The 454036-nt window shown below is 69.7% G+C and carries 428 protein-coding genes, 8 tRNA genes, 1 other RNA gene and 1 pseudogene (2 of these 438 cut by a window edge); 181 read left to right on the forward strand and 257 right to left on the reverse strand.

Annotation, left to right across the window (positions count from 1 at the left end; genetic code table 11):
* From ASF96_RS08060 to ASF96_RS08080, 5 genes are all read right to left on the reverse strand, one after another.
* A protein-coding gene (locus ASF96_RS08060; protein WP_162239413.1) for a DEAD/DEAH box helicase crosses the window boundary here: on the reverse strand, positions 1-876 show its 5' portion. The gene continues 1752 nt to the left of window position 1, outside the view; only the first 876 of its 2628 coding nucleotides appear in the window; its start codon is at positions 874-876; its stop codon lies beyond the left edge, outside the window.
* 78 nt (positions 877-954) lie between these two features.
* The gene (locus ASF96_RS08065; protein ID WP_055937947.1) at positions 955-2382 is read right to left on the reverse strand and encodes a hypothetical protein; all 1428 of its coding nucleotides are present in this window, start codon (positions 2380-2382) and stop codon (positions 955-957) included.
* On the reverse strand, positions 2379-3779 hold the full coding sequence (locus ASF96_RS08070) for a hypothetical protein (protein ID WP_055937950.1): 1401 nt from the start codon (positions 3777-3779) through the stop codon (positions 2379-2381). Before ASF96_RS08070 ends, ASF96_RS08065 begins: the two co-directional genes overlap by 4 nt.
* 1 nt (position 3780) lies before the next feature.
* Positions 3781-4356, reverse strand: a complete 576-nt coding sequence (locus ASF96_RS08075) for a hypothetical protein (protein ID WP_055937953.1) — start codon at positions 4354-4356, stop codon at positions 3781-3783.
* A 276-nt stretch (positions 4357-4632) separates the two neighbouring features.
* A complete protein-coding gene (locus tag ASF96_RS08080; RefSeq protein ID WP_156458780.1) occupies positions 4633-6144 on the reverse strand; it encodes a HEPN-associated N-terminal domain-containing protein in 1512 nt (503 codons plus the stop codon).
* Between the two features lie 169 nt (positions 6145-6313).
* On the opposite strand from ASF96_RS08080, the gene ASF96_RS08085 reads away from it, so the two are divergent.
* The 7 genes from ASF96_RS08085 (at position 6314) to ASF96_RS08115 (ending at position 12442) form a co-directional block, all read left to right on the forward strand.
* Positions 6314-6940: a hypothetical protein gene (locus tag ASF96_RS08085; protein WP_055937960.1), complete on the forward strand. Its 627-nt coding sequence runs from the start codon at positions 6314-6316 to the stop codon at positions 6938-6940.
* Positions 6940-7209, forward strand: a complete 270-nt coding sequence (locus tag ASF96_RS08090; protein WP_055937963.1) for a helix-turn-helix domain-containing protein — start codon at positions 6940-6942, stop codon at positions 7207-7209. The genes ASF96_RS08085 and ASF96_RS08090 overlap by 1 nt, the downstream gene beginning before the upstream one ends.
* Positions 7206-8672, forward strand: a complete 1467-nt coding sequence (locus tag ASF96_RS08095; RefSeq protein ID WP_055937966.1) for a glycosyltransferase 87 family protein — start codon at positions 7206-7208, stop codon at positions 8670-8672. Before ASF96_RS08090 ends, ASF96_RS08095 begins: the two co-directional genes overlap by 4 nt.
* A 99-nt stretch (positions 8673-8771) precedes the next feature.
* Positions 8772-9338, forward strand: coding sequence for a recombinase family protein (locus ASF96_RS08100; RefSeq protein WP_055937968.1), 567 nt, complete (start codon positions 8772-8774; stop codon positions 9336-9338).
* A gap of 9 nt (positions 9339-9347) precedes the next feature.
* Positions 9348-10784: a Mu transposase C-terminal domain-containing protein gene (locus ASF96_RS08105; protein ID WP_055937971.1), complete on the forward strand. Its 1437-nt coding sequence runs from the start codon at positions 9348-9350 to the stop codon at positions 10782-10784.
* Between the two features lie 19 nt (positions 10785-10803).
* A complete protein-coding gene (locus ASF96_RS16480) occupies positions 10804-11697 on the forward strand; it encodes an AAA family ATPase (RefSeq protein ID WP_235560556.1) in 894 nt (297 codons plus the stop codon).
* Positions 11698-11836: 139 nt separating this feature from the next.
* On the forward strand, positions 11837-12442 hold the full coding sequence (locus ASF96_RS08115) for a recombinase family protein (protein WP_055937974.1): 606 nt from the start codon (positions 11837-11839) through the stop codon (positions 12440-12442).
* 61 nt (positions 12443-12503) lie between these two features.
* Here ASF96_RS08115 and ASF96_RS08120 read toward each other — a convergent pair whose 3' ends face one another.
* The 6 genes from ASF96_RS08120 to nrdH form a co-directional block, all read right to left on the reverse strand.
* A complete protein-coding gene (locus ASF96_RS08120) occupies positions 12504-13019 on the reverse strand; it encodes a hypothetical protein (RefSeq protein WP_055937977.1) in 516 nt (171 codons plus the stop codon).
* Positions 13020-13294: 275 nt separating this feature from the next.
* Entirely contained in the window at positions 13295-13426 is a 132-nt protein-coding gene (locus ASF96_RS17530) for a hypothetical protein (RefSeq protein WP_268768485.1), read from the reverse strand.
* A 774-nt stretch (positions 13427-14200) separates the two neighbouring features.
* Positions 14201-15175: a class 1b ribonucleoside-diphosphate reductase subunit beta gene (nrdF, locus tag ASF96_RS08125; protein ID WP_055838028.1), complete on the reverse strand. Its 975-nt coding sequence runs from the start codon at positions 15173-15175 to the stop codon at positions 14201-14203.
* A gap of 38 nt (positions 15176-15213) precedes the next feature.
* Positions 15214-17382 carry a class 1b ribonucleoside-diphosphate reductase subunit alpha gene (gene nrdE, locus ASF96_RS08130; RefSeq protein ID WP_055838031.1) on the reverse strand — a complete coding sequence of 723 codons (2169 nt, stop codon included), beginning with the start codon at positions 17380-17382 and terminating at the stop codon, positions 15214-15216.
* Positions 17364-17804 carry a class Ib ribonucleoside-diphosphate reductase assembly flavoprotein NrdI gene (gene nrdI, locus ASF96_RS08135; protein ID WP_055838034.1) on the reverse strand — a complete coding sequence of 147 codons (441 nt, stop codon included), beginning with the start codon at positions 17802-17804 and terminating at the stop codon, positions 17364-17366. Before nrdI ends, nrdE begins: the two co-directional genes overlap by 19 nt.
* Positions 17805-17832: 28 nt before the next feature.
* Positions 17833-18066, reverse strand: coding sequence for a glutaredoxin-like protein NrdH (gene nrdH, locus ASF96_RS08140; protein WP_055838040.1), 234 nt, complete (start codon positions 18064-18066; stop codon positions 17833-17835).
* Positions 18067-18476: 410 nt separating this feature from the next.
* Here nrdH and ASF96_RS08145 point away from each other — a divergent pair, with 410 nt between their 5' ends.
* Positions 18477-19682 (forward strand): MFS transporter, encoded by a 1206-nt coding sequence (locus ASF96_RS08145; protein WP_055937980.1) that lies wholly within the window; start codon positions 18477-18479, stop codon positions 19680-19682.
* A gap of 418 nt (positions 19683-20100) precedes the next feature.
* Here the strand turns inward: ASF96_RS08145 and ASF96_RS08150 are convergent, their stop codons facing one another.
* Complete coding sequence (locus ASF96_RS08150) at positions 20101-20505, reverse strand: hypothetical protein (protein WP_055838046.1); 405 nt, start codon at positions 20503-20505, stop codon at positions 20101-20103.
* Positions 20506-20632: 127 nt separating this feature from the next.
* Between ASF96_RS08150 and ASF96_RS08155 the strand changes: the two genes are divergently transcribed.
* The 6 genes from ASF96_RS08155 to ASF96_RS08175 all read left to right on the forward strand — a co-directional run bounded on the left by ASF96_RS08155 (position 20633) and on the right by ASF96_RS08175 (position 25143).
* Positions 20633-21385: an alpha/beta fold hydrolase gene (locus tag ASF96_RS08155; RefSeq protein WP_055937983.1), complete on the forward strand. Its 753-nt coding sequence runs from the start codon at positions 20633-20635 to the stop codon at positions 21383-21385.
* Positions 21386-21491: 106 nt separating this feature from the next.
* Positions 21492-22652: an acyl-CoA dehydrogenase family protein gene (locus ASF96_RS08160; protein WP_055937985.1), complete on the forward strand. Its 1161-nt coding sequence runs from the start codon at positions 21492-21494 to the stop codon at positions 22650-22652.
* Positions 22652-23926 (forward strand): DUF445 domain-containing protein, encoded by a 1275-nt coding sequence (locus ASF96_RS08165; RefSeq protein ID WP_055937988.1) that lies wholly within the window; start codon positions 22652-22654, stop codon positions 23924-23926. The genes ASF96_RS08160 and ASF96_RS08165 overlap by 1 nt, the downstream gene beginning before the upstream one ends.
* Positions 23927-24137: 211 nt before the next feature.
* Entirely contained in the window at positions 24138-24488 is a 351-nt protein-coding gene (locus ASF96_RS08170) for a gamma-glutamylcyclotransferase family protein (RefSeq protein WP_156458782.1), read from the forward strand.
* The gene (locus ASF96_RS16885) at positions 24485-24682 is read left to right on the forward strand and encodes a hypothetical protein (protein WP_156458783.1); all 198 of its coding nucleotides are present in this window, start codon (positions 24485-24487) and stop codon (positions 24680-24682) included. The genes ASF96_RS08170 and ASF96_RS16885 overlap by 4 nt, the downstream gene beginning before the upstream one ends.
* Positions 24679-25143, forward strand: a complete 465-nt coding sequence (locus tag ASF96_RS08175; RefSeq protein ID WP_055838056.1) for a SixA phosphatase family protein — start codon at positions 24679-24681, stop codon at positions 25141-25143. Before ASF96_RS16885 ends, ASF96_RS08175 begins: the two co-directional genes overlap by 4 nt.
* A 66-nt stretch (positions 25144-25209) precedes the next feature.
* Here ASF96_RS08175 and hutH read toward each other — a convergent pair whose 3' ends face one another.
* Entirely contained in the window at positions 25210-26754 is a 1545-nt protein-coding gene (gene hutH / locus ASF96_RS08180) for a histidine ammonia-lyase (protein ID WP_055937991.1), read from the reverse strand.
* Between the two features lie 60 nt (positions 26755-26814).
* Here hutH and ASF96_RS08185 point away from each other — a divergent pair, with 60 nt between their 5' ends.
* Positions 26815-27588 carry an IclR family transcriptional regulator gene (locus ASF96_RS08185; RefSeq protein WP_055937994.1) on the forward strand — a complete coding sequence of 258 codons (774 nt, stop codon included), beginning with the start codon at positions 26815-26817 and terminating at the stop codon, positions 27586-27588.
* Between the two features lie 427 nt (positions 27589-28015).
* Here ASF96_RS08185 and ASF96_RS08190 read toward each other — a convergent pair whose 3' ends face one another.
* Positions 28016-29026, reverse strand: a complete 1011-nt coding sequence (locus tag ASF96_RS08190; protein ID WP_055937998.1) for a LacI family DNA-binding transcriptional regulator — start codon at positions 29024-29026, stop codon at positions 28016-28018.
* Positions 29027-29213: 187 nt separating this feature from the next.
* Here ASF96_RS08190 and ASF96_RS08195 point away from each other — a divergent pair, with 187 nt between their 5' ends.
* The 4 genes from ASF96_RS08195 to ASF96_RS08210 are packed head-to-tail and all read left to right on the forward strand — an operon-like array spanning position 29214 to position 34475.
* The gene (locus tag ASF96_RS08195; protein WP_055938000.1) at positions 29214-30464 is read left to right on the forward strand and encodes a sugar ABC transporter substrate-binding protein; all 1251 of its coding nucleotides are present in this window, start codon (positions 29214-29216) and stop codon (positions 30462-30464) included.
* A 26-nt stretch (positions 30465-30490) separates the two neighbouring features.
* The gene (locus ASF96_RS08200) at positions 30491-31603 is read left to right on the forward strand and encodes a carbohydrate ABC transporter permease (RefSeq protein WP_055938003.1); all 1113 of its coding nucleotides are present in this window, start codon (positions 30491-30493) and stop codon (positions 31601-31603) included.
* The gene (locus ASF96_RS08205; protein ID WP_055838073.1) at positions 31600-32514 is read left to right on the forward strand and encodes a carbohydrate ABC transporter permease; all 915 of its coding nucleotides are present in this window, start codon (positions 31600-31602) and stop codon (positions 32512-32514) included. The genes ASF96_RS08200 and ASF96_RS08205 overlap by 4 nt, the downstream gene beginning before the upstream one ends.
* Positions 32511-34475, forward strand: coding sequence for a glycogen debranching N-terminal domain-containing protein (locus ASF96_RS08210; protein ID WP_082509477.1), 1965 nt, complete (start codon positions 32511-32513; stop codon positions 34473-34475). The genes ASF96_RS08205 and ASF96_RS08210 overlap by 4 nt, the downstream gene beginning before the upstream one ends.
* Before the next feature lie 71 nt (positions 34476-34546).
* Here ASF96_RS08210 and ASF96_RS08215 read toward each other — a convergent pair whose 3' ends face one another.
* Positions 34547-35023, reverse strand: a complete 477-nt coding sequence (locus tag ASF96_RS08215) for a YbaK/EbsC family protein (RefSeq protein ID WP_055938006.1) — start codon at positions 35021-35023, stop codon at positions 34547-34549.
* A gap of 238 nt (positions 35024-35261) precedes the next feature.
* On the opposite strand from ASF96_RS08215, the gene ASF96_RS08220 reads away from it, so the two are divergent.
* Positions 35262-36335: a Glu/Leu/Phe/Val dehydrogenase family protein gene (locus ASF96_RS08220; RefSeq protein WP_055938008.1), complete on the forward strand. Its 1074-nt coding sequence runs from the start codon at positions 35262-35264 to the stop codon at positions 36333-36335.
* A gap of 57 nt (positions 36336-36392) precedes the next feature.
* Here ASF96_RS08220 and ASF96_RS08225 read toward each other — a convergent pair whose 3' ends face one another.
* From ASF96_RS08225 to ASF96_RS08235, 3 genes are all read right to left on the reverse strand, one after another.
* On the reverse strand, positions 36393-36731 hold the full coding sequence (locus tag ASF96_RS08225; RefSeq protein WP_055838082.1) for a histone-like nucleoid-structuring protein Lsr2: 339 nt from the start codon (positions 36729-36731) through the stop codon (positions 36393-36395).
* A gap of 75 nt (positions 36732-36806) precedes the next feature.
* Positions 36807-37571, reverse strand: a complete 765-nt coding sequence (locus ASF96_RS08230) for an acetolactate decarboxylase (protein ID WP_055938011.1) — start codon at positions 37569-37571, stop codon at positions 36807-36809.
* A 1-nt stretch (position 37572) separates the two neighbouring features.
* Positions 37573-37920, reverse strand: a complete 348-nt coding sequence (locus ASF96_RS08235) for a histone-like nucleoid-structuring protein Lsr2 (protein WP_055938014.1) — start codon at positions 37918-37920, stop codon at positions 37573-37575.
* Positions 37921-38088: 168 nt separating this feature from the next.
* On the opposite strand from ASF96_RS08235, the gene ASF96_RS08240 reads away from it, so the two are divergent.
* From ASF96_RS08240 to ASF96_RS08290, 11 genes are all read left to right on the forward strand, one after another.
* The gene (locus tag ASF96_RS08240) at positions 38089-39588 is read left to right on the forward strand and encodes an amino acid permease (protein ID WP_055838090.1); all 1500 of its coding nucleotides are present in this window, start codon (positions 38089-38091) and stop codon (positions 39586-39588) included.
* Between the two features lie 162 nt (positions 39589-39750).
* Entirely contained in the window at positions 39751-40800 is a 1050-nt protein-coding gene (locus tag ASF96_RS08245) for an efflux RND transporter periplasmic adaptor subunit (protein ID WP_055938017.1), read from the forward strand.
* Positions 40797-41717, forward strand: a complete 921-nt coding sequence (locus ASF96_RS08250) for an ABC transporter ATP-binding protein (RefSeq protein ID WP_082509478.1) — start codon at positions 40797-40799, stop codon at positions 41715-41717. Before ASF96_RS08245 ends, ASF96_RS08250 begins: the two co-directional genes overlap by 4 nt.
* Positions 41717-43009, forward strand: a complete 1293-nt coding sequence (locus ASF96_RS08255; protein ID WP_055838096.1) for an ABC transporter permease — start codon at positions 41717-41719, stop codon at positions 43007-43009. Before ASF96_RS08250 ends, ASF96_RS08255 begins: the two co-directional genes overlap by 1 nt.
* Before the next feature lie 143 nt (positions 43010-43152).
* Entirely contained in the window at positions 43153-43896 is a 744-nt protein-coding gene (locus ASF96_RS08260) for an ABC transporter ATP-binding protein (RefSeq protein WP_055939325.1), read from the forward strand.
* Positions 43897-43910: 14 nt separating this feature from the next.
* Positions 43911-45464 (forward strand): hypothetical protein, encoded by a 1554-nt coding sequence (locus ASF96_RS08265; RefSeq protein WP_235560557.1) that lies wholly within the window; start codon positions 43911-43913, stop codon positions 45462-45464.
* Positions 45465-45733: 269 nt separating this feature from the next.
* On the forward strand, positions 45734-47104 hold the full coding sequence (locus ASF96_RS08270; protein ID WP_055938021.1) for an ABC transporter substrate-binding protein: 1371 nt from the start codon (positions 45734-45736) through the stop codon (positions 47102-47104).
* 77 nt (positions 47105-47181) lie between these two features.
* Positions 47182-48057 (forward strand): carbohydrate ABC transporter permease, encoded by an 876-nt coding sequence (locus ASF96_RS08275; RefSeq protein WP_055939328.1) that lies wholly within the window; start codon positions 47182-47184, stop codon positions 48055-48057.
* Positions 48044-48934: a carbohydrate ABC transporter permease gene (locus ASF96_RS08280; protein WP_055938024.1), complete on the forward strand. Its 891-nt coding sequence runs from the start codon at positions 48044-48046 to the stop codon at positions 48932-48934. The genes ASF96_RS08275 and ASF96_RS08280 overlap by 14 nt, the downstream gene beginning before the upstream one ends.
* Before the next feature lie 31 nt (positions 48935-48965).
* Positions 48966-50129, forward strand: coding sequence for a mandelate racemase/muconate lactonizing enzyme family protein (locus ASF96_RS08285; protein WP_055938028.1), 1164 nt, complete (start codon positions 48966-48968; stop codon positions 50127-50129).
* Positions 50130-50139: 10 nt separating this feature from the next.
* Positions 50140-50898 (forward strand): FadR/GntR family transcriptional regulator, encoded by a 759-nt coding sequence (locus ASF96_RS08290; protein ID WP_055939331.1) that lies wholly within the window; start codon positions 50140-50142, stop codon positions 50896-50898.
* On the opposite strand, the gene ASF96_RS08295 is transcribed toward ASF96_RS08290, so the two are convergent.
* From ASF96_RS08295 to ASF96_RS08360, 14 genes are all read right to left on the reverse strand, one after another.
* Positions 50888-51229 carry an L-rhamnose mutarotase gene (locus ASF96_RS08295; RefSeq protein WP_235560590.1) on the reverse strand — a complete coding sequence of 114 codons (342 nt, stop codon included), beginning with the start codon at positions 51227-51229 and terminating at the stop codon, positions 50888-50890. The two genes, ASF96_RS08290 and ASF96_RS08295, sit on opposite strands and share 11 nt — an antisense overlap.
* Before the next feature lie 39 nt (positions 51230-51268).
* A complete protein-coding gene (locus tag ASF96_RS08300; RefSeq protein WP_082509479.1) occupies positions 51269-54523 on the reverse strand; it encodes a ricin-type beta-trefoil lectin domain protein in 3255 nt (1084 codons plus the stop codon).
* Positions 54524-54646: 123 nt separating this feature from the next.
* On the reverse strand, positions 54647-54958 hold the full coding sequence (locus ASF96_RS17150; protein WP_055938035.1) for an LPXTG cell wall anchor domain-containing protein: 312 nt from the start codon (positions 54956-54958) through the stop codon (positions 54647-54649).
* A 29-nt stretch (positions 54959-54987) separates the two neighbouring features.
* Positions 54988-56073 (reverse strand): hypothetical protein, encoded by a 1086-nt coding sequence (locus tag ASF96_RS17155; protein WP_055938038.1) that lies wholly within the window; start codon positions 56071-56073, stop codon positions 54988-54990.
* A 59-nt stretch (positions 56074-56132) separates the two neighbouring features.
* Complete coding sequence (locus ASF96_RS08315) at positions 56133-56753, reverse strand: hypothetical protein (RefSeq protein WP_055938041.1); 621 nt, start codon at positions 56751-56753, stop codon at positions 56133-56135.
* An 83-nt stretch (positions 56754-56836) separates the two neighbouring features.
* Entirely contained in the window at positions 56837-60973 is a 4137-nt protein-coding gene (locus tag ASF96_RS08320; RefSeq protein ID WP_055938043.1) for a glycosyl hydrolase family 95 catalytic domain-containing protein, read from the reverse strand.
* A gap of 50 nt (positions 60974-61023) precedes the next feature.
* Positions 61024-62346, reverse strand: coding sequence for a leucine-rich repeat protein (locus ASF96_RS08325; protein ID WP_055938046.1), 1323 nt, complete (start codon positions 62344-62346; stop codon positions 61024-61026).
* Between the two features lie 35 nt (positions 62347-62381).
* On the reverse strand, positions 62382-66902 hold the full coding sequence (locus tag ASF96_RS08330; protein WP_055938049.1) for a glycoside hydrolase family 2: 4521 nt from the start codon (positions 66900-66902) through the stop codon (positions 62382-62384).
* A gap of 47 nt (positions 66903-66949) precedes the next feature.
* The gene (locus ASF96_RS08335; RefSeq protein WP_055938052.1) at positions 66950-71221 is read right to left on the reverse strand and encodes a family 43 glycosylhydrolase; all 4272 of its coding nucleotides are present in this window, start codon (positions 71219-71221) and stop codon (positions 66950-66952) included.
* 343 nt (positions 71222-71564) lie between these two features.
* Complete coding sequence (locus tag ASF96_RS08340; protein ID WP_055938055.1) at positions 71565-72551, reverse strand: ABC transporter substrate-binding protein; 987 nt, start codon at positions 72549-72551, stop codon at positions 71565-71567.
* Positions 72552-72691: 140 nt separating this feature from the next.
* Entirely contained in the window at positions 72692-73582 is an 891-nt protein-coding gene (locus tag ASF96_RS08345) for an ABC transporter permease (protein WP_235560558.1), read from the reverse strand.
* A 137-nt stretch (positions 73583-73719) separates the two neighbouring features.
* Entirely contained in the window at positions 73720-75240 is a 1521-nt protein-coding gene (locus tag ASF96_RS08350; protein ID WP_055938056.1) for a sugar ABC transporter ATP-binding protein, read from the reverse strand.
* The gene (locus tag ASF96_RS08355; RefSeq protein ID WP_055938059.1) at positions 75237-76190 is read right to left on the reverse strand and encodes an aldo/keto reductase; all 954 of its coding nucleotides are present in this window, start codon (positions 76188-76190) and stop codon (positions 75237-75239) included. Before ASF96_RS08355 ends, ASF96_RS08350 begins: the two co-directional genes overlap by 4 nt.
* Entirely contained in the window at positions 76187-77482 is a 1296-nt protein-coding gene (locus ASF96_RS08360) for an enolase C-terminal domain-like protein (protein WP_055938061.1), read from the reverse strand. The genes ASF96_RS08355 and ASF96_RS08360 overlap by 4 nt, the downstream gene beginning before the upstream one ends.
* Positions 77483-77609: 127 nt before the next feature.
* Here ASF96_RS08360 and ASF96_RS08365 point away from each other — a divergent pair, with 127 nt between their 5' ends.
* The gene (locus ASF96_RS08365; protein ID WP_055938064.1) at positions 77610-78476 is read left to right on the forward strand and encodes a fumarylacetoacetate hydrolase family protein; all 867 of its coding nucleotides are present in this window, start codon (positions 77610-77612) and stop codon (positions 78474-78476) included.
* A complete protein-coding gene (locus ASF96_RS08370; protein WP_055938067.1) occupies positions 78469-79230 on the forward strand; it encodes an SDR family NAD(P)-dependent oxidoreductase in 762 nt (253 codons plus the stop codon). Before ASF96_RS08365 ends, ASF96_RS08370 begins: the two co-directional genes overlap by 8 nt.
* Positions 79231-79362: 132 nt before the next feature.
* Here ASF96_RS08370 and ASF96_RS08375 read toward each other — a convergent pair whose 3' ends face one another.
* The gene (locus ASF96_RS08375) at positions 79363-80223 is read right to left on the reverse strand and encodes an amidohydrolase family protein (protein ID WP_055938069.1); all 861 of its coding nucleotides are present in this window, start codon (positions 80221-80223) and stop codon (positions 79363-79365) included.
* 81 nt (positions 80224-80304) lie between these two features.
* Complete coding sequence (locus ASF96_RS08380; protein WP_055938072.1) at positions 80305-80988, reverse strand: FadR/GntR family transcriptional regulator; 684 nt, start codon at positions 80986-80988, stop codon at positions 80305-80307.
* 93 nt (positions 80989-81081) lie between these two features.
* On the opposite strand from ASF96_RS08380, the gene ASF96_RS08385 reads away from it, so the two are divergent.
* From ASF96_RS08385 to ASF96_RS08395, 3 genes are all read left to right on the forward strand, one after another.
* Entirely contained in the window at positions 81082-81576 is a 495-nt protein-coding gene (locus ASF96_RS08385) for a MarR family winged helix-turn-helix transcriptional regulator (RefSeq protein WP_055938075.1), read from the forward strand.
* Between the two features lie 67 nt (positions 81577-81643).
* Positions 81644-82525, forward strand: coding sequence for an MBL fold metallo-hydrolase (locus tag ASF96_RS08390; RefSeq protein ID WP_235560559.1), 882 nt, complete (start codon positions 81644-81646; stop codon positions 82523-82525).
* Complete coding sequence (locus tag ASF96_RS08395; RefSeq protein WP_055938081.1) at positions 82516-82953, forward strand: nuclear transport factor 2 family protein; 438 nt, start codon at positions 82516-82518, stop codon at positions 82951-82953. The genes ASF96_RS08390 and ASF96_RS08395 overlap by 10 nt, the downstream gene beginning before the upstream one ends.
* A gap of 220 nt (positions 82954-83173) precedes the next feature.
* On the opposite strand, the gene ASF96_RS08400 is transcribed toward ASF96_RS08395, so the two are convergent.
* The 4 genes from ASF96_RS08400 to ASF96_RS08415 form a co-directional block, all read right to left on the reverse strand.
* Complete coding sequence (locus tag ASF96_RS08400; protein WP_055938084.1) at positions 83174-83584, reverse strand: winged helix-turn-helix transcriptional regulator; 411 nt, start codon at positions 83582-83584, stop codon at positions 83174-83176.
* Positions 83585-83752: 168 nt separating this feature from the next.
* A complete protein-coding gene (locus ASF96_RS08405; protein ID WP_055938087.1) occupies positions 83753-84430 on the reverse strand; it encodes an NADPH-dependent F420 reductase in 678 nt (225 codons plus the stop codon).
* 12 nt (positions 84431-84442) lie between these two features.
* A complete protein-coding gene (locus tag ASF96_RS08410; RefSeq protein ID WP_055938090.1) occupies positions 84443-85471 on the reverse strand; it encodes an LLM class flavin-dependent oxidoreductase in 1029 nt (342 codons plus the stop codon).
* A complete protein-coding gene (locus tag ASF96_RS08415; RefSeq protein WP_055938093.1) occupies positions 85464-86513 on the reverse strand; it encodes an LLM class flavin-dependent oxidoreductase in 1050 nt (349 codons plus the stop codon). Before ASF96_RS08415 ends, ASF96_RS08410 begins: the two co-directional genes overlap by 8 nt.
* Positions 86514-86588: 75 nt before the next feature.
* Here ASF96_RS08415 and ASF96_RS08420 point away from each other — a divergent pair, with 75 nt between their 5' ends.
* Positions 86589-87074, forward strand: a complete 486-nt coding sequence (locus ASF96_RS08420; RefSeq protein ID WP_055938095.1) for a MarR family winged helix-turn-helix transcriptional regulator — start codon at positions 86589-86591, stop codon at positions 87072-87074.
* 171 nt (positions 87075-87245) lie between these two features.
* Here ASF96_RS08420 and ASF96_RS08425 read toward each other — a convergent pair whose 3' ends face one another.
* From ASF96_RS08425 to ASF96_RS08440, 4 genes are all read right to left on the reverse strand, one after another.
* On the reverse strand, positions 87246-87818 hold the full coding sequence (locus tag ASF96_RS08425) for an NADPH-dependent FMN reductase (RefSeq protein WP_055938096.1): 573 nt from the start codon (positions 87816-87818) through the stop codon (positions 87246-87248).
* 180 nt (positions 87819-87998) lie between these two features.
* Complete coding sequence (locus ASF96_RS08430) at positions 87999-89633, reverse strand: multicopper oxidase family protein (protein ID WP_082509587.1); 1635 nt, start codon at positions 89631-89633, stop codon at positions 87999-88001.
* Positions 89634-89976: 343 nt separating this feature from the next.
* On the reverse strand, positions 89977-90651 hold the full coding sequence (locus ASF96_RS08435; RefSeq protein ID WP_327037386.1) for a DUF305 domain-containing protein: 675 nt from the start codon (positions 90649-90651) through the stop codon (positions 89977-89979).
* A 28-nt stretch (positions 90652-90679) separates the two neighbouring features.
* On the reverse strand, positions 90680-91084 hold the full coding sequence (locus tag ASF96_RS08440; protein WP_235560560.1) for a DUF6153 family protein: 405 nt from the start codon (positions 91082-91084) through the stop codon (positions 90680-90682).
* A gap of 513 nt (positions 91085-91597) precedes the next feature.
* Between ASF96_RS08440 and ASF96_RS17625 the strand changes: the two genes are divergently transcribed.
* The 5 genes from ASF96_RS17625 (at position 91598) to ASF96_RS16485 (ending at position 95511) form a co-directional block, all read left to right on the forward strand.
* Positions 91598-91960, forward strand: a complete 363-nt coding sequence (locus ASF96_RS17625) for a DUF6153 family protein (RefSeq protein WP_442922501.1) — start codon at positions 91598-91600, stop codon at positions 91958-91960.
* Positions 91961-92402: 442 nt separating this feature from the next.
* Positions 92403-93074, forward strand: coding sequence for a M23 family metallopeptidase (locus tag ASF96_RS08445; RefSeq protein ID WP_055938104.1), 672 nt, complete (start codon positions 92403-92405; stop codon positions 93072-93074).
* Complete coding sequence (gene lgt, locus ASF96_RS08450) at positions 93074-93955, forward strand: prolipoprotein diacylglyceryl transferase (protein ID WP_055938108.1); 882 nt, start codon at positions 93074-93076, stop codon at positions 93953-93955. The genes ASF96_RS08445 and lgt overlap by 1 nt, the downstream gene beginning before the upstream one ends.
* 39 nt (positions 93956-93994) lie before the next feature.
* On the forward strand, positions 93995-94261 hold the full coding sequence (locus tag ASF96_RS08455; protein ID WP_055938111.1) for a hypothetical protein: 267 nt from the start codon (positions 93995-93997) through the stop codon (positions 94259-94261).
* Positions 94262-94503: 242 nt separating this feature from the next.
* On the forward strand, positions 94504-95511 hold the full coding sequence (locus ASF96_RS16485; protein ID WP_082509495.1) for a flavin-containing monooxygenase: 1008 nt from the start codon (positions 94504-94506) through the stop codon (positions 95509-95511).
* A gap of 476 nt (positions 95512-95987) precedes the next feature.
* On the opposite strand, the gene ASF96_RS08465 is transcribed toward ASF96_RS16485, so the two are convergent.
* Positions 95988-96710 (reverse strand): alpha/beta hydrolase, encoded by a 723-nt coding sequence (locus ASF96_RS08465; RefSeq protein ID WP_200934088.1) that lies wholly within the window; start codon positions 96708-96710, stop codon positions 95988-95990.
* Between the two features lie 290 nt (positions 96711-97000).
* On the opposite strand from ASF96_RS08465, the gene ASF96_RS08470 reads away from it, so the two are divergent.
* Together ASF96_RS08470 and ASF96_RS08475 are read left to right on the forward strand one after the other, a co-directional pair.
* The gene (locus ASF96_RS08470) at positions 97001-97339 is read left to right on the forward strand and encodes an ArsR/SmtB family transcription factor (RefSeq protein ID WP_235560561.1); all 339 of its coding nucleotides are present in this window, start codon (positions 97001-97003) and stop codon (positions 97337-97339) included.
* Positions 97340-97408: 69 nt separating this feature from the next.
* Positions 97409-98488, forward strand: coding sequence for an NADH:flavin oxidoreductase (locus ASF96_RS08475; RefSeq protein ID WP_055938117.1), 1080 nt, complete (start codon positions 97409-97411; stop codon positions 98486-98488).
* A 121-nt stretch (positions 98489-98609) separates the two neighbouring features.
* Here ASF96_RS08475 and ASF96_RS08480 read toward each other — a convergent pair.
* The 4 genes from ASF96_RS08480 to galU all read right to left on the reverse strand — a co-directional run bounded on the left by ASF96_RS08480 (position 98610) and on the right by galU (position 101498).
* Positions 98610-98685, reverse strand: a tRNA-Ala gene (locus ASF96_RS08480).
* Positions 98686-98813: 128 nt separating this feature from the next.
* Entirely contained in the window at positions 98814-99869 is a 1056-nt protein-coding gene (locus tag ASF96_RS08485; protein ID WP_055938120.1) for a hypothetical protein, read from the reverse strand.
* A gap of 100 nt (positions 99870-99969) precedes the next feature.
* The gene (locus tag ASF96_RS08490) at positions 99970-100593 is read right to left on the reverse strand and encodes a GNAT family N-acetyltransferase (protein WP_055938123.1); all 624 of its coding nucleotides are present in this window, start codon (positions 100591-100593) and stop codon (positions 99970-99972) included.
* A gap of 14 nt (positions 100594-100607) precedes the next feature.
* Positions 100608-101498, reverse strand: a complete 891-nt coding sequence (gene galU, locus ASF96_RS08495; RefSeq protein WP_055939342.1) for a UTP--glucose-1-phosphate uridylyltransferase GalU — start codon at positions 101496-101498, stop codon at positions 100608-100610.
* 62 nt (positions 101499-101560) lie between these two features.
* Between galU and ASF96_RS08500 the strand changes: the two genes are divergently transcribed.
* The 3 genes from ASF96_RS08500 to mscL are packed head-to-tail and all read left to right on the forward strand — an operon-like array spanning position 101561 to position 102949.
* Positions 101561-102157, forward strand: coding sequence for a 5-formyltetrahydrofolate cyclo-ligase (locus tag ASF96_RS08500; RefSeq protein WP_055938126.1), 597 nt, complete (start codon positions 101561-101563; stop codon positions 102155-102157).
* Positions 102158-102177: 20 nt separating this feature from the next.
* Positions 102178-102492: an FmdB family zinc ribbon protein gene (locus ASF96_RS08505; RefSeq protein ID WP_055938129.1), complete on the forward strand. Its 315-nt coding sequence runs from the start codon at positions 102178-102180 to the stop codon at positions 102490-102492.
* Between the two features lie 34 nt (positions 102493-102526).
* Entirely contained in the window at positions 102527-102949 is a 423-nt protein-coding gene (mscL, locus tag ASF96_RS08510; RefSeq protein ID WP_055838120.1) for a large conductance mechanosensitive channel protein MscL, read from the forward strand.
* A 90-nt stretch (positions 102950-103039) separates the two neighbouring features.
* Here the strand turns inward: mscL and ASF96_RS08515 are convergent, their stop codons facing one another.
* Positions 103040-103360: a hypothetical protein gene (locus ASF96_RS08515; protein ID WP_055938131.1), complete on the reverse strand. Its 321-nt coding sequence runs from the start codon at positions 103358-103360 to the stop codon at positions 103040-103042.
* Positions 103361-103367: 7 nt separating this feature from the next.
* Positions 103368-107075 (reverse strand): AAA family ATPase, encoded by a 3708-nt coding sequence (locus ASF96_RS08520; protein ID WP_082509499.1) that lies wholly within the window; start codon positions 107073-107075, stop codon positions 103368-103370.
* Positions 107076-107274: 199 nt separating this feature from the next.
* Between ASF96_RS08520 and ASF96_RS08525 the strand changes: the two genes are divergently transcribed.
* On the forward strand, positions 107275-107808 hold the full coding sequence (locus ASF96_RS08525) for a methylated-DNA--[protein]-cysteine S-methyltransferase (RefSeq protein ID WP_055938134.1): 534 nt from the start codon (positions 107275-107277) through the stop codon (positions 107806-107808).
* Positions 107809-107861: 53 nt separating this feature from the next.
* Here the strand turns inward: ASF96_RS08525 and ASF96_RS08530 are convergent, their stop codons facing one another.
* Positions 107862-109478 carry a solute symporter family protein gene (locus ASF96_RS08530; RefSeq protein WP_055938137.1) on the reverse strand — a complete coding sequence of 539 codons (1617 nt, stop codon included), beginning with the start codon at positions 109476-109478 and terminating at the stop codon, positions 107862-107864.
* Entirely contained in the window at positions 109475-109828 is a 354-nt protein-coding gene (locus ASF96_RS08535) for a DUF485 domain-containing protein (protein WP_055838132.1), read from the reverse strand. The genes ASF96_RS08530 and ASF96_RS08535 overlap by 4 nt, the downstream gene beginning before the upstream one ends.
* A gap of 190 nt (positions 109829-110018) precedes the next feature.
* On the opposite strand from ASF96_RS08535, the gene ASF96_RS08540 reads away from it, so the two are divergent.
* Positions 110019-110819 (forward strand): helix-turn-helix transcriptional regulator, encoded by an 801-nt coding sequence (locus ASF96_RS08540; RefSeq protein WP_327037387.1) that lies wholly within the window; start codon positions 110019-110021, stop codon positions 110817-110819.
* Positions 110820-110930: 111 nt separating this feature from the next.
* A complete protein-coding gene (locus ASF96_RS08545; RefSeq protein ID WP_055838140.1) occupies positions 110931-111215 on the forward strand; it encodes a hypothetical protein in 285 nt (94 codons plus the stop codon).
* Between the two features lie 71 nt (positions 111216-111286).
* Here ASF96_RS08545 and ASF96_RS08550 read toward each other — a convergent pair whose 3' ends face one another.
* The 15 genes from ASF96_RS08550 to ASF96_RS08620 form a co-directional block, all read right to left on the reverse strand.
* The gene (locus ASF96_RS08550) at positions 111287-112030 is read right to left on the reverse strand and encodes a hypothetical protein (RefSeq protein WP_055938141.1); all 744 of its coding nucleotides are present in this window, start codon (positions 112028-112030) and stop codon (positions 111287-111289) included.
* Positions 112031-112173: 143 nt separating this feature from the next.
* Positions 112174-112944, reverse strand: coding sequence for an enoyl-CoA hydratase/isomerase family protein (locus tag ASF96_RS08555; RefSeq protein ID WP_055938143.1), 771 nt, complete (start codon positions 112942-112944; stop codon positions 112174-112176).
* 10 nt (positions 112945-112954) lie between these two features.
* Complete coding sequence (gene paaE / locus ASF96_RS08560; RefSeq protein ID WP_055938146.1) at positions 112955-114100, reverse strand: 1,2-phenylacetyl-CoA epoxidase subunit PaaE; 1146 nt, start codon at positions 114098-114100, stop codon at positions 112955-112957.
* Entirely contained in the window at positions 114100-114579 is a 480-nt protein-coding gene (gene paaD / locus ASF96_RS08565) for a 1,2-phenylacetyl-CoA epoxidase subunit PaaD (RefSeq protein WP_055938150.1), read from the reverse strand. Before paaD ends, paaE begins: the two co-directional genes overlap by 1 nt.
* Positions 114573-115505, reverse strand: coding sequence for a 1,2-phenylacetyl-CoA epoxidase subunit PaaC (paaC, locus tag ASF96_RS08570; RefSeq protein WP_442922488.1), 933 nt, complete (start codon positions 115503-115505; stop codon positions 114573-114575). Before paaC ends, paaD begins: the two co-directional genes overlap by 7 nt.
* Complete coding sequence (paaB, locus tag ASF96_RS08575; protein WP_055838158.1) at positions 115502-115807, reverse strand: 1,2-phenylacetyl-CoA epoxidase subunit PaaB; 306 nt, start codon at positions 115805-115807, stop codon at positions 115502-115504. Before paaB ends, paaC begins: the two co-directional genes overlap by 4 nt.
* Positions 115807-116766, reverse strand: a complete 960-nt coding sequence (gene paaA / locus ASF96_RS08580; protein WP_055838161.1) for a 1,2-phenylacetyl-CoA epoxidase subunit PaaA — start codon at positions 116764-116766, stop codon at positions 115807-115809. The genes paaB and paaA overlap by 1 nt, the downstream gene beginning before the upstream one ends.
* Before the next feature lie 166 nt (positions 116767-116932).
* Positions 116933-118243: a phenylacetate--CoA ligase PaaK gene (paaK, locus tag ASF96_RS08585; RefSeq protein ID WP_055938153.1), complete on the reverse strand. Its 1311-nt coding sequence runs from the start codon at positions 118241-118243 to the stop codon at positions 116933-116935.
* Positions 118240-118710: a hydroxyphenylacetyl-CoA thioesterase PaaI gene (paaI, locus tag ASF96_RS08590; protein ID WP_235560562.1), complete on the reverse strand. Its 471-nt coding sequence runs from the start codon at positions 118708-118710 to the stop codon at positions 118240-118242. The genes paaK and paaI overlap by 4 nt, the downstream gene beginning before the upstream one ends.
* Positions 118707-120773 carry a phenylacetic acid degradation bifunctional protein PaaZ gene (gene paaZ, locus ASF96_RS08595; RefSeq protein WP_055938158.1) on the reverse strand — a complete coding sequence of 689 codons (2067 nt, stop codon included), beginning with the start codon at positions 120771-120773 and terminating at the stop codon, positions 118707-118709. The genes paaI and paaZ overlap by 4 nt, the downstream gene beginning before the upstream one ends.
* Positions 120770-121636 carry a 3-hydroxyacyl-CoA dehydrogenase family protein gene (locus ASF96_RS08600; RefSeq protein ID WP_055938161.1) on the reverse strand — a complete coding sequence of 289 codons (867 nt, stop codon included), beginning with the start codon at positions 121634-121636 and terminating at the stop codon, positions 120770-120772. Before ASF96_RS08600 ends, paaZ begins: the two co-directional genes overlap by 4 nt.
* On the reverse strand, positions 121633-122442 hold the full coding sequence (locus ASF96_RS08605; protein WP_082509503.1) for an enoyl-CoA hydratase/isomerase family protein: 810 nt from the start codon (positions 122440-122442) through the stop codon (positions 121633-121635). Before ASF96_RS08605 ends, ASF96_RS08600 begins: the two co-directional genes overlap by 4 nt.
* Positions 122435-123625 (reverse strand): thiolase family protein, encoded by a 1191-nt coding sequence (locus ASF96_RS08610; RefSeq protein ID WP_055939355.1) that lies wholly within the window; start codon positions 123623-123625, stop codon positions 122435-122437. The genes ASF96_RS08605 and ASF96_RS08610 overlap by 8 nt, the downstream gene beginning before the upstream one ends.
* Before the next feature lie 391 nt (positions 123626-124016).
* Positions 124017-124092, reverse strand: a tRNA-Arg gene (locus ASF96_RS08615).
* A gap of 14 nt (positions 124093-124106) precedes the next feature.
* Complete coding sequence (locus ASF96_RS08620; RefSeq protein ID WP_082509504.1) at positions 124107-124871, reverse strand: NRDE family protein; 765 nt, start codon at positions 124869-124871, stop codon at positions 124107-124109.
* 101 nt (positions 124872-124972) lie between these two features.
* Here ASF96_RS08620 and coaBC point away from each other — a divergent pair, with 101 nt between their 5' ends.
* The gene (gene coaBC, locus ASF96_RS08625) at positions 124973-126187 is read left to right on the forward strand and encodes a bifunctional phosphopantothenoylcysteine decarboxylase/phosphopantothenate--cysteine ligase CoaBC (protein WP_055938167.1); all 1215 of its coding nucleotides are present in this window, start codon (positions 124973-124975) and stop codon (positions 126185-126187) included.
* A gap of 63 nt (positions 126188-126250) precedes the next feature.
* On the opposite strand, the gene ASF96_RS08630 is transcribed toward coaBC, so the two are convergent.
* The 9 genes from ASF96_RS08630 to ASF96_RS08670 all read right to left on the reverse strand — a co-directional run bounded on the left by ASF96_RS08630 (position 126251) and on the right by ASF96_RS08670 (position 137809).
* Positions 126251-126916 carry a peroxiredoxin-like family protein gene (locus ASF96_RS08630; RefSeq protein ID WP_055938171.1) on the reverse strand — a complete coding sequence of 222 codons (666 nt, stop codon included), beginning with the start codon at positions 126914-126916 and terminating at the stop codon, positions 126251-126253.
* Positions 126917-127254: 338 nt separating this feature from the next.
* Complete coding sequence (locus tag ASF96_RS17250; protein WP_055938173.1) at positions 127255-128424, reverse strand: DUF2510 domain-containing protein; 1170 nt, start codon at positions 128422-128424, stop codon at positions 127255-127257.
* A gap of 66 nt (positions 128425-128490) precedes the next feature.
* On the reverse strand, positions 128491-131904 hold the full coding sequence (locus ASF96_RS08640) for an error-prone DNA polymerase (protein WP_055938177.1): 3414 nt from the start codon (positions 131902-131904) through the stop codon (positions 128491-128493).
* 138 nt (positions 131905-132042) lie between these two features.
* Entirely contained in the window at positions 132043-133587 is a 1545-nt protein-coding gene (locus tag ASF96_RS08645; RefSeq protein WP_055938180.1) for a DNA polymerase Y family protein, read from the reverse strand.
* Entirely contained in the window at positions 133587-134315 is a 729-nt protein-coding gene (locus ASF96_RS08650; RefSeq protein ID WP_441004774.1) for a hypothetical protein, read from the reverse strand. Before ASF96_RS08650 ends, ASF96_RS08645 begins: the two co-directional genes overlap by 1 nt.
* A 192-nt stretch (positions 134316-134507) precedes the next feature.
* Positions 134508-135065, reverse strand: a complete 558-nt coding sequence (locus tag ASF96_RS08655) for a cysteine hydrolase family protein (RefSeq protein ID WP_055938184.1) — start codon at positions 135063-135065, stop codon at positions 134508-134510.
* Positions 135066-135124: 59 nt separating this feature from the next.
* A complete protein-coding gene (locus ASF96_RS08660; protein WP_055838194.1) occupies positions 135125-135622 on the reverse strand; it encodes an HNH endonuclease in 498 nt (165 codons plus the stop codon).
* A gap of 342 nt (positions 135623-135964) precedes the next feature.
* A complete protein-coding gene (locus ASF96_RS08665; RefSeq protein ID WP_235560563.1) occupies positions 135965-136684 on the reverse strand; it encodes a M23 family metallopeptidase in 720 nt (239 codons plus the stop codon).
* Between the two features lie 426 nt (positions 136685-137110).
* Positions 137111-137809 carry a metal-dependent transcriptional regulator gene (locus ASF96_RS08670; protein WP_055838197.1) on the reverse strand — a complete coding sequence of 233 codons (699 nt, stop codon included), beginning with the start codon at positions 137807-137809 and terminating at the stop codon, positions 137111-137113.
* A gap of 98 nt (positions 137810-137907) precedes the next feature.
* Here ASF96_RS08670 and serC point away from each other — a divergent pair, with 98 nt between their 5' ends.
* Positions 137908-139029 (forward strand): phosphoserine transaminase, encoded by a 1122-nt coding sequence (serC, locus tag ASF96_RS08675; RefSeq protein ID WP_055938187.1) that lies wholly within the window; start codon positions 137908-137910, stop codon positions 139027-139029.
* Between the two features lie 77 nt (positions 139030-139106).
* Here the strand turns inward: serC and ASF96_RS08680 are convergent, their stop codons facing one another.
* On the reverse strand, positions 139107-139787 hold the full coding sequence (locus ASF96_RS08680) for a DUF3027 domain-containing protein (RefSeq protein ID WP_055838203.1): 681 nt from the start codon (positions 139785-139787) through the stop codon (positions 139107-139109).
* A complete protein-coding gene (locus ASF96_RS08685) occupies positions 139771-140154 on the reverse strand; it encodes a cold-shock protein (protein ID WP_055838206.1) in 384 nt (127 codons plus the stop codon). The genes ASF96_RS08680 and ASF96_RS08685 overlap by 17 nt, the downstream gene beginning before the upstream one ends.
* 107 nt (positions 140155-140261) lie before the next feature.
* Here ASF96_RS08685 and ASF96_RS08690 point away from each other — a divergent pair, with 107 nt between their 5' ends.
* The 5 genes from ASF96_RS08690 (at position 140262) to ASF96_RS08710 (ending at position 146563) form a co-directional block, all read left to right on the forward strand.
* Positions 140262-140543: a hypothetical protein gene (locus tag ASF96_RS08690; RefSeq protein ID WP_055938190.1), complete on the forward strand. Its 282-nt coding sequence runs from the start codon at positions 140262-140264 to the stop codon at positions 140541-140543.
* Position 140544: 1 nt separating this feature from the next.
* Positions 140545-142275 (forward strand): helicase-associated domain-containing protein, encoded by a 1731-nt coding sequence (locus tag ASF96_RS08695; protein WP_055938193.1) that lies wholly within the window; start codon positions 140545-140547, stop codon positions 142273-142275.
* Positions 142276-142350: 75 nt separating this feature from the next.
* A complete protein-coding gene (locus ASF96_RS08700; protein WP_055838215.1) occupies positions 142351-144000 on the forward strand; it encodes a DNA repair helicase XPB in 1650 nt (549 codons plus the stop codon).
* 69 nt (positions 144001-144069) lie between these two features.
* On the forward strand, positions 144070-144762 hold the full coding sequence (locus ASF96_RS08705) for a response regulator transcription factor (RefSeq protein WP_055838218.1): 693 nt from the start codon (positions 144070-144072) through the stop codon (positions 144760-144762).
* A gap of 133 nt (positions 144763-144895) precedes the next feature.
* Entirely contained in the window at positions 144896-146563 is a 1668-nt protein-coding gene (locus ASF96_RS08710) for a sensor histidine kinase (protein ID WP_055939358.1), read from the forward strand.
* Positions 146564-146943: 380 nt separating this feature from the next.
* Here ASF96_RS08710 and groL read toward each other — a convergent pair whose 3' ends face one another.
* From groL to ASF96_RS08735, 5 genes are all read right to left on the reverse strand, one after another.
* A complete protein-coding gene (gene groL, locus ASF96_RS08715) occupies positions 146944-148563 on the reverse strand; it encodes a chaperonin GroEL (protein WP_055838221.1) in 1620 nt (539 codons plus the stop codon).
* A 168-nt stretch (positions 148564-148731) separates the two neighbouring features.
* Positions 148732-148932 carry a cold-shock protein gene (locus tag ASF96_RS08720; protein WP_055838224.1) on the reverse strand — a complete coding sequence of 67 codons (201 nt, stop codon included), beginning with the start codon at positions 148930-148932 and terminating at the stop codon, positions 148732-148734.
* Positions 148933-149063: 131 nt separating this feature from the next.
* On the reverse strand, positions 149064-149666 hold the full coding sequence (locus ASF96_RS08725) for a LytR C-terminal domain-containing protein (protein ID WP_055838227.1): 603 nt from the start codon (positions 149664-149666) through the stop codon (positions 149064-149066).
* 35 nt (positions 149667-149701) lie between these two features.
* Entirely contained in the window at positions 149702-149956 is a 255-nt protein-coding gene (locus ASF96_RS08730) for a DUF3263 domain-containing protein (RefSeq protein WP_055838229.1), read from the reverse strand.
* Between the two features lie 9 nt (positions 149957-149965).
* Positions 149966-150955, reverse strand: a complete 990-nt coding sequence (locus tag ASF96_RS08735) for a DUF2332 domain-containing protein (RefSeq protein ID WP_055938196.1) — start codon at positions 150953-150955, stop codon at positions 149966-149968.
* 73 nt (positions 150956-151028) lie between these two features.
* Between ASF96_RS08735 and msrB the strand changes: the two genes are divergently transcribed.
* Positions 151029-151436, forward strand: a complete 408-nt coding sequence (gene msrB / locus ASF96_RS08740) for a peptide-methionine (R)-S-oxide reductase MsrB (RefSeq protein WP_055838235.1) — start codon at positions 151029-151031, stop codon at positions 151434-151436.
* 14 nt (positions 151437-151450) lie between these two features.
* Entirely contained in the window at positions 151451-152002 is a 552-nt protein-coding gene (locus ASF96_RS08745) for a nitroreductase family protein (RefSeq protein ID WP_055939362.1), read from the forward strand.
* Positions 152003-152103: 101 nt separating this feature from the next.
* Here the strand turns inward: ASF96_RS08745 and ASF96_RS08750 are convergent, their stop codons facing one another.
* Together ASF96_RS08750 and ASF96_RS08755 are read right to left on the reverse strand one after the other, a co-directional pair.
* Entirely contained in the window at positions 152104-153045 is a 942-nt protein-coding gene (locus ASF96_RS08750; RefSeq protein ID WP_055938199.1) for a DMT family transporter, read from the reverse strand.
* An 88-nt stretch (positions 153046-153133) separates the two neighbouring features.
* Complete coding sequence (locus ASF96_RS08755; protein ID WP_055938202.1) at positions 153134-153646, reverse strand: hypothetical protein; 513 nt, start codon at positions 153644-153646, stop codon at positions 153134-153136.
* Between the two features lie 89 nt (positions 153647-153735).
* Here ASF96_RS08755 and ASF96_RS08760 point away from each other — a divergent pair, with 89 nt between their 5' ends.
* The 3 genes from ASF96_RS08760 to ASF96_RS16895 all read left to right on the forward strand — a co-directional run bounded on the left by ASF96_RS08760 (position 153736) and on the right by ASF96_RS16895 (position 156707).
* Positions 153736-155625, forward strand: coding sequence for an alpha-amylase family protein (locus ASF96_RS08760; protein ID WP_055939365.1), 1890 nt, complete (start codon positions 153736-153738; stop codon positions 155623-155625).
* 16 nt (positions 155626-155641) lie between these two features.
* On the forward strand, positions 155642-155914 hold the full coding sequence (locus ASF96_RS08765; protein ID WP_055938205.1) for a hypothetical protein: 273 nt from the start codon (positions 155642-155644) through the stop codon (positions 155912-155914).
* Positions 155915-156386: 472 nt separating this feature from the next.
* Complete coding sequence (locus ASF96_RS16895) at positions 156387-156707, forward strand: hypothetical protein (protein ID WP_156458786.1); 321 nt, start codon at positions 156387-156389, stop codon at positions 156705-156707.
* Positions 156708-156763: 56 nt separating this feature from the next.
* On the opposite strand, the gene ASF96_RS08770 is transcribed toward ASF96_RS16895, so the two are convergent.
* The 4 genes from ASF96_RS08770 to ASF96_RS08790 form a co-directional block, all read right to left on the reverse strand.
* On the reverse strand, positions 156764-156988 hold the full coding sequence (locus ASF96_RS08770) for a hypothetical protein (RefSeq protein WP_055938207.1): 225 nt from the start codon (positions 156986-156988) through the stop codon (positions 156764-156766).
* A gap of 446 nt (positions 156989-157434) precedes the next feature.
* Positions 157435-157507, reverse strand: a tRNA-Thr gene (locus ASF96_RS08780).
* 43 nt (positions 157508-157550) lie between these two features.
* Positions 157551-157937, reverse strand: coding sequence for a hypothetical protein (locus ASF96_RS08785; protein ID WP_055838253.1), 387 nt, complete (start codon positions 157935-157937; stop codon positions 157551-157553).
* Between the two features lie 45 nt (positions 157938-157982).
* Positions 157983-158936, reverse strand: coding sequence for a DsbA family protein (locus ASF96_RS08790; protein ID WP_055838256.1), 954 nt, complete (start codon positions 158934-158936; stop codon positions 157983-157985).
* 210 nt (positions 158937-159146) lie between these two features.
* Here ASF96_RS08790 and ASF96_RS08795 point away from each other — a divergent pair, with 210 nt between their 5' ends.
* Together ASF96_RS08795 and ASF96_RS08800 are read left to right on the forward strand one after the other, a co-directional pair.
* Positions 159147-160250 (forward strand): ABC transporter ATP-binding protein, encoded by a 1104-nt coding sequence (locus tag ASF96_RS08795; protein ID WP_055838259.1) that lies wholly within the window; start codon positions 159147-159149, stop codon positions 160248-160250.
* Between the two features lie 81 nt (positions 160251-160331).
* Positions 160332-161654, forward strand: a complete 1323-nt coding sequence (locus ASF96_RS08800; protein WP_055838263.1) for a DUF4032 domain-containing protein — start codon at positions 160332-160334, stop codon at positions 161652-161654.
* Positions 161655-161717: 63 nt separating this feature from the next.
* Here the strand turns inward: ASF96_RS08800 and ASF96_RS08805 are convergent, their stop codons facing one another.
* Genes ASF96_RS08805 through cysS form a run of 3 tightly spaced genes read right to left on the reverse strand, consistent with a single transcriptional unit; the run spans position 161718 to position 164765 of the window.
* Positions 161718-162359: an NAD(P)-dependent oxidoreductase gene (locus tag ASF96_RS08805; protein ID WP_055839465.1), complete on the reverse strand. Its 642-nt coding sequence runs from the start codon at positions 162357-162359 to the stop codon at positions 161718-161720.
* Positions 162360-162376: 17 nt separating this feature from the next.
* Entirely contained in the window at positions 162377-163378 is a 1002-nt protein-coding gene (rlmB, locus tag ASF96_RS08810) for a 23S rRNA (guanosine(2251)-2'-O)-methyltransferase RlmB (protein WP_055838266.1), read from the reverse strand.
* A complete protein-coding gene (gene cysS, locus ASF96_RS08815) occupies positions 163371-164765 on the reverse strand; it encodes a cysteine--tRNA ligase (protein ID WP_055938210.1) in 1395 nt (464 codons plus the stop codon). Before cysS ends, rlmB begins: the two co-directional genes overlap by 8 nt.
* A gap of 68 nt (positions 164766-164833) precedes the next feature.
* Here cysS and ASF96_RS08820 point away from each other — a divergent pair, with 68 nt between their 5' ends.
* Positions 164834-165295 carry a GNAT family N-acetyltransferase gene (locus ASF96_RS08820; protein ID WP_055938212.1) on the forward strand — a complete coding sequence of 154 codons (462 nt, stop codon included), beginning with the start codon at positions 164834-164836 and terminating at the stop codon, positions 165293-165295.
* Here ASF96_RS08820 and ASF96_RS08825 read toward each other — a convergent pair.
* Positions 165292-166479: a bifunctional 2-C-methyl-D-erythritol 4-phosphate cytidylyltransferase/2-C-methyl-D-erythritol 2,4-cyclodiphosphate synthase gene (locus ASF96_RS08825; RefSeq protein ID WP_055938213.1), complete on the reverse strand. Its 1188-nt coding sequence runs from the start codon at positions 166477-166479 to the stop codon at positions 165292-165294. The two genes, ASF96_RS08820 and ASF96_RS08825, sit on opposite strands and share 4 nt — an antisense overlap.
* A gap of 43 nt (positions 166480-166522) precedes the next feature.
* Entirely contained in the window at positions 166523-167005 is a 483-nt protein-coding gene (locus ASF96_RS08830; protein WP_055838280.1) for a CarD family transcriptional regulator, read from the reverse strand.
* Positions 167006-167166: 161 nt separating this feature from the next.
* On the opposite strand from ASF96_RS08830, the gene ASF96_RS08835 reads away from it, so the two are divergent.
* On the forward strand, positions 167167-167730 hold the full coding sequence (locus ASF96_RS08835; protein WP_055838283.1) for a hypothetical protein: 564 nt from the start codon (positions 167167-167169) through the stop codon (positions 167728-167730).
* A 57-nt stretch (positions 167731-167787) separates the two neighbouring features.
* On the opposite strand, the gene ASF96_RS08840 is transcribed toward ASF96_RS08835, so the two are convergent.
* Both ASF96_RS08840 and ASF96_RS08845 read right to left on the reverse strand, forming a co-directional pair.
* Complete coding sequence (locus ASF96_RS08840) at positions 167788-168471, reverse strand: response regulator transcription factor (RefSeq protein WP_055838286.1); 684 nt, start codon at positions 168469-168471, stop codon at positions 167788-167790.
* Entirely contained in the window at positions 168468-169682 is a 1215-nt protein-coding gene (locus tag ASF96_RS08845) for a sensor histidine kinase (RefSeq protein ID WP_055938216.1), read from the reverse strand. The genes ASF96_RS08840 and ASF96_RS08845 overlap by 4 nt, the downstream gene beginning before the upstream one ends.
* Positions 169683-169851: 169 nt before the next feature.
* Here ASF96_RS08845 and phoU point away from each other — a divergent pair, with 169 nt between their 5' ends.
* Positions 169852-170529 carry a phosphate signaling complex protein PhoU gene (gene phoU / locus ASF96_RS08850; protein WP_055838293.1) on the forward strand — a complete coding sequence of 226 codons (678 nt, stop codon included), beginning with the start codon at positions 169852-169854 and terminating at the stop codon, positions 170527-170529.
* Between the two features lie 54 nt (positions 170530-170583).
* Here phoU and ASF96_RS08855 read toward each other — a convergent pair whose 3' ends face one another.
* A complete protein-coding gene (locus ASF96_RS08855; protein ID WP_055838296.1) occupies positions 170584-171336 on the reverse strand; it encodes a phosphoglyceromutase in 753 nt (250 codons plus the stop codon).
* 41 nt (positions 171337-171377) lie between these two features.
* On the opposite strand from ASF96_RS08855, the gene ASF96_RS08860 reads away from it, so the two are divergent.
* A complete protein-coding gene (locus ASF96_RS08860; protein ID WP_055838299.1) occupies positions 171378-172166 on the forward strand; it encodes a class I SAM-dependent methyltransferase in 789 nt (262 codons plus the stop codon).
* Between the two features lie 20 nt (positions 172167-172186).
* Here ASF96_RS08860 and ASF96_RS08865 read toward each other — a convergent pair whose 3' ends face one another.
* The 4 genes from ASF96_RS08865 to ASF96_RS08880 form a co-directional block, all read right to left on the reverse strand.
* Positions 172187-173296 carry an FUSC family protein gene (locus ASF96_RS08865; protein WP_162239414.1) on the reverse strand — a complete coding sequence of 370 codons (1110 nt, stop codon included), beginning with the start codon at positions 173294-173296 and terminating at the stop codon, positions 172187-172189.
* Positions 173293-174381 carry a CAF17-like 4Fe-4S cluster assembly/insertion protein YgfZ gene (gene ygfZ / locus ASF96_RS08870; protein ID WP_082509508.1) on the reverse strand — a complete coding sequence of 363 codons (1089 nt, stop codon included), beginning with the start codon at positions 174379-174381 and terminating at the stop codon, positions 173293-173295. The genes ASF96_RS08865 and ygfZ overlap by 4 nt, the downstream gene beginning before the upstream one ends.
* A 2-nt stretch (positions 174382-174383) precedes the next feature.
* A complete protein-coding gene (locus tag ASF96_RS08875; RefSeq protein WP_055838305.1) occupies positions 174384-174983 on the reverse strand; it encodes an FABP family protein in 600 nt (199 codons plus the stop codon).
* 168 nt (positions 174984-175151) lie between these two features.
* Positions 175152-175442: a hypothetical protein gene (locus ASF96_RS08880; RefSeq protein ID WP_055838308.1), complete on the reverse strand. Its 291-nt coding sequence runs from the start codon at positions 175440-175442 to the stop codon at positions 175152-175154.
* Between the two features lie 114 nt (positions 175443-175556).
* Here ASF96_RS08880 and ASF96_RS08885 point away from each other — a divergent pair, with 114 nt between their 5' ends.
* From ASF96_RS08885 to ASF96_RS08900, 4 genes are read left to right on the forward strand one after another with little or no spacing between them, the layout of a single operon-like run.
* The gene (locus ASF96_RS08885; protein WP_055838310.1) at positions 175557-176249 is read left to right on the forward strand and encodes a winged helix-turn-helix domain-containing protein; all 693 of its coding nucleotides are present in this window, start codon (positions 175557-175559) and stop codon (positions 176247-176249) included.
* Between the two features lie 56 nt (positions 176250-176305).
* Positions 176306-178471, forward strand: coding sequence for an RNA degradosome polyphosphate kinase (locus ASF96_RS08890; RefSeq protein WP_055938222.1), 2166 nt, complete (start codon positions 176306-176308; stop codon positions 178469-178471).
* The gene (locus ASF96_RS08895; protein WP_055938227.1) at positions 178468-179406 is read left to right on the forward strand and encodes an NUDIX hydrolase; all 939 of its coding nucleotides are present in this window, start codon (positions 178468-178470) and stop codon (positions 179404-179406) included. Before ASF96_RS08890 ends, ASF96_RS08895 begins: the two co-directional genes overlap by 4 nt.
* Positions 179403-179915 carry a hypothetical protein gene (locus tag ASF96_RS08900; protein WP_055938229.1) on the forward strand — a complete coding sequence of 171 codons (513 nt, stop codon included), beginning with the start codon at positions 179403-179405 and terminating at the stop codon, positions 179913-179915. The genes ASF96_RS08895 and ASF96_RS08900 overlap by 4 nt, the downstream gene beginning before the upstream one ends.
* 181 nt (positions 179916-180096) lie before the next feature.
* On the opposite strand, the gene ASF96_RS08905 is transcribed toward ASF96_RS08900, so the two are convergent.
* Together ASF96_RS08905 and ASF96_RS08910 are read right to left on the reverse strand one after the other, a co-directional pair.
* On the reverse strand, positions 180097-181395 hold the full coding sequence (locus ASF96_RS08905; RefSeq protein WP_055938231.1) for a M1 family metallopeptidase: 1299 nt from the start codon (positions 181393-181395) through the stop codon (positions 180097-180099).
* Complete coding sequence (locus ASF96_RS08910) at positions 181392-185336, reverse strand: Pls/PosA family non-ribosomal peptide synthetase (protein WP_055938234.1); 3945 nt, start codon at positions 185334-185336, stop codon at positions 181392-181394. The genes ASF96_RS08905 and ASF96_RS08910 overlap by 4 nt, the downstream gene beginning before the upstream one ends.
* Positions 185337-185495: 159 nt before the next feature.
* On the opposite strand from ASF96_RS08910, the gene ASF96_RS08915 reads away from it, so the two are divergent.
* The 4 genes from ASF96_RS08915 (at position 185496) to pstB (ending at position 189685) form a co-directional block, all read left to right on the forward strand.
* Positions 185496-186623: a phosphate ABC transporter substrate-binding protein PstS gene (locus tag ASF96_RS08915; protein WP_055838330.1), complete on the forward strand. Its 1128-nt coding sequence runs from the start codon at positions 185496-185498 to the stop codon at positions 186621-186623.
* Between the two features lie 156 nt (positions 186624-186779).
* Complete coding sequence (gene pstC, locus ASF96_RS08920) at positions 186780-187799, forward strand: phosphate ABC transporter permease subunit PstC (protein WP_055938237.1); 1020 nt, start codon at positions 186780-186782, stop codon at positions 187797-187799.
* Positions 187796-188887 (forward strand): phosphate ABC transporter permease PstA, encoded by a 1092-nt coding sequence (gene pstA, locus ASF96_RS08925; protein ID WP_055838335.1) that lies wholly within the window; start codon positions 187796-187798, stop codon positions 188885-188887. Before pstC ends, pstA begins: the two co-directional genes overlap by 4 nt.
* 18 nt (positions 188888-188905) lie before the next feature.
* Entirely contained in the window at positions 188906-189685 is a 780-nt protein-coding gene (gene pstB / locus ASF96_RS08930; RefSeq protein ID WP_055838337.1) for a phosphate ABC transporter ATP-binding protein PstB, read from the forward strand.
* Between the two features lie 88 nt (positions 189686-189773).
* Here the strand turns inward: pstB and ASF96_RS08935 are convergent, their stop codons facing one another.
* The 4 genes from ASF96_RS08935 to sigK form a co-directional block, all read right to left on the reverse strand.
* The gene (locus ASF96_RS08935) at positions 189774-190658 is read right to left on the reverse strand and encodes an aminodeoxychorismate lyase (RefSeq protein WP_055938241.1); all 885 of its coding nucleotides are present in this window, start codon (positions 190656-190658) and stop codon (positions 189774-189776) included.
* Between the two features lie 327 nt (positions 190659-190985).
* The gene (locus ASF96_RS08940) at positions 190986-191624 is read right to left on the reverse strand and encodes a hypothetical protein (protein WP_055838342.1); all 639 of its coding nucleotides are present in this window, start codon (positions 191622-191624) and stop codon (positions 190986-190988) included.
* A 53-nt stretch (positions 191625-191677) separates the two neighbouring features.
* Complete coding sequence (locus ASF96_RS08945; protein ID WP_055938245.1) at positions 191678-192487, reverse strand: anti-sigma factor; 810 nt, start codon at positions 192485-192487, stop codon at positions 191678-191680.
* The gene (sigK, locus tag ASF96_RS08950; RefSeq protein WP_055939370.1) at positions 192484-193074 is read right to left on the reverse strand and encodes an ECF RNA polymerase sigma factor SigK; all 591 of its coding nucleotides are present in this window, start codon (positions 193072-193074) and stop codon (positions 192484-192486) included. The genes ASF96_RS08945 and sigK overlap by 4 nt, the downstream gene beginning before the upstream one ends.
* 317 nt (positions 193075-193391) lie before the next feature.
* On the opposite strand from sigK, the gene ASF96_RS08955 reads away from it, so the two are divergent.
* Entirely contained in the window at positions 193392-194066 is a 675-nt protein-coding gene (locus ASF96_RS08955) for a fasciclin domain-containing protein (RefSeq protein ID WP_055938253.1), read from the forward strand.
* A gap of 109 nt (positions 194067-194175) precedes the next feature.
* On the opposite strand, the gene ASF96_RS08960 is transcribed toward ASF96_RS08955, so the two are convergent.
* Positions 194176-195225, reverse strand: coding sequence for an ABC transporter substrate-binding protein (locus ASF96_RS08960; protein ID WP_235560564.1), 1050 nt, complete (start codon positions 195223-195225; stop codon positions 194176-194178).
* A 23-nt stretch (positions 195226-195248) separates the two neighbouring features.
* Between ASF96_RS08960 and ASF96_RS08965 the strand changes: the two genes are divergently transcribed.
* From ASF96_RS08965 to ASF96_RS08975, 3 genes are all read left to right on the forward strand, one after another.
* Positions 195249-196298, forward strand: a complete 1050-nt coding sequence (locus ASF96_RS08965; protein ID WP_200934090.1) for a FecCD family ABC transporter permease — start codon at positions 195249-195251, stop codon at positions 196296-196298.
* The gene (locus ASF96_RS08970) at positions 196295-197311 is read left to right on the forward strand and encodes a FecCD family ABC transporter permease (RefSeq protein ID WP_162239415.1); all 1017 of its coding nucleotides are present in this window, start codon (positions 196295-196297) and stop codon (positions 197309-197311) included. Before ASF96_RS08965 ends, ASF96_RS08970 begins: the two co-directional genes overlap by 4 nt.
* 39 nt (positions 197312-197350) lie before the next feature.
* A tRNA-Lys gene (locus ASF96_RS08975) sits at positions 197351-197426 on the forward strand.
* A gap of 297 nt (positions 197427-197723) precedes the next feature.
* Here the strand turns inward: ASF96_RS08975 and ASF96_RS08980 are convergent.
* Complete coding sequence (locus tag ASF96_RS08980) at positions 197724-198665, reverse strand: LysR family transcriptional regulator (RefSeq protein WP_055838351.1); 942 nt, start codon at positions 198663-198665, stop codon at positions 197724-197726.
* Between the two features lie 118 nt (positions 198666-198783).
* On the opposite strand from ASF96_RS08980, the gene ASF96_RS08985 reads away from it, so the two are divergent.
* The 4 genes from ASF96_RS08985 (at position 198784) to ASF96_RS09000 (ending at position 202236) form a co-directional block, all read left to right on the forward strand.
* Complete coding sequence (locus ASF96_RS08985) at positions 198784-199776, forward strand: putative oxygenase MesX (protein WP_055938259.1); 993 nt, start codon at positions 198784-198786, stop codon at positions 199774-199776.
* Between the two features lie 20 nt (positions 199777-199796).
* Entirely contained in the window at positions 199797-200834 is a 1038-nt protein-coding gene (locus tag ASF96_RS08990) for a methionine synthase (protein ID WP_055938262.1), read from the forward strand.
* Between the two features lie 79 nt (positions 200835-200913).
* Positions 200914-201954, forward strand: coding sequence for an aldo/keto reductase (locus tag ASF96_RS08995; RefSeq protein ID WP_055938265.1), 1041 nt, complete (start codon positions 200914-200916; stop codon positions 201952-201954).
* 96 nt (positions 201955-202050) lie between these two features.
* Complete coding sequence (locus ASF96_RS09000; protein ID WP_070409513.1) at positions 202051-202236, forward strand: hypothetical protein; 186 nt, start codon at positions 202051-202053, stop codon at positions 202234-202236.
* A gap of 4 nt (positions 202237-202240) precedes the next feature.
* Here the strand turns inward: ASF96_RS09000 and ASF96_RS09005 are convergent, their stop codons facing one another.
* Both ASF96_RS09005 and ASF96_RS09010 read right to left on the reverse strand, forming a co-directional pair.
* Complete coding sequence (locus tag ASF96_RS09005; protein ID WP_055938268.1) at positions 202241-202939, reverse strand: hypothetical protein; 699 nt, start codon at positions 202937-202939, stop codon at positions 202241-202243.
* A 144-nt stretch (positions 202940-203083) separates the two neighbouring features.
* Entirely contained in the window at positions 203084-203554 is a 471-nt protein-coding gene (locus tag ASF96_RS09010) for an Lrp/AsnC family transcriptional regulator (RefSeq protein WP_055938271.1), read from the reverse strand.
* A gap of 80 nt (positions 203555-203634) precedes the next feature.
* Between ASF96_RS09010 and ASF96_RS09015 the strand changes: the two genes are divergently transcribed.
* From ASF96_RS09015 to ASF96_RS09025, 3 genes are all read left to right on the forward strand, one after another.
* Complete coding sequence (locus ASF96_RS09015) at positions 203635-204597, forward strand: DMT family transporter (RefSeq protein WP_055938274.1); 963 nt, start codon at positions 203635-203637, stop codon at positions 204595-204597.
* A gap of 42 nt (positions 204598-204639) precedes the next feature.
* The gene (locus tag ASF96_RS09020; RefSeq protein ID WP_055938277.1) at positions 204640-206223 is read left to right on the forward strand and encodes a molybdopterin-dependent oxidoreductase; all 1584 of its coding nucleotides are present in this window, start codon (positions 204640-204642) and stop codon (positions 206221-206223) included.
* Positions 206224-206359: 136 nt separating this feature from the next.
* Positions 206360-207445 (forward strand): PAS domain-containing sensor histidine kinase, encoded by a 1086-nt coding sequence (locus tag ASF96_RS09025; protein ID WP_200934091.1) that lies wholly within the window; start codon positions 206360-206362, stop codon positions 207443-207445.
* On the opposite strand, the gene ASF96_RS09030 is transcribed toward ASF96_RS09025, so the two are convergent.
* The 12 genes and pseudogenes from ASF96_RS09030 to ASF96_RS16900 all read right to left on the reverse strand — a co-directional run.
* Entirely contained in the window at positions 207426-208004 is a 579-nt protein-coding gene (locus tag ASF96_RS09030; RefSeq protein ID WP_055838382.1) for an isochorismatase family protein, read from the reverse strand. The two genes, ASF96_RS09025 and ASF96_RS09030, sit on opposite strands and share 20 nt — an antisense overlap.
* Positions 208001-210280, reverse strand: a complete 2280-nt coding sequence (locus tag ASF96_RS09035) for an MMPL family transporter (protein WP_082509510.1) — start codon at positions 210278-210280, stop codon at positions 208001-208003. The genes ASF96_RS09030 and ASF96_RS09035 overlap by 4 nt, the downstream gene beginning before the upstream one ends.
* Positions 210281-210320: 40 nt before the next feature.
* On the reverse strand, positions 210321-210716 hold the full coding sequence (locus ASF96_RS09040) for a hypothetical protein (protein ID WP_055938287.1): 396 nt from the start codon (positions 210714-210716) through the stop codon (positions 210321-210323).
* A 227-nt stretch (positions 210717-210943) separates the two neighbouring features.
* Positions 210944-211019, reverse strand: a tRNA-Thr gene (locus tag ASF96_RS09045).
* A gap of 77 nt (positions 211020-211096) precedes the next feature.
* Entirely contained in the window at positions 211097-211768 is a 672-nt protein-coding gene (gene deoC, locus ASF96_RS09050; RefSeq protein WP_055838391.1) for a deoxyribose-phosphate aldolase, read from the reverse strand.
* 62 nt (positions 211769-211830) lie between these two features.
* Complete coding sequence (locus tag ASF96_RS09055) at positions 211831-213372, reverse strand: alpha/beta hydrolase (RefSeq protein WP_055938290.1); 1542 nt, start codon at positions 213370-213372, stop codon at positions 211831-211833.
* Entirely contained in the window at positions 213369-214547 is a 1179-nt protein-coding gene (locus ASF96_RS09060) for a DNA polymerase III subunit delta' (protein ID WP_055938293.1), read from the reverse strand. Before ASF96_RS09060 ends, ASF96_RS09055 begins: the two co-directional genes overlap by 4 nt.
* Positions 214548-214668: 121 nt before the next feature.
* Complete coding sequence (tmk, locus tag ASF96_RS09065; RefSeq protein WP_082509512.1) at positions 214669-215343, reverse strand: dTMP kinase; 675 nt, start codon at positions 215341-215343, stop codon at positions 214669-214671.
* Entirely contained in the window at positions 215340-218237 is a 2898-nt protein-coding gene (gene topA / locus ASF96_RS09070) for a type I DNA topoisomerase (protein WP_055938296.1), read from the reverse strand. Before topA ends, tmk begins: the two co-directional genes overlap by 4 nt.
* 60 nt (positions 218238-218297) lie before the next feature.
* Positions 218298-218627 (reverse strand): Rv3654c family TadE-like protein, encoded by a 330-nt coding sequence (locus ASF96_RS09075; protein WP_055838404.1) that lies wholly within the window; start codon positions 218625-218627, stop codon positions 218298-218300.
* Complete coding sequence (locus tag ASF96_RS09080) at positions 218627-218980, reverse strand: TadE family type IV pilus minor pilin (protein WP_055838407.1); 354 nt, start codon at positions 218978-218980, stop codon at positions 218627-218629. The genes ASF96_RS09075 and ASF96_RS09080 overlap by 1 nt, the downstream gene beginning before the upstream one ends.
* Positions 218980-219087: pseudogene (locus ASF96_RS16900) on the reverse strand (DUF4244 domain-containing protein); the annotation flags it as partial. The gene ASF96_RS09080 and the pseudogene ASF96_RS16900, both read right to left, overlap by 1 nt.
* Positions 219088-219113: 26 nt before the next feature.
* Here ASF96_RS16900 and ASF96_RS09085 point away from each other — a divergent pair.
* Together ASF96_RS09085 and ASF96_RS09090 are read left to right on the forward strand one after the other, a co-directional pair.
* Entirely contained in the window at positions 219114-220586 is a 1473-nt protein-coding gene (locus ASF96_RS09085) for a recombinase family protein (protein ID WP_055938299.1), read from the forward strand.
* 24 nt (positions 220587-220610) lie between these two features.
* Positions 220611-220832, forward strand: coding sequence for a hypothetical protein (locus ASF96_RS09090; RefSeq protein WP_055938303.1), 222 nt, complete (start codon positions 220611-220613; stop codon positions 220830-220832).
* A 1-nt stretch (position 220833) separates the two neighbouring features.
* Here ASF96_RS09090 and ASF96_RS09095 read toward each other — a convergent pair whose 3' ends face one another.
* Positions 220834-221037, reverse strand: coding sequence for a DUF1508 domain-containing protein (locus ASF96_RS09095; RefSeq protein WP_055938306.1), 204 nt, complete (start codon positions 221035-221037; stop codon positions 220834-220836).
* A gap of 582 nt (positions 221038-221619) precedes the next feature.
* On the opposite strand from ASF96_RS09095, the gene ASF96_RS16905 reads away from it, so the two are divergent.
* The 8 genes from ASF96_RS16905 to ASF96_RS09125 all read left to right on the forward strand — a co-directional run bounded on the left by ASF96_RS16905 (position 221620) and on the right by ASF96_RS09125 (position 225420).
* On the forward strand, positions 221620-221760 hold the full coding sequence (locus tag ASF96_RS16905; RefSeq protein ID WP_156458787.1) for a hypothetical protein: 141 nt from the start codon (positions 221620-221622) through the stop codon (positions 221758-221760).
* Positions 221757-222224 (forward strand): hypothetical protein, encoded by a 468-nt coding sequence (locus ASF96_RS09100; protein ID WP_055938309.1) that lies wholly within the window; start codon positions 221757-221759, stop codon positions 222222-222224. Before ASF96_RS16905 ends, ASF96_RS09100 begins: the two co-directional genes overlap by 4 nt.
* Entirely contained in the window at positions 222221-223567 is a 1347-nt protein-coding gene (locus ASF96_RS09105) for an AAA family ATPase (protein WP_055938312.1), read from the forward strand. The genes ASF96_RS09100 and ASF96_RS09105 overlap by 4 nt, the downstream gene beginning before the upstream one ends.
* Before the next feature lie 32 nt (positions 223568-223599).
* Positions 223600-224367, forward strand: a complete 768-nt coding sequence (locus ASF96_RS09110; protein ID WP_055938315.1) for a hypothetical protein — start codon at positions 223600-223602, stop codon at positions 224365-224367.
* Positions 224354-224581, forward strand: a complete 228-nt coding sequence (locus ASF96_RS09115; protein ID WP_055938319.1) for a hypothetical protein — start codon at positions 224354-224356, stop codon at positions 224579-224581. The genes ASF96_RS09110 and ASF96_RS09115 overlap by 14 nt, the downstream gene beginning before the upstream one ends.
* A 69-nt stretch (positions 224582-224650) precedes the next feature.
* Positions 224651-224779, forward strand: a complete 129-nt coding sequence (locus ASF96_RS17535) for a hypothetical protein (protein ID WP_268768487.1) — start codon at positions 224651-224653, stop codon at positions 224777-224779.
* The gene (locus ASF96_RS09120; protein WP_055938323.1) at positions 224776-225207 is read left to right on the forward strand and encodes a hypothetical protein; all 432 of its coding nucleotides are present in this window, start codon (positions 224776-224778) and stop codon (positions 225205-225207) included. Before ASF96_RS17535 ends, ASF96_RS09120 begins: the two co-directional genes overlap by 4 nt.
* 6 nt (positions 225208-225213) lie before the next feature.
* Entirely contained in the window at positions 225214-225420 is a 207-nt protein-coding gene (locus tag ASF96_RS09125) for a hypothetical protein (protein WP_055938326.1), read from the forward strand.
* A gap of 305 nt (positions 225421-225725) precedes the next feature.
* Here ASF96_RS09125 and ASF96_RS09130 read toward each other — a convergent pair whose 3' ends face one another.
* The 6 genes from ASF96_RS09130 to ASF96_RS09150 form a co-directional block, all read right to left on the reverse strand.
* Positions 225726-226244, reverse strand: coding sequence for a hypothetical protein (locus tag ASF96_RS09130; RefSeq protein WP_055938329.1), 519 nt, complete (start codon positions 226242-226244; stop codon positions 225726-225728).
* A gap of 95 nt (positions 226245-226339) precedes the next feature.
* Entirely contained in the window at positions 226340-226708 is a 369-nt protein-coding gene (locus ASF96_RS09135; RefSeq protein ID WP_055938333.1) for a hypothetical protein, read from the reverse strand.
* 47 nt (positions 226709-226755) lie between these two features.
* Positions 226756-227247, reverse strand: a complete 492-nt coding sequence (locus ASF96_RS09140) for a hypothetical protein (protein WP_156458788.1) — start codon at positions 227245-227247, stop codon at positions 226756-226758.
* Positions 227248-227272: 25 nt separating this feature from the next.
* The gene (locus tag ASF96_RS17390; protein ID WP_235560565.1) at positions 227273-227425 is read right to left on the reverse strand and encodes a hypothetical protein; all 153 of its coding nucleotides are present in this window, start codon (positions 227423-227425) and stop codon (positions 227273-227275) included.
* Positions 227426-227520: 95 nt separating this feature from the next.
* Complete coding sequence (locus tag ASF96_RS09145; RefSeq protein WP_235560566.1) at positions 227521-228420, reverse strand: type II secretion system F family protein; 900 nt, start codon at positions 228418-228420, stop codon at positions 227521-227523.
* Positions 228417-229397, reverse strand: a complete 981-nt coding sequence (locus ASF96_RS09150; protein WP_441004776.1) for a TadA family conjugal transfer-associated ATPase — start codon at positions 229395-229397, stop codon at positions 228417-228419. Before ASF96_RS09150 ends, ASF96_RS09145 begins: the two co-directional genes overlap by 4 nt.
* 472 nt (positions 229398-229869) lie before the next feature.
* Between ASF96_RS09150 and acs the strand changes: the two genes are divergently transcribed.
* The gene (gene acs / locus ASF96_RS09155) at positions 229870-231837 is read left to right on the forward strand and encodes an acetate--CoA ligase (RefSeq protein ID WP_055938337.1); all 1968 of its coding nucleotides are present in this window, start codon (positions 229870-229872) and stop codon (positions 231835-231837) included.
* Between the two features lie 193 nt (positions 231838-232030).
* Here the strand turns inward: acs and ASF96_RS09165 are convergent, their stop codons facing one another.
* Both ASF96_RS09165 and ASF96_RS09170 read right to left on the reverse strand, forming a co-directional pair.
* Complete coding sequence (locus tag ASF96_RS09165; protein WP_055938344.1) at positions 232031-232498, reverse strand: RidA family protein; 468 nt, start codon at positions 232496-232498, stop codon at positions 232031-232033.
* Positions 232495-232713 (reverse strand): DUF4177 domain-containing protein, encoded by a 219-nt coding sequence (locus ASF96_RS09170; RefSeq protein ID WP_055838421.1) that lies wholly within the window; start codon positions 232711-232713, stop codon positions 232495-232497. The genes ASF96_RS09165 and ASF96_RS09170 overlap by 4 nt, the downstream gene beginning before the upstream one ends.
* A 116-nt stretch (positions 232714-232829) precedes the next feature.
* Here ASF96_RS09170 and ASF96_RS09175 point away from each other — a divergent pair, with 116 nt between their 5' ends.
* The 4 genes from ASF96_RS09175 to ASF96_RS09190 all read left to right on the forward strand — a co-directional run bounded on the left by ASF96_RS09175 (position 232830) and on the right by ASF96_RS09190 (position 238330).
* Positions 232830-235529 carry a transglycosylase domain-containing protein gene (locus ASF96_RS09175; RefSeq protein ID WP_055838423.1) on the forward strand — a complete coding sequence of 900 codons (2700 nt, stop codon included), beginning with the start codon at positions 232830-232832 and terminating at the stop codon, positions 235527-235529.
* Complete coding sequence (locus tag ASF96_RS09180; RefSeq protein ID WP_055838427.1) at positions 235526-236449, forward strand: metallophosphoesterase; 924 nt, start codon at positions 235526-235528, stop codon at positions 236447-236449. Before ASF96_RS09175 ends, ASF96_RS09180 begins: the two co-directional genes overlap by 4 nt.
* Before the next feature lie 114 nt (positions 236450-236563).
* Complete coding sequence (locus ASF96_RS09185; protein WP_055938346.1) at positions 236564-238087, forward strand: hypothetical protein; 1524 nt, start codon at positions 236564-236566, stop codon at positions 238085-238087.
* 166 nt (positions 238088-238253) lie between these two features.
* Positions 238254-238330, forward strand: a tRNA-Pro gene (locus ASF96_RS09190).
* Positions 238331-238661: 331 nt separating this feature from the next.
* On the opposite strand, the gene ASF96_RS17540 is transcribed toward ASF96_RS09190, so the two are convergent.
* A complete protein-coding gene (locus tag ASF96_RS17540; protein ID WP_162239416.1) occupies positions 238662-241868 on the reverse strand; it encodes an Ig-like domain-containing protein in 3207 nt (1068 codons plus the stop codon).
* A 97-nt stretch (positions 241869-241965) separates the two neighbouring features.
* Entirely contained in the window at positions 241966-243303 is a 1338-nt protein-coding gene (locus tag ASF96_RS09200; RefSeq protein WP_055938352.1) for an SGNH/GDSL hydrolase family protein, read from the reverse strand.
* 303 nt (positions 243304-243606) lie between these two features.
* Here ASF96_RS09200 and ASF96_RS16915 point away from each other — a divergent pair, with 303 nt between their 5' ends.
* Positions 243607-243903, forward strand: a complete 297-nt coding sequence (locus ASF96_RS16915; RefSeq protein WP_156458790.1) for a hypothetical protein — start codon at positions 243607-243609, stop codon at positions 243901-243903.
* Positions 243900-244211: a hypothetical protein gene (locus ASF96_RS16920; RefSeq protein ID WP_156458791.1), complete on the forward strand. Its 312-nt coding sequence runs from the start codon at positions 243900-243902 to the stop codon at positions 244209-244211. The genes ASF96_RS16915 and ASF96_RS16920 overlap by 4 nt, the downstream gene beginning before the upstream one ends.
* Before the next feature lie 782 nt (positions 244212-244993).
* Here ASF96_RS16920 and ASF96_RS09215 read toward each other — a convergent pair.
* Positions 244994-247018 (reverse strand): S1 family peptidase, encoded by a 2025-nt coding sequence (locus ASF96_RS09215; RefSeq protein ID WP_156458793.1) that lies wholly within the window; start codon positions 247016-247018, stop codon positions 244994-244996.
* Between the two features lie 160 nt (positions 247019-247178).
* On the opposite strand from ASF96_RS09215, the gene ASF96_RS09220 reads away from it, so the two are divergent.
* Positions 247179-247544 (forward strand): META domain-containing protein, encoded by a 366-nt coding sequence (locus ASF96_RS09220; RefSeq protein ID WP_055938363.1) that lies wholly within the window; start codon positions 247179-247181, stop codon positions 247542-247544.
* A 154-nt stretch (positions 247545-247698) separates the two neighbouring features.
* A complete protein-coding gene (locus ASF96_RS09225; protein WP_055938366.1) occupies positions 247699-248478 on the forward strand; it encodes an HAD-IIB family hydrolase in 780 nt (259 codons plus the stop codon).
* Between the two features lie 49 nt (positions 248479-248527).
* Here ASF96_RS09225 and ASF96_RS09230 read toward each other — a convergent pair whose 3' ends face one another.
* The 7 genes from ASF96_RS09230 to ASF96_RS09260 form a co-directional block, all read right to left on the reverse strand.
* A complete protein-coding gene (locus ASF96_RS09230) occupies positions 248528-249349 on the reverse strand; it encodes a siderophore-interacting protein (protein ID WP_055938369.1) in 822 nt (273 codons plus the stop codon).
* Positions 249346-250143: a FadR/GntR family transcriptional regulator gene (locus ASF96_RS09235; protein WP_082509519.1), complete on the reverse strand. Its 798-nt coding sequence runs from the start codon at positions 250141-250143 to the stop codon at positions 249346-249348. The genes ASF96_RS09230 and ASF96_RS09235 overlap by 4 nt, the downstream gene beginning before the upstream one ends.
* A gap of 64 nt (positions 250144-250207) precedes the next feature.
* Entirely contained in the window at positions 250208-251236 is a 1029-nt protein-coding gene (gene galE, locus ASF96_RS09240) for a UDP-glucose 4-epimerase GalE (protein ID WP_055938372.1), read from the reverse strand.
* A 49-nt stretch (positions 251237-251285) separates the two neighbouring features.
* Complete coding sequence (locus ASF96_RS09245) at positions 251286-251891, reverse strand: thymidine kinase (RefSeq protein WP_055838470.1); 606 nt, start codon at positions 251889-251891, stop codon at positions 251286-251288.
* 7 nt (positions 251892-251898) lie between these two features.
* Positions 251899-253371, reverse strand: coding sequence for a malate:quinone oxidoreductase (locus ASF96_RS09250; protein ID WP_055838473.1), 1473 nt, complete (start codon positions 253369-253371; stop codon positions 251899-251901).
* A gap of 100 nt (positions 253372-253471) precedes the next feature.
* Complete coding sequence (locus ASF96_RS09255; RefSeq protein ID WP_055938375.1) at positions 253472-254542, reverse strand: aspartate-semialdehyde dehydrogenase; 1071 nt, start codon at positions 254540-254542, stop codon at positions 253472-253474.
* 207 nt (positions 254543-254749) lie between these two features.
* Positions 254750-256036: an aspartate kinase gene (locus ASF96_RS09260; protein ID WP_055838480.1), complete on the reverse strand. Its 1287-nt coding sequence runs from the start codon at positions 256034-256036 to the stop codon at positions 254750-254752.
* Positions 256037-256210: 174 nt separating this feature from the next.
* On the opposite strand from ASF96_RS09260, the gene ASF96_RS09265 reads away from it, so the two are divergent.
* Positions 256211-257608 carry a threonine/serine ThrE exporter family protein gene (locus tag ASF96_RS09265; protein ID WP_055938378.1) on the forward strand — a complete coding sequence of 466 codons (1398 nt, stop codon included), beginning with the start codon at positions 256211-256213 and terminating at the stop codon, positions 257606-257608.
* Between the two features lie 59 nt (positions 257609-257667).
* On the opposite strand, the gene recR is transcribed toward ASF96_RS09265, so the two are convergent.
* The 7 genes from recR to ASF96_RS09300 form a co-directional block, all read right to left on the reverse strand.
* Positions 257668-258261, reverse strand: coding sequence for a recombination mediator RecR (gene recR / locus ASF96_RS09270; protein WP_055838486.1), 594 nt, complete (start codon positions 258259-258261; stop codon positions 257668-257670).
* On the reverse strand, positions 258261-261302 hold the full coding sequence (locus ASF96_RS09275) for a DNA polymerase III subunit gamma and tau (RefSeq protein ID WP_055938381.1): 3042 nt from the start codon (positions 261300-261302) through the stop codon (positions 258261-258263). The genes recR and ASF96_RS09275 overlap by 1 nt, the downstream gene beginning before the upstream one ends.
* 348 nt (positions 261303-261650) lie before the next feature.
* On the reverse strand, positions 261651-264188 hold the full coding sequence (locus ASF96_RS09280; protein WP_055938384.1) for a glycoside hydrolase family 65 protein: 2538 nt from the start codon (positions 264186-264188) through the stop codon (positions 261651-261653).
* 119 nt (positions 264189-264307) lie between these two features.
* A complete protein-coding gene (locus ASF96_RS09285) occupies positions 264308-265042 on the reverse strand; it encodes an HAD family hydrolase (RefSeq protein ID WP_055938388.1) in 735 nt (244 codons plus the stop codon).
* 77 nt (positions 265043-265119) lie between these two features.
* Positions 265120-266370 carry an acetate/propionate family kinase gene (locus tag ASF96_RS09290; RefSeq protein ID WP_055938391.1) on the reverse strand — a complete coding sequence of 417 codons (1251 nt, stop codon included), beginning with the start codon at positions 266368-266370 and terminating at the stop codon, positions 265120-265122.
* Positions 266367-268511, reverse strand: a complete 2145-nt coding sequence (pta, locus tag ASF96_RS09295; RefSeq protein ID WP_055838501.1) for a phosphate acetyltransferase — start codon at positions 268509-268511, stop codon at positions 266367-266369. The genes ASF96_RS09290 and pta overlap by 4 nt, the downstream gene beginning before the upstream one ends.
* Before the next feature lie 58 nt (positions 268512-268569).
* Positions 268570-269340, reverse strand: a complete 771-nt coding sequence (locus ASF96_RS09300; RefSeq protein WP_442922493.1) for a DeoR/GlpR family DNA-binding transcription regulator — start codon at positions 269338-269340, stop codon at positions 268570-268572.
* A gap of 32 nt (positions 269341-269372) precedes the next feature.
* Here ASF96_RS09300 and ASF96_RS09305 point away from each other — a divergent pair, with 32 nt between their 5' ends.
* On the forward strand, positions 269373-270041 hold the full coding sequence (locus tag ASF96_RS09305; RefSeq protein WP_055938397.1) for an NUDIX domain-containing protein: 669 nt from the start codon (positions 269373-269375) through the stop codon (positions 270039-270041).
* A 39-nt stretch (positions 270042-270080) separates the two neighbouring features.
* On the opposite strand, the gene ffs is transcribed toward ASF96_RS09305, so the two are convergent.
* The 3 genes from ffs to ASF96_RS09315 form a co-directional block, all read right to left on the reverse strand.
* An RNA gene (gene ffs, locus ASF96_RS16510) (signal recognition particle sRNA small type) lies at positions 270081-270177 on the reverse strand.
* A gap of 72 nt (positions 270178-270249) precedes the next feature.
* Complete coding sequence (locus tag ASF96_RS09310; RefSeq protein WP_055938400.1) at positions 270250-270978, reverse strand: helix-turn-helix domain-containing protein; 729 nt, start codon at positions 270976-270978, stop codon at positions 270250-270252.
* Positions 270971-272467 (reverse strand): APC family permease, encoded by a 1497-nt coding sequence (locus ASF96_RS09315; RefSeq protein ID WP_055938403.1) that lies wholly within the window; start codon positions 272465-272467, stop codon positions 270971-270973. The genes ASF96_RS09310 and ASF96_RS09315 overlap by 8 nt, the downstream gene beginning before the upstream one ends.
* A 201-nt stretch (positions 272468-272668) precedes the next feature.
* On the opposite strand from ASF96_RS09315, the gene ASF96_RS09320 reads away from it, so the two are divergent.
* The 3 genes from ASF96_RS09320 (at position 272669) to ASF96_RS09330 (ending at position 276745) form a co-directional block, all read left to right on the forward strand.
* Positions 272669-274141: an APC family permease gene (locus ASF96_RS09320; protein ID WP_055938406.1), complete on the forward strand. Its 1473-nt coding sequence runs from the start codon at positions 272669-272671 to the stop codon at positions 274139-274141.
* A 74-nt stretch (positions 274142-274215) separates the two neighbouring features.
* A complete protein-coding gene (locus ASF96_RS09325; protein ID WP_082509521.1) occupies positions 274216-276246 on the forward strand; it encodes a primary-amine oxidase in 2031 nt (676 codons plus the stop codon).
* Positions 276247-276250: 4 nt separating this feature from the next.
* Positions 276251-276745, forward strand: coding sequence for a hypothetical protein (locus tag ASF96_RS09330; RefSeq protein WP_055938409.1), 495 nt, complete (start codon positions 276251-276253; stop codon positions 276743-276745).
* A 38-nt stretch (positions 276746-276783) separates the two neighbouring features.
* Here ASF96_RS09330 and ASF96_RS09335 read toward each other — a convergent pair whose 3' ends face one another.
* The 6 genes from ASF96_RS09335 to ASF96_RS09360 all read right to left on the reverse strand — a co-directional run bounded on the left by ASF96_RS09335 (position 276784) and on the right by ASF96_RS09360 (position 283141).
* On the reverse strand, positions 276784-277986 hold the full coding sequence (locus ASF96_RS09335; RefSeq protein WP_082509524.1) for an MFS transporter: 1203 nt from the start codon (positions 277984-277986) through the stop codon (positions 276784-276786).
* On the reverse strand, positions 277986-279257 hold the full coding sequence (locus tag ASF96_RS09340; RefSeq protein WP_055938413.1) for a YcaO-like family protein: 1272 nt from the start codon (positions 279255-279257) through the stop codon (positions 277986-277988). Before ASF96_RS09340 ends, ASF96_RS09335 begins: the two co-directional genes overlap by 1 nt.
* 11 nt (positions 279258-279268) lie before the next feature.
* A complete protein-coding gene (locus ASF96_RS09345) occupies positions 279269-280615 on the reverse strand; it encodes a YcaO-like family protein (protein WP_055938416.1) in 1347 nt (448 codons plus the stop codon).
* On the reverse strand, positions 280612-282102 hold the full coding sequence (locus ASF96_RS09350; RefSeq protein ID WP_055938420.1) for a CocE/NonD family hydrolase: 1491 nt from the start codon (positions 282100-282102) through the stop codon (positions 280612-280614). Before ASF96_RS09350 ends, ASF96_RS09345 begins: the two co-directional genes overlap by 4 nt.
* Positions 282099-282869 carry a hypothetical protein gene (locus ASF96_RS09355; RefSeq protein ID WP_055938423.1) on the reverse strand — a complete coding sequence of 257 codons (771 nt, stop codon included), beginning with the start codon at positions 282867-282869 and terminating at the stop codon, positions 282099-282101. Before ASF96_RS09355 ends, ASF96_RS09350 begins: the two co-directional genes overlap by 4 nt.
* 80 nt (positions 282870-282949) lie before the next feature.
* Entirely contained in the window at positions 282950-283141 is a 192-nt protein-coding gene (locus tag ASF96_RS09360) for a streptamidine-related RiPP repeat protein (RefSeq protein ID WP_055938426.1), read from the reverse strand.
* A gap of 154 nt (positions 283142-283295) precedes the next feature.
* On the opposite strand from ASF96_RS09360, the gene ASF96_RS09365 reads away from it, so the two are divergent.
* From ASF96_RS09365 to ASF96_RS09375, 3 genes are read left to right on the forward strand one after another with little or no spacing between them, the layout of a single operon-like run.
* Positions 283296-284375: a FecCD family ABC transporter permease gene (locus tag ASF96_RS09365; RefSeq protein WP_082509528.1), complete on the forward strand. Its 1080-nt coding sequence runs from the start codon at positions 283296-283298 to the stop codon at positions 284373-284375.
* Positions 284375-285199, forward strand: coding sequence for an ABC transporter ATP-binding protein (locus ASF96_RS09370; protein ID WP_055938427.1), 825 nt, complete (start codon positions 284375-284377; stop codon positions 285197-285199). The genes ASF96_RS09365 and ASF96_RS09370 overlap by 1 nt, the downstream gene beginning before the upstream one ends.
* Positions 285196-286176 (forward strand): ABC transporter substrate-binding protein, encoded by a 981-nt coding sequence (locus ASF96_RS09375; protein WP_055938430.1) that lies wholly within the window; start codon positions 285196-285198, stop codon positions 286174-286176. Before ASF96_RS09370 ends, ASF96_RS09375 begins: the two co-directional genes overlap by 4 nt.
* Positions 286177-286722: 546 nt before the next feature.
* Here the strand turns inward: ASF96_RS09375 and ASF96_RS09380 are convergent.
* The 6 genes from ASF96_RS09380 to ASF96_RS09405 form a co-directional block, all read right to left on the reverse strand.
* Positions 286723-289749 carry an alpha-mannosidase gene (locus ASF96_RS09380; protein ID WP_055938433.1) on the reverse strand — a complete coding sequence of 1009 codons (3027 nt, stop codon included), beginning with the start codon at positions 289747-289749 and terminating at the stop codon, positions 286723-286725.
* 27 nt (positions 289750-289776) lie between these two features.
* Positions 289777-290685: a carbohydrate ABC transporter permease gene (locus ASF96_RS09385; RefSeq protein ID WP_235560568.1), complete on the reverse strand. Its 909-nt coding sequence runs from the start codon at positions 290683-290685 to the stop codon at positions 289777-289779.
* A complete protein-coding gene (locus tag ASF96_RS09390; protein WP_055938436.1) occupies positions 290682-291614 on the reverse strand; it encodes a carbohydrate ABC transporter permease in 933 nt (310 codons plus the stop codon). The genes ASF96_RS09385 and ASF96_RS09390 overlap by 4 nt, the downstream gene beginning before the upstream one ends.
* Positions 291615-291616: 2 nt before the next feature.
* A complete protein-coding gene (locus ASF96_RS09395; RefSeq protein WP_082509530.1) occupies positions 291617-292975 on the reverse strand; it encodes an extracellular solute-binding protein in 1359 nt (452 codons plus the stop codon).
* A gap of 137 nt (positions 292976-293112) precedes the next feature.
* The gene (locus ASF96_RS09400; RefSeq protein WP_055938441.1) at positions 293113-294318 is read right to left on the reverse strand and encodes an ROK family transcriptional regulator; all 1206 of its coding nucleotides are present in this window, start codon (positions 294316-294318) and stop codon (positions 293113-293115) included.
* A gap of 100 nt (positions 294319-294418) precedes the next feature.
* Positions 294419-295351, reverse strand: coding sequence for an ROK family protein (locus tag ASF96_RS09405; protein WP_055838521.1), 933 nt, complete (start codon positions 295349-295351; stop codon positions 294419-294421).
* Positions 295352-295551: 200 nt separating this feature from the next.
* Between ASF96_RS09405 and ASF96_RS09410 the strand changes: the two genes are divergently transcribed.
* The 3 genes from ASF96_RS09410 to ASF96_RS09420 are packed head-to-tail and all read left to right on the forward strand — an operon-like array spanning position 295552 to position 300083.
* Positions 295552-296562 (forward strand): AAA family ATPase, encoded by a 1011-nt coding sequence (locus ASF96_RS09410; protein WP_055839498.1) that lies wholly within the window; start codon positions 295552-295554, stop codon positions 296560-296562.
* Positions 296563-296569: 7 nt separating this feature from the next.
* The gene (locus ASF96_RS09415) at positions 296570-297790 is read left to right on the forward strand and encodes a DUF58 domain-containing protein (protein WP_055938443.1); all 1221 of its coding nucleotides are present in this window, start codon (positions 296570-296572) and stop codon (positions 297788-297790) included.
* Positions 297777-300083 (forward strand): transglutaminase TgpA family protein, encoded by a 2307-nt coding sequence (locus tag ASF96_RS09420; RefSeq protein ID WP_235560570.1) that lies wholly within the window; start codon positions 297777-297779, stop codon positions 300081-300083. Before ASF96_RS09415 ends, ASF96_RS09420 begins: the two co-directional genes overlap by 14 nt.
* A gap of 105 nt (positions 300084-300188) precedes the next feature.
* On the opposite strand, the gene ASF96_RS09425 is transcribed toward ASF96_RS09420, so the two are convergent.
* The 3 genes from ASF96_RS09425 to ASF96_RS09435 all read right to left on the reverse strand — a co-directional run bounded on the left by ASF96_RS09425 (position 300189) and on the right by ASF96_RS09435 (position 301286).
* Positions 300189-300277, reverse strand: a tRNA-Ser gene (locus tag ASF96_RS09425).
* 143 nt (positions 300278-300420) lie between these two features.
* The gene (locus ASF96_RS09430) at positions 300421-300918 is read right to left on the reverse strand and encodes a GNAT family N-acetyltransferase (protein ID WP_235560571.1); all 498 of its coding nucleotides are present in this window, start codon (positions 300916-300918) and stop codon (positions 300421-300423) included.
* Positions 300915-301286, reverse strand: a complete 372-nt coding sequence (locus ASF96_RS09435) for a MerR family transcriptional regulator (protein WP_055938447.1) — start codon at positions 301284-301286, stop codon at positions 300915-300917. Before ASF96_RS09435 ends, ASF96_RS09430 begins: the two co-directional genes overlap by 4 nt.
* Positions 301287-301406: 120 nt before the next feature.
* Between ASF96_RS09435 and ASF96_RS09440 the strand changes: the two genes are divergently transcribed.
* The gene (locus ASF96_RS09440) at positions 301407-302900 is read left to right on the forward strand and encodes a SulP family inorganic anion transporter (protein WP_055938450.1); all 1494 of its coding nucleotides are present in this window, start codon (positions 301407-301409) and stop codon (positions 302898-302900) included.
* 231 nt (positions 302901-303131) lie between these two features.
* Here the strand turns inward: ASF96_RS09440 and ASF96_RS09445 are convergent, their stop codons facing one another.
* Complete coding sequence (locus tag ASF96_RS09445; RefSeq protein WP_055938453.1) at positions 303132-304067, reverse strand: AraC family transcriptional regulator; 936 nt, start codon at positions 304065-304067, stop codon at positions 303132-303134.
* Positions 304068-304506: 439 nt separating this feature from the next.
* Here ASF96_RS09445 and ASF96_RS09450 point away from each other — a divergent pair, with 439 nt between their 5' ends.
* Positions 304507-304848: a hypothetical protein gene (locus ASF96_RS09450; protein WP_070410021.1), complete on the forward strand. Its 342-nt coding sequence runs from the start codon at positions 304507-304509 to the stop codon at positions 304846-304848.
* Between the two features lie 56 nt (positions 304849-304904).
* Here ASF96_RS09450 and ASF96_RS09455 read toward each other — a convergent pair whose 3' ends face one another.
* Entirely contained in the window at positions 304905-305369 is a 465-nt protein-coding gene (locus ASF96_RS09455; RefSeq protein ID WP_055939392.1) for a MarR family transcriptional regulator, read from the reverse strand.
* A 228-nt stretch (positions 305370-305597) separates the two neighbouring features.
* Between ASF96_RS09455 and ASF96_RS09460 the strand changes: the two genes are divergently transcribed.
* The 6 genes from ASF96_RS09460 (at position 305598) to ASF96_RS09485 (ending at position 310591) form a co-directional block, all read left to right on the forward strand.
* Positions 305598-305798, forward strand: coding sequence for a hypothetical protein (locus tag ASF96_RS09460; protein WP_055938459.1), 201 nt, complete (start codon positions 305598-305600; stop codon positions 305796-305798).
* 197 nt (positions 305799-305995) lie between these two features.
* Positions 305996-307192, forward strand: a complete 1197-nt coding sequence (locus ASF96_RS09465; RefSeq protein WP_055939395.1) for a glycosyltransferase — start codon at positions 305996-305998, stop codon at positions 307190-307192.
* 146 nt (positions 307193-307338) lie between these two features.
* Positions 307339-307545: a hypothetical protein gene (locus ASF96_RS09470; RefSeq protein ID WP_200934092.1), complete on the forward strand. Its 207-nt coding sequence runs from the start codon at positions 307339-307341 to the stop codon at positions 307543-307545.
* 97 nt (positions 307546-307642) lie between these two features.
* Positions 307643-308731: a type III polyketide synthase gene (locus ASF96_RS09475; protein WP_055938467.1), complete on the forward strand. Its 1089-nt coding sequence runs from the start codon at positions 307643-307645 to the stop codon at positions 308729-308731.
* Between the two features lie 86 nt (positions 308732-308817).
* Positions 308818-309480, forward strand: coding sequence for a methyltransferase domain-containing protein (locus ASF96_RS09480; protein ID WP_055939398.1), 663 nt, complete (start codon positions 308818-308820; stop codon positions 309478-309480).
* On the forward strand, positions 309473-310591 hold the full coding sequence (locus ASF96_RS09485) for an FAD-dependent oxidoreductase (RefSeq protein ID WP_055938471.1): 1119 nt from the start codon (positions 309473-309475) through the stop codon (positions 310589-310591). The genes ASF96_RS09480 and ASF96_RS09485 overlap by 8 nt, the downstream gene beginning before the upstream one ends.
* Before the next feature lie 22 nt (positions 310592-310613).
* Here the strand turns inward: ASF96_RS09485 and ASF96_RS09490 are convergent, their stop codons facing one another.
* A complete protein-coding gene (locus ASF96_RS09490) occupies positions 310614-311438 on the reverse strand; it encodes a UbiA family prenyltransferase (protein WP_055938473.1) in 825 nt (274 codons plus the stop codon).
* Positions 311439-311684: 246 nt separating this feature from the next.
* Here ASF96_RS09490 and ASF96_RS09495 point away from each other — a divergent pair, with 246 nt between their 5' ends.
* Positions 311685-312140, forward strand: coding sequence for an Hsp20/alpha crystallin family protein (locus ASF96_RS09495; protein ID WP_055938475.1), 456 nt, complete (start codon positions 311685-311687; stop codon positions 312138-312140).
* Between the two features lie 54 nt (positions 312141-312194).
* On the opposite strand, the gene ASF96_RS09500 is transcribed toward ASF96_RS09495, so the two are convergent.
* Positions 312195-312557, reverse strand: coding sequence for a hypothetical protein (locus tag ASF96_RS09500; RefSeq protein ID WP_055838574.1), 363 nt, complete (start codon positions 312555-312557; stop codon positions 312195-312197).
* A 287-nt stretch (positions 312558-312844) separates the two neighbouring features.
* On the opposite strand from ASF96_RS09500, the gene ASF96_RS09505 reads away from it, so the two are divergent.
* Together ASF96_RS09505 and ASF96_RS09510 are read left to right on the forward strand one after the other, a co-directional pair.
* On the forward strand, positions 312845-314065 hold the full coding sequence (locus ASF96_RS09505) for an NAD(P)/FAD-dependent oxidoreductase (RefSeq protein ID WP_055938477.1): 1221 nt from the start codon (positions 312845-312847) through the stop codon (positions 314063-314065).
* 142 nt (positions 314066-314207) lie between these two features.
* A complete protein-coding gene (locus ASF96_RS09510; RefSeq protein ID WP_055838580.1) occupies positions 314208-314660 on the forward strand; it encodes an SRPBCC family protein in 453 nt (150 codons plus the stop codon).
* A gap of 63 nt (positions 314661-314723) precedes the next feature.
* On the opposite strand, the gene ASF96_RS09515 is transcribed toward ASF96_RS09510, so the two are convergent.
* Positions 314724-315716: an aldo/keto reductase gene (locus ASF96_RS09515; protein ID WP_055938480.1), complete on the reverse strand. Its 993-nt coding sequence runs from the start codon at positions 315714-315716 to the stop codon at positions 314724-314726.
* A 161-nt stretch (positions 315717-315877) separates the two neighbouring features.
* Between ASF96_RS09515 and ASF96_RS09520 the strand changes: the two genes are divergently transcribed.
* Positions 315878-316324 carry a hypothetical protein gene (locus ASF96_RS09520; RefSeq protein ID WP_055938483.1) on the forward strand — a complete coding sequence of 149 codons (447 nt, stop codon included), beginning with the start codon at positions 315878-315880 and terminating at the stop codon, positions 316322-316324.
* An 84-nt stretch (positions 316325-316408) separates the two neighbouring features.
* Here the strand turns inward: ASF96_RS09520 and ASF96_RS09525 are convergent, their stop codons facing one another.
* On the reverse strand, positions 316409-317737 hold the full coding sequence (locus ASF96_RS09525; RefSeq protein WP_055938486.1) for a Cpe/LpqF family protein: 1329 nt from the start codon (positions 317735-317737) through the stop codon (positions 316409-316411).
* Positions 317738-317826: 89 nt separating this feature from the next.
* Between ASF96_RS09525 and ASF96_RS09530 the strand changes: the two genes are divergently transcribed.
* Positions 317827-318243, forward strand: coding sequence for a GNAT family N-acetyltransferase (locus ASF96_RS09530; protein WP_055938493.1), 417 nt, complete (start codon positions 317827-317829; stop codon positions 318241-318243).
* A 49-nt stretch (positions 318244-318292) separates the two neighbouring features.
* Here ASF96_RS09530 and ASF96_RS09535 read toward each other — a convergent pair whose 3' ends face one another.
* Both ASF96_RS09535 and ASF96_RS09540 read right to left on the reverse strand, forming a co-directional pair.
* The gene (locus tag ASF96_RS09535; protein ID WP_082509531.1) at positions 318293-319774 is read right to left on the reverse strand and encodes a PepSY-associated TM helix domain-containing protein; all 1482 of its coding nucleotides are present in this window, start codon (positions 319772-319774) and stop codon (positions 318293-318295) included.
* A 435-nt stretch (positions 319775-320209) separates the two neighbouring features.
* Positions 320210-320812 carry a hypothetical protein gene (locus ASF96_RS09540; RefSeq protein WP_156458795.1) on the reverse strand — a complete coding sequence of 201 codons (603 nt, stop codon included), beginning with the start codon at positions 320810-320812 and terminating at the stop codon, positions 320210-320212.
* A gap of 120 nt (positions 320813-320932) precedes the next feature.
* Here ASF96_RS09540 and ASF96_RS09545 point away from each other — a divergent pair, with 120 nt between their 5' ends.
* The gene (locus ASF96_RS09545; protein WP_055938497.1) at positions 320933-321937 is read left to right on the forward strand and encodes an epimerase; all 1005 of its coding nucleotides are present in this window, start codon (positions 320933-320935) and stop codon (positions 321935-321937) included.
* 113 nt (positions 321938-322050) lie between these two features.
* Here the strand turns inward: ASF96_RS09545 and ASF96_RS17255 are convergent, their stop codons facing one another.
* Entirely contained in the window at positions 322051-322209 is a 159-nt protein-coding gene (locus ASF96_RS17255; protein WP_181015936.1) for a hypothetical protein, read from the reverse strand.
* A 184-nt stretch (positions 322210-322393) separates the two neighbouring features.
* Between ASF96_RS17255 and ASF96_RS09550 the strand changes: the two genes are divergently transcribed.
* Positions 322394-322654, forward strand: coding sequence for a hypothetical protein (locus tag ASF96_RS09550; protein WP_055938500.1), 261 nt, complete (start codon positions 322394-322396; stop codon positions 322652-322654).
* 32 nt (positions 322655-322686) lie between these two features.
* Here the strand turns inward: ASF96_RS09550 and ASF96_RS09555 are convergent, their stop codons facing one another.
* On the reverse strand, positions 322687-323616 hold the full coding sequence (locus ASF96_RS09555; protein WP_055938503.1) for a helix-turn-helix domain-containing protein: 930 nt from the start codon (positions 323614-323616) through the stop codon (positions 322687-322689).
* A 43-nt stretch (positions 323617-323659) separates the two neighbouring features.
* Here ASF96_RS09555 and ASF96_RS09560 point away from each other — a divergent pair, with 43 nt between their 5' ends.
* Positions 323660-324169 carry a GNAT family N-acetyltransferase gene (locus ASF96_RS09560; protein WP_055939404.1) on the forward strand — a complete coding sequence of 170 codons (510 nt, stop codon included), beginning with the start codon at positions 323660-323662 and terminating at the stop codon, positions 324167-324169.
* Between the two features lie 151 nt (positions 324170-324320).
* Here the strand turns inward: ASF96_RS09560 and ASF96_RS09565 are convergent, their stop codons facing one another.
* Both ASF96_RS09565 and ASF96_RS09570 read right to left on the reverse strand, forming a co-directional pair.
* Positions 324321-325214, reverse strand: a complete 894-nt coding sequence (locus ASF96_RS09565; RefSeq protein ID WP_055938506.1) for an SDR family oxidoreductase — start codon at positions 325212-325214, stop codon at positions 324321-324323.
* 53 nt (positions 325215-325267) lie between these two features.
* The gene (locus ASF96_RS09570; RefSeq protein ID WP_055938508.1) at positions 325268-327076 is read right to left on the reverse strand and encodes a glycoside hydrolase family 15 protein; all 1809 of its coding nucleotides are present in this window, start codon (positions 327074-327076) and stop codon (positions 325268-325270) included.
* Between the two features lie 179 nt (positions 327077-327255).
* Here ASF96_RS09570 and ASF96_RS09575 point away from each other — a divergent pair, with 179 nt between their 5' ends.
* Complete coding sequence (locus tag ASF96_RS09575) at positions 327256-327807, forward strand: Dps family protein (protein WP_055938511.1); 552 nt, start codon at positions 327256-327258, stop codon at positions 327805-327807.
* 71 nt (positions 327808-327878) lie between these two features.
* On the opposite strand, the gene ASF96_RS09580 is transcribed toward ASF96_RS09575, so the two are convergent.
* Positions 327879-328232, reverse strand: coding sequence for a hypothetical protein (locus ASF96_RS09580; RefSeq protein ID WP_055938514.1), 354 nt, complete (start codon positions 328230-328232; stop codon positions 327879-327881).
* Positions 328233-328447: 215 nt separating this feature from the next.
* Here ASF96_RS09580 and ASF96_RS09585 point away from each other — a divergent pair, with 215 nt between their 5' ends.
* Complete coding sequence (locus ASF96_RS09585; RefSeq protein WP_055938517.1) at positions 328448-329365, forward strand: hypothetical protein; 918 nt, start codon at positions 328448-328450, stop codon at positions 329363-329365.
* Here the strand turns inward: ASF96_RS09585 and ASF96_RS09590 are convergent.
* Both ASF96_RS09590 and ASF96_RS09595 read right to left on the reverse strand, forming a co-directional pair.
* Positions 329355-331943 carry a DEAD/DEAH box helicase gene (locus ASF96_RS09590; protein WP_055938519.1) on the reverse strand — a complete coding sequence of 863 codons (2589 nt, stop codon included), beginning with the start codon at positions 331941-331943 and terminating at the stop codon, positions 329355-329357. The two genes, ASF96_RS09585 and ASF96_RS09590, sit on opposite strands and share 11 nt — an antisense overlap.
* A gap of 26 nt (positions 331944-331969) precedes the next feature.
* Positions 331970-332743, reverse strand: a complete 774-nt coding sequence (locus ASF96_RS09595) for a hypothetical protein (protein WP_055938522.1) — start codon at positions 332741-332743, stop codon at positions 331970-331972.
* 89 nt (positions 332744-332832) lie between these two features.
* Between ASF96_RS09595 and ASF96_RS09600 the strand changes: the two genes are divergently transcribed.
* Positions 332833-333873 (forward strand): LLM class flavin-dependent oxidoreductase, encoded by a 1041-nt coding sequence (locus tag ASF96_RS09600; RefSeq protein ID WP_055938525.1) that lies wholly within the window; start codon positions 332833-332835, stop codon positions 333871-333873.
* Positions 333874-333955: 82 nt separating this feature from the next.
* On the opposite strand, the gene ASF96_RS09605 is transcribed toward ASF96_RS09600, so the two are convergent.
* Complete coding sequence (locus tag ASF96_RS09605; protein WP_055938527.1) at positions 333956-334315, reverse strand: hypothetical protein; 360 nt, start codon at positions 334313-334315, stop codon at positions 333956-333958.
* 369 nt (positions 334316-334684) lie between these two features.
* On the opposite strand from ASF96_RS09605, the gene ASF96_RS09610 reads away from it, so the two are divergent.
* On the forward strand, positions 334685-336094 hold the full coding sequence (locus ASF96_RS09610; RefSeq protein WP_055938530.1) for a hypothetical protein: 1410 nt from the start codon (positions 334685-334687) through the stop codon (positions 336092-336094).
* 120 nt (positions 336095-336214) lie between these two features.
* Here ASF96_RS09610 and ASF96_RS09615 read toward each other — a convergent pair whose 3' ends face one another.
* Entirely contained in the window at positions 336215-336781 is a 567-nt protein-coding gene (locus ASF96_RS09615; protein WP_055838717.1) for a ribonuclease H family protein, read from the reverse strand.
* Positions 336782-336975: 194 nt separating this feature from the next.
* Here ASF96_RS09615 and ASF96_RS09620 point away from each other — a divergent pair, with 194 nt between their 5' ends.
* On the forward strand, positions 336976-337506 hold the full coding sequence (locus tag ASF96_RS09620) for a hypothetical protein (protein ID WP_055938533.1): 531 nt from the start codon (positions 336976-336978) through the stop codon (positions 337504-337506).
* 22 nt (positions 337507-337528) lie between these two features.
* Here ASF96_RS09620 and gnd read toward each other — a convergent pair whose 3' ends face one another.
* The 4 genes from gnd to ASF96_RS09640 all read right to left on the reverse strand — a co-directional run bounded on the left by gnd (position 337529) and on the right by ASF96_RS09640 (position 340993).
* Complete coding sequence (gnd, locus tag ASF96_RS09625; RefSeq protein ID WP_055838724.1) at positions 337529-338590, reverse strand: phosphogluconate dehydrogenase (NAD(+)-dependent, decarboxylating); 1062 nt, start codon at positions 338588-338590, stop codon at positions 337529-337531.
* A gap of 84 nt (positions 338591-338674) precedes the next feature.
* Positions 338675-339175: a bifunctional nuclease family protein gene (locus tag ASF96_RS09630; protein ID WP_055939407.1), complete on the reverse strand. Its 501-nt coding sequence runs from the start codon at positions 339173-339175 to the stop codon at positions 338675-338677.
* A gap of 37 nt (positions 339176-339212) precedes the next feature.
* Positions 339213-339833: a response regulator gene (locus ASF96_RS09635; RefSeq protein ID WP_055938536.1), complete on the reverse strand. Its 621-nt coding sequence runs from the start codon at positions 339831-339833 to the stop codon at positions 339213-339215.
* Positions 339830-340993 carry a sensor histidine kinase gene (locus ASF96_RS09640; protein WP_055939410.1) on the reverse strand — a complete coding sequence of 388 codons (1164 nt, stop codon included), beginning with the start codon at positions 340991-340993 and terminating at the stop codon, positions 339830-339832. Before ASF96_RS09640 ends, ASF96_RS09635 begins: the two co-directional genes overlap by 4 nt.
* Positions 340994-341138: 145 nt before the next feature.
* On the opposite strand from ASF96_RS09640, the gene ASF96_RS09645 reads away from it, so the two are divergent.
* Together ASF96_RS09645 and ASF96_RS09650 are read left to right on the forward strand one after the other, a co-directional pair.
* Positions 341139-342194, forward strand: coding sequence for an ABC transporter permease (locus ASF96_RS09645; protein ID WP_055938539.1), 1056 nt, complete (start codon positions 341139-341141; stop codon positions 342192-342194).
* Complete coding sequence (locus tag ASF96_RS09650) at positions 342191-342883, forward strand: ABC transporter ATP-binding protein (RefSeq protein WP_055938542.1); 693 nt, start codon at positions 342191-342193, stop codon at positions 342881-342883. Before ASF96_RS09645 ends, ASF96_RS09650 begins: the two co-directional genes overlap by 4 nt.
* Positions 342884-342921: 38 nt before the next feature.
* Here ASF96_RS09650 and ASF96_RS09655 read toward each other — a convergent pair whose 3' ends face one another.
* Positions 342922-343281 (reverse strand): hypothetical protein, encoded by a 360-nt coding sequence (locus tag ASF96_RS09655; protein WP_235560572.1) that lies wholly within the window; start codon positions 343279-343281, stop codon positions 342922-342924.
* Positions 343282-343511: 230 nt separating this feature from the next.
* Here ASF96_RS09655 and ASF96_RS09660 point away from each other — a divergent pair, with 230 nt between their 5' ends.
* Positions 343512-343793 carry a metal-sensitive transcriptional regulator gene (locus ASF96_RS09660; protein ID WP_055838744.1) on the forward strand — a complete coding sequence of 94 codons (282 nt, stop codon included), beginning with the start codon at positions 343512-343514 and terminating at the stop codon, positions 343791-343793.
* Positions 343794-343932: 139 nt separating this feature from the next.
* Positions 343933-344268, forward strand: a complete 336-nt coding sequence (locus ASF96_RS16515; RefSeq protein ID WP_082509534.1) for a heavy-metal-associated domain-containing protein — start codon at positions 343933-343935, stop codon at positions 344266-344268.
* 22 nt (positions 344269-344290) lie between these two features.
* Here the strand turns inward: ASF96_RS16515 and ASF96_RS09670 are convergent, their stop codons facing one another.
* Both ASF96_RS09670 and ASF96_RS09675 read right to left on the reverse strand, forming a co-directional pair.
* Positions 344291-344572 carry a hypothetical protein gene (locus ASF96_RS09670; RefSeq protein ID WP_055938545.1) on the reverse strand — a complete coding sequence of 94 codons (282 nt, stop codon included), beginning with the start codon at positions 344570-344572 and terminating at the stop codon, positions 344291-344293.
* Positions 344573-344671: 99 nt separating this feature from the next.
* The gene (locus tag ASF96_RS09675; RefSeq protein WP_055838750.1) at positions 344672-345223 is read right to left on the reverse strand and encodes a PadR family transcriptional regulator; all 552 of its coding nucleotides are present in this window, start codon (positions 345221-345223) and stop codon (positions 344672-344674) included.
* A gap of 133 nt (positions 345224-345356) precedes the next feature.
* Between ASF96_RS09675 and ASF96_RS09680 the strand changes: the two genes are divergently transcribed.
* The 4 genes from ASF96_RS09680 to cydC are packed head-to-tail and all read left to right on the forward strand — an operon-like array spanning position 345357 to position 351243.
* Complete coding sequence (locus ASF96_RS09680) at positions 345357-346796, forward strand: cytochrome ubiquinol oxidase subunit I (protein WP_055938548.1); 1440 nt, start codon at positions 345357-345359, stop codon at positions 346794-346796.
* A gap of 9 nt (positions 346797-346805) precedes the next feature.
* Complete coding sequence (gene cydB, locus ASF96_RS09685) at positions 346806-347837, forward strand: cytochrome d ubiquinol oxidase subunit II (RefSeq protein ID WP_055938552.1); 1032 nt, start codon at positions 346806-346808, stop codon at positions 347835-347837.
* Positions 347834-349522: a thiol reductant ABC exporter subunit CydD gene (gene cydD / locus ASF96_RS09690; RefSeq protein WP_082509535.1), complete on the forward strand. Its 1689-nt coding sequence runs from the start codon at positions 347834-347836 to the stop codon at positions 349520-349522. The genes cydB and cydD overlap by 4 nt, the downstream gene beginning before the upstream one ends.
* Positions 349519-351243 (forward strand): thiol reductant ABC exporter subunit CydC, encoded by a 1725-nt coding sequence (gene cydC / locus ASF96_RS09695; RefSeq protein WP_082509536.1) that lies wholly within the window; start codon positions 349519-349521, stop codon positions 351241-351243. Before cydD ends, cydC begins: the two co-directional genes overlap by 4 nt.
* Here cydC and ASF96_RS09700 read toward each other — a convergent pair.
* From ASF96_RS09700 to ASF96_RS09715, 4 genes are all read right to left on the reverse strand, one after another.
* Positions 351219-352274, reverse strand: a complete 1056-nt coding sequence (locus ASF96_RS09700; RefSeq protein WP_055938555.1) for a sulfate/molybdate ABC transporter ATP-binding protein — start codon at positions 352272-352274, stop codon at positions 351219-351221. The two genes, cydC and ASF96_RS09700, sit on opposite strands and share 25 nt — an antisense overlap.
* Before the next feature lie 71 nt (positions 352275-352345).
* Complete coding sequence (modB, locus tag ASF96_RS09705; protein ID WP_055938558.1) at positions 352346-353125, reverse strand: molybdate ABC transporter permease subunit; 780 nt, start codon at positions 353123-353125, stop codon at positions 352346-352348.
* Positions 353122-353901, reverse strand: coding sequence for a molybdate ABC transporter substrate-binding protein (modA, locus tag ASF96_RS09710; RefSeq protein ID WP_055938561.1), 780 nt, complete (start codon positions 353899-353901; stop codon positions 353122-353124). Before modA ends, modB begins: the two co-directional genes overlap by 4 nt.
* 304 nt (positions 353902-354205) lie before the next feature.
* Positions 354206-354601: a TOBE domain-containing protein gene (locus ASF96_RS09715; protein WP_055838769.1), complete on the reverse strand. Its 396-nt coding sequence runs from the start codon at positions 354599-354601 to the stop codon at positions 354206-354208.
* A 103-nt stretch (positions 354602-354704) separates the two neighbouring features.
* Here ASF96_RS09715 and moaA point away from each other — a divergent pair, with 103 nt between their 5' ends.
* From moaA to ASF96_RS09740, 5 genes are read left to right on the forward strand one after another with little or no spacing between them, the layout of a single operon-like run.
* The gene (moaA, locus tag ASF96_RS09720) at positions 354705-355931 is read left to right on the forward strand and encodes a GTP 3',8-cyclase MoaA (RefSeq protein ID WP_082509537.1); all 1227 of its coding nucleotides are present in this window, start codon (positions 354705-354707) and stop codon (positions 355929-355931) included.
* Positions 355928-356698, forward strand: coding sequence for a HesA/MoeB/ThiF family protein (locus ASF96_RS09725; protein ID WP_055938563.1), 771 nt, complete (start codon positions 355928-355930; stop codon positions 356696-356698). Before moaA ends, ASF96_RS09725 begins: the two co-directional genes overlap by 4 nt.
* 29 nt (positions 356699-356727) lie before the next feature.
* Positions 356728-357951 carry a molybdopterin molybdotransferase MoeA gene (locus ASF96_RS09730; protein ID WP_055939419.1) on the forward strand — a complete coding sequence of 408 codons (1224 nt, stop codon included), beginning with the start codon at positions 356728-356730 and terminating at the stop codon, positions 357949-357951.
* Positions 357948-358448, forward strand: a complete 501-nt coding sequence (gene moaC / locus ASF96_RS09735; RefSeq protein WP_055938566.1) for a cyclic pyranopterin monophosphate synthase MoaC — start codon at positions 357948-357950, stop codon at positions 358446-358448. Before ASF96_RS09730 ends, moaC begins: the two co-directional genes overlap by 4 nt.
* Positions 358445-358681 (forward strand): MoaD/ThiS family protein, encoded by a 237-nt coding sequence (locus ASF96_RS09740; protein WP_055938569.1) that lies wholly within the window; start codon positions 358445-358447, stop codon positions 358679-358681. Before moaC ends, ASF96_RS09740 begins: the two co-directional genes overlap by 4 nt.
* 185 nt (positions 358682-358866) lie before the next feature.
* On the opposite strand, the gene ASF96_RS09745 is transcribed toward ASF96_RS09740, so the two are convergent.
* The 3 genes from ASF96_RS09745 to ASF96_RS09755 form a co-directional block, all read right to left on the reverse strand.
* Positions 358867-359295, reverse strand: coding sequence for a molybdenum cofactor biosynthesis protein MoaE (locus ASF96_RS09745; protein ID WP_055838775.1), 429 nt, complete (start codon positions 359293-359295; stop codon positions 358867-358869).
* Entirely contained in the window at positions 359292-359774 is a 483-nt protein-coding gene (locus tag ASF96_RS09750) for a MogA/MoaB family molybdenum cofactor biosynthesis protein (protein WP_055938572.1), read from the reverse strand. Before ASF96_RS09750 ends, ASF96_RS09745 begins: the two co-directional genes overlap by 4 nt.
* A 78-nt stretch (positions 359775-359852) precedes the next feature.
* Positions 359853-361451: an SDR family oxidoreductase gene (locus ASF96_RS09755; protein WP_055939422.1), complete on the reverse strand. Its 1599-nt coding sequence runs from the start codon at positions 361449-361451 to the stop codon at positions 359853-359855.
* A gap of 201 nt (positions 361452-361652) precedes the next feature.
* Here ASF96_RS09755 and ASF96_RS09760 point away from each other — a divergent pair, with 201 nt between their 5' ends.
* On the forward strand, positions 361653-363122 hold the full coding sequence (locus ASF96_RS09760) for an MFS transporter (RefSeq protein WP_055938575.1): 1470 nt from the start codon (positions 361653-361655) through the stop codon (positions 363120-363122).
* 98 nt (positions 363123-363220) lie between these two features.
* On the opposite strand, the gene ASF96_RS09765 is transcribed toward ASF96_RS09760, so the two are convergent.
* The 3 genes from ASF96_RS09765 to ASF96_RS09775 form a co-directional block, all read right to left on the reverse strand.
* Complete coding sequence (locus ASF96_RS09765) at positions 363221-365173, reverse strand: helicase HerA-like domain-containing protein (RefSeq protein ID WP_055938577.1); 1953 nt, start codon at positions 365171-365173, stop codon at positions 363221-363223.
* A 10-nt stretch (positions 365174-365183) separates the two neighbouring features.
* Positions 365184-365885, reverse strand: coding sequence for a phosphatase PAP2 family protein (locus ASF96_RS09770; protein WP_055938579.1), 702 nt, complete (start codon positions 365883-365885; stop codon positions 365184-365186).
* Positions 365886-365981: 96 nt separating this feature from the next.
* Positions 365982-367319: a multidrug effflux MFS transporter gene (locus tag ASF96_RS09775; RefSeq protein WP_191915955.1), complete on the reverse strand. Its 1338-nt coding sequence runs from the start codon at positions 367317-367319 to the stop codon at positions 365982-365984.
* A 233-nt stretch (positions 367320-367552) separates the two neighbouring features.
* Between ASF96_RS09775 and ASF96_RS09780 the strand changes: the two genes are divergently transcribed.
* Together ASF96_RS09780 and ASF96_RS09785 are read left to right on the forward strand one after the other, a co-directional pair.
* Positions 367553-368260, forward strand: a complete 708-nt coding sequence (locus ASF96_RS09780) for a DUF3105 domain-containing protein (RefSeq protein ID WP_055838789.1) — start codon at positions 367553-367555, stop codon at positions 368258-368260.
* Complete coding sequence (locus ASF96_RS09785; protein ID WP_055938583.1) at positions 368260-368931, forward strand: DUF305 domain-containing protein; 672 nt, start codon at positions 368260-368262, stop codon at positions 368929-368931. Before ASF96_RS09780 ends, ASF96_RS09785 begins: the two co-directional genes overlap by 1 nt.
* A 445-nt stretch (positions 368932-369376) precedes the next feature.
* On the opposite strand, the gene ASF96_RS09790 is transcribed toward ASF96_RS09785, so the two are convergent.
* The 3 genes from ASF96_RS09790 to ASF96_RS09800 form a co-directional block, all read right to left on the reverse strand.
* Positions 369377-370354 carry a carbohydrate ABC transporter permease gene (locus tag ASF96_RS09790; protein ID WP_055838795.1) on the reverse strand — a complete coding sequence of 326 codons (978 nt, stop codon included), beginning with the start codon at positions 370352-370354 and terminating at the stop codon, positions 369377-369379.
* On the reverse strand, positions 370351-371547 hold the full coding sequence (locus ASF96_RS09795) for a carbohydrate ABC transporter permease (protein WP_055839543.1): 1197 nt from the start codon (positions 371545-371547) through the stop codon (positions 370351-370353). The genes ASF96_RS09790 and ASF96_RS09795 overlap by 4 nt, the downstream gene beginning before the upstream one ends.
* A gap of 277 nt (positions 371548-371824) precedes the next feature.
* On the reverse strand, positions 371825-373156 hold the full coding sequence (locus tag ASF96_RS09800; protein WP_055938588.1) for an ABC transporter substrate-binding protein: 1332 nt from the start codon (positions 373154-373156) through the stop codon (positions 371825-371827).
* A 238-nt stretch (positions 373157-373394) separates the two neighbouring features.
* Here ASF96_RS09800 and ASF96_RS09805 point away from each other — a divergent pair, with 238 nt between their 5' ends.
* Positions 373395-374405: a LacI family DNA-binding transcriptional regulator gene (locus tag ASF96_RS09805; RefSeq protein WP_055938591.1), complete on the forward strand. Its 1011-nt coding sequence runs from the start codon at positions 373395-373397 to the stop codon at positions 374403-374405.
* Positions 374406-374456: 51 nt separating this feature from the next.
* Here the strand turns inward: ASF96_RS09805 and ASF96_RS09810 are convergent, their stop codons facing one another.
* From ASF96_RS09810 to ASF96_RS09830, 5 genes are all read right to left on the reverse strand, one after another.
* Positions 374457-378665, reverse strand: coding sequence for an ExeM/NucH family extracellular endonuclease (locus tag ASF96_RS09810; protein WP_235560573.1), 4209 nt, complete (start codon positions 378663-378665; stop codon positions 374457-374459).
* Between the two features lie 254 nt (positions 378666-378919).
* Positions 378920-379306 (reverse strand): 50S ribosomal protein L7/L12, encoded by a 387-nt coding sequence (rplL, locus tag ASF96_RS09815; RefSeq protein WP_055938595.1) that lies wholly within the window; start codon positions 379304-379306, stop codon positions 378920-378922.
* Between the two features lie 38 nt (positions 379307-379344).
* A complete protein-coding gene (gene rplJ / locus ASF96_RS09820; protein ID WP_055838805.1) occupies positions 379345-379860 on the reverse strand; it encodes a 50S ribosomal protein L10 in 516 nt (171 codons plus the stop codon).
* A 382-nt stretch (positions 379861-380242) separates the two neighbouring features.
* Positions 380243-381094 carry a hypothetical protein gene (locus ASF96_RS09825; protein ID WP_156458796.1) on the reverse strand — a complete coding sequence of 284 codons (852 nt, stop codon included), beginning with the start codon at positions 381092-381094 and terminating at the stop codon, positions 380243-380245.
* 352 nt (positions 381095-381446) lie between these two features.
* The gene (locus tag ASF96_RS09830) at positions 381447-381848 is read right to left on the reverse strand and encodes a hypothetical protein (RefSeq protein WP_055938598.1); all 402 of its coding nucleotides are present in this window, start codon (positions 381846-381848) and stop codon (positions 381447-381449) included.
* Between the two features lie 103 nt (positions 381849-381951).
* Here ASF96_RS09830 and ASF96_RS09835 point away from each other — a divergent pair, with 103 nt between their 5' ends.
* The 4 genes from ASF96_RS09835 (at position 381952) to ASF96_RS09850 (ending at position 386026) form a co-directional block, all read left to right on the forward strand.
* The gene (locus ASF96_RS09835; protein WP_055838814.1) at positions 381952-382632 is read left to right on the forward strand and encodes a YqaJ viral recombinase family protein; all 681 of its coding nucleotides are present in this window, start codon (positions 381952-381954) and stop codon (positions 382630-382632) included.
* A gap of 95 nt (positions 382633-382727) precedes the next feature.
* Complete coding sequence (locus ASF96_RS09840) at positions 382728-384425, forward strand: MDR family MFS transporter (RefSeq protein ID WP_055838817.1); 1698 nt, start codon at positions 382728-382730, stop codon at positions 384423-384425.
* Complete coding sequence (locus ASF96_RS09845; protein WP_191915950.1) at positions 384418-384894, forward strand: MarR family winged helix-turn-helix transcriptional regulator; 477 nt, start codon at positions 384418-384420, stop codon at positions 384892-384894. Before ASF96_RS09840 ends, ASF96_RS09845 begins: the two co-directional genes overlap by 8 nt.
* Before the next feature lie 112 nt (positions 384895-385006).
* Positions 385007-386026 (forward strand): NADP-dependent oxidoreductase, encoded by a 1020-nt coding sequence (locus tag ASF96_RS09850; protein WP_055938600.1) that lies wholly within the window; start codon positions 385007-385009, stop codon positions 386024-386026.
* A gap of 2 nt (positions 386027-386028) precedes the next feature.
* On the opposite strand, the gene ASF96_RS09855 is transcribed toward ASF96_RS09850, so the two are convergent.
* Positions 386029-386916, reverse strand: a complete 888-nt coding sequence (locus ASF96_RS09855; protein ID WP_055838823.1) for a LysR family transcriptional regulator ArgP — start codon at positions 386914-386916, stop codon at positions 386029-386031.
* 69 nt (positions 386917-386985) lie between these two features.
* Here ASF96_RS09855 and ASF96_RS09860 point away from each other — a divergent pair, with 69 nt between their 5' ends.
* Positions 386986-387651, forward strand: coding sequence for a LysE/ArgO family amino acid transporter (locus ASF96_RS09860; protein WP_055938602.1), 666 nt, complete (start codon positions 386986-386988; stop codon positions 387649-387651).
* Between the two features lie 47 nt (positions 387652-387698).
* Positions 387699-387974, forward strand: coding sequence for an acylphosphatase (locus tag ASF96_RS09865; protein WP_055838829.1), 276 nt, complete (start codon positions 387699-387701; stop codon positions 387972-387974).
* Here ASF96_RS09865 and ASF96_RS09870 read toward each other — a convergent pair.
* The 6 genes from ASF96_RS09870 to rplK all read right to left on the reverse strand — a co-directional run bounded on the left by ASF96_RS09870 (position 387971) and on the right by rplK (position 392731).
* Positions 387971-389014: an NAD(P)H-dependent flavin oxidoreductase gene (locus tag ASF96_RS09870; RefSeq protein ID WP_055938604.1), complete on the reverse strand. Its 1044-nt coding sequence runs from the start codon at positions 389012-389014 to the stop codon at positions 387971-387973. The two genes, ASF96_RS09865 and ASF96_RS09870, sit on opposite strands and share 4 nt — an antisense overlap.
* A gap of 9 nt (positions 389015-389023) precedes the next feature.
* Positions 389024-389833 carry an amino acid ABC transporter ATP-binding protein gene (locus ASF96_RS09875; RefSeq protein ID WP_055938606.1) on the reverse strand — a complete coding sequence of 270 codons (810 nt, stop codon included), beginning with the start codon at positions 389831-389833 and terminating at the stop codon, positions 389024-389026.
* A complete protein-coding gene (locus ASF96_RS09880) occupies positions 389820-390485 on the reverse strand; it encodes an amino acid ABC transporter permease (protein WP_055838837.1) in 666 nt (221 codons plus the stop codon). The genes ASF96_RS09875 and ASF96_RS09880 overlap by 14 nt, the downstream gene beginning before the upstream one ends.
* Positions 390486-390614: 129 nt before the next feature.
* Positions 390615-391421, reverse strand: a complete 807-nt coding sequence (locus ASF96_RS09885) for an amino acid ABC transporter substrate-binding protein (RefSeq protein ID WP_055938608.1) — start codon at positions 391419-391421, stop codon at positions 390615-390617.
* Positions 391422-391595: 174 nt separating this feature from the next.
* Positions 391596-392288, reverse strand: a complete 693-nt coding sequence (rplA, locus tag ASF96_RS09890; protein ID WP_055838843.1) for a 50S ribosomal protein L1 — start codon at positions 392286-392288, stop codon at positions 391596-391598.
* An 11-nt stretch (positions 392289-392299) separates the two neighbouring features.
* Positions 392300-392731 (reverse strand): 50S ribosomal protein L11, encoded by a 432-nt coding sequence (gene rplK, locus ASF96_RS09895; protein WP_055838847.1) that lies wholly within the window; start codon positions 392729-392731, stop codon positions 392300-392302.
* 455 nt (positions 392732-393186) lie between these two features.
* Between rplK and ASF96_RS09900 the strand changes: the two genes are divergently transcribed.
* Positions 393187-394146 carry a type IV toxin-antitoxin system AbiEi family antitoxin domain-containing protein gene (locus ASF96_RS09900; RefSeq protein ID WP_055938610.1) on the forward strand — a complete coding sequence of 320 codons (960 nt, stop codon included), beginning with the start codon at positions 393187-393189 and terminating at the stop codon, positions 394144-394146.
* Positions 394147-394303: 157 nt separating this feature from the next.
* On the opposite strand, the gene nusG is transcribed toward ASF96_RS09900, so the two are convergent.
* From nusG to gabT, 8 genes are all read right to left on the reverse strand, one after another.
* Positions 394304-395440 (reverse strand): transcription termination/antitermination protein NusG, encoded by a 1137-nt coding sequence (gene nusG / locus ASF96_RS09905; protein WP_055838853.1) that lies wholly within the window; start codon positions 395438-395440, stop codon positions 394304-394306.
* A gap of 60 nt (positions 395441-395500) precedes the next feature.
* Complete coding sequence (secE, locus tag ASF96_RS09910; protein ID WP_055838856.1) at positions 395501-395776, reverse strand: preprotein translocase subunit SecE; 276 nt, start codon at positions 395774-395776, stop codon at positions 395501-395503.
* Between the two features lie 42 nt (positions 395777-395818).
* Positions 395819-395891 (reverse strand) — tRNA-Trp (locus ASF96_RS09915).
* Positions 395892-396061: 170 nt separating this feature from the next.
* Positions 396062-397423 carry an NAD-dependent succinate-semialdehyde dehydrogenase gene (locus ASF96_RS09920; protein ID WP_055938613.1) on the reverse strand — a complete coding sequence of 454 codons (1362 nt, stop codon included), beginning with the start codon at positions 397421-397423 and terminating at the stop codon, positions 396062-396064.
* Positions 397424-397445: 22 nt separating this feature from the next.
* Positions 397446-399005, reverse strand: coding sequence for an APC family permease (locus ASF96_RS09925; RefSeq protein WP_055838862.1), 1560 nt, complete (start codon positions 399003-399005; stop codon positions 397446-397448).
* Positions 399002-399874, reverse strand: coding sequence for a universal stress protein (locus ASF96_RS09930; RefSeq protein ID WP_055938614.1), 873 nt, complete (start codon positions 399872-399874; stop codon positions 399002-399004). The genes ASF96_RS09925 and ASF96_RS09930 overlap by 4 nt, the downstream gene beginning before the upstream one ends.
* Positions 399871-401331: a flavin monoamine oxidase family protein gene (locus ASF96_RS09935; RefSeq protein ID WP_055938616.1), complete on the reverse strand. Its 1461-nt coding sequence runs from the start codon at positions 401329-401331 to the stop codon at positions 399871-399873. The genes ASF96_RS09930 and ASF96_RS09935 overlap by 4 nt, the downstream gene beginning before the upstream one ends.
* A 96-nt stretch (positions 401332-401427) precedes the next feature.
* The gene (gene gabT / locus ASF96_RS09940) at positions 401428-402777 is read right to left on the reverse strand and encodes a 4-aminobutyrate--2-oxoglutarate transaminase (protein ID WP_156458797.1); all 1350 of its coding nucleotides are present in this window, start codon (positions 402775-402777) and stop codon (positions 401428-401430) included.
* 92 nt (positions 402778-402869) lie between these two features.
* Between gabT and ASF96_RS09945 the strand changes: the two genes are divergently transcribed.
* A complete protein-coding gene (locus ASF96_RS09945; protein WP_055938622.1) occupies positions 402870-404405 on the forward strand; it encodes a PucR family transcriptional regulator in 1536 nt (511 codons plus the stop codon).
* A 74-nt stretch (positions 404406-404479) separates the two neighbouring features.
* Here the strand turns inward: ASF96_RS09945 and ASF96_RS09950 are convergent, their stop codons facing one another.
* From ASF96_RS09950 to ASF96_RS09975, 6 genes are read right to left on the reverse strand one after another with little or no spacing between them, the layout of a single operon-like run.
* Positions 404480-405334, reverse strand: coding sequence for a MurR/RpiR family transcriptional regulator (locus ASF96_RS09950; protein ID WP_055938625.1), 855 nt, complete (start codon positions 405332-405334; stop codon positions 404480-404482).
* On the reverse strand, positions 405321-406148 hold the full coding sequence (phnE, locus tag ASF96_RS09955) for a phosphonate ABC transporter, permease protein PhnE (RefSeq protein ID WP_055938628.1): 828 nt from the start codon (positions 406146-406148) through the stop codon (positions 405321-405323). Before phnE (ASF96_RS09955) ends, ASF96_RS09950 begins: the two co-directional genes overlap by 14 nt.
* Entirely contained in the window at positions 406145-406939 is a 795-nt protein-coding gene (phnE, locus tag ASF96_RS09960; RefSeq protein WP_055938631.1) for a phosphonate ABC transporter, permease protein PhnE, read from the reverse strand. The genes phnE (ASF96_RS09955) and phnE (ASF96_RS09960) overlap by 4 nt, the downstream gene beginning before the upstream one ends.
* The gene (gene phnC, locus ASF96_RS09965) at positions 406936-407754 is read right to left on the reverse strand and encodes a phosphonate ABC transporter ATP-binding protein (protein WP_055938634.1); all 819 of its coding nucleotides are present in this window, start codon (positions 407752-407754) and stop codon (positions 406936-406938) included. The genes phnE (ASF96_RS09960) and phnC overlap by 4 nt, the downstream gene beginning before the upstream one ends.
* Positions 407751-408725: a phosphate/phosphite/phosphonate ABC transporter substrate-binding protein gene (locus ASF96_RS09970; RefSeq protein ID WP_055938637.1), complete on the reverse strand. Its 975-nt coding sequence runs from the start codon at positions 408723-408725 to the stop codon at positions 407751-407753. The genes phnC and ASF96_RS09970 overlap by 4 nt, the downstream gene beginning before the upstream one ends.
* A 25-nt stretch (positions 408726-408750) precedes the next feature.
* Positions 408751-409437, reverse strand: coding sequence for an HAD family hydrolase (locus ASF96_RS09975; protein ID WP_055938640.1), 687 nt, complete (start codon positions 409435-409437; stop codon positions 408751-408753).
* Positions 409438-409561: 124 nt separating this feature from the next.
* On the opposite strand from ASF96_RS09975, the gene ASF96_RS09980 reads away from it, so the two are divergent.
* Both ASF96_RS09980 and ASF96_RS09985 read left to right on the forward strand, forming a co-directional pair.
* A complete protein-coding gene (locus ASF96_RS09980) occupies positions 409562-410185 on the forward strand; it encodes a hypothetical protein (protein ID WP_055938643.1) in 624 nt (207 codons plus the stop codon).
* Between the two features lie 618 nt (positions 410186-410803).
* On the forward strand, positions 410804-411382 hold the full coding sequence (locus ASF96_RS09985) for an endonuclease domain-containing protein (protein ID WP_235560574.1): 579 nt from the start codon (positions 410804-410806) through the stop codon (positions 411380-411382).
* A 186-nt stretch (positions 411383-411568) separates the two neighbouring features.
* On the opposite strand, the gene ASF96_RS09990 is transcribed toward ASF96_RS09985, so the two are convergent.
* Positions 411569-413047 carry a helix-turn-helix transcriptional regulator gene (locus tag ASF96_RS09990; protein WP_055938650.1) on the reverse strand — a complete coding sequence of 493 codons (1479 nt, stop codon included), beginning with the start codon at positions 413045-413047 and terminating at the stop codon, positions 411569-411571.
* Between the two features lie 129 nt (positions 413048-413176).
* Between ASF96_RS09990 and aceA the strand changes: the two genes are divergently transcribed.
* Entirely contained in the window at positions 413177-414493 is a 1317-nt protein-coding gene (aceA, locus tag ASF96_RS09995) for an isocitrate lyase (RefSeq protein ID WP_055938654.1), read from the forward strand.
* A gap of 185 nt (positions 414494-414678) precedes the next feature.
* The gene (gene aceB, locus ASF96_RS10000; protein WP_055938657.1) at positions 414679-416337 is read left to right on the forward strand and encodes a malate synthase A; all 1659 of its coding nucleotides are present in this window, start codon (positions 414679-414681) and stop codon (positions 416335-416337) included.
* 87 nt (positions 416338-416424) lie between these two features.
* On the opposite strand, the gene ASF96_RS10005 is transcribed toward aceB, so the two are convergent.
* Entirely contained in the window at positions 416425-417720 is a 1296-nt protein-coding gene (locus ASF96_RS10005; RefSeq protein ID WP_055938660.1) for a chloride channel protein, read from the reverse strand.
* A gap of 179 nt (positions 417721-417899) precedes the next feature.
* On the opposite strand from ASF96_RS10005, the gene ASF96_RS10010 reads away from it, so the two are divergent.
* Positions 417900-419099, forward strand: a complete 1200-nt coding sequence (locus tag ASF96_RS10010; RefSeq protein ID WP_055838909.1) for a pyridoxal phosphate-dependent aminotransferase — start codon at positions 417900-417902, stop codon at positions 419097-419099.
* Positions 419100-419246: 147 nt separating this feature from the next.
* Here ASF96_RS10010 and ASF96_RS10015 read toward each other — a convergent pair whose 3' ends face one another.
* From ASF96_RS10015 to ASF96_RS10030, 4 genes are all read right to left on the reverse strand, one after another.
* A complete protein-coding gene (locus ASF96_RS10015; RefSeq protein WP_055938663.1) occupies positions 419247-420383 on the reverse strand; it encodes a UDP-N-acetylmuramate dehydrogenase in 1137 nt (378 codons plus the stop codon).
* Positions 420383-420787 carry a MaoC/PaaZ C-terminal domain-containing protein gene (locus ASF96_RS10020; protein WP_055938665.1) on the reverse strand — a complete coding sequence of 135 codons (405 nt, stop codon included), beginning with the start codon at positions 420785-420787 and terminating at the stop codon, positions 420383-420385. The genes ASF96_RS10015 and ASF96_RS10020 overlap by 1 nt, the downstream gene beginning before the upstream one ends.
* Positions 420784-421233, reverse strand: coding sequence for an FAS1-like dehydratase domain-containing protein (locus tag ASF96_RS10025; protein WP_055838919.1), 450 nt, complete (start codon positions 421231-421233; stop codon positions 420784-420786). The genes ASF96_RS10020 and ASF96_RS10025 overlap by 4 nt, the downstream gene beginning before the upstream one ends.
* A 67-nt stretch (positions 421234-421300) precedes the next feature.
* Positions 421301-422098, reverse strand: a complete 798-nt coding sequence (locus ASF96_RS10030; protein WP_055838922.1) for a sulfite exporter TauE/SafE family protein — start codon at positions 422096-422098, stop codon at positions 421301-421303.
* Between the two features lie 351 nt (positions 422099-422449).
* Between ASF96_RS10030 and ASF96_RS10035 the strand changes: the two genes are divergently transcribed.
* Positions 422450-423085, forward strand: coding sequence for an NADPH-dependent F420 reductase (locus ASF96_RS10035; protein ID WP_055939431.1), 636 nt, complete (start codon positions 422450-422452; stop codon positions 423083-423085).
* Positions 423086-423164: 79 nt separating this feature from the next.
* On the opposite strand, the gene ASF96_RS10040 is transcribed toward ASF96_RS10035, so the two are convergent.
* The 6 genes from ASF96_RS10040 to ASF96_RS10065 form a co-directional block, all read right to left on the reverse strand.
* Positions 423165-424325 carry a cystathionine gamma-synthase gene (locus ASF96_RS10040; RefSeq protein ID WP_055838927.1) on the reverse strand — a complete coding sequence of 387 codons (1161 nt, stop codon included), beginning with the start codon at positions 424323-424325 and terminating at the stop codon, positions 423165-423167.
* Positions 424322-425326: a pyridoxal-phosphate dependent enzyme gene (locus ASF96_RS10045; protein ID WP_055938668.1), complete on the reverse strand. Its 1005-nt coding sequence runs from the start codon at positions 425324-425326 to the stop codon at positions 424322-424324. Before ASF96_RS10045 ends, ASF96_RS10040 begins: the two co-directional genes overlap by 4 nt.
* A 128-nt stretch (positions 425327-425454) precedes the next feature.
* Positions 425455-426303 (reverse strand): SDR family oxidoreductase, encoded by an 849-nt coding sequence (locus ASF96_RS10050; RefSeq protein ID WP_055938671.1) that lies wholly within the window; start codon positions 426301-426303, stop codon positions 425455-425457.
* A gap of 69 nt (positions 426304-426372) precedes the next feature.
* A complete protein-coding gene (locus ASF96_RS10055; protein WP_055938674.1) occupies positions 426373-426693 on the reverse strand; it encodes a hypothetical protein in 321 nt (106 codons plus the stop codon).
* Positions 426690-427262, reverse strand: coding sequence for a hypothetical protein (locus tag ASF96_RS10060; RefSeq protein ID WP_055838940.1), 573 nt, complete (start codon positions 427260-427262; stop codon positions 426690-426692). The genes ASF96_RS10055 and ASF96_RS10060 overlap by 4 nt, the downstream gene beginning before the upstream one ends.
* Positions 427263-427266: 4 nt before the next feature.
* A complete protein-coding gene (locus tag ASF96_RS10065) occupies positions 427267-427809 on the reverse strand; it encodes an RNA polymerase sigma factor (RefSeq protein WP_055838943.1) in 543 nt (180 codons plus the stop codon).
* 122 nt (positions 427810-427931) lie between these two features.
* Between ASF96_RS10065 and ASF96_RS10070 the strand changes: the two genes are divergently transcribed.
* From ASF96_RS10070 to ASF96_RS10090, 5 genes are all read left to right on the forward strand, one after another.
* Positions 427932-428360 carry an Asp23/Gls24 family envelope stress response protein gene (locus ASF96_RS10070; RefSeq protein WP_055838946.1) on the forward strand — a complete coding sequence of 143 codons (429 nt, stop codon included), beginning with the start codon at positions 427932-427934 and terminating at the stop codon, positions 428358-428360.
* 130 nt (positions 428361-428490) lie between these two features.
* Entirely contained in the window at positions 428491-429333 is an 843-nt protein-coding gene (locus tag ASF96_RS10075) for an NAD-dependent epimerase/dehydratase family protein (RefSeq protein WP_055938677.1), read from the forward strand.
* A 162-nt stretch (positions 429334-429495) separates the two neighbouring features.
* A complete protein-coding gene (locus tag ASF96_RS10080; protein WP_055938680.1) occupies positions 429496-429750 on the forward strand; it encodes a hypothetical protein in 255 nt (84 codons plus the stop codon).
* A gap of 75 nt (positions 429751-429825) precedes the next feature.
* The gene (locus ASF96_RS10085; RefSeq protein WP_235560575.1) at positions 429826-431235 is read left to right on the forward strand and encodes a dihydrolipoyl dehydrogenase family protein; all 1410 of its coding nucleotides are present in this window, start codon (positions 429826-429828) and stop codon (positions 431233-431235) included.
* A gap of 12 nt (positions 431236-431247) precedes the next feature.
* On the forward strand, positions 431248-431877 hold the full coding sequence (locus ASF96_RS10090) for a TetR/AcrR family transcriptional regulator (protein WP_055938683.1): 630 nt from the start codon (positions 431248-431250) through the stop codon (positions 431875-431877).
* A 58-nt stretch (positions 431878-431935) separates the two neighbouring features.
* On the opposite strand, the gene ASF96_RS10095 is transcribed toward ASF96_RS10090, so the two are convergent.
* Entirely contained in the window at positions 431936-433255 is a 1320-nt protein-coding gene (locus tag ASF96_RS10095) for an MFS transporter (protein ID WP_055838960.1), read from the reverse strand.
* Positions 433256-433379: 124 nt separating this feature from the next.
* Between ASF96_RS10095 and ASF96_RS10100 the strand changes: the two genes are divergently transcribed.
* Positions 433380-433772, forward strand: a complete 393-nt coding sequence (locus ASF96_RS10100) for a PaaI family thioesterase (protein WP_055938687.1) — start codon at positions 433380-433382, stop codon at positions 433770-433772.
* An 82-nt stretch (positions 433773-433854) separates the two neighbouring features.
* On the opposite strand, the gene ASF96_RS10105 is transcribed toward ASF96_RS10100, so the two are convergent.
* Positions 433855-434790, reverse strand: coding sequence for an aldo/keto reductase (locus tag ASF96_RS10105; RefSeq protein ID WP_055938690.1), 936 nt, complete (start codon positions 434788-434790; stop codon positions 433855-433857).
* Positions 434791-434912: 122 nt separating this feature from the next.
* Here ASF96_RS10105 and ASF96_RS10110 point away from each other — a divergent pair, with 122 nt between their 5' ends.
* A complete protein-coding gene (locus ASF96_RS10110) occupies positions 434913-435113 on the forward strand; it encodes a zf-TFIIB domain-containing protein (RefSeq protein WP_156458798.1) in 201 nt (66 codons plus the stop codon).
* A gap of 40 nt (positions 435114-435153) precedes the next feature.
* Here ASF96_RS10110 and ASF96_RS10115 read toward each other — a convergent pair whose 3' ends face one another.
* From ASF96_RS10115 to ASF96_RS17545, 10 genes are all read right to left on the reverse strand, one after another.
* The gene (locus ASF96_RS10115) at positions 435154-436320 is read right to left on the reverse strand and encodes a thiolase family protein (RefSeq protein WP_055938697.1); all 1167 of its coding nucleotides are present in this window, start codon (positions 436318-436320) and stop codon (positions 435154-435156) included.
* Position 436321: 1 nt separating this feature from the next.
* On the reverse strand, positions 436322-436969 hold the full coding sequence (locus ASF96_RS10120; protein ID WP_055938700.1) for a 3-oxoacid CoA-transferase subunit B: 648 nt from the start codon (positions 436967-436969) through the stop codon (positions 436322-436324).
* The gene (locus ASF96_RS10125; protein WP_055939438.1) at positions 436966-437712 is read right to left on the reverse strand and encodes a 3-oxoacid CoA-transferase subunit A; all 747 of its coding nucleotides are present in this window, start codon (positions 437710-437712) and stop codon (positions 436966-436968) included. Before ASF96_RS10125 ends, ASF96_RS10120 begins: the two co-directional genes overlap by 4 nt.
* Before the next feature lie 165 nt (positions 437713-437877).
* Positions 437878-438660 (reverse strand): IclR family transcriptional regulator domain-containing protein, encoded by a 783-nt coding sequence (locus tag ASF96_RS10130; protein WP_055839566.1) that lies wholly within the window; start codon positions 438658-438660, stop codon positions 437878-437880.
* Between the two features lie 73 nt (positions 438661-438733).
* Positions 438734-439666 (reverse strand): helix-turn-helix domain-containing protein, encoded by a 933-nt coding sequence (locus ASF96_RS10135; protein ID WP_235560576.1) that lies wholly within the window; start codon positions 439664-439666, stop codon positions 438734-438736.
* Positions 439667-439817: 151 nt separating this feature from the next.
* Positions 439818-440120, reverse strand: coding sequence for a hypothetical protein (locus ASF96_RS10140; RefSeq protein WP_055938703.1), 303 nt, complete (start codon positions 440118-440120; stop codon positions 439818-439820).
* 1080 nt (positions 440121-441200) lie between these two features.
* Complete coding sequence (locus tag ASF96_RS10145; protein ID WP_055938706.1) at positions 441201-441650, reverse strand: hypothetical protein; 450 nt, start codon at positions 441648-441650, stop codon at positions 441201-441203.
* A 94-nt stretch (positions 441651-441744) separates the two neighbouring features.
* Positions 441745-442806, reverse strand: coding sequence for a hypothetical protein (locus ASF96_RS16925; RefSeq protein ID WP_156458799.1), 1062 nt, complete (start codon positions 442804-442806; stop codon positions 441745-441747).
* Between the two features lie 2 nt (positions 442807-442808).
* A complete protein-coding gene (locus ASF96_RS17630) occupies positions 442809-443204 on the reverse strand; it encodes a hypothetical protein (RefSeq protein ID WP_162239427.1) in 396 nt (131 codons plus the stop codon).
* 382 nt (positions 443205-443586) lie between these two features.
* Positions 443587-443715, reverse strand: a complete 129-nt coding sequence (locus ASF96_RS17545) for a hypothetical protein (protein WP_268768490.1) — start codon at positions 443713-443715, stop codon at positions 443587-443589.
* Positions 443716-443871: 156 nt separating this feature from the next.
* Here ASF96_RS17545 and ASF96_RS10155 point away from each other — a divergent pair, with 156 nt between their 5' ends.
* Entirely contained in the window at positions 443872-445485 is a 1614-nt protein-coding gene (locus ASF96_RS10155; RefSeq protein ID WP_055938711.1) for a sensor histidine kinase, read from the forward strand.
* A 1694-nt stretch (positions 445486-447179) separates the two neighbouring features.
* Here the strand turns inward: ASF96_RS10155 and ASF96_RS10160 are convergent.
* The gene (locus ASF96_RS10160) at positions 447180-447380 is read right to left on the reverse strand and encodes a hypothetical protein (RefSeq protein ID WP_156458801.1); all 201 of its coding nucleotides are present in this window, start codon (positions 447378-447380) and stop codon (positions 447180-447182) included.
* A gap of 236 nt (positions 447381-447616) precedes the next feature.
* On the opposite strand from ASF96_RS10160, the gene ASF96_RS10165 reads away from it, so the two are divergent.
* The 3 genes from ASF96_RS10165 to ASF96_RS16935 all read left to right on the forward strand — a co-directional run bounded on the left by ASF96_RS10165 (position 447617) and on the right by ASF96_RS16935 (position 450329).
* Positions 447617-448009 (forward strand): helix-turn-helix domain-containing protein, encoded by a 393-nt coding sequence (locus tag ASF96_RS10165; RefSeq protein ID WP_055938716.1) that lies wholly within the window; start codon positions 447617-447619, stop codon positions 448007-448009.
* 992 nt (positions 448010-449001) lie between these two features.
* Complete coding sequence (locus ASF96_RS17170) at positions 449002-449490, forward strand: hypothetical protein (protein ID WP_162239418.1); 489 nt, start codon at positions 449002-449004, stop codon at positions 449488-449490.
* A 254-nt stretch (positions 449491-449744) separates the two neighbouring features.
* Entirely contained in the window at positions 449745-450329 is a 585-nt protein-coding gene (locus ASF96_RS16935; RefSeq protein WP_156458802.1) for a hypothetical protein, read from the forward strand.
* Positions 450330-450396: 67 nt separating this feature from the next.
* Here ASF96_RS16935 and ASF96_RS10170 read toward each other — a convergent pair whose 3' ends face one another.
* Positions 450397-450681, reverse strand: a complete 285-nt coding sequence (locus tag ASF96_RS10170; protein WP_156458803.1) for a hypothetical protein — start codon at positions 450679-450681, stop codon at positions 450397-450399.
* A 277-nt stretch (positions 450682-450958) separates the two neighbouring features.
* Between ASF96_RS10170 and ASF96_RS16940 the strand changes: the two genes are divergently transcribed.
* Positions 450959-452257 carry a HEPN domain-containing protein gene (locus ASF96_RS16940; protein WP_156458804.1) on the forward strand — a complete coding sequence of 433 codons (1299 nt, stop codon included), beginning with the start codon at positions 450959-450961 and terminating at the stop codon, positions 452255-452257.
* A gap of 178 nt (positions 452258-452435) precedes the next feature.
* Here the strand turns inward: ASF96_RS16940 and ASF96_RS16945 are convergent, their stop codons facing one another.
* Entirely contained in the window at positions 452436-453305 is an 870-nt protein-coding gene (locus tag ASF96_RS16945; protein WP_156458805.1) for a DUF4238 domain-containing protein, read from the reverse strand.
* Positions 453306-453416: 111 nt separating this feature from the next.
* On the reverse strand, positions 453417-454036 hold the 3' portion of the coding sequence (locus ASF96_RS16950) for a hypothetical protein (protein ID WP_156458806.1). Its footprint extends 358 nt past the window's final position; only the last 620 of its 978 coding nucleotides appear in the window; its start codon lies beyond the right edge, outside the window; the stop codon is at positions 453417-453419.

Genomic DNA, 454036 nt, shown 5'->3' on the forward strand with positions numbered 1-454036 from the left:
GGTCGCCGAGAGGTAGATGCGCTGAAGCGGGCCGGTAAAGGCGGTGTGCTCGAAAGTGGGCGGGATCATGGGGCGGATGTACCAATTGCTTCGCGCGACGAAGAACAGGCAGGACGACAGGTGCTCGCGGATCATGCGAAACCGCCACCACGCATCCGAGCCGTTGGGTAGGTCAGCGTCGAGAACGGAGAGGATGTCCGGCAGGCGGGTGTGCACGGCCATCTGCGGTAACAGACGCACCTCGCCGGTGGTCGCCGTGTCCAGGCCATCACCCACCATTCGAGCAGCGAGGTGCGGGTCGACGGCGTCTCCGATGGCGTCAAACAGATCATCGTAAGCACTCTCGCCGCGCTCAATTTCCAGCGACCACGCGTCCGCAACGTAGCCTTCCGCGGCGTGTGCATCATCAAAGAGGAGGGTCTTCGCGGTCTTGAACTGCGAATTCGTGTTGAAGATGTGGGAATAAGTGGTGACCGCGACAGCCTGCGCCCTCATGTATGCCGACACTTTTCGGCCGTCCCAGTCGTGGTGCGAGTCGATGAGCGCGTGAGCTTTGATCCCCTGGCGCGCAGCCGCTTCCGCGACCTGCAGCGCAAGCTGTCGTGTCGGGCAGGCGTAGACCACCCGGTGCTGATACTTCCTGCGACGCCACTCAGCGATGAGGAGACCAACCAGCGTCTTGCCCGAACCGGTCGGAAGCTCAAGGGCGACATCGGCGCCGTTGAGATGGTTCTGGTGATAATCCCGCAACTGGTCAGTTTGATGAGACCACAAGGCACCCACCCCGTCGCGCCGCCGCGGAAGTACGCCGAACAGCGTTTCTGGGGACGCTGTGGCGTCCTCGGTTCGCGCCGCCGTTGGGAAGACAGGGCGCAAGGGTCGTCCTCTGTCAGTCATGGCAGAGCCCTCGATTCAGCGACTCGTCAGCGTTTGAGGCGACACGCCGTGGTGTCCTCACTTCGCGTCGTCCCCAAGACGCAGGAAGCTGCGCATTTCGTCCGTCAGCACGGCAGCGGCAGCGACCGGGACCACCACCCGCCCGGTGAAGACATCGTCATGACCTGCCGCTGTGGCCGTCCATGATCCGTGCACGGTCTCCGTGGCGTCGCCCCGGATGACGAGGATTGCCCTCTCGTCTTGCGATTGGTACGTGTGTTCAGGGCGCAGGTCGCCCACCGACACGTCGACGTCCACGGACCCGCCAGAGGTCCATGTGGTGTCGGAAGGAACGATGTCACCGGCAATCGCTGCCACGGCTGCAGCCCGGGTGTTGGTCAGGTCGAGCGCGAACTGACGCTTCGTTGGGCCCCATATCCGTGGCGGCGCGGGCAGTTGAAGGTTCGCCCAAGTCAACTCACCGCCTTCGGGATAACCCACCTCCATAACCTCTACCGCGCCTTCCAAGTGGAGCCGAACCTCGAGATCGCGCATGAAGGTTTTTGCTATGTTCTCCACGCGAACCTCGTTGATGTCGAGCACCATCCTTGCGAGATTTTCAACTGCCAGGGGCCAGGCGGCACGGAATCTTTCCTCCCAAAGGGAGATCTCCTCGCGGTACTCATTCTCTGTCCGCCTTTCCGGTTGATACGCACCCAGGACGGAGGCCAGACCCTCACTGCTGTCCCGAATAGCCGCCAGTCGAGCCGCGGCCTCAGCACCGAGAAGCGGGCGGGCAGAAGCGCTCTCCTCCGCGTTAGCCAATGCTCGAAGCAACCGTGCGCGCATCCCGGGGATAAACTCTTCGATGGTGCTCGCAGCGTCGACTTCGAGCACCGCTATCTCACCTGTCACCTCGACGCGCAGGTCAACTGACGCTGTGCTGGCGGCGGCGCGAGCCAATAGCTGGTCCATCTCGCCGGCGTTGGCTTCGCGAGTTTCCCCATCGGCGCGGTAGTAGATCCGTCCGCTATGCAGCCCGTCGCCGTTCTCTCGGCAGATGAACACTGGATGACCCGACTTCGGCGGGCTGACGAGCACAAGCAGCACCTGATGGGTGAAGCCCTCGACAGGTACTCGCACGACATCCCATTTAGGGCCCGCAGCACCAAGGAAGGGCGCGATGGTTTGTTCAAGCGAGAGCATCTCGACCGGCGGAACGCCGACGATGCCCTCCTTAGTGACGCCGATGACCATGACGCCGTACCCGTCAAATGCCTCCATTGCCCGTTCCGGCGAGCGGTTAGCGGCGCCCAGGATGAACTTCGCGACCTTCTGCTTGTTCTGCTTCGAAGCAAGATCGCCGGGCCCTTTCAGTTCGAGGTAGTGGCGCTCTGCCAGGTCACCGATTTTTGCCGCGGCGAGCACCAGCTGGGCGGCAGCGATCTCGCCGATTGGGGGTCGCGACAGATCGATGACGTCTGCGGGGTCTTTGGAAACCGTCACTCTGTCGCAGAGCCTTCGGAAAGAAGCGACATGGTGAGCCCTTGGTCGAACGGTGCCTTCGGGGTCAGCAATGAAGCCGCCTTGAGGTGGAACGAAACAGGAGCGGCGCCAGCGACCGTCATCGCGCCAAAATCGATCATCACCCCTGTTGCCTCTTCCTCGCCGGCGGCTTCCACCGTCACGGCCGGAACGTGGAAGTCGTCTTGAATGTTCTGCCGAATGCTTTCAACGTCCTGTCGAACTTCCCGAGGGTCCTCCCCCGTCACCTCTAGGTGTCGTGAAAGCCCTCGGAGGCTAACGGCTCGTAGGTCGAACTCTCGTAGCAGTCCCGAAAGTTCATCCCAACGCGCATCAGACCCTTCGTCGCGTCCGCGAATCTTGCGAGAAGACGATCCCACGAAGAAGTTCCAACGCCCAACGTCCGCGCTCAGCATGGTTGAGCGCACCCGCCAAGCAGCAGGGCGAGCCGCCAACTCCTCCACGCTGAAATCGCCCGCCGGGAAGGCGATGGTCGATTTCGCACCGATCAGAGAGTGAACTATAGGCGCGATCACCGGGGTGAGGTCCAGTCCGTCGAGCGACTTCGCGATGCTTTCGAGACGCTGGAGGGTAAGCATCGATGCCAACGCGTCCCAGACCGCCGGCGACGACACGCTCTCTGCACGCTCGAGCACGAAGGGCAGAACGACGGCAAGCTCACCATCCGACAGCGGGTCGTGTTGCACACGGTCCAGCTCATCCTGGGACGGGTTATCCTCGAAAAACGTCGTGAGCATGTTCACTGTACGGTTCAGTCGGTCGGCCGTTGCGCCGATGAACAGTCGCGCAACCGTCGATTGAAAAGCCTGCAGCGACGCGGCGGCGTCGTCGCCCTCGACCGCCGTGATGGTGTCCGCGTCCTCTGCAGTCAAGACACCCCTCGCGCCGCGGATGAGATTGGTCCGCACGAGACCCGACAACTGAGAATCCGAGTCTGCGAAGTCGGCTTCGTCTGTGATTCTGGCGACGGACGCGACCTGTGTCGCGAGGGACCCGTTCGACTTCGGTAGGCGTTCCCGGAGGTTGGACAGCACCGTCTCCGTCTCCTCGCGCAGCCCGATCAGTACGGGGTCCTGGTCGGACAGGCTGACGACATCGGCGCTGTCCAAGACTGAGGCGAGCGATCCTCGTATAAAGATGGGACGTGCTTTCCTGACACCTTGATCGGACCAGGTCGCCACGAGGTCCGGGTTGTACGTGTGGTTGAAGTAGTTGGTGCGTTCGACCTTGATGCCTGGGTCCAGGCGTCGCACCTCTCGCGTCACGGCCTTCTTGACGCCGTCGATGAGATCCTCACGGTTTGGCTGCGACATGGCGTAGCGCACCTCTTCGACGACATCGTCTTTCTTCTTGACCACGTCACTTCCCCCTGGTTGTTGTGAGCGCTCCCTGCACGGCAAACAATTCGGCCGCGGAGAGGGTGAGTTCATGTTGCCGGTCACTTAGGACAAGGAGCCAGACGCGCTGCGCTACCAGAGTCAACAACGCGTCGTCGACCGCCTCTCCGTTCAGGAGGTTGTGCTCGTCCTCAGCGAGAGCCTGTGCCATCCGTTCACGTTTCGTGAGGGTAGGCCAGACTGTCTGCGAGAACGGATGTGTCGTCACCCACATGAATTCGGCCTTCCAATCACCCACGCGGGCGATCTCCTTTGCCGTTGAGCTGTAGGCGATGGCGAGGAACTCGTCGAATGCTTTTGCCTGGTTACCTACGGCGGTGTACGCCTTGTTCTCGACGTAGAGCGGCACGTTGCGGGTGTGGATGAGTCCGTTAAGGTCGAATGCTTCGACACTGTCGTCGAGACATGTAACGGCGCACTGCGACGTGAAGTTGTAGACGTCGAAGGGAAGCTGAATATGAGTGGTGCTCTCAAGCCATGTCTTCGTCTTGAGGACGCCCTTTCTACCGGCTTCCTGTGCGGCTTCTCGCAGCGCCAACGTTCCCCCTTGATGCAGCTCGCCACACGGTTGGGTCGAGTCCAGTACATGATCTAACAAGAACGGTTGGTTCTATCGCGACACTCCCGTCCGCACCTGCCTGAACATTCCGCTTGGGCGCGGTCCTGACGGCGACGCCTTCAGGGGGCGATTCCTGCGGCACCAACGGGGGGGGCGAAGGCGAGCGGCTCGACACCGAGACAAGCCGCCTCGTTTCGCATTGTTCCGCCATCGTCGTCTCGTCCCTACCGCGTGTCGGCGCCGATGGCGCTCGTTTCACTGGCGCGCACTTCCAGCCCGGGCGATACGCGCGATGAGCGCGAGGACGCCAATCGAAGCGACCGTCGACGCGGTCCAGCGGAGCGCCTTGGCGACAGCCGGGTTTCGCATGCCGCGCCGAACAGTCGCAAGCCGATGCCGTTGCACAGTTGACGGGGTGAGCACCAGGCACGCGCCAGAGGCCGGTCGAGGTTCTCCGACCGCAACGCAGTGATCATGCGGGATGTCGAGCACGTTCGACTTCCCACCGTCGTGCACAGCACTCGCGTACACGAGACCTTTGATCGCGGAACCGCCAGCCGGCGCCAGGATACGCAAGAAGAACTCCGTCACGACCTGCGTTGGAACGTAATCGATGGCTTCGTCGCCCGGTTTCACAGGGCGACTCAACGCGCCTACGAACTCGTGAAGGAAGGCGATCTCGCGGTGGTACTCACCAAGCTGTGGATGAAACACCGATGGAATCTCCGGCAGCCTGGTGAAGTCGACCACTCTAATCGACTCAGACAGGGTGAACTCCCCCAGAGTGACATAGCGGTCGCCGCCGTCATTGTGGCGGCGCACTTCCTCTAGAGCGGTTCGAGCCTCCATGGCTCCGTAGAACATCGGGATACCAGCCGGGCTCATTCGGTTTGGCTGCTTTGCGTACTCTCTCGGCGCAGTGCCCAGCCGACCAGCCGACGGCGCGGGCTGCAACGTTCTTGTGCTGTGCGTCTGAGCTCGCCAGAGCGTAGCGCCAGCCGGCAGCTCACGAACCACGCCAAGAATCTGGAGAAACTGCCCGATCTCGTGCAGAATCTCGCCGACGGGCACCTCCCCCGCATGCCTTGCCTCAAGCTGCGCGTCTTCACTCTCGACAATCCAAATGACGTACCTGGTCTCGTACTTCACTGCGTCGCTGAAGGCGTCCCACGCATCCCTCAGCACATCATCCCGACGGCGCCAGGCATAATTTCGCTCGACCCAAGTCTGCTCATGCAACGAAGCGCGTACCTCTTCCGCCACCCTAGGTTCGAAGGCGTCGCCGTAGTGATCGACAAGATCCCAGCTGTCCAGAGTGGATGCTTGGTATCCGCCCTCGCGTCCCTCCCAATAGATTCCCTCGCCGTCAGCGTCGTTATAGTCGCGCCGAACGCCCACCATGAACGCCGCGAGCAAGACGTCCATAGCGGCCGCAGGCTTGGCACCGCAGAAGTCGCAATGCTCGGAGTCCGCGGCTTCCGCAGCGACTGCGTCGGCAAGATGCTCGTCTCGCACGCACGCTGGGCAGACGAACTTATCGGAGTAATCCCAACCCTGCTCGTCCTGCTCGATCATCATCTCTTTTGCCATCCCCATGGGAGCCATCTTGCCCAGAACGGGGCCGAATGTGCGGGATGTGCCGCAAACGACCGTTTGCGCGACTCCCGCGGGTTGATTGCCTTTCGCCTGTGAATCGCGACGATAACTGTCGTGTTCTTCGCGCCGTCTCTTGTCTTCGCGACGCGGCGGATCATGCTGCTCACGCACCCGTTCCGCAGACAAGTTGCGCGTCCCGAAGGCGTCTCTGCGGTAGCTATCTTCCGCGCGCTTTGAACACGCGCGTGACGTTCCGTGCGCGCCGCCTTGACGGCGCGCACACCCGCACCCTTATGCTGATATTTATTGATATTCAATAAATCACGGATGGGGTGAGCTCGTGCAAGTCCAGCAGAGCTATGTCGTAGCAGGCCGTTTTGCTCTGATCGCGGCCATAGCTGTGACGATGATCTGTGCGGCGACCGCCACCGTCTTCGCCGTCGGGAACTTGGCCGACGCGATCAGCGGCCGCGCCGAGATCACAGTCCCCACACTTGCCAACATCGAGCCAGGCAGCATCGGACCTCACGTGGAGTGGGCGCGTTACGCAGGAGTGACAATGTTCGTTACGAATGTCACGGACGGGAGTTCGCTCCTCACCGGTTCGGCGCTGTTGTCACTGGGGTCGATCGTGGTCAGTGCTACGGCCATCGTTCTCCTCTGCGTCAGTTTGCTTCGATCACGCCCGTTCGACGTTTCGGTGATCGTCGCCTGGTTCATGGCGGCGGTTGTCACTCTGGCGTCAGGAATCCTCGGGCCGGTGCTGCGCGGACAGGCGATCGAGCGCATTGTTCAGTCGTTGCCCGCGCCGGCGCCGTCGGACTTGATCGGGCGCGGCGACACTGCCCTCTACGTCGCACACGAACTGGCTGCGCTTCCGCTATTGGTTGGTGGGGCCTTGGTCTTGGTTGCCGTCGCACTTACAGTGGCTCGGAAGCTCCGTCGTGACGCCGACGGGATCGTCTAGTGCCGTCCAATGGTGCTCCCGACCGCCATGTGCACTGCCGGCTGACGGAACTGCTCGACGAGCGCGGAATGAGCCTGACTGAGCTCAGCGAACGGGTCGGGGTCACGATCGCGAACCTCTCGATCCTCAAGAACGACCACGCCAAGGCAATCCGCTTCACAACCCTGACCGCTATCTGCGACGTCCTCGACTGCACGGCAGGCGAACTTTTCGTGATCGTCGCAGGCCCTCTTCCTGCGCGCAAGAGGCGAAAGAGCGGTGGCGGATGACAGCCACCATGACTCGAGGATCCGTCGTCCTGAGCGCGGACTTCTCCCATCTCCTGACGGATCGTGGGATCACGGTTGACGAACTCAGCCGCCAGGCGGGCATCCCCGTCGAGGAGCTGAGCAGGTTCGCGTCCGGTCACGCGACCGGCATCCGCTTCGACAGCCTCCTGACCATCTCGGACGTCCTTGGTTGTGACGTCGACGACCTGCTACCCCTCGCGGCCAGGCCCGGCGGCTCGGTATCGGTGAAGCCCGAGCGCCTCACGACGCGCCCGCCCGCTCACTGGCGCTTCGCCCTTGGCGGCAGCGTGGTCTCGCTAGTCGTCGTGTGGGTTCTCACCGCGATCATCAGCGCCGTCAACCCGGTCGACTTCCTGGTCTACCGCTACGGCTCGGCCGCAGCTCTCGCGGGAAACAACATCTATAAAGCCAACCTGGCAGGGCCCATGATGCCGGCCGAGGGGCTTCCCTTCACCTACACGCCGTTCGCCGCACTGACACTGCTTCCTACGAATGTGTTCGCGCCGATCACCGCGTACGTGGTCTGGTCGCTGCTGACGATGGCCCTGCTCGCGTGGGTCATCTGGCGCTGCACCCCACCGGGGCCATCGCGTGTTCACCACGCGCTGATTGCTCTCACCCTCAGCGGATTCTCGATCGTCATTGCCAGCCACATCATCTTCGGTCAGATCAACGTCCTGCTCATGACCCTGTGCCTTGCAGACATCGTCCGCAGCCCGCACAGCCGGCTGAGCCGGTTCATCCCTCCAGGTGCGCTCGTCGGAGTCGCGGCCGCGATCAAGCTCACGCCGGCGCTCTTCATCGTCTACTTCGCCGGCACGCGCCAATGGCGGCGCATGTGGTGGAGCATCACCGCCGCGGCAACCTGCACACTAGCCGCTGCCACCATCTACCCCGCCGCAAGCCGCACATTCTTCACGGAAACGGTCTGGCACCTCAGCGACAAGGTCGACCTCGGCGGCCTCTTCGCCACGTCGGGCAACAACTCTATCCAAGGCGCCCTCGCCTACTTCAACGTACATCCCCTTCTAGCCGGACTGCTGGCACTGGCTGCAGGTGCACTCGGCATTCTCGCAGCGCACGCGACCTACACCCGCGGACACGCTCTCGATGCGGCCGTCATCGTGGGGGTCACCGCCTGCCTGGTGTCACCCGTCAGCTGGCTACACCACTGGGTCTACCTCGTTCCCGCGCTGATCCTCCTCTCGGCGAACCGTTCGCGCAGCTCCCGCCGCTTTGTCTGCGTGGCATCGCTCGTGATTCTCGCCACAGGCCCGACGCTCGGCGACGTGCTCCTTGGTACCAACTTGGCGTGGGTGTGGCCGGTCGCCATCATCCTTCGTGAATCGCTACTTCTCATCGGCATCACAGCCGCGGTCCTGATCTGGCGAACGGCTATAGCTGCTCCTTCTCTGTCAGTGTCCACGATTGACCGTTCATGAGACGGTCCCGCCACCGCCGAACTACTTCCGCGAGTCGTGTCTCACAAACCGTGTCCGCAAACTATGTAACGAACGCGGCGTTTGCGTTACGCTGAGGCCATGGCCACGATCGGATACGCCCGCGTCTCAACGCGCGAGCAGAACCCCGACGGTCAGACTGACGCGCTCGAAGCGGCTGGCTGTGACAAGATCTTCGTTGAGCACGCATCCGGCACCCTGGCGAAGCGACCCGCACTGACCGATGCTCTCGGTTACCTGAGGGAGGGGGACTCCCTCGTCGTGACGAAGCTCGACCGGCTTGGCAGATCCGTCCGCAACCTCAAGCAGATCGCGGACGAATTGCAGCAACGCGGGGTGGGCCTCCGCGCGCTGTCCCAGGGCATCGATACGACCACACCGGGCGGGCGGTTGTTTTTCCATATGCTCGCCGCGATCGCCGAGTTCGAGCACGACCTGATTGTGGAGCGGACGCACGATGGCCTCGCGGCGGCGCGAGCTCGAGGGCGTAAGGGTGGCCCGAAGTTCAAGATGACGCCGACGAAGATCCGGCAGGCCCGCGCCATGTACGACGAACGCGCGCACACCGTGCAAGAGATCGCCGACACCTTCGGGGTATCCCGCCCCACGATCTACCGGCACCTCGCCGAGCACGTCGAGCGAGCCTGACGAGGGGTCATGGCGCACCTCAGCGACCGGCAGAAAGCCGAGCTTGTGCGCCAACACCTTGACGGTGTGCCGTGGACACGGATAGCGGAGCACTCCGGCGTCACGGTGCGAACCTTGCAACGATGGGCTGCTCGCGTCGAGGCGGGGCAGCTCGCGAGACCGCCTCGCCGAGATAAAGGTGCCTCCCGTACCCCCGCGGAACTGGTCACAGCGGTCGAAGCGCTGGCCGTTCGCCGGCCAGCTCCCACCATCGCGTATATTCATCGGCGCGTCGGCGATGTCGCACGCGATCGCGGTTTACCAGCTCCCGGGTACACGACCGTTCGCCAAATCGTGCACGCTCTTGCCCCCGGCCTGACAGCCCTCGCCGAAGGCGGTGACGCCGCGTACCGAGACAAGTTCGAGCTCGTCTACCGGCGCACGACATCCGCCCCGAATGAGCAGTGGCAGATGGACCACACGCTGCTGGACGTCATGATCCTCGGCGACAAGCAGATGCCCGTGCGCCCCTGGCTGACGATCGTGCTCGACGACTACTCCCGTGCCGTCGCCGGATACGCGCTTGGGGTTTCGGCGCCCACGGCCGAGCGCTCCGCCCTCGCGTTTCACCAAGCCGCGAGCCGGAAACGACGCGCCTCGTGGGTGGTGTCAGGGCTCCCCGACGTTCTCTACAGCGACCACGGGTCGGACTTCACCTCCGCCAGGATCGAACAGGTGTGCCTGGACCTGCACGTGCGCCTCATCCACTCCCGGGTCGGCGTTCCGCAAGGCCGCGGGAAGATCGAGCGGTTCTACCGCACCATCACGACCGAACTGCTCCCGCACCTACCTGGCTTCATCCCGCACGGCACCGGCGGCGCACCCACCAGCGCCCCCGCGTTGACCCTGCACCAGCTCGACGACGTCCTCGAGCGGTACATTGTCGATGAATACAACGAGCGCCCGCACTCCGCGACCGGGACGGCACCGCACGCGCGGTGGCGCAGCGGGAGCTTCATTCCGCGAATGCCCGCGCACCCGGAAGACCTCGACGCGCTGCTGCTGACCGCCACTGCGACCAGACGCGTGCAGCGCGACGGCATCCGGTTCGCCTCCACCCGATACGTCTCGCCCGTCCTCGCCGCCTACGTCGGCGAAGACGTCACCGTCCGCTACGACCCCCGTGACCTCGGCGAGATCCGTCTGTTCCACGACAACGCATTCCTCTGCCGCGCGATAGCTCCCGAACGCTCTTCGCAAACGATCACGTTCGCCGACCTGCAGAGCGCAAGGAACACCCGGCGACGGGCACTGAAACAGCAACTTCGCTCCCTCACCAACATCGCCGGATCTCTGCCGGAAGACACTCGGCACCGACCCGCGGCCGCGCCTCTGCCTCCGCCCGAGCCCACCGCGACAGACCAGCAGTCGAAGCGACACGGATTGAGAACCTATGCCAGCGACTGAACCGAGAGCCGGCAAACCGGTGTCCGTCCTCGTCGGCGCGGGCGACGACGGGCGACGATTCCTCAACGGCACCTTCGACGAATTCACCCATGCACCCCCACCACACACCGACACCCGCCCCGCGTTCGTCAGCACTCGGGAGCACCGGAGATTCGTGGAATTCGCCGACACTGTCCGCTCGCACCGGTATATCGGCCTCTGCTACGGTCCACCCGGCATCGGCAAGACGCTCTCCGCCCGCCAGTATGCCGGCACCGACGAGTGGGAAAGGTGGTACCCGCTCGCCCGAAACGGTGGTCCGCTCCCTCCCGTGCCAGAGGGTGTCCAGCAGAGTCGAACGGCGTTCTTCACCCCCACGGTCGCCGCAACCATCAAGCAGATCGATCAGGGCCTACCCCGCGCGTGCCAACAAGTCTCGTGGGGCGTCGATTATGCCCGGTACGGCCACGTCGACCCCTACGTCCACCCCGAATCCCAACACAGCGGGAACACCGAGCTGCTCATCATCGACGAAGCCGACCGACTCAAAACCGCCGGCCTCGAACAAGTCCGCGACTTCTACGACCGCCACCACATGGGCGTCATCCTCATCGGCATGCCGGGCATCGAAAAACGCCTCGCGCGCTATCCCCAGCTCTACAGCCGCATCGGCTTCGCCCACGAATACCGCCCCCTCCGCAGCGACGAACTCACCGCCGTCGTCACGCAACGCCTCCCCGCACCAGACCCAGCCGACGCCGGACTTGCACACGCTGCCGGTTTAGCCGCAATCGTGCGCGCCACGAACGGGAACTTTCGCCTCGCCGATCGCCTCGTAACCCAAATCAGACGGGTTCTCGACATCAACGGGCACACCCGCCTCACCCCAGAGGCCGTCGACGCCGCCCAAGAAGCCCTACTCATCGGACGCTGAACGACGCGACAAGCACGACATCTATCGCCGCGATTCACACCTTTCGCGACCTCGAACGGCGTGTCGCTGTCTCACAACTCGTTTCTCAATCTACGAAGCGATAGCTGACGGCGAAGCCGGGTTTCGGTACTCTTTCGTCGTGGGCGAGGTGTTCGGCTACGCACGTGTTTCCACCGGCGATCAGAACACGCAGCTGCAACTCGATGCGCTGCGCGATGCCGGGTGCGCACGAATTCTCGTCGACGTCGCCTCATCGGCCGCAGAGCGCCCCGAGCTGGCACATCTCCACGACCTTCTTCGGGATGGAGACACCGTTGTCGTCTGGCGACTCGACCGGCTCGGGCGGTCCTTACGGGATTTGGTAGATCAGGTCGAGGACCTGCACCGGATGGGTGTCGCGTTGAGGTCGCTACGCGAAACCATCGACACGAGTTCCGCTGGCGGCCGATTCGTTCTCCACGTCTTCGCGTCACTCGCCGAGTTCGAGCGCGACCTCATCCGCGAGAGGACACTGGCAGGGTTGGCGGCGGCGCGCGCGCGTGGACGGTTGGGCGGGCGCCCACGAGCGCTTTCCGCGGATCAAGCGCGTGTGGCTCGCTCCGCTTACGACGGCGGGGCGATGTCCGTAAACGACATCGCAGCGGCTCTCGGGGTCGCTCGTTCCACTGTCTATCGAGAGCTCCACCGGACCTCCGGCGGCAACGGCGATCAGCCGCATCCGCCAGCGGACACTCCGCAGGCGTAGTCGGCACGGAGCCAGAGAGGGCACGAAGTGCACCTTTCTCGACGCACTTAGGAGCTGCCCGTCATCGACGGAAGAACGCTTCACCGCTGCTCGCACGCCTAGGCGTTGCGCCCATCCGCCGACGCGCGACCGCCTTTCTAAGCGGGACGCCCAGCTCGACCGACCTGTCGAACTGGTCTACAAGCACCGCCATGATGTAGCGCCCGTCGATGCGCTCGCAATAGTGCGCGAACCTCTTCGGCGCTCCCTCGCGCCGGAGGCGGGTGACATTCATCGGTACCGGACCCGTCTTCCCGGCTGCCCCGTGCTCCGCAAGGACCGCCGAGCTGAGGACCGTGATGAAGAGGATGTCGAGTGCCTGGTGGGCATTCACGCCGGAGATGTCGAACAGCACCGAGCTCGACCACCGCTCTAGGAGATCTTCGCTCTGACTTGCCTTCATGGGGAAGTCCCCCAATCGGAGGACCAGGTCTTCGCCGTCGAGTGTCGTCGCCTCCACCCCCGGGACTTCGGCGGTCGGTTCGTAGTCGAAGGGAACGTCGAAGCCGGCGTTGGACATGAAGTCGTTGTCGCGCATGATGAACTCTCTGTCGGAGGATGCGGGGTCCGTTATCGGATCCGACAGGTCTATGCGCGGTGGACTCAGCGGTCTGTGACGTACGACATCGTTACCATGCCCGCGATTACGAAGTCACTGTGGCCGACGCCGTCTCGACCGCCCACTCGACTGACTTTCGAGCATGAGTCGCCGAGCGCTCACCGACTCGCCCGAGACGCCAGGTTGCGGTAATCGCGTAGACGTGATTACCGCAACCCGGGCAAGCAGCGGCCGAAGTGCGGCGACCGCTGCTACTAGCTCTTCTTGCCCTTCTGGCTCAAAGCGCTGGCGGCGGCCGTCTTCGCGGCCTTCGAGTAGTTACCGCGCATGACCTTGCTCGCGGCGGTCGCGGCCTTGTTGCTGGTCTGACGAGTGTTCTTGGCCATGATGGCCCTCCTGACATTTGACGGGTCGGTGTTCTGTCGTTCGATCCCGTCGAGTCCCGGAACCGAACGACAAGCATGCACAGGATCAGCCGCGGGGCTTGACCCGAATGCGGATGGTGCGGCGAACCGTAATACGCGGCATCTTCCAACCTTTCCCGCGTCAGCTTCAGGCATCTCGGAAGGGGTGGTGCGAAATTGACACCACCGCTTTCGACTCGTAAAGTTGACAGAAGTTAGCCTCTGAAACTGACTTCCACCTCACGTCCGAGGAACCGTACTTGGAGCCTTTCCAAGTTGTCTGACGACGTATTAAGTTTACCATCGGTCTTCGAAATTCTTTTCGAAGGCCGATCCTTATTTGTCCTGGGTTTGGGGCCACAAGGAAACGCGTAAGCCATGCTCCAGACGGGCGATGGTTCGCATATCCGGCCACACGCGACCCTCGAGAATCGCTCTCACGGTCTCGTGGTTCACGTCGCACTCGACGGCAACCGTACGTAGAGTCCGGTTCCCAACCGCTTCGCGAAGGTTCAACGCGAATGCCCGTGCGACCTCACCTGCATGATCCGACGCTTCGCCGTGCGGCCACGGGGACACGAGCTCGTTCGGCCTGTTTCGAGGTGTTCGAACCACTAGCCCGACCGCCGGGCCCGGAGCGAGGGTCGTGCCGACCCTCGCTCCGATTGAAAGATAAACGCCAAAATTGCAGGGTTCGCTGAGGTTTGCAAGATACGAAGTGGCTTTTGAAAGAAATCCGACGAACCTACACGGGACTCAGAAGTCCCAGTCGTCGTCTTCCGTCGCCTCGGCCTTGCCGATGACGTACGACGAACCCGACCCGCTGAAGAAGTCGTGGTTCTCGTCGGCGTTGGGCGAGAGGGCCGACAGGATCGCGGGGTTCACGTTCGTCACCGACGACGGGAACATCGCCTCGTAGCCGAGGTTCATCAGCGCCTTGTTGGCGTTGTAGTGCAGGAACTTCTTCACGTCTTCGCTGAGTCCGACCGAGTCGTACAGGCTCTGCGTGTACTGCACCTCGTTGTCGTAGAGCTCGTACATGAGCGAGAAGGTGTAGTCCTTGAGGTCCTGACGACGTGCCTCATCGACCGTCTCGAGTCCGCGCTGGAACTTGTAGCCGATGTAGTACCCGTGCACGGCCTCGTCGCGGATGATGAGGCGGATCAGGTCGGCCGTGTTCGTGAGCTTCGCCCGGCTCGACCAGTGCATCGGCAGGTAGAAGCCCGAGTAGAACAGGAACGACTCGAGCAGGGTCGAGGCGACCTTGCGCTTGAGCGGATCGTCGCCACGGTAGTAATCCATGACGATGCGCGCCTTTTTCTGAAGGAACTCGTTCTCGGTCGACCAGCGGAACGCCTCGTCGATCTCTTTCGTCGAGCACAGCGTCGAGAAGATCGACGAGTAGCTCTTGGCGTGCACCGACTCCATGAACGCGATGTTCGTGTAGACGGCTTCCTCGTGCGGGGTGAGCGCATCGGGGATGAGCGAGACCGCGCCGACCGTGCCCTGGATCGTGTCGAGGAGCGTGAGCCCCGTGAACACGCGCATGGTGAGCGTCTGCTCCTCGGGGGTGAGCGTGTTCCACGACTGGATGTCGTTCGACAGCGGCACCTTCTCGGGGAGCCAGAAGTTGTTCACCAGACGGTTCCAGACCTCGAGGTCCTTGTCGTCTTGGATGCGGTTCCAGTTGATGGCCTGCACGTGGTTCAGCAGCTGCAGCTTTTCAGCCATGGCGTTCCTGCGTCCTCTATCGGTGGATGGTCAGCGGCTCAGAGCATGCACGAGACGCACTCGGTCATGTCGGTGCCCTCGAGCGCCAGCTGACGCAGACGGATGTAGTAGATGGTCTTGATGCCCTTGCGCCACGCGTAGATCTGGGCCTTGTTGATGTCGCGGGTGGTGACGGTGTCCTTGAAGAACAGCGTCAGCGACAAGCCCTGGTCGACGTGCTGCGTGGCCGCGGCGTACGTGTCGATGACCTTCTCGTAACCGATCTCGTAGGCGTCCTGGTAGTACTCCAGGTTCTCGTTCGTCATGAACGGAGCCGGGTAGTAGACGCGGCCGAGCTTGCCTTCCTTGCGGATCTCGATCTTCGAGGCGATCGGGTGGATCGAGCTCGTGGAGTTGTTGATGTACGAGATCGACCCGGTCGGCGGCACGGCCTGCAGGTTCTGGTTGTAGATGCCGTGGGCCTGCACCGAGGCCTTCAGTTCACGCCAGTCGTCCTGCGTGGGGATCTGCACGCCCGCGAACAGCTCGGTCGCCTTCGCCGTCTGCGGCACCCACACCTGGTCGGTGTACTTGTCGAAGAACTCCCCCGACGCGTACGTCGAGTTCTCGAAGCCGTCGAAGGCCGCGCCACGCTCGATGGCGAGGCGGTTCGATGCCCGCAGCGCGTGGAACAGCACCGTGTAGAAGTAGATGTTCGTGAAGTCGATACCCTCTTCGGAGCCGTAGTACACGTGCTCACGAGCGAGGTAACCGTGCAGGTTCATCTGGCCGAGGCCGATGGCGTGCGAGCGGTCGTTGCCGTCTTCGATCGAGCGCACCGAGGCGATGTGGCTCTGCACGCTCACGGCGGTGAGGGCGCGGATCGCGGTCTCGACCGTGAGGCCCAGGTCGCCGCCGTCCATCGCCAGGGCGATGTTCATCGAGCCCAGGTTGCAGGAGATGTCCTTGCCGATGGTGTCGTATGAGAGGTCTTCGTTGTACGTCGTCGGGGTGTTGACCTGCAGGATCTCGGAGCACAGGTTCGACATGTTGATGCGGCCGGCGATGGGGTTCGCCTTGTTCACCGTGTCTTCGAACATGATGTACGGGTAGCCCGACTCGAACTGGATCTCGGCGAGGGTCTGGAAGAACTCGCGCGCGTTGATCTTCGTCTTCTTGATGCGCGGGTCGTCGACCATCTCGCGGTACTTGTCGGTGACCGAGATATCGCCGAACGGCTTGCCGTAGACCTTCTCGACGTCGTACGGCGAGAAGAGGTACATGTCTTCGCCGTTCTTGGCGAGCTCGAACGTGATGTCGGGGATGACGACACCCAGCGAGAGCGTCTTGATGCGGATCTTCTCGTCGGCGTTCTCACGCTTGGTGTCGAGGAAGCGCAGGATGTCGGGGTGGTGGGCGTTGAGGTACACCGCACCGGCACCCTGGCGGGCGCCGAGCTGATTGGCGTAGCTGAAGCTGTCTTCGAGGAGCTTCATCACGGGGATGATGCCCGAGGACTGGTTCTCGATCTGCTTGATCGGCGCACCCGACTCGCGGATGTTCGACAGCAGGAGGGCCACGCCGCCGCCGCGCTTCGACAGCTGCAGGGCGGAGTTGATGCCGCGGGCGATCGACTCCATGTTGTCTTCGATGCGCAGCAGGAAGCACGAGACGAGTTCGCCGCGCTGCGCCTTGCCGGCGTTGAGGAACGTCGGGGTGGCGGGCTGGAAGCGTCCCGAGATGATCTCGTCGACCAGCTGCACCGCGAGACGCGGGTCGCCGTCGGCGAGGGCGAGGGCGGTCATGACGACGCGGTCCTCGAAGCGCTCGAGGTAGCGCTTTCCGTCGAAGGTCTTGAGCGTGTAGCTCGTGTAGTACTTGAACGCGCCGAGGAAGGTCTCGAAACGGAACTTGGCGCCGTAGGCGCGGTCGTTGAGCTCTTGGATGAAGTCCATCGAGTACTTCGCGAGCACGGTCGGCTCGTAGTACTCCTTCTCGACGAGGTAGTCGAGGCGCTCCTTGAGCGAGTGGAAGAACACGGTGTTCTGGTTGACGTGCTGCAGGAAGTACTCCCGCGCCGCCCGCTTGTCGGCGTCGAACTGGATGTTGCCGTCGGCGTCGTACAGGTTCAGCATCGCGTTCAGGGCGTGGTAGTCCAGCCCCTCGAAACGGGCCTCGGTCTTGAATTCCGCCTTGAAGTGCACGTCGGTCAGTTCAGCTTCCACCATCGTTCCAATCCCTGGGTGACGCGCTCGACGTCGTCTGGCGTGCCGAATACTTCCAGCCGGTACAGGTGCGGCACGGTGCACTTGCGGCTGATGATGTCGCCGGCGAGGCAGAATGCGTCGCCGAAGTTCGTGTTCCCCGCGGAGATGACGCCGCGGATGTTGCGTCGGTTCCGCTCCTCGTTGAGGAAGCGGATGACCTGCTTGGGGACCGCGCCCTTCTCGACGCCCCGGCCGGCACCCCCGCCATAGGTGGGGGTGACCAGCACGAAGGGTTCGTCGACGTGGAGGGGCGGATCGATCGGTCGCATCGGAATGCGCACGGCCCGCTTGCCGAGCTTCTCGATGAAACGTGCGGTGTTGCCCGACACGCTCGAGAAGTAGACCAGCAGCGGAGCCTCGGTCGCCGACAGGACAGCGCTCATGACGGGAGTCGTCGAGGCTGTCGAGGGATCAAGCGAGGCGCGAGGCGAGCTCATCGATCTTGTCGGGACGGAAGCCCGACCAGTGGTCCTCGTCGGTGATGACGACGGGGGCCTGCAGGTAGCCGAGCGACTTGACCTGCTCGAGTGCCGACGGGTCTTCCGACAGGTCGAGCACGTTGTATTCGATGCCCTTCGAGTCGAGCGCACGGTAGGTCGCGGTGCACTGGACGCAGGACGGCTTGGTGTAGACCGTGATCGCCATGTTGTCTCTCTCTCCCCTGGAAATTCTTCGTCCGAGCAAGCAGGGCTAGCCGGGACCTCAATACTACATATGGGGACCGACATCGGAAGTCACCACAAGGGGTAGTAGTTACATCCGTGTGATTTTCCACCGTCTCTCCCCATGTACAACACAGGTTGTCCACGATTTCATCCACAGATCCCACTCCTCTCCGAAGCCGTTCGACCGGCGCGATTCCGCGGTTGTTAACAGCGGCGCGCCGACTTGTCCACAGATCGGACGCTAGCGAGGGGTTCCGACATTGCACAGGTCGGCCGATCCACTCTCCGGCGTGTCGCGGGCGTGTCGCCCCGGTGGGCCCTTCCCCCTCGTCGCCCGGGGTCGGAACACCGCCGTTCCCCGATGTCGGAGGGGGGAGATAGCGTTGTGCGGTGGCCGGCTACCGCGAACTCCTCCAGACCCCCGGCGTGGGTCGCATCATCGCCGCACAGTTGACGGCGCGTTTCCCCAACGGCATGACGAGCCTCGCCGTTCTGCTGCACATCGAGCACGTCACCGGCTCCTATGGGGCCGCGGGCCTGGTCCTCGCCGCGACCAGCATCGGGCAGGCCGTCGCCGGTCCCGTCACGAGCCGCTGGATGGGCATCTGGGGCATGCGCCGGGTGCTCTCGGTGACGCTCCTCGTGTGCGCCGCCGCCATCGCCACGCTCGCCCTGATCGAGATGCCCCTGCCCCTGTACATGGTCCTGGGCCTGGTCGCCGGCCTGTCGAATCCGCCGGTGCAGTCGGCCGTGCGCACCATCTACCCCAAGATGGTCCCGTCGAAGCAGCTCACTCCCCTGTATTCGCTCGACGCCTCCCTGCAAGAGATCATCTGGGTGCTCGCGCCCGTGCTCATCACCCTCGTGGCGACCCAGGTCGGCACCGTCCCCGGTCTGCTGCTCGTCGTCGTCATCCTGCTCGGTGGCGGTGCTTGGTTCATCCTCAGCCCCGAGGTCGGACGCGTGCGCATTCCGCGCAGCCGCCGCGGCCTCGGCCGGGTGCTCGGCAAGCCGCCGGTCGTTCTCGCGACGGCGACGGGGTTTCTGCTCATCGGCGCCTGCGCCGCGGTCGAGGCGGGTGTCGTGGCGACGTTCGACCACGGCGGCCTCGAGGCGGGACTCATCCTCGCCGTCTTCGCCGTCGGCAGCCTCGCGGGCGGGCTGTCGTTCGGCCACATCCCCATCGGTCCCTGGGCCATGGCCCGTCGCTTCGCGATCGTCGCGCTCGGACTCTCGCTCACCGTCTTCTCGCTCAACGCGTGGTGGATCGGCGCGACGCTCCTCGTCGCCGGCGCGGGCATCGCCCCGGCGCTCGCGGTGATGTTCGCGATGACCTCGGCGAGCGTGCGGTTCAGCGAGACCGCCGAGGCGTACGGCTGGATCAGCACGGGGCAACTCATCGGAGCCGCCGCGGGCTCGGCCGTCGCCGGCTTCCTCGTCGACGGCATCGGCCCGCAGGGGGCCTACGTCGCCGCGGCCGCGTTCGCCGTCGCCGGGTTCATCGTCGCGGCGGTGTTCGTGCGCGGCTTCCCCGACCTGCGCCACCGCGACTCGAGCCCCATCCCCGATACCGAGCCCGTCGAGACCATCACCTGAGCCCGGATGCCGCATCCCCGGCATCCATCCCCCTCACCGGCGCACGTTCACCCTGCCCGCGCGGGTCAGGCATCCGGCGCGAGCTCCCCGGCCAGCGCGAGCTCCCCTGCCTGCGCCGACTCTCTGGCCCGCTCAGGTCTCGGCCGTCGCGAACTCCGCCTCCGTCGCGGGACGAAGGGAGGACCAGGGACGAAGGGAGGGCGAGACACCGGCATCCCCTCCTCCGTTCGTCCCTCACCCTCCGCTCGCCCCACACGCGAACGCCTGCACTCAAACGCACGGACGCAGCTCACCCGCACGCGAACACGCGCAACTCGACCGCACGCAATCCGCCCGCACGCGAAAGCCCCGCACCCAAACACCCACACGCGAACGCCCGCGCCCCACACACCCCCGCGTAGACGCCGCTACGCCGACGTCACTGCGTCCGCCGCAGCAGCTCCAACACCGCGAGCGCGTACGCGTCGGCCGGCTCGGGGTGGTCGAAGACGAGCGATGCGCCCGCGACCGAGATCTCGACCTCGTAGGTATCCGACAGTCGGCGAAGCGACCGGAAGGTCGCCCGCAGCAGCTCGCGCAGCTGCGACTCCGACGGCAGCCACAGCGCTTCCTCGGTGGCGACGGAGTCCAGCGCCCACTCCGTCGTGCCGTTGAATGCGAGGATGCGCCCGGTCGGGTAGTCGCGGGGTTCGACGGTCATCTCGCTGACTGTGAAGACGTCGGCCTCGAACTCGGGCTCGTCGAGCTGGAAACGGTCGCCGGAGCGGGGATGCCACACCAATCCCGCCTCGCGCAGGGCCAGGGCCATCTCGGTCGAGATCATGGCATCCATTCTGGGGGCCGTCGCGCGATGCCGGGCCGAAGCGTGCACGCGGACGCGATCGATTCCCCCTGACGCCATGCGTCTCCGCGCGCTCCGGCGAGCGCGACCGACGAGCAGAATGGATGCCATGACCTCCCCCGTCACCCTGCCCCGCCTGTCGTGGGGCGATCCCCGCGGACCGCGGGTGCTGCTCGCGCACGGTCTCGGCTCCGACGGCGCCCTGATGTGGCGGTACGCCTCGGCGCTGGCCGACGCGGGATGGCACGCCGTGGCCGTCGATCTGCGCGGACACGGTGACGCCCCGCGCACCCTCGACTACCGCATCGACGCGTACGCGGCCGACCTGTCGGGCACCGTGCCTGCGGGCGGGGGCGCGTGGGACGCGGTGGTCGGGCATTCCCTCGGCGGGGCGGCCGCCACGGTCGCCGCCGCGAACGACCGTTCGTGGACGCATCGACTCGTGCTCGTCGACCCCGCGATCCGGTTGTCCGACGACGACCGCGCGATCGTCAGAGCGAGTCAGGAGCAGTCGTTCGCCGACCCGAGCGAAGAGGCCGTGCGCGCGGCGCATCCCACCTGGCATCCGATCGACGTGGAGCTGAAGGCGCGGGCGACGCGGCGCGCGAGCCGGTGGGCCGTCGAGCAGACGAGCACGCAGAACGACATCTGGGACGTACGGGCGCAGGCCGCCGCCCTCGCGGTGCCGACGCGCATCATCGGCGCCGACCCCGCCGTGCACTCGATCTTCACCGGCGACCTGGCCGCCGAGGTCCTGCAGAACCCCGTCATCACCCTCGAGGTCGTCGCGGGGGCGGGGCACTCGCCGCACCGCGATCGCCCCGAGGCCGCGATCGCCGCCCTCCTCGCCGCGCTGGCGTGACACCCCCCGGCGACGACGGCCGGAGCGGCGTCGGATCGTGCTGCAGCTTTCGGCACCCGCTGCCACCCCGCCCGCGATGTCGGCGCACCCGAGCAGAATGGATGCCATGACCCCGTTCGATCCGGCGCAGTACCTGCCCGATGACCTCCTCGCGCGCATCCGCGAGCGGGCCGTGGTGCACGACCGCGACAACACCTTTCCGCACGACGACCTCGACGAGCTGCGCGCGGCCGGGTATCTCGGCATCCTGGTGCCGACGGAGCTCGGCGGTGCGGGACTGACCCTGGCCGACGCGTCGGTGCTGCAGCAGCGCCTGGCGGGGGCCGCCCCGGCGACCGCGCTCGCGATCAACATGCACCTGGTGTGGACCGGGGTGGCGAAGGTGCTGCGCGATCGTGGGATCGACGACCTCGAGTTCGTCCAGCGCGGGGCCGCCGCGGGCGAGGTGTTCGCTTTCGGCATCAGCGAGGCCGGCAACGACCTGGTGCTCTTCGGCAGCGACACCGACGCCGTCCCCGACGGCGACGGTGGGTATGCCTTCACCGGCACGAAGATCTTCACCTCGCTCTCGCCGGTGTGGACCCATCTGGGCGTCCACGGGCTCGACACCACGTCGCCCGACGCGCCGAAGATGGTGTTCGCCTTCCTCGACCGTGACGAGGCCGTCGTCACCCGCGACGACTGGGACACCCTCGGTATGCGCGGAACGCAGAGCCGCACCACCGACCTGCGCCACGCCCGCGCCTCGGCCGACCGCGTCGTACGGCGCATCGATCCCGGACCGCAGCCCGACGCCCTCGTGTTCGGCATCTTCGCCGTCTTCGAGATCCTGCTCGCATCGGTCTACACGGGCATCGCCCGGCGCGCGCTCGACCTCGCGGTCGAGGCGGCGACCTCGAAGCGGTCGAAGAAGACAGGCACGACGTACGCGAACGACCCCGACATCCGTCGACGCGTCGCCGGAATGGCGATCGCCTACGAGGCGCTGCCCCCGCAGCTCGCCGCCCTGAGCGCCGACGTCGACGCGGTGGTCGACCACGGCGCCCGGTGGTTCTCACTGCTGGCCGGCGTCAAGCACCGCGCCGTCACCATGGCCAAGTCGGTCGTCGACGATGCGGTCCTCGTCGCCGGCGGATCGGCGTACTTCTCGCGCACCGAGCTGAGCCGCCTCTACCGAGACGTCCTCGCCGGCATGTTCCATCCCTCCGATCCCGAATCGGCGCACTCCACCGCCGCCTCGGCCTGGCTCGGGCCGGTGACCGCGTGATGGCCCGCACCCCGTCGACCCTGCTCAGCCCGGCCGACCAGGAACGCCGCCGCGCGCTACGCGTGATGAAGGGCGTCGCCCTCGGCGCGCTGCTGGGCATGGCGGTCATCTTCGCGATCTCGTTCTCGCTGCAGCGCGAGATCGAGTGGATGCAGTACGTCCGCGCCGCGGCCGAGGGCGGAATGGTCGGTGCGCTGGCCGACTGGTTCGCCGTCACGGCGCTGTTCCGGCATCCGCTGGGCCTTCCCATCCCCCACACCGCGATCATCCCCCGACGCAAAGACGAGATCGGCAAGCAGCTCGGCGAGTTCGTCGAGACCAACTTCCTCGAGGGCGACGTCGTACGCACGAAGCTCGAGTCCACGCCGCTCGCCGCCCGCGCGGGGGCCTGGCTCGCCGAGCCCGCGCACGCCGACCGCCTCGCCGCCGAGGGCGCGACGCTCGCGACCAGCGTGCTCACGGCGCTGAGCGACGACGACGTTCAGACGCTCATCGAAGACCTCGCCCGCGAGCACCTGCTCTCGCCCGACTGGGGCCCCTCGATCGGCGGGTGGCTCGAACGCGTCGTCGGGTCGGGCGCCCACCACGGCGCCGTCGACCTCGCTCTCGACAACATCGCCGTCTGGCTCGGCAACAACCGCGAGGTCTTCGACGGCCTCGTCTCGCGCCGCATGCCGGCGTGGGTGCCGAGCATGGCCACGCGACTCGTCGACGACACCGTCTATCGCGAGGCCGTGCAGTTCGTCGACGCCGTGCGCGCCGACCCGCGGCACCAGGCTCGCGGGGCGATCGACGGCTACCTCCGCCGCCTCGCCGACAACCTGCAGCACGACCCCGCCACCATGGTGCGCCTCGAAGAAGCCAAGGCCTCGGTGTTCGACAGCCCGCGCGTGCGTCAACTCGCCGCCGATGCCTGGAACACCGCGAAGAGCGGACTGCTGCGCGCCCTCGCCGACCCCGAGAGCGCCCTGCGCCGCCGGGCCTCGGCCGCCCTCGCCGAGGTCGGGAGCCGCCTGCAGCACGACGAGACCCTGCAGAAGCGGGTGGACGGGTGGGTGACCGACGCCGCCGTGTTCGTCGTCGGGCGCTACCGCCACGACATCGCCTCGATCATCACCGACACCGTCGAACGGTGGGACGCCGAAGAGACGACCGAGAAGATCGAGCTCATGGTCGGTCGCGACCTGCAGTACATCCGCTTGAACGGCACGATCGTCGGCGCCCTCGCGGGCCTCGCGATCTTCACGATCGCGCATTTCGCATGGGGCTCGTGAGCGTCTCGTGTTGTCTGCCTGCAGCCCGGAGTGAGGCTCCGGCGGCGGGGCGGAGAGGGCCGTCGACTCGAGGCGGCCCGGCGCGAAGGTCCGGGAGCGGGGCCGCGACGGCCGTCTTCCAGCGGCGCCGCGCACAGCTCCGACGACCGTGCCGTGACGGCCATCGCGTCGCACCGCCCATCGGGGTCACCGGGTGGGTAGCCTGGGGCGCGTGAGCGACGGTTCGGGGCTCGAGCTCCTCTTCACCTACGGCACGCTGCAGCTGCCCGACGTGCAGCTCGACACGTTCGGCCGCCTCGTCGGCGGCGACGCCGACGCGCTTCCCGGATACCGCCTCGAGTGGACCGACATCGACGACGAGCGCGTCGCGGAGCTCTCGGGCCTCGACAAGCACCCGATCCTGCGGCACACGGGCGACGCGCACGACCGCGTGTTCGGTCGCGTCCTGACGTTGACCGCCGAGGAGCTCGACGCGGCCGACGAGTACGAGGTGTCGCTGTACCGCCGTGCCTCGGTCAGCCTGGCGAGCGGCCTCCGAGCATGGGTGTACGTGGCCGCATGAGCGCTCCGTCCCTGGGTTCGCTCCGGTCGCGCGTCGGCGACGCGTCCGTGCGCGCCGGCCGCACCGCGGGGCGACGACGCTCCCCCGCCTCACACCCCGGTGCCGCCAGCGCCGACACCGACCACGCCCGCACCGTGCGGCTCGCCGCGCCGTGCACCCTCGAACTCCTGCCCGGATTGGCGGAAAGACGATGATCCAACTCATCCTCGCGCGACACGCGAAATCGGACTGGGCCGACGAGGGCCTCGACGACCACGACCGCCCGCTCAACGACCGGGGGCGCCGGGACGCGCCGGCCATGGCGCGCCGCGTGGTGCGTCAGGGCGTACGCCCCGAGGTGCTGCTGTCGAGCACGGCCCTGCGCGCCCGCCAGACCGCCGAGGCCTTCGGCCGGGCGTTCGAGGTCGACGTCGTCGAGCAGGCCGACCTGTACCTCGCCGACCCCGACCATCTGCTGGCCGCCGCGCGCGCCGCCGGCGTCGACGAGGTCATGGTGGTGGCCCACGACCCGGGCATGAGCGCGCTGGTGTCGCGCCTGGCTGATCGCGACGAGCGCATGGTCACGTGCGCCGTGGCCGTGTTCACCTGGCACGAAGGAACCTGGGACGACGTGGATGCCACCCCGCCCGACGAGTACGAGCTGCTGACGCCCTGAAAGCCGCGGTCGGCCGCACCCGCGTACCCACCCGCCCTTCGCGCGGGGCACCTGCCGTCGTATCGGTCAGGCGCGACCTGATTCGATCCGCGCGAGGGCGGCCCCCGCGACGGCACCCGAGAGGACGAGGTCGGTGACGGCCTCGATCTCGGGAGAGACGAACCGGTCGGGTCCGGGGCCCGCGACTCGCGTGCGCACGAGGTCGCGCACGGCGCCGGTGGCGGCCGCGGGGGCGAGCGGGGCGCGGAGGTCGAGGGCACGGCATCCGGTCATCACCTCGATGGCGAGCACACGGGCGAGCCCGTCGACGGCGCGACGGAGCTTGCGGGCACCGGCCCAGCCCATCGACACGTGGTCCTCCTGCATCGCGCTCGAGGGGATCGAATCGACCGACGACGGCACGGCCAGACGCTTGAGCTCCGAGACGATGCCCGCGGCGGCGTACTGCGCGATCATCAGTCCGCTGTCGACGCCCACCTCGTCGGCGAGGAACGGCGGCAGACCGTTGCTGCGGGCCACGTCGAGCGCGCGGTCGGTGCGTCGCTCCGACATGGATGCCACGTCGGCGACCGCGATGGCGAGGAAGTCCAGCACGTAGGCCACCGGGGCGCCGTGGAAGTTGCCGTTCGACTCGACGCGCCCATCAACGGTGACGACCGGGTTGTCGACGGCCGAGAGCAGCTCGCGGTCGGCGACGGCCGCCGCGTGCGCCAGCGTGTCGCGGGCGGCGCCGTGCACCTGGGGCGCGCAGCGCAGCGAGTAGGCGTCCTGTACGCGCGTGCACTGCGGGCCCCGGTGGCTCGCGACGATCGATGAGCCGGCGAGGAACGCCCGCAGGTTCGCCGCCGACGCGGCCTGACCGAGTTGGGGACGAAGAGCCATCAGGTCGGCGGCGAAGACGGCGTCGGTGCCCAACTGCGACTCGATCGAGATCGCGGCCGACACGTCGGCGGTCGTCAACAGCATGTCGATGTCGTGCAGGGCGAGCAGCAGCATGCCCAGCATGCCGTCGGTGCCGTTGATGAGGGCGAGCCCCTCTTTCTCGCGCAGGGCGAGCGGGGCGATGCCGGCGGCGGCGAGCGCCTCGGCGGCCGTCGTGGCGCGTCCTTCGCCGTCGCGCACCTCGCCCTCGCCCATGACCGCGAGCGCCACGTGCGACAGCGGGGCCAGGTCTCCCGAGCAACCGAGCGAGCCGTACTCGCGCACCACCGGGGTGATGCCGGCGTTCAGCAGCGCCGCGTACGTCTCGACCACGGCGGGGCGCACGCCCGTGCGCCCTGTCGCGAGGGTCTGCAGGCGCAGCAGCATCAGGGCGCGCACGACCTCGCGCTCGACCTCGGCGCCGGTGCCGGCGGCGTGCGAGCGGATGAGGCTGGCCTGCAGCTGGGCGCGCCGATCCTCGGCGATGAAGGTCGTCGCGAGGGCGCCGAAGCCCGTAGAGATGCCGTAGTGCGGCTGCGTGTCGTCGGCGAGCGCCTCGATGAGTGAGCGGGTGTCGGCGACCCGGCGCAGCGCCTCGGCGGCCACCTCGACGCGGGCGTCGTGGCGGGCGACGGCGACGACGTCGCGGGGGGCGAGGGGGGTGGGTCCGACGGTGACGCTCGAGTTCATGCCCTGATTCCATCGCGGCGAAGGCCCCGTGTGGCGGGGATCTGGCATCCTGTGTCTGTCATGCCAGACATTCCCGCCCCGCAGGTTCCCGCCGCCGACCAGACGCTGCGGATCCTCTCACTGCTCGCGCGCCAGCCCGGGCCGGTCGCCGCGCAGACGATCGCGACGACGCTCGGCATCCCCCGATCGAGCACGTACCACCTGCTCGCCACCCTCGAGCAGCACGGGTACGTCGTGCACCTGCCCGGCGACCGGCGCTGGGGGCTCGGCACCGCGGCCTTCGAACTCGGCGGCGGCTACGCCCGGCAGCAGCCGCTCGCCCGCCTCGGGCGCCCGCTGCTCGCCGCGCTGTCGGACCGCGTCGGCGAGAGCGCGCACCTGGCCGTGCTCACCGGGCGCGACGTGCTGTACATCGTCGAGGAGCGCGCCCCGCGCCGCCCCGCGCTGGTGACCGACGTCGGGGTGCGCCTGCCCGCGCACCTCACCGCGACGGGACGCGCGATGCTCGCCGCCCTCCCGCGCGAGCAGGTGAGGGCGTCGTTCCCGGATGCCACGGCCCTCACGCAGCGGCACGGTCTCGGTCCCGCGACTCCGCGCGCGCTGCGCGAGATGCTGCGCGACGTGCGCGCCGCCGGGTTCGCGAGCGAAGACGGCGAGGTCACCCCCGGGTTCCGTTCGGTGGCCGCGGCCGTGCGGGATCACACCGGGTGGCCCGCCGCTGCCGTGGCGCTCACCTGGCCGGCCGAGGGCGCGGAGCGCGACGCCACCGCCCTCGCCGAGGCCGCTTCTGCGACGGCGGCGGAGCTGTCCCGCCGGATCGGCCGCCCCGGCTGAGGCCCGCCGCCCCGCCTCCCGGCCCGGCCCGCGCGAGTCCGGCCGCCGCGAGTCCGGCCGCCGCCCGCCGTCCCGCCCCGCACGACGCAAACGCTGTTGAGTGTCCGAGACACGCCGCACCCCGCCCCGCCCGGACGGCGTGTCTCGGACACTCAACGGGGTCGTGTCCGCAGCGGTCACGCCGCAGCGCGGGCGAAGCGAGGCACGCCGCCGCGCGCCGTCCCGCCCGCCCGGCCGACGCACGCCCCGTTGAGTGTCCAAGACACGCCGCACCCCGCGCCTCCCGAACGGCGTGTCTCGGACACTCAACGGTCCGAGCGTCGGCGCCGCCGCGGGCCGGGCCGGGCGTCCGCACCGCCGCGGACCGGGCGGACGCGCCCGCACCACCGCAGCCCGGGCACCCGCGCCGCGGAACCCGCCCCGCGTCTCAGCGCACGACGAGCCGCGGCTCCACCAGCACGTGCGCGGCGCCGGCCACGGCCGCGCGGGGGGCGACGATGGTGCCGTTCTCGCCCATGAGCAGGTCGAGGGCTCCGGATGCCACCCGCTCGGGGAGCTGCTCGACGCTCGACAGCCCGAGAGCCTCGACCGCCGGGGTGTTGTCGAAGCCGACGATGACGAGGTCGTCGCGCCCGGCGACGCTGGCGGCGAGATGGGCGCCGATCGCCAGGGAGTCGCTCGCGCAGACGATCGCGCCGATGCCGGGGGTGTCCGCCAGCCCCGCGGCGACGGTGTCGCGGGCTGCGGCGACGTTCTCTTCGACCGTCCAGCGCACCGGCTGGCGCCCGGCGTCGGCGACGGCCTCGCGCCAGCCTCGCTCGCGTTCGTCGCCGGTGCCCGACCCGCGGGGCCAGCCGAGGAACGCCACCGGTCCCGCTCCGTGCTCGACGGCGTGTCGCGTGGCGGCGCGGGTGCCCGCCGCGCCGTCGACGTCGACCCACAGGTGCGCGGGGGCTTCGACGTCGTCTTCCCCCCAGGGGCGACCGAACGAGACGAAGGGGAGGTTCCGCGCCGTCAGCCACCCGGTGCGGGGATCGCCGTGGAACGTTCCGGTCACCACGACGGCGTCGACCTCGCCACCTTCGAGCAGGTCGCCGAGGCGCGCGATCTCTTCTTCCGGGGTGCGCGCGGCGTAGAGCAGGACGCGCATGTCGCGCTCTCCCGCCCGTTCGGTGAGGGCGTGCACGAAACGGTCGAGCACGACGCCCGAGATCCCCCCGGCATAGGGATCGAGGTGGATGCCGATGGTCGAGCTGCGGCGCGTGCGCAGACGCCGGGCCGCGGCGTGCGGCCGGTAGCCGAGCTCGGCGATCGCGGCCTCGACGCGTAGCCGCGTCGACTCGCGCACGATGTCGGGGGTGTTCACGACGTTCGAGACGGTCTGGCGCGAGACGCCCGCGACACGGGCGACGTCGTCGACGGTGGGCGCCTTCGCCATGCGACCCCCTCGCTCGTCGATTCGGGCGGACCGACGCCGTCCAGACCGTCAGCCTAAGCCGCGCGACAACCGCTTGACAGACGCCGCTCCCCCTCCTTACCGTAGTCGCATCACAGTTTGAACGTTCAAACTCTGGCCCTCCGAGCACCACGGAGGGGTCGCATGCCTCATCGAAGGAGAGAGACACATGACACGGCACACTCCCATCCGCCGCGCGCGCACCTGGCTCGGCGCCGGCGCCCTGCTGGCCACCGGCGCCCTCGCGCTGACCGCCTGCGGCTCGGGCTTTTCCGACACCCCCGGCGAGAACCAGGCGTCCGGCAGCGGAAAGCTCAGCCTGCTCATCGGCTCCTCAGGCGACGCCGAGACGAAGGCCGTCACCGATGCCGTCGCCGCCTGGAGCGAGCAGTCCGGCGTCGAGGCCGAGGTGCAGACCGCGAACGACCTGCCCCAGCAGCTCTCGCAGGGCTTCGCCGCCGGTTCCCCGCCCGACCTCTTCTATCTCGCGCCCGAGGCCCTCGCGGGCTACGCCGCCAACGGATCGATCGCGGCCTACGGCGACGACCTGGCGAACAAAGACGACTTCTACCCCTCGCTGGTCGACAACTTCACCGTCGACGGCACCTTTTACTGCGCACCCAAAGACTTCTCGACGCTCGCGCTGATCATCAACGCCGATCTGTGGTCGGCCGCCGGACTCACGGATGCCGACATCCCCACGACGTGGGACGAACTGGCATCCGTCGCGCAGCGCCTCACGGTCGACGGCCGCGTCGGACTCGCGTTCGGCGCCGAGTACCAGCGCGTCGGCGCCTTCATGGCGCAAGCGGGCGGCGGCCTCGTCACCGACGGGCAGGCCACGGCCGACAGCCCCGAGAACGTCGAGGCATTGACCTACGTCAAGACGCACCTGAACGACGGCACCTTCGCCTTCGCGTCCGACGTGGGCGCGGGCTGGGGCGGCGAGGCGCTCGGCACTCAGAAGGCCGCCATGGTCATCGAGGGCAACTGGATCACCGGCGCGATGTCGGCCGACTACCCCGACGTGAACTACACCGTCGCCGAGCTTCCCGCCGGCCCCGGCGGCAAGGGCACCCTCCAGTTCACCAACTGCTGGGGCATGGCCGCCGACGGCGGCAACCAGGAGCAGGCCCGCTCGCTCGTGGAGTACCTCACCGGCACCGACCAGCAGCTGGCGTTCTCGCAGGCCTTCGGCCCGATGCCCTCGATCCAGTCCGCCGCCGACGCGTGGACGAGCGCGAACCCGACGCTGACGGCGTTCCTCGCCGGCGCCGAGTACGCCCAGTTCCCGCCGAACATGGCGGGCGCGGCCGACGTCATCACCGACTTCAACGCCCAGCTCGAGTCGCTGAAGACCGGCGACCCGCAGGCGCTGCTGCAGACGGCGCAGTCCAACCTCGAGGCCATCGTCAAGTAATCGCGCCCACGAAACGCGAACCCCTCATGAGTGCTCTCACCACCGCGTCCCGCCGCGCCGGGTCCCCCTCCTCGGGGATCCGGCGCGGCGAGGCCGCCGCCGGCTGGCTGTTCACCGCCCCCGTGCTGATCATCCTCGGCGTCTTCCTGCTCGTCCCCGTGCTGATGGCGCTGTGGGTGAGCTTCTCGGACTGGACCGGGCGCGGCAGCCCCTTCTCGTCGACCGTCGACTTCGTCGGCGTCGACAACTACGCCGCCGTCACCACCGGCGGGGGTCTGGCCGAACGCGACTTCGGAACGGCCCTGCGCAACAACGGCTGGTACGTGCTGCTGGTCGTGCCCCTGCAGACCGCACTCTCGCTCTTCCTCGCCGTGCTGGTCAACCGGGCGGTCCTGCGCGGTCGCGGGCTGTTCCGCACCGCCTTCTACTTCCCCTCGGTCACGAGCTCGGTGGCCATCACCGTGCTGTGGCTGTTCCTCTTCTCGGCCTCGGGCGCCGTCAACGAGGTGCTGTCGTGGCTCGGCATCAACGGTCCCAACTGGTTCAGCGACCCGTCCGGTGTCGTGCACAACCTTCTCGGCGCCGTCGGCATCACGAGTGGCCCCGCCTTCCTCACCGGCAACACCCTGCTCGGGGTGTCGTGGTGGGACTGGCTCGCGGGTCCCTCGGTGGCGATGTCGGCGTTCATCGTCATGGCCGTGTTCACGACCTCGGGAACCTTCATGCTCCTGTTCATCGCGGGTCTGCAGAACATCGGCGGCGACGTGCAGGAGGCCGCCATGATGGACGGCGCGACCGGATGGCAGCGGTTCTGGCGCGTCACCCTCCCCCAGCTCAAGCCCGTGCTGTTCACAGTGCTGACCCTGGGCCTCATCGGCACGTGGCAGGTGTTCGACCAGATCTACACCGGCACGCAGGGAGGCCCGGGCAAGACGACGCTCACACCCGCGTACCTCAGCTACTCGTCGGCCTTCCTGTCGCAGCAGTGGGGCCAGGGAGCCGCGATCGCCTTCGTGCTGTTCGTCATCATCGTCGCGCTGACGATCCTGCAGCGATTCGTGCTGCGCGACCGTCCCGTCTCGCGGCGCCGCATCCGGCAGTACGAGGTACGCACCGGCACCAAGGGAGGCACGCGATGACCGCCACGGCATCCCCCGCGACCACCGTCCTCGCGGAGCAGCGGATCGAGGGGCCCCGGCGTCCCCGCCGGCACCGCCTGTCGGGCAAGGCCCTGCGCTGGCAGATCGGCCTCTACGTCCTGCTCATCGTGCTCGCCGTCATCTACATCTATCCGTTCCTGGTGCAGGTGGCGACCTCGTTCAAGACGGATGCCGCGGCGGCAGCCGATCCGATCTCGCTCGCGCCGCAGCCCTTCACGTGGGCGGCATACGAGCGCCTGTTCCTGAACTCCGACTTCCCCGTGTGGTTCGGCAACTCCGCCATCGTGACCGTCTTCGTCACCCTGGGCCGCGTGTTCTTCAACTCCCTCGCCGGCTACGCGCTCGCCCGCCTGCAGTTCCGCGGACGCGGTCTCGTGTTCGCCGGACTCGTCGGGGTCATGGCGGTGCCCACGGTGGTGCTGCTGATCCCGAAGTTCCTCGTGATCAACCAACTCGGCATCTACGACTCGTACGCCGGCATGATCCTCCCGCTCCTCGTGGATGCCGCGGGCGTGTTCATCATGAAGAACTTCTTCGAGTCGATCCCCCCGTCCGTCGAGGAGCAGGCGCGCGTCGACGGCGCCGGCACCTTCCGCATCTTCTGGTCGGTCGTGCTGCCCATGGCGCGCCCCGCGCTCATCACGATCGTCATCCTGTCGTTCCAGGGATCGTGGAACGAGCTGAGCCATTTCGTCGTCTCGACCCAGTCCCCCGAGCTGACCACCCTCACCAAGGGCGTCGCCGCCCTCGCGAGCGGTCAGCTCAGCCAGGGCAGCCAGTTCCCCCTCAAACTCGCGGCCGCGGCCATCATGACGATCCCCGTCGCCGTGGTGTTCTTCGTCTTCCAGCGCCGCATCATGAACGCCAGTGAAGGAGCCGTCAAAGAATGACCACCGCCCCCACCACCTCGCCCGCCTCGCGCGTGTCCGGGACGACGGCCACCCCGACTCCTGTGCAGCCCCTGTTGAACGACGCCGTCATCGCGCTCCGCGCTCCCACGCAGGTGTGGTCCGATTCGACCGGCGACATGGGCTCCGCCGCCGTGCACGGGGTCTACCACGGCGATGTGCGGCACGTGCGGTCGCTGACCGCGAGCTGCGACGACTCCCCCGTCGAGTGGATCTCGACGGCTCCCGACGGCGCGTCGCGCATCGTGTTCGGCGGTCTGCTGCGCGCGCTCGACGACGCGACCCCGGATCCCAAGGTGCGACTGCTGCGCGATCGCCGGGTGTCCGACGGGCACCTCAGCGAAACCTGGACCCTGCGCTCGCGCGTCGATCACCCCGTCGTGACGACCCTGCACCTCGCACTCCGTCCCGAGTTCGCGCAACTGCACGAGGTGAAGTCGGGGCACGCGCACCCGCGTCCCGCCGGCATCGAGCTCGCCGGCGATCGGGCGATCGTCGATGCCGGCCCGCAGGGACTCGAGCTGATCGCGCCGGGGGCACGTGTGGCATCCGGGGCCGGCGAGCTCACCGCCCGCTGGGACGTCGAGATCCCCGCTCTCGGATCGGTCGAGGTCGCGTGGACCCTCACCCTGCGCGACGACACCCTCGTCGTCGGCTCGGCCGCGGCGCCCGCGCGGTGGAATGCCGCCGCCGTCGCGCAGACGACCACCGACCCGCGGCTCGGACGGTGGCTGCACACCGCGCTCGACGATCTCGACGCCCTGCGCCTCGTGCTGCCCGAGCACCCCGACGACGAGTTCTTCGCCGCCGGAGCGCCGTGGTTCTTCACGCTCTTCGGCCGCGACTCGATCTGGGCCGCGCGTCTGACGCTGCCGCTGGACCGAGCGATCGCGGAGTCCACGCTGCGCGTGCTCGCGCGGCTGCAGGGCGCCGACGACGACGCGTCGACCGCGCAGGAGCCGGGCAAGATCCTGCACGAGCTGCGCGCCTCGGCGCTCGAGATGCCCGGCGAGGGCATCGTGCTGCCGCCGAAGTACTACGGCAGCGTCGACTCCACGCCCCTGTGGATCTGCCTTCTCGCCGACACCTGGCGCGCCGGCATGCCCGACGCCGAGGTGCGGGAGCTGCTCCCCACGCTGCGCGCCGCGCTCGGCTGGATCCGCGACAGCGGCGACAGCGACGGCGACGGCTTCCTCGACTACATCGACCGCCTGGGCACGGGCCTGTCGAACCAGGGGTGGAAGGACTCCGGCGACTCGATCCAGTGGCGCGACGGGCGACTCGCCGAGGGGCCGATCGCGCTCTGCGAGGTGCAGGCCTATGCCTACGAGGCGGCTCTCGCCGGTGCCGACCTGCTCGACACGCTCGGGAGCGAGTCGGATGCCAGCGAGGCGGCGTTCTGGCGCGGATGGGCGGCCGATCTGAAGGCGCGGTTCGCCGAGAGCTACTGGGTCGAGACTCCCGAGGGCCGGTACCCCGCCGTCGCGCTCGACCGCGACAAGAAGCCCGTCGACACCCTCACCAGCAACATCGGGCATCTGCTGGGGACCGGCATCCTCTCACCCGACGATGAGGCGCACGTCGCGGGGCTGCTCCGCGGCGAGAGCATGTCGAGCGGGTACGGCGTCCGCACGATGTCGACCGCGGCCGCGGGCTACTGGCCGCTGTCGTACCACGGGGGCAGCGTGTGGGTGCACGACACCGCGATCGCCGCCCACGGCATGCTGCGCGCCGGGCTCCGCGCCGACGCGCGGGCGGTCGTCGAGGGGCTGCTCGACGCGGCCGAGGGCTTCGCCTACCGCGTGCCCGAGCTGCACTCCGGCGACCCGCGCACCCATTCGTCGGTGCCGACGCCGTACCCCGCGGCGTGCCGCCCCCAGGCCTGGTCGGCCGCCGCCGCGGTGGTGTGCCTGGCCGCGCTCACGACCTCGCCCGGAGCCTAGCCGCCGGGCGGCGGCGGCCTCCCCCGACCGCCGTCGTCCGGCCTTTCGACACGTCGCGCGACCCGACGCTCTCAGGCGACCCGCGTCACCGTGCCGCCGGTGAGTCCAACCAGCTCGTCGAACGTCAGGGGGAACACCGTGTGCGGGGTGCCGCCCGCCGCCCAGATCTCGGCGAACTCCACGAGCGCCTCATCGACGATCGTCGTCAGCGGGGCCGGGTGCCCGGTGGGGGCGACGCCCCCGATGGGCTGCCCCGTGGCCGCGAGCACCTGATCGGGCGTCGCCCGGCGGATGCTCCCGCGCCCGAGCCGCTCCGCCAGCGCCGTCGTGTCCACGCGGTGCGCGCCGCTCGTCATCACCAGCAGCGGCTCGTCGTCGCTCCAGAACACGAGGCTGTTGGCGATCGCCCCCACCTCGATGTCGAGCGCGGCCGCCGCGAGCGCGGCCGTGGAAGCGGCATCCGGAAGCACGATGATCGCCCCCTCGATGCCCGCGGCCTCGAGTGAGGCGGCGACGAGACGGCTGCGAGCGGGAAGGGCGTGATTCATGGCGTCAGCCTAGGTGTTCCCCCTCGCTCCCCCGCGAGAGCACACGGTCCGCGCGAGGTCGCACCTCCTCGCGGGTGCTCTCGCGCCGATCGTGGGCTCTCGGCATCCGCTGCGCGACGCACTCGCGCAGGCCGCACTCGCGCACGCCGCGGGCCCGGGTCACAATGGAGGGTGGATGCCGCAACGCCGCGGCACCCGCTGAGTACCGCCCACAAGGCGGTCGACGACAAGGAACGCGATGACCCACGCCCTCCCCCTGCCCGATTTCACGCACGAACGCGTGGAGGTGATCACGGGGCGGCGCAGCGGTCTGCTCGTCGCCGTCGCCCTCCACTCCTCGGCTCTCGGCTCCGCTCTCGGCGGCGCGCGACTGTGGACCTACCCGTCGTGGACCGACGCGGTCGGCGACGCGCTGCGCCTGTCCGCCGCCATGACGCTGAAGAACGCGGCCGCCGGTCTCGACGCCGGCGGGGGTAAGTCGGTGATCGGCCTTCCCGAGGGGACGGTGCTCGACACCGACCGGCGCCGTGCCGCCTTCCTCGACCTGGGTGACGCCGTCGAGAGCCTCGACGGGCTGTACCGCACCGCCGAAGACGTGGGATCCACGACCGAAGACATGCTCACCGTCAGCGAGCGCACCGCGCACGTGGTGGGTCTCCCCGACTCCGTCGGAGGCTCCGGCGAACCCGCCGGCCCCACGAGCTCGGGCGTCTACGCCTCGCTCATCGCCACCCTGGAGCGTGCGGTGGGCACCGGCGACGTCGCGGGACGCCGCATCACGATCGCCGGCCTCGGCCAGGTCGGCGGCCGACTGGCCCAACGCCTGGCGTCGGAGCACGCCGCCCTGACCGTCACCGACGTCGATCCCGCCAAACGCGCCCGGGCAGCCGAGCTCGGTGCCGCCTGGGTCGAGCCGGGCGAGGCGCACCTGGTTCCGGCCGACGTGTTCGTGCCGGCCGGCATCGGTGGAGTGCTCACCGACGACGTCATCGACGCGCTCGACGCGCGCGCGGTGTGCGGTCCGGCGAACAACCCCCTGGCCGAGCGCGCGGGGGCGGAGCGGTTGTCCCGCCGCGGGATCCTCTACGCCCCCGACTTCGTCGTGAACGCGGGCGGCGTGATCTACCTCGACCTCGTGGCCAAGCGACGCGGCACCCTCGACGAGATCATGGGGCGCGTCGCCGGCATCGGCGACACCCTCCGCCGCGTCTTCGACGAGGCCGAGGCCCGCGGGGTGACCCCTCTGGCCGCCGCCGAGGGTCTGGCCGCCGAACGACTTTCCGTCGGAGCGGGCGCCGCAGCTCCGGTGTGAACGAAAAAGAATCCGGATGCCGCGGTCTCGCGGCATCCGGATTCTTTTCGGAAAAGGTCAGTGCGCGGCGTCGTAGGCCTCGAGAATTGTCGTCGAGATGCGCCCGCGCGCATTGATGTCGTGGCCGTTCTTTGCGGCCCAGGTGCGCACGTCGACGAGATCCCGTGACGATGTCGCCCGTCCGCGGGTAACACGGCGGCCACTCGGCGACGGCGACCCGACGGAACGACCCGCGGCGATGAAAGGCGCAAAAGCGTCACGGAGGGTCTGCGCGTTTTCAGCGGAAAGGTCGAGTTCGTAAGCCCGGCCGTCGAGGGAGAAACGAACCGTGTCCCCGTCGTCGAGAACCGTGCCGTCGAGATCGTCGATCAACTGGGTGATCTGCTTTTTAGCCATGCCGTCATCCTAAGTCGGGATTCCCGGGTGATCCGGTGTCTGCTATTGCAGATTCACCCGCCGGATCATCCGCTTTCATCGGGTCGATGAAGTGAGCGGACCACCCTCGACGGCCACGATGCGATGGTCGTCGTCGTGCGTCAGCTCGGTACCGAGGAATTGCGCATCCTGCGGCAACTGCAACGTGAATCGGGCGAACGCGGCCACGCGCAGACGGGCCGATTCCAGCTGCACCTCGAGAACATGGCCGCCCACGAGCCGGTCGTCGCTGAGGAAATGCAGGTGCAGACCCGCCACCGTGATGCCCTGATAGATGCGGGGCATCCAGAAGCCCACGAGCGAGCCGGCGCGGTCGGTGGTCACGGTCTCGATCTGCTCCGCCGCCACCTCGGCGAGCGGCCGGAAGGGCGCCTCCTGCCGCCGCGTGACGCGCGTCTTCACGCGGGAGACGACTCCGTCGAGGCGAACGACGTGGAACAGATTGCGGCTCGCCAGCCGTGCGTCGACCGTGTCGCCGATCCCGTCGAGATCGAGGCCCTCGACCTCCGCGGTCGCCGCGTCCGCCAGGGTGCAGACGTCGACGAACGGCAGCACCTCGCCGTCGTCCATCAGCCGGGGCGGGCCGTCGGTCGTGCACTCGAAGAGCTGTCCGTCGAGAACGACGACCTCACCGCCGAGGCCTTCGCAGCAGCCGATCCCGGTGTCGCCGAGAAGGCGCACGTCGGGAACGGCGATGCCCGACGAATAGACGCCGCCCAGAAGCGCATCGAGAACGGCGAATTGCGTGACCGACGTCGACGCGATCGGCGCCGTCCTCGAGGCGGATCCGGCCGATGTCAATTCAGGAATGGGCTTCCGTGTAGGCGTCGAGAACCGTCGCGGGAACACGGCCGCGGTCGCTCACGGTGTGTCCGTTCGCGCGCGCCCATTCACGAACGGCACCGAGATCGACGTCGTTCGCGCGGCGGGCCGTACGCGTGCGACGCGTGGTCGACGCGCCTCGCGATGCCGAACGCGCGGCGTCGACGAAAGGAGCGATCGCCGAATAGAACTTGTCGGCATTTCGGTCGGAGAGGTCGATTTCGTACGTACGACCTTCGAGAGAGAAAGTGATCTGCTTTCCCTGTCCTTCTTCGAGGACGGAACCGTCGAGATCGTCGACGAGGTGCGTAATGTGCTTGAGAGCCATAATACGAAAAACTTTACACCCGCATTCCCTGTATTCCTCACCGCGCGCGCGACGTGCTACACCCTCCGGCGTTCCCGCGGGGACGCTAGGCGCAACGGCGAAGACGGTACTACTCTCCGTGGGTGGTGTTCGCTCCCCGAGCACCACCCGAGACAGAGGAAGCACCGCGTGAGCCTTTTCCGTACGAAATCGGTGGAGCAGTCCATCGCCGATACCGACGAGCCCGAGTTCCGGCTGAAGAAATCCCTGACCGCGGTCGACCTCACCGTGTTCGGCGTGGGCGTCGTGATCGGTGCCGGCATCTTCACCCTCACCGGTCGCGTCGCGCACGACGTCGCCGGCCCCGCCGTGGTCATCAGCTTCATCGTCGCCGCGATCGCGTGCGGCCTGGCGGCCATGTGCTACGCCGAGTTCGCCTCGACGGTGCCGGTCTCGGGATCGGCCTACACCTTCTCGTACGCCTCGCTGGGCGAGCTGTTCGCCTGGATCATCGGCTGGGACCTCATCCTCGAGATGTTCCTCGGAGCGAGCGTCGTCGCGCAGGGCTGGAGCGCCTACCTCGGCACCTTCCTGCAGCAGATCGGCATCACGCTGCCGGCGGAGCTCTCGTACGGCGGTGTCGTCGACCTGCCCGCGATCCTGCTCGTCATCGTCTTGGGCGGTCTGATGACCCTCGGCATCAAGGAGTCGCTCCGCGTCAACATGGTGCTGGTCGCGGTCAAGCTGTTCATCGTGCTGTTCGTGATCATCGCGGGCATCATGTTCATCAACCCCGCCAACTACAGCCCCTTCGTCCCGGAATCGGTCCCGACCGAGTCGGCGTCGGGCCTCACGCAGCCGCTGCTGCAGTTCCTGTCGGGTCTGGAGCCCGCCACGTTCGGCGTCGGCGGCATCTTGGCGGGTGCGGCCCTGGTGTTCTTCGCCTACATCGGCTTCGACGTCGTCGCCACCACCGCCGAAGAGACCAAGCGGCCCCAGCGCGACCTGCCGATCGGCATCATCGCGTCGCTGGTGATCTGCACGATCCTCTACTGCGCCGTCGCGATCGTCGTCACCGGCATGGTGCCCTACGACCAGCTCAACCCGGCGGCGGCCCTGGCCAACGCCTTCGCGTTCCACGGACAGACGTGGATGGCCACCGTGATCGCTGCGGGAGCCGTCGCGGGCCTCACCACCGTGGTGCTGACGCTGATGATCGGCGCGACCCGCATCATCTTCGCGATGTCGCGCGACCGCCTGCTGCCCGGCAAACTGGCGAAGGTTCACCCCCGCTTCCGTACGCCGTGGGTGATTTCCGTCATCGTCACGGCCATCGTCGCGGTGGTCGCCGGGTTCACTCCCATCGGCGTCCTCGAAGAAATGGTGAACATCGGCACCCTGTCGGCGTTCGTGCTCGTGTCGGTCGGCGTCATCGTGCTGCGCCGCAACCGTCCCGACCTCAAGCGCGGTTTCCGTGTGCCGTTCAACCCCGTGCTCCCGATCCTCTCGGCGCTCATCTGCACGTACCTCATGCTCAACCTCTCGGTCGAGACCTGGCTGCGCTTCCTCATCTGGCTGGCCATCGGGTTCGCGATCTACTTCGCGTACTCGCGCCGTCATTCGCGCCTGGCGACGGGCGCTCCCCTCGACCCGTCGAAGCCCCGCGTGGTCTCGCCGCCGAAGGAGTAATCCCCTCGCGACACCGGATGCCACGACCCCGCCGTCCGTGCACGGCCGGGGTCGTGGCATCCGTCGTTCACCCGGTCGGAGCCATACATCGACGAAACACGCGCACCCCTAGGGTGAGAGAAATCGCGTCGTCGACGACGGTTCCGACATCCGGGGGGCTTCATGGGGATCGCACGCACGTGGGTCTTTCCGATTCTGCGCATCCTTCTCGTGGCGATCCTCGCGGTCGCCCTGGTGAAGCTGGCGTTCTTCCCCGATCGGCCCGCCGACGCGGCCCCGGCCGAACCGACCGGCGCGATCGTCGAGCCCCGCGTGGTGGCCGCCCTCGGCACGATCACCAACGACGTCGTCATGAAGGCGACCGTCTCGGCCGATGCCGCGGTGCCACTGAAGTCCACCGCCGCCGGAACGGTGAACAAGATCTTCATCGCCCAGGGGTCGCAGGTCAACGCCGGCGACGTGGTCTTCGACGTCAAGGTGCCGATCGAGCGCGACCCCGCCGACAGCGTGGATGCCGAAGGCAAGCCCAAGCCGGCCATCTTCCGGTGGGAGAACGTCACGGCGCCCGCCGGCGGCACCCTCAGCGCCCTCAGCGTCATCTCGGGCCAAGAGGTCACGATCGGCGCGGTCGCGGGCAACGTCGCGCCGCCGAGCTACTCGGTGTCGGGCACCCTGGAGCCGGCCCAGCAGTACCGGCTGCTCAACCGCCCCACCGAGGCCACCGTCACGATCACCGGCGGTCCCGCCGCCTTCACGTGCGGCAACCTGCGCATCACGACCCCGCTCGCCGGCAGCGGCGGCGGAGAGTCCCCGACGTCGGGGACCGAGGGCGCGGCGGCCGGCACGGGCGCCTCGGGCGCCTCGACCACCGCGACCTGCGGGGTTCCGGGCGAGGTGACGGTGTTCTCGGGGCTCGCGGCCGAGATGACCATCGCGGGCGGCCGCGCCGAGAACGTGCTGCTGGTGCCCACGACCGCCGTGCGGGGTGCGGCGCAGAGCGGTACGGTCTGGGTGAGCGCCGCCGATGGCAGCACCGAAGAACGCGCCGTCGCCCTCGGACTCACCGACGGCACCCAGGTGCAGATCACCCAGGGTCTTGCCGAGGGCGAGGAGATCCTCGAGTTCGCGCCCGGTGCCCTCGCCGCCGGGAACGAGGGGTGCACCACCTACCCCGACGGCTCGATGTTCTGCGAACCGGCGCCGGCCGGATGAGCCTGCTCGCGCTGCGCGAGGTCACCCGCACGGTGATCCCGCAGGATCAGCCCGCCCTGACGATCCTGTCGGGCGTCGATCTGACCATCGAGCCCGGCGACCACGTGTCGATCGTCGGTCGCTCCGGGTCGGGCAAGTCGACGCTCCTGAACCTGCTCGGTCTGCTCGACCAGCCCACCAGCGGTGAGATCACCTTCGACGACAAGCCCGTCCGCGCTCTATCGGCGGCGCGACGCGACCGACTGCGCGGGGCAGCGGTCGGCTTCGTCTTCCAGCAGTTCAACCTGCTGCCCGGCCGCACGGCGCTCGAGAACGTGACCATGCCGCTGCTGTACTCGACCGGCCGCACCTTCTGGCGTCGCAAGAGGATCGCCGCCGAGATGCTCGAGCTCGTCGGGCTCGAGCACCGGCTGAACAGCATGCCCGACCGCCTGTCGGGCGGAGAGCAGCAGCGCGTCGCGATCGCACGCTCGCTCGTGCGCGGGCCGCGCCTCATCCTTGCGGACGAACCTACCGGGGCTCTCGACCTCGACACCGGGCAGAGCGTGATGGAGCTCATCGACGACGTCGCCACCCGGACGGGCGCCGCGCAGGTCGTCATCACCCACGACCCGATGATCGCGCGACGCGCCCGTCGGCACTTCCGTCTCGATCGCGGCATCCTCACCCCCGTCGACGACCCGACTCTCGAGCCGCTGACGCGCCGCGACCGCAAAGATATGGCGCCCGGTGCGGGTGCCGCGGCCCTCGTCCTCGCCGACCCTGCGGCCGCGCACGCCGACGACGGGGCCGCCCCGACCGACGCCGACGCCCTCGCCGACCTGGGGTTCGCGCCCGATGCGCCCCTCCGCGTCGAGCCCTCCGCCCCGCCCGTCGCCACGGCATCCGGTGACGCGTCCGAGCAGGAAGACGCCTGATGCGCGCGCTGACCGCCCTCGTGGGCGCCCTGCTCGAAGCCTGGCAAGAGGTGCGGGTCCACCGCACGCGCGTGCTGCTGTCGCTCATCGGCGTCGCCGTCGCCGTCTGCTCGCTCACCACGGTGGTCGCCCTCGGCGCCATCGTGCAGCAGGCCAACCAAGAGCTCAGCGAGCGCTCGAGCGGCCGGCCGGCCACCCTGTACGTCCAGGCGTATCGCACCGACGGGTCCGCCCTCGACGCGGCGGCGATGGACACCGCCTGGTCGGAGGTCGTCGACCGCTACCAGGTGTCGTACGCCAGCCGCGTGCAGAGCATCCAGCAGCTCGTGCCCTTCTCGACCGGTGCCGCGCAGGTCGCGACGCAGGCCGTCGATCAGCCCTACGGCGAGATGCACCGCGTGCGCATGCTCGAGGGCGAGTGGTTCACGTCGGCGGATGCCGCACAGCTGGCCCCGCAGCTCATCGTCAACGAGGTCTTCTGGGACCGCATGGGACGCCCGCCCCTCGAGAGCCACCCCCTCGTGGCTCTGGGCGGTCAAGGCGTGCCGAACGCCGCATCCGGGATTCCCGCGGGCGGGGTGACCGCCGTCGTCGTCGGCGTCACCCCGGCGGCGGACTACGAGGTGGAGCCCTCGATGTTCATGCTCGCCGGGCAACTGCAGGCGATGCAGGACGCCGCGACCGGGGAGCGCGGATCGTCGGCCGTCGCCGTCGATCCGTACGGCGGCGGAGCCCCGCAGACGCAGTACGAGATGTGGATCCCCCCGGAGCTCGCCGACCAGCTGACGACCCTCATCAAGCGCGACCTCGCGGGCTCCCTCGGCGAGGGAGTCGAGGTCAACGCCAACCGTCAGGACTGGGCGCAGTACGGTGACGATCCGTTCCTCGTGACCAAGATGGTGGTCATCGGCATCGCGGTGCTCGTGCTTCTGCTCGGCGCCCTGGGTCTGGTGAACATCGCGCTCGTGACGGTGAAGCAGCGCGTGCGCGAGATCGGCATCCGACGCAGCTTCGGTGCGACGGCCGGTCGCGTGTTCTTCGCGGTCATGATGGAGAGCGTCGTCGCCACCGTGGTCGCCGGCGCGGTGGGGGTCGCGGTGTCGATCATCGCCGTGCAGTCCCCCGCGATGCGCGATCTCATCGGACAGGGCATGGTCAGCGATTTCCCGCCGTTCCCCGTGGATGCCGCGATCACCGGCCTCATCGCCGCCACCGCCGTGGGGGCCCTCGCGGGGCTGCTACCCGCGCTGGTGGCGGTGCGGGTGCGGGTGATCGACGCGATCCGCTACTGAACGCACGGTCGAACCGAATGCTGCGGTCGGACCGGGCCCGCCGATAGGTTCGGAGGGTGACCGACATTCCCCGTGACGTACCGCCGCCGTCCGCCCTCCCCGACGCCGTCGCACCGCCGACGTCGACCGACTCACTGCCCGCCATGGAGCTCACCGGCTTGATGAAGCGGTTCGGCGAGAAGACGGCGGTCGCGGGGCTCGATCTCACCGTGCCCGCGGGGTCGTTCTACGGCCTCGTCGGACCGAACGGCGCGGGAAAGACCACGACCCTGTCGATGGCGACGGGTCTGCTGCGCCCCGATGCGGGCGTCGCGCGCATCCATGGCGTCGACGTCTGGGCGCAGCCGGTCGAGGCCAAGAAGCTCATCGGCAACCTCGCCGACGGCGTCCGCCTATTCGACCGCCTCACCGGCGAGCAGTTGGTCACCTACACGGGCATGATGTTCGGCCTCGCGCGCGACGAGGTCGCCGCGCGCACCGCCGATCTGCTGCGCATCATGGACCTGGGCGAGGCGGCCGGCACCCCCGTCGTCGACTACTCCGCCGGCATGACCAAGAAGGTGGCCCTCGCGTGCGCCCTCGTGCACGCGCCCCGCCTGCTCGTGCTCGACGAGCCCTTCGAGTCGGTCGACCCGGTCTCGGCGGCGAACATCGAGGACATCCTGCGCGGCTACACCGCGTCGGGCGGCACGGTCATCGTGTCGAGCCACTCGATGGACCTCGTGCAGCGCATGTGCGACCACGTCGCCGTCATCGCGCAGGGCCGGCTGCTGGCATCCGGGACCGTCGACGAGGTGCGCGCGGGCGCGACCCTGCAGGACCGCTTCGTCGACCTCGTCGGCGGACGCCACCACGCGGAGGGGCCCCAGTGGTTGCGACAGTCCTGAGAATCCGGTTCCGCGTGCTGGGCAACACCCTCACGCGGAGCCCCATGCAGCTGGTCGGCTTCATCTTCGGTGTCCTCGGCGCCCTCTGGATGCTGCTGCTGGCCGGGGTCGGCCTCTTCTTCATCGGCACCCTCGACTTCGACGTCGCGCGGGCGGCGGTCACGGCCGCCGGCGCCGTGCTGACGCTCGGATGGGTGATCGGCCCGGTGTTCGCCGCGGGGATCGACACCACCCTCGACCCTGCCAAGCTCGCGCCGTTCCCCATGACCACGCGGCAGATGATGGTGGCCATCACCGCCGGCGGGCTCACCGGCGTTCCCGGGATCGCCACGAGCCTCGGCGCCCTGTTGACCTTCCTCGTGTGGCTGCGCGAGCCCATCGCGGCGATCGCCGCGCTCGTCTGCGTGCCGCTGGGCGTACTCATCTGCGTGGTCGCCTCGCGGGCGGTCGCGGCCCTGGCCGGTGGCCTCGGCGGCGGACGACGCACGCGCGAGCTCATCGGCCTCATCGGCTTCGCGGTGCTCATCTTCGCCAGCCCCCTGCTGGTCGGCATCCTCAACGGCGTCCGCGCAGCGACCGACCAGGGCATGCAGGTGCAGTCGATCGTCGACGGTGTCGCGTGGACGCCGATCGGTGCAGCCTGGGCCGTTCCGGGCGACCTCGCCGCCGGCGCGTGGCTTCCCGCGGTGGTGAGGTTCGTGATCGCCGCCGCCACGCTGTGCGTGCTCTGGCTGCTGTGGAACCGCAGTCTGGCGGCCTCGGTCGTCGCTCCCCCGGCCCGCTCCGCGGCTCGTCGGCGCTCGGGCTCGCTCGGCTGGTTCGGCGTCATGCCGTCGAGTCCCGTCGGCGCGACCTGGGCGCGCTCCCTCACGTCGTGGACGCGGGACATGCGCTACATCAAGCAGCTGCTGTTGATCCCGTTCGCGCCGGTGCTCATCCTGCTCTACTCGCAGTGGAACCTGTCGTCGCCGTTCTTCGCCCTGTCGGGGCTGCTCGTGGGCTTCTTCGCCGGGATCCTCGCGTACACCGACGTCTCGTACGACGGCACCGCCTTCGCCACGGTCATGCAGACCGGCATCCGGGGACGCGACGACCGCCTCGGACGCATGCTCGGCGCGGCGACCGTCAGCGTTCCCCTGGTCATCCTCGCCGACCTCGTCACCCTCGGCATCGCCGCGCGCTGGGACCTGCTCCCGGCCGTGCTCGGCGCCTCTCTCGCCCTCACCCTGGTGGGGCTCGGGGTGAGCGCCGTGAGCTCGGCGTTCCTCGTCATCCCGACGCCGGCACCCGGCGATTCGCCGTTCAAACGCGTGCCGGGGTCGACGTTCGCGATGTTCCTGACGTTCTTCGCGTGCTGGGTGCTCGTCGCCGCGCTGTCGCTGCCCGCCGTCATCCCCGCGCTGATCGCCGCGTTCGGCGGTTCTGCCGTGGCCGGATGGATCGCCCTCGCGGTCGGGCCCGTGCTCGGAGTCGTCGTGTTCGCGATCGGCATCGTGGTGGGCGGACGTCGTTTCGACGCGGGCGCTCCGGCGCTGCTCGCACAGCTGCGGACGTATCAGGGGGCGTGAACCGACAGGAGGGGCCCGGCATTCGCCAGGCCCCTTCTTCGCGTCCGCCGAGGGCTCGGGGCCCATCGCGGAGGGGGGAATATCACGCCGCGTAAGCGCTTCCGAGAGCCGATCGACTGGTGTCGGTTGCACCGAACGCAGGATCCTGGCGACCAGCGCGATGTCACCCGGAAGATCGCACTCGCATGGTGGAGTATGCATACATCATACGTATGAGGTACATTAGGCACCGGTCACCCGACCTCGTCGAAGAAGACAGGAGTTCAGCAATGCCGCATCACTTCCCCGGCGCCCGTCGCCGTCTCGCCTTGGCCGGCGGCCTCGCCGTTGTGTCCGCCCTTGCACTCAGCGCATGCAGCCCCGGAACCACCGGCGGGGGCGAGACCGATAGCGCCTATGGCTTCACCACAGCCGATCAAGATGCCTCCAGCGCCATCACCGTCTGGGTGGATTCCTCCCGCGAGCCGCTCGCGCAGGCGTTCGAGACGGCCAACCCTGATGTCGCGCTGAACATCGAGACGTACGACGGGGGCGCCGGCGGGTCAGGCTCGTTCCAGCAGAAGGTCGCGCTGTTCGACCAGTCGGGTGAAGGCTGGCCCGATGTGGTCTTCTCGACGCAGCAGAACGACACGTCGTGGGTATCGAAAGAGAACAACGGCGTTCAGGCATTCGCGGCTCCTTTGAACAAGGGCTTTCTCGATCAGAGCTTCCTCGACGGGTTCACCGATGGCGCGCTCACCCCGATGACGGTGGACGACAGCGTCTACGGCCTCCGTAACGACCTCGCCCCCGTCGTGTTCTGGTACAACCAGGCGCTGTTCGATCAGTTCGGCTACGCCGTGCCCACGACGTGGGAAGAGTACAAAGATCTCAGCGACAAGGTCGCCGCCGAGCACCCCGGCTACATCCTCGGCTCGGTGGGCGACTCGTTCCAAGCCCCCTACGTCTACTACTGGGGTGGTGAGGCCCCCGTCTTCCAGGTCGACGGCGACAGCTTCTCGTCGAACTTCTCAGACCCGAACTCCGAGAAGGTCACCGAACTGATCGACCACATGCTCGCCAACGGCACGCTCGTCACCGACAGCGTCTTCGGCAGCGACTTCGTCACGAAGTACAAGGACAAGATGCTCGGCATCCCTGGTCCCGCCTGGTACGCGGGCGCGCTGTTCCAGAACCCCGAGAGCCTCGACTACGCCGCGGGCACGATCGGCGTGGGGGGACCACTCACCTGGTCCGATGGCGACAAGGTGACCGGCAACGTCGGCGGTGGCGTCTGGTACGCCTCGAGCCACTCCAAGAACCTCGACGCGGTCAAGAAGTTCCTCGAATTCGTCACCAGCTCCGACGATGCGGCGACACTCGCGTCGGGTCTGCCTGCCTACCAGTCGGCGGCAGACGCCTGGCTCAAGGATCAGGCAGCCAGCAACTTCTACACCGGCGACTTCACCGGCAACATCTCCTCCGCCGCAGAGTCGGTCTGGCAGGGCTGGGGCTACCCGAGCTTCAGCATCGAGGCCGCCTACTCCAAGGTCGTGCTGCCCGCCATCACCGCCGGTAAGACGGTCGCGAGTGTGAGCGGGGCCTGGAAGACCGAGTTGGACAACCAGGCGCAGGTGCAGGGCTACACGCTCGCCGAATAGCCGCTCCGCCCTTCTTCGCGGGCTGGTCGCAGCTGCCTCTGCGCTGCGGCCAGCCCTCCACCCGAACGGATATGACCATGCTCTCCCTCCGCCGAGCGCAGTCGACGTTCGCCTACCTCATGGTCGGTGGCTACGTCGTCCTGCTCCTGGCGTTCGGCGTCGTCCCGACGCTGTACGCCGCCTTCCTCGCCTTCACCCGCGACGGTGCATTCGTCTGGTTCCAGAACTTCGAACGCGTCGTCACTGATTTCCGCTTTCTCCCCGCCGTAGGGCACGTCGCGGCGTTCGTCGCCATCTGGTTGACGACCCTCGTGATCATCGTCGTCATCCTCGCCGTCATCGTGCACGCGATCCGCGTGCGGTGGCTCTCGTCCACGGCACGTTTCATCTTCTACATCCCCGGCGCGCTCGCCGGCGCCTCGAGCGTGCTGCTGTGGCTGTTCATGCTCGACCCGACCGTGAGCCCCGTCAGCGGTCTCCTGCGGGCGCTCGGTTTCGCCACCTTCGTCGACGTCGTCGGCAATGAGGGCAACCTTCCCGTCGTCTTCACCGTCATCGCCTTCTGGGCCGGAGCCGGTGGCTGGATCGTCATCATGTACGGCGCGCTGAACAACATCAGCGTCGAGGTCATGGAGGCCGCCCGCATCGACGGCGCGGGCCCCGTAGCCACGGCCTGGTACATCCAGATCCCGCTGCTACGAAAGTGGATCTCGTACATGGCCGTCATGTCACTCGCCGCCGGCACCCAGCTCTTCGTCGAACCGCGGGTCCTCTCGCAGGCGAGCAAGGGCGTCGTCGGTCTGGACTACTCGCTCAACCAGGTGGCCTATCTCTACGCCTTCCGGCAGAACGACTTCAACGGCTCCGCGGCGATCTCACTGCTTCTGCTCATCGTCGCCGCCGGCCTCGCCGCCTTCTTCGTCTTCCGAGGAGGACTCTTTGAACGCGACTAAGCGCGTGCTGACCCCGGCCGTCTTCCTCGGGCGGTCTCTGGTCACCGTGATCATCCTGTTCTTCGTCTTCGTCTTCGGCCTCCCGGTGATGTGGCTGTTGTTGGCGCCGTCGAAGTCATCGGCCGAACTGACCGGCCAACCGCCCTTCAGCTTCGGGTCGTTCGCGACGATCGCCGACAACTGGGCGCGGCTCTCCGAGTTCCAGAACGGCATCATCTGGCAATGGACCGGCAACGCGGTGCTCTACACCGGCGTCGCCCTGGTGATCACGCTGATCGTGACCATCCCCGCGGGCTATGCCCTGGCCATGACGAGGTTCCGCGGCCGCGGACTCCTGCTCGTAGTGACCCTCGTGGTCATGCTCATTCCGAACACGGCACTCGTGCTCCCCGTCTTCCTCGAGATGAGCGCGCTGAAGCTCGTCGGGACGCCGTGGGCCGTCATCCTGCCCTTCTCGTTCTTCCCGTTCGGGGTGTATCTGACCTACATCTACTTCACGACGAGCGTCTCGAAGGATCTGCTCAACGCAGCCCGCATCGACGGGGCGAGCGAACTACGGGTCTTCCGCTCGGTGGCACTGCCACTGGCCACCCCCGTGATCGCACTGGTGGGGTTCTTCAACCTCGTCGGCAACTGGAACAACTACTTCCTGCCGTTCGTGATGGAGCCCGGCCGTAAGGCCCCGATCCAGGTGGGACTGGCGGAGCTGCTGTCCAACGTGCCCCTGTTCAACCCCACGTCGGCCTCATCGGTGACGCTCGATCTGCCCGTGATGGCGCTGGCCACTCTCGTCTCGGTCGCGCCCATCCTGATCGTCTTCCTCTTCTCACAGAGGTTCCTCGTCGAGGGAATGACCGCGGGCGGTACCAAGGAATGACCCCGTCACCCGGGATGAGAGAGGTCCGGCCATGAAGATCACCGGCTACCGACTGATCAGCGCCACTGTCGATTGGGGCCGCCCCGTCGGCGACGTCAACGGCTTCATCGCCTCGGGAATCACCGCCCTCCCCATCGTGATCGTCGAGACCGACGAGGGCATCGAGGGAGTCGGGATGGGGATGCACGACGGTGTTCCGCAGCTGTTCGAGGCGGTCGAGGGAGAGGATCCTCGGGCCACCTCGGCTCTGTACGACCGGATGATCTCCCGAATGTTCAAGAACGGCCACGGGGGCGCGACCTTCGGGGGGATCGGCGCTCTCGACACCGCCTTCTGGGACATCAAGGCCAAGTCGGTGGGGCAGCCCTTGTGGCGTCTCCTCGGCGGGCGCGATCGGTTCGTCCCCGGTTACGCATCGGGCCTCGACATCGCGCTCGATTCGGAAGCGCTCGGCGCCTACTACCGCTCGATGAGTGATCGAGGATTCACCGCCGCCAAACTCAAGGGCGGTCGGGACGTGCAGCACGATTCCGAACGACTTGCGCTGGTGCGCGACATCCTCGGCCGTGCAACAGACGAACCGTTGGTCATGCTGGATGCCAACGAGTCGTGGAACCTGTCTCAAGCCGTTCGCTACATCCGCCATCTCGAGGAGAAGGTCGAGCTGGCCTGGATCGAGGAACCGCTGCGTCGGTGGGATGCGCAAGGACTCCGTAGACTCCGCGACAGCGTCGCGCCTGCCATCGCCACCGGAGAGAACCTGACAGGACTGGAGCAGTATCAACAGCTCTTCGACGCCCAAGCGGTCGACATCGTGCAGTCGTCCGCGGTCTGGGGCGTGACGCACGGTCTTCGCGTCGCCATCGCCGCTCATGCGCGCGACCTCGTCGTCAGCCCGATCGGCATGGGATCCAATCCGGCGGTCTCGAGTGTGGCGACCGCCATCCCCAACCACCTCATGACCGAGGTCACGACGCCGCGCATGCCCGCTGGCATCCGCCTCGACTATGAGGTCTCCGACGGTGGACTCGTCCTCGGCGATCTCCCCGGCGCGGGCGTGGTGGTCGATGCCGGAGTCGGACGCGGTGCCGCCGATTACGTGTGGGGCGGCGCCACCGGACCGCACGTACGCAGCAGCCGAGCGGGCCTCGAGTTGAGCGTGCGCCTACCGTCTCGGCCGGCATCCCCGGAGTAACATGCTCCCCATGCCTTCTGCCCCGTTCGCTGGGAACGTGCCACGCCCGAAGCGGGGCCAGATCGATCGCATCGGAGTCCGGGTCCTCGAGGAGCTCGTCGAGATGATCGTCACCGGATCGGTCGCGATCGGTCAATTCCTTCCCCCGGAGCAAGCTCTGTGCGACGAATTCGGCGTGAGTCGCACGGTCGTCCGGGAATGCATCAAACGCATCCAGGAGAAGGGGCTTGTCGTTGTCGCTCAAGGACGCGGGACGCAGGTGCGTCACTTCAGCGATTGGAACGTGCTGGACCCCGATGTCTTCGATGCTCTCGTGCGCCACGACGCGTCGCTCGGCGTGCTCGACGAGGTGAGCGTGGTCCGCGCGGCGCTCGAAGGCGTGATGGCCAGCGAGGTCGCCACGAATGGAAGCGCCGAGGCGCTCCTGACGATCGAAGAGCACTTAGATGACATGCGGCGTCTGCAAGACGACAGTGCCGCCTTCCTCGAAGCCGACAAGCAGTTCCACTTCGCGACCATGGCGGCCAGCAACAACCGGATCGCAGGAATAATCGCACGCTCGTTCTTCGTCCGACCGCTGCAATCAGCTCGTTGGGAGGGCAACATCCCCGTCGACGGTTTGACGCGAACCCTGGACGAGCACGAGCGCGTGTTCGCCGCGATCCACGCTCGCGATGCCACTGCGGCACGGGTTGCGATGGAGGAGCACATCCTGGGTTCGTGGCGCCGCCGTCGCCTCCTCGACGGCAACCATCACCTCAGTCCCTGACGCCGTCGAGGTGGAAGACCTCGGGCAGCGGGAGCCAGCGGTGCTCCTCCGCGCCCTCGACAGGCACCTGCAGCGTCGCCATTAATGCGTTCCATTCGATACAAGCGGGTATGAGGTCGAGAGCGGCGAGGTCGCCCTCATAGTCGGTGCCCTCGTACTCCCAATACGAGAACAACACCGTTCCATAGCGGTATATCGAGTAGGTGCGGATGCCAGCGGCGGACAGCGCCACGAGGACACCGGGCCACACCTCACGGTGGTGACGCTCGTACTCCTCGATCGCGGATTCGCGCAGACCCATGACCGCACCGGCCCGACGCACCGTAGACATCTCAGACACAGTCTGTCTCCCCCTTCGTGATCACGAGCCTCATCGGCACGATAGCGCGGAGTACGGCGCTGTCCGCGTCCACGAATTGTCGCCCACCTCCACGGTCGCGGTGACCTGACCTGACGGCAGGGACGTGACGCGGCTGTTCACCGTCGCGGCGACGGTCTTGTTCGTTCCGACCTGTGTGAAGGATTTGTCGCCGTAGGTCGAGGCCATCGTCGCCTTGAGCGGGGTCTGCCCATTGTTGCGGAGCGACATCAGCACGTACGCCTTGCCCCCCACACAGCGTGACTCTGCTTTCACGGTGAAAGCGGGGGTGGTAACGGAGGCGCTGGCGGCCGATCGAGGACTCTCGCCCACGGCGTTGACAGCCGAAACCTCGTACGTGGCCGTCGTTCCTGGCGCCACTCCGGTCACACGCACCTGCGTGCTTCCGACTGCCGCCGCACCGAGAGGCGCGGTACCGCCGGCGGCATACACGCGGTACTCGAGTACGGGGCTTCCGCCGTCCGCCGACGGGGCGGTCCACGAAACAAGCACGTCATCCCCTTCGGATGCCGCGGTCACACCTGTCGGTGCCGCCGGAGCACTCGTGACGGGCGGGCTGACGATCCGCCACACCTGGTTGACGGCGTCGGAGCAGGTCCACAGGCCGATCCTCGTTCCCACGCCGTTGCCGCCGCCCAGGCCGTCGACGCACAGGCCCGACCCGACTCCGACCAGATTGCCGTTGCTGATGATCTCCCACTTCTGGTCGGGCGATCCCGTGCAATCCTCGGCCGCCAGCTGCGTCTCAAGCGCGCGATGCCCGCCCTCTGCCGCCAGGCATTTGCCGAGCACGCGCAACTCCCGCTCCGCCGTGTAGGTGAATGCCTGGTCGGCACCCCCGTCGCAATCGGCGAGCACTCCGCGTGAACCCGATCCGCCGACGTCGATGCACCGGCCCGCGCGGGTTTCGGTGAGCTTCGCGTTCGTCGGCGCGGGATCGATCCGCCAGATGACGCCCGCCGAGGGGGACGACGCCGCGCCTGCCGAGTCGAGGGTGAACAGACGGTACTTACCCGGGGTCGCAGGGACCGCGATGGACTCCGCCGACCCGGATGCGGTCGTGATCGTCGCTCCCGGCACGAACGACGTCGTCCCCTCCGGTGCGATCCAGACCGAGCGCGTCGGGTCAGCCGAGCGCCTGATCGGGATCGACGCGCTGCCACTCTCCACGCGCACGCTCGTCGGCAGCACCTGGTCGGCCGACGACAGCACCGGTGATGCCAGGAGGTCCCAGTACTCCGACTGCAGACCGGAACCGAGGGCGACGTCGTACGCCTCTCGCGGCCAGATCTTGTCGGGGAACACCAGCAGGTTGTCGATACGACTCTGGGGAACGACGGCCTCGTAGATCTTGTTGTTGGGCGACCAGGTGTTGGTGATCGTCAGGTTGTTCTGCCGACCCCACACCCCCGAGTTCAAGGCCCACAGCACACCCTCGGAAATATTCAGGACGTTCTTGTCCCACAGGAGTGAGGCGGATCCCTCGTCAGGGTGCAGGCCGTAGGTGTGGCCGGCACCGACACCCTGGATGTAGTTGTTCGACAGCTCGGTGCCCGGCTGCGATCCGAGCGTGTAGATGGGAGCGGAGTCAGCGAGTGCGCCCATGGTGTCGTAGAACGCGTTGTATCTGACGGAGTTGTCGCGCGCGACGGTGGTCGGCACTCCGGGGCGGACCGAGTTCGCGTCGCCGTCGAAGTCCTTCCAGCCCCAGCCCAACGAGATTCCGTTCCAGGTCGTCTTCTCCACGCGGTTGTGTTCGAAGACGAGCCCGTCCAAGAAGTACGCCGCGACGACAGGAGATCCCGCGAACAGAGTGGCGGTGTCGTAGAGGTAGTTGTTGGTGACCCGGATGTCGGTGGGAGCGCCCTCCACGCCGGGCATGTACTTCTCCCCATTCGTCGGCGTGCCATCACCGATGTAGACGTGCTGCGGATGCCCGATGCTGATCGCCGTTCCGCCGATGTCGCTGGTCGAGTTCCCCGTGATGTCGGTGTCGACGACGTCGTTCATCAGGCTGATGCCGTCGGCACCGACATGTTTCACGCTGTTGCGAGTGAACGAGAGCCCGCTGGCACTCGACACCTCGATGGCTGCCGGAGCAAGATCGACATTTCGGTACTCGTACTGGTGCCAGTTGCTCTTGGCGTACGCCACGTTCGACAGGTTGGACTGCGTCGCCTGCTTGACCATCGAACCGTCGACCGTCGCGAGATTCCAGTCGGTGTGCTCGACCGTCAGCCCCTCGAAGGTGAGATTCTGGACGCGATCGGAGGTCGAGTTGCCGGCGATGTCGAGGACGGTCTCGAGCTCGTTGGGGGCCACCACCGGAGTGTTCGACATGTCGACACCGGGCGCGGCCTTGTAGAACACGGTCTGAGCTGCCCGGTCGAAGTAGAACTCACCCGCGGTGTCGAGGAACTCGTACGCATTGCTGATCGTGTGCGTGCCCCCCGTCGCGAAGGGGCCGTACATCGCCCCCATCGCGATCGCCGCACCCGGTTGCTGCAGCCGCAACAGACGCTGACTTCCCCCGGAGATGGTGTCGACCGCGCGTACACCCACCAAAGCCGTCGTCCAGGTCGTCGCGCTGGTGATCTCGATGTCGCCCACGTTGCGACTGATGGCGGGGACGGACCCCGCGTCATACGCGATGCCATCGCATTCGGTCCCCGACTCCCACGCCCAGGGAGCCTGACCGGCAGTGATCGAGTACGTCCCGACGCATCCCCGCGACGACACCGTGGTGCTCGCCATCTGCGCACGCCGACCATCGACATAGAGCGACCGGAGCTTGCTGTCTCGGGCGAGAGGCGCCTTCCACACGTCGCCATCGTCCCGGGTCCACCCCGTGACCGCCGTTCCCGCATCGAGCACGGGGCGCTCTCCCTCTGCGGCGGAGTAGATCACGCGGTGTCCGTTGGTCCCGGAATCCTCCACCGTGAAGTCGATGGTCTGGGTGATGGGGTACGTACCCCCTTCGAGGACGACGCGGATGTCGCCCGTCATGTCGTCGTTGACGGCGCGCACGGCATCTCGCGCCCTCTCGATCGTCTTGAAGGGCGAGGCAGACGAGCCATCGGCCGCGTCATCCCCCTGAGGGTTCACCGTGAACGTGACCTCAGCCGCAGCGTTGGCCGGGGCGGAGTGCGCCCATGCCATCCCCGCGAGCGAGACGGTGACTGCGGCGAGCCCCGCGATCAGCGTCCGCCACCGGAAAGTAGTCCTGAATGTCTCATCGTTGAGCATCGTCGATCTCCTCTGACCAGCATGCCCACCGGTGAGGCGAGCAAAGCTATGACATCATACCAATACGGCCTCACGCTAGAGCAAGACTGCGTCTTCGTGCCGTCAGACGCCCGGCCGCCGTCGTCACGGATGTTCCGACGAGCCGGGGTTCATTCGGCGCCTCACATGCCGTCCGACGACGACCCCTCCGGCGAGCAGCGCGACGCCGCCCGCCAGAAGAAGAAGGCTCGCCTCTCCCCCACCCGTCTGCGGGAGGACTCCGACACCGCAGAGCGGGATGCAGTCGTCCTGCGGCAGGGGAACCGGGCCGGGCCGGGGTGAGATGTGCACGCTCACGCTGACCGCGCCGGAATCCGGGTGATCGTCGTCGCCGATGAGCGCGGCACCGCAGAGGAGAGCGGGGGCCAGCAGCACGGCTCCGATCACCGCCGTCATCCGCGGCGTCCGCGATGACATCCGCGTTCTCACGATGCGGATCGGTCGACGGTCACGCCCGTGGCTGCCTCGCGGATACCGTCTTGCCGAGCCTGGGCGATCAGGGCGCGCACCCGCCGGCGGTTGCGCACGGTGCTCCACGTCAGCCCGCCGACGACGAGAACGGCACCGCCCAACAGCAGCAGTTGGGGCAGCGGCGGGGCCCACACGGTCGTACCGCCGCGGGCGACGACAGAGGGCGCCTGTGCGCCATCGAGAGCGACCCCGGCGAGATCGGCCGACACCTCCACCGGTACCAGGAACAACGGCACGACGTCGGGGACTCGAACCTCGAATGCCCGACTCTCGCCCGGGAGGAGCTCCTGGGCCTCGGCGCCCGACTCCGGGAAGGCGACGGACTCTCCACCGATGTCCACACGCCCGGCGATCACCAGACGCGTGTTCCCGGTGTTGGTGAGAACGAAATCCGCGTCGACCGTCCCGGCCGAGAAAGGATTCCATGCCGTCGCGTACTGCGCGGCGACCGACGTGACTTCCGCGTTCGGTGCAAGCGCCCCCGTCACCCTCGTCATCACCCGGAAACCGACGCGGCCGTTGACGCCCACGGCGGCACCCCCGGCGCTCGCGTCCGCCGCCGTGACCGACGCGGCGACTCCCGCCGCGTGGTCGCCGGGTTCGGCATTGTCGGGAACGACCGTGGTGAAGGGGATGATCGTGGTCTCATCGGGTCCCACGGTGACCGAGGGCGCAATCGAGATCCAGGTGCCCGCCGCCACGGACTGCTCACTCGCCGGAAGCATCGTGAACCGCCCCTCCTCGGTGACGTATCCGTCCGCCGCGGTGAGGGCGAAGGTGACAGCCTCGGCACTGAAGTTGTGCAGCACCAGGTATTCTTCGCTGCGTGCCCCGGGAGCAAGCTCCTGTTCTACCCACGATCGCCCATCGGGGCCGGATTCGGTGCCCGGCCGCACCGACCAGGTGACGGGTGACGACGTGGCGGGCGCGCTCTCTTCTGCGTGTGCCGCAGAGATCGGCACGAACAGCGCGAACGATGACAGGACTACGGCGCTCAGCACGGAACGGGCGAAGCGACGGATGACGGAGCTGTACGGCATGGATGAGGCGGTTCCGATTCGATGGGCGGTGGCGGCGCCCGATGGCGCCGCCACCGGTGTCACTCGAAGAGCGACAGCGTGAGGGTGGAGGTGTACGTTCCAGATTCGGTGCTGACCGGCACCTTCAGAAGCAGGTCGGCATCCGCCTTCCAGGTTCCGACCGCGGCGGCGGAGTCGCTCGAGAGCGCCAGGAGCTCCTGATCGACGAGACCGACGTTGTTCGGGGCTCCGTCGAGCACCGTGCCCACCTCGGGGCCGGCGGATACCAGACCGGTGCCGTCGGGATCGGCGACCACGGGAGTCCAGCCGAGGTGGCCGGCGCTGATCGGGTCCTGACCGGAGCTGCCGACGAATTCCGTCGACGTGCCGACGACATACCAGAACGCACCGGCCGGGATCTCGTCTGCCGTGCGCGTGTCCGTCACCGTGACCGTGGGCAGCGCCCCCGTGAACTGGCGCACCGTACCCGTCGATCCCGATTCGGTCAGCGTGGCAGAGGACCCGCCGACCGTCATGGCCAGCACACCCGGCGTGGTGATGTCGGCGACCTCGACAGAGACATCGACATCACTGTCGGCCCCCACCGGGTCTGCGGCGAAAGCAGCGCTCGCGACGCCGCCCATCATGGTGCATCCGGCGACGATCGCTGCCGCTCGGATAACGAGGCTACGCGTGCTCATTGGTGTTCTCCATATCTCGACCGGCGGGACGTCGGTCTTTCCTGGTGCGCGATCGGCGGGTCCGATTGCAGGTTCAAAGGGGGTCACCCGAGGCCGTCGATCGCCGACGACAAATCGGCGGCGGCCGAGCTCAGCCGGCTGGCGGTCGCGGAGGCATCGTCCATCACCGATGCGGCGGCCCCTCGCGCAACCGCGAACGCCTCCCACTCGGATGACGAGTACGCCTGCCTGTCGAGGGCGTCGGCGCGCTGCAGCTGGGCCTGCAGACTCGACCGTTCCGCCGACGTGGCGAGAGGAGCGCTGACAGACAAGTAGTCCAGTTCGGCTTTCGACCCACCCAACGCGGTCGTCCCGTTGCGGATCTGCAGCGTGTGAGAGCCGCTCGTCAAGTCGGTGATCGAGGCGAGAAGCACCTGATGACTGTCGGATGCGTCATTCGTGGGAACGACTGCCTTCTCGGCCCCGTCGACGGAGACGATAACGGTGCCCCAAGTTCGACGACTGTTCGCATCGTTCTTGGTCCCGTAGACGTCGACTCCGGTACCCGTGAAGGTGTACGTCGCCGTCGCGCCGGGCCCACTATCGACATAGTGCAGGGTCCCGTTGCGGTTGCGGCTGTCCTGGTTCCAGACACCCCACCCCGAGGAGTAGGTGATCGCCGGATCCGCGTCGTCCACGATGGTTCGACTGGTGGGGTCGCCGTAGACCCTGATCTGCGTGGTCGCCGTGACTCCACTTCCATCGGTGGCGGTCGCGGTGACCGTGACGGTGCCGTTCGCGTTTCCGGCGGTCACGGTCCCTGCCCGATCGACGGTGGCCAGTGACGAATCGTTCACGCTCCAGAGCACACCGCGGTTACCCGCGTTCGACGGCGACGCCTCCGCAACCAACCGGAGCGTCCCGCCCGCGGCTCCGATGCTGCGAGCACCCGAGACGGAGTCGACGCGGAGGGACTGCACCGGCACCGCGCTGTCATCGATCACGCGGAACGCGTCGAACTCGATCTTCGAGCCGCCCGCCGGGCTGGGAGCCCCCGTGGCGACGACCTGCAACCGGTGGACGCCCTTCGGAAGATCGTCGACGATGAGGTGCTCCTGCTGAGCCTTCGAGGTGGAGGAGTACAGGCTGTACGGCTGCGTTCCGACCTTCTCTCCGTCGACGTAGAACTCGACCGAGGTGAACGACGTATTCGTGGGTGAGATGAACGCGACGCCGGTGCCGACGAAGTCGAGGGACAGGGACTCTCCCCCCGTCGTCTTCTCGATGAACCTGATGGTCCCGTTCAGGTGCTTTGAGTCATCCCAGTTCGACCACCCTCCGGTGTACGTCACCCGAGGACTGCGATCGTCGACGACACCGATCGCCCGGATGTCCACGACCGTCACCGGCACCGACGGTCGGGACGTGCCGGTTCCGACCCGGGTCGAGACGCGGTAGCGGTACTCCCCCGTCGCGGTCGCAGCGGTTTCGTCGACGAAGGACGTTCCCGTCGCGGCATCCGTGATCACCTGGTAATCGCCGTCGTCGACCTTGCGCTCGACGACGTAGGTGGCCGACTCCGGGCCCGCAGATGCCCAGCGCACGTTCACGGCGCCGTCCGAGATGCGCGATGCCGCGACGTCGGTGGGGGTGGTGGCGATGCTGTCGGTCGACGGCAGATCGGTGATGGCGTAGCTCTGGCCCGGCTCGGTCGGGAACGAGATGCGGTCCTGGGAGACGACCGTGGGGGTGATCACCTTTCCATCGCCGTCCGTGACCGTCCCGAGAGCAAGGCCCGGGTAGTCGCCGACGAACTCGCCGCCGGAACGAGATGTCACGGTCACCGTGGTGGCGCGACTGTCTGCCCAATCGATGCCGAGCTCGAAATCGCCTCGAGCAACGATCCCGTCGATCGACCCGGACGCCCAGTCGGTGGGCAATGCGGGGAGGATCGAGACGTAGCCCATGTTGCTCTGCATGAGCATCTCGTTCACCCCGGCCGTGTAGCCGAAGTTGCCGTCGATCTGGAAGGGCGGGTGGGTGTCGAAGAGGTTGGCGTAGATGCCGGTGCGCATGAGCTGCTCGATGATCTTCAGCGAGCGGTCGCCATCACCGATCCGCCCCCACGCGTTCAGACGTTGCGCGATTCCCCAGCCGGTGGCGGCGTCGCCGCGGGCGTTCAGCGAGACCTCGGCGGCCTGGAGGTACTCCGGAGTGTCGACGGAGATCAGGTCGCCCGGGTAGAGCCCGAGCAGCTGCGAGATGTGACGGTGGTTGGGCTGCGCCCCGGCAACGCTTCCCAGAGTCGTCTCGTCGTACCACTCCTTGATCTGGCCGCTCTCGCCGATTTCTACCGGCACGAGCCGCGCTTTGGTCGCCTCCCACGTCTGAACGAGGTCCTGGTCGACGTCGAGCGTGTCGGCGGCCGTGATGACGTCCGAGTACAACTGCCAGATCAGCTGTTCTTCGTAGAAGTTGCCGTTCGTGATGGGTCCGTGCTCCGGGGAGTACGTCGGCGACGAGATGAGCCGGCCGGTCGCGGCATCCTCCACCAGGGTCTGGTCGTAATACCGCGTCGCTTCTTTCATCATCGGGTAGATGACGTCGCGCAGGTACGTCTCGTCGCCGGTGTATTCGTAGTACTCATACACGTTCTGCAGGATCCACGGCACCGCCGCGGGCGACCAACCCCAGGTGAACTGCCACCCGGGGGTCGTCCAGCCGAAGGGCGTGTTCTGGGTGTGGGCGGTGAAGCCGTTCTCGGGGTTGTCGGGCGTGCTCGCGACCCCGCCGTAGATCTCCGCGGTCACCCGGCCGGGCTCGCGGAGCCCCTGCACGTAGTCGACGAGAGCCGTCGCCGTCTCGGCGAGGTTGCCCGAGTAGGCCGGCCAGTAATTCATCTGCAGGTTGACGTTCATGTGGTAGTCCGAACCCCATGGGATGGGACTGGACGAGTTGCCGCTGTTGCGGTCGGCCCAGATGCCCTGGAGGTTCGAGGGCAGGGTGCCCTCCCGCGACGACTCGATACCGAGGTAGCGCCCGTACTGGTAGAGCAGCACCTCGAGCGTGCGCTTCTCGACGTCGGTGGCCGTCGAATCGCGGTACTTCGCGAGCAGGTCGTCGGTGGCATCCGTCGACAGCTGGCCGCCGAGGGTCAGATCCACGCGCGAGAAGAGCTCGCGATAGTCGGCCAGATGCCGATCGCGCACGGTGGAGTAGCCGTCGGCTGCGGCCAGATCGACACGCGCGCGGACCTCGGATGCCACGTCGGCATCGCTCTGTCCGGTGCGGTAGGTCGGGTACGTGTCGGCGTAGTCGGTCGACGCGGTGACGTAGAGGAGGACCTCGTCGGCATCTCGGATGCGCATCTGCGAACCGTTCGCGCCGACCGTTCCGCCCGAGGGAACCGCCTTGATGATCGCGTTGTGCTTGAGCTGGTTGTCGGCCAGTGCACCCGAGACCGTGAGCGTGTCGCCACTGACGACCGTCGATGCTCCGCCGAGCTTGAAATCGAAGGCGACGTCGATGTCGAGGGCGCCCGCCTGCGAGGCGGTCAGGCGAACGACCATCACGTTGTCGGGGTAGCTGGTGAAGAACTCTCGCGTGTACGTCACCCCACCGCGGTCGAATGCCACCGACGCTGTAGCGGTGTCGAGGTCGAGGGAGCGCTGGTAGTTCGAGACCCCGGCTCCGTCGAAACCGTAGTCGAGCCACAGGTCGCCGTAAGACTCGTACCCGCCGTATCCGCTCTCGCCTCCGACCAGTGCGCTCTCGGCGAGGCTGCGGGCCTCGGCTTCCTTCCCCTCGGCGAAGAGGCGCTGTACCTCGCGCAGGGCCTCACCATCGCGGCCCTTGTCCTCGAGGTTGCCCCCCATGTAATCGGGACGCGAGCTGCTCGGGCCACCGGTCCACAGGGTCTTCTCATTGAACGCGAGGTGCTCCCGGCCGATCTCGCCGTAGACGGTGGCACCGATGTTGCCGTTTCCGATCGGCAACGTGCGCTGCTGCCAGATCTGGTTCTCGGTCGTGCTGGGAAACGATTCGCCGGGGAAGTTCTCCCGGGTGCCCGCCGAGGCCGGCTCGTCGTACCAGAGACGCGGACCGTACTCACCCGCCGGAACGGTATCGGCCCGCGCCTGTTCGACCGGCACGGCGAAGCCGAGCGGAGCCACGATCGCGGCTGCCACGATGGCCGTCAGCAGGACGCGCCGACGTGAGCCGGTTCCAGCGGTGTTCGTCATGGATCCATTCCTGAAAGTGCTCGGGATGCGACGGGAGAACGAATCGCGCATCAGACCGCTCCGCAAGTGAGAGCGGCGTAGGGGGCGCTGACGGTGGAGACCTGACCGTCGGAGGAACGCGCGAGGACGGTGACCGCACCGGCGGGCATCGCCTTCAGCCGTGACGTCCACGACGCCGACGTGCTCTTGGTCGGCGCCAGCGAGGGAACGGCCTTCGCGCCGTACGCCGAGGTGAGCTGGAGCGAAAGGGATGCCGTCCCCGTGTTCTTCACGGTCAGGTAGACGTACGCCTTGCCCGCGACGCACTTCGTGGTGGCCGTCGGCTCCACCCCGATCGCCGCCATCGCCTCGACCGTCATGTCTCGTGCGCCCATCGGGATGGTCACGGTCGCAGACGCGATCTGTTCCGGCGTGAGCTGGGCGCCGGTCACGCGCCACCCACGGAACGTTGCGGGATCGTCAGCGGTGATCGTCACGGTCTCGGCAGCGGATCCCGTCGAACCGTCGGCCTTGACCCCCGCGCCGGCGAACAGCCCGGTACGGCCGTGGTACGGGCTCGCGGACGTACCGGCGCCGAGCGAGACGCTCCCGCCGACGACGCGGACGGAAGAGAGGGGCACGAGCTGCTCGGGCTGAGCGCCATACGCACCGAGACCCGAGAAGGTACCGGCGGAGGTGTCCCAGCCCGCCGCGCCGGAGCGGAAGTACACGGGAAGGGCGCGAGTGAGCCCGACCCGCTTCGCCTGGGCGAGCGGAGCGGCCACGTAGACACTGCGGAGATTCGCGGCCGAGGTGAAGGGGATCGACGGCGCTTTCGCGAGAGCCGCAGGAAGAGCCGCGTCGCGCAGCGATCGAGTACTCGCGAACGCCCCCGTGCCGACCTGAGTGACCACGCCGTTGGCTTCGAGGCCGGTGGCCGTCAACGAGGTGGCGCTGGCGTACGCGAAATCGCCGATCGAGGTGACCGAACTGTTCTCCGCGAGCCCCGTCGAGGTGATGGCGGCGGCTCCCCGGAACGCATGGGGGGCGATCCCCGTGATCCGGTACACGGCACCGTCGTGCTGGACCACGGCGGGAATACGGACGTCCCCGGCGGCCGAGGTGCGAATGGCTGGCGAAGAGCCATCTCCGATACTCACCTCCCCGGGCGCCGAGCCCGGTGCCCGGGTGATCGAGAACGTCGTCGGCACGATCGAGCCACCGACGCTGATGCCGGGGCCCGAGAACACGTCGCCCTCGTCGGCGACCGATGCCGAGGTCTGCCCTGCCACGGCAGGCACCAGGGCGACGAGCAGGGCGACGGATGCCAGGAGTGCCCAGCGACCCCGCGACGAGCGGGGGGAGGGAGCCGGTGTCGGCGGATGAAGAGCCATTGTTTCGCTTCGCCTCGTTCTCACGTCTTCGTGGATCAGTTGGAGCAGGTGGTCGCCGGGAAGGCGACCGTGGTGTCGAGCGGAGTAAGTCCGGCAGCGGTGCCCGTCACCCTCACGGTGCCCGCGGGGATCGAGGCCTTCCGGCTGCTGAAGGTCGCGGAGGACGACTTCGTCGGCTGGATGCTCACCCCGTTCTTCGCGCCATAGAGGGTGGTCATACCGACCGTCGCCCCCACCGTGTCGGCGTTCTTCGCGAGTACGTAGAGCGTGACCTTCCCGGCGACACAGCGCGGGGTGACACTCGTCTGGACGTTCACCGTCGGCGGTGTCGGGTCGAGGCCGTCGAGAGCGGCGCGAAGCGCGGCCGCGCGGGTCGCGTACGCGGTGGGCGTCGCCGCCGCGTCGCGATACACGGCGTAGGCCGCATCGAGCTCGTCGGCCAGCGCCGCCCGCGGCGGGGCCTCCGCCTGGGCGATCGACCCCGTGCGGATGACGTCGACGACGGCCGCGACGACCTGCAGGAGGTCACCGTACGCACGCGCCGGGGCGACCGGTACCGGTGCCGTACCCGTCTCGAAGTAGTCGATGCCCGCCTTCCCGGTAGAGGTCAGCTCCACCGTGTGGGTCCCCGCCGCGAGCCGCCCCGACGTCCAGGCCACACCGTAGGAGTTGCGCCCGTCGGTGGTGCGGGTGGAGACGATGCCCTTGTCGACGCCGTCGATCTTCACGGAGAAGCCGGCCTGACTGCCGTCGAACTTCGCTCCGATCCGGACGAACTCGCCCGAGAACTGCAGCGCCATCGTCGAGCCGCTGACCTCGGTGAAGGTCTCGGTGCCCGAGAAGGCCGAGCCGGAGGCGTAGTTCGCCCATCCGCCGGACTTCTGCAGAGATCCGTTCTCCCCGTCGGTCTTCTGTCCCCAGGTGATCGTGTCGGCCGGGGTGTCGACGAGTCGGTCGGGATCCGCACTCACCCGAGCGAACGACGACAGCGGCTGGAGCGTCTCGGAATCCCAGACAGCGACCGTGGCGTAGGAGCCCGCGATCGCAGCATCCACGGGCACCAGCAGATCGGCATCGGCCGACTTTCCCGCCTCGATCGCGAGGGTCTGCGTGCGGGTCTCCCGAAGCTTTCCCCCGCCGTCGTACACCTGGACCCCCGCGGTGACGCTGCGCGCAGTATCGCCCGGGTTGACCACCGTCACCGCCGCGCGGTAGTCGGTACCGGCCTGCAGCTGATCGGTCATGCCGACGAACGAGCTGCGCACACCGCTGTCCGCGATCGTGATGTCACGGATCGCACCGAGCAGTCGGAGGTCCGCCCAGTCGGTGTGGTCCATCCGTTCGGCACCGTTGGTCTCGGTGACCAGGCGCAGCTCCTTCACATCGCTCACAGAGAGGTCGAAGGGCTGGGTCTGAGTGCCCGACAATCCGGACGAGAAGATGAGCTGCCCGTCGGCGTAGATCTCGAACAGGGCGTCACCCTGGTCTGCTTCGTCGTCGATGCCGGCGATGCCCACCAGGCGCGTGTACCTGCCGCCGAGATCGGCGACCGCGACGCTCTCGGCGTGCAGCCCCACCCCCTTCGCGTAGGTCTTGCCACCCACGCGGATCGGTTCGCCGTCCGCGGAGCGGTCTTTCTGCTTCGACCCGTACGCGGTGGTCACGTCGTTGTCGTAGTCGAGGATGTCCGAGACGTACACGCCGTCGGCTGCGTACCGCGGGCTCTGCGCCGCGTCGTTGCCGAAGACCTGCAGCTCCGCGAGAGTCGCCCGCTGACTCGACGTGAGACCGGGGAACGACACCCTGATCGACTCGGCGTAGACACCGTCCAACGATTCCTCCGCGGGCCGTGAACCGACCGTGGCCGAGGTGTAGGAGGCGACGGTGGTCCAGGCCTTGTCGGCACCCTGCACCTCGAGGGTGTAGGGCAGGGCCGCGCCCGCGAAGTCGAGCCGCACCTTGTAGATGTACTGCGCGACCTCGAGGAACGAGGCGATGCTCTGGCCCGCACCCGTCGCCCCGGCCACCCAGCTCGTGGCCGAGTTGCCGTCGGCGGCGAGCGCGCGCCCGTTGCCCGACTGCTCGGACGTCGCGGTGAGCGGACGCGAGAGCGCCTTGTTCACGTCGCCGTACTGCGTCGGCGCGGCGATCGAGGTCTGCTGGCCACCCCAGAGGCTGGCGTTACCGAAGTCAGCGGGCTCGACGTCATCCGCAGAACCTGCGACAGCCTCGGTGTTCACCTGGAACGTGGCATCGGGCAGTCCGTCCGAGGACGCCGTGATGGTCGAGGTTCCCGCGAACGCGGAGCGGAAGGCGACCGCCGCCTTCCCGTCGAACATGGTGAGCCCCGGAGAGAAGGTGTAGCTCTTGCCCCCGGGAAGGATGCCGGGTCCGTCGGTGACCGTGAGGGTGACGGCCCGCGTGTCGTTGACCCATTCCCCGGCGCCGTTCCGCAGAGTGACGACGAGTTGCGTGTCGGTCCGACCGTCATCGGTGATCGTGTCGCTGGAGTACTTCGAGGGGGCGAGCGTCATCGCGGTCGCCGCGCCCTGCACCGACTGTTCCCGGGCGACGGCGACGGGGTCGGCGACGACGGCCTCGTCGGTCCACCGCGCCTTGTTGGCGCGGAACCAGTACCACTGGTCCTTGGGCAGACGGTTGTAGTCGATCATGCCCATGCGGGCGAGACCCGCGCCGCCGATCGTGCCGTGGTCGAAGCCCGCCCAGATGGTCAGGCCCGCGCTCCCCGTGGTGAGGTCGAATTCCTGACCGTCTCCGGAACGCGCCACGTAGTCGTAGTGCGGATCATACGAACCGGGGCGATCCGAGGTGTGCGAACCGTACTCGGCCACGATGTTCGGCATCCGGGTGTTCTCGATGTCTCCGCCGTCGCCGTTGTATCCGGCGATGTCGCTGACGCTCAGCTCGTCGAACCCGTTGCGCTGCACACCACCCATTCCCGCCTTGCGGGTCGGATCCAGCGAGTGCGAGAGGTCGCGCATCCGGCTGACGAGGGCCTTGGCCTTCGCCTGAGTGGCGTCTGCGGTGAAGAACACCTCGTTGCCCATCGACCAGTTGATGATCGAGGGGTGGTTACGGTTCACCCGGATCATGGCGACCAACGCGTCTTCGACGCTCTTCTCGAACTTCGCCTCGTCGGCGGGATTCTGCGGGTACGCGTCGCGCAGCCAATCGCTGGGGCGGTTGATCCCATCGGCATCCTTACCGGCCTGGCCGCCCATTCCCCAGAACACGCCCTCGGACCAGTACATGACACCGAGTTCGTCGGTCGCCTGCACGTAGTCCGGGTCGTGCGGGTAGTGCGAGCCCCGGATGACGTTCATGCCCGCCTCGCGGATCATCTGCACGTCGCGGCGGAAGGCGCTGTTGGGCACGGCGTTTCCCCAACCGCCCTGATCCTGGTGGGCGTTCGCCCCGAAGAGCAGGGTCTTCGACCCGTTCAGGTAGAAGCCGTCGGTGCGGAACTGGGCGCTACGGAAACCGAACGAGCTGTCGAAGGTGTCGACGACGCGTTCGCCGACGACGACCGAGGTGGTGACGCCGTACAGGGCCGGATCGGTGGGCGACCACAGGCGGAGGTCGTCGATCATGGCGGCGGTGTCGGCGAGCGATCCCGTCGAGGCGTCGATGTTCGCCGTGCTGTCGGCGGCCACCGTGACCCGCTCCGACTCGAAGGTCGCGAGCACGGTGCCGTCTTCGTCGGTGACCTGGTGGACGACGGCCACCTCGGCGGGGGTGCTTCCCTCGTTGGCAACCTCTGTCTGCACGCGCACGTTGGAGCGGCGCGCGTCGAGGTTCGCCTGCAGCTCGGTCGCCGACGGGTACTGGGCGAGGTCGATGTTGCGGTAGAAGGCCGGATCGCTGGTGTTCCAGTCGGGGTTGGTCAGTGCCGGGGTCGTCACGGCGGTGCCGTACCAGGCGACGTGAACGTCCTCGGTGACGTTGAGCGTCACGTCGCGGTAGATGCCGCCCGAGAACTGGTGGTCACCGGCACGCGGAGCGAGGTCGCGTCGCCAGCGGTTGTCCACGCTGACGGCGATCTCGTTCGCGCCGGCGACGACGTAGTCAGAGATGTCGACCTCGAAGCCTGAGAACCCCCCCTCGTGGGTGGTGACTTTCTGTCCGTTCACCCAGATGTCGGTGACCTGGAACGAGCCCTCGAAGTCGAGCTTCAGGCTCTTGCCGGCCCACTCCTCGCCCACCTCGAAGGCCTTGCGATACCACCCGACACCGACGAAGAACTTCTCCCCGCCGCTGTCGCCGCCCACGTTGTACGGGGCGTCGAAGCTGTGCGGGAGTGCCACGTCGACCCATGCCGAGTCGTCGTAGTCCACCGCCTGCGCGTCGGGGACGTCCTGGCGGATGAACTTCCATCCCCGGTTGAAGTTGATCGCCTCGCGCGGCGATTGCGCACCGGCGGCCGCCGCGACGACGGGCGCCGCGGGTGGGGTGGCCGCGGTCGCGGCCGTGGCGGTGAGTCCGGAGAGCAGAAGAGTGCTGCTCACGGCCACAGCGACGATGCTGAGCCTCTTCATGGATGACTCCTGAGGGATCGGTTGAGAACGGGACGAGCGAGAGGAGCTCACGAGCAGGTGGTTGCGTGGGAGGCGGCTTGCACCGTGCTCGTGACGGGCGACCCGGCGACGGTGGCGTCTGCACGAACGCTCACCGTTCCCGCGGCGGCCGTGGCCGAGCGGGTCGTGAACGTCTGGGCGACGGTCTTTCCGGGAGCGACCGACGCGAACGTCTTCTTGCCCAGGGCGGAGTCCATCGTGATCGACATCGGAACCGTCGCGGTGTTCGTCGCCTGCACGGTCACGACGACCTTCTTCGCGACGCACTTCGTGGTGGCGACCGCGGTGACGGTCAGCGCGGGTGCGGCGGGTTGGTCGAGCACGACGAGCAGCCAGCTCAGCTGGACGTCGGGCGTGCGGGTCCGACTCAGGCCGAACGTGAGCTGCCCATCGGTTCCGACGGTGATGTTGCGGTAGCTGCCGGTCTCATTCGTCGCTCCGTAGACGTGCTCGGCCTCGACCACGGCCCCGTTCACCGTGGCACGGGCCGCGCGATCCGACCATTGGTCCCAGGGATCGGCGTACCCGGCGTACACGCTGTACGTGCCCGGGGCGAGTCGATCGAACTTGTACGACAGGTCTCGTCCGCTCACCGCGTAGCGCAGGGTCGAGAAGAGGGTTCCGTCGGCGGTGCCATAGGACTGGCTGCCCTGGCTTTCGTATCCCCAGGATGCGCCGGTCGCCGGGTCGGCACCGAGCGCCTGGTCGGGGCGGCTGTTGAGGAGCGGGGCCTTCTTGGCGGCCTCCGTCGTCAGGGCCGTCCAGTCGGACGTGGTCCGACCACCGGCGTTCACCGCATAGCGCACACCGTTGGGGACGACGGCCACCGTGCGGGTGAAGGTCTTCCCGCCGAAGCCGGGGAGGGTTCCCGTGAGAGTGACCGAGCCGGGAACGTCGAACGATCCCGTGGTCGTCCACTGCACGGCCTCGGTGCGGGTCTGCCCGTTCTGCGTCACCGTCACGGAGGGCACGTCGAAAGGCTTGCCGAGCTCGATGGATGCCGGGACCCCCGACACCTGCCAGACCGCGAACGGGTCGAGATCCGACAGAGTCCACTCTTCGCGGACGTCGACCGAGAGGCTGTCGCCGCCCTCGCCCATCACGATCGGGAGCCACACCATCTGCGCGTTGCGAAGGTCGGTGCCGCCGTTCCAGCGGTCACCCATGTAGATGTACTTGCCGTTCTCCCGATCGACGGGGATCACGGAGGACGGCTGCGAGTTCCACGAGTTGCTCTGGGCCGAGGCCGGGAACGGGTCGCCCATCGTGGCCCATTCGCCCATGATGTTCGTCGCGGTCCCCCACCGCGAGGGGTTGGGGTTCCACCCGGTCGTTCCCGAGGTGATCAGGAAGTACCGGTCGTCGTGCCGGAAGATGGCCGGCGACTCCCGCGATTCGTTGACGAAGATGCGGTTGTAGTCGACGCCCTGGACGGCCCGATCGGCGGGCGTGGCCAGATCGGTGTAGTCGGCGTTGAGCTTGGAGATGAACATGGTGGCGTTCTCTTCGCTCGAGTAGATGATGTAGCCGGTCCCGTCGTCGTCGACGAAGAGGTTCATGTCGCGCGCCATGCCCTTGTTGTCGGGCGCTCGGTTCGGCGGTACCGCGTCTGCCGGCGCGTAGTTGAGCCGGTAGCTGTCGATGTAACGGAACGGACCTTCCGGGGAGTCCGCGATCGCGACGCCGGCGTTCGCCTTGGCGTACTGGGCGGTCGAGGTGGCAGACGGGCCATCCATGTGGGCCCACATGACCCACTTACCCGTTGCTTCGTTGTAGATCACCTTGGGACGCTCGATGATGGGCGGGGTCGTGCCCGAGACCGGGACGGTTCCGAGGTCGCGGTAGACCGCGTCACGCTGCGCCGTCGTGTAGCTGCCGTAGAGCGCCGAGAAGTAGGGCTGCTGGAAATCGGCGGTCGAGCTCAGCGATCGCAGCGCAACCCCGCGGTCCTCCCAGTTGTAGAGGTCGGTCGAGCGGTAGACGTGGACGCCGGGCGACGAGAACGTGCCGTTGGTGCGGTCCTCCCCGTACAGGTAGTAGACCGTTCGGCCCTGCGCGTCCGTCGAGGGAACGACCTGGCCGCCGTGCGCCTGGATGACCTTGCCTTCGGTGTCGAGCCACTCCTGCCCCGGGCGGAACGAGTCGTACTCGGGAGTGGCATCCGCTGAGGCGAGGGTCCACGACTGGTTCGCTCCCCAGTTCGAGCCCCAGAGGCCCACGGACGAGCCCGTCGTGGTCTTGGCGTCCGCGACGTCGAGAACGTCTTCGCGCCCCGCGTTCAGAAGCGTATAAGTGGCGCCGTCGGTCGTGCTTAGCAGCCAGTGGAAGGTGGGATCTGCCGCCGCCTGCTCGTCGGTGACGGTGCCGAAGGCGGTGCTTCCCCCGTTCGACTTCAGGGCACGCCCGTCAGCCAGGCGCAGGGCGAAGCGATCACGCGAGGTGCCGGGGGCGTCGACCACCCGCGTCGCGGTCCAGGTCTGCGTGTCCGCGAATTCGCTTCCGGGCGTGCCGAGGACCGCTCCCGACGACGAGGCGGCGAGCGGCTTCGCACTCTGCACACCGGTGATCGTGTACGACCCACCGTCACGCATTGCGGATGCCGAATCGGCAACGCCCGAGACGTCGGAGACGACGAGAGTCGAGACCGACTTGGCCGGCACCGTCACGACGGCCGTCCGCGAGGCGGCATCCACGGGCACGGATGCCCCGGTCACCAGCGCGTTCGCGGTGCGGTCGTCAGACGGCGACTGCGTGGTCACGATCGGCGTCACGGTCGCTCCCGCACCGATCTGCTCGAACCCCGACAGATCGACCCGCACCGTGCGGGCGCTGTCACCGTTGTTCGTGTAGACGAGGGTCGCGCCGGAGCCGTCGCCGTCGATGGCGGCGGTGGTGTCGGCGTCGTTGACCGCGACGAGCTGGTCACCGGGCTCGATGTAGTGGGTGAAGTTCCTCAACGTGTTGAACTTCGAGTTGACCTCGATACCGCACGAGGGGTCGGCGTCGCCGTCGGCGATGCGACGGGTCGAGTTGCCGTCGGCGTTGCAGTCGAGATCGATGAAGATCGACCCCCAGTTCTTCTTCTCGACCTTCTCCATGTTGTAGAGGTCTTCGACCGGCTGCCACAGCACCCACGCCTCGGACTCGAGCTCACGAAGGTCGCCGGTGATCCGAGACGCGATCCCGAGACCGTTCTCGATCGAGTCGGGGTTCCACGAGTCGCCGCCCCAGTTGCCTTCGACTTCGCTCATCCACAGCGGCTTGCCGCTGGCTTTGGAAATGTCCCGGGCACGGTTGCGGTCCCCGGTCGAGTACGTGTGGACGTTCAGTTGGTCGACGGCGTCCTTTGCCTCCTGATCCCAGCCGTACCAGTCCTGCATGAAGCGGCTCGGGTTCGTCTCATCGGGGCCGGAGATCTTGGCCGAGGTCGTCACACCGGGCTCGGCGAGCTCCGCGGACAACGCGTTCAGAACCTGCGACTGCAGACCCGGACCGGCGTGGGCGCCTTCTTGTCCGCCGCGGTAGGGCCACCCATTGTTCCCGAGCGTGGTGCTCCAGTAGTCGGTGTTGGGCTCGTTCAGAGGATCGATGCTGTCGAACTGGATGCCGTGGGTGTCCTCGACGTGCTCGGTCACGGTGCGCAGATACGTGGCGAACTCGTCGACCGAGTCGGTGCGGATCTGGTCGGCGTTGCCGTCGAAGCCGCCGCTCACGAAGCCACTGTTCGTCATGAAGTAGGGCGGGGAGTTGCTGAAAGCTTCCCAGGTGTCGACGTCGTCCTTGATCGCGTCGACCCATGCCAGCTGCGCTGCGTCGGCGGAGAAGTCGTAGTCGCTGGCGTTCTCTCCGGTCCAGGCGTTCCGGAAGCGGTCACGGTCCGCGAAGTTCGAGGTGATCGGACCCTGCGCGTCGGTCAACGGCGCCGAGGGGTTCCACCACCCCGGTACGGCTCCGCCCGGGCGGAGGTAGCCCGGAACGTCGGATGCGTTCCCGCCGCCGATGTTGTAGCGGGCGATGTTGAGGTTCAGGCCGTCGTCGCCGAACACGGCGTCGATGAGCTCATTGCGCAGGCCTGCGGGATAACCGCCGGTGGCGTTCGCCATCCACACCAGACTGGTCCCCCAGCCCTTGAACGGAGCGCCCGCATAAGCCGGGTTCGGCGTGATCGTCCGGTCCGGAGTGGCAGCGAAGGCGCTGGGGGCGGTGACGACGAGCGTCCCCGCGATCAGTGCGGCCGTCGCCACCGCGCTCGTCGTGCGCAGGGCCTGGGGCCTCGACATTCTGGGCATCTTCATCGATTCCGTTCGTCACTTGCCGCCTTCGTCCTCGAAGCCAGCAGATACATCCTACCTTATTGACCGAATAACGAGCTGATCGTGCGAGAAACGCACACCTCACGTCATTTTGACGAGATTGTCAATCAACCGGTCCCATGTCTCAGCCGCCGCACAACCGACGTACAGGCGGCCACGGTTGTGCGCGCCGAGCGCGTCCGGCCCGAGTCGAACGACCCATGCACGCGGACGCCCCGGCAGCGGCGCGCTCCTCGCGCTGCATCAACCTCGCGCAGAGTGCGGGCAGCACCGAGGGGAGGCGGAGCGTACTCCCCGCCTCCCCCGTCGTCTACTTGTAGAGAACCGCCTGGATCTTCGGGTCGTCGATGTTCGTTGCGTCGTACCAGTAGAAGCCGGTATCGATCGTCTTCGGGAGCGTCTCTCCGCGGATCGCCTCGACGGCCGCCTTAACGGTCTCGTAGCCGATACCCACGGGGTTCTGCGTGATTGCTCCGAGCATCAGCCCATCGGTGATGGCGTCCATCTGCGCCTCACCCGAGTCGAAGCCGACGACGGCGAGGTCACTGGGGCTGAGGCTGAGCTCCTTGACGGCCTGGACGACGCCGATCGCCGAGCCCTCGTTGGTGCCGTAGATTCCCTTGAGGTCGGGATTGGCGGCGATGATCGCCTTGGCGAGGTCGGCGGACTTGGCCTGATCGCCGCCACCGTACTGGATGTCGACGATCTGCACGCCGGGTGCGTTCTTTTCGATGTAGTCGACGAAACCGTCGCGGCGCTGCTGCCCGGTCAGGGACGTCTGATCGTGAGCGACGATCGCGACCTTTCCGGACCCTCCGATGGCCTCGACCATGTGCTTTGCGGCCTCGGCCGCGGCAGCGGTGTTGTCCGTCGCGGCCGTCGTCAAGGGAATGTCGCTGTCGACACCCGAATCGAAGGCGATCACCGGGATGCCCGAGTTCTGCGCCTGGGTGAGGAGGGGGCCGACGGCCTGACTGTCGAGAGCGGCGATTCCGACCGCGGCCGGATTCTTGTCCAAGGCCGTCTGAAGCTGCTGGATCTGCTGATCCACGTCGGCCTCGGTGTCCGGCCCCTCGAAGGTCACCTCGACGTCGAGTTCTTCCGCCGCCTGCTCCGCGCCCGACTTGACGGCCTGCCAGAACTGGTGCTGGAAACCCTTCGACACGAGGGCGATGTACGGCTTCTCGCCGTCGCTCCCGCCTGATGCCGCGGGGGCACCGGATCCGGCGCAGCCCGACAGCGCGATTCCCAGGGCGGCCAGTGCTGCGACAGCGCCGATCGTTCGTTTGGTCCACATAGTGGTGTCACTCCTTTGTGCTTGGTGTCACGTTCGAAGACGGATGCCGTGTTCGATGACGTTTTCTTGTTTGCGGGTTTTCGGGCACGACGAACAGCTCTGACTCGCACCGGGGCGGTCAGCGCAGTTCTGCTCGACCGTCAGGCTCGACGACGTCGAAGCATGTCGAGATAGACCGCCACGAGGATGACGACGCCGACTGCGACCGACTGCCATTCCTGAGGGACGGAGATGATACGGAGACCATTCGTGAGCACTGCCATAATGAGGGCTCCGATGACGGTCCCGACGATCGACCCCTTGCCGCCTTGAAGCGACGTTCCGCCGATCACGACCGCGGCGATGGCCTCGAGCTCCAGGCCCATACCGCCCGTCGGTTGCGCCGACGACAGTCTCGACGCCGAAAGCACTCCGGCGAGACCGACGAAGAGCCCGGCCATCGTGTAGATCAGGATCTTCCATCGCCGCACGTTCACTCCAGAGAGTGCGGTGGCAGCCTCATTGGAACCGATCGAGAAAGTGTACCGACCGACGATCGTCTTCGAGAGCACGAATGCGGCGATCACAATCATCACGATGAAAATCACGACGCCGAGCGGGAACCGCACGCCCGGAATGATCGACAGGTTCATGATCGACTGGAAATCGGGGTGGTTGGGGAAGTAGATGGGCTTGGTGCCCGAGATCACCAACGACAATCCCGCAGCGATAAGCATCATCCCCAGCGTCGCGATGAAAGGGGGAATCCCGAGGAACGCGATGTTCGTGCCGTTGATCAGCCCGATGAGTCCGCCGAAGACGATGGTCGCCGCAACGCCCAACCACAGCGGCCAGCCCCAATAGGTGAGGAAGACGCCGCACATGACGCCGCTGAGGATCATCCCGGTGCCGATGGAGAGATCGATGCCGCCGGTGATGATGACGAAAGTCGTTCCGAGCGCGAGAATGCCCGTCACCGTGGCGGCGGTGAAGATCGAGATGAGGTTGTTGGCGGTGAAGAAGTGCGGGCTGACAACCGAGAAGAAGATCACGATGACAACGAGGCTGGCGGCCGCCAAGAGCTGCTGCAGAGATCCGCGGAGGCGAGCCCATCGGGGTCCTCGGGCGTGAACTGCCCGAACGGTGGTCGTCGACCTCGCTTCTTCGCGGGCCGGTGAGGATGAGACGGTCATGATGCGATGATCCCTTGGTCAGTGAATCGGGTGGCGTAGTCCATGAGGTTCTCCTGAGTGGCGTCGACGTTGTCGAGAATTTTGACCAGGCGCCCCTCGGCCATCACTGCCACGCGGTCGGACAGGCGAAGCACTTCCGGCAGCTCCGACGAGATCATGATGATCGCCTTGCCCTGGTCGGCCAGTTGTCGCAGCAGAAGATAGATCTCTTCCTTCGCGCCCACATCGATTCCTCGTGTGGGCTCATCGAAGATGAGGACATCACAGTCCTTCACGAGCCACTTCGCGATGACGACTTTCTGCTGATTGCCGCCGGAGAGATTGCGAACAAGTTGCGCGGTCGAGGGGGTCTTGATCCGAAGGGTGGAAACGTATTCTCGGCCGGTTTTTTCGATCTTTCGACCCTTGACGACTCCGAGCTTGCCGACGAACGCAGGCAGGGAAGCCAGGACGACGTTCTCCCGGACGCTGCGCTCGAGGAGCACCCCGAGCTTCTTGCGGTCCTCCGACAGGTATCCGATCCCCCATCGCGCGGCGTCGGCGGGATTCGCGATCGATGCGACACGGCCGTTCACCGTCACCGTGCCACCGGTGGTGCGGTCGGCTCCGACGATGGCCCGCGCAATCTCGGTTCGACCGGCGCCCATGAGTCCGGCGAAACCCAGGATTTCACCCTGCCGGACGTCGAAGCTGACGTTGCGCAGAAGGTGTTTGGTCGAGAGATCCTCCACCGCCAGGGCGACGGGCGCTTCGTTCGCGATCTTTCGCGGTCGCGTTTCCACATCGATGGTCCGACCGACCATCATGGAGATGATCTCGCGTGGGTCCGTCGCGGCGGTTTCGCGCGTCCCGATGTATTGGCCATCTCGAAGCACCGTGATGCGATCGGAGATGCGGCTGAGCTCGGGCATCCGATGCGAGATGTAGATGACACCCGTCTCGGGCGATCGGAACCGTCCGATCAGATCGAAGAGCACGTCGACCTCGGCGTCGTTCAGCGCCGCCGTGGGCTCGTCCATGATGAGGACCTTCGCGTCGAATGACAACGCCTTGGCGATCTCCACCATCTGCTGCCGCGCAACGGTCAGCTGTTCGACGGGCTCGTCGGGATCCAGATCGATGCCGAGTCGGTCGAAGAGCGTCGTCGCGCGTCGCACCAAGGCACGGTTGTTGAGAAGCCACCCGGCCCGGCGCGGTTCCCGACCGATGAAGATGTTCTGCGCGACGGTCAGGTCAGGCATCAGGTTGAACTCCTGATGGATGATGCTGATGCCCATCTCCTGCGCATGGCGCGGGTTCTGCGCCTGGAAGTCTCGGCCGTCGAGATGGAAAGACCCCGAATCCGGTACATGTATGCCGGCGAGCAGTTTCATGAGGGTCGACTTTCCCGCACCGTTCTCACCGACGAGTGCGAGGACTTCGCCGTGGCGCAGGTCGAAACCGACGCCGTCGAGAGCTTGCACGCCGGGAAAACTCTTCGAGATCCCTTCGGCCTCGAGAAGAAGTGTGGGGTTCATCGCGTTGCCTCCTCGTAGGCCGCTAGATCGGCCCACAGCTGGTCGGGCACCGGCGCGTCGAGGCGGGCCGCGTTCTCGGCGATCGCTTCGGCGCGTGCCGATCCGACGACCACGGATGCCACGAGCGGGTGACGCAGAGGAAATTGGAGTGCCGCGACGGGCAGTTCCACGCCATGGACGGAGCAGATGTCGGCAAGGTCACGGACTCGCTCGCGGACGCGGTCCGGTACCGCTCCGTAATCGTAGGTGGCATCCGCCTGAGGCGTCGCGGTAGCGAGAAGGCCGGAATTATACGGGGCCGCGGCCATGACGCGGGTCCCCTGTGACGCGCAGGCCGGAAACAACTCCCGCTCCGCCTGCTGATCGAGCAGCGTGTAACGGCCGGCGATCATCACCAGATCGAGGCTCGCCTCTCGGACCGCGCGCGTGGCCACCGCGGCGTCGTTGACACCGACACCGATCTGACCGACGAGGCCTTCGTCGCGCAGCGTGGAGAGGGCGGGGAGCCCGGATGCCAGGCCTGCGTCCAGGTCGTAGACGTCGGGGTCGTGGAGGTAGAGGATGTCGAAGCTGTCGAGCCCCGTGCGTTCCAGCGATGCCTCCAGGCTCTGGCGCACACCGGAGAGCGTCGGATCGAAGCGCCGGACGAGGTCATCCGGCACATCGAAGCCGTTGTCGAGGTCTGTGCCGCCCGCGAACAGCGGGTTCGGATCGAGGAGGCGTCCGACCTTGGTCGAGATCACGAACTCGTCCCGGGGCTTTTCTCTGAGGAATGCACCGAGCCGTCGTTCCGAGAGCCCGAGCCCATAGTGCGGGGCCGTGTCGAAGTAACGGATCCCCGCGGCCCAGGCCTCTTCCAACGCCTCGTCAGCCTGCTGGTCGGTGACTGCCCGAAAGAGATTGCCGATCGGCGCTCCCCCGAAACCGAGGCGGCTCAAGGGCGCGGTCATACGCGCACCTGCTCCGCCGTCCACGTGTACTCGGCGATCGAGGCGCGCAACATCTCCGTGCCCGCTCCCGCGGCGATCGGCGCCACGTATCTTCCCCGGCGGATGACGGTCGGGGTCACGAAGTGCTCGTGCAGATGATCGACGAACTCGATCATTCGCCCGTCCAACGAACCGGAGACGGCCACGAAATCGAACATCGAGAGGTGCTGAACGGCTTCGCAGAGTCCTACGCCGCCCGCGTGAGGGCAGACGGGCACCCCGAACTTCGCCGCGAGCAGGAGGTTGGCGATGTTCTCGGCCACCCCACCCACCCGAGTCGCATCGATCTGCATGACGGATATCGCGCCCACCTGCAACATCTGCTTGAAAACCACGCGGTTGGGCACGTGCTCACCGGTTGCCACACGGATCGGCGCCACCGCACGCGCGATCGCCGCATGGCCGATGATGTCGTCGGGACTGGTTGGCTCCTCGATCCACGCGGGAGTGAACTCGGCGAGCGCCTTCACCCAGTCGATGGCCTCCGCGACATCCCATCGTTGATTCGCATCGATCGCGATGGGGAAGTCCGGACCGACGCACTCCCGAGCAATGCGCATGCGTCGCCTGTCGTCGTCCAAGTCGGCGCCGACTTTGAGCTTGATCTGGGGGAATCCCGCAGCGACTGCTTCCTTGCACAGTCGAGCGAGCTTCTCGTCGGAGTAGCCCAGCCATCCCGGCGACGTCGTGTACGCGGGGTACCCGTGCTCGAGAAGCTGGTCGATACGCTCGGCCCTGCCGCCCTCCGCCGCGCGAAGGATGCCGAGAGCCTCGGCAGGCGTCAGGGCATCTGTCAGGTAGCGGAAGTCGATGAGCGAGACGATCTCCTCACTCGTCAGCCGCGACAGGTGCAACCACAACGGCTCTCCGGCGCGCTTGGCGCGCAGATCCCAGAGCGCGTTCAGAACCGCGCCCACCGCCATGTGCATGACGCCCTTGTCGGGCCCGAGCCACCGCAACTGCGAGTCATCCGTCAGCAGTCGCGCCGTGGACGCCATGTCGCTCAGCACGGCATCGACATCGAGTCCCACGAGGTGGCCGCACAGGGCCTCGATCGCGGCGACCTCGACGTCGTTGCCGCGACCGATCGTGAACACGAATGCATGTCCCTCGAGGTGGTCAGCGGCATCCGTGCGAATGATCACGTACGCCGCCGAATAGTCGGGGTCGAGATTCATCGCATCCGAGCCGTCAAGACTCAGGGACGTGGGGAATCGGATGTCGATCGTGTCGACATCGGTGATGACAGCCATGTCTTCCTCTCCGGCACCGACTATAAACATAGGATGTCTGGAGGTCAAGTCGTTCGATATGTGGAACGATGAGTCCTCGGAGCACGTCCGTGCTCCGCAGAGTTCCGACCTTAAGGAAGACTCGACTATGCGTTTCGCACGTCTGGGGAGCTTCGGCGATGAAGTTCCCGTTGTCATCGAAGACGATCGCGTCCTCGACCTCCGCCCGCTGACGCCCGATGTCGACGGTGCGTTCTTCGCCTCGGGGGGGATCGCCCGCGCAGCCGACGCCGTCGAACGCGGGATCCTCCCGGAGTTCCCAGGCGGAGGTCGACTCGGGGCTCCCATCGGACGCCCCTCGGCCGTGTACTGCGTCGGCATGAACTATGCGGCCCACGCAGCCGAGTCCGGAGCGACGCCGCCCGAGAACCTCGTCCTCTTCCTGAAGGCGCCCAACACGGTGGTCGGTCCCGACGACGACGTGGCGATCCCCCCGGGGAGCGTCAAGCTGGACTGGGAGGTCGAGCTGGGAATCGTCATCGGATCGCGGACGAGCTATCTCGAATCGCCGAAGAGCTCACGCGAACACATCGCCGGGTTCGTCCTGGCCAACGACCTCTCGGAGCGCGACTGGCAACTCTCGGTGTCGGGGGGCCAATGGTCCAAAGGCAAATGTGGACCGGGCTTCTTGCCCCTCGGTCCCTGGTTGGTGACACCCGACGAGATCGACGCCGACGACGTGCGACTGCGGTCGTGGGTCAATGGGGAACCTCGACAGGACTCTCGTACCAGCGACCTCATCTTCGCGATCGACACCGTGGTGTGGGAGCTCAGCCAGTTCCTCGTTCTCGAGCCGGGTGACCTGATCCTCACCGGGACCCCCGAAGGTGTCGGCTTGTCGGGGCGATTCCCTTACATCGCCCACGGCGACGTCGTCGAGGTGGAGATCGACGGGTTGGGCCGTCAGCGACAGGTGTACGTCGGCTCGGATCGCCGTGGGGCGGATCATGGCTGATCCGCTCGAAGGGCTGGTCGCGATCGTCACCGGTGGGGCCTCCGGGATCGGTGCAGCCATCGCGCGCCGGCTCATCGCCGATGGGGCGCGGGTAGCCGTGCTGGATCTGAACCCCGACGGTGCTCCGTGGGCAGATCTCGGGGTGCACACCGACGTGTCGAGCGACGAGAGCGTCGTCGCGGCCGTCGAGCAGGTCGTCCAGGGCCTCGGGGGTATCGACATCGTCGTCAACAACGCCGGGATCGGCGCGCAGGGCGACATCGCCGCGAATGCCGACGACGAATGGCATCGGGTCTTCGACATCAACGTCGTCGGCATCGCGCGCGTGACGCGGGCCGCTCTGCCATACCTGCGTTCCTCGCCCGCCGCCGCGATCTGCAACACCTCGTCGATCGCCGCGACGGCCGGCCTCCCCCAGCGGGCGCTGTACAGCGCCACCAAGGGTGCGGTTCTGTCGTTGACGATGGCAATGGCTGCCGACCACCTCCGAGAGGGAATCCGCGTCAATGCCGTGAATCCCGGCACGGCCGACACCCCCTGGGTGCAGCGGCTGCTGGAGTCCTCCGCCGATCCGGAGGGTGAACGCCTCGCCCTCGCCGCCCGCCAACCGCACGGCAGGCTGGTTTCGGCCGACGAGGTCGCCGACGCGGTCGCGTACCTGGTCAGCCCCCGTGCCGGCTCGACGACCGGGGTGGCGCTGGCTGTCGACGGCGGCATGCAGGCGCTGCGACTACGACCCGCTCCGGCACAGTAGCGCTGACGAGATCGCCGCGATTACGGGTCGAGGAGCGTGCTCCGACCCCATAGGAGTCGATTCACCCGCGTGATTCTTCGGCGCGAGCGCCGGCCCGATGGTGCCCTCAGAGCCGTCGGTCCCGAGGGCTTTTCACGGCGCCGGCGCAAGGCCGTAGAACTGCTCACCGGCACCGGCGGCGAGGAGGTCCCACTCCGCGGGGGTGGGAGAGACCGCACGCCGGATTCTCTCGACCCATCCTGACAACGTCGACTTTCCGCCGAGCATCGCGCTGACGGGCCAATCGCTCCCGATCATGGATCGTTCGACACCGAACTCCTCGACGGCCGCGGCGATGAAGTCGTCAGCGTGGGCGTCGAACGAGGCCTCGTCGACCGACTCGGCCGCAAGACCCGAGATCTTGACGTGAACCTGCGGGAGTTCGGCGAGTCGCCGGATCGCGCCCCTCCAGGCCACGCCCTCGGCGCTCGCGATACCCGCATCGACCGGGGGCTTGCCGAGATGATCGATGACGATCCTGGTCTCCGGGCTCGACCGGGCGATCTCGAAGAACGCGGGGAGCTGCGAGTGCGTGACACACGCATCGAACGCCCACCCTCGGCGTGCGAGTTCAGCCATACCGGCGGTGATCGTCTCGATCCGCCAGGTCGCGACCGGCTCCGACTGGAGTTGATGGCGCACTCCGACGACGAGGTCGATCGGAGACAGGGCGTCGAGCTGACGAGGAAGATCGTCGCGCAGGTCTACGCCCGCCACGATCGCCGCAAGCTCGGGCCACTCGTCTGCGAGGCCGGCGATCCACTGCGCTTCGCTCAGGCGGTCGGCAGGGGCCGCGTCTGCCTCCACGGCCACCATGCGGGTCGTCAGAGCATCCGCTCGGTCGATCTGGTGCGGGGCGCACACACGGTCCAGGGACGGGACTTCTGCAAGCCAGGGGTAGTCGATGGATGACGCCCCCCAGACGTGCACGTGCGTGTCAAGCAGCTCCGTCATGGCGGCCCACGCCTTCCTCATCGTCATTGAACGCCGGGCGCCACGAGCACGCAGGCCGGATCGGGTCGCCCCCGTCGATGCTCATGAGGAACTCGAAGACGCGTCGCGGATCCACTGCTCGATTCCTGCGATGTGGGTCAGGCACAGCGCCGCCGACAGTTGCGCGTCACGGCGTCGCAAGGCCTCCAGGATCGCCCGATGCTCGGCGATCGTCCGATCCACTGCGCCTTGTTGAGTGATCCCCCGCCAGATCCGCGCTCGCAGCGTGCTGCTCTGCATGGATTCGACGAGACGGCTCAGATACTCGTTTCCCGCGGCTTCGACGATCCCTTGGTGAAAAGCCAGGTCGTGCTGCACGAGGTCCTCGATGGTCACCGTCGCATCGATCTCGTTCAGGAGCGCGTCGAGTCGCGCGAGGTGCTCGTCGGTGAGACGGACCGCCGCGATGCTCGCCGCAGCGGGTTCGAGCATGCGTCGAACCTCGAACGCCTCCAGAATCGAGCGATCCGTGTGGAGATCCACGACGAAGCTCAGAGCCTCGAGAAGCAGGCGCGGCTCCAGACTGGTCACATACGTGCCGTCACCGCGCCTGACGTCCAGAACGCGGATGACTTCGAGCGCCTTGACCGCCTCTCGCAGAGAGTTGCGCGACACGCCGAGCTTCTCACCGAGTTCCTTTTCGGGGGGAAGCCGATCACCGGGACCGAGTTCTCCGGAGGTGATCATTGCCTTGATGCGGAGAATCGCGTCGTCCGTGACAGCCATCTACGAAGTCTAGACATGCGACGTGATCGAACCGGTGCGGGGCAGGTGTCAGTGCCAGAGGGGCGACCCCTCGGGCCGCCATATCATCGGGGGGTGACCGCCGACCACACGTTCCGCACACCGCAAGAAGCGGCCAACGATCCGCGCATCCTGATCTTCGGCCGACTGATGGGCGCAGCGAATCGACTCGAGTACATTCTCGGCCGCGAGCTCGAATCCGAAACGGGCCTCAGCCACACGCTCTTCGAACTCCTGCTCATGGTGGGGCGCAGCGGAGACGGCGGGCTTCCCGTGCGCGACATCGCCCAGGGCCGGGTCCTCACCTCCGGCGGCGCGACCCGTCTCGTCCAGCGCGGGGTGGACCAGGGACTCGTCGCGCGCACCCCGTCGAAGACGGACGCACGAGTGCAGTTGATCACGCTGACATCCACGGGACGCGCCCTCTTGCTGCGGGCAAGTGCGCTGCATGCCCGCAACGTCGAGCGGCATATCGTCGACGTTCTCGGCGCCGAGGACGCGGCAGACTTCGCCCGTTCCGTGCGCGCGCTCAGTATCAGCGCCGCAGGGTCCCTTCCCCCCATGCCGTGAGTCCGGGGCCACAGGGAACATCGGGATTCCACATGCGGGAATAGCTGACCAGTCAGCTATCGTTGGGATGATCGTGCCGCTCAACGGAGCGAATGACCCGGTGAAGTATCCGGGTCCCCCTCAGGAAGGATCACACACTGCCATGTCACTCACTTTCGAGGTCTTCGATCTGGACTTCCCGGTCGGGTCGAAGAACAAGTCCGCCGTCCTCATCACGGGCGAGACCGAGGCTGTTCTGATCGACGCCGGTTTCACCCTGGCGGACGGACACCGCCTGGCCGCGGCCGTGCTCGACTCCGGTAAGAAGCTCACGACCGTGTTCGTCAGCCACGCCGACCCGGACTACTACTTCGGCCTCGAGGTCGTTGCGCAGGCCTTCCCCGACGCCGAGCTGATCGCCACCCCGATCGTGATCGAGCACATCGCGGCGTCGTTCGAGGGCAAGCTGCGGGCGTGGGCAACGCTCGGCGCGAATCTCCCGACACGTCTCACGCCCCTCACCCCATTCGAGGACGATTCCATCCACATCGATGGTGAGCGCCTCGAACTGCGCGGCGGGTCGGCTCCGCTCTCTGACCGGCATTACCTGTGGCACGCGGAGAGCCGCACCATCCTGGGTGGCGTTCTGGTTTTCCAGCAGGAGCACGTCTGGACGGCGGACACCGCCACCCCGGAACTCCGCGCCGCCTGGGTCGCCGCCCTCGACGAGATGAAGAGCCTCGATCCGTCGGTCGTCATCGCCGGGCATCGCCTGCCCGGAACGTCGAATGACGTGAGCGCGATCGACTACACGCGCGAATATCTCACGACGTTCGAAAGCCTCGTCGCACAGTCTCCGGATGGTGCAGCCACCACAGCAGCGCTCGTCGAGCACTACCCTGAGTCAGGCATGCTGATCGCGGCCCAGATCGGGCCGAAGGTTGCGAAGGGTGAAATGACATGGGGCTGAACACCGCATCCGATTTCGACACGTCCCCGGCGCCGCGCGACGTGGTGCGTCGTCAGTACATCGCGTCGGCCGCGGGCGACCTCGCGGCGCTGCGCGCCACGATGGCCCCCGACGTCGAGTGGACCGAGATGGCGGGGTTCCCGCTGGCCGGCACGTACCGTACCCCCAAGGGCGTCACCTCGCACGTGATGGAGATCCTCGGCCAGGACTGGGACGGCTGGGCTGCCCACGACGACACCTACGTCGTCGAGGGTGAGAACGTCGTCGTCTTGGCTCGTTACACCGCCACCCACAAACTGACCGGCAAGGATCTCGACGTGCGAGTCGCTCACCACTTCGTGGTGCGCGGCGGTCTCATCGTGCGGTTCGAGCAGTTCGTCGACACCGCGAAGGTCGCCGAGGCGGCCACTGGCATCGCCGTCGACTGAGCTGATCCGACCAAACCGCCGGGGGGCGGAGATCGAGGCCGCGCCGACGATCTCCGCCCCCTTCGGCGCTGTCGCCAGAGCGTCCGGGAACCGATAACGGCGTCGTGGAAGGGCGGGCGCACTCCGCCGCGTGCTCGCGACGCCGCACGCGTCGCGCGTGCCCCCACGCGAGGACGAACGGTATCCCGGCCGAGGTTTCACCGTGCAGAGCCCTCTTGTTTCAGCCGTCGAATCGGTGCCGGCTGTCCTCGATCTCGGATCGGTGTTCCAGCGTCCAGCTGATGAAGGCGTGAACCGGCTCATGGAAGGAAGACCCCAGCGGGGTCAACTCGTACTCCACGCGCGGCGGCGATTCCGGGTAGCTGGTGCGGGAGATCAGTCCGTCTCGCTGCAATCGGCGCAGCGTCTGCGTCAGCATCCGGTGTGAGATGCCGGAGACCTCCGACATCAGCCCCGTGAACCGCACCGGACCCCGCGAGAGCGAGGTGATGACGAGCAAGGACCAACGGTCGGTCGTCATCGCCAGAATGTCGCGCACCAGGCTGTGTGCGCCCGTCTCATCGCACCGCGCCTGGATACCGACATCCACAGCGAGCACGGGGCCCTGCTGAGGGACCGACGTCGTTCTCATCTCTCGTTCCTCTTCCCGTACCCGTCCCCCGTGCTGTGAGACAGACCTGGCGGCGGCTCCGCGGCGACCGATGTCTCGGTCGCCGCGATCCTGCTCTCACCCACGGTAAAGACCTCGTGCCCGCGCAACGGATGGGACGCGACGGGCGTGCGTTCGGCTGTCGACGACTCAGGCAACGACGGTCGAGTCAACCCGTGCGGCGCGAACGACGGCGTCGATCTCGCGCGCACCGATGTCCGCTCCGAACAGTTCGTTGCCGGGCTGGAGGATCGCACCCTCCGCGAGGGTTCCGATGTCGACGGGATCGAAGCCGAGTGCGTCGACGACGGCGGCGACGGCGCGACGGTCGGCGGGATCGTCGCCCGCGACCGCGATGCCTTTGCGGCCGGCCGCCCCCGCCGGACGGGGCTCCTCATCGAGGTCGTGGTAGCCCATGTGGTTGAAAGCCTTGACGACCCGTGATCCGCGGAGGTGATCGCGGATGATCTCGCTCGTGGTGGTGCGCGGATCGTTCAGATCGTCGCGTTCACCATCGACCTCCCACCAGTAGTTCATGGCATCGATGACGAGCTTCCCGCGGAGCGCCTCGACCGGCAGAGTGCGGTACTTGCCGAGCGGCAGAGCGAGGATCACGATGTCGCCTTGCGAAGCCGCGTCCGCGGAAGTGGTGGCCCCGGCACCGGGCGCGAGCACGTCGATGGTGAGAGCGATGGCGGATGGCTCCCGCGATCCGCTGATCAGCACCCGGTAACCGGCGCTGAGGGCGAGTCGGGCGAGGACGGTGCCGACCTTTCCGGCGCCGAGGATGCTGATCGTCTCGGGGTGGACGACGGGGGTGGTGGTCATCGGATTCTTCTCTCAGCTGGCCAGGATGTCGCGGATCTGCGGGATGACGCGGGTGCCGTAGAGCTCGACGGCACGCATGCGGTCGCTCATCGGGATGGGCCCCGCGGAGTAGATGAGATCGAAACGACCGACACCGAGGGTCGTGATCGCCGATGCGATCCGCCGAGCGACGGTGTCGGGTGAGCCGACGTACATCGAGCCGTACTCGACCTCCTGGTCGAACTCCTCCCGGCGTACCGGCGGCCAGCCCCGGAGGGCGCCGATCCGGTCGCGGACGATCTTGTAGCGCGGGAAGAAGATCTCGCGGGCTTCCTCGTCGGTGTCCGCGATGAAGCCGGGCGAGTGCATCCCGATCGGATGCGCGGTGGTGCCGAACTGCTCGGCCGCGCGCCGATACAGGTCGGTGTAGGGCGCGAAGCGTTCGGGGCTGCCGCCGATGATGGCCAGCATCAGGGGGAAGCCGTACTTCGCGGTACGGATGACCGACTGCGGAGATCCACCCACCCCGACCCAGGTAGACAACCCGGATGCCGTCTTGGGGAAGACATCGGCGTTCGTCAACGCGGGACGCGTGGTGCCGCTCCAGGTGACGGGCGTCTCGGACAGCAGCTGCGAGAAGAGTTCGATCTTCTCCTCGAAGAGGGTGTCGTAGTCGCTGAGGTCGTAACCGAAGAGGGGGAATGACTCGGTGAACGATCCGCGTCCGAGGATGACCTCGGCGCGGCCGTTAGAGAGCGCATCGACCGTGGCGAAGCGCTGGAAGACGCGCACGGGGTCATCGGAGCTGAGCACCGTGACGCCCGAGGCCAGACGGATGCGACGGGTCTGGGTGGCGATGCCGGCGAGCACCGTCTCCGGGGTCGAGATGGCGTACTCCGGCCGGTGGTGCTCGCCGACCGCGAAGACATCGACGCCGAGCTGGTCGGCGAGAACGGCTTCGGCGACGACTTGGCGGATAGCTTCGGGATGGGTGGCGAGCGCCCCGGAATCGGTTTCCGGGATATCGCCGAACGTGTCGAGTCCGAATTCGATGTCAGGCATGGAGTGCGTCTTTCGTGAGGAGTTCGTCGAGCAGAGGGGCGACTTCGCGACCGAGGAGGTCGATGGTCTGTGCGCGGGCATCGCGGGGAAGCCCGGTGAGGTCGTACTTGAGGTCGAAACGGCTGAGGTGCAGATCGCGAACCATCGTGGCGATCTTCCTGGCGACGGTTTCGGGTGAGCCCACGAACAGGGCACCGCTGTCGAGCTCGCGAGCGAAGCGCTCGCGTGTCGGAGCGTAGAAGCCGCGTTCGCGCGCGATGGTCTTCACCACGGGCTGCCACCACTCCCACCAGAGGTCCTGCGCTTCCTCGTCGGTTGGCGCGACGAGCCCCAGCGAGTGCTGGCCGATCGGTTGGGGCGCGTGCCCGAACTGCGCGAGGGCTCGTTCGTAGAGCTGCACGTTCCGGCTGAATCGTTGCGGGGTCCCACCGATGATCGCCATCATCAGCGGCAGCCCGTGCCGCGCGGCGCGGACGACGGAGTCCGGGGTCCCGCCCACACCGATCCAGGTGGGGATGCCACCCTTCCGCATCCGAGGATGAAGCGTCTGACCGGTGAGCGCCGGCCGGGTCGACCCGGACCACGTGACCGGTCCCCCCTTCTGGAGCTGCAAGAACAGGTCGAGCTTCTCGTCGAAGAGCGCCTCGTACTCGGCGACGTCGTAGCCGAAGAGAGGGAACGACTCGGTTGCCGAGGCTCGCCCCAGCACCAATTCGGCGCGGCCGTTCGAAGCGGCATCCAGAGTCGAGAATTCGTGGAAGAGGCGCACAGGGTCGTTGGTGCTCAGCACCGTGACCGCTGTACCCAGGCGGATACGGCTGGTGACACCCGACATTGCGGCCAGCAGCACGGCCGTGGCCGAATCGACCTGGTTGCTGCGGTAGTGCTCGCCGACGCTGAAGATGTCGAGACCGACGCTCTCCGCCGCCTGCACCTCGTCGATGAGCAGGCGCACGGTCTCGGCGTCGCTGAGCATCTGGCCTCCGCTGCTCGCCACGTCTCCGAAGGAGTTCAACCCCAGCTCGATCCGATGACCGGTCATGCTCTTCCCCGCTCCGTTTTGTTGATGTGTCAATCATGCGATGATGTAGTTGACATGTCAAACGAAGGGTCGGCCATGAGTATTCCTCCGTCTGCGCCGCGACGTCGGAAGTCGCCCACCGCCGCAGAGCTGCGGGCCTGGCGGCTCTTCATCGAGACGTCTGAGCAGGTAAAGAACGTCGTGGCCGCACGCCTGCAGATCGAGGCGGGGCTGTCCACCGGCGACTACGGAGTTCTGCTCGCACTCTCGGAGCATCCGGAGAGGCGGATGCGTTCGTCGCAGCTCGCCGACGACATCGGGTGGGAGCGCAGTCGGCTCTCGCACCATCTCGGACGCATGGAGCGCCGCGGGCTCATCGTCCGTGAAGCGGTCGCGGGTGACAGCCGGGGAGCAGAGATCGCGCTCACCGCCGTCGGGGCGCGACTCTTCCGCGCCGGTTCGGCGCCGCACCTGCACGCGATTCACGAGGTCTTCTCACGGGCACTCTCCCCGGAGCAACTCGCCTCGCTCGAGGATGTGATGCGGACGCTCCGAGACCACCTCGAGGAGCCATCGCGCTGAGGCAGACCCCCATCGCCGGTCCCGGCCAGCCCGCACCTGCGCGTCATTCCTCCCGGCTGAGATGGACCGCGTGACGCACGGTGCCCAGGGCCGCACGACCACGGGGTTCGATGGAACACCGCCATCCGGCCACGCCGCGTCGGGTGCGCACGACCGGATGGCGGCTCGCCATTACGCCGCGGCGGCGCTGACCCGAACGGTCTCCAGCGCCTTCGACCACGACACGAGCTGGTCGAGCATGGCGTCGACCTGCGGAAGCAGGTAGTCGTGAGGCGTGAAGACAGAGAAGTTCTCGAACTCCGTCATGAGCGAGATGGCCACCTGGCCGCGCACCGTCGCCAGCTGCAGTTCGGAGGCGATGAGGCGGAGGTGCTCCACCGCTCGAGCTCCGCCGACACTCCCGTAGCTGACGAATGCGGCTGCCTTGTTGTTCCACTCGTTGTACAGATAATCGAGCGCGTTCTTGAGCACCCCCGAGGTGGAGTGGTTGTACTCGGGGGTGACGAAGACGTAGCCGTCGAACGCGGCGATCTTCGCCGACCACGCCTTGGTGTGCTCATTCTGGTACGCGCCGTAGGCCGCGGGCCCCGGCTCGTCGAGGTGCGGAAGCGGGAAGTCGAGCAGGTCGATGAGCTCGAACTCGGCATCCGTTCGACGCGAGGCGATGTCTTGCACCCACCGGGCGACAGCCTCCCCGTTGCGGCCCGGGCGGGTGCTTCCGAGGATGATGGCGATCTTCGTCATGGTGTCTCTCTTTCTTGAAGCGGACAGGGCGTAGTCCGACCGTCTCTGTTCGAGAACGCGCTCCTGCGGCGTTTACTCCCGTCTGTCATCCCGCACTTTCAGGTGCGTGACGCACTCCCGAGGAAGTCTTGCCGTGTGGAGCAGTCCGACGACGAAATGCCACCCCGACCGACCGACGAGCTACGACGCGCGATAGCCGATCACCGTCGCCATGCCGGATTCTGCGTGGTAGAGGTTGTGGCAGTGTGCCAGCCAGAGGCCGGGATTGTCGGCGTCGAAGTCGACCGTCAAGGTCTGCCGAGGAAGAACGATCGACGTGTCCTTTCGAGGTCCACCCCGACCGTGCTGATAGGTATGGCCGTGCAGGTGAAATGGATGCCACATGTCGGTGTCGTTGACGACCTCGAGCCGAACTCGCTCACCGGCGCGAACCTCGTGCGCTGCGGTGAGCGGTCGATCCATATCGAAGCGCTTACCGTTGATTCCCCAGTCGTATTTCTCCATTCCTCCCGTCAAGGTCAGAGCGATGGTCCGATCCGGCGCTCGCTCGGCAAGGCTCACGCCCGACGCCGCCGTCAGGGCGTCGGCGACTCCCACGCGACCTCCACGCAGTTCGGGCAGCGTTTCCGGGGCAGCGGGGGCTTCCCCTCCGCCCGTGCGGATCAGGGCGAATGCGCGGTCGCGTTTCCCCTCGGCGAGCGCGACCATGGGAAACACCCCATCGCCGAGAGTGATGATCGCGTCATACCGTTCACCCATCCCCAAGAGAATGCTGTCGACCACCGTCGGAGCCACCGGAAACCCGTCGGTGTGCGTGATCGTCAGCGAGTGACCACCGACGGCGAAGCGAAAGGCGGTGTCGGCGCCCGCATTGATGATCCTCAGTCGGATCCGACTTCCTGGTCGCCCGACGAACTGCGCGGGGTCGGCGGGAGGTTTTCCATTCACGAGGTACACCGGGTAGAAGACGTCGCCTGCGTCACCGGCAAGCAGGTCGGAGGTGGCGCCCATCAGGGTGTTTCCCATCCGCATGAACATGTCACCCATCGCTTGCCCGCCGCCCATTCCGGAGGAGAGGTCCGCGAGGACATCGTCCGGGGTCGCGGTGACACCGTCGAGCCAGTCGTCGAGGACGATGACCCACTCGTCGTCGTACTCCCCCGGTTCGGAAGGATCCTCGATGATCAGAGCCCCGTAAAGTCCGCGGTCGAGTTGCGAGCCGACGTGTGAGTGAAACCAGGAGGTTCCCGGGTCGGGTGCGCGGAACCGATACGCGAAATCTTCGCCAGCACCGATGGGCTGCCGAGTGAGAGGTGCGACTCCATCCATGTCGTTGCGCAGTGCCAGACCGTGCCAGTGCACGGAAAGGTCTGTGTCGAGCCGGTTGCGGACGCTCGCCACCACCGTGTCACCGGCGCGCACCCTGACCACCGGTGCCGGGACGGAATCGAAGGCCCACGTCGATGCAGGAGTTCCCGCCAGGTCCCACACCGTCGGCGCCGCCGTCAGAGCGATGGCGGAGGCTCGACCTGTGTCCTTCCGTCGTCTTTCCGTCTGCTCCACCTCGGGTCCGCTCGGCTGAACCCAGTTCGCACTCGGCGCGCACGAGGCCAAGCCGACCGCCGCGACGGCCCCCATGCTCACTCCGAGAAAGCCGCGCCGGCTCAGTTTCGCGCTGTCCCCCCTCACGATCGAGAGCCATCGGCGGGGGCGCCTGCGTGCGAGATCGGGCGAGGTGTGCGGGTCGATCGAATGATGATGTGGCTGAGAAGAGTCATGACCTTCTTCTTTCGTCGATGAGATGAGACCGGGCATGTGGTGCGCCCCGGTGTAGCGACCGTCGGATGACACGGGGACAGGCGGCGGGGCACTCCGGCCGCAAAGTGACCGGCGCCCCCGCGGATCGTCGCCGCGCATCCGGCCGTGCGTCGAACGCACGCTGCGTGCGGCGAGGTGCACGAGACGTGCGGCGTAGCCGCGGGCACGGGCCGGCCGAGATCACGCGTATGCGCTACCGACGACGACGGTCCCCTCGGCACCGAGTCGAGCACCACGCCCGTGGACGGGCGCCGTACTCCCCGACGGAGGCGCGGATGGATTCCGCGACCCCCGTGCGGGCGGCCACCGCAGAGGGTGAGGGCGTCAGAGGGTAACGGCGTCAGAGGGTGGCGAGAATCTCTCTCATCGTCGCGATCTCAGCCGTCTGTCCGTCGATGATGTTCTGTGCGAGGGCGGCGACGTCGGGATCCTTCCCTTCGGCGAGGATTGACTGAGCCATCGTCACCGCACCCTCGTGGTGCGCGATCATGCCGTCCAGGAAGAGGCGGGCAGCGTCGGTGCCGGTCGCCGCTTCGAGAGCGGCCATGTCGTCATCCGACATCATGCCGTCGGCCATGCCCCCCATGCCCGACGACGACTCGGAGGCGCTGACGCCCCACGCCTCGAGCCAGCCGCGCATGGTGCGGATCTCCGGCTCCTGAGCGGCCTTGATCCCCTCTGCCAGGGTGAGCACTCGTGCGTCGACGCCGGTTTTCGAGAGGATCCGATCGGCCATGGCGATGGCCTGCTCGTGATGCGGGATCATCATCGTCACGAACATCTCATCCGCCGCATTCCACGTTGTTGCGCTCTGCGACGGGCTGGTGCTCGTCATTGCGCCGGAACCGTGGTCCATGCCGGGCATCGTGCCATCTGCGGGGGCGCAGCCGGCGAGGATCAAGAGAGTCGCCGCGGTACCGGCGGCCAGGGTGAGGGTACGAAAACGCATCAGGTGTGTCCTTTTCTGTTCAGTCGGTGGGTTCTGATTCATCGCCGCAGAGGGCGAGGCGAGCATGCCGACGATTTCGTCGGGATGCCGAGAATCAGATCCGGCTGATGCAGAGGACGAGCAACGAGGGTGGGCGGGGCCACCACAGCCTGGCGAGCGGCGCGCGCAGGTGAGAGCGCAGCGTCCCCAGGAAGCGAGCGCCGGATACCCGCAGAATCGACGCGAACAACACGAGTGCCGCCGTGAGCAGCGCCAGAACGCACGTCATCATCAGCGCCGAATGGTCGGGCAGGCCCCCGGGATCGTCGCACTCGCCCGGGCAGTGGGGCGCGACGCCCGCGTCTGCTGACCCCGTTTTCGCCACGGTCACCACGACGGATGGCGAAGCAACCTCCGGGCCGTCCGTCGTCATCGCTGCGATCGCAGCACCGTGCGCGGGCTCGTGCGGGGCGGTCAGCACGTGCATCGACAACAGCCCGGCGATGAGGGCCAGAGCCATGGGAACGACCAGCAAGAGACGACTCGCGCCGCGCCCCAGACGGACGAGCTCGCTCATCACTTTCACAAACGACCCCCTCCCGCGACGCAACGTGAGCCCGGGACGAGCCGACGACACCGGCTTGCGTCGAGGGACGTCACACACCGAGCATATACCCGAGGGGGGTATCCCGCGACGCCCGAGGAGTTCCTGCCAGCCAGCTCCTCCTGTCACCTCACTCGCCTCGCACGAACTCCTTCGTCCAGGGCTATGACGCCCGCCGTCACACGTACACGGTCCGCTAGGTCATCGCGCACACCCGGAGCGCCTCCCCCAGCCCGCTCGTGTAGATGAGAGCACCATCCGTCACGTCCGCACGATGAAGGAGGCTGCACGCGACATCGCCACGGGCAGGAAGCGCATACCCACAGGGGGTATGCTCACCGGGCAGAAGGAGAGTGGACAGTGAATCAGGTCATTTCGAAACGGTGGGAAATCCCGTCTCGACGTGCCCTGTGGGTCTACGTCGTCGGGGTGATCGCCATCATCGCGGGTCTTCTTGCAATGCATCCCCTCGGCGCGGAAGATCATGAGGCCCGAACGGTCGTCTCGGTCGCGACGCTCGTCGACGACTCTGGGGCTCTCGTCGGGGCGCCGGATGGGTATGCGAGCGCGACTGCATGCGAGGGCGCTGTCTGCGAAACCTCTCATTTGGCGAATGCGGCGACGTGCCTCCTGGCCCTCCTCCCCTTGCTCGTGCTGATCTCGCGAGCGCCATCAGAGTGGATGTCGACACGGCATCGGTCGCAGCGAGGTCGCAGCACGTCGGTGTCGTTCACTTCTGAATCTCCGACATTGAGGCCGTCTCTCATCGCGCTGGCCATCAGTCGTACCTGAGCGCCACGCCGGCGCCAGTCGGCTGCTTATCCGCTGTCGGTGCATCGCACCTGCATGATGTCCTCCACGTTTTCTGGACGCGTGCACATCGGGATGGGCGAGCTCTCGCACAGCGCTTCCCCTCCCCGCCGCTGCCCGGTTCTTCCCCGCCGCTGCCCAGTTCTTCCCCGCCTCTGCGGCTCTGCCCTGCCCGCGAACCGAGGCCAGCCCGCGCAGCAACTGCTCACGCGGTCACACGCGCCCCCCGCCACCCCATCTCCGAAGGCCTTCGATGTCACAAGCTCACCTTTTCGCCGACGCCGTGCGAGTTCGCTCGCGGCCGGCGCCCCGCACCGCCTCACCCCTTTCGCCCTTGCCCACACGGAGCGGGCAGCGTCGACAAGCTGCACTCACCGCGCGGGAACGACGACGCCGGTCGCGGGGCACGCGCATGCGTCGTGGAATGTTCACCGGCACGGCGATCCTGACCGTCGCAGGAATTACCGGAGCACCGTTGCTCGTCGCGCTGGCCCCCGCGCCGGTGTTCGCCGTCGCCTCGCCGAAGGCGGCCGCAGATACCCAGTCGCTCACCACCGCCGACGAGATAGTCCTGCCCGAGCTGGTGCGAGGTGACTATGCGGCCGAAGCGACATCCCCTCCAGGGACGGAACCTTATGCGCACCTCGCGAACACCTTCACCAGTGCTCCGACCTCGCCGGTGCAGTGGCCGTTCGCGGTCGGAGTTCCGATAAGCAGCCCGTTTGGGTTTCGGAGCCCGCCGTGCCCGACCTGCTCCAACTATCACGCCGGGTTGGACTTGACTCCCGGAATGGGCACCCCGATCCAAGCAATCGCAGACGGGGTAGTCATCATCGCGACTGAGGAAGGCGGCGCGTATGGGTCCTACGTCGTGATCCAGCACGAGATCGACGGCCAACTCGTGCAGAGCGCGTACGCGCACATGCTGGAGCAATCTCTTGCCCTGCAGCCGGGGGAGAAAGTACGCGTCGGTCAGGTTGTCGGGCGGGTAGGAAACAGCGGACGCAGCTTTGGCGCGCATTTGCACTTCGAGATCCGTGTCGCCGGGACGGCCGTAGACCCGTTGGCCTGGCTCACGGAGAGGGTGAAGTCCTGATGCGTTCCCTCATCGTGCCCGCGTTGATTCCTAGCCCCGGCATGAGCTACGTCGAGGCAGGTCCGTTTCAGATTCGGTTCTACGCCATAGCTATCGTGGCCGGGATAGTGCTGGCGGTGATGATCACCGGCCGTCGGCTGCACCACAGCGGCTACGAGACGGGTGCCGTGGTGGACGTGGCGATGTGGACCGTACCGCTCGGCATCCTCGGCGCCCGGATCTACCACGTCGTAACGCACCCCGGCGACTACTTCTTGCCGAGTGCCGACCTGTGGCGGGTGTTCTACGTCTGGGAGGGTGGAATCGCGATCTTCGGCGCGGTCCTGGGCGGATTGGTCGGCATCGTTATCGGAGCCCGACGCGCCAAGCTCCCCGTGTTGCTGTTCCTGGATGCTCTCGCCCCTGGCATGTTGGTGGCCCAGGCGGTCGGCCGACTCGGCAACCACTTCAATCAAGAGCTGTTTGGGCCACCCACCACCCTGCCGTGGGGGCTGCAAATCGACCCGGTGAATCCCGCTACTCCCGTGGGTACACCCGTCGACGCCTTGTTCCACCCGCTGTTCCTGTACGAACTGCTCTGGAACCTCACCGGAGCCGCCGTCATCGTGCTCGTCGAGCATTCCCGTCGCAGACACGGTCGCCGCACTCTCGGAACCGGTCGCAGTCTCGGTGTCTACCTGCTCTGGTATGGGATCGGACGGGCCGTGCTGGAGTGGATCCGGCTTGACCCCACCGAACTGCTCATCGGCGGCATGAAGGCAAACGTCCTCGCCGCCCTCGCCGCTGCACTCGTAGGCGTAGCCATCCTCGGCCGAACGTTCTGGTTCGCGCGGCAACGCGCCGGCGTGCCCCCACACCCTTCGGCCACGAACCGTCAGTAACACACCGGACGATCCCGAACCATCGCGAAGGACCCGACCATGACCCATCCGACTCGCCACCCCCTCAACCCCCACGACCCGCACGGTCAGTGGCGGAGGCACCGCCTCCTCGTCCGCCTCGGACAGACACTGATGATCCTCGGCGGCATCGTCGTGCTCGTCCACTGGCTCGCACACCTAGAGGTTTTCGGCCCCGGGCAACCGCCCGGGTGGCTGGACCTCGCCGCCGGCTATCCCACCGGAGCGGTCCTCCTGATCGGCGGTGCGATATTCGCCGGCCGCCGACGCCCCACCGCCGGAACCTGAGTTGCTTCGAACGACCGCACCCTCTCGCCCCATCACGACGGAACGGGTCGACCATGTGGGCTGTCGCGGCAGGCGCTCTTTGCAGCGCTGCCGGCCGATCGATCAAAACGACCATTCCGAGAAGCTCCTGGAGAAGCCACTGTGACTGCCACACTGATGAGGACACCCTGCAGCGGAGAAGGCGCCGCTACGCAGGCCTTCGACAGCGCTTGCGTACGAACGCAACCCGGAGGCGGAAGGTGATGCGCGCCGGCCTGTCGCACCGGCGCGCGATCGTCGTCGGTGCAGGCCAGGCGGGACTTGCCGTAGCGGCATCCCTCATTGCCCGCGGCATGCGTCCTCAACAGGACTTCGTCGTCATCGACGCCTCCAGAGACGGGCTGCGTTCCTGGACGTCGCGATGGCATTCGATGAGGCTGCTAACCCAAGCCCGCCACAGCGCGCTTGCGACCCGGCCACTTCGAGGCGATCCGCGCGAACATCCGCCCGCGAGCCAGATCGCCGATTACCTGGACCAGGTCGAGCAAGCCCTCGGGGTAAAACCCCTGTGGGGGGTGCGGGCCGTCGGGGTGGAGAAACGCGGCGACGGATCCGTACTCCAGTTGCACACCACAGAAGGCGAGGTGCAGACGCGCAACATCGTCTGCGCCACAGGCGCATCATCTCGCCCCCGCATCCCTACGTGGGCACAATATCTGCATGTGCCCGATGTGATTCTGCATAGCAGCCAATACCAGTCCCCGCGGCAGATCCCTTCCGGCAAGGTACTGGTCGTGGGCGGCGGAACGAGCGGCGTGCAACTAGCCGGTGAACTGTCTGCCACCCACCCCGTGACACTCGCGGTCAGACCGCGCCTGCCGCACGGTCCTCTCTGCGTCTTCCCCGCGAACGCCCGCTACGCCCCACGCGCAGCCGGTCGAAGGCCGACTCTCGGGAACAGGTACCGAGAACTCACAGCGATGGGAGTGACCTTGGCCCCCGCTGTCGTGTCGGCAGTTGGAGGGGAAGTGATTTTCGCAGACGGCAGCACCTTTGCCCCCGACTCGGTTGTCCTCGCCACCGGGTATCACTCGGGTGACGAATGGCTGCCGCCCGAAGCAAGCCGCGGTCGCACCCGATCCGGGATGACCGGGCTTGCGGGCCTCTTCGTGGCCGGTATCCCGGCATACGCCAACCGCGGTGCCGACACTTTAGCGGGAGTCGGCTCTGCAGCGAACACGATCGCACGCGCTATCGCGGACGGGCCCTGACCAAATCCGGAAAAACACCCTCAGCGTGGATCTATCGCGGTCTCACTTCGTTCGACGGAAGGCCGCACGCGCTGCGCTCGCTTCACAGACGAAGGATCTTCCATCCAAACCATTGCGGACATAACTGACTAGCCCGATAGCCATGTCTGCGTGTGAGAGGCGCGTGCAATCCGAGCGATCGGACCACCCCACCTCCTCGTGGCGCCTCGGGAGACGGCCTCGTGTCGCAGATAATGCACCCGTGCGGGCATTTTTCGCGGAGCGCAGGGGGGCGCAGGGGGGCATCTAGCGACGACGCTGCCTCGGCATCCATGCTGAACGGGGTGCACCCGCTTGCTGACCGCCCTCTGGGCTGCGGGCGTGTGCCAGTGAAAACTACGCCCGCTGGCCGCCAAATCGGTTCCGGAGGCTTCCCCCAGGGCTCGGGCGACTGGGGCAAGAACCGTGCCAGAATCGACCGGTCTCACAGGTCCCGTTCAGCGGGTGGGCAGTGCCCGGAGCAGGAAGCGGGCGGCGTCGTCGAGGGCCTGTCGAGCTTCGGGCAGCTGGTCGTGGTGCATCTGCCAGACGTGGAACATTCCGGGCCACACATCGAGGCTGCCTCGCACACGATTTTCCGCGAGGTGAACGGCCAGGCGCATAGCGTCGCTGAGCATCAATTCGCTTTCACCAATGGTGACAAGGACCGGAGGTAGGCCGCGAACGTCAGCAAAGACCGGCGACGCATCAGGGTTGTTGGGCAGTTCCCCATCGAGGAATGAGCGCGCCAGGAGGTCGAGGACTTCCTTGCTGTTCAGCGGGTCGAGGCCTTCCCTGTTCGTCATAGACGCACCTGTATGTTCGAGGTTTGCCCAGGGCGAGAACGCCACCCCCGCTGCGGGCAGGCTCAAGCCGAGGTCGCGGGCCTTCGTCATGACGGTGACCGTCATTGCGCCGCCGGCAGAGTCTCCGGCAACCATCAGCTGCTGAGGGTCCTGGCCCTGGTCCAACAGCCACCGGTAAGCGCTCACTGTGTCATTGAGAGGTGTCGGGAACGGGAACTCAGGAGCGAGCCGGTAGTGCGGGAGGAACACGCGTGCTTTGAGACGGAGTGCGAGGTTCCCGGCAAGTCCGTGATAACCGGCCGGGCTCCCGACGATGTACGCGCCGCCATGGATGTAGAACAGCGTGCGCCCGGTCTCGACGGTCTCCGGGGTCACTACAATCCCCGGCACTCCTCCCATATCGACCTCTTGGATACTGATTCCTCCGGGGGCGGGATGAGCCCCAAGGATCGCGTCGTAGGCGCTCCGGACCGCCTCGAGCGTCGTCTCAGACGGTTCTCCACGCAGCAAGGGCGGAAGGGCGGCCAGGCTGGAGCTCCATCGCTGAACTGCGGCTGCAGCTTCTGGGGTGACGGGAATGATCGTTCCTTTCCTCGGGGACGATCCCAACCGTAGCATCAAATCGGTAAATTGCGATTTACCGATGCCGGAGTAGTATCTCGAGAGTGAGCACCCATGAGGACACCAAGGCCGAGCTGCCGCAAGATGACATGCTCGTCGCGTTGCGTGCGCTGTCAAACCCCCACCGGCTGGCGATCCTGCAGTGGCTGCGCGAACCCGTCGTGAACTTCGAGGAGCAAAAGGTCGACGCAACCCACTTCGGTGTGTGCGTGTCGAGTATCAGGAAGCGCTGCGAGATATCTCAGTCCACAGCCTCCCAGTTCATGGCTACCCTCGCCGATGCCGGACTCGTACAGACCACACGCGTCGGGCAGTGGACATACTTCGCCCGCAACGAGGACGCAATCGAGCGTCTGAAAGCCTCGCTGGACTCGGCACTATAAAGACGCCCGTACGACCAGGAAACCAGTTCTTTTTGCCGACGAGGCAAATCCCCACCCCACAGGAGCCGCATGACGAATCTGTCCGACCCGCTGGGACTGCGCCATGGGCATACTCTGCCCAATCGCCTGGTCCTCGCGCCCATGACGAACCAGCAGAGCAACCCAGACGGGACGCTGTCAGAAGACGAGCTCGCCTGGCTGGTCGCCCGCGCTGAAGGAGGATTTGGCCTCCTGCAGACCGCAGCCGCTTATGTGCACCCGGCCGGACAGGTCTGGCCAGGCCAGCTCGGTGTCTCTTCCGACGAGCACCTGCCCGGGTTGGAGCGCCTTGCCGCCGCCGTGTCCGCCGCTGGTGCTCGTTGCTCAGTGCAGCTTCATCACGGAGGCGTGCGAGCCGAAAGAGCACTTTCCGGGCAGGAGGTCGTGGGTCCGTGGGATGATGCGCAGACCGGGGCGAGAAGCATGACGACCGGCGAAGTGCAACGAGCGGTCGAGGACTTCGCCACTGCCGCCGCACGGGCTGAGAAAGCCGGCATGGACGGTATCGAGATTCACGGAGGTCACGGCTACCTGGTCGGCCAGTTCCTCGATGCCTCGAGCAACCTCCGCACGGACGGGTACGGAAGCGACTCTGCGGGTCGTGCCCGCTTCGTGAAAGAGGTCGTCCGCGCGGTCCGGGAAAGCACCGGCCCGGACTTCCACGTCGGGCTCAGGCTGTCCGTCGAACGTCACGGTGTGGTCTTGGCGGACATGGTCGATCTCGTCCGCGAGCTCCTCGCCAGCGGGGACATCGACATCCTCGACCTGTCCCTGTGGGACGTCGCGAAGCTCCCCGCTGATGCTCCCGAAGGGAGCCGAACACTCCTCGAGCACTTCCTCGACCTGCCAAGGCACGGAACAGCCCTCGGTGTCGCTGGACAACTATCCAGCGCCGCAGCAGTGCAGCGGACACTTGACCAGGGAGTCGACCTGGCCTACATCGGGAAGGGCGCCATCGCTGACCGCTCCTTCGCTCTTCGGGCGATCGCCGACGCCAGCTATCGCGCCCCGTCCTTCCCTGTGACACGAAAGCACCTCCGCGCGGAAAAACTAGCGGAGCCGTTCGTGACCTACTTCGCGACCACCTGGCCTCAGCTAGTGGAAGACTGACGTCTTCGCACTCCTCCGTTGCACAGCCGGCAGGGCGCGGCAATCCTGGAATACCCCGCCGATGGCCCCTCAAATGACAGATGTCTCGCGACATAGAGAACACATGTCGCGAGACATCACATGGTGGACCTGAGGGGATTCGAACCCCTGACCTCCTCGATGCGAACGAGGCGCGCTACCAACTGCGCCACAGGCCCGGAAACCTCGACAACACTATCACGCAGAGCGGCGTGCCTCGAACCCGGGCGCACTCCCCGCACGGTTCCGCGACGCCGCATTCCGACTCGGGCATACCGCCGGCTCTCCCTTACGGGGAGGGGTGAACTCAGGCGCCGACCGCGCGCCGCTCGAGCAGCTGACGCACGTGGTCCTCGATCTCGCTGTCGTCGACGTATCCCATCGACGCGTAGGGCGAAGACGGAGCCGCCGCGGCTGCGGGGCGTGCCGTCTCGATCGGGGTGGGCGCCTGCTGCGCGGCGATCTCGCGAGCAGCTTCTTCGCGAGCGGCGGCGCGCAGCGCCTCGCGGGCGATCTGCTCGTCGACGACCGCGGCGGCGCGAGAGCCGGCCGAGGCGACCAGCGGGCGCGGAAGCTCGCGCGGGGTCCAGGTGGGACGCGGTTCGGGAACAAGGGCGACGTCTTGCACCACGGCCGCGACGCGCGGGGCGGCGGCTTCGAGGGGACGCGCACCGGTACGGGCGGCCACGACCGACACGCGACGCAGAAGGACGAGAGAGGCGAGCACCACCGCGGCGCCGGCGACGAGCAGCACGGGAAGGCCGCCCGCGACGACCTGGATCGCCCCGACACCCGACGCGATCGCGCCGAGCAGGGCGACCATCGTCACCGAGAGACGGAAGCGACGGCGCGCACGGGCGCGACGGAGTTCGGGGCGCGCGACGGCCGCGGCGCGCTCGGCGTTCGCCCGCTCGACCGCGGCGGCGCGTTCGGCTCGCGTGGTCTCGAGGGCCGCGGCGCGCTCGGCACGGGCGACCTCGACGGCCGCGGCGCGTTCGGCGCGGGCCAGCTCGACGGCGGCGGCGCGCTGCTCTTTCACGACGTCGAGATCGCGGGCGTTCTCGAGGCGCGCCACCTCGAGGCGGGCTTTCGCGGCGGCCAACTCGGTCTGCGCCTTGTGCGCCTGCACCTGACGAGCGAGCTTCTGCTGCTGATGAGCGGTGCGGGTGGTGAGCTCGAGGCGCACCTCACGGGGGGTCTCGGCCGTCTCGGCGAGCACCCGGAGGGCCTGATTCAGACGCACCGCGTTTCGTTCGACGGCGGTGAAACGGTGCCGGCTCTGCCACGAGGGCAAGAGGTACACCAACCAGAGCGCGACGGCGACGAAGACGATCACGCCGCCGCTCAGTACCTGCCCACCCATGGCTCAACGGTAGGTCACCGAGAGATCACACCTCGGCATCCTCCCGCGTGTCGTGCCGAGAGTTTCGCCGATCAGGCCCACAAAGAGCGAATGGCCCCGGTCACAGCCGGTCGGCCGGCGGAATGCGCGCCGCATCGGGGGGCACCTGACCCCGCGTCCAGCGGTCGAGCACACCGTGCGGCACCTCTTCGCGCACGAGGGCGAAGGCGTAGTGGTCGCGCCAGTCGCCGTCGATGTGGATGTACCGGCGGCGGAGTCCCTCGTAGCGGAAGCCCAGCTTCTCGACCACGCGCAGACTCGCGTGGTTCTCGGGGCGGATGCAGATCTCGACGCGATGCAGGTTGAGCTCGGTGAAGCACACGTCGGTGGCCATGGCCACGCTCACGGTGGTGATGTTGCGCCCCGCGTACTCCTCGGCGACCCAGTACCCGATCGTCGCCGAGGCGAGCGAACCGCGCGACACCCCCCACACGTTCAGCTGCCCGGCGACCTCGTCGTCCCACGCCATCACGAAGGGGACGCCGAGGCCGTCACGGTACTGCTGCAGCAGACGACGGATGCCGAGGCGCATGTCGAACGAGACCGGCCCGTCGGGGCTGGTCGCCTCCCACCGGCGCAACCACGAGCGGTTGTCGATCAGCTGCTGCTGGAGCACCCGCGCATCGCGGTTGCGGATGAGACGGATCGAGACCTCGTCGTGCCGCCTCGGAACCGACAGATCCATGGCTTCTCGCCGGGTCAGAGACCCGCTGCGAACTCCTTGAACCACGGGCGCAGGGCCGGACCGAGGTCGTCGCGGTCGGCGGCGAGCTGCACGATGGCCTTGATGTAGTCGACGCGGTCGCCGGTGTCGTAACGGCGGCCGCGGAAGACGACGCCGTACACGCCACCGCCGTCGCCGCCACCGGTGGCGAGCTCTTCGAGCGCGTCGGTCAGCTGGATCTCGCCACCCTTGCCGGGCTCGGTGTGCTCGAGGATGCCGAACACGTCGGGGCCGAGCACGTAGCGACCGATGATCGCGAGGTTCGAGGGGGCGTCTTCGGCCTTGGGCTTCTCGACGAGCTGGGTGACCTTGACCACGCCCTCATCGTCGGTGGCCTCGACGGCCGCAACACCGTACAGGTGGATGTGCTCGGGGTCGACCTCCATCAGGGCGATGATGGTGGCGTTGCGCTTGTCGTACTCCTGCATCATCGTGGTGAGCAGGGGGTCGCGCTCGTCGATGAGGTCGTCGCCCAGCAGGACGGCGAACGGGTGGTCGCCCACGTGGGCGCGCGCACGCAGCACGGCGTGGCCGAGGCCCTTCGGCTCGCCCTGGCGCACCATGTGCACGTCGGCGAGGTCGGACGAGTGCTCGACCTTGGCGAGCTTGTCGCTGTCGCCCTTCTCGCGCAGCTTCGCCTCGAGCTCGGGCATCGAGTCGAAGTGGTTGGCGATGTTGTTCTTGTTACGGCCGATGATGATGAGGACATCGTCGATCCCGGCCGCGGTGGCCTCTTCGACGACGTACTGGATCGCCGGTTTGTCGACCACCGGCAGCATCTCCTTCGGCATCGCCTTGGTGGCGGGAAGGAAGCGCGTACCGAGTCCGGCGGCCGGAATCACGGCCTTGAAGGGCTTATGAGGCATGGCCATACCCTACCGGGGTCCGACGACGCCGGCGGGAGGACGCTCGCACGTAGACTGACGGCATGCCGGATCGCATCGAGCAGGCCAAGCGCGCACTGCGCGCCGACCTGCGCGAACGCCGCCAGGGCATCTCCGCTCACGCACGCGAAGAGGCCGAGGCCGGGATCACCCGTCAGCTCGACGAGCTCGTGGCCCGCCTCGGCGCGCGCAGCATCTCGTGCTTCCTGTCGACGCCCACCGAACCCGGCACCCACGCCTTCGTCGCCGGCGCCGTGGCGCGCGGCATCCGGGTGCTCCTTCCCCTCACACGCGAAGACGGTCTGCTCGATTGGACCGTCGCCACACCCGACGCCGAGATCGCCGAGGGCCTGTTCGGTCTTCCCGAACCCGTCGGCGAGGTGCTCGGTCCGATCGCCGTCAACGACGTCGACCTGCTCGTCATCCCGGCCGCCGCGGTCGACGCCCGCGGAATGCGCCTGGGATGGGGGCGCGGATACTTCGACAAGACCCTCGGCTCGATGGAGAAGTGCCCGCCGGTCTACGCGGTCATCTTCGATTCCGAACTCATCGACGACGTGCCGCGCGACGTGCACGACCAGCCCGTCACGGGCGTGGTCACCCCCACGCGCACGCTGCCGCTGGCCGCACACACCGCCTGATCACCCGAAGGAACAGCACGATGCCCACCTACGCCTACGCCTGCAAGCAGTGCGGTCACCGTTTCGAGACCGTGCAGTCCTTCACGGATGCCGCGCTCACCGAATGCCCCGAGTGCGGCGGCGAGGTGCGCAAGCAGTACGGCTCGATCGGCGTCACCTTCAACGGCTCGGGCTTCTACCGCACCGACTCCCGCAACTCCTCGTCGAGCAGCTCGTCGTCGAGCGGCTCGTCGTCCAGTGGATCGTCGTCCGGCGCAAGCGCTGGCGGCGCCTCGAGTTCTTCGACATCATCGAAGTCGGAATCGAAGCCGTCCGCCCCGTCCTCGGCATCCTGACTCCGAGTCGGCGCGGCCAGAGGGGAACAAGCGCATGATCAAGGGATTCAAAGAGTTCATTCTCCGCGGGAACGTCATCGACCTCGCCGTCGCCGTCGTCATCGGCGCGGCCTTCACGGCGGTCGTCAACGCAATCGTCGCGTCGCTCATCAATCCGCTGGTCCAGGTGTTCTACCAGCCGAACGACAACGGCGAGTTCGGGCCGTCGATCACGGGAATCTACGGCCAGCAGGTGGTGTTCCCCCTCGGCGGCCTGCTGACGGCGATCATCAGCTTCCTCGCCGTCGCACTGGTGGTGTACTTCGTCTTCGTCTACCCCATGAACCACTGGAAGGCCCGCGCCGCGGCGCGCGCCGGTGTGGCCGACGCGGCCTCGGACGAGCCCAAGCTGCCCACCGAGCAGGAGCTGCTCGTTCAGATCCGCGACCTGCTGGAGCGCCAGAACAGCACGCGGTGACCGCAACTCTCTGACAGCCGCGCACCGCGCCGTGACACCCCACCGAGGGACTCCCGGCGCGGTGCGCGTCTCGGCAGGGGCCGGGCCCGTTCAGTAGTGCGGGGGAACGTCGCGCAGCATGCGCTCGTCGTTGGGACCGGATGCCACGGGCCCGGCCGACGCGCCCCGCGCGGGGTCGTCGGCGGGCGCGGGTTCTGCGGTCGTGCCGGGCGCCGGCATCAGCCGGGCGCGGCGAGACCCGCGCACGCGCACCACGGGCTGCCGAACGGCGTGCGGGGTGGGCGTCCCGGACGCGGGAGCGACGTCGACGATGGCCGGATCCACCGACCCATCCGGGGTCTCGGTCAGCGCCGACGGGTCGGTCGACCCGGGCACGGGACCGGGCCCGGCGGCATCCGGGGTCGTACTCATCGGCGGATCAACCGGAGAGATCGAGCGGCTCGGTGGTGGTGTCGGGCGCGGCGGCGTCTGCGGGGGCGGCCCCCAGCAGCTCGGCGATGCGCGATGCCACACCGGCGGGATCGCTGTACAGGTCGAACGCGTGCACGCGCACGTAGTGCCAGCCCAGGCGACGCAGGATCTGCGGGCGCAGACGCAGCGTCTCGCGCAGGGACTCCCCGATCGTCTCGGGATCGCTCTCGGCGACGACGGCCTTGCCCCGGTATCGCGCCACGAGCGGCAGGAGTCCGTGATAGTCGACGTCGACCTCGACACCGAAGCGGCGGAGTTCGCGCGCGAGGGCCCGCGTGAGCGGGTCGGCGAGGTCTTCGAGCCGGCTCTCGCGACCACGCGCCGCGAGGTTGCCGAGAATGCCCATGAGCGTCGCCGCCCCGTGCTCGAGGCGTCCGTCATCGAAGGACGACGGGCGGATCGACGACACGATCACCATCGAACGCCGCGCGCGCGTCATGCCGACCGTGAGCAGACGCTCGCCGTCGGGGGTCGACAGGTCGCCGAAGTCGCTCAGCACGCGACCGTGACGGGTCAGGCCGAAGCCCAGCGAGAAGATCACGCGGTCGCGGCTCTCGGCCACCGACTCTTCGAGGGTCAGCACCGAGAAGGGCTCTGCGGCGTCGCGCGAGACGAACTCGGCGACGTCGGAGCGACCGGCCAGAGCGGCCACCACCGACGCGCGCACGCGCTCGGCGTGCGTGCGGCTGGCCGTGACGACCATGAGCGACTCGGACGCGCGGTTGACGGCGTGCTCGACCACGAGGGTCACCACGCGGGCGACCTCGGCATCGGGGCTCTCGACGGCACCGCTGATGGGGTCGGGGGCGCCGACGCCGCCCTCGACGTAGTCGACGCTGAGGCTTCCGCGGCCGAGGTACGAACCGGCCCAGGGCAGCGACACGATCTCGCCGCCGTAGAACGCGTCGTTCACCAGCTGCGAGAGGTCTTCGCCGCCCGCGCGGTAGCTGCGCGTGAGGGTCTCGACGGGGAAGAGCTCAGCGATGCGCTCGAAGACCGAGATCTCATCGAACGGCACCTCGTCGGCCTCATCGGGGACGGGGGCCACCGATGCGCTGACGCGGAACGGCGTGGGCTTCTGCACCACGGGGTCGCCGAAGAGCACGACCTGGCGCGCCCGGCGCAGGGCCGGCGTGGCCTCGGTGAGGCAGAGGGCGGCGGCGTCCGCCACGATCACGACGTCGAACGCGAGGTCCCACGGCACGTCGGGCACTTCGTACGGCGACGCCAGCCACACCGGCGCGAGCGTGCGCAGCAGGGTGGGAGCGGCATCCGAGATCTCTTGAGCGGTGTGCAGGCCGTCTTTCAGCGAACGCTTCAGCGCGGCGGCCTCGTCGGCGTGATCGACGATGCCGATGCGCCACTGCGTGGCGAGCTGGGCGGCCAGGAGCGGACCGGCGGCAGCGGCGTGCGCCTCATCGACCAGACGGAAGTCGCGCTCGAGGCGGTCGACGACGCTCGTGTTGGCCCCCAGCAGCGCGCGATCGGTGCGCAGGAGGTGCTCGAGCGCGGACTGCCACCAGGCGAATTCGAGCTCGGCGCCCACGCGCTCCTCGGGAACATGGCGCACCGACAGCTCGACGAGCAGCTGCTCCAGGCCCAGACGGGCCAGCTCGGAGCGCAGCTGTGCGCGCTCGACGAGGTTGTCGAAGAAGGTGGACTCGGCCGCGAGGCCCGCCAGCGTCCGCACGAGACGCTGCACCGGCAGGGTCGCGAGGCGGTCGGAACCTTGACGGCCGAGGATCTGGTCGAGCTCGCCGAGCAGGGCGTCGGTGCGCTGCCAGGCGACGTGCACGTCGGCCAGGCCCAGCGGCACCTCGGGGGTGACGCCCGCTTCGACGACGCGCTGCCACTCGGTGCGCTGCTGCTGAATGCGCACGAGCGCCTCGTACATGTCGGTGACGTGCACCCCGGGGCGCACGTACTCCTTCGACAGGCGCTTGAGCCGGCGGCGGTTCGGACCGCTCATGGCCGAGGCGTCGCGGCGCGGGGAGTGCGCGTCGATGAGTTCGCCGAGGGGGCGCTCGAACACGCTGGGGCTGAAGCGATCGAGCGACTCGCGGATGCCGTGCAGCAGCTTGAGGTAGGCGCCGAGCTCGGAGACCGTCTGGAACGGCCGCATGCGCGTCTGGGCGATGAGCTCGTAGCCGCGCTCCAGCAGACGGGGAACGTCCTGCGCGTGGAGCTTGCCGGCCAGCTCGTGCGCGGCGCGCGCGTCTTCGGTGCGCGTGAAACTGACGCCGTACCAGGGCGAGTCGTCGGGACCGAAGCGGAACTCACCCAGGCGGGCGGCCATCGCGAGGGCGCGCGCGGCGGCGTCGCGACGACCGGCGAGACGCTCGAGCGTCGTGAGGTCGAAACGCGCCTCGGTCGAGGGCGCCGGGGACTGGGATGCCAGCGAGGTGAGCGCGCGCAGCACGTCGAGCGCCGAGACGCCCAGCGCCAGGTGCGGCTCGGTCACGGCCGAGCGGTAGTCGCGCAGCACCGTGCGAAGGCGCACGAGGGCGTCGTCGATCTCGGCGACCTTGGGCTGCTCGGCCTTCTCGTTGCGACCGATCGCGCGGATGAGGTCGCGGCGTACGTGGTGCGGTGAGACGGCGAGACCGGCCAGGCCGACACCGGCGAGGCGGTGGCGGATGCCGTCGAGGGTCGAGCGCCGAGCGCTCACCACGAGCACGCGCTTGTTGTCGTGCACGAGCTGGCCGATGGCGTTGATCACGGTCTGCGTGCCGCCGGTGCCCGGCAGCGTGTGCACCGCGAGCGAGTGCCCCGCGGCGATGCGCGCGAGCACGCGCTCCTGCTCGGCGTCGGCGTCGAGCAGCAAGGTGTCGGCCGCGGGGGTGCGCTCGTCGGGGCTGACGATCACCGGCTCGTCGCGGCGGACGGTGACGCGGGCCCGGTCGTCGGGGTGACCGGCGAGCGCGTTCAGCAGGGTGTCGTCGAGGTGCTGCGTGTCGCGCACCATGCCCGAGCTGACATCGGCGAACGACGAGATCACCAGGCGCGGGTGGACGACGAAGGTGGGCACGTGCGTGGTGAGCCGGCGGATGTGGTCGATGACCGGCTGCGGCTTGAACACGCCCTGGTCGTACGCGAGCCCGGCGAGGGCCGCGCTGTCGATCTGGATGCCGAGGTGCGTGCGGAAGGCGCGCGCGAGCTCGGGGTTCATCACGAAGGCGCCGTGGAGCTTGAGTTCGAAGTCGCCGTGGTGACGACGGATGGCGAGCGGACGCAGCAGCACGGGCGCCGACCACTCCACTCCCCCGATCTTCCAGGCGGCGAGACCGACGGCCAGGTGGACGGGCTCGAGACCGCGGGCGGTGCGCAGCTCGACGTTCTTGGCGGTGATGCGCTCCGCGGCCATGCGGGCGGTGCGCAGCGCCACCTCGTCGCGGAAGAGGTTCGAGAGCATGGTGGCGCGCCCGGTGATGAACTGCGGGAGCGAACCGGGGTGCGCCTTGGTGATGTCGATGCCCGCGTCGAGCGCGTCGTCGAAGCGCAGCAGAGTCGAACGCCCACCCAGGGCGGCAGCTTCCGCGCGGATGCGATCGCGTTCCGGGTCGGCGACGTGCCGCACCACGATCCCGGGCTCCGACAGCCGCAGCTCCGCCGGGTCGACGGTCGCTGCCGGACCGTCTTCGTCGGCACCGATCACGGTACCCTCCTCAGCTCGCCACACACCTGCCAGACTAAGCCGGGCATCCGAGGATCTCCTGTAGTGGGGCCGAGTTTCGCCGTAATCGGCGACACGCCGCACCACCGGCGGTTCCTCCCCAGGTGGCGACATGGCGGCGTCGTCCACCATTCGCGGGAAGGCCGCTGCACCGCCACCTCCGCCTCGTGAAGATGGGCGCATGAACAGAGTCACCAGCACCGAGTACGACGGTCCGATCGGTCCCGTCCTCCTGACGTTCGTCGACGACGCCCTCGTGCGACTCGACGTGGCGCACGGCGGCATCGAGCGAGCCCGAGCCGACATCTCCCAGCGACTGGGCGTGGTGCCCGACCCCGATCCCGGCCCCGGCGCCGACCTCGTCGCTCAACTCGACGAGTACTTCGACGGGCGCCGTCGGGAGTTCGACGTCGACCTCGACTGGCGTTTCGTGCGCGGCTTCACGCGGGCCGCGCTCGAGGCGACGCGCGAGATCCCCTACGGCGAGGTCGCCGCCTACGGCGAGGTGGCGATGATGGCCGGCGTCGCCCGCGCCGCGCGTGCGGTGGGTACCGCCTGCGCGGCGAGCCCGTTCTCGATCGTGGTCCCGGTGCATCGCGTGGTGCGCTCCGACGGCTCGATCGGCGAGTACGGCGGTCACCCCGAGGTGAAGCAATACCTGCTCTCGCTCGAGAGCGCGGCGGTGGCCTCGGAGTCGCTGAGCGAACCCGTCTGACGACGGACGCGACGACGCCCGGCCCGCCGGAGCGGAGCCGGGCGTCGAAGCGGTCAGTGGTCGGAGGCCTTCTCGGCCCCGAAACCGGTGAGCGAACGCACCTCCATCTCGGCGGCCTTGCCTCGATCCTCGGCCGTGCGCGAAGTGACCGAGCCGAGCCACCCCAGGAAGAACCCGAGCGGGATCGAGACGACACCGGGGTTGTTCAGCGGCCAGATCGCCACCCCGGTGTTCGCGAACACGCTGGTGGGCCCACCCCAGAACACCGGCGAGAGGAAGATCAACAGCAGAGCCGATGCCAGACCGCCGTACATGCTCCACACGGCGCCGCGCGTGGTGAAGCGACGCCAGAAGAGCGAGAACAGGATCGTGGGCAGGTTGGCCGAGGCGGCGACGGCGAAAGCGAGCGCCACCAGGAACGCCACGTTCTGCCCCTGCACGCCGATACCTCCGACGATCGCCAGCACGCCGATGACGATCACGGTGCGCCGGGCCACCTTGACCTCGCCGTCGGGCGGCACGTCGCCCTTCTTCACGACGTTGGCGTAGATGTCGTGCGCGAACGAGGCCGCCGCGGTGATCGTGAGACCGGCCACGACCGCCAGGATGGTCGCGAACGCCACCGCCGAGATGAAGCCGAGCAGCAGCGGTCCGCCCAGCGCCAGAGCGAGCAGCGGTGCCGCAGCGTTCACGCCGCCGGGAGCGGCGAGGATCGCCTCGGAGCCCACGAGCGCGCCCGCGCCGTACCCCAGGACCAGCGTGAGGAGGTAGAACATCCCGATCAGCCAGATGGCCCACACCACCGAACGACGCGCCTCTTTGGCGGTCGGCACGGTGTAGAAGCGCATGAGCACGTGCGGAAGCCCCGCGGTGCCCAGCACGAGGGCGAGGGCGAGCGAGATGAAGTCCCACGGGTTCGCGCCGTACTGCAGGCCGGGTCCGAGGATCGCCTCCCCCTTGGGCGAGGCGGCCACCGCACTTTCGAGCAGGGTGTTCAGGCTGAAGCCGTTGATCGCGAGTACCCAGATCGTCATGACCAGCGCCCCGCCGATGAGCAGGAACGCCTTCACGATCTGCACCCAGGTGGTGCCCTTCATTCCGCCGATGAGCACGTAGACGATCATGAGCAGGCCGACGACCGCGACGACGATCGACTGCCCGACGCGCTCGGTGATGCCGAGCAGCAGCGAGACCAGACCACCGGCGCCCGCCATCTGGGCCAGCAGGTAGAAGAAGCAGACCGCGAGGGTGGTGAGGGCCGCGGCCATGCGGACAGGGCGCTCCTTGAGGCGGAACGACAGCACGTCGGCCATCGTGAACTTGCCGGTGTTGCGCATGAGCTCGGCCACCAGCAGCAGCGCGACCAACCACGCGACGAGGAAGCCGATCGAGTAGAGGAAGCCGTCGTAGCCGTTGATGGCGATCGCGCCCACGATGCCGAGGAAAGACGCCGCCGACAGGTAGTCGCCGGCGATGGCGAAGCCGTTCTGCGGGCCGGTGAACGAGCGGCCGGCCGCGTAGTAGTCGGCCGCGGTCTTGCTGTTGCGGCTGGCCCGGATGACGATGAACAGCGTCACGGCGACGAACGCGCCGAAGATCGAGATGTTCAGGACCGGGTTGTTCTCCACGGTGTCGACCGCGGCGGCGACGGTGGCGACGACGTCGTTCACGACTCCCCCCGTTCCGTGCGCTCGAGCTCAGCGCGCAGGGCCTCGGCGCGCGGGTCGAGCCGACGGTTGGCGTAGGCGACGTAACCCATCGTGATGGCGAACGTCGTGACGAACTGTCCCAGCCCGAGCACGAGTCCGACCGTGATCGCCCCCGACACCGGCTGCGCCATGAACGCCGGAGCGAACGACGACAGCAGGACGTAGGCGAAGTACCAGACGAGGAACGCCACCGCGAGAGGGAACACGAAGCGGCGTTGACGCCTCTTCAGGTCCTGGAACGGTGCCGATTCTTCGACCGCGATGTAGTCGACTCCGCCCCCGGGGGCAGGGTCGATCCTTCTGTCCGTCATGTGGCCTCCTTGCCTCATGGGACCGGCGCAGCGTTGCGCCGATGGGGGATACGACCGGGGTCGTGGAAACGCTCCCGGTGATACTGTCGACGCTACGAAACGCGGCGACGAAGCCGTCACCCCCGGAAGTAGGTAGTGCGTGAAAGCACCGTCCCCTCTTCGAGACGATGCGACGCTCGTGTCGCATGCCGTGGCTGAACTCGCCCGGCGCACCCACTTCCCCGTCGCCTTCGGCGGGCTCGAGCACGACGGCGCCGTGCACGTCTCGACCATCGTCGGAGCCCGCACGCGCAGCATCGAGGGCCTCGTGGTCCATGCGTCCCGCGGCCTCGGCGGACGCGCCCTCGTCGAGCGTCGGCCACGCATGACCCTCGACTACCGCACGTCGCGGACGATCACGCACGACTACGACCGCGCCATCCTCGGCGAGGGCATCGCCACCCTGTTCGCCGTCCCCGTGCTGGTCGGCGGGACCGCGCGCGGGGTGCTCTACTGCGGATCATGGGCCCAGTCGCAGGTCGGCGAGGTCGAGGCGCGGCCCGCGTTCGACGTCGCCGGCGAGCTCGGAACCGAACTGCGCGTGCGCGCCGAGGTCGAACGTCGCCTCGCCACCTCCCCCGCCTCCGAGAGCGGCCTCAGCACGGGCGCGCGCGAAGAGATCCGCGAGAGCTACGCGCAACTGCGGAGCATCGCGGCGACCGTCGGCGACGATGACGTGCGCCGGCGCCTCGAAGACCTCGAGGCACGCTTGGCCGCCCTGACCGGCGACGCTCCCGCGAGATGCGAAGACCCCGACGTGCATCTCTCGCCCCGCGAGATCGACGTGCTCGCGTGCGCGGCCGTGGGCTCGACGAACAGCGAGATCGCCGCCTCTCTGCAGCTCCGCGAGACCACCGTGAAGTCGTACCTCGCCTCGGCGATGTCGAAGCTCGACGCCTCGACGCGCCACGCCGCCGTCACCCGCGCGCGGCGCGCGGGGCTGCTCCCCTGACCCCGGCGGCCCGGTGGGAATTGCCTGGAAATGACTTCGCCAGGTTGAGGACGCCGTCGATTCTCGGCATCGTGGCTGGCTCCTGTCGTCGACAAAGAAGGAGAGTCACCCATGCTGACACTCACCGATGAGGCCACGACCGCCGTCAAGACCATCACCGCCCAGTTCCCGGACGCGCCGCAGGGTGGCGTCCGCATCGAGGGCGCGGGATCCCCCGAGTCGCAGTTCGCGCTGTCGGTGGTCGACGCCCCCGAAGCGAACGACGCCGTGGTCGAGAACGCCGGAGCGCGCGTCTTCCTCGACGCCGACGCCGCAGCCGTCCTCGACGACCGCGTGCTCGACGCGCAGATCGACCCGCAGGGCTCGGTGCAGTTCGCGGTGACCACCGCCGCCTGACGCCCTGCCCCGCGATCGATGCCCCGGCCGCGTGCCGGGGCATCGTCGTGTGCGCGCGGGCGCGGCCGGGATCAGCCCCGGAAGACCACGACCTCATCGGTCTGCTCGTCGTACACGAACTGCAGCGCCGTGTCCGCCGGGTACTCGGTGCGCTCCCGCTCGGGTGCGTCGTCGAAGAGGCGGATGGTGGTCGCCGCGGGGAACGTGCCGGCGGCGCAGGCCTGGGGAACGTACTGGCCGTCGTACGAGAACGCCCCGCCCCCTTCGATCGTGAGCAGGTCGGGCTGGTACACCGTGATGCAGGCGACGCCACGGCCGTCGGTGCGACCCGGGTCGGCGACGACGACGCGGAAGCCCTGGAACTCGGTGTACGCCACGGTCCCCCCGGGGGCTCCCGCCGTGAAGAAGTCCGGCGTGACGTACGACGGGTCAGGGCTCAGGCGGGCCACCTGGACGGCATCGGCCTGCAGGGGGTGCGTCTGCACCCGCTGCACCAGCACGAGCGCCACCACCGCCACGACGATCACGAGGGCGCTCACGACCGCCAGGACGATCGTCGACCGACGCGGGCGCGACCACGTGATCCGGCGGGCGCCCGACGAGTCGGCGTCGGACGGCGCCGCCTCGGCGACGTCGTCGGTCGAGGCGCCCCCGCCCTCATCGGTCTCGGCAGAGGGAGGGTCGGCGGGTTCGGCGGCGCGCCGCTCCAGCTCCGCGAGCCGCGCGAGCGCCACCGGGTCGGAGGCGATGTCCGCCGTCGGCGAGTACGCGCGGCGGCGCAGGCGGGCGAGTTCGTCGTCTTCATCGGTCGACATGAGCCGATTCAATCAATCCCGGCGTGCAGCGACGCGCTGCGCATCGCGTCCGGCCGAGAAACGCACCGCGGTCACCGGTCCCCCTCACGATGCGTCCCCCAGCGACAGCCCCTCGCACGGTGACCTCGTCGGTCGCCGCCGGATCAGTGGCCGACGAATTCCGGCGCACGCTTCTCTCGGAACGCCGCGAAACCCTCGCGATAATCGTCCGTTCGAGCGAGGGAGGCCTGCGCACGGTTCTCGAGCGCCATCGCCTCCCACAGCCCCCGTCGCTCATCGCGGATCGCGGTCACGATGCGCTTGCTGGCGAGGAACGCCGCCGTCGGCCCCCTCGCCGCGCGACGGGCGGCGAGGGCGACGGCCTCCTGGATCTCGGATGCCGGAACCACCCGCGAGAAGAGTCCCGCGCGTACGGCCTCCTCGCCCGTCAGCAGGCGGCCCGTGTAGATGAGGTCGAGCGTGGCGTGGGTGCCGAGACGCTCGACGAAGAGCGCGTGGCCCCCCGAGTCGAGGGTCGCGCCCAGGGCGGCGAAAGGAGAGCCGATCTTGGCGTCGTCGGCGACGAACACGACGTCGGTCGCGATGAGCAGGCCCAGGCCCACGCCCAGGCACGCCCCGTGGGCGGCGGCGAACGTGGGCGCCGGGAAAGACGCCATGCGCTGCAGCAGCGGTGCGAGCGTGTCGTCGAGGTACCCCGCCACGTCGTCGGTCGCCGGGTCGACGCCGGCGATGTCGCGGCCGGCGCAGAACGCGGGGCCCTCCCCGCGCAGCAGCACGGCGCGCGCACCGTCGGCCTCGGCACGGTCGTAGGCCGCGGCGAGCGCACGCAGGTCGTCGATGCCGAGCGCGTTGCGTCGCGACGGAGCGTTCAGGGTGATGGTGGTCACACCATCGGCGAAGACGTCGTCGATCACGGCATCCCTCTCATCCGTCGTAGTCGACGCGCACGCTGTCGGACGTCGGGTGCGACTGGCACGTCAGCACGTACCCGCGCTCGATCTCGTCGGGTTCGAGCGCGTAGTTCTCGGTCATCGACACGGCTCCCTCGACCACCCGCGCGCGGCACGTGCCGCAGACGCCCCCCGCGCAGGCGAAGGGCACGTCGGGGCGCACGCGCAGGGCCGCCGCGAGGATCGTCTCGTTCGCCGAGACCGGACTGTCGACGTGGGCGGACTGCCCGTCGAGCGTGAAATCGATCGAGCGCACCGGCTCGTCGGCGCGGACGCGCACGGGGCGCGCTCCCCCGGTCTGCGCCGGGGCGTCGCCGTCACCCGCGGTGAACAGCTCGAAGCGCACGCGCTCGCGCGGCACTCCCACCTCGGCGAGGGTCTCGCGGCAGAGTTCCACGAGCGCGAAGGGTCCGCAGAGGAACCACTCGTCGACGGCGGCGGGGTCGATGAGCCGCGACAGGATGAGGCGCAGGCGCTCTTCGTCGATGCGCCCCGAGAAGACCGGAGCGGCACGCTGCTCGCGCGAGAGCACGTGGTGCAGCGTGAGGCGGGCCGGGTAGCGGTCTTTCAGGTCGGCGAGCTCGTCGACGAACATGACGTCGGTCGAGGAGCGGTTGGCGTAGACGATCGTCATGCGGGCGTCGGCGGAGCGCTCGAGCACATCGGCGGCGAGCGCCATGATCGGCGTGATGCCGGAGCCGGCGGCGATCGCGACGACGTGGCCGGTGGCGACGGAGGCCTTCGAGACGAACGTGCCCTGCGGGCTCATCACCTCGACCTCATCTCCCGGGCGCAGCCCCTCGTGCGCCCAGCTCGAGAAGCGGCCGTCGGGGTCGCGCTTGATGCCCACGCTGACGGCGCCCCGGGTCGGCGGACGGCACAGCGAGTACGAGCGGCGCAGTTCCTCTCCCTCGACCGTGGCGCGCAAGGCCACGTACTGCCCGGGCGCGTAGTCGAAGGCGTCGACGAGATCGTCGGGGACGGCGAAGGTCACCTCGATCGCGGTGGGGGTGAGGGGCCGCACATCGGCGACACGCAGCGTGTGGAACCGGGCGCGCGCACGGGGACCCGTTGCCGGCCCGCGCGTCGCGGCCGGGGTCGTGGCATCCGTCATCGTCATCAGAGCGCCTTGAAGTGGTCGAAGGGTTCGAGGCAGGCGCGGCACTCCCAGAGCGCTTTGCACGAGGTGGAGCCGAATCGCGAGAGTTCGCGGGTGTCGAGCGAGCCGCACTGCGGGCACGCCACGCTCAGTCGCAGGCGGATGGGACCCGCGGGCGCCCTCCCCGACGGCGGGGCGATGCCGTAGGCGGTGAGCTTGCGTCGGCCCTCGTCGCTCATCCAGTCGGTCGTCCACGCGGGGCTCAGCGTCGTCTTCACGATCGTGCGATCGAAACCGGCCGAGGTGAGCGCGAGCACGATGTCGTCGCGGATCTCGTCGACCGCGGGGCATCCCGAGTAGGTGGGGGTGATCGTCACGGTGACCGTGTCGCCGTCGACCCGCACGTCTCGGAGCACGCCGAGGTCGTCGATGGTGAGCACGGGCACCTCGGGGTCGACGACGGCGGCGGCCACGGCGCGGGCGTGCTCGACGCTCACCACGTCGCTCCCGGGTGCCTGCGGGCGAGCACCTGCATCTCGGCGATCAGCGGTCCGAAGGCGGGGTGATGGATGCCACGGCGCCCACCCGCCGACGAACCCGGAACCGCGGGGACGGGCACGTCTTCGTCGTCGAGCACGGTGGCGAGCACCGCGTCGACACGGCCCCGCAGACTCGAGGGACGCACGGCGACACCGGCGAGCCGGTCGTGCAGCGGCTCGTCGCGGAACAGCTCGTCGAGGTACGGCCAGGTGTCGTCGAGCGCGACCAGGAACCGCCGCCGCGACTCCTCGGTTCCGCCGGCGAGCCGCAGCGTCCACTGCACGGCGTGATCGCGGTGGTAGTCGACTTCTTTCTCGGCCTTGGCAGCGACGGCGGCGAGCACCGGATCGGTGGATGCCGTGAGGTCGCGGTACAGCTCGAGAAGGTACGTCGACGCGAGCAGCTGCCGGGCGATCGTGTGCGCGAAGTCGCCGTTCGGCAGCTCGAACAGCCACATCGTGCGGAACTCCGCCTCGTCGCGCCCGTAGGCGAGATCGTCTTCGCTGCGGCCGTCGTAGCTGCCGGCGTAGCGCAGCAGGGAGCGCGCGTGACCGAGCAGGTCGAGGGCGATGTTGCCGAGGGCGACATCTTCTTCGATCTCGGGGGCGCGCGCGATCCAGCCGCAGAGGTTCTGCGCGAGGATCAGGGCGTCGTCGGCGAGACCGAGCGCGTAGGCGGCGACGTCGGGGTCGGTGGCGCGGTCGTCTCCGCCGGCCAGTTCGGCGGCGAGCTCGCGGGCGTCGAGCGAGACGTCGCCGTGCGGGTCGTCGCCGTGGGGGTCGGCACCGTGCGGGTTAACGCCGTGCGGGCCGTCGCCGTGTCCCGCGTCGGTGACGTCGATGAACTCATCCGCCGATGCCCGCGACCCATCCGTCGTCGTCCTCACAGGTGCGGCACCCCCTCGGACGCGGTGTAGTACACCGCGTGCCGGTAGTTCTTGCCCGCCGGCGACTCGAAGAACGCGCCCTTGGCTCCCGGATCGCTCGTGGTCACGGCATCCGAGGGCACGACCCAGACCGACACGCCCTCACCGCGACGCGTGTAGAGGTCGCGGGCGTTGCGGACGGCGAGTTCGGCGTCGGGCGCGTGCAGCGAGCCCACGTGCACGTGGCTGAGGCCGCGGTTGGCGCGCACGAAGACCTCCCACAGGGGCCAGGTCTCGGCGGGGCTCCCCCCGGGAGTCGCCATCAGGCGGCCGCCTTCGCGCTCTTCTTCGCCGCGTACGCCGCGGCGGCTTCGCGCACCCACGCACCCTCTTCGTGCGCGTCGCGACGGTGCTGGCGCCGCGTGGTGTTGAGGGGGCCTCGGCCGGCGAGAACCTCGTGGAACTCACTCCAGTCGATCTCACCCATGTCGTACTGGCCCGTCTCGTCGTTGAAGCGCAGGTCGGGGTCGGGCAGGGTCACCCCGAGCACCGCCGCCTGCGGGACGAGCATCGACACGAACCGCTGACGCAGCACGTCGTTGCTGAAGCGCTTGATGTTCCACGCCGTCGACTGCGCCGAGTTGGGCGAGTCGTCGTCGGGGGGACCGAACATCATCAGGCTCGGCCAGTACCAGCGGTTCACGGCATCTTGCGCCATCTCTCGCTGCGCGTCGGTGCCCTGCATGAGCGTGAGGAGGATCTCGAATCCCTGGCGCTGGTGGAACGACTCCTCTTTGCAGATGCGCACCATCGCGCGACCGTAGGGTCCGTACGAGGCGCGGCACAGCGGCACCTGGTTGCAGATCGCGGCGCCGTCGACGAGCCAGCCGATGGCGCCCATGTCGGCCCACGTCGGGGTCGGGTAGTTGAAGATCGACGAGTACCGCGCCTTGCCGTCGACGAGCTGCTGCGTCATCTCGTCGCGGGTGATGCCGAGGGTCTGCGCCGCCGAGTAGAGGTAGAGGCCGTGTCCGGCTTCGTCCTGCACCTTGGCCAGCAGGATCGCCTTGCGCTTCAGGCTCGGCGCCCGCGTGATCCACGCTCCCTCGGGCTGCATGCCGATGATCTCGGAGTGCGCGTGCTGCGAGATCTGACGGATCAGCGTGCGGCGGTAACCCTCCGGCATCCAGTCGCGGGGCTCGATGCGTCCGTCGGCCTCGATGAGGGCGTCGAACATCGCCTCGCCGTCGAGTGCGGCGTCCGTCGTGAGTGCTGTCGTCATCGTCGACTCCCTTTACAGACCGATCGTTCAGTAAAAGTGTAACCGCGGGCGAGCCGCCCCGCAACGGGCGTGATCCCCGTCGTCTTCCCGGGCCCGTGGGGCGCCCGACCGGCGCGATCCCACGATGGTCCGCGGTCTCGACGTCGGCCCGGCGCCCGGGCGCCCGTCACCGCAGGTCGTACACCCGCTTGTACTTGCCCTCGCTGCGCGGCAAGGCACCCGGCTCCTCGACGTTCACGTCGACGCTCGTGCCGATGAGCACCTTGATCCGCTGCTGCAGCACGACACCGGCGGCCTCGCAGACCTCTCGCTGCAGGGCGGGGTGCCGTTCGATGCGGACGGTCATGGCATCCATTCGTCCTTCTCGACGCAGCTCGAGCACGAAGTGCGGGGTGAGCGTCTCGATCCCCATCACGATCTCCTCGATCTGGGTCGGGAAGAGATTCACCCCGCGCAGGATGATCATGTCGTCGTTGCGCCCGGTGATCTTCTCGATGCGTCGCATCGACGGGAACGCCGTGCCCGGCTTCAAGCGGGTGAGGTCGCGGGTGCGGTAGCGGATGACCGGGAACGCCTCTTTGGTGAGCGAGGTGAACACCAGTTCGCCGAGTTCTCCGTCGGCCACCGGGGCGCCGCTCTCGCCGTCGATCGTCTCGGGCAGGAAGTGGTCCTCCCACACGTGGGGGCCGTCTTTGGTGAGCGCGCTCTCGCTGGCCACCCCCGGGCCCATCACCTCGCTCAGGCCGTAGATGTCGACGGCGACGACGTCGAGGCGCCGCTCGATCTCCCGGCGCATCTCGTTGGTCCAGGGCTCGGCGCCGAGCACGGCGACGCGCAGCGACGTGGACCGCGGATCGACGCCGGCCGACTCCAGCGCGTCGGCGATGGTGAGCAGGTAGCTCGGCGTGCAGAGGATGGCGTCGGGCGCGAAATCCTGGATGAGCTGCGCCTGGCGCGCGGTCTGCCCGCCCGACATCGGGATGACGGTCGCCCCGAGCCGCTCGATTCCCGCGTGGGCACCCAGCCCTCCGGTGAACAGGCCGTACCCGTAGGCGTTGTGCACGCGATCGCCCGCGCGGATGCCCGCGGCGCTCAGCGAGCGCGCGACGAGATCGGCCCAGCGATCCAGGTCACCCGCGGTGTAGCCCACCACGGTGGGGCGCCCGGTCGTGCCCGACGAGGCGTGGATGCGACGGACCTCGGCCATCGGCACGGCGAACATGCCGAAGGGGTAGGTCTCGCGCAGGTCGGCCTTGGTCGTGAACGGCAACAGCCGAATGTCGTCGAGGGTACGGATGTCGTCGGGGCGCACGCCCGCGGCGTCGAATTTGCGGCGGTACATCTCGACGTTGTCGTAGGCGTGCCGCACGGTCCACTGCAGGCGCTCGAGCTGCAGCGCGCGCAGGCTCTCGAGCGGGATGCCGGTGGGATCGACGGATGCCAGGAAGTCGGGGCGCGAGGGAACGGTCATGGTCATCGGGACACCTCCGTGGTGGAGAGCGCGGCGTCGCGCTCGGGGTCGGGTGTGGCGGCGGGTCGGGAGTCGGCCGGCGGACGCCGATCCGTCGTGATGCTGCGCCCGCGCACCTCGGCGACGAGGTCGCCGGTCTCGTCGGTCACCCGGATGTCGTACAGGCCCGTCCGCCCGCTCCGGGCGCGGCGGGCGGCGGTCGCCGTCAGCGTCTGCCCCGCGGTGGTGGACTTCAGGAACGTGACGTCGGCGCCGCCGGCGACGGTCACGCGCTCGTCTTCGTTGCACGCGATCGCGAACGCCGTGTCGGCGAGGGTGAAGACGAGCCCGCCGTGGGTGATGGCGAAACCGTTGAGCATGTCGTCGCGCACGGTCATCGACACGCGGGACTCCCCCGGCGCGTCGTGCTCGACGACCATGCCGAGCATCGCCGACGCCTGATCGCGCTGCATCATCGGTCGGAGCGCGCTCACACCAGCACCTCGGCGGGCTGCCACGTCTTCGCCACGAGCGTCAGCACGTCGTACTGCGCGACGATCTCGTCATCCTGGTTGTGGATGACGGCATCCCACCGCACCTCGCCGTACTCGTCGGTCTCGCGCGGGGTGATCTGCTTCGCCGTCAGAGCGACGCGGATACGGTCGCCGGGTGAGACGGGGGTGACGAAGCGCAGGTTCTCGAGGCCCGAGTTCGCCAGCACCGGACCCGGTGCGGGATCGACGAACAACCCGGCCGCCCACGACACGAGCAGGTAGCCGTGCGCGACGCGTCCCGGGAAGAAGGGGTTCGCCGCGGCGGATTCCTCGTCCATGTGCGCGTAGAACGTGTCGCCGGTGAAGTTGGCGAACACCTCGATGTCGTCGAGGGTGACTTCCCGCTCGGCCGACTCCACGGCATCGCCGATCCGCAGGTCGGAGAGGGGCTTGCGGAACGGATGCCGCCCCGCGGTGTCGGTCTCGGCTCCCGGATGCCACACCCCCGTCAACGCGGTCAGCATGCGCGGCGAGCCCTGGATCGCGGTGCGCTGCATCGAATGCAGGACCGAGCGGATGCCGCCGAGCTCCTCGCCGCCGCCGGCGCGGCCGGGTCCGCCGTGCACGAGGTGCGGCACGGGGGCGCCGTGACCGGTGGAGGTGCGGGCGTCGTCGCGGTCGAGGAAGAGCACGCGGCCGTTCATCGCGCCCATGCGCGTGAGCAGCTCGGTGGCGACACCGGGGTCGTGGGTCGCGACGCTCGTCACGAGCGAGCCGCCGCCCCGGCCGACGATGGTCGCCGCCTCCGCGACGTCGGTGTACTCGACGATGCTCGCGACCGGTCCGAAGGCCTCGATGTCGTTGACGGCCGGGGTCGTGGCATCGGCGAAGGCCAGGAGCATGGGCTCGAGGAAGGCGCCGTCGGCCGGGCTCGCGCCGTCGGCCACGCACGCGTCGGGGGCCTCCGCCGACCCGACGACGAAACGCCCGCCCGCGTCCTGCAGCACGGCGACCTGCCGCAGCACCTCGTCGCGCTGCTCGCGCGAGACGAGCGGTCCCATGGTCACGCCCTCGACGCGCGGGTCGCCGACGACGACGCGTTCGGCGATCTTCTCGCGCAGCGCCGCGGCCACGGCATCCGTGGTCCCCGCCGGCACGATCGCGCGGCGGATCGCGGTGCACTTCTGCCCCGCCTTGGTGGTGAGCTCGACCAGCAGCTGCTTCACGTACGCGTCGAACTCGGGGGTGCCGGGCACGGCGTCGGGGCCGAGGATCGAGGCGTTGATCGAATCGGTCTCGCTCGTGAAGCGCACGCCGGTCTTCGCCTGGGCGCGCAGGCGCTCGGCGGTGGAGGCGCTGCCGGTGAAACCGACGGTGTCGCCGAGGTCGAGCAGGTCGAAGAGGCCGGGAACGCTGCCGCTGACCAGCTGCAGCGCGCCCTCGGGGAGCAGGCCGGTCTCGACGAGCATGCGCACCCAGGCCTCGGCGATGTACGCCGTGGGCGTCGCGGGCTTGACGATCGTAGGGAGGCCGGCGAGGAACGCGGGGGCGAACTTCTCGAGCGACCCCCACATCGGGAAGTTGAAGGCATTGATCTGCACCGCGACGCCGGGGAGGCGCGTGTACACGTGGCGCCCGAGGAACGATCCGTCCTTCGACAACGGTTCGACCGGCCCGTCGAGCACGACCGTTCCGGCGGGCAGCTCACGGCGGGCCTTCGACGAGAAGGTGAACAGCACGCCGATGCCGCCGTCGATGTCGCTCAGCGAGTCGCGGCGGGTCGACCCCGAGCGCATCGACAGCGCGTACAGCTCTTCGCGGCGCTCGTTCAGCGCGATCGCGAGGTTCTTCAGCACCATCGCGCGCTGGTGGAAGGTGAGGGCGCCGAGGCTCCGCTGGCCCTCCCGGCGCGCGAAGGCGACGGCGCCCGCGAGGTCGAGACCCTTCGTGCTGACGCGGACGACCTCGTCGCCCGTCGACGCGTCGCGGACGACCGCGGCGTCGGGATCCTCGACGGGCGTCCACCAGGCGCCCTTCACGTAGCTCGGGAGAAACGTCATCATTCGCTCCATTCGTAGAATCCGCGGCCGGTCTTGCGGCCCAGGTGCCCCGCGTCGACGAGCTTCTTCAGCAGCGCCGGCGGGGTGAAGCGCGCGCCGAAGGCGCGCTCCAGTTCTTCGGCGATGCCGAGGCGCACGTCGAGTCCGACGATGTCGGTCGTGCGCAGGGGGCCCATCGGATGCCGGTACCCCAGCTCCATGGCCGTGTCGATGTCGTGGGCCGAGGCGACGCCCTCCTCGAGCATCCGGATCGCCTCGAGGCCGAGGGCGACGCCGAGGCGGCTCGACGCGAACCCGGGCGTATCGCGGACGACCACCGCGGTCTTGCCGATCGCGGCGATCCACACCCTCGCGGCCTCGACCACCTCGGGGTCGGTCGCAGCCCCCGTCACCACCTCGACGAGCGCCGAGGCGGGCACCGGGTTGAAGAAGTGCAGCCCGACGAAACGCGCGGGGCGTGCGAGCGACGCGGCGAGCGCGTCGATCGAGATGGACGAGGTGTTGGATGCCACGACCGCACGATCCGACACGACCGCCTCGAGGCGGGTCAGGGCGTCGATCTTCAGCGCGCGGTCCTCGGGGACGGCCTCGACGACGAGGCCGGCGTCGGCGAACGCGGCGGGGTCGGTCCCGGTGGTGAGGGCCGTGGCATCCGGCGTCTCGATGCCCCGCACGGCCGAGCGCTGCAGGGCCGTCTCGACGCGTTCGCGGGCGGCATCGGCCGCGTCGGCGTCGCGCTCGACGACGTGCACGCGGGAACCGGCGAGCAGGAACGCGTGGGCGATGCCGGCGCCCATCCGGCCCCCGCCGAGCACGCCGATGGTCGAGGGCAGCGAGGCCGCGGGGGCCGAATCGGGAAGGGTCATCTCTTCTTCCTCTCGAGGAACGCGGTCATGCGGGCGCGCTTGTCGTCGCTGTCGAACAGCTCGGCCTGCAGTTCTCCGTCGATCGCGGGGTGCTCGGCGCGGGGGGCGAGCAGCGCGCGCTTGGTCAGCACGGTCGCCCGCACGGAGTTCGCGGCGATGCGGTCGACGATCGCGTGGGCGGCGCCCCGCAGGTCGCCGGGCTCGTGGATGCTCGACAGCAGGCCCCACGCGAGCGCCTCGTCGGCGTCGATCACCCGCGCGGTGAGCAGCAGTTCGCTGGCGCGCGCGTGGCCGACGATCTCGGGCAGGCGCCAGGCGGCGCCGGCGGCGGCGATGATGCCGAGGCCGGGCTCGGGGTTGCCGAAGCGCACGCGGGGTGTGCCGATGCGGATGTCGGCCGCGTAGGCGAGCTCCGCTCCCCCGCCGAGGGCGAAGCCGTCGACGGCCGCGACGACGGGCATCGGCAGGTGGCGGATGCGGTCGAGCACCGTGGCGTTGATGCCGCGGCGGGCGTCGTCGCCGGTGCGCTCGCGCAACTGCGCGATGTCGGCCCCCGCGGCGAAGATCCCGCCGGCGCCGGTGAGGATCAGCGTGCGCGGTCGCTGCTCGAGCTCGGCGCACAGCGCGTGCAGCTCGTCGACCATGGCCTGATCGATCGCGTTGCGGCGATCGGGGCGGTCGAGGGTCGCGACGACGCGGTCGTCGAAGGCGTCGACGCGCAGGCGGGAGGCCTGACTCGCTGTTACGTCGACGACCTCGGGGGTCTGGCTCGCGCCGGCGGCGGGCCCGCGCGTCGGCTCAGCCATCGACCCGCTCCACGATCATCGCGGTCCCCTGTCCGACGCCGACGCACATGGTCGCGAGCCCGTACCGGGCGTTCTCGCGCTCGAGGCGTCCGAGCAGCGTCACGAGCAGGCGGCTGCCGCTCGATCCGAGCGGATGACCGAGGGCGATCGCACCGCCGTCGGCGTTGACGATCTCGGGGTCGAGTCCCAGCCGTCGCATGCACGCGAGCGACTGCGACGCGAACGCCTCGTTGAGTTCGACCGCGCCGAGGTCGGATGCCGAGAGCCCCGCCTTCGCGAGGGCCTTCTCGGTCGCGGGCACGGGACCGAGGCCCATGATCTCGGGCGCGAGAGCGGCCGACGCGTGCGAGACGAGGCGCGCGCGGGGTCGCAGTCCGTAGCGTTCGACCGCTCTGGCACTGGCGACGACGACGGCCGAGGCCCCGTCGTTGAGCGAGCTGGAGTTGCCCGCCGTGACGACCTCACCGCCCTGGACCACCGGGCGGAGTCGGGCCAGCGCCTCGAGCGAGGTGTCACGGCGCGGGCCCTCGTCGGCGTCGACCACCCCTCGGCCCGTGTCCACGGCGACGATCTCGCTCGCGAAGCGTCCGGCATCCTGAGCCGCCACGGCCCGCTCGTGGCTCCGCAGGGCGAAGGCGTCGGCGTCGGCGCGGGTGATCGCGTCGACGCGGGCGACCTCCTCGGCCGTCTCGGGCATCGAGAGAGTGGCTTTGTCGCGCGCGGCGAGGCGCGGGTTGGTGAAGCGCCAGCCGATCGAGGTGTCGAAGGCGGCGCCGGGCTTCGCCCACGCGCGCTCGGGCTTCGCCTGCACCCAAGGCGCGCGGGTCATCGACTCGACGCCGCCGGCGACCACGATGTCGGCATCGCCCGACCGCACCGCCTGCGAAGCGAGGGCGACGGCGCTCATCCCCGACGCGCAGAGTCGGTTCACGGTGAGGCCGGGGATGGCATCCGGCAGTCCCGCGAGCAGCACGGCCAAGCGGGCGACGTTGCGGTTGTCTTCGCCGGCCTGGTTCGCGGCCCCGAGGATGACCTCGTCGATCGCGTCGACGGGCACGCCCGCGCGCGTCACGGCTTCAGCCACGACGAGGGCGGCCAGATCGTCAGGACGAACGGATGCCAGAGCCCCGCCGTACCGCCCGACCGGGGTGCGCGCACCGCCGATGAGAAACGCCTCCGACATCGCCATCCTCTCCCCCGCCGACGTTGGCGAGGTCGTTCATCCTCGACTTCGAGGTTTTCCGACCGATCGTTCAGTAATCATGTCACGGTCGGGGTGCGAGTGGCAACGGGCGTGCGCGGGCGCGGGCTCGCGGCGAACACCCACGGCCCGCGGGCCCGGAGCAAGCGCGTCGATCGGAACGTGCGATTCCGCGGAGCGTGCGCGCACGGCGCACGCCCCCCGCTCGCGAGTCGGAGGAGGTGCCTCGGTCTGAGCGCGCGGCGCCGAACGCCCACGACCCGGGGCCCGAACCGGGCGTCTCGACCGGGGCGCCTGACCCCCGGAGCCCGTACGTCGACGGCGAAGCCGGCCCCGCCCACGAACCGGCGCACCGACGGCCGCGATCAGGAAGTGGTGCCCCCGACAGGATTCGAACCTGCGACGCCCGCGTTAGGAGTGCGGCGCTCTATCCCCTGAGCTACGAAGGCGGGATGGATCCAGCCTACTGCGGCCTCTCGGCGGTCTCGGCGCGCGGGACCATCGCCGAGGGGATGCCGAGGCGCAAGCGCGCGGCGAGTCCGTCGTCCCAGCGGCCGGGCTCTGGCAGTGCGGCTTCGCGCACGTCGACGCCGCCGGGTCCGATGCTGGCGACGCAGACGAGCATCGACTCGAGCACGTGCCCGTCATGGTCGTCGCGGCGCAGCACCGCCGCGCCCGGGTCGTGGGTGGACTGCTCGACGACGCCGAGCCACGGCATCCACCACTCCTCGCCCGCGGCGAGGCCCACGCGGCGGAATCCCGCCAACCACCGTGCGATGCGCGGCGTGCCCTCGTCGTCGACCGCGTGGTGGGCGATCATGTGCGTGCCCGGCGCGAGGCGCGTGCGGCGGGCGACCAGACCGTCCCACTCCACGAGGTGGGCGCCCGCGGCATCCACCTCGACGAGATTGAAGCCCCGCGTGAGCGGTCGATCCGGGATGCCGTCCCCCACCGCGTCGAGGGGAACACCGCCGCGCGTGACGACCTCGTCGTCGCCGCGGTCGGACAGGTCTTCGCGGTTGAGGAGCACCGCGAGGCGGGCCGCGTCGGGGTCGACGGCGAGCCAGGCACCGCCGGCGCGGTCGTCGCGCACGCCGAGGATGCCGCCCCGGTCGGGCCACCACGGCCCGAGGCCGCGCCACGGCCGCTCCCGGTCTTCATCTCGGACGGCGAGAAGACGCACCGGTTCGCCGAGCGCCTCCGGAACGTCGATCACGACCGTGCACATTCCGTCAACGCTACCCGGGCGGGGCGCGGACGGGGCGCGATGCGCTCCTCCGGGCGGGTGAGCGCCGCCCGCCACCCGAGCCGACCTGGAAGACTGGGGCGATGTTCGTCGTGGTGGGAGTGACCGGGGGCATCGCCGCCTACAAGAGCGTCAGCCTTGTGCGACTGCTGGTCAAAGCAGGACACGACGTGCACGTGGTGCCGACCGACGACGCACTGCGCTTCGTGGGCCTGCCGACGTGGGAGGCCCTCAGCCGCAACCCGGTCACCACCTCCGTGCACGACGACGTGGCCAAAGTGCGCCACGTCGCGCTCGGACAAGCGGCCGACCTCGTCATCGTCGCCCCCGCGACCGCCAACACCCTGGCCGCGATGACGGCGGGCTTGGCCTCCGACCTGCTCGGGACGACACTGCTCGCCACGACCGCGCCGGTCGTGGTGGCCCCGGCGATGCACACCGAGATGTGGCGGCACCCGGCGACGACGCACAACATGACCGTGCTCCGCGCGCGCGGGGTGCACGTCGTGGGGCCCGCCGACGGAGTCCTCACCGGCGGCGATTCCGGACCCGGACGCATGTCGGAGCCGGAGGAGATCGCGGCGGCGGCCCTCGCTCTCGTCGAACGCCCGCGCGACCTCGACGGTCTGTCGATCGTCGTGAGCGCCGGAGGCACGCGTGAGCCGATCGATCCCGTGCGCTTCCTGGGCAATCGCTCGAGCGGACGCCAGGGGGTCGCGATCGCCCGCGCCGCCGCCGACCGTGGCGCGCGGGTGACCCTCGTGGCCGCGCACCTCGACGCCGACGTGCGCCCCGATCCACGCGTCGAGGTGATCGCTGCGGGTACCGCCGAGGAACTCGGACGGGCGATGGATGCCGCGGCTCCCGACGCCGACGTGATCGTCATGGCCGCGGCGGTCGCCGACTACTCGGTGGCCGCGGTCGCCGAGCACAAGCTCCGCAAGCAAGACTCCCCCGGCGGTCTGACCCTCGAGCTGGTCGAGAATCGCGACATCGTCGCCGGGCTGGTCGAGCGCCGCCGGCCGGGGCAGACGATCGTCGCCTTCGCCGCCGAGACGGTGGGCAGCGACGAGGAACTGCTCGAACGCGCCCGCGCGAAGGCCGCGCGCAAGGGCGTCGATCTGCTGGCCGCCAACGCGGTCGGGTGGTCGCGAGGGTTCGAGACCGCCGACAATGCCCTCACGATCGTCGGTCGCGACGGTGGGGTCGTGGTCACGGCATCCGGTTCGAAGGACGACACCGCGCACGCCCTGCTCGATGCGATCGTCGCGGCGCGAGCGTCGACGCTCGAGGCCTGACGCCGGCGGACCGTGTCGCACGGGTGCAGGAGGACGAGCGGCCCGCCGCCCGTCCTCCCCGCGTCATTCGCTGCGAACGCCGTCGACCGCGTCGATGATCCTGCCCGGCTCCGTACGCGTCGTGTAATCGACGTGCACATCGGCGAAGCGCACCACACCGGCGGCGTCGATCAGGTACACCGAGGGGAACGGAACGCGAGCGGTCTCGTCGGCGTTGCTGTCTGCGACGTCGAAGCCGAGCTCGGTGTGCGCCGTGCGGGCCTCGACGCTCGGCTCGGTGACGATGCCGAAGCGTTCGGCGAGCGTGTTCGCGGGGTCCGAGAGCACGGTGAACTCCAACGACCCGTTCGTCGTACTCTGGGCCGATCCGTCGGGCGTCTGCGGCGAGATCGCGATGAGCTGGACTGCGCGTTCCTGCAGCGCGGGCAGTAGTTGCTCCTGATAGGCGCGCAGAGTGATGTTGCAGTAGGGGCACCACGCCCCGCGGTAGAACACGACCACCGACGCGGCTCCGGCCCGGGCCTCCGAGAAGGTCGTCGCCGCCCCCTCCGCGGTGACGAGCTCGGCATCCGGGGCGTCGTCACCCACGTCGAGCGCTCGCGCCGGGACGCCGGCGCTGCGAAGGGCGGCCTGCTCGTCGGAGAAGACCGCCGACAGTCGGTCTCCGATCTGCGCCTCGAACCCGGCGGTGAAGTCGTCGATCTGCTGCGCGATGGACGGTGTGGACATGCGTCGCCTCCCGGCGGAATCGGCGTCACGCGCCGGCTCCAGAAACCTAGGTCCGCCCGCAGGGGTCAGGGCTGTTCTCGTCATCCAACGAGACGCGACGTCACGAGGCGTCACGAAGGGTGCGCCTCATCCCCGCGCCCCCTCTCGGCCACGGGACTTCTCGAACACGGGCCTTCTCCGACGGCCCCTCTCCGACGTGGCTTCCCAGACAGGGGCCTCTCAGACACGGGGCCTCCCAGACAGGGGGCCCTCCAGAAACGGGGCCTCCCAGACAGGGGGCCCTCCAGGGCACGAGGCGGTTCTCAGGTGGGGGCCGCTCGGGGCCCCCACCTCGTCACTCAATAACCGAGGTTGTACTGGGCCTCTTCGATGAGGGTGAAAACCTGCGTCAGGATGATCACGAACCAGATTGCGGCGATGACGATCGAGACGATCGTCACGACGATCGACGCCCAGACGGGGGCGAGCCCGCTGCCCGTGCGTCGCCGCAGCACCACGCCACGGCCGATGACGTAGACCAGGCCGCTGCCGATGACGAGCACCAGGAAGCTCCACGCCCAGTGGAACGGCTTCTCGACGCCACGGGCTCGGAGTTGGCGCCAGTCGAGGAACGAGAACAAGACGACGAGGGCGCCCAGGACGACGCTCGCCAGAGTGGCGACCGTCGAGACGATGGCGTCGGTGCCCATCGCACCGGGTTCGCCGTACAGGCCGGCGTAGAAGGACTCCCGGATGTACGACGACCAGTCGAAGAGGAACAGCGACAGCACGCCCACCAGCGGCAGGAAGACGACCAACCACACCCAGACGGTGTTCGTGGGGATGTCGCGACGCAGCACGGGCTGGGCGCCGAGCGACGGCGCGGCGGGATAACCGCCGTACCCGGCGGGGGTGGGCGTTCCGGGGTACGCCGGCGCCGACGAGTACGCGGGAGCGGCCGAGGGCGGGGTGACGGGGTACGCGGCGGGCGGTGCGGACGCGAACGGCGCACTGGGTGCCGGAGGCGCCGGGATCGCACTGGGTGCCGGAGGCGCGGGGCTCGCGCTGGGTGCCGGAGGCGCCGGGATCGCGCTGGGTGCCGGAGGAGCGGGAACCTCGCTGTGCACTGCCGGTGCGGAGGCTCCAGCCGGGGACGCCGACGGGGCGTCGGTCTGCGCGGCCGTGGCGGCATGGTCGCTCGTCGATGCAGGCGCGGCGGGGTCGTTCGACGCCTCACCGGAGAGGGCAGGCTCCTCCGCGGCGGCGGCGGGCGTCGGGGTCGACTCGGGGGCGGACCCCTGCGCGGCGGCAGGCCCCGGAGTCGACTCGTGGGCGGCGGTGTCGGCGTCGTCAGACACCGGAGCCGACTCGGACGCGGAACCCGAGTCCTGCGCGGCCACCTGCGGAACCCCGTCGCCGCGCACGGGGCGCACCTCATCGGTCCAGGCGGTGCCGTCCCACCGGCGCAGGCCGTCGCCGCCTGCGGGGTCGGGATACCAGCCTTCGGGCGGAGTGGGTGTGTCGGTCATGTCGTTTCCCCTGTCGTGGTGCGGAACCGGGCGAGATTGCCCCGAGTCTAGTGACGGCGCCCGACATCACCGGAAGTCCCGGGACGCGTGCGCGACGCCGACCTGTAGATCGGTGAAGCCGTCGGCGACCACATTGGTCACTCCCTCGACCGATCGTTCGAGCATGCCCCGCACGATGAGGGCGGGTGATTCCCGCGCGACCCGCCGGTACCTGTTCCACACTCCCACCGAGCAGATGATGTTCATCAGTCCGTGCTCGTCTTCGAGGTTGAGGAAGGTGATGCCGGATGCCGTGGCCGGGCGCTGCCGATGGGTGACGAGCCCCGCCACCTCGATGCGACGATCGGTCTCGAAGGTGCGGAGCTCCCGCGAGGTGAGCACCCCGCGCGCGTCGAGCGCCGAGCGGAAGTGGGTGAGCGGGTGGTCGTCGGCCGAGAGCCCGGTCGCCCAGAGATCGGCCGCGAGCACCTCGTAACTCGACGGGTCGGTGAACAGCGGCGGCTGCACGGCCACGAGCGAGTCGGGAAGGAACTCGGCACGATCGAGCGCCGCCGACCCGGCCAGCCAGATCGCCTCGCGCCGGGTATGGCCCAGGCTCTCGAAGGCCCCCGCCGTGGCGAGCGCCTCGAGTTGCGCCGTGACAAGTCCCGTGCGCCGCACGAGGTCGCGTTGATCTCGATAGGGGCCGCCCCTCTCTCGTTCGGCGACGATGCGCTCGGCGACCTTCTTGCCGATCCCGGTCACTCCGGCGAGCCCTAGGCGCACGACGAACCCGCCGTCTCGGCGATGGGCGATGGTCTCGTCCGGCTCCGACGCATCGAAGTCCCCCGTCGGAGACTGCTCCGCGTGCGCGCAGGCGTCGAGACCCGTCGGGGCGCGGGCGCCCGTCTCGTCGACCGGCTCGAGGCCCGCTTCGACGCTCGAGCGCAGCAGGTCGGGCCGCCGTACGATCACCCCGTGCCGGCGGGCATCGGCGGTGAGGGTGGCGGGTGAGTAGAACCCCATGGGCTGGGCGCGCAGCAGGCCGGCGAGGAACGCCGCCGGGTAATGCAGCTTGATCCACGAGCTCGCGTACACCAGCAGCGCGAACGACAGCGAATGCGATTCGGCGAAACCGAAGTTCGCGAACGCCTGGATCTTCGCGTACAGATCGTCGGCGACCTGACCGACCAGACCGTTCTGCGCCATGCCCTCGTACAGCTTCTCGCGCAGGGAGTCGATACGCTCGAGCCCCCGCTTGGACCCCATGGCTCGGCGCAGCAGGTCGGCGTCTTCGGCAGAGCAGTTGCCGATGGCGACGGCCATCTGCATGAGCTGCTCCTGGAACACCGGTACCCCCATCGTCCGCTCCAGCACCGGCTCGAGCTTGGGATGCACGTAGGTGACGGGCTCCTGTCCGAGCTTGCGTCGAACGAACGGATGCACGGCACCGCCCTGGATGGGGCCCGGGCGGATGAGGGCGATCTGCACGACCAGGTCGTAGAACTTCCGCGGCTGCAGACGCGGCAGCAATCCCATCTGCGCGCGGGATTCCACCTGGAACACCCCGATCGAGTCGGCGCGGCACAGCATGTCGTAGACGGCCTTCTCTTCTTTGGGCAGCGTGGACAGCTCCCACGCCTCGCCCGTGGCATCGCGGATCAGGTCGAAGCAGTACTGCAGCGCCGCGAGCATGCCGAGCCCCAGCAGATCGAACTTGACCAGCCCCATCCACGCGGCGTCGTCTTTGTCCCACTGGATGACCGTGCGGTTCTCCATGCGCGCATGCTCGATCGGCACGACCTCACCCACCGGTCGATCGGTGAGCACCATGCCTCCGGAGTGGATGCCGAGGTGGCGAGGCGCTTTCAACAGCTCCGACGCGAACTCGATGACCTGGTCGGGGATGTCGTGATCCGCTCCGGTTTCGAGGGTCGCTCCCCACCGTTCGACCTGCTTCGACCAGGCGTCTTGCTGGCCCGGCGAGTGCCCGAGCGCCCGAGCCATGTCACGGACGGCGTTCTTGGGACGGTACTGGATGACATTCGCCACCTGCGCCGCACGCTCGCGCCCGTACTCCTTGTAGACCCACTGGATGATCTCTTCGCGGCGATCGGAGTCGAAGTCGACGTCGATGTCGGGCTCTTCGTCGCGCAGGCTCGACAGGAAACGCTCGAAGGGCAGCTTGTAGAAGATCGAGTCGACCGCGGTGATGTCGAGCAGGAAGCACACCGCGCTGTTCGCCGCCGACCCGCGCCCCTGACACAGGATGCCGCGCCGCCGGGCCTCGGCGACGATGCCGTAGACGATGAGGAAGTACCCCGGGAAGTCCTTCATCTCGATCACACCGAGTTCGCGTTCGATGCGGTTGCGATCCTCGTCGGAGAGCCGGGGGTACTTGCGCGGTACGGCCTCCCACACCAGATGCCGCAGCCAGGACATGGGGGTATGCCCCTCGGGGACGTCTTGGCGCGGAAGCGCGGGCTTGGCGCGGCGCAACGGGAAGGCGACCTCGTCGGCGAGCGTGACGGTGCGCGCCACCGCTCCGGGATACCGGGCGAACCGCGCCGCCATCTCGACCCCCGAGCGCAGGTGCGCGCCGGCGTGCGCGGGAAGCCACCCGTCGAGTTCGTCGAGACCACGATTGGCGCGCACGGCGGCCACGGCGGCGGCGAGAAGCTCTTTCTGCGGGGCGGCGTAGTGCACGTTGTTCGTCGCGAGGATCGGCAGCCCCCGCTCGGCGGCGAGCGCCGCCAGCACGTCGTTGCGTCTCGAGTCGAGAGGACTGCCGTGATCCATCAGCTCGACGTACACGGCCTCGGGGCCGAACAGGTCGACGAGGGTGTCGAGTTCGCGCGCGGCCCCCGTGGGCCCTTCGAACGCCAGAGCTCGGCGCACCGTGCCCTTGCGGCATCCGGTGAGCACCGCCCAGTGCGGATCGCTGGCACCGCCCGCGCGTTCGGCCAGGTCGGCGAGGTCGTAGACGGGACGCCCCTTCTCGGCACCGCTGAGCTGCGCGTGGGTGATCGCGGCGGCGAGGCGGTGATAGCCCTCTTCGCGGCGTGCGAGCACGAGCAGATGCGATCCGCCCGGGTCGGCCTCGCCGTTCTGCGGCCCCGTGAGACCCAGCGACAGTTCTGCACCGAAGACGGTGTTCACCGTGCGCGCCTCGGCGGCCTCGGCGAAGCGCACGATGCCGTAGAACCCGTCGTGGTCGGTGAGGGCGAGGGCGTGCAGGCCCAGTCGTTCGGCTTCTTCGACGAGTTCTTCGGGCGACGAGGCTCCGTCGAGGAACGAGTACGACGAGTGCGCGTGCAACTCGGCGTACGGCACGGTGTCGGCCGGGCGCGCGATCGTCGGCGGCACGTAGGCGCCGCGCTTGTGCGACCAGGCGGGGCTGTCGCCCCCGTCACCGTTCGGCGGGGCACCGGTCGGGCGTCGGGCGTCACTGAGCACGCGCTCGAGTTCCGACCATTTCACCGGCGGATTGTTCCAGCCCATCGGCGCACCTCCGCCCGGGTTCTGTTCATCGATGGGGAGCCGACGGCGGGCGCGAGGCCCGCACCGCCCGAGGGGGCATCGCCGGTGCTGCTGCCGCCGCGGCCCGATGTTCGTCGAGAGGAGTGGTGGAGCCGAACCTCAGTCATAACGCCCCTCCGCCCGCCACTCCCCTTCTTCGACCACCAGCAACCAGGCGCCCCCCTCGGCGTCGATCACTTGGAACCGATGCGCCCTGCGCCGTCGCAGGGGATCCCATCCGCGTTCGCTGATCGGCCAGGGCCCCGCCCATTCGCTGATGCGTCGCCGCTGTCCCGCCGTCTCGAGCACCGCCGGTGGAGCGCTGAGCGCATCGCGCTCCCCCACCGTCACCGGGGCTCCCGCGATGTCGGTGACCCCGACCGGTCGTGGTTCGGGGTAGACGGTGGCCGGCAGCGGATCGGGCAGGCTGCCGGGCCAGGGGCGCGCGCGTTCCTTCGCCGTCACGGCTCGGTCTCCCCAGGGCACGAGCACCTGCCGTTCGGCCAGCCAGCGTCCCCCGCCGATCACGGGAGTGACTACTTCGCGGTGGCCGAGCATGGCCTGCACGCGCGAGAGGGCATGGTGGACGCGTTCGTCGGGCCCCGCCCCGAACAGCCCCTTGGCGTGGTGGGCGGCGGCGTCGACGGCCTCGGGCTCGATGTGCACGCCCGCCACACCGCTGCCGAAGATGCCCTGGGCGTCTTCGGCGAGCTGCCAGCGCACCCGATCGACCACCGCGGCGGCGTCGAACGATCCGGGATGCAGCCACACGCGTTCGCTGCGCTCGGCCCGCTCACCCGTCAGCACGACACGCAGCTCGGTGCACACCAGGTCGTGGGCCCCCAACCGGGCGATGAACTCCTCGGCCGCCACGCGCATGCCGAAGGCGATCTGGTCGGCGAGTTCGAGGGGAGGCTCGAAGGCCACGTCGCGGTGCAGCTCGGGTGGAGGGGTGCGCGGCTGCACGGGTTGCGAGTCGAGTCCTCCCGCCAGCGCATGCAGGCGCACCCCCCGTTCTCCGAAGCGTTCCCGCACCCGTTCGGCCGCGAGAGTGGCCAGATCACCGAGGGTGTGCACGCCCAACCGAGAGAGCAGACTGCCGAACTCCTCGTCGTCGAGGGTGGCGATCGACAGCGGAGAGAGGAACGCCGCAGCGTCACCGGGCGGCACGATGCGCACGGGCTCCTCGACGGTGGCCGAGCGGGCGGCATGCTCGGCGGTGAAGACACCGTCGGCGACGCTCGCCCGCACCTCGCCGAAGCCGTCGTCGTGGAGGAGGCGGATCAGTAGGCGCGCCGCCTCGGCTTCGCCACCGTAGTAGCGCGCCGGACCCCGCGCCCGCAGTGCGCACAATCCCGGCCGCATGATCTGCACCCCGGGGGCGCGTTCTTCGATGCGGGCCACGACGGGCGCGAACACACGCGCATCGCGCACCGGGTCGGCGGGGACCACCTGGAGGGTCGGACACAGGGCCTGAGCATCACGGCGTTTCTGACCTCGTCGCACCCCCTGCGCGCGGGCGGCCCACGAGCTGGCGACGACGAGGTTGTGGGAGAACACCGCCACCGGGGCCTCGGGGCGAGGAGGCGTGACGGCCTCGGCGACGAACGCCGTGATCGGCCAATCGGGAAACCAGAGCACGAGGCTGCGCGTGGGAGCCTGCATCAGCCGACCGCTCTCGGACGGTACTCGTCGCGCTCGCGCGGCACGAGGCGTTCGGTGGGCGTACCCAGCAGCTCGACCGACCCGTCGGCCGCGGGCAGCAGCATGCGCGCCCGACGGGCGTGGGGCGAGCGTCGACTGCTCACCGAGACGGTGAGTTCACGCCCCGCCAGGTACCCGTGCCCCTGACCGAGGCCCGTCCATCGCGGGTCGGCGACGTCGATCACCGCTTCGGCCTGTGGCCATGCGCCCTGCACCAGCAGCACGGCTCCACGGTCGCGCAGCCGAGCGGCCAGACGTGTGGTTTCGGCACCCCCGCGGGCCGCCGTGGAACCTGACGGCGGGCGGACGGCCACGACCGGCAGCACCTCGGCGATCGTCGCCGTCACCGCCAGCCATCTCGGCCCCGGGTCGGGGATGAAGACCAGACGATCGAGGTCGAGGCCGTATTTCTCGGCGGCCTCGGCTCCCAGCTCGGGCATGCCGATCACGCCGCACCACGAACCGTCTTGCGAGGGCCGGGCCAGCAGGGCGAGCAGCAGCGACGCGGATCGGGCGAGGGCATAGGCCGACCCCGCCCGCAGACCGCCCCCGGGAAGCAGGGACGAGAAAGCCGGATGCGTGGGCAGCACCGGTGCGTCCATGCGCCGACCCTGCATGCGCTCCAAGCGATCGCGCAGCGCGTGGATGTCGGGTACGGCCTGTACCTGGTCTCTCACGATCGCCCTCACTCCCACAGGTTAGAACATTTGTTCTAGTGCTTCAATCCCTGTGGGTCGAAGATACGATCGACCTCCGACATTGCCGTCGTCCCCTCGCGAGACGGCACGACGCCGCGAGCCCGACGCCGCGCGCACCGACCGACACCAGCCCCGACGCGAGGTGCCGACGCCCCCGCGACGCCCGGGGGGGGGCGGCGCGCCTCAGACCAGGTCGACGGTCGCCGCGATCCGCGCGAATCCGCCCTGCTGCAACACGACGGCCGTGTTCGCCATCAGCTCGGCAGCCGTCCGGGTCACCGTTCCGAGCCCCGCGACCTCACCGCTCAGATCGAAGGTGCGCGTGGCATCCAGAACGACCGTCACCTCGTAACCGAGGTTGCCGGCCATGCGCGCCGTGGTCTCGACGCACATGTTGGTCTGGATGCCGCAGATCACCAGTTCGCGGATGCCGTTCTCGCCCAACCAGGCGTGCAGGTCGGGGTCGCCATAGAAGGCCGAGTTGACGTTCTTCGTCACCCGCAGGTCGGCCGAGACCTTCGCGACCGCATCGACCAGCGCGTTACCGCCTTCGTCCGGGTGCAGGGGCGATCCAGGCGACGCCGAATCGTGCCGCACGACGACGATCGGCTCGCCCTCACGCTGCCACGCCCCGATCAGCGCGGTGACGTTGCGCTCGCAATCGGGGTTGGCGGTCGGCCCCCAGAAGTCGAGGTCGTCGAATCCGCGCTGCATGTCGATGACGATCAGGGCACGAGGCATGCCCCCATCCCATCACCCGGATGCCGGGGACGCCAGCGCCGCAAAGACGGCGACGACGCTCACGCCGCCAGGGCCAGGTACGGCTCCCACCGCGGATCGCTCTTGTCGACGCCGCGCACGGTCCAGGACGATCCGCGCGGGGGCGCCGGCACCAGACGGAGATCCCAGTGCATCTCCTGGGGGGTGCGATCGCCCTTGACGTTGTTGCAGTGCAGACAGCAGGCCACGAGGTTCTCCCAGGTGTCCTTGCCCCCGCGCGAACGCGGCAGCACGTGGTCGATCGTCGACGCCGCCTTGCCGCAGTACCCGCAGCGGTGCGCGTCACGACGCAGCACCCCGCGCCGCGTGACCGGCACCTGCCGCGCCCCCGGCACCCGCACGTAGCGGGTCAGGATGATGACCGCCGGGCGATCGTAGGTCCCCGCCGCGGCCCAGACCGGATCCTCGTCGATGCGTTCCACGACCGTGGCCTTGTCGTTCATCACGAGCACGAGGGCCCGCTTGAACGACACGACCGCCAGGGGCTCGTATCCCGCGTTCAATACCAGTGTGCGCATTCACGTCTCCTCTCGAATGGCCGAGACGGCTTCTCGGATGTTCGACTTGCGACGACGGCCCGCGCGCAGGGCATGAAAAAAGGCGCTGTCTAGACAGACAGCGCCTCGGAAGTCGCGGCGACACCGCAGCATCCGAACACACGATGCCGAAGAACGAGCAGGCCGAGCGCATCCATGGTGCGGATGCGAGGCCTGATGCTCATCGGGCTTTCCCTTCGGTTGTTCCGACGTCGGAGACAGGCTAACCCACCCCGACACGCCCGGGGGCGGCGGGATCGGGAAACGAGAGACGGCGTGTCGGAGAACATCGTTCTCCGGCACGCCGTCTCTCGTTCGGTCTGATCAGCCGGCGTTCTGCTGCAGCCAGGCGTAGGGATCGACGACCGATCCGTTGATGTGCACCTCGAAGTGCAGGTGGTTCGCAGTCGAGCTTCCGGTCGAGCCGACGAGGCCGATGAGCTGGCCCGCGGCGACCGTCTGACCGGCCTGCACCTGGCGGCTGCCGTACGTCATGTGGCCGTAGGTGGTCGACACCTTCTGGCCGTTGATGACGTGCTCGATCACGATGCCCACGCCGTAGCCGCCGAAGCTCTCGGAGGAGGTGCTCACGACGCCGGCGGCGGCGGCGAAGATGGGCTGCCCACCCGGGGCGAGCAGGTCGACGCCCTGGTGGTAGCCGGAGTCCCACAGACCACGGCCGAGCACGTAGCTCGACAGGGGCCAGCGCACCTCGCCCGAGCCGGGGGCCGTCATGTTCAAGTCGATCGACGAGACCGAGGCGCCGGCATTGGATGCCAGCTGGCGGGCACGCTCCGCAGCTGCGGCGGCAGCGGCTTCGCGGTCCTTCTTCTGCTGGATCTCGTCGGCGGTGGTCGCCGAGTAGCTGCTGCGGTCGAGCGTCTCGGCGGCGGCGTCGGAGGCCACGACCAGCGACTGGTTGTCGGGGGCCGACACCTGCTGCAGGGTCATCGTCTCGGCCGCGGGCATGGTCGCCGCGTAGGCCGGGATGGCGACGGTGGCGACGAGACCGGCGACCATCGTCAGGATCACGGCACTGCGCACGGGCTTGCCGTGGCGACGCGGTCCCGAGGGACGTCGTGCGGGAGCGGTGCGAGAGGCCGGCGGAGTCGCCGACGTCGAGACCGCCACGGGTCGCTGCGGGGGTCGAGCGACGGCTGCGCGCGCGCTCTTACGGGTGAGACCCGTCGTCGGAACCTCGGGTAGGTCCCCGACGGGATCGGTGGTTTCAGCCAAAAGTCCTCCGGCGCCTCTGCGTCCAGGACGCTAGCTCGTCAGCACTCGATGGGGCACGATGTGCGGGCTTCACCCTCTGCAGACGACGAGCCGATGAGGCAAACCGCGAGGGGTCCGACGGCGGGCTTCTCGCCTGTGGACTCTCGAAGGCTACCCGAAGATAACGAACAAGTCACGCTCCGATCACCGTGTTCAGGCAATGCTCGGTCGCGGAACGCGGGGGTGTCGGCAGGCTCAGTCCTCGGCGACGAGGAAGATGTGCGACGCCACCTCGACCGGCAACTCGAGACCGTCCTCGATGCCCTCCATCTGCACCAGCACGTATCCCTCGTTGAAGCGGTAGTCGCCGCGCGCCCCCGGGAGCACCCCGGCGGCCTTGAGCTGCTGGAGCAGCTCGGGGTCGACCTGCGCGGGTTCGGCCAGGCGGCGTACCGTGCCGGTGATCGGGTGCCCGGCGTCGGTGAGCTTGCGGACGAGTCCGACGACACCGTCGTCGAACGTGGAGCTGGCCGCATCGCCCAGCTGGTCGAGTCCCGGAATCGGGTTGCCGTACGGCGACTCGGTGGGGTGGCCGAGCAGTTCGACGAGGCGGCGTTCCACCTGCTCGCTCATCACGTGCTCCCAGCGGCAGGCCTCGTCGTGCACGTAGGCCCAGTCGAGGCCGATGACGTCGCTGAGCAGGCGCTCGGCGAGACGGTGCTTGCGCATGACGTCGACGGCCTTCTGGCGGCCGGTGCCGGTCAGCTCGAGACGGCGGTCCTCCGAGACGACCACCAAGCCGTCGCGTTCCATGCGTCCGACCGTCTGCGAGACGGTCGGGCCCGAGTGGCCGAGGCGTTCCGAGATGCGGGCCCGCAGGGGCACGATCTTCTCTTCCTCGAGCTCGAGGATCGTGCGCAGGTACATCTCGGTGGTGTCGATGAGATCTGTCATTCGGGTGTCCTCGGCGTCGCGCGGCTGGAACCTCCAGCCTACCGACCCCCTCCGTCATGAGCGCGGGAAGCCCGCGGAGGGGACCATAGAATCGAGCCATGTCGCACGTGGAACTGCCCACAGGTCTCCTGCCCGCCGACGGTCGCTTCGGGTGCGGCCCCTCGAAAGTGCGCGGTGCGCAGCTCGAGTCGCTCGTCACCCGCGGAGCCTCGATCCTGGGTACCTCGCACCGCCAGGCGCCGGTGAAGAACCTCGTCGCGAGCACGCGCGAGCGTCTCGCCCAGCTCTTCCGCCTTCCCGACGGGTACGAGATCATCCTCGGCAACGGTGGATCGACCGCCTTCTGGGATGCCGCCTCCTTCGGCCTCATCGAGAACCGCAGCCAGAACCTGGTCTTCGGCGAGTTCGGCGGCAAGTTCGCCGCCGCTGCCGCCGCGCCCTGGCTGCAGGCGCCCGACGTCCGTCGCGCCGAGCCCGGCACCCGCACGGTGGCCGAGCCGGTCGACGGCGTCGATGTGTACGCCTGGCCGCACAACGAGACCTCCACGGGCGTCGCCGCCCCGGTCGAGCGTGTGCACGGTGATGCCGGCGCCCTCACCGTCATCGACGCGACCAGCGCCGCCGGCGGCATCGACTTCGACGTCACCCGGGCCGACGTGTACTACTTCGCCCCGCAGAAGAACCTCGGTTCCGACGGCGGCCTCTGGTACGCCGCGGTGTCGCCGGCCGCGATCGAGCGCATCGAGCGGATCGCCGCATCCGGTCGGTACATCCCCGAGTTCCTGAGCCTGAAGAACGCGGTCGACAACTCGCGCCTGCAGCAGACGCTCAACACCCCGGCGTTGGCCACCCTGCTGCTCCTCGACGACCAGCTCGGATGGATCCTCGACAACGGCGGACTGAGCTGGGCGGGCGCACGCACGGCCGAGTCCTCGGCCGCCCTGTACGAGTGGGCGTCCGCGAGCGCCGTCGCGACGCCGTTCGTCTCGTCTCCCGCCGACCGCTCCCCCGTCGTGGTCACGATCGACTTCGACGACTCCATCGACGCCGCGGCGATCGCGAAGAGCCTGCGCGCGAACGGGATCGTCGACACCGAGCCCTACCGCAAGCTGGGCCGCAACCAGCTGCGCGTCGCGACGTTCGTCTCGATCGAGCCCGACGACGTGCGCCGCCTGATCGGGGCCATCGACTACACGATCGAGCACCTGCCGACCGCCTGACATCGGGCGGGCCCGCGGGCCCGCACATGACGAAGGCCGTCCCGCTCGCGCGGGACGGCCTTCGTCATGTGTGCCCGTCAGTAACTGCGGTCGTCGCCCCCGTGCACATCGTCTTCGTCGTCGGAGTCGTCGCCCTCGACGCCGCCGTCCGAGTCGTCGTCTTCATCCGAATCGTCGTCATCGTCGGCGTCGTACGAGTCGTCCTGCGCGTCATCGTCACGCGTCGCGTCCGCGCGTTCGTCACCGTCCGCGTCGAGCTCGTCGATGTCGACACCGTCGAGGTCGCCCGCGTGGAAACGTGCTTTCGGCCCGTCGTCGTCGAGCTCGTCCTCGTCGTCTTCGAGGTCGTCTTCGTCGTCGAGGTCATCGTCTTCGGTGTCGTCGACGTCGGAGTCGTCGGCATCCGCGCCGATGCCCGCCGCGGCCGTCGCCGCCTGGGCAGCCTGGTACTCGGCGAGACGGGTCGCCCACGGCACCCAGTCCGGGGCCAGCAGAGCGCCGTCACCGGGCATGAGTTCGGCTTCGAGCACGGTGGGCTCCGCGTCGTCGACGACGGCCACGCTCACGGTCCAGAACCAGCCGGGGTAGCCGGCGAGACGCGTGTGGAACCGCAACGACACCACACCGTCGTCCTCGATCGCGTAGCCCGCGGCCGGACCGATACCGTCGGCCGGCGTGATCTCGCGCAGGGCGGCGAGAGCCAGGTCGTGAGCGCCGATCAGGCGCTCGTCGACGGGCTGCTCAGGCTTCGAAGTCATCGGCGACCTTGCGCAGCACCGCGGCGATCTTCTGCGCGTGCGGCCCGTTGGGGTAGCGGCCGCGACGCAGGTCGCCACCGATGCCGTCGAGCAGCTTCACGAGGTCTTCGACGATGATCGCCATGTCGTCGGCGGGCTTGCGCGAGCGCTTGGACAGACTCACCGGCGCATCGAGCACGCGCACCGAGAGCGCCTGCAGACCGCGCTTGCCGTCAGCGACACCGAACTCGAGACGGGTGCCGGCCTTGGGCCCGGGTGTCCCGGCGGGCAGGGCGGTGGCGTGCAGGAACACGTCCTGGCCGTCATCGGTGACGATGAAGCCGAAGCCCTTCTCGTCGTCGTAGAACCTGACCTTGCCGGTGGGCATGGACACCTCGCTGGATGAGTGCGCGGAGCGCACGGCGGAACACGGAACCCGATCGGATGCCGGCCTCTCAGCCTACGCCACCGCCGCCAGGCAGTAGGCTGAGCCCGATGAGCACCCGCACCTCCCGCGACAGCACGCCGGGCGACGACGTCCCGGTCCGCCGCATCGACCGCGTCCTGGCGTTCATGTCGCTGGGGCTGCTGGCCCTCGCGATCGTGTGCTTCTTCGCGGTCATCATCGGATCGAGCTCCGGTGCCGACATGCGCTCCGGCGTGTGGCCGACCGTGGGCCTGCTCACCTACTTCGCACCCCCTGTGGCCTTCGCCTGTCTGTTGGCCGTGCTCATCATGAGCTTCGTGCGAAGGGCCCGGGCGAACAAGGCCCGCTGACGTGCCCGAGACCTCCGCACAACGCGCACTGGCGGTCTCGTTGAGCGCGCGCCCCGACGCCGATCTGGCTCGGCTGTTCGCCGATCGCCAGGTCTCCCCCTCGAGCACCTGGCGCGACATGTTCGACGCCGCCGAGGCCCTACTCGACCCCGCCTCCGTCACGCGCGGGCTCGTCGCACTCCCGCGCTCCGCAGCGCTCGCCCTCCTCGCCGCCGTCGCGGGTGAACCGGCCCCCGAACCGCAACGCTCCGAGCTGGCATCCCGAGCACTCGTCGACGACGACGGCCACCCGTTCCCCAGCGTGGTCGACGCGGTGCGACAGGTCGCGCCCGACGGCATCGCCGATATGAGTGATCCGCACTCCGCCCACGGGGCTGCGACGGTCGACGCCGAAGCCGCCGCCGAAGCCGCCTTCACCAGTGCCGCCTCGGTGGCCGACATCCTGCTGCTCACCCTCGATGCTCCCCTCGGACGCATCGGGTCGGGCTCGCTCGGCGCGAGCGAGCGTCGACGCCTGGTCGACGCCGGCGCGGTGTCGACCCCGGCCGAAGCCGACCTCCTCGTCGGTCTCGCGTTCGCCGTCGGCCTGCTCGGCACGAACGAGCGCGCCTGGCTGGTGTCGCCGACCGGGCGCGAGTGGTTGCGTCTGCCGACGCTCGAACGCTGGGAACGCACCGCCGCGGCGCTCCGCGACGCCCTTCCCGCCGCCTTCCGCAGCGCGGCCGGCGGATGGATCCCGCGGGGGCAGTGGCCCGGCGCCACCCCCTTCGACCCCGACGGCCCCGAGCGCGCCGCGGTCTGGGCGCAGCGGCTCGAGCGCTGGGGACTCCTCGACGTGGCCGGCGGTGTCCCCGCGTGGGCCCGAGACCTCTCCGACGGCGGTTCCGTCGACGTCTCGGCGCTGCGCGACCTGCTTCCCCCCGAGGTCGACCGCGTCTATCTGCAGAACGACCTCACCGCCATCGCCCCGGGCCCCCTGGCGCCGCATCTCGATGTGCGTCTGCGCTCCATGGCCGCGCGCGAGTCGCGCGCACAGGCCTCCAGCTACCGCTTCAGCGCGGCCACGATCGGCGCCGCCATCACGGCCGGCGAGACCGCCGACTCCCTGCGCGAGTTCCTTTCGGGACTGTCGCTGACCGGACTGCCGCAGCCGCTCGCCTACGTCATCGAACGCACGGCGGCCGAGCACGGACGCGTCCGCGTCGCCGCCGATCCGACGTCCCTTCTCACGCGCGTCACGACCGAAGACGAGACGCTGCGGCGCTCGATGGACGTCGACCAGTCGCTGCGGTCGGTCGCCCTGACGCGCACCGGCGACGAGCTCGTCTCGCATGTGTCGGCCGACGTCGTGTTCTGGGCGTTGACCGATGCGCACTACCCCGCCGTGGCCGTCGACGCCGAGGGGCGCCCGCGGGCGCTCGAGCGCGCGAAGCTCGCGGCCGAGACGGCGTCCGACCACGATCCCGCCGACACGTACACGCCGCTGGTCTCGCGCTTGCGCACCGGCGCAGACGATTCGGATGCCGCCTGGCTCGAGCGCGAGCTCGATCAAGCCGTGCGGGCCCGCGCCGTCGTCGACGTGACGGTGCGGCTTCCCGACGGCTCGGCCCGCGTGTTCCGCCTCGAAGCCACGGGCCTCGGTGGCGGACGCCTGCGCGGCCGCGATCGCGCCGCCGACGTCGAGCGCACCCTGCCGCTGTCGCACATCGACGCGGTCTCGCTCGTGGGGTGAGGACGGTCGAGCCTCACCCGGTCGAGCCCTGCCCGGTCGACCGACCGGTCCTGGACCCCGGTAGACTCGAACGCTATGGCTGACGGCCCCCTCATCGTGCAGAGCGACCGCACCGTCCTCCTCGAGGTCGCACACCCCGAGGCAGAGACGGCGCGGCATGAGCTCGCAGTTTTCGCCGAGCTCGAGCGCGCACCCGAGCACATCCACACCTACCGCATCACCCGTCTGGGCCTGTGGAACGCCCGCGCGGCCGGACACGACGCCGAGGCGATGCTGCAGACCCTCGACCGCTGGTCGCGCTTCCCGGTGCCCGCATCGGTGAGCACCGACATCCGCGAGACGGTCAACCGGTACGGTCGCCTGGTCATCGAGCGCAACGACGACAAAGAGCTCGTGCTGCGCTCGACCGACCCCGCGGTCCTCAGCGAGGTGTCGCGCAACAAGCGCATCGCTCCGCTCCTGATCGGTCACCCCACCCCCGACAGCTACCTCGTCGACGCGTGGGCGCGCGGGCACATCAAGCAGGAGCTGCTGAAGATCGGGTGGCCGGCCGAAGACCTCGCCGGGTACACCCCCGGAACCCCGCACGCGATCGACCTCGCCGAAGACGGCTGGAGCCTGCGTCCCTACCAGCGCCAGGCCGTCGACTCCTTCTCCGAGGGGGGATCCGGCGTCGTCGTGCTCCCCTGCGGTGCCGGCAAGACGCTCGTGGGCGCCGCGGCCATGGCCGACACGCGCACGACCACCCTCATCCTCGTGACGAACACCGTGAGTGCCCGTCAGTGGCGCGATGAGTTGCTGCGGCGCACGAGCCTCACCGCCGAGGAGATCGGCGAGTACTCCGGTCAGGTGAAAGAGATCAAGCCCGTCACCATCGCGACTTACCAGATCCTGACCGCCAAGCGGAAGGGCGAGTACGCCCACCTCGCACTGCTCGATGCGCTCGACTGGGGTCTCGTGCTGTACGACGAGGTGCACCTGCTGCCCGCTCCGGTGTTCAAGCTCACGGCCGATCTGCAGGCCCGACGTCGACTCGGCCTCACCGCGACGCTCGTGCGCGAAGACGGTCGTGAGGGCGACGTGTTCAGCCTCATCGGCCCGAAGCGCTTCGACGCGCCGTGGAAAGAGATCGAGGCCCAGGGCTTCATCTCCCCCGCCGCCTGCTACGAGGTGCGCATCGACCTCCCCGCCGACGAACGTCTCGAGTACGCGGCCGCCGCCGACGAGGACCGTTACCGGCTGGCGGCGACCGCCCCCGCCAAGATCGACGTCGCGCGGCGCCTGGTCGAGCGGCATCCGGGCGAGCGAGTACTCGTGATCGGGCAGTACCTCGATCAGATCGACGAGCTCGCGCAGGCTCTGGACGCCCCTCAGATCACCGGGGCGACCCCGATCCCGGAGCGTGAGGAGCTCTTCCAGGGCTTCCGCGACGGCAGCATCCCGCTGCTCGTGGTGTCGAAGGTGGCCAACTTCTCGGTCGATCTGCCCGAGGCCTCCGTCGCGATCCAGGTGTCGGGTTCGTTCGGGTCGCGTCAAGAAGAGGCCCAGCGCCTCGGACGACTGCTGCGACCCAAGCAGTCTCAGCACACGGCGAGCTTCTACACGCTCATCGCGCGCGACACCGTCGACCAGGATTTCGCGCAGAACCGGCAGCGTTTCCTCGCCGAACAGGGCTACGCCTACACGATTCTGGATGCCGACGGGATCGACGCCGCAGCCGCCTGACCCATATCAGCGTGCGGCTTTCCGTTCCATATCCAGCGCATTGCTGGGTGCAGTCACGATAATGAGGGAATGACAGCTCCTCGCATCCTCGTCGTGGACGACGAACCGAACATCCGCGACCTGCTCATCACGAGCCTGCGCTTCGCCGGTTTCCAGGTGCGAGCCGTGGCAAACGGCGCGCAGACCATCTCGGCCGTGCTCGAAGAGGAACCCGACCTCATCGTGCTCGATGTGATGCTGCCCGACATGAACGGGTTCAGCGTCACCAAGCGCCTGCGAGGCGCGGGGTACACGGCCCCCATCCTCTTCCTCACTGCCAAGGACGAGACCGAAGACAAGATCATGGGCTTGAACGCCGGCGGCGACGATTACGTCACCAAACCGTTCAGCCTCGACGAGATCGTCGCGCGCATCCAGGCGATCCTGCGCCGCACCATGCAGGCCGACGAAGAGTCGATCATCCGCACCGGTGAGCTGACGATGGATCAGGACACCCACGACGTCAGCGTCGGCGACGTCTCGATCGACCTGAGCCCCACCGAGTTCAAGCTGCTGCGCTACCTGATGCTCAACCCGAACCGCGTGCTGTCGAAGGCGCAGATCCTCGACCACGTGTGGGAGTACGACTTCAACGGCGACGCGGGCATCGTCGAGAGCTACATCTCGTACCTGCGCCGCAAGATCGATCCGCACTCGTCCGAGCCGCTCATCCAGACCAAGCGCGGCTTCGGCTACATGCTGAAGTCGGGTAAGACCGCCTGAGCGGAGGCTCCCCCTGTCGCACTCCGACGACACCCTCACCCGCTGGTGGCGTGGTCTGAGCCTTCGGGCCAAGGTCACCGGCGTCACGGTCGCGCTGCTCGCGATCGGGTTGTTCGCCGCCGGTATCGGCACGATGGTGTTCCTGCGCACGACGCTGGTCAACAACCTCGACGAGCAGCTCGCGCAGCAGGCGGCCGGGAGCATCGCGAACAGCATCTTCACCACGAGCGACACCGACGGCCGCATCACCTTCACCCAGGTCGACAACGCCCCGCAGATCGGGTCGATGGTGGTCGTGTACGGGCCCGACGGGCGGCGCGAGGCGTTCTACAACGGCACGTCGTCGCGCGCCCTTCCCGATCTGCCCGCGAGCTTCACCGTCGAGCAGACCTACAGCCAGATCGACCGGCGGATCGAGCTCGAGAACCCCGAATCCGGTCAGCACTTCCTCGCTCGCGTGGGGGTGCTGCAGGCCCCCGGCAATCCCGGGGTCTACACCCAGATGGTGATCCAGCCCCTGGCCCCCACCGATCGCATCGTCGCGGCGTACGTGGGGATCTACGCGTTCGTCGCGTTGCTCATCCTCATCGCCAGCGCCCTGCTCACCCGCTGGCTCGTGACGCTCACGTTCCGCAACCTGCGGCAGGTCGAGACGACCGCGATGGACATCGCCGCCGGCGACTTCAGCCAACGCCTGACCGACATCGTCCCCGACACCGAGGTGGGACGCCTCAAGACGGCGATCAACGCCATGCTCGCGCGGATCGACGGGGCGCTCGTGCAGCGTGACGCGACCGTGCGCCAGATGCGACGCTTCATCGGCGACGCCAGCCACGAGCTGCGCACCCCGCTCGTCACGATGCGCGGGTACGCCGAGCTCTATCGCATGGGCGCGATCCGTTCCGACGAAGACGTGGCGCAGTCGATGGAACGCATCGAGAAGGAAGCCATCCGCATGGGGGCCCTCGTCGAAGACCTGTTGGCCCTCGCGCGACTCGACGAGCGTCGCGACGTCACGATCACCTCGCTCGATCTGCGCCCGATCGCTCGGGATGCCGCGATGGATCTGCGCGTGACCTCCCCCCAGCGCGAGGTGACCGTCGATGACACCACCGCGCGCACCGCACGCGTCGTCCCGCTGATGACGCTCGACCCGCTCCTCGACGCCGCAGGAGAGCCCGCGTCGACGCCCGGGCGCCGCAGGGGTGCGCCGCCGACGTCGGCGATGGCGATCGCCGGGGCCACCCTGTCGCGTCTGCGTCGCCGCGCGCGAGAGGCGGGCGAGACGCACACCGCCGCGGGTGACGACGCCGCCCCTCCGACCGCGCCCCTGGGCGTCGTGCGCACGCCCCCGCGGCTCGCCCCCATCGTCCTCGGCGATGAGAACAAGGTGCGCCAGGTCGTCGCCAACCTGTTGGGCAATGCGCGACGGTTCACCGCCGACGGCTCCCCCATCGGCCTGCGTGTGGGGGTCGACGCCGACGCCGACATGGGCTGGATCGAGATCATCGATCACGGCGAGGGCGTTCCCGAGCAGATCCGCGACCAGATCTTCCAGCGCTTCTGGCGTGCCGACACCTCGCGCACGCGCGAGACCGGCGGTTCGGGCCTCGGACTGTCGATCGTGGCATCCATCGTCGATCTGCTGCACGGCACGGTGCAGGTCGTCGACACCCCCGGAGGCGGAGCGACGTTCCGCGTCTCGCTCCCCCTGGCCGACCGGCGCGATGCACAGGAGCACGCGCTCATCGAGACGCAACCGCTCGAGCGCCTGCCCGACGACTACCGTCCCGACGCGTAGACCCGACGCTTCGCTCCGGCCCCCGCCCCGGCCCCGGCTCCCACCCGCCCCGTCGCACCTCGGCGGAGTTCTCGAACCGTGTCCCAAAAGATGCAGACCGCGTCCCACATCAGGGTGCCTGGCGCCGCCGCAGGCAACCAAAAGTGGGACATGTGCCCCAACCGGCCGGCCAGCAGTCACGCAAGCCAGCAGCCCGCAGCGCGCAGCCAGCAGCCCGCAGCCCGCAGCCCGCAGCCCGCAGCCCGCAGCCCGCAGCCGGCCAACAGCCAACCAACTCACCGGCAGCCAACCGGCGCCGGATCAGCGAACGGTCACCGCCCCGTCAACACAGAACGCCCCCTCCCGAAGGAGGGGGCGTTCTGTCACTGCCTAGGCGTGGATCAGAAGTCCATGCCACCGGTCGGGTCGCCCGCGGGAGCGGCTGACTTCTCGGGCTTGTCGGCGACGACGACCTCGGTCGTGAGGAACAGACCGGCGATGGACGCCGCGTTCTGCAGAGCCGAACGCGTCACCTTGGCGGGGTCGATGATGCCCTGTGCGAACAGGTCACCGTACTCGCCCGTCGCGGCGTTCAGGCCGTGGCCCACGGGGAGCTCCGCGACCTTGTTCGCCACGACACCGGGCTCGAGACCGGCGTTGAGCGCGATCTGCTTGAGCGGGGCCTCGATGGCGACGCGGACGATGTTCGCACCCGTGGCCTCGTCACCGACGAGGTCGAGGGTTGCGAGCGCGGTCTTGCCGGCCTGGATGAGCGCGACGCCACCACCGGCGACGACACCCTCTTCGACGGCGGCCTTGGCGTTGCGCACGGCGTCTTCGATGCGGTGCTTGCGCTCCTTGAGCTCGACCTCGGTGGCCGCGCCCGCCTTGATGACGGCGACGCCACCCGCGAGCTTGGCGAGGCGCTCCTGGAGCTTCTCGCGGTCGTAGTCGCTGTCCGTGTTCTCGATCTCGCGACGGATCTGGGTCACGCGACCCTCGATCAGCTCGGACTCGCCCGCACCCTCGACGATCGTGGTCTCATCCTTGGTGATGATGACCTTGCGCGCACGGCCGAGCAGGTCGACCGTGGCGTTCTCGAGCTTGAGGCCCACCTCTTCGGTGATGACCTGTCCGCCGGTGAGGATCGCGATGTCCTGCAGCTGAGCCTTGCGACGGTCGCCGAAACCGGGAGCCTTGACGGCCACCGACTTGAAGATGCCGCGGATCTTGTTGAGCACCAGCGTCGCGAGAGCTTCGCCCTCGACGTCTTCGGCGATGATGAGGAGCTCTTTGCCCTCCTGGATCACCTTGTCGACGATGGGCAGAAGGTCCTTGATGTTGGAGATCTTCTGGTTGGCGATCAGGATGTACGGGTCTTCGAAGACCGCTTCCTGACGCTCGGGGTCGGTGACGAAGTAGGGGTTGATGTACCCCTTGTCGAAGCGCATGCCCTCGGTGAGCTCGAGCTCGGTGCCGAAGGTGTTGCTCTCCTCGACGGTGACGACGCCTTCCTTGCCCACCTTGTCGATGGCTTCGGCGATGAGTGCGCCGATGGCCGGGTCGGCGGCGGAGATCGATGCGGTAGCCGCGATCTGCTCCTTCGACTCGACCTCTTTGGCCGAGGCCAGGAGCTCGTCGGTGACGGCCTTGACGGCCTTCTCGATGCCCTTCTTGAGCGAGATGGGGTCTGCGCCGGCCGCGACGTTGCGCAGGCCCTCGCGCACGAGCGCCTGGGCGAGAACGGTGGCGGTGGTGGTGCCGTCACCCGCGACGTCGTCGGTCTTCTTGGCGACCTCCTTGACCAGCTCGGCGCCGATCTTCTCGTACGGGTCGTCGAGCTCGATCTCCTTGGCGATCGAGACGCCGTCGTTCGTGATCGTGGGGGCGCCCCACTTCTTCTCGAGCACGACGTTGCGACCGCGGGGGCCCAGGGTCACCTTGACGGCGTCGGCCAGCGTGTTGAGGCCACGCTCGAGACCGCGTCGGGCCTCTTCGTCGAAAGCGATGATCTTTGCCATAAGTGTGTCGTCCCTCCCGGACGGGTGACTGCTGATTTTGGCACTCGACGAAAGCGAGTGCTAACTCATTCTGGCACTCGCCCCTGGGGAGTGCAAGCCGCCCACCCGCGCGCAAACGACGACGCCACGGCATCCGGGATCGGATGCCGTGGCGTCGGGAAACGGTGATCAGGCCAGTCGCACCGACTCCGCCTGGGGGCCCTTCTGCCCGGTGCCGACGGTGAACTCGACGGCCTGGCCCTCCTCAAGAACGCGGAAACCCGACATCTCGATGCTCGAGTAGTGGACGAAGACGTCCTGGCCGTCGGCGACGGTGATGAAGCCGAAGCCCTTCTCGGCGTTGAACCATTTGACAGTGCCCTGCGTCATGCGAATCTCCCGTTGCTGAATGACGAGGTCATCGTAAGCACGCGTGATCCCGCCGCACCGGCCGCTCGACCCATTGTTGACGCGCAGGCCGCGAACTTGTTACGCCGCGGAAACACGCGGCCGTCGAGGGGTCAGGGAGCGGTCGACGGCGACGCCTGACCGGCGGCGCGATCGAGGCCGATGACGACGACGAGCCGCTTCACGGCGCTCTCGTCGTCGGGGGTGCTGGGGTCGTCGGTCGGCTGCAGGAAGTCGCTCTGCGCGATCTGCGCGCCCCCGATGGTCTGGGCCAGGCCCTGGGCTGCCGCCTCGTCGGTGTCGCGGAGGTAGTAGATCGTCGTCTCGGCGAAGTCGGTGCTGTCGGAGTCGCCGGTCTCGACGCCCTCACCCGGCCATCCGGCCGCCACGATCTGGTCGCGCACGGCGGCGGCGAGTCCCTCGTCGGCCGTGCCGTTGAGAACGACCACCGAGTACGACGTGTCGACGACGGCGGGCGTCGTGGGTTCCGCTGAGACGGTGGGCACCGGCGCGGGCCCGGAGCCGAACGAGATGCGGCCCGACACCACCAGCGAGCCGAAGATGCCGGCGATGATCAGGACGAGGGTGGCGATGGCCGCCCACAGGAAGATGATCCACCCGCGCAGCCGGGGATTCTCGGCGCGGTGGGCGCCGACGCGACCCGCATCGGCCGGCAGGTCGTCGAAGCGATCCCGCGGGAAGGTCGATCTGGCCATTGGACGATGCTACCGGTCCGACCCGCGCGCACCCGTCACCGGGTGGCGGTGCGGCCGAGGCGTGCGCGCTGCTGCGCGGCCGCGTCATCGCGGCGTCGGCGCAGGCGACGCACCAGCATGGGGTCGGACGCGAGGGCTTCGGGGGTGTCGATGAGGCGACCGAGCAGCTGGTAGTACCGGGCCGGCGTCAGCGCGAACTCGGCGCGGATCGCCTCCTCTTTCGCACCCCCATGGCGTCGCCATTCACCCTCGAAGGCGAGGAAGGCGCGATCACGGTCCGACAGGGGCACGCTTCGACGCTACTGCGCACCGCCCGTCGATTCCGGATGCCACGCCACCCACGCCCCGAGCGGATCGACCTCGGCGCGCACGTCGCCGTCGAGCGCGAGCGCGAACCCGCCCCGTCGGATGCGAGGGGGGTGCGTCCAGCCGTCGTGCAGCGGCGCGGCATCGAGCGTGATCCACCGCCCCGCGGCCCGCGCGGCCGCGATGACGGGGGCGCGCCCGGCGCGCGGGATGTGGGCGAGCACGCCGGGCGTCGTGACCACCAGCGTCGCTCCGCGGGGAGCCTGCGCCGCGAGAGCGGGAAGGGCCGTCGCCCCCTCGCCCGCGACGAGAAGGGGCGGATCGGCCGCCGCGATGTCGAGTGCACCGGCGATGCGCTCGCGCCTCCCCTCTTCGCCCGGCCACACCAGACCCGTGAGCCACGCGCGATCGTCGGCGGCTCGGGCGTCGAGGGGGTTCAGATCGATGCCGGCCCGCCACACGACGTCCGGCATACGCAGGTCGGGGTGCCCCTCGAGCTCGCACTGCAGCACGACCGGGCTGCGGCCGTCGGCGGGGTCGAGCGCGATGACCTCCTCGCCGCGGCGGTAGCGATAGGAGTACCGGTCGGGGTACAGGCACAGGCCCGCGCTCGCCCCCACCTCGAGCAACGCGATCGGCCCCTCGATGAGCGAGAGCGCCGGCAGCAACGCGGCGCACCGGAGCGGCTCGTTGGTCTGCACGCTCCGACGCCCGCACTCGACGACCACCTGATCGGCGTGGGCGACGACCCACTCGGCCCACGCGTCGACATCGTCCTCTGGTGCGCCCAGCAGCCGCATCACCGCGAAGACGAGCGGAGGCTGACGCCGCGTCTCCTCGATGCGGGCGAGAGCCTCGGCCACCGCGATGTCGTCGACGACGCGCCGTGCCCACCCCTCGTACACCGCCGAACGACCCGGCGCCTCGTCGCGGGCGAAGCGCCCATAGCGTTCAAAGACGGCTTCCACGGCATCCTGCTGCATTCCGCAGATTATGCCGCGCCGACCTGACCGGCCCCCGGCACGAGAGAATAGGGACCGGAGAGAGGAAGATCCCATGACTTACGCCGTCGACAAGACCGACGACCAGTGGCGCGAAGAGCTTTCGCCCGAGCAGTACGCGGTGCTGCGCCAGGCCGGAACCGAACGCGCGTGGACCGGTGAACTGCTCGATGAGAGCCGCTCCGGTTTCTACACCTGCGCCGCGTGCGGCTCCGAGCTGTTCCAGAGCGGAACGAAGTTCGACTCGCACTGCGGGTGGCCGAGCTTCTACGAGTCGGTGCGTCCCGAGGCCGTCGAGCTCATCGACGACAACAGCCACGGCATGCAGCGCACCGAGGTGCGCTGCGCCAACTGCGGTTCGCACCTCGGACACGTGTTCCCCGATGGTTTCGGCACGCCCACCGGCGACCGGTACTGCATGAACTCGCTGTCGTTGAACTTCACCCCGGAAGAGACGGCGTGAGCGCACTCGAGGCGATGCGCGACCGCCGGTCGTGGTCGAAGGTCACCGACCTGGCCCCCACCGGCCCCGAGCTCGAGGCGTTCGTCGCGGCCGCGGGTCGCGTCGCCGACCACAAGACGCTGCGTCCCTGGCGGATCATCGAGATCCGCGGGAGCGACCGCGACCTGTTGGCTCGCGCATTGAACAAGGCCGACGGCAAGAAGGGCTACTCCTCGAAGCCCCGCCGCGCTCCCCTGATCATCGCCGTGGTCGCGAACCTCGAGTCGAAGAAGATCCCCGCGTGGGAGCAGGAGGCCGTGGCCTCGGGCGTCGCCCACATGCTGAGCCTCGCGCTCGACGAAGCCGGCTTCGGCGTGTTCTGGCGCACCGACGACAACACGCGCAGCAAGGCGCTCGCCAAGGCGCACGGCCTGTCGAAGGGCGAGGTGCTGCTCGGCTGGCTCTACGTCGGGGGCAAGCCGCCGCGCTCGCGCCCGGTGCGTCGCAAGACCGTGGATGCCGCGAAGCACATCTCGCGTCTGCCCGGGAGCAAGAAGCGTCGCGCCGTCGACGACACGCACCTCTGATCGATCCGTCTTCGTCGTACGCCGCCGGTGGGGCTCGTCCCCCCGGCGGCGTCGTCGTTCACGGGCGGGCGGCGCGCGTCATCCGCTGACCGGGCTCCGGCTCACGGACGGCGGCGGCGCCACGGGACCGCCGCGACGATGACACCGACGATCGCGACCGCGGACGCGAGCAGGGCGACGGGGGTCGATGGGGCGGCGGGGGCCGGCCAGAGGGCGTCGAGCAGCACCGACGTGCTCAGAAGCCCCACGACCGACCCGAGGCCGAGCAGCAGCACCCCCGTGCGGCGAACGACCACGGCCGACAAGAAGATGTAGACGACCCCGACGGCTCCACCCACGTACAGCCAGGGCTCGGTGGGGATGACGCGTGGGGCGCCCACCACCCCCACGTGCACCACCGCGGCCACGACGAGCACCGCCGTTCCTCCGACGAAGTTGACCAGCGTCGCGGTCAGCGGGCTCTCGACGCGCACCCGCAGACGCCCGTTCGTCCCCTGCTGCCACGCCACGCCCGCACCGGCGATGGCGGGGACGACCAGCATCCACAGCGGCACTGCCCCCAGCGCGTCGCCCGTCAGGCACACGATCACACCGGCGATGGCGAGGACGGCGCCGACAAGGCGGCGCACGGTGACGGGAACGACCCCCGCCGGTCCGTAGCCGACCCGGTCGAGCACGAGTCCGCCCGTGGTCTGCCCGGCGACGAAGCCGACGGTGAACAACGCCACGCCGATGGTGGCGACCGTCAGGCCCTGGCTGGCGACGGTGAACGCCCCGGCCAGACCCCCCAGCAGCATCCAGGGCGGGATCGAGCGGGATCGGATGCCGGAGACCAAACGTCCGAACCCGCGTCGCCCCTCGGGCAGCAGCGCCGACAGCGCGACGAGGATGAGCAGTCCCGAGCTGAACGAGATCGCGGCGGCGACGATGCCGTCACCGATCTCGGCGCCGAGCGTGCCGTTGATTCTCGCCTGCAGGGCCGTGAGCGCGCCGATGAGCACCGCTCCCGCCACGGCGACACCGACCGAACCGCGCTCCGACACCGCACTCCCCTCGCGCCCGAGGGTCGGGCCATCGTCGATCGTACGACGGCGTCGGCGTCGCGGACGGCGGCACCGCCCGGCGCGGAACTCACGCCACGGCGAGCGTGCGCCGCTCCCGCTCGGAGCGCACCGCCGCGCCGACGAAGAGCGCGAGCAGCGCCACGACCGAGAGCGCGCTCACCGCGTAGAGCGGCAGGCGCCCCGGCGAGAAATCCCCGCCGCTGATCAGGTAGGTGTCGGCCAGGCCCATGCCGGGGCCGAAAGAGGCGACGAAGTAACCCGGCATTCCGGCGAAGAGCAGCCCGAGGTACCCGGCGATCGTGGACCAGACGCCCGCTCCCGTGAGGACGAAGAGCAGAGCGAGGACCAGAGCGAAAAGCGGGCCGATGGCGATGACGCCCACGACGAACGCGCCAGGCGGTCCCTGATTCGCCGCGCCGACCTCTGCCCAGACCTGCGCGGCGGTGAGCCCCGGGCGGGCGGCCTCCGGATTCCAGACCAGGATCTGCAGCAGCGCGACCCCTGCGTAGGCGCACACTGCGACGACGCCCGAGAGGGCCGCGATGAGGGTCGGAAGACGGGTCGTCGATGCGGCGGTCATCTGCCCATGCTGTCTCAGACCGCCGCGCGCGGCCAGCACCGGGCACGTCGCTGCCGACCGGAGGGGCGCCGATGCACCAGGCTTTCCCCGTGACCCAGTTGCGCACCGACCACGACGACGTCTCCGAGATCATCGCCGATCTCCTCGGCGACGGCGTCGACCGCGAATTCCTCCCCCACGTGGAGGCCCACCTGCCGCGACTGCACGATCTCTTCGTGCAGTTGTACGGCGAGCGTCCCGACGGCCGCGAGCGGTTGGCATCCGTCGTCGATCTCGCCCGACGTTCGTGGGCGTTGCGTCCGACCGAGCTGAAGGCCATCGACCGCGAGCGCGAGAGCGCGCCCGGATGGTTCGAGAGCGAGCGCATGCTCGGTGGCGTCTGCTACGTCGATCGCTACGCGGGAGGACTCAGCGGCATCCGGGATGCCATCCCCTACTTCCAGGAACTGGGCCTGACCTATCTGCACCTCATGCCGCTGTTCGAGAGCCCGGAGGGGAACAGCGACGGCGGGTACGCGGTGTCGAGCTACCGCCGCGTGAACCCGAAGCTCGGCACGATGCAGGAACTCGCCGAGCTCGCCGCCGACCTCCGCCGTGCCGGAATCTCGCTGGTGGTCGACTTCATCTTCAACCACACCAGCAACGAGCACCGGTGGGCGCGGAAGGCCATCGCCGGCGACCCGGCGTACGAGGATTTCTACCTGATCTTCCCCGACCGCGAGATGCCCGACGCGTACGAGCGGACCACGCGCGAGATCTTCCCCGACGACCACCCGGGGTCCTTCGTGCAGCTCGACGACGGGCGCTGGATCTGGTCGACGTTCTACCACTTCCAGTGGGACCTCAACTACGCCAACCCCGCCGTCTTCGAGGCGATGGCCGGCGAGATGCTGTTCCTGGCGAACCAGGGCGTCGAGATCCTGCGGATGGATGCCGTGGCCTTCATCTGGAAGCGGCTCGGAACGACCTGCGAGTCCCTGCCCGAGGCGCATCTGCTGCTCCAGGCCTTCAATGCGGTGCTGCGCATGGCCGCGCCCGGCCTGCTGTTCAAGTCGGAGGCGATCGTGCACCCCGACGAGGTGATCTCGTACATCTCGCCCGACGAGTGCCAGATCTCGTACAACCCGCTGCAGATGGCCCTCACGTGGGAGGCGCTCGCCACCCGCGACGGACGCCTGCTGCAGCAGGCGCTCGAGCGTCGCCACGCCCTGCCCGACGGCACCGCGTGGGTCAACTACGTGCGCAGCCACGACGACATCGGGTGGACCTTCGCCGACGAGGATGCCGCCGAGCTCGGCATCGACGGCTACCCGCACCGCCGCTTCCTCAACGATTTCTACGTCGGGCGCGCCGAGGGAACGTTCGCCCGCGGCGTGCCGTTCCAGGAGAACCCTCGCACGGGCGACGCGCGCGTGACCGGGACCACCGCCTCGCTCGCCGGTATCGAGGCGGGCGACTCCGCGGGTGAGGACCGCGTCGTCCTCGCGCACGCGCTCGCCCTGTCGACCGGCGGCATCCCGCTGCTGTACCTCGGCGACGAGGTCGCGCAGCTCAACGACTACGGCTTCGCCGACCGCCCCGAAGAGGCGGGCGACAGCCGCTGGGTGCACCGCCCGTTCCGCCCCGCACAGAACTACGCGGATCGCGCGGATGCCGGGACCCCGGCCGGACGCGTCTTCACGCGACTGGCGCGCCTGCTCGCCGTTCGTCGGTCGACCCCCGAGCTCGCCGGCAACGAGCTCATCGCCTTCGACGCGCACGTGGCGTCGGTCGTGGCCTTCGTCCGCCCCGGCGACGCGGGCTTCGACGTTCTCGTCATGGCGAACGTCGCCGACAGCCCGGTGACCATCGACGCGCTCACGCTCTCGGGCCTTCGACCCGAGGCACTGGACCTCGTCTCGGGCGCTCCGACCTGGTTGGGCGCGGACCTTCCGCTCGCCGCGCACGAGGTGCGCTGGTTGCGCTTGCGCTCGCGTTGACGGAGGACAGCGGGCGATGAGCGAGGCACCGGCGCACCAGACGCGTCACCTGGCCGCGCTGGCGGCGGGGGTGGTCGCGCTCGCGACCACGGTCTGGGCCCCGGCGGGCATGGTGGGCGCCCTGCTCATGGTCACCGTGGCCCTGTGCGCCCTGCTGTTCGCACTGGAGGCGGGCAGGCGACCCGGGCCCCTGCGCTGGGGCGCGATCGTGGGCGCGCTGCTCGCGGGCCTGTCGGCGATCGTGGCGGCGGCGATTCTCGTCGTCGCGCTCGCACGGCTGTCATCGTGACCGCTCGGCGACGGGCGAGGTCGACGAACGAGACCCGCAACGCGGCGGGATGTCAGGTGACGGGCGCCTCGCGCCGTTCAAGGTAGGTGGCGATAGAGCGTTCGCGACTACTCCCCCACCCTCGGCGTACCCGCATGAGGGTGAAGCCGGCGGTGCGCAGCTCGCGCGCGTAATCGATGGTGAGTCGATGTCGGGCGAGCTTCTCCCACCCGCCGGGCATTCGGTAGGCATGTGTGACGGTGCGCGGTAGAGCCATTGTTCCCACTCCCTTGGGCGAGCGGACCGTCGCGTGGCTACGCCATCGGAGCGGTGCGCGTAAGGTACGCGGGTAGGTAATGGTGAGGATACCCATTCGACTACTGGTTGTCTGTCCTCTTTTCGGGCGACGCACCGGCGCGTCTCGGTCTCGTGCCGGTGGGCGCGGGGCATGCACCCCTATCCGCCACCGCGGTCGCGGCGTACAGTCCGCACTATGGGCGACAAGGAGCACGACGACGAGATCGCCGCAGAGAACTGGGATGACGAGGGCGGACACCTGGCGACGCTGCGACGCAATGGCGAGTGGGACAGCTGGAATCAGACCGCGGGCGACCACTGGCACGGCTACGCCCCACCCACGACGACACGAGCTATACGCGACGAGGACAGCGCACGGGACGGACGGCCCGGCGCCGACGCCACCGCCCTGGAGCACTGGGATGACGACGGCGGAACGGAGCCGATCGCACGCCAGGCGACGGCCGGGTCCCGGTCTCGTTCGCCTCACCGGATCGCGCATTTTCCGCCTCTGTGAGAGGCGCGCGCTCTTCGCGTGAGCGGGGTGCCGGCTACGTCGACTGAACCGCGTGCTCAGGATGGCCGGCGGAGCGACACCATCGAACGCAACCCGTAGAGGGCGGCCAGAACACAGCCCACCCCACCGATCATGCCGCCAACCGCGCTTATGAGCCATTCGCCGACAACGGCCATGACCACAATTCCCCCGAGGCTGATCGAGAAGGCAAGTAAACCCAGGATCGAGACAGCGATCCAGAGACGCCGCCTACGCTGGATCGCTTTGCTCATCAGCTTCACCGGCCACTTTGGCGGGCGTAGAACCATCCCAGGCCAACAAAGAACAGCCCACCAGCCCAGATCCCAATGATCACGAACCACAGGGGAATCCCCAACCGAGTGGTTTCCGACGGATCCCCGAGAGCTATCGGGAGCGCGAGCAGGCCGAGGGCCAGGAATGCTAACCCGACGATGATCGTTGCCTTGGGGCTCTTCGGGCGCATTTGCGGCATGCCCAGATGGTACGGGCTGACGGCGGCGCACGGCCACTATCCCGTAACCCTCGAGGGAGGTGAACCGTGCGATCGGCGACGTCGCCGTGCTGGCAGCCTGGCCGATGCTCGCCCGTCGCCTACGGCGACAGACAATGGCGTGGCCGACAAGCGTCGGAGGCGCGGGAAAGCGTCCGGTTCGTCTACTTGGAGCCGATACCTGGTCTCAGCCTGGGCTCAGACCACGGAATCACGTGCCGGCTACAGGACTTGAACCTGCAACCCCCGTATTACAAGTACGGTGCGCTACCAATTGCGCCAAGCCGGCGTGAGGCCCCGAGGAGCCCCGGAGCACGAGTCTAGGGCGTCCCTCAGGACGCGCTGGACCTCGCGTGCGTTCCGCTCTCTCGGTCCCATTCGAGCGACTTCCACTGCAGGAACGAGCAGAGGTTGCCCGCCACGACGAGCTCTGCCGCGAGGCTCGCCATGTCGTGCGGCGAGAGCGTCAGGTCTTCGGGACGTCCCGTCAGGGTCGCCTCCCACAGGGGCTGGTCGTAGCCCTTGGGCTGCATGTAGATCGACGCCTTGGCGTTCATGAGGCTCATGACCACGAGACCGGTGTCCTGGCTGTCGGCGTCTTCTTGTTCGACGACCTTCAACCGGCCGGCGAACAGGTGTCCCTGCTCGCGGAACTCCTGCACCCACTCCTCCAGCTGCGCGCCGGAACGGCGTGGCGGGGAATCCTCGATCTGGTCCATGTCACCTGAATCGTACAGCGATGCGTTCACCTGCGGGATAGCGATTCAGCCCGCGGGCGTCGCCGTCACCGACGGGGTCGGCGTGGCGGTCGAGTAGTAGGCGTTGCTGTCGACCGTGAGCACGAACTGCGCGAACTCCTTCGCGTCATCCATGCGTCCCACGTACGGCGTTCCGTTGACCAGCACCGTCGGGGTGGCCGTCAGTGCCTGACCGTTGGTGTTGGGAAGTCCCTTGATCGCACGATCGGTCGCGGCCTTCGCCCACCCGGTGTACGTCTCGTCTTCGATGCAGGAACGCACGGCGGCGATGTCGCCCACTCCCGCGCCCTGCGCCATGTCGGCGAGCTGCTGATCGCTGTAGCCGTCGGAGTCGACCGCGGGCTGGTTCGTGAGCAGCTCGTGGTTGTACGCGAAGAAGCGATCCGACGCGTGGGTGGCCACGCACGCGGCCGCGCCGGCGGCACGCAGGCTGTACTTGGTGCCGTTCGACTTCGAGGTGAGCATCGCGACGGGGTAGTACGTCAGCGAGGCAGCGTCGTCACCTACCCACTTCGACAGCTGGTCGGCGTTGGCCGTCTCGAACTCGCGGGCCTCGGTCGACATGTAGTCGACGTACACGCGGATGTCGACGGGGGACGCCGTCCCCGTGGGGGTCGGCGTGGGCTCCGCCGTCGGCTCCGCACCCGCGGCCATCGTGGCCGCATTGCCGTCGATGGTCTGCTGCGCACCCGGGTCGGCGACGCCGGAGGCGCTCGACACCATGAAGCCGTCGTCGGCCGCAGCTCCCGGCAGGGCCTGGGAACGCGGGTCGTGCGAGCTGAGGGCCGAGGTCACCGCGACGGCACCCACGGCAACGACGGCCACCGCACCGACGCCGATCAACGAGCGACGCGCGATTCGCCAGCGCGTCTGCTTCGCCTTGACCTGCTGCGCCTTCTCGCGGACCGCCCCGCGGCGGTCGCGCTCGGCGGGCGAATTCGGTGACTGGTCGTTGGACATGGAACCTCTCGGGCACGGGCTTTCTGCCGCAGGAATTGGGGGGACGCACGGGTGAGCGAACGAGCACCGATGCTAGCTAGGCAGTCTGGGAAATGACCAGACACGTGGCATACTGACCCTTGCGTCCGCTGTCGGGCGCACGGGGTCGCCCCCGTTTTCCATTCACTACGGATCGTCCGGCACGTACCTGCCGGTGAAGGAGAAGAAAAAATGGCGTCCGTCACATTCGACAACGCAACCCGTCTGTACCCCGGCGGAACCCGCGCCGCCGTCGACAAGCTCAGCCTCGACGTCGCCGATGGCGAGTTCCTGGTTCTCGTCGGCCCCTCCGGCTGCGGAAAGTCCACCTCGCTGCGTATGCTCGCGGGCCTCGAAGAGGTCAACTCGGGCCGCATCATGATCGGTGACCGCGACGTCACCGACGTGCCCCCGAAGGACCGCGACATCGCGATGGTCTTCCAGAACTACGCGCTGTACCCCCACATGACCGTCGCCGAGAACATGGGCTTCGCGCTCAAGATCGCCGGCATCGGCAAGGAAGAGCGTGCCGCTCGCGTGCTCGAAGCCGCCAAGCTCCTCGACCTCGAGCAGTACCTCACGCGCAAGCCGAAGGCCCTCTCGGGTGGCCAGCGTCAGCGCGTCGCCATGGGTCGCGCCATCGTGCGTCAGCCCCAGGTGTTCCTCATGGACGAGCCGCTGTCGAACCTCGACGCCAAGCTCCGCGTGCAGACGCGTACGCAGATCGCGTCGCTGCAGCGCCGCCTCGGCGTCACCACGGTCTACGTCACGCACGACCAGACCGAGGCGCTCACCATGGGCGACCGCATCGCCGTGCTCAAGGACGGCCTGCTCCAGCAGGTCGGTACCCCGCGCGACCTGTACGAGACGCCCAAGAACGTCTTCGTGGCCGGCTTCATCGGCTCGCCCGCGATGAACCTCTTCACCGTCGACCTCGCCGAAGGCGGCGTGCAGTTCGGTGACATGGTCGTTCCCGTCGAGGCCGACACCATCGGCAAGGCGCACGGCTCCGAGGTCACCATCGGTGTGCGTCCCGAGGACATCCAGGTCGCCCCGGCCGACGGCCGCGGCCTCAAGGTCGTCGTCGACCTCGTCGAGGAGCTCGGCGCCGACGGCTACCTCTACGGCCACACCGACATCAACGGCAAGCGCACCGACCTCGTCGCGCGCGTCGACGGCCGCCGTCACCCCAACGCGGGCGAGACGGTCGTGCTGGCGCCGGTCCCCGGCCACATCCACGTGTTCGACCTCGAGTCGGGCGACCGTCTGACCGACCGGGCCATCGCTTCGGCCTGACCTGACGCACCGTCGCGGCGCGTCCCGGTTCCCGATCCATCGGGGACAGGGGCGCGCCGCACCGCTTTTTCCGGAGGTACCGTGAGCGACTCGCTCAGCATCACCGCCAGCACCGTCGACCCGGGCCTGCTGCAACTGCCGTGGTCGACCGGGCTCGCCGACTGGTCCAGCAACCACATCGTCGCCCTGCCCAAGGGCATCTCCCGCCACCTGGTGCGCTTCGCCAACCTGTCGGGCCGGGTCGTGGCGATCAAAGAGACCACCGAAGAGATGGCGCGTCGCGAGTACGACATGCTCGGCAACCTCGACCGTCTCGCGTCGCCGTGCGTCGAACGGGTGGCCGTCATCGCCGGGCGCACCGACGCCTCGGGCCGCCCGTTGCCGGCGGCGCTGGTCACCTCGCACCTGCGCTTCTCACTCCCCTACCGCGCCCTCTTCACGCAGGTGCTGCGCCCGCACACCGCCACGCGTCTCGTCGACGCCCTCGCGGTACTGCTCGTGCGGCTGCACAACGTGGGCTTCTACTGGGGTGACGTGTCGCTGTCGAACACCCTCTTCCGCCGCGACGCCGGCGAGTTCGCGGCATACCTCGTCGACGCCGAGACGGGCGAGCTGCACGGCAACCGTCTGAGTCCCGGCCAGCGCGCCCACGATCTCGACATCGCGCGCACCAACATCGCCGGCGAGATCATGGACCTCGAGGCCGGCGGGCGACTCGAGGGCGGTGTGGATGCCGTGGCGATCGCCGACGGACTGGTGGCGTCGTACCACTCGCTGTGGGCCGCCCTCACCGACAAAGAGACCTTCGCCGTCGACGAGTCCTGGCGTATCACCGAGCGCGTGCACAGCCTGAACGCGCTCGGGTTCGACATCGGCGAGATGTCGATCCGCACCGCGAGCGACGGCACGCAGGTGTCCATCCAGCCCAAGGTCGTCGATGCGGGCCACCACCAGCGGCGTCTCCTGCGCCTCACCGGCCTCGATGTCGAAGAGAACCAGGCGCGACGCCTGCTGAACGACCTCGACGAGTTCCGCGCTCGGGTCTCGCGTCTCGGCGCCGACGAAGAGATGGTCGCGCACGAGTGGCTCACGCGCGTGTTCGAGCCGATCGTGATGGCGATCCCGTGGGACCTGCGCGCCAAGCTCGAACCGGCCGAGGTCTTCCACCAGGTGCTCGAGCACCGCTGGTACATGTCGCAGGCGCGGGGGCGCTCCGTGCCCCTGGCCGAGGTGGTCGCCTCCTACATCGACGACGTGCTGCGCCACCGGCGCGACGAGGCGACGGTCATGGGGCCGCCCACCGACACGATGTCGCTCGCGACGGTGTCCGACGTCGACGCACCCGAGACCGGCGCGGTGCCCACGACCGACACGGACGCCGTCGACTGGCGCGATCTCGTCTGAAACGGCGAGGCCGTGGCATCCGGGACGAATCCGGGATGCCACGGCCTCGAACCGTGGAGGGCCTCAGTAACCGACGGTGAAGCGTCCCCGGGAGTGGCGCGGGTTCTCGATCTCGTCGAGGACGGCGACCGCGAAATCGGCACCGCCGATGAACGAGTCGCCGTTGTCGTCGACGACGAGCACGTCGCCGCCGTCGCGATAGGTTCCCGTGCGCTCCCCCGGTGCCCACGAGCCGAAGCCCCCGGCCGGGTGCACGTAGAACCAGTCGCGGCCGGTGTCGTCGGCCTGCAGGTCTTCGAGTATGCCGATGGCCTCGCGGGCCTCGGGCTTGTACTCCTCGGCGAAGCCGTCGGTGTCGATGAGGCGAGGACCACCGTCGGCGACGAGCGAGCCGCCGGCGCCGCCGATGACTCCCAGACGCACCCCGTCGGGCAGCGCGGTGGCCAGCTGGGCGATGGCGGGGCGGAGCTTGCCCTCCATGTCGCCGCGCGGGGCGGCCGCCGACACGACGACCTCGACGCCTTCGAGTTCGGCGACGAGACCGGGCACGTCGAGGACGGTGCCCTCGATGTACGTCGCACCCTCGACGCGCTCGGCCGGGACCGAGCGCGCGACGGAGACGACGGTGTGGCCGCGGCGGACGGCCTCGGTGACGATGTGGCTCCCGGCGTAGCCGGTGCCTCCGATGACAGCGATGCGGGGCATGGTGTTCCTCTCGACGGTCAGTGGGCGGCGCGCAGCGACGACACCTGGTACAGCGCGACGGATGCCGCGATGCCGGCGTTGAGCGACTCGGTGGCGGTCGAGATCGGGATCGACACGACCTGGTCGCAGGTCTCGGTGACGAGGCGCGACAGCCCCTTGCCCTCGGAACCCACGACGATCACGACGGGCCGGTCGGCGAGGGCGAGGGCGGGCAGCGACACGTCGCCGTCACCGTCGAGCCCGAGCACGAACACGCCCTGCTTCTTGAACTCCTTGAGCGTCGCGGTGAGGTTCGCCGCGAGCGCCACGGGGATGCGCGCGGCAGCTCCCGCACTCGTCTTCCACGCCGCGGAGTTGACGCTCGCCGACCGGCGCTGCGGGATGATCAGACCCTGCCCGCCGAAGGCACCGGTGGAGCGGATGATCGCGCCGAGGTTGCGAGGATCGGTGATGCCGTCGAGGGCGACGAGCAGCGGCAGCTCGCCGCGGTCGACGATCTGCTCGAGCAGGTCCTGCGGGTGCGCGTAGGCGTACGGGGGGACCTTGAGGGCCACGCCCTGGTGCACGCCGTCGAAGCCGGCCATGCGGTCGAGCTCGGGGCGCGTGACCTCGAGCACCGGGATGCCGCGGTTGGTCGCGATCGACAGCATCTCCTTGACGCGGTCGTCCATCTCGACGCGCTGCGCGATGTACATCGCGGTCGCGGGGATCTTCGCGCGCAGGGCTTCCAGCACCGAGTTGCGGCCGGTGACCGTCTCGGTGTCGTCGTTCGCCTTGGCGCGGCCACCGCGGTTCTGGTTCCCCCCGACCGCGCGCACGCCGGGCTTGGACGTGCCCCCGGCGGCGGCGTAGCGCTCTTGGGCGGCCTTGCGCTTGCCGGCGGGGTGCCAGGCGCGGTCCTCGGCCTTGGGGGTCGGTCCGCGACCCTCGAGCGCCTTGCGGGAGTGCCCGCCGGTGCCCTTCAGGGGACCCTTCTTCTTGCCCGTGTTGCGCGCGCCCGGGCGTCCTGGCTTAGGCATTGATACTCCAATGTGTTCCGGCCGGAGTGTCCTCCAGCGTGATTCCTGCGGCAGCGATGGCGTCGCGGATGCGATCGGCCCCTGCCCAGTCCTTGTCGGCTCGCGCCTGCGATCGCTGGGCGATCATCGTCTGCACGAGGGCGTCGAGAGCCATGTCCGTCGACCCGGTCGCGACCGCGGGCTCCGAGGCATCCAGACCCAGGATGCCGAGCATCGCGGCGACGGAGCGGTGAGCCGTGATCGCGGCGTCGAGGTCGTGCCCGTCGATCGCCGCGTTGCCCGCACGCACGGTCTCGTGCAGCACGGCGAGAGCCTGGGGCACTCCGAGGTCGTCGTCCATCGCCGAAGCGAATTCTGCGGGGATCTCGCCCGGCACGGTTGCGAGCGGGTCGGCGCCGGCGGCTCGGAGCACGCGCTGCCCGAAGGTCGCGATGCGCTCGAGCGCCGCGGCGGCCTCGTCGAAGGCCCGATCGGAGATGTCGAGGTTCGAGCGGTAATGCGCGGCAGCGAGCGCGTAGCGCACCACCATCGGGTCGCGCGCATCGAGGACATCGCTCGCGAGGGTGAAGTTTCCGAGCGACTTCGACATCTTCTGTCCGTCGACGGTCACGAGTCCGTTGTGCACCCAGTAGCGCGCGAAGGCGTCCCCCGCGGCGGTCGACTGGGCGATCTCGTTCTCGTGGTGCGGGAAGCGCAGGTCGAGGCCACCGCCGTGGATGTCGAACTCGGGCCCGAGGTAGCGCCGCGACATGGCCGAGCACTCGATGTGCCACCCCGGGCGTCCCGCGCCCCAGGGCGACGCCCAGATCGCCGACTCGGGCTCCCCGTCTTTCGCGCCCTTCCACAGAGCGAAATCGCGCGGGTCGCGCTTGCCGCGGGGGTCGGCGTCGGCCGCCGATTCCATGGCATCCGGGCTCTGACGGGTGAGCTCGCCGTAGGCGGCCCAAGAGCGCACGTCGAAGTACACGTCGCCGTCGGCGGCGTAGGCGTGCCCCCGCTCGAGGAGCTCGCCGATGAGCTCCTGCATCTGGGTGATCGATGCGGTCGCCCGCGGCTCGTACGTGGGGGCGAGGATGCCGATGGCGGCGTAGGCCCGAGAGAACTCGAGCTCCATGCGATACGCCAGGGCCCACCACGGCTCGGCATCGGTGGCGTTCGCGAGCACCTTGTCGTCGATGTCGGTGACGTTGCGCACGAACGTCACGCGCCCGAACCGGTGGGCGAGCCAGCGGCGCAGCAGGTCGAAGGCGAGCGCCGCGCGCACGTGCCCGATGTGCGGCCCGGACTGCACCGTCGGTCCGCAGACGTAGACCGTGACGTTCGAGGGGTCGAGAGGGACGAAGTCGCGCAGGACCTGCGCCTTCGTGTCGTACAGCCGAACAGTCACCGCCCTAGCCTACCGGCCGCCCCTCACGACGACATGTGAGGGAAACATGCGCTCGGTACGGTGCCGACATGCCCCTCATCATCCGTCCCGACGACCTCTCCGGAGACGAGACCCGCGACCTGGTCGCCGCGCACCTGGCCGGCATGCTCGAGAACACCCCGATCGAGAGCGTGCACGCGCTCGACATCGACCTGCTCACCGCCGAGGGGGTGACCGTCTGGTCCGCCTGGGTCGACGACGAACTCGCCGGTATCGGCGCGTGCAAAGACCTCACCGCCGACCGCGCAGAGGTGAAGTCGATGCGCGTGGTCGACCGCTTCCTCGGTCAGGGCATCGGCCGCGCGCTGCTGCGCCACATCGTCGACGACGCCCGGGAACGCGGCATCCGGAGCCTGTGGCTCGAAACCGGGAGCACCGACGACTTCCTTGCGGCGCGACGCCTGTACGCGAGCGAGGGATTCGTCGAATGCCCGCCCTTCCCGCCCTACGCGGCCGACCCCCTGTCGACCTTCATGACGAGGCAGCTCTAGATCGGAACGACCAGGGCGGTGGCGAAGGCCGCGACGCCCTCGGTGCGGCCGGTGAAGCCGAGACCGTCGGTCGTCGTCGCACTCACCGCGACGGGTGCGCCGCCGAGCGCGGCCGACAGCACCCGCTCCGCCTCTTCGCGTCGCGCGGCGAAGCGCGGACGATTGGCCTGCACCTGCACGGCGACGTTGCCGACCCGCCACCCCGCCGTGTGCAGCAGCCCGAGGGTGTGGGCCAGGAACGCCTCGGCGTGCGCCCCGGCGAACTCCGGGCGATCGGTGCCGAAGTGGGTTCCGATGTCGCCGAGGCCGGAGGCCGCGAGCAGCGCATCGACGATCGCGTGTGCGACGGCGTCACCGTCGGAGTGCCCAGACAGCGCCGGCTCCCCGGGCCATTCGAGGCCGGCGAGCCAGAGCGTGCCCTCTCCACCGAACCCATGCACATCGGTGCCGAGTCCGACGCGGGGCACGTCGTTCGCGGCCTCGGCGGATGCCGACGATGAAACGAGCGCGCGGGCGCGCTGCAGATCGGGGGCGGTGGTGATCTTGAACGACGACGCGTCTCCCGCGACCGTGACCACCGCATGGCCGGCCGCCGCGACCAGTGCGGCGTCGTCGGTGTGATCCGCGTCAGCCGCGGCCACGGCCGCCTCGAGCTCGGCCCGGCGGAAGCCCTGCGGCGTCTGTGCGGCCGCGAGCTCGGAACGGTCGACGCCCTCGACGACGCGGCCGTCGGTGTCGACGCGCTTGATGGTGTCGACGACCGGGACGGTGGGGATGACAGCGGCCGCCCCCGCGGCGACGGCGGCGACCACACGATCGAACACGGCGGGCGGGGTGAGCGCGCGGGCCGCGTCGTGCACGAGGACGATGTCGACCTCGGCGCCGAGCGCCGCGAGACCGGCGGCGACCGACTGCTGACGCGTCTGCGCCCCCGTGACCACCGTCACGCGGTCGTCGCGCCCGCCCGCGGCGCGCGCCGAGGCGAGGGCCTCGGTCTCGTAGCCGACGGGCACGACGACGATGGTCTGCGCGTCGGGCCCCGAGAACACGCCCCGCAACGCGTGGTGCAGGATCGTGTGCTCGTCGAGCGCGACGAACGCCTTCGGGCCGCCGCCGTTCAGGCGTGTGCCGGAACCGGCGGCGACGACGATGATCGCGAGACGAGAAGCGGGTGCAGAAGTCACCCGCCCACGCTAGCGCGCGCCCCGTCGACCGGAGCGGAGGGCGTCAGGACGCGAGGACCTCGTCGAGCACGAGGCCCGCACGGTCTTCGTCGGTCTTCTCGGCCAGAGCGAGCTCGGAGACGAGAATCTGCCGCGCCTTGGCGAGCATGCGCTTCTCGCCGGCCGACAGTCCGCGATCCTGGTCGCGGCGCCACAGGTCGCGGACGACCTCGCTGACCTTGATGACATCGCCGGAGGCGAGCTTCTCGAGGTTCGCCTTGTAGCGACGCGACCAGTTGGTCGGCTCCTCGGTGAAGGGTGCACGCAGCACCTCGAAGACGCGGTCGAGACCCTCTTTGCCGATCACGTCGCGAACGCCGACGAGGTCGACGTTGTCGGCCGGGACCTCGATGACGAGGTCTCCCTGCGTGACGTTGAGCTTCAGGTATTTCTTCGTCTCGCCCTTGATGACGCGTTCCTTGACCTCGATGATCGTGGCCGCGCCATGGTGCGGGTAAACGACGGTCTCGCCAACCTCAAAAAGCATGGAGTTATGTCCTTTCGGCAACACCCAGGATACCACAGGCTCAGATGCGCTATTGTTCCGCCCACCTTTGCCGACCTCCCCTTCCCGTGCGTGCGAGGGCGGGCGGACACCGCGAACCCCGTAGGATGATGACGATGTCGTCTGTCGATCTTGGAGGATCCGTGAAAACGCGCCTGATCGCGTCCATCGCCGTGGGTGCCGCCGTCGTGCTGGGCACGACTGGATGCAACATCCTCGCCCCGCAGGCGACCACCATCGACTACTCCGCCTCCGACGGGATCAACGTCCCCGCGGAGTCCGGCCCGCTGTCGGTACGCAACGTCCTGATCGTCGCGAACGGCGACGGAACGGTGGGCAACTTCGTCGCCGCCGTCGTCAACGACACCACCGACCCGCAGACCCTGCGCATCGAGGTCGGCGAGGGCTCGTCGGCCGTACGTTCCTCGGTGAACGTCCCCGCCCAGCGCACGCTGAGCCTGGGCGACCTCGCGAACGACGTCGAGCCCCTGCGCCTCGACGGCATCGACGCCCAGCCCGGATCCACGGTGTCGGTCTACTTCCAGTCCGGTGACGGCGAAGGGGCGCTCATGCAGGTCCCCGTCCTCGACGGTGCCCTGGAGTACCTCGCGCCGCTGGCGCCGACCGCGACCCCGTCGCCCTCGCTGACGCCGATCCCCGTGCTGCCCACGGTGACCCCGACGCCGAGCCCGACCCCCTCGTCCTGAAACACGACGAAGGCGCCGACGATCCGATCGTCGGCGCCTTCGTCGTTCCTGGGAGGGTCAGCCCTCGAAGCGGTAGCCGAGTCCACGCACGGTGACGAGCATGCTGGGGTCGCTGGGGTTCTCTTCGATGCGCGAGCGGATGCGCTTGATGTGCACGTCGAGCGTCTTGGTGTCGCCGAAGTAGTCGGTGCCCCATACCCGGTCGATGAGCTGGCCGCGGGTCAGCACGCGCCCGGCGTTGCGCATGAGCACCTCGAGGAGCTCGAACTCCTTGAGCGGGATGCTGATCTCCGCACCGTTGACGGCGACCGTGTGCCGGTCGATGTCGAGCACGACCCGTCCGCCGGTGAGGATGCGGTCGTCGAGATCGGCCTCCTCCGGGGCGCGTCGGCGCAGGACCGCCCGCATGCGGGCCAGCAGCTCGCGGGTGGAGTAGGGCTTCGTCACGTAGTCGTCGGCGCCGAGTTCGAGACCCACGACGATGTCGACCTCGGAGTCCTTCGCCGTGAGCATGATGATGGGCACCTGCGTCGTCAGCCGGAGCTGGCGGCACACCTCGGTTCCGGGCATGCCCGGGAGCATGAGGTCGAGCAGCAGGATGTCGGCTCCTCGCTCGCGGAAGGCGGCGAGCGCGAGCGTGCCGTCTTCGGCGATCTCGACCTCGTATCCCTCTCGACGAAGCAGATAGGCCAGGGGGTCGGCCAGGTCGGGTTCGTCCTCGACGATCAGAACACGAGTCATGCGGTGTCTCCCTTCGCGGGGACGGTCGGCGCGCCGCCGGCCTTGCGGCCCTTGCGACGCGGTTTGGAACGGGCGGGGTCGATGTCGGGTGCCTCCGACAGGGGGAGGCGGATGGTGAAGGTCGATCCTCGGTCGGGCCGCGACCAGAGTCGCACCTCACCGCCGTGGCGCTGCACCGCGTGCTTGACGATCGAGAGGCCGAGCCCGGTTCCGCCGGTGCGGCGAGAGCGTGCCTGATCGGCACGGTAGAAGCGCTCGAAGACGCGGGCCTGATCGGCCTCGGGAATGCCGATGCCGCGGTCGGTCACGGCGATCTCGACGACGCCGTCGTCGAGTTTGACGCCGAGCCCGACCTTGGACCCCTGCGGCGAGTAGGCGATCGCGTTCGCGACGAGGTTTCCGACCGCCTCCGTCAGGATCTGCGGTTCTCCCCGTACCCACAGCCCCTTCGTGCCGCCGCGCACCACGGTCACCTGCGCCTGATCGGCCTGCACGGTGTGGGCTTCGACGGCCGAGGTGACGACTTCGTCGATCGAGACCGCGCGGACGTCGCGCAGCTCATCGGAGGCCTGCAGCCGCGACAGGCTCAGGATGCGGTTGACCAGCGCCCCCAGACGCGTCGCCTCGGCCTGCAGCCGCGACGAGAAGTGACGGACCTGATCGGGGTCGTCGGCGGCTGATTCGATGGCCTCGGCGAGCAGACTGACAGCCCCCACGGGGGTCTTCAGCTCGTGGCTGGTGTTGGCCACGAAGTCACGGCGCATCTCTTCGACGCGCTCGCGCTCGGTGATGTCGCGCAGCACCAGCAGGGTGAGGCGCCCCGAGATGGGCGTGGCGCGGACGGCGACCAGCCGGGGCTCGGCCGGGGCCGCACCGCGGCGGAGCCGGAGGTTCTCACCGATGCCCGCGCCCGTGTCGCGTGCCACCCGCGCCACGCGGCGCAGGTCGTCGCTCGCGATGACTTCGCCGGATCGCAGCCCGAAGACTTCGGCGGCGGGCGAGAGAGCCAGCACGGTCGACGACATGTCGCACACGATCGCGGGGTCGTCCATGGCCCCCAGCATTGCCTCCACGCCCTCGGGCACTTCGACGGAGGTCTGCGCCATGGCGCGGTCACGGGCCCGCAGCGCGACGACCAGCAGGCCGACCACCGAGCCGCCGACGAGGAGTCCGACGAGGAGCGCGAGCAGCGGGAGCTGCGTGTGTTCCATGGCACCAGCGTAGAGCCGCCGATCGAACGTCACCCGCCGTTCACCCCCGCCGGGCAGTCGGGAGAGGCTACTATTCACTGTCACTGCACCGCTCGTTAACCTTCGCTGGGAAGAATCCCCGAAGGTAGCGGGACGTATGTGTGCCGTGCCGCCGACGGAAGGTACCGCGATGCGCGAAGTATTCCACCAGTCCCTCGAGGACGTCCAGAGCCGCTTGGTCGAGATCGCCGAACTCGTCACGGTCGCCATCGACCGCGCCACCCGTGCTTTCGGATCGAGCGACGTCGCCATGGCCGAAGAGGTCATCGAGGCCGACGCCATCATCGACGAGAAGGCCTTCGAGCTCGACGAGCTCGCCATCGAGATCCTCGCCCGCCAGCAGCCGGTCGCGCGCGACCTGCGCATCGTCGTGACGGCGCTGCGGGTCAGCGCGTCGCTCGAGCGCATGGGCGACATGGCCGAGCACATCGCGCAGCTCGCGCGCTCGCGCTTCCCCGAGCGCGCCATCCCGCGCGGCCTCAAGACGACCTTCACCCGCATGGGTGAGTTCGACGTCGAGGTCGCCCGCAAGCTCACCGAGCTGCTGCGGACGCAGGACCTGCGTATCGCCGACGAGATCCGCAACGCCGACGACGCCATCGACGAGCTGCACATCAGCGTCTTCGAGAAGGTGCTCGGCGACACCTGGAAGGGCGAAGCGACGGCCACGGTCGACGCGACGCTCGCGAGCCGCTACCACGAGCGGTTCGCCGACCACGCCGTCTCGGTCGCCAAGAAGGTCGTCTACCTCGCGACCGGCGATTGGGCCGGCGCCGACGACGAGGTCGAGACCAGCCCGGTCATCTGAGCACCGACGACGAAGGGGTGGATGCCGATCGGCATCCACCCCTTCGTCGTTGCGTCAGTGTTTGTTGCCCTGCGCGGCGACCGCGGCGGCGCCCGCGGCGGCGGCCTCGGGGTCGAGGTACTCCCCCGGTCCGAGGGGCTTGAGGTCGGCGTCGAGGCGGTAGACGAGCGGAATGCCCGTCGGGATGTTCAGCTCGGCGATGTCGGCGTCGCTGATGCCCTCGAGGTGCTTCACGAGACCGCGCAGCGAGTTGCCGTGCGCCGTGACCAGGACGGTCTTGCCGGCCTGGAGGTCGGGGACGATGTCGCTGTGCCAGTAGGGCAGCATGCGGTCGATGACGATCGACAGCGACTCGGTCGCGGGGACCTCACCGTCGATGCCGACGTAGCGCGGGTCGCCGACCTGGCTGTACTGGTCGTCGGCGGGCAGGGCCGGCGGCGGAACGTCGAACGAACGGCGCCAGAGCATGAACTGCTCGTTGCCGAACTCCTCGAGCGTCTGGGCCTTGTCCTTGCCCTGCAGGGCGCCGTAGTGACGCTCGTTGAGGCGCCACGAGCGCTTCACCGGGATCCACAGACGGTCGGCGGCGTCGAGCGCGATGTTGGCGGTCTGGATGGCGCGACTGAGGACGGAGGTGTGCAGCACGTCGGGCAGCACGCCCGACTCGGCGAGCATCTCGCCGCCGCGCTGCGCCTCGGCCTTGCCCTGGTCGGTGAGTCGCACGTCGACCCAGCCGGTGAACTGGTTGGTCTTGTTCCACTCGCTCTGCCCGTGGCGGAGGAGGATCAGCGTGTGAGGCGCGGTCATGCCTCCATGTTATCGACGCGCGCGGCTGGCATCATGTTCCGGTGACTCCCTCCCCCGTCGGCCGCCCGACCCGCGGGACGACCGGGGTCAATCGGCTTCGCCGGGTGGACCGGTGGATCGCCCGGCATCCGGTGCTGCGCCGCACCGACGACCCCCTCGTGGTCGACCTCGGCTTCGGCGCGAGCGCGGTCACGCCCCTGGAACTCCTCGCCCGGCTGACGAAGCAGAGAGCGGATGCCACGGTCGTCGGGCTCGAGATCGACGCCGATCGCGTCGCCCGCGCCCGCGCGCAAGCGGAGGGCGTCGCGGGCGTCACCTTCGCCCGTGGGGGGTTCGAGGTGCCGCTGCCGGGCCGGCGACGCCCCGCCGTCATCCGCGCGATGAACGTGCTGCGTCAATACGACGAAGACGACGTCGCCGACGCCTGGGGCCGCATGTGCGCGCGGCTTCAACCCGACGGCATCCTGGTCGAGGGCACCTGCGACGAGATCGGGCGCATCGCCACCTGGGCCGAGATCGGGGCGGATGCCATTCCCCGCAGCCTCACCATCTCGCTGCGCCTGGCAGAGCTCGACTCCCCCGCGATCGCGGCCGAGCGCCTGCCCAAGGCCTTGATCCACCGCAACGTGGACGGCGAGCGGGTGCACGCCTTCGTGGCCTCCCTCGAGCGGGAGTGGACGCGGGCGGCCGTGGTCGCGCCCTTCGGCTCCGTCCACCGGTGGCGCGTCGCCATGATCGCCCTCGCCGACGCCGGCTGGCCGCTGCTGAGACGGGAACGGTGGCGGCTGGGCGAGGTCGGCGTCGCGTGGGAGGCCGTCGCGCCGCTCTGAGCACGACTCGGCGTGGTCGCTCAGATGCGCGGGAGAAGCGCCCGCGCCTCGGCCGACGGCATCCCCGCCGCCACGAGCAGGTCAACGGCGAGCGGACGCAGGGCCGCGACGAGGTTGAGTTCTCCGACACCCCCGCCCGCTAGCAGCGCGGCGGGGTCGAGCCGTCGGATCACCGCGACCACCGCCGCGCGGGCGACGGGCTCGAGCGAGATGTCGTCGAGGCTGTCGCGCACCAGCCCCGCCCCGCGGGCGAGCTCGGCGAGCAGATCGGCCGGGACCGGACGCGCCTCACCGTCGACGCAGAGGTACGCCGCGCGGCGGGCGACGACGCGCAGGTTGCGCGTGGCCAGATCGAGCGCCTCGCGCACGCGGGCATGCCGCTGCAGCTCGGTGCGCTGGCGGCGCAGGAACGGCGAGATGCGCGCCACCTCGCGGCCCGACTCCAGCGAGCCGCTCCACGCGTCGACGTAGGTCTGCAGGGACCGTGCGCGTTCCAGGCCCCGCTCGGCCCGCGCGCGGTCCCCTCGGCGCAGCGCCCGCACGATCGTCGCCATGGCCACATCGAGCGCGTCGAACAGCTCGTCGGCGTCGCGGAGCTCGGTGCGGCGCAGCGTGCGCGGGATGAGCGCCGTCACGATCAGAGCGGCGACACCGCCGATGGCCCCGTCGACGAGGCGGAGGAAGGGCGCCCCGGTCACCACCACCAGGGCGATGAGCGACTGCACCACCGCCGCGAGGGCGAACCCCGGCTGCGGCGAGAGGAAGCGCGCGACCACCAGGGTGACCGACATGGCCACGGCGATCTGCCACCAGCCGCTTCCGGCGGTCACCAGCACGATCTCGGCGATCAGGATGCCGACGAGCATGCCGACGACGGTCTCACCGACACGCCAGGGTCGCGCGTCACGCACCAGTCCGAGGCTCGACACCGTGACCGTCGCCGCCAGCAGCGGAACCGGGTGGCCCAGGACGAAGTGCGCGAAGGCGTACGCCGAGGTGGCCGCGACCACGATCTGGACGATCGCGGGCAGCGACTCGCGCACCCGCGCGACACGTCGCCCCAGGGTGGAACGCAGACGGGAGGGAGGAACGACGACGCCGACCGTCGTCGACGAGTCGTCGGCGCTCATTCCGCGGCGCGGCGGCGACCCAGGCGCGGCAGACGCGGTACAGACGCGGTGGCGCCCGCGTCGGCGGGCACGACGGTCTCGGCGGCCGCGGCGATGGGGCCGTCGGCCGTGTCCACCACGAGCGGCACGCCCTCGGGGGCCGTGCGCTTGACGAGGGCCAACGCGATGGGCCCGTCTTCGTGGTGGATCGCGACCGAGGTGATCGTGCCGATCACGCTGTCACCCGCGCGCACGGCATCACCGCGCGCGGGAAGCACACTGTCGCTCCCGTCGAGCTGCAGCGCGACGACACGACGCGGCGGGTGGCCCAGGTTGTGCACCTTCGCCACCGTCTCCTGACCGCGATAGCAGCCCTTCGACAGGTGCACGGCGGTGCGCAGCCAGTCCATCTCGTGCGGAAGCAACCGCTCGTCGGCGTCGACGCTCACGCGCGGGCGCCACGCGGCCACGCGCAGCGCTTCGACCGCGTCACGACCCGCGAACGCCATCTCTCCCGCGACAGCGGCATCGATCAGGCGGTCGAGCTCTTCGGCATCCACGATCGCCTCGGCCCAGTCACGGTCGGCTCCCGGATGCGGATCGACACGGGCGTACGCCCATCCGCCGGGGGTGACGTCGGGCCACGGGTCGACCCAGACCGGAGCCGCCGCGGTGAGGGCTTCGACGGCGGCACGCGTGCCCCCGATCACCGACAGTTCGTCGGAACGATCGCGCACGTCCACCCGCAGGCGGAAGCGCATGCGGGTGAGCCAGGTCAGGAGCGCCTCGGCGTCGGACGCGTCCACGATCAACCAGGTCGTCTCACCGTCGTCGACGACCGAGGCCGCGTGCTCGACGCGCCCCTGCGGATCGAGGATGAGGAGTTCCGTCGACACTCCCGGGGCCAAGTGCGTCAGCGCCTGTGACGACAGGGAGTCGAGCCAGCTGCGCCGGTCCTCGCCGCCCACCGAGATGACGCGGCGATCGCCCAGAGGGGCAAGGGCTGTTCCGGATGCCAGACGGCGCTGTTCCGCGACGGGAGAACCGACGTGGCGCAGCCCCGCGTCGTCGACGACCGCGCCGGGAACCTGTGACAGCGAAGCCATGGTCATTCCGCCCGGGCCAGGCGCGCCGACGCATGCGAGCCCAGTTCGCGGCCGAGGGCGGCGATGTCCCAGGCCCACAGCAGATGGTTGTCGACGAGACCGTAGAGGCGCGTGGCCGCGGCGTACGGCTTCGCGCCGGCGGCGCGCACCACGGCGTCGGTCGCCAGATCGATGCGCGGACCCTTGACCTGGCCGACGTACAGCTCGAGCACGCCGTCGGCGTGGGCGAGGCTGACCTCGAGGTCGAAGCCGCCGTCGGCGTTGCGCAGAGCCTCGACGTCGTCGGCGGTGCGGACCGCCGCCGGGGCGGACGGCGGGAGCAACGCGGGACCCGCGTCGGCGTCTGTCGCCGGTCGCGCGAGGCGCCAGTACCCGGTCTCGGCGACCAGGGGACGACGCGCATCGCCGTCGAGCAGCCAGGCGTCGGCAGAGTAGTTGAGGTACCCCCCACCGTCGTGGCTGAAGCTCACGCGATGCGCGAACTCACCCGAGAACGCGTGCCCGTCGACCTCGTAGTCGATGACGCCGGTGCCCTCCCAGACGCCGACCAGCCACGACAGAGGGACGAGGTCGGCCGGAAGATCGGTCGGAATCTCGATCACGGTGCGCTCAGCGCTGGCCGCGATAGAGGTTCCAGACGACCGTGCCGGAGACGAAAGCGATCGCCAGCGATGCGAGGCCGAGAAGTCCCACGAAGAAGAGTTCGAGCGCGAGGAGGTCCATGAGGCGAGTCTATCCGGGAACCGAGTTCGACGGATCGTCGCGACCCGTCATCCGTTGACGATGGATGCCAGACCGAAACCCGCCGTGACGATGCCGAGCACGAGCAGCGCACCGAGGGCGCTCAGCGCCATGCGCTGGATGAACGCCTGCGACCGCCCGTACCAGAGCTGGATGGCGAAGGCGACGATCAGGCAACCACCGAGCGCGACGGTCACCCACTGCGCACGCCAGCCCTCGGGGGCGAACACCCCGATGGCCACTCCGGCGATCAGCGCGAGTACCCACACGGCGACGATGCCGCCGAAAGTCCGGCGCGGCGCGAGGTCGGGAGTCGACATGGATCCATCATCACCCAGGACGGGCCGAGAGCGCGAGCGCGGGCCGATGACGGCGCGCGGCGGCGCGTCACCCTAAGATGGGCGGGTGCGCGGCAGGTCGCGCGGGAGGTCCCTTTGGCACAGCTTCTGGTTCTGAGCTCCGCACCCGGCGGCGGAGCGGCCTTGCCTGCGCTCGAACTGCTGAGCCACCGCGTGCGCCAGATCCCCGCCGAGCCCGCTCAGTTGGTGAACGCGCCCAGCGCAGACGTCGTCTTCATCGACGCGCGCTTCGACCTCGTCGGCGCCAAGTCGCTGTGCAAGATCATCTCGACGACCGGCATGGAAGCCCCGCTCGTGCTGATCGTCACCGAGGGCGGTCTCACCGCCGTCTCGACCGACTGGGGCATCGACGACGTGGTGCTCGTCGGCGCCGGCCCCGCCGAGATCGACGCCCGCATCCGCCTGGCCATGGGGCGCCGTGCCGCCGACCAGGTGTCCACGCGCATCCAGACCTCGGGCATCTCGATCGACGAGTCCTCGTACTCGGCCAAGGTGCACGGCAAACCCCTCGATCTGACCTACAAGGAGTTCCAGCTCCTGCACTTCTTCGCCACGCACCCCTCGCGGGTGTTCACGCGCGAGCAGCTGCTCAGCGAGGTCTGGGGCTACGACTACTTCGGCGGCACCCGCACGGTCGACGTGCACGTGCGACGACTGCGCGCGAAGCTCGGCGATCTCGAACAGCTGATCGGCACCGTCCGCAACGTCGGGTACCGCTTCAACGTGTACGAAGACGACCCCGCGCCCGCGGCATCCTCCCCCTCCTGACGACGCACGCACCTCGTGTTCACTCGCGTGTCACCGACCCCTGACATGATGTGGGAATGATGGAACACGACGCGCTGGATGCCGGGCTCGGCGACGCCGACGACGACGACTTCGACGAGGCCGTCGAGGCCGCCGACGACCAGCTCCCCGATCACCGCTACCTCGATCGCGAGATCAGCTGGTTGTCGTTCAACCAGCGCGTCCTCGAACTGGCCGAAGACCCGATGGTCCCGGTGCTCGAACGAGCCAACTTCCTCGCCATCTTCGCCAGCAACCTCGACGAGTTCTTCATGGTGCGTGTCGCCGGCCTCAAACGCCGCATCGTCACCGGCCTCGCCGTACCCACCAACGTCGGCCGCGCACCGCTCGACGTGCTCGCCGACATCTCGGCCGAAGCGCACCGCCTGCAGGAGCGCCACGCCGCCGCCTGGACCGAGAAGGTGCGCCCCGCGCTGGCCGAGGCCGGCATCGAGGTCGTGTCGTGGGACTCGCTCGACGAAGACACGGCCGCTCGACTGACCGAGTACTTCCAGCGCAACGTCTTCCCGGTGCTCATGCCGCTCGCCGTCGACCCGGCGCACCCGTTCCCCTACATCTCGGGCCTCTCACTCAACCTCGCGATCCGCATCCGCAACGCGCGCACCGGTCGACAGGAGTTCGCGCGCCTGAAGGTGCCCCCGATGCTCCCCCGTTTCGTCGAGATCAGCGGTGGCCCCGGCGTGCGCTACCTGCCGCTCGAGGAGCTCATCTCGAACCACCTCGGCGATCTGTTCCCCGGGATGGAGGTGCTCGACCACCACGCGTTCCGTCTGACCCGCAACGAAGACATGACGATCGATGAGGACGAGACCGAGAACCTCATCCAGGCGCTCGAGGCCGAGCTGCTGCGCCGGCGGTTCGGGCCGCCCATCCGCCTCGAGATCACCGAGGACATGGATGACGTGACCCGCTCGCTGCTGCTGAGCGAGCTCGACATCACCGAGCAGGAGGTCTACCGTCTGCCCGGCGCCCTCGACCTGCGCGGCCTGTTCGACCTGTCGCGCATCGATCGCCCGGATCTGCGCTACCCGCCCCATGTGCCCAAGACCGCGCTGGCCTTCCAGCCGGCGGAGCAGAATGGCCGCGCTGACCTGTTCGGCGCGATCCGCAAGGCCGACGTGCTCGTGCACCACCCCTACGAGTCGTTCGCCACGAGTGTGCAGGCCTTCCTCGAGCAGGCCGCCCGTGACCCGCACGTGCTCGCCATCAAGCAGACGCTATACCGCACCTCGGGCGACAGCCCCATCGTGCAGGCGCTCATCGACGCCGCCGGAGCCGGCAAGCAGGTGCTCGCCCTCGTCGAGGTCAAGGCGCGCTTCGACGAGGCGAACAACATCGTCTGGGCGCGCAAGCTCGAGAAGGCCGGCGTGCATGTCGTCTACGGCCTCGTGGGGCTGAAGACCCACTGCAAGCTCGCCCTCGTCATCCGAGAAGAAGAGGGACGCCTGCGCCACTACAGCCACGTGGGCACGGGCAACTACAACCCGAAGACGAGCCGTATCTACGAAGACTTCGGCCTGTTCACCGTCGACGACCAGGTGGGGCGCGACCTCACCCGTCTGTTCAACGAGCTCAGCGGGTACGCGATCGAGAAGAAGTTCAAGCGCCTGCTCGTCGCCCCCCTGCACCTGCGCAAGGGTCTGCTGCGCCACATCGACAAAGAGCGTCGCAACGCCCTCGAGGGCAAGACCTCGGGCGTGCGGATCAAGGTCAACTCGATGGTCGACGAAGAGATCATCGACGCCCTGTACCGCGCCAGCCAGGCCGGGGTACCCGTGGATGTCTGGGTGCGCGGCATCTGCTCGATCAAACCCGGGGTCGAGGGGATGAGCGAGAACATCACCGTGCGCTCCATCCTCGGTCGCTACCTGGAGCACTCGCGCATCTTCACGTTCGACAACGACGGCGATCCGCAGGTGTTCATCGGCAGCGCCGACATGATGCACCGCAACCTCGACCGCCGCGTCGAGGCCCTGGTGCGCGTGGTCGACCCCGCGCAGGTTCAGGAATTGATGACGCTGTTCAGCCTCGCGATGGACGACAGTACGAGCTCGTGGCACCTCGGTGCCGAGGGCGAGTGGGTGCGTCACAGCGTCGACGCCGACGGCGCGCCGCTGCTCGACCTGCAGGAGCACACGATGGCGCTCGTCCAGCGCAAGCGCCGCGCACGGTCGGCGCGGTGACCGAGACCGCGATCTATGCGGCCGGCGGCGTGGTGTGGCGCGTCGTCGACGGAAAGCTGCGCGTCCTGCTCATCCACCGCACCAAGTACCGCGACCTGACGCTGCCCAAGGGCAAGGTCGATCCCGGCGAGACCCTCGCCGAGACGGCCGTGCGCGAGATCCGGGAAGAGACGGGCATCCGCGTGGCGCTCGGCGTGCCGGTCGGAGTGTCGCGGTACCGGATGCCGAGCTCGCGCACCAAGATCGTGCACTACTGGGCCGCCGAGGCCACCGATGCCGCCGTCCGCACCTCGTCATTCGTGCCGAACAAAGAGGTGGCGGCTGTCGAGTGGGTGAGCCTGAAGAAGGCGCGGAAGAACCTCAGCTACCCCGTCGACATCGAGATCCTCGACGAGTTCACGCGGTTGGTCGACGAGCAGGCACTGCCCACGTTCCCCGTGATCGCCCTGCGCCACGCCAAGGCACGCTCGCGCGAGGAATGGGAGGGCGAAGACAACGATCGCCCCCTCACCACGCGGGGACGCCGACAGGCCGAGGCCATCGTCGGACCGCTGCTCGCCTTCGGCGTGCGCCGGATCGTCTCGAGCCCCGCCGAGCGCTGCGTCCGCACGGTCACTCCCCTGTCGCACGCGCTCGGACAACGCATCCAGGTCAGCGGCGAGATCAGCCAGGACGCCTGGGAAGAGGGCCGTTCCGACGCGCGGACCGTCATCGGCGAGCGGGTGCGGGCGCGCAAGCCCGTCGTCCTCGCCAGCCACGGTCCCGTGCTGCCCGACATCCTGAACGAGATGGCACTGGCCACCGGCACCATGCGCGGGTCGTACCTGGGCAGTTCCTCGGCGCTCGAACCCGGCGGGTTCTCGGTCGTGCACATTCCGGTGGCGCACCCCGGTGCGGGCATCGTCGCCATCGAGACGCACGAGCCGCCGGTGTGACCCTGCCCCTCGACGTCCGCGTCGCGTGGCGCGAGGTCCCGCCGGGCGCGGCGCGCCGCGAGGTGTCGCGGTCGTTGCTCGCCGAGCTGCTCCCGGGGGCGGACGTCGTGTCACGGTGCTCCGCGTGCGGCGGTGAACACGGACGCGTGCGTATCACGGGGGTCGAGGCCACGGCATCCGTCTCGTATGTGGAGGGGTGGGCGGTGGTGGCGACCTCACGCTCAGCGGCGTCGGTGGGAGTCGACGCGGTCCCCGCCGAGGCGACCGGCCTCGACAACGTCCTGCCGGGAGCGGATGCTCGCACCTGGGCGCGGGTGGAGGCGGTGCTCAAGGCCGACGGTCGCGGGCTCAGCGTCGACCCGGCGCGCGTGCGGATCGAGCCCCGGGCGGACGACACCTGGGTCGGTCGGGTCGACGACGGCGCTCCGTACGACGGATACGACGTGGTGGGCCCGCCGGGCGTCGTTGTCGCCGTCGCGGTGTCACCCGGGGCGTGTGCCGCTCGATAGTGGTGGCCGGGGGCGAGGCGGGCGCGACGTGCGATGAGCGGCGGGTGCGGGCGCGGGGCGCGGCGCGAGCGCGCGACGCGTGAGGAGCGGAGGGCGAGGGACGAGCGGAGGACGCGGAGCGCTCGGGCCCCCTCCCTCCGCCCCTCGCCCTCCGCTCGCCCCGGCGACCGGGGCCGGAACCTCACACCCGCGACGGCAGAGCGGTGCGGTCGACCCACGCCGACAGCACCGCCGCGGCATCCGCTCCCCCGGCCCGAGCCACCGCGGCGCGGAAGTCGTCGGTCGTGACGAGTGCGTGGCGGTGGTCGGCGGTCCAGGCGCGCAGCAGATCGAAGAACGCGACATCGCCCAGGGTCTGCCGCAGCGCGTGCAGCGTCAGCGCGCCGCGTTTGTACACGCGGTCGTCGAACATGTCGTCGGGTCCGGGGTCGATCAGCAGCAGATCGCGCGGCTTGGCGGCCAGTCGGGCGTAGTGGTCGTCGACGCAGGTCTGCACCGAAGGACCGCCCGAGGCCTCGGACCACAGCCACTCGGCGTAGCAGGCGAAGCCCTCGTTCAGCCAGATGTCGCTCCACCGCGCGAGACCGACGCTGTTGCCGAACCACTGGTGCGCCAGCTCGTGCGCGATGAGGCGCTGCGCCGCGGGCACGAGGTGGTTCATACCGAAGACGGCGAGGCCCTGCGCCTCGAGCGGGATCTCGAGCTCGTCGGCGGTGACGACGAGCGTGCACGCCTGCTGCGGGTACGGCCCGAAGAGGCGGTCGAAGAGCCGCAGCATCTCGGGCACGGGGGCGAAGGCGCGGTCGACCGCGGCCGTCAGCGCCGGCGGGGCGCTGACGGTCACCGGCGGCACGACATCGACGCCGCTGCCCGCCAGGGGACGCGTGCGATACCGGCCCACGTGCACCGCCGCCAGGTAGGTGGCGGTGGGCACGTCGGAGGTGAACACGCGGGTGGTGCGACCGCCCCGGCGCATGCTCGCTCCCGCGACGCCGGTCGCGGCGACCTCGTAGCCGTCGTCGACCGTGATCTGCATGCGCATCGAGGCGCGGTTGTCGGGCCGGTCGTTGCACGGGAACCACGTCGGAGCCCCCGTGGGCTGACCGGCGACCAGAGCGCCGTCGGTGAGCTCTTCCCACCCGACGGTCCCCCAGCGCGAACGACGGGGCGCCGGGGTGCCGGCGTACGCGACCTCGACTTCGAACCGATCCCCCGCGGCGAGCGCGCGCGCGGGTGTCACGCGGATCGCGTGCGGCCCGGCCGTCACCCGCGCGGCGGCTCCGTCGACGCGCACGCGCGACGTGCGGAGCCCGACGAGGTCGAGGGCGAACGAGGTCACCGCAGTGCGGGCGACGGCGACGATGGTCGCGGTTCCCTCGAGCCGATTGGTGCGTACGCGATAGCCGAGGACGAGGTCGTACGACTGCACGTCGTACGAGGCGTCACCGCTCTGCGGGGCGTAGGAGTCGGTGGCGCTCACGTGGTCGACTGGTAGGCGCGGACCTTCACGGCACGCCACGGACCGATGGGGTTGCCGCTCCAGCGCGAGCCGACCGGAACGGTCTCACCGCGCATGACCAGCGACGCCGGCCCCACGGTCGCGTGCGCACCGAGGGTGGAGGCGGGAAGGACCACGCTGTGCGGACCGAGGGTCGCCCCCGCTTCCAGCTCGACGGTATCCATACTCATGATTCGATCATGGAACAGATGCGTCTGCACCACGCATCCGCGGTTGACGGTTGACGCGGCCCCCAAAGTGACCAGGTCGGGTTCGGGCAGCCAGTAGCTCTCGCACCAGACACCGGCACCGATCGTGGCGCCGAGGCTCCGCAGCCACACGGCGAGCGCGGGGGTTCCCGTCGCCGCGCGCGCGAACCACGGGGCGGCGACCATCTCGGTGAAGGTGTCCGAGACCTCGGTACGCCACACGAAGCTCGACCAGAGGGGCTGTTCCCCCGCGCGGATGACGCCGACGATGGCCCACTTGGCCGCGGTCGAGACCCCGGCGGCGACCGCCCCCGCGGCCAGCATCACCAGGCCCGACAGCAGCAGCGTCCACACCGGCCCGACGCTCTGCCAGAGCCCGGCGAGGGCGAAGATCACCCCGAGCCCGATGGCGCAGGTGACGACCACGGGGACGAAGCGCCCAAATTCCCACAGCGTCCGCGCCAAGCGCAGACCCGACGTGGGGCGGTAGGTGCGCGACTCGTCGCCCGCGGCCGACAGGCGGCGCAGACGCACCGCGGGCGAGCCGAGCCATGACGAACCCGCCTTGGCCTTCATCGGCGCCGCCGACAGCACCGCGACCAGTCCGTCGCGCGGCACGCGGTGCCCCGGCGCAGCCATGCCCGAATTGCCGAGGAACGCGCGCTTGCCGATGCGCACCGGGCCGATCCGCAGCCATCCGGCGCGCAGCTCGTAGGACGCCACCATCGTGTCGTCGGCCAAGAAGGCGCCGTCTTCGATGCGGGTCATCGACGGGATCAGCAGAACGGTCGACGCCTCGACGTCGCGACCCACCTCGGCGCCGAGCAGGCGCAGCCACACGGGGGTGAACAACGACGAGTACAGCGGGAAGAGGATGGTGCGGGCGGCATCCAGGAGTCGTTCGATGGTCCACGCCTGCCACGCGACGCGGCTGCGCACGGGGTGGGTCCCCTCGGTCAGGCCGATCGAGAGCAGCCGCACGAGCAGGACGACGGATGCCGCGAACACGAGGCCCGTGACGGCGACGGACGGCACGAGCCAGACGAACGCGCCGCCTGCGGCCCCGGCGAGCGAATCCGCGCCGCGAATGCCCTGGGCGACGACGAGCGCGCCCACGGTGAAGGCCGCGAGCGGCAGGAGCGCGAGCACGAGCGCCGACGCCGCGTACGCCCACAGCCAGCGGGTGGGCGCGGGCGGGCGCTCGGTCGGCCATCCCTTCGCCGTCCCGCCGACGCGCACGGCAGGCGAACCCGCCCACGACTGGTCGGCCTTGACGCGGCCGAACACCGCGGATCCGGGGGCGATCTCGGCTCGCCGGCCGATGCGGGTGCCCGGCGCGAGCGTGGAGCGCGCGCCCACCGTCGCCTCGGCACCGATGCGCACCTCGCCGATGCGCACGAGGTCGCCGTCGATCCAGTACCCGGTGAGGTCGACCTCGGGCTCGATCGATGCGCCGTCGCCGACGACGAGCATGCCCGTGACCGGCGGCAGCGCGTGCATGTCGACGTTCCGGCCGATCCGCGCGCCCAGAGCGCGGGCGTAGTACGACACCCAGGGGGCGCCGGCCAGCCCCACGGCATCCACCTGGTCGGCGATCTGCTCGGCGAGCCACAGACGGATGTGCACCCAGCCGCCCCGCGGGTGATCCCCGGGGCGTACCCCCGCCAGCAGCAGACGAGCGGATGCCACGGCGATCGCCATGCGTCCGAACGGCGTCGCGAAGATCAGCAGACCGACCACGAGCAGGGGCCAGGGCACCGACGGCAGCACGTCGAAGCCGGGGAGGAGCCGCAGCACGGCCGACGCGGTGAGCAGGTACAGCAGCCACCGCACGCCGGAGAGCACGAACAGCGGCGCGCCCAGCAGCGTCTGAGCCCACTGGGTCGTGCGCGGGGTGGGCTCGGCGCGGTGGAACTCCGCCGCGCCCTCGTCGACCAGCTGCGGACCGAGGGCCTTCGCCATCGCGCCCAGACGGGGAACGTCGTAGATGTCGGCGACCGAGAACTCCGGCACCCGCGTACGGATACGCGAGACCAGCTGCGCGGCCGCGAGCGAACCGCCGCCCAGGTCGAAGAAGTCGGTCTTGCGCTCGGTGACGGCGACGCCGAGCACCGCCTGCCACTGCTCGGCGAGCCAGGCCTCGTCGGCCGAGAAGTCGGTGGGCGCGGGGGCGTCGACGCCCGGGAGCGGCCAGGGCAGCGCCGCGCGGTCGACCTTGCCCGAGGTGCGCACCGGCAGCGCGTCGACGACGCCGAGCAGCGGGATGGTCGCCGCCGGCAGGCGCTCGGCGAGCGCGGCGCGCGCGGCGCCCCGGTCGAGGTCGACGCCCTCGTCCATGACCAGGTAGCCGACGAGCACGGGCACGCCGGCCTCGGTCGTGCGCACGGCGACCGTGGCGGCGCTCACGCCCGCCAGATCCTGCAGCGCCGACTCGACCTCCCCCAGCTCGATGCGTCGTCCGCCGACCTTGACCTGGTCGTCGGCGCGGCCCTGGAAGACCAGGCCTTCCGACTCGAATCGCACCAGGTCGCCCGAGCGGTAGGCACGATCCCACCCGAGCGTCGGCATGGGCGCGTACTTCTCGGCGTCTTTCGCGGGGTCGAGGTAGCGGGCGAGACCGACCCCTCCGATGATGAGCTCTCCGGTGCCCCCCTCGGGAACGGGGAGTCCTTCGGCGTCGACGACGGCCAACGCCCATCCGTCGAGCGGCAGACCGATGCGCACCGGCAGCGAGCCGTCGAGCGCGGCCGCGCACGCGACCACGGTGGCCTCGGTCGGCCCGTACGTGTTCCACACCTCGCGACCGTCGGCGACCAGGCGGGCGGCGAGCTCGGGCGGGCAGGCCTCGCCGCCGAAGATCAGCAGGCGCACGTTCTCGATCGAGTCGGCGGGCCACATCGCCGCCAGCGTCGGCACGGTCGACACCACGGTGATGCCCTGGCGCAGCAGCCACGGCGCGAGGTCTTCGCCGGAGCGCACGAGCGAGCGCGGGGCGGGCACCAGGCACGCGCCGTGCCCCCACGCGAGCCACATCTCCTCGCACGAGGCGTCGAAGGCGACCGACAGACCGGCCAGCACACGGTCGCCCGGTCCCAGCGGCTCCTGCTGGAGGAACAGGCGCGCCTCGGCTTCGACGAATGCCGCCGCCGAACGGTGCGACACGGCGACGCCCTTGGGAACGCCCGTCGAACCCGAGGTGAAGATGATCCACGCGTCGTCGTCGACGCCGGGCGGGGCCACCACCGGCACGGCGTTCGTGCTGGGATGCGGCGCGTCGCCGTCGTACAGGCGCACGAGGTCGGCATCCGCGTCGTGGGAGACGAACTCCCCGGCGCCCACCACGATGCCGCGGACCCCGGCTTCGCCGAACACCAAGCGCGCGCGCTCGTCGGGATCGTCGGCGTCCACGGGCACGTAGGCGGCACCGGCGGCCATGACCGCGAGAATCGAGACGTACAGCTCCTTGGAGCCCGACGGCATCCGCACCCCCACGCGGTCGCCGCGGCGCACACCCGCCGCGTGCAGGGCGCCGGCCGTGCGCCAGACGCGCGCGAGCAGCTCCCGGTAGCTCAGGGCGCCCGAGCCGTCGTCGATCGCCGAGGCCTCCGGATGCCGGGCGGCGACGCTCGAGAGCAGATCGATGAGGGTGCGCGCAGGAGCCGCGGCATCCCGTCGGTCGAGCGGAGCCTGTGCGTCGGAGGCAGAGTTCGTCACGGGGGTGAACAGTACAACCCCCAGGAAAACACCCCGGACGGGCCACACCGGTTCACCTCCCGTTCACCCGCGGGGCGCAGTCTCGTAAGAGTCGCTGTTTACCGTTCACGACGAACCCTGCACCGGGTTCCTGTTCCCGACATGCGAAGGATTCACACAGTGAAGCTCTCCCGAATCGCCCAGCTGGGCACCGTGGCCGCCGTGGCCTCTCTGACCCTCGCCGGCTGCGCCGGCCCCTCGAGCTCCGGCGGCGCCGCGGGCTCCTCGGAATCCCCCTCCTCCTCCGACGTGGCGTTCACGATCGACTCCTCGCTCTCGGGCACCATCACCGCCGGTGGCTCGAGCGCCCAGTCCAACGCGCAGGCCGCGTGGACCAGCGCCTACAACGCCCAGGCCAAGGGCGTCACGATCAACTACGACAAGTCGCAGGGCTCCGGCGGTGGCGTCACCAACTTCCTGAGCGGCGCGTACGACTTCGCCGGCTCCGACTCGCCGCTGAACGCCGACCAGACCTCGCAGTCGGTGGCGCTGTGCACCGAGGGCGGCGTGAACATCCCCGTCTACCTCGACGGCGTCGCGATGATCTTCAACATCCCCGGTGTCACCGAGCTGAAGCTCTCGGGCGAGACGATCGCCAAGATCTTCGCGCTGCAGATCACCGACTGGTCCGACCCGGCCATCACCGCCGACAACGGCACCGAGCTCCCCGCCGGCGCCATCACGACCGTCGCGCGTTCGGACGGCTCGGGCACCACGCAGAACTTCACCAACTACCTCGCCGCGACCCAGTCGTCGGTGTGGACCTACCCCGCGGGCAAGGACTGGCCGGTCGAGGGCAACGTGTCGAAGCAGAAGGGCGGCTCCGGCGTCGTCGAGGCCGTCAAGGCGGGCTCGGGCACCATCGGCTACGCCGACCACTCGGCCGTCGGCGACCTCAACTCGGCTGCCGTCATCCAGGACGGCACCGCCGTCGCCTACAGCCCCGAGGCCGTCACCGCGACGTTCGAGGCTGCGGCCGTCGACGCCAGCAACGGCATCGCGGGTGACCTGTCGAAGAAGTTCGACTACTCGAAGCTCACGGCCGAGACGTACCCCATCCCGCTGGTGTCGTACGCCATCACCTGCAGCACGTTCAAGGACGCGAAGCAGTCCGAGCTGGTCAAGTCGTACCTCGGCTTCGTCACGAGCTCGCTCGGCCAGCAGGTCGCGGCCAAGAACGCCGGCTCCGCACCGCTGCCGGACTCGGTCCTCGAGGCTGCCGCCGAGACCCTCTCGGCCATCAAGTAAACATCTGTCGGACTCGGCCCGGCTCGCACCTCTCGTGCGGGTCGGGCCGGGCTGATCGAAGCGATCGATCATCATCGAGCGTTTCGCTGAGCCGAATCCTCACAGAACACCCGACCGAGGAGCACCCCATGACCCGTGCCGAGCGTGAGGTCCCGCGTGACTGACACCGTCGCTGACACCGAGACCGCCCCGTCGTCCCCTCCGCCGCCTCGAGCGAGCATCGTCGGGAAGCGTCGCGTCGGCGACACGGTCTTCCTCGGTCTGTCGACCACGGCTGCCGTGTCGATCATGATCATCCTCGCAGGCGTCGCGATCTTCCTGATCCTGCGTGGGCTTCCGGCCATCACCGCCAACTGGACCGAGGGCGACCTCGCCGGGTACCAGAACGGCACGTGGACCAACTTCTGGGAGTACGTCGGCCCGCTGCTGTTCGGCAGCATCTGGGCGGCGCTCATCGCCATGGTCATCGGCACCCCGGTCGCCATCGGCATCGCGCTGTTCATCTCGCACTACGCGCCCCGCAAGATCGCCGGAGCCCTGGGCTACGTCGTCGACCTGCTCGCCGCGGTGCCCTCGATCGTCTTCGGACTGTGGGGCATCATCGTGATGCGCCCGCTGCTGCTGCCGGTGAGCCAGTTCCTCAACGAGTACCTCGGCTGGATCCCGCTGTTCCAGGGCCCCGTGTCGAGCACCGGCTCGACGATGTTCACCGGTGGAGTGGTGCTCGCGGTCATGATCCTCCCGATCGTCACCTCGATCACCCGCGAGATCTTCCTGCAGACCCCGCGCCTGCACGAAGAGGCCGCCCTCGCCCTCGGGGCGACGCGCTGGGAGATGATCCGCCTCGCGGTGTTCCCCTACGCCCGCAGCGGCATGGTCTCGGCCACCCTGCTCGGCCTCGGCCGCGCGCTGGGCGAGACCATGGCCATCGCGCTCATCATCTCGCCGAGCCTCATCTACTCGGTGCTGCTGCTGACCGACGGCTACAACTCGCAGACCATCGCCGCCAACATCGCCCTGAACTTCCCCATCGCCACCGACCTGCAGCGCTCCGCGCTGATCGGCACGGGCCTGATGCTGTTCGTCGTCTCGCTCGCGGTCAACATGTTCGCGCGCTACATCGTCGCCGCGACGGGCCCGGGGGCCAAGGGTCGCAAGAAGGGAAAGCGCTCGTGACCGCCTCCGTCACCCCCGCGGCCTCGACCCCCCTGGCGCTGACCAGCGGCCGGCTCCCGCGTTACATCGAGCCCGCGCTGCTCGCCGGTGTCGCCGTCGTCGTCGCCGCGATGCAGCTGCTCATGGGCGGCTTCAACATCGCGACCTGGCTGATCCTGACCGCCGTGCTGTACCTGATCGCCATCGGCGTCGGCTCCAGCATCGTCGAGAACCGCCGCAAAGCGGTCGACCGGGTCGTGCGCGGCCTCGTCACCGTGGCCTTCCTTCTCGCCGTGGCGCCGCTCATCTCGACCCTCTACACCGTGGTGTCGAAGGGCCTCGCGGTGGTCAACCTGCAGTTCATCACGCAGGTGGGAGGCACCGCCTTCGACCCGAACACCCTCGAGGTCGTCGCGACCCCCGGTGCCTGGCAGGCCGTCACCGGAACGCTGATCATCACGGGGATCGCGGCCCTCATCTCGGTGCCCATCGGCATCCTGGCCGCGGTCTACCTCGTCGAGTACGCACAGCCGAACAACCCGCTCCGCCGCGCGATCACGTTCCTCGTCGACGTGATGACCGGTATCCCCTCGATCGTCGCCGGTCTGTTCGCGTTCTCGCTGTTCAGCCTCGTCGTCGGTCCGAAGGCCTTCAGCGGCTTCTCGGCATCCATCGCCCTCTGCGTGCTGATGATCCCCATCGTCATCCGCTCCACCGAGGAGATGCTGCGTCTGGTGCCGGCCGATCTGCGCGAGGCGTCGCTCGCCCTGGGCGTGCCGCGCTCGGCCACGATCATCAAGGTCGTGCTGCGCACTGCCGCCAGCGGCATCATCACCGGTGTCGTGCTGGCCGTGGCCCGCGTGGTGGGTGAAACGGCGCCGATCTTCATCGCGGCGAGCTTCACCGACAACTTCAACGCCAACCCGTTCGACGGTCCCATGCAGACCCTCCCCGTCATGGCCTACACCGCGTACAGCTTCCCCGGCCAAGACATCGACGCCTCTCAGGCCCAGGCCTGGGGCGCGGCGTTCCTGCTGGTCGTCCTCGTCGTCATCTTCAACCTGATCGCCCGGATCGTCGCGGCCGTGTTCGCGCCGAAGGCGCGCTGAGCTAGGAAAGGCACTCCCGTGTCCAAGAGCATCGAGGTCCAGGACCTCAACGTCTACTACAGCGACTTCCTCGCGGTCGAGGGCGTCTCGATCGACATCGAGCCGCGTTCGGTCACCGCCTTCATCGGCCCCTCGGGCTGCGGCAAGTCCACGTTCCTGCGCACCCTGAACCGCATGCACGAGGTGATCCCCGGCGGCCACGTCAAGGGCCGCGTGCTCATCGACGGCGACGACCTCTACGGTCCCGGTGTCGATCCCGTGCTCGTGCGTCGTCACGTCGGCATGGTGTTCCAGCGCCCCAACCCGTTCCCGACGATGTCGATCCGTGAGAACGTCCTGGCCGGCGCCAAGCTCAACGACAAGCGCATGTCGAAGAGCGACGCCGACGCCCTCGTCGAGAAGTCCCTGCAGGGCGCCAACCTGTGGAACGAGGTCAAGGACCGCCTCGAGAAGCCCGGCGGCGGACTCTCGGGTGGTCAGCAGCAGCGTCTGTGCATCGCCCGCGCGATCGCGGTCTCGCCCGACGTGCTGCTGATGGACGAGCCCTGCTCGGCGCTCGACCCCATCTCGACCTTCGCGATCGAGGAGCTCATCTCGGAGCTCAAGAACGAGTACACGATCGTCATCGTCACGCACAACATGCAGCAGGCGTCGCGCGTGAGCGACAAGACGGCGTTCTTCAACATCGCCGGAACCGGCAAGCCCGGCAAGCTCATCGAGTACAACGACACGTCGGCGATCTTCACCGCGCCGACCGTGCAGGCCACCGAGGACTACGTCTCCGGCCGCTTCGGGTAAGCGCGAGAACGACGACGGCCCCGCTTCGGCGGGGCCTTCGTCGTTTCCGCGCGGGGGCGGGCCGGTCGCGCGGGCTGGACGTGTGAGCTCAGTCGCGCGGGCTCAGCAGGTATGCGTTGAGGTCGGCGGTGAGCTCCCGGTCCACCGTCTTCGGACGACCGTCGACGGCCGACACGGGCGCGGCGAGACGCACGCTCGACAGCAGCCACGCGGCATCCGCATCTTCGAGGTCGTCGAGCAGGACGGTCTCGTACGAGGTCGAGAACCCCCGCGACTCCAGGTGCGAGAACAGGCTCAGCTGCGTCGTCCCGTGCAGGATGCCGGCCTGCGGCTCGGGGGTGACGAACCGGTCGCCCACGCGCAGCAGGACGGATGCCGTGGGCGCCTCGAGAACGACCCCGTCGTTCGTGACGAAGACGGCGTCGTCGGCGCCGCGGCGCTGGGCCTCGCGGATCGCGGCCATGTTCACCGCGTACGACAGGGTCTTGGCCCCCAGCAGCAACCAGGGGGCACGGGCGGGGACGTCGGCCGGGTAGCCCCGGTCGAGGGTGGCGATGCGTACGCCGTCGCGTCGGGCGCGGAGGTTGTCGGGGGCCGTGGCGAGGGTGATCCACGCGGTCGGCGACGCCCCGGATTCGACACCGCGGCTGAGGATGAGCTTGATGACGCTCTCGCCGGCGCCGGCCTCGGCGGCGACGCGCTCGATCGCGGCCCGCCACTGCGCCGGATTCGGCGTGGGAAGGTCGCACAGCCCCGCAGACCGGGCCAGACGTTCGAGGTGGGGCCCCACCTCTTGCGGGTGGCCGTCGACGACGCCGAGCGATTCGAAGACCCCGTCGCCCCGCTGCGCACTGAGCTCACCGAGCGGCAGCACGGGAGCGTTCGGATCCACCGTGTGCAGCGTGTCGGAGAAGTCCTCCCGCTGATCGTCGGATGCCACGGGGTCGATCACGAGAGCGAAACGCCAAGCCATGCAGCGAGCCTAGGGCCGCCGAGGCAACACGCCCGGGGCTTGTCAACGGGTCGCGCGGAGGGAATGTCTTCGGCCGACCCTTGTTACACTCTTCTAGCCGGGCCGCAGTAACCCCGGGCTCCATCTTTTGCCGCTCTGAGCGGCCATGCGCCGAGAGGCGTTCTGCGGTCCGGCACTTATCTTTTCTGCGGCAGACGTCGCGTCGCAGGCTCGAGAGGCATTGCCCTCGTCTGCGCGGCACTCTTCTCGTCGTCCGGCGCCGGCGGAACGCGGGCGGCACCACGATCCACCGCCGCAGGCCCGACGGGTCGCGTCATCCGCTCCGACTCAGGCGAGCGCGTCGCGGCGCCAGAGCGCGGCGGAGGCCGACAGATCGTCGGCGTACGTCGCCAGGCGCAACGCGCGGGTGGTGAGCGCCGTCGCGCGCTCCGACTCGGTGTTCTCGTAGTCATCGGCCAGGTGACTCGACCCCGAGGCCTGCACACGACAGAAGGCCGCCGCGCGATCCAGCGCTACGGCGAAGTCCCCCTCGAAGAGGCCCCGCAGGATCGTGTCGATCAGCTGCACGAGTTCTTCCGGTCCGGCGGGGGCCGGCGCGCCCGCCACGACGGGGTCGACCGTGGCGATCTCGGTGCGTCCGCGCTCGTAGAGCAGAGCCGCGGTCGCGGCGTCGTCGTGGATCATCAACTGCAACAGGTACAGGCGCCAGAGCGCGCCCGGAAGCGACTTCGCCGGGGAACGCGACCACAGCTCCGCGATATCGTCGATCCCGTTGTCGTCGGTGAAGGCGACCAGTCGCTCGACGACGTCGACGGTGGGGTCTGCCCGCACCCTCGACAGCAGGGCCTGCGCGGTGCTGTGCGCGACGCGCGACACCTCGGCGGGGTCCTCCGCCGCGAACAGGCGGTCGAACAGCTCAGCGGGCCGTCGCACGGGCTTGTGGAACTCGCGTGAGGAATCGCTCATCGTTCCAGGCTAGGGCGTCGACCCTCACCGTGGGCCGAGAGCGAGACCCGGGCTCAGGCCGTCGCGACGGCGACGACGGCGTCGGTGCTGGGCGTTCCGTCGGGCGAACCGCCCGCCGGCTCGATCGTGACGGCGATGACGTCGCCCTCGTGCATCTGGCCCTCGAGAACCGCGGTCGCCGAGCCATCGGCATCCGGCTCGAAGGTTCCGGCGGCGATCGGGGTGCCCTCGCGCACGAACCACAGCTCGTACGTCTTGTCGGACGGAAGCGCGGGCATGCCGTCGGAGACCAGCACGCTGCGTCCGGTCGACGCCGACCAATGGGCGGTCGCGACGGTGCCGTCGGGCATGGTGGCCGTGGCCGAGCGGGCGTCGGGCGATCCCTCGATCTGCTCCAGGGCGACGACGGCTGCCGGGGGTGCCATCAGCTGTCCCACGGTCACGGCGCCGAAACCGAGCGCGAGCACGGCGGCGAACGACGCGGCCAGGGTGAACCAACGGCGTCGGCCCCAGCCGGATGCTGAGGCGGAACCACCCGATACGGGCTCACGCTCCGCGGTGACCGGGGTGAGGCCCGCTGCGGCGAAGTCCTCGTCGTCGAGCGGGGCGGGGGTCGCCACCACCGGGGAATCGTCCTGGGGAAGCTCGGAGATGCGAGCGAACAATGACGCGCGCACGGAAGCGGGCGGCTCGACGGGCTCGATGGTGTCGCTGATCGCGGCCACGGCGTCGGCGGCCGATCGAACGTGGGAGTCCCAGTGCGGATTACCCGCCAGAGCCTCCTGGTACGCGCGCTCATCAGCTGCCGATAGCGCGTTCAGCGCGTGCCCGGCAGCGAGGTCGGCGAAGTCCCTCTCGTTCACTTGTCCACCCCCATTTCCATCCTCAAGCGTGACAATCCGTCGCGCATCCTCGTCTTGATCGTTCCGAGCGGCGCCCCGACGAGAGTAGCGATCTCACTCTGGCTGTATCCACCGAAGTAGGCCAGGGTGAGGGCTTCTTTCTGCGCTTCGGGAAGCGCCGCCAGTGCATCGACGACGCGTCGCCCCTCGATCTTCATCTCGACTTCTTCAGAGACGTTGTCGTAGGCAACGTCCATATCGCGGAACCCCGCGCGTACGTCACGATCGGCACTGGATTGCGACGACCGCACGCGGTCCACCGCTCTCCGGTGGGCGATCGTGAGAACCCACGACCTTCCTTGGCCTCTATTCGGAGTGAACCGCGCGGCGGATTGCCAGATTTCGAGGAACACTTCCTGCAGCACCTCTTCGCTCTGCGAGCGGTCGACGAGCACGCGCAGGATGAGGCCGAAGGCACGGGCCGACAGGACGTCGTACAGCTCAGCGAAGGCGAGGCGATCGCCCGTCGCGACGCGCTGCAGCAGCGCCCCGACCTGATCGACAGGCTCCGTCCCGTCGTCGGGAAGGTCGAAACCGTCGATCACCATGGCCTCCATCATTCCTTACGCATACAGAGACCCCCGTACGCGCGCGCGCGAGCCGCGCAGCTCGGCGGGGCCGGCCCGCCATCCTCGGGCCGATCGAACTCGGATCAAAAAGATTCTGAAGAATATTTACGAGCCTCTGACCTGGGATTTTCCCGCCACCGGATGCCGAAATCCGACCTAGATCGCAACAATCCGCAATCCGATCCCCCGGGGGTCCCGAAGACCCTGTGTAAGCCGCTCCACGGTGAACCGCCCCTCGCACCGGGGTGTCCCTGACGGGTCGCAGACGCGATCCGAATGATTCTCGGAGGAATGTCATGCTCATCAACAAGAAGCCCGTCGTTGCTGGTCTCGCCCTCGTTCTGGGCTCGGCCTTCGCACTCACCGCCTGCTCCGGCGGCGCCACCACCTCGGGCGGCACCACTGAGGAGAGCATGGCTCCCTCGATGGCCGCCTCGCCCTCCGCTTCGGCGTCGTCGTCGATGATGGACCCGGCCGCCAACCTCGTCGGTGCTGGCTGTGCCGACTACGCCGCCGCCGTCCCCTCGGGCTCCGGCTCGGTCGCCGGCATGGCTGCTGACCCGGTCGCGGTCGCCGCCTCGAACAACCCGCTGCTCACCACGCTCACCGCGGCGGTCAGCGGCCAGCTGAACCCCGACGTGAACCTGGTCGACACGCTCAACGGCAGCGAGTTCACCGTCTTCGCTCCGGTCGACGACGCGTTCGCCAAGATCGACGCCGCCACCATCGACGGCCTGAAGACCGACTCGGCCACGCTGACCAAGATCCTCACGTACCACGTGGTCCCCGGCCAGATCGCGCCCGACGAGATCGACGGCACCCACACCACGGTCGAGGGCCAGGATGTCACGGTCGCCGGTTCGGGCGACGCGATCACGGTCAACGGCTCGGCCAACGTCATCTGCGGTGGCGTCCAGACCGCCAACGCCACGGTGTACCTCATCGACTCGGTGCTGATGCCCCCGATGTAATTCTCGATTGCGCGGTCTCCGCGCACTCGATCGGTCGATCACCGACCGAAGTAGACGGCGAGCGCCGGACCCCAGGCGAGGGGGTCCGGCGCTCGCTTTCGTTCGTGGGTCAGTCGTCGATCGCGCGGACGATCTCATCCTGGACCAGGCGCGCGGCGACCGGACCCGCGTTCATGAACCAGGGGTCGAAATCGACGGCCACGGAATGCCCGTCGGCGACCGCGTTCAGGGTCGGCCACAGCGGCGCGTCCTCGATGAACGCCAGGCCCTGACCCGTTCCCGCGTAGAACAGGCGATCGGCGTCGGCGAGGTCGATCTGTTCGGCGCTGATCTCTTGCGACGTCTCGTCGAACTGCTGCGACGCGGGCCGCCCCAGCCCCAGATCCTCGGCGATGCCACCCGCGAACGACGGCACCCCCATGATGCGGGTGCGGTCGCCCGTCGACTGCAGGAACGACACGGTCGGCTCCCCCTCCGGGTGCGTCTGCGCGAACGCCGCGCTGTCGGCGTGCAGAGCGTCGAGGATGCCGCGCGCCGCGCCCTCGTCGCCGAGGGCGTCGGCGATGAGCAGGAAGTCGCTCTTCCAGTTGACACCGTTGCCCTTGGTGACGACGGTCGGAGCGATGGCCGCAAGCGCGTCGTACAGCTCTGCGCCGCGCGTGGAGTTGATGAGGATGAGATCGGGGGCCGCCTGCGCGATGGCCTCGAGGTCGGGCTCGGTGCGCTGGCCGATGTCAGTCATGGCGCTGAGGGCAGCGGCATCCTGAGTGAAGGCGTCGACGAGGTACTGCGGCACGAGCCCGCTGTTCTCGGCACGCGTCGCGGCGGTGGGCACCTCACCGAGAGCCAGGAGCGCGTCGAGCTGGCCGGTCGACACGACGGCGATGCGCGTCGGCGCGGCGGGGATCTCGGTCACCCCCTCGAAGTGCGTCACCGTGCGCGGGAAGACGCCGTCTACCTCGGTCGAGCCCATACCGGGTTCGAGGTCGCGCGCCACGACCCATTCGCCGGCGGAACCGGCTTCGGCGTCGACGGTCGACGCGGGGGCGGGCGAGCCCGCGCAGCCGACGAGGGCGAGCACGGCCGTCACACCGATGACAGCGCCGAGGCGACGAGGACGAAAACGGGTGCGGAAGGACGGGGAACGAAAAACAGTCACGGAGTGAGGGTATCCTTACCTTTGTGCCTGACCTCGCCACCGTCACTCCCCCGACGGCGGTCACCCGACTCGTCACCCGTCACCGGGCCGCGCGAATGCGCCTGGTGATTCTGACCGTCGCGATGGTGGTGGCGGTCATCGTGCTCACCGTCGCCAGCCTCGCGGTCGGGTCGCGCGCACTCGCCCCCGCCGAGGTCATCGCCGCCCTCTTTTCGGACCGGCGAGATGCCGCGGGCGTGATCGTGCACGAGCTCCGCGTTCCGCGCACGCTCACCGCCCTGCTGGCCGGCGCATGCCTCGGGGTGGCGGGTGTGCTCATGCAGGCCGTCACCCGCAATCCCCTCGCCGATCCCGGCCTGTTGGGCGTCAACGCGGGAGCGGCCGTCGGGGTGGTCGTGGCGATCGCCTTCTTCGGCGTGGGGACGGCGAGCGGGTACGTCTGGTTCGCCTTCGCGGGAGCCGCGTCGGCGGCCCTGCTGGTGAACGCCGCCGCCCGTCCCGGTCGCCGTGGCGACACCGTCGGACTGATCCTGGCCGGAGTCGCGCTGAGCGCGTGTCTCGGCGCGGTCGTGCGCATCATCACGCTCGCCGATGACGACACGTTCGAGTCGTTCCGGTTCTGGGCCGTCGGCTCGTTCGAGCGGCGCGATGCGGACGTGGCGGCGCAGGTGCTCCCGTTCGCGATCGCGGGCCTGATCCTGACACTCGTGATCGCGCGGGGACTCGACCAGCTGCGCCTGGGCACCGACCTGGCCCGCTCGCTCGGAACCTCGCCCGCCCTGACGATCGTCGGCGCGGGCGCGGCCATCACCCTGCTCTGTGCCGCCGCGACCTCGGCCGCGGGGCCGCTGGCCTTCATCGGCCTGATCGTCGCCCACATCGTGCGCCGCACCGTCGGCGGCGACGTGCGCTCGACGATCGTCCTCGCCGCCCTGTCGGGTGCGGCGCTCACCCTCGCCAGCGATGTGATCGGACGCGTCATCGCGATACCGGGCGAGGTCGAAGCCGGGATCGTCGCGGCGTTCGTCGGGGCGCCGCTGCTGCTCTGGCTCGTCGTTCGGAGGGCGTCGTGATCGCCGCATCCCACCCGCCGAGCCGCACACTCCCCCGGCGGCGCCGCCGCGCGACGCTCGTGGTCGGCGTGACGATCGCGATCGCCGTCCTCGCGGCGATCGCCGGCCTGACGACGGGTTCCTTCGACACCTCATTGAGCGACGTGGCATCCGCCCTGATGGGGACGGCCGACGGGCGCACCACCGTCGTCGTCATGGGGATGCGCGTGCCGCGCATGCTCGCCGCCCTCGCGATCGGCGCGGCGCTGGGCCTGGCCGGCGCGGTCTTCCAGACCCTGGCACGCAACCCGCTCGCGAGCCCCGACATCATCGGGTTCAGCGCGGGCTCGGCCACCGGCGCCCTCGTCGGGCTCACACTCATCGCGCCCACCGCATCGCCCGCGGCGGGCGCGTGGATCGGCGGCATCCTGACGGTCGTCGTCGTCATGGCGATCGCGCGCAGCGTCGGCGTCTCGCGCGAGCGGACCATCCTCGCCGGCATCGCGCTGAGCACCCTGCTGGCGGCCGTGAACGATTACCTGCTCACCCGCGCACCGATCGAGATCGCCCGCAACGCCGACCAGTGGCTGCACGGCAGCCTCGTCGCGACCACGCTCACCGACGTGGCACTGCTCGTCGGGGCCCTCGGGGTCTTGGGCTTGGTGCTCGTCCTGGTGCACCGCGACTTCCGCACACTGGAGCTCGGCGACGACACCGCCCGCTCGTTGGGCGTTCGCATCGGGCGTCTGCGGCTGCTGCTCGTCGTGGTCGCGGCTCTCCTGACCGGAACCGCCACCGCCGTCGCCGGGCCCATCGGGTTCATCGCCCTCGCCGCCCCGCAGCTCGCCCGCCGCACCATGGGCACGAGCGGGATCCCCCTGTGGGGATCGGCGGTCACGGGCGGCACGGTGCTGCTCGTCGCCGACGTCATCGCCCAACGGGCGCTCGCACCACTGCAGATCCCCGTCGGGTTGCTGACGGCCGTCGTCGGAGGCGCCTACCTGTTCTGGATCGTGGCGCGAACGCGTCGGTGAGCACGAGCTCGGCATCGCGCCCGGTAAGCTGGACGACGAGGGCCTCTAGCTCAGTCGGTAGAGCATCGGACTTTTAATCCGCGGGTCGTGGGTTCGAGCCCCACGGGGCCCACCACGTCGTTGTTACTCGAAAAATCGCCCACAGCGATGTTACGAAACTCGCTGCCTCGGCCGCTGTTGTATCCCCGCCCCTGTCCCCAGGGGCGGTTTTCGTTGGAGCAGGACGACGGGGACGCGAGCCCGGAGCATCCATCGACCGTGATGAAGCCGTACCTGATGGGGATAGGGGTGGGTGGCGCTACCGCGGCATCGTGTGGATCCACCTGCAGGACGCGATGTGGCGCCGCACTCCCCGAGCCCGTTCAGAGGGAGCTCGCCGCGATGTGGACCGACTCCACGGACGACGAGCGCCCTACCCGAGCACCTCCACGCCGAACCCCGCCACCACGTCGCGCACCTCGGCGAGGTACCGCTGCGCCTGCTCGGTGAGGGGGATCGCGGTACGGCCGATCCAGCCGATCTCGATGTGCTCGTCGACGTCGAGGGGCACGGCGACGATCTCGGGGTCGAGGTCGTCGCTGATGATGCCGGTCGAGATCGTGTAGCCGTCGAGACCGATCATGAGGTTGAAGATCGTGGCGCGGTCCGAGACGCGGATCTCCTGGGCGCTCGACAGCGTCGAGAGGATCTCCTCGGCGAAGTAGAAGGAGTTGTTCGCCCCCTGGTCGAAGGTCAGGCGCGGCAGGGCGACGAGGTCGTCGAGGGTGGCGCGCGTGCGCCGGGCGAGCGGGTTGCGTCGCGAGACGAAGATGTGCGGCTCGGCGACGAACAGCGGGTGGAACGCGAGCCCCGAGTCGCGCAGCAGCTTGTCGAGCACGTTGCGATTGAAGTCGTTGCGGAACAGGATGCCGAGCTCGCTGCGGAGAGTACGGACGTCTTCGATGATGTCGAAGGTGCGGGTCTCGCGCAGCGAGAACTCGTACTCGGCCGCGTTCGTGCCCTTGACCATGCGCACGAACGCGTCGACCGCGAACGAGTAGTGCTGGGTCGAGACCCCGAGCAGGCGCCGCGAGGGCGGCCGGCCCAGGTACCGCTGCTCGAGCAGCTCCGCCTGCTCGACGACCTGCCGCGCGTAGCCGAGGAACTCCACGCCGTCGACGGTGAGGGTGACCCCGCGCGCGGAACGCGTGAGCAGATCGCGTCCCACCCGGTGCTCGAGGTCTTTCATCGCGGCCGACATGGTCGGCTGCGCGACGAACAGGATGTCGGCCGCGGCGGTGATCGATCCCTCGGCGGCGACCTCGATGAAGTACTGGAGCTGTTGCAGGGTGATGCCGCTCGTGCGCTTGGCCATAGCCCCAGGCTATAGGCGTGCATAGCTGAGCGGAATTACCCGATGACCGCGGCATCCGAGCACGATGGAATCACCGACATCCCCGAGGCCCGTGCCTCTCGGCCCCGATTGGCTTCTCATGGCGAACGACATCACGTTCAGCATCAGCACCACCCGTTTCGACGAGGACTACGCCCCGGCCGACACCTCGCGCGTCACGACGAACTTCGCCAACCTCGCGCGGGGAGAGCACCGGCAGCAGAACCTGCGCAACGCCCTCTCGATGATCGACCGCCGCTTCAACGACCTCGCGAGCGACGACAACCCCACCGGCGACCGGTACCGCGTCGAGCTCGACATCGTCTCGGTGCAGCTGCAGTTCACCGACGGTGCCGACGACGAGCACATCCCCGTGATCGAGGTGCTCGACGTGCACGTCGTCGACACCGTCACCGGCGAGCGCCATCGAGGGATCGTCGGAAACAACTTCTCGTCGTACCTGCGCGACTACGACTTCAGCGTGGTCCTGCCCGCGGCCAATGCGAGCGGCTCCGGGTTCACGGTGCCCGACGATTTCGGCATCCTGCACGGAAAGCTCTTCCAGCACTTCCTCGACTCCGACGCCTATCGCGAGCGCTTCCCCCAGTCGCCCGTGATCTGCATCAGCGTGTCGACGAGCCGTACCTACCGCCGTACGGGCGTGGTGCACCCCGTGCTGGGCATCGAGTACGAGCAGGACTCGTTCTCGATGACCGACGAATACTTCGCCAAGATGGGCCTGCAGGCGCGCTACTTCATGCCGCGGGGCAGCGTGGCGCCGTTCGCGTTCTACTTCCGCGGCGACCTGCTGGGCGACTACACCGACCTGCAGCTGATCGGCACCATCAGCACGATGGAGACCTTCCAGAAGATCTACCGCCCCGAGGTCTACAACGCCGTCACCCCCGCCGGCGCGGTCTACCGTCCGACGCTCGACCAGCCCGACTTCGTGCGCACCGGCATCGACTACGACCGCGAAGAGCGCAGCCAGCTCGCCGTCACGCAGGGGCGCTACGCCGAGGAGCACTTCGTGAAACCCCACCGCCTCGTTCTCGACCAGTGGGCCGCCGCCTACGCCGCCCCCGTCCGATGACCCGCGAAGGATCCACCCCCGTGCCCACCCTTCTTCCCACCTCCACCGTCGGCAGCCTTCCCAAGCCCGCGTGGCTCGCGAAGCCCGAGGTGCTGTGGTCGCCGTGGGAGCTCGAGGGCGAGATCCTCGTCGAGGGCAAGCACGACGCCCTGCGCTCCGCGGTGCAGGAGCAGGAGCGACGCGGGATCGACATCATCAGCGACGGCGAGCAGACGCGTCAGCACTTCGTCACGACGTTCATCGAGAACCTCGACGGCGTCGACTTCGAGAACCGCGAGACGGTCCGCATCCGTAACCGGTACGACGCGAGCGTTCCGACCGTGGTCGGCGCAGTGAGCCGCCGCGGCCCCGTGTTCGTCGACGACGCCGCTTTCCTGCGCACGCAGACCGATCAGCCGATCAAGTGGGCACTGCCGGGGCCCATGACGATGATCGACACGCTTTCCGACCGCTACTACGGCAGCCGCGAGAAGCTGGCGTGGGAGTTCGCGACCATCCTCAACCAGGAGGCGCGCGAGCTCGAAGCGGCGGGGGTCGACATCATCCAGTTCGACGAGCCCGCCTTCAACGTCTTCTTCGACGAGATGAAGGACTGGGGGATCGCCGCGCTCGAACGCGCAGCCGAAGGCCTGCGCGCCGAGACGGCCGTGCACATCTGCTACGGCTACGGCATCAAGGCCAACACCGACTGGAAGGCCACCCTCGGATCGGAGTGGCGGCAGTACGAGGAGTCGTTCCCGCTGTTGCAGCAGTCGTCGATCGACATCGTGTCGCTGGAGAGCCACCGCTCGAACGTGCCGATCGATCTCATCGAGTTGATCCGCGGCAAGAAGATCATGCTCGGGGCGCTGGATGTCGCCAGCGAGCGGATCGAGACCCCCGAAGAGGTCGCCGACACCCTGCGGCGCGCGCTGGAGTTCGTCGACGCCGACAAGCTCATCCCGAGCTCCAACTGCGGCATGGCTCCGCTACCGCGCGGTGTCGCCTTCGACAAGCTCAGCGCGCTGTCGGCCGGGGCGGCCCTGCTGCGCGACGAACTGTCCGGCACCGCCGCCTGAGTCCCGAACGGCGGATGCCACGCGGGCGGCGTGGGCGTGGCAGAGTCGGATCACACCGCTTTTCGTTCCGAGGAGAACCATGCCCATCGCCGCCGATGACCCCCGCCTGTCCTCCCCGTTCGAGGCGGCACCCACTCGCTACGACGACGTGCCCTTCGCCCGCGCCGGGGCCAGCGGCATCCCCCTTCCCCGCATCTCGCTCGGTCTGTGGCAGAACTTCGGCAGCGGGCGCACGCTCGACACCCAGCGCGAGATCCTGCGCCACGCGGTCGACCGCGGGGTCGTGCACATCGACCTCGCCAACAACTACGGCCCGCCCTACGGCGCCGCCGAGACCACCTTCGGCACGGTGCTCGACACCGACCTGCGCCGGTACCGCGACGAGCTGTTCGTCTCGACGAAGGCGGGCTACGACATGTGGCCCGGCCCGTACGGCGACGGCGGCTCGCGCAAGTACCTGATCCGCTCGCTCGAGCAGAGCCTCACGCGCATGCGCACCGACTACGTCGACGTCTTCTACTCGCACCGCGTCGACCCCGAGACCCCGATCGAAGAGACGGTCGGAGCGCTCGCCGACATCGTCCGCAGCGGCAAGGCGCTGTACGCGGGCATCTCGAACTACCCCGCCGACCTCACGCGGCGCGCGCACGAGCTGCTCGCCGCCGAGGGCGTGCGCCTGTTCATCCACCAGCCGCGATACTCGCTGTTCGACCGCACGCCCGAGGCCGAGCTGTTCCCGGTCCTGCGCGAACTCTCGGTCGGCAGCGCCGTCTTCTCGCCCCTCGCCCAGGGGCTGCTGACGGCCAAGTACCTCGACGGCACGGTGCCCGCCGACTCGCGCGCCGCCGACAGCCGCTTCCTCGACGAGTCCGCCCTGACCGACGACTACCTCCGCCGCATCCGCGGGATCGACGGCGTCGCGCGCGAGGCCGGCCTGTCGATCCCCCAGCTCGCCGTGGCGTGGGTGCTGCGCGACCCGGTGGTCACGACGGCGATCATCGGCGCCTCGCGCACGAGCCAGATCGACGACGCGGTCGCCGCGAGCAAGGTCACGCTGACCGACGACGTCATCGCCGCCCTCGAGCCGTTCGCCGCGGCCGTGGGCGGATCGCTGCGCTGACCCTCACCCACATCGGCGGGCGTTGCGCAACCGCCGCGGTATCCGGCATCCGTTCGCGTTGAGTGGGAACCCCACGACGCAGAACGAGGAGTGACCATGGGTGTCGGACGTTGGATCGGAACCGGAGCGGTGGGACTCGCGGGCGCTGTGCTCGCGCGGACGGCGATCGGTCGTGCCGCTGCGGCGGGGACCGTCGCCTACCGGGTCTGGAAGGACCCGAAGGTGCAGAAGATCCGCCGCAAGGTGCAGGCGAAGCTGCTCAAGCAGCGCAACGCGCGCTGAGAGCTCAGCGCCCCGGAAGGACTCCGAGCACGAGGCAGGCCACGCCCGCCACCGCGAGCACGGTCGCGTAGACCCACCGGTGATCCATATCGATCAGGTGCGAGTAGACGCGGTTCACCCGTGCCGCGGTGGTGGGGAAGTGGATCCACGCCGTGGCCAGCAGCACGAACGGCGCGGCGAGCGCCACGAGGAACACCGCGTAGGCCAGCCACCGCAGCAGGGGGTGGTCGCTGACGCCGTCGGCGATCCGCCCGGTCATGTACATGATCGGCAGCGTGGTGAATCCGATGACCGAGCAGCTGACGCCGAGCACGTAGTAGCTCCACGAGTGCGCGCGAGCCTGGACCGGTCGGCGCGCGGGGGAACGCACCGGAACGCGGAGCTTCCACCACGCCACCGCGACCGCACCGAGCAGGAACAGCGTCCCGGCGATCAGGTCTACCCGCCGGTCGAGCACCGCCTCGGTCGTGCTGCGCTCGGCCGCTGCGACGAACTCGGTGGGGTCGACGCTCTGCAGCAGCAGGTACAGGATCGTCGCCCCGGTCGCCAGGCCCCCGACCATCCACCCCATCCGCGCCGGGACGCGGGTGTTCTGGGCGAGCATGTCGGCGGTCGCCCCGTACAGAGCGGGGTTCAGCCCGAGGGTGAGTCCCAGACCGACCATCGTCGTCAGAGCCGCGGCCCAGCGGGCGAGTTCGTCCACGTCGCGGGTTCCTTTCGCACGAACGGATCCCGGATGCCGTGACCACGGGTCGTCACATCGTATCGACGCGCGATCCGTCGGCACCGCCCTGCCCACCGGCCGATGGGGCGCGGCGAGACGCCGTCCCGGCGGAACGGGCGCCGCTCACCGGGCGTCGAGCGGCAACGCCGACACGGGCTTGGTGACCCCGAACGCGAACGTCGTGTCGATCGAGGCCAGCGAGGGAATGGCGCGGAGGTGTTCGCGCAGCAGTCGCTCGTACGCGTCGAAGCTCGACGTGACGATGCGCACGAGGTAGTCCCAGTCTCCGGCGAGCAGGTGCGCCTCGACGATGTGCGGAATGGCGCGCAGGCGCTCCTCGACGGCGTCGACCGTCGCCCCCTCGTGCGAGGCGAGCCGCAGGCGCACGAACGCGGTGATGGGGAGGTCGACGGCGCGCGGCGAGACGACGGCGCGATAGCCCTCGATGATGCCCGCCTGCTCCAGCTGGCGCACACGCCGCAGACAGGGCGAGGGCGACAGCCCGACACGGTCGGCGAGCTCCTGGTTCGTCAGACGGGCGTCCTGCTGGAGCTCGCGCAGAATGAGGCAATCGATGCGGTCAGGCGAGTGCATACAGCAGATTCTGCCAATCCACGTCACTGTTCGGCAATATTCGCAATCGGCTGCGGCGCGGCGCTCCCTACCGTCGAGGGGTGACGACGTTCGCCCTCCCCCGCCCTTCTCTGCTGTCGCCCCGCGTCGCCGTCGGCACCGCCGCCCTCGCGGCGGTCGTGGCGCTGTGGTCGGCGTTCGCCCTGTCGACGCGCGCCCTCGACGGCGCGGCGCTGACGATGGCCGACGCCGCGGTCGTGCGTTTCGCCGTGCCCGGCCTGCTGCTCGTCCCGTGGATCCCGCGGACCCTCCGCATCCTGCGCACCGAACGCCCCGCCGTCGTCGCGCTCGTGCTGCTGGCCGGCCTTCCGCACTTCCTGATCTTCGCGTGGGGCGCGCACCTCACCTCGGCGGCGCTCACCGGACTGCTCGTGCCCGGTACCGTGCCGCTGTTCGTCGCCGTCCTGCTCTTCCTCCGCCATCGCACCGCCGTCTCGCGCCGACGCCTGCTCGCGCTCGGGGCCATCGTCGCGGGGATCGCCGTCGCCGCGGCCCTCACCGGCGACACCGCGAGCGTCGGCGGCGTCGCCGTGCTCGTGGGCGCGGGCTTCGTCTGGGCCGTCTACACGCTCGGTCTCGCCCGGACGCGGCTCGATCCGCTCGGTGTGATCGTCCTCGTCTCACTCAGCTCCACGCTCGCCGCCGTCGTACTCATCGCAACGGGCGCGATGCCCTCGCACCTGCTGGCCGGCACCGCCGACCTCGCGAGCCTGGGCACCTACGCCCTCGTGCAGGGCATCGGCACCGGACTGCTCTCGACCGCGTGCTACGTCGTCGCGGTGAAGAACCTCGGCAGCAGCATCACCGCGACAGCCGGAGCCCTGAGCCCGGTCCTCACCGCCCTCGTCGCGGTCCCGCTGTTGCACGAGCCGCTGACGGTGGGCCTCGCCGTGGCGCTCGCGCTGATCGTCACGGGAGTCGTCGTCTTCACCTCGGCGCCCCGACGCGCCGCTCGGCCGCTCGACGCGGCATCCGTTTCGCCCGCCGCTCCGAACAGAGTGTGAGGCGTAACCGCGCGTGCGTGGGGAGCAGGAACGAGGGATGCCATGTCGACCGACACCGCGGTGAAGAACTCCACCCCGACGAAGGCCCGGAAGCGGCACGCGTGGCCGTGGGCCGCGTTCGCCGGCATCGTGTCGGCGGCGGTCCTACTCGCCGTCGCCGAGCTGCTCGCCGCCCTCTTCGCGCGGTCGGCGAGCCCGATCCTCGCGGTCGGTTCCGTCATCGTCGACATCGTGCCCCGACCGCTCAAGGAGCTCGCGATCACGCTGTTCGGCGAGACCGACAAGATCGCCCTCCTGGCCGGCGTCGGACTCGGTGCCGCTGTCGCCGCGGCCATCGCCGGCATCCTGCAGTACCGCCTGCGCCCCGCCGGCGCCGTGGTGCTCGCCATCGGCGGCGTCCTCGCCACCGTCGCCATCCTCACCCGCACGGGAGCCGGCGCCCTCGCCTGGCTGCCCCCCGTGATCGGTACCGCCGCCGGCGTGTTCGTGCTGATGTTCTCGACCACCAAGCTGCGCCGCTGGATGACCGCTGCCGCGGCCGACGCCGACGCGCGCGGCACCGATCGACGCGGCTTCCTACTGTTCACCGGCCTCACCGCCGTGGGCGCGGTGGTCGTCGGCGTGGGTGCCCGCGTGCTCAACGCGACCAGCTCGTCGGTGGCCGCCGCGCGCGACGCCCTGCGCCTGCCCACGGCCCGCACCACCGTCACCGTCCCCGAGGGCGCGAACTGGGAGCTCCCGGGCCTCAGCCCGATCATCACGCCCAACGCCGACTTCTACCGCGTCGACACCGCCCTGACCGTTCCGAACGTCGACCCGACCACCTGGCGCCTGTCGATCGAGGGGATGGTGGACACACCGATCGAGCTCAGCTTCGACGACCTGGTCAACATGGGTCTCGATGAGTACGGCGTGACCCTGACCTGCGTGTCGAACGAGGTCGGCGGCGGTCTGGTCGGCAATGCCATCTGGACCGGCGTGCCGATCCGCGACATCCTGCGGATGGCGGGGGTGCAGTCCGGGGCCGACATGGTGCTCTCCGAAAGTGTCGACGGGTACACGGCATCCACTCCCCTGGGCTCGCTGACCGACGACAACCTGGATGCCATCTTCGCCGTCGCCATGAACGGAGAACCCCTCCCGTTCGAACACGGCTTCCCCGTGCGCATGGTCGTCCCGGGTCTCTACGGCTACGTGTCGGCGACGAAGTGGGTCACCAAGCTCACCGTCACCCGTTTCGACCAGGTCGAGGCCTACTGGACCCCGCGCGGTTACTCGGCCGAAGCCCCCATCAAGATGTCGTCGCGGGTGGACACCCCGAAGATCGGTACGCCGGTCACCGCCGGTGCGATCACCGTGGCCGGTATGGCGTGGGCGCAGCCGATCGGCGTCGCCACGGTCGAGGTGAGCATCGACAACGGCGAGTGGCAGCCGACCACCCTGTCGACGCCCATCAACGATCAGTCGTGGGTGCAGTGGAAGTACGACTGGACCGCCGAGAAGGGCACGCACTACATCGCCGTGCGGGCGACGGACAAGCAGGGCAACGTGCAGATCGAGGACGCGGCCCCCATCGCGCCGAACGGCTCCAGCGGATGGCAGCGCACCCTCGTCACCGTGTCGTGACGGTTTCGGAGGCGTAATGATCTTGTCAATCTCTGTCGCGGGGTCGCCGCGTCGGGGATGATCGGAGAATGCCTTCAGCAAGCATCCCGAGCCGCTTCTGCGTGCGCCGATGAGCACCGCAGAGAGCGAGCCTCCGATGACAGACGCCCACCTTCCTTCTTCTGCGCGGCCGACTCCTCTGCCCATCCGACGCTCCATGCCGGCGGACTGGGACGGTCAGGTCGACCTCTTCGCCATCGTCAAGCTCGACAGCGGCGGATTCGTGCGGGGGTGGAACCTCGGCGCCGAACTGATCAAGGGGTACAGCGAAGCCGAGATCGTCGGGTCGCACTTCTCGACCTTCTACCGGGAAGAAGACCGGCGTCGTGGCGTCCCCGACCAATTGCTCGCCGCCGCCCAGCGCGACGGGCACGTCGAAGACACCGGCTGGCGCGTGCGGCAGGACGGCAGTGAGTTCTGGGCCCGCGTGACGATCTCGGCGATCCGCAACGATCAGGGCCAGGTGCTCGGTTTCGTGAAGATCGTGCGCGACCTCACCACCGAGAAGCAGGAGGTCGACCATCGCGACGCGCTGCAGCGCACGTTCGCGCACGACCTACTCTCGCCCGTGACCGCTCTGCGCGGCTATCTCGATCTCATCGGCGAGGAGCTCGAGCCGGATCATCGACTGCTGCGTCTCGCCGGCGAGGCGAGCGACCACCTCATCGCCATGGCCCAGGCGCTGCTCGTCGACTCGACCACGACGGCGGATCGCGGTCGCCGCCGCGCGACGCTCGACCTCATCACCCGCGGTGCGGTCGCTCTCGTTCTTCCCGGACCCGCGCCCGCCCGGGTGCAGTTCGGGCATGTCGACGCCGTTCCGGTGCTGGGAGACGTCCTGGGGCTCCGTCGCGCCGTCGCCAACGTGCTCGAGAACGCCGCCAAGTACTCCGACGACGTCATCGAGATCGACCTGTTCGAGACCGACGAGGGTGCAGCCGTCCGCGTGCGCGATCACGGCCGGGGCATCCACCCCGACGACCTGGCGACGATCACGACCGAGGGCCAGCGCGGCCGCTACGCAGACGCGAGCGACGGAGGAAGCGGCATCGGCCTCGCCAGCGTCCGCCAGATCGTGTCGGCGCACGGAGGGACGCTGCGCATCGCGAGCGACCCGGGCGAGGGGACGAGCGTGACCATCACGATCCCCCGCGCCGACGACGTCATCGCCGAGAGCGCGTGAGCTCTGCGCCGGCCGCCTCGATCTCGGCCAGCGCCGCGGCGCTCGAGGTCGGGTGCACGCCGGCGATCAAGTCGGTCAGCACGCGCACCGAACGCCCCGCGGCGATCGCGTCGAGAGCCGACGCCCGCACGCAGTAGTCCGTCGCGATGCCGACGAGATCGATGTGCCGGATGCCGTGCGCCTCGAGGATGCCCGCGGCCGTCTGGCCGTCGTCGGATACGCCCTCGAAGAGCGAGTAGGCGGGCTTTCCCTGCCCCTTCTTGAGGTGGTGGGTCACCCGCGCGGTGTCGAACACCTCGTCGTAGTCCGCCCCGTACGTGCCGCCGACGCAGTGCACCGGCCAGGTGTCGACGAAATCGGGGGTGGCCGAGAAGTGCCCCCCGTTGTCGTCGTCGCCGTGGTGCCAGTCGCGCGAGGCGACGACGACCGCGTAGTCGGCCGCGTGGGCCTCGAGGTGGCGCGAGATGCGTTCCGCGACCGCATCGCCGCCCTCGACGCCCAGCGCTCCGCGCTCGGTGAAGTCGTTCTGGACATCGACGATGAACAGGGCCCGGGTCATGCGTCGAGCCTACGCGCGTCGACATCGGCCCGGCCGAGTTTCGACGGCCACCAGATGCGGCGCCCCAGGTCGTAGGCCAGCGCGGGAACGAGCAGGGAACGCACGACGAAGGTGTCGAGCAGCACCCCGAACGCGACGATGAACGCGATCTGCGCGAGGAACAGGATCGGGATGACGCCCAGGGCGGCGAAGGTCGCCGCCAGCACCAGGCCGGCCGAGGTGATCACGCCGCCCGTCGCGACCAGCCCCCGCAGGATGCCGGGACGGGTGCCGTGCACGAGGGACTCCTCGCGCACCCGCGACATCAAGAAGATGTTGTAGTCGACGCCGAGGGCGACGAGGAACACGAATCCGTACAGCGGAACCGACGGGTCGGCACCGGGGAACCCGAACACGCCGTCGAAGACGAGGGCGCTCACGCCGAGCGCCGCGCCGAACGACACGATGACGGTCCCGATCAGGATGAGCGGCGCGACGATCGAGCGCAGCAGCGCCATGAGGATGAGCAGGATGACGACGAGCACGATGGGGATGATCAGGGTGCGGTCGCGGATCGAGGTGTCGACCGAGTCGATGTCGGTCGCCGTCACGCCGCCCACCAGCGCCGTCCCCTCGCCGAGCTCGGTGGTCAGGTCGGCGCGCAATGACCTCACCGTGTCGTCGGCGGCCGGGGAGTCGGCGGTATCGGACAGCGTCGCGGCCAGCAGCACGTCACCGTCGGAGACGGTGGGCGCGGGCGCGGGCGTTCCCGGTGCACCGAAAGCGGTGGTCTGCAGGGCACCGTCGCTCACCGACACGGGTGCCTGTCCGCCGGGGGCGTCGGCGGCGAGGACGCCCACGCTGTCGATGCCGGCGGTGCGCTCGAGCACCGTGACGGCGTCGGCCGCCCGGCCCTCGGGCACCAGCACGTAGGCGGGGCTGCCCGATCCGCCCGGGAAGTGCTCGGCCAGGGCCGCCTGCCCGTCGCGCGCCTCGGAGGCGCCGAGCACGAGGTCGCTGGCGGGAACGCCGTCGGCGCGCAGCTGGGTCACCCCCACGCAGGCGGCGAGGAGCACCAGGGTGCACACGATCCACACGGGGCGTGCGCGGCGTGCGACGAACCGCGCCTGTCGCGGCCACACGCCCTTCGCGGGCGCGGTGAGGTCGGCGGGCAGGGCCGCAGCTCCCGGCTTCGGCAGGAAGGGCCAGAACGCGGCGCGGCCGCAGAGGGCGAGCAGCGCCGGCAAGAAGGTCAGAGCAGACAGCACGGCGAACGCGATGCCGATCGAGGCGATGGGCCCGAGCGCTCGGTTGGTGGCGAGGTCGGAGAGCAGCAGGCACAGAAGGCCCGCGATGACCGTTCCGCCCGAGGCCAGGATGGGCTCGACCGCTCCCTTCCAGGCCCGGATCGTGGCATCCCACCTCTTCTCGCCCTCACCGATCGCCTCACGGAATCGGGCGACGTACAACAGGGCGTAGTCGGTGGCCGCGCCGATGACGAGGATGAAGAGGATCCCCTGCACCTGCCCGTTCAGCACCACGATCCCCGCGAACGCGAGCCACCACACGGTCAGCAGCGCCACGCACAGCGCGAACACCGACGTCAGCAGCACGAGCAGCGGCAGCAGCGGCGAGCGGTAGACCACCACGAGGATGACGAACACCGCGCCGAGCGCGACGATCAGCAGCAGCCCGTCGATGCCGAGGAAACCCTTCACCAGGTCGGCGGTGAACCCCGCGGGTCCCGTCACCCACGCCTCGACCCCGGCGGGGACGTCGGCCGAGACGCGCTCCCGCACCTGCTCGACGACCTCGCGCACCTCGCCGGAGCTGTCGATCGGCACGAAGATCTGCGCGGCCGTGGCGTCGTCGGACACGAGCGGTACCGACGCCTCGCCCGCGACGCCGTCGATCGAGGCCACCTCGGTCGCGAGGGTCTGCAGTGCACTCAGCTGCACGTCGGTGAGCGCGCTGCCGTCGTCGGTGGCCGCGACCACGAGCGCCGGGATCGTGTCGCCCCCGGTGAAGTCGGTGAGTCGCTCGCTGACCTCGGTCGCGTCCGCCGACTGCGGCAGGAACGACGACTGGTCGTTCGTGGCCACCTGGTCGACCTTGCCGAAGAAGGGACCGCCGATCGAGCCGCCCACCACCCAGAGCAGCACGAGCAGACTCGGGATGCCGATGCGCAGCCACCGCGACACCGTGGGCGCGGAGCGGCGTCGGCGGTCGCCTCGCGACGAGGCGGGGTCGCCGGAAGCGCGGCGTCGAGACGGGGTGGGCGCAGGAGAACCGGACATATCGCTAGCTTATCTAGCAATATGTCCCTCGCGTCAAGTCCTACCCCTGCACGAAGAGCAGCACGATCGAAGCGACGAACGACACCGCTCCGAGCCCCAGCACTCCGGCCGCGAGCAACGAGACGAATCGCACCGACGGCGACGACCGCGTCAACCGCATGCGGTGCGCCGAGCCCCGCCGGTAGAAGATGTCGGCCATGTCCGCGTCGCCGAGGCGGGCGTCGTCGTGCGGCGCCAGAGGGGCTTCGTTGACACCGCCGCCCTCGTCGAACCACCGCACCACTCGTCCGCCCTCGGCGTGCTCGACCACGGCACGCGTGGGCACCCAGGTGCCGTCGGCGAGCACCAGGACGACCGCGACGAACGCGAGCAGAATGCCCCCGCCGAGCCCCACCCACGTGAAGATCTCGATGAGGGCGTCGAGCGCGTTCGACACGGGGGCTCCTGCGGTCAGCGGGCGGATGATCGCCGCCGCACGGCACGGGACGAAACGGATCCCAGCCTATCGGGCGGGCTCCCCCGCCCCCGCAGCTCCGCGCTCGAGACGCCGCCGCGTCCACACTTGCGTCAGCCCGAGGAGCACGGGTACACCGCGGGTCGCTCCGAGGTTCGTCTCGCCGACGAACCAAAAGACCCCCACCCGATATGCGGGTGAGGGTCTGGTGGAGCCGCCTAAGGGAATCGAACCCTTGACCTATTCATTACGAGTGAATCGCTCTGCCGTCTGAGCTAAGGCGGCATGTGCGCGCTGTCGCGTGCACGATCATCGATTCTACATGCTCCGGCGGGGTCTGAGGTACGCGCGCCGGGGTGGGATCAGTAGTCTCCGGTCGCCGAACGGTCGGCGAGGATGTCGCGGCTCGACGACAGGCCCAGGCGGGTCGCGCCCGCGGCGATCATCTCTTCGGCCGCCGCACGGGTGCGGACGCCTCCGGATGCCTTGACCTCGGCGCGATCGCCGACGGTGCGCTTCATCAACTCGACGGCGTGCACGCTGGCCCCGCCGGCGGGGTGGAAACCTGTGGAGGTCTTCACGAAGTCGGCGTCGGCGGCGACCGCGACCTCGCACACCGCGACGATGGCCTCGTCGGACAGCGCGGCCGACTCGATGATGACCTTCAGTACGGTCGGGGCCGGAGCGGCAAGTCGCACCGCGCGGATCTCGGCCTCGACGACGTCGTAGCGCCCCTCGATCGCTGCGCCGACGTCGATGACCATGTCGATCTCGTCGGCGCCCTGCGCCACCGACAGGGCGGCCTCGGCGGCCTTGACCTCGGCGTGGTGCTTGCCGCTGGGGAAGCCGCAGACGACAGCGACCTTGAGTCCCGCGGGCACCTCGACGGGCAGGAACGACGGCGACAGGCAGACGCTGTAGGTGCCGAGCTCGGCGGCCTCGGCGATGATGCGCTCGACGTCGGCGCGCGTGGCCTCGGGCTTGAGCAGGGTGTGGTCGATGTACGACGCCAGGTCGGCGGTGGGCGCGGTCATGGGGGTCTCCTCGGGGTGTGACGGATCCAGCCTAGGCGCGGGCGCCGGCGGTGGGTTCGGGGTCATTCGCAGCGCAGGCCCTCGGCCGGCACCGTGCCGTCGACCAGGTAGTCGTCGACGGCGCCGTTCACGCAATCGTTGCCCTTGTTGTAGGCGAGGTGTCCCTCGCCGACGTAGGTCACCAGCACGCCCTGCGACAGCTGGTCGGCCAGGCTCTGCGCCTCGGCGTACGGGGTCGCGGGATCGCCGGTCGTTCCGAGCACTACGATCGGCGGCGAGCCGGGCGCGGTGATGGCCGCACGCGTTCCCGTCGGCGGGGCGGTCCACGCGTCGCAGGGATCGGGTCCCACCCAGTACGGCGCCACGACCGGGGCCTTCTGCTCGAGCTCGGCCAGCAGCGCGTCGCTGTCGGCCTCGCTCTCGGCGGGGTAGTCGACGCAGTTGTACGCGCGCAGCGCCTGCATCGTGTTGTCGGTGTAGACGCCGTCGGTGCGACCGTTGTAGAAGTCGGCGAGCTGGAACGCCACCGACGCGTCGCCGTTCTGCGCCCCGCTCAGAGCGGCACGCAGGTAGGGCCAGTTCTGGTCGCTGTACAGCGCGGCGATGATCGCGGTCATGAGCGAATCCGCTCCGAGCTGACGACCGTCACCCGCCGTGATCGGTCGCGCGTCCACCCGCTCGAGCAGCGACGACAGATCGGCCATCGCGTCGTCGACCGAGCCCGTGAACGGGCAGTCCGACTTCGTCACGCAGTCGGCCATGAACGCCCGCAGCGCGTTCTCGAAACCGACCGCCTGAGCGATCCCGCTCGCGCTGGCCGGGAGGCTCGGGTCGATGCCCCCATCGAGCACCATGCGCCCGACGCGCTCGGGGAACAGACCGGCGTAGGTCGTGCCCAGCAGCGAGCCGTACGAGAACCCGAGGTAGTTCAGCTTCGCGTCGCCGAGCACGCCGCGCAGAAGGTCCATGTCGCGCGCGGCGTTCTCGGTCGAGACGTAGGGCAAGATACCGGCGCTGTTGCTCTCGCACGCCTGGGCGAAGTCGACCTGCCGCTGCTCGAGGGCGGCGTTGCGCTCGTCGCTGCCGCGCGCTCCGGGCGGGATGTCGTACAGGTAGGCGTCCATGCCCGCGGCGTCGTAGCACGTCACCGGCGACGACTGACCCACTCCGCGCGGGTCGAACCCGATGACGTCGTACGCGCTCGTGAGCGTCTCGTCGGCGACGAGCGAGAGCGAGTCTCGCACCGTGTCGACGCCGCTGACCCCCGGCCCACCGGGGTTGGTCAACAGGGAGCCGAGGGGCTCGCCCGACGTCGCCCGGTGGCGGATGACGGCCAGCTGCAGGTCACCGGCCGAAGGGTCGGCGTAGTCGCGGGGGGCGGTGACGGTCGTGCAGTCGAACCCGGCGCTCCCGCAGTCTTCCCACGCGAGCGTCTGACCGTAATACGGCAGGAGTGCCGCGTCGACGCCCTCGGTCTGCGGAGCGAGCGAGCGCCCCCCGTCGGGTGCCATCGGCGGGATCTGGGCGTAGAGGCACCCGGACAGGGCCAGGGCGACCCCGGCCACGCCGGCGATCACGGCGGCCAGACGACGGCGCGCGCTCACGGGGCGGAACCATTCGCGACGGTGATCATGAGACTCTCCAATGCCAAGAGGGGCGCCGCGTTCTGCTCGAGGTGCGAGCGGGTGTCGGAAATGCGGTCGAGCACGCCGAGGGTACGGGTCGGCGTCCACTCGGCCGCGAGCGAACGCAGGTCGTCGAGGCGCTCGCTGTTGACCAGGTCGCCCTCGCGGCCGTACTGGATCATCACGACGTCGCGGAACAGGGACTGCAGGTCGGTGAGCACGCGGTCGATGCCGTCGCGCAGGCTGCGGGTGGCGCGCCGCTTCTGGTCGTCTTCGAGCGCGTTGACCTGGCCGCGGACCGACGGCGGCACCGCGGCCCCCTCGGCGATGCCGAAGGTGCGCAGCAGCGCACGCCGTTCTTCTTCGTCGCGGGTGGCGGTGAGGGCCTTCGCGTCGTCGGTGGCCAGGCGCACGATGCGTCCCGCCACCTCGACGGCGTCGCCGATGCCGCGCACCGCGAGGACCGCAGCCAGGGTCTCGGCACGACGGGCGCGGGCGTCGTCGTCGGTGGCGAGGCGCTGGGCCATGCCGATGTGGCGCTGCGCGTGGCGCGCGGACTCCTCGGCGATGTCTGGGGCGACACCCGTGCGTTCGACGATGAGGGCGGCGACGTCGGTGACCGAGGGCTCTCGCAGGCGCAGGAGTCGGACGCGGGAGCGGATGGTCGGCAGAAGGTCGGCATCGCTCGGGGCGCACAGCACCCACACGGTCTTCTCGGGGGGCTCCTCAAGGGCCTTCAGCAGCACGTTGGACGTGCGTTCGGCCATGCGATCGGCGTCTTCGACGACGATCACCCGGTGCCGCCCGAGCGAGGGTGCGAACGACGACCGCTCCACCAGACGGCGGGCCTCGTCGATGCGGATGACGACCTGCTCGGTGCGCAGCGCGGTGAGGTCGGGATGGGTGCGGGCCAGCACCTGCTGCTGCGCCCGCTCGTCGCCCGGCTCGGCGATGAGCGCCGCCGCGAACGCGTACGCGAGGGTCGAGCGCCCCGACCCGGGAGGGCCCGTGATCAACCAGGCGTGGGCGAGGGCGGCAGGGTCGGATGCCGCGGCGCGCAGGGTTTTGACCGCATCGTCTTGCCCCCACACGGCGTCCCACGGGAACGGCGCAGCCGCGGCGGGCGTGGACGGCGAGTCGAGGGCGACGGACATGGGCTCCAGCCTAACCGTGGGCTCCGACAGCGTTCCCTGGCTCGTACCGGCGAGCTCGAGGACGAGCTCGCCGACGGGCGACGGACGTCGATACCGCCGGGGTACCGCGGTCGAGGACGCGTCAGCGCAGCCGCGTCGTCACGGCGTCGCGCACGTGCGCGGCCAGAACCTCGGGCGCCTCGGTCGCATCGAGCACGAGGAAACGCTCCGGCTCACGTCGTGCGAGAGCCAGGAAGCCGTCGCGCACGCGGGCGTGGAACTCGTTCTTCTCGGCTTCGAGGCGGTCGAAGGGCTTGTCGTCGGCATCGAGGCGCGCTCGCGCGGCGGTCGGGTCGAGGTCGAGCAGCACCGTGAGGTCGGGCAGCAGCCCGTCGGTTGCCCAGAGGGACAGCGCCCGCACGTCGTCGGCGTCGAGGACGCGGCCCGCCCCCTGATACGCCACGGAGGAGTCGAGGTACCGATCCTGGATGACGACGTCGCCGCGTGCGATGGCCGGCTGCACGACCGTCTCGACGTGGTGCGCGCGGTCGGCGGCGTACAGCAGAGCCTCTGCGCGGGCGTTGATGTGCCCCCGGTGGTGCAGCACGATGTCGCGAATTCTCACGCCCACCTCGGTGCCGCCCGGTTCGCGCGTGCGCACCACGTCGCGACCGTTGGAGCGCACCCACTGCTCGAGCAGCGACGCCTGGGTGGTCTTTCCCGCCCCGTCGCCGCCCTCGAAGGTGACGAAGAGGCCGGGGCCCCCGGCCGCCGCCGCGCGCGGGGCGTGCAGCGGCCGGGTGTCCTCGATGGTCACGACTGCGTCGCCGGCGCCTTGCGCGTGGTCGTGGCCTTCGGCGCGGCCGTCTTGCTGGCTGCCGCCGTCTTGCCGGCGGTCGTCTTGCTGGCCGCCGTCTTGGCCGCGGTCGTCTTGGCCGCCGCGGTCTTGGCTGCCGTGGTCTTGGCCGCCGTCGTCTTGGCCGCCGCGGTCTTGGCAGCGGTCGTCTTGCTGGCCCCCGTCTTCGTCGCCGTCGTCTTGCGTGCCGGAGCCTTCTTGGGCGCGGGACCCTTGGCGCGCTTGTCGGCGATGAGCTCGACGGCGCGCTCGAAGGTGACGGCCATGGCGTCCTCACCGCGCGGGACCGTGGCGTTGGTCTCGCCATCGGTCACGTACGGTCCGAAGCGGCCGTCCTTGAGCTTGATCGCCTTGCCGCTGACCGGATCGGCGTCGAACTCCTTCAGGGCGCTCGACGCACGGCGTGCGCCGTACTTCGGTTCGGCGTACTTGGCGATCGCCTCGTCGAGCGTGATCTCGAAGATCTGCTTCTCATCGTCGAGCGACCGCGAGTCGGTGCCCTTCTTGAGGTACGGCCCGAACCGCCCGTTCTGCGCGGTGATCTCGGCACCGGTCTCGGGGTCGGCGCCGACGACGCGCGGAAGCGACAGCAGCTGCAGGGCGGTGTCGAGGTCGATCGTATCGACCGACATCGAGCGGAAGAGCGAGGCCGTGCGGGGCTTGGGCGCGACCTCTTTCTTCACGCCGCGCTTCTTCGGCTGCTCGACGACCTCGCCGGTGGCCTGGTCGACCTCGTCGGGCTCTTCGGCATCCACTTCTTGCACGTACGGACCGAAGCGGCCATCTTTCACGACGACGAGCTTGCCGTTCTCGGCGTTCTCGCCGAGCACGCGGTCCCCCGCGACCGGGGCGTCGATGAGCTCCTGGGCCTTCTCGGGCGTGAGCTCGTCGGGCGCGAGGTCTTCGGGGATGTTGACGATGCGGGGCTTCGCCTCGGCGTCGGCCCCGGGCTCGGTGATCTCGAGGTACGGACCGTACTTGCCGAAGCGCAGGGTGGCCGTGTCGGTGATGCGGGTCGAGTTGAGCTCGCGGGCATCGATCTCGCCGAGGTTGTCGACGATGTGCCGCAGGCCCACCTGCTTGTCGGAACCGAAGTAGAACGACTTCAGCCACTCCGTGCGACGCTGCTCTCCGCGGGCGATCGCGTCGAGGTCGTCTTCGAGGGCAGCCGTGAAGTCGTAGTCGACGAGATCGGCGAAGTGCTCTTCGAGCAGGCGCACGACGCTGAAGGCCAGCCAGCTGGGCACCAGGGCCTGTCCGCGCTTGGAGACGTAGCCGCGATCGAGGATGACGCCGATGATGCTGGCGAACGTCGACGGGCGGCCGATGCCCTTCTCTTCGAGCGCTTTCACGAGGCTGGCCTCGGTGTAGCGCGGCTTGGGCGAGGTGCTGTGCCCCTTGGGCTCCACGTCGCTGACGGTGAGTTCGTCGCCCGCCGCGACCGCGGGCAGGGACTGGTCCTCGTCGTCGTCGCGCCCGTTGCGCTTCTCGTCGTTGCCCTCTTCATAGGCCTCGAGGAAGCCCTTGAAGGTGTAGACGGTTCCGGATGCCGTGAACTCCGCGACCTGCTCGCCCGCGGCGACGGTGAGGGTGACCGTGGTGGTCTCGTACTTGGCATCGGCCATCTGGCTGGCGACCGTGCGCTTCCAGATGAGGTCGTACAGCTTCTGCTCGTCGCGGTCGAGCGACGACGCGAGCGACGCGGGCGTGCGGAAGGTCTCGCCCGAGGGGCGGACGGCCTCGTGCGCCTCTTGCGCGTTCTTGGACTTGCTCTTGTAGACGCGCGGGTTGGCGGGGACGGCCTTGTCGCCGTACAGCGAGACGGCCTGTGCGCGCGCCGCCGAGATGGCCTGCCCCGAGAGGGCGACCGAGTCGGTGCGCATGTAAGTAATGAAGCCCTTCTCGTACAGACGCTGCGCGACCCCCATGGCGTGCTTGGCGCTCATCGAGAGCTTGCGACCGGCCTCCTGCTGCAGGGTGGAGGTCGTGAAGGGGGCGCGGGGGCTGCGCGTGCCGGGCTTGGCCTCGACCTTGGCCACCGTCGCGCGGCCGGCGGCGGTGATGGCCGCGGCGAGTGCGCGGGCCTTCGCCTCGTCGAGCACCACGACGGCCTTCTTGAGATTTCCGTTGTCGTCGTAGTCGCTTCCGCGGGCGATGGGAGCACCGTCGAGACGGGCGAGGCGAGTGGTGAACGAAGAACCGGTCTGCGACGCGAGCGCTTCGACGTCCCAGTACGACGCCGACACGAACGCCATGCGCTCGCGCTCGCGTTCGACGACCATGCGGGTCGCGGCGGACTGCACGCGGCCGGCGCTGAGCGCCGTGCCCTCGCGGCCGGATCCCACCTTGCGCCAGAGCACGGGCGAGACGTCCCAGCCGTACAGGCGGTCGAGCACGCGACGGGTCTCCTGCGCGTCGACCAGCGACACGTCGAGTTCGCGAGTGTTCTCGGCGGCTTCGCGGATGGCGTCCTTCGTGATCTCGTGGAAGATCATGCGACGCACGGGGACCTTGGGCTTGAGAACCTCGAGCAGGTGCCACGCGATGGCTTCGCCTTCGCGGTCACCATCAGTGGCGAGCAAGACTTCGTCGGCCGTCTTCAGCGCGCGCTTGAGCTCGGCCACCGTCTTGGTCTTGCGGTCGTTGACCACGTAGAACGGGTCGAAGTCGTTCTCGACGTCGATGGAGTACTTGCCGTACGCCGCCTTCTTGTCGGCCGGGATCTCTTTCTTCGACGCGAGATCGCGGATGTGACCGACCGAGCTGAGCACCTCGTAGTCGTCGCCGAGGTATCCCTGGATCGACTTCATCTTCGTCGGGGACTCGACGATGACGAGCTTCTTGCCGTTTGCCACTGGGGTCCTTTCGTCGATGCACACCATACACACGCCTGCCTGGCGGGGTTCCGGGAGGACTCATGGGCTCGGGACATCGGGTGGTCCGGCCCGCGCGCGCACATCGAATGGAATCCCACCGTACGCCCCAGCGACGGTGACGGTGGCGACCAGGCCGTCGACATCGCACTCCTGCAGGCTCGCACCCCCCTGCTCGGCGACGACCGTCGCCGCCTCACAGGGCACCCCCGTCACCGCCCCGCTCACCGTGTCGGCCGCGGCGAGGGCGGCGGCATCCGCGATCCCCGACAGCCGTTGCACCTGCACCACGGCGCCGAGAGCGAGTCCGAGAGCGACGGTGGCGCCCGCCACGACCGCGGTGACGCCGACCACCGCGACCGTTCCCGCCATCAGCGCCCTCCGTCGAGGGCGCAGGCCCGTGTGGTCACGGGCGCGAGCGGGAGCGTCGACGCGATCGGGGCGGAAGCCGTGACGCAGACGAGGCCGTCGACGCGTTCGACCGACGCGCTGCCCCCGACGCCGTCGACGACGGCGAGCCCGCCGCCGTCTCCCCGCCCGAGTAGTCGCGCGGCCTCGGTGGCGCTGTGCTGCAGCCGGACGGCCGTGGCGACCGAGCCGAGCGCCCCCACCCCCAGCGCCAGCACGACGATCAGCGCGGGTAGCGCGACGGCGAACTCCGCGGTCACGGCACCGCGCTCGTCGAGCCGCGGCCATCGACGCTCGGCCCGGCGAACCGCGGACATCACTGCACCGTCAGCGCACGACGAACGAGATCGGTGAGGATCCCGCGCACTTCGTCGCTGCGCATGATGACGACGAGCAGCCCGGCGAAGGCGACGGCGGCGACTGTTGTGTATTTGAAGCATACTTGCTCGCATGACTCCGAGGAAGACCACCCCGCGCGCCGCGATCTACGTGCGGCAGAGCGTCGCCGAGCCTGAGGGCATCCAGCGACAACTCGCGGCGTGCCGAGCGCTCGCCGAGTCGCGCGACTACGTGGTCGTCGCCGTCTACGAGGACGACAACGTGTCCGGATACAAGGCGCGCGGCGAGGGCACGGCCTTCGGGCGGATGCTCGACGACGCGCGTGCGGGGCGCTTCGATGTGCTCATCGTGCGAAAGCTCGACCGCCTGGGGCGTTCCCTCTCGGCCCTCGAATCACTCACGGCCGCCCGCGTCAACACCGTCACGACGGACGGAGCGCTTGACCTCGCGTCACCCTCGGGCCGCCTCGTCGCGAACGTGCTGACGTCCGTCTCGCGCGCGGAGAGCGAGATTAAGGCCGAGCGCCGGGTCTTCGCGAACGCCGACCGTCGCACGAAGGGCGTGCCTACGTCGGGGCGCGTGCCCTACGGCTACCAGTGGGTTCCGACATCGGAGCGCGGCGACGGCGACGCTTACATCACCGACCCTTCGCGCGCGGGCGACGTGCTCGCGGTCTTCGATGACTTCTTAGCCGGCGTGCCGCTCGGGTCCATCGCGCGCGAGCTGAACGCGAAGGGGCGGCGCACGGTCCCGACGAAGCGGCACCCCGAGGGCGTGCCGTTCACGCCGACGACGCTCCGACGCATGCTCATGTCGCCGTACTACGCCGCGCTCCTGCCGCTGCCTGCGGAGGATGGAGCGCAGCAACCGTACGACCAGCGCTCGATCAGCCGTGAGACGTGTGTGCCGGGCCGCTGGCAGGCGATCGTGAGCGTCGAGGCGTGGGAGGAGGCAAGGGCACGGCTTGAGCACCCCGAGCGAAAGACGTCGCCGGGACCGTCGCGCAAGTGGCTCCTCTCTGGCCTCGCCGTGTGCGGTACCGAGGGATGCGGCCTACCGATTCGGGCGGGCGGCGGCGAAGCGGGCATCCACTCCTACCGTTGCGCGTCCATGGCTCACTTCATGCGACGCGGTGACCCGCTCGACGACTTCGTGCAGCGCGTCGTGATCGCCCGTCTCTCGCGACCGGATGCCGCCGATCTCCTTGAAGATCGCGAGCGCCACGACGTCGAGGAGATACGCGCGGAGCGGCGGCGGCTCGAGACGGCGATCCGGCAGGCTGGTGACGACGAGATGGACGGCCTCATCGACAGGGCGGAGCGCGTGCGCCTCATCCGTCGCGCGAATGGGCGTGTTGCCGAGCTCGACGAGAAGCTTCGCGCCGGCGTCGACACGTCGGCGCTCGCCGACATCGTCACTGCCGAAGACGTCGGCGCGGCGTGGCACGCCCTCAGCCTCGGAAAGAAGCGCGGCGTCCTCGAGGCTCTCGCGACCGTCGTCGTCTTCTCCGTGGGTCAGGGCAACCGGCGACGGATGAGCGACGAGGCTATGGCACGCACGGTCCGCTTCGACTGGCACCGCTGACGCGGTAACCCTTACGCTCGCCCCATGAGCAACGAGCAGGACGTCCCCCACGTGAACACCCCGCACGGCGTAGGCACGCGGCTTCAGTGGCCGGCCAGCGGCAAGAACTTCCGGCTCCAGACCTTCGCCGGTGACATTGTCGGCACCGTGGGCGTCACCCCAGTGTTGTTCGAGACGGGCGAGGTTCGCTTCTATTCCGAAAGCACGCTGACGACTGTCATTACGCGGTCAGGGTCGCTGAAGTAATTCACCCCTCGCCAGTCTGGTCCCACCACTTCGAGTCGCCGGCGTGGGCGTAGACGAGGTTCATGGAAGCCAACGCGTCTTCCTTCCGCGCGTAGTTCTCGCTGTGGCAGATGGTTTGCCCGTTGGCTGCGGAGTTCAGCGTCCAGTGGTAAGGCTGCGCCGCCGACGACTTCCATAGATTGAACTTCAAGACGTTCTCGGCCACGGCCGACCCCCTTTGGTCTAGAAGTGCCGAGTCTGGCAACGAGCGCTGAGATCGCGCAACTATTTCTTCGAGTACGCCCCAATGGCGACAGCGGGCGCAGTTGCTTATTCGGCGTACCCGGGCCGAGTTATAACTCCGCCCTCACGCTCCGAGTTACGCAGCGTGTGCGCGGCCCGCGGGGCTCTCGTCATCCGGTCGCTCCACTAAATGGGCGACGTGCGAGACATAGCCGCGATACCCGATACGTCTGTCCAGATGTGCGACCTGGACGACTCGCTCCGATCCAAGCCTTCCAGGTTGTCCAGCCACATCGCATCGACTCGGCGACGACTGTATTTCCGCGCTTCTCTCGGCGTCTGTCCAAGTCGTCCAAGCCGTCCAAGTCGTCTGTCCAGATGCGCCCCCCTATAAGGGGCGCAGGAACCTGGACGGGAAACGGACGTAGCACTCTCAGCTAGTGGCTGAAAGCCTGATCAGAGGCATATTCGAATTGACATGGCCCAGCGCAAGGCATAGCCTTAATCCCGTCAGCACTTCACCTCGAAGAGCGCCCCCGAAGGGCACACCGAGAAGGAGAGTGAAGTGGCTGACACCACCCCGGCCGGCATCATCGCCACCCGACGAGACGACATCGTCGCGGCGATTGCCCGGCAAGCCCCGCCCTTGAGCGGGGCGGCGCGTGCCCGTATCGCCTCCCTCCTCAAGCCTCAGGCGTCGCAATGAGTGCGCGGCCGTTCGATTTCGCGGCGGCTGGTCGCCGGGGTGCCGAGCGTCGCTGGGCCGCGCATCGTGCGCAGCGTCTCGCCGCCGGTCTCCCCGCCACCACCCGTGAGGCGCAGGGCCGCAAGCCCGACCGCTTCGATGATCCCGAAGTCGAGCGCTTCTGGATGCAACGTGCTGAGGCGTGCGGGCTGTTCGACGAGCGCGACACGAGCACGCAGCGCCGCCGCAAGGCCCATCGCTTCGCCGCCGCTGAGACGGACGCCTACCTCTCAGCTTTCGCGACCGCATCGGGCGCTGCCGCCGCGCCAAGCGACCGCGACGTCATGCTCGCCTACCACGAGCGCGAGATCGAACGCCTGACCGAGGCCCGTCGAATCGCTCTCCGCAACGCAGAGACGCACTTGCGGGTGCGGGGCGACCACGAGAAGGCGCTGGCCGACCTCATCGAAGCGGGCGCCGAGTGAACGTCAACGGCATCGAGATCGTAGAGATGAGCCGCGAGACGGCGTTCTGGAAGCTCGAAGCACTCGCTGCTCAGGTCGTCGGTGCCCCCGGCGAGACGAAGCGCATCGCCCGGCAGGTCGGTAGGGCGATCCCAGGCCGCTTCATCACAGTCGACGCCGCTGCCGACATGCTCGTCGACCTGGAGCCAAGCGTCGACCGCAAAAAAGCCGCTCGCGCGATTAAGGAGGGTCGACGCGAGGCGTACACGGTTCTCGTCGACCCCGATGAGCTCGGCAGACGCTACGAGTGGGAGGAGGCGCTACGCAAGGGTCGCCTACAGCGCGAAGTGCGCAAGGCGTTGGACGAGGAAGAGGCGGCCGACCGGCCGATGCTCGCCGACTCGGTGCTCGACTTCGCTGAGCTCATGGATCGACCGCCGCTCACCCCCCTGGTCGAAGGCGTGCTGAATCTCGACACAGTGGCGCTCCTGTATGCCCCTCCCGCGACCTACAAGACATTCCTGGCCCTCTGGCTCGCCGCGTGCGTCGCCACGGGCCACACGTGGGCCGGCAGGCCCGTCGAGCGAGGCTCAGTGCTCTACGTCGCGGCCGAGGGCGTGGCGGGCATTCAGAAGCGCGTCGCCGCCCTGTCCTGGCATCTCAACGGCGCGAAGCCGATCCATGACCTCTTCGTCTACCCGGCGCCAATCAACCTCACGAGCGACAGCGACGTCGACGAGCTCGTCGCTTTCGCCACGGTGCGCGGCTTCCGCTTCATCGTCTTCGACACCCTCGTGAAGGTCGCCGGCGGCGCCGAAGAAAATGACAACACTGCGATGACCCGCGTGACGAACGCCGCGGAGCGCGTGAAGCGGGCGACGACCGGGTCGACGGTTCTTTTCATCCACCATGCCGGTAAGAACGGCGACATGCGCGGCGCGAGCGCCCTCCTCGGCAACGTCGATACCGTGCTGAAACTCGACGGCGAGGCCGGCGCGCTGACCCTCACCGCCGTGAAGCAAAAGGACGCCGAGGGCGGCGAGATCCTGCGCCTGCGCACGAAGGCGATTCCGGAGCACGACACGCTCGTGCTGGAACCGGTCGCCCCAGGTGAGGCCCAGCCGAGCGGAGTTCAGGCCGCGCGGGTCGAGGAGTCGCTCGCCCACTTCGCACGCGCCTTCAGCGAGACCGGTGCGACGCGCACGCAATTCGTCGACGCCCTTGTCGAGTGGGGCGTAGGCGGCCGCTCGACGGTCTACAGCTACGTCAACGAGCTCGTGAAGACCGGTCGCCTCCTCGTCACGGGCACCGCCTCCCGCACGCGGCTTACCCTCCCCGCCGAACGCACCACCTTCGACCTGTAACGCCCATCTCAACCGAGGAGAAACCACCCGCCATGAGCAAAGACTTCGAGACCAAGACCATCAGCTGGAGCGGACACGACGGCTGGACGCAGACCGGCATCGTCCTGAACACGGGAGTTCCAGCCATCGACAAGGCGACCGCCGGCCTGCTGGACAAGCTTGCAAAGTTCCAGGAGGCGTCGCGAGAGCAGCGTGCAGCGCGCAGCGCCCTCGACGGCGCGAAGGACGCCGCACGCCGGGCCGCAACGCTCGCAGGCCTGGAGGGCAAGAAGCCCGACAAGAAGAAGCTGAAGGCAGCCAAGCTCGAGGCGGCCGATCGCCTCGAGGATGCCGAGCTCGATTTCATCGCGCTCGAGACCACCCTCCGAAAGACTCGCGTGCGGTACCTGGAGGTTCTCGCCGACCACGCGCCCGCGCTCGCGACTCAGGCGCGCAACGTCGCCGACGCCGCCATCCTCGAGCTCGCATCTGCTCTCGGCATCGCTCGGCGCGGCGAAGCAAAGGTGACGGCCGCCCTCGGCATCCTGGGGGCTCTTCCGACGGTGCTCGGTGGCGACGGTTTCAAGCCCTGGCACGCGCGGATCAAGAAGACTCCCGCCGACGACTTCAACGACTCGGGCAACCCCGGCATTCACGCCTCTCAGGCGGTGGATGAGCTTACCCAGGCAGTCGGGTACGCGAAGCGCATCCTCGACGAGCTCGCGGCCGTGGAGAAGGAGCGCGCCAAGGCCGCCAAGCTCGAGACCGAGGCCGACGCAGCGCCCGACCTCGACGACGATGACGACGATGACGACATCTGACCCCGGCGACATCGATCGCGACTTCGGCGCTCCCGACGACCGGACGTGGACCCTCGCAGAGCTTCACGACGAGATCACGCGGCAGACGGTCGACTCGCTGGCCGTCGCCACTCCGAGCGAGGCACCGCCCCTTTTGGCCGCGCTTCTCGACGTCGCCCGGCTGCGTGCGGGTCAAGAAGCGGACCCCGCCGCCGGTACCGCGGCGGCGTCCTAGTCCACTCACAACAAGAATCGCCCGCCCCTGACGTTGGACGCGGCAAGGGGCGGGCGGGAAAGCACAGGAATGCTTCACACCGACAGTACCGAACCGACGCTCCTCGACGAGGTGCGAGCCCGCAGCGCGGCCATATCGGCCCTCGAGACCGCCATCGATCGCCTTCTCAACCTCCGAACGAAGGGCTTCACCGCATGAGCGGCCACGACACCACTACCGGCGACCATGGCGCGACGCCGCTCGACGTCGTGAGGGCGCATATCCGCACTCTCCTCGCCGTCGACCGCCCACTCACGGGGAGCGAAGCGGCGGAGTGGGACGCGCTGGCATCCGCCTACCGCGACCTCCGACGGGCAGAGCGGTCGCAACCGACGCCCCCGCGCCCCTATCGCGGCACCGACCCCTATCGATACCCGGCGTTCGCGTGCGCGCAATGCGGAACAGAGCTCGGCGCCCGAGCGCAACACGGCATCCTCGCCCGCGGACGCATCCTCTGCGGTCCCTGCCTCGCCCGCGACGACTCCGCCGTGCTGACGCTCGCGACCGACCGCGCCGCCGCCGTCACCTGGCTCGATCAACACGGCCTCATCCACCACGAACCCACCAACCCCACGAAGAAGGAGTGACCCGACATGGCAACGAGAGAAGAAAGACGTCTCCGCGAGCGCGAGGCGCAGATCGGCGCCGAGATCGAGCGGCGCAAAAGCCCCAGCCAGCGGCAGGCCGACGTCGCAACCGGAGGCAACCGCAACAGCGACGGCGGCGACCCCTCGGCCGAGGGCACACGCCGCTCGAGCTCCGAGCGGCAGGCCAGGACCGCGCTGGGGCACGAGTCATGAGCGTCGTCGCCCTGGCCTCCGTCACTGTGGCTCTGGTCGCCTGCGACGGCAAGGCCAGGGCGACGGCATGACGAGCGCTATGCACGCCTGCAAGGTCGACCGGTCACCGGATACCGGCTCGCTCGTCGCCTGCACATGCGGACTCGCTCTCGGCCCGTTCACGAACCACGGCACGGCGCTCGCTGTCGCCCGTGAACACCGACGTCTCGTGCGGCCCTCGGCGCCAATCGGCCAGAGATGACTCCGTCCACCAGGGGCGGAGGGACGAGCGGCCCGTCTTCCATCGCGGAGGGCGGGCCGCTTCTTCATGCGCGGACCTTGAGCGCGCGACGCATTCTGAGGATGAAGCGCCCCTCGGCGGCGTCCGCGGCTTCGCCGTCACCGCGGTCGACAGCGGTCGCGAAGTCCCCGAGATCTTCCATCACGCGCTGAGGCCCCAGGATGAGGAGCGGCGTGAACGCCTCGTCCATCGAGTCGCGTAACGCTTCGTGTTGAGCCTTCGCCTCGGCGGCTCTCCGAAGTTGACGGTCGCGGTCGGCGGCATCCTGGGGCGGGGGCATGGCTTTAAGGGCCGTCACGACGCGACCGAGGTCGCGGTATCGCTCGGCGGCGAGGCGCGCGGTCTGGAACGCTTCGTAGCGTCGCTCACGTATCCAGCGACGATGCTCGCGCGCCGCCTGAATCCACGCCCCAATAAACCCCGCGATCACTGTCAACGCCGCTCCACCAAAGATGGACAGGAGCGCAAGGGTCGTGGGGTTGGCCGTCGCGAGGCCTGTGGTTTGACTCGCAATTGAGGCAGGGTCGACGGCCGGGGACAGCATCTCGTGACCGTACCGTATCCGAGGCACCCGTTCCCAAGCGCGGCGCCGCAAGGCCTTTCACACCAGCGGACGGGCCTCTCTGACCGTTTGGGCCGTCAGAATCTTTCCAGGCCCTCGTAGTCTTCCTCGTCGTAGTGGATGAAGTCGAGCTGCCGCTTTGGGGCGACGAGCGTCCAGCCGAGCGCGGCGAGGTCGCGACGCAAGCGACGTTCGCCCAAATGGAGCGGGGCATCGCCCTCGCCAGGCTCAAATCGGAAGTTGACGACAAAACCGTCAAGAGAGATGAGCGGGTACACGGTATCCACCGGATACAACTCGGCGTCTGGTTCGCCCAGCGTTGTAGTGCGCATGACGAGCTTGTCACCCCTCTTAGGAACAATCGACGCCCCTTCTACGGTCGTGGCGGCGAGAATCGAGAGCTTCCCAGCCTCGTGGCGGACAAACTGCATGAGCATCGTGAACATGCCGACACGCTATGCGGCTACCGGTCCAATAGTCGAGGGGCAGCCCGTCAGGCGCGATGCTTCTCGACGTCGAGGCGGGCGAGCATCGCGTCGAGCTCGGCCGAGACGGCGTCCTTCGTCGTGACCTCGGCCTCCACCCGCTGAGGAGCGTCCGTGCCGAAGATCTTCGCTTCGCGCTCCTGGTATCGGAGGAGGCGCATCTCGGCTTCCGCGGAGGCTTTCACGTCGCCGGCCGCCCGTGCCGTCCGAATGTCCGCGACGGCGAGGCGAACGAGTTCATCTATCTCGCCCTCCTGTCGTGCCCGCCGCTCGTCGACGCTCGTCTTCAAGGTGGAGCGGATGCGGGTGAAGTAGTCCGCGGCGCGGATGCGGAGAGTAGAGGCGGGGATCGGGTACCCGAGACCGCCTTGCGCCGGTGCGCACTCCGCAAGGCGGCTCATCTGCGCAAAGCTCAGCCGGGCGACCTTGTTGTCATAGGCCCATTGCTCCTCGATCGCGATCTTCGCGGCGATCATTTCATGCGGGGTCCGTTCGCTCACCGTGTTACCTCCATATGTGCCTGATCTACTCAACAGTCGCCATGGTCGCGATGGCGTATTCGGCGGTCGCGGCTCCTCTCTCATCGAGGAAGAGGGCACCCGCGCGCCCCGAGGTCAGCGCGGGGACGCACGTCTCGTGACGAGCGTCGGCGGCGGTGGGAAGGAAGGGAATGGTCATGGCGACTCCTTTTCGGTGAGAGACCCGGGCGAAGAGGCATCTCCGCCCATCGGATCGAGGGGAGGTGAGCGGGTGGGGGCGAGAGTGACCCCTCGCTAGGGGAACCCGCTGGAACGCAGCAGGCCGAGCATCATCGGCACGACGGCGAGCAGGAGGAACGCGGGCAGGGTGCAGGCGCCGAGCGGCACGAGAAGGTGCGTCGACAGGCGCGCGGCCGCCGCGCGCCCCTCGGTGCGGGCGCGATGACGTGCCATCCACGCGTCGCCGCGCAGCAGCTCGCTCGCCGGCACACCGGCGCGCACGGCAAGATCGAGGGTCGCCTCGATGGCCTGGTCCCCCGAGGCCTCGGAGAGCGGCGGCTCGACGCGGCCGGCTGCGGTGGCGAGCTGACGCGCCCGATCGACCGAGATCCCCGCCGAGAGGGCGACCGCCCACAGCTCGGCGTTCAGACCCGGCACACCTCGGGGTGGCCTCGCTCGGCGCACGAGATGGCGGGCCCAGAGGCGTGAGGCCACGACGAGGAGCGCGCCCCCGACGAGACAGGCCGTGCCGAGCGGATCGGTCACCAGGATGCCGACTGTATCGAAGCCCAGGGCGAGCCCCAGCGGAACCCCCAGAACCGGGAGCCACGCGAGCAGCCGCGCGGTCGCCGCGGGTTCGGCGAGTGCCACGCGCACGTCGGCCGAGATCTCGGCGGCGTCCCGCAGGGCTCCCCCGATCGTGCGCAGCGTATCGGCCAACGGCGCACCGGCATCGACGGCGACCGCATAGACCGCGGCGACATCGCTCCAGGTCTCACCCGCCGAGCGCAGGACCTCGGCGACATCGTCGCCGCGCGCCGCCGCCCGTGCCGCGCCCACCGCCGTCGCATCCCCCTGCTCGGCGACGACGGCCCACGCGCGCGCCGGGGTCAGCCCCGCGCCCAGCAGCACGGCGAGACGCATCGTGGTCTCGAGGGCGTCGGCGCGACCGATCGCGGCGCGCCCCGCTTTCACCACGGCTCCGCATCGATGCGCAGACGCCCGTCGCTCAGTACCGGGCGCCCCCATCCCGTGACCCGGCGGCGTCCGTCACGACGTTCGACGTGCACCACGGCACCGATGGCGCTCGCGGCCTGCCGGCCGGTGGTGGTGGCATCCATTCCCGCCAGCGACCCCAGAGCCTCCAGTCGCGTCGCCACGTCGCGCAGGCTGCTCGCATGCAGCGTGCCGGCGCCTCCGTCGTGGCCGGTGTTGAGCGCCATGAGCAGGTCGCGTACCTCTTCGCCGCGGCACTCCCCCAGAACGAGGCGGTCGGGTCGCATGCGCAGCGCCTCGCGTACGAGACGGGCCACGGTGAGAGCCCCGGCGCCCTCGAGGTTCGCCTGGCGGGCCTCGAGCGCGACGTGATGGGGGTGATCCGGCCGGAGCTCGGCCACCTCTTCGACGGTGATGAGACGTTCCCCGGCGGGGACTCGCCCCAGCAGGGCGGCGAGCAACGTCGTCTTGCCGGCCCCGGTGGCGCCGCTGATGAGGATGTTCCACCGCCGATCGACCATGTCTTCCAGACGCGCGCGCTGCGTCGCGGTGAACATGCCCCCGCGTTCGAGCCCGACGAGATCGGGGGCGTCCCACCGCGGCACCCGCACAGAGATGCTCGTTCCGCCCACGGCGACCGGTGCGAGCACGGCATGTACGCGGACCCCGCGTTCGAGCCGCACGTCGACGCAGGGCGACGCGTCGTCGAGGTGGCGACCGCCGAGCGCGATGAGACGCACCGCGAGCCGACGGACCTCGAGCTCGCTCGCGCGCCATGACGCCACGCATTCGATGCCGCGCCCTCGATCGATGAAGAGTCCCCGGTCTCCGTTGACGAAGAGATCGGTCACCGACCCGTCGTCGAGGAACGGCCGCAGGAACGCCAACGCCGGATCGTCCCAGACGGGGGGCGCTTCAGCGGGATCGGGCCGGTGCAGGGGAATGACGGAAGACACGACGACGAACGTAGGGGGGACGCCCCCGCGCGCGTCGAGCGAAAACAGCGATCGGTGGATGCTCCGACGCATCGACACCGTGGGGAGGAACGGTCGTTCTCGCCGCGTCAGCGGGTGTGCGCCCCGGCGAGGGATGGCCCCTCGGGGCCGGCATCGCAGGCCACCGGCCGCGGAAAGAGGAGGGGGCGGCATCCCTACAGTGGGGGGCGAGGGATGCCGCCAGGCGCCGGAGGAAAATTGGGGGGCTCCCCCCGACGCGAGTGCCGAAACGATGTTCCGGCATGACTAGGTTACGCGTGGGAGAACGGCCTGGCCAACTCTCAGACCCATTCACCCCGATATATCACCTGTTTTGATCGCGAGCCGATGCCAACTATCGGAGGTGGCCGGTGTCGGAGGGGGTCGATAGCGTGACCCGGGTGATGACGTCGCGCACCGACGCGGCGTCGCGTGAACGCGAAGGAGCGCCGCGATGAGCAGCCAGATCGACCATCTCCTCAACGAGACCCGCCGGTTCGCCCCGGCGGCGTCGTTCGCAGCGCAAGCCGTCGCGGATCGTAGCCTGTTCGAGCGCGCCGCCGCGGATCGCGAGGGCTTCTGGGCGGACCAGGCTCGCGAGCTGCACTGGCACACTCCCTTCACCCGCGTGCTCGACTGGTCGAACCCGCCGTTCGCCGAGTGGTTCGGCGACGGCGAGCTGAATGTGGCCTACAACTGCCTCGACCGCCACGTCGAGGCCGGGCACGGCGACCGCATCGCTCTGCGCTGGGAGGGCGAGCCCGGCGACCAGCGCAACGTCAGCTACGCCGAGCTCACCGACGAGGTCAAACGCCTCGCCAACGTCCTCGCCGAGCTCGGCGTGGAGCAGGGCGACCGCGTCGCGCTGTATCTGCCGATGATCCCCGAGGCGATCGCGTCGATGCTCGCCGTCGCCCGCATCGGTGCGGTGCACTCCGTCGTCTTCGGCGGATTCTCGGCCGACAGCCTGCGCGCCCGCATCGACGATGCCGGGGCGAAGGTCGTCATCACCGCCGACGGCGGGTGGCGCAAGGGCAAGGTGTCGCCCCTGAAGCCCGCGGTCGATCAGGCTCTCGCCGACCGCAACGGATCCGGCATCCAAGAGACCGTCGAACACGTGATCGTCGTGAAGCGCGGCGCGAACGAGGTCGATTGGACCGACGACCGCGACCTCTGGTGGCACGATGTCGTGCCGTCGGCATCGGCCGAGCACGAGGCGCAGGCATTCCCGGCAGAGACGCCCCTGTTCATCCTCTACACGTCGGGGACGACCGGTAAGCCGAAGGGCATCCTGCACACCTCCGGCGGGTATCTGACGCAGGCGGCCTTCACGAACCGCGTCGTGCACGACGTGCACCCCGAGACCGACGTGTACTGGTGCACCGCCGACATCGGGTGGATCACCGGCCACACGTACGTCACCTACGGTCCGCTCGCCAACGGCGCCACCCAGCTGCTGTACGAGGGCACCCCCGACACTCCGCACCCGGGCCGCTGGTGGGAGCTCATCGAGAAGCACGGTGTGAGCGTGTTCTACACCGCTCCGACCGCGATCCGTTCGTTCATGAAGATCGGGCGCGACGTCCCGCAGAAGTTCGACCTGTCGTCGATCCGGCTGCTCGGCTCGGTGGGCGAGCCCATCAACCCCGAGGCGTGGATCTGGTACCGCGACATCATCGGCGCCGGCGAGGCTCCGATCGTCGACACCTGGTGGCAGACCGAGACGGGCGCGATCATGATCTCGGCCCTGCCCGGCGTCACCGAGACCAAGCCCGGATCGGCCCAGGTGCCGATCCCCGGCATCTCGATCGCGGTCGTCGACGAGCAGGGCGAGAAGGTGGGCAACGGCGGCGGCGGTCTGCTCGTGGTCACCGAGCCGTGGCCGAGCATGCTGCGCGGCATCTGGGGCGACCCCGACCGCTACCGCAAGACCTACTGGGACAAGTTCGCCGACAAGGGGTACTACTTCGCGGGCGATGGCGCTCGGCTCGACGATGACGGCGACGTCTGGCTGCTCGGGCGCGTCGACGACGTCATGAACGTCTCGGGCCACCGCCTGTCGACCGCCGAGATCGAGTCGGCCCTGGTCGGCCACGAGGGCGTCGCCGAGGCGGCGGTGGTCGGTGCGTCCGACGAGACGACCGGGCAGGCGGTGGTGGCGTTCGTCATCATCAAGAGCCGCTTCCTCAAGCAGAACCCGGTGGAGGGCCTCGGAGACGAGCTGCGCAGGTGGGTGGGCGAGCAGATCGGTCCGATCGCGCGTCCCCGCGACGTGTACATCGTGGGCGAGCTGCCGAAGACGCGCTCGGGCAAGATCATGCGCCGGCTGCTCCGCGACGTCGCCGAGGGGCGCGAGGTGGGCGACACCACGACGCTCGCCGACACCGCCGTCATGAGCGTGATCAGCGCCCAGGTGAAGTGATCACCGGTCGTGGATGCCGTGTTCGACGGCGTCCACGACCGACGGTCTCACTCCGTGCGGGCGCGTGGCGCCATCGCAGAGACCATCGTTCGCGACGCCATCCCCGTCGCGGACGAGAAACGACGAAGGGGACGCGCGGTACGACCGCACGTCCCCTTCGTCTCGCCGGGCACCCGGCATCCGGAATCGATCCTCACACGACGGTGAAGACCACCTCGACCTCGACCGGGCTGTCGAGCGGCAGCACGGGAACGCCCACGGCGGAGCGGGCGTGCGCGCCGGCCTCGCCGAACACCTCGCCCAAGAACTCGCTCGCCCCGTTGATGACTCCCGGCTGACCGGTGAACTCGGGAACGGATGCCACGAACCCGGTGAGCTTGAGCACACCGGTGAGATTGTCGACACCGCCGGCCACGGCGGCGGCCGCGGCGATCGCGTTCAACGCGCACTGGCGGGCGAAGGAACGAGCGTCGGCGGGGCTCACCAGTCCGGCGGACTCCCCCACCTTGCCGGTCGCCGGCAACGATCCCTGCACCATCGGCAACTGGCCCGAGGTGTAGACGAGGTCGCCGTGCCGTTTGGCCGGAATGTAGGACGCCACGGGCGGGACGACGGCGGGCACCTCGACGCCCAGCTCCGCCAGGCGCTGCGAGACGCTCACTGCTGGCCCTCGAACTGGCGGGCCGCCTGTTCGGCCGCGCCGAGACCGGCGTTGGCCGTCCCGCCGCCCGTGGGCCGCTTGAGGTAGGCGACGAGCCCACCCTCGGGACCGGGCACGACCTGCACGAGCTCCCAGCCCTGCTTGCCCCAGTTGTTGAGGATCGCGGCGGTGTTGTGGATCAACAGCGGCGTGGTGACGTACTCCCACGTGATCATTCGGGCTCCCGGCGGTGACTCGGCGCGCGCAGACTCGTGCGCGCGGGATGAACGCGTACGCGTGCGGGCGCACGCCTTCGAGGCATCGCCCAGCAACGTCGCTTAGCATCAACCCTATGCCCGAGAACAAACGTACGGCTAGCGGTGCCCTCGGCGGCATCGTCGGCCTCGTCGGCCTGAGCGCGGTCGCCGGACTCCTGGTCACCGCCGCCGTGACGCCGGCCATCGCCGTGTCCGGCGCCGCCGCCTCCAGCGCCATCACCATCTTCGACAAGATGCCGAGCTACCTGCAGCCCGACGAGCTCATGGAGCCGACGACGCTCATGGCCGGCGACCGGGTGCTGGCGAAGTTCTACGACCAGAACCGCTCCCCCGTCACGTTCGACCAGGTCAACCCGGTGATGTACGACGCGATCCTGTCGTCGGAAGACCCGCGGTACTACCAGCACGGCGGCGTCGACCTCATCGGCACCACCCGCGCGCTGCTGAGCAATGCCTCGGGCGGCGAGACGCAGGGTGGCTCGTCGATCAGCCAGCAGTACGTCAAGAACGTGCTCGTGCAGCGCTGCGAGCTCGAGGCCCGCGCCGTCGAGCCCACCGACAGCGACCCCGGCATGACGCGCGATGAGGCACTTCAGAAGTGCGCGCTCGAGGCCGTGCAGTCCGAGGGCACCGAGGGCTACCAGCGCAAGCTGCAGGAGATGCGCTACGCCATCCAGCTCGAGAAGGAGTACACGAAGGATCAGATCCTTCTGGGCTACCTGAACATCGCGAACTTCGGTGGCACCACGTACGGCATCGACGCCGCCGCGCGGTACTACTTCAACACCCCGGCGTCGCAGCTGAGCGTCAGCCAGTCGGCGATCCTCGCGGGCATGGTGCAGAACCCCAACCGCTTCCGCATCGACCGCGCCGAGGGGTCGATCTTCGACAACGACGGAACGGCCTACAACAAGCAGCCCGACGGCTCGATCGACGACGTCGATCAGGGCACGATCCAGGCGCTGTACACGCTGCGCGACAACGGCGAGATCACGCAGGAGCAGTTGCTCAACGCCGCCGACGGCTACAGCGAGACCAAGGGCCGACAGCTCTACGTGCTCAGCCGCATGGAGGTCGACGGCAAGATCACGCACGAGCAGTACGTGGCGGCCGCCCTCGAGCCGATCAGCCCGGTGATCACGCCCACCAGCCAGGGCTGCGCCTCGTCGGCCGCTCCGTACTTCTGCCAGTACGTCGTCTCGACGATCCTGAGCGACCCGGCCTTCGGCACCGACACCGACGAGCGCGTCCGCGCGCTGCGTCAGGACGGCCTCACGATCCAGACGACGCTCGACTGGCGGGTTCAGGATGCCGCGCAGAACGCGATGAACGCCTACGCGCCGCAGAGCTTCGACGGCATGAAGTTCGGTTCGACGGTCGTGAACACGGAGTCGAAGACCGGTCGCATCCTCGCGATCGCGCAGAACACGAAGTTCACGCAGGACCCGGGTCAGGCCGAGGCCGATCCGTCGTTCAACTCGGTCGTGTTCGCCGGTGACAGCACGAACGGCGGCTCGATCGGCTTCAGCGCGGGGTCGACGTTCAAGCTCTTCACGCTCGTGGACTGGCTCGAGAAGGGCCACTCGCTCAACGAGACGCTGAACGGCCGCATGGGTCCGGTGCCGAACATGACGAACTCCTGCACCGGCAACTACGTCAACATGAACAACGACCGCATCAACAACTTCGCCAACAACGGCGGCTACGTGGGAACCCCCATGATGTTCACGCGCGACTCGCTGAACACCGGCTACCTGCAGATGGCCGCTCAGCTGGATCTCTGCGACATCGCCAAGACCGCGAAGAAGCTGGGCGTCACCCGGGGCGACGGCACCGACATCACGATGCAGTACGCCAACAACGTCATCGGAAACGACAACGTCTCGCCCATCGCCATGGCCGGCGCGTATGCGACCGTGGCGAACGGCGGCACGCTCTGCCAGCCCAAGGTCATCGACAAGATCACCGACAACAAGGGCGCCGACCGCGCGATCCCCGAGCGCACGTGCTCGCCCGCGCTGACCCCCGAGATCGCGGCGACCGCGGCCTACGCCCTGCAGGGCGTCATGGCCGGCGGCGGCACCGGCTCGCAGGGCAACCCGCGCGACGGCACCCCGGTGCTCGGCAAGACGGGTACCCACGAGGGATGGCAGACCTGGATGATCGAGTCGTCGACCAACACGACGACCGCGGCTTGGGTCGGCAACTACGAGGGCAGCGAAGACCTGTTCCGCAAGTACTGGGGCGGGCGCGCACTGTCCGACATCCGCTACCCGCTCGCCGCCGACGTCCAGCGCTCGTCCGACGACTTCTACGGCGGCGACCGGTTCCCCGACCCCGCCTCCAACCTGCTGCGCACCATCCAGCGCGACCTCCCGAACGTCGTCGGTCAGAGCATCGACAGCGCCCGGTCCACCCTCGAAGGCGCCGGTTTCCGCGTCTCGATCGGCGACCCGGTCGACTCCGAGTTCGGCGGCGACCGCGTGGCCGCGATGAACCCCGGCGCGGGTTCGGCGGCCGCAGGTTCGGTCATCACGCTCAGCCCCGGCAACGGGCAGGGCGGCACCGTTCCCGATGTGTCCGGGCAGCCGGTCAGCTCCGCGCGTGCGGCGATGCTGTCGGCCGGGTTCGGAACCGTATCGATCGGGTCCTGTCAGCGGGACGGCAATGCGCCCGCAGAGGGACGCGTCGCCTCGACGAGCCCCTCCGGTGGTACCTCGGCGAACAAGAGCACGCCCATCACGCTGGCCATCGTCGCCAAGGACTGCCCGTGACGCGCCCCCTCGCGACGGCCGCCCTCGCACCCCTCGGGGTCGCGGGGGCGGCCGCTGTCGGGGCAGCGGTGTGGGGAGTGGGCATCGAGCGGTATCTCTTCACCGTGCGCTATCACGCCGTCCGCGTGCTGCCGCCGGGTGCGGAGCCCCTCCGGGTGCTTCATGTGTCCGACGCGCACATGGCTCCCTGGCAGCACCGCAAGCAGGAGTGGATGTCGAGGCTCGTCGAGCTGGCCCCCGACCTCGTCGTCAACACCGGCGACAACATGGGCCATCGCGACGGTCTCGTCGGGGTGCGCACCGCCTTCTCGTCGCTCCGCGGCGTTCCGGGTCTGGTCGTCCACGGATCCAACGACTTCCAGGAGCCCGCGCCCCGCAACCCGCTGCGGTACTTCCTCGGCCCCTCGGGTCACCTTCCCGCGCACAAGCACCTCGACATCGACGCGCTCGATCGCTTCTTCGCCGTGGATCTGGGGTGGAGCATCCTCGACGACACGGCCGTCTCGCTCGAGGTGAAGGGCACGCGCATCACGGCGTTCGGCGTGAACGACGCCCACCGCAACTGGGATCGCCCCGAGCTCATCCCGCCCGTGCTCGACACCTTGGATGCCGCCGACCTCCGGATCGGCGTGATGCACGCGCCCTACCGGCGAACGCTCGACACGTTCACGGGTCTCGGCGCCGACGTCCTGCTCGCGGGCCACACGCACGGTGGCCAGGTGCGCGTGCCGTTCAGCCGCAAGGCGCTCGTCTCCAACTGCGACCTGCCGCTCGACCAGGCGCGCGGTCTGAGCGAGTGGACGTACGACGGGCGCACGGTGCCCCTCAACGTCAGCGCCGGCCTGGGGCACTCGATCTACGCCCCGGTGCGTTTCGCGTGCCGGCCCGAGGCGACACTGCTCACGCTGCTCCCCCGCTGACCCGTTCTCCCCATCCTCGAAAGGGGCCGTTCCTTCCACGGAACGGCCCCTTTCGCCGTCCGGGGCATCCCTTCAGCGAGCACGATCGAGTCTCCTCGACCGAAGGGACTCCGCATGAACCATGCTCCCCCGCCCACCCGCCGTCGCCTCCCGGCCTTCCTGGCCGTCCTGGCCGTGCTGCTCAGCAGCCTGACCATCGCTCCGGTCGCCCACGCGGCCGATCAGGGCACCGGCTTCGGCACCTGGGCTCCCCTCTCGCGCACCGGTTGGCACGGCTCCATGCGAGTGGGCGACGTGCACACCTATTGCATCCACCCGGGTCTGCCCGTCGCCACCGGGCCCACGACGGACCACGGCGTCACCTCCGACGTGAACGGCCTCAGCCCGCAGCAACTCGTCTCGATCAACCACCTCGTCAGCACGTACGGCCAGACCGACGACGCCGTGCAGGCGGCCAGTGTGGGCTGGGCCGTGAAGGCGATCGTCGACCGCGACACGACGCTCCACTCGTGGGGGTACTCGGGCGATCAGCTGCCGGAGGCCATCGACTTCATCATGCGTCGCGCGAGCCCCGAGAACAGCGCTGCGATCCAGGAACGCACCCTGCAGTACCTCGCCGAAGCGGAGGCGATCCGGGTGCCCCGCACCGGCGGCTCGCTGACGCTCTCGGCGGCGCAGGACGACCCCACGCGCGGCACACTCTCCGTCGACGTCGACCCGGATGCCACGGGCACGCTGCATCTGCAGAACGCGGTGTTCGCCGACACGGGGTCCGCCGATCGACACGACGTGCGCGGGGGTGCGACCTACGCGATCATCGCCCCCGCCTCGGCCTCGGACGACGGGCGGCCCTACACGGTGCGCGCGACGGGCTCCTTCTCGGTGCGCGCCGCCGCCATCCGGTACTACTCGACACCCGATCAGCAGGAGTCCGCCGGCCCCGCCGGCGCCCAGACGTTCGAACTCTCGACCCAGGATGCCGCGCCCCGGCCCGTGCAGTTCTCGCCGCGCGTGCAGACGATCGCCCGTCTCGAGGGGCGCCGCTTCGTCGACGACGTCACCGTGTCGACACAGGACGGCGTGTGGCCGCGCCGGGCGGACGGGTCGTTCGTCATCCTCTCGGCCACCGCCGACGTCTACCGGACGGGCGCATTCCCCGCCGAGGCCGACGAGGTCCCGGCGTCTCTCAAGCCCGTGGCCCAGCTCACGCTGCGCACCGATCCGCTCGAGGGGGCGGGAACGTACACCGTGCAGACCGAGGCGGATCTGCCGGGCGCCGGTGTGTACACGGCCGTCTGGCGCATCGAGCGCTCCGCGCAAGATGCGGATGTCGTGCCGCACCTGCCGCCGTCCTTCCTGTGGGTGGAGCGGTTCGCCTCGCCCACGCAGACCGAGCAGCTCGTTCCGACGCCCCCGACAGACCCGACACCCGCGTTGACACCCGCGGCCACGGTGGTTCCCGTGCCGGCTGCCCTCCCGACGGCGCCACCCGCAGCGCTGCCCGCGGTACCCGTGCTGGCGGCCACGGGGGTCACGACGGCCTCGCTCGGCGCCACTGGCGGCCTCGCGGCGGTGCTGCTCGGTGCGGGGCTGGTCGCGGCCCACACGGCCCGGCGACGTCGCACTCCGCGGTCCTGAGCCGGAGGGAGGCCGCTGCGTCACGCGCGGCCTCCCTGCGCGGGCGCCGCGCGGACGAAACCCACGTGGACGAACCAGGACACCGGAACACGCCCTCCCGAACGCGCTCGAATCCCGCAATGGTTCGAAGCATGCCGCCCGACGGGGTAGACTTTCCTAGTTGCAACGGGGTGTGGCGCAGCTTGGTAGCGCGCGTCGTTCGGGACGACGAGGCCGCAGGTTCAAATCCTGTCACCCCGACCAATTCAAGAATGTTCCAACCTTTGGACGAAGAAGCAGTTTCAAAGGTGCTAGCGAGGAAGCCTTCCGTAGATATGCGGGAGGCTTCCTCGCTTTTTGCTGGGGTGACGTGATTCCCGCAGCGGCCGTTCAATTCTTGGACGGCCGCGTTGATCACCGTGCGCTCTGCAGCAAGGACGACCTCGCCGAGCTCGTCGCGATGGACAGTAAATTTATTGAAGAGTCCCGCGAGGACATCTGAGCGTGAGGAACGAATTGGTTACAGGTCAACCTGTCACCGATTCGTTCCTCACGCCCCACCCGAACGGCCGCTGCGGAAGGGATCGCCGGGTGGTTAGGAGGGCCGTTTGCGGCGCACCCGCCGAGAGAGTACGAGACCGAGGCTGAGCAGCAGAAGCGCGAGAGGGGCGAGGGTCAGCGGTTCGGAACCGGTCGCGGGGAGTTCGGCATTCTTCTCGGATGCCGGTGTCCGCGCGTCGGGGGCGGTTCCCGTTCGTGAGCCGTCGTCTGGCTGCGGGTTCGCGATTGAAGGGTCGGATAGGTCGAACGGCAACACGATCACGTGAATGGTGTCACTGGTCGCGGGGCCGTAATTGGCATCGCCCGAGTAGACGAGCGTGATCTCATGGATACCCGCCGTCAAGGTAGACACCGTCGGTGATGTCGCCGTGAGAGCCCCCGTGAAGGGAAAGGGCTCTGTGAGCGCCTCCGCGCCGAGGAAGAGCTGCATCGTTCCGGTGTGCGCCGGATACAGGGCGGCCGGCCACGTTCCGAGGATCTCCCCGGTGACAGTGATCCCTTGCCCCTGATGAGCGATGATCGGTGACGCGGACGCGGCGAGATCCGTCGCCCAACGCATCGACTGCGACATCGAGGCGGTAGAAGGAAGATGTAGAGCCTCTCCTGAGTAGCGCGCAGAAACATCGAATAGTTGCGCGCCGCCCACTCCCAGGTCGGCGGGAAACGGGAGCTCGATAGGACCGGAGGATGCGGTCCCGTCTGGTTCGACGAAGACGGGAGAAGTAACATCGGCGCCATTGACCGCGAAAGTCACCGTCCCGCCATAGCTACCGACATCGACCGAAGATGTGAGTGCGGCGGTGAACGTGACCAGGTCGCCTTCGACCGGGTCGGCCGCCGACGACGAAAGCGACAGCAAAGTGATCACGCTCGGTCGAACCGATTGCCCGAGGCTTGTGAACGTTGCGCTGTGCTGCCCGCTCGCGTCCGTGTAGTTCGCGAGGATGTGGTGCGGCCCGGGAGCGAGCGGCGGAGCGTTGTCACTCACCGATACGCCGCCCGCATCGACCGGGACCGGACCGCCGAGGGCCACGCCATCGACGCTGAACTGCACGGTTCCCTCGGTAACCGCGGAACCCCCATCACTCGGCGAACTCACGGTCGCCGTGTAGCTCGGAGTCGCGCCGTCGGAGGGTTGGGTTCCCTCGTCGGAAGTGAGTGTCATGGCCGTTGGCCACCCAACGTTATAGACTCGAGCCTCCGCAACACCGATGAGGTGCGCGGGGTCGTCGTCGCGTTCTGCGCGAACCACGTAGCTCGCCACGGGAACACCTTCCTGGGCCCGCAAGAACACCTCGACCTCACCGCTGGCATCCGTGCTCAGAACGACGCTCTCGCCCGGCGCCGAACTTTCCAACGTCGCAGGCACAGGACCGTCGGAGACGACGCTCATACGGATCGGGATATTCGCTACGGGTGCATCGGAGAGCGCGTCGACATAGCGGAACACCACCGGCTGCGCGAAGTTCTGCCCGGGGAAAGCGATCTGCTCGCTCCCGGAGACGACGGTCACGGCGCTCCTGGTCGAGGGGACAGGGACGACGAGCCGCACGTGCCCGTCGCCCTCGCTGCTCTGGTCTCCGTTGGGCCCGAGGTAGGTAGATACAGAGCCGGCAGAGGACGCGACGAAGGAGCGACCGCCGCCGCCGCCTCCCCCGCCGCCCGTGTCGCCGTCGTGCGGTGCGTGGCCCGTGCCGCCACCGTTGAGGCCTCCGCCGCCGCCGCCTCCCCCTCCTCCTGTAGTGCTGTCAGTGCCGTCACCGCCCGCCCGGTCGCCCGCGTCGCCCCCGCCGCCACCGGGCCCGCCGTTGGGGTTGTCCCCGTCCTCGCCGTCCCCGGCATCGAGCCCGCCGCTTCCGCCGCGTCCGCCATCCGCGAAAAAGCCATTGCCTCCGCCGCCTCCGCCGCCTCCCGCGACGATGAGGTCGCTGAGCCCCGACAACTCGGAGGTGCCGCACCGCGTGCTCGACTCCTGAATGGCCGAAGATCCGCCGCCGCCGGCACCATCTTTTACGACGGCGTCCTCCCCGTCGCCGCGAGAACCCCCGTGGCCATCGCCCCATCCACCCTGAGCGCCCCCGTAGCCGCCGACGGCAACACGCAGCAGACGTCGTTCGTTGACGCTCAACACGGCACGGATGCCGCTGGCGGAGCCGCCTGTACCGACGCCCGGGAAGTCTGGCCCGCCTCCGGCGCCCGCACCCCCCTGGACTTCGGCGAAGAGCTGGTCGACTCCGTCGGGCACGCAGAACGTCTGCTCACCCCCCGTGAAGCCGAAGTCAGTGGTGCGCACCTCGTCGGTGGATGTGAGGAAGAGCACGTAACCGTCTCCCGCAACGTCGGCGACGCCTTGGTGACCGCCGTGCACGGTCGCCGCGATGAACGAGGTGCCACCGCCTCCGCCGTTGCCCGCCTGCCCGTTGTTCGGAGCGGTGTCGGTGGGATCGAGTTCCATCGCCTGACCTGCCGAGCCTCCGCATCCTCCGCGAACACCACCCCCGCCTCCGCCGCCCGCGCCGCCCCCGCCGAGTTGGTCGAAGTCGGAACCCGCGCCGCCCGTCGACGACTCGCTGCACTCAGCTCCGCCGGCCGCTGACGGAGCGGGATTGAGCTCGCCCACTCCTCCCGCTGAACCGTTGCCGTCGCCCCCGTTTCCGCCTTGTTGCATGGGGCTGCCGTTGCAGTAGAAGAAGTAGGCCGGGACTGTCTGGTCCGTGTCGGTGGCTGATTCGATGCAGTCGGGGGCGTCGCCGCCTGCGCCTCCCCCTCCGCCCGCGACCATGACAGCTTCGCCATCGTCCAGGACGGCCGTGGCGCCTCCGCCGGCTCCACCGTCGTATCCGAACGAATAGCTCAATACCGAGATGTCCGACCAGCCCGTTCCCCGGGCGCCTCCTTGCGCGTACGCCGAGGCGCCGCCCTGCGAACCGCCGGCGCAGCCGACCTGCACGTCAAACTTCTGCCCAGGAGTTACCGACAGAGACCCGGAAGTCTCCCCTCCTCTGCCGCCATAGCCGCTGGTGGCCGCGTTAGGCGTGGCACCTTCGCCTCCTGCCGCCTCGATGTAGAGACTTGTGACCCCTGCGGGAACGGTGTAGGTCTGCGTCTCGGCACCGTCGCAGGTGAAAACTTCGGCGGTCATGCGGCCATCCGTGAAGGTGCGATGCGTGGGCGTGACCGGCACCGTCGACGTCGCGGATTCTCCGGTGACAGTCTCCGCTGCCACGGGCGTGGGCAGCATCAACACACCACTGATCACAGCGACACAGACCATGAGCAGACGAGGGGGAAACCGATGTGCCATAACAGCCTCTCAACGGTGGCGGCGACCGAACGACTCAGGGACGGGGTGTGCGGCGGCGGCGAGCACCAGTGATCGTCAGGGTGCCGACGATGAGTATCACGAAGCCCGCAAGGCCGAGAGGAAGGGGGTCCACACCGGTCTTGGCAAGCACAGGACGCGACATCGAGCCGGCCGCCACAGCCGGCGAGGGCGATATCGGGGCGGGCACGGCGGTCGGGGGCGCACCGGGGGTTGTGCCGGGGCGGCTGTCCGGCAGCGATGGCGCCGACGAGGTGGGAGCGGGAATGGGCGTAGGGGTGGGAGGGGGCGGCGCGTTGACGGCCTCGGCGACCGCCGCGCCGACCTTCGTGGCGAGGAAGCCCACGCCGGCGCTGTTCGGATGCAGAGCGCCCAGCGCGACGGAGAGGCCCGGGATTCCCGTGGGGGTGCCGGAGCCTGACGTCACGAGAGTGATGCCGCTGATGAACGGATCCGTTGTCGCGCACGCCGAGTGGGTCTCGGTCTGCTCGAGGGTGGAGATATAGGTCGCTCCGGCTCCCTCTGCGGCGGTGCGGATGGCGTCGTCGAGCCGGACCTCGGTCTGATGCAGGTAGCCCGTATCGATGCGGGTGAACGGGAAAGCGTTGACGGGGTACGTGCCGTCAACATTGATCATCGGGGTGAAGCATCCGCCTGCAGGGACGTTCTCGACATTGGGAGCGATCGCCGGATAGCCGACCACGAACACCTTTGCATTCGGCGCCTTCGCAGCAATCACCGCGAAAGTTTGTCGGAGCGCCGGCACGACCGTACCGTCGAGTTTGGCCGCGAGGGTATCGATCTCGAAATGGCTCGATCCCTGCACGTAGAGCGATCGACAATTCTGGAAATCGGGGAGAAAGAGCGGACCATCCGCCGCCTGCGCGAGACAACTTGCGGCGACATCAGCGAACCCGAGATCGTTACCACCGATCGAAACGGTCACGATGTCGGTGTCAGCCGACAAGGAGTCGGCCTGTACGGGCGCGACGCCCTGGCCAGTGATTGTAGTCTGCGGTGCGCTCATGATGTTCGCGGTCACCGCCCCGCTGCACGTACGGTCATCGAGATCGAGACCCAGAGCGCTCGCCACCAGATGAGGGTAGTTCGCTTCCGCCTGAAAACAGCCGGATGCAGGCGACTCACTGAATGGCATCAGTCCGAAACCGGCGGAATACGAGTCGCCCAGGGCGACATAGTGCAGTGGGGCGTCGTGTGACGCCGGGATATCTGAGGGGGTGTCGGTCGAAGCCATTGCTGAAGCGCTGAACGTGAGCGACGTGACGATAGCCGAGATGCTGCCGAGGATGATGGGAGTCTGGCGAAATCGGATCCTCAGCACGGGGTTCACCATACCAGTTCACACTGCGGGCACTCGCCCGTGTAAACGAGTCGGCGACGTCGGCGTAGGGAACGAACGGTGACAAGTTTTGGTTCAGTCCGCGAGGGATCGCGGCTCGGTTAGCGTCGCGTCGAACTCATCGGCGTCAACCTCGCGAGGGCATGGGCGCGATAGACGGTAGTGAGATCGACCCCTCCACGTCGCTCATCCCGCTGCCTACGCCACGGCCAGCTGCCCCTCCGACGCGGACGTGGCCGGTGCCGCCTTCCCCTTCCGCCAGGCGACCACGAGAGTGACCTGCATCGGATCTATGCCATGACCAAAGCCGTGAGTGATGACGAGGCCATCGCGCTTCGCAAGGATGCAACGACGCAGGAGCCAAGCCTGCCTCAGCACGCAGGCCGCGCCTTCGCTCAGCTCGAGACGGTCATGAGCGCAGCGCTTGCGCGCACGCACGACTCTTCTCCTGTCACCGCGCAACCCGGAAGACGAGGCAAGCGCAGAGGAGGAACCATCCGCGTCCGTGCGCAGGCTCGACCCGAGATCGACTATGAACGCCTCGCGAGGGCGCTACTGGAATCTGCGATGTACGAGATCGGTTCTACGCCGTGAGCAAAGACCTGAGTGATGACGAGGCCATTGCGCTGCGCAAGGACGCAACTGCGCAGGAACCAAGCCTGCCTCAGCAAGCAGGTCGCGCCTTCTCTCAGCTCGAAACGGTCATGACCGCAGCGCTCGCGCGGAGGCAGGACCCTCCTGTTGTTGTGAGCCGATCAGGAACGCGAGGTAAGCGCAGAGGAGGAACCATTCGCGTCCGGGCGCTGGCTCGACCCGAGATCGACTACGAACGCATCGCGAGGGCACTTCTGGAACACGCTATGGACGAGATGCAGAAGTCGAAGGATCCGAAGAAGGACTAGCCTCCCGTCGGCGGCCGCAGCTTGACGCCAGCAGCCTTCAGGACGAGTCGTATCGTGTCCTGTTTGAGCGACATCTTTGCGGCGACCTGGGATAGGGACCGCCCTGATTCGTAAAGTGCCGATGCGTCGGTAACCTGCTGGGGCGTCAGGGACTGCCGACGTCGCACGACACTTGCTTCGCGCAGGATGGCGAGGATCGTCGTTTTGGCGACTCCAAACTCCACAGCGAGGGTCGTCGACATCTCCCCCGCCTCGTACCGTTCAATCACTCGGGCACGGTTGGTGGAACTTAGTCGTGCCCAGCGACGCGGCGCAGACGGTGCTTCACCTGGCTGATCCAGGCCACGTTCCGTTTCAAACGCGTCCGCTGCGGGGCGGCCGACCACCGTGGTCGAATTTCGGGAACAGAGGTGTATCAGGTCGACCACTGCATCACAGAAGGCCCTCCGCGAAGCGGGGGGCCTTTCTGGTTCTCTCGAGGCCGTGCGAATGTTCGCGAGAGAGCGGGGGCATTCTCTCCGTACGGCGAACGTCACAGCGACGTGGACGCCGGCAGCTGCGAAGCCCGCATTCTCGGGTCAGCCGGCGAAGCCGAAGCGCGAGGAATGATCCCCGTGCTCTCGCATTCTTCTGCGCCCCTTCGATCAACCGGAATGAACGTGCCCTCCGGGGGACCTTCGAGGACACGACGTCCGCGCGGCGACGGGAACGGCCCACGCGACAAAAAGCACCCCCGGTACCTCCCGAAACGGGGAGGCACCGGGGGTGCTCTTCAGACGCGCTTAGCGGGTTGCGCGGCGCAGACGACGGTAACCGAAGGCACCGAAGCCACCGAGCAGGAGCGCGACAGCACCCCAGGCCAGCGGAGTCGGGTCACCCATACCGGTCACGGCGAGGCCGCCGCCACCGTTGCCGTTGCCGTTACCGGGGTTGCCACCGGGGGCAGGGGTACCGGAGGGCGAGGGCGCCGGGGCGGGAGCCGCGGCGACCGAGAAGCTGACCGAAGCCGAGCTGGAGACGCTGTTGACCGTCTGGGTGGCGACGACCGCGTAGGCGCCTTCACCGAGAGCGTTCTTCAGCACGATCGACCACTTGCCGTCCTTGACGGTGGTCTCGCCGACCTTCGCGTCGTTGATCGTGACCGAGATCGCCGCACCGTTGACACCGGTGCCCGAGACCGAGGTGGGGATCGCCGCACCCGAGTACGAGGCACCGTCCTGGATGCCCGTGATGGTCGGAGCCGACGGGGCGACCGTGAACGACGAGGTGGCCTCGGCCGAGGTCTGACCGTCGCGCGCCTGCGTGGCGGTGACGGAGTAGGTGCCGATGGCGAGGTCGGTGGTGACCGACCAGGTGCCGTCGGCGGCGACCTTGGCGCTGCCCTTCGCGTCACCCGCGAGGGTCACGGTGGCGCCGGCGAGGCCGGTGCCCGAGATCGAGGTGACCTCGTTCTCGACGGTCGAACCGTTGGCCGGGCTCGTGATGACCGGGGCCTCCGCCTTGACCTCGACCGACGCGTCGACCGAAGCCGACTTGTTGAAGCCGTTGACCGCGCGCAGCGAGAAGGAGAAGGTGCCGAGCTTGTCGGGAGCGGTGAAGCTCCAGTTGCCCGAACCGTCGACGGCCACGTCGAAGGTGTCGCCACCCTCGGGGGTGACCTTCAGGGTGGTGCCCGCGGGGGCGGTGCCCGAGATGGCGCCGCCGACGCCGACCGTGCCGCCATCGGCGGGGGTCGTCAGTGCGGGAGCGTCGACCTTCACGGCGACCGAGTAGCCGTCGGTGCGAGCCAGGCCGGCCTGCAAGTCGGCGGCCCAGAGGAAGGTACCGGTCTCGTTACCACCGGAGACCACGCCGACAGCGGTCGTGCCCTGGAAGACGGCTCCACCGGAGTCGCCACCCTGAACGGTGTCGATGTCACCTTCGACGGCGAATCCGTAGACCCAACGCACGTCGTTCTCTTCGGCGACGCGCATCCAGCCCTCGACGCCGGTGACGTTACCGGTGGTGAGACCGGTCGTGCGGCCCGACTTGGAAGCCGGCTGGTTGACCTGCGCCGAGCCGATGGCGCGGACGTCGGTCGTCGACGCCGACAGGTCCTCGGACGAGGCCGTGGTCCAGTCGGTGATCTCGGGGAGGAGGTCGAGGTCGGTGTTGGTCACATCGATGGTGGCGATGTCGACCGACGAGGTGTCGCCCTCGGCGCCCGGGGTGTTGCCCGGTCCGCCGAACTGCGAGAACGCCAGGGTGCCGAGCGGCGCCTTGACGGCGATGTCGGCGTTGTTCTTGTCGCCGCCGCCGGCCGGGTCGCCCGAGGGGAGCGAGAGCAGGCTCTCGGTGAGGGAGCCGTCGGCGTTGCAGTGACCGGCGGTGATGACCGCGGGGTCACCCTGCGGCGTCCAGCCGGTGAAACCGACCGAGCAGAGGGCGACGGAGTTGCCACCGGCGGGGGAAAGGTATCCGGCGCCACCGACGAGGTCGTTGGTCGCGGCAGCCTTGATGGGGTCGATCTTCTTGACGACGACGTTCGACTTCGTGTCGACGAACGACTTGGCCTCACCCTGGAGGTCGGCTTCGTCGGCCGTGGTGTACACCACGACGTTGCCCGAGCCGTCCTTGGCGACGCCCTGCACCTGGTCGCTGCTCGTCATGAGCCGCTGCGCGGTGGCATCGAATTCGGGGCCCGTGGTGGGGGCGGTCGACTGGTCTTCACCGGCGAAGGCCACAGCAGGGGCCAGCAGACCGGACGCGGTGAGCGCGACGGCGGCCGATGCTCCGGCCCACCCCAAACGCTTCATGTTTCGTGTCATCGTCTCATCTCATGTGTTTGATGGAAAAACGCACAACGAGAAGGACGGGGATCGCCATTCGGGTCCCCACCCACCTCTCAGCGTCGCGGCCTACCCTACGACAACCTGATAGTTCTTTATGACTTTTTTTCCGCATTCGTTCGTAAATGAGGAGACTCTCATGTTCCCCCGCATTCTCGCCCTCGCCGCAACTGCATTCGTCGGAATCGGAATGGTGTCCGGCGGCGGGCGGATCAATGGGTCCTCCCCCGCCGAAGAAGAGGGTCGCTGGAACGGGCACGGTTCCGAATTCCTCGAGTTCACCGACGGCGATCTGCGCGGCAGCGACGGCTGCAACGGGGTCGCCGGCTCCTACGTGCGCGACGGCGATGCGCTCGAGTTCCGGCGGGGGATGTCGACGATGAAGGCCTGCCTCGGTGTCGACACCTGGCTGCGGACCGCCGCCCGCGCGCGCGTCGACGGCGACACCATGACGGTGTTCGACCGTGACGGCACGCGCATCGGCACCCTGACCCGCGCGGCGTGAGACGCCGCAGCTCACCGGGTCACCCACCTCGGCCGTCTCCGCGGTCGACGGGGCGAGCACACCCTCGCCCGTAGAATCGACGAGGCAGCGCACTCCGCCGGCCCGCGCCCCGCACGTCCGCGAGGCGACGACCACCGACCTCCTCAGGAGAACCGTGTCCGACGCCTCGCCCCGCCTCGTCGCCTTCGACCTCGACGACACCCTCGCCCCGTCGAAGTCCGCGATCGATCCGCGCATCGGCGACCTGCTCCTGGCGCTCGCCGAGCGCGTCGAGGTCGCGATCATCTCGGGTGGGCAGCTGCAGCAGTTCCGCAGCCAGGTCGTCGAGCGTCTGCCGCAGGCCGACCCGGCCCTTCTGGCACACCTGCACCTCATGCCCACGTGCGGCACCCAGTACTACCGCCTGTCGACCGACGGCATCGAGACCGTCTACGCCCACTCGCTCACCGACGACGAGAAGCAGCGCGCCCTGGCCGCCGTGAAGGAAGAGGCCGAGCGCCTGGGGCTGTGGGAGGCCGAGCCCTGGGGCGACATCCTCGAGGACCGGGGCTCGCAGATCACCTTCTCGGCGCTCGGACAGTCGGCTCCCCTCGACGCGAAGATGGCGTGGGACCCGACGGGCGAGAAGAAGAACGCCCTGCGCGACGCCGTCGCCGCCCGCATCCCCGATCTCGAGGTGCGCTCGGGCGGGTCGACGTCCGTCGACATCACCCACCGCGGCATCGACAAGGCCTACGGCATGAACAAGCTGGCCGAGGCCACCGGCATCCCCCTCGACGACATGCTCTTCGTCGGCGACCGCCTCGACCCCGACGGCAACGACTACCCCGTGCTGGCGATGGGTGTGCAGTGCCAGGCCGTGCACGGGTGGGAGGACACCGCCGCGTTCCTCGAGACGCTCGTGCCCACGCTGCCGGAGCGCACCGGCGCCTGACGTCGCGCCCGGCTCGGTGAGCCGGGCCGAGGCCGCGGCGATGCCCGTGTCAGAGGATCTGACCGATCGGCTCGCGCTTCTCGGCCTGGAACCGGTCCTCGGTCCGGCCGTAGGCCCAATAGCCCGACAGCGAGACCTGATCGCGGGCGAGACCCCACCGGGTGAAGACGATGTCGCGCAGGGCTTTCATCGCCTCGCGCTCCCCGTGGGCGAACACCTGGCCTCGCCCCGGAAGCGGATGCCACGAGCCCACCGCGTCGGTCAGCACCGCTGACGCACCCGCCTGCGCTGCGCCGCGGTACACCCAGTGCACCTCGACGCCGGCCGGGGCGACCAGCTCGACCTGCTCGTCGGCGTTCTGCACCTCGAGGAAGGCCGTGCCCACGGCATCCGGGGCTAGCGCCTCGAGACCGGCGGCGATCGCGGGGATGGCGGACTCGTCTCCGACGAACAGGTGCCAGGCGGCCGCCGGGTCGGGCGCATAGCCTCCCCCGGGTGACGACACCACCAGGCGGTCGCCGGGACGCGCAGACGCCGCCCAGGGGCCCGCGAGGCCCTCGTCACCGTGCACGACGAAGTCGATGGTGAGCTCGTCACCGTCGACCCGACGCACCGTGTAGGTGCGGGTGACCGGAAGATCCTCGGGACTCAGCGTCTCGCGCAGCGCCGCCAGGTCGTACGGCGGCTCCAATCCCAGTTCCGCCTTGGCGAACGTGATCTTGACGTACTTGTCGGTGTGCGGGCTCTCTCGGAACGCGGCGAGGTCGTCGCCCCGTGCCCGCACGCGCACGAGGTGCGGCGTGAGCCGCTCCGTCGCGACGACGTGCAGAACGTGCTGGGGGCGCGGCGGACGCGCGGGACGGTCGGTCATGAGGGGTCCTCTCTCGCGGGCATCGAGGCCCGGTCCACGGTCGCGGCGTCTCGCGCCGCACCGGCGACGGCGGCGTCGCCGCGGTCGTCGGGACTCAGCGCGACCGCCACCTGGGCGTAGTAGTCGGCGATGTGCGCGCGCACGCTCTCGCGCGCCTGCGCGGCCTCGCCCGCCGAGACGGCGGCGACGATGCGGCGATGTTCGCCGCGCAACCGGGCGGCGGTGGCGGGCCAGTCGCTCAGTCGCGCGGCCCCCGCCTGCGTGTACGACTCGATGGAGCTCCGGAGCCCCGCCATCATCGCCGAGACGACCGCGTTGCCGGACACCTCGGCGAGCGCCTGGTGGAAGCGCGCGTCGAGGGCGAGGAACTCGACCGGGTCGAGGTCGGCGGCATCCATGGCATCCAAGATCCCGGTGACCTCGGTGAGGTCGGCGTCGCCCCGGGCGAGGCGCTCGGCGACGTCGCACTCGAGCACCACGCGGGTGCGCACGACGTCGGCCAGTGGGAAGCCGTTGGCGGCCACCTGCAGACGCAGGAACGCCCCCAGTCCCCCACGCGGTGTGGTGACGATCATCGCCCCCGCGTTCGGTCCCGAGCCGGTGGCCGTGCGGACGACGCCCAGCACCTCGAGCACGCGGATGGCCTCGCGCACGCTGGAGCGTCCCACCCCGAGCTGGGCAGCGAGTTCGCGCTCGGGCGTCAACCGATCACCGGCGGCGAGGCGTCCATCGCGCAGGTCGGCCTCGATGCGCTCCAGGACGACCTGCCAGGCGCGCGGTGCGGTGTCCGGCATGGCATCCCCCGTTCGACCGGCCGAGGCGGCGTGGCCGGACCACACCACCTTACGTGTGCCCTCTTCAGGAGGCGTCGGCGCTCGCGTAGCCCGCCGGATTGGTCGTCTGCCAGTTCCAGTAGTCGCGGCAGGCGTCGTCGATCGAGAAGCGCGTGCGCCACCCCAGCACGTCGGCGGCCTTCGTCGGGTCGCAGTACGTCGCGGCGACGTCGCCGGGACGACGATCGAGCATCTTCTTCGGCAGATCGTGGCCGACGGCCTTCTCGAACGACGCGACGAGTTCGAGCACGCTCACGGGGCGACCGGTACCGAGGTTGAACACCTGGTGACCGGGCTGCGCCTGCTCGAGGGCGGCGACGTGCCCCTCGGCCAGGTCGACGACGTGGATGTAGTCGCGCAGGCCCGTGCCGTCGGGGGTGTCGTAGTCGGAGCCGAAGACGCCGATCTCGTCGAGCGTTCCGATCGCGACGCGCGACACGAACGGCATGAGATTGTTCGGGATGCCGGCGGGGTCTTCGCCGATCAGGCCCGACGGGTGCGCCCCCACGGGGTTGAAGTAGCGCAGCACCGTGACGTTGAGCTCGGGGTTCACGCGCGCCACGTCGGTGAGCACGACCTCGTTCATGCGCTTGGACTTGCTGTACGCGTTCGACAGGTCGACGCTCGTGGTGGACTCCTCGGTGAACGGCAGGTCGGCCGGGTCGGAGTACACCGTGCCGGTGCTCGAGAACACGAACGAGCGGATGCCGTGGGCGATACCGGCGCGCAGCAGGGCGAAGGTCGTGTCGAGGTTGTTGGAGTAGTACTCCAACGGCTTCTGCGTGGATTCCCCCACCGCCTTGAACGCCGCCAGGTGGATGATCGCGTCGATCGGGCCGTGCTCGTCGAAGACGGCCGACACGACCGCGTCGTCGGCGGCGTCGCCCACCACGAGCGGCGCCGGCTTACCGGTGATGCGCTCGACGCGCTCAGCGGCGACGGCGTGCGTGCCCGACAGGTCGTCGAGGAGGACGACGTCGTGCCCGGCTTCGAGAAGGGCTACGGCCGTGTGGGTTCCGATATAACCGGCACCGCCGGCCAGGAGTACGCGCATGACCCCAGGCTATCGCCCGGCGCCCGCGGCCCTCGCAGCGGGGCGCCCGTCAGCGACCGTCGAGCCGGCCGCCCGACTCGCGCAGGTAGCACACGGCGCACATCGACTCGTAGGTGACCTCGCCCGCGATCTGGCCCTCGTCGATCGCGACCTGATCGCCGTCGAAGACGAACCGACCGCCGACCAGCCGCGCGTTGAAGATCGCCTTGCGCCCGCACCGGCAGATGGTCTTGAGCTCTTCGAGGCTGTGGGCGATCTCCATGAGCCGCGCAGACCCCGGGAACGCCTCGGTGCGGAAGTCGGTGCGGATGCCGTAGGCGAGCACCGGGATGCCGTCGAGCACCGCGATGCGCAGCAGGTCGTCGACCTGCGCGGGGGTGAAGAACTGCGCCTCGTCGACCAGCAGGCACGCCACCGGGGCGTGCCCCGCCGCGCTCTGGAACACGGCGCGGAGATCGTCGTCGGGAGCGACCAGGAAGTCGACCGGGCGATTCACACCGAGCCGGCTGTCGATCTGGTCGGCACCCTTGGTGTCGATCTCGGGTTTGGCCAGAAGCACGCGCTGGCCGCGCTCCTCGTAGTTGTACGCCGCCTGCAGCAGGGCCGTCGACTTGCCCGAGTTCATCGCCCCGTAGCGGAAGTACAGCTTCGCCACGACGACCTCAGGCGTTGATCTTGAGCGCCTGGGCCGTGGCATCCAGCTCTGTGCGGGCGGCCTCGGGACGCGTGTTGAGCGTCTCGCCGTAGCTGGGGATCAGCGTGCGCAGACGCGGCTCCCACTCGGCCATGCGCTCGGGGAAGCACGTCTTGATGAGTCCCAGCATGATCGACACGGCGGTCGAGGCTCCCGGCGAGGCGCCGAGCAGTCCCGCGATCGAGCGGTCTTCGGCGGTGATGACCTCGGTGCCGAACTGCAGCACGCCGCCCTTGTCCTTGTCGCGCTTCATGACCTGGGCGCGCTGACCGGCGTCGAGGAGCTCCCAGTCCTCGTCCTTCGCGGTGGGCATGAACTCGCGCAGGCTGTCGACCTTCTTCGCGTGCGTTTTCACCAGCTCGCTCACGAGGTACTTGATGAGACCGGGGTTGTCGACGGCCACCTTGAGCATCGGCAGCAGGTTGTGCGGACGCACCTGCGTGACGATGTCGAGCATCGAGCCGTTCTTGAGGAACTTGGGGCTGAAGGTCGCGAACGGGCCGAACAGCAGAGCCGATTCTCCGTCGACGACGCGGGTGTCGAGGTGGGGCACCGACATGGGCGGCGCGCCGACCGACGCCTGCGAGTAGACCTTGGCCTGGTGCTGGGCGACGATGCCGGGGTCGGAGGTCTTCAGCCACTGTCCGCCGATCGGGAAGACGCCGTAGCCCTTGATCTCGGGGATGCCCGAACGCTGCAACAGCTTGAGCGCCCAGCCACCGGCCCCCACGAAGACGAACTTCGCATTGATCGATCCGGGCGTACCGCCGATGACGTGGCGGTACGAGACCTGCCACGACCCGTCCTTCTGCTTCTTGAGCTTCTTGACGTCGTGGTTCGTGGCGACGTCGACGCCCTTCTCGCGCAGGTTCGTGAACAACTGGCGCGTGAGCGAGCCGAAGTCGACGTCGGTTCCGGCGGGGACGCGCGTGGCGGCGAACGGCTCGCCCTTGCGACGCTTCTGCATGAGCAACGGGGCCCACTGGTTGATGACGCGGGAGTCCTCGCTGTACTCGATGCCCGCGAACAGGGGCTGCAGCTTGAGCACCTCGTAGCGCTTGCGCAGGAACGCGACGTCTTTCTCGCCGCGGACGAACGTCATGTGCGGGGTGGCGTTGATGAACGTCGACGGCTCATCGAGCACGCCTTCGGCCACCAGCGAGGCCCACAGCTGGCGGCTCTGCTGGAACTGCTCGTTGATGGCGACGGCCTTGGCCGGATCCATCGAGCCGTCCTTGCCCTCGGGCATGTAGTTCAGCTCGCAGAGCGCCGCGTGTCCGGTGCCCGCGTTGTTCCAGGCGTTGGAGCTCTCCTGCGCGACGTCGCTCAAGCGCTCCAGCACAGCGATCTTCAGATCGGGCTGGAGGTCTTTCAGCAGCGTGCCGAGAGTGGCGGACATGATGCCGCCACCGATGAGGAGAACATCGACGTTTTCAGTCACCCGACGATTCTAGGTGCGCGCCGAGAGGTGTCTCGACATCGAGAGATCGGTCGGTTCGATGTCGAGACAACCCCGGGCAACGGCATCCGGATGCCGAGGCTCAGACCGTGGCGGAGAGCTTCTGCGCGACGATCTCGGCGATCTGCACCGCGTTCAGCGCCGCGCCCTTGCGCAGGTTGTCGTTGCTGATGAACAGCACGAGACCCTTGCCCTCGGGGGCGGACTGGTCGGCGCGGATGCGGCCCACGTAGCTGGGGTCGGTGCCGGCGGCCTGCAGCGGCGTGGGGACCTCTTCGAGGCGCACGCCGGGGGCCTCGGCGAGCAGTTCGCGCGCGCGCTCGGGGGTGAGATCGCGGGCGAATTCGACGTTGATGCTGAGCGAGTGGCCGGTGAACACGGGCACGCGCACGCACGTGCCGGCGACGCGGAGGTCGGGGAGCTCGAGGATCTTGCGGCTCTCGTTGCGGAGCTTCTTCTCTTCGTCGGTCTCGTTCTGGCCGTCGTCGACGAGGTTGCCGGCGAAGGGGATGACGTCGAAGGCGATGGGCGCGACGTACTTCTCGGGCGCCGGGAAGTCGAGAGCCGAACCGTCGCGGACGAGGCGCTCGACGCCGCCCTGGGCGAGCACGCCCTCGACCTGACCGAGCAGCTCCTGCGCTCCGGCGAGACCGGAGCCGCTGACGGCCTGGTAGGTGCTGACGATGAGACGCTCGAGGCCGGCCTCGGTGTCGAGCACCTTCAGCACGGGCATCGCGGCCATCGTCGTGCAGTTCGGGTTGGCGACGATTCCCTTGACGGCCTGGCCGATGGCGTGGGGGTTGACCTCGCTCACGACGAGGGGCACCTCGGCATCCATGCGCCAGGCGCTGGAATTGTCGATGACCAGGGCGCCCGCCTCGGCGAAGCGCGGGGCATGCGCGCGGCTGCCGGTGGCACCGGCCGAGAAGAGCGCCACCTCGACACCGGCGGGGTCGGCCGTGGCGACGTCTTCGACGATGACGGAGTGACCGGCGAACTCGATGGACGAGCCGGCGGAGCGGGCCGTCGCGAACAGACGGAGCTCGCGGATCGGGAACGCACGCTCGGCGAGGATCTCGAGCATGACGGTGCCGACCTGGCCGGTGGCGCCGACGACGGCGAGGGAGATTCCGGAATCGGAGATGCGGGTCATGCGAGGTCCTCGGGTGTTCGGGAGTGGATGCCGCGGACGCGGCGCTCGGGTCAGGCTAGCGCGCGGGCAGGGACAGGTCGCCTGCCGGGGGCCGAACTCCGGAGAAGTCGACCTGGATGCGCCGGTGGATGGCGGTATTGCGCGGATGCGCGCGAGCGGCGCAGCGGAACTCAGCAGTTTCGCACCCGCGACGCGCGGACGGGAGTGTCAGCGGCCGGTGCCGGCGTGGATGGTGGCCTCGGCCTCGCCGTCCAAGCCGTAGGCGGTGTGCACGAGGCGCGCGGCCTCGGCGAGGTCGACGCCGCGCACGACCACCGAGATGCGGATCTCGGAGGTCGAGATCATCTCGATGTTCACGCCCGCGAGGCTGAGCGCCTCGAAGAGGGTCGCCGAGACGCCCGAGTGGGTGCGCATGCCGGCGCCCACGACCGAGAGCTTGCCGATCTGGTCGTCGTGCACCAGGCTCTCGAACCCGACCTCGGACTGCTCGCCGGCGAGGGCGCGCAGGGCGGTCGCGGCGTCGGTCTTGGGCAGCGTGAACGAGATGTCGGTACGAGCGGTCGCCGCGGCCGACACGTTCTGCACGATCATGTCGACGTTGGCGCCGGACTTCGCGACGATCTTGAAGATGTCGGCGGCCTTGCCGGGGACGTCGGGAACACCGATCACGGTGATCTTGGCCTGGCTGAGGTCGGTGGCGACGCCGGCGACGATGGGCTCTTCCATGGTGGCTCCCTCGGGGACGAGCGGGGACTTCTTGGAGGCGTCGAGCACCCAGGTGCCCTCGCCCGCGCTGAACGTGGACCTCGCGTGGATCAGCACGCCGTGACGGCGGGCGTACTCGACGGCGCGGATGTAGAGCACCTTCGCGCCGTTGGCGGCGAGCTCGAGCATCTCTTCGCTGCCCACGCGGTCGAGCTTGCGGGCCAGCGGCACGACGCGCGGGTCGGCGGTGAAGATGCCGTCGACGTCGCTGTAGATCTCGCACACGTCGGCCTTCAGGGCGGCGGCGAGCGCGACGGCGGTCGTGTCGGAGCCACCACGGCCGAGGGTGGTGATGTCGCGGGTGTCGCGGTTGAAGCCCTGGAAACCGGCGACGATGACGATCGCCCCCTCGTCGAGGGCTTCGCGCAAGCGCACGGGGGTGACGTCGACGATGCGGGCGGCGCCGTGCGTGGCATCCGTGATCATGCCCGCCTGGCTGCCGGTGAAGGAGCGCGCTTCGAAGCCCATCGAGTGGATCGCCATCGCCAGCAGCGCCATCGAGATGCGCTCACCGCTGGAGAGCAGCATGTCGAGCTCGCGGGGGGCGGGGATCGGCGCGACCTGGTTCGCCAGATCGAGCAGTTCGTCGGTCGTGTCGCCCATGGCGCTGACGGCGACGACGACCTCGTGACCGGCGCGACGCGTGTCGACGATGCGTTTCGCGACCCGCTTGATGCTCTCGGCATCGGCGACGGAGGAACCGCCGTACTTCTGGACGATCAGCGCCATAAGAGGAACTCCCGGATGGGTCGGGCGTCGGGATGCCACGACGGGGCGCTCGGATGCCGCGCCCGAGGACCCATCCTAGGGGCGGCCGCATGCCGCCCCCGTCATGCGTGCACCCAGCCCCGCGCGGATAGGATCGAGCCCTCCCGCCCGGTTCGTGTTCCTGGAGGCCCGCGGTTGTCCCCCACCTCGCGTCGACTGCTGTCGTCGCTTCGCCGTCTCGTGCACACCGACGACGAGGCGACCACCGACACGCAGCTGCTGCCCGTCATCGACGAGGCGCTGTCGACGCGCATCCTCGACCTCGCGATCCGCATCGGCGAGACCATGCTCGTCGTCGGGGCACCCGCCAGCGAGGTGACACTGACGATCGTGCGGGTCTGCGGCGCGTACGGACTCGACCCGGTGCACGTCGACGTCACCTACAACTCGATCACGATCGCGCACAGTCGGCCGGGGGCGAGCCGCCCGACGACGCTGCTGCGCGTGGTGCGCGGATCGGTGCCCGACCACGCCAAGCTCCAGCGCCTCCAGGCGCTCATCACCGAGATCACGGGCGGGCTGGCGCTCGACGACGCCATCAGCCGGTGCCGCGCCATCCGGCGTCTGCCGTTCCGGTACCGTCCCGCGATCGTCATCGCCTCGCAGGCGTCGCTCGCGGCCGGCGTCGCCATCATGTTCGGGGCGAACTGGCTCGCCCTCGTGCTGTCGTTCATCGCCGCCGCGCTGGCGGCCACGACCCAGCATCTGATGGCCCGCGCCCGCGTTCCCTACTTCTTCGCGCAGATCGCCGGGGGTTTCGTGCTCACCGTCGTCGCCGCGCTGCCACCGCTGCTGCAGTACACCGGGCTCGACGCCGCCGCGGCGATCCGCCCGTCGGTGATCGTGGCATCCGGGATCGTGCTCATGCTCGCCGGGCTCACCGTGGTCGGCGCGGCCCAGGATGCCATCGACGGATTCGCGCTGACGGCGACCGGGCGCATCCTCGAACTCACCACGCAGACGCTCGGCGTGGTGCTCGGCATCCTCGCGGGCCTCGAGACCGTGCGGGTGATCGGACTCGGGATGTCGCCGCCGTCGAACGCCCTGCCGCTGGGCCCCGTCACCGTGCAGTTCATCGGCGCCGCGGTCATCGCCATCGCCGTGGCCGTCTTCAACGGCGCCGGCGCGCGCATCATCGTCGTCAGCGCAGCCCTCAGCCTGGTGGCCTGGGCCGGGTACGTGGGCGCCTCGACCCTCGGGTTCGAGGTGGCGGCGGCCAGCGGGCTGGGCGCTTTCATCGGAAGCTTCATCGGGATCGTGGTCGCCTATCGCCTGCACGTGCCCTCGGTGGCGATCACGACGGCGGCGATCCTGCCCCTCGTCCCCGGTGCCGCGGTCTTTCGCGGACTGCTCGGCATCGTCGAGTCGGGCGACGACCCGGCCGTGCTCATGACGGGCGTCACCACCCTGGCCGGGGCGGCCACGATCGGTATCGCCCTGGCCGTGGGGGCCTCGCTGGGCATTTATCTGGGGCAGCCGTTGCGGGCGACGTTGTCGAGCGTCGTGCGGGCGCGTTCGCGGACGCGACGGTAGGCGCCCCGCCGCGTCGCGCGGGTCGGGCGGCCGCAGCCAGAGCGTGCGGCGGCCCTCGGTCAGAGCGTGCGGCGGCCCTCGAAGGCGCGGCCGAGGGTGACCTCGTCGGCGTACTCGAGGTCGCCGCCGACGGGCAGGCCGGAGGCGAGACGCGTGACGCGGATTTCGAGGGTGTGCAGAAGCCGACTGAGGTACGTGGCGGTGGCCTCGCCCTCGAGGTTGGGGTTGGTGGCGAGGATGACCTCTTGCACCGTTCCGTCGGCGAGACGCTGCATGAGCTGCGTGACGCGCAGGTCGTCGGGACCGATGCCGGCGATCGGGCTGATCGCGCCCCCGAGCACGTGGTACAGCCCGCGGAACTCGCGGGTGCGCTCGATCGCGGAGACGTCCTTGGCGTCTTCGACGACGCAGATCAGCGCCGGGTTGCGCCGCGGGTCGCGACAGATCGAGCAGCGGTCCTGTTCGGAGACGTTGCCGCAGATCTCGCAGAACTTGACCTTGTCACGGATTTCACCGAGCAGCGTCGACAGTCGCGACACGTCGAACGAGGGCGACTGCAGGATGTGGAACGCGATGCGCTGGGCCGACTTGGGCCCGATGCCGGGCAGGCGTCCGAACTCGTCGATCAGGTCTTGAACGATTCCGTCGTACATCAGTTGAACCTCGTCGGGGGCTCGTAGGGCTCGTCGCGCACGTAGGTGGCGCTGAGCATCTGGCGGACGACCGCCTCGCCGTAGCGCTGGACGCCACCACCGAGCGGTGCCATGCGCGGCACGACGACGGGCGGCAGCGGCGCCTCGACCTCGTCGGCGGGCGGGATGACGTCGTCGTCGTCGACCTCGTCGGGAGCCGGAACGGAGGCCACGACATCGCGCGGGGGAAGGACGGCACCCTCGCGAACGACGACCGCCTCAGCCGAGCCCGCCGCGTCGGCCGGTTCGTCGTCGACGGCGAGAGCCGTGGTCGGGGCGATCGGCGCACGCCGCGCCTCGGGGGCGGCACCACCGGACGTGGGGATGGGAGCGACGGCCCACTCGGTGACCGATGACGCGTACGGCGCCGACGACCGCGCGCCCGACGGGCTCGCCGACGGGGGCGGGGGGCCGGCGGGGCCACGGGAGGGTCCACCGGGGCGGCCCGGACCCGCACCACCGGAACCGGGCGCGTCGCCCTCGAGACGGGCGAGGTACTTCACCCGCACGCCCAGCACGGCCTGGATGGCCTGGCGGAGGTCTTCGCTCGGGCCTCCCTCGGGGGTTCGCGTCTTGAAGGCGCCCAGGTCGCTCGCCGTGCGGAACGACAGCGTGAGCACGTCGTCGTCGAAGGCGGCGACGGTCGACGTCGAGACCACCAGCCACGACGAGCGGCTCGCCACCTCGAGCTGGCCGAGCACTTCGGGCCACGCGTCACGCACGTGGCCCAGCTCGATCGGCCCGACGGGCGTGGCCGGCAGGGTGGGGGCCGACGGTTCGAGCGGCGATGCCTCGGGGGCCGCCGAGGCGTCCGGGGCGTCCGCCGTGAGGGCATCCGTTGCAGGTTCCGTCTGCGCGGGAGGTTCCGCCGTAGGGGCTTCGGTCGCGGGAGCATCCGTCGCGGGGGCTTCCGTCGCGGGGGCTTCCGTCGCGGAAGCATCCGCCGCAGGAGCATCCGCCGCGAGAGCATCCACCGCGGGAGCATCCGCCGCGTCGGCCGAACCGGTGTCGGTGGGGGCGGCCGGGAACGCGTCGACGTCGGACGCGTCATCGGCGGCCGTCGGCGCCGTGTCGAACGGGTGCGCCTCTTCGGCCGGGGCGGGGCGCGACCCGGCGGACGAAGGTGACATGGTGTCGGACGCCGCCGCGGGCGGCGAGCTGGCGGCCGCCGTCGGACGGGACGTCACCGGCTCCTCGGTTTCGGCCGCGGGGGCCGTGCTCGAAGCCGAAGCCGTCGGGCGACCTGCTCCCGAACGAGCACCGGACCGGAACGACCCGGTGTCGACCGGCGCACCGTCGTCGTCGCCGTAGGGCGGAGGAGCATCGTCGTCGGTGAACGGCGGCGGCGCGTCATCGTCGGACGTGTTCGACGCGGGCGCCGGGGTCGGGGTGGAACGCGGCGGCTGTGCGGCTCCCGGCGACGCGACGGCGGGTGCCGCGGATCCGGGCGCGGCGACCGTCGGCGATGCGACTCCCGACGACGCGACGCTGGGTGAGGCGATGCCCGGCGACGCGATGCCCGGCGACGCGACGTTCGGCGAGGCGATGCCGGGTGACGCGATGCCCGGTGCGGCCGCCGGCGCGGTGACGCGCGTGGGAGCTGCGACGGCGCCCGACGAGGCGGTGCCGGGGTTCGCGACCCCCGGCGCGGATGCGCCCGGAGAAGCAACGCGGGGCGACGCCGCACCCGGCGACGCGACGCGCGGAGCGGCAGGCGACGCGGCGCCAGATGACGGGGCGGCAGGCGACTGGGAAGCAGCCGGCGCGGCGATCTCGCCCGCCGGCGAGGCGGGACGCCCCGTCGCCGGTGCGGAGGTGCGCGAGGCTTCGACGTCGTGCGCGGTGGCGGGAGACGTCCCCTGCGACACCCCGGCGTGGGTGAGCACGCGCGCGACCAACAGCTCGAGCTGCAGACGCGGTGACGTGGCCCCCGTCATCTCGTCGAGGGCGGCGACGACGAGGTCGGCCGTGCGCGACAGACGCGCGGTACCGAAAGCGGTGGCCTGACGCGACATGCGCTCGAGCTCGTCATCGGGGACGCCGCGCAGGACGGCCGCGGCTCCGGCCCCGGTGGCGGCGACGATGATCAGATCGCGCAGACGCTCGAGCAGATCGTCGACGAAGCGCCGGGGGTCTTGGCCGGTCTGCACGACGCGGTCGATGGAGGCGAAGGCGCCGGCGCCGTCGTTCGCGGCGAACGCGTCGACGACCTCGTCGAGCAGCTCTGAGTGGGTGTACCCCAGCAGGGCGACGGCGCGTTCGTACCGCACGAGCACTTGTCCGGCCTGCGCGGTCTCGGACCCCGTCGAGGGGTCGGACCCCGCGATGAGCTGATCGAGCAGCGAGAGCGTGTCACGCGGGGATCCCCCTCCGGCTCGGACGACGAGAGGCAGGACTCCGGCCTCGACGGCGACGCCCTCGGTCTCGCAGAGTTCTTGGACGTACTCGAGCATGGCCGCCGGCGGAACGAGCCGGAACGGGTAGTGGTGCGTGCGCGAGCGGATGGTCCCGAGGACCTTCTCGGGCTCGGTGGTGGCGAAGATGAACTTCACGTGCGCGGGGGGTTCTTCGACGAGCTTGAGTAGAGCGTTGAAGCCCTGCTGCGTGACCATGTGGGCCTCGTCGAGGATGAAGATCTTGAAGCGATCGCGGGCCGGCGCGAAGATGGCGCGTTCGCGCAGGTCGCGCGCGTCGTCGACACCGTTGTGGCTGGCCGCGTCGATCTCGACGACGTCGAGGGATCCGCCTCCGCCGCGACCGAGCTCGACGCAGCTGTCGCAGACGCCGCACGGGGTGTCGGTGGGACCGGCCGCGCAGTTGAGGCAGCGGGCGAGAATGCGGGCCGAGGTGGTCTTTCCGCACCCGCGCGGACCCGAGAACAGGTAGGCGTGGCCGACCCGGTCGCTGCGCAGGGCGGTCATGAGCGGGTCGGTCACCTGGGACTGCCCGATCATCTCGCCGAACGCCTGCGGGCGGTATCGGCGGTACAGGGCTGTCGTCACCCGAACAGCCTACGGCGTACCTCCGACATCGCCTCCGCGGCCTCGTCCGTCGGGGTTCGAAACCTCGACAGCGCGCCGCGAGCGCGAGCACAGCGACCGCGCGGGGCGCGAAGGAGCAGCGACGCGGGGCGAGGGGAGGACGAGGGACGAACGGAGGATGCCACGGGCACCCAGGTCCTCCCCCGGTCCCCGACCCTGCGCCCCGCACGGGCGCGGGCATGCTCCCGCGCATCCGCGGCCACCCGCACCTCGCGGCCCGACCACCCGCCCCTTACGGCCGGAGACCCGGCACGCCGGAAACGCCGCACGCGGCGACCCCCGCACGGGGGGCCGCCGCGTGCGCGCGGGTCAGAAACCTCCGTCGAGGCCGACCGCGATGGGGGCGTCGTCGTCGTTCAGGACCGGGATCGTCGCCGTGACGATCGGCACCGAGGCCGACAGCAGCGTGCCGTCCTCGCGCACCGAGCCCTCGAGCTGGCGGATCGAGGGGCGTCCCGGGCGCACCGGGCCCTGTCCGTGCAGGGTCACCCGCACGGTGGCACCGGGCGCGACGGTGTAGTCGACGCCGCGAACGGCGAAGGTGACGGGGTCGCCCTCGTGCCCGGCACGCAGCGTGAGCGCATCGGCGGTGACGGTGACGTTGAGTCGAGTGCCGTGCCAATGCAGCACGTACGACAGCTCGGGCCAGTCGGCGGGCAGGCGCGGGTCGAACGTCAGCAGTCCGAAGTGGTCGCGCATGCCGCCGAAGCCGCTGACGAGCGCCGTCCACACGCCACCGGCCGACGCCACGTGCACACCGTCGGCGGCGTTGTGGTGCAGGTCGCCGAGGTCGACGAACGCGGCCTGACGGAAGTACTCCAGCGCCAGGTCCTGGTACCCCACCTCGGCGGCGAGGATCGACTGCACGACCGCCGACAGCGTGGAGTCGCCGGTGGTCAATGGGTCGTAGTACTCGAAGTCGGCGAGCTTCTCGGCATCCGTGAAGTGATTGCCCTGCAGGAACAGCGCCAGCACAACATCGGCCTGCTTGAGCACCTGGTAGCGGTAGATGACCAGCGGGTGGAAGTGCAGCAGCAGGGGACGCTGGTCGGGCGGGGTGTTCTCGAGGTCCCAGATCTCGCGCTCGAGGAACACGGCGTCTTGCGGATGGATGCCGAGGGCCGGGCTGAAGGGGATGTGCATCGCCTCGGCGGCGCGCTCCCACCGCTCGGGCTCGGAGGGGTCGAGGTTCATGCGGTCGGCCATGTGGGCGTACGCGTCGGGGTTGTTGTCGGCGAGGTCGCGCACCGTGCGCGCGGCGAAGCGCAGGTTGAAGCGGGCCATGACGTTGGTGAAGAGGTTGTCGTTGACGACGGTGGTGTACTCGTCGGGACCCGTCACGCCGTGGATGTGGAACGAGTCCTGCTCACCGTCTTCGGCGGAGTCGCTGGAGCGCCAGAAGCCCAGCGTCGACCACAGCCGCGCCGTGTCGACGGCGATGTCCACGCCCTCGCGGGCGAGGAACTCCTCGTCACCCGTCGCGCGCACGTACTTCGCCAGCGCGAAGGCGACGTCGGCGTTGATGTGGTACTGCGCGGTGCCGGCGGCGTAGTACGCCGAGGCCTCCTCGCCGTTGATCGTGCGCCACGGGAACAGCGCCCCGGCCTCGTTCAGCTGGTGCGCGCGCTTGCGCGCAGCCGGAAGCATCAGGTACCGCATGCGCAGGGCGTTGCGAGCCCACTGCGGTGACGTGTACGCCAGGAATGGCAGCACGTAGACCTCGGTGTCCCAGAAGTAGTGGCCGCTGTAGCCCGACCCGGTCACGCCCTTGGCGGGGACTCCCTGGCCGTCGGCGCGCGCCGCCGCCTGGGCGAGCTGGAACAGGCACCAGCGGGTGGCCTGCTGCAGGTCGCCGTGACCGCCGATGCGCACGTCGGAGCGCTCCCAGAAGTCGGCGTACCAGGCGATCTGCTTCTCGATGAGCTTGTCGATGCCGGTCTCGACCGCGCGGTCGAGGGTGCGGCGGCACCGGTCGAGCAGCTCCCCCGTGGGGACGCCGCGTGAGGAGTGGTAGCTCACCAGCTTGGTGATCGTGGTGGGCACCCCCGCGCGCGCGTGCACCCGGAAGACGTTCTTGGCGATGTCGGGCTCGATGAGCTGACGCGCGGTGTAGTCGTTCTCGGTGTCGACCAGGTGGTCGGCGATGACGGCCAGCGTCATGTTCGACTCGGTGACCTCGTAGCTGAGCGCGGAACGGTTGCCGTCCTGCCAGTACTCGCGCGGCTGCAGCACACGGTCGCTGAGCTTCTCGGTCTTACGCGGGTCGAAACCGGACTGCTTGGATGCCATCGGCGAGCCGCCGTAGATGCCCTCGCCGTCCTGACGGTTCAGCAGTTGACTGCTGATGGTGACGGGCGCGTCGGCGTCGAGCACGGTCACCGTGAGACGCAGCACCGCGAGGTGCTTCTCGTCGAACGACACGAAGCGGTCGTCTTCGATGCGCACGTGCTTGCCCGAGGGGGTGACCCAGAGCAGGGTTCGACGCAGGATCCCCTGGCGCATGTCGAGCACGCGCTCGTACTCGCGCACGTCGGCGACGTCGAGCGAGAGCGGCTCGTCGTCGACGTAGACGCGCATGACCTTGGCATCCGGCGCGTTGATGATCGTCTGACCGACCTCGGCGAAGCCGTAGGCCTGCTCGGCGTGACGGATGGGGAACGTCTCGTGGAAGCCGTTGATGAAGGTGCCCTGCTCGAGGGCGAAGCGACCCTCGATCGAGTTGCCGCGCAGGCCCAGGTAGCCGTTGCCGAGGGCGAAGAGGGTCTCGGTGACGCCGACGTCGTCGAGCGAGAACTCGGTTTCGACGAGGCGCCATTCGTCGATGGGGAAGCGATCGCGATCGATCATCGGGGCATGCCTTCCGGTGGCGGGTTCGGGTCTCCGCGTGAGGACGGCATGCCGTTCGCGCGGGTGGAGCTCGGGTTCGTCGTGGGGACGACGGTGGGGGCGTCGCGGGTGGCGACGGCTCAGTCTACGAACGCGGCGAGGTCGTCGACGACCACCGTGGCGCCTGCTGCGGCGAGGTCTTCGGCTCCGACGCCGCGATCGACGCCCACGACGACGGTGTATCCGGCCGCGACGGCGGAGCGCACGCCGCTGAGCGCGTCTTCGACGGCGACCGACCGGGCCGGGTCGACGCCGAGCATGCGCGCGGCCTCGGCGAACACGTCGGGGGCGGGCTTGGACGCCAGGTGGTCGCGCTCGGCGACCATGCCGTCCATGACGACGGGGAACCTCTCGCGCAGGCCCGCAGCCTCGAGCACCTCGACCGCGTTCTTCGAACTCGACACGACGGCGACGGGGATGCCCGCGGTCTCGAGCACGTCGAGCAGCGCGACCGAGCCGGGGTAGGGAGCAATGCCCTCCGCGCGGAGGATGCGTGAGAACACGGCGTTCTTGCGGTTGCCGACGCCGCACACGGTGTCTTCGGACGGGTCGTCCGACGGATCGCCCCACGGCACCTCGACGTCACGGCTGCGCAGCAGGCTGGCGACGCCGTCGTAGCGCTTCTTGCCGTCGACGTACTCGAAGTAGTCGCGATCGGTGTACGCCGGCTCGATCTTCCACGCGGCGAACAGCTCGTCGAACATCTCTTTCCACGCGCGCATGTGCACCTCGGCCGTGGGCGTGAGCACTCCGTCGAGGTCGAACAGCACCGCGTCGTAGGCGGTGAGGTCGGGCAACGTGGAGGTGTCGGTCATGGCGGGCTCCGAATCGGCGAAGAGGGCGAACGGCCGCCCCTGGCGCCGCGGTGATCAGCGTAGCGGCGAGGGGTGACTCAGGAGGTGACCGACAGGGTCTGGCGGGCGATCTCGAGCTCTTCGTCGGTGGGAACCACGAGCACCTCGACGCGCGAGGCGTCGGAGGAGATTCGACGGATGCCGCGCTCGCGCCGCGCGTTGCGCTCGGGGTCGATCTCGACGCCGGCGAAGCCCAGGGTGGCCATCGCCTCTTCGCGCACGCGGAAGGAGTTCTCGCCCACCCCGGCGGTGAACGAGATGACGTCGACGCCGTCGAGCTGCGCCAGGTAGGCACCGGCGTACGCGCGGAGCCGGTGGATGTAGACGTCGAAGGCCAGCTGGGCGGCCGGGTCACCGGCATCCCGTCGCTCGCCGATGTCGCGCATGTCGCTGACGCCGGCGAGCCCCTTGAGCCCCGACCGCTTGTTGAGCAGGGTGTCGAGGTCGGCGATCGACATGTCGGCACGGCGGGCCAGCTGGAACAGCACGGCGGGATCGAGATCGCCCGACCGCGTGCCCATCACCAGACCCTCGAGGGGGGTCAGGCCCATCGAGGTGTCGACCGAGCGACCGCCTTCGATCGCGGCGGCCGACGCACCGTTGCCGAGGTGGAAGACGATCTGCTTGAGCTCGCCGAGCGGGCGGCCGAGGAAGGCCGCCGCCGACTCGCTGACGAACTTGTGGCTCGTGCCGTGGAACCCGTAGCGGCGGATGCGGTGGGCCTCGGCGACCTCGCGGTCGATGGCGTAGGTGTACGCCTCGGGCGCCAGCGACTGATGGAACGCAGTGTCGAAGACGGCGACGTGCGGCACGTCGGGGAAGGCCTTCTTGGCCGCCACGATGCCCGCGAGGTTGGCGGGGTTGTGCAGGGGCGCGAGCACCGAGAGCTCGTCGATGTTGATCTCGACGAGGGGCGTGATCACCGTCGGCTCGAAGAAGCGCGCGCCTCCGTGCACCACCCGGTGGCCGACGGCGACGGGCGGGCGCTGCGTGAGCGAGGGGCCGTGCGCGGCGAACGCCTCGAGCATGACGGCGAAGCCCGCCGTGTGGTCGGGGATCTCGCGCTCGATGGTGAAGGTGGCGTCGGTCACCGCGGGGGCGGGTCCGTCGACGGCGGCCAGGGCCGCCGCCTTCACGGTGTGCTGGGCGACTCCGCCGGTCCCCGGCCCCGTCGATGGCTCGCCGATGCGCTCCACCAGTCCCGAGGCGAGCACCTGCTCGTGCTCCATGTCGAGCAACTGGTACTTGAACGACGACGAACCGCTGTTGACGACCAGTACGACACTCACGCGGGGCTCCCCTGGGCCTGGATCGCGGTGATGGCGATCGTGTTGACGATGTCGTCGACGAGGGCGCCGCGCGACAGGTCGTTGATGGGCTTGTTGAGCCCCTGCAGCACGGGGCCGATCGCGACGGCTCCGGCCGAGCGCTGCACGGCCTTGTAGGTGTTGTTGCCGGTGTTCAGATCGGGGAAGACGAACACCGTCGCGCGGCCCGCGACCTCGGATCCCGGCATCTTGGCCTGGGCGACCGCGGCGTCGGCGGCGGCGTCGTACTGGATCGGGCCCTCGACGAGAAGCTCGGGGGCTCGCTCGCGCACGAGGGCCGTGGCGGTGCGCACCTTCTCGACGTCGGCGCCGGTGCCCGACTCGCCGGTCGAGTACGACAGCATCGCCACGCGCGGCTCGATGCCGAACTGCTCGGCGGTCGCGGCCGACGACACGGCGATGTCGGCGAGCTGCTCGCTGGTGGGATCGGGGATGACGGCGCAGTCGCCGTACACGAGCACGCGGTCGGCGAGCGCCATGAGGAACACGCTCGAGACGACCGAGACGCCGGGGGCGGTCTTGATGATCTCGAACGCGGGGCGGATCGTGTGAGCGGTCGTGTGCGCGGCACCCGAGACCATGCCGTCGGCCAGGCCCAGGTGCACCATCAGCGTGCCGAAGTACGACACGTCGGTGACGGTGTCGGCGGCCTGCGCGTGGGTGACGCCCTTGTGCGCGCGGAGCCGTGCGTACTCGGTGGCGAATTTCTCGACGTGCACCGCGTCGAAGGGGCTGAGCACCTCGGCGTCGCGGATGTCGATGCCGAGCTCGATGGCCCGCCCGCGCACCTCGATGGGTTCACCGAGGATGGTGAGATCGGCGATGCCGCGCGCGAGCACGGTGGCGGCGGCGCGGAGCACGCGATCGTCGGTGCCCTCGGGCAGCACGATGCGGCGGCGGTCGGTGCGCGCGCGGTCGACCAGGCCGTACTCGAACATGAGCGGGGTGACGACGCTCGGGCGCGCGACGCCGAGCTCGCTCGTGAGCAGCTCGGTGTCGACGTGACGCTCGAACAGCGCCAGGGCCGTGTCGTACCGGTGCTGCGAGTCGGCAGCCAGGCGCCCGCGGGTGTTCATGATGCGCACGGCGGTGTCGTACGTACCGAGGTCGGTGGCGATGATCGGCAGCGGCGAGCCGAGACCGTCGATGAGTCGCACGATCGCGTCGGGCAGTTCGAACCCGCCGTTGAGCACGATGCCGGCGAGGGAGGGGAAGGTGCCCGAGGCGTTGGCGAGCAGGGCGGCGAGCAACACCTCGGAGCGGTCGGCCGGGATCACGACGACCGCGGACTCTTTCAGCCGGGGCAGCACGTTGACCATCGACATGCCGGCGACGACGACGCCCAGCACCTCGCGGGTGAGCAGGGCCGGATCGCCCTTGATCAGCTCGCCCTCGACCGAGCGCAGCACGCCCCGCACCGACGGGGCGATGAGGAAGCGGTCTTCGGGCAGGGCCCAGACCGGCACGCGGCGCCGCTCGGCGGTGTCTGCCACGTGCGCTGCGTCGACGACCTGGCGGACGGATGCCACGACCTCGTCGAGCCGGTCGGCGTCGGCGCGGTTCGCGATGACGGCGAACAGGGCGGCGCGCTCGTGCTGCAGTTCGGAGATCGCCAGCGAGGCGATCTGCCCGACCTCTTGCGGGGTGCGCGCGACCGACAGGCCCAGGGTCTCGCTGTGGCCCTGCTGCGCGCGACCGCCGAGCACCAGCAGCACCGGTGCGCCGAGGTTGGCGGCGATACGCGCGTTGTAGGCGAGCTCGGCGGGGCTGCCGACGTCGGTGTAGTCGCTGCCGATGATGACGACGGCGTCGCACTGGGCCTCGACGGCCTTGTAGCGCTCGACGATGCGGGCGAGCGCGGCGTCGGCGTCGTCGCGCACGTCGTCGTAGGTGACGCCGACGCAGTCGTCGTACGCCAGGTCGACGCTGTCGTGGTCGAGCAGCATCTCGAGCACGTAGTCGCGCTCGGCGGTGGATCGCGCGATGGGCCGGAACACCCCCGCGCGCGGAGTGACGCGGCTGAGTGCGTCGAGCACTCCGAGCGCGACGGAGGATTTGCCCGAGTGCCCCTCGGCGGACGTGATGTAGATGCTCTGCGTCACGCAGCCAGCCTATTGCGGCCCGGGGACATCGCACCGGGGTTGCTTCGGCGTCGAGTGATCAGGAGCGCGCCGGGATCAGGCGCGCGCCCGCGTGCGCCAGATCAGCGGTCAGCGGGGCATCCGGGTCGAGATCGGCGACGACGCCCGCGACGGCGTCGAGGGGCAGGATGCCGAATCGCGAGGCCGCGCCGAGCTTCTCTTCGCTCACGAGCACGTACGTCTCGGCAGCACGCTCGGCGAGCACGCGCTTCATCGCGGCCTCATCGGAGTCTCCGGTGGTCAACCCGGCGGAAGGATGCACCCCGGTGACCCCGAGGAAGAAGACGTCGGCGCTGATCCTCTGCGCAGCCTCTACGGCCGCAGAGCCGCACGCGACGGCGGAGTGTTTGAACACACGACCGCCGATCACGACGACCTCCGCCTCGTGGTGCAGGAGGGCTGCGGCGATGGTCGGCGAGTGCGTGATCACGGTGCCCGCGAACGAACGGGGAAGCGCCTCGACGAGGGCGAGGGTCGTCGTGCCGCCGTCGAGCAGCACGGTGGCGCCGGGGTCGATCAGCTTCAGCGCCGCGGCGGCGACGCGGGCCTTGCTCGAGCGCGCCACCCTCCCCCGGGCGTCGTAGTCGGCGACGGCCGGCGAGGCCGCGAGCGCGCCGCCGTAGACGCGGACGGCGAGGCCGGCGGCATCCAATTCCCGCAGGTCGCGACGGATGCTGTCTTCGGAGAGGCCGAGGTCCACGGCGACGTCCTTCACCACGAGGCGTCCGTCGCGGCGGAGGCGTTCGAGTAGAGCGTCCTTGCGGGCGGCGGCGAGCATCACATTCCACATTGTTGCACGTTCGTGCACTATTGTTCCGACTTATGGACCACTCTCGCCCCGGCACCACCACCCCCGACCACCGCGGACGCACGGGGCTCCATCTCACCGGCCGCGACCTCGACCGCAACCCCCGCGTCATCATCGACGACGTCGACCTGCTGGCCGCGGGGTGGCACGTGCTGCGCGCGACGACCTTCCGCTACCGGAGCGACGACGGCGAGTGGATCGCCCAGAAGCGCGAGACGTACGACCGCGGCAACGGCGCGACCATCCTGCTGTTCGACCCGGAACGCCGCACCGTGCTGCTGACCCGTCAATTCCGCTACCCCGTCTACGTCAACGACCACCCCGACGGCATGCTCATCGAGACCGCCGCGGGCCTGCTCGACGACGACGATCCGCTCACCGCCATCCGCCGTGAGGCCGAGGAGGAGACCGGCGTCCGCGTCGACGAGGTGCAGCACGTCTTCGACGTCTACATGAGCCCCGGCTCAGTCACCGAGCGCCTGCACTTCTTCGCGGCCGCCTACGACGGCGCGTCGCGCGTGGGCGACCGTGGAGGCCTCGCCGACGAGGGCGAGGAGATCGAGATCCTCGAGTACGGCATCGACGAGGCACTGTCGATGATCCGCGACGGGTCGATCCAGGATGCCAAGACCATCATGCTGCTGCAGTGGGCGGTGCTCGACGGGCCCTTCGCGCGACGCTGAAAGCGCGCCCACGCGGGGTCCGGAGCCGTTTCCGGGCAAAGAAAAGACTCTCCGCGCACCCGGTAGAGCCTGGTTACCCTTGCTACGTTTCCGTCCTGGGGGAGTTGGCCTGGATGCCGCCACGCGGAGAGCCGAGTACAGCCTACCCGACGTGCGGACCGGCTCCCTTCAGGCACCGCGCACCGCGACCGCGGGCGCCAACCGTCGCTCAGACGACCAGCGGCGCCAGCGCATCGGCCGCCGGACGGAGGGCCGTCAGCACCGCCTCGGGCTCGTCGACCCGATGACGCGGTCCCGAGAAGCCCAGCGCCCCCGCGAGGTCGCCCGCGCCGTCGCGGAGAGGGATCGCGAGGCAGCCGGCGGATGCCGTTAGCTCACCGATCTGCCGCGCTGCGCCCCAGCGCGCGACGTCGTTCCGCGCGGCCTCGATCACGGCCCCGGCACCGGCGCCGGCCGCCGCGCCGATGGCCGCACGGTCGTCGAGGAGCAGCAGACGACCCAGCGCGTAGCGGGTCGGCTCCCGGGAGAGGCGGGCCGGATCGGAGAGCGGGAAGTCGGGGTCCGCGTCGACCACGAAGACGCGCCCGTCGACGAACAGCACGACATGCACGCCGCCACGCACCTGACGCCGCGCCGCGTCGACCACCGCCCGCGCGGCCGACGAGAGCCGGGCGGGCGGCGCCGCCACGGCGGCCAGCTGCGCGACCTTGGCACCCAGGGCGAAGCCCGAGAGATCGGGCGTTCGCACGAGGTACTCGTCTTCGACGAGCAGGTTCAGCAGCCGGTACGTCGTGGCACGGGGCAAACCGAGCTCCACCGATAGCCGCTGCGCCGTGACGCCCGCCCCGAGGTGCGCGACCGCCTCGAGCACCGACAGCGCCGAGTGCACGGCACCCGGCTGACGTGCGGTGATGGCGGGTCCGGCGCGCTCACGCATCGCGCGTGCGCCGCGGCGAGGGGACTCCCCCGAGCACCTGCGCGGCGACGGGTTCGTCGTACGCCCCGATCGACCCGGGGCCGTGCCGACGCCGTAGGACGATCGCGGCGACGAAGACGGCCGTGAGCATGCCCACAACGGCCAGTCCCGCACCGCCTCCCGCGGTGTCGTCGATGAAGAACGCGACGAGCGCCGCCGTGAGGGCGGTCGCGGCCAGTCCCGCGACCACCGCGGGGCCGGGCGTCAGTTCGCCGATCCGGCGCAGGAACACCGGCGCCGCCACGCAGACCAGGATGTAGCCGACGATGTACCCCGCCGCGCCGACCGAGAGCGTCACGTGCATGGCGTCGCGCATGTCGATCCCCCCACCGATCAGCAACAGGGGAACCGCGGCGATGGACGGCAGGGCCAGCGACACCGCGGCCGCGGGGGTGCCGAAGCGCGGGTGGGCACGGCCGAAGCGCGCGGGCAGGACGCCGTCGCGACTGAGGGCGAACAGCACGCGCACCAGCGCGGTCGTCGAGCCGATGGCGCACGCGACGAAGGAGGCGGCGATCCCGAGATCGGCGAGGACGCCCCAGCCCCCGAGTCCATACGCGGCCGCGAGGTCGTTCACGGGCGACGCGCTCGACGCGAGATCGGCGCCGAGGGCGTCGAAACCCGCGACCTGCGTGACCGCGGCCAGCACGTAGAGTGCGCCCGAGATCAGCACGGTGCCTGTGATCGCCCGCGGGACGTTGCGCAACGGCGACACCGCCTCCACCCCGAGCGTCGCCGCGGACTCGAAGCCGACGAACGCGGTGACCGCGATCACCGCCCCCGCGGCGAGCGCCATCGCGTCACCCCCGGTCGCGGGCACCGCCACCACCGCCCCCGGGTCGAGGGGGCCCATGTGCACGAGCAGGACGACGAGCAGCGCGACGATGAGGAGGACGGAGAGCGCCTCGATCACGAGGGCGACGCGCGCCGAGACGCGGATACCACGGACGAGCACGAATGCGACGATCGCCGTCTGCCCGAGGATGGCCGCGACGGCGACGAGCGGGCCGTCGAGCTCGGGCCACACTCCCGCGATCAGGTAGGCGGAGTAGTAGGTGCCGCCGAGGAGGGCGAACATCGCGACAGCCGCGTAGCCGGTGACGATCGCGGCTCCCGCGGCGAGCCCCGCCCGCGTGCCTAGCCCGCGGGCGGCGTAGGTGTACAGGCCCCCCGCGGCGGCGAAGCGGCGCGCGAACTGACCGACCGTGCGCGCGACGCCCAGGCTGAGCACAGCCGCGGCGATGATGGCCGCCACCGTCATTCCGGGCGCCACTCCCGCCACGAGCAGCACCACGGTCGTGGCCGCCGCCGATGGGGCGACCGCGGCGACCGACTGGGCGGCGAGATCGAGGATGCCGATGCGCCGACGTTCCAGACCATGCAGCGGGGAGCGTTCGCCGAAACCGGCGACCGGGGCGGGCCGCGCGATGGCGCGAGAGAGTGCGGTCATGTCATCTCCGTCGGGATGCGCCGACCGTACGCCGCGACGGTTGCACCGGCGAGACACCCGTGTTTCGGGGGCGTGTCACCGAGTGAGACAGCCCGGCCCCGACGTCTCAATCGCGGTTGCAACACCTTCACGCGCTCCTCACGGCGGGGCAACGGCGGCGCGGCACTCTCGGTCCCACACCCGAAATCCGGAGGAACCGATATGACCCAGCTCGAATCGAAGGGGGTGGCGGCGTCGGCGAAGCGGACGCTGCAGGGCTCCCTCGGCGTCACGGCGATCGTCTTCATGGTCGTCGCCGCAGCCTCGCCGCTCACCGTGGTCGGCGGCGCCGCTCCCCTCGGCATCCTGATCGGAAACGGCGCGGGCTTCCCGACGCTGTACGCGATCAGCGCCGTGATCCTGCTGCTGTTCGCGGTGGGCCTGGCCGCCATGACGCGGCATGTCCCCCGCCCCGGCGCGTTCTTCACCTACATCGGCTACGGCCTCGGTCGCCCCTCGGGTCTCGCCGCCGCGTGGATGGCGATGCTCACGTACACGACCATCCAGGTGTCGGTGTACGGCTACATCGGGTACCTGCTCGAGATCACCGTCGTCTCGCTGGGCGGCCCCGACCTCGCGTGGTGGCTGTACGCCCTCGCTGTCGTGGGGCTCGTCGGCCTCCTGGGCTATCGCCACATCGATCTGTCAAGCAAGGTGCTCGGCGTGCTGCTCGTCGCCGAAGTAGCCATCGTGCTCGCTCTCGTCGCGGCGGTGGTGTTCAACGGGGGCCCCGAGGGCCTGAGCGCCGCCCCCTTCGAGCCGGCGAACGTGCTCAGCGGCTCCCCCGGTGTCGGCCTCATGTTCGCGATCGCGGCGTTCATCGGCTTTGAGGCCACCGCGATCTTCCGCGACGAGGCGCGCGACCCCGACCGCACCATCCCCCGGGCCACCTACACCGCGGTGATCGGCATCGGGGTCTTCTACGCCCTCGCCTCGTGGGCGCTGGTGATGGCCTGGGGACCCGGGGGCATCAAGGCTGCGGCCGAAGACCCCGGCACCCTGATGCTCCGCACGGTCGCCCTCTATCTCGGCACCGTCGGCGAGGTCATCGTCAACGTGCTGCTGCTGACCTCGATGTTCGCGTGCGTGCTGTCGTTCCACAACGTGCTCACGCGCTACCAGCACGCGATGGCGGGCGCCGGGGTGCTCCCCGACCGCATCGGCGGCGTGCACGCCCGCCACCTGTCGCCGCACGTGTCGTCGCTCGCGCAGACGGCCACGGCCGGGGTGCTCACCGCGATCTTCGCGATGCTGAACCTCGACCCGCTGCTGCAGGTGTTCACCTGGTTCGCCGGTGTGGCGACCCTCGCGATTGCCGTGCTCATGGCAGCGACCTCGATCGCGGTCATCGTCTACTTCGCTCGAACGCGGGCAGACCGGCGCCCGTGGAACACGATCATCGCCCCCGCGCTCGGCTTCGTGGGTCTGGCGGTGTCGGCCGTGATCATCGTCGTGTACTTCCCCGTGATGGTCGGCGACATGGACGCCGACGGCGCCCCCGTGTTCGGCGTCGTGAGCTGGGCGCTGCTCGCCGTGGTCGTGCTGTTCCCCGCGCTCGGCTACGCCCAAGCGGCGTGGATCCGCCGTCGCCGCCCCGCCGCCTACGCCAAGCTCACCGACACCATCGCGGGCTGACCCCGGATGCCGCGGCCCGGCGCCGCGGCATCCGTCGCCCTTCATCCCACCCGTTCCACCCCGAGAGAGACACAATGACCCTCACCGACCCGACCACCACGGCCTTCGTCGCGCCCGCCGCCCCCGCGCACCCGCTCGCCTCCCTCTCCCCCGCCGAGATCACCGCGGTCCACGCGATCGTCGCGGGCCTCGACGGCATCGACGAGGCCACCCGCTTCGCCTACGTCGGCCTCGAGGAGGCGCCGAAGGGTGACGTCCTCGCCTGGGAGCGCGGCGAAGCCGCCCTGCCCGTGCGGCGCGCGCGCGTGCAGCTGCTCAACCTCCGCACGGCGAACTCGCTCGACCTCGTCGTCTCGCTCGCCACCGGCGAGGTGCTGCGCTCCACCGAGCTCGACGGATCCGACGGGCAGCTGCCGATCCTCGACGCCGAGTTCGAGGAGGTCGGGATCATTGCGAACGAGAGCGCCCAGTGGGTCGCCGCCCTCGCCGCCCGCGGCCTCACCACCGCCGACGTCGTGCTCGTGCCCCTGTCGGCCGGTCACTACGGATTCGAGAACGAGGTCGGTCGCCGGGTGCTCCGCACCTTCGCGTTCCGCCAGGACCACCCGGCCGACCACCCGTGGGCTCATCCCGTCGACGGCCTGACCGCCTACATCGACGTGGCAGCCCGCGCGGTGATCGAGATCGTCAACACCCCCGGGTTCGTCGTGCCCGAGACGCACGGGAACTTCGACGACCCCGCGCTGCAGGGGCCGCCACTGGAGGGCCTGAAGCCCATCGTCATCACCCAGCCCGAGGGGTCGAGCTTCATGGTCGACGGCGAGCACGTTACGTGGGGCGAGTGGGACCTGCGCATCGGCTTCGACACCCGTGAGGGCCTGATCCTTCGCCAGCTGTCGTTCGCCGGGCGTCCCGTGATGTACCGCGGATCGATCAGCGAGATGGTCGTTCCCTACGCCGACCCCGCGCCCAACCGCTTCTGGCAGAACTACTTCGACACCGGCGAGTACCTGTTCGGCCGATACACGAACGAGCTCGAACTCGGGTGCGACTGCGTCGGCGACATCACCTACGTCGATGCCGTGCTGTCGGACGAGAACGGGATGCCGCGCACCGTCCGCAACGCCGTGTGCATGCACGAGGAAGACTTCGGCACCCTCTGGAAGCACACCGACATCTTCACGGGGTCCAGCGAGGTGCGTCGCGCACGCCGGTTGGTGATCTCGTTCTTCACCACGGTCGGCAACTACGACTACGGCTTCTACTGGTACCTCTACCTCGACGGCACGATCGAGTGCGAGGCGAAGCTCACCGGCATCCTGTTCACCTCCGCGTACCCGGGCGAGGACTACCCCTTCGCCTCCGAGGTCGCTCCGGGGCTCGGGGCACCGTACCACCAGCACCTGTTCTCGGCGCGGCTGGACATGACCGTCGACGGGGTGGCGAACGTCGTGAACGAGATCGATGCCGTGCGCGTGCCGATCTCGACCGACAACCCCGCAGGCAACGCCTTCACCAAGAAGGTGACGCCGATTGCGAGCGAGAAGGTGTCGGGTCGCGTGGCGGATGGCGCGGTGAACCGCGTGTGGCAGATCGCCTCGACCGAGAAGACCACCGAGCGCGGTCAGGCGACGTCGTACATGCTCTTCCCCACCGAGACCCCGGTGCTACTCGCCGACGACGCCTCCTCGATCGCGTCCCGCGCCGCGTTCGCGACGAAGAACCTGTTCGTGACGAAGTACGACCCCGACGAGCGCTACGCCGCCGGCGACTTCGTCAACCAGCACCCGGGCGGTGCCGGCATCCCCGCCTTCATCGCGGGCGACGAACCTCTCGTCGGCGAGGACGTCGTGCTCTGGCACACGTTCGGCCTCACCCACTTCCCACGCAACGAAGACTGGCCGGTCATGCCGATGGACTACGCGAAGTTCACGCTCAAGCCGTACAACTTCTTCGAGCGCAACCCCGTGCTGAACGTTCCGGCACCGGCGTCGTCGCACTGCGCTCCGACGTCGCAGGGCGAGTCGCACTGCTCGCCTGCTGCACCCGAGCACGGACACGGCCCGCTCGCGGGTGAAGAACCGGCATCCGGATGCCACTGCTGAGGCGATGAGCGAGATCCTCCACGCGGCCGCGGTCGCCCCCGCCGCGGTCGGTGCGTGCTGTCTGGCAGCCGACCGCGCGCGGGTCCGGCCGCCCGAGGTCGCAGCCTCCGTCCTCATGCTGCTGGCGATGCTGGATGCCGCCGTGTTCGGGGTGGTCGCCCCGGTGTACTGGACCGTTCTGCTGGTGGCGGCCGCCGTGGGTCTCGGGGTGTGGCGACGCCCGCGGCAGCGCCGGGTGCCGCGCGTGCCCGCGGTGATGACGCTGCATACGACGCTCGGAATGATTGTGATGGCCGGTCTGCAACTGGCGATGGGCGGGCACGCGGGTTCCTCCGGGCACGCCCACGGGCTCGCCCTGGCACCCGTGCTCGTCGGAGCGGCGGCCGTCTACGTGGCGCTGTCTCTCGAGGCGATGCGACGGATGCCGGCGCGGCTCGACCGGGCGCAGATCGGCGGGATGGCGGCATCCGTCGTTCTCATGGCTGTGGCGGCGGTGTGACGCTGGGTGCCGGACGGAGAGATAGCCGAAGGCGACCGTCACGCCGCAAGCGACCCCAGGGGCGCGGCCCGACCGACGGGCAGGGTCGCGGCGACAAGGGCGGTGATGAGGCTGACCGCGGCGGCGATCAGGAGGGCCGGGGCCACGCCGATCCCCTCCGCGAGCAGCCCGGCCGCTCCGGCCCCGAGCGGCTGACCGCCCCACGCGATCATGCGGGCCGTCGTGTTGACCCGGCCCTGGAGATTCGGGGGCGTCAGGGTCTGGCGCGTGATGATGCCGTTGAGCGAGACGGCAGTCGTCCCGATCTGCCACAGGGAGAGCGCGAGGCAGCCCGCCAGGAAAGACGTCGAGAGCGCCCAACCGCAGATCGCCACGGCCGCCAGCAGAAGAGCACCGACGGTGATCGCCCCCGCGCCGACCTTTTTCTGCAGGGGTCCGATGAGCCAGGAGGCGGCGAGCGCGCCTACCGCTCCCGCCCCGAACAACACCCCGATGGCGGGCGAGTCCGAGCTGAGCCCCAGCGTGCGGACAGCGGCGACGATCAGCAGCCCGGAGACCGCTCCCGCGGCGATGCTGTTGCCGACGCCGAGCAGGGTGAGATCGCGGATCACGGGGACCGCACGGATGTAGCGCAGGCCTTCGACGATGTCGGCACGGATGCCGCGGCGTGGGCGGTCCGGGTCGGGCTTCACGGCGAGCACCCCGATGCGGGCGAGCAGCACCGCGCCGACGACGTAGGCGAGGGCATCGATCAGGAGGACGACGGGTCCGCCCGCGATCGCCGAGACGAGGCCCCCGAGCGGTGGACCGGCGATGCCGATGAGCGTGCTGATCGTCATCATTCGGGCGGTCGCCGACGCGATGCCCTCTCGCCCGACGATCGCGGGGATCGCCCCGAAGCTCGCCGCGTCGAAGAAGACGAACGACACGGACGTCGCGACGGCCACGATCAGGAGGTGGACGGGGGTCACCCCGCCGAGCACTGCCGCGAAAGGAACGCTCGCAGCCGCGAGCGCACTGGCCGCACTCGACACCAGCAGCGTCGAGCGCGGCGACCACCGGTCGACCAGCGCTCCGACCGGAAGCCCGAGCACGAGGTAGGGCACGGCCTCCAGCGCCGTCAGCAATCCCGCGAGGGCGGCGCTCCCGGTGAGCTGGAAGAGCATGAGCGGGAGCGCGACGGCAGTGAGGGCGTTGCCGGTCCACACGATCCCGCGCGACCACAGGTACGACGCGAGCATCAGTGCGGCAGCGGGGTCGGGCGTGCAACGGGCTGGATCGGGCGGCGACCGCCCACGAACGGGTGCGCGTGCGGGGCGTTGGAGACGCGGCCGGGCACGAGCATCCGCACCACGCGCAGTCCGGAGGGGCGGATGTCATCGGTCGTCACGTCGACGGTGATCACGCGGTCGCCGAGCGCGGTGAACCGCTCGATGAGTCCCCGAAGATCCGGGCCGGACGGCAGGGCGTCGAGCGAGGCTCGGCCGACGGTGCTGGCATCCAATTCGTCGAGGAAAGCCGACTGGATACCGGGATCCAGGTGCAGTTGCAGGTGGCATCCGTAATCCCGGACGTCCGAGAGGTCGTCGGCGTACGACAGCGCGTACCGGCGGTCCGACCGGTGGGGCGCCAGGGGGCTCCGCGGATCGGCGGCGACCTGTGCGTAGGGACCGTGCTCGTCGTCGAGGTCGGCGACGAACAGCTGAAGCTGGAGGGCTTCACCGAGGGCCTTGAGCGCCGCCGCCGTCGGGTCGTCCGCGGTCCCCATGCCCAGGGTCAGGTAGCCGCTCGCGGTGTCGCGGATCAGCGCGCCGACCACCGGCACGCCGGTATCGCTCGGGAAGAGCAGCCACCGCGGCTCCAGCAAGCGACGAGGCCCCGCGGCGAAGGCGTCCAGCCACGGGGGCACCGTGAGGGCCACGACCCCGCCCCCTCCGGTCCAGGCCCGCGACATCGCGTCGCGCTCCACGATCTCGCGGAGGCCGCCGAACCGCGCGGCGTCGAGGGAGCGCTCGGCGGCCAGGCCCGCCTGCATCACCGGATGCAGGGTCGGAGCCGCCTGGAGGTTGTACGACACCCACACCGCGCTCGCCGGAACGAGGACTTCGGCGTCGGTCGCCGCGTCGCGCCCCACGGCCCAGTCGGTCACCGTGTCGGAATCGAAGGTCGAGCGTTGCGGCAGCGCGAGCTCCTCGGGGGCCACGTGCTCGGTGCCCCGCAGGTCGTTCGCGGTGGAACGCACGAGTCGTCCGCTCGCGAGGTTGCCGCAGTACCGCTCGACGGCTTCGCCGATCGCCGCTCCGCGCATCGCGTCGCGGTCGCCGAACGCGTAGCCCGCTCCGCTGGCATCCGACCGCCACGGCGAGAACGCCGCACTGTCGGACAGAACCGCGTGCAGGAGGGCGAACGGTTCGGGGAAGTGTGCGGGCACCGCCCGCGGTTCGAGGGCGCGGATCACTCCGCTGCGGGAATCGACGAGCGGCGCGAGCGCCGGCGGAAGATCGGTCAGCATGCCGGGCTCCATCAGGCGAGGGGGAGGGGGTAGGGGTACAGCTCGGAAACCGAGGCGGGTCGGCGATCCCACCCGAGCTCTCGCGGCACGTCGAGATAGCGCCGGGATCCGCGGAGGGGAAAGGCGGGCGGTCCGTTTCCGACGAGCCCCGCGGCGATGACGCGGACCACGACGAGCCCGCACGCGCGGACGTCGTCGGTCGTGACGTCGACTGAGATCGTCCGCACGCCCCGGGCCGCCAGCGCCGCGACGCGATCGGCCGAAATTGTCTCGGCGTCCTGGAGAGCCCGGCTCTGCGTGGGGCGCAGCCGGGGAAGGATCGCCGCGGCCATCCGCTGATCCAGGTAGAGCTGGGCGATCGGGGGCAGGTCGGTGAGGGTGCGGAAATCGTCCGGGACGTCGTCGCGATAGCGTCGGTCGGCGCGGTAGGGCAGGAAGACGTGGGACTCGATCGCATCGGCATCCATCGCCTGCCAGACGTCGCTCCGCGGGTCGAGGAGCTGACGGGTAATCCGCCGCAACCCGAGGGCCTCCATCACCGCCTTTCGGGCGGCCTCGACCGGATCGGCCCGGCACGCGGAGCCGAACGCGAGCAGTCCGTCTCGCTCGGGATCGCCGTCCTCGATCACGGCGGCCACCACGGCACCCGGGAGATCGGTCGGGATGTCCAGGAGCCGGATGCCGAGATCGTGCGCGCCGAGCATCCCGAGGATCGCGCCGCCGTCGTCGAGTTCGCACGTGGACGCGCCCGATGCCCACCACACCGCCGTGGCATCGCGTTCCATCAGTTCGTCGATCGCGCCGTTCTCCGCGCTCGCGCGATCCGCACCGGCGGCGATGCCGGAGTACATCAGCGAGTGCACCGGCCGTTCCCCGGCCGCGCGCGAAGCGGAGGTGTCGAGGTAGACGAGGGATGCCGGAACCCAGACGTCCGCTCCGGTGTGCAGGTCCTGCCCGAGCGTCCACCGGACGGGCAGCTCGTGATCGAACACGGCGAAGGGGAATCCGGGCAGGGCGTACTGCTGCGGGCTGTAGAGGGCGAGGCGCCGCGGGTCGAGGGCGTCCTCGCCGCGGCGGTCGAGGTCGCCCCAGCGATGGACGGGAAGGTCGTCGGGCACCGCGTTGCCGCAGTACCGTTCCACGGCTTCACCGATTGCGGCGCCCCGCGCCGCCTCGAGGTCTCCGAGGGATGCGCCGAAGCCGAAACCGTCCGCACGCCAGGGAGCGAAACGCTCCGTGTGCGCGACGCTCGCACCGTGAGACCGCCAGAACGTCGGGTCGTCGGGGTGCGGCGTCTGTGCCTGGGTCGAGGTGAGGATCCCGGTGCGGGGGTCGACCAGACGGTCGATGTCGATCACGTCACGCTCCTTCGCTCCACGGCGGGTAGCGTCAGCCGGCACCGCTCGACCACGAGGGTGAGGGATGCCGGGAGGTCGGCGACTCCGACCCGGTAGCGATCCGCGCCCCCGGTGCCGCGCGCGAGCCGCGGGTGGTCGGCGGCCGTGAGCTCGAGCAGCAGGGACTCGTCCTCACCCCGCTCGAACGACAGCGGCCCGAGGCGGAGGGAGATGTCCTCCGGCCCCCGACCGCTCACGGCCTCCCCGACCGCGAGCTCGACGACGGGACCGTCGGGCGAGACGCGCAGGAGGCGGACGATCCAGTCCGCCTTCGACGCGTCGGTGCTCCCGTGGATCTCGACGTGCGCCCAGCCGACGAAACGTCGCGCGTCGGTGTCGATCGGCCAGCGCAGAGCATCCGTGCGGTCGAGGAGCGCGCGCCGGTCGACGGCCTCCGCGCGGCTCGGGAACGGGCGGCGCGGGTCACTGCGCACGACACCGGGCGGGAGGGCGTGCACGTCCTCGGTGGCAGCCGTCGGCCAGTGGTCCGCGCGCTCCCAGACGCCCGCGCCGATGACGAACGTGTCCGCCCGCCGGGCGGGGAGCCGACCCGCCAGGGCGTCGTGGAGCCAGTCGACGAGTTCGGTCGCCCACTCCACGCGCGAGCTCTCCCCGTGGTCGAGAGCGCCCACCCGAGTGTCGGCGGAGAACACGAGGTCGTGCAGCCACGGACCGACCAGAAGACGCTTGGGCGTCTCGGCATCCCCCACCAGGTCCCAGTGCTCGAGCGTCTCGCCGATCAGCAGATCGTGCCAGCCGCCGACGTGGAAGCTCGGGGCGCGCACCGCGGCGAGCTCCGCCGGGGTGATCTCCTCACCCACGACGGCATCCGCTCCGGCATCGATGACGGCCGCCCAGCCGGGAAGGTCGACTCCGAGCCGATCGGCGATCTCCACGACGGGCAGGTGATCGAGCACGGTCGGGTTCTCTCGGAAGAGAAGCGCCGCGAGGCCCTCGCGGCTCGTGCGGGCATCCGCGCGTTCCGCCCACCACGCGGCGTGCTCGCCGAGACGCAGGATCCCGGATGACGAGAACTTGGTGCGCGCAAGCGACATCGACGGACCGAGGCTGACGATCGCCGCAACCCGCTCCGGTCGCTCGACAGCCATCGCCCACGCCGTGTAGCCGGAGTACGAGCCACCCATCACGATGATCCGGCCGTCGCTCCACGGCTGCATGGCGACCCAGTCCACGAGCGAGGCACCGTCGGCGCGCTCGCGGCGATACGGCATCCAGACGCCGTCGGAGTCGTACCGACCGCGCACATCCGAGACGACGTAGGCGAAGCCGCGTCGGGCCCACCCGCGACCCTCGTCGAGGTGCCGGAACCGGCCGTACGGTGTGCGGTGCACGATGGTCGGCACGCGCTCCTCCCCCGGCGGGCGGTGCACATCGAATGCCAGGGCCGTGCCGTCGGGAGCGGTCATCCGCAGGTTCGCGCGGATCATCGGGCGCTGAGTGTCGGAAGCGGCAGCACGGGATGGCGGTGGAGGGAGCAGTCCGGTCGGATTTCGATCTCGGTCGTCGAGTGGGGAGCGGCGCCAGAGGACGCCCAGGCGAGGAGATCTGCCGCGATGGTCGCCGCCGCGAGGACCGCCACCTCGGGAGGGGCGTTCACGGCGCCGTCCGGCAGCGAATCGAGGTGGTGCCAGAGGGCATCCAGCTCGTCGACGAGCGGGTCCGCGGCGCGACGGCGGCCACGGTAGTCCGCGTACGACGCCGAGGTCTCGTCCGCCGTGAAGGGACCGACGAAGAGCGATTCCCCGTCGGCGTGGCAGCGGTGCAAGGGGACGCCGCGGTGCGCCAGATCCGTCCACCGCGTGTCGCGGAACCAGGGCTCGATCGAGACGAGGGCCTCGGCATCCGTCTCCTCGTCAACCAGGCGGATGAGCGACGGCGGCGCCGCGAGGAGCGCGCGGAGGGCGTCGGCGACGGTCCCCGCCCCGAGAATCATCACCCGTTTCTGCGCGAATCGGTCCTCCGGCGCCGTGGTGCGCGGTTCGCGAAGCGCGCCGCGTTCGCGGAGCTGATGCTGCAGCGCGGCGGCATCCGGTCCCCACGAGTCCAGGTCGACCCCGGCGTCGAGGGCGCGGGCGATCTCGGCGAGCCGATCAGTCGACCCGAGGATGCGGTGGAACCGTCCGCCGGGTTCGGCGAGCCGCCACGATCCGTCGGCCGTGGCGTAGAGGTGGAAACCGGGTCTGAGCGAGGGCATGGGGAGGAGCTTTCGAGGATCGGGCGGTGAACGGGGCTGAGCGGTGGCCGCCGCGCCGGAGCGCGACGACCACCGGGTCCTCACTCCGCGTCGAAGGCGAACGGGTTGTGCACGAGCGCGTTCGTCCCGGGTCCCTGCGGGGCGCTCAGCACGCCGGCCGAGGTGATCGACTCGAACGCGAACGGGTTGTGCACGAGGGCGTTCGTGCCGGGGCCCTGGGGTGCGCTCAGTACGCCGGCGGAGGTGATCGGTTCGACAGTGATGCTCTGCATGACATCGTCCTTTCATTATTGAGAACCGTTCTCAATTTAACGAACGATAGCGCCGCGACGACCGACACGGCAACACGACGACGATTTTGCGTGCGCCCCTTATTGAGTATGGTTCTCATTAAACGCACCCCAGCCGCCTCCGGAAAGGCCCTCTATGCGTGATCGACTCCCGCCGTTCGCGAGCGCCCGCGGCGCTCGAGCCCTGCTGGTGACCCTCTCGGTGGTCCTCGCGATGTGCGCCCTCGCCTCGATGGCAATCGGGTCCGTCGGCCTCACCGTGCCCGAGGTCGTCAGCGTGCTGCTCGCGCATGCCGGGGGCGGGCAGCACGCCGACCTCGCCGCCGACCAGATCGTGTGGAACGTCCGGATGCCGCGCACCGCCCTGGCCATCGTGACGGGGGCGGGCCTCGCCCTCGCCGGCGCCGTGATCCAGGCGATCGTTCGCAACCCGCTCGGCGATCCCTCGCTGATCGGCGTGACCCCGGGCGCCTCTCTCGGCGCGGTCGCGGTCATCGTCCTCGGCAGCGGTGCGGCGGCGGGCCTCCCCCTCACCCTCGCGGCTTTCGTCGGCGCCCTCGTCACATTCGCCGTCGTCTTCCTCCTCGGCCGATCCGAGGGCCGGATGCCACCGACCCGGTTGATCCTCGCGGGCGTCGCCGTCGGCTACCTCGTCTCGTCGATGACGTACTTCCTCCAGACAATCGCCACCCCGAACCAGGTGCAGCGGGTTCTGTTCTGGAGCCTGGGGAGCGTGGGAGGCGCCGACTGGGGGACGTTGCCGATCCCCACCGCGATCGTCGCGCTCGGCACCGTCGTGATCCTGCGGTGCGCGCCCGCGCTGAACGCGCTGATCGGCAGCGACGATCTCGCCGCCTCTCTGGGCATCGACATCGCTCGCCTGCAGGTCACCCTCCTCGTGGTGGTGGCGGCGATGACGGGCTCGCTCGTCGCAGTGGCCGGCGGCATCGCGTTCGTGGGCCTGGTGGTCCCCCACATCGCGCGGCTCCTCGTCGGCGCGGACCACCGACGGATGCTGCCACTGACGGCCGTGCTCGGCGCGATCTTCCTGATCCTCGCGGACTTCGCGGCGAGAACCGTGCGTGCCCCGGCGGAGCTGCCGATCGGCGTGGTCACCGCGGCCGTCGGCGCTCCCTTCTTCCTGTGGCTGCTGACCGCGGCGCCGCGCTCGAGCGCGCGCCGGAAGCGCATCGCCGTGCGAGCGGTGGCTAGCTGATGAGGGTCGAGATCGATCGGGTCTCGGTGCAGCGCGGTGAGCGCACCCTTGTCGACGACGTGACCTTCGTCGCTCCCGCCGGCGCGACGGTGGGCCTCATCGGCCCCAACGGTTCCGGCAAGTCCACGCTCCTGCGCACCGTCTACCGCGCGCTCCGCCCGACGACCGGCACGGTTCGGATCGGCGACGCCGACGTGTGGAAGTTGACCGCGCGCGCGGCCGCTCACCGCACGGCCGTCGTCCTGCAGGAGGATCATCGCGAGTTCGAGTTCTCGGCGCGCGAGACGGTCGAGCTGGGAAGGATCCCGCACCGGCACCCCGGCCGCCGCGCCGCGAGTGCCGATCGGGATGCGGTCGAGAATGCGATCGATCGATGCGGGGTCGCACCCTTCGCGCACCGCCCCGTGGGCTCGCTCTCGGGAGGGGAGCGGCAGCGGGTTGCGGTGGCACGGGCGCTCGCGCAGGGCACCCCCGTGCTCGTCCTCGACGAGCCGACGAACCATCTCGACGTCCTCGCGCAGATCGAGCTCCTCGACCTCGTGACCGCCCTGCCCGCGACGACGATCGTCGCTCTGCACGACCTTGGGCTCGCGGCGGCCTACTGCGATGTCGTCGTGGTCCTGGCCGGCGGCCGCGTGGTCGCTGTCGGCGCACCCGCGCAGGTTCTGACAACCGCCCTCATCGCCCGGGTCTACGGCGTCGTCGCTGAGATCGGCGTGAACCCGCTCACCCAGCGCCTCGCCGTCCACCTCGGCGCGGCCCTCCCTCGCTCCCCCGACCACGCCGCCAACCCGTCCGCGGCTCGAAAGGAAAACACACCATGACACACCCCGTCCGGCGTACCCCACTCGCCGCCTCGCTCCTCGGAGTCGTGCTGCTCGCCACCGCCGGTTGTGCCGGCACGGCGCCGGCGGATGCCGCTCCCGCCGGGTCGACCGGGGCGCACTACCCCGTCACGGTCTCCAGCTGCGGCGCCGACTCCACGTATCAGAAGGCCCCGGAGCGAGTGCTGCTCGGCGCCCCCGGCATCATCGACACCCTCGACGCCCTCGGTGTCGGCGACCGCGCCATCGGCTACACGCTGTCCGACCTCGACACCGGAGAGGCAGCGGCCCGCCCGAAGCTCACGCAGAACTCCGCTGACTGGACCCCGAGCAAGGAATACCTGGCTGGGGCGGCCCCCGACCTCTTCATTGCGAACGACGAGCAGCAGTTCACCGGCAACGGCGCGGCCACGGTCGACGATCTCCGCACGCTCGGCGCGGGACTGTACGTGCTCGGCCGCTACTGCGTCGGCGCCTCTGCGGCCCCGTCGATCGACGCTGTCTACGACGACATCACCGCTCTCGGCACTGTCTTCGGGGTTCCCGAGAAGGCGGACGAACTCACCGCGCAACTGCGCGGCCGGGTGACCGACGCCGCCGCGCTCCGCGGGGACCGGAAGCTGAGCGCCGCCTCCGTCTCGGTCGTCGACGGCACGGTCTACGCCCTCACGGGGGCCGGCTACCAAGCAGTCCTCGACGCACTCGGCATCACGAACGTCTTCGCGGATGCGGGTGCGAACTACACGCAGATCAGCCGCGAAGACGTCATCACGGCGAACCCCGACGTCATCTTCGTCGACTACTCCGGACCGGCTCAGGAAGCCGACGCGCTCAACGCGGCCAAGACCCTCTTTGCCGGGTCGGCCGCGGTCGCCGACGGCCGGGTCTTCGGCCAGAACGAGAACTCGTTCCAGGCCGGGGGCGTACGCATCGTCGACGTGATCGAGCAGAGCGCGAAGGACGCCTTCACAGGCTGACCGGCGCCGCGCACACCGGAGCCCCGGTCGGGCGGAGGAGGTCCCGGGACGGGAGGATGCCATCCGCGGCATCCTTCCGCCGCTCCCGGAATCTCCTCCCGTGGCCACTATGGAGGTGGCGAGCGGAGGGCCGGTGGCGGGGGGAGGTCGAGTGCACGGCGCCGCTCCTCCCGCCCTTCCCTCACCCCCGTCACAGCGATGCCCGCGCCGCCGCAGCCGTGACCACCGGAGGACCGGGGGCGAGCGGAGGACCCGCCCGCGCGAATCCCCCTCCGCTCACCCAGAGCCCTCCCCCGGTCACGCTGCGCCGCATCGCCGCGGCGCGCCGCGGAGGAGAAACCGGGAGCGGAAGACCGGCGCCGTGGCATCCCCCTCCCCGAAACTCCGCCCGTGCCCGCGGCGCGGCGCCCGCAACTCGGCGCCGGTCGGCCCGGCGAGAGATGCACGCTCTCCGGTGATGGACGCGGTGGATGCAGAACGGTGCGGCCGGGGGCATCACGCTCCCCGACCGCACCGCGTCTCATCCGCGCCCGCCGGCGCGCGTGCTCAGCGCGACAACCGCACCGTCACGAGCTGGAACGGGCGCAGCTCGAGATCGACGACGGTGCCCTGCGCGGCGACGATCGCCGCGGCATCCACGTCGCGCTCGAGCAGGTCGGTCTCGCTCACGCGTGCGACGTCGAAGCCGGCCTCGAGACGCGCCTGCGTGCGCTCCCCCAGCGCCTCGTAGAGACGCACGACCACGTCACCCGAGCCGTCCTGTGCGAGCTTGACGGCTTCGACCACGACGCCGGGGGTGTCGATCGCCACCAGGGGCGCCACGTGCTCTTCCGCGGCATCCGTCACCACTCGCGCGGGCAGGTTCGTGCGGTAGCCCTCGGCCACCGCGTCGACCACGTCGGCGCCGACGACGATGCCCACCTCGAGGTGATGCGCGCCCTGATCCTGACCGGGGTCGGGGAAGACCGCCGAGCGGATGATCGACAGGCGCACCAGCGAGTACGTGCCGCCCGCCGCCCGCTCGTGCCGCGTGATGTCGTGGCCGTACGTGGAGTCGTTCGTCACCGCGACGCCGAAGCCGGGCTCGGCGACGCGCACCCAACGGTGGGCCGCGGTCTCGAAACGCGCGGCATCCCACGACGTGTTCGTGTGGGTCGGACGCACGATGTGCCCGAACTGGATCTCGGATGCCGCGCGGTCGGTGTGCACGTCGACGGGGACGCCGAGCTTGAGCAGCTTCTGCTGCTCGTGCCAGTCGACGTCGAGCGACAGACGCACGGTGCGCGCCCCCTCGCCCAGCGCGATGCGCGTGACGAGAGTGGATTCGCCGAAGGATCGCTCGACGACGAGGGCGTCGCCCTCGATGCGCACGCTGTCGGCCGCGTCGAGGGGCGTGACGTGTCGGCGGTACGTCTCGTCGATGTCCCACGCGTCCCACTGGGTGGGTGTGTCGCGGAACACCTCGAACAGTCCCGCCACCTGCCCCGCCGGGACGACCTCACGGCCGGATGCCAGATCCACGAGCGAGACGATCAGGCCCCGGCCGTCGATCTCGGCGCGCACGATGCCGTTGTCGAGCACGAACGCCTCGCCCGCGGCGCGCGGGGCGACGTCGCCCGCGGGCGTGACGGGGGCGATCGCGAGCGCGGGGGCGCCGGCGCGACGGTGCGGGGCGGCGTTGGCCACGACCGCTCGGTCGCCGGTGCCCACGAGGGCGCGGAGGCTGTCGGCGATGACCTGTTCGAGCTCGGCGGCGATGGCCTCGTAGTTGCGCTCGGCGTCGCGGTGCACCCAGGCGATCGAGGTGCCGGGCAGGATGTCGTGGAACTGCTGCAGCAGCACCAGACGCCACAGCCGCTGGAACGTCTCGGCCGGGTAGGCGGCCCCCGTGCGCACGGTCGCGGTCGCCGCCCACAGCTCCGCCTCGCGCAGCAGGTGCTCGCTGCGACGGTTGCCCTGCTTGGTGCGGAGCTGGCTGGTGTAGGTGCCGCGGTGGAACTCGAGGTACAGCTCCCCCGCCCATACGGCGGGATCGGCGTACTCGGCCTCGGCCGTCTCGAAGAACTCCCGCGGGGTGGAGTGCTTCACGATCGGCGCGCCCTCGAGCGAGTGCGTGCGGGCGATCGTCGCGGTCATCTCGCGGGTGGGTCCGCCGCCGCCGTCGCCGAAGCCGTAGGGCAGGAGCGAGGTGCGCGCGCGACCCTTGTCCGAGAAGTTGCGCTCGGCGTGGGCGAGGTCGGCCGCGGTGACCTCGGAGTTGTACTTGTCGACCGGCGGGAAGTGGGTGAAGATGCGCGAGCCGTCGATGCCCTCCCAGCGGAAGGTGTGGTGCGGGATGCGGTTGGTCTCGTTCCACGAGATCTTCTGCGTGAGGAACCAGCGGGCCCCCGCGGCCTTCATGATCTGCGGCAGCGCGCCGCTGTAGCCGAACGAGTCGGGGAGCCACACCTCTTCGGTGTCGATGCCGAACTCGTCGAGGAAGAACGTCTTGCCCTCGACGAACTGACGGGCCATGGCCTCGCCACCGACCATGTTGGTGTCGGACTCGACCCACATGCCGCCCACGGGCACGAAGCGCCCCTCGGCGACACGGGCCTTCAGCCGCTCCCAGAGGGCCGGGTAGTGCTCCTTCATCCAGGCGAACTGCTGAGCCGACGAGCTCGCGAACACGAACTCGGGGTCCTCGTCCATGAGCGAGAGCACGTTGCTGAACGTGCGTGAGACCTTGCGGGCGGTCTCGCGCACCGGCCAGAGCCAGGCCGAGTCGATGTGGGCGTGGCCGACGGCGTGCAGCACGTGCGCACTGGATGCCGCGGGCGCGGCCATCAGCGGAGCGAGCACCTCGCGGGCGGCCGGGGCCGTGCCCGCGACGTCGTCGGGATCGACCGCGTCGATCGTGGCATCCATGCCCTGCAGCAGGGTCGCGCGGCGCGCGGAAGTCGCGTCGAGCTCGGCGAGCAGGCCCTGCAGCAGACGGAAGTCCTGCAGCAGCTCCCACACGGCGAGGTCGCGCAGACCGATCGACATGTCGCGGAGCGTATAGAGAGGAGCGTCGCCCGCGGTGGCGAGGTCGCCCAGGTGCGTGGGCTCGAAGGTGAAGAGGCTCCCCACGTCGGGGTTCGACGCGGCCTCGACGAGCACGTCGACGCGGCCGTCGGCGTCGAGGGCCGCCGGGGTGGCGTTGTTGAACGGCGAGACGCCCTTGATCGGCGCCCCGTCACGGTTCCAGACGAGGGCCTCGCACTGGAAGCCGCTCTGGCCGGCGGTGAAGCCGAGGTCGATGACCAGCTCGGCCACCGTCCCCTCGGGCAGGTCGCCCGCGGCGTCGCGCCAGTCGGTCGGGATCCGACCCGAGACGGCGAACCAGGTGGTCCCCCACGCCCGGCCCCACGGCGTGCCGACGGCGAAGGGACGGTATTCGGCATCCCGGGCCTCGGCGAAGGTCACGGGCTCGCCCGGGGCCTCCCAGGCCGAGACGTCGAGGGGTTCGCGGGTGCGGTAGACGGCGGGGGCGAGCCGCTCGCGGATGAAGCGGTCGATGCGCATCTCGATGAGCGCGGTGCGGTCGTGCATGAAGTGTTCCTTGTCTGGGGGGACGGGTCAGCCCTTGACCGCGCCGGCGAGGGCCGACGGACCACCGAGGCCGCGCTGCACGAGGACGTACAGGCCGAGGACGGGAAGGGAGTAGACGATCGAGTACGCGGCGAGCTGGCCGTACGCCACGGCTCCGAACGACCCGAAGAAGTTGAAGATGCTGACGGCGGCCGGCTGGTAGTCGGGGCTGAGCAGCAGCACGAAGGGCACGAAGAAGTTCCCCCACGCCTGGATGAACGTGAAGATGAACACCACGGCGATGCCGGGGCGCATGAGCGGGAGCACGATCTGCACGAGCGTGCGCATCGAACCCGCGCCGTCCATCCACGCGGCGTGCTCGAGCTCGACGGGCACGCCGTCCATGAAGTTCTTCATCATCCAGATCGCGATGGGCAGCGCGCTGGCGGTGAGGAACAGGATCGTCCCGCCGACCGAGTCGATGAGGTTCAGCTGCACGAACAGGCTGTAGACGGGCACCATGATCGCCGTGATCGGCAGGCACGTGCCGAACAGCACCGCGTAGAGGAAGGGCTTTCCGACGCGCATCTTGTAGCGCGACAGCGGGTACGCCGCGAGCGACGCGAGCACGACCGTCGCGATCGCGGTGCCACCCGCGAGCATCACGCTGTTCCACAGCGGCAGGAACAGCAGGTCGGGCTTCATCACGGCGGCGAAGTTGTCGAGCGTGACGACCTCGGGCATCTTGATCGCCAGCGTCGGCTGCGCGTCGAGCGAGGCGGTGACCAGCCAGATGAGCGGCACCACGAACAGGATGGCGACGACGATCAGCAGCGTGTTCGAGATCCAGCTCAGTACGCGGGTGCGGGGCGACGACAGGGACGCCTTCGTGCGCTTCGGTGCTCGGGCGGCGGACCGGGTGCGGCCCGACACCTCGGGGAGGGTGGCGGTGGTCATGACGAGACCTCCTCGCGCAGGGCGCGGACGTAGAAGAAGGAGAAGACCGCACCGATGAGCAGCATGATCGTCGCGATCGCCGTGCCGTAGCCCAGCTCGCCGAACTTCAGACCCTGCTGGTAGGCGAGGATCGGCAGCGTCGTGCTCTTGTTGCCCGGGCCACCGCCGGTCATGACGAAGATCAGGGTGAAGACCGAGAGGGTCTGCAGGGTGACGATCATCGAGTTGGTGCCGATGGTCGAACGGATCATCGGGATCGTGATGAAGAAGAGGCGCTTGATGCCGCTGGCACCGTCGACCTCGGCGGCCTCGGTGATCTCGGGCGGGACGTCGGCGAGGGCGGCCGAGTAGACCATCATCGAGAACGCCGTACCGCGCCAGATGTTGGCGAAGATGATCATGAGCACCGGCATCGTGAACAGCCAGCTCACCGGCTCCGCACCGAAGATCGCGAGGATGCCGTTGAGCGTGCCGTTGTCGCGGAAGAAGGCGTACGCGGCGAACGCGGCGACGATCTCCGGCAGCACCCAAGCCGTCACGACGATCGTGCCGACCACCGCGGTGACGACCCGGTTCGCCGAGCGCATCATGAGCGCCAGAGCGAGGCCGAGCACGTTCTGACCGATCACGGCGGAGAAGAACACGAACACGATCGTGTTGATCACCGAGACCGGGAAGTCGGGGGCCTGGAAGAGCTGCGTGTAGTTGTCGAACCCGATGAACTGCGAGTCCACGGCCGTCGACCCCGAGAGGGTGGCGTTGGTGAGGGAACCCCACAGCGACACCAGGATGGGGCCGAGCAGGAACACCGCGAGCAGCAGGGCTGCCGGCAGAAGGGGGAGCGCCCGGGCCGACGACCGGAGGCCGCGCGTCTTCACGCGCGACCCCCGGCTGGTTCCGGTCGCCCCGGGGGAAGCCAGGGCGGTCACGATCAGCCCTGCTGGGTGTTCTCTTCGCCGACGATGCCGATGACGGCCTGGTCGTAGGCGGCGGCGGCGTCATCGACGCTGGACTGGCCCGTCATGACGGCCTCCATGGCGACCTGGATCTGGTTGGAGATCTTGTCGTAGTCCTCGGTGGCGGGGCGGAAGTGCGTGGTGTCGACGAAGCTCGAGAAGGTTTTGAAGCTCGGGTTCGCGTCGAGGTACTCGCTTGACTCGGCGACGTCGGCACGCACGGCGATCTGGCTGTTGTCGATGCCGTACGCGGTGGCGTTGTCCTTGTTCACCGCGGTCGAGAGGAAGTCCCACGCGGCGTCGGCGTTCTTGGTGTTCTTACCGATCGCGAGGGTCCAGCCGCCCGACATGCTGGTGGAGCCGGGAGCCTGACCGTCCTGGGTCGGCATGGCGGCGATGCCGAGGGCGTCGCTCCACTCCGGCCACGCGGCCGAGCCGCCCTCGACCCACGCGGCCGACTGCCACGAGCCGTCGAGCGCCATGGCGAGCTTGCCCGACGGCAGCCAATCGGCCGTCACGCTGGTGAAGATGTTGGGGTCGAGCGCCTGCTGCAGCGACGGGCCGAGGCCGCCCTGGTAGACGTCGGAGACGAACTGCAGCGAGTCCTTGAAGCCCTGGCTGCCGACGACCCACTTCTTGGCGTCGGTGTCGTAGAGGGTGTCCTCGGTGCCGTAGAGCAGCATCTCGAGGCCCTGCATGGACGCGGCCTCACCGGCGGTCTTGCCGGAGTAGACGTTGAGGGGGATGACGTCGGGGTTCGAGGACTTGACCTTCTCGGCGGCCGAGAGCACGTCGTCCCAGGTCTTCGGCTGCCACGGCACGGGAATGCCGGCGGCGGTGAAGACGGCCTTGTTGTACCAGAGGCCGCGGGTGTCGGTGCCGAGCGAGACGCCGTAGGTCTTGCCGTCGGGTCCGAGGCCGGCCTGCTTGGCGCCCTCGGCGAACTGCGACCAGTCCTCCCACTTCGCGAGGTAGTCGTCGAGGGGCAGGAGGTAGCCGGCGGCCGCGTCGGACTGGATCTTGAACGTGTCTTCGTACTGCACGTCGGGGGCGGTGCTGGCCGACTTGTTCATCAGCGCGAGCTTCGTGTAGTAGTCGGCGCCCTCGGCCTGGATCGGGACGAGCTCGACCGTCATGCCCTCGTGCGCGGCCTCGTACTGCGTCTTGGCGTTCTCCATCAACGTCTGCATCGAGTTGAAGGTCGCCGTGGTCTGGTACGCCACGCGGATGGTGTTCGCGTCGCCCGCGTCGCCGCTGCCGCCGGAGCAGCCGGCCAGGGCCACGGTCAGGGCGGTCGCGGTCAGAAGACCGCCCGCCATCGTCAGTTTATTCATGGAAGCTCCCTTGCTCGGGTGGAGACACCGCGTCGCCAGAACCTTTTATAAATCAAATGGACTAACTCGGCAAGTCGCGCGGCTGCCACCGACGTAACGATCCGGACACGGCGCGCTATGACCCGCGGGATTCCGGGTCAGATCGCGATCATCATGCGCGCCGGGCGAGCCGCGAAGGCCCCGTCGAGCATGAGGCAGGCGGCGCCGACGGCCGCGACGTCGAGGCCCACGCTCGAGGCGCGGACGACGATCGCCCGCGTCGACGTCGACACCGGGTCGGTCGCCACGCGGGTGGCGACCGTGTCGTGCAGCACCTCGGCCAGACGCTCCCAGACGGGACCCCCCAGCACCACCTCGTCGACGTCGAGCAGGTTGTTCGTCACGACCAGCGCGCGCGCGATCCGCTCCCCCGTGCGCTGCAGCACCGCGACGGCGGGAGCGTGCCCGTCGCGTGCTTCGCGCACGAGACGGTCGAGATCGGGGCGCGTGTCGTCGGCGGAGACCGCGTCGTAGCCCGCCTCGGCCAACAGCACGCGCGGCTCGATCGACACCCCGAGGCACCCGCGCGACCCGCACGCGCAGGGCGGTCCGTCGGGATCGACGACCACGTGCGCGATGCCGCCGGCGTTGCCGGTGCGTCCGCGCACCGGAGCGCCCGAGATGGCGACTCCCAGGCCGACTCCGGCGCCGTAGTACAGGAACATCGCGTCGCTCAGCACGTCGGAGCGGTCGAACCACATCTCGCCGATCATGGCCGCGGTGACGTCCTTCTCGACGACGACGGGAAGCCCGGTCACCGCCCCGAGATCCTCGCGAACGTGGACGTTGTGCCACTGCGGAAGCAGGGGCGGGTCGAGCAGCCGGCCCCCGCGCGCGTCGAAGGGGCCCGGGGCCGCGACGCCGACGCCGAGCACGCGTTCCCACGGGATGCCGGCGCGCTCGACGATCGCGTCGACGGCGGCGCCCACGGCCTCCACGAGCTCAGCGGCATCGGCGTGCGGCAGACGCGGGATCTCGTCGTGCGCGATCACCTCGCCCGCCATGTCGACGACCACGATCGTGTCGACGACGGGGTCGAGGTGCACCCCGACCGCGAAACGCGAGCGCGGCTGCAGCTTGAGCAGGGTGCGGGGCTTTCCCGGTCCCGAGATGACCTTGCCGGCCTCGACGATGAGTCCCTCGTCGGCGAGACGGCGCGTCACGTTGCTCAGCGTCTGGGCGCTCAGCCCCGTGCGTGCCGAGAGCTCCACGCGACTGAGCCCCTCGGGCGAGCGGCGGATGAGGTCGAGCACCAGCGTCTGGTTGTACTCGCCCACGGCGGGCAGGTTGGATCCCGTACGCATGGCCCCCGCCTCCGCTCGTCGGTCCGCGGCGCGGGCCCTGCGCCTCAGATTACGCCCGCGCGGGGATCGACCCCACGCGGCGCAGCGACACCGTGGGAGGTCAGGACTGCAGCGCCAGCGCCGCCGCGCCGAGCAGCGGACCGTCACCGTCGAGACCCGAACCCACCACGCGGCACCGGCGGGCGTAGGCGTGCAACGACGCCGCGTGGGCTGCGGCGCGCACCTGATCGACGTAGTCGGGGGCGACCTGGGAGAACCCGCCGGCGATGGCCACCGCCTCGAAGTCGCAGAGCGTCGCCGCCGCCGCGATCGCCTGCCCGACCGCGGTCGCCGAACGACTCACGGCCGCGATCGCGATCGCATCTCCCGCGGCGTGCGAGGCCGCCAGATCGAGACCCGTCTCGCCCGTCCAGCCCTGGGTGCGCGCCCACGCGACGGTGCCGGGCCCGGCGGCGACGGCCTCGAGGGTGGAGGCCACGACCTCATCGCCCTCGATCGTGCGCACGAAGGTCTGACCGAGGTGCCCCGCGTTGCCGCTCGCACCCGTGACGGGGTGGCCTCCCAGAACGAAGCCCCCGCCGACCCCGGTCGACACGACGATGGCCATCGCGTCGTCGCACCCGACCAGGGCGCCGCGCCAGTGCTCGGCGAGCGCGATGCACGTGCCGTCGAGGGCGAGGTGCAGGGGGCCGTCGACGAGGCCCGCCAGGACGTCGTCGATCGGAAGGCCCGCCGCCAGCGGCAGATTCAGCGGCGAGACCGAGCGCGACGGCAGGTCGACGGGACCGGCGCTGCCCACCCCGATCGCCCCGACGGTGGCCCCGGGGACCGCGGCGAGCGCTTCTTCGGCGGCTGCGCGCACGTTGCTCGCGATGGTCGCGCGATCGTTCTCGCGGCCGGTCGGACGGCGGGTCACGCTCTCGCGCACCACCTCGCCCGAGACCGACACGAGGGCCGCATCGACCTTGGTCCCGCCGATGTCGACGGCGAGCACGTGGGTGAAAGCGGGCAGGGACGGGGTGGCATCGGACATGCGCGGCTCCTCGGGTGGATCAACGCTCCCCGATCCTAGGGGCCGGTGCATCGGCCGAGTGACGCCTGGGCACCCGCTGGTTTCGGGCCCCGGTGTCCGCGGCCCGGGTTACGATCAGGTCACGGTGGCCACGACGCGCCTCCGCTCGCGACCCAAGGGATGCCATGGACGAGACGGTCATGCCCGATGCGGCCTCACGGATGCGCCGCTCCGACACCGCCCCCGCACGCCCCGGGATCGACGAGCCGCTCACCGCGGCGACGTTCGCCCGTCTGACCGGGGAGATCGTCGCATCCATCTCGCGCGTCATCGACGGCAAGCCGGATGCCGTGCGGAGTGCCCTCATCGCGCTGCTGGCCGAGGGCCACCTGCTCATCGAAGACGTGCCGGGCGTGGGCAAGACCATGCTCGCGCGGGCGCTGGCCGCGACCGTCGACGCCGACGTCCGTCGCATCCAGTTCACCCCCGACCTGCTGCCCGGCGACATCACGGGCGTGTCGGTGTTCAACCCGGTCCAGCGGCAGTTCGAATTCACCCCCGGCGCGGTGTTCGCCCACATCGTCATCGCCGACGAGATCAACCGCTCCTCCCCCAAGACGCAGTCGTCGCTGCTCGAGGCGATGGAGGAGCGCCAGGTGACCGTCGACGGGCGCACGCACGTGCTCCCCTCGCCGTTCCTGGTCGTCGCGACCCAGAACCCCCTCGAGATGGAGGGCACGTACGCCCTTCCCGAGGCGCAGCGCGACCGCTTCCTGCTGCGCATCTCGATGGGCTACCCCGATGCCGCGGCCGAGGCGCTCATGCTGCGCCAGCGCGACACGGTCAATCCGCTCGACGCCCTGACGCCCGCCGTCACGGCCAAACAGGTGACCGCGATGATCGCGTGGGCACGCGGTGTTCACCTCGCCCCAGCGCTCGAGGAGTACGTCGTGGCGCTCGCGCAGGCCACCCGCAGCCACCCCGACATCCGTCTGGGCGCCAGCCCGCGCGCGACCCTGCAGCTCGTGCGCGCGGCGAAGGTGCGCGCGGCCCTCGACGGGCGCTCGTACGTCATTCCCGACGACCTCACCGCGTTGCTGTCGCCCGTCTTCGCCCACCGCCTCATCGCCAATCGCTCAGCGGCCGGTGGGCGTGCCGGAGCCGCGGTGGTCGCCGAGGCGCTCGATCGGATCGCCGCCAGCGTGCGCGTGCCGCTCGCCCCGCGACCGTGAGCCCCGCGTGAGTCGACTCTGGCCCTTCACCCTGCGAGGCACGGGGGCGCTGGTGCTGGCGGTGACGTCGTTCGTGGTGGCGCGGCAAGCCGGCATCCCCGAACTGATGTACTTCGGCACGCTGCTCGTCGCGCTGCTCGCGGGTTCGGCCGTCGTGCTGCTGCTGACCCGCGGCGCGGGCGAGGTGACCCGCGCGGTCTCACCCGATGTGCCCGAGGTCGGCGCTCGGGCCGAGGTGGTCGTGCGCGCGGGTCTGCGCAGCGCCCTCCCCGCGTCGGCCGGGCGATGGAGCGACGTCGTTCCCGCCGGCCTCGCGGGACGCGCCCGGGGCAGCTTCCCCGCCGCCGCCGCGGTGGAGCTGCGTTACGACGTCGTCGGCGCGGCGCGCGGCATCCATTCGCTCGGACCGCTCGAGGTGACCACGACCGATCCGTTCGGGGTGCTCCGGCGACGCCTGCGCCTGGGCCGACCGACCCCCGTCACCGTCGCCCCGGCCGTGATCGACCTCGCGGCCCTGCCGTCAGCGTCGGGAGAGGCCGGGGGAACACGGCAGACCGCCGCGCTGCAGCTGGGACAGGGGGCCGACAACCTCGTCGCCCGTCCCTACGCGCCCGGCGATTCGATGCGCCGCATCCATTGGCGCGCCACCGCGCACCGCGACATGCTCATGGTGCGCCAGGAGGAGCAGGAGTCCAGCCCCGCGGCGACCGTCGTCCTCGACCGCGCCGTCTCGCGCTGGTCGCCGGCCGCCGCGCTCGCCCCCGCGAGCGACCCCGCGTTCGAGACGGCGGTGAGCGCCTGCGTCTCGGTTCTCGCGCGTCTCGTGCACGAGGGGTACACGGTCGACGTCGTCGACAGCGACGGCACCCTGCTGGTCGACCCCGTCGAGGGGGGCGACGACGTCGAGGCGCGCGCCGCCGCGGCGATGTTCGCCACGCTCACGGCGCGGCCCGACGACGAGTCGCGGCGCGTACTCCCCGCTTCGGCCGCCGCCCTGCTCGGACCGCTCGTGGTCGTCACGGGCTCGCTGACCCCCGACGACCGCGCGGGCCTCGGATCGACCGCTCCGCGATCGTCTCTCGCGGTGCTGCTCGCGGTGGCCGAGCACACCGAGCTCGACGCCCTATGGCACGCCGGCTGGCGCGCGAGCACCCTGCGACCCCGCGGCGACATCGCCGAGAGCTGGGACGCAGCGATGGAACAGGGGTACGCCCGTGTCGACCGGTGATGTGACGGTGCTGCGCTCCCCGCGGCGCCGACGCGATGCGACACTGCTCAGCATCGGATTGTTCGTCGCCCTCGCCGCGGCGATGCTGCCGGCGTTCTCGGTCATCGCGCCGGGCTCGTGGGTGGCGGGCGCCGCCGGTCTTTCGGCGGCGGTCCTCGCGGCGGGTCTCGGCGTGCGGCTCGCGCGTCTGCCGGCCCTCGCGGCCAGCCTCGTCGAGGTCGTCGTCTGGGTGGTGCTGCTGACGGCGATGTTCGGGCGTCCGACCGCGCTGCTCGGGCTGATCCCGACGCCGGCCACCGTGGCATCCGTTCCCGGACTGCTCGACGCCGCGGCGGAGGAGATCCGCGTCGGCGTGGCCCCGGTGTCGGCCGCCACCGGGCTGAGCTTCCTCTTGGTCGCCGCCTTCGGGGCCCTGGCGATCGTGCTCGATCACGTCGTCCTGACGGCGCGCATGCCCCTGCTCGCGGGCGTGGGACTGGTCGCCGTGTCGCTCATCCCGACGATCGCGATCCCCTCCGACGTCGACGTCTGGAGCTTCGTCGTGCTGGCCGCGGCTCTGCTCTTCCTGCTGCGCATCGACACCCGCGCGCGGGTGCAGACCGATCCCGTCGCGCGTCGCCCGAGGACTCCGCGCCGTGTCGGCGCGTCGGCGACGGCCCTCGGCGTCGCCGCCGTCGCGGTCATCGTGGCCGTCGTCGCCACCCCCCTGCTGCCCCAGCCCGGCCTGCGCTTCGCCTCGGGCGGCACGGGCGGGGTGGGAACGACCATCAACCCCAACCTCGAACTCGGCAACGACCTGCGTCAGCCGCGCGACGTCGACGTGCTGAGCGTGCGCACGACCGCGCCGTCGGCGCCCTACCTGCGCGCGGTGACCCTGTCGAGCTTCGACGGCTCGGTGTGGCAGCCCGACAGCTCCGACACCGTGCCCGTGCGCGACGACGCACCCGTGTTCGACCCGCTCGTCGTCGACGGCGAGATCGCGGTGGCCGACTGGACCACCGACATCGACGTCGACCAGCTCGACAGCCCCTGGCTGCCCGTGCCCTACCCGGCCTCCACGGTGACGGGTCTGCAGGGCGACTGGCTCGGGATGCCGCAGAACCGCACCGTCGTCTCACGCTCCGGCTCCACGCGCGATCAGGTGTACGAGGTGCAGTCGACCGTCGCGCGTCCCACCCTCGAGCAGATCCGCGCGCGGCCGGTCGGCGGCGGCAACCTCGGCGACGCGGTGCGCACGCTCCCGGCGAACGTGCCCGCCATCATCGGCGACACCGCGCGAGAGGTCACGGCGGGCACGCAGAACCCGTACGACGCGCTGATCGCCCTGCAGACCTGGTTCCGCAGCAGCGAGTTCCGCTATTCGCTCGACGCCCCGGTCGACTCGGGCTTCGACGGAGCGGGACTCGACGCCGTGGCCGATTTCCTGCAGGTGCGCGCGGGGTACTGCGTGCACTACGCCTCGGCGTTCGCCGTGATGGCGCGCACGCTCGACATGCCGTCGCGCATCGTGGTGGGCTACCTCCCGGGTTCGGCGACCGGGACCCCCTCGGACGGACGGACGACCTTCGTCGTCAGCTCCAGCCAGCTGCACGCGTGGCCCGAGGTGTACTTCGAGGGCATCGGATGGGTGCCGTTCGAACCGACGAACAGCCTCGGCGTGCCGACGAACTTCGCCTCGTCGTCGCCCAACGGGGCGTCCAACGCCCCCGCCACGCCGCAGCAGGCTGCCGCCACCCCCGGCGCCCAGCCGTCGACCGCGCCCTCGCAGGACGGACGCGTCAACGTCGGCGACCAGGACGGCGTCGGCACCGGCGCCGGCGCGGGCCGGGGTGCCGCCTGGGTGCCGGCGGCGCTCGCCGGTCTGCTGGTCGTGCTGCTCGCGGCCACCCCCGCCGTGGTGCGCCTCGTCGTGCGTCGCCGACGTCTGCACGCCGCGCGCGCGGGCGACGCCGTCGCCGCGTGGACCGCCCTGCGCGAAGACGCCATCGACCTCGGCATCCCCTCGCCCGCCGCCGAGTCGCCCCGCGCGTTCGCGGCGCGGCTGATCGCCGACCACGGCGCTGATGCCGACGCCCTCGATCTGCTGCGCGCGGCGCTGGAGCAGGTCAGCTACGCCGGAGACGCGATAGACCCCTCCGCCGGAGCGGGCCTCGCCGACGCCGTCGACCGGACGCGCGTCACGCTCGCCGCCGCGGCCTCTCGTCCCCGGCGCCTCGGCGCGCGACTCGCGCCGCGTTCGCTGCTCGTGCGCCCGGGTGCGGCGTCCGCGGAGCGCGAACCCGTCGGACGGTAGGGGGCGGGACCGGTTGCGCGTCGAGGCCGAGCTCTGCTCGGGGTCGCGGTCCGCCGGGGAAAACGAAGAGCGCCGCCCCGGTGAGGGACGACGCTCTTCGTTCGGCGGAAGTGACAGGATTTGAACCTGCGAGGCGAGTTACCCCGCCTACATGGATTCCAGCCATGCTCCTTAGGCCGCTCGGACACACTTCCAACGGGAAAGCTTACACGGGACTCGAGCCGGTCCGAGTCGCGCTCCCCGAGGCGACGTCGGTCACCGCGCACCGTGCAGCCGTTCTTCGAGACCCGCGCGTACGGCCGGCCACTCGTCGCGCAGGATCGAGAAGTACAGGGTGTCACCCACCGTGCCGTCGGCGTTGATGCGGTGCCGCCGCAGGCGCCCCTCGGGCGTCGCACCGAGCCGCCCGATCGCGCGGGCACTGCGGGTGTTGCGGCTGTCGCACCGCAGCGCCACTCGGTTCAGCCCCCACGTCGAAAGCGTGGGTCAGCAGCAGCAGCTTCGTCGCCGGGTTGGTCCTTCCGCCCTGGAATGCGCGGCCGTACCAGGTCGTCCCGATCTCGACCCGGCCCTGCGCGGGCGTGTGGTCGTAGAACGTCGTCGATCCCCGGATGCCGGAGGTCACGGCATCCCGGACCGTGAACGCGAACAGGCCCGGGGTCTGCCGCTGCTGGTCGATGCGCGCGGCGTGAGCCTCGACGCTCTCGGGCCAGGGGGTCGTCATGCCCGCCCACAGCTCCGCGTCGGTGAGGGCCCACGCCTCGGTCGCGTCGTCGGGGTGCGCGGGGGTGAGCACGACGTCGGGACCGCGCAGGACGAGGTCGTGCTCGGTCATCGCGCGGCCAGTTGGGCGACGAACTCGTCGGCGGCGGCCAGCTGGCGTCGAAGCGTCTCGCGCCGCTCCGAGGCCTCGGTCCGGATGGCCTCGAGACGCTCGCCGAGGGCGGCGTCATCGGGCCGGTCGGCGAGGCCGTCGACCACCGAGAGCAACTCCCCCATTTGCTCGAGCGAATAGCCCAGCGGCTTCATCCGGCGGATCAGCAGCAGGCGCGACTCGTCGTCGGGCGTGTAGAGGCGGAAGCCGCCGTCGCTGCGGGCGGAGGGCACGAGGAGCCCGATCTCGTCGTAGTGGCGCAGCGTGCGGATCGACAGGCCCGTCCGCTCCGCGAGCTCGCCGATCTGCATCGGTCGCGCGTCGCTCATGGCATCCCCGATCCCGCAACCCTCTCGTTACGGTAGAGTGTGTTCGGTCGCGATCGCGACCCCCTCATTCTCCCCGCTCATCGGCGGGATCCCTCCGCCGCGTCCCCCGGGAGCATCTCCATGACCGACGTCTTCGCGCGCCCGCGCCCCGAGCCGACCGTGCTGCAGGCACTCCGCTCGCCCCGCCTGCTCACCCGCGAGGTGCTGGCCGGCCTCGTCGTGGCGATCGCCCTCATCCCCGAGGCGATCGCCTTCTCGATCATCGCCGGGGTCGACCCGCGCCTCGGCCTGTTCTCGTCGTTCGTGATGGCCGTGGCCATCGCGTTCCTCGGCGGTCGTCCGGCGATGATCTCGGCCGCGACCGGCGCGATCGCCCTCGTCATCGCCCCCGTGGCCCGCGAGCACGGCGTCGACTACCTGCTCGCCACGGTGATCCTCGGCGGCATCCTGCAGGTGGTCCTCGGCCTCCTCGGCGTCGCCAAACTCATGCGCTACATCCCCCGCAGCGTCATGGTGGGCTTCGTCAACGCGCTCGCGATCCTCATCTTCACGGCGCAGGTGCCGCAGCTGATCGGCGTGCCCTGGGCGGTGTATCCGATCGCCGTGGCGGGGCTGCTGATCATGTACCTGCTGCCGCGACTGACCAAGGCCGTGCCCGCGCCGCTCGTGGCCATCGTGCTGCTCACCGGCGCTGCTGTGGTGTTCGGCATCTCGGTGCCGACCGTCGGCGACCAGGGCGCGCTGCCCGAGAGCCTGCCGTCGCTGCTGCTGCCGAACGTGCCGCTGAACGGCGAGACGCTCGCGATCATCCTGCCGTTCGGCGTGGCCATGGCGATCGTCGGGCTGCTCGAATCGCTGATGACCGCCGCCCTCGTAGACGACATCACCGACACCCCCTCGTCGAAGACGCGCGAGTCACTCGGTCAGGGCGCGGCCAACGTGCTGTCGGGCCTGTTCGGGGGCATGGGCGGCTGCGCGATGATCGGCCAGACGATGATCAACGTCAAGGCATCGGGCGCGCGCACGCGCATCTCGACCTTCCTGGCCGGCGTCTTCCTGCTGCTGCTGGTGCTCGTGTTCGGCGACGTCGTCGCGATCATCCCGATGGCGGTGCTCGTGGCCGTGATGATCGTCGTCTCGGTCGCCACGTTCGACTGGCACAGCATCCGCCCCTCGACCCTGCGCCGGATGCCGGTGAGCGAGACGGTCGTGATGGTGTCGACCGTCGCGATCACGGTGTGGACGCACAACCTCGCCATCGGTGTGGGCGTGGGCGTGATCGCCGCGGCCGTGCTCTTCGCACGCCGAGTCGCGAGCCTGACGACGGTGTCCCGCGAGGTCGACGGCGAGGTAGCGCGCTACACCGTCGAGGGCGAGCTGTTCTTCGCTTCCAGCAACGACCTGACGACGAAGTTCGCCTACCACCACGACCCGGCGCACGTGGTCATCGACCTGTCGCGCTCGCACGTGTGGGACGCCTCGACGGTGGCCGCCCTCGACGCCGTTCAGACCAAGTACGCGCACTTGGGCACGACCGTCGAACTCCAGGGCATGAACACCGCCGCCGCCCGATTCCACGGGCGCCTCACCGGTGGGCTCGGCGCCGGGCACTGACACCGGCTGCGCTCCGGGGCGGCGCTACGCGGCCTGCGGCCCGGGCCGCCGACAGCGTGACACGACGCCGGAGCCCGGATCGCCAGCGACCTGCCGCAGGCCGGGGACCGGACCGCCGACGGCGTGCGGAACGGAGGAGATGCAGCGACGGGAGGATGCCAGGACGAGAAACGTCCTCCCCTCGTCCCACGCCCTCCGCTGGGCACCGCGACGCGCCGACGCGCGCGCGGGTCAGCTGCGCAGCGTCGTCGACGGCGTCTCGCCGAACTCGCCGCGGTACATCGCCGCGAAACGGCCGAGGTTCGAAAACCCCCAACGTGCGGCGACCGCGGCGACGGTGTCGACCGACGGATCGGCGCTGCGCAGCTCGGCGCGCGCGGCGTCGAGCCGCACGCGGCGCAGGTACTGCATGGGCGTGCGCCCGGTCGCGGCACGGAAGGCGTACTGCAGCCCCCGCGGCGACAGTCGAGCCGCCGTGGCGATGTCGGCCAGCACCACCGGCTCGGCGGCGTGGGCTTCGACGTAGGCCTTCGCCCGGCGGACGGGAGCGGGGAGCGGGCGGGCCGGACGCCCGGCGGCGAGGACCTCGGTCAACGTGGTCGGAAAGGTCAGCAGCGACGCCTCGAGCATGAGCGTGCGCGCCTGCTGCTCGACGAGCGGCGAGCGTTCCTGCGAGCGCAGCAGCACGTCGCGGGCGTACTCCCAGGTGCGCGACCAGTAGCGCAGACGCTGCTCGCTGACGGGGGCGTAGCCGGTCGGCCGCACGCGCAGCGTGTCATCGCCCGACAGACGCCGGGCGGCCTCGTCGAACTCCGATCGCGCGAACGACACGCCGGCCCCGGCGATGCGCCCACTGAACGCGATCTCGAGCGGACGGTCGACGACCATGAACGGCACCGCGGTGTCGATGCGCTCCCGCCGATACGTTCCCGCGACCCGCGGCCCCGCGATACGGCCGACGACCACGTGATCGAGCGGGTCGGACTCGACGAGCATGGTCGACCCGATCGTGTAGTCGAAGAAACCGAACCCCGGTTCCGTCGCGGCATGCCAGGACAGACCGGGCTGGATCACCTCCGCGCGCGAGATGCGCGCGCCCGGGACGACCGACTGCCACAACTGCTCCACCGTCTCGGCGTCGCGGGTCTCGATGTTCGTATGCTCCACGAGGTCTTCCTAAATTGTCCGAAGTCGTGCGGCAAGACCATTGCGCTCCGTGGCAAGGATCGATATGGGACCGCTCTCACGCGCGCTCCGCGGGCGTCCGTGCACGAAACCTGGATGCCCCCCATCCACGTTCCAGCGTACTGGGGCAATTCATAGCAAGCAGCCACAGCGCCGTCGGCCGCCGCGCGCGCACCTCCGGCCGGGGCGCGCAACCCGTCTCACATCGCATTGACCGCCACCGCCGTGCTCGGGAAGATTTGGGACGCAGCTCCTTCGGGGTGCGGCATCCGGCGTCCCCCGTTCCCCGGCGCGACGGTCGGATCGTCTCGGTACGGCGCTCGTGACCCCGCACCGAGACGGCCCACCCCGCGCGGGAGCCCCGGCACGGACATAATGGAGGCAGCCGCCGCCGGGTGTGCCGATACCCGAGGGGATGCCGATGCCTTTTCGCACGATGAGCACGCTCCAGGAGTGGGTCGACGACTTCCGGGCGCTCGGGTTCGACGACGCGGAGATCCTGCGCGTCATCCCGCAGGATGGCGAAGACGGCGCCGACGCCGGCCTCGTCGCCGCGCAGCTGCGCAGCGTCTCGACGACCTTCTACGTGGCGCCGAGCAGCGAGGTCGGATCGACCGACTGGGCCGTCACCTTCGAACCTCGAGAAGACGCGGCTCCGCTGCCCGCCGGTCGGGTCATGGCGTTGTCCGGCGAGCTGGCCACCCTGGCGGCACTGTGCTCGTTCCTGCAGGCCCGGTCCGAGGCGTTCCTCGCGCGAGCCTGACACCCTCGCCTCCACCGCGGTGTGGAGGTCGAGCGGTCACGCCTCAGCGTGGCGACTCAGCGCTCGGCCGCTATCGCCACCGTCGCGATGAGGTGCTGCAGCAGCGACGCCGCCGCAGCCGCGCGCTCCGCATCGAGGCCGGCGATCACCGCCTCGATGCCGTCGTCGAAAGCCCGCAGCGCGCTCCACGGGGGGCTGTCGAGATCGACCGTCGCCGTGATGTGGTTGACCCGCCGATCGTCCTCGTCGAGATCGCGGCGAACGGCGCCGCGCTGGACGAGACGGTCGATGAGGGTGGTCACACCGGCCGATGTGATCCCCAGGTGATCGCGCACGTGGGAGGGACGCGCGCCGGGGTTGTCGGCGACGAACACGAGCGCGCGAGCGTCGAGCTCGTTGAGCGCGAGTTCGCGGCGGGCGGCGGCGGCGGCGACGCGCCGAGCCTCGCCGTATGCGAGCAGGGCGCGCCCCAGGTCGGACCCCGGCGAGGGGGACGACGAAGAATCGGAAGACGTCTGCACGACCCCCGATCGTAGCGACTCCATCCCAGAGGCCGTCTCGTCGCGACGCGGAGGAGCCGGATGATGCCCTCGTCTCCTCCGCCTCGAGCCGGGCCCGTCGTCTGGACCCGCGGCGTTGCCCCGCATGCGCAGCAGGGCGGCGCTGTCAAGGGCGGGCCCCGCCGCTCGCCGCCGGTCTAAGACGGAACAAGGACAGTTCCGTCGGGAGACGGGAGCGAGGAGAAGACGATGATCTACGGACAACACGGCGCACAGGACGACGCCCAGCACGCGGGCTCGGTGTGGAGCATCGCGATGTCGACCGCGATGGGCAACGGCATCGTGCCGAGGGCGGCCGAGGACCGACGGGGGACGCGTCCGGCCCCGCGCTGGCCCTGGTCGCGCACCCGCACGATCGTCGAGCCGATGGTGGTCGCGCCCCGAGCCTGAACCACCGCTCTTCCTACCGACGCGTCGGCTCCCACCCCCGGGAGCCGGCGCGTCGGCCTGTGTCCGGGCGTTCATACGATGGTTTCCACGGCGTAACCCGCCGCACCGGGCCGAGCCTTCAGCATGGGACGACCGCATCCGCGGTGATCGGCGACAGCACCCTCACGAGCGGTGCTCCTCCCCCGGAAGGCCCCTCGATGATTCGACCCCTGCGCGTGCTGTCGTTGTACGAGGGCTTCTTCGCCGGGGGCGCACGGATTCTGCATTCCGACGTCATCGCAGGTCTCGCCGCCGGCGGTGCGCAGCACCACCGGGTGCTCTCGCTCACCTCCGCCGCCCGTCGCGACGCGTCGCTGCAGCTCGCCCGCGATGACACGCGCTATCGCCGTCTGCGCCGCGCCGGGGTGCGCATCGACGCCCTCGACCGCATCGCGGGCGATCACCCGGTGCACCCCGAAGACTTCACCCGGCCCGAACTTGAGCGGTCGGCCCATCTCTTCGCCGACGCCGACGTCGTGCTCTCACTGAAAGAGCAGCCGCTCAGCCTCGTGGTGGCCCTCGATCGCGCCGGGCTCCTGCCCGCACGGCCGGTGGCGGCGTGCCTGCATCGCTCCGATCCCACGCATTCGGGGCCGGCGCTCGGGTGGTTGCGCGATGCCGGGGCCTCCGGCGCCGTGTCGGCCACGATCGCCTGCGCCTCGTCGACGTCGACCGCCTACGCCCGCGCCGGCGTCGTCACCGAGCAGGCGTGGGTCATCGACAACGGCATCGACACCCGTCGTTTCCGCCCGGGCACCCGGGCCGAGCGTCACCGCATCCGCGAGGGTCTCGGCATCCCGGAGTCCGCCCCCGTCGTGCTGCTGGCGGCGCGCTTCGACGCCATGAAAGACCCGGGGCTGTTCCTCGCGGCGGTGGCGCGCCATGCGGCGCACTCCCCCGGCGCCCACTACGTCATGTGCGGTTCGGGCATGACCCGCGACAATCCCCTGTTCACCGCCCTGCTCGCCGAGAACGGCATCGACGGCACGGTGGCGCTGCACGCCCTGGGACTGCGCGAAGACATGCCGCAGCTGTATCGCGCGGCCGACATCGTGGCCCTCACCAGCGCCTTCGGCGAAGCCTCACCCCTCTGCCTGGCCGAGGGAGCGGCATCCGGAGCCGTCCCCGTGACCACCGACGTCGGCGACGCCGCCCGGATGGTCGCGGGCTTCGGCCTGGTCACGCCCCGCGACGCCGCCGCGATCGCCGCCGCCTGGGACGACGCGCTGTGCCGCCGCGGCGAGCTGCGCCGCGCCGCCCTCGCCGCACGCACGCGCATCGACCGCAAGCGCATGGTCGACGACTACCGCGGTGCGATCTCGAGCCTGCTGCTGCCGAGCGTCCTGGCCGCCTGACCCTCGGCGCGAGGTGAGAACACCGTCCCCCTGTGGCACGGAACCGACGGATTCCGCCCCACGCGCGGGTGGCGAGAAGCAGACCGGGCGCGCACGAGATGGACGTCCTCCGCGACACCCGGATACGGTGGCGTGTCATGGGGCGAATGAGCATCGACGATGCTTCGGTGCCGAGGCGACCCCTCGGCGGCGGTTGGGGCGTCGTGGCGGCGCTGATCGTGCAGGCGGTGTGTGTTTCTCTGGCCTTCGCGCTCGGGGCGGCCGGGGGTTGGGCGTGGTCCTGGATGCTTTTTCTCGCCGTCCCCGCCGTCAACGTCGTCGTCTACGGGATGGGAAGTCGGCGCACTCCGTGACGTCTCGGCTCACGCGAGGCCGCGCGTCACCATAGACGCCGCACCGACACCGCGCTATCCCCGCCGCCGGTGCTCCGATCCGTGTCTACAGTGAGGCATGACCGCGCGCATCCTCTCGATCGGCACGGCCCTGCCCGAGACCCGCGTCGAGCAATCGGCCCTGCGCGACCTCTTCGCCGCGCAGCCCGGGTTCGACCGCAAGGGCCAACGTCTGGTGGGTGCGGCCTTCGATGCCGCCGCCATCGACACCCGCCACGTCGTGCTGCCGCAGCTCGCCGGCGGCACCGGGGGCGGGCTCGGCGTCCGCGACGGCGACACGCTGCTCATGCCGTCCACGGGCGCCCGCAACGCGGAGTACCGCCGCACCGCACCCGCCCTGTTCGCCGAGGCATCGCGCGCGGCGATCGAGGGTTCGGGGCGGACGCCGGATGCCATCACGCACGTCGTGACCGTCTCGTGCACCGGCATGTTCGCGCCGGGTCCCGACTACCACCTCGTGCGCGACCTCGGCCTGCCCACCTCGGCCGAGAGGTACCACCTCGGCTTCATCGGGTGCGCGGCTGCGATCCCCGCACTGCGGCTCGCGGCGCGCATCGTGGCCGCCGACCCCGACGCCGTCGTGCTCGTGGCGTGCGCCGAGCTGTGCTCGTTGCACTGGCAGACCTCGTCGCACCCCGACCAGATCGTCGCCGCCTCGGTGTTCGCCGACGGCGCGGCGGCCGCGGTCGTGGCATCCGGAGACTCATCGCACCCCGGCCTCGACCTCGACGACTTCGCCACCCACGTCACCGACGAGGGCGAGAAGGACATGGCATGGACGGTGGGCGACTCCGGGTTCGAGATGACCCTCACCCCCGAGGTGCCGCGCATCATCGGGCGCGAGATCGCCGGCATCGCCGCCGACGTGCTCGGCGACCTGAACGACGTCGACGCGTGGGCCGTGCATCCCGGCGGCCGCAGCATCCTCGACCGCGTCGAGAGCGCTCTCGCTCTGGATGCCGCCGCCCTCGCCCCCTCGCGGGAGGTGCTGCGCGCCCACGGCAACATGTCGAGTGCGACCCTGCTGTTCATCCTGCGCGACCTGCTGGCCGACGTCGCGCACCCCGACGGGGAGCGGATCGCCGCGCTGGCCTTCGGCCCCGGCCTGACGGTCGAGGCGGCGCGCCTGACGTTGCGCCGCCCGTGAGCGCCGCGCGAGGCCCCGCCACCAGCGACGGAGCGACCGGCCTTTGGCGCAGCCTCGCCCGACGCGATGCGGCGCTCACCGAGCTGATGGACGACCCCGACTGCGACCCGCGCGCCCTGGCGGCGACGTATCGGCGGTTCGACGTCGTGAACCGCCTGGTCTCGGCCTGGGGGCACGTGTACCGCACGCGCGTCCGCCCGCAGTTGCAGGCGCTCGGCCGCCCCGCCCGCGCGCTCGACCTGGGGTGCGGCGGCGGCGACGTCGCCGTCCGTCTGGCGGGCCTGGCCGCGCGCGACGGGTTCGACGTCGAGTGGACCGGCGCCGATCCCGACCCCCGCGCCATCGCCTCGGCCCGCGCGCGCGAACGACCGGGCGTGCGGTTCGTGGCCCAGGACTCGGGCGCCCTGCGCGCCGCGGGCGAACGCTACGACCTGGTCGTGTCGAACCACGTGCTGCACCACCTCGACGCCGCGGCCCTGGCGACGTTCGCCGAGGACTCGCTCGCCCTCTCGAGCGGTCGGGTGCTGCACGCCGACATCGCCCGCGGTCGACTGGCCTACGCCCTGTACGCCGCGGGGATCGCCCCGCTGTCGGCCGGCACGTTCCTGCGCGTCGACGGACTGCGCTCGATCCGCCGCAGCTATCGCGCCCCCGAGCTGGCCGCCGCGCTCGGCGGGCCCTGGCGGGTCGAGACGCCGGCGCCCTTCCGTGTTCTCGCCGTGGCCGAGGGGCGGGCGGAGCGTGCCTGAGGTGCTGGTGGTCGGAGCCGGACCCGTCGGCCTCGCCCTGGCGGCCGACCTACGGGTGCGCGGGGTCGACGTCGAGATCGTCGAGAAGCGCGCCGGCACCGGATCCGGGTCGCGGGCCATCGGCATCCACTCCCCCGCGCTCGCCCTCCTCGAGGCGTCGGGCGCGACCGAGGCCCTGCTGGCGCGGGCGGAGACGATCGTCCGCGGCGAGGCGCGGGCCGACGGCCGACTGCTCGCGGCGATTCGGTTCGACCGCCTGCGTGCGCGTCATCCGTACGTCGCCGCCCTCCCCCAGGCCGACACGATGGAGGTGCTGACCGGCCTCGCACCGCGCGTGCGTCGGGGGGTCGCGATCACCGCCGTGCACGACGACGGCCGGGGTGTACGCGTGCGCGCCACCGGTCCGCGCGGTGACGAGGAGATCCGCGCCCGCGTCGTCGTCGTGGCCTCGGGATGGGCGGGCCGCGACCTCGTGTACCGCCCCGGCGCCGTCCGGACGCACCACTACCCCGACCGCTACGTCATGGCCGACGTCGTCGCTCCCGGCGGCCCGATCGCCCGGGTGCACCTGGAACGCCAGGGCGTGCTGGAATCGTTCCCGCTGCCCGGCGGACGCCGCCGGCTGGTGGCGTGGGCGGGCACCGACGAGGTGGCGGATGCCGCCGGCACCCTCGAGCGGGCCGTCGCCGAGCGCGCGGGGCTCGAGGTAGACATCGCCGACGCGACGACGTTCCGCGTGCGGCGCGCCGTGGCCCCGGCGCTGCGGCGCGGACGCGTCGTGGTGGTCGGCGACGCCGCCCACGAGGTGAGCCCCATCGGCGGTCAGGGGATGAATCTCGGACTGCTCGACGCCCTCACGCTGGCCCCGCTGCTGCCCGGGTGGGTGCGGACGGGCGAGGCGGTCGGCCTCGGACGATGGGAGACCGACCGTCTGGCCTCGGCGCGGCACGCGGCGCGCCTGGCGTGGCTCAACACGATGCTCGGGCGAGCCACGGGCCCGCTCGCCCACCCCCTGCGCACCGGGGCGCTGCGCACCATGCTGCGGGGGGCGGGGGGCGCGCTGTTCACGCGCGCGTACGCCATGCGACTGGATCGCGCCGCCCGCGACTGACGAGCCGCCCGGGTGGGAGGAGTCAGGTCACGACGAGTTGAGCGGCGAGCAGCAGCGCCGCCAGCATCGTGAGCTGAAACACCGCGCGTCCGGGCGCGCGCACGAGCACGAGCACCACGGCCGTGGCCGCCACCGCGACGACGGCGGTGAAGAAGATCGCGCCGAGCACCGTGGCATCCGTGCCGATCAGCACCGCCACCGCTCCGGCGACGACGCCGACCGCCGCGAGCACCACCGAGACCCGCGCACCGAGGCGGTGCGGAAGGCCCCGCACGCCCGTGCGCCGATCGTCGTCGAGGTCGCGAACGACGTTGGTCAGATGCACGGCCGCGCCGAGGGCGGCTCCCGCGAGCGACGCCCACGGGGCAGCCAGCGCGGGAGAGGCGAGGGACAGCGTCGCGAACGACGGGAAGAGCCCGAAACTCAGCACGAACGGCACGATCGACACCGGCGTCGACTTCAGCCCGGCGTTGTAGGCCCACGCCGAGGCCAAGGCCACCGCGTGCGCGGCGACGAGTCCGGGGCCGAGCGGCACCGACAGGAGCACGGCGAGGAGCGCGGACGCCACGGCCACCCCGAGCGCACGTTCCGGAGTGATCGCTCCCCCGGCGATGGGCTTGTCCGAGCGGCCGACGGCGGCGTCGCGCGCGCCGTCGATCGCGTCGTTCGACAGGCCCACCGACACCTGCCCCGCGAACACGGCGATCACCAGCAGCGCGAGTCGCCCGGGCTCGACCCCGGCGGCGAGGCCGAGGGCCAGCGACAGAACGGTCACGACCAGGGTCGGCCCCGGGTGGGTCGCGCCCCACAGCGCCCGCACGAGGGGCGGCTTCGCCGCGGCATCCATCACCCGATGACGCTACCGCGGCTGCGCACTCGGGCGGCCGACCCGCCCGGGCGCCGCACCACCACCACGTTGAGTGTCCAGGACATGCCGCGGAGACCGGCCCCGGCACGGCGCGTCTTGGACACTAAACAGTCTTGGCACTCTCCCATCGAGAGTGCTAATCTGCTGCCACGTTGAGCGCACAAGGCTCAACTTCATCGAACCCCGGATGCCGACATCCGGACCGACCGAAAAGGAGAACCGACCATGGCCACTTACGACCCGTTCCGCGACCTCGACCGCCTCGCGTCGACCCTTCTCGACGCCCGTCGCGGGGGCGGACCGCGCCGGATGCCGATGGACCTCTACCGCGACGGCGACCACTACGTGCTCTCGGCCGACCTTCCCGGGGTCGACCCGGGCTCGGTCGACATCGACGTCGACGGTCAGCTGCTGACCATCCGCGCCGAACGCACCCTCGCCACCGGCGACGACGTCAAGTGGATCACCCGCGAGCGCGAGACGGCCACCTTCGTCCGCCAGCTCAACCTCGGCCAGGGCATCGACACCGACGGCATCAGCGCCGCCTACCGCAACGGGGTGCTGTCGGTCACGATCCCGGTGAGCGAGAAGGCGAAGCCGCGCCGCATCGCGGTGGCCACCGACGACCACGACGGCGTCATCCGGGCGCACGAGAGCGAACCGCAGCTCATCGAGCAGTAATCCATCGCGAAGAGAGGGGTCGGCCCGAACGGACCGACCCCTCTCTCGCGTCGCTCAGAGGTCTTCGGGCGCCAGGTCGCCCTGGCCCTCTTCGCCGAGCTCGACGACGCCCGGGTCCTGACCCTGCGAGTCGGTGCCGGTGGACCCGGGGTGGATGTCGTCGAACGGGATGTCGGTGTCGTCGGCGGCTATCTCGGCCGGGTCTGCGCCCGTCGCGGTCGCGGGGGCGATGTCCTGCGGGTCGACGCCCTCATCGAGGGCCGTCGTGGCGTCCCACTCCGCCTGGGCGGGGTCGAGCGCGGGGTCGGGTTCGATCGAGGTGTCGCCGTCGCGCAGGGGCTGCACGCCCGCGATGCCGACGTCGGCGGCGGGGGTCGACGAGTCGGCGGGGGACGGGTCGATCGAGGCGTCGCTCATGGGAATCCTTTCGTCGAACGCACCGGGGTGCGTCACCGCTGATCGGCGGTGCCTCCATCCAACGATGCCGCCGGGGCCGCGTCCCGCCCCTTGACAGGCGCGTCCCGCGCACGGACCACGCGCTTCGACGGGTGCGCCCCCGCTCCGGCGCGGGAGAAGCGCTCCTGCCGACGGCGAGCCCTCTTCGTCGTTCCCCAGCGCCCGGGTCGTCCGCCCGACCGACGCTGTCAACCGGGTGGTATCCCGCTGCCGATGACGACACCGTGAGGGAGACGAGAGGATCCCCCATGCACGACTCGCCCCACACCGTCGCTCGCACCGACACTCCCCGCATCGTGATCATCGGCGGGGGCAACGCCGGGCTGTCTGTGGCCGGACGCCTCCACCGGGCCCGCGCCGGCGACATCACCGTGATCGAGCCGCGGACGCGGCACGTCTTCGCGCCGCTCCAGTCGCACATCGCGGGAGGCGCAGCGCGAGCCAGCGAGGCCGTCCGCGCGCAGGCCGACGTGATCCCCCCGGGTACGCGCTGGCTGCGCGACGAGGTCTTCACGGTGGACGCCCCGGCCCGCCGCGTGCATCTCGTGTCGGGCGGGCACCTCGACTACGACCAGCTCGTCGTGTGCGCCGGCCTGCGCATGGCGTGGGAGCAGATCCCGGGCCTGCCCGAGGCCATGGCGGCGCCGAACGGCATATCGAACTACGACTACGACCTCGCCGCGAAAGCCTCGCCGGTGCTGCGCGACCTGCGCTCCGGCACGGTCGTGTTCACTCAGCCGCCCGAGCCCGCGTCCTGCGGCGCGGCCGCGCAGAAGCCGATGTACCTCGCGTGCGACTGGTGGCGGGCGATCGGCGTGCGCGACGACCTGCGCGTGGTCTTCGTCGCCCCCGACCCCGTGCCCTTCGGCATCCCGGCCATCGACCGCGAGCTGCAGCGCAAACTCGACGAGTACGGCATCGAGGTGCACTACAGCCGCGAGGTGCGATCGGTGGATGCCGAGGCGCAGACGATCACGATCGGTCACGGCGAGGCCGAAGAGACCCTGGCGTACGACGTGCTGCACGCGGTCCCTCCGCAGCGGGCGCCGGAGTGGATCGCCGGCAGCGGGCTGGCGGCATCCGACGATCCGCACGGGTTCGTCGACGTCGATCCCGAGACGCTGCAGCACACGCGGTATCCCGAGATCTGGTCGGTCGGCGATGCCGCCGCGGTGGCGACCCGCCGTTCGGGGGGCGCGATCCGGCAGCAGGCGAAAGCCCTCGTGAAGAACATGACGGCGGTGAGAGCCGGGCGCTCCCCCTCCGCGAAGTACGACGGCTACAGCGTCGTGCCGTTCACGGTGTCGCGCGGCACCGTCGTCTTCGCCGAGTTCGATCGTCAGGGGCGCCTGCAGCCCACGATCCCCTTCTGGCGTTCGCTGTACCGCGAGCGCGCCCTGTCGTGGATCGCCGACCGTCGGGTACTGCCGTGGGTCTACTGGCACCTGATCCTGCGCGGCCGCGCCTGAGCCGCGGAGCAGACCACCGAACGACCCCGCGCGCCGCGCACGCCTATAGGGCACGCGAGCCGATCCCTCAACCCCGGGGGCAGCTCGTCCATGACGCGCGAAGACTGGGGCCAGCCCCGGAAACCACACGAAAGAGGACACCATGGCACAGGTCATCGAAACCATCGACGTCAACGTTCCCGTCCGCGTCGCCTACAACCAGTGGACGCAGTTCGAGGAGTTCCCGCACTTCATGAGCTTCGTCGAGTCGATCACGCAGAAGAGCGACACCCTCACGCACTGGAAGGTGAAGATCGCCGGTGCCGAGCGCGAGTTCGACGCCGAGATCACCGAGCAGCACCCCGACGAGCGCGTCGCCTGGAACAGCGTCGGCGGCGACGAGAACCACGCGGGTGTCGTGACGTTCCACCGTCTCTCCGACGACGAGACGCGCGTCACCGTGCAGATCGACTGGGAGCCCACCGGAGTCCTCGAGAAGCTCGGTGCCGTCTTCGGCGCCGACGACCACTCGGTGAAGAAGGACCTCGACAACTTCAAGAAGTACATCGAGTCGCGCGGTGCCGAGTCCGGCGCCTGGCGCGGCGACGTCAGCTGACGTCATAGACAGGAAAGCCGGGTCCACCCTTCGGGGCGGACCCGGCTTTCGCGTGTCAGACGCTCACCACTGCGGGTGGATCTCCGCCCGCAGACGGCGGTCGTAGACGTCACGCACCAACGCGTCGAAGGCGTCGAGGTCGAAGCCCTCGTCGAGGAGCTGTGCGGCCCCGGCGTTCGATGTGGCCTGCGCCACCGAACGGGCGCCCGGGATCACCGAGGTGATGCCCTCGCGCGAGGCGATCCACGCCAGCGTAGCGGCGGGCAGGGTGACTCCCTCGGGAAGCGAGGCCTTGAGCTCGTCGGCCGCGGCCACTCCCTCGGCGAACGGGACGCCCGAGAACGTCTCCCCCTTGTCGAACGCCTCGCCGTTGCGGTTGTACGTGCGGTGGTCGTCCTTGTCGAACGTCGTGTCGGCGGTGTATTTGCCCGAGAGCAGACCGCTCGCCAACGGCACGCGGGCCAACACGGCGACGTTCTTCTCGGCCGCCATCGGCAGCACCTCGTCGAGGGGCTTGAGCCGGAACGGGTTGAAGATGATCTGCAGGTTGGTGAGGTTCGGCCGGCGGAGCGCCGAGAGGGCCTGCTCCATCGTCTCGACCGACGCACCGTAGGCGGCGATGACGCCCTCGGCGACGAGCTGGTCGAGCGCGTCGTAGGTGGCGTCGTCGTCGATCACGGCTGACGGCGGGCAGTGCAACTGCACGAGGTCGAGGGTGTCGGTGCCGAGCAGCCGCCGCGAGCGGTCGATCCACCCACGGAAGTTCTCCATCGTGTAGTTCTCGGGCACCTGGTCTTCGCGACGGCCCATCTTGGTCGCCACGGTGATGCCCGTGGCGGCGGTGTCGTTCAGGAACTTTCCGATGATCTCTTCGGACCGGCCGTCGCCGTACACGTCGGCGGTGTCGAAGAGCGTGACGCCGGCATCGGCCGAGGCGGCCAGCACGGCGAGGGCCTCGTCTTCGCTGACACCGCCCCAGTCGGGGCCGAGCTGCCAAGTACCGAGGCCGATCACCGAGACGTCACGGCCGGTGCGGGAGAGGGGACGCTGCTGCATTGCGGTTCCTTTCGAAGCTGGTTCCGAGCCTATCCAGCGCGTCCGGCACCGGGGCCGCGGCCCACCGGACGCCCCCTGCGCACCCCGTGGCGGTCGTCAAGCCCGTTCGCCCGGTCGGCGGTCGCCTCTAGCGTGGCGGCACACCCCACGGAAGGAACGCCATGAACACTCCCGCCGACCGGCTCCCCGGAGCCGACGAAGAGAACATCGTCCCCGAGCCCGAGGGCCTGGCCGCCGATGTGCCCGCCGGCGCCGCCGGCGCCGACACCGGTGCCGTCGGAGCGGCGCAGATCGACGCCGACGACGAAGCCCGCATCCAGGGCATCTCGAGCCAGAACGACCTGCCCGGAGTCGGCACCCGCGCCGCCGACGGCCTCACCGAGCGGGGCACCGACGACGCCCGCGGCGAGGGCGGCTCGACCTCGCGGCACACCGAGGACACCGGCGGCGGCTCGGCCACCGCGCACGCGGCTTCGGACGCTCCCGCCGAGGGCGAACCGCACGTCGACGCCGACGACCCCATCGCGAAGTTCCAGCCCGGTGTCGGCCGTGATTCCGCGGCATCCAGCAAGATCGCCCAGAGCCTGCCCGACCCCGACGACGCGTGATCCCGCCGGGGGCGGCCCTCCGGTCGCCCCCGCGCACGGTCCCAGCCCCCTCGACGGGCTCCCGGCCTCCCGCAGCGGCGAGGCTCAGCGTGCGAGGCGCAGGGCGTCTTCGGCGAGGTGGAAGAAGTCGCCCATCGCCGCGGTCACGGCCTGCGCGTCGTCGGCCGAGAGAAGAAGCACCACCGTCGCCTCCCCCTCGTCGTCGCGCACGAACCAGCTGCCGGTCAGCACGCCCAGGCTCGAACCGCCCTTGAAGCCGACGTAGGGCCACGTGCCGACGTCGAGTCCCGCACCGGGGTTCTCGCTCACGATGGCGAGCACCTCGGCATCCTGGGTCTGCTGCAGCGCCCGATGCACGGCGGCGATGTCGGTGGCCGAGGCGAACCAGTCGAACCCGTCCTGCCACACCGGGGTCGTCACGTCGGTGACGCCGACGGCCAGCGGGGCGGCGTCGATGCGGTCGAGCAGCGCGCGCTTCGCGGCGTCGTCGGCACGCGCCCACTCTTCGCGCAGAGCCGGGTCGCCCCAACCCAGGGTGAACAGCTCCTTGGTCGAGAGGAAGGGCGTCAACGCCGCGGGGTCGGCGTGGCCGCTGCGTGCGACCGCCGCTTCGACGCGCTCACGCCCGAGCCGCTCGATCAGCAGGTCGGTGGCGGTGTTGTCGCTGATGCGGATCATGGCCGAGGCGGCCTCGCGCACCGACACCTCGGTGCCGGTGGGGGCGTTCTGCAGCTCGCCCGAGGGCAGGCTGCGATCGGCGTCGTCGAGCACGAGCGTCTCGTCCCAGGCGAGATCCCCGGATGCCACGGCATCGGCCGCCGCGAGCAGCACGTACAGCTTGAAGATCGAGGCGAGGGGAGCTGCCCGTTCGGTGTCCATCGCCACGACGTCGTCGTCTCCGCGCCGGATCAGCGCGCTGACCTCGCCGGGAAGATCGCCCAGGCGCTGCTCCACCTCGTCGAGCGAGGCGGAGGGCTCCCACGGCTCGGCGACCGGGGCGAACACCATGCCGGTGATGCGGTCGTTGCCGTCGATCGCGAGCGAGAGATCGAACGGGTCGCCGAGCGTCCCGGCGAGGGTCGCGACTGCCTGGGTCTCGGTGCCCTGGTACGCGGTCACGGTGAAGGGCGCCGCCGGGCGGATCTGCCGATTGAGCAGCTCGGCGATGTCGTCGGCCGACACCTGCTGCTGGAAGTCCTCGTGCAGCACGCGCGACCAGTCGCCGGCCGTCGTGTCGGCCTCGGCCTCGAGCACGTCGATCACCCAGGTCAGCCGCTCCCCCACGGGGGTGGCCGGCACCTCGACCGAGGCCGCGGGAGTCGCGGGAGTGTCGGGCGCGGAGCTGGTGCACGCGGTGAGGGCGGCGATCGTGGCGATCGAGAGGGCGGCGGCGAGGCGACGGGCGAGAGTCACGGGAGTCCTTCCGAGGGGGGCTTTCCACGCTACGGACCCGCTTCGCACGCCGCCTCCCTCGCGAGACGGAGATGCGCGAAGGTGGAGGCATGCCCGACCTCCGCCTCGAACCCCTCGCCCCCTCTCTCGACGACTACCTCGAGCTGCGCCGTGCCTCGGGCCTGACCCCCAAGCGTTCCGATCAGGGCGCGCCCGCGCTCGCGAACAGCTGGGCCTGGCGTCGGATCGTGGATGCCACGGGTCGATCGATCGCGATGGGCCGGGTCGTCGGCGACGGCGGGTGGTACTTCCTCATCGCCGACATGGCCACGCTGCCCGAGTACCAGCGACGCGGTCTCGGCCGCCGCATCCTCGAGGACCTTCTCGCGGAGATCCGCGCGAAGGCCCCCGAGGGTGCCTACGTGACCCTGCTGGCCGACCCTCCGGGTCAGGCGCTGTACCGCAGCCTGGGCTTCACCGAGCCGACGACGGGTTCGGTGACGATGCACCTGCTGCTCGAGCACTGAGCGGGCCGCCTCGCGGGGGCCGGGCGCCGCGCCGTCACACCGTGGGCCGTCACGCCGCGGGTCGCCTTACCCCGGTCCGCCGCCGCGCCCAGAGGCCGAGCAGCACGTCGACCACCACGAACGCCGCGAGCGTGTAGCCGACCAGCGGCAGGAACAGCCCGATCGCCACCGCGACCACGAGCACCGCCCCGATCCCCCACCAGGGCGCCCCGCGCAGTGCGCCGCGTGCCGGCGCCGACGCGAGGCCGCGGGTCGGGCGGCGCTTCCACCACATCGCGTAGCCCCAGACGACGAGCGCGGCGATGCCGATCGCCAGGGCGAACAGCACGAGCTGGTTGACGAGACCGAACAGGGTGCCCATGTGCAGGTCGACGCCCCAGCGCGACAGCTTGGCGAGCAGCGGATAGTCGGCGAAGTCGACCTGATCGGTCACGCGCAGGGTCGATGCGTCGATGGCCACGGCATCCACTTCGGTCGGGAAGCTGCGGTGCACCTCCTGCACGACCCAGGCGTCTCCGACGGCGGCCGGCGGGCGGATCTCGACGTCGCCGGTGTTGACGTTGACGCGCTTCGCGACGGCGAGGACGGCGTCGAACGTGGCCGGGTCCGCCGCCCCCGGGGTGTCGGCGTGCGCCCCGCCGCCGTGTCCGGCGTGCTCGCCGCCGGCCTCCGCCTCCGCACCGAGCGAGGTCGTCAACGCGGGAGTCCCCTCACCGATCGCGGCACGCAGGTCGGAGACGTGCGCGCCCGCCGAGGCCGACCAGGTGATGCCCGTCGCCGCAAGGAAGACCGCGCCCAGCACGACCCAGATCCCGACGGCCGAGTGCCAGCCCGACAGCTTGCGGTACCCCCGGTGCGCGCGGTTCGGGCGCAGCAGGTCGCGGCGCCCGCGGCGGCTGCGCACGAAGCGGCCGAGCCACAGTCCGAGGCCGGCGAGCGAGACGATCCCGAGCCACGATGCCGCGAGCTCGCTGTACATCCGGCCCGGCTCGCCCAGGTGCAGCGAGCGGTGCAGGTCGCTGATCCAGTGCCGCAGGGGCAGCGCGCCGCTCGTGCCGTACGCGGGCAGGTCGCCGCGGATCTCGGCCGTCGCGGGGTCGACGAAGATCGCCCGCGTGGTGCTTTCGGGCAGTGCCTCGTCGGCGAACAGGACGCGTGTGGTGTCACCGGGCGCGGGGGCGGGCCGCACGGCGACCGGTGAGGCCCCGCCGCCCACGTGGGCCTCGGCCGCCTCGACCTGGTCGGCCAGCGGCATCCCGACCAGAGTGGAGGTGGCGGTCACCTCGTGCGCGTACATGACCCTCTCGAGCGACGGCGTGAGGGCGTACAGCGCGCCGCTCAGCGCCGCGACCAGGATGAACGGCCCCACGAGCAGCCCCGCGAAGAAGTGCAGCCGGCGCAGCAGCGCGGTGAACCAGCCTCGTCGCGGAGCACCCGGCCCGCTCCCCGACCGTCGAGAGTCCGGAACATGCCGCACCGCGTCGTCTTCCGACGGCGTGTTGTGGACACTCGACGGGGTGGATGCCGTCATGACGGCGCCCCGGGCTCGACGGGGCGGCCGGGGGCGGGCGAGGGCGGCGGGGACGACGGGGACGACGGGGACGACGGGGACGACGGGGCGGACTCGTCGGGAGCGGATGCCGCGACGACCGGCGCCGGCAGGGTGAGGGGAGGGGAACGGAACATGGAGGATCTCTTCTCCGGGCACCGGGTGGCGCCCGTCGGTCGGCGCCGCCGCGCGCGTGCACGACGGGCCGGGGTCCCGCGCGCGGTCGACGTCGCCGCGGGGCGGTGCGCCACGGGATACGACATCGCCGCTCGACGATGACCGAGGAAGGGGGGCGTCCCGAGGGGACGTGGAAGGGAGTCGCGCCGGCGCGAGAGCACTCGGCGTGCGCGACCGCCCGCCCGGTCCGTCAGACGGCCGGGACGCACCGCTCACGGCACGGCGTGACGCGGAGCAGGGTCAGGATGCCGAGACCGGCGGCCCGCGACGCCTCGCGCTCGCGGCGAGCAGCATCGAGGTCGGGCGCACGACGGCGACCACGACCGCAACACGATGGCGCGGCGACACGGGCCCGAACGCCGCAGCCATCACGCGCACGCGCGCCCGCAGTCCCTCGACCGCGCGGCCCGCGAGCGCACGCAGCACCCCCAGGGTGCGTTCCGCGCGGTGCAACGCCAGCGAGGTGACGGCGGCGGCGAGCGCGTGCCAGAGCCACATCGTGGCATCCGGCGTCAGGGCGGCGCCCACCGGATCCGCGGCGACCGCCGGGACGGCGGCCCCGTGCACGTGGCCGGCCGCGCCGAGGTCGTAGCTGCCGAGCACGAACAGCGCGTGGAACAGCAGCTGGCTGACGACGACGGCCGCGCTCAGACGCCAGGCCGAGAGCCGTCGGCCGGCCAGGACCGTGCAGGCGACGAACGACAGCGCGAGCGGAACGACGACACCGATCCAGCCGGGCACGGCTCCCCCGCCGGTCACGTGCGACAGCAACGCGACGAAGGTGGCGATCGATGCGGCGACGCCACCGCGCGCGACGCGTGCGCCCCGTGCCCGTCGTCGCATGGCCTCCATTGTGGCAGGGGTTCCCCGCGCGTTCCGCGCACTGCATCGGCGTCGAGCAACAGGAGGGCGATCAGCACGCCTCCGCCCCTAGGCTGAGGCCACCCGACCCAGGAGGATGCCGTGCCCCGACCCCGCGCCGTGATCGCCGGAGCGAGCGGATTCGTCGGCGGAGCGCTGGTCGCCGCGTTCCGAGACGACGGCTACGACGTCGACACGATCGGCCGCACCGGCACCGCGACCTGGGCCGATCCGGCCGCCGTGGCGCGGGTCGTCGACGGCGCCGACGTCCTGGTGAACCTGGCGGGCAAGATCGTGTCGTGCCGGTACACCGACGCGAACCGTGACGAGATCCTGCGCTCTCGCGTCGACACCACCCGTGCCCTGCGCTCCGCCGTCGCGCACGCGGCCCACCCGCCCGCGGTGTGGATGAACGCCTCGACCGCGACGATCTACCGCCACGCCACCGAGCACGGCAACGACGAAGTCGACGGCGAGATCGGCGAGGGGTTCTCGGTCGATGTGGCCACGAGCTGGGAACGCGCGTTCTTCGAGGGAGAGCTGCCCCGCACGCGCCGGGTGGCGTTGCGCATGGCGATCGTGCTCGGAGACGGTCCCGCGACCCGCATGCTGTTCGCCCTCGCCCGACTCGGGCTGGGCGGCCCGCAGATCGATAGCTGGTGGTTCCCCCACCGCCGATACCGCGGGATCGGCGCGCGCCCCACGGGGCGCCCGTGGTCGAGCTGGCACCGCACCTCGGGCCACCAGCGCTTCAGCTGGATCCACATCGATGACGTCGTGGCATCCGTGCGATTCCTGCGCGACCGCGCCGACATCGTCGGTCCGGTCAACCTGGCCGCGCCCGCCGTGAGCGACAACCGCGCTCTCATGCGAGAGCTCCGGCGCATCGCGCGGGCGCCGATCGGCCTGCCCGCGTTCCGGTGGATGCTCGATCCGGCGATGGCGCTGCTGCGCAACGAGCCCGAACTCGTGCTGAAGAGCCGGTGGGCGGTGCCCCGCGTGCTGACCGAGGCGGGCTACGTCTTCCGCTATCCCGAGCTGGCCCCGGCACTCGAGGCGGTGGCGGCCCTGCGCCCCCCGCGCGGTCGCGACCTGTTCTCGGTCTGAGCCGGCCTCACGCGAAAGGCCGCCCCGGCCGCGTGACGCACGTCGGTGCGGCACACGGGGGACGGCCTCTGATCGCTCCGACCTCGGTCGGATCCGGGGGTGGGGACGAACGGTCAGACCTGGCGACGGATGAACCGCATGAGCGCGGCGATCACACCGATGATCAGGATGATCACGCCGATCCAGAGCAGGAACTTCACGGCCTCGACGAAGATGCCGAGGAAGAGGAGCACGAGACCGACGATGACGAGGATGATGGCGAGAGCGGGCATGGTCCCACTCTGCCGGGTCGACGCCCCCTCGTCTGCGCCCTTGACACCGTGCGGGCGGCACCGCACGGGTGGCGTCGCACGGGCGGCGCCGTGCGGGCTGCGCGGCGGAAGCCGTGTCAAGACCGCTGCGCCCCCGGCATCCGCGGACTAGCGTCGCTGTCATCACGACCCCCAGGAGGCGGACATGACTGAGCGCGACGTCAACGGACACGGCACCGGACCCGAAGAAGGCGAGTACACCGACGTGCAGCTGCCCGGCGGAGACGACGACCGCGGGAGCGCCGACGCGCCCGGCGAGTACGTCGACCGCGAGAACGCCGACGGGAGCGAGTCGCGCCCCCGCACCGACGAGGCCGGCGCCTACACCGACGTCGAGCTGCCGAGCGGCGACGAGGCGCACGAAGACCTCGACAACCCCGGCGAGTACACCGACCGCGACCGCTGAGCGATCAGAGTCCCTCGGTCAGCACCCGGCGATCACCGCTCGAGCGTGCGCTGCGGTGCGACGCGATACACCTCGACGTACGACCGCACGAAGGCGTCCGGATCGGCGAAACCCCATCGGGCGGCGACCTCCGCGACCGACGCATATCCCGCGTCGGCGTCGAGGAGGTCGGCGTGAGCCGCGCTCAGACGCGCCGCGGACAGGTACTCCTCGGGAGAGGACGCAAGTTGCCCGTTGGCCGCGAATGCGCGACGCAGACCGGTGGCAGACGTGCCGACGGCACGCGCCGCGTCGTCGACCGTCACCGGCAACGACGCGTGATCGTCGATCCACGACGTCGCGGCGGTGTAGATCGTCGCCTGCTCGAGGGCCGACGCCCGCCGCTCGCGTGCGTCGCCCACGAGCGGGAACGCCTCGAGCGTCGCCGCGGCGAGGGCGCGTCGCACGTGCGCCCGCACGAGAGGCTCCGCCAGCAGGGGGACCTGCGTCAGCGACCACCGCAGCGTCGCGAGCCAGTACTCGCCCAGGCGCCGCGACACCGGTCCCGTGCCGGAGAACCGGGCCACGAGCGTCTCGTCGCCGTAGATCGTGCGGGCCGTCTCGCTCAGCCACTCGGCGTCGAAGGCCACGAGCTGCACCGTCGTGTCGATCGGTCGCCCGATGAGTTCGCGACCGGGCTGCACGATGCCGGGCTCCACGCTGTAGTCGCCGGATTCGGAGCCGATGGTCCACGAGAACCCGGGGTTCGAGGTGGCGAAGTAGAACCGGTCCGCCTCGTAGACGATCTCGGCCCGGCAGTCCCAGGTCAGGTGTCGCAGGGCGAACGCCGCATCACCGACCGCGTGCTCCGCGATCGAGGCCCTCTCGGCGAGCACGTCGACCCGCCCGTACTGCTCTTGCAGCCAGGCCTGCGTGTCGGCCACGTCATCGGTGCGGACGCGCGAGTCGAAGAAATCGTTCATAGGCGAGGACGGCGAACCGCTGGAAAACGGACCGCTCATGCCCATGATAGTTAACCCCCCTCACCCCGACTCACCAGGAGAGACACCCGTGGCCGACTCGCCCGCCGTGCGCCCCATCCATCCCGACGACGCCGGAGAGGTGCTCACGATCCAGCGCGCCGCCTTCGCGAGCGAAGCGCTCATCTACGGCGATCCCGACATGCCTCCGCTCACGCAGACCCTGCCCGAGCTCGAAGCCGAGCTGGTCGAGAACCTCGGCTGCGTCGCCGTCGACGGACACCGGATCGTCGGCGCCGTCCGCGCGCGCCGCGACGGGGAACTGCTGCTGATCGGGCGCCTCGCGATCGCCCCCGATCAGCAGGGCGCCGGTCTCGGAACGTTGCTGCTGGGAGCGGTCGAGCAACGCGGACGCGAAGCCGGCGCCACCGAGGCGGAGCTCTTCACCGGCGGTCTGAGCGAAGCCAACCAGCGTCTGTACGAGCGCGAGGGGTATCACCGCACCGAGACCACCGCCGACGGCGAGATCTTCTACCGCAAGCCGCTCACCGCCTGAGCAGGACGCCACCCTGTTGAGTGTCCACGACACGCCGCAGTGCCGACCGCGAACGCGGCGTGTGTCGGACACTCAACAGGGGGGGGTGGCGCACCGCAGACGAAGGGGCCGCCGCCCGGTCCCGGACGACGGCCCCTTCTGCGCGTCACGCTTACGGCGTCGGCATGCCGCCGTTGACGTTGAGCGTCTCGCCGATGACGTAGCTCGACTCCGCCGAGGCGAGGTACACGTACGCGGGGGCGAGCTCGGCGGGCTGGCCCATGCGCCCGAGCGGCGTCTCCTCGCCGAACTCGTCGACCTTCTCGTTCGGCTGACCGTCGGTGACCTGCAGCGGCGTCCAGATCGGGCCGGGAGCCACGGCGTTCACGCGGATGCCCTTGGGCGCGAGTTGCTGGCCGAGGGCCTTGGTGAAGGTGTTGATCGTCGACTTGGTCGAGGCGTAGTCGACCAGGATCGGCGCGGGCGAGTACGCCTGGATCGACGTGGTGTTGATGATGGCCGAACCGGCGGGCAGGTGCGGGATGGCCTCCTTGCAGATCCAGAACATCGCGTAGACGTTGGTCTTGAACGTGTCGTCGAACTGCTCGTCGTCCAGCGTCGTCAGGTCTTCGTTGAAGATCTGCTTGCCGCCGTTGTTGACGACGATGTCGAGGCCGCCGAGGCCCTCGACCGCTTCCTCGACCAGCGTGCGGGCGTACTCGCGCTCGCGCAGGTCGCCGGGGATCTGCACGACGGTCGCGCCGGCCTCACGAAGGATTCCGGCGATGCGGTCGGCATCCACCTTCTCCTCCGGCAGGTACGACATCGCCACCGAGGCCCCCTCGCGGGCGAACGCGATCGCGGTGGCCGCACCGATCCCCGAGTCGGCTCCGGTGATCAGCGCCTTGCGGCCCTTCAGCCGCTCGCTGCCGACGTAGGTGTCCTCACCGAGCGCGGCCTTCGGGGTCAGCTCGGCGTCGAGGCCGGGCTCGGGCTGGTCCTGCGCCTGGGGCTCGATGTCGGCGTAGAGCTTCGTGGGATCGGTGAACGTGTACTGCGTGCTCATGGCGAGTCCTTTCATGGGGGATGGATGCCGAGACGAGACGTCGCGGCAGAGGATCAGCGGCCGGAGAGCTCGGCGGCATCCACGAGTTCGCGGATGACGAGCGCGGCGTTGATGAGGGCCAGGTGACTGAGCGCCTGCGGGAGGTTGCCCCAGAACGCCCCGTCCGATTCGGCGATCATCTCGGAGTAGATGCCGACGTCGTTCGCCTGGGCGACGAGAGCGTCCATCGCCTCGACCGCCTCGTCGTGGCGGCCGACGCAGGCGAGCGCCGTGGCCCGCCAGAAGGCGCAGGCGACGAACGTCTGCTCCTCCTGGTCCATGCCGGTGTACCGGTAGACGAGGTGGTTCTCCGTCGTGAGACGTTCGGTGATGGCATCCAGGGTCTTCGACATGCGCTCGCCCCGGTCGAAGCCGGTGGGGGCGTGCAGCAGCACCGACGCGTCGAGGTCGGAGCTTCCGGGGGCGAGCGTGTAGGCCTCGAGCTCGTCCGACCAGCAGTGCTCTTCGACCCAGCGGTGGATGCGGTCGCGCTCCGCGCGCCACCGGTCGGCGTTGTCGGGGATGTGTCCGCCGGCCGCGAGCCACTGGGCGTCGTCGAGGGCCTTCCAGCAGCCCATCTTCGACGAGGTGTAGTGACGCAGCTCCGGGAGCTCCCACATGCCCGAGTCCTCGCGGCGCCACAGGTCGCACGTGCGGTCGGCGACGTCGGCGAGCAGGCGTCCGGTCTGGATGTCGAGACGGTTCCCCGCCTCGACGTAGGTGCGGCACAGGGCGATCAGGTCGCCGTAGACGCCGAGCTGCAGCTGCCCTTGCGCGGGGTTCCCGGTCACGACCGGTTGGTTGCCGTTCCAGCCCGGCACGTCGTGCTTCTCGAGCCCGATCTCGGCCTCGCCGTCGAGCGTGTACATCACCTGCACCTCGGGACCGTTCTTGCGGATCGTGCGCAGCAGCCACGAGATGGCCGCGTGCGTCTCCTCGCGCAGGCCGAAACCCACCCACGCGTGCGCCGTGTAGGCGAGATCGCGCACCCAGGCGTAGCGGTAGTCCCAGTTCTTGCCCCCGCGGGGGTTCTCGGGCAGAGACGTCGTCGCCGCCGCCGCGATCGCCCCGGTGGGGCTGAACAACAGCAGCTTCAGCGCGAGGGCGCTGCGCTGCACGTCTTCGGCCCAGGGGCCCTCGTACGAGAACTCGTCGGACCACATCGTCCACCCGTCGACGGTGCGGTCGATGCCGCGGTCGACGTTCTTCGCGTCGGGAATGCGCAGCGGCTCCCCCTCGGTCGCGGCGATCACGAGCAGATGGCGCGAGCCCTTGGACGTCGTGAACGCGCCGTCGATGCTCTCGTTGCCGGCATCCGGATCGCCGTGCAGACCGTGCTCATGGCCGACCACGGCGAGCGAGACGTGTCCGATGCGCATGATCGAGAAGCCGTCGATGCGTTCGGTCCACGGGGCGGCGGAGCGCAACATGGTCCCGGGCTGTACGCACCAGGCGAACTCGACCTCGCCCTTCACCCCGTCGACGCGCCGCGCGAGCTCGGCCCACGGGAGGCGTCCGGCGATGCCCGTGACCATGGCGTCGGTCACGGTGGCCACCCCCGACGCGGTCGTGAAGGTCGTCTCGAGCACGTTCGTGTGCGGCAGGTAACGCCGGGTGACCTCGTACTCCTCCACCGGAGCGAGTTCGATGCACCCGCCGGCCGATTCGTCGACGAGTCGCGCGAACACGGGGCGCGAGTGGATGTTCGGAAGCGGCAGCCAGTCCACCGATCCGTCGAGACCGATCAGAGCGACCGTCCGACCGTCACCGATCGCGGCGTAGTCGCGGAGGGGGCGAGACGGAGCAGGGGGTGTGTGGGGCACGTCTCCACGCTAAGAACGGCGCGCTGGGGCAAGGCCGGGGTTGTCGATTCCGAGGGGAGCGGCTACGGCGCCGACCCACGCGTCGGCGGCTACCCCGCTGTGCGAAGGCTCGCAACCCCCGCCGCGCCCGCCGACGAAGCGCCTAACGTCGCTACCGACCGCGAGTGAAAGGAAGGCGCATGTCCGCCACCCAGGAGACCACCAAGAACCGCCGTCGCCCCGCCCGCGGCGGCAACGGCCCCGAAACCACCGAAGAGCAGAACGCCGAGAGCGGCTTCCAGGCCTCGGAGGAGCTCACCGACAACCTCCAGCGCGTGCTCATCGACCTGATCGAGCTGTCTATCCAGGGCAAGCAGGCTCACTGGAACGTCGTCGGCAAGAACTTCCGCGACACCCACCTGCAGCTCGACGAGATCATCGACGCGGCACGCGAGTTCAGCGACACCGTCGCCGAGCGCATGCGTGCCCTGCACGCTCTTCCCGACGGCCGCAGCGACACCATCGCCGAGACCACGACCCTCCCCGAGTTCCCCCAGGGCGAGGTCGACACCTCGGAGGTCGTCGACCTGATCACGGAGCGCCTCGACGCCACCGTCGGCACCGTCCGCGAGGTGCACGACGACGTCGACGACGAAGACCCCACGAGCGCCGACATCCTGCACTCGATCCTCGAGCGCCTCGAGCAGCTGTCGTGGATGGTCAGCGCGGAGAACCGCGTCGCCCGGAGCTGAACGACGACGTACACACCGGATGCCGAGGCCTCGTCGGGGCCTCGGCATCCGGCGTTTTCGCGTGCGGGCGTTCAGCCGCGGGCGATCAGGAACGGCGAGTGCGGCCCCTCGAGACGCGACACGGAGGCCTTGATCTCGGCGATGTTGCCGCCGATCGTGAGCAGACGCGCGTCGATCCGGCGTTCTCGCGCGTCGATCTGCACCATGCGTTCGTCGAAGCGGGCGTCAGCCCTCTCCATCCGTGTCTCGGCGCGCTCCATGCGCGATTCGATGCGGCCCAAGCGCTGGTCCACCTGAGCGAAATTCTGTTCGGTGCGCCGCTCGACGCGGTCCAGCATCCACTTCATCCCGCTGAGGATCGCGGCGGCGAAGGTCAGGAAGAAGGCCCCGAGGGCGATGAGGGCTTGAGCCGCGTCGAGATTCACGGTGGTCCTTCCGGGGTGTGCGTGTCGACAGGGTACCCGCGTGCGCACGGCCGTCGACAGCCTCGATCGGTGATCGGTGGAGAAGTTCACCCGCCCCTGGCCGGGGGAGAATCCGTGGGAGCTGCAACGACTCGATGACGCGCACGACAGAGGTCCCCGCCCCCTCTCCGATAGCGTCGGAGCGTCCGGCGGATCGCCGGGGGACGGGGACCCTGATGACGACCGATCCGACACTCGACGTTCCCCCGCGACGGAGGGTCGCGTGGTTCCTGCTCTTCGGGGCGCTCGGCGCGGTCGTGGGGCTGCTCCCCTGGCTGACGAGCGGACCGTTCCTGCCGCTGCAGAACCTGGAGGACACCGACGACGTGTCGCGGCTGGGGCCGTTCGTGCTGCTCCCGTACAGCCAGTACGAGATCACGACGATCATCGTGCTGCTGGTGGTCGGCGGAGCCGCTGCCGGCATCATCGCTCGCGCGCAGCGCTCGCGTCCGGGGATTCTGCGCGGGCTCGCGACGGTCGGTGGGCTCGCGCTCGTTCAGCTCGTCGCGATCGTCCAGACCGCGCTCGCGACGTGGAATGTGCTCCAGGAGCGCTTCGAGTCGATCGTGTACCTGGTGCTGCTCACCGCGGTGGCCGTGCTCGCGTTCGTGGTCTCGCTATTCGTGGCGTCATCGGTGTCGACGGCTCCCCGCGCGGGTGCGGGGGTCGCCCTCTCGATCGGCGCGCTGGCGACGGGCATGTGGGTCGGAGCGTGGATGACGTTGCCCTTCGGCGCCGAGGCGCCCTTCTCGGCCGTCCTGCCCCTGACCTTCTTCCTCGGCCCGGTGCTCGTGGGGGCGGCGATCGCGTGGACGGGCGTCGACACGGTGGGGCGGGTGGTGGCCGGGGTGGTCGGGCTCGCGCTCGTCTGGGTGGTCCCACCCCTCGCGACGGCCCTCGCCTCCGCCGCCGGCACCCGGGTGCTCGCCTCCGACCTCCCCGAAATGGCCGACTACGGCGTGAACGTCTTCGTCTCGGCCCTCACCCAACCCGAACTGGGCCTGCGCTCGATCGGGGTGACGATCGCCGTCGCGGTCGTCGGCCTCGTCCTGCGCCGGATGATGGCGCGCCGACGCACCGCGGCTACAGCCTGAGAACCTCGGTGACCCGCATGATCGCCGTGCCCTCTTCCTCCGAGGCCGCGAGGTCGACCTCGGCGCGGATGCGCCAGTCGTGGTCGCCCGCGGGGTCGTCGATCGTCTGCTCGACGCGCCACACGCCGTCGGAGGCCGCCGACTCGTCGATCTCGACGAGCGCCGAGGAGCGCGCCGCTCCCCCGGTGCCGATCGAGTCGTGCTCGTCGAAGTAGCGGTCGAGCACGGTGGGCCAGTCGCTGTCGGGGTCGAGTTCGACGAGCTCGTCGTCGCGTTGGAGCGCGGCGAGCTGCACGCGACGGAACATCTCGTTGCGCACCAGCACGACGAACGCCCGCCGGTTGGTGAGGATCGACGGCGGCGCCGGCGGCACGACCGGCGCATCGGGGTCGTCGGCGGGGTTGATGAGCTGCTCCCACTCGTCGACCAGGCTCGAGTCGACCTGACGGACGAGCTCGCCGAGCCAGGCGATCAGATCGAGCAGGTCCGGCGTCTGCGCGTCGACCGGCACGGTCTGACGGATCGCTCGATAGGCGTCGCTGAGGTAGCGCAGCACCAGCCCCTCGCTGCGGGCCAGCTGGTACAGCGAGACGTACTCGCCGAACGAGCACGCCCGCTCGAACATGTCGCGCACGACCGACTTCGGCGACAGCTCGAAGTCACGGATCCAGGGCTGGCTCGACGCGAACACCTCGTACGCCTGCGCGAGCAGCTCGTCGAGCGGCTTGGGCCAGGTGATCTCCTCGAGCAGCTCCATGCGCTCGTCGTACTCGATGCCCTCGCGCTTCATCGCGGCCACCGCTTCGCCGCGCGCGCGGAACTGCTGCTGCGACAGGATCGGACGCGGGTCGTCGAGGGTCGCCTCGATGACGCTGACGACGTCGAGCGCGTAGTGGCCGGTGCCCACGCTGTCGCTGGCAGCCGTGGCATCCGGTCCCCGTCCGAGCTCGACCTCGGGGTCGAGCATCTCGATCGCGGCGAGCGCGAAGGGCGACAGAGGCTGGTTGAGCGCGAAGTTCGCCTGCAGCTCGACCGTGAGGCGGATGCGCGAGTCGCCGAGAATCGTCGCTTCGGAGCCGTCTGAAGCGACGAAATCCGGCGACTCGCGCGGGATGACCTCGGCCACACCCGCTTGCACCAGCGTGCGGAAGATCGCCAGGGCCCGGCGGGCGAGCTCGTACTGGCGGGCGCGGGGCTCGTGGTTGTCGAACACCAGCGAGCGCACGTTGGCGAACACGTCGCCGCCGCGCGCGATGACGTTGATGAGCATCGCGGCGCTCAGCTTCATCTGCGGCTGAAGCGGCTCGGGCTCGGCGACCACCAGGCGGTCGTAGCTCTGCTCGGTCCAGTTCACGAAGCCCTGCGGCGCCTTCTTGCGCACGATCTTCTTCTGCTTCTTCAGATCGTCGCCGGCCTTGAGGATCTGCGCGGCGTTCTCGATCTCGTGGTCGGGTGCCATGATCACGACCGTGCCCGCGGTGTCGTACCCGGCGCGGCCCGCGCGGCCCGAGATCTGGTGGAACTCCCGCGCGGTCAGCTGGCGCATGCGCTGACCGTCGTACTTGGTGAGCGCCGTCATCATGACGGTGCGGATCGGCACGTTGATGCCGACGCCGAGGGTGTCGGTGCCGCAGATGACGCGCAGCAGCCCCCGCTGCGCGAGAGTCTCGACCAGGCGGCGGTAGCGCGGCAGCATGCCGGCGTGGTGCACGCCGATGCCGGCGCGGACGTAGCGCGACAGAGTCTTGCCGAAGCCGGTGGTGAAGCGGAACCCGCCGATCGCCTCGGCGATCTCGTCGCGCTGCTCGCGCCCGATGATGCGGATCGACGACAGCGCCTGCGCCCGCTCCATCGCGGCCGCCTGCGAGAAGTGCACGATGTAGATGGGCGCCCGCTTCGTGTCGAGCAGCTCCTGCACCGTCTCGTGCACGGGTGTGCGCGCGTACTCGAAGTGCAGCGGCACCGGACGCTCGACGCCGGTCACCCGGGCGGTGGGCCGGCCGGTGCGTCGCGAGAGGTCTTCGGCGACCTCGGTGACGTCGCCGAGGGTGGCCGACATGAGGATGAACTGCGCCCGCGGAAGCAGCAGCAGCGGCACCTGCCAGGCCCAGCCGCGATCGGCCTCGCCGTAGTAGTGGAACTCGTCCATCACGACCTGGTCGACGTTTGCGTCGGCGCCCTGGCGCAGCGCCAGGTTCGCGAGGATCTCGGCCGTGCAGCAGATGATCGGCGCATCGGCATTGACCGACGAGTCTCCCGTGACCATGCCGACGTTCTCGGCCCCGAAGATGTCGACCAGCGCGAAGAACTTCTCGCTCACGAGCGCCTTGATCGGCGCCGTGTAATAGGTGCGGCCGCCCCGGGCGAGGGATGCCGCGTGGGCGGCGACCGCGACCAGGGATTTGCCCGTGCCGGTCGGGGTCGACAGGATAACGTTCGCACCCGACACGATCTCCATGACCGCTTCGTCTTGCGCGGCGTACAGCGTCAGGCCGCGCGCGACCGCCCAGTCGACGAAGCCCAGGTAGACGGCATCCGGGTCGGCACCGACGGGCACGAGTTCGAGGAGGGGGGTCACTCCCCCACCCTCTCATCCGTGGGGCGTCAGCCCGCGTCGGAGAAGACTCCGACGTCGTCGCCGTCGAGCACGAACTGCACCGCCGTGCCCACCGGATAACGGGCGCGGAACTGCTCGGGGAACGTGGAGTTCACGATGAACTCCGCCGTCGCCGGGAAGAGCCCCGCCGCACAGCCCCCGAACCGCACGCCCGCGTTCGAGCGGAGAGCGCCGCCGGAGTCTGCCACGTCGGCGGTGTCGGAGATGAGCAGGCAGTCGGCCCGATTGCCCTCGGAGTCGATCTGCGTCGGCCCCGCGAACGCCGTCAGCCCGTAATAGTCCTCGAAGCCCCGCGACTGCTCGGGATCGAACCCGAGGTAGCCGACCGCCTGGGGATCGAGCTCGGGGGCGGGCGTCAGCGCGTCGGTCTGCGCGATGCCCGGAGTGCGCTCGACGGTCGTGAACGACATGCCGACGGCGGTGAGCGCGCTGGCCGCCACCACGACGGCCGCGACGCCGACGGCGGCCACCCACACCCGTCGCCGCGTGCGCAGGAGCGGGGGCCGAGGTGTCTGTTCGACGTCGGCCGGGTCGAGGTCGTCGAGCCCTGCGGATGCCGCGACGCCCGTCCGTTCCGCCTCGGCGCCGCCCTCGACGACGGCGTCGGCGTCGGACGGGAGCGTCGTGTGCTGTCGCGTCCGGTCGAGCTCCTCGAGTTCGCGCAGACGCGCGACGGCCACGGGATCGTCGGCGATGTCGGCCCCCGGGCCGTACGCCCGCGCCCGCAGACGTCGCAGTTCGTCCTGCACCTCGTCGTCCATGCCTGAATGCTTCCACACCCGCAGCGCACCGAGGCCGCCCCTTGATACATGCGAGGGAATAGATCAGGCGCCGGTGCGTTCTCTCAGGCATGCGTTCTTTCGGCACCCTCTCCTTCGGCCATTACGGTCCCCTCGGCGGCGGGCACAACCTGACCGCCGGTGACTCGATGCTCCAGGCGATCGACCTCGCCCAGGGCATGGACGACCTCGGCGTCAACGGCATCTCGTTCCGCGTGCACCATTTCGCCCGTCAGCAGGCGGCCCCCATGCCGCTGCTCGCCGCGATCGCCGCCCGCACCTCGCGGATCGAGGTGGGTACCGGCGTCATCGACATGCGCTACGAGAACCCGCTCATGCTCGCCGAAGAGGCGGCATCCGTCGACCTGATCAGCGCGAACCGGCTCGCGCTCGGCGTGAGCCGCGGCTCACCCGAGACGGTCGTGCGCGGCTACGAGGCCTTCGGCTACACCGGGTCGGACGACCCCCGTGGCGGTGACCTCGCCCGCGAGCACTTCGACCTGTTCCTGCGCGCGATCGACGGCGAAGGTCTCGCCGAGCGCGACCCGCACAGCCCCTTCGGTGGCGGCACGGGTCTGCAGCGCATCGAGCCGCACTCCCCCGGGCTGCGTAAGCGCATCTGGTGGGGTGCCGGTACGACCGCCACGGCCGAGTGGGCCGGGCGCATCGGTGTGAACCTGATGTCGTCGACCCTGCTCACCGAGGCCGACGGCACGCCCTTCGACATCCTGCAGGCTCAGCAGCTCGACGCGTTCCGCGCCGCCTGGCGCGAGGCCGGCCACGCCGGTGAGCCCCGCACCTCGGTCAGCCGCAGCATCTTCCCGATCGTCACCGCCGAAGATGAGATGTACTTCGGCGGCTCGGCGGGCTCCGACCAGATCGGCGTCATCGACGGCATGCGCTCGACCTTCGGCAAGACGTACGCCGCGCCTCCCGAGAAGCTCATCGAGCAACTGCAGAACGATGCCGCCGTGATGAGCGCCGACACCCTCATGCTGACGATCCCGTCGCAGATGGGCGTCGAGTTCAACCTGCGCCTGGTCGAGAACTTCGCGCGTCACGTCGCTCCGGCCCTGGGCTGGCAGCCGACCACGGCCGCAGCTCGCGTCTGACCTCAGCGACGCCGAAGGGTCCGGATGCCACGATCACGGCATCCGGGCCCTTCGGCGTTTCTGCGCGCGCGGGGCAGGACGCTCAGCGCGCGGTCACGCCGCGGGAGCGCGCGATGGTCTGCGACACGAGGTACTCGCCCCAGGCGACGGCGTAGGCGCCGAGCGCCGCCCACATCCACCCCGACGGCAGCGCGCCGGTGAGCGCGAGCAGGCCCGCCGCGGTCAGGGCGATGACGACGATGAGCACGGGCACGACGGCTCGCGATCCCACCAGGGCGCCGTCGGTGCGCCAGATCACCAGCAGCGCCCCGGCGGTGGCGATGAGCAGGATCACCGGTGTCCACCACGATCCGAGCGATCCCATCGAGATCGACGCCCCGATGCCGGCGATGGCCAGCGACGCGGTGCGGAGGGAACGGACGGTCGTGGTGCGGGAAGACATCAGACTCTCTCTGCCACGCCGGTGTCGGTGCGCCGGCGGGTCGTTCCAGCGTATCCACCGGGCCGGTGCGGGCCGAACTCCTGAGGATCGCGACGGCGGCGCAGCGCGCGGCGCGTCGTTTCGCGGCGGAGTCGGCCTCGGCCTCCGATTTCTCAGGAGTTCGGCCCGCCGCGGCGGGGGTGGGTGCGTCGTCGGCGCGGAGTCCTCCCCGCAGAATCCACGTGAGTCGGCCCGGAACTCGTCGAGGGGAGGGGGTCGCGACCGCGCGGCCCCGTACCCTGGAAGCCGGGGAGTCGCGCGAGCCGAACCGCGCGCACGCACCACCCCTTCATCGGTCGACGACGCCATCGCATCGAGAGGGGAGCCCGCGTGGAGCTGACACGACGCAGCGTGCTCTTCGGGGCGCTCGGCATCATCGGGCTCGGCGCCGGATCGGTCGCCGCGGCGAAGGTGATGACGCACGGGGCACCCGATGCCCCGACGCCCTCCGCCTCGGGCGCCACGCACTCCCCGAGCCCGACGGCGAACGCGACGACCCCGTCGACGAAGGATCTCGACCTGCACGTCTGGGATACGGTGCGACGCTCGCTGTCGCCCGCCGACGACGCGACGATCGCGGTGACCCGCGGCGTTCTGCCGGCCGGTCTCGCCATCGCGGGATCGACCCTGGCGGGCAGGCTCACCGACACCGGACCGTACGCCTTCGAGGTCGAGGTGCGCCACGGCGACAACCGCCGCCGACAGGCCTTCGCGGGCGCGGTCGGCGAGATCAAGCGCGATCTCAGCGTCTCGCTCAGCCTCGATGCGACGACGCCGCTCAAGGTCACCGCGCGCGAACTCGACCGCATCGCCGCGCTCGGCGCCAACGCGACGCTCGTCATCCTCTGCTACATCCCCGACCCCGACTCGACGACCTTCACCCGCGTCTCCGACGAACGCATCGACGCCGTCTTCGCGCTGGCGAAGGACCGCGGTGTGCGCATCACCCTCGTCAAGCCGCACATCGCCACGGTGAAGGACGGCGACAGCTTCTACCGAGCGAACTACACCCCGGCCTCGGTCGACGCCTTCTTCGACAGCTGGGCCGACCAGCTGTCGCACTTCGCGCAGCTGTGCACCGACAACGACGTGGAGTACCTGTCGGTGGCGTGCGAACAGCCGGCGCAGACCACCGCCGAAGAGTACGGGCGGTGGGTGCCGATGCTGGCGAAGGTGCGCGCCGCTCACCCCGCCATCAAGCTCACCGCGGCGTTCACGACCCTCGAGCTGTTCCTTCTGTACACCTACTGGCTGCCCCAGAAGACCCCGCACATGGCGCAGCTGCTCGACGTGTTCGGCATCAACTCGTGGATCCGCCTGACCGACAAGGTCTACACCCCCGACGCCCCCAACATCACCGTCGACGAGCTCGTCGCCGGGTGGCGGGGAGCGGGCGGACGAACTGACGACCATCTCGGCAAGCTCGAAGCCGTCTGCGACCAACTGCGCATGCCCTTCCTCATCACCGAGGTCGGGGCGCAGCCGAGGGTCGACGGGCTCGCGCAGCAAGAGGGCAGCACCCCTCCCACGGGGGCGGCGAACCACGACGTCCAAGCTCTGCTGTACGCCTCGGTGCTGCGGGCACCGCTGCGATCACGGTGGTGCACGGGTGCCTCGATCTGGCACATGCGCGCGCCCTTCGCCTTCGGCGACCTGTCCGGCGACACCCTCTTCGCGGGCGAGAAGGTGCTCAAGACCCAGATCGCCAAGGATCCGTCGCTGGCCGCGAAGTCGTTCTGACGGCAGCCCGCCCGGGCACGCCCGTGCCCTGGCTCGCGCCCCGGCGCCGCGCCCGGCGGGAGAACGCCGAAGACCCCTCGCGGCCGGAACGGTCAGGTGGCCGGATCTGAAGAATAGGCGTCAGCGCCCGTTGCGATCGGCCGCCGAGCGGGGCGGCGCCGAGGAGACTTCGAGGCGATCGAGGCCGCGCAGCGACGTCCAGACGAGTTCCTCGCCCTTCGCGGCGTGCTGCGACGCGCGCACCGCGCGCTCGTCGGCCCAGGAGTTGAGCACGTGCCCGCTGTGACCGCGGACGTGCTCGAGGACGACGTCGGGCATGCCCGCCTCGCGTCGGGCGTCACGCGCGACGATGAGGGCCTCGAGGATCGAGCGGTTGGCCACCGGCTTCTTCGCGCTCGTGACCCAGCCGCGTCGCCGGTGGCCGTCCATCCACGACGAGTACGTGTCGATCGCGTACTTCGAGTCGGCCTGCACGACGAGCTCCCGCACGTCGGTGTGGTCGGTGATCGCGTGCAGCAGGCCCAGCAGCTCGCCGATGTTGTTGGTCCCCTCGGGGATGGACCCGGCCGCCCAATGGCCGTCTTCGCCGACCCACGCCCAGCCGGCCGGGCCGGGATTGCCCTTGCACGCACCGTCGGTGGCGACGACGTAGCGGTCGGAAGACGAGGACGACGCGGAACTGCTCATCCCTCTAGTCTCCCCCGCGCCGGCGACGCGTCTGTCCCCCGCACGGCGAACGGATGAACCGGCAGGTGAACCCACGGGCGATACCGCGCGCGATGGCGCATCCGTCGCGCGGGTCGATCGCGCCCGCGTGGCAACCTACACCGGTCGTTCCTCCCCCGCTCGGCGCTGCGGCGTCCCTCGAGAAAGTCCGCTCCATGTCGACGCCCACGAAGTCCTCTGCCCGCCTGCACCCCGCCGCCGTCACCGCACTGGCCGTCGGAGGAGTCCTCGTCGTCGGCGCACTCGCCTTTCTGGCGTGGTTCCTGTCGGCGCAGCAGTCCGATCCGAACGCCGAGGCCACGGGGCGCCTCGTGCAGTGGCAGGAGGTCTTCGAGAAGTACCGCGCCGAGAACGGCTCCCTCCCCGACGTGCCGCTCGGCGGCTACTGCCTCGGCACCGGGTTCCCGGTCGGCGCCGACGACACGGCCAACTGCCGCGACTACGACGCGGCGACGCACTACACCGAGACCGCGAGCGTACCGCTCATGGACGCCCTCGCGACGACCGGTGCGCTCCCCTCGGGGATCTCCGCCCCCGTTCGCGGAACAGTGGGTCCGTACGCGCTGTACGAAGAGGGCGCGGTGCAGTTGCTCACCGCCGAGAGCGGGCCGTGCGTCGCCCCCGCCGTCGAGGTCTGGACCGACGACGAGGGCCTGCACATCTGTCAGATCACGCTGACACGCTGACCCGCTGACCCGGCGGACCGGGTCAGTTCGTTCCGCTCTCGGCCTTCTTCTGGCCCGCCTCGAGCACGTCGCCGGCGGGAAGCTCCTGGTGCCCGCCGAACTGCAGACGCATCGCCGAGAGCACCTGGTTGGCGAAGTGGTCCTCGCCCCGCGAGGCGAAACGCTCGAACAGCGACGCGGCGAGCACCGGCACGGGAACGCCGGTGTCGACGGCCGCCTTGACCGTCCAGCGACCCTCACCCGAATCCGAGACGCGACCGGCCAGGCCGTCGAGCGTGGGGTTCTGCGTGAGAGCGGCCGAGGTGAGGTCGAGCAACCACGACGAGATGACCGAGCCTCGACGCCACAGCTCGGTGACGCGGGCGGTGTCGATGTCGAACTGGTAGAACTCGGGCTCCTCCAGCGGCGCCACCTCGGCGGAGTGCTCCCCCTGGTGCAACCCGGCGTCGGCGTTGTTCAGCACGTTCAGGCCCTCGGCGAGCGCGGCCATGATGCCGTACTCGATGCCGTTGTGGACCATCTTGACGAAGTGCCCGGCGCCCGAGGGCCCGCAGTGGAGGTAGCCGCGCTCCTCGGTCGAGAAGTCGCCGGTGCGGCCGGGCGTCCGCTCGACCTCGCCCGGTCCCGGGGCGATGGTGCGCAGCACCGGCTCGAGGTGCGCGACGGCCTCGTCGTGGCCGCCGACCATGAGGCAGTAGCCGCGCTCGAGCCCGAAGACGCCGCCGCTGGTGCCGACGTCGACGTAGTGGATGCCGGAGTCGTTCAGCTTGGCGGCGCGACGCACGTCGTCGCGGTAGTTCGAGTTGCCGCCGTCGATGATGATGTCGCCGGGTTCGAAGACCTCGGCGACCTGGTCGACGACCGAGCCGGTGAGGCCGGCGGGGATCATCAGCCAGACGGCACGGGGCTTGGTCAGCTTCGAGGCGAGGTCGGCGATGCTGGTGGCGCCGGTCGCCCCCTCGGCCACGAGGGCGGCCACGGCATCCTGATTCACGTCGAACACGACGCAGTCGTGACCGTCTTTCATGAGCCTGCGGACGATGTTGGCGCCCATTCGTCCGAGCCCGACCATGGCGAGTTGCATTGGTTCCCCGTTCCTCGTGGATCACGGCCGCGCGGGCGGCCCCTCCGCGAGTCTAGGAGCGCCCGGCGCCGCTCGGTCGATGTGTCAGCCCTGGAAATCGTCGGGGTCGACGTCATCGAGGAATCGGCGGAACTCCTCCACCCGGTCGTCCTCGGCGGACGGCTCGATCTCGACCGCGTCGTCGGGCACGCCGGCCTCGGCGAGCACGTCGGCGGCCACCCAGATCGACCCGCCGGAACGGGCGGCGAGTGCGATGGCATCCGACGGGCGGGCGTCGAAGGTGCGCGGTCCCGCGGGCGTCGCGAGCAGCACGCGGGCGTGGAACGTACCCGCGTCGAGATGCGTGACCTCGACGCGTTCGACCGAGGCCGACAGCTCCCCGAGCATAGCCGTGGTCAGGTCGTGCGCGAGGGGACGGGGACTCCCGGTGCCCTCGATCGCGACGAGGATCGACATCGCCTCTTGGGCGCCGATCCACACCGGCAGCACCAGGTCGCCGTCGGTGGCGGTGTCGACCGGCTTCAACAGGATGACGTGCTGCTGGGCCGGGTCGAGGGCCACACCGACCACACGCACCCGGATCATGTCGCCCATCGTACGTGCCGCGACGCGGCGAACCCGGTCAGCGCACGATGCCGAGGGCTCGCGCGCTCGAGACCGCGGCGGTGCGCGACGAGACGCCCAGCTTCGAGAACACGTGCGCGAGATGGGACTTCACCGTGGCGTCGGTGATGTGCAGGTGCGCGGCCACGTCGGCGTTGGAGGCCCCGCGCGCGACGAGCCGGAGCACCTCGATCTCACGCGCCGACAGCGTCACGCGGGGTTCGCGCAGTCGCGCCAGCAGGCGCCCGGCGATCGCGGGGGCCACGGCGCTCTGGCCGGCGGCCGCGGCTCGCACTCCGGCGAGCAGTTCGTGGGGAGGGGCGTCTTTGAGCAGGTAGCCGCTGGCCCCCGCTTCGACGGCGCCGAGGATGTCGCCGTCGGTGTCGTAGTTGGTCAGCACGAGCACGTACGGGGGTGCGGCGAGCGCGCGGATCCGCCGTGTGGCGTCGGCACCGGCCGCGCGGTCACCGAACTGCAGGTCCATCAGCACGAGTTCGGGAGCGAGGGTGTCGGCCAGGGCGACGGACTCGTCGGCCGTGGCGGCCTCGCCCACCACGTCGATGTCGCTCTCGGCATCGAGCAGCGCCCGCACGCCCGCGCGCACCACGGGGTGGTCGTCGGCGATGAGCACGCGGATCACGGCGTCGCCCCCGGCAGCGTCACGGTGATCGTCGTTCCCGAGCCCGCGATGCTGTCGACGGCGAGTCGCCCGTCGAGCTGGTCGACCCGCTCGCCCATGGCGCGCAGGCCGAAGGAGTCGGTTGTGGATGCCGCGTCTTCGGCGCCGCGCGGATCGAACCCGTCCCCGTCGTCGGTGATCGTCAGACGCGCGGTCCCCCGGTCGGCGCTGAGCCGGATGCCGACGCGGTGGGCACGGGCGTGCTGGGCGACGTTGGCGAGAGCGCCCTGGGCGATGCGCAGGAGCGCCGTCTGCGCATCCATCGGCAGGGACACCGCGGCATCCACATCGACGTCGACGGGGATCTTCTCGCGGGCGCCCCAGCCGGCGGCGAGACGCTCGAGGGCGGAGCCGAGTCCCCGATCGAGGCTGGGTGGCGCGAGCTCGCGGATGAAACGCCGCGTCTCGGCCAGGCCGTCGGCCGCGGTCTGGCGCGCGAGGCGCACGTGCGCGATGCCCGGCCCCTCGGCATCGGCTCGCTCGGCGGCGTACAGCAGCATCTGGATGCTCGAGAGCCCCTGAGCGACCGTGTCGTGCAGTTCGCGCGCCAGGCGGGCGCGCTCGGCGAGGGTGCCCTGCTCGCGCTCGGCGGCGGCCAGCCGGTCGCGGGTCGCCAGCAGCTCGGCCATGAGGGCCTCGCGCTCGGCCGCGCGCCGCTCGAGTGCCGAGTAGCCGAGGCCGATCAGCAGAGCGACTCCGGCTCCGACGACGGGTCCGACCACGCCGCCGACGGTGAGGCCGCCGTGCACCGCGAAGGCCGCGATCGTCAACGCGGTGGTGCCGATGACGGCGAGGGTTCCCGCGACGCCCGGCAGAAGGTGCAGGTACAGGAAGAACAGCGGGAAGACGAGGTAGGCCGCCTCGGGGACGAGCCAGACCAGCGCCGCCCAGACGACGGTGAGGGCCGCCAGCCACACGACGGCGGCGCGGGAGCGCCCACCCCGTGCGAGCCAGAGCCCCGAGAGGTACACCGCGCCGAGCAGCCCGGCCAGGACCAGCGCGAGCACCGGCCCGTTCGTCAGCAGCACGCGCACGACGACCAGCGCCAGCAGGCCGCCGAAGAGGGCGTGGAGTCCGGCGCGCAGGCCCGCGAAGACGGGAGCGAGGGTGCGGTGGGGCATGTCGGTCTCCAGGCTACGGATGCCGCGCCGCGGGCGGATCATCCGAAAGGTGGAGAGGGAGTTCGTCCCGGCCGCCGATGACCCGCCGCCGCGCCACGGCGACAGTGGAAGAAGCCGGGGAGATCCGCCGGCGGAAGGAGGCGACGTGTACGTCGCATGGCGCGATCTTCGGTTCGCCCGCGGGCGATTCGCCCTCATCGGGGCGGTCGTCGCCCTCATCACCCTGCTCGTGGGATTCCTCTCGGGGCTCACCGGCGGCCTCGCCGCGCAGAACGTCTCGGCCGTGCTGGCCCTGCCCGGCGACCGGCTCGTGCTGCAGCCGGTCGGAGGCGCCGCGGCGACCTTCGCCGACTCGAGCCTCGGCGACGCCACCGTCGCCGCGTGGACCGCGACGCCGGGCGTGCGGGCGGTCACGCCCGTCGGCATCGTGCAGACCCGCGCCGCGGGGCCGGGTGGCAGCGGCGGCGTCGCCCTGTTCGGGCTCGACGCGGCCGGCGGCTCGCCGACCGCCGACGGCGACGTCGTGCTGTCGGCGGGGGCGGCGAAAGCGCTCGGCGCCACCGCGGGCGACGACGTGACGATCTCGGGCTCCGCGTACCGCGTCGACGAGGTCACCGGCGATTCCTGGTACAGCCACTCCCCCGTCGTCGCGATGACCCCCGCCGCGTGGGCCGACATCGACCGCCGGCTGGGCGGGCAGGGCGACGCGACCGTGCTCGCGGTGTCGGGGACGCCCGACTGGGCGGCCGCCTCGGCCGCCACCGGCACCATGGCATCCACTCCCCTCGCCAGCCTCACCGCGCTGCCGACGTTCCGCTCCGAGATCGGCTCGCTCGCCCTCATGATCGCCATGCTGTTCGCGGTCTCGGCGCTGGTGGTCGGCGCGTTCTTCACCGTCTGGACGATGCAGCGGGCCGCCGACGTCGCCGTGCTGAAGGCGCTGGGGGCGAGCACCCCGATGCTCCTCCGCGATGCGCTCGGACAGGCGCTGATCGTGCTGGTCGCGGGCGTCGGAGTCGGCATCGGCCTCACCGCGGCACTCGGCGCGCTCGCGGGCGGTGCGCTGCCCTTCGTCCTCAGTCCGCTGACCACCCTCGCCCCCGCGCTCGTCATGATCGCCCTCGGCGTGCTCGGCGCAGCCGTCTCGCTGCGCATCGTCACGGCATCCGACCCCCTCACCGCTCTCGGGAGCACTCGATGATCCTTCTCGACGACGTCACCCTCACCTACCCCGACGGCGACTCCCGCGTCACCGCGGTCGACCACGTCTCGCTCGAGGGGCGCCCCGGGCTCGTGACCGGGATCACCGGCCCGTCGGGGTCGGGCAAATCGAGCCTGCTCGCCCTCGCCGCGACCCTGGCGCGCCCCGACACCGGACGCGTGGTCGTCGACGGGGTGGATGCCACCGGGCTCAGCGCCGCGGGCCGCACGGCGCTGCGACGCGAGCGCATCGGCATCGTGTTCCAGCAGCCGCAACTGCTCCCCGCCCTCACCGCGCGCGAGCAGCTCTGCGTGATGGCCGAGCTCGGCGGGCGAGGGCGGCGCGCGCGGCGGGCCGCCGTGCGCGGCCGCGTCGATGAGCTGCTCGATGCCGTCGGCCTCGGTGACCACGCCGACCGCCGCCCCGCGCAGCTCTCGGGTGGCCAGCGTCAGCGTGTGGCGATCGCGCGCGCCCTCGTGCACGAGCCGCGGGTGCTGCTCGTCGACGAGCCGACGAGCGCCCTCGACAGCGCTCGAGGCGCCGAGATCATGGCGCTCCTCTCGCGTCTCACCCGCGAACGCGACACGGCCACGCTGCTCGTCACGCACGACCTCGTGCACGCGGGTGCACTGGATGCGACGGTCGAGGTGGTCGACGGGCGGGCGTCACTCGTGGCGTCGCCGGCGTGAGCGCGAGGTCGCGCCGCCGGGGATGAGGAGCGTGGGCGTCACCACCCGACGGTGTTGAACCACTCCCGCCGCCGGTCGGCCTCGCCGCGGCTCTCGTCTCCGCGCCAGGAATCGTGCGGGGCGAGGCGCCCGTCCTCGAGATCGACGAACGCCCAGCACACCGGGCAGAGCGCCCGGCCGCCGGGGTAGCCGTCGGGCAACGGAGGGGCGGCCTCGGCCGGGGTCCCCGCGCCCGCGCACTCGGGCGGATCGGCCTGCAGGTCGCTCCACAGCAGGCGCCCACCACGGCGGTGGTGGAGGCCTCGGTGGCCGGCCTCACGGGTGCAGATCTCGCCGTTTCTTCGGCTGAGACACAGCTTCCGTGCCGCGCCGGGAAGCGCCGCCAGGGTTCTCGTCATCTTCCGATTCTCGCCGCTGCGAGCGCAACGGGGGCAGGTGCGGGATGCGCACGGGACGGTGGGGGCCGGTGGGGAAGGGATCGGCGGTCATCGCTGACCACCACCGGTGCGACGAGAGAACATGTCGACCTCCTGGAGTTTCCACGATCCGTCACCCCTGCCTCGCTGCCGAGGGGGTTGACAGTGGGGGACGCCGTGCTACGCATACCCCACGGGGGTATCATCGACACATGCACGGATACGAGGGGCACAAAGACGATCTCCTGAAGCGCCTGCGCCGCGCGGAGGGACAGGTGCGCGGCATCGCCCGCATGGTCGACGACGACCAGTACTGCATCGACATCCTCACGCAGGTGTCGGCGGTCACCAAGGCCCTCGAGAACGTCGCCCTCTCGTTGCTCGACGACCACCTGTCGCACTGCGTCGCCGAGGCGGCCCAACAGGGCGGCCCCGTCGCCGAAGAGAAGCTCAAAGAGGCGAACCAGGCCATCGCGCGTCTGGTCCGCTCATGAGCGACGCGGGCGGAGCGCACCTTTCCGATCGTGCCGAGCGCCGACTCCGCGGCCCCGTCGGCACCACCGCGACCGTGACCTTGGCCACATCCTCCGCAACGACCCTCGCGCCGTGAGCGCCCCATCGAAGGAGACCCCCATGACCGAACGACGCCTCGACCTCGGCCTGTCCTCGACGAACGTCGGCGGCTGCGGCTCGGACTGCGGCTGCGGACACGCGTCGGCGCCCGCCGCCTCCGCCGTCTCCGCTGCTTCCGTGGCGGCCGCCGACACACTGCGCGTGGAGGGGATGACGTGCGACCACTGTGTGCGCGCGGTCACCGAAGAGCTCTCCGCCCTCGACGGCGTCGAGGTGGTCGACGTCGAGCTGCACGTCGGAGGGGAATCGCTCGTGCGCATCGCCTCGACGGGCGCCGTCGACGAAGCTCAGCTCGCCGCCGCGATCGACGAGGCGGGTTACACGCTCGCCCGCTGAGTCGGTTCTCTCGTGGGCGAGGTCAGAGCACGCGCCGCAGCAGCGCGTCGACGGCGGCGTGGAACGTGACGTTCTGCGACACCTCGACCGCGCGGTCGTAGCGCGAGCCGCCCAGGGCGACGAAGACCGCTCCGACGACCTCGACGTAGCCGACGATGTACCCGTCGCGAGCGACCTCGTACAGGTCGAGGTCGATGCGCGTCCACGGGATCTCGGTGAAGGCGGGGGGCGTGACGGGCGAAGAGGAGTTCGCGGCGGCCTTCTTCGTCGACCCTCGGCTGGTGAGAGGTGCTTCCATGACCATGCGAGTGCTCCTTGGGTCGTCCGCGTCCCTCCAGATTGCGACGCGACCCGGTGACGCACCGCGGGCTTGACGAAAGGCCCGGACGGGGATACTCGCGGGTCAGAGCGCGGAGCGCGCGGGCCGACCGCGTCGCGGCCGATCGGCCGACAGCGCGAACGGAGCGCTCCCGCGCGTGAGCTCTTCGACGTCGTCCAGCCAGCGCAGGTCGGCGTCGAGCCGGGCGCGTCGTGCGGCGCGCACGATGGCCGCCGACACGGCATCCGTCGTCTCGCTCGGCGCTTCGGGGTCGGCGAGCGCCTGCCGCACAGCCGCGCGCTGAGCCGACAGGATGCCGTCGACGTCGGCGCCGGGAAGAGTGACGGCCAGCGCGATCTTGAGGGCGACCTCGTCGCGCTTCTCGATCTGCGACGCGGTGGACAGCCAGGTGCGCGCTTCGAGGCGTCCGGCCTCGGTGGGCTCCCACAGCATGCGCCCCTCGTCGTCGAGGCCGCGGCCGACCACGAGGCCGTCGCGTTCGAGGCGTTCGAGGGTCGTGTAAACCTGTCCGACGTTGACCGTGGCGCCCGTGCGCCGGTGGTACTCCGCGCGCAGCTGAGAGCCGTAGCAGGCACCGCGATCGAGGATCGCGAGCAGGCTCTGACGTACCGACACGGCGGCCTCCCGGCGGGCTCGAAAATGACTTGCTCAGTATATGGTTCGACGCCGAGGCAACCCCGAACGGCGCTCCGGAGCCCGGCGTAGCATGTGGTCTGACCACACAATCCGGTTCGATCGGAGGCTCCTGATGGAGTGGCTCGACCCCCTGGCTCTCGCCCGCTGGCAGTTCGGGTTGACGACCCTGTACCACTTCCTCTTCGTGCCGCTGACGCTCGGAATGTCGCTGGTCGTGGCCATCTTCCAGACGGTCTGGTACCGCACCGGAGACGTGCGCTGGCTGCACATCACGCGCTTCTTCGGCAAGATCTTCCTCATCAACTTCGCCATGGGCGTCGTCACGGGGATCGTGCAGGAGTTCCAGTTCGGCATGAACTGGTCGGCGTACTCACGCTTCGTCGGCGACGTGTTCGGCGCCCCCCTCGCGTTCGAGGGGCTGCTCGCCTTCTTCCTCGAGGCGACGTTCATCGGCCTCTGGATCTTCGGGTGGGACAAGCTCCCCCGCCTCGCCCACCTCGCCAGCATCTGGATGGCGACGATCGGCGCCACCCTCTCGGCGTACTTCATCATCGCCGCCAACGCCTTCATGCAGAACCCGGTCGGGTATCAGATGTCCGCCGAGGGGCATCGCGCCGAACTCGTGGACTTCTGGGCCCTGCTGACCAACCCGGTCGCCCTCGCGGCCTTCCCGCACACGATCTTCGCGGGCTGGATGTTCGCCGCCATGATCGTCGTCGCCATCTCGGCCTGGCACATGGCCCGCGGCCAGAACACCGACATGATGCGCAAGACCCTGCGTTTCGGCCTGTGGTCCACGCTCGTGTCGTTCGTCCTCGTCGCCGTCGTCGGCGATCAGCTCAGCCTGGTCATGGTCGCGACGCAGCCGATGAAGATGGCCGCCGCCGAGGCGACGTTCCACACCGTCTGCGGTCAGGATGCCTCGTTCTCGATCTTCACGCTCGGCACCCCCGACGGTACGAGCGAGCTGTTCTCGATCCGGGTGCCGTTCCTGCTCAGCATCCTGTCGACGCACTCGCTCGACGGCTGCGTCGAGGGCATCAACGACTTGAACACGCTGTACAGCCAGCAGATGTTCCCGCAGTTCGCAGGCCAAGTCGACGGCAACTTCGCGCCCGTGCTGTGGGTCACCTACTGGGCGTTCCGCTGGATGATCGCCCTCGGCGGTATCGCCGCGCTGGTCAGCGTCGTGGGCCTCTGGGTCACGCGCAAGAAGGCCACCCGCCCGGTCGCTCCGTGGATGTGGCGCGTCGCGATCTGGGCCGCTCCCCTGCCCATGCTCGCGAGCCTCGTCGGGTGGGTGTTCACCGAGATGGGCCGTCAGCCCTGGATCGTGTTCGGTCTCATGCTCACGCAGGACGGCGTCTCGCCCAGCGTGCCGGGCTGGAGCGTGCTCATCTCGCTCGTCGCCTTCACCCTCGTGTACGCCAGCCTCGCCGTCGTCGAGTTCGGACTCATCAAGAAGTACGCGCAGAAGGGTCCCGATCCCCTGCCCGATCCGGACGCCGTGCACGACGACTCCGTCGAGAACACCCCGACCACGGTCTACTAGGAGCCCCTCATGGACCTCGCATACCTCTGGTTCTGGATCGTCGCCTTCCTCTTCGTCGGCTACTTCGTGCTCGACGGTTTCGACTTCGGCGTGGGCATGTCGATCCCCTTCCTCGGCAAGGACGACATCGCCCGCCGGCAGATCATCAACACGATCGGTCCCGTATGGGACCTCAACGAGACGTGGGTCATCGTCGCCGGCGCCGCCCTGTTCGCGTCGTTCCCCGAGTGGTACGCGACGCTGTTCAGCGGCTTCTACCTGCCTCTCCTGGCGATCCTGCTCGCCCTCATCGCCCGGGGCGTCTCGTTCGAGTACCGCCACCAGCGCGACTCCCTGCGGTGGAAGCGCTCGTTCGACCGCATGATCGTGATCGGCTCGGCACTGCCCGCCTTCCTCTGGGGCGTGGCGTTCGCGAACATCGTGCAGGGCGTACCCCTCGACGCCGACCACGAGTACGTCGGCACCGTGCTGACCCTGCTGAACCCCTACGGCATCCTGGGCGGACTCACGACGCTGAGCCTGTTCTTCCTGCACGGGTTGTTCTTCGTCGCGCTGAAAACCGACGGGCAGGTGCGCGCCGACGCCCGGTCGCTCGCGAAGAAGGCGGGGCTCGCGACCATCGCCCTCGCTGCGCTGTTCCTCGGGTGGACGATCGTGAACGCCGCGAACGCCCAGGCACCCCTGCTGCTCGGGGTCGTCGCCCTCGCGGGCATCGCCGCTCTGACGCTCATCGGCGCGTGGGTCGCAAACCTCCGCGACCGCGAGGGGACGGCGTTCACCCTCGGCGCGATCACGATCGTCGCCGCGGTCGCGGCCCTGTTCTTCGCGCTCTTCCCCAACGTGATGCCCTCGACCCTGGGTGCCGGATCGAGCCTCACGATCGACAACGCCTCGAGCACCGACTACACCCTGACGATCATGAGCTGGGCGGCACTGATCTTCCTGCCGCTGATCCTCGCCTACCAGGGCTGGACGTACTGGGTGTTCCGCAAACGCGTGACCCGCGCGCGCATCGAGAAGGCCGCGTTGGTGGCGCATTGAAACCCGTCGATCCCCGGCTGCTGCGCCACGCCACGGCCTCGCGCCGCTTCTTCGCGGTCACGGCGGCGATCGTCCTCGCCCAGACGGGGGTGATCGTCGGTTTCGCGGGGGCGCTCACCGCCGCCCTCGTCGGCGCGATCGAGGGCCGACCGCTCGCGGAGCTCTGGGGCTACGTGGGGATCGCCGCCTCGCTCGCCCTGCTGCGCGGGCTCTTGATCGCCGCCTCCGAGCGGGTGTCGGCGCGCGGAGCCGCGGCGGCCTCGTTGCAGCTGCGGCGAGCGCTGGTCACGGCGGTCGCGCGCCTCGGCCCGGCATGGCTCTCGCAGCGCAACTCGGCGAGCCTCGCCCTGACGGCGGGGCACGGCCTGGAGGCCCTCGACGCGTACTTCGGGCGCTACCTGCCCCAGCTGGTCGCGACGGTGATCACCCTGCCGATCCTCATCGGCGCGATGACCCTGGCCGACCCGCTGTCGGGCCTCACGGTCGTGCTGACCATTCCCCTGATCCCGCTGTTCATGGTGCTCATCGGCCTCGCGACCCGCGGTGTGCAGCAGAAGCAGTACCGCACTCTCGGTCGCCTCGCCGCGCGCTTCGCCGACACCGTCGAGGGGCTCGGCACCCTGAAGGTGTTCGGCCGCCAGCACCGAGCCGCCGACACGATCGAGACGGTCACGCGCGACTACAAGCGCGAGACGATGACGGTGCTGCGGGTGTCGTTCCTTTCGGGCTTCGCGTTGGAGTTCCTGGCATCCATCTCGGTCGCCATCATCGCCGTCACCATCGGCTTCCGCCTGCTCGCGGGAGATCTCAGCCTGCTCGTCGGGCTCTTCGTGCTGCTGTTGGCCCCCGAGGCGTACCTGCCGCTGCGGCAGGTGGGCGTGCAGTTCCACGCCGCGAGCGAGGGGGTCGCGGCGACCGAGCAGATCTTCGACGCCCTCGACGCCGCGCACGCCGCCGTTGTTCCGGATGCCGTCACCCCGGCGCGCGGGACGACGCTCGCGCTCGAGGGGGTGCGCGTGCACCGCGAGGGGCACCGCTCGCCCCGGGTGTCGCTGTCGGTGGGGCCGCGCGAGGTGGTGGTCGTGTCGGGGCCGAGCGGTGTCGGCAAGTCCAGCCTGATCGCGGCCCTGCTCGGTTTCGCCGACCACGACGGTGAGGTGCGCCTGGACGGGACCGCCGTACCGCACGCCCGCGACAGCGTCTCGTGGGCCGGGCAGCGGCCGGGACTCGTGACGGGGACCGTCGGCGAGAACGTGGCCCTGGGCTCGACCCCCGATGCCGCGGCGATCCGTCTCGCCCTCGACGACGCGGGGGCCGCCGACATCGACCCGGCCACCCCGCTCGGCGCGAACGGCACGGGACTCTCGGGCGGGCAGGCGCAGCGCGTCGCCGTCGCCCGGGCGCTCTACCGGGCACGGGTCGTGGGGACGCCGTTCATCGTGCTCGACGAGCCCTCGAGCGCCCTGGATGCCACGACCGAGGCGCACCTGTGGGCGACGCTGCGCCGCGAGGCCGACGCCGGCCGCGGGGTCCTGCTCGTCTCGCACCGCCGGTCCGCACGCGCGATCGCCGACCGCGTGGTCGAGGTGGACCCCCCGCGTGAGTCGCCAGGATCTGTCGCTTCCGCGCTCGTCGCGGCGACGAATCCTGGCGACTCGCGCGCGAGTCGGGCGGTGCGGTCGTGAACGACCGGGTGCGGGGGATCCTGCGATCCGCCCTGCCGTCGCCGCGGCGCTTCGCTCCGGCCCTGCTGTCGGGCTTCGGGTCGGCGGCGAGCGCGATCGCGCTATTGGCGGCGAGCGCGTGGCTGATCGCGCGGGCGGCCGAGCAGCCCCTCGTGATGTACCTGTCACTGGCGGTCGTGGGCGTGCGGGCTTTCGCGCTGTCGCGCGGGGTGTTCCGCTACCTCGAACGGCTGAGCGGGCATGACGCCGCTCTCCACCAGCTGGCCGGGGTGCGCGCCGAACTCGTGCGCGACCTCGTGCCCCTCGCTCCCGACGGTCTCGGCCGCGCCCGCCGCGGCGGACTGCTCTCCAGCGTCGTCGATGACGTCGAGGAACTGCAGAACCTGCCGCTGCGCGTCGTGCTGCCGCTGGCGACCGCGGTGCTGACGGCCCTGGCCGCCGTGGTGTTCGTGGCCCTCGTGTCGTGGCCGGCCGCCCTGGTGCTGTTCGCCTGCCTCGTCGCGGCCTTCGCCGTGGCCGTCGCCGTGGGGTGGGCTGCGGGAGCCCGCGCCGAGCGTTCGATCGCGCCGCTCCGCGCCGATGTGGCCGACGCCGTGCACGACCTGCTGACGAACCTCGACGTGCTGACGGCCTACAGCGCGGGGGGTGCCGCCCGCGAGCGCATCAGCCGGGCAGACCGGGCGCTGCGCCGTGCCGTCGTGCGCCGGGGCGGGGCGCAGGGACTCACCGCGGGGGCCGTCTCGGTGCTCGCGGGACTCGCCTCGGTGGCTGCCCTGCTGGTGGCTGCCCCCGCGGTGACCGGCGGCACCCTGTCAGGACCGGGCCTCGCCGTGGTCGTCCTGCTGCCGATGGCGGTGTTCGAGGTGTTCGGTCCCGTGCCGCTGGCACTGGCCTCGTGGCGGCAGGTCCGGCGCGCCGCGGAGCGCATCGCCGAGGCCGTCCCCGACGCCGTACCCGAGGGCCTTCCCCGCGACGAGCCGGCCGCCACCGGCTCCGCGCCGGCGCTGGGTTCGGGCCTCTCCCTCGTCGGCGTCTCGGCGCACTGGCCCGCGCGGGGCGACACCGATGCCGACGCCGGGCGGCTGCACGACGTCTCGCTGCACGTCGCCCCGGGCGAGCGCGTGCTCGTGAGCGGGCCGAGCGGGGCCGGCAAGACGACGCTCGCGCACGTGCTCGTCCGCTTCCTCGACGTCGCGGGGACATACGAGATCGACGGAGTCGACGTCCGCACCCTGTCGGGCGACGACCTGCGCCGCACGGTGGGTCTCGTCGAGCAGTCCCCCCATCTGTTCGACGAATCCGTACGCCAGAATCTGCTCTTCGCCCGCGACACCGCCACCGACGACGACCTTCGAGCCGCCCTGGCCCGCGTCGGCCTCAACGACTGGGTCGCCGAGCGGGGCGGGCTCGACGCGCGTGTCGGCGATCGCGGGGCGCTGGTCTCGGGCGGGCAGGCACAGCGCCTGGCGCTGGCGCGGGCGCTGCTGCGCGGCTTCCCCGTGCTCGTGCTCGACGAGCCGACCGCGGGCGTGGACCCCGCGGCATCGGATGCCCTGCTGCACGATCTGCTCGGCGCCGTCGGACGCGACCGCGCCGTGGTGCTCGTGTCGCACGTCGAGGTGCCCGCCGGGCTGGTCGACCGCGAGGTGCGCCTGGAGGACGGGCGCGTGGTCCCGGGTGTCAGGGAGCGCGCTCGTCAGCGACCGCCCCGGTTCTCGTGAGCGCCCTCTGACGCAGCCGGTACGAACCGCACCCGCTCGGAGGCGACACTCATCGACACCACGTCGCCCGGGCCCAGCCGGCCCGCGGCCTCCGGCGTGACCTCGACGGCTCCCGCATCGGTGACGACCCGCACGCCCGTCGGCGTCGCCTCCAGGTAGGCGACGGTCGCCCGGAACCCCTCACCGAGACGCGCGTCGACTGCGCGGAAGACCGCCGCAAGAGGGGTGCCGTCGACGCCCGCGAGCGCGCGAGACGCGGCATCCGATGCGGTCAATCGCACCCCGCCTCGCACGAACGCTCCCCCCTGGGCCACCCCGACGAGCCGTTCCAGGCCCGCGATCCGTGCCGCGACGTCGGTCGCCGGAGCCGTCAGCACCTCGCGCACGGGCCCGGCCTGCGTCACGCGTCCGCGCTCGACGATCACGAGCCGGTCGGCCAGGGCCGCGGCATCGACGGCGTCGTGGGTCACCGCGACGGCCGTCACTCCGGCGAGGTGCTCACGCAGCATCGCGCGGATCTCCGAGGCCGTCACCGCGTCGAGCGCCACGAGCGGCTCATCGAGCAGCACGACCCGCGGTTCGGCGGCGAGCGCCCGAGCCACCGCGACGCGCTGCTGTTCACCGCCCGACAATTCCACCGGGCGCCGGTCCCCCGCCCCCGGGAGCCCCACGCGAGCCAACCATTCGTCGGCGCCGGAGCGGGCGACGGATGCCGAGACCCCGGCCGCGCGCGGGCCGAAGGCGACGTTCTCGCGCGCGGTCAGATGCGGGAACAGCCGCGCGTCCTGCCCCAGCAGCACGATGCCTCGGTGCATCGGCGCCGTGCGGAGCCCCGGGGCTCGGTCGAGCACGCGCCCGTCCACCGCGATCTCGCCGCCGTCGAGCGGGGTGAGACCCGCGAGCGCACCCAGCAGCGTCGACTTGCCCGCGCCGCTCCGGCCCATCACGGCCACCGTCTCACCCGCGGCGACGTCGAGCGCGATGTCGACGTCGAAATCACGGCGGCGCACGCGTACCTCGGCGCGGAGCACGGCGGCATCCCGACCCCTCGACGACCCGCCGACGGATCGCGCACCGCCTTGGTCCTCAGCGCCGCCCCCGCTCATCGCCCCACCCCCGGCCGCCACCCGCGCACGAGCAGCAGAACCGCGACCGCCGTGATCAGCAGCAGGAGCGACAGCGCGACCGCGGTGCCCTGCGAGACGCCCGCGCCGTTGAACGCCGTGTATATCGCCAGCGGCATCGTCTGCGTGACCCCGGGGCGGTTCCCGGCGAACAACGCGGTCGCACCGAACTCGCCGATCGCGCGAGCGAAGCACAGCACGATCCCCGCGACGATGCCGGGGGCGGCCAGCGGCAGCGTGATCCGGCGCAGGATCGTCGCGCGGCTCGCCCCGAGAGACGCCGCCGCCCGCTCGAACTCGACACCGGTGCTGCGCAGAGACCCCTCGACCGCGAGCACGAGGAACGGCAGGGCCACGAACACCTGAGCGAGCACGACGGCGGGGGTGGTGAACGGCAGTCCGAGCGCGCCGAACCACCCGTTCCGCCCGAACAGGTACAGCAGGGCGACGCCGCCGACCATGGGCGGCAGCACGAGCGGAACGGTGACCAGCGCCCGCAGCAGCGCCGCCGTGCGCCCCGGGCTCCGCGCGATCACGAGCGCGAGAGGGATGCCGACGATCGCGCAGAGCACGGTGGCCACCGCCCCCGTGCCCAGCGACAGGCCGAGCGCCGAAAGCGCGGCCTCCGAGGTCACATCGCTCCAGAGCGTCGCCCACTGCACCCGGGCGATGAGCGCGGTCAGGGGCACGAGCAGGAAGAGCAGCCCGACGACCGCCGGCACGATCAGCCAGCGCGGAACGTAGCCCGCCGCTCTCACGGGGCGCGGAACCCGGCGTCGGCGAGGATCCGCTGACCGTCGTCGGAGAGCACGAAGGCGACGAACGCCGCGGCCGCGTCGGGGTTCGGGGCGTCGGCGAGGGCGGCGATCGGGTAGCGGTTCACCACGGCGTCGGCGCCGTCGGGCACGATGGCCTCGACGTCATCCCGGCCGACCACGTCGGTGGCGTAGACGAGTCCGGCATCCGCTTCGCCGGCGGCGATCTTGGTGAGCACGGCGGTGACGTTCTGCTCGGCGCTGGCGGGCGTCACCGTGACGCCGGCGCTCGACAGCAGCGTCGCCGACGCCGCGCCGCACGGCACCTCGGGGGCGCACAGCACCGTGGTCACGCGCGCGAGGTCGGCGAGGGTCGACACCGCGCCGGGGTTGCCGGTGGGCACCGCGATGACGAGCGTGTTGCCCGCGAACAGCTGCGGGTCGGGGGCCTGATCCGTCACCTTCGCCATGTTCTTCTCGTCGGCCGAGGCGAAGACGTCGGCGGGCGCGCCCTCGCCGATCTGCGTGGCGAGGGTGCTCGAGCCGTCGTAGACGGCGCTCACAGTGACCCCGGGGTGGGCGGCCTCGAAGGCCGTGGCGATCTCGTCGAACGACCGCTGCAGCGAGGCGGCGGCGTACACCTCGACGGTTCCGTCGAGCGTGGCTGCGGACGCGGCGGACCCGGATGCCGCGGGGGCGGGGGATGCCGTCGGGCTCGCGCAGGCGGCGAGCAGGGCGGCAGCGGCGAGGACGACGAGAAGACGGAGGGGGCGGCGCACTGTGTTCCTTTCGGCGGCGCCGGCGGCCCGCGACCTCCATTGTGCCCTCATTTGCGGACAATATGGCCGCAATTCTCCGCACTCGCCCTTCCGGCGCTCCACGTCACCACCGTCGTGCCGAGCCGAACTCCTGAGAAATACGGCGTCCAGGCCACCCTCGGGCACCATCCGGCGCGCCGGGCCCCGAAACTCAGGAGTTCGGCCCGCGTCGACCGCCCGTCGAGGCCGGCGAGTCACGCCCGCTCGGCCGCCCGTCGACCCCGGCCAGCCACGCCCGCGTCGGGCGCTCAGCGAGGCCGCCGCCTCACGCCCGCGGAGCCTCCACGGTCACGACCGTCGCCTTCACCGAGGCCACCGCGAGCGACCCCGGGGCGAGCGCCAGCTCTTCCGCCGCCTCGGCCGACATCAGCGACACCACGCGGTGCGGCCCGCACTGCAGGTCGACCTGCGCCATGACGCCGTCGATCCGCACGCGCGTGACGATGCCGACGAAGCGGTTGCGCGCGCTCGAGGCGACCCCGGTCGGGTCGTCGGGCTCGTCGGCGAGCGCCACGGCCCGCTCCGCGAGGGCCGCCCCCGGGATCTCGACGGGCGAGGCACCCGTCGTCGGCAGCACGCCCTGGTCGATCCAGCGGCGGACGGTGTCGTCGCTGACGCCGAGCAGGCGCGCGGCCGTGGCGATGCGGAAGGTGTTCGGCATGCGACGACCGTATCGCCCGCGCGGTTCGCGGAGCTGTCACACCAGGAGATTCCCCGTAGCTCCCCACCGCCCTCCCCCGCCCCCGCGCGCTTAGGCTCGACTCATGGATGCCGAGCACACCACCACGAGGCCGGGCCCGGTCGTCGTACCGCTCGGCGCCACCGTGACCGCGGGCGCCCCGGCGGGCCAGCTGGGCGCGATCCGCGCCACCGGCGCACCGCGCACGGGCGAACCGCGCACGGGATCATCGCGCACGGCAGAACCGCAACGCGAACCCGGCGCCGTCCGCGCGACCGGCGCCCCGCAAGAGGGCGGACTGCTCGACCGCTTCGGTCGCACCGCCCGCGACCTGCGCGTCTCGGTCATCGACAAGTGCAACCTTCGCTGCACGTACTGCATGCCCGCCGACGGACTGCCCTGGCTCCCCCAGTCGCAGCTCATGACGACCGACGAGATCCGCCGGATCGTCCGCGTGGCCGTGCAGTCGCTGGGCGCCGAAGAGCTGCGCATCACCGGCGGCGAGCCGCTCGTGCGCAAGGACCTCGAGTTCATCATCGCCGGCATCCGCGAAGACAATCCCGACCTGCCGATCGCGCTGACCACGAACGCGGTCGGTCTCGATCGCCGCGCCCAGGCGTTGAAAGACGCGGGCCTCACCCGCCTGAACGTGTCGCTCGACACCCTGCACGCCGAGACCTTCGCCTCTCTCACCCGCCGCCCCCACCTCGACAAGGTGCTCGCGGGCCTGCAGGCCGCTCGCGCCGCGGGCCTCGGCCCGATCAAGATCAACGCCGTGCTGCTGCGCGGCATCAACGACACCGAGGTCGTGCCGCTGGTCGAGTGGGCGGTGTCGAACGGCTTCGAGATGCGTTTCATCGAGGACATGCCCCTCGACGGCGACCGCTCGTGGACCGCGACGAACGTCATTCCCGCCCGCGACATCCGGGCCGCGATCGGCGAGGCCTTCGAGCTGTCGGCCGATCCCCGCGGCCGCGGTGCCGCGCCCGCCGAGCGCTGGGAGGTGCGCCGCCACGGTGAGACCGCCCTGGCCGGTCACGTCGGCATCATCTCGTCGGTCACCGAGCCGTTCTGCAACGCCTGCTCGCGCACGCGCGTCACCGCCGACGGCCGCATCCGCTCGTGCCTGTTCTCGCACGAAGAGACCGACCTGCTGAGCGTGCTGCGCGACGGCGCCGACGACGAGGGCCTCGCGCAGGTGTGGCGCGACGCGATGTGGGCCAAGCCCCGCGCCCACGGTTCCGACACGGTCGGTCTGGCACGAGCCGACTTCGTGCAGCCCGAGCGCACGATGAGCGCGATCGGCGGATGAAGCCGCTCGTCGAGCCGGTGGCATCCCTCGCCCCCGAGGAGCTGATCCGCACCGCCCGCCACGCCGTGCTGCTCGGCATCGGCGAGGAGGGACAGCGGCGTCTGGCGGCCGCCCGCATCGCCGTCGTCGGCGCCGGCGGTCTCGGCTCCCCCGTGCTGCTGTCGCTCGCGGCCGCCGGTGTCGGCGAACTCATCGTCATCGACGACGACGTCGTGGAGCGCACCAACCTGCAGCGTCAGCTGATGCACCGCGTCGACGACATCGGCACCGCCAAGACGGCATCCGCCGCCCGCGCCGTTCGCGACCTCTCCCCCCTCACCGTCGTGCGCGAGCACACCGTACGACTGACCCCCGACAATGCCCGCGAGCTGTTCGAGGGCGCCGATCTCGTCATCGACGGAAGCGACACCTTCGACACGCGCGAGGCCGTCGCCGCCGCGACCGAGTCCCTCGGCATCCCCCTCGTCTGGGGAGCCGTGCAGGAGTGGGCGGCGCAGGTGACCGTGTTCTGGTCCGCCCCGCCCGAGGGCCACGTGCCCGTGGTGCTCGGCGATCTGTTCCCTCCCGGCTCGGCCGGAGAACCGCCCACGTGCGCGCAGGTCGGCGTGCTCGGCTCGCTCTGCGTACAGGTCGGCGGGCTGCTCGCGACCGAGGCGATCAAGCTGATCACCGGCGCCGGAGAACCGCTCCTCGGCCGACTCGTCGTGATCGACGCGCTCCGCGCGCGTCACGACGTCCTCCCGCTCGTGCCCGCGCGGCACCCGTGACCCGTCTCGCCCAGATCCCGGAGGCCCCGATGACCCCGCTGCTCACCGTCGAACAGCACCGCGACCGCGTGCTCGCCGCCGTCGCGCCGCTTCCCGCCGAAGAGGTGCCGCTGGCTGCCGCGGCCGGACGCACCCTCGCCGAGCCCGTGCTCGCCGCCCACGACCTGCCCGGTTTCGACAATTCGTCGATGGACGGCTTCGCCGTGCGCTTCGCCGATGTCGAGGGGGCGGATGCCGAGACCCCGGTGACCCTGAGGGTCGTGGCCGATCTGCCGGCCGGCACCGCCGACGACCCGACGCTCGCGACGGGTGAGGCCGCGCGCATCATGACGGGCGCGGCCGTTCCCGCCGACGCCGACGCCATCGTGCCGTTCGAGGACACGGCCGGGGGCCTCGCCGACTCGCTCGGCTCGGTCGAGGTGCGCCGGGGTCCCGCCGCTGCGGGAGCCTTCATCCGTCGCCGCGGCGGCGATACGCGCGCGGGTGACATCGTGCTCTCGCCCGGAGAGCGTCTCGGCGCCTTCGCCCTGGCCGCGGCGGCCGCCGCCGGCGTCGACACCGTGTCGGTCACGCGCCGCCCCCGCGTGGCGATCGTGTCGACCGGCAGCGAACTCGTCGCCCCCGGTGCAGCGCCCGAACGCGGCCAGACCCCCGATTCCAATGCGACGCTGCTGACCGCGCTCGTCACCGAGGCCGACGCCGAGATCGACCTCGTCGACCGCGTCGGCGACGACCCCGCCGGCATCGACGCCGTGCTCGCCCGCGCGGCGCGCGCCGATGTCGTCGTGTTCACCGGCGGAGTGAGCGCGGGCGCCTACGAGCCCGTACGGCTGGCACTCGCCGACCGCATCGCCTTCGACAGGATCGCCATGCAGCCCGGCAAGCCGCAGGCCTTCGGCGTCCTCCCCGACGGTCGCCTCGTCTTCGGTCTGCCCGGCAATCCCGTGAGCGTCGCGGTGTCGTTCGAGGTGTTCGTGCGCCCCGCCCTGCTGGCGCTCCAGGGGCGCGCCGACGTCGACCGACGCCTCGCCCGCCTCACGGCATCCGAGAGCTGGACGACTCCGCCCGGACGCCGCCAGTACCTCCCCGCCGCGGTCGATCTGGTCGCCGGAACCGTGCGCCCGGCCACGGCCGGAGGGTCGGGTTCGCACCTCGCGGCCTCGCTCGCTCGCGCCGAGGCCTTCGCGATCGTCCCCGCCGACGTGTCGGCCGTCGCCGTGGGCGACCCGCTCGATGTCATGCTGATTCCATGACCTTCACCCACCTGGATGCCACGGGCCACGCCCGCATGGTCGACGTCACGCTCAAGCAGCCCACCGTGCGCTCGGCGACCGCGCGGGGCTTCGTGCGGTGCGCGCCCGAGGTGGTCGCGGCCCTCCGCGACGGCACCACCCCCAAGGGCGATGTGCTGGCCGTGGCGCGGATCTCCGGCATCCAGGCCGCCAAGTCGACTCCGGCTCTGCTGCCGCTGGCCCACGTCATCGGCGTGCACCGCGCCTCGGTGGAGCTCGAGATCACCGACGACGGCGTCGAGATCGAGGCCACCGTCGGCACCGCCGACCGCACCGGCGTCGAGATGGAGGCGCTCACGAGCGTCTCGGTCGCCGCCCTCGCCATCGTCGACATGGTGAAAGGCATGGACAAGGGCACCTTCATCGAGAACGTGCGCATCGTGTCGAAGACCGGCGGCAAGTCGGGCGACTGGCGGCGTCCGGGCGAGTCGGATGCCGCGGACGGGACGCTCGCATGAGCGTCCGCGTCCGCTACTTCGCCGCCGCCGCCGAGGCCGCCGGCACGGATGCCGAAGACCGCGCCGAGACGACCCTCGTCGCGCTTCGCACGGCGATCGCCGCCGCCCACCCCGCCCTCGTCGGCATCCTGGATCGCTGCGCCGTGCTCGTCGACGGCGCGCGCCACGACGACGACGTGGCGCTCACCGGCGCGACCCACGTCGACGTGCTGCCGCCCTTCGCGGGCGGCTGAGCGCGCCTCACGAAGCGACGCGCGGCGACGTCCAGGTAGTCGCGCATCTGACTGCGCTTGACGATCAGGAAACCCTTGATGCGGGCGATCTCGGCGACGGTCGGGACCGTGACCCCTCCCCCGGAGGGGAGCGTCACTCGCTGCACCTCCAACGGCCGACGCCCGGAGGGCATCAGATCTGATACCTACCCGCCCAGACCCTTCCACTCCGTGGTGCCGTCGGCCTCGACCTGACGCTTCCACACGGGGAGGTCGGTCTTGATCGTCTCGATCACCGTGCGGCACACCTCGAACGCCGCGGCGCGGTGACCGGATGCCACGGCGATGATCACGGCCGCATCGCCCACGCCCAGTCGCCCGACGCGGTGGCTGACGGCGACGATCGCGTCGGTGCCGGCAGCTGCGTCCTCGGCGATGCGGTGAAGCGCCTGCTCGGCGTCGGGGTGCGCGCTGTACTCCAGGGCGACCACCGCGTCGGAGGCATCGGGGTCGGTGTCGCGGACGCGCCCGACGAAGGTGGTCACGGCACCCGACGAGGGGTCCTCGACGGCGTCGAGGTGCACGTCGAGGTCGAGCGGCTGCTCCGACAGGCGGGCGATGCGGACGGCACTCATGCGTGGTCTCCTCCGGCGAGCTGGTCGAGCACGTGCGGGGCGATCTCGGCGATCACCGTGATTCCGGATGCCACGGCGCGCGTGGATCCGGGAAGGTTGACGACGAGCACCCCGGGGTCGACGACCCCCGCCAGCCCGCGCGAGATGACCGACAGGGGGGTGTCGGCGAGGCCCCGACGACGCAGCTCTTCGGCGACACCGGGCAGCTCACGATCGAGCACCCGGGCGGTGCCCTCGGGCGTGCGGTCGCGGGGCGCGATGCCCGTGCCACCCGTGGTGACGATGAGTCCCGGCCCCTCGGCGACGGCGGCGCGCAGCGCGGCCTCGACGCTGTCGGCCCCGTCGGGCACGACGACCGCGTCGGCGCAGGTGAACCCGGCCTCGCGCAGCAGCGACACGGCGAGCGGGCCGCCGCGGTCTTCGCGCAGGCCCGCGGCAGAGCGGTCGGAAACGGTGATCACCCGGGCGACGTGCGGCACGGGATCAGCCTAGGTCAGACGCCCGAGGGGCGAACCCCGACGAGCGCGACGAGATGCGAGGCGCGCACGAGAGCATCGTCAGACCGTCTCGACCTCGGGGACCTCGGGCGCGAGGCGACCCGCCTCGGCCTTCGGCTCCGGATTATCGCGCTGCACGTGCTCGGCAGCAGCGGTGATGCGCTGGGCCATACCGCTGAAGATGAGGCCGTGGAAGGGAAGCACGGCCAGCCAGTACAGGCGCCCGGCGAGACCGGTGGGAAAGAAGAGCGCGCGCTGGTCGAAGCGCGCTCCGTCGCCCTCGGGGGTCGCGCGCAGTTCGAGCCAGGCTCCCCCGGGCACCTTCATCTCGGCGCGCAGGCGCAGCAGGTGGCCGGGCTCGATGGCCTCGACGCGCCAGAAGTCGAGCGCGTCGCCGACGGTCACGACCGAGCGGCTGCGGCGACCGCGGGCGAGGCCCACCCCACCGACCAGGCGGTCCATCCACCCGCGGATCGCCCACAGCAGGGGCGAGGAGTACCAGCCGTTCTCGCCGCCGATGCCCTCGATGACCGACCACAGCTGCGCGGAGTTCGCCGTCGTCGTCATGGTGCGCTCGTCGGTGTACACCAGGCGTCCGGCCCAGTCGGGGTCGCTCGGCAGCGGGTCGCTCGGAACGCCCGAGACCTCGGCATCCTGCCAGCTGGTCTCGATGGCATCGTCGTTCACGCGTCCGAGAGCACGGCGAACGGCGTCGCGGTACGGCAGCAGACCCCCCTCGGGACGCGGCACCAGGTCGTCGATCGCCCGGTCCTTCACCACGCAGTCGTTCTGCAGCGACTCGACCAGGGGTCGTGCGATGGCCTTCGGGATGGGGGTGACGAGATTGACCCAGTGCGACGCGAGTCGAGGGGTGAGCACGGGCAACGAGGCGATCGCGCGCTGGTGCAAGCCGGCCTCGAGGGCGTAGCCGTTCATCATCTGGCCGTATCGCAGCACGTCGGGGCCGCCGATGTCGACGGCGCGGTTGACGTTCGGCGCGACCCGAGCGGCTCCGAGCAGATAGTGCAGCACGTCGCGCACGGCGATCGGCTGGATGTGGTTGCGCACCCACTTGGGTGCCGGCATGTACGGCAGCACGTCGGTGAGGTGGCGCACCATCTCGAACGAGGCGGAGCCCGAGCCGATGACGACGCCCGCCTGCAGCACGAGCGTGGGCACACCGCTGGCCAGCAGGATGTCGCCCACCTCGACGCGCGAGCGCAGATGCGCCGACAGCGTGGCGTCGTCGGGGTGCAGTCCGCCGAGGTAGACGATGCGCGACACCGAGGCCGCCGCCGCCGCGTCGGCGACCGTCTGCGACGCGCGCCGGTCGGTGGCCTCGAAGTCGCGGCCGCCGCCCATCGAATGGATCAGGTAGTAGAGCACGTCGACGCCCTCGACGGCGCTGCGGACCGCATCGGCGTCGGTCGCGTCGCCGGCGACCGTCTCGACCTCGTCACCCCAGGGGAACGCCTCGACGCGGCGCGGATCGCGCGCCATCACGCGCACGCGGTAGCCGGCCGAGAGCAGTCGGGGAACGAGTCGACCGCCCAGATATCCGGTGGCACCCAGCACCAGGGCGCGAGGGGCCGAGCCGTCGGGCCGGGGCTGGGCGACGAGCGCGGTTTCGCGGCCGGTGGGGGCGGAGAGCTCGGTCATGCCCGCCACGGTACGCGCGGCATCCGACATCACCGGGGGCTTGACGGACGCGAGGGTGAGCGCGTGCCGCCGGATCGTTCCGGTCCGCTCGACGCGCACCCCGCCGCGGGTGGGGCGATCGGGTGCTGACCTTCCGCTATCACACGCTCTCGCGCAGCGCCCGGACTGGAAACGAAAGCCGATCCGAGTGAAGCTGGATCGATGAACGAGAAACCCCCCTCGGCATCCGAAGCCGCGCGGCTCGAGGTCGACGACGTGATCGTCATCGACAAGAAGCGCGTCCGCACCGCCATCGGCGGCACCGTCGTCGGCAACTTCATGGAGTGGTTCGACTTCGGTATCTACGGCTACCTCGCCGTCACGCTCACCGTCGTCTTCGCCTCCGACGTCCCCGCCCCCTGGAACCTGCTGGTCACGCTCCTCGGCTTCGCCATCTCCTTCCTCGTCCGCCCCTTCGGCGGTTTCGTGCTCGGCCCGCTGGGCGACCGCATCGGCCGCCAGAAAGTGCTGTTCCTCACGATGGCGATGATGGCCGCGGCCACCGCGCTCATCGGCATCCTCCCCACCTCCGCGCAGATCGGACTGTGGGCGATCGTCCCCCTGTACCTGCTCAAGATGGTGCAGGGCTTCTCGACCGGCGGCGAGTACGCCGGGGCGACCACCTATGTCTCGGAGTTCTCCCCCGACCGCCGGCGCGGATTCTGGTCGTCGTGGCTCGATGTCGGGTCGTACGTCGGCTTCGCCGCCGGCGCCTCGGCCGTGGCGATCACCACCGCGATCACCACGTCGATCTCGGGTGAGAACGCCATGGTCGACTACGGGTGGCGCATCCCGTTCCTGTTGGCGATCCCGCTCGGAATCGTCGCGATCTACTTCCGTCTGCGCATTCCCGAGACGCCCGCCTTCGAGCACACCGGCTCGGCCGAGATCGATGCGGACGACCCGATGGCCCGCCAGGGTCTGATCGGCATCGTGCGGCACCACTGGAGGGCGCTCCTGATCGGTATCGCCCTCGTCGCCGCCACCAACACCGCCGGATACGCCCTCACCAGCTACATGCCGACCTACCTCGAGAAAGAGGTGGGGGTATCCAACCTGTCGGCCGCGGTGGCGACCGTACCGGTTCTGCTGGTCATGTCGGCAGCCCTCCCCCTGATCGGTCGCCTGAGCGATCGGATCGGCCGAAAGCCCGTGTACGCCATCGCCGCGGTGTCCGCCCTGGTGCTGCTGGTTCCGGCGTTCCTCATCATGCAGATCGGTGAGCTGTGGGCGGTGATGATCGCCCTGTGCATGGCGGCGGTGCCGGTGGCGTTCTACGTCGCCATCTCGGCATCCGCTCTGCCGGCCCTGTTCCCCACCGCGTCGCGGTTCGGGGCGATGGCCGTCGCCTACAACATCGCCGTGTCGCTGTTCGGCGGCACCACCCCGCTGTTCAGTCAGGCGCTCATCGACCTGACCGGCAACACCCTCATGCCGGCGTTCTACATCATGTTCTTTGCCGCTCTGGGGCTGGTCGCCCTTCTCTCCATGCGCGAGACGGCCCGCCGACCGCTGCTCGGATCGATGCCCACCGTCGAGACCACGGCCGAGGCCGAGGCCCTCGTCGAGCGGCAGGACGACGACCCACTCATCGACACCTCGACCATGCCGCTGCAGATCCGCCGCTCGTAGCCGCGCCGGAACGGGGAGGGATGCCGGAGGTCACGGCATCCCTCCCCCTTCCGGTCTTCCCGGGTCGGTGGCACGACGCCGCCCGACCGGGCACACGCTCAGCGCCGACGCCCGTTGCCGAACAGTCCGCGGATGACCCCCGACACGATGCTCTTCGTCGCCCCGCGCCCCAGCAGATCGTCGAGAGGCGCCGTCGGGGTGCTCGCCCGACGCCGCGGGGCCGCGGTGGTCTTGAGGATCCGGTCGTACTCGCGCTGCGCCTTCTTCTGCGCGTCGGCGCGGGCCTTGTCGATAGCGGCCTTCTGTTTCTCGAACTCGGCCTCGTCGGCGGCGGCCTTCTTCGCCCGCTCGATGGCCTCTTGCGCATCGGTCGCGGCCTGCAGGCGCGCGCCGAGGATCTCGCGCGCGGACTCGGGATCCACGGGGGTGCCGTAGGTCGAGAAGAGGGGCGATGACGAGACCGCCGCGACCATCGCGTCGGCGCTGATCGGCGCCATCGACGCCCGCGGGGCGAACAGGCGTGTCCAGGCGACCGGGGTGGGCGCCCCGCGCTCGCTCATGACGGTGACGATCGCTTCGCCCGTGCCGAGCTCCTGCAGCACGCGTTCGAGGTCGTAGCCCGAGTCGGGGTACGTGCGCACCGAGGCCCGCAGCGCCGTCGCATCGTCGGGGGTGAAGGCCCGCAGGGCGTGCTGCACGCGCGAGCCGAGCTGGGCGAGCACGTCACCGGGAACGTCCTTCGGCGTCTGGGTCACGAAGAAGACCCCGACGCCCTTCGAGCGGATCAGCCGCACCGTCTGGGTGATCGCGGCGAGGAACGCCTTCGACGCGTCGCGGAACAGCAGGTGCGCCTCGTCGAAGAAGAACACGAGTTTGGGCTTGTCGAGATCGCCGACCTCGGGGAGCGTCTCGTACAGCTCCGCGAGCAGGTACATGAGGAACGTCGAGAACAGCTCGGGTCGCGCGGCCACGTTGGGCACTTCGAGCAGGCTCACGATGCCGGCACCCGTGGCATCGGTGCGCAGGAACACGCTCACGTCGAGCTCGGGCTCGCCGAAGAAGGTCTCGGCGCCCGCCGCGGCGAACGCGATGAGCTCGCGCAGGATCACTCCCGCCGTCGCGGCCGACAAACCGCCGATGCCCTTCAGCTCGGCCTTGCCCTCGTCTGCGGTCAGATGGAGCAGCACCGCCCGCAGATCGGACAGGTCGACGAGGGCGAGCCCCTTCTCGTCGGCGTAGTGGAACACCAGTCCCAGGCTCGACTCCTGCGTCGCGTTCAGGCCCAGCACACGGCTGAGCAGCAGCGGCCCGAAGCCCGAGACCGTCGCCCGCACGGGGATGCCCGCGCCCACGTCGTCGCCGAGCGCGAAGAACTCGGTCGGGAACGCCCGCGCCGACCAGTCCTGGCCGAGGGCGGCGGTCCGCGCGGCGAGCTTCTCGCTCGGCGTCCCGGGGGCGGCCAGACCCGAGAGGTCGCCCTTGATGTCGGCGGCGAACACGGGCACCCCGTTCTCGGACAGCTGCTCGGCGAGCACCTGCAGGGTGCGCGTCTTACCCGTGCCGGTGGCGCCGGCGACCAGGCCGTGGCGGTTGGTCATCGCCAGCGGAATGCGCACGGGAACGGATGCCACCGGCCCGCCGTTGATCAGCACGCCGAGGTCGAGGGTCGCGCCGTCGGCGGCGTAGCCCGCGGCGACGGCGGCGACCTGGGCACCGGACAGCGGCCCCGACGCGGCGGATCCGACCGAGGTGTCCGCGGGCGGGGAAGTGCGGGGCGACGCGGAGGGGTCGGACCGCCCGGTCGCCGCAGAGCCGGCCGGAGCGGGTGCCGTCGTCGTCGGCACGACCTCGGGCGCCGCCGCGGGCTCCCCCACCGGCCGCGCCGCCGCCGCCGCGCGCGCACGGGCAGCCGTCGCCTCGGCCGCGGCCAGGTCGGCGCGCGCACGGGCGAGTCGCAGCTCGGCCTCGGCGGCATCGGCCTCGGCCTTCAGACGGGCGACCTCGGCGTCGGCGTCGGAGATAGCGGGGGTCTCGTCGGCGGCGGCGCTCATGCGCGTCAGCCTACGACGCGCCCCGCGTCCCGGCATCCGCCCGGCGCGCGCGTCTCATCACGAGTCGGTCGGCGTCGCGGTACCGCAACCGCGAGAACGCGGCGGCCAGGATGAGCGCCGCCCCCGCTCCCACCAGAGCGCCACCCAGGGTGTCCGACAGCCAGTGCGCGTGCAGGTAGGTGCGGCTGAACGCCATCAGCACGATCCAGGCCACGCCCACCACGCGCACCCACGCGTGGGGGAAGATCACCGCGGCGACGACCGCGATCGTCGCGGCGTTCGCGGTATGACCCGAGGGGAAGGAGCCGTAGTCGCTGAGGATGAGGATGTCTTCGGGACGAGCGCGACCGAAGGTCTGTTTCAGCACCTGCACGAACAGGGCGCTGCCCGCCGACGCGGTCAGGAAGTACAGTGCCGACCATCGCCGCCGCGACAGGAACAGCACGAGCGCCCCTCCGAGCGGAATGATCAGCACCGCGGTGAGGTGACCGCCCACCTGGTCCATCGCGAGCGCGAAGACGAACAGCGGCTGCGACGGCGCCGCCGCGAACAACTGGTTCCACCAGACGTCCACCGCGAACGGGCTCGGGCCGCGGAAGTACACCCACGCCCCCAGGCCGCACGCCACAGCCACCAGCACCACTCCGACGACGGCGCGGAACCGCTGCGGGCGCGCATCGAGAACGGGGTCGTCGGTCGCAGCGGCATCCATTGACCCATGATGCCGCTCGCCGAGGCCCCGCGGAACACCGACGCCCGCTCTGCTACTGTTCGCGGCCGCCGGTGTCGGCGGGGTGTCGCCGGGAGGTCAGGGCGCGAGGCGCTCGACCGTGCGCGGGCGCACGAGCACCCAGAGCGAGATCACGCCGATGACCGCGCACCCGAGCATCACGGATGCCATGGTCGTGGCGGTGATGCCCGATCCGGTGGCCAGCAGCCCGACGAGGGGCGAGATGATGCCGGCGATGCCGAAGTTGGCCGCGCCAATGATCGATTGCGCCGTCCCCGCGGCCTTGCCGTGCCGGTCGAGGGCGAGCACCTGCGCGCACGGGAAGGTGAAGCCGCACGCGGTCATGAAGAAGAACAGGGGCACGATGGTCCCCCACAGTCCCAGTCCCAACTGGTCGGTCACCACGATGGCACCCCCGGCGAGCACGAGCACCGCGGTCGAGAAGGCCATCACCCACTGGGGGCCGAAGCGGGCCGCGAGACGTGACGCGACCTGCACGCCGACGACCACGCCGACCGAGTTGGCCGCGAACAGCACGCCGTACAGCTGGGCGTTGAAGCCGTAGGTCACCTGGAACAGGAACGACGACGCCGAGAGGTACGAGAACAGACCGCTGAAGGTCATCGCCCCGATGATCAGCACGCCGATGAAGACGCGGTCGCGGAAGACGCTCGCGTACCGCTGCCACACCGTGGTGGCTCCCGGGCCGCCGCGGCGGGCCGCCGGAAGGGTCTCGGGCACGAACAGGATGGCCGACACGAGCATGACCGCGCCGTACACGGCGAGCACGACGAAGATGCCCCGCCAGTTCATCACCAGCAGCAGCGCGGAACCCGCGAGCGGAGCCAGCACGGGTGCGACGCCCGACACCATCGCCATGCGCGAGAGCATGACCACCAGGCGGCGCCCCCCGAAGAGGTCGCGGATGATCGCCGCGGCGACGACACCGCCGGCGGCGGCTCCCGCGCCCATCAGCACGCGCGCGATCGAGAGCGTCTCGAGCGTCGGCGCGAGGGCGGCGAAGATGCTCGCGGCCACGTGCAGGGCGGTCACCGACAGCAGGGGAAGACGGCGCCCGACCTTGTCGCTGAGGGGCCCGACGATCAGCTGGCCGAGGGCGAAGCCGATCATCGTGCCCGTGAGGGTCAGCTGGATCGCCGCCGCCGAGGTCTGGAAGTCGGCCTCGAGAACCGGGAACGCCGGCAGGTAGAGGTCGATGGTGAACGGGCCGAGGGCCGTCAGTGCGCCGAGCACGATGATGTACAGCACGCGGCGCGACGCGGGGATCGCGTCGCCCGGGTGCAGCACGATCGGTGCGGTGGCGGGGTTCTTGCCCAGCGCGCGGATGGCGCCGGTGGGGGTCTGCGCGGCGGCAGCCGCTGCGGGGATCACGGGGTGGGAAGCAGTATCGAGCACGCGTCAGTTTCGTTTCGCAACACGGACAGCCCGAACGAGTCGGGCTGAGAAAAAAAAGGGGGGATCGTCGAACCTCGAATCGATTCGACGTCGTTAATACTAGCGTCCCACCCCGTGCGCCACCATCCCGGCTCGCGGGTTCCTCCCAGGCCACCGGCCCATTCACCCGAATAGGCTGGGATCGTCGGCGCATGCCGATGTGTCCCGCCCCGAAGAGAGACAGAACACAGCGCATGACTTCCCCCTCCGACAAGCGCGCGAGCGGCAACCCCGCGAAGCAGGCCGACATCGACCTCACCGTCAAGCAGCAGCGCGAGCAGAAACGGCAGCAGAAGCTCGCCGAATACCAGAAGCAGATGGCGCGCCGAAAGCGCGGAAAGCTGGTCTGGTGGGTCGTCGGTTCCACGGCGGCCCTCGCGGTGATCGGCCTGGTCGTGGCATCCTTCGCCTTCGCCCCCGAGCCCCCCACGAGCTACCAGGCCGGCAACAGCACCGGGCGCGAGATCGACGGGGTGCAGACCTTCGAGAACCGCTCCGATCACGTGCAAGATGCGGTCACGTACGACCAGACCCCTCCCGCCGGCGGCCCGCACAACCCGATCTGGCTCAACTGCGGCGTCTACACCGAGCCCCAGCAGAACGAGAACGCCGTGCACTCCATGGAGCACGGCGCCATCTGGGTCACCTACGACCCCGCCCGCGTGGACGAGGCCGGCATCGACGCCCTGAAGGCGGTTCTGCCCTCGAGCTACGCGATCCTCTCGCCGTACCCCGACATGGACACCCCCGTCGCCGTCAGCGCCTGGAACCACCAGCTGAAGCTCGACGATCCGAGCGACCCGCGCATCGGGGAGTTCTTCACCGAGTTCTGGCGCAGCCAGAACGCCCCCGAGCCGAACGCCGCGTGCTCGGGTGGCGTGGAAGGTCCGGGCAAGGCCTGATGACCGACGACGCCCCGGTCGCACGCCCCGCGGTCCGGTGGGCCGTCGTCGCCCTCATCGCCGTGGCGGTCGTCGCCGTGGCCTTCGCGATCGGACGCTTCACGGCGTTCGGCGCGACGGCCGCGCCGGCGCACCCCTCGACGACCTCCGCCGACGCCGGCTTCGCCCGCGACATGCAGGTGCACCACACCCAGGCGGTCCTCATGGCCATGGAGATCTACCGCAAGACCGCCGACGACGAGTTGCGCGCCCTCTCGTACGACATCGCGACCACGCAGTCCGGTCAGCGGGGCGAGATGTACGGCTGGCTCGTCGAGTGGGGTCTGCCCCAAGCCTCGGATCAGCCGCTGATGACGTGGATGGAGAAGTCGGGCGAGCACAGCCACGGCGACACCTCCGCCCTCACGCAGGAGCAGCTGCTCGGCGAGATGGGCATGGCCACCGACGCGCAGCTCGACCGACTCCGCACCCTCGACGGGCAACCCGCCGACTGCCTGTTCCTCGAGCTGATGATCCGCCACCACCAGGGCGCGATCCCCATGGCCGAGGCCATCATCGAGCTCGGCGACGAGCCCCGCGTGGCCGAGGTGGCCGGCACGATCGTGAGCGGTCAGTCCGCCGAGATCGACGCGATGCGCGACATCCAGTCACGCCTCGGCTGCGGCGCCTGACGCACGGCCGTCCGTCGGCCTGAGCCGCGCCGCGATCGACAGCGGACACCGCGTGCGCGCGGTGTTCCCGCCGCTTCCGGTCGCCGCCCTCTCCGTCCGCCGCCGCGCCGCCCTGCCGCGCCGCAGCCCCGCGCGCGGCCCCGCGCCGCCGCCCCGCGCCGCAGCCCCGCGCAGCCGTCCCGCGCAGCGGCCCCGCGCCGCAGCCCCGCGCAGCCGAGCCGAGCAGCCGCGCCTCGGGCACCCCCGGCCCACCGCCATAAACGCTCTTCCTGCGCGTAAACGCTCCGTCGCCGCGTTTATGCGCAGGAACAGCGTTTATGCGGAGGGCGGCGCACGGCGGGCGGCGGGCGGCGGACGGCGGGCGGCGGACGGCACGGCATCCGCTCGAAACGCCGAAGGGGCGCGACACCCGAGTGGATGCCGCGCCCCTTCGCCGGAGTCGGGCTCAGCCCTTCGTCGCACCTGCCAGCAGGCCGCGTACGAAGAAACGCTGCAGCAGGAAGAACACCAGCAGCGGCACGAGGATCGAGATGAACGTTCCCGCCGACTGCAGGAACCACTGGTCGCCCCAGGTGCCCGACAGCGAGTTCAACGATTGCGTCAGAGGCAGAGAGGACGATGGCGCGAAGATCGTCGCCACCAGCAGGTCGTTCCACACCCAGATGAACTCGAGCACCGCGAACGACGCCAGAGCGGGAGCCGCGAGCGGCAGGATCAGGCGGAAGAAGATCTGCCCGTGTCCGGCGCCGTCGACGCGAGCCGCCTCGATGACCTCACCCGGGATCTCGGCGATGAAGTTGTGCAGCAGGAAGATCGCCAGGGGCATCGCGAAGATCACGTGCGCGATCCACACGGTGGCGAAGCTGTGCTCCACCCCGCGAAGGTCGAAGCCCGGGAAGATCGTGACCTCGTTGATCGTCAGTCCGCGCGAGAACAGTGTCAGCAGCGGCACGAGAGCCATCTGCAGCGGCACGATCTGCAACGCGAAGATGAAGATGAAGAAGAAGTTGCGGCCCTTGAAGTCGATCCACGCGAAGGCGTAGGCGATGAGCGAGGCGATCGCGAGGGCGAACAGCACCACCGGGATCGTGATCGCCAGCGAGTTCAGGAACGACGACGCCAGCGTCAGGGCGGTACCGCCCGAGGTCAGCGCGAGCCGGTAGTTCTCGAGCGTGAAGCTGGGGTCGGTGAACACCGTCCACCAACCGGTCGACTGCGTGTCGGAGCCGGGGCGGAACGACGTGACGAACAGGCCGAACGTCGGGATCGTCCAGAAGAACGCGATGACGACGGCCGCGATCGTCGCGCCCTTGGACGTGAGGCGCTTCTGCGCCGTCTTCTCGTGCCGGCGCGTGTCGCGCTCGACCTGGCGGGCCGAACGTGAATCGACGATCGGCTCGACGACATCTACTCCGATGGTCATCGCACTTCCCTCTGCTTCCGGATCTGGCGCACGTTGAAGATGATCAGCGGCAGCACGAAGAGGAACAGCACCACGGCCAGCGCCGCGGAGTGGCCGTAGCTCTGGAACCGCTGCTGCTGGTTGACCATCTCGAAGGCGAGGACGGTCGAGTCGTTGCGTCCACCGGTCATGACCGCGACGATGTCGTAGATCTTGAGCGCACCGATGGCGATCGTGGTCAGCACCACGATCAGCGACGAACGGATGCCGGGGACGGTGACGTTGATGAACCGCTCCCAGGCGCTCGCGCCGTCGAGCTCTGCCGCTTCCATCTGCTCCGTCGGCACGGCCTTGATGGCCGCCGAGAGGATGACCATGGCGAGGCCGGTCTGGCTCCAGATGAAGACCACGACCAGGAGCAGGGTGTTGATCAGCGGCGCCGCCGACAGCCACGACACCGGCTGCCCGCCGAACGCCGTGACGATGGCGTTCAAGATGCCGATCTGGTTGTCCTGGCGGAAGTCGTAGACGAACTTCCAGATGATGCCGGCGCCGACGAACGAGATGGCGAACGGCATGAAGATGAGGACCTTGAGGTACTTCTCACCGGCCGCGCGGTCGATGAAGACCGCGTACGCGAGGCCGATGGCCGTCGCGATGGTCGGCGCCAGCAGCACCCAGATGAGGGTGTTGATGACCGACCAGAAGCCCTCGGGGTTCGTGAAGGTCCAGATGTAGTTCTCGAACCCGACGAAGTTGTCACCGGTCTTGTCGAAGAACGACTGGAAGAACGTGGTGATCGCGGGGTAGACGAGCCCCAGCAGAAGCAGGATCGACGCCGGGGCGGCGAACAGGATGAGCTGGAACAGGTACCCGGCCCCCTGACGCGACCGGTAGTCCGCGTAGAAGAGCACGGCGCCGAGCAGCACCGCGATGCCGAGCACGTAGATCACGGCGTTCTGGTACGGACGCAGCAGCATGAAGGCGATCACCGGGATGGCGAAGCACGCCACCAGGCGGAGCCAGAAGTAGCCCTTGCCCGCGCGCGGCGCGTACTCGATGAGCAGCAGCAGCAGTCCGACGACGACGCCGAAGGCGAGGAGGACGAGCGGGATCTGTGCGAGCGGGTTGAGCCCGCCCAGCCACGTGAAGAAGCTGTTGAGCGAGAAGCCCAGGGTGGTGGGTCGCGTCTCCGCCGCGGGCCGCGTCACCATGAAGAGGAAGAGCGCCACCGCCAGGATGAGGGCGACGGAGACCACGATGACCGTGGTCCGGTGGTTGTGCGCGGAGCCGCGCGACGATGTCGCTTTCGTCCGTCCCGCCGGCGAGGACGCCGGCGCCTTCTCCGCGTTTTTGATATCGGTCATGACTTCCCTCCCGAACACGCCTTCGTGCTCATCGATTGACGCCCGAGCGAGAGGGCGATGATGAAGGACGGGACCGGATGGGCCGCCCGCATCGCGGACGGCCCATCGGTCTCGTCAGGAACGGCTAGTTGTCGTAGCCGGCCTGGATGTTGCTGAGCACCTCGTCGGTGGGCGTGCCGTCGATCCAGCTGACCATGCCCTTCCAGAACGAACCCGAACCGACGGTGGCCGGCATGAGGTCGGACGCGTCGAAACGCAGCGTGGTGTTCGGGTCCTGCAGCGTCTTCATCGCCTCGGTGAGGAACTCACTGGAGGCGAGCGACGGGTCGGCGCCCTTGTTGGCCGAGATGACGCCGCCGAGCTTGACGCGAGCATCCGCGAACTCGGGGGTCGACATGAACTCGGCGACCTTCTGGACGCTCTCGTCGTCGGAGAAGGCCGCGACGAACTCGCCGCCACCCTCGACCGCCAGCTCGCCTTCCTTCACGCCCGGGAGCAGGAACGCGTACACGTCGCCGTCGGGGGCGATCGTGGGGGTCTCGCCCGCCGCGTTCGTGACCGTGAGGAAGTTCGCCGAGAGGAACGACGCCTGGTGGGTCATCGCGCAGCTGCCGTCGGCCACCTTGGCGGCGACGTCGGCGAACGCGGTCGAGTTGATGCTCTTGACGTCACCGAAACCGGCGTTGACGTACGACGGGTTGAGCAGGATCGAGCCGACGGCGTCGAAGGCGTCCTTGATCTGCGGGTCGGTGAAGGTGACCTCGTTCGCCACCCACTGGTCGTACACGTCGGGGCCGGACTGACGCAGGACCATGTCCTCGATCCAGTCCGTTCCGGGCCAGCCCGATGCGGCGTCCGAGGCGAAGCCCGCGCACCAGGGTGCGGAGCCCGACTTCTGCTGGATGGTCTGCGTGAGCGTGAGCAGCTCGTCGAACGTCTTGGGAACCTCGACGCCCCACTCCTTGAACTTCGCCGGCGAGTACCAGACGTAGCCCTTGAGGTTGGCGAGCATGGGAGCGGCGTAGAACGTGCCGTCCTCGGTGCCGTAGGACTTCCAGTCCTCGCCCCAGTACTCGTCGACGTTGCTCGAGACGGCGTCGGAGGCCTTCTGGACCTCGCCGGTGCCGATCAGGGTCTTGAGCAGACCCGGCTGCGGAACGATCGCGATGTCGGGGGCGTCGCCACCCGAGACCTTGGTCACGACGTTGCCTTCGAAGCTCTTGTCGCCGGTGTAGACGACCTTGATGCCCGTGTCCGCGGTGAACTGGTCGAAGCTCTGGTTCAGCGCGTCGGCCTCGGTGCCGGTGATGCCGCCGGAGATGCGGACGGTCGTCTCGCCCCCGGATCCGCTCCCGCCGCCGCTGCTGTCGCCTTCGGCGCAGCCCGCGAGAGCAATCGCACCGACCGCCAGCAGCCCGACGGGCGCCAGCAGGCGATACCGCTGTGACATACCCATGTGGTCTCTCCTCTTCGAGTTCAAATGGTGCATCGGAACCTGTCAGGAACCGATTCCAGATCACCGTAGGCGAGAACCCGACGAGACGCAACGCCGAAAGATCACGAACGCATAACTGGCGGAAAAACGCGAAGAACCGGAGGGAAGCATCGCGGGGAACCGGTTCCACAAAAGCGCGTTGTCGGATACTCTTCTTCGACGTCGACACCGATGTCGATCGGACCCCGAGGAACACACGATGAGCGGAATCGCCGATGTGGCACGCCTGGCCGGCGTGTCCAAGTCGACCGCCAGCCGAGCACTGACCGGCGGCGGCTACGTCTCCGACGACACGCGTCGGCGCGTCGCCGACGCCGCGGAGTCGCTCGGCTACGTCCCTTCCACGAGCGCCGTGAGTCTGGCGACCGGCCGCACGAGCACCATCGCCCTGATCGTGCCGAAGGTCAACCGCTGGTACTTCGGCGCGATCGTCGAGGGCGTCGAGCGCACCCTCATCCCCCGCGGGTACGACGTGACCCTGTACGTCGCCGAACCCGGATCGAACGACCGCGAGAGCCTGTACTCCACCTACCTCGCCCGAAAGCGCTTCGACGGCATCATCGCCGTCGCCCTCGAACCCGACGACGCCGATCTGGAACGCCTCGCGAACATCGGCAAACCCGTCGTGAGCATCGGCAACGCCCTCGCCGGGGTTCCCACCCTCGGCCTCGACAACATCGCCATCACGCGCATCATCACGCAGCACCTCATCGCCCTGGGACACACCGACATCGCGTTCGTCGGCAGCACGCCGCCCAGCGATGCCCCCGCGAAAGACGTCGACGAGCGTTCCATCGGCTACCGCAAGGCCATGAACGACCACGGACTCGCCGTCCGCATCCGCAACGTCCCGTCCACGCTGACCATCACCGACGCGTACGCGGCCGCCGCCTCGTTCCTCGCCGACGCCGCCTCCCGCCCCACGGGCGTCGTCGCCGCGTGCGACGAGGTCGCCATCGGCGTCATCATCGCCGCGCGTCGCATGGGCATCTCCGTTCCGACGCAGCTCAGCGTCGTCGGCATCGACGGCCACGACTACGCCGAGATGTTCGCCCTCACCACCGTCGAGCAGTTCCCGCTCGACCAGGGCGTCGAGGCGACGCGCATGCTGCTGTCGATGATCGAGGGCACCAGCGAGCCCCCGCGACGCACTGAGGCGGCGACCCGCCTGGTGGTGCGCTCCTCCACCGCTCCCCCGCGCCCCGCCTGACAGCACGGGACCCCGGATGCCGTGGCATCCGGGGTCCCGTGCTTCTCCGGCTCAGTCCGCCCGGCGCACTCCGCGACGACGCAGCACCACACCGATGCCCAGGAGCGCGAGGGCCGCCAGCACGCCGCCGCCCATCCACGCCGTGTCCGCACCGGTGCGCGGAAGCGACCCGGGAGCGCCGGGGCCGGCCTCGCCGCCGCCGGAGTCCCCCGGACCCGACGGCGCGTCATCGGCACCGTCCACGACCCGCACGGGCACCGTGGCCGTCGAGCCCGAGGCCGTGACGAGGCGGATGCCGACCTCGGCGGGGGCGTCCACGGGCACCGTGAGGGTGACCTGGGCGACGCCGTCGCGGACGGGCACCGTCTGAGGTTCTCCCGCACCGACCGTCACCGTGGCCTCGGTGGCGGCGGGGCTGCCGAGCGAGGTCAGGTCGAGCCCCGAGACCGTGAACGACGTCTCGGCGCCACGGATGACCTCGGTCGGCGCACCCGTCACCTCGACCGCGCGGGCACCGAAGTCGGGCGCGAGGCCCGGATGGGCCGACAGGTACGAGATCCAGCCGTCGCGGTCGATGAGACCCGAGTCGCGCGGCTCCGTGCCCTCGTCGAACACGGTGAACGCGTCACCGCCCTGCAGCAGGAAGCTGAACGAGCCGACGCGATACGACGCCGCGGGATCCACCGCGACATCGTCGACCCACAGGCCCGAGATGCGCTGCCCCGGCGCCCGAGTGGCGTCGTAGGTGTAGCGCAGGTTCTCGGACACGCTCAGCGCCAGCGTCGCGGCACGGCCCGCTTCGTCGCCCCACTGCTGCTCGAGCAGGCGGCGCAGCTGGTCGCCGGTGAGGGTGGTCGTGCCCAGGTTGTTCACGAACGGCAGCACCGCGTTCGCCTCGGCGAACGTGATCACGCCGTCGTCGCCGCGCAGCAGTTCGGCGCGCAGGCCGCCCGGGTTGACCACGGTGATGTCGGCCCCGCCGCGGGCGGGGTCGTCGAGCGTGTCGAGCAGCGCGTCGGCGACGAGATTGCCGAGCGCGGACTGCTTCGACCGGTCGTCGCGCTGGCCGCCCGTGTACACGCCGTCGACGTACGCCCCGCCGAGGAAGGCGGTGGTGATGTCGGCCGTGACCGATCCCACCGGGCGCGAACCGACGAGGTCGGCCTCGGCCAGGGCACGGTCGACGATGTCGTCCACCTCGGCCACCCGCGGGTACGTCGCGATGAGGTCGGCGTCGAGCGCGGCGCTGTTCTCGGCGGTCTGCTCGGGGTCGTCCTCGACGATCTCGGCCGCCAGGCGCGGAACGTTGCGAGCCTCGTGGTCGACCACGTCGCCGCTCTCGCGATCGATCGTCAGCACGACCTGGCCGATGTTCTCGCCGTAGTTGCCGGTCTGCAGCACGGGACGCGTCCCGTCACCGCCGGGAACCGGGGCCTCCCACGCGTACTCCTCGTGCGTGTGGCCGGTGAAGATGGCATCCACGTCGGCATCGGTCTCGGTCACGATGCGGGCGAACGCCCCGCCCGCGGCGATCGCGTCGTCGAGGGTGGTGCCCGCCGCGTCGCCCTGGGCCGCGCCTTCGTGGAACTCGGCGACGAGCACGTCGACCTGATCGCGGATCTCGGCGACCACGCGGTTCACCTCGGCCACGGGCTCGCGGAACTCCAGGCCCTCGATCCCTCCGGGGCTGACGAGCGACGCCGTCTCCTCGGTCACCGCGCCGACGACGCCGACGCGCAGTCCGTTCACCTCGACGATCTCGTAGCCGGGCAGCAGCGGTCGACCGTCCCGGTAGACGTTCGCCCCCAGGTACGGGAATGCGGAACGCTCGGTGACCCGGCCGGTCAGGTCGTCGATGCCCTTGTCGAACTCGTGGTTGCCGACGGCGGATGCCGCGAGCCCGAGCGCGTTGAGCACGTCGATCGTGGGCGCGTCGTCGGCGTTGGCCGAGGCGAAGAGCGACGCGCCGATGTTGTCACCGTTGGAGAGGAACAGCGACCGCTGCTCGCCCTTCTCGGCCCGCAGCTGCTCGATCGTGCCGGCGAACTTCACGGTGTTGGTGTCGATGCGCCCGTGGAAGTCGTTGATGTTGAGCAGGTTCAGCTCGGTCGTCCCCGACAGGTCGAGCCCGACGACCACGGGATCGTGGTCGCTGGAGCGGTAGGGGGACGCGTCGTAGAAGTTGCGCACATTGGCGTTGTACCGGCTGTACTCCGGCGCGAGAGCTTCACCGGCGTTGATGTTCCAGACGTCGGTTCCCGTGACGAGCTCCTGCGCGGCCGGAGACGCCAGCACGTGGTCGAGCGAGCCGGACTGACCGCTGAACGAGTACGTGTACTCACCGGTCGTGGACCCCAGATCGGCGTACCCCGCGTCGCGGAGCACCTGCATCGGGTCCTCCTGCGTGTACGCGTTGAAGTCGCCGAGCAGGAAAACCTCGTCGACGCCGGTGTCGGCGGTGCGCGCGGCGGCGAAGTCGACGAGCGCCTGCGCCTGACGCACGCGGTCGCCGTTGAAGGCGCCCTGGTCGCCGTCGGCGTTGTCGCCCGAGGCTGCGGGATCGCTGTCGCTCTTCGACTTGAAGTGGTTCACGATCGCGAGGAACGACGCTTCGTCGTCGCCGGCGGCCGCGAAGGCCTGGGCCAGCGGCTGTCGCGCGTTGGCGAACGCGGGGTCGTCGAGGATGACGCTGTCGCCGACCGGCGCGACCGCCGCACGCTTGTAGATGAAGGCGGTGCGGATGACGTCCTCCGACGCCGGGAGCGCGGTCGGCGAGGCGACGAACGCCCAGGCGTCCTCGCCCAGGTCGGCGTTGAGCGCCCCCACGAGGGTCGAGAGCGCCTCGTCACGGTCCTTCCCGAGAGCGGCGGAGTTCTCGATCTCTTCGAGCGAGACCACCTCCGCGTCGAGGGCGTTCAGGGCGGCGACGATCTTCGCCTGCTGGCGCTGGAGGTTCTCGTCGTTCGCGGCTCCGCGCGGACCCGGCTCGGCGCAGCGGTTGGCCGTGATCGGGTTGCCCTCGCGGTCGGTGTAGACCGAGTCGCAGCCGACGTCTTCGGCGGTGGTGGTGAAGTAGTTCAGCACGTTGAAGCTGGCCACCTGTACGGTGCCGCCGACGTCGGCGGGCCGCGCGGTGCGCGTGTTCTCGAAGGTCGCCGGCTGCACGTCGGCGGCGTTGTCGACGGTGAGCTGCCCGGTGGGCTGGAACTTCCACGCGTCGTTACGGAAATCGAGCACGACCGGCCGGGTGAACGACGCCGGAGCGCCGACGCGCACGGGGTCGGTGAGCGACAGGTACGGCAGGGGCACATCGGTGGCCGAGCGCTGGAAGTTCAGCGACGCTCCGTCGTCGAGGACCACGGCGCGGGCGGCGTTGTCGGCCACGACGTCGTCGAACTCGGCGGTGCCCGGGCGCGCGACCTCGGTGGGGGCGAGCAGCGGAGTGGTGCCCGCGGCCAGGCCCACTTCGGCGTACTGGCCCGTGCTGTAGGTGTTGGTGACGGTGAAGTCGCCCTGGGGTGCCAGCAGCATCCCCTCGAGGCGCTCGCGCTCCTCGTCTGTCCGCGGCCACGCGACGGTCGCCGGGGTGACGGGCTCGGCCGCGTCGGTCAGCACCGTGACGAGGTCGGAGTCCGAGACGATCTGAGTGAGGCCGTTGTACTCGCTCGCGGTTCCGCTGACCTCGACGTGGTCACCGACCGCGACCTCGGCCACCGCGCGGGAGCCGTAGACGAAGATCGCATCGGATGCCGTGTGATCGGCGCCCAGGTCGCCACCGGTGCCCGCGGTCTGCAGGAAGAACCCGTCGTACCCGCCGGTCGGGTACGCGGCGGTCACGACGCCGCGCGTGGTGACGGACTGCCCGCCCCGCGGGGTGGTGTCGCCCTCGCCCTGGATGTCGCGGATGGCGGTGACCTCCGCCGCCGCGGCCGCTTCGGCGGCGGGGGTCTCGGCGGCGGGGGTCTCGGCAGCGGGGGGCTCGGTCGCGGCCGTCTCTTGCGTCGTCGGATCCGCCGGCGTGGGGGCGGGTGAGGCGGTCTGTGCGGTGTCGGGCTGCGGCACGACGTCGCCGGGGGCGGCGGTGTCCGGTGCGTCGGGGGCCGACGTCTCGACGACCGGCAGCGAAGGTGCCCCGGAGTCGATGGGGGCCGCCGAAGCAGCCGGGGCGACCAGGGCGGAACCCAGGAGGGCGGCGGCCACCGCCGCGCTCAGCGCGGTCGAGGTGCGGCCCGAGGGGCGCCGAGAAGGCATGGGGGACATGGGTCTCCTGCGAATCCGACGGTCATCGTCGGGTGGGGGGATCGACGGGGGGTCTCTTCGACCGTAGACGACCTCATCAGGAATTCCCAGGCTTCATTCGTTGCCATCGTGTGAACGGTGAAGCCGTCTGCGCGGACCCTTTCCGACCGGTCGAGACTCACCCGCCCGCCGACGCGCGGGTGAGACGACGAGAACCCGGATGCCATGGCATCCGGGTTCTCGTGTGGTCGCGTTGCCGCGACGGTGAAGCGTTATTACTTGAGGGTCACCGAAGCGCCGGCAGCCTCGAGGGCCTCCTTGGCCTTCTCGGCGGTCTCCTTGTTCGCGCCCTCGAGCACGGCCTTGGGAGCACCGTCGACGACGGCCTTGGCCTCGCCGAGGCCGAGCGAGGTGAGCTCGCGGACGACCTTGATGACCTGGATCTTCTTGTCGCCGGCGGCCTCGAGAACGACGTCGAACGAGTCCTTCTCCTCGACCTCTTCGGCGGGGGCAGCGCCACCGGCGGCGGGGCCGGCAACCGCGACGGGGGCGGCAGCGGTGACGTCGAAGGTCTCTTCGAACGCCTTGACGAACTCGGACAGCTCGATGAGCGTGAGCTCCTTGAACGCCGCGAGAAGCTCTTCGGTGCTGAGCTTAGCCATGTTGTATCTCCTTGATCGGGTTAATCAGCCGGGCCGGGTCAGGCCGCGGTGTCCTGCTTCTCGCGCAGCGCGTCGACCGTGCGAACGGCCTTCGACGGAAGCGCCTGGAAGACGTATGCCGCCTTGGTCATCGTCGCCTTCATCGCACCGGCGAGCTTCGCCAGCAGGACTTCACGGCTTTCGAGATCGGCGAGCTTGTTGACCTCATCCGCGGTCAGAGCGGCGCCATCGAAGTAGCCGCCCTTCACCACGAGCTGAGGGTTAGCCTTGGCGAAGGCACGCAGGCCCTTCGCGACGGCGACGGGGTCGCCGTGCACGAACGCGATGGCAGACGGGCCCTTGAGCTCGTCATCCAGTCCCGTGACCCCCGCGTTTGCCGCGGCGATCTTGGTCAGCGTGTTCTTCACCACGGCGTAATCCGCGTCCTGACGGATGTCGTTGCGCAGCTGCTTGAGCTGGGCAACCGTCAGACCGCGGTACTCGGTCAGCAGAACGGCGGTCGAGTTCTCGAAATGCTTCGTGAGCTCGGCGACCGATGCATCCTTCTGCGCCATGGCCACTCCTTGTGTATACGAGGCGCTCCGCGATGACGGGGCGCCGGCCGAAGACACCGGGGTCTGGGCAAAAAAGAAGAGCTCCGGCGCAGGCGCACGGAGCTCGGATTCCCGATCGGGAGGAGTTCAAGTGACCTGCGTAGGTTCTCTGCTTCTCAGCAGACGCTTCGATCAGAATGCGAGCACTCCGATAACCGACGGTCTTTGGCTTGCCTCCACTGTACCCGACGCCCGCCCCCTTCGCCAATCCGCCCGCCCGCCGCCCGTCCCGCCGCGCCCGCCCCCGCGATGCTCGAGCGCCGAGGACGCACTGCTTCGTCGAGGACGCATCCGATCGATGCCGAACGGATGCGTCCTCGACGAGCGAGTACGCCCTCGCCGATCATCGCGGCGGCCTCACCCCGAAAGCCGCCAGGCGGGCGGCGAGCGCCTCCGGCGAGGCGATGTCGGCGAAGCCGCCGCGACACAATCGCCATTGCGTGACACCGCGGATCCAGTCTTCGCGTCGCTTCTCGTCCAGGACGACGTCTTCGACGGAACGACCTCTGCGGAGGGAGGGGTCCCGATACTTCACCTCACCGTCGAACTCCCAGAACGTCCGCACGTCACGCAGCGCGATGTCGACGAAATACGCGGACCCCCGCGGGCCCCCCACCGCCACCTGCAGGTCGATGTCGCGGAAACCGAGCCGGTGCAGCTGCAGTCGACTCACGCTCTCACCCGGCAACTCCGCCCTTCCATCGGCGAACTCGATGACCCAGGCGGCCTCGCGCACCCCGCGTCGACCCCGAGCGCTCACGACGCGCTCGCGCATGGCGTCACGCCAGAGGGTCTGCGCGTCGGAGTCGACCCGCCGGCCGCGCACAGCGACGAGACGAAGAGCCCCATCGGCGCAGCTCAACGCCACCTCCCGCGGCTCGGTGCAGGCGATGTCGAAAACCGTCCGCCCGAGCGAGGTGCAGCGGATCCCGTCGACGACGACGACATCCTGGGGGTCGAGGGCGCCTGTGTGCCGGCGCAGTGCGCGACCACTCGGTGGATGGGCGGAGCGCGGAACCATCGCGTGCACGGGTCCGCCGCGGAAGCGGTAGAGCGGCAGACCGTGCAGAACGGCCGCCGAGAGGTGGGAGACCACCCCGCCGGCATCGCGCGCCCTGCGGACGGCGGCGAGGATCGCGAAGCGGTGGCGGTCGGCCGGCCGCGCCGCGGTCCATTCGTCGCGGGCGATGTACACCCCGGGCTCGATTCGTGACCACGCGCCGCCGGTGCCGGCCTTCCTCAGCTCCGATTCGGACACACCGCGCTCGCGTAGTTCCGATCTGGAGAAGAGCGACCGCCGAGCGAGTTCGATCGGTGATTCCGCCTGCATGCGTCCACACTGCCGACTCCGACGTCCGGGCGTCGGTGTCTTTCCACAGGCGCGCACGCCAGGAGGCCCACCGACCCTCACGAGGACGCACTCGATCGACGATGACGCATCGCATGGGCAACGACCGGGTACGTCCTCGGCGATCGTGTGCGTCCCCACCGAACCACCACCCGCGCGCCCGTTCCCCCGCGGCCGCGGCAGGCCGGACTCCCCCGCGTCAGGACACGCGGGGTTCGGGCAGCAGGGCCCGAGTCATGCGCACGATGCGCGCGGGCGTGCGGGCGCCGAGCCAGACCGTGCACACCGGGTCGTCTCCGCACGCCCACTCGGCGCACCAGGCGTGGATCGCCTGCGCGAGACGCTCGCCGCGCGGCCGCAGCCCGCCCTCGAGCGAGCGGTCGAGCCAACTCACCCGCCCCTCGCGGGCGTCGATGACGCCCACCTGATCCGACCCGCACACCTCGACCAGCACCGTCAGGTGCGCGGCGGGCGAGAGGGCGGCGGCGATACGCCGCATCTCGGGGAGGTTCCGTGCGTCACCACCGAGCAGCACAGCACCCTCGAGATCGCACCAGCGGCCCCCGTCGGGGCGGCGCAGCGAAACGGCATCCGAACTCATGACGATCAACTTAGGTCACCCTTACTTCGAGGACAAGACCCCGGATGCCGACGCGCCGGGGTTCGCATCCGATCCACGGGCGCGCGGGGTTAGGGTCGAACGCATGTCCCCCGAGCTCGTCGCCTCTCGCAGCGCCGACCTCGACGCCCGCATCGTCGCCGATTCGCGGGATCGGGTCGCCTGGATCCGGGCCCGCTCGCGCGGGATCACGGCCACCGACGTCGCCACGTTGACGAGCCACAACGCCATCTCGCGCGCCGCGGATGCCAAGCTCATGGGCTCGAACTTCTCGGGCAACGCCTTCACCGCGCACGGCCGTCGGCGCGAACCCGAGATCGCCGCGTGGGTCGCGGCGACCCACGGCATCCGCCCTTCGTCGGCGCTATATCACGCGGTCGTCGAGAAGCGTCACCTGGCCACCCCCGACGGCGTCGTCGTCGACGGCGAGGGGCGCATCGTGCTCGCCGAGATCAAGACGACGAACAAAGCGTGGCGCTCGATCCCCCGCACGTACATGCGCCAGATCTGGTGGCAGCAGCACGTGCTCGGCGCGGAACGCACGCTCGTCGCCTGGGAGCAGCACGACGCCTTCGTCCCCGTCGGCGACGAACCGCGCTGCCAGTGGATCGACCGCGACGAACGCGAGATCGCGAAGCTCGTGGGCCTGGCGACCTCGCTCATCGACGAGCTCTACCACCGCACCATGCAGACGCGTCAGCCGCGCCCCGAACCCGTGCGGACGGAACCGACCGAGAGGTACCGCGCCCTGGCGCTCCTCGATTAATAGTTGACGCAAGTCAAGCATCAGGCGTATCGTTGACGTTAGTCAACTAACGCGCCATCGTCGTCGCGGCATCCGTCCCCTCCGTGGAGTTCCGCATGACCACCTCCCCCACCACAGACACGCCCGCCCAGCGGCGCGTGCTCCCCGCCCTCATCGGGCTGCTGCTCGGCACCTTCGTGTCGATGCTCGCCTCGACCGTCGTCTCGACGTCGCTGCCGGTCATCGTGCACGACCTGTCGGGCGACCAGAACGCCTACACCTGGGTCATCACCGCGACCCTGCTCACCACCGCGATCTCGACCCCCATCTGGGGCAAGCTCGCCGACCTGTTCAACCGCAAGCTGCTCATCCAGATCGCCATCGCGATCTTCGTGCTCGCCACGGCCGCCGCCGGCTTCGCGCAGGACACGAACATGCTGATCGCCTTCCGCGCCGTGCAGGGCCTGGGTGCCGGCGGTCTCGCCGCCCTCAGCCAGGTCATCATGGCCGACATCATCAGCCCGCGCGAGCGCGGCCGGTACATGGGCCTGTTCGGGGCGGTCATGGCCGTGGCCACGGTCGGCGGGCCGCTGCTCGGCGGCGTCATCACCGACGCCTTCGGCTGGCGCTGGAACTTCTTCGTCGCCCTGCCCTTCGCCGTCGTGGCCCTGCTCATCCAGCAGCGCACCCTGCACCTGCCGGCGCGAGCGAAGCGCAAGGTGAAGATCGACTACCTGGGCATCGTGCTGCTCTCGACCGCGGTCTCGCTCATCCTCATCTGGGTGACCAACGCCGGAAAGACCTTCGACTGGGCCAGCGTCGAGACCGCCGTGATGGTCGGTGGAGCCGTGCTCGCCGCCGTCCTGTTCGTGGTCGTCGAACTGCGCTCCTCCGAGCCGCTCGTGCCGCTCACCCTGTTCCGCGACGCCACCTTCACCCTGGCGACGATCGCGTCGATCGCGACGGGGCTGGCGATGTTCGGCACCTCCGTCTTCCTGAGCCAGTACATGCAGATGGCGCGGGGAGCCACGCCCACCGAGGCCGGCGTCATGACCATCCCGATGATCGCGGGCCTGCTGATCTCGTCGATCGTCGTGGGCGCGCTCATCTCGCGTCACGGGCACTGGAAGCCGTTCCTCATCGCCGGTGGTGTGCTGCTGATCGCCGGGTCGTTCCTGCTGTCGACGATCCACTACGACACGAACTTCGCGCTGGTCTCGGTGTACATGGCCCTGCTCGGCGCCGGAGTCGGCATGACGATGCAGAACCTCGTGCTCATCGTGCAGAACACGGCCAACCCCACCCAGATGGGCGCGGCGAGCTCGGGCGTGACGTTCTTCCGCAGCCTCGGCGGCACCATCGGCGTGTCGGTCATGGGCGCCGCCCTCGCGAGCATGGCGGCGAGCCTGTTCACCGACCGAGCCGACGAGCTCAAGACCGCGATCATGGGTCTCGGCGCCGACGGCGCCGCGGTGGCCCAGTCCCTGCAGTCGGGCACCATTCCGCAGGTGTCGGCCCTCCCCGACACCGTCCGCGTCATCGTCGAGGACATCTACGCGCAGTCGATCGCGCACTCGTTCCTCATCGCCGTTCCGGTGGCGGTGGTCAGCCTCATCGCCATCCTGTTCCTCCCCAACCGCCCCCTCACCCGCATGACGACGACCGAGCGCGTCGCCGCGAGCGAGGCCGACTTCGCCACCGTCTCGGTTCCGGCCGGCATGGCGACGCTCGCCGCGACGGGATCCATCACGACCCCGGATGCCGCTGCCTCGCGCCGCGCACGCCGTGGCGCCGAGATGGGAGAGGATGACTGACGTGATGAGCGAATCGAACGATGACCGCCGCGAGGCCGTCCAGGCCCTGGAGTCGTCGTTCTCGGAGCTCATGACCGTGTTCCGCCGCTTCGTCTCCGAAGCGGCGGAACGCGTGAGTCCCGGGATGCTCCCGGCCACCTTCAAGGCCCTCTCCGTCGTCAGCAGGTTCGGCCCGCTCACGCTCTCGGCTCTCGCCGAACGGCTCTCGGCCGACAAGGGCTTCCTCAGCCGATCGATCAGCGAGCTGGAAGAGCTGGGCCTGGTGACCCGCACACCCGATCCGAACGATCGCCGCTCGCGCCTCATCGCGGTGACCGAGGTCGGGCACGCGCGGCTCGCCGACGCCCGCGCCCCGCACGAGAGTCGCCTGTTCGAGGCGATGGCCGATTGGTCGGTGGCCGACATCCGCCACCTGTCGACCCTTCTGCACGCGCTCGCGGTCGGCGAGTCCCCCGCACAGGATCGCTAGCCTTCGCGACACGGTGACCCGGGTGTAACACCGCGGAGACAATGGCGCGCTTGACTGGTCGCGTCGCGGCGGAGTCGCCGTGCATGCGACCGCACGCGAGAGAGAGCGCCCGATGAGATCCCGATCGACGCGTCCCGAGACCGCCATCGAACCCGCACCGGCGGTTCCCGAGACGATGCGGGCGGCGGTGTTCGACGCTCCGGGCCCGGCCGACGCGCTGCACCTCGCCGACGTCGCCGTCCCCTCCCCCGTGTTGAGCGAGGTGCTGGTGCGGGTGGTGGCCGCCGGCATCAACCCGATCGACGCCAAGACCCGTGCCGGACGCGGTCTGTCGGGCGCGATCGACTCCTGGCCCGCCGTGCTGGGTCTCGACGTCAGCGGGGTGGTGGTGCGCGCGCCGTTCGATGCGCACCCGTTCCCCGTCGGCACCGAGGTCTACGGCATGGCCGCCGCCCCCCGCACCCCGGGGGCCTACGCCGAGTACGTCGTCGTGCCCACCCTGTCGCTGGCGCGCAAGCCCGCTGCCCTCTCGCACGTCGAGGCCGCGGGCGTGCCCGTCGCCGCCCTGACCGCGTGGGGCCTGGTCGTCGAGACCGCGCTCGCCCACCAGGGCCAGCGCATCCTCGTGCACGCCGGCAGCGGAGGGGTGGGGCACTTCGCGGTGCAGTTCGCCGCGTACTTCGGCGCGCACGTCATCGCGACGGGCTCCGGCCGCAACCTCGAGTGGCTCCGCGAGCTCGGCGCCGCCGAGGTGGTCGATTACACCTCGACCCGCTTCGAAGACGTCGTCTCGCCGGTCGATGTCGTGATCGACCTCATCGGCAACGTCGCCGACGATACCGGCACGCGCTCACTCGAGGTGCTGCGCCCCGGTGGACTGCTGATCGAGGTGCCCACCGGAGCCTGGCCGGGCTTCCGCGAGGCGGCCTCGGCCCGCGGCATCCGATCGACCGACTACAAGACCATCCCCGACGGCGCCGCCCTCGCCACCATCGGCCGCCTGCTCGACTCGGGCGCCGTCCGCGTGTTCATCGACCGGGTCTTCGACCTCGACGATGTCGCCGCCGCGCACACGGAGCTCGAACGCGGGCACACCCGCGGCAAGATCGTGCTGCACGTCAGCGACGACTGAGCTCACCCCGCCGCCAGCACGCGCCGTCCCTCGGCCACGACCTCGTCGGCCACGTCGTCGAGCAGATCGGAGGTGAGGTTCCACTGCTGCCAGTACAGCGGCACGTCGAGGGGGTCGTCGCCGAGGGGCACGAGCGATCCGTCGGCCAGCCCCGCCGCCGACTGGAAGCTCGGCAGCAACCCCCACCCGAGCCCCAGCTCGACCGCGGTGGCGAAGTCCTGCGATGCCGGAACCCGATGCCGCGGGGGCGCTGCCGCCGCCACGCCCCGGCGCGCCAGCCACTGCGTCTGCAGGTCGTCGCGACGGTCGAAGTCGACGACGGGCGCCGCGGCGAGAGCCCCGGCATCCACACCCTCGGGGAACCAGCGGCGCGAGAACCCCGCCGTCGCCACCGCCTCGTACCGCAGCACACCGAGAGGTCGTACCCGACACCCGGCGAGCGGGGTCTCACGCGACGTGACCGCCGCCATGACCGTGCCCGACTCGAGCAGGCCCACCGTGAAGTCCTGGTCGTCGCGGTGCAGGTCGAACACCACCGCGCGTCGCTCGGCCACCCGGGCCAGCGGCGGCAGGAACCACGTGCCCATCGAGTCGGCGTTCACCGCCAGGGGAAGGGATGCCACGACACCGCCCTCCGCGCCGATCGCCGCCAGAGCGTCGTGCTCGAGCAGCGCGAGTTGGCGTGCGAGGCGCACGACGGCGTCGCCCGCCTCGGTCGTGCGCACCGGCTTGGATCGCACCAGGACGACGCGTCCGAGCTGGTCTTCGAGGGCCCGCACGCGCTGACTCACCGCGGAGGGGGTCACGTGCAGACGCCGTGCCGCGGCATCGAGGGTCCCCTCCTCGACGACGACGGCGAGGGTGCGGGCGAGATCGAGCGGAATCGACATGAAGCGATGCTAATGGTCCATCAGAATCTTGAGCTGGTCTTCTCGAGAACGTCGCCTTAGCGTCGAGACGTGCTCACCCCCCTCCTCGCCGGCCTCGGCCTCGGCTTCTCACTCATCGTCGCCATCGGCGCGCAGAACCTCTTCGTGCTGCGCCAGGGGGTCCGGCGCGAACATCTGCTCGCGGTGGTCGCGGTGTGCGCGGTATCGGATGCCGTGCTGATCCTGCTCGGCGTCTCCGGCGTCGGCCTCGTGCTGCAGGCGGTTCCCTGGCTCATCGTCGTGGTGCGGTGGGCGGGCGCGGCGTTCCTCGTCGGATACGGCCTGCTGGCAGCCCGACGGGCGCTGCGTCCGAGCGGCGAGACCCTGCGCGTCGACGCCGCCCCTACGGCATCCGCCTCGCCCGCCGAGACCGGGCGCACGGCCGTGAAGGCCCGTCCCGCACGCACGACGCTCGCCGCGACCGTGCTCACCTGCCTCGCCCTCACCTGGCTCAATCCGCACGTCTACCTCGACACGGTGTTCTTGCTCGGCTCGGTCGCGACCACGCACGGCGACGGGCGGTGGGCGTTCGCGATCGGCGCGTGCCTCGCCAGCCTCGCGTGGTTCTCGCTCCTCGGCTTCGGGGCGCGGTACCTCGGCCGGTGGCTCGACACGCCCCGCGCCTGGCGCATCCTCGACGCGATCATCGCGGTCGTGATGTTCGCCATCGCGGTCTCGCTCGTGCTGCCGCACTGAGCCGGCGCGCGTGGACCGACGGGCACCGCGTGCACGAGAATGGCCCGATGCGAACGGTGACGATCAGGGTGCACGGCCGCGTGCAGGGTGTCGGCTTCCGCTATGCGCTCCAGGCCGAGGCCGAGCGGCTCGGTGCCCGCGGGTGGGTGCGCAACCGCCGCGACGGCTCGGTCGAAGCCCTCGTCGAGGGTGACGACGCGACGGTCGACGCCGTCCTCGCGTGGGCCCAGGCGGGTCCCCCGTCGGCCCGGGTCGACCGGGTCGACGTGCACGAGGGCGGCGGCGCGGCTCCGCGCGGGTTCGAGATCCGCGCGACGGCTTAGACCGGCACGCCCGCCCGCAGCTCCGCCAGCACGTCGGCGGCGTCGTCGAGACGCGCGAGGCCCGCGGCCTGTCCCGCCCACAGCGACACCAGGTCGGCGTCTCCCGACGCCGTGGCCGCCGCGCGGAATGCACCGGTGAGCCAGTTCTGCGCGGGGAACGGGGCGATCATGCCGCCGGCCTCGAGCTCGCGCATCGCCCGGTTCGGGATGCCGCGCGCCAGCCGCCCGCTCATCGCCCGCGTGAGCACCGTGTCGGTGTCGGCCGCGGCGGCGATCGCCGCGCGATGCCCCGCGGTCGCAGCGGACTGCCTCGTGCGCAGGAACGCCGTGCCGACCTGCACGCCGTCGGCCCCGAGCGCGAACGCCGCGGCGACTCCGCGGCGATCGGCCACGCCGCCGGCCGCGATGACGGGGACACTCACCGCGTCGACGACCTGCGGCACCAGCGCGAACGTGCCCACGAGCGAGTGCGCCGGGTCGGCGAGGAACGACACACGGTGCCCCGCGGCCTCGGCCCCCGTCGCGACGATGGCATGGACCCCCGCACCCTCGAGCGCCACCGCCTCGGCGACCGAGGTGGCGGTGCCGATCACGCGGATGCCGAGAGCTCGCGCGCGGGCGAGGGTCTCGGCATCCGGGACCCCGTACACGACGCTCAGCACATCGGGGCGCGCGTCGAAGACGGCCTCGAGCTGGTCGGCGATCGGCGTGAGGTACGCGGCGGGAACGGCGGGCGGGGCGATGCCCGCGGCGGCGAACAGCGGCTCGGCGGCCCGCACGAACGGCGCGATGTCGACGTCGGTCGGAGTCACCTCGTCGCCGCGCGGCAGCCACAGGTTCACCGCCACGGGACGCGGCGTGGCAGCCCGAAGGGCGGCGATCGTGTCGCGGATACGTTCCGGCGTGTAGCCGTAGAGGCCGAACGAGCCGAGGCCTCCCCCATCGCTGACCGCCGCCGTCAACGCGATCGACGAGAGCCCGCCGAAGGGGCCGAGAACGACGGGCGAATCGATGCCGAGCAGGTTCTCGAGGCGGCGCATGGATCCACGCTACTCCGGGAGTTCGGACGTCCCGGTCGGATCGGGGCCGTCGAGGGGGTGCAGCAGGCGGTTCAGGAAGCGACGCGTGCGCTCCTTCTTCGGCGCGCGGAGCAGATCCGCGGGGGCGCCCCGCTCCACGATCACCCCTTCGTCGAAGAACAGGACCTCGTCCGCGACCTCGCGGGCGAAACCGAGCTCGTGCGTGACGATGACCATCGTCCAGCCCTCGTTCGCGAGTTCCCGCAGCACCGTCAGCACCTCGCCGACGAGTTCGGGGTCGAGAGCGCTCGTCGGCTCGTCGAAGAGCAGCAGCTGCGGTTGCAGGGCCAGGGCCCGGACGATGCCGACGCGCTGCTGCTGGCCGCCCGAGAGTTCCGACGGGTAGGCGTCGCGCTTCTCGGCGAGGCCGACACGGGCCAAGAGCATCTCGGCGCGGGCGATCGCGTCGGCCTTCGGCACGCCGTGCGCCTGGATGGGCCCCTCGGTGACGTTCTGCAGCACCGTGAGGTGCGGAAAGAGGTTGTGGTGCTGGAACACCATCGCCGATCGGTCGCGCAGAGCCGTGCGATCGGCCTTCGACACCTTGGGCGCCGAGAAGTCGACGACCGGACCGCCGTCGAACGCCACCACTCCGGCATCCGGGGTCTCGAGACCGTTCAGGCAGCGCAGCACCGTCGTCTTGCCCGACCCCGAGGGACCGATCAGCACCAGCACGTCACCGCGCCGCACCGACAGGTCGACGCCGTCGAGCACGCGGTTGTCGCCGAAGCTCTTCTCGAGGCCCGTGACCTGCAACAACGGGGCGTCAGTGGGCGACATGGCGGTCCAATCTCTTCTCGAGAGCGTTCTGCCCGAACGACAGCACCAGGCAGAACAGCCAGTAGATGAGCGCGGCCTCGAGGTACACCGCCATGAACTCGTACGAGAACGCGGCGATGTTCTGGGCCTGGCGGAACAGCTCCGACACGAGGATGAGCGACGCCAGTGAGCTGTCCTTCACGAGCGAGATGAAGGTGTTCGACAGCGGAGGGACCGACACCCGCGCGGCCTGCGGGAGGATGATGCGGGTCAGCGTCTTGCGGTGCGAGAGGCCGACGGTGTGCGCCGCCTCCCACTGCCCTCGCGGGACCGACAGGATCGCGGCGCGGATCACCTCGGCCGCGTAGCCGCCGACGTTCAGCGAGAAGGCGATGACGGCCGCGGGGAACGGGTCGATGACGACACCGATCGCGGGAAGGCCGTAGAAGATCACGAACAGCTGCACCAGCAGCGGCGTGCCGCGGATGACCGAGATGTAGAACCGCGCGAAGCCCGAGAACACGACGTTGCGCGACAGACGCAGCAACGCCATCGCGAGTGCCAGAGCGAGCCCGATCGCGAACGAGGCCAGCGACAGGGGGATGGTGCCCGTGAGGCCCGCCAGCAGCATGGGCCAGAACGAGTCGAGCATCAGCGTCCAGATGTCGTTCATGGGCATTCTTTCTCCGGTGGGCTCGGGGCCCGACTCCTCGCGCGCGCGTTCGCACACGCCGACGCGGACCGTCCGCCTCCCACGCTAGAGGGGGAAGGCGGACGATCCGCGGGGGTTTACAGCCGGGTGTTACTGGGTGACGTCGGCGCCGAAGTACTTCTGGCTGATCTCGGCGAGCGTGCCGTCGGCGCGCAGCTCCTCGAGGGCGCCGTCGACGGCCTCGGCGAGCTTGTCCTGACCCTTCTTGAACGCGAAGGCGCTCTCGGAGGTGTCGTCGGTCTCGGCGGCGATCTTCAGGCCCGTCGGGCTGTTGGTCTTCTCGTAGTCGAGGTAGGTCAGCTGGTCGTTGATCGTGGCCTCGACGCGACCCTGCTTCAGCAGCGCGACGGCCTGCGCCCAACCCTCGACGGCCTCGACCTGCGCGCCGCTGTCGGTGGCGAGCTCGTACCAGTTGCTCGTGAGCGACTGGGCGGTGGTCTTGCCCGAGAGGTCGGCGAAGCTCGAGATCGCGCTGTCGTCCTCGTTCGTGACGATCACGCCACGCGACACCGTGTACGGCGCGCTGAAGGTGTACTTCTCCTGGCGCTCGGGGTTGATCGACACCTGGTTGGCGATGACGTCGAAACGACCGGCATCCAGGCCCGCGAAGATCGCGTCCCACTGGGTCTCTTGGAAGGTGACCTGCAGACCCAGCTTGTCGGCGACGGCCTTCGCGATCTCGACGTCGAAACCGGTCAGATCGCCCGCGCCCTCGTGGAACGAGAACGGGCGGTAGGTGCCCTCAGTGGCGACGGTGAGGGTGCCGTCCGAGATGAGGCCGAGATCGGCTCCCGCTCCGGGCGTCGCCTCGGACGACGCACCGCCGCTGCAGGCGGTCAGCGCGAGGGCGCTGAGGCCCAGGGTGGCGGCGAGGACGGTCAAACGACGACGGGGCATAGCTGTTCCTGACATGGGTGATGTGGGGACAAGTGATGGGGGGAGGGCGCGGTGAGCGCCCCTCAGCACAACACGTTCACCCGCCGGACTCTTCCCGGATGACGCCGTGTTGCACGTCCGTGCACGCGAAAGCCCCGCCGGCACGAGGCGCAGCGGGGCTTTCGGTGACGGATGTCAGGCGAGGACGTTGACGTCCAGCGGGATGCCGGGGCCGAACGTGGTCGACACCGCACCCTTCTGGATGTAACGGCCCTTCGAGCTCGACGGCTTGAGGCGGACGATCTCCTCGAGCGCGGCGGCGATGTTCTCGTCGAGCTGCTCGGCCGAGAACGACGCCTTGCCGACGACGAAGTGCACGTTGGCGTGCTTGTCGACGCGGAACTCGATCTTTCCGCCCTTGATCTCCTCGACGGCCTTGGCCGGGTTGGGGGTCACGGTGCCGGTCTTGGGGTTCGGCATGAGGCCGCGGGGTCCGAGGACCTTTCCGAGGCGTCCGACCTGGCCCATGAGCTCGGGCGTGGCGACGGCCGCGTCGAACGACGTGTAGCCGGCGGCGACCTTCTCGATGAGCTCGGTGCCACCGACCTCGTCGGCACCGGCGGCGAGAGCCGCTTCGGCCGCGGGGCCGTTGGCGAAGACGATGACGCGCGCGGTCTTACCCGTGCCGTGGGGCAGGATGACCGTGCCGCGGACCATCTGGTCTGCCTTACGGGGGTCGACCGAGAGCTTCAGCGCGACCTCGACGGTCGAGTCGAACTTCTTCGAGCCGGTCTCCTTCGCGAGGGCGACGGCCTCGGTCGGGGTGTAGAACGTGTCGGCCGCGATCTTCTCAGCAGCGGCGCGGAATGCCTTGGACTTGGTAGCCATTGTTATCTCCCTCAGTCCTCGACCGTGATGCCCATGGAACGGGCGGTGCCGGCGATGATCTTCGAGGCGGCCTCGATGTCGTTCGCGTTCAGGTCGGGCTGCTTCGTGGTGGCGATCTCGCGAACCTGGTCCTTGGTGAGCTTGCCCACCTTGACCGTGTGAGGCGTCGACGAGCCCTTGGCCAGGCCGGCCGCCTTCTTGATGAGCTCCGCCGCGGGCGGGGTCTTCAGGACGAACGTGAAGCTGCGGTCCTCGTAGACCGTGATCTCAACGGGGATGACGTTGCCGCGCTGGGCTTCGGTCGCCGCGTTGTAGGCCTTGCAGAACTCCATGATGTTGACGCCGTGCTGACCGAGCGCCGGACCGATGGGCGGCGCGGGGTTGGCCGCGCCCGCCTTGATCTGGAGCTTGATCAGGCCGGTCACCTTTTTCTTGGGTGCCATATCCTTTTCCTCTCTCGAGCGGGGGCCTCGCGGCTCCCTCTCTCCCGCGCATCCGGCGGTTCCGGACAGCGGTCGTCGCCGTGCTGACGCACGAGCAACCTTCTCATCATACGCCATGGCGCCGGCATCCTGCGTCTTCTCCTCGCCCGCGCGGTCGCCCGCGCGGTCGCCCTCCAGCCGCGTCTCGCGGGTCGCCGCTCGCCGCGGTTTCGGTCGCCCCGCCGGCGCGATTGCGCCGTCCGCTCGGCGCCCCGCCCCGCCTCGCCTCGCCCCGCCCCACCGCACCGCACCGCACCGCACCGCACCGCACCGCACCGCACCGCATAAACGCTCATCCTGCGCATAAACGCGAAGGCAGCGTGTTTACGCGCAGGATCGGCGTTTATGCATCGGGAGGGGCGGCAGTTGTCCACAGGCCGCACACGGCCTGCCGGCCGACCTGCCACCCTCGCCGAATGGATGCCATCCCCCGATCGCTGCGTGAATCGCCGGTGCACCTCTTCCGTGCGTCGAGCCTGCTGGGCACCGCCCCGTATCCGTCGCGTGATGCGAGCCTCTACAAAGTACGGCCCGGCGTCTACGCCGCCCGGGACGCGTGGAACGCGCTCGAACCCTGGGACCGCTACCTCGCCCGCGTGCACGCCTTCGCGCTGGTTCGCGCCGATGCCGTGTTCTCGCACGAGTCGGCCGCATCGCTGCTCGGGCTGCCGACGTTCGGCCACCCTCGCAACATCCACATCTTCGACACGCGGCGTTCACGCTCGGTGGCGTACGGCGATGTCACGGCGCACACGAGCGCCGATGCGCGATCCGTGCAACGGGTCGGCGGCATCCATCTCACGACCGTCGAAGACCTGGTCGTCGATCTCGTGCGCGTTCTGCCGCCGGCGTTCGGCCTCGCCGTCGCGGATGCGGCGCTCCGCGACTCCTCCCTCTCGCGCGAAGAGTTGATCGATCACGCCGCGGCGCAACGGAACACGTTCCGGGTGAGGCGCGTGGAATGGGTGCTGACTCGGGCCACCCCGCTCGCGGAGTCGGCGGGAGAATCCCTCAGCCGAGCGGTCATCGAGTGGTGCGGATTCCCCGCGCCGACGCTCCAGATGACGCATCGTCTCGAGGGGCGGGCGTATCGCTCGGACTTCAGTTGGCCGGAGCAGAAGGTCATCGGCGAGTCAGATGGGTGGCTCAAGTACGGCGGCGACGATCCCGTCGCGGCCGCCGAGGCCGTTCGCGCCGAGAAGCGCCGCGAAGACAGCTTTCGGCGTGCCGGTTGGCGTGTCGCCCGGTGGGATTACGCGGGGGCGCTCGGCGCAGACGGACTACGCGCGGCTCTCGTCGCTGCCGGGCTCGCGCCGTCGCGCCGCGCCGACCCCGCTGCCCTGGCGTCGGTGGGGCGAAACCCGCGCTCGCGGTGATCCTCCGCCGGGCATAAACGCCGATCCTGCGCATAAACGGTCGGGCAGCGCGTTTACGCGCACGATCAGCGTTTATGCAAGAGGTGCGACGGTGCGCGGAACGACGAACGCCCCGCCGGCCGGAGCCGAGCGGGGCGTTCGTGCGACGCCGGAGGCGTCAGAGCATCTTGGTGACCTGGTCGAACGACAGCTCGACCGGGGTCTCGCGCTCGAAGAGCGACACGAGCACGGTGAGCTTGCCGCTCTCGGGCTTGATCTCGCTGATCGTGCCGGGTAGGCCCGCGAACGAGCCTTCCTTGATCGTGATGGTCTCGCCGGTCTCGAAGTCGACCTCGGCGGGGATGACGCGCGCCGTGGTGGGCGAACCCTTGGCGGCACCCGACTTCGAGGGAGCGGCTTCCTTGACCTCGACGAGGCTCTTCAGCATGTTGAAGGCCTCTTCGAAACGCAGCGGGGTCGGGTTGTGGGCGTTGCCCACGAAGCCGGTGACACCGGGCGTGTGACGCACGACCGACCAGGTGTCTTCGTTGAGGTCCATGCGCACCAGCACGTAGCCGGGGATGCGCACGCGCGTGACCATCTTGCGCTGGCCGTTCTTGATCTCGACGACGTCCTCCATGGGGACCTCGACCTGGTAGATGTCGTCCTCGACCTCGAGCGTCGACTTGCGCTGCTCGATGTTGGCCTTCACCTTGCGCTCGAACCCGGCGTAGGAGTGGATGACGAACCACTTGCCGGGGAGCGAGCGGAGCTCGGCGCGGAAGGCGTCGTAGGGGTCGACGTCGTCGTCTTCGGCATCGGCGTCATCGAGATCGATGGGGGCCTCGGCGGCGTCGGCGGGCGACTCGGAGGCCTCGACCTCGTCGACCACACCGGCGGCGGTGGCGACCTCGTCGACGAAGTCCTCGTCGAGCACGGGGGCGTCGGGCTCGCCGTTGACGTCGGGACCGTCGTAGGGGGTGACCTCGTCGGCAGCCTCGGCGGCCTCTTCGGCCTGCTCCTCGGCGAGAGCGTCGTTGAGCACCTCGGCGGCGGCCTCGGCCTCGCTGGTCTCGTCGATCTCGAGAGCGTCGTTCACGATCGCGTCCGCCTCCGGGTCGGTGATGTCGATGTCGCCGAGGTCGGCGTCATCGGTGTCGGTCTCGTCGTCGACGATGTGGATGGCAGCGTGCTCGGCCGAGTCGGAGGCGTGCTCCTGCGAGGCCAGCACGTTGCCCTCCTGGGCTTCGTCATCCTCGCTCGACTGCTCGGCCGCGGTGGCCCAATCGGCGTCGTCGACATATCTTTCAGACACTGTGATCTCTTCCGTTCAGAGGCGGCCGCTCTTGGCGCCGCGCGTCCGCCCAGACGCCGGTCAGGCGCCGGCGGTACCGGGGACGCCGAAGACGGCGGTGGTGATCCACACGAACAGCACGTCGAGGCCGTAGACGATCGCCATCATGACGACGACGAACCCGAGGACGACGGCGGTGAACTTGAGCAGTTCCTGCCGCGTCGGGGTGACGACCTTGCGGAGTTCCGCGAAGACCTGACGGATGAAGAGAGCGATCCGCGCGAAGAAGTTGAGCTTCTTCTCGCGGGGCGCGCCGCGATCAGCGACGACTTCGCCCTTCGTCTCGTCCTGCGTCATCGAACCACCTAGGTCTCTGTCTGTGCCAGCGTGCGCTGTGCGCAGGGCGGACAGGAATCGAACCTGCAACCTGCGGTTTTGGAGACCGCTGCTCTGCCAATTGAGCTACCGCCCTAAGATCCCGAGGGATCCAGGATTCGAAACCGACATGCGAACGCCTGGAATCTCTCGGGGAGGATGCCGAGTGCCCGGGGGCACGGCGAAAGAATGCAGATTTCGACTGCACTCCCCAGTCTATGTCATGTCCCCCGACGAGGCGAACCGGGCCGGGGGACGCGACATCGGTCAGGCCGTGCGGATGAGCTTCTTGTTCACGAACTCGTCGGCCGCGAGAAGGCCCATCTCGCGAGAGGTGCCGCTGCGCTTCACGCCGCCGAACGGCAGCTCCGGCGAGTCGGCGAGCACGACGTTGACGTAGACCATTCCGGCCTCGATCTGATCGGCGATGCGCTGGGCCTGCTCGGCATCCGTGGTGAACACGTACGAGCCCAGGCCGTATCCGGTGTCGTTGGCGATCGCCACGGCCTCGTCTTCGCCCGAGACCCGGTAGACGGTGCCGACGGGTCCGAAGAACTCCTCGCCGTAGGCGTCCATCTCGGGCGTCACACCGGTGAGGACGGTGCCCGGGTAGAAGGCACCGTCGCGGGTGCCGCCGACCTCGACGGTCGCGCCCTGGGCGATCGCTCGCTGCACCTGCTCGTCGAGGCGTTCCGCCGCGGCCAGCGACGACAGCGGACCGAGCACGGTGTCGTCGGCGAACGGGTCGCCGACCTTGGCCTCGCCGAGCGCGGCCGAGAACTTCTCGACGAACGCGTCGTACAGGTCGTCGACGACGAGGAACCGCTTCGCTCCGTTGCACGACTGCCCGTTGTTGTCGAGGCGCGCGTCGACCGCGGCCTGCACGGCGGCGTCGAGGTCGTCGGTGGAGAGCAGGATGAACGGGTCGGAGCCACCGAGCTCCAGCGCGACCTTCTTGAGGTGGCGGCCGGCCAGCTCGGCCACGGCCGAGCCCGCGCGCTCGGAGCCCGTCACCGACACTCCCTGCACGCGACGGTCGGCGATGATCGTCGCCGCCTGGTCGTTGGTCGCGCGAATGTTGACGTAGGCGCCCTCGGGGAAGCCCGCGTCGCTGTAGATCGACTGCAGGGCTTCGGCCGACTCGGGGCACTGGGGAGCGTGCTTGAGCAGGATGGTGTTCCCGACCGCGAGGTTCGGGGCGGCGAAACGGGCGACCTGGTAGTACGGGAAGTTCCACGGCATGATGCCGAGCAGCACGCCGAGACCGGAGCGCCGGATGACCGCGGAGCCCTCGCCGAGGATGTCGATGGGGGTGTCGCCGGTGATCTTGTCGATGTTGTCGGCGTAGTACTCGGTGATGTCGGCCGCGAAGTCGACCTCGCCGAGCGCCGCCTCGAGGGGCTTGCCCATTTCGCGCACGATGATCGCGGCGAGGTCGTCGCGGCGGTCGCGGTGCAGCTGCGCCGCCCGGCGGAGGGCCTCGGCGCGCTCGGCCGGGGCCGTGCGCGACCACGCGCGGTAACCGTCGTGAGCGGAGGCGATCGCGCTCTGCACTCCTTCGTCGGACAGCGTGTCGTACTCGGCGAGGGTCTCACCGGTGGCGGGATTGACGACGGCGTAGTCGCTCATGGTGCTCCTTTTCGTTTCGTTGTCAGGACGTGCGGCGACGGCGGGCGCTGGCGGGCGCCTCGCGTCCCAGGGTCTCACCGCGGAAGAAGGCGGGGCTGGCGATGCGCTGGGCGATCATCAGAACCACGCCGACCACGATGATCACGACGGTGATGACGAAGACCAGTCCGACGCCGGCGATCTGCGAGCCCGAGCCGTAGTCGGGGCTCGCACTGTCGATGAGGGTGGTGACGAACAGCACCGCGAGGATTCCCCCGCCGACGAGCGGGGCCAGCAGCGTCAGCAGGACGTTGCGCACCGAGTCGAACCACTGCTTGCGGAAGTACCAGACGCACGCGAAGGCGGTGAGCCCGTAATAGAAGCAGATCATCGCGCCGAGGGCCGTGATGGTGTCGGTCAGCACGTTCTCGCTGAGCACGCGCATGATCGCGTAGAACGCCGAGGCGACGACCGCCGAGACGATCGTGGCGTAGCCCGGGGTGAAGAACCGCGGGCTCACCTTCGCGAACTTCTTCGGCAGGGCGTCGTAGTGCGCCATGGCCAGCAGGGTCCGCGCGGGCCCCACGAAGGTGGCCTGGAGCGAGGATGCCGAGCTGGTGAGGACCGCGAGGGACACGAGGAACGCGAGGGGCCCGAGGATGGGTCCCGACAGGTGGAAGAAGACGTTCTCCTGGATGTCGGGGTTGCCCAGGCCCAACTCCCCCGTGCCGTTTCCCGCGAACATCAGCAGGGCGACGGCGATGACCAGGTACAGCGCCACGATGAGGAAGACCGTGACGGTGGCGGCGCGGCCCGGGGTCCGGTCGGGGTCCTTCGTCTCTTCGTTCATGGTGAGGATGACGTCCCATCCCCAGAAGATGAAGATCGACAGCGACAGACCGGCAGCGAAGGCGCTGAACGAGGGAACCTCGAAGGGGTTGAACCACGACAGCTGCACGGGGCTGGGGTCGACGGCGTTGCCGTTCATCGTCTCCACGACCGCCGCACCCGCGAAGACGAGCAGCACGAGGATCTGGAAGCCGACGAGGCCGTACTGCAGGCGCTGGGTGGTCTGCAGGTCGCGGTACGACACCACCGTGGCCAGGAACATGAACACCAGGCACACCGCGATGTTGATCGGGACGACGCGGGTGAGCTCCGCGATCTCGGCGTTGCCGCTGAGCTGGGCGATCAGCAGGAAGAGGAAGTCCACCGCGATGCCGGCGAGGTTGGAGAGCACGATGACGGTGGCGGCCACGAGACCCCACCCGGCCATCCAGCCCACCCAGGGGCCGAAGGCCCGCGCCGCCCAGGTGAACGAGGTGCCGGCATCCGGCATCCGGGAGTTCAGTTCGCGGTAGCCGAGGGCCACCAGCAGCATCGGGATGAAGCCGACGAGAATGATCGCGGGAACCTGGAACCCGACCGCCGAGACCGTCGGACCGAGTGCCCCGGTGAGCGTGTATGCCGGGGCGATGGTGGAGATGCCGATGACGACGGCGCCGATCATCCCGATCGAGCCGACGCGCAGGCCCTTGTTGGAGATGCCGGTGGTGACGGGGCTGTCGGGTGCAGGGCTCGCGCCGTTGCGAGAGGTGGTCATGAGGCCTCCGAGGTGCGGGGCACCACGATCATGGGAACGGGAAGGGCCCGCAGGATGCGTCCTGCGGTGGAGCCGAGGAACAGGCGCCGGGGCTGGGCGAGCCGGCTGGAACCGACCAGGGCGATCTCGCCCGGCATCCACTCGATGCGCCCGACGGCGTCTTCGATGTCGGAGCCGGCGCCCACCACCGCGTGGGCCTCGATCTCGGGCGGGAGCGCGGCGCGAACGGTCTCGAGCACCTCCTCGGCGTGGGCCTGTCCGGTCAGACGGGTCAGCCCGGCGTCGACGCGGGCGGGGAGGTCGACGCCCGCGAGCGAGAGCAGCCGGAGCGGTGTCTGCGCGCGGGCCGACAGGGATGCCGAGGACTCGAGCAGCACGTCGGCACCCGGCCGCGTGCCGATCGCCGCGGTGATGCGCGGAAGACCCGCGTCGACGGCGATGTCGCGCGCGCCCTCGGGGGCCAGGGCCACCGGGACGGGAGCGGCGTGCACGAGCTCTTCGGCGGTGGTGCCGAGGCGGTGCCGACCGCGTGGTCCCCCACCTCCGGTGCCGACGACGATGAGGCCCGCGTCGAACTCCTCGGCGGCGGCGACGAGTCCGGCTGCCACCCCGTGCGCGGGACGCACGTGGCCCCGGATGCCGGATCCCCCGACCCGCGCGAGACCGTCGCGCAGCCAGCCGCGTGCCGTGTCGGCGACGAGCCGGTCGTAACCGGCGTCGGCGGGGATCGAGACGTTGTTCTCGGCCGCGGGCAGCACGATCACCGCGTGGACGGGCGCGTCGAGGGCGTTCCCGAGCCGCGCCGCGAGGGCGAGGGCGTCGGCACCCGCCTCGGTGGCGGTGTAGCCGACGACGATCGCGGAACTCATCCGCGCGTCCGCTCGAGGATCTCCTGCGCCGCGCGGTGACCCTGGCGGATCGCGCCGTCGACGTGCTGGTAGCCCGCGCCGGCCATGTCGCTGCACGCGACGTGGATCGCGCCGACGGGCTCCCGCAGGTCGGCGCCGTAGCGGTGGAGACCGCCGAGGTCGAAGCTCGCGGCGTAGGCGCCGCGCGTCCACTCCTCGGTGCCCCAGTCGCTCTCGTAGTAGACGACCGTGTTCTTCGCCTCGGGCCCGTAATAGTGCGAGAGCGACTCGAGGATGCGCTCCTTGCGCTCCTCGGCGCTCAGACGGAACAGGTCGTCGGCGTTCTGGTCGGACACGAAGCCCACCAGCGTGCCGCGCTCGTCACCGTGGTTGGTGTTGTCGTAGGCCTCGTGCACCAGCTCGTAGGGGCTGAACGCGGTGCCCGACTGACCCTGCGCGCGCCAGAACGGCGTCTCGTAGACGGCGTGCACCTTGATGACGAAGCCCATCGAGATGTGCTGGTGCATCTGGTGCTGGAGCCGGGGCAGGGGCGGCTCGAACGAGATGCGGGGGTAGAGCACGGGCGCGAGCGCCAGGATGGCGAAGCGGGCGCGCACGGTCAGGCCATCGGTGATGACGGTGACTCCCGCGGCGGAGGCTTTCGCGGCCTCGACGCGAGCGGTCAGAGCGCGCAGCTCGTCGACCCGCTGCCCCGTCGCCGAGTCCGCAGCGCGGTCAGGCGCGGCCGAATCGGCACCCCAGATGATGCGGCGCACCGGCTGTTTGAGGAAGACGTCGTCGCCGAGACGCTCGGCGAGCAGTTCGGGCACCGCCTGCAGGCCACCGGCGACGCGCTTGTCGAGGATGAAGTCGGCGTCGACGAGGTTCGAGTACGAGCCCGCCGATGCCGCCATGAGCAGCGACTGCAGCAGCGAGAAGGTGTGGGTCGGCTTGGTGAGCATCGCCGAGCCGGTGGCGAAGGCGAGGTTGCGGACGGCCTCGTCGTCGTCGGTCTGCTGACGCAGCCAGGCGTCCCACGAGACCGTGTCCCACTCGGCGGCGTTCGGGTGCTCCCACGGACGGTCGGGGTCGATCTCGGCGACCATGGCGTCCAGGCGCGCGGTGATCTCGTCGATGATCTTCTCGGTCTCGGGGGCCACCGGGAACATCTCGCCGGTGAAGCGCTTCGCTTCGCCGTCGGCTCCGACGTACACGCTGTCGCCCTCGCGGTAGCGGCTGTAGGTCGTGAGTCCGAGCTCCTCGACGGTGTCGATGAGCGCCTGCTGGTCGGGCGAGACCCACTGACCGCCGAGCTCGAGCATCGCGCCCTCGACCACGTCGGTCCACAGGCGCCCGCCCACGCGGTCGCGCGCCTCGAGGACGGCGACCGAGAGGCCGGCCTTGCGCAGGTCGTTGGCGGCGGTGAGACCGGCGGCGCCGGCTCCGATGACGACGACGTCTCGGGTGATCTCGTCCATGGAAGCTTCCTTACTTGTCGTTCGCTCGGGAATGTCGTGGGTGGTCCCGACGGCGGCGGGTGTGCGCATGCTCCTCCGCCACCGCCGGGACGAGTGTCAGTTGCGCGACAGGGCGGCCGCGACGACGTCGAGGCCTTCGTTCAGCAGCTCGTCGCCGATCGACAGCGGCGGCAGGAACCGGATGACGTTGCCGTAGGTACCGCACGTGAGCACGATCACTCCCTCGGCGATCGCGGCCTTCGCCACGGCCGAGGTGAGGGCTGCGTCGGGGGCTCCGGTGGTGGGGTCGACGAACTCGGCCGCGATCATCGCGCCGTGGCCGCGCACGTCGCCGACGCGCGGGTCGTTCGCCTGCAGCTCGTGCAGGCGGCGCGTGAGCAGCTCGCCGATCTGCTGCGCGCGCTCGAGGAACCCCTCGTTCTCGAAGGCGTCGATGGAGGCCAGGGCCGCGGCGCAGGCGATCGGGTTGCCGCCGTAGGTGCCTCCGAGACCGCCCGTGTGGGTGGCATCCATGATCTCGGCGCGACCGGTGACGGCCGCCAGCGGCAGTCCGCCGGCGATGCCCTTGGCGGTGGTGACGAGGTCGGGGACGATGCCGAACAGCTCGCTCGCGAACATCGCGCCGGTGCGGGCGAAGCCCGACTGCACCTCGTCGGCGATGAAGACGACGCCGTTGTCGCGGCACCAGTCGACGATCGCGTTGAGGAATCCGTCGGCGGGGACGATGAAGCCGCCCTCGCCCTGGATGGGCTCGATGATGACGGCGGCGAGATTCTCGGCGCCGACCTGCTTCTCGATGAGCGAGATGGCCTTGGCCGCGGCCTCGGGGCCCGTCAATCCGTCGCGGAAGGGGTACGACAGGGGCGCGCGGTAGACCTCGGCGGCGAAGGGGCCGAAGCCGCTCTTGTACGGCATGTTCTTGGCCGTGAGCGCCATCGTGAGGTTGGTGCGGCCGTGGTACGCGTGGTCGAAGGCGACGACGGCCTGGCGGCCGGTGTGCTTGCGCGCGATCTTGACCGCATTCTCGACGGCCTCGGCGCCGGAGTTGAACAGCGCGCTCTTCTTCTCGTGGTCGCCGGGGGTGAGACGGTTGAGCGCCTCGGCGACGGCGACGTACGAGTCGTACGGCGACACCATGAAGCACGTGTGGGTGAAGGCGACGACCTGATCCTGGACGGCCTTGACGACGGCGGGGTGGGCGTTGCCGACGCTGGTGACCGCGATGCCCGCACCGAGGTCGATCAGCGAGTTGCCGTCGGCGTCGACGACGACTCCGCCGCCCGCGGCGACCGCGTGGATGGGGACGGTGTGGCCGACACCGGATGCCACGGCCGCGGCCTTGCGGTCGAGGAGCTCCTGCGAGCGGGGGCCGGGGATGGCGGTGACGAGGCGGCGCTCCTGGACGAGGGACGGACCGCCGACGGTGGGGAGGGTGTCGAGGCTCATGGCGGCGATGCTACGGACGCGGCGTCTCGGCCCGCACTCTCCCCCCTGTACAGTCGCAGGCACTGTCGTATACGTCTTGTACAGGAGGACTCATGGTCGACACCGCCGTCGCCCCACCGAGCCTGCGCGCCCTCTTGGCTCGAGCCGACCTCGGCCTGGGCCTGATCGTCGAGGAGGCCGCCCTTCCCGCCGGCAGCGTGGACCGCCCCGTGCGATGGGTGCACTCCAGCGACCTCGCCGATCCCACTCCGTTCCTCAGCGAGGGGCTGGTGCTGCTGACCACCGGCACCCAGTTCGCCGACGCGACCCCCGCCGACTACGAGGCCTACGTCGGGCGGCTGCTCGCCCGCGGGGTGCGGGCGCTGGGATTCGGCACCGAGGTCGTGCGCGACGGCATCCCCGCGGGGCTGACCGCCGCGTGCCTGGCCGCGGGGATGCCCCTGTTCGAGGTGCCCTACCGCACGCCGTTCATCGCCGTGGCCCGCGCCGGAGCCGAGGCGATCGCCGCCGACGCCTACGCCCGCCGCAGCTGGTCGCTCGCCGCCCAGCGGGCCGTCTCGCTGGCGGCGCTGCGCCCCGACGGTCTGGCCGCCACCCTCGCCGAGCTCTCGCGACAGCTCGACTGCTGGGTCGGCCTCTTCGACGCGGCCGGGGCCGTGCGCACCGAGTACCCCGTCGACGCCCTCGCCCCTGCGGCGCTCGACGCCGTGACGGCGGAGGTGACGACGATGCTGCACCGCGGCACGCGCGCCGCGTCGACCCTGCGGATCGACGGGACCGCGGTGAGCCTGCAGACCCTCGGCCGGGGCGGGCATCTGCGCGGCGCTCTCGCGATCGCCGCCGACGACCTCGACCACGAGGCCCGCAGCGTGGTGACGGCCGTGGTGGCGATGGCCGCCCTCGTCCTCGAGCAGCAGGATGGGCTGGGACGCGCGATCGGCACCTTCCGCGCGGGACTCGTGCAGTCGCTGTGCACCGACGACCCCGCTCTCGCCCGCCGCGCGTCGCGGGATCTGTTCGGCCCCCTTCCCGCGGCTCCCGTGGTGGTGGCGCTCACCCCCGCCACGGCCGCGCGCTCCGGTGCGCTCGCCGAGTGGCTCGAGATGCGTGCGTCGGAACGTCGGGGGGAGCTGTTCTTCGGCCGGGGCGACGACGGGTTCGTCGTGGTCGTGCCCGCCGCGGCTCGAGGACTGCTCGACGAGATCGCGGACCGCTTCGAGATCGTCGTCGGATGCTCCGCCCCGACCGGGTACGAGGCGTTCTCGAGCGCTCTCGCGCAGGCGCGGACCGCGCGCGAGCGGCTCTCGACGCCCGGGGTCGCCGACTTCGCCGACACGGCGCGGGCGGGACTTCTCGCCGCGCTCGGCTCCGAAGCCGCCCGGAGCGTCGCCGCGGGGGTGCTGACGCCCCTGCGTGCGCACGACGAGGCGCAGGGCTCCGCACTGCTCGAGACCGTCGACGCCTGGCTCACCCACGACTGCTCGCACGAGGCGACCGCTCAGGCTCTCGGCATCCATCGCCACACCGTGCGCGCGCGCATCGCGCAGGCCGAACGGGTGCTCGGGCGCGACCTGTCGTCGTTCGCGGCGCGGGCGGAGACCTGGACGGCGTTGCGTCTGGCCGAGTAGCGGCGCCGACGGCCGGTACACCGGCGCCCGGATCGCGGCGTCACGTCGGCCGGACAAATGCCCCGCACCGGCGGTCAGCCGGCGTCGCCGAGGTTGTCGGAGAGGATCTCGAGCACGCGCTCGCGCGAGAGATCGGCCTCGCCCGCCCGCGCGCGCGCCACGGCGTCGACGAAGGCCTCGGCGAAGACCGCGTGCGCGATGCGCGAGGTGTGTTCGAGCTCGTCGCGGAAGGTTCCGCCCGAGGCGAGCACCAGCGAGAGATCGGCGCGCTCCGTGAGGGGCGACGCCATGAACGAGGTCACCGCGATCACTCGGGCGCCCGCGGCCCGCGCCGCCTGCGCCGCGCGGAGGCTCGCCTCGTTGGCCCCCGACCCGCTGATCACGACGCACACGTCGTCGGCCGAGAGGTGCCGCGCGGCGATCTGCTGACCGATCGGGTCGCCGAGGGTCTCGGCGGGGCGACCCACCGCGGTCAGGCGCATCGCGAGATCGGTCGCGACCGGAGCCGACAGGCCGCTCGCCACCACCAGCAGCCGTCGCGCACCCACGACCACCTCGACGGCGGCGTCGACCCCGTCGGCATCCAGCAGGCTCGTGGCCGCGCGCAGATCGTCGGCGATGCGATCGATGGCCGAGCGGATGCCGCCCAGGGCGCCGTCGCCCGCGTCGGTCGTCGGCGCCGGTCGACGCCCGCGCTCGGCGGCGAGGGCCACGCGCAGCTGCGGATACCCGCGGTACCCGAACGTCTGGCAGGCGCGCACGACCGTGGACCGTCCCACTCCGACCCGGTCGGCGAGCTGCTGCGCAGTCAGCTCGATCACGGCATCCGGGTCGTCGACGATGAGGTCGGCGACACGGCGTTCGCTGGGCTGCAGGGAGTTGCGCACCGCGGCGATCCGCGCGGTCGTGGGCACCTCAGCTGCGGACACGAGGACCCTCCATGATGCGGCGGCGGATGCGGGCCGAGACCGCGTCGATTGCGACGGTGACGATGACCACGACGATCAGGAGCATGCCGACCGTCGACCACTCACGGTACTGGGTGTAGGAGGTGAGCATGTCGCCGATGCCGCCCACTCCGATGAGCCCGAGCACGGCCGAGGCGCGCACGTTGATCTCGAAGCGGTAGAGCCAGAAGGACAGGAAGGTGGGAGCAGCCTGGGGCCACACACCCCACCGCAGCACCTGCGCGGTGGATCCCCCCGCCGCGCGGGCGGCCTCGATCGGCCCCGGGGCGACGTTCTCGACGGCTTCGTAGCCCCACTTGCCCAGGGTTCCGACCCCGCCGATCGCGAGGGCCAGAGCGCCGGTGAGAGGGGTGAGACCCGTGACCGAGAGGATGATGATCGCGAAGACGAGCTCGGGGACGGCCCGCACGAGCGAGAAGACGAAGCGCAGCACGGCGCGCACCGGCGCCGGACCGAAACCGCGCGCCGAGATCAACGACAGGGGCGTCGCGATCAGGATGCCGAGGACGGTGCCGATCCACGCCATCTCGACGCTGCGCCAGGTCTGCCAGAGGGCCTCGGGGAGCTTGGCCCAGTTCGGCGAGACGAACATGAGGCCGAGGTAGCGCGCGATCTCGGCGGGCAGTTCACCGAGCCGCGACCAGGTGATGTCGGCGGACCAGAACGCGGCGACGACGATGACGCCGACCACCAGCCACGACAGGGTGCGCAGGGGCCGCTGACGGCGGGGCGGCAGGGCGAGGGCCGCGGGGCGGGCGGGGGCGAGGGCGGTCATACGAGTCTCCGGCGGATCGCGTCACTGACGGCGTCGAGCACGACGACGATCACGAGGATCTCGACGATGACGAGCGACAGCTGGTCGTAGCGGTAGAAGGTGCGCACGGCGTCGATGAGCAGGCCGATGCCGCCCGCGCCGACCAGGCCCAGCACGGTGGAGGCGCGGACGTTGAGCTCGAAGACGTAGAGCGTCTGCGACACGAACGCGGGCCAGGTGTCGGCCAGGGCGATCGCGCGGTTGATCTGCGTCTGCGTCGCCCCCGCGGCCCGTCCCGCCTCGAGCGGGCCGATGTCGCTCGCGTCGATCGACTCCGACACGAGCTTGACGATGATGCCGACGTTGAACAGCACCAGCGCCAGGATGCCGGGAAGAGCCCCGACCCCGACCATCGCGACCAGCACGGCGGCGTACACGAGCTCCGGCACGGCGCGGATGACGTTCAGGATGCCGCGCACCAGCGACCGCGTCCACCCCGTGGGGTTGGTGGGTCGAGCGGCCCAGAAGCTCAGGGGAAGCGACAACGCGGCCCCGACCGCCGTGCCGATGACGGCCATCTGCAGCGTCTCGAGGATGGGGCCGACCGTCCGCGGGAAGAACGACCAGTCGGGCGTGAGCAGTTCGCCCACCCGCAGAGCACCCTGTTGCCAGTTGCGGGCGATGGCCCCGACGTCGAGGCCCACCCCGACCACCGGCAGGCACATGAAGACGGTCACCGCGACGACGACGCCCGCGGCGGTCCACGGCATCCATCGGCCCTTCGGGCGGGTGGGGACGCTCAACGCCGTCATCGCTCGAGCCTGTCGGCGGCGGTCACCGAGCGACCGTAGATCTGGGCGAAATCGGCGTCGGTGGCGGATGCCGCCGGCCCGTCGTAGACGATCTCCCCGGCGCGCATGCCGATCATGCGCGTGCCGTACTCGCGGGCGAGGTCGAGCAGGTGCAGGTTGACCAGCACCGTGATGCCGAGGTCGACGTTGATGCGACGCAGGTCGTCCATGACGCCGCGGGCCGTGGGCGGGTCGAGGCTCGCGACCGGTTCGTCGGCGAGCACGATGCGGGGCTGCTGGGTGAGCGCGCGGGCGATCGCGACGCGCTGCTGCTGGCCGCCCGACAGCGCCGAGGCGCGGTCCCACACCTTGGGCAGCAGGCCGACCCGGTCGAGGGCCTCGAAGGCGAGGCGTCGGTCGTCTTCGCGATACGCGCCGAGGAGCGTGCGCCACAGCGGGGTGTGCGCGAGGCGCCCGACCAGCACGTTGTTGAGCACGCTCGTGCGCCCGGCGAGGTTGAAGCTCTGGAACACCATGCCGATGTGCCCACGGAGTTCGCGCAGGCGCCGACCGGAGGCCCCGTCGACGCGGCGACCGCCGACCTGGACGACGCCGGAGGTCGCGGGCACCAGACCGTTGATCGTGCGGATGAGCGTGGACTTGCCCGAGCCCGAGAGACCCACGACGGCGATGAGCTCACCGGGCGCGATGTCGACGCTCACGTCGCGCAGCCCCATGGTGCCGTTGGGGTAGCGCACCGAGACGCCGTCGAGACGGATGCCCCAGGGCGCCGAGGCCTGCGCCTCGACGCCCGGGGTGAGCGAACCGGTCGTCACTGGAGTCCGAGCTGCTGAGCGGCGCGGGCGACGACGTCGAGCGAGGCGGGGTCTGCCGGAGCGAGCTTGGTGATCGAGTAGACGGCCTTCAGGGCCGCCGAGCCCTCGTCGGTGGTGGAGTACTCGGCGAGCGCCGACGAGATCTTCTGCTGCAGCTCGGGCGAGAGGTCCTTCGAGACGGCGACGCCGTCGTTGGGGATCTCGGCGGTGAGGCCGAAGACGACGACCTTCTGGCCCACGTCGGGCTTGTCCTTCTTCACCAGGGTGCGGGCGTCCCAGAAGCTGAACCCGACCTCGGCGTCGCCGTTGTAGACCGCGAGCACCGAGGCGTCGTTGGCCGTGACGGGCACCTGCTGGAAGCCGCTGTCGATGTCGACACCGGCCTCTTTCAGCGCGAGCATCGGGTAGATGTAGCCGGCGGGCGATCCCGGGCCGAGGACGGCGACCTTGGCTCCCGCGATCTTGGTGATGCTGTCGAGACCGGCGGGTCCCTGCAGCGCGTCGGCGCCGTTGCAGAACGACATGCCGTCGCGCTCGACCACGGGGGTGTCGCAGTACTTGTCGGGGTCGTTCGTCATGAACTGGCCCGGGTAGGTGATGTTGCCGTTGCGCTCGGTCTGCAGCACGACCGAGGCGCCGTATCGGTCGTGCGCCTGCCACAGCTGCAGCGAGGGCAGGAAGCCGATCTGGGCCTGACCCGCTCCCATCGCCTCGACGGCGGCCTGGTAGTCCTTCGACACGACGCCGCTGACCGGGATGCCGAGCTTCTCGGTGAGCATGTCGGTGAGGGGCTTCGCGGTGTCGACGAGGTTGGCCTGGTCCTGCGAGGGGACGAGGGCGAGCACCAACGAGCTGGGGTCGGCGGCGGGTTCGGAGGCGGCGCCCGCGGTACCGGAGCAGCCGGCCAGGGCGATCGAGGTGAGAGCGGCGGTGGCGAAGGCCGCGGCGAGACGGATGCGACGAGTGTTCATGATTCCTCTGCGATTCGGGTGGGGTTCAGGCGTGGGAGGGGAGGTGATCGGCGGGGGGAGCGTCGACGTGGGCGGCGCCGACCCACTCGGCGAGCGCGGGCAGCAGCTCGTCGAGGGTGTCGGCACGGAAGGTGGGCTCCGCGGCCGGATTGGCGTAGCCGCCGACCAGGGCGGTGGCGAGACCGCGGGCGTGGGCGGGAGCGAGGTCGTTGCGCCAGACGTCGCCGATGGCGAGGACCGGGGTGCCGGCGGCGAGCTGATCGAGAAGCAGTTCGAGACCGGCGGGCTTCGCGGCGTCCGTGACGATGCGGTCGAACAGGCCGTTGAGGCCCATGGCGGCCAGCGCGTCGTCGAGTCGCGTCGCCGGGGCGTTCGTGACGAGCAGGCGCTCGGCATCCACCTCGGCGAGGAACCCGGCCAGTTCGGCGGCGGTCGACACGGGCGCATCGGGGCCCGCCAGCTGCGCGCGACTCGTCGAGTAGGCGGAGGCCAGCGCGGCGTCGTCGACCCCGGCGTCGAGTGCGAGGCGTCGGACCGCGTCGTATCCGTCGATGACGTCGGCCGAGGGCGCGGCGAGGTGGGCCGAGACGGTGGAGACGAAGTCGGCAGCGGATGCCGTGTGCACGGCGACCGCGCGGGCGTAGGCCAACAGGGGGCCGTCGCCGAGGGCGACGGTACCGTCGAAGTCGAAGATGAGGACGGGGCGGGGCACGGGGGAACTCCTGTCGTGGACGTTGCGTCCATCGTGCACCTCGAATGTGGACGCTATGTCCACGCCGTGTAAACGCTGGATGAACGGCGCCTGTGCGCCCCGGCTCTCGGCTTAGCGTGAAGCGGTGACCTCCTCCCCCGCTCTCGACACCGCCGCGGCGCTCGGTGCCCTCGACCCCTCCTCGGCGATCTCGTCTCTGCCGTGGCTCGCGGCATCCCTCGCCGAGGACGCCGCCGCGGGCCGGTTCGCCGCGTGGGGCCGCTCGACGGTGGTCGACGAGAACGTCGGGGAGGCGGTGCTCTCCCGGGCACTGTTCAACGAGCTGCACCTGCGGGCAGAGCTCGAGGCCTCGTGGCCCGTCGGTAACGCCGGCCTGCTGCACGTTTACGGCTACCTGCTGTCGACCACGCCCACCCCCTACGGTCTCAAGCGCGAACGGTGGCTCACCGACGACCTGGCTCTCGCCTGCGGCCTCGAGGGCGGGGCGTTCTCCCCCTGGACGGGGTCGGGCACCCTGCTCTCGCGGGTCACCGCCGCCGCGGCATCCCTTCTCTCCCGCGCCGACGCGATCGACGAGGCCGTCGAGGGCCGCTCGACCCGCATCGCCTTCGGCGACCCGCTCCCCGACGGCGCCGCCGCCCTGGCCTACGCGGTCGACGGTCTCATCGTCACGATGTTCCCCGTCGCCGACCCCGCCGCCCTGCGGTCGGGACTCGGCGCCCCGCGGCTGCGCTGGAACGCGGCCTGAGGGGCGCGGCCGGGCACAACGGCGGGGGGATCTTCGACACGCCGGGGTTCCGCCATCCGTCGACGGCGCGTCGAGAAGGCGCCCCGCCGTTGTGCACGGGATGCCGGTGCACAGCCGTCCGGATGTCGGCCGACCGGCGCCCGAACCGAGCCCACGGCCGCGGGGGCACAACGGCGGAGGGATCTTGGACACGCCGGGGACTCGGCATCCGTCGACGGCGCGTCGCGGAGACGACCCGCCGTTGTGCACGGGATGCCGAGGGGCGATGCACCGGTGACGGCGGGGTGGCGGCTCCTCCCCAAGAGAGGACTGTCCACAGGTTCCGGATTCGGGGCGGGCCCGGGTGCACGCCGGCGGCATCCTGTCGTGATGTGCGCACCGGGTCAGGGAATCGAGACGTTCTCCGGCCTGCGCGCACGGGGACGATCACGCCGAAGCATCGCCTCGGCCGTCGAGGCGGGAGAACTACGGCATCTGCGCCGCGGGGTCTATGCGGAGCGCGGGGCCTGCGCGCCCGTCGTGACCGCGGCACTCCACGGAGGGCGAGCGGCGTGCGTCACCGCGGCGAGGCACCTCGGGCTGTGGACTCTCGCCGCGGAACAACCGATCCACGTCTGGATGCGCGGAGGAGGCCACGCGTACGCCCACGACGAGTGCACCTGTCGTCCGCACTGGGACGATGCCGCCCCCGGACACGCCTTCGCTCTGCCGTCGGTCCCGCGCATCCTGCGCCAGATCCTGCGGTGCCGGGGAGTCGAGGAGTTCTTCGTCTCCGTGGAGTCCGCCCTCCGCCTCGGCATGCTGACGTCGTCGGGGAAGACGTGGCTGCGGAGCCATACGAGCGACCTCGCGCGCGACGCGCTCGACTTCGCGCGGTCCGACGCCGACAGCGGCCTCGAGTCGATCGTCCGGTGGCGACTGAGGCACAGAAACCTCCCGGTGCGAACCCAGATGCACATCATCTCGGTCGGCCGCGTCGACCTGCTCATCGGCGACGCCCTCATCGTCGAGATCGACGGAGCGGGCAACCACGAGGGCACCGCGAACAGGCACCGCGACCTGCGGCGCGACGCTCATGCGGCCGCGTGGGGCTTCGTCTCCCTGCGGTTCGACTACGCCCTCGTGGTCCACGACTGGCCCACGGTGGAACGGGCGATCATGGCCTACGTGGAACGCGGCCTCCACCTGGCCCGCTGACGTCCCGGTCCTTCCGGGCACTGGGCTTGTCCGCGCCCCGGCGCCCCGACCCCGAGCACAACGGCGGGACAATCACCGACACGCCGACCCACCGGCATCCCACCCCGGCGTGACACCGAGAAGCCCCGCCGTTGCGCACACGGGCGCACGGCACGGGCACACCGCACCAGCGCCGCGAACCCCACCTCACCCCCGCGGCGCGTGCGCCTCCAGGAACTCGTACAACTCCGTCGTGTCGACGCCGGGGAAGGCCCCGGTCGGCAGGGTCGCCAGCAGCGTCCGCGGGGTGCGCACGTTCGGCCAGGCCTTGTCGCGCCACGCAGCCTCGAGATCGGCGGGCGCGCGGCGGCAGCACGTCTCGACCGCGTGCCGCGAGACCCCGCGGTTGGGGGTATCGCGGCCCCGGAACCAGCGCGTGTCGTCGAAGCGCACGCCCACGCTGACCGAGTGCGCCCCCTCGCTCGACTGCTCCACGCGCGCGGTGCACCAGTACGTGCCGTTGCCGGTGTCGGTGTACTGGTAGTACGGGTTGAAGAGGTCGTCTTCGTCGAACACGACGCGGCTCGTCCACCGTCGGCAGCACATCTGCCCCTCGATGGAACCGAGCCGGTCGGTGGGGAAGTTCACGTCGTCGTTCTCGTACGCCTTCGTGATGGTGCCCGACTCGTGCACCTTGAGGAAGTGCACCCGGATGCCGAGGTGCACCGTCGCGAGGTTGGTGAAGCGATGCGCGGCGGTCTCGTATGACACCGAGTAGGCGTCGCGCAGGTCTTCGATGCTGATCGTGCGCCGCTCCTTCGCTTCGCGCAGCGCCGGCACGACGTGCGCCTCGGGCATGAGCAGCGCCCCGGTCAGGTAGTTCGTCTCGACCCGCTGGCGGAGGAACTCTTCGTAGCTCGTCGGCTCGCCATGGCCGAGCATGCGGCTCGACAGAGCCTGCAGCACCGCCGCACGCGGGTCGCCCTTCGCGACCGTGGTCGAGAGGTAGAGCCGCCCGTTCTTGGCATCCGCGATGCTCCGCGTCGACGACGGCAGGTCGGGCACGTAGTGCAGCGAGAAGCCGAGGTGCGCGGCGATGTCGCTTGCGCCGCGCTGCGTGAGGGGACCGCCGGGGTGCTCGATCGCCTCGAGCATCTCGGATGCCACCCGCTCCAGCTCGGGGAAGTGGTTGTCCTGCGTGCGCATGAGACGACGGAGAGCGACGTTCGCCCGACGCGCCTCCTCGGGCGTCGCCGACCGCTCCTCGCGGAGGCGTTCGATCTCGCCCTGCAGCGTCAGCATCGCCGCGAGCACCTCGTCGGGGACCGCGCGTGCGACGCGGAAGGGGGCGATGCCCAGCGCCTGGAAGGTGGGCCCGCGCATCGCGCGCTCCACCGACAGCTCCAGCGTCGCGCGCGGGTCGAGAGGCTCGGCATCCAGGATCTGGTCGAGCGTGCATCCCACTGCCCGCGCGATCGCCTGCAGCAGGGTGAGCTTGGCCTCGCGGCGGCCGTTCTCGATCATCGACATCTGGCTCGGCGCGCGACCGACCGCGGCGGCCAGGTCGTCGAGCGTCATGCCGCGAGCGGTGCGCAGCTGGCGGATGCGTCGGCCGATGGTGAGGGTGTCCACCTCGTCATCGTCGAACGGGAGGGATGCCGAAGAAGCGGAGACGCCGGTGTCCATGCGCCATGTTCTCACTGGAACAGAAGATCGCGCGATCTTCACACGAGAAACTTCGATTGGCGGGGTTGTTCTTCGCGGACAGTGGTCTCCACGGGGCACCGCAGCCCCGGCATCCGAAGGAGAACGCTCATGACGATCCAGGCCACCCCCGCCCCGCAGCCCCTGCGCCCCGGCGACCAGACCGAGACCGCCGACGAGATCCGCACCGCGTGGGAGAACGATCCCCGCTGGGACGGCATCGAGCGCACGTTCTCGGCGGACGACGTCGTCCGCCTCCGCGGAAGCGTCCGCGAGGAGTCCACCCTCGCCCGCCGGGGAGCCGAGAACCTCTGGAACCTCATCCACACCGAGGAATACGTTCGCGCCCTCGGCGCCTACACCGGCGGGCAGGCCGTGCAGCAGGTGCGCGCCGGCCTCAAGGCCATCTACCTGTCGGGCTGGCAGGTCGCCGCCGATGGCAACCTCGCGGGCCAGACCTACCCCGACCAGAGCCTCTACCCCGCCAACAGCGTGCCCGCGGTCGTGCGGCGCATCAACAACGCGCTGCTGCGACAGGACCAGATCGAGCGCGCCGAGGGGCAGATCACCCGGGACTGGCTCGCGCCGATCGTCGCCGACGCCGAGGCCGGCTTCGGCGGCCCGCTGAACGCCTACGAGCTCGCGCAGTCGCTGATCCAGGCGGGGGCTGCCGGCATCCACTGGGAGGACCAGCTCGCCAGCGAGAAGAAGTGCGGCCACCTCGGCGGCAAGGTGCTCGTGCCGATCCAGCAGCACATCCGCACCCTGAACGCCGCGCGTCTCGCCGCCGACGTCGCGGGCGTGCCGACCGTGATCATCGCACGCACCGACGCGTTGGCCGCCGACCTGCTCACCAGCGACGTCGACCCGCGCGACGCGGATTTCCTCACCGGCGAACGCACGAGCGAGGGCTTCTACCGGGTGCGACCGGGGCTCGAGTCGGTCATCGCGCGCGGCCTCGCCTTCGCGCCCTACGCCGACCTGCTCTGGGTCGAAACGGGCGAGCCCGACATCGAGCTCGCGCGTCGCTTCGCCGAGGCGATCCACGCCCGCTACCCGGGCAAGAAGCTCGCCTACAACTGCTCGCCGAGCTTCAACTGGAAGCGCCACCTCGACGACGAGCAGATCGCCACGTTCCAGGCCGACCTGGCCGCTCTCGGCTACGCCTTCCAGTTCATCACGCTGGCCGGCTTCCACGCCGTGAACCACTCGATGTTCGACCTCGCCCGCGGCTACGCCGAACGCGCCATGAGCGCGTACGTCGAGCTGCAGGAGGCCGAGTTCGCCGCCGAAGCCCACGGGTACACGGCTACGCGCCATCAGCGCGAGGCCGGGACCGGCTACTTCGACGTCGTCTCCACCGCGCTCAACCCCGACAGCGCCACCCTCGCCCTCGCGGGCTCCACCGAGACCGCCCAGTTCCACTGACCCCCACCCCTTCGCCTCCCGTCCCCCTCCCCCGTCCCTCTCTCCGTTGAGCGTCCAAGACCCGCCGTAACGGCCACGTCCTTTGCGGCGTGTCCTGGACACTCAACGGCTTCATCGACCCGAGAGGGGCGATGGAGAAGAACGGCGGAGAGGGGCGACGGGGGAACGCACAGAAAGCCAGGACCATGACCCTCCTCACCTCTCCCCCGCCCATGACCGAAGAATCCCGGATGCCGAACCCTCCGGCATCCGCCCCGCACCTGCGCCTCGAGCGGCCCCTCGACGGACGCGACGGCGAGATCCTCACCCCCGCCGCCCTCGCCTTCCTCACCGAGCTGCACGACCGCTTCGCGCGCCGTCGTCACGACCGGCTCGCGGCGCGCCTGCGTCGCCGCTTCGAGATCGGCACGGGCGACGACCCCCACTTCCGCGCCGACACCGCGCACATCCGCGACGACCCCTCGTGGCGCGTGGCCGGGGCGGGACCGGGGCTCGAAGACCGCCGCGTCGAGATCACCGGCCCCACCGACCCGAAGATGACGATCAACGCGCTCAACTCCGGCGCCCGCGTCTGGCTCGCCGACCAGGAGGACGCCACCAGCCCCACCTGGCGGAACGTCATCGGGGGGCAGCTCTCGCTGTTCGACGCGATCCGCGGACAGCTGTCGTTCACCAGTGCCGAGGGCAAGCGCTACGAGGTCACCGCCGCGCGCACGCCGACGATCGTGATGCGCCCGCGCGGGTGGCACCTGCCCGAGAAGCACGTGACGTTCATCGACCGCTCCGGCCGCGAGCTGCCGGCATCCGGTTCCCTCGTCGACTACGGCCTGTACGTGTTCCACAACGCCCACGCGCTGATCGCCGCGGGCCGGGGACCGTACTTCTACCTGCCGAAGATCGAGTCGGCCGAGGAGGCCCGGCTCTGGGACGACGTGTTCACGTTCACCGAGCAGCGACTGGGCCTCGCGCACGGCACCATCCGCGCCACGGTGCTCATCGAGACCCTGCCTGCGGCATTCGAGATGGAGGAGATCCTGTTCGCGCTCCGCGACCACTGCGCGGGCCTGAACGCCGGGCGATGGGACTACATCTTCTCGATCATCAAGACCTACCGCGGCCGCGGGGCGCGCTTCGTGCTCCCGGGGCGGAGCGACGTGACCATGACGGTGCCGTTCATGCGCGCCTACACCGAGCTGCTCGTGCAGACCTGCCACAAGCGGGGCGCGTACGCGATCGGCGGCATGAGCGCGTTCATCCCCAACCGGCGTCGCCCCGAGGTGACCGAGGCCGCGTTCGAGAAGGTCGCCGCCGACAAGCGTCGCGAAGCCGGAGACGGCTTCGACGGCACCTGGGTGGCGCACCCCGACCTCATCCCGGTGGCGCGCGCCGAGTTCGACGCCGCGTTCGGCGACGGATCGAATCAGCTCCACCGCCTGCGCGAAGAGGTGCAGGTCGAGCCCGCCGACCTGCTGGATCTGCGCATCGGCCTGCCGATCACCACGGCGGGGGTGCGGGGCAACGTCTCAGTGGCCATCCGCTACATCGAGGCGTGGCTGCGGGGCCTCGGGGCCGTCGCGATCGACGACCTCATGGAAGACGCCGCCACCGCCGAGATCTCGCGCTCGCAGATCTGGCAGTGGATCCACCAGGACCGCGTGACCGACGACGGCACGGCGATCACCCGGTCGTTCGTCGAGCAGTTGGTGACCGAGGTGCTCGACGACGCGCACCGCGTCGACGGCGACCGCTTCGACGACGCCGCCGAGGTGTTCCGCGAGGTGGCGCTGCGCGCGGAGTTCCCGGCGTTCCTCACCCTGCCGGCGTACGCGAAGTACCTCGACTGACGCCCGGGTTCATGCGCCCCTTCCGCCCACGCGGGAGGGGCGCATCGCCGTACACCGGTGGAGACGGACGCGGCGCGACGCGCGGGTTCAGGGACGCGCCGGGTCGATCGGCGCGAAGCGGCGCAGCCCCGCACGCGACGACAGGCGCGACGCGGCGAGAGACCCCGCGACCGCGAGGAAGATCGGCAGCAGCAGGGTGAAACCCGTGTCGGTGAACTCGATCACCAGCGCGATCGCGGTGAAGGGGGCGCGCATGTTGGATGCCAGGAACGCCGCCGCCGCGACGATCGCCAGCGCCGTGCCGTCGGCTCCGGGCCAGACGAACGCCCACCCGGCCGCGGCCGCGGCCCCCAGCGCCGCCCCGATCGCCACGGAGGGCTGAAGGGTGCCGCCGATCGCGCCCGAGCCGAGCGACACGGTCGTGGCGACGTACTTGAGCAGAGCGAGCAGCAGCAGGATCAGCGCGGGCTGCGACAGGTCGAACCCCGCCGTGGCGAGCGCGCGACCGTTGCCGAGGATCAACGGGAAGAACGCCCCCACCGCGCCGACCGCGGCGAAGGTCAGGGGCAGGACGACCAGCAGCTTCCAGCCGGTGGGACGGAAGCGCGCGAGCTTCTTCGTGACCGTCGCGAAGCTCGTCGCCCCCCACCCCATCAGCGGGCCGATGAGAAGGGCCGCGACCACGAGCGAGGGGCTCACTTCGACGGATGCCACGTGGTACAGCGACCCGTCGCCCACGAGCGGACGAGCCACGAAGGTCGCGATCGCGCTCACCGAGAGGGCGACGACCGCCGCTCCGACGCTGAACTGCGCGAGCAGGATCTCGAGCGTGAACAACGCCCCCGCCAGCGGCACGTTGTAGACGGCGGCGAGGCCCGCACCGGCGGCGGCGGCGATGAGGATGCGGGCCCACTGGGCATCGAGACCGAACCAGCGGACCACCTTCGAGCCCGCCATCGCCGAGAGCTCGCGGGGGGCGACTTCTTTGCCGATCGAGGCGCCCAGGGCCACCGAGGTCACCTGGATGACCGTGTCGGCGAGTGTCTCCCACCACGGCATGTGCGCGCCGTCGACGCCCTGCTCGACGGTGGCGAGCCGGCGTCCGAAGCGACGGAGCAGGTACCACCCGAGCGCCGCCACGACCCCGGCCCCGCCGACCGTGACGATCGGCAGCCACCACACGGCGGGCATCGCCAGACCGTCGAGGAACGGTCCCTCTCCGTGGCCCCAGACGAGGTGCTCGATCGTGTGCACGATCCACACGAGAAGGAGCACGGCGAGACCGGTGGCGACGCCGACGATGAGGCTGGCCAGGCCCAGCTTCAGCAGGGCCCCGATCGCGCGGCGGTGGATACGCGGGGGCGCCAGGGGTTCTGCTGTCACGCCCGCCACGCTAGCCCACGCGCGCGCCCCCGCCGGACCGCGTGCGGGGGCGGCCTGTGCGCGGGCGTCGGGGGCTCGGCATCCGGAGTCCGACGAGGCGGCCCCGCTCCCGGCGGAGGCGACCTTCGCGGGCCGTCACACCTCTCGTCGGGCGCGGGCGCGAACAGTAGGCTCGGAGCGTGACTTCCCGCGCCCCGCTCTCCCGCAAGCTGTCCGCCATCGCCGAGTCCGCGACCCTCAAGGTCGACGCGAAGGCCAAGGCCCTCCAGGCCGCCGGCCGACCGGTCATCTCGTATGCCGCGGGCGAGCCCGACTTCGCCACCCCCTCGTTCATCGTCGATGCCGCGGCCGAGGCGCTGCAGAACCCCGCGAACTACCGCTACACCCCCGCCGCCGGACTCCCGGTGCTGCGCGAGGCCATCGCGGCCAAGACCCTGCGCGACTCGGGGCTGCAGGTCGCCCCCACGCAGGTCGTCGTGACCAACGGCGGCAAGCAGGCCGTGTACCAGGCGTTCCAGACCGTGGTGAACCCCGGCGACGAGGTGCTGCTGCCCGCGCCGTACTGGACCACGTACCCCGAGGCGATCGCGCTGGCCGACGGCACGCCCGTCGAGGTGTTCGCCGGCGCCGACCAGGACTACAAGGTCACGGTCGCCCAGCTCGAGGCCGCCCGCACCGACAAGACCACGGTGCTGGTGTTCGTGTCGCCGTCGAACCCGACTGGTTCGGTCTACACGCCCGAAGAGACCGCCGAGATCGGCCGCTGGGCTCTCGAGCACGGCATCTGGGTGATCACCGACGAGATCTACCAGAACCTCACGTACGAGGGCGTCCGCGCGGTCTCGATCGTCGAGGCCGTGCCCGAGCTCGCCGAGCAGACGATCCTGCTCAACGGCGTCGCCAAGACCTATGCCATGACCGGGTGGCGCGTGGGCTGGATGGTCGGACCGGCCGATGCCATCAAGCTCGCCGCCAACCTGCAGTCGCACCTGTCGAGCAACGTCAACAACGTCGCCCAGCGCGCGGCCGCCGCGGCCCTCAACGGTCCTCAGGACGAGGTCGAGCAGTTCCGCGCGGCGTTCGACCGTCGTCGTCGGCTGATCGTGTCGGAGCTGTCGAAAATCGACGGCGTCGAGGTGCCCAACCCGCTCGGCGCGTTCTACGTCTACCCCGACGTGCAGGGGCTGCTGAACCGCGAGTGGGGCGGGGTCACCCCGACCACCTCGCTCGAGCTGGCCGACCTCATCCTCGAGCAGGCCGAGGTGGCCGTGGTGCCCGGCGAGGCCTTCGGCCCCAGCGGCTACCTGCGCCTGTCGTACGCGCTCGGCGACGAACAGCTCCTCGAGGGCGTCCAGCGCCTCCAGCGCCTGTTCTCCTGACGTCCGCGCGCCGTCGGGCGTGACGAGCGGAGGAGCAGGGACCGGCGGAGGATCGCACCGCGCGATCCGTCCTCCCCTCGTCCCGGCTCCTCCCTCCGTTACGCTCCCCGGGGGCCAGCCGATACCGACCTCGCGCCACCGAGCCGGCTACAGCTCGACGTTCACCAGCACCGGCTCGGGCTGCAGCAGCAGTCCGAACTCGGACTGCACGCGGCCCTGCACGAAACGGGCGAGCTCCGCGATCTCGGCGGCCGTCGCCTCGCCACGGTTCGTGAGCGCCAGGGTGTGCTTGGTCGACAGGCCGGCGCGCGAGCGCGGGAAGCGGAACCCGCGGCCCAGACCTGCGTTCTCGATCAGCCACGCGGCGCTCACCTTGACCTCGTGCCGCTCCACGGGCGGCGGGGGCAGGATGCCGTCGAACGCGGCGAGCGGGATCACGGTCACCGGGTCGAGCACCGGGGTCATCGGCCACCGGGGGCACGCCGCGGGGAGCGTCCGCGCGAAGGACTGCGACACGATCGCGTTCTGGAAGAACGAGCCCGCGCTCCAGGTGTCGGGGTCTTCGGCGTCGAGCACCATGCCCTTGCGGGCACGGGTCGCGAGCACGTGATCGCGGATCCAGCGCAACGACACCGCGTCGCGCTCCTCGAGCCCCAGGGCGTTGCGCAACTGCTCGCCGGTGATCGGTCGCTCGCCGTCGCCGACGCGCTCGAGCTCGAGGGTGACCGACAGGATCACCGCGGAACGATCCGGCACCGAGCCGTAGTGCTGCTTCAGCACCGAGGTGCGGAACCCGAGCTCCAGCTCGGACGCGGGAACGACCGACACCTCACCGGTGGACTCGTCGATCAGCTCGACCTCGACGAGGGTCTGCACGATCTCCTGACCGTAGGCCCCGATGTTCTGCACGGGGGCGGCACCGACCGTGCCGGGGATGCCCGACATGGCCTCGATGCCCGCGAGGCCCCGCTCGACGGTCTCGGCGACCAGGGCGTCCCAGTCATGGCCCGCCTGCACGCGCACGCGCACCGTGTCGGGACCCGAACCGGGGAGCTCCTCGACGCCGGTGGTGCGCACGCGGATGACGGTGCCCTCGAACGCGTCGTCGCCGACGAACAGGTTCGACCCGCCGCCGATCACGAACCACGCCTCACGGTCGGCCCACACCGCACGCAGGCTGGCGATGAGCTCTTCTGCGGTGGTCGCCTCGATCATGCGGGCGGGGGCACCGCCGGTGCGCAGCGTCGTGAGCTGCGACAGGGGGATCGGAACGACGTCGGGCATCAGGACACCCGCACCCGCACCTGCGCCTTGCCGAGCACGGTGGTCTCGGCGAACGTCACGGTGAGGTCGATGCGGGCGATCTCGTCGTCGACGGCGCCCACCTTGGCGCTGATGTGCAGGTCGGCGCCGGTCTCGGGGTCGACGACGACGGGACGCGTGAAGCGCACGCCGTACTCGGCGATGCGTCCGCTGTCGCCCAGAGCCTCGGCGAGCGTACCGACGGCGATCCCCATCGTGAGCATGCCGTGCGCGAGCACGCCCGGGAGCCCGACGGCGGTGGCGATGTCGTCGCGGTAGTGGATGGGGTTGAAGTCGCCCGACGCCCCCGCGTACCGCACGAGCGACTCGCGCGTGAGGTGGACCGAGCGTTCGGCGATGACCTCGCCGACGGTGAAGCCGGTCATGCTCCGGCCTCCCCGGCGAGAAGGATGCTGGTCGTGGTCACCACGTGAGCGCCTGCGGCATCCACGATCTCGGCCTCGCTGGTGATCATGGCGTTGCCCCCCATCGAACGGATGCCGGTGACCGACAGCGTCGCGACGAGCTCGTCGCCCGCGACGATCGGGCGCGTGTAGCGGAATCGCTGTTCCGCGTGCACGAGGCGCGACAGCTCGATGCCGGAGTCGGGGTCGCCGAGCAGCTGCTGGAGAGTGAGGTCCTGCACGACCATCGCGAACGTCGGCGGCGCGACCACATCGGCGTAGCCGAGCGCGCGCGCGGCGTCGGGGTCGGAATGCTGCGGGGCGTCGGCGAAAACGGCACGCGCGAACTCGCGCACCTTCTCACGGCCGACCAGATAGGGAGCGGTCGGCGCGAAGGCTCGACCGACGAGTTCGGGGTTCACGGGCACGGGGCAAGTCTACGGCGGGGCGTCGGCCGCGCTCGGCGAACGTCCCGCTCGGAGCGGTCGATCGAGCTCAGCGCTGGTGACGCCCGCGCACGGCCTTGACCGCGATCTGCGAGGCGATGAAGACGAGGAAGATCGAGAACAGCACGTTGGCGACGAAGGGGTCGACGGCCTTCGCGATCTGCGCCCCCACGGCGGTCGTCGCGCACGCGGCGGCACCGACGCACACGGCGGCGACGAGATCGACGTTGCGACGGCGGAGGTTGCCGACGGTGCCCGAGATCGCGGTCGGGATCATCATGAGCAGCGAGGTGCCCTTCGCGATCAGGTCGCTCGTGCCGAACAGCAGCAACAGCGCGGGGACGACGATGATGCCGCCCCCCACCCCGAGCAGTCCGGCCAGGATGCCGGTGACCACACCCAGGACGACGAGCCCGGGCCCGGTGACCCAGGTGAGCACCAGCTCGGCGTCGCGCGAGGGGATGACGAAGTACAGGCTGACGATCACGGCGAGGAGGAACACCACGAACGACCATCGCAGAGCCGTCTGCGATAGCTTCGGCAGGAGCCACGTGCCGATCTGCGCACCGACCACGGCGCCCGCGGCGAGGATCAGCGCCGGCAGCCACGCGACGTGCCCGTCGACCGCATAGGTGATCACGCCGACCGAGGCGGTCGGCACGATGGCCGCGAGAGAAGTGCCGGCGGCGAGGCGCTGGTCGAAGCCGAGCAGCAGCACGAGCAGGGGCACGATGACCGTGCCGCCGCCGACACCGAACAGGCCCGACATGAGGCCCGCGAGAAGACCGACCCCGATGCACACGGCGAAGAAACGGGCGGTGTGCGGTGGGCGCGTGGCGGTGGTCACGGATGCGGCTCCTCGAACGGGACGGGAGGGAGGGGACCCTCGCCGACGCACCAGTCTTCCACCTCGTGGTCAGGACTCCGACGACCGTCACCGGGAAAGAAAGCGGCCCCCGGTGGTCCGAAGCCGCGTCCACCGGGGGCCGTCGCCCTCGCAGGTCCAGCAGGACGGTGACCCGAACACCGGCCGGCGACCTCATTCGCGAGGGTGCGACAAGAAGGACGTTATTGGGCCTGATGTCGGCACGCGGACCCGTTGACACGGATATCTAGAGCTGCTAATTATTTAGTCCGCTGATGGTCAGGCGACCCCCGCCCGGGAATGCGTGCGGCGCTCGAGCAGTTGCCGGTCAGCATGACAACAGTAGGAATCATCGGAGCAGGACACATCGGCTCGGCCCTCGCGAAGGGGTTCGCGAAGAACGGCTACGACGTCGTCATCGCCAACTCACGCGGTCCCGAGACCCTCACCGACCTCGTCGCCGCCGTCGGCGACCGCGCGCGCGCCGCGACCGCCCAGGAAGCGGCCGAGGCCGGCGACTTCGTCGTGGTGACCGTCCCGCTGAAGGCGTACACCGACGTGCCCGTCGCACCCCTGGCCGGCAAGACCGTGCTCGACACCAACAACTACTACTTCGAGCGCGACGGCCACATCGCGGCTCTCGACGAGAAGCAGACGACGACCTCGCAGATGCTTCAGGAGCACCTTCCCCAGTCGACCGTCGTGAAGGCGTTCAACCACATCCCCGCGGCCGACATCCTCACCGACGGCTCCCCCGCCGGCACCGAGGGGCGCCGCGCCCTCGCCACCTCAGGTGACTCCGACGAGGCGGTCGCGCTCGTGACCCGCATCTACGACGAGTTCGGCTTCGACACCGTCAACGTCGGACCGCTCAGCGAGAGCTGGCGCGTCGAGCGCGACCAGCCGGCGTACGTCGTGCGCCAGACCGCCGAGAAGCTGACGCAGAACCTCGCCCGCGCCGAGCGCTGACCCCGCCACCCACGCGCGTGAGGTGCCCATGTTCGTCGCTTCGACGATGCACATGGGCACCTCACGCACCGCACGGGGGTCAGAGCGCGGCGAGCGCCCGATCCACGTCGGCCACGAGGTCCTCGACCGACTCGATGCCGACCGACAACCGCACGATCGTGTCGGGCACGGCGAGTTCGGTTCCGCGCACCGAGGCGTGGGTCATGGCATCCGGGTAGTTCACCAGCGACTCGACCCCGCCCAGCGACTCCGCGAGCGTGAACAGACGCGTGGACTCGGCGAAGCGGCGAGCAGCCGCACCGTCGGCCAGGGCCAGTGACACGATGCCCCCGAAGCCGCTCATCTGCCGCGCCGCGAGCTCGTGCCCGGGGTGCGACGGGAGTCCGGGATAGTACACCTTCGCGACGCGGTCGTGGCCGGCGAGGTGCTCGGCCACCGCCTGCGCGTTGGAGCTGTGACGCTGCATGCGCACGGCGAGGGTCTTGATGCCGCGGGTGGTCAGGTACGCGTCGAACGGGCCCGAGACCGCGCCGGCGGCGAACTGCAGGAACTGCACCTTCTCGGCCAGGGCGGCATCGGCGAAGGCGAGGGCCCCGCCCACGACGTCGCTGTGCCCGCCGAGGTACTTGGTCGCGGAGTGCACCACGACGTCGGCGCCCAGCGAGAGCGGGCGCTGCAGCGCGGGCGAGGCGAAGGTGTTGTCGACGACGACGATCGCGCCGGCCGCGTGGCCGAGGCGGGCGAGACCCGCGATGTCGGTGATGCGCAGCATCGGGTTGCTGGGAGTCTCGACCCAGACCATGCGGGGCGCGCGTTCCTCGATCGCCGCCGCCACGGCATCCAGGTCGCTCATGTCGACCACGCGCAGCTTCACGCCCCACGGCCCGAGCACGCGGGCGAGCAGCCGGTACGTGCCGCCGTAGACGTCGTTGCCGAGCAGCACCTCGTCGCCGGGCACGAGGGCCGCGCGCAGCAGGGCGTCTTCGCCGGCGAGACCCGAAGCGAACGACAGCGCGCGGGTCGCGCCCTCGAGGGCCGCGATCTGCGTCTCGAGCGCCGTGCGCGTGGGGTTGCCGCTGCGGCCGTATTCGTAGCCGCCGCGGAGTCCGCCGATGCCGTCCTGGGCGAAAGTGGTCGAGACGTGGAGGGGCGGGATGACCGCGCCGGTGGTCTCGTCGGGCGCCTGGCCCGCGTGGACGGCGAGACTGTCGAAGCCGCGGGCGGCGTCGTGGGTGCTCATGCGGAGTGCTCCTCGGTGGGGGTCGGAAGAAGGGATGCCACGGGTGCAACGTCGTAGCCGCGCTCGATCATCCAGTCGTCGTCGAAGATCTTGCTGAGATACCCGCGTCCGTGGTCGGGGAGGATCACGACGACAACGGCATCGGCGGGGAGATCGCGCGCGACGCGGAGGGCGCCGACCACGGCCATGCCGCTGGAGCCGCCCACGAGGAGGCCTTCTTCTCGGGCGAGGCGCCGCGTCATGGCGAACGACTCGGCGTCGGAGACGCGCTCGTACGCGTCGACCACGGTGGGGTCGAAGGCCGTCGGCCAGAAATCTTCGCCGACCCCCTCGACGTCGTAGCCGTGGATGTCGCCGCCCGAGTAGATCGAGCCCACCGGGTCGACCCCGACGATCCGCACGCCGTCGCCGGCGACCTCGCGCAGGTACCGACCCGACCCGCTGATCGTGCCGCCGGTGCCGACTCCGGCGACGAAGTGGGTCAGCTGCCCGTCGGTGTCGCGCCAGATCTCGGGACCGGTGGTCTCGTAGTGGCTGCGCGGGCCGTTCGGGTTGCCGTACTGGTTGGGCTTGAAGGCGCCCGGGATCTCGCGGACCAGACGGTCGGAGACGCTGTAGTAGGAGCGGGGGTCCTCCGGCTCGACGTTCGTAGGAGTGACCACGACCTCGGCGCCGTACGCCCGCAGCACGGCGCGCTTGTCTTCGGCGACCTTTTCGGGAACCACGAACACGCAGCGATACCCGCGCTGCTGGGCGACCAGTGCCAGGCCGACGCCGGTGTTGCCGCTGGTCGGTTCGACGATCACCCCGCCCGGGCGGAGAGAGCCGTCGCGCTCGGCGGCGTCGACGATGTTCGCGGCGATGCGGTCTTTCGCCGAACCGCCGGGGTTGAAGTACTCGATCTTCGCCAGCACGGTGGCGGCGATGCCGTCGGTGACGCGGGTCAGACGGACGAGGGGGGTGTTGCCGACGAGGTCGGCGACGCTCTGGGCGTAACGCACGGTGGGGTCCTGGTGGGTCGATGCGCCCGGGGGCGCGGCTGACGGGGTCGTCGAAAAGAGAACGCGAGGGCGTTCAGCGACAACAGCGACAGGTCAGCACGCGGCCAGCATAGCCGACCCGCACGTCGTCAGGAGACGGCGCCGAGGAACTCCTCGAAACTCTGCGCCGGCCGGCCGGTGACCCGCTCGACGTCGCCGGACACCCCGGCCTGATCGCCGCCGGCGATCGAGGTGTACGTGCTCACCCAGGCATCGACCTGCCATCGGGGCGCACCGAACGCGGCTCGCGAGGCGTACGCCTCGTCGATCGTCTCGTCGACGAAGCGCACCGGGTGCCCGCGGACCGCCGAGATCTTCTCGGCCACCTCGGCCATCGTCAGCGCCTCGGGGCCGGTCAGGTCGTACGAGACATCAGCGTGGGCGGCGGGATCGAGCAGCACCGACACCGCGGTGGCCGCGACGTCGGCGCGCGAGACGAGCGAGCATCGCCCCTCGCCCGCGGGACCCCGGATGACCCCGTCGTCGCCGGCGAACAGCTCCATCATGTCCATGTAGAAGTTGTCGCGCAGGAACGTCCACCGCATGCCGGAGGCGCGGATGATGTCCTCGGTCGCCGCGTGGTCCCGCCCGAGGGTGAACACGGCGTCGGGAGCGGCGGCGAAGAACGAGGTGTAGACGATCGAGCCGACCCCCGCGGCCGCGGCGGCCTCGACGAAGGTGCGGTGGTGATCGACCCGGTCGGCGGTCTCGGAGGCCGAGACCATGAAGAGCGTGTCGACGCCCTGCAGCGCCGCGCGGGCGGCATCCGCATCGGAATACCGGGCCACGTGCACCTCGGCGCCCGCCAGGGCGGGGGCGCGAGAGGCGTCGCGCACCAGCAGACGTTGCGGGATGCCGCGGGCGGCGAGGTCGCGGGCGACGCGACCTCCCACGGCTCCGGTGGATCCGGTGACGGCGATGAGGGGCGGCGTGGACATACGGCCTCCGGGAGGTGTGAGCGGTCCCCCCAGCGTAGGCCGCTCCACCGACACGCGGCCGCGAACGTCCTACGAAGCGGGCGCCACGAGTCGCGCGACGCGCACGCGGACGGTCGAGGGCACCTCGTCGCGCGCGGCCCCCCGCGCCGCGATCGCGACGGCGGATGCCACGGCTCCGGCGTCGTCGTCGGCGGAGACGCCGACGCAGACGGTGATGGCCCGGGCCCCACCGGCCTGTTCGACCTCGGCGAGAAACCCCTCGACGTCGGCGACGTGCTCGTAGGCCCGCGTCACCACGGGACGTGCGGAATAGCTCTCTCGCACGCCCTCGACGGCCGTGACGGCGAGGTCGATGCGCGGCGCGAGTTCCGCGGCGGAGATCCCGGTCATTCGTCTTCTCCCTCGTCGAGGTGCACGTCGCCGACGGTGACGTCCACACGACCGACCCGCAGGTCGCCGTGCCGTTCGATGGCCGAGCGGATGCCGTCGCGCATCTCGTCCACGGCCTCGGTCATCGCGCGTCCGAACCGCACGCTGACGGTGACCCGGACGTCGAGAGGCGCCCCGGGCTCGACGTGCTCGAGACGGACGCGGCCCACCAGGAGCCCCTCGATGCCGTCACCCACCGAGCGGATGAGCTCGTAGATCGCGCCCTCGGTGACGACCAGTTCGACGCCCTCGTCGGACTGCGCCAGGGGGATGTCGCGGCCGGCGCGGAACTCCCGCATCACCTCGCGCATGATGCCGTCGTACCAGGACTCCGCGAGCGGTTCCGCGGCCTGCTCGTCGACGATCGCGCGCGAGAGCTGCCCCATGCGCTGCATGGAGGCCAGGATGGCCTGGCACTCCGCGTTCCGTTCGATGGCGTTGATCCGCGGCACTCGGCCGCGATCCAGGTACGCGGAGAGGTCCTCGAGCGAATAGCCCGAACCCCCGATGTCGTCGCTGTGCTCGTTCATCCGGTCACCTCCACTCCTGCATGCGGTCCAACACGGTCTTGCGCGCCCGGGCGAGTCGGCCGCGTACGGTTGCCGCGGGCTCCCCCACCTCGATGGCGATCTCGTCGTAGCTGTGGCCGCCGATCTCGCGCAGCACCCACACGACGCGCAGCTCTTCGGGGAGATCCGCCAGCACTTTCTTCAGCGCGTCCATCTGCGACGATGCCACAACTGCGCGCTCCGGGTCGTCTGCCGCCGACACCATCTCTTCGTCGATCTGCTCCGAGATCTTGCGAGAACGCATGCGATCGGTCACCTTGCGCGACACAATCGTGGTCAGCCAGCTGCGCACCTTCTCGGGCTCGGTGAGGTCGGGCAGGCGCCGCCATGCGGTGATCAGCGCTTCCTGCACGCAATCGTCGGCGTCGGCCCGGGAGCGCGTCAGGCGCGTCGCGAACGCGACGAGGAAGGGCGCATGGCGACGCACGAGAACCCCGAAGGCGAGCTGGTCGCCGTCGGCCGCGCGTGACGCGAGGAACGCGTCGGAGGCGGAAGACAAAGAGGGCATCGCGGTTCCTGTCAGCAGACTTTCAGCCTCGTGTTCGTGACGTTTCACGAACCGAGCGCGTCCCCATAGCGAAACACCCCGGACCCGATTCGGTCCGTGATCTTGACGAAAGGATGTTCCTCATGGCAAGCACCGACACCCCCACGCCCGCCACCCGCACCGACGCCCGCCGCGACGGCGGTACCACCGTCATCGTCGACCCCGTCGTCGCCAAGGTCGCCGGCATCGCCGCGGCGCAGGTTCCGGGCGTCCACGCCCTCGGCGGTGGCGCTGCCCGTGTCATCGGCAACATCCGCCAGGCCGTCGGCGCGAAGGACTACGCGCAGGGCGTGAGCGTCGAGGTGGGCGAGACCGAGGTCGCCGCCGACATCTCCATCCAGGTCGACTACCCCGAGCGCATCCAGCGCGTGGCCGCGAACGTGCGTTCTGCCGTGCAGCAGGCCATCACCGAGATCGTCGGCATGAAGGCGGTCGAGGTCAACGTGACCGTCGTCGACGTGTTCATCCCCGGCGACGACGAGGACGAGCAGGAAGAGGCGCGCGTCAACTGACGCCACCACGGGCCCGCGAGCGCATCGCTCGCGGGCCCTACGCATCGTCGCGCGTCTCGGCCACCCCCGTGTCGATGTCGGCGGATGCCGTTACGTTGGGCAACACCGTCTCCCGATACGAAGGATCCCCATGCGCATCGCCCTCACCGGTTCGTCCGGAAAACTCGGTACCGTCGTCGCCCGTGAACTGCGTGCCGCCGGCCACGAGGTCATCGGTCTGGACGTGCGCGGCGAGCGCGGTCCCGGCTTTGTGCAGGTCGAGCTGACCGACTACGGCCAGGTCATCGACGCCCTCGCGGGGGTGAACGACCAGCACGACGGCTTCGACGCGCTCGTGCACCTCGGCGCGATCCCCGCCCCCGGCATCCGCTCCGACATCGCGACGTTCCACAACAACCTGACGAGCACGTTCAACGTGTTCTGGGCGGCCGTGCGGCTCGGCATCCAGAGGATCGTCTACGCCTCCAGCGAGACCGTGCTCGGACTCCCCTTCGATGTTCCGCCGCCCTACATCCCCGTCGACGAGCAGTACCCGGCGCGTCCCGAGTCGGTGTACTCGCTGGTCAAGACGCTCGAAGAGCACCTGGCGACCGAGCTCGTGCGGTGGCACCCCGAGCTCTCGATCACCGCGCTGCGGTTCTCGAACGTCATGGTCCCCGACGACTACGCCGAGTTCCCCTTCGACGCCGACGCCCGCACCCGCAAGTGGAACCTGTGGGGGTACATCGACGCCCGCGACGGCGCACAGGCCGTGCAGCGCGCGCTCGAGAACGCGCCCGCCGGCTTCGACACGTTCATCATCGCCGCGGCCGACACCGTCATGACCCGCCCCAACGGCGAACTCGTCGACGAGGTCTTCCCCGGCGTCGAGACGCGCGGCGACCTGGGCGAGAACACGACGCTGCTGTCGATCGACAAGGCCCGCCGGCTGCTCGGCTACGACCCGCAGCACTCCTGGCGCGACCACCGCTGAGGCGGGTCGCCCGCCGCGCGGCGCCTCGAGCGGGCGTCGCCGGCGGCGGCTCAGCGCCCCGGAGGGCCGGACGCCGCCGCCCGACATCGGCCACGTGAGCACGACGGCGTGCGAGTGCGCGAGTCTGGCCCCCGCCCGGCGGGCACGTGTCAGACTCACAGCATGGACGCCGACGAGCCGATCATCCCCCTTCCGACGGCGCACGAGAAAGAAGTGAACTTCCTCGCCCGGAGCGGCGCGGTGGTCACCCTGCGGCTCATGGACACCGGTCGCTTCGAGGTCAAGCTCGACACCCGTGGCGACTACACCGCCGTCCTGCTGCACGACGGCGAGACGTTCGAACTGCACCCGGCTCCGGGCGTGCGTGCGATCGGCGGAACGGGTCTGACCGCCACCGATCTGTACGAAAGGTTCTGAGCCCGCGCGCAACCCCCACCGTTGTGCGGGTGGATCGCACTTGACTGGTGCTCTCACTTACCGACGGGGGACGCCGTGGACCACGAGCCCGACTCTTACGACATCGCCGTGATCGGCGCCGGTCCCGCGGGAACCGCGGCGGCGCTGCGTGCGGCCGAACTGGGCGCCTCGGTCGTCGTGCTCGAGGCCGGGCGCGTGGGCGGCACGTGCGTCAACACCGGGTGCGTCCCCACTCGCGTACTCGCCAAGGCCGCGCGGCTCATGCGCGAGACGCGCGCGGCCGACGACTACGGCATCGTCATCGACGAGCCGCGCGTGGATTGGCCCGCCGTGGTGGCGCGCGTGCACGAGCGGGTGGATGCCGTGCGCTCCATCAAACGCGAGGCCGAACGCTTCGCCGCCGCCGGTGTCGACCTCGTGCACGAGGGGCGCGCGCGCTTCGCCGACGAGCACACGCTCGTGCTCGACAGCGGTCGCCGCATCCGCGCCGAGAACATCCTCGTGTGCGTCGGCGGGCACTCCCGTCGGCTGCCGATCCCCGGCGCGGAGCTGGCCACGGTGCCGGAGGACGTGCTCTCGCTCGCCGAGCTCCCCCGCCGGGTCGCCGTCATCGGCGCCGGCAACACCGGAGCGCAGCTGGTGACGGTGTTCCGATCCTTCGGCTCGGACGTCACGCTGCTCGACGTCGCTCCGCGCGTGCTGGTCGCCTCGGATGCGCGCATCTCCGAGGCCATCGCGGCCTCGCTCACCGACCACGGCGTCGACGTGCGCACGGGGATCGACACGGTCGAGCGGATCGACCGCACCGACGAGGGATCCCTCGCGCTCACCTGGCGCGAAACCGACGGATCGCACTCGCTGGAGGTCGACGTCGTCATCATGGCCACCGGCTGGCCGGCCGACGTGGAAGACCTCGGGCTCGAGAACGCCGGCGTCGACGTCGAGCGCTCGGCGATCCCGGTGGACCGGTACTTCCGCACGATCGTGCCGCACATCCTCGCCGTCGGCGACGCCAACGGCCGCGACATGCTCGTGCAGGCGGCGCAGTTCGAGGGCGAGGCCGCGGCCGAGAACGCCGTGCTCGGCGCCAACCGGCGCACCCCCCACCACCTGTTGCCCGCGGGCGGGTTCACCGACCCCGACTACGCCGGCGTCGGTCTCACCGAGCAGCAGGCGCGCGACCGCGACCCCTCGTGCGTCGTGGCGACCGTGGACTTCGCCGACCTCGACCGCGCGGTGATCGACGACCGCGAGCGCGGCTTCCTCATGCTGATCGCCGACCGTCGTCGCGAGCTGATCCTGGGGGCGCACGCGGTCGGCGAGAACGCCGTCGAGGTCATCCAGTCGGTCACGACCGCGATGGCGGCGGGGATCGATGTCGCCACCCTCGCGGGCGTGCGTTTCGCCTACCCCACCTACAGCGCCGTGATCGGAAACGCCGCTCGCGCCCTGCTGCACGCGGACTCCCCCGCCCTGCTGGAGTGACACACTGAAACCGTGACCGCTGCCGAGCCCGTGACGACCCCCGCGTCCACCGACGCCCCCGCGCGTCGCGGCCGCCCGGGTTACGACCGTGAGGGTCTTCTCGCCGTCGCCGTGCAGCTGTTCAACGAGCAGGGGTACGACGCCACGAGCGTCGCCGACATCGCGCGCCGCCTCGGCCTGACGAAATCGGCGCTGTACCACCACTTCTCGTCGAAGCAAGAGCTTCTGGCGGTCGCCCTCGACGCCGCTCTGGGTGCGCTGGAGGCCGTGCTCGAGCAGCCCGGCGCCCGCGAGGGCGCGGCATCCGATCGCCTGCGCTTCGTTCTGACGGGGGCCACCGACGTGCTGGTCGCGCAGTTGCCCGCGGTCACCCTGCTGCTGCGGGTGCGCGGCAACGGCGACGTCGAGCGGGCCGCCCTCGAGCGCCGCCGCGTCTTCGACCACCGCGTCACCGATCTCGTCGCCGCCGCGCAAGCCGAAGGCGGGGTGCGCGACGACGTCGATGCCGCGGTCGCCGCCCGACTGCTGTTCGGCATGATCAACTCGGTCGTCGAGTGGTACCGACCCGGCGGGAGCGTCGACGGCGACCGTCTCGGCGCCGACATCGTGCGCATCGCGCTCGACGGCCTGCGCACGGACTGAACCCGCACGCCGAAGGGGCCCCGCGCCGCGCGCGAGGCCCCTCTGTCGGCATCCGGGGTCAGGCCCGCAGGTCGACGCCCTTGGTCTCTTTGATGAGCGAGACCGCGGCGAGCGAGACGAGGGCTGCCACCGCGATGTAGAGGCCGATTGTCCACGATGCTCCGGTGGAGCGCAACAGCGCCTCGGCGATCATCGGGGCGAAGGCACCGCCCATGATCGCCCCCAGGGCGTACCCGATCGAGACGCCCGAGTACCGCACGTTCGCGGGGAACATCTCGGCGTACAGCGCCGCCTGGGGACCGTACGACAGGCCGAGGCCGAGCGTCATGACGAACAGGGCGACGAAGTACCAGACGATGTTCCCGGTGTCGATGAGGAACCACATCGGCACGGCCCAGACCGCCAGGATCAGGTAGCCGAGCTGGAAGGTGCGCACGCGCCCGAGTCGGTCCGACAGCCGACCGCCCCACAGGGTGAAGACGAGCCAGCCGAAGGATGCCAGGGTCGTCGCCAGCAGGACGGTGGGACGTTCGAGTCCGAGCGCCGTGACCGCGTACGTCGCGAAGAAGGCGATCAGCAGGTAGCCGGCGGCGTTGTTGCCGATGAAGACGAAAGCGGTCAGGGCTACCTCGCGCCAGTTCTTGCGGAACAGCTGGCCGAGCGGGGCCGACGATTCCTTGCGGCGGCGCACGAGGTCTTCGAAGACGGGGCTTTCTTCTACCGAGCGGCGGATGACGTAGCCCACGACGATCAGCACGATCGAGAAGAGGAACGGCACGCGCCAGCCCCAGGCGAGGAAGGCTTCGGCCGACATCGACGAGGTGAGGATCCACAGGGTGGCCGTGGCGAGGATCATGCCGATCGGGACGCCGATCTGCGGATAGGCGCCGAAGTAGCCGCGACGGTTCACCGGCGCGTGCTCGACCGAGAGCAGAGCCGCACCGCCCCACTCGCCACCGGCCGAGAAGCCCTGCAGCACGCGCAGCAGGATGAGCAGGATGGGGGCGCCGATGCCGATGGCCGCATACGTGGGCAGCACGCCGATGAGGGCCGTCGACACACCCATCATGATGAGGGTCAGCACGAGCATCTTCTTGCGCCCCAGGCGGTCGCCGAGGTAGCCCGCGACGACGGCGCCGAGGGGGCGGAAGAGGAACGAGATGCCGATCGTCGCCCACGACAGCACCTGCGCGAGTCCGGGATCGGACTGCGCGAGGGGCGCCAGGAACAGGGGCGCGAGCACGAGGCCCGCCGCCTGGGCGTAGATGAAGAAGTCGTACCACTCGATCGAGGTGCCCACGAGGGTGCCGGCGAGGACGCGCCGTTCCTCGCGTTTCAACCCGGTGGCGGGGACGGTTGCGGCGGTCTGCGAGGCCATGAGAACTCCATCGTTCTGTGGGGCAGGGGCGGGAAGACTCGATCGACACTATTACCAACCGAGCGTTCAGTAATAGTGTCAGAGGTGCGCGACCCGAGCAAGGGCGACGCGGAAGGAGACAACGATGACCCCCTGGACCATCGTCCCCGGCGCGCTCGACGAGCGCCTCGGCATCACGATCACCGCGCAGTCGGCGGAACGGGTGGCGGCCGACATGCCCGTCCGCGGCAACACCCAATCACTCGGGCGTCTGCACGGGGGCGCCACCGCCGCCCTGGCCGAGGCCGTCGGCTCGTGGGCCGCGATGATCCACGCAAGCACCCTGGGCAAGGTGTGCGTCGGCGTCGACCTGAACATCACGCATCACCGCGGGGTGCGGTCCGGTTCCCTCCACGCGGTCGCCACGCCCGCACACCGGGGTCGTCGGGTCGCGACGTACGACATCCGCGTGACCGACGACGACGATCGGCTCGTCGCCACGGCCCGCATCACCAACCTGATCGCCGACGCCGACTGAGCCCGGCTCTCCGCCGCGCACGACCCGCGCGGTGTGCCCTTCGCCGCCAGATATCCCGGGGAGCAAACGGGACGCACGGTGATCAGCGCCAGGGGCGCTCCGACCGGCGTCGCCAGTACTCGTCGGGCTCGACCGCCCATCTTCGGCGCGTGGCCTCGTCGATCACGACCGGGCGCGCGGCGACGCCGCGGCGGAGCTGCTCCGGCGTGCTCGCCCCGCTCAGCACGATGTCGGCCCACGGCTGTGCCCGTGCCACGCCGAGCGCGAAGGCATCGGGAGAGACTCCGGATGCCGCCGCCACGCGGTCGGGGTCGGCGGGAGTCGTCGCGAGCTCGCCGTTGGCCAGGGCCTCCTTCACCACCACGGTCCATCCCGCATCGTGGGCGCGCGCGAGGCCGGGAGCCGCCGACTGCTCGAACAGGTTCCACGTGGCCTGCACGGCCGAGAACGGCGAATCGGGCAGATCCCTGGCCGCATCGACGACGCGTGACTGATGCGGACCGCTCGTCGACAGCCCCACGCGCACGCCGCTGCCCGCCAGCCCGCGCAGTCGGCCGAGCAGGACGGCGTCGCTCAGCGCCGGGCTCTCGGGCGTCACGGAGTGGACGAGGTACAGATCGGGGGCCGATCCCAGCGCCTGGAGGGTCTCGGGCCACTGCCGGTCGAACATCGCGACCGAGTGCTCTTTGCGCTCGTGCACGGCGGCATCCATTCGCCACCCGCCGACGTAGGCGTAGCCCCACTTCGATCCGAGGGTGAGCTCGGCACGCCGCTCGGGATGCCGCGCGAGCCACGCGCCGAGGAACCGCTCGGCGTAGCCGTACGACCGCGCCGCATCGACGACGCGGATGCCGAGGGACCACGCCTCGTCGAGCAGCGCGTGCGCGCGCTGCTGCAGGGCCTCGACGGAGCGGTCGTCCGGGTCGCCCAGGTCGTCGTCGCGCCCGGTGGTGATGTAGGCCGGGCGGCCGACGGCCGCGAGACCGAGGCCGAGTCGCGCGGCGGGGAGGTCATCCATGAGACGACCGTAGCGGTGACCAGCGACACCCCGATCGACGAAGGAACAAGCCGAAGGGCGACGGGGTTGTGATCCTCGATGCCGGGCGATGCCCGCGACCCACGGTGACGAGCGGAACGGTCATGACCTACGGAGACCCCTACGACGAGGGCGCGCAGCCGATCTGCCCCTCGTGCGGCGTGACGATGCATCCGCTGCTCGAAGAGGGCGGCGGGGCCGACGAATGCCGGGAGTGCGGTTTTCAGTTGGAGTGGTCCGACCCCGGTTCCCCGCGCGGCGACGACGACGATCGCCCGCGGGATCGCTGGGCCGACGAGTCGTGACGGACTGAACCGCCCTCGACCCCGAGCGAGGCGCGGGGCCCTACCGCTCCAGCACCACGGCGAGGCCCTGACCCACGCCGATGCAGATCGCCGTCACCGCGACACCGCCGCCGCGGCGCTTCAACTCGTGCGCGGCGCGGGCGATGAGACGTCCACCCGAGGCACCGAGCGGGTGCCCGATCGCGATCGCGCCGCCGGTCTCGTTGAGCAGCTCCGGGTCGAGCTCGGTCCAGAGCTTCGCGCACGCGAGCGACTGCGACGCGAACGCCTCGTTCAACTCGACGAAGGTCACGTCGGCCCACGTGCGGCCCGCGCGGGCGAGCGCGCGGTTGGCCGCTTCGACGGGCGCGATGCCGAACACGTCGGGATCGTTGCCGAACGCGGCGCGGCCCGCGATGCGCGCCAGGGGCTCGGCATCCAGTGCCCCTTCCGCGCCCAACAGCACGGCCGAGGCGCCGTCGTTGATGGGCGAGGAGTTGCCCGCCGTCACCGTGCCGTCCTTCTGGAACGCCGGACGGAGCCCGGCGAGCACTTCGGCGGTGGAGTCGTCGCGAATGCCCTCGTCGCGGGCGAGCGCGTGACCCTCGACCTGCACGATCTCGTCGTCGAAGCGCCCCTCGGCCCACGCTGCCGCCGCGAGGCGGTGGCTGCGGGCGGCGAAGGCGTCTTGCTGCTGGCGCGAGATGTCGTAGATCTCGGCGAGCTTCTCGGCGCTCTCGCCGTTCGAGATCGTCCACTCCGCGCGCAGGCGCGGGTTGGTCATGCGCCAGCCGATCGAGGTGTTCCACATCGTCTGATTCGCGGCGGGGAAGGGGCGCGGGCTCTTCTCGACCACGAAGGGCGCGCGGGTCATCGACTCGACGCCGCCCGCGAGGATCACCTCGGCATCACCGGCCTCGATCGCTCGTGAGCCCTGGATCACGGCATCCAGAGACGAACCGCACAGCCGGTTGATGGTCGTGCCGGGCACCGACGAGGGGAAGCCCGCGAGCAGCGCGCCGAAGCGCGCCACGTTGCGGTTGTCTTCGCCCGCTTGATTCGCGTCGCCGAAGACGATGTCTTCGATGCGGGCCGGGTCGATCCCCGTGCGCTCGACGACGGATGCCATGACGGTCGCCGCGAGATCGTCGGGGCGCACGTCGGCGAAGGCCTTGCCGTGGCGCGCGAAGGGGGTGCGGACGGCGTCGTAGACGAACGAAGCGGGCATGTCAGGCGTCCTGTTCGATGAGGGTGAGACCGAGCAGGGCCTCGATCTCGGCGTGCGTGTTGTCGCCGAAGAGCTCGCGTACGCGCAAGCCCTCGGCGGTGACGTCGAAGACGCCGTGGTCGGTGTAGACGCGCGAGACGCAGCCCACGCCGGTGAGCGGGTAGGTGCACGCGGCGACGAGCTTGGGCTCGCCGGCCTTCGTGAGCAGGTCGGTCATGACGTACACGTCCTTCGCGCCGATGGCGAGGTCCATCGCACCACCGACCGCGGGGATCGCCCCGGGCTCACCCGTCGACCAGTTGGCGAGGTCTCCCCCCGCCGACACCTGGAAGGCACCGAGAACGCAGACGTCGAGGTGGCCGCCGCGCATCATCGCGAACGAGTCGGCGTGGTGGAAGTACGCCGCCCCCGCGAGGGCGGTCACGGGCTGCTTGCCCGCGTTGATGAGGTCGGGGTCGACGCGTCCACGCTCGGGCGCGGGGCCCATTCCGAGCATGCCGTTCTCGGTGTGCAGCACGATCTCGAGACCCGCGGGCAGGTAGTCGGCCACGAGGGTGGGCGCCCCGATGCCGAGGTTCACCACGGCGCCTTCGGGGATGTCGGATGCCACGCGCGCGGCGAGATCCGTGCGGGAGATGCGGGTGGTCACTGTGCTGCCCCTTCTTCGGCCAGAGCCCGGCCCTCGATGTCGACGCCGCCGACGAAGGCGCCCTCGCGGAGCCACCGGCGCTCACCCACTGAGACCACGCGGTCGACGTAGAGGCCCGGGGTGACGACGGTCTCGGGGTCGAGGGTGCCGAGTTCGACGACCTCGTCGACCTGGACGATGGTCGTCGCGGCGGCCGCCGCCATGATCGGTCCGAAGTTGCGCGCCGTCTCGCGGTAGACGAGGTTGCCCCACCGGTCTGCGGCGCGGGCGCTGATCAGCGCGGCATCCGCGTGGATGGGGTACTCGAGCACGTAATCGCGGTCGCCGATGCGCCGCGTCTCTTTGCCCTCGGCCAGCTGCGTGCCGAAGCCGGTGGGGGTGAAGAATCCGCCGATGCCGGCGCCCGCGGCGCGGATGCGCTCGGCGAGGTTGCCCTGCGGCACGAGCTCCAGCTCGACCTCGCCCTCACGGTAGAGCCGGTCGAACACCCACGAATCGCTCTGGCGGGGGAACGAGCAGATCATCTTGCGCACCTGCCCCGCGGCGAGCAGAGCGGCCAGGCCCGTGTCGCCGTTGCCGGCGTTGTTGTTGACGACGGTGAGGTCGCTCGCGCCGTGCGCGATGAGCGCGTCGATCAGTTCGACGGGTTGACCTGCGCGACCGAAGCCGCCGATCATCACGGTCGCACCGTCGGAGATGCCGGCCACGGCGGTTGCGAGGTCGGGAACGGTCTTGTCGATCATGCGGAGAACCTTCCGGTTGTTCGCCTGGCGCACACTCGTACGTCTTGCGAACACTGTACTCCCGACGCGCGCGGGCGACAAGGGTCGATCGAGCGCACCGTCTCGCACGAGTCCCTGGCATCCCGATCCGGCATCCGTCGCCGCCACGGGACAGCGGGGTACCGGTCAGACGAGCCGGATGTCGGCGTCGATCTCGGCGGCGGCGACGCGCAAGGCTGGGAGGCAGGCGTCGCGCCACGCGTCGGCGTCGCCGCGGGCGCTCGCAGAGATGTTCACCGCCGCCACCACCGCTCCCGAGCGGTCGTGCAGCGGAGCGGCCAGCGACCGCAAGCCCTCCTCGAGCTCGCCGTCGACGAGCGCCCACCCCTGGGTGCGCACCGCGTCGAGTTCGGCGACGATCGCGTCGACGTCGGTGCGGGTGCGCGGGGTGAGGCGCTCGGGATGCGACGCCGCGACGACCTCGCGCGCACGCTCGGCAGGGATCGCCGCCAGCAGCACGCGCCCCATGCTGGTGGCGTACGCGGGGAACCGCGTGCCGATCGTGATGCCGACGCTCATGATCCGACGGGTGGGGACGCGGGCGACATAGACGATCTCGGCGCCGTCGAGCACGGCCGCCGAGACGCTCTCACCGACCTCGCGAGACAGGTGTTCCAGGTGCGGCTGGGCGAGAGCGGGCAGCGACAGGGCCGAGAGGTAGCTGAAACCCAGCTCCAGCACGCGCGGGGTGAGCGAGAAGACGCGACCGTCGGCGCGCACGTACCCGAGGGTCTCGAGCGTCTGCAGGAAACGTCGGGCCGCCGCACGGGTGAGCTCCGCCCGACGGGCCACCTCGCTGAGGGTCAGGGCCGGGTGCTCGGCATCGAAGGTGCGGATCACCTCGAGGCCGCGGGCCAGCGACTGGACGAACTCGCCCGTCGCACCCTCGCCGTCGCCCGTCGCGCTCACGCGGCTCACTTTATCGGGGCGTCGGCCGCACGCTCGTCGGGCGCACGCGCGAGGGGCGGTTGCGTTCGCCCGTTCAGGGGGCCGTCGCCTCCGACGACCCGAGGCGCACCGCCAGTTCCATGCAGCGGAGGCGGGCCGGAGAGAAGTCGTAGGGCATCGCCCAGATGATGTCGGCCGCGTTCCGCGCGCGCGCCTGCCTCGCGGGGTGAGGGCCGGGCACCGTGTCGACGCCCTCGGATGGGTGCGACTCGTCCCAGGCATCGAAGATGGCGTCGTCTTCCTCGAGCTGGCCGGACTCCTCGACGACGCGCATCAGCGCGGTCTCGAAAGCGTGCCGCTCGGCGGCGATCTGCGCCACCCGGGGGTCATCGACGGCGACCAGGTCGTCGAGCGCCTCCTCGGCGGCAGAGACGCGGTCGGACTCGGCGCGCAGATCGGGGTGCGAGGCCAGGGCGACGAAGCGGCCCGCCTGGACGGCGGCACCGAGCGGACCGAAGATCCGCTCGGTGACCAGCAGCGCGTCGAGGTCGTCTTGGCGCAGCGAGCCCTCGGGAGCGACCTCGAGGCGGCGCGAGACGATGTCGTCGAGCAGTCCACGCCGGCTGCCGTGCGTGCGCATCCGCTGCACCGCAGCGCGCTTGCGCCGCAACTCGGCTTCTTGCGCGGCAGGGGCATCGTCCAGGCGCGCGAGGACGCTCTCGACCGCCTCGGCACCGCCGTCACCGCCCGGCGCCGCGTCGGCGAAGGCCTCGCGGATGTCGTCGAGGGCGATTCCGGCGTCGGTCATCCGCCGGATCCAGAGCAGACGGATGACGTCTTCGTACCCGTAGCGGCGGCGACCGTCGGCGCCCCGCTCACGCTCCGGCAGCAGATCGACCTGGTGGTAATGCCGGATCGCCCGGGGAGTGATGCCGACGAACGCCGCGGCGTCGCCGATCAGGACCTCACGGGGCGGGGCGGGGAACGGGCGCATGGCGGACCTCTCGGAGTGAGCTGCGATGGACATGCTTCGAGCAGATCACATGACGTTGCGAGAGGTGCAAACGGACCACAGGGCGGATCCCGACCCCTCCCGCACGCGGCGCGCCGTCTTGCCGGAACGTCTCCCGTCGGCGGATGCCGGGGTCGAAGTGCGTCGACAGGGTCGGCCTGCGGCGCTAGATGAGGTCCACGTAGCCGCTGGCGTACGGATCGATGTCGCCCACGTGCGCAGTCGGACGGGTCGCGTCGATGATGTCGGCATCCACCCGCACCGTCTTCGCCGAGATCGTCACCGGGGTCGTGGAGCTGAAGAAGATGCTGATCCGCTGGCCTCCGTCGACGGACACGTCGACGAACCCTCCCCCGGCTCGAACGACTTCGGTGATATCCCGTTTCAGATTGCCGACCGTCTCGAGGGGCGCAAGCGCATGCGTGACACCCTCAACGCTGATGTGCAGCCGTTCGATGGTGTGGGACATACTCCGAAACCTAGGCCCGTCGTCGGCGTTTGAGACCGGGGTTGCGCTATCTCGAAAGGGCGCGGCTCGCGCGAGCGCGCTGCCCTCCGGGCGGATTCACTGAGCACAGAACGTCATCGCAGGAAGACCATGCCGGTGAGGGCGAGAAGCACCAGCAGAGACGAACCCCCGACGGCGAAGAGATTGCGCGAGAACGTCGCCGAGGAGCTGCGACGTGCGCCGCCGTGCGCGCCTGGGCGCCGGCGAGCGTGTGTCGCACGTTCACCACATCGATATGGATGCCGCCTTCCACCAGCTGCGTGAACGCGCTCGAAGCAGTCAACTTTCCTCACCCTGCACCTCGATCGACCGGGCGAGACGGGGATTCGCGCTGTCGCGCGCGGCGGCGGTTACTGCCACCGGCTCATCGCTGCACTTCTTACTGAGAAGAAGCTTTGTCCCCCATTTGGGGGACAAAGACGTATAGCGTCTGGACTGTCCCCGCCGTCAGGCACACAACCGCCCCCCTTACTGGCGGCGGGGAATGACCTTCCGAGACAGCTCGATCTCGTCGCCGAGAATGACCTCCGCGTCGCGGGGTGACCGCACCTGCGAACACGACGAAGCCCCCGAGAATCGCACGATTCCGGGGGCTGACGTAGGCCCAGTACGCCGCAACTCGAACAAATCGGTACTTCTACCACCATCCCTGTTGGAACTGCGAAAACTGGCTGGCCTAGCGCCGAAGTTGGTAGCTTCAGACTCGCCCTCGGAGCGACCGCCTCGGCTCCTGCGTCGTCGGCTTAATCCCGCTTTCGTCACTGAGATCGCTGAGAAGTATCGGGCTGGCGCGACGACGCCATCCCTCTGCGCGGAGTACACCGTCTCGAAGGGTGGCCTGCTGAAGCTGCTACGCGACGAAGGCGTGCAGCTTCGCTGTCAGCCGCTCACCGACGATCAGGTCCGCGAAGCCACCGCACTCTATGGCAGCGGCAAGTCCATCGCAGCTATCGCCATGCACTTCGATGTCAGCTGCAACGGCGTCCGACAAGCCTTCGTTCGGGCAGGTGTAGAGCGTCGACCTCGCGGTGGGAGGCGAGCCTAGGCGGCCTTCGAAGTGTCCCCGGCTTGTCGCCGTACCTCGTTGTCTGCGTGCTCGAGTAGTGCCGACGTGAGTTTCTCGTAATCGATAGTGGGATGCACGAGCCCACGCACCTGGATGTTGAGGTCCTTCGAGCGATGGTTCCGCCGTGTGCCGCTCTTCGTGACAGCCGGACGCGGCGGCAGCTTCGCGAACCGTTCCTCGATCGCCTGCAGGTGCGCATACGCCCTGCCTGCTTGCTGCGGCAAGCTTGGCCGCTCCCCCGACACGTCCTGGCGGTGGGCGAGCGCTTGTTCCGACGTAAACTCCTCCGTGGGTGCGAAGAAGCCGTGCAGATCCCACTGCTCCGTGGCGCTGAGTCGAGACATGCCACCGCCGTCATGCTCCAACCATTCGTAGCGCAGGTACGCTCGCTGCTTCAGATAGGTCTTGTTCGTGAGTCGTGGCACATCAGCTGCTCCTGTTTAGTTGTATCCCCAGTGTGAACCGGAGGAGACCAGATGCAAGCACCAGCGGCTTGAAGCGCCACGAGCTCCTTCGAAGCTACAGATAGTTGACGTAGGAGAACTCAAGCCTGTCGTGAAAATCTAGAAAAACGTTCGTCGCAGTCAGCACATTGAAGGTTAGGCTCCCTAGATCTTGCGGCTCGCACCTGATGCCATCCGGTCGGAGGCCGCCAAACCACGCTCCGAACTGAGCAGGCGTGAACTGATTGTTCGACATCACGATTACGCGGTCGATGTCTGTGGCCATCGCGAGTGCGCGGATGTCGATCTCGAGCGTCTCTGGAGCGCTGTCCCCAGCCGGATCTACGACAACTATCACGTCACCTTGGGCGTGAAGCGGCGAGCCTTCGATCCGAAACTCGGAACCCTCCTCGAAGCCGAACTCGGTCGTCATCGGGAGGACCCACTCGTAAGTGAGATGCATCTGCCCACGTAAAACGGTAGGTCTTTCTGTATTCAGCGCTCCACTCGGCTCAGCGGAGCGAAAATCGTGCGCGGAAAGAATTCCGCTCACAACATCGACAAACAGCTTTGGCGGCATGGGCGCGAGCACACTGCGTAGCGGATCGATGCCATGCCCCAATGGGCGTCCTCGCCATGCCGGCCCGTCAACGCGCATCGAACGGTGCGCTGGCATGTGTTCGATTGCCCGCTCTAGCGTTGCGTGTTTCGAGATATTGAATGTAGTGCTCTTCTGCGATGCGATCTTCGCCAAGCCGCCACGGCGGTCTACGAAGTCACGAACATCGACCGCCAGGAACACATCCGCAGCTTCGACGTAAACAGTCAGGTAGACGGGCTCAGGTGCGTTGTACCAAGAGCGAACGTGATCCAGCTCAAGCGACGGCGTAGTGACTGTCTCGGCTGCGGCGAAGTCAGTCGCCGTTACGGTCGTGTCGTGAAAACCCTTCGCTTGAAACCAGATGCGAGGACCGATCACTTCCTTTTTTCCATCGACCTCCACCCACAGGTGCACGCCCACACCGATGGCTGCGCGATCAACTGGGTACTCAAGCAGCACACCCTTCTGAGTCAAAATGCCGCGGAGCTTCGCCATGTAGGTCTGCTCGAGAATGTCGTCGTCAGTGATCCGGGGCACGGCTACGCAACTCCTTTCGGCTGCGCTGCCTCCGCATGCTTTGTGGCGGCATCGAACGAGGGGTATCCCGAGGTCCGGTCGATAAGGGTCAGAACCATATCTCCCTTCGTGAAGCGGTCTGTGAAGTAGGTGCCCTCGACCTCTTCGGGTTTGAGCGAGGTGGGGTTGAGGTTGCATGCACCTGCGCTCCGCATGCTCCGATGCGACTCGGACATCTTTGGGAGGTTGTCGTACGTGAACGTCAAGTTGTCCACTGAGCTCTCGTATGCCGGCAACCAGGTAGCGGCCGTGCTCTTGCTTGCGCTCTGGTCGGTGTAGAGACGGAGGTGGACGGCCCAAAATGACTGCTTGACCTCAAGGAATCCGGCAATCGGTCCCCGGTTCCCACCCTCAGGAATGTGCGAGTCGGGGTGAGGTGTGAATAAATGTGATTGTTCGAGGCTTTATCTGATCGGAGGTGTTCAGCAAGGTGCTAATTTCAGGCGCCGCTGAAGCTCGACAGCGGATCCTCGAGCGCTGCCCGATGAGTGCATGCCGCAGACTCGCGTCGAGGGCGAGATCCCGAACATCGCTCCCGACTTCTCGCTGATCAAGTTCCGGCAAGGTACTGAACGATCTGCCGACCGACAGCACCTTGCCGGAGCAGGTCAAGATCTTCAACCTGGCCTGCTGCGCGATCGGAGATCCTCGGCGCCGCACCACCTGCGGCGACCGTCGCTCTTACCGACCTCGGCCGCGAGATCCGCCTGCTCGGGACGCCCCGAGATTCGAAGAAATTGTTCAGCATCCATCACCACCGACCCCGTCCCAGTCGCTCGACTTGTGTGCGAACTGGTGATCGCGGTGGGAGGCATCGGGGAGTCCCGTGACGACGTGCGGAATATTTAAGTACGCGAGAGAAATGGTCACCGCGTCCCGTTGCCCGGCTGAATGCTTCCGCACTTCGATGGTCGTCATTCGGCGTAGAGGCCGCACTTCTGGAATAAATCTCACTCACTGCTAGCCTTTGCGCAGTTCGGCTTGACCGCGACGGAGGATCTTGATGGGTCTGTGCGAGGAGCGGGAGTGAACCTGGTGCGGCCGCGTGGCGCGAACATGGGCGCGTTGCGAAGGATCATGCTGCCGCAGGTGTTGTTCTTTGGGGTGACGCTCAGCAGCGCCGCTGCTGCTGTAATAGCCCACGGCGATCTCCTCCCGCGCGCGTTCTACGCTTCTCTTGCCATCGTTGCCCTTGCAACTCTGGGAGCGGTCCTTCTTTCGCTTCGATTCGGACTCAAGGTTCCGGCGAGCTGGTTTGTGGCATTTCCCCTCATCGATCTTGGGGTCTGGGCTGCTCTTCGCGACGGATTCGTACAGGCATTCACCCCCGGAGCGTTCGCGGTCATCTTCCCACTGACCTGGCTTGCGTTCCTGTTTGCAATGCGGTTTTTGTGGGTCGCCGCCGCGACACTGACGTTCGCGGGGGTCTACCCGCTCCTGACCCAACCGTCGGCGGACAGGGCATCGATAGTCAGCGCCTTGGCCTTCCCCGTGTTCATGATGATCTTCGCCTGCGGTATAGCCGTCATCTCGCGCCAGTTCTGGCGGGCGCAAGAAGGATGGGGGCGCGCGGCGGACCGCGTGGGAGATCTCACCCGAGAGCATTCCCAGACGGCGTCGACTCTCGACACCGTCCTGAATGCAGCGTCGGACGGGATCATCATCTTCGACTCTCGGGGAGTCGCAGTCAGTGTCAGCCAAGAGGCGAGACGCTTACAAACAGCATTCACGATGCACGAAGCAGGCCCGGCCATCTTTGCTGGACGGTTCGCTGATGGCAGCCCCATTCCGCCCGCCGATGAATTCATCGCCAGGATGCGCGCGGGAGAATTCGAGGCCGGAACCACCGCACATCTGTCGGGCGCCGACGGCGATCTTGCGATCCGCTTTTCCGCTCACCCAGTAATTAGTTCCGATGGAAGACTCATGGGACATGTCATGATCACTCACGACGTGACAGAGCTTACGGCTGCTGTGCAGGCGCGCGAAACGTTCCTGCGCACCGTTGGTCACGAGCTTCGAACACCACTGACGGTGATCCTCGCGCGAGCAGAACTGCTCGCCGATATCCCCGAAGCGGCCACCGCCGCTGAGACGATCATCCGGGCAAGTGAGAAGCAACTTGCCGTGATCAAGCAGTTGCTCGCCGCAAGCCGTTCACACCGACCAGGCGCATCGACGCGCATTGAGCTAGCGTCATTGATCCGCAAAGTGGTCGCCGACGTCAAGAGAACGGCTCCCGCAACGGACCGGTCGATTCGGTTCGATACTGCGCAAAGCGACGTGGCCGTGTGGGGCGACCCCGAGGATATCGGAAAGATTCTCTCCGCGCTCCTCGCCAACGCCTGTCAATACAGCGCTCCAGGAACCACGGTTGAAATGACACTGTCCGCAACGGCTGTTGCCGCGGTCGTCGACGTCGACGATAGCGGCGTCGGGATGACCGTGGCAGAACGCTCGCAGGCGTTCGACGCGTTCTACAGGACCGAGTATTCACACAAGCAGGCGATACCCGGGGTAGGGCTCGGATTGACCCTTGCTCTTCAGATTGCACAAGCGAACGGTGGCACCTTGACACTACTGCCCGCGCCCTCCGGGCGCGGTACGCGAGCGCGACTCACACTCACCCGTCGCGACTGACGCCCTATTAAGGCCTAACCTGTTTCCCGCTGACCTGCTGTAAGAAACCAAGTGGGTCCGGCTTAGATTGCCACCCAAGTTTCGGGGGGTGTTGAGTGAATGAGCGTGTGAGAGACGTGGTGCGTCGGGTGCTGTGTGAGCAGCCGGATATTCTCATTCGGTTCACTGCTGGAGTCAGGTCCGATAGCTACCATCGGGGCCCCACCACGTTGTTTCTCCACCCGATGTACAAGCCTCTTGTCGACGAGCCGCGTCGAGGCATGAACAATTGAGCGTCACACCCACCTGCTACGGGCACGGGGACGTGTCGCTGAACCGTCATGAAGGTTCACACGGTCTTTCTGTCATCCGATCGGACGATTCTTGGGCTGCTGCGCTACGTCGAAGAACACCCCGGGGCGGCCAAAGTCGTGATCGACATGCGGTCACGAGATCGAGTCCGCTGCGGCCCATGCCTCGATCCGGAGCGCGAGCATCACCGAGAACGCAACCTTGATCTCGAGGTCATTTGTTCGAGTAAAACTGGTTTGGTAGCGGGAGCGGGGCTTGAACCCGCGACCCCACGATTGGGTCGTTACCATGATCGAGGGTTTCTGCGGGGCATCACGACATCCGGCTTCCCAAGCGGGACAAGCTCAGGAGTAAAGGTCTGAGATCGGCTCGTGTCGCCCATTCTGCGGGGTAGATGCGGGGTTGTGGCAGTTCGCGGCCGGGTCGCCTTCTTCGTCGAGGCGTCGGCCTTCCTCGAAGAAGTCGGCGCGGAGCTGGTTCATGCTTTGGCTGTTGCGGCGTGCGTCGGCCACGCCGGGTGCGAGAGGTACGAACGCGCCGTGCGGAAGATCATCACCCCGCGCATCGATGACCTGGCCCTTACGGAGGCCACACCGGACCCGCTGCAGCGCAACTTAGACACCATCTCGCCGAGGTGCTGGCCCGCGGCCGTCTCGGCATCGCGGATTACACGTTCCACAGCTCCGAAAGACCATGGCCAGGGCGCTCGATCAGGCTGGTCTGACGCCGCGCGACATCGCCAAGTACCTCGGGCACGCCGACCCCGCGCTGACTATGGGCACCTACATGTCAAAAACGGTGAGCGGCAGCCGAGCGTCAGATGCTCTTGACGCCGTCCTTGGCCTACGGGCATCGCCCTAGTTGCCGTCCGGCCCATCGCCATCCCACGATCGGTGAGCGATGTGCAACGCTTTGCTGCCCGACAGAATCGTGGCCCAATCTTCGCGCGCCGGTGAGATTCCGGATCCGATGACCCACTCCACGGCATCCTCGAAGGTGAGGCGGCTGATTGGCCGGTGTACGTGCTTGTCACCTGCGTTCGGGATAGCAAGATGAAGGTGTGGACGCGTTTCGTGGCTACTTCCGACTGGGTGCCAATGGATGGCCCACAGATCTTGGTCGGCCTTGCTCAACGAATAGATGAACTCGAGAGTCGTGACCCTCCAGCCTTCATCATGCTCGACAAACCGATACTTCATCGAAGCACGGAAGCAGTACCCTCCGGGGAACACTATCCCTTGTCCGGGGCCGTTGAGCGTCCACGAGTGGTCGCGGTGTACGTCCGAACGGCCTCCGGGCGATACAGCGATCTTGGCCTGGCCTAGGCAGGCGACGGCAGCCTCAAGCGGTTCGATGAATGCCCGGAAGGCATCCGGAGGAGTCCTCCCGGGCATTCGAGTTGATCACCGCGCGAACGGCGCGAGCGTAACAAGGTGGAGGATCTCGAGATCCTCCGAATCCGAGTAGTCGCCGCGATCCAGGCAAGTCAGGAACTCGACCCGCGAGATGCCGAGTCGGTCCGAGATGAGCTGCTCCATCTGGGAGCGCGATTCCTCAAGCTGCATCTCGTCCGTCGCCGGAACCGTGATGTCGATGATGCTCATGATCGTCTCCTTTTGTCTGAGGTTCTGCACACTACAGACAACCTCCGACATCGCCGATGCTAGCTGATCCACCTGGATATAGGGCGTGATCGAGGAGCCAGCGAAGGTGTGGGGTTTGTGCGGGACCGCCCGCACCACAAAGACAGAAGCCCCGGCGTGAACCGGGGCTGATCTGGGATTGAGTAGAGCCAGTACACCACTACTCGAAGAAATCGGCACTCCTGCCGCCACCCCTGGTGGAACTGCAGAAATTGGCTGATCTGGAGCCGAATTGGACCGCCTCCGCTACGCCCCGAGAGCCGGTCAGCCGATCGCTTCGACGGCGCATCGACCCAGCCCTGGTCAAGCAGATTGCCACCGAGTACGAATCGGGCGCGACGACGCCGAGTCTCTGTGAGACCTACGGCCTCTCCAAGACGGGGATGCTCCGCTTGCTCCGAGACGAGGGGGTAGCGCTGCGCCGCCGGCCGCTCACAATCGACCAGGTTGAACTCGCGAAGAAGATGTACGAGCACGGCCGTCCAATCGCCGCCATCGCAACCCGTCTCGACACCAGCTACAACAACGTCCGGCAACGCCTCATCAAGGAGGAAGTCCAGTTGCGGCCGCGCGGCGGTAGCCACAAGTGAGGTGACTGACCCTCGGCGTTACGAGCATCGACCTGTGGCCCAAATGTGGCTCCCCGTCGTTCGACCCACCACTCGTTTTCGACACGGGGTATCAAGTCGACTCGACACGCGTGTTCAGGGGAGCTTCTCACCGCAGTTTCGCTCAAGCCGAAATCCATCAGTTTCGCAGCATGCCGAGCGCCGTTTGCGCGAAGCTCGTTGACGTCCACGCTCATCGGATGCGCAAACGGCTAGCGCCGTCGGAGATCAGTCGACTTCGTGGCACCACGTACGGAGTCGACGGGCAGGCCTGACTAGGCTCGCGGCATGGGGGTCACCGGAATCAGGTCTAAATCGCCCAGCGCGCTGCCTGCTCGAGAGCGGCGGGCTCTTCATTGGCGCGCCGTGTGCTCAGCCTTGATCTGCATCTCGATCGCCGTGTTCTGCGCCCTGACTGCGGTTCTCTTCTTCGCATCCACGGTGGGGTACACAGACGAAGGAGAGGAAGGCTATGCGATCGCATTGGCCTCCGCTCTCGCGCTTTTGGCCGTGGGCCTTTGCATGGGCGCTGCGAGGTGCATAAACGGTCTCGGGAGCTTATCCACTGCTCCCTCTCTTCTGCTGACGTTCACGGTGACAGCAATATGGGTGAGCGTCACAGTTGCCGCCTATCTCGTTGGCGCGACAAGTGGATCCAACAGCGACCTTGTGACCTCCACTGGACTGACTGTCCCCGCGGCACTCGTCGGACTCCTCGGCACCGTCGTTACCACCGCTGTGATAATCATCGGACGCAAAGCTGATTCAACACGCGTAGCGCGAGATCAGTCGTTCTCGGCGGAGTGATCCTTGGGTTGCTCATCCTGCGCCGCTAGCGTCCGCCGAAACCAGCAGGACGCGGGGTCAGCGAGGTCGTCTCGTGCGGCAGTCCCCACGCGGATGGACTCATCTCCGGAGCCCCCAACATCGACGCCCTAGAGTGTCCCCACTGGCCTACCAACAGAGATGATGCAATGCTCCGACGCCTAGCCGCGATAGCCTCTGCCACCCTCCTCCTGACCATTGGACTCGCGGCTTGCGGTGGGCGCGAAACCGAATCCAGACCACAGCCTCCGGCGGCCTGGGACGGCGACCGGATCGATATCGATGCCAGCGAGACCGAACCGAGAATGTCGTTGATGATCTCGCCCGGGGGTAGTGCCAAACTGACGAACGTGCCAGAAGGGCAGTGGGTAAGGACAGATTCCGGAATTTGTTGGGACGACACAGGTGAGGTCTACTCGGGTGCCGCAACATGGGACTGGTTTTCCGAGACCGGCATTGAGGTGAAGTTCGAAGACTCCGTAGTTATCTTCTGGGCATGGCCCGGCAAGTTCGGAAGCTACGACTGGTCGGAGTTCAAGATGGTGAACTGCCGGGGCGACCGAACATGGGGGATGCGACTGACTTGCGGGTCCGCCGGCACCGTGGACCTCCCACCATGCAGAGTCTCATCGGAGTAGATGGTTGCCGAGAACGATCGCTTCCAGGCCGAGCTTGGGACGAACCAATAGTTCCACGACGGGCGAGGAAAGCGCGTCACGGAGAACAGTGATTGATCCAAGCAACCGCTCCTCCGTCCGCACGGAGGTCCCACGTTGGCCTCGAGCAACTGTTCGAGTAAGACTCGAATCCTGTCCCAGAAGTAGGCCCAGTACACGACAACTCGAAAAAGTCCTCCAGTCACCTCCCACCAACCCTGCCCGAGCTCCAGAAGTTGGCGGCCAAGACACAGACCACCTCGGCCCTACAGGACGAGCCTTCTGCTCCCGCGCCCCGGAGCCTGAACCGCCGTCTCGACCCGGGCACCTGGAAAGAGATCGTTGCCAAGTACAACGCCGGTGCCACCACTCCACAGCTCTGCGCGGAGTGCAACCTGTCGAAGGGAGGCCTCCTGAACCACCTTCGAGATAGAGGGGTTCAACTCCGTCGCCAGCCGCTCAGCGGCGAGCAAGCAGAAGAGGCGAGTCGGCTCTACGGCTACGGCTTCTCGATCGCCGCCATCGCGGACTACCTGGACACCAGCTACAACGACGTCCGCCAGAACTTCGAGCGCCTCGGCATCGAACGTCGACCACGCGGCGGGTCGCAGTCGAAGTCGAACAGTCCAAGAAGCGCACTCCTCGATGAACAGCAAGGGATGCAGGCAGTACTGCTTTACACCTCGGGCGGCTCCCCCGAGTCGGTCGCCGCCGCCGTCGGCACAAGCAGAGCAGCGGTGCGCACGTATCTGCTCGAGATGGGCGTGCCGCTTCGCGGCCGTGGCCGACCGCCCCGGTATGCCATCACCGCCATCGCCTGAGCAACCTGGCTGCCCCCGCGAGCAGCCTGGGTCGAATCCGTCGGCCCCAAACGGGGCCGACGACGCCCTACTTCTCCGTGATTCGGTGCCCAGCGTTTGGGATCTCCCAGTACTCCGGAATCATCCTGATCAGCCAGGTCAGACTGCCTGCCCTGTCCGAATCATCGATCTGCTCGACCATGACCAAGGTGTCGAAGATGGCTTGGCGGATGATCGGATTCAGCTCCGCCATCTGTTTGTCCGACAGATGCTCCACATGGAAGTCCTCCATCGCGTTGCGCACGTTCATGGCGATGAGCATGGCGTGCTGCTGCCGAGGCGTCAGTTCCGCGAAACCCGCTACCTGCATCATGAGCCAGACCCCTCGGGGGCCAGAGTGAATGTCGTGATGCGTTTGCCAGGGTCCATGTACGAGTCAGTATGCACGCACAGCATTCGTTCGGGAAGACGTGAAAATTACATCACACTCGAAGTATTCGCAGATCCTCCCAGCGGGTGTCCGCGCAGGTCCAAACTTACGGGTCACATTCAGGCGCGAATCCCGAGCTGCCAGCAGTCTTCAGGATCATCTACGAAGCACACCTGGATTTGTCGTGGCGTGGAGACGCCAACACGACTATTCTGGGTGAATGCCCGATTCTTTTGCGCTGCAGTCTCGAATTGGCTTTCTCATGGATGGTATCGCTGACACTGACCTCATGTCCGCTGTATACGAACACGACGCCCTCGGCGTGCGCGTTCGGGTTCCATATCACGTCTCAGCCGACGACGTCCGGAGCCGATGGTGGAGTCCCGGCATCATGTTCGCGGACGACCCCGATCGGAGTAAGTACAGCTACGATCCGCCGAGCGAACTCGACTACTACGACAGTGAGGGCGCAGTTGGACTCGTTGGTTGTAGGGGTGTGCCCGCCAAGCAGAGGTTTAGCGGCGGCAAACCCGCGGTCGGCGTTGGGATAATTCGCGCCTCGTACGCCGTGGAAGGCGCAGGTCTAGCCGAGAATTACGTCAAGCTGAACGGCCTCCGCTCGGACATCGATGGTCTCGCATATTGGTTGGGGTATTCAGCGCTCACGTCCACATTCAGTTTCAAGAAGGATGGGACTGGTGGGTCGATGACAACTACCGCTGAACCCGTGGATGACATGAAACTCGGCCGGTCTCTGAACCTCCGGGCTGTGGCCCGAGCGAGCAGTTCTGGGCAACAGACGCCGGAGGTGACGTATCGGAGCGAGGTTTTCCTTCAAACCTTCACCAAGACGTCAACTAGCTGGGACGACCACCTCACCATCCATTTCGGTGTGCGGAACTTGTTGCGCATCGCCGCCTGGAAGCCACTCAGTTTTCAGAGTCATGCGGCCGCGAGCACGAAGGAAGCTTTCGTCCTGAAGGAAGTGGAACAGCAGCCCTGGTACCCGGTTCGGACAGCTAGAACATCCATCTCCGAAGCAATTTGGGCGGCCAGAGACCGATTTCTCTTCACATACGCAGACATTGGCAGGGTAGGAGTGGGGCGTTGGCTCAAGCTTGCGAGTCGATATGCTCGTGGCATCGACCCGCTGATTCATCTTCTGGATCTTGAGGGAGCAACTATTGATGCTCACGTAATGCAGTTAGGTGTCGCGTTGGAGGCCGTTGGATATCAAGCGCTAATTGATGCGGGACAGACACCGGCCGTGGCCAACGCTATGAATGTAAAAGGACGGATCGATCTCTTGATCGCAGAGGTAGGGAACGCCGTTACCTTCAGTACAACGACGTTCGCCCAAGACCTCGCGGATTCATACAACTCTGTCAAGCATGCCAACCGCGCGCCGGTTGCTCCCGCGAAGAAGCTCGAGCATTATCGGCGCGGGGTTCAGCTGCTTCGCGCTTGGATCGGTCTACGCCTGGGCGTTAAAGAGGCCGTTATTCGCGACCGTTGGTAGACCTCGATTTTTATGAAGTTCGTCGCCAAACTTGGGTCGACGCGCGGGTGATCTGGCCGTGTCGACGCCGACGCGCTTCGACGTAGCTACAGCCAGGACTTTGGCGCCTAATGGACGCGCTTGGGAATCATTTGGTCCCTGTCGCGGACTTCGGCTAGCTCGACGTAAAGGTGGCGCGTCAAGCATTGGCGGCGCTCGGCGCACCACGCCGAGCAGGAATGTCATTGAGATCGTTAAAAACGCGGATTGCTTGGGGAACACCCGCGCCACTTGGCCCCACCTGATACTTCCACATCTCCGCAACAAAACTATTTATGATGGGCGCTTCGAGCGTGTCGATGACCACCGTCGATTCCATTGCTATCTTCATGTTCAGCATCCGGTGAAGGTCAGAAGCGTCGTCATCGCTTGGAAGTTGCTCACCGAACACGATCATGCTGCCGGGTGCCAGCGGCATCGCCACGAAGGTTCGTTGACGATTCTTGTCGGGGTTCAGCGAGATTGCATGGATACCGGCGTCGCCTAGCAGCATCGGTGGGCCGTGAAGGATTTGCATCTTGGGGGGCAGTAGACGGGCGGCAAGTGGAAGGTGCTGCAACCGGGCGGCCTTGAGTGCCTCACGGTCCATGACTGTTGCGAGCCGATCGAGTGGATTCGGACTGTCATCCGTGCGACCCCAGTGCGCCGGATTTGGCATCATCATGGCGTTGCCGCCGGGAAGACCCTTCTCGTTGGCCGCGGAGCCTCGGAGCGCGCGGAACCGGTCATGCACCAGGACCGCATACTCCCGCACGGCATTCCAGTCGCGATCGGTCGGCGTAGCGGATCGATCGAGCAATCGCCGCAGCGCCCGACTCGTTGCGGTCTCCACCTTCCCGTATGCCGCTTCGATTGAAGGAGCGTTGAGACCAAGTTCAGCGGCGACCTTTTTGCCCACCTCGAGCTGCTTTGGCTCGTTCCAGCCCCTGACGAGAACGGTAATTCGGTTCTCGGTCGCCCATTGGCGCATGTGAAACCGACTGATGTAGTGATCTTTCGACAAATCCATGGACGCCACCTTCTCTTAGTTTGACCGAAACGGCGCTCGGACGGTGACCGCTGAGGTTCAATCCCGCGGCATCGCTAGCAAGCGTCGTCGCCATGGCCGAATCGGCAAGTCCTACATTCTCCTGATCATCCACCGTGGCGTCGCGAAGTCGACAAACGCATCCCGCGACGCGGCGGGCCACACCGCACCGTCCGTACGGCCATGCACTGGGGGCGCAGGCATCGAGAGTGCGTGTGAGACGTGGGCGTTGTACCAAGCAGGGCGCTTCAGTTTGTTCAACGAAACGCGAAGGGGATCGGCGCCATATCGAGCTTGCCAACGACTCTCGAAATCGGCTCGACCGATCGGCGAAAGCATCACGCGAGAGTCGATAGTGAAAACGAGCCGCCTGAGCAGCGCCACAGCATCACGGACGAGCGGTAGGTCGACTGACACCACATCTCCGGGTGCCATTACCGGCACGTGACCGGTTCGGAACGTGCTAGAACTCTGAAGGGTCGCTATCGCGGGTTGCGCCGCCAGTGATGCAGATGCCAATCGATCATTGGCTCGGGCACTCGAGTGGACAAGAGAGTTTCGCACCTCTTTGTAGAAGCGGTACACCTGAAGTGCTGCATCGACGACCGTGGTCGATGAGAAGACGAGGTTGTCTGCGGCAACTGCTTGTGAGTAGATCCCTCCCATAACAGGATCAGACGCCAACACCGAAAAGACACCGCTATATCCCGGCG

Origin of the sequence: Microbacterium sp. Leaf179, assembly GCF_001423785.1 — a bacterium.
Lineage (GTDB): Bacteria > Actinomycetota > Actinomycetes > Actinomycetales > Microbacteriaceae > Microbacterium.

Excerpts from the sequence above, each read along its gene's own strand:
- ASF96_RS08095 (WP_055937966.1), top strand. The coding sequence starts at position 7,206 with ATGACAGCCACCATGACTCGAGGATCCGTCGTCCTGAGCGCGGACTTC.
- ASF96_RS08100 (WP_055937968.1), top strand. The coding sequence starts at position 8,772 with ATGGCCACGATCGGATACGCCCGCGTCTCAACGCGCGAGCAGAACCCC.
- ASF96_RS08105 (WP_055937971.1), top strand. The coding sequence starts at position 9,348 with ATGGCGCACCTCAGCGACCGGCAGAAAGCCGAGCTTGTGCGCCAACAC.
- ASF96_RS08120 (WP_055937977.1), bottom strand. The coding sequence starts at position 13,019 with ATGCGCGACAACGACTTCATGTCCAACGCCGGCTTCGACGTTCCCTTC.
- ASF96_RS17530 (WP_268768485.1), bottom strand. The coding sequence starts at position 13,426 with ATGGCCAAGAACACTCGTCAGACCAGCAACAAGGCCGCGACCGCCGCG.
- nrdF (WP_055838028.1), bottom strand. The coding sequence starts at position 15,175 with ATGGCTGAAAAGCTGCAGCTGCTGAACCACGTGCAGGCCATCAACTGG.
- nrdE (WP_055838031.1), bottom strand. The coding sequence starts at position 17,382 with ATGGTGGAAGCTGAACTGACCGACGTGCACTTCAAGGCGGAATTCAAG.
- nrdI (WP_055838034.1), bottom strand. The coding sequence starts at position 17,804 with ATGAGCGCTGTCCTGTCGGCGACCGAGGCTCCGCTGCTGGTCTACTTC.
- nrdH (WP_055838040.1), bottom strand. The coding sequence starts at position 18,066 with ATGGCGATCACGGTCTACACCAAGCCGTCCTGCGTCCAGTGCACCGCG.
- ASF96_RS08150 (WP_055838046.1), bottom strand. The coding sequence starts at position 20,505 with ATGATCTCGACCGAGATGGCCCTGGCCCTGCGCGAGGCGGGATTGGTG.
- ASF96_RS08155 (WP_055937983.1), top strand. The coding sequence starts at position 20,633 with ATGACCTCCCCCGTCACCCTGCCCCGCCTGTCGTGGGGCGATCCCCGC.
- ASF96_RS08160 (WP_055937985.1), top strand. The coding sequence starts at position 21,492 with ATGACCCCGTTCGATCCGGCGCAGTACCTGCCCGATGACCTCCTCGCG.
- ASF96_RS08165 (WP_055937988.1), top strand. The coding sequence starts at position 22,652 with ATGGCCCGCACCCCGTCGACCCTGCTCAGCCCGGCCGACCAGGAACGC.
- ASF96_RS16885 (WP_156458783.1), top strand. The coding sequence starts at position 24,485 with ATGAGCGCTCCGTCCCTGGGTTCGCTCCGGTCGCGCGTCGGCGACGCG.
- ASF96_RS08175 (WP_055838056.1), top strand. The coding sequence starts at position 24,679 with ATGATCCAACTCATCCTCGCGCGACACGCGAAATCGGACTGGGCCGAC.
- hutH (WP_055937991.1), bottom strand. The coding sequence starts at position 26,754 with ATGAACTCGAGCGTCACCGTCGGACCCACCCCCCTCGCCCCCCGCGAC.
- ASF96_RS08185 (WP_055937994.1), top strand. The coding sequence starts at position 26,815 with ATGCCAGACATTCCCGCCCCGCAGGTTCCCGCCGCCGACCAGACGCTG.
- ASF96_RS08190 (WP_055937998.1), bottom strand. The coding sequence starts at position 29,026 with ATGGCGAAGGCGCCCACCGTCGACGACGTCGCCCGTGTCGCGGGCGTC.
- ASF96_RS08195 (WP_055938000.1), top strand. The coding sequence starts at position 29,214 with ATGACACGGCACACTCCCATCCGCCGCGCGCGCACCTGGCTCGGCGCC.
- ASF96_RS08200 (WP_055938003.1), top strand. The coding sequence starts at position 30,491 with ATGAGTGCTCTCACCACCGCGTCCCGCCGCGCCGGGTCCCCCTCCTCG.
- ASF96_RS08205 (WP_055838073.1), top strand. The coding sequence starts at position 31,600 with ATGACCGCCACGGCATCCCCCGCGACCACCGTCCTCGCGGAGCAGCGG.
- ASF96_RS08210 (WP_082509477.1), top strand. The coding sequence starts at position 32,511 with ATGACCACCGCCCCCACCACCTCGCCCGCCTCGCGCGTGTCCGGGACG.
- ASF96_RS08215 (WP_055938006.1), bottom strand. The coding sequence starts at position 35,023 with ATGAATCACGCCCTTCCCGCTCGCAGCCGTCTCGTCGCCGCCTCACTC.
- ASF96_RS08220 (WP_055938008.1), top strand. The coding sequence starts at position 35,262 with ATGACCCACGCCCTCCCCCTGCCCGATTTCACGCACGAACGCGTGGAG.
- ASF96_RS08225 (WP_055838082.1), bottom strand. The coding sequence starts at position 36,731 with ATGGCTAAAAAGCAGATCACCCAGTTGATCGACGATCTCGACGGCACG.
- ASF96_RS08235 (WP_055938014.1), bottom strand. The coding sequence starts at position 37,920 with ATGGCTCTCAAGCACATTACGCACCTCGTCGACGATCTCGACGGTTCC.
- ASF96_RS08245 (WP_055938017.1), top strand. The coding sequence starts at position 39,751 with ATGGGGATCGCACGCACGTGGGTCTTTCCGATTCTGCGCATCCTTCTC.
- ASF96_RS08250 (WP_082509478.1), top strand. The coding sequence starts at position 40,797 with ATGAGCCTGCTCGCGCTGCGCGAGGTCACCCGCACGGTGATCCCGCAG.
- ASF96_RS08255 (WP_055838096.1), top strand. The coding sequence starts at position 41,717 with ATGCGCGCGCTGACCGCCCTCGTGGGCGCCCTGCTCGAAGCCTGGCAA.
- ASF96_RS08260 (WP_055939325.1), top strand. The coding sequence starts at position 43,153 with ATGGAGCTCACCGGCTTGATGAAGCGGTTCGGCGAGAAGACGGCGGTC.
- ASF96_RS08270 (WP_055938021.1), top strand. The coding sequence starts at position 45,734 with ATGCCGCATCACTTCCCCGGCGCCCGTCGCCGTCTCGCCTTGGCCGGC.
- ASF96_RS08275 (WP_055939328.1), top strand. The coding sequence starts at position 47,182 with ATGCTCTCCCTCCGCCGAGCGCAGTCGACGTTCGCCTACCTCATGGTC.
- ASF96_RS08285 (WP_055938028.1), top strand. The coding sequence starts at position 48,966 with ATGAAGATCACCGGCTACCGACTGATCAGCGCCACTGTCGATTGGGGC.
- ASF96_RS08290 (WP_055939331.1), top strand. The coding sequence starts at position 50,140 with ATGCCTTCTGCCCCGTTCGCTGGGAACGTGCCACGCCCGAAGCGGGGC.
- ASF96_RS08295 (WP_235560590.1), bottom strand. The coding sequence starts at position 51,229 with ATGTCTACGGTGCGTCGGGCCGGTGCGGTCATGGGTCTGCGCGAATCC.
- ASF96_RS08300 (WP_082509479.1), bottom strand. The coding sequence starts at position 54,523 with ATGCTCAACGATGAGACATTCAGGACTACTTTCCGGTGGCGGACGCTG.
- ASF96_RS17150 (WP_055938035.1), bottom strand. The coding sequence starts at position 54,958 with ATGACGGCGGTGATCGGAGCCGTGCTGCTGGCCCCCGCTCTCCTCTGC.
- ASF96_RS17155 (WP_055938038.1), bottom strand. The coding sequence starts at position 56,073 with ATGCCGTACAGCTCCGTCATCCGTCGCTTCGCCCGTTCCGTGCTGAGC.
- ASF96_RS08315 (WP_055938041.1), bottom strand. The coding sequence starts at position 56,753 with ATGAGCACGCGTAGCCTCGTTATCCGAGCGGCAGCGATCGTCGCCGGA.
- ASF96_RS08320 (WP_055938043.1), bottom strand. The coding sequence starts at position 60,973 with ATGACGAACACCGCTGGAACCGGCTCACGTCGGCGCGTCCTGCTGACG.
- ASF96_RS08325 (WP_055938046.1), bottom strand. The coding sequence starts at position 62,346 with ATGGCTCTTCATCCGCCGACACCGGCTCCCTCCCCCCGCTCGTCGCGG.
- ASF96_RS08330 (WP_055938049.1), bottom strand. The coding sequence starts at position 66,902 with ATGAAGAGGCTCAGCATCGTCGCTGTGGCCGTGAGCAGCACTCTTCTG.
- ASF96_RS08335 (WP_055938052.1), bottom strand. The coding sequence starts at position 71,221 with ATGTCGAGGCCCCAGGCCCTGCGCACGACGAGCGCGGTGGCGACGGCC.
- ASF96_RS08340 (WP_055938055.1), bottom strand. The coding sequence starts at position 72,551 with ATGTGGACCAAACGAACGATCGGCGCTGTCGCAGCACTGGCCGCCCTG.
- ASF96_RS08350 (WP_055938056.1), bottom strand. The coding sequence starts at position 75,240 with ATGAACCCCACACTTCTTCTCGAGGCCGAAGGGATCTCGAAGAGTTTT.
- ASF96_RS08355 (WP_055938059.1), bottom strand. The coding sequence starts at position 76,190 with ATGACCGCGCCCTTGAGCCGCCTCGGTTTCGGGGGAGCGCCGATCGGC.
- ASF96_RS08360 (WP_055938061.1), bottom strand. The coding sequence starts at position 77,482 with ATGGCTGTCATCACCGATGTCGACACGATCGACATCCGATTCCCCACG.
- ASF96_RS08365 (WP_055938064.1), top strand. The coding sequence starts at position 77,610 with ATGCGTTTCGCACGTCTGGGGAGCTTCGGCGATGAAGTTCCCGTTGTC.
- ASF96_RS08370 (WP_055938067.1), top strand. The coding sequence starts at position 78,469 with ATGGCTGATCCGCTCGAAGGGCTGGTCGCGATCGTCACCGGTGGGGCC.
- ASF96_RS08375 (WP_055938069.1), bottom strand. The coding sequence starts at position 80,223 with ATGACGGAGCTGCTTGACACGCACGTGCACGTCTGGGGGGCGTCATCC.
- ASF96_RS08380 (WP_055938072.1), bottom strand. The coding sequence starts at position 80,988 with ATGGCTGTCACGGACGACGCGATTCTCCGCATCAAGGCAATGATCACC.
- ASF96_RS08390 (WP_235560559.1), top strand. The coding sequence starts at position 81,644 with ATGATCGTGCCGCTCAACGGAGCGAATGACCCGGTGAAGTATCCGGGT.
- ASF96_RS08395 (WP_055938081.1), top strand. The coding sequence starts at position 82,516 with ATGGGGCTGAACACCGCATCCGATTTCGACACGTCCCCGGCGCCGCGC.
- ASF96_RS08400 (WP_055938084.1), bottom strand. The coding sequence starts at position 83,584 with ATGAGAACGACGTCGGTCCCTCAGCAGGGCCCCGTGCTCGCTGTGGAT.
- ASF96_RS08405 (WP_055938087.1), bottom strand. The coding sequence starts at position 84,430 with ATGACCACCACCCCCGTCGTCCACCCCGAGACGATCAGCATCCTCGGC.
- ASF96_RS08410 (WP_055938090.1), bottom strand. The coding sequence starts at position 85,471 with ATGCCTGACATCGAATTCGGACTCGACACGTTCGGCGATATCCCGGAA.
- ASF96_RS08415 (WP_055938093.1), bottom strand. The coding sequence starts at position 86,513 with ATGACCGGTCATCGGATCGAGCTGGGGTTGAACTCCTTCGGAGACGTG.
- ASF96_RS08420 (WP_055938095.1), top strand. The coding sequence starts at position 86,589 with ATGAGTATTCCTCCGTCTGCGCCGCGACGTCGGAAGTCGCCCACCGCC.
- ASF96_RS08425 (WP_055938096.1), bottom strand. The coding sequence starts at position 87,818 with ATGACGAAGATCGCCATCATCCTCGGAAGCACCCGCCCGGGCCGCAAC.
- ASF96_RS08430 (WP_082509587.1), bottom strand. The coding sequence starts at position 89,633 with ATGCCCGGTCTCATCTCATCGACGAAAGAAGAAGGTCATGACTCTTCT.
- ASF96_RS08435 (WP_327037386.1), bottom strand. The coding sequence starts at position 90,651 with ATGCTCGCCTCGCCCTCTGCGGCGATGAATCAGAACCCACCGACTGAA.
- ASF96_RS08440 (WP_235560560.1), bottom strand. The coding sequence starts at position 91,084 with ATGGCTCTGGCCCTCATCGCCGGGCTGTTGTCGATGCACGTGCTGACC.
- ASF96_RS08445 (WP_055938104.1), top strand. The coding sequence starts at position 92,403 with ATGTTCACCGGCACGGCGATCCTGACCGTCGCAGGAATTACCGGAGCA.
- lgt (WP_055938108.1), top strand. The coding sequence starts at position 93,074 with ATGCGTTCCCTCATCGTGCCCGCGTTGATTCCTAGCCCCGGCATGAGC.
- ASF96_RS08455 (WP_055938111.1), top strand. The coding sequence starts at position 93,995 with ATGACCCATCCGACTCGCCACCCCCTCAACCCCCACGACCCGCACGGT.
- ASF96_RS16485 (WP_082509495.1), top strand. The coding sequence starts at position 94,504 with ATGCGCGCCGGCCTGTCGCACCGGCGCGCGATCGTCGTCGGTGCAGGC.
- ASF96_RS08475 (WP_055938117.1), top strand. The coding sequence starts at position 97,409 with ATGACGAATCTGTCCGACCCGCTGGGACTGCGCCATGGGCATACTCTG.
- ASF96_RS08485 (WP_055938120.1), bottom strand. The coding sequence starts at position 99,869 with ATGGGTGGGCAGGTACTGAGCGGCGGCGTGATCGTCTTCGTCGCCGTC.
- ASF96_RS08490 (WP_055938123.1), bottom strand. The coding sequence starts at position 100,593 with ATGGATCTGTCGGTTCCGAGGCGGCACGACGAGGTCTCGATCCGTCTC.
- galU (WP_055939342.1), bottom strand. The coding sequence starts at position 101,498 with ATGCCTCATAAGCCCTTCAAGGCCGTGATTCCGGCCGCCGGACTCGGT.
- ASF96_RS08500 (WP_055938126.1), top strand. The coding sequence starts at position 101,561 with ATGCCGGATCGCATCGAGCAGGCCAAGCGCGCACTGCGCGCCGACCTG.
- ASF96_RS08505 (WP_055938129.1), top strand. The coding sequence starts at position 102,178 with ATGCCCACCTACGCCTACGCCTGCAAGCAGTGCGGTCACCGTTTCGAG.
- mscL (WP_055838120.1), top strand. The coding sequence starts at position 102,527 with ATGATCAAGGGATTCAAAGAGTTCATTCTCCGCGGGAACGTCATCGAC.
- ASF96_RS08515 (WP_055938131.1), bottom strand. The coding sequence starts at position 103,360 with ATGAGTACGACCCCGGATGCCGCCGGGCCCGGTCCCGTGCCCGGGTCG.
- ASF96_RS08525 (WP_055938134.1), top strand. The coding sequence starts at position 107,275 with ATGAACAGAGTCACCAGCACCGAGTACGACGGTCCGATCGGTCCCGTC.
- ASF96_RS08535 (WP_055838132.1), bottom strand. The coding sequence starts at position 109,828 with ATGACGGACAGAAGGATCGACCCTGCCCCCGGGGGCGGAGTCGACTAC.
- ASF96_RS08545 (WP_055838140.1), top strand. The coding sequence starts at position 110,931 with ATGCTGACACTCACCGATGAGGCCACGACCGCCGTCAAGACCATCACC.
- ASF96_RS08550 (WP_055938141.1), bottom strand. The coding sequence starts at position 112,030 with ATGTCGACCGATGAAGACGACGAACTCGCCCGCCTGCGCCGCCGCGCG.
- paaE (WP_055938146.1), bottom strand. The coding sequence starts at position 114,100 with ATGACGATGACGGATGCCACGACCCCGGCCGCGACGCGCGGGCCGGCA.
- paaB (WP_055838158.1), bottom strand. The coding sequence starts at position 115,807 with ATGGCGACTCCCGGGGGGAGCCCCGCCGAGACCTGGCCCCTGTGGGAG.
- paaA (WP_055838161.1), bottom strand. The coding sequence starts at position 116,766 with ATGACGACAGCACTCACGACGGACGCCGCACTCGACGGCGAGGCGATG.
- paaK (WP_055938153.1), bottom strand. The coding sequence starts at position 118,243 with ATGACCATGACCGTTCCCTCGCGCCCCGACTTCCTGGCATCCGTCGAT.
- paaZ (WP_055938158.1), bottom strand. The coding sequence starts at position 120,773 with ATGATGACGTTTCTCCCGAGCTACGTGAAGGGCGCCTGGTGGACGCCC.
- ASF96_RS08600 (WP_055938161.1), bottom strand. The coding sequence starts at position 121,636 with ATGACCCTTCCCGATTCGGCCCCCGCGGCCTCGCTGCCCTCGACCATC.
- ASF96_RS08605 (WP_082509503.1), bottom strand. The coding sequence starts at position 122,442 with ATGGCTGAGCCGACGCGCGGGCCCGCCGCCGGCGCGAGCCAGACCCCC.
- ASF96_RS08610 (WP_055939355.1), bottom strand. The coding sequence starts at position 123,625 with ATGTCGGAGGCGTTTCTCATCGGCGGTGCGCGCACCCCGGTCGGGCGG.
- ASF96_RS08620 (WP_082509504.1), bottom strand. The coding sequence starts at position 124,871 with ATGTGCACGGTCGTGATCGACGTTCCGGAGGCGCTCGGCGAACCGGTG.
- coaBC (WP_055938167.1), top strand. The coding sequence starts at position 124,973 with ATGTTCGTCGTGGTGGGAGTGACCGGGGGCATCGCCGCCTACAAGAGC.
- ASF96_RS08630 (WP_055938171.1), bottom strand. The coding sequence starts at position 126,916 with ATGTCCACACCGTCCATCGCGCAGCAGATCGACGACTTCACCGCCGGG.
- ASF96_RS17250 (WP_055938173.1), bottom strand. The coding sequence starts at position 128,424 with ATGACCGACACACCCACTCCGCCCGAAGGCTGGTATCCCGACCCCGCA.
- ASF96_RS08640 (WP_055938177.1), bottom strand. The coding sequence starts at position 131,904 with ATGGGCTGGAACAATCCGCCGGTGAAATGGTCGGAACTCGAGCGCGTG.
- ASF96_RS08645 (WP_055938180.1), bottom strand. The coding sequence starts at position 133,587 with ATGCAGGCTCCCACGCGCAGCCTCGTGCTCTGGTTTCCCGATTGGCCG.
- ASF96_RS08655 (WP_055938184.1), bottom strand. The coding sequence starts at position 135,065 with ATGCCTCGTGCCCTGATCGTCATCGACATGCAGCGCGGATTCGACGAC.
- ASF96_RS08660 (WP_055838194.1), bottom strand. The coding sequence starts at position 135,622 with ATGCGCACACTGGTATTGAACGCGGGATACGAGCCCCTGGCGGTCGTG.
- ASF96_RS08670 (WP_055838197.1), bottom strand. The coding sequence starts at position 137,809 with ATGACAGATCTCATCGACACCACCGAGATGTACCTGCGCACGATCCTC.
- serC (WP_055938187.1), top strand. The coding sequence starts at position 137,908 with ATGTCGCACGTGGAACTGCCCACAGGTCTCCTGCCCGCCGACGGTCGC.
- ASF96_RS08680 (WP_055838203.1), bottom strand. The coding sequence starts at position 139,787 with ATGACTTCGAAGCCTGAGCAGCCCGTCGACGAGCGCCTGATCGGCGCT.
- ASF96_RS08685 (WP_055838206.1), bottom strand. The coding sequence starts at position 140,154 with ATGCCCACCGGCAAGGTCAGGTTCTACGACGACGAGAAGGGCTTCGGC.
- ASF96_RS08690 (WP_055938190.1), top strand. The coding sequence starts at position 140,262 with ATGAGCACCCGCACCTCCCGCGACAGCACGCCGGGCGACGACGTCCCG.
- ASF96_RS08700 (WP_055838215.1), top strand. The coding sequence starts at position 142,351 with ATGGCTGACGGCCCCCTCATCGTGCAGAGCGACCGCACCGTCCTCCTC.
- ASF96_RS08705 (WP_055838218.1), top strand. The coding sequence starts at position 144,070 with ATGACAGCTCCTCGCATCCTCGTCGTGGACGACGAACCGAACATCCGC.
- ASF96_RS08710 (WP_055939358.1), top strand. The coding sequence starts at position 144,896 with ATGGTGTTCCTGCGCACGACGCTGGTCAACAACCTCGACGAGCAGCTC.
- groL (WP_055838221.1), bottom strand. The coding sequence starts at position 148,563 with ATGGCAAAGATCATCGCTTTCGACGAAGAGGCCCGACGCGGTCTCGAG.
- ASF96_RS08720 (WP_055838224.1), bottom strand. The coding sequence starts at position 148,932 with ATGACGCAGGGCACTGTCAAATGGTTCAACGCCGAGAAGGGCTTCGGC.
- ASF96_RS08725 (WP_055838227.1), bottom strand. The coding sequence starts at position 149,666 with ATGGCCAGATCGACCTTCCCGCGGGATCGCTTCGACGACCTGCCGGCC.
- ASF96_RS08735 (WP_055938196.1), bottom strand. The coding sequence starts at position 150,955 with ATGCAGCAGGATGCCGTGGAAGCCGTCTTTGAACGCTATGGGCGCTTC.
- msrB (WP_055838235.1), top strand. The coding sequence starts at position 151,029 with ATGACTTACGCCGTCGACAAGACCGACGACCAGTGGCGCGAAGAGCTT.
- ASF96_RS08745 (WP_055939362.1), top strand. The coding sequence starts at position 151,451 with ATGCGCGACCGCCGGTCGTGGTCGAAGGTCACCGACCTGGCCCCCACC.
- ASF96_RS08755 (WP_055938202.1), bottom strand. The coding sequence starts at position 153,646 with ATGACCGCCGCATCGACGACCCGTCTTCCGACCCTCATCGCGGCCCTC.
- ASF96_RS08765 (WP_055938205.1), top strand. The coding sequence starts at position 155,642 with ATGAGCGAGGCACCGGCGCACCAGACGCGTCACCTGGCCGCGCTGGCG.
- ASF96_RS16895 (WP_156458786.1), top strand. The coding sequence starts at position 156,387 with ATGGGCGACAAGGAGCACGACGACGAGATCGCCGCAGAGAACTGGGAT.
- ASF96_RS08785 (WP_055838253.1), bottom strand. The coding sequence starts at position 157,937 with ATGGACCAGATCGAGGATTCCCCGCCACGCCGTTCCGGCGCGCAGCTG.
- ASF96_RS08790 (WP_055838256.1), bottom strand. The coding sequence starts at position 158,936 with ATGTCCAACGACCAGTCACCGAATTCGCCCGCCGAGCGCGACCGCCGC.
- ASF96_RS08795 (WP_055838259.1), top strand. The coding sequence starts at position 159,147 with ATGGCGTCCGTCACATTCGACAACGCAACCCGTCTGTACCCCGGCGGA.
- ASF96_RS08805 (WP_055839465.1), bottom strand. The coding sequence starts at position 162,359 with ATGCCCCGCATCGCTGTCATCGGAGGCACCGGCTACGCCGGGAGCCAC.
- rlmB (WP_055838266.1), bottom strand. The coding sequence starts at position 163,378 with ATGCCTAAGCCAGGACGCCCGGGCGCGCGCAACACGGGCAAGAAGAAG.
- ASF96_RS08820 (WP_055938212.1), top strand. The coding sequence starts at position 164,834 with ATGCCCCTCATCATCCGTCCCGACGACCTCTCCGGAGACGAGACCCGC.
- ASF96_RS08830 (WP_055838280.1), bottom strand. The coding sequence starts at position 167,005 with ATGCTTTTTGAGGTTGGCGAGACCGTCGTTTACCCGCACCATGGCGCG.
- ASF96_RS08840 (WP_055838286.1), bottom strand. The coding sequence starts at position 168,471 with ATGACTCGTGTTCTGATCGTCGAGGACGAACCCGACCTGGCCGACCCC.
- ASF96_RS08845 (WP_055938216.1), bottom strand. The coding sequence starts at position 169,682 with ATGGAACACACGCAGCTCCCGCTGCTCGCGCTCCTCGTCGGACTCCTC.
- phoU (WP_055838293.1), top strand. The coding sequence starts at position 169,852 with ATGCGCGAAGTATTCCACCAGTCCCTCGAGGACGTCCAGAGCCGCTTG.
- ASF96_RS08855 (WP_055838296.1), bottom strand. The coding sequence starts at position 171,336 with ATGACCGCGCCTCACACGCTGATCCTCCTCCGCCACGGGCAGAGCGAG.
- ASF96_RS08865 (WP_162239414.1), bottom strand. The coding sequence starts at position 173,296 with ATGAGCGCCGACGACTCGTCGACGACGGTCGGCGTCGTCGTTCCTCCC.
- ygfZ (WP_082509508.1), bottom strand. The coding sequence starts at position 174,381 with ATGGCTTCGCTGTCACAGGTTCCCGGCGCGGTCGTCGACGACGCGGGG.
- ASF96_RS08880 (WP_055838308.1), bottom strand. The coding sequence starts at position 175,442 with ATGTCGACTCCCGACCTCGCGCCGCGCCGGACTTTCGGCGGCATCGTC.
- ASF96_RS08890 (WP_055938222.1), top strand. The coding sequence starts at position 176,306 with ATGATGGAACACGACGCGCTGGATGCCGGGCTCGGCGACGCCGACGAC.
- ASF96_RS08935 (WP_055938241.1), bottom strand. The coding sequence starts at position 190,658 with ATGGCTTGGCGTTTCGCTCTCGTGATCGACCCCGTGGCATCCGACGAT.
- ASF96_RS08940 (WP_055838342.1), bottom strand. The coding sequence starts at position 191,624 with ATGAGCGATTCCTCACGCGAGTTCCACAAGCCCGTGCGACGGCCCGCT.
- sigK (WP_055939370.1), bottom strand. The coding sequence starts at position 193,074 with ATGGTGATCGACGGTTTCGACCTTCCCGACGACGGGACGGAGCCTGTC.
- ASF96_RS08955 (WP_055938253.1), top strand. The coding sequence starts at position 193,392 with ATGCTCATCAACAAGAAGCCCGTCGTTGCTGGTCTCGCCCTCGTTCTG.
- ASF96_RS08980 (WP_055838351.1), bottom strand. The coding sequence starts at position 198,665 with ATGGCCAAGCGCACGAGCGGCATCACCCTGCAACAGCTCCAGTACTTC.
- ASF96_RS08985 (WP_055938259.1), top strand. The coding sequence starts at position 198,784 with ATGGCGAACGACATCACGTTCAGCATCAGCACCACCCGTTTCGACGAG.
- ASF96_RS08995 (WP_055938265.1), top strand. The coding sequence starts at position 200,914 with ATGCCCATCGCCGCCGATGACCCCCGCCTGTCCTCCCCGTTCGAGGCG.
- ASF96_RS09000 (WP_070409513.1), top strand. The coding sequence starts at position 202,051 with ATGGGTGTCGGACGTTGGATCGGAACCGGAGCGGTGGGACTCGCGGGC.
- ASF96_RS09010 (WP_055938271.1), bottom strand. The coding sequence starts at position 203,554 with ATGCACTCGCCTGACCGCATCGATTGCCTCATTCTGCGCGAGCTCCAG.
- ASF96_RS09020 (WP_055938277.1), top strand. The coding sequence starts at position 204,640 with ATGTCGACCGACACCGCGGTGAAGAACTCCACCCCGACGAAGGCCCGG.
- ASF96_RS09025 (WP_200934091.1), top strand. The coding sequence starts at position 206,360 with ATGACAGACGCCCACCTTCCTTCTTCTGCGCGGCCGACTCCTCTGCCC.
- ASF96_RS09030 (WP_055838382.1), bottom strand. The coding sequence starts at position 208,004 with ATGACCCGGGCCCTGTTCATCGTCGATGTCCAGAACGACTTCACCGAG.
- ASF96_RS09035 (WP_082509510.1), bottom strand. The coding sequence starts at position 210,280 with ATGTCCGGTTCTCCTGCGCCCACCCCGTCTCGACGCCGCGCTTCCGGC.
- deoC (WP_055838391.1), bottom strand. The coding sequence starts at position 211,768 with ATGACCGCGCCCACCGCCGACCTGGCGTCGTACATCGACCACACCCTG.
- ASF96_RS09060 (WP_055938293.1), bottom strand. The coding sequence starts at position 214,547 with ATGTCCGTCGCCCTCGACTCGCCGTCCACGCCCGCCGCGGCTGCGCCG.
- ASF96_RS09075 (WP_055838404.1), bottom strand. The coding sequence starts at position 218,627 with ATGGCGGGAACGGTCGCGGTGGTCGGCGTCACCGCGGTCGTGGCGGGC.
- ASF96_RS09080 (WP_055838407.1), bottom strand. The coding sequence starts at position 218,980 with ATGTCCGCGGTTCGCCGGGCCGAGCGTCGATGGCCGCGGCTCGACGAG.
- ASF96_RS09085 (WP_055938299.1), top strand. The coding sequence starts at position 219,114 with ATGACTCCGAGGAAGACCACCCCGCGCGCCGCGATCTACGTGCGGCAG.
- ASF96_RS09090 (WP_055938303.1), top strand. The coding sequence starts at position 220,611 with ATGAGCAACGAGCAGGACGTCCCCCACGTGAACACCCCGCACGGCGTA.
- ASF96_RS09100 (WP_055938309.1), top strand. The coding sequence starts at position 221,757 with ATGAGTGCGCGGCCGTTCGATTTCGCGGCGGCTGGTCGCCGGGGTGCC.
- ASF96_RS09110 (WP_055938315.1), top strand. The coding sequence starts at position 223,600 with ATGAGCAAAGACTTCGAGACCAAGACCATCAGCTGGAGCGGACACGAC.
- ASF96_RS09115 (WP_055938319.1), top strand. The coding sequence starts at position 224,354 with ATGACGACATCTGACCCCGGCGACATCGATCGCGACTTCGGCGCTCCC.
- ASF96_RS17535 (WP_268768487.1), top strand. The coding sequence starts at position 224,651 with ATGCTTCACACCGACAGTACCGAACCGACGCTCCTCGACGAGGTGCGA.
- ASF96_RS09120 (WP_055938323.1), top strand. The coding sequence starts at position 224,776 with ATGAGCGGCCACGACACCACTACCGGCGACCATGGCGCGACGCCGCTC.
- ASF96_RS09125 (WP_055938326.1), top strand. The coding sequence starts at position 225,214 with ATGGCAACGAGAGAAGAAAGACGTCTCCGCGAGCGCGAGGCGCAGATC.
- ASF96_RS09130 (WP_055938329.1), bottom strand. The coding sequence starts at position 226,244 with ATGCTGTCCCCGGCCGTCGACCCTGCCTCAATTGCGAGTCAAACCACA.
- ASF96_RS09135 (WP_055938333.1), bottom strand. The coding sequence starts at position 226,708 with ATGTTCACGATGCTCATGCAGTTTGTCCGCCACGAGGCTGGGAAGCTC.
- ASF96_RS17390 (WP_235560565.1), bottom strand. The coding sequence starts at position 227,425 with ATGACCATTCCCTTCCTTCCCACCGCCGCCGACGCTCGTCACGAGACG.
- acs (WP_055938337.1), top strand. The coding sequence starts at position 229,870 with ATGAGCAGCCAGATCGACCATCTCCTCAACGAGACCCGCCGGTTCGCC.
- ASF96_RS09170 (WP_055838421.1), bottom strand. The coding sequence starts at position 232,713 with ATGATCACGTGGGAGTACGTCACCACGCCGCTGTTGATCCACAACACC.
- ASF96_RS09175 (WP_055838423.1), top strand. The coding sequence starts at position 232,830 with ATGCCCGAGAACAAACGTACGGCTAGCGGTGCCCTCGGCGGCATCGTC.
- ASF96_RS09185 (WP_055938346.1), top strand. The coding sequence starts at position 236,564 with ATGAACCATGCTCCCCCGCCCACCCGCCGTCGCCTCCCGGCCTTCCTG.
- ASF96_RS17540 (WP_162239416.1), bottom strand. The coding sequence starts at position 241,868 with ATGCTGCCCACGCCCGTGGCAGCGGAGACTGTCACCGGAGAATCCGCG.
- ASF96_RS09200 (WP_055938352.1), bottom strand. The coding sequence starts at position 243,303 with ATGGTGAACCCCGTGCTGAGGATCCGATTTCGCCAGACTCCCATCATC.
- ASF96_RS16915 (WP_156458790.1), top strand. The coding sequence starts at position 243,607 with ATGACCAAAGCCGTGAGTGATGACGAGGCCATCGCGCTTCGCAAGGAT.
- ASF96_RS09215 (WP_156458793.1), bottom strand. The coding sequence starts at position 247,018 with ATGACACGAAACATGAAGCGTTTGGGGTGGGCCGGAGCATCGGCCGCC.
- ASF96_RS09220 (WP_055938363.1), top strand. The coding sequence starts at position 247,179 with ATGTTCCCCCGCATTCTCGCCCTCGCCGCAACTGCATTCGTCGGAATC.
- ASF96_RS09230 (WP_055938369.1), bottom strand. The coding sequence starts at position 249,349 with ATGACCGACCGTCCCGCGCGTCCGCCGCGCCCCCAGCACGTTCTGCAC.
- ASF96_RS09235 (WP_082509519.1), bottom strand. The coding sequence starts at position 250,143 with ATGCCGGACACCGCACCGCGCGCCTGGCAGGTCGTCCTGGAGCGCATC.
- galE (WP_055938372.1), bottom strand. The coding sequence starts at position 251,236 with ATGCGCGTACTCCTGGCCGGCGGTGCCGGTTATATCGGAACCCACACG.
- ASF96_RS09255 (WP_055938375.1), bottom strand. The coding sequence starts at position 254,542 with ATGACCCGCATCTCCGATTCCGGAATCTCCCTCGCCGTCGTCGGCGCC.
- ASF96_RS09260 (WP_055838480.1), bottom strand. The coding sequence starts at position 256,036 with ATGGCGCTGATCGTCCAGAAGTACGGCGGTTCCTCCGTCGCCGATGCC.
- recR (WP_055838486.1), bottom strand. The coding sequence starts at position 258,261 with ATGTACGACGGAATCGTTCAAGACCTGATCGACGAGTTCGGACGCCTG.
- ASF96_RS09280 (WP_055938384.1), bottom strand. The coding sequence starts at position 264,188 with ATGATCGATCGCGATCGCTTCCCCATCGACGAATGGCGCCTCGTCGAA.
- ASF96_RS09285 (WP_055938388.1), bottom strand. The coding sequence starts at position 265,042 with ATGACCGACACCTCCACGTTGCCCGACCTCACCGCCTACGACGCGGTG.
- ASF96_RS09300 (WP_442922493.1), bottom strand. The coding sequence starts at position 269,340 with ATGTGGAATGTGATGCTCGCCGCCGCCCGCAAGGACGCTCTACTCGAA.
- ASF96_RS09305 (WP_055938397.1), top strand. The coding sequence starts at position 269,373 with ATGGACCACTCTCGCCCCGGCACCACCACCCCCGACCACCGCGGACGC.
- ASF96_RS09310 (WP_055938400.1), bottom strand. The coding sequence starts at position 270,978 with ATGCGTGAGCGCGCCGGACCCGCCATCACCGCACGTCAGCCGGGTGCC.
- ASF96_RS09315 (WP_055938403.1), bottom strand. The coding sequence starts at position 272,467 with ATGACCGCACTCTCTCGCGCCATCGCGCGGCCCGCCCCGGTCGCCGGT.
- ASF96_RS09320 (WP_055938406.1), top strand. The coding sequence starts at position 272,669 with ATGACCCAGCTCGAATCGAAGGGGGTGGCGGCGTCGGCGAAGCGGACG.
- ASF96_RS09325 (WP_082509521.1), top strand. The coding sequence starts at position 274,216 with ATGACCCTCACCGACCCGACCACCACGGCCTTCGTCGCGCCCGCCGCC.
- ASF96_RS09330 (WP_055938409.1), top strand. The coding sequence starts at position 276,251 with ATGAGCGAGATCCTCCACGCGGCCGCGGTCGCCCCCGCCGCGGTCGGT.
- ASF96_RS09335 (WP_082509524.1), bottom strand. The coding sequence starts at position 277,986 with ATGCTCGCGTCGTACCTGTGGTCGCGCGGGATCGTGTGGACCGGCAAC.
- ASF96_RS09340 (WP_055938413.1), bottom strand. The coding sequence starts at position 279,257 with ATGCTGACCGATCTTCCGCCGGCGCTCGCGCCGCTCGTCGATTCCCGC.
- ASF96_RS09350 (WP_055938420.1), bottom strand. The coding sequence starts at position 282,102 with ATGATCCGCGCGAACCTGCGGATGACCGCTCCCGACGGCACGGCCCTG.
- ASF96_RS09355 (WP_055938423.1), bottom strand. The coding sequence starts at position 282,869 with ATGCCCTCGCTCAGACCCGGTTTCCACCTCTACGCCACGGCCGACGGA.
- ASF96_RS09360 (WP_055938426.1), bottom strand. The coding sequence starts at position 283,141 with ATGCAGAGCATCACTGTCGAACCGATCACCTCCGCCGGCGTACTGAGC.
- ASF96_RS09365 (WP_082509528.1), top strand. The coding sequence starts at position 283,296 with ATGCGTGATCGACTCCCGCCGTTCGCGAGCGCCCGCGGCGCTCGAGCC.
- ASF96_RS09370 (WP_055938427.1), top strand. The coding sequence starts at position 284,375 with ATGAGGGTCGAGATCGATCGGGTCTCGGTGCAGCGCGGTGAGCGCACC.
- ASF96_RS09375 (WP_055938430.1), top strand. The coding sequence starts at position 285,196 with ATGACACACCCCGTCCGGCGTACCCCACTCGCCGCCTCGCTCCTCGGA.
- ASF96_RS09380 (WP_055938433.1), bottom strand. The coding sequence starts at position 289,749 with ATGCACGACCGCACCGCGCTCATCGAGATGCGCATCGACCGCTTCATC.
- ASF96_RS09385 (WP_235560568.1), bottom strand. The coding sequence starts at position 290,685 with ATGACCACCGCCACCCTCCCCGAGGTGTCGGGCCGCACCCGGTCCGCC.
- ASF96_RS09395 (WP_082509530.1), bottom strand. The coding sequence starts at position 292,975 with ATGAATAAACTGACGATGGCGGGCGGTCTTCTGACCGCGACCGCCCTG.
- ASF96_RS09400 (WP_055938441.1), bottom strand. The coding sequence starts at position 294,318 with ATGCGTACGGGATCCAACCTGCCCGCCGTGGGCGAGTACAACCAGACG.
- ASF96_RS09405 (WP_055838521.1), bottom strand. The coding sequence starts at position 295,351 with ATGTCCGATGCCACCCCGTCCCTGCCCGCTTTCACCCACGTGCTCGCC.
- ASF96_RS09410 (WP_055839498.1), top strand. The coding sequence starts at position 295,552 with ATGCGCCGCTCCGACACCGCCCCCGCACGCCCCGGGATCGACGAGCCG.
- ASF96_RS09430 (WP_235560571.1), bottom strand. The coding sequence starts at position 300,918 with ATGACCGAGCACGACCTCGTCCTGCGCGGTCCCGACGTCGTGCTCACC.
- ASF96_RS09435 (WP_055938447.1), bottom strand. The coding sequence starts at position 301,286 with ATGAGCGACGCGCGACCGATGCAGATCGGCGAGCTCGCGGAGCGGACG.
- ASF96_RS09440 (WP_055938450.1), top strand. The coding sequence starts at position 301,407 with ATGACCGACGTCTTCGCGCGCCCGCGCCCCGAGCCGACCGTGCTGCAG.
- ASF96_RS09450 (WP_070410021.1), top strand. The coding sequence starts at position 304,507 with ATGCCTTTTCGCACGATGAGCACGCTCCAGGAGTGGGTCGACGACTTC.
- ASF96_RS09460 (WP_055938459.1), top strand. The coding sequence starts at position 305,598 with ATGATCTACGGACAACACGGCGCACAGGACGACGCCCAGCACGCGGGC.
- ASF96_RS09465 (WP_055939395.1), top strand. The coding sequence starts at position 305,996 with ATGATTCGACCCCTGCGCGTGCTGTCGTTGTACGAGGGCTTCTTCGCC.
- ASF96_RS09470 (WP_200934092.1), top strand. The coding sequence starts at position 307,339 with ATGAGCATCGACGATGCTTCGGTGCCGAGGCGACCCCTCGGCGGCGGT.
- ASF96_RS09475 (WP_055938467.1), top strand. The coding sequence starts at position 307,643 with ATGACCGCGCGCATCCTCTCGATCGGCACGGCCCTGCCCGAGACCCGC.
- ASF96_RS09480 (WP_055939398.1), top strand. The coding sequence starts at position 308,818 with ATGGACGACCCCGACTGCGACCCGCGCGCCCTGGCGGCGACGTATCGG.
- ASF96_RS09490 (WP_055938473.1), bottom strand. The coding sequence starts at position 311,438 with ATGGATGCCGCGGCGAAGCCGCCCCTCGTGCGGGCGCTGTGGGGCGCG.
- ASF96_RS09495 (WP_055938475.1), top strand. The coding sequence starts at position 311,685 with ATGGCCACTTACGACCCGTTCCGCGACCTCGACCGCCTCGCGTCGACC.
- ASF96_RS09500 (WP_055838574.1), bottom strand. The coding sequence starts at position 312,557 with ATGAGCGACGCCTCGATCGACCCGTCCCCCGCCGACTCGTCGACCCCC.
- ASF96_RS09505 (WP_055938477.1), top strand. The coding sequence starts at position 312,845 with ATGCACGACTCGCCCCACACCGTCGCTCGCACCGACACTCCCCGCATC.
- ASF96_RS09510 (WP_055838580.1), top strand. The coding sequence starts at position 314,208 with ATGGCACAGGTCATCGAAACCATCGACGTCAACGTTCCCGTCCGCGTC.
- ASF96_RS09515 (WP_055938480.1), bottom strand. The coding sequence starts at position 315,716 with ATGCAGCAGCGTCCCCTCTCCCGCACCGGCCGTGACGTCTCGGTGATC.
- ASF96_RS09520 (WP_055938483.1), top strand. The coding sequence starts at position 315,878 with ATGAACACTCCCGCCGACCGGCTCCCCGGAGCCGACGAAGAGAACATC.
- ASF96_RS09530 (WP_055938493.1), top strand. The coding sequence starts at position 317,827 with ATGCCCGACCTCCGCCTCGAACCCCTCGCCCCCTCTCTCGACGACTAC.
- ASF96_RS09535 (WP_082509531.1), bottom strand. The coding sequence starts at position 319,774 with ATGACGGCATCCACCCCGTCGAGTGTCCACAACACGCCGTCGGAAGAC.
- ASF96_RS09540 (WP_156458795.1), bottom strand. The coding sequence starts at position 320,812 with ATGCGACGACGGGCACGGGGCGCACGCGTCGCGCGCGGTGGCGTCGCC.
- ASF96_RS17255 (WP_181015936.1), bottom strand. The coding sequence starts at position 322,209 with ATGCCCGCTCTCGCCATCATCCTCGTCATCGTCGGTCTCGTGCTCCTC.
- ASF96_RS09550 (WP_055938500.1), top strand. The coding sequence starts at position 322,394 with ATGACTGAGCGCGACGTCAACGGACACGGCACCGGACCCGAAGAAGGC.
- ASF96_RS09555 (WP_055938503.1), bottom strand. The coding sequence starts at position 323,616 with ATGAACGATTTCTTCGACTCGCGCGTCCGCACCGATGACGTGGCCGAC.
- ASF96_RS09560 (WP_055939404.1), top strand. The coding sequence starts at position 323,660 with ATGATAGTTAACCCCCCTCACCCCGACTCACCAGGAGAGACACCCGTG.
- ASF96_RS09565 (WP_055938506.1), bottom strand. The coding sequence starts at position 325,214 with ATGAGCACGCAGTACACGTTCACCGATCCCACGAAGCTCTACGCCGAC.
- ASF96_RS09575 (WP_055938511.1), top strand. The coding sequence starts at position 327,256 with ATGTCCGCCACCCAGGAGACCACCAAGAACCGCCGTCGCCCCGCCCGC.
- ASF96_RS09585 (WP_055938517.1), top strand. The coding sequence starts at position 328,448 with ATGACGACCGATCCGACACTCGACGTTCCCCCGCGACGGAGGGTCGCG.
- ASF96_RS09595 (WP_055938522.1), bottom strand. The coding sequence starts at position 332,743 with ATGGACGACGAGGTGCAGGACGAACTGCGACGTCTGCGGGCGCGGGCG.
- ASF96_RS09600 (WP_055938525.1), top strand. The coding sequence starts at position 332,833 with ATGCGTTCTTTCGGCACCCTCTCCTTCGGCCATTACGGTCCCCTCGGC.
- ASF96_RS09605 (WP_055938527.1), bottom strand. The coding sequence starts at position 334,315 with ATGTCTTCCCGCACCACGACCGTCCGTTCCCTCCGCACCGCGTCGCTG.
- ASF96_RS09615 (WP_055838717.1), bottom strand. The coding sequence starts at position 336,781 with ATGAGCAGTTCCGCGTCGTCCTCGTCTTCCGACCGCTACGTCGTCGCC.
- ASF96_RS09620 (WP_055938533.1), top strand. The coding sequence starts at position 336,976 with ATGTCGACGCCCACGAAGTCCTCTGCCCGCCTGCACCCCGCCGCCGTC.
- gnd (WP_055838724.1), bottom strand. The coding sequence starts at position 338,590 with ATGCAACTCGCCATGGTCGGGCTCGGACGAATGGGCGCCAACATCGTC.
- ASF96_RS09630 (WP_055939407.1), bottom strand. The coding sequence starts at position 339,175 with ATGATCCGGGTGCGTGTGGTCGGTGTGGCCCTCGACCCGGCCCAGCAG.
- ASF96_RS09640 (WP_055939410.1), bottom strand. The coding sequence starts at position 340,993 with ATGCCCCACCGCACCCTCGCTCCCGTCTTCGCGGGCCTGCGCGCCGGA.
- ASF96_RS09650 (WP_055938542.1), top strand. The coding sequence starts at position 342,191 with ATGATCCTTCTCGACGACGTCACCCTCACCTACCCCGACGGCGACTCC.
- ASF96_RS09655 (WP_235560572.1), bottom strand. The coding sequence starts at position 343,281 with ATGACGAGAACCCTGGCGGCGCTTCCCGGCGCGGCACGGAAGCTGTGT.
- ASF96_RS09660 (WP_055838744.1), top strand. The coding sequence starts at position 343,512 with ATGCACGGATACGAGGGGCACAAAGACGATCTCCTGAAGCGCCTGCGC.
- ASF96_RS16515 (WP_082509534.1), top strand. The coding sequence starts at position 343,933 with ATGACCGAACGACGCCTCGACCTCGGCCTGTCCTCGACGAACGTCGGC.
- ASF96_RS09670 (WP_055938545.1), bottom strand. The coding sequence starts at position 344,572 with ATGGTCATGGAAGCACCTCTCACCAGCCGAGGGTCGACGAAGAAGGCC.
- ASF96_RS09680 (WP_055938548.1), top strand. The coding sequence starts at position 345,357 with ATGGAGTGGCTCGACCCCCTGGCTCTCGCCCGCTGGCAGTTCGGGTTG.
- cydB (WP_055938552.1), top strand. The coding sequence starts at position 346,806 with ATGGACCTCGCATACCTCTGGTTCTGGATCGTCGCCTTCCTCTTCGTC.
- ASF96_RS09715 (WP_055838769.1), bottom strand. The coding sequence starts at position 354,601 with ATGCCGAACACCTTCCGCATCGCCACGGCCGCGCGCCTGCTCGGCGTC.
- moaA (WP_082509537.1), top strand. The coding sequence starts at position 354,705 with ATGGATGCCGAGCACACCACCACGAGGCCGGGCCCGGTCGTCGTACCG.
- ASF96_RS09725 (WP_055938563.1), top strand. The coding sequence starts at position 355,928 with ATGAAGCCGCTCGTCGAGCCGGTGGCATCCCTCGCCCCCGAGGAGCTG.
- ASF96_RS09730 (WP_055939419.1), top strand. The coding sequence starts at position 356,728 with ATGACCCCGCTGCTCACCGTCGAACAGCACCGCGACCGCGTGCTCGCC.
- moaC (WP_055938566.1), top strand. The coding sequence starts at position 357,948 with ATGACCTTCACCCACCTGGATGCCACGGGCCACGCCCGCATGGTCGAC.
- ASF96_RS09740 (WP_055938569.1), top strand. The coding sequence starts at position 358,445 with ATGAGCGTCCGCGTCCGCTACTTCGCCGCCGCCGCCGAGGCCGCCGGC.
- ASF96_RS09745 (WP_055838775.1), bottom strand. The coding sequence starts at position 359,295 with ATGAGTGCCGTCCGCATCGCCCGCCTGTCGGAGCAGCCGCTCGACCTC.
- ASF96_RS09755 (WP_055939422.1), bottom strand. The coding sequence starts at position 361,451 with ATGACCGAGCTCTCCGCCCCCACCGGCCGCGAAACCGCGCTCGTCGCC.
- ASF96_RS09760 (WP_055938575.1), top strand. The coding sequence starts at position 361,653 with ATGAACGAGAAACCCCCCTCGGCATCCGAAGCCGCGCGGCTCGAGGTC.
- ASF96_RS09765 (WP_055938577.1), bottom strand. The coding sequence starts at position 365,173 with ATGAGCGCCGCCGCCGACGAGACCCCCGCTATCTCCGACGCCGACGCC.
- ASF96_RS09770 (WP_055938579.1), bottom strand. The coding sequence starts at position 365,885 with ATGGATGCCGCTGCGACCGACGACCCCGTTCTCGATGCGCGCCCGCAG.
- ASF96_RS09780 (WP_055838789.1), top strand. The coding sequence starts at position 367,553 with ATGACTTCCCCCTCCGACAAGCGCGCGAGCGGCAACCCCGCGAAGCAG.
- ASF96_RS09785 (WP_055938583.1), top strand. The coding sequence starts at position 368,260 with ATGACCGACGACGCCCCGGTCGCACGCCCCGCGGTCCGGTGGGCCGTC.
- ASF96_RS09790 (WP_055838795.1), bottom strand. The coding sequence starts at position 370,354 with ATGACCATCGGAGTAGATGTCGTCGAGCCGATCGTCGATTCACGTTCG.
- ASF96_RS09795 (WP_055839543.1), bottom strand. The coding sequence starts at position 371,547 with ATGGTGACGCGGCCCGCGGCGGAGACGCGACCCACCACCCTGGGCTTC.
- ASF96_RS09800 (WP_055938588.1), bottom strand. The coding sequence starts at position 373,156 with ATGGGTATGTCACAGCGGTATCGCCTGCTGGCGCCCGTCGGGCTGCTG.
- ASF96_RS09805 (WP_055938591.1), top strand. The coding sequence starts at position 373,395 with ATGAGCGGAATCGCCGATGTGGCACGCCTGGCCGGCGTGTCCAAGTCG.
- ASF96_RS09810 (WP_235560573.1), bottom strand. The coding sequence starts at position 378,665 with ATGTCCCCCATGCCTTCTCGGCGCCCCTCGGGCCGCACCTCGACCGCG.
- rplL (WP_055938595.1), bottom strand. The coding sequence starts at position 379,306 with ATGGCTAAGCTCAGCACCGAAGAGCTTCTCGCGGCGTTCAAGGAGCTC.
- rplJ (WP_055838805.1), bottom strand. The coding sequence starts at position 379,860 with ATGGCGCAGAAGGATGCATCGGTCGCCGAGCTCACGAAGCATTTCGAG.
- ASF96_RS09830 (WP_055938598.1), bottom strand. The coding sequence starts at position 381,848 with ATGAGTTCGGATGCCGTTTCGCTGCGCCGCCCCGACGGGGGCCGCTGG.
- ASF96_RS09835 (WP_055838814.1), top strand. The coding sequence starts at position 381,952 with ATGTCCCCCGAGCTCGTCGCCTCTCGCAGCGCCGACCTCGACGCCCGC.
- ASF96_RS09840 (WP_055838817.1), top strand. The coding sequence starts at position 382,728 with ATGACCACCTCCCCCACCACAGACACGCCCGCCCAGCGGCGCGTGCTC.
- ASF96_RS09845 (WP_191915950.1), top strand. The coding sequence starts at position 384,418 with ATGACTGACGTGATGAGCGAATCGAACGATGACCGCCGCGAGGCCGTC.
- ASF96_RS09850 (WP_055938600.1), top strand. The coding sequence starts at position 385,007 with ATGAGATCCCGATCGACGCGTCCCGAGACCGCCATCGAACCCGCACCG.
- ASF96_RS09855 (WP_055838823.1), bottom strand. The coding sequence starts at position 386,916 with ATGTCGATTCCGCTCGATCTCGCCCGCACCCTCGCCGTCGTCGTCGAG.
- ASF96_RS09865 (WP_055838829.1), top strand. The coding sequence starts at position 387,699 with ATGCGAACGGTGACGATCAGGGTGCACGGCCGCGTGCAGGGTGTCGGC.
- ASF96_RS09870 (WP_055938604.1), bottom strand. The coding sequence starts at position 389,014 with ATGCGCCGCCTCGAGAACCTGCTCGGCATCGATTCGCCCGTCGTTCTC.
- ASF96_RS09875 (WP_055938606.1), bottom strand. The coding sequence starts at position 389,833 with ATGTCGCCCACTGACGCCCCGTTGTTGCAGGTCACGGGCCTCGAGAAG.
- ASF96_RS09880 (WP_055838837.1), bottom strand. The coding sequence starts at position 390,485 with ATGAACGACATCTGGACGCTGATGCTCGACTCGTTCTGGCCCATGCTG.
- ASF96_RS09885 (WP_055938608.1), bottom strand. The coding sequence starts at position 391,421 with ATGCCCCGTCGTCGTTTGACCGTCCTCGCCGCCACCCTGGGCCTCAGC.
- rplA (WP_055838843.1), bottom strand. The coding sequence starts at position 392,288 with ATGGCTACCAAGTCCAAGGCATTCCGCGCCGCTGCTGAGAAGATCGCG.
- rplK (WP_055838847.1), bottom strand. The coding sequence starts at position 392,731 with ATGGCACCCAAGAAAAAGGTGACCGGCCTGATCAAGCTCCAGATCAAG.
- ASF96_RS09900 (WP_055938610.1), top strand. The coding sequence starts at position 393,187 with ATGGATGCCATCCCCCGATCGCTGCGTGAATCGCCGGTGCACCTCTTC.
- secE (WP_055838856.1), bottom strand. The coding sequence starts at position 395,776 with ATGACGCAGGACGAGACGAAGGGCGAAGTCGTCGCTGATCGCGGCGCG.
- ASF96_RS09920 (WP_055938613.1), bottom strand. The coding sequence starts at position 397,423 with ATGAGCGACTACGCCGTCGTCAATCCCGCCACCGGTGAGACCCTCGCC.
- ASF96_RS09925 (WP_055838862.1), bottom strand. The coding sequence starts at position 399,005 with ATGACCACCTCTCGCAACGGCGCGAGCCCTGCACCCGACAGCCCCGTC.
- ASF96_RS09930 (WP_055938614.1), bottom strand. The coding sequence starts at position 399,874 with ATGAGTTCCGCGATCGTCGTCGGCTACACCGCCACCGAGGCGGGTGCC.
- ASF96_RS09935 (WP_055938616.1), bottom strand. The coding sequence starts at position 401,331 with ATGGACGAGATCACCCGAGACGTCGTCGTCATCGGAGCCGGCGCCGCC.
- gabT (WP_156458797.1), bottom strand. The coding sequence starts at position 402,777 with ATGAGCCTCGACACCCTCCCCACCGTCGGCGGTCCGTCCCTCGTCCAG.
- ASF96_RS09945 (WP_055938622.1), top strand. The coding sequence starts at position 402,870 with ATGGTCGACACCGCCGTCGCCCCACCGAGCCTGCGCGCCCTCTTGGCT.
- phnE (WP_055938628.1), bottom strand. The coding sequence starts at position 406,148 with ATGACCGCCCTCGCCCCCGCCCGCCCCGCGGCCCTCGCCCTGCCGCCC.
- phnE (WP_055938631.1), bottom strand. The coding sequence starts at position 406,939 with ATGACGGCGTTGAGCGTCCCCACCCGCCCGAAGGGCCGATGGATGCCG.
- ASF96_RS09970 (WP_055938637.1), bottom strand. The coding sequence starts at position 408,725 with ATGAACACTCGTCGCATCCGTCTCGCCGCGGCCTTCGCCACCGCCGCT.
- ASF96_RS09985 (WP_235560574.1), top strand. The coding sequence starts at position 410,804 with ATGCGCGGAGGAGGCCACGCGTACGCCCACGACGAGTGCACCTGTCGT.
- ASF96_RS09990 (WP_055938650.1), bottom strand. The coding sequence starts at position 413,047 with ATGGACACCGGCGTCTCCGCTTCTTCGGCATCCCTCCCGTTCGACGAT.
- aceA (WP_055938654.1), top strand. The coding sequence starts at position 413,177 with ATGACGATCCAGGCCACCCCCGCCCCGCAGCCCCTGCGCCCCGGCGAC.
- aceB (WP_055938657.1), top strand. The coding sequence starts at position 414,679 with ATGACCCTCCTCACCTCTCCCCCGCCCATGACCGAAGAATCCCGGATG.
- ASF96_RS10015 (WP_055938663.1), bottom strand. The coding sequence starts at position 420,383 with ATGCCCGACGTCGTTCCGATCCCCCTGTCGCAGCTCACGACGCTGCGC.
- ASF96_RS10020 (WP_055938665.1), bottom strand. The coding sequence starts at position 420,787 with ATGACCGGCTTCACCGTCGGCGAGGTCATCGCCGAACGCTCGGTCCAC.
- ASF96_RS10035 (WP_055939431.1), top strand. The coding sequence starts at position 422,450 with ATGACAACAGTAGGAATCATCGGAGCAGGACACATCGGCTCGGCCCTC.
- ASF96_RS10040 (WP_055838927.1), bottom strand. The coding sequence starts at position 424,325 with ATGAGCACCCACGACGCCGCCCGCGGCTTCGACAGTCTCGCCGTCCAC.
- ASF96_RS10050 (WP_055938671.1), bottom strand. The coding sequence starts at position 426,303 with ATGTCCACGCCGCCCCTCATCGCCGTCACCGGATCCACCGGAGCCGTG.
- ASF96_RS10055 (WP_055938674.1), bottom strand. The coding sequence starts at position 426,693 with ATGACCGGGATCTCCGCCGCGGAACTCGCGCCGCGCATCGACCTCGCC.
- ASF96_RS10060 (WP_055838940.1), bottom strand. The coding sequence starts at position 427,262 with ATGAACGAGCACAGCGACGACATCGGGGGTTCGGGCTATTCGCTCGAG.
- ASF96_RS10065 (WP_055838943.1), bottom strand. The coding sequence starts at position 427,809 with ATGCCCTCTTTGTCTTCCGCCTCCGACGCGTTCCTCGCGTCACGCGCG.
- ASF96_RS10070 (WP_055838946.1), top strand. The coding sequence starts at position 427,932 with ATGGCAAGCACCGACACCCCCACGCCCGCCACCCGCACCGACGCCCGC.
- ASF96_RS10075 (WP_055938677.1), top strand. The coding sequence starts at position 428,491 with ATGCGCATCGCCCTCACCGGTTCGTCCGGAAAACTCGGTACCGTCGTC.
- ASF96_RS10080 (WP_055938680.1), top strand. The coding sequence starts at position 429,496 with ATGGACGCCGACGAGCCGATCATCCCCCTTCCGACGGCGCACGAGAAA.
- ASF96_RS10095 (WP_055838960.1), bottom strand. The coding sequence starts at position 433,255 with ATGGCCTCGCAGACCGCCGCAACCGTCCCCGCCACCGGGTTGAAACGC.
- ASF96_RS10100 (WP_055938687.1), top strand. The coding sequence starts at position 433,380 with ATGACCCCCTGGACCATCGTCCCCGGCGCGCTCGACGAGCGCCTCGGC.
- ASF96_RS10105 (WP_055938690.1), bottom strand. The coding sequence starts at position 434,790 with ATGGATGACCTCCCCGCCGCGCGACTCGGCCTCGGTCTCGCGGCCGTC.
- ASF96_RS10110 (WP_156458798.1), top strand. The coding sequence starts at position 434,913 with ATGACCTACGGAGACCCCTACGACGAGGGCGCGCAGCCGATCTGCCCC.
- ASF96_RS10115 (WP_055938697.1), bottom strand. The coding sequence starts at position 436,320 with ATGCCCGCTTCGTTCGTCTACGACGCCGTCCGCACCCCCTTCGCGCGC.
- ASF96_RS10125 (WP_055939438.1), bottom strand. The coding sequence starts at position 437,712 with ATGATCGACAAGACCGTTCCCGACCTCGCAACCGCCGTGGCCGGCATC.
- ASF96_RS10135 (WP_235560576.1), bottom strand. The coding sequence starts at position 439,666 with ATGTCCATCGCAGCTCACTCCGAGAGGTCCGCCATGCGCCCGTTCCCC.
- ASF96_RS10140 (WP_055938703.1), bottom strand. The coding sequence starts at position 440,120 with ATGTCCCACACCATCGAACGGCTGCACATCAGCGTTGAGGGTGTCACG.
- ASF96_RS10160 (WP_156458801.1), bottom strand. The coding sequence starts at position 447,380 with ATGAGCATCATCGACATCACGGTTCCGGCGACGGACGAGATGCAGCTT.
- ASF96_RS17170 (WP_162239418.1), top strand. The coding sequence starts at position 449,002 with ATGCTCCGACGCCTAGCCGCGATAGCCTCTGCCACCCTCCTCCTGACC.
- ASF96_RS10170 (WP_156458803.1), bottom strand. The coding sequence starts at position 450,681 with ATGATGCAGGTAGCGGGTTTCGCGGAACTGACGCCTCGGCAGCAGCAC.
- ASF96_RS16940 (WP_156458804.1), top strand. The coding sequence starts at position 450,959 with ATGCCCGATTCTTTTGCGCTGCAGTCTCGAATTGGCTTTCTCATGGAT.
- ASF96_RS16945 (WP_156458805.1), bottom strand. The coding sequence starts at position 453,305 with ATGGATTTGTCGAAAGATCACTACATCAGTCGGTTTCACATGCGCCAA.